Raw genomic sequence first — 455983 nt, 5'->3', positions numbered from 1 at the left:
GGGCATCGGCCATGCCAAGGAGGTTGTTGTAGGCATAGCCCACGGAGATACCGTCGAAGGCATAATCCATGACCGCGCTGGGGGTGGCCATCCGCTCGTCGGAACCAAGCTTGATGTTGGCAGGCGGCCCGTCGGTGGTAGGCCTACGACCGATGGAAAACCAGACCGGGGAACCGCCGATGGCGTTCCAGTTAACAAAAGCGCGGTCAACCCGGAGGATGGAATCATTGGGGTTACGGGTGGTGGCGCCATCAAAGTTGCTCATGTAGCCGGCCAGAGCAAAAGGCCCGCCGCCCATGCCGTTGTTGTAAGAATAGTCAGCCGGGTTGTTCTGCATGCCCCAGGCCTTGTACATGGCCAAGCGGCCCTTGAACTCGACATTCTCCAGAGCCTTGGCCCGCATGTCCAGACGGAAACGGTTGGTCCAGATCGTGTCGTTGGCGTAATCCTGGGCAACGGTTGGATTGTACCCACCCACACCAAAAATAGCTGGGCGGCCAGTCATAGCAGAGAATACTGAGGCACGCGCTGCCGGACTCAAATTTTTCATAAAACCGACAAGAGACTGTGCGTCGGCAAAAGAAGCGGTTACGTTTCCAACAGTTGTTCCCGCAGGCATACCACCAAGCAAAGTGCCCACTTCCTGATTATAAAAAATTGCTGCTAAATCCGTTGCCTGTTTTGCGGCAGTAGCGGCATCACTTAAAGGAGTGAATGCAGCAGTTGCAGCTGCAATAAAATTAACCCGGGGTGTTACGGCTAGTGCCCCTGCAAAAGTTGCCAACGGTGTTGCCGTTGTCATACCAAACGCGGTAAGCAGGGCATCGACGTTTGCTGTGGAGCCAGCACTTAACACATCGACTACCCCGCGGCCAACATTCAAGGCCTCGTAATGCGCCGGGGTATCAGCCTTTGCGTAGTCCATGCGCGCACGGAAATCGCCGGAGAACTGGAAGCGGGAAGCCATGTCCCACTTGTCCGCCTTTGAATCAAAATCCTCGAACTTCTGGTCCTGCGAGGTCTTGATATCGGCCATCTGGGCCTTGAGGGCATTAAGCTGCTTGGTCAGAGCATCCATCTGAGCCTGCATGTCCGAGGTGGTTGCGGCTGCGCCGCCCGCACCTGCGGAAGCCATGGCAGGTAGAGCCAGAAGACCGGCCAGTGCCAATACAGAAATTTTTTTCACCATCCCACTTTCTCCTTAAGAAAATATTTGGTAATTTGGGGCGATTGCTCCCCCCTCCCTCTCGGTGGCATGCGACGTCCACATGCCCCCTATGGTTCATGCTCCCCCCTCGATGGTGGCAGCAAGATCGTGAACTGATTATTTAGCTGACAGCCGTAAGCTGGCAGCTCTCAGCTTGCAAGGCAACTCCCCATAAAAATATAAAGATTTGTACTTTGTTACCGCAGTATGGCGCGGTTGTCAAAATAAAAATGTATAAAATATGAATACCCCTTCAGGAAAAGGCTGAGGCCTGCCAGCCTTCAGCAGCCAGCTTGCTTGAAATTCGCTGACAAAATATGCTCCCCTGGCATCCTGCCGGCGAAGGACCGACGCCCCGCTCGTTCCCCTGCTGCCGCCTATCTCCCCTGTTGTTCGTAAAAAAATCTTGCCAGCCCTGCTTGCTATGTATTAAAGGATGAGGGCCTGAGATTCTTGTCTTATTCTCGAGCATTAAGACCACCCTGTACTGTTTAGTTTGGAAATGGTCTGGGTTTTCCCCCTCACCCCGGCCCTCTCCCGCGAGGGGAGAGGGGGTTATCCGCACGGCTTGGCAAATTCTTCCCTCGCGGGAGAGGGGTATCAGCAACGCACGACAAAATCTCCCCTCCCCTTGCGGGAGGGGTTGGGGGTGGGGGAAACGGCTATGAAGCCACGGCATCCCTTGCATGGCCGAGCAGGTGAACTGCGCCATAATCTTACTGACGCGGAACATCGACTCTGGCAGCATTTGCGGAACAGCCAGATTGAAGGTGTAAAATTCCGTCGTCAGCAACCAATTGAAAAGTATATCGTTGACTTTGTCTCTTTTGACAAACGAATCGTCATCGAGATTGATGGAGGACAGCATGCGGAAGCTGGGCACAAAGATCAACAGAGAGATGCCTGTCTTGCCATGAATGGATTCAACGTTTTGAGATTCTGGAATAACGAAGTCTTTGAAAATCTCGAAGGCGTGCTTGAGACCATCAGACATAAGTGCCTTTGAGGTAATTCCCCCACCCCCGACCCCTCCCGCAGGGGGAGGGGAGAGATAGAACACAAGGAACGCACATGTATTTTCAGGATATCATTCTCGAACTCAGCAGATTCTGGGCAGAACAGGGTTGCGCATTGCAACAGCCGTATGACATGGAAGTGGGGGCCGGCACCTTTCACCCGGCCACCTTGTTGCGGGCCTTGGGACCGGAGCCATGGAAGGTTGCCTATGTCCAACCCTCGCGTCGGCCAACCGATGGCCGTTATGGCGAAAACCCAAACCGGCTCCAGCATTACTACCAGTTTCAGGTGATGATCAAGCCGTCGCCCCCCAACATCCAGGATCTCTATATCGAGAGCCTCACCCGCTTCGGCCTCGACCCGTTGGCGCACGACATCCGCTTTGTCGAGGACGACTGGGAATCCCCGACCCTGGGCGCCTCGGGGTTGGGCTGGGAGGTGTGGCTGGACGGCATGGAGATCACCCAGTTCACCTACTTCCAGCAGGCTGGCAGCCTGGAGCTCTCTCCGATCACGGTGGAGGTGACCTACGGGTTGGAACGCATCGCCATGTATCTGCAAGGGGTGGACAGCGTCTACGATATCGCCTGGAACTCCCAGGTCTCTTACGGCGATATCTTTCATCAGGCCGAGGTGGAATTTTCCACCTTCAACTTCGAGCAGGCAAATGTGACGGCCCTGCTCTCGTTTTTCGACACCTTTGAGTCCGAGGCCCACCGGTTGCTGGATGCGGAGCTGATCCTGCCGGCCTACGACTACTGCCTCAAATGTTCGCACACCTTCAACCTGCTGGACGCACGAAAGGCCATCAGCGTTGCGGAGCGGACCCGGTATATCGGCAGGATCAGGAATATCGCCAGAAAGGTGGCAGAGAAGTTTGTGGCCCAGCGGGAGAAAATGGGATATCCGTTGATGAAGACACGAGACGAAAATCTGAGTTGATTGTGGCGGAAGTGCATGGGAATCGAACCCACCCACCAGGCTGTTAACCCGGTGCACCGGATTTGAAGTCCGGGAGAGCCACCAGTGCCCTTTCCACTTCCATCCGCTGTGCCAAGATATAATGTTGGCCGCAGGGAAACAACATTTTTCTTTTTTTAACAAAAGAGTCTGGGCAGCGGGAAAAAAATACGGTACATATGGCTCGACTTAGGGCAAGCATGGGGCTTGTTTTTTGGTGAGGTTGCGCCGGGGTTTTGAATTAGACAAAGGAGTACGTAACGATGGAATGCAAGCGCTTGCAGGGGCTTGTCAAATCATGGTATGCCCAAGTCCAGGAAGAATCCATGGCGCCCGCCCGCATGGTTTCCTTCATGGAAAAGCACATTGCCGAATGTGCCTTTTGTCTTGCAGATCCGCTGGTGCGACAAGATATTGTAAAAATAACCGCCATAATCCTGCCCCCGTCAAAGGTTCGTAAACCGAGCGGTGAGGAAGAAGGCGAACTTGTCGCCGGACCGGAGGAGGAATCAGACACCTCTGCGGACGATGACTTGCCCGGTGACGACGAGGCCGTAACCGAGGATGAGGAAACCGATGACGAAGCCGAGGCTCTTGAAGACGATGAGCTTGAGGACGACGATTTGGAGGATGACGATTAACTCCATCCCCTGATCACCGGACACAAAAAAAGCGCTCCCGAGGGGGCGCTTTTTTTATTGGTGAACAACCTGCCACAATTCATCACTCTGGTCCGGGCTGTCCTACATCCTGGTGCGGACTGCCTTTCCGCCTTCGAACGACCAGCGCTATAACAATCGCAACGCCGACAACAGGCGCCAACACGGGGGAAAAGGCAAAGAGCAGGGCCAGGAAGAAAACCGCCATCACCCCCAGCAAGACCATTGATGTACCCGCTAAAACCAGGGCAACAAGAGCCAATGCTCCCGCCCCTGCGAGTGCGGCAACCAACAACCCTCCCGTGGCAAAAGCAACTCCCGGCAGGCCGTGAATCTCTTCGCCATTCACCGTGAGTGTATAATCAAACTTTGCTGCGCCGAAATAATACAAGAGCAGCATGAGCGCGGCGGCAATAAACACCAGCCACAGAATAGTTTTTTTGAACACGGTGCTCTCCTTATACTGTAACGCCTAAACAACAAAGCAGTATTCGCCATAAAAAAAGCTCCCGTCCGATGTGCCGGCTGAGGTGCCGGATCGAAGCGAGAGCTTTTTTATATACTGCAACCCGCATAATTTCAACGAGTTATCTTAACAAATGGTGGCGATGCAGGGACTTGAACCCCGGACACTACGGATATGAGCCGTATGCTCTAACCAGCTGAGCTACATCGCCGTGCAAAAGAAAGTCCTTATATTCAAGATTTTGCGGCAATTGTCAACCACAAAAAAGCCCCCGGCATTTCCGCGCACGAAAAAACCGGGGGCTACTTGCAGTACAAAGATACTGGCGCGATGCGCGGCTTTTACATCATGCCGCCCATGCCACCCATGCCGCCCATGCCACCCATGCCGCCAGGCATGCCGCCGCCGGCACCACCCTTATCTTCCTCGGGGTGCTCGGCAATCATGCATTCGGTGGTGAGCAGCAGGCCGGAAACGCTGGCTGCGTTCTGCAGGGCAAACCGGGTTACCTTGGCAGGATCGATGACCCCAGCCTCAAGCAGGTCTTCAAACTTCTCGGTGTCCGCGTTGAAGCCCTTGGAGCCCTTCATGTTCTTGACATGCTCAACGATCACCGAACCTTCGAGGCCGGCGTTGTTGGCGATCTGACGCACCGGCTCTTCCAGAGCCCGAGCCACGATCTGCTTGCCAAGCTCCATTTCCGGGGAGAGCTTGAGTTTCTTGAGCGCGTCCAAGCAGCGCAGATAGGCAACGCCGCCGCCGGGGACAATACCCTCTTCCACTGCGGCGCGGGTAGCGTTCAGCGCGTCTTCCACCCGGGCCTTCTTCTCTTTCATCTCGATCTCGGTGGCTGCACCGACATTGATCACCGCAACGCCGCCGATCAACTTGGCCAGACGCTCCTGGAGCTTCTCGCGGTCGTAATCGGAGGTGGAGGATTCGATCTGGGCGCGGATCTGCTTGACCCGGGCGGCGAGACTTTTCTTGTCGCCGGCGCCGTCCACGATGGTGGTGGTGTCCTTATCCATGACAATGCGCTTGGCAGTGCCGAGGTCTTTGATGGTGATGTTCTCCAGCTTGATCCCGAGGTCTTCGGTGATCACCTGGCCGCCGGTGAGGGTGGCGATGTCTTCCAGCATGGCCTTACGACGGTCGCCAAAGCCGGGAGCCTTGACTGCCGCTACGCTCAGGGTGCCGCGCAGCTTGTTGACCACCAGGGTGGCCAGGGCCTCGCCGTCCACGTCCTCGGCGATGATGCACAGGGGACGGCCCATCTTGGCGATCTGCTCCAGGATGGGGAGCAGATCCTTCATGTTGCCGATCTTCTTCTCGTTGATCAGGATGAAGGGCTCGTCCAGGTTTACTGCCATCTTCTCGGCATCGGTGACAAAATACGGAGAGAGGTAGCCGCGGTCGAACTGCATGCCTTCGACCACGTCCAGGGTGGTCTCCATGCCCTTGGCCTCTTCCACGGTGATAACGCCTTCCTTGCCGACCTTGTCCATGGCCTCGGCGATGATGTTGCCGATGGTGGCGTCATTGTTGGCGGAGATGGTGCCGACCTGGGCGATTTCCTTCTGCTCCTTGGTGGGCTTGGCGATTTTCTTCAACTCTGCAACCACTGCCTCGACAGCCTTGTCGATGCCGCGCTTGATGTCCATGGGGTTGTTGCCAGCAGCAACCAACTTGGAACCCTCGGCATAAATGGCCTGGGCCAGGATGGTGGCGGTGGTGGTGCCGTCGCCGGCTACGTCGGAGGTCTTGGAGGCAACCTCCTTGACCATCTGGGCGCCCATGTTCTCGAAGCGGTCCTTGACCTCGATCTCCTTGGCAACGGAAACACCGTCCTTGGTGATGATGGGTGCGCCGTAGGATTTCTCGATCAGCACGTTGCGGCCCTTGGGACCAAGCGTTACCTTGACCGCGTTGGCCAGGATGTTGACGCCGTTGAGAATGGACTCGCGGGCTTTCACGCCGTATTTGATATCTTTTGCAGCCATAATATTAATTCTCCTTTCCGTCTAATCACAAAAAATTACACAACTTGTCGGAGTAACGAATTACAAGCGTCTGGTTATTTCCCTTCAAGAACCCCGAGCACATCGTCCTCGCGCATGATGAGGTAGTCCTCGCCATCGATTTTGACCTCGGTGCCGCCATACTTGGAAAACAAAACCCGATCGCCGGCCTTGAGCTCCATCTTGACCCGATCGCCCTTGTCGTTGAGGCGGCCATTGCCCACGGAAACAACCTTGCCCTCGGCAGGTTTTTCTTTAGCGCTGTCGGGGATAAAGAGCCCACCCTTGGTTTTGTGCTCTTCCTCCAGTCTTTTGACCAGGATACGATCATTCAACGGACGAATTTTCATGTAATGCCTCCAGTTGTGTTTGGTAATGAATTGTGTGTAACCATGAAACGAAACAGCGGGCACAGGTGCCCAAAGCGTTCCCGACCCGTAAGCCGTCGTGCAAAAATAACCGGAAATTGCCATGCCGTGTCCGGCATAAGGAGCCGTGACGAACATTGGCTCTCCGCAGCAGTTATTTTGTGACGGCTCCTAAATGAAGCGGCAGGGAAGACCGCTCGCGCGGCGCTTTCCTGCCTTGATGGCCACACAATATGTATCGGGCCTTAAAAAATCAAGAGCGGCTGTTTACTTTTTTTATCAAAAAATATCAAGCAATTGCACCAAGATCATGGGTGCATTCTCTTTTCTTCCGCCAAAAAAACTCAGAGCCGGGTCACCCAGCCATAGGGGTCTTCCTTGCTCCCATACTGAATGGCCAGGATTTCATCAAAAAGCCTCTGGGACAACACGCCGGTTTTCCCGTTGTTGATGAGGCAGTCCCGCCCCTGGTAGTGCAAGGAGCCAACCGGCGAGATCACCGCTGCGGTGCCGGTGCCGAAAATCTCCTTGAGCGAACCGTTTTCCTGGGCGGCCAGGACCTCGTCGATGGAAATCCTGCGCTCCACCACCGCAAGGCCCCAGCTCTTGGCCATCTGGATCACCGAATCACGGGTAACCCCGGGCAGGATGCTGCCGCCCAACGGCGGGGTGATGATCTCGTCACCGATGACGAAGAAGATGTTCATGGTGCCGACTTCCTCGATGTACCTCCGCTCCACGGCATCGAGCCAGAGCACCTGGGTGAACCCGGCCTGATGGGCCTCCACCGCCGCCATGATGCTGGCGGCATAGTTGCCGGCGGCCTTGATATGGCCAACCCCGCCGGGCACGGCGCGGACATACTTGTCGGTGACAAAGATCTTGACCGGGTTGAATCCCTCCGGATAATAGGCGCCAACCGGACTCATGATGACGAAAAACCGGTATTGTTTTGCCGGACGCACGCCCAAGGCGGCCTCGGTGGAGATCATGGTGGGCCGGATATACAGCGTGGCGCCCTGGGCCGTGGGAACCCAGTCCTGATCGAGTCGCAGCAACTCCTTCAACGCGGCGAGAACCTCGTCCACCGGCAGTTGCGGCATGCAGAGCCGGGCCGCGGAGATATTCATCCGCTCGATATTGGCTGCCGGACGAAAGAGATAGATGCCGCCGTCCTTACCCCGGTAGGCCTTCATTCCCTCAAAAATGGCTTGCCCGTAATGGAAAACCATGGCCGCAGGGTCCAGGGAAAAATTCCGGTATGGCTGGATCGCCAAGTCATGCCAACCCCGGCCCTCGGTGTACTCCATAACCAGCATATGATCGGTAAAATATTTGCCAAAACTCAGGGCATTTTGATCCGGCTTGGGCTTTGCTTCATTTTCCGTGACTTTTTCCACTTGTATATCCATGCTCTCTTCCTCGGACAAAAACGCTCCATTTCGACGCAACATCGCCGTATTTTCCGGCTTTTCAAGCCACTATCGGATGAAAAACCAAAATCAAAGACGATAAATATAAATGATAATGCGCTTCGCTGAAACAACTTATTGATACCGCCACGGGAAACGTGTGCATAAACGTCACGGCAAGGATGAAGAGGAGGGGGGAGGGGAAGAAGAAAAGATGGTCGGGGCGAGAGGATTCGAACCTCCGGCCTCCTGCTCCCAAGGCAAAAAATACATCTTTTCCCCCCTTTTCTCCTCCCTTCTTTACACTTCACAAACACCATAAAACTTCTTGACTTTACACGGAAATTGACATAGTTCCTTATTCAAGGCTCTTCATCGTTTTCCATCCCAATCAAGAGTAATTTTGTATCAAAATTTGTATCACAAAACAACAAGAGGAACGGCGCAATCATGGGACTTAGCGATGCTCAATTACGAAAAATACGACCACGGGAAAGCCGCTTCGAACTGACCGACGGCAAGGGGTTGGTCTTGTTGGTCCTCCCGAGCGGCAGAAGATCATGGTTACTACGTTATCAGTTTGAAGGCAAGCCCCGTCGTATCACCTTAGGGGAATACCCCGACATGAGCCTGTTACAGGCACGGAATGCAGCCGAAGCAACCAGAAGTATCATTAAGCAAGGCCTTGACCCCGCTCTTAAGCGGACGGAAGAAAAAACCGCTCACAAAACATCGCCAACCGTAAGTGATCTACTGACGGAATACTGGGACATGGAACTAAAAGACTCACCCAGCGGGAAAGAACGGCGGCGTCTGGTGGAGAAAGATGTTCTGCCGATCTGGGGCAAGCGTAAAGCGGCAGAAATCACCCGGCGCGATGCAGCCCTGTTACTTGATACAGTGCGGGCGAGAGCGCCTGTTACCGGGAACCGGCTTCAAGGAGTGCTGGTCCGCATGTTCAATTTCGCGGCAGAACGCGGGGTTCTGGAGCATTCTCCCCTTGTGGGGCTACGGAAAAAGAAAGAACAGCCCCGCAGCCGCGTCCTTGCTGACAAAGAAATAAAACTCCTCTGGGACGCCCTGGCCTTGGATAACACGGCCATGGACATCTTCCGCGTCTCAAAACTGGCGCTGAAAATGATCCTGCTGACCGGCCAGCGTCCAGGTGAAGTCTGCGGCATGACCTGGGACGAAATTGACGGCGACACATGGAACCTCCCCGCAGAACGGATGAAAAGCAAAGAGCCACACAGCGTGCCGCTCAACGCCATGGCCCTGGAACTCATCGAACAGGCCCGGCTTTATTCGCCCCGAGGAAGCGCGTTCGTTTTTAAAAGCTCACATTTTAAGGAGGGTCCCATTACTCCTCATAGTTTGTCCAAGGCTATTCTGCGCCATTGGCAAGAACTGGGAATCACGGAGCGCTTCACCCCCCATGACTTGCGGCGAACACTACGCACCAGACTGGCAGAGATCGGTGTTGATGATGTGGTGGGGGAGCGCGTCCTGGGCCACAAACTTCAAGGGATCATGGCTGTCTATAACCGGCACAGCTACGATAAGGAAAAACGGCTGGCGTTAGCGCAGTGGGAAAAGAAGCTATACGAAATTGTCTGCATTGAATCAGTAGAACAACCTGCAGAAATTATATCCCTCCGGTTTGCTACTTGAAAAACTATCAAATTCTAATGGCTCGGAGGAAGGCGGGGTGACAAAAAAAACTAAAGAATTAAAACAAAAAGACCTTGGGGAGAAACCCCCTCAACTCTTTAAAGAAGATACTCCGGTGCAAGAATTTCTCGAAGTGCTTCCCCATCCAATTTTACCTGATTTTGTAGGCGTAGCTCAGAAACTTAAAAAACGCATGACCCAAAAGGAGCCCAGCGACAATAGGGAGATTGCACAAATAAAAGATGAAATCAGAGAGGCAGAAAGAGAATCATATGCGTCGCTTATGCTTAATGATGCACTGTACCGAGCAATTTACCATACGATCAAGGCTGATGAAGCTGAGCATAAATTTAAGGAAACAGGAAATCCGATATATGCATGGCATGCGTTTTTAGCCTACAGGCCTTGTCGGGGAATAGCATCTCAACCTTTACCTGATTGGATACTGGAGTACCTCGACGGCGTGGCAGAGAGAGTGGTTGCAACCAATAAAGAGTACTCGGCTCAAGCCGCAGAATATATGTTGGGATTTCGAAAAACATCCGCAGACGAATACAAAGGAGGCGGTGTCGGGCCTGTAACTCAATGCCTCCGTAGTGAAAAAAGAGAAGCCGTTATCCGGCTAATAAAAAAACGTAAATTGGAAAATCCAAAAGCCAGTATAGATAGTCTCTGTGAGCAATTAGTAAACGAAGGATTCGGGGAAAAATGGGAAACGATTCGGAAGTGGTATTTCACAAATAAGAAAAAATCAGGATAAGTCGAGTTCATTTTAGTGACACAACTTCTAAGTCGTGTCACTTTTTCTTGTAATAACATGCCGTTACTATGCCATGCAGGATACACATCTTGCATGGCATTTTTTTGGGAGATCCGCATGGAACAAAAACAAGAAAGGGTTATGAGAAAAAAAGAGGTTCTTGCCGCAGTTGGATTGAGCGATGTTTCTGTCTGGCGACAAGAAAGAGCAGGGACTTTTCCAAAACGTTTGAGGCTCGGAGGAAACAGCGTCGGCTGGCTGCAATCAGAAATTTTGGGCTGGATTGAAGAGCGGGCAGCAGCGCGTGAGGGCTGAAGGATGGCAATTGATATTCTCGCGGCATTGCAAACAGACCCCCCAGAACTCGACTTTATTTGGCCCGGGTTCCTGGCCGGAACAGTCGGCGCGCTTGTGGCTCCAGGGGCGACAGGCAAAAGCTATTGGACATTGGAGGCTGCCATATCCATCGCCTGCAGTGTTGCCGGCGGAGATTTGGTGGGGCTCGGCCCCACCAAGACGGGCCGAGTCGTGTATCTAGCAGGAGAAGATCCCCCCTCCGCATTGATTCGGCGAATTCACGCCATCGGGCAACACCTACCTCCTGCATCAAGGGTGGCTGTTTCTCAAAATTTAACCCTTGAACCAGTAATGGGGAAACGGCTCAACATAATGGACTCGAAATGCCTCGACCAGCTAATCGCATTGGGCACTGGCGCACGATTAATCGTGTTGGACACATTAAGCCGTATTCATCTGCTCGACGAAAACAGTAATGGCGACATGGCCCAGTTGGTCTCGACACTGGAGTATGTGGCCGACTCGACCGACTCGGCGGTTCTCTTCCTACACCACGTCAACAAAACAAGCGGGAAGGAGGGCCATACCTTGCAACAAGCAGCACGGGGCGCTTCCGCCTTAATCGACAACGTCCGTTGGTGTGGCTTCATGACAAAGATGAACGAACACGAAGCTGAACACCTCAGCAATTCCAGCCAGGGATACAAGCCGATTGGAAATGATAGAAAGAGTGCCTTTGTGCGATTTGGCGCGTGCAAGCAAAACTATGCCGATCTTCAACCGGATCGCTGGTATGAGCGCAAAAAGGGTGGCGTATTGCTTCCTGTGAAGTTGACGAATATGAACCCCCTCAACAAGGTGAAGCGCCGTGAAGAAGCATGATCTCACTCACGCGCGGCACGACCCGGCGCATTGCCTTGCCCCCGGCCTCTTCCTTTCACTGAAGCGCGGCGACCGGAAAAAACTCAAACTCGATGTGGTCTATCAACTTTCAGAAGATGAAACCATTGAGTTTTCCGGCCCCGAGCCTCTTGGGGTTGATGACATGCGAATACTGCAGGGACTTGTCGCCATGGCGGGACCGGTGGGCATCGTTTTGTCTGATGATCCAAAAACGGAAACCGGCAAGCAGTTGCGGTTGTTTTTGGAACCCCGATGGGAATCGGTAAGCGAAAATGCACTGGTTGTCAAAGGATCGCTTCGGAGCCTCGCAAAAGAAATAGGCTATGCGGATATAGATGGTGGAAAAACATTCCGCGATATCCGGGCCAGCATCGAGCGGCTCTGGAAGGTGTCGATTATTGCCCGCCAGGGAGCCAAGAGAAAAGGCTACAGGCTGCTCTCTGAATATGCCTCTGATGAAACACAAGGCAAACTCTTCGTGGCCCTGAACCCAAGGTTAACGCAAGCCATCATGGGAGAACGCCAACATTCACGCATCGACATGCAAGAAGTTCGAGCACTCAAAACAGACCCAGCCCGCCTTATACACCAGCGCCTCTCTGCATGGGTTGATCGAGGGAAAAAACGGCGAGCCACCATAGAAACCCTCATGGCGTATGCGTGGCCAAACACTTGCGGACCAAGCGGGACGCGAGACAGGAAGGCCAGAATCCGAAAGACTCTGCAAGAGATAGAAGCCGTCGGCTGGACCATAAATGAGTATGCCGCGGGAAAATACGAGATCACCCGACCCCGGACTAACACCGACACATCCCCGGACTAACGGCGACAACTCCCCGGACCAACAGCGACACCCGACGACCTGGAACTTCGCAACAGATAAGGCCGCAGGGCAATCTCATGAGTCCCGTCCAGATTATCCAGGATAATCCACATGCGCGGTGCAGCCCCGCGCCTTGAGGCGGGGAAGCTGACCTTGCAACTCAACTCTTTCTTTTCCTATTGCCCAAAAGAAAAGGGCGATAGGAAAAAAGAATGGTGGGACCGAACGACGCACCAAATTTTAAGCACGGGCATGCCAGCCTACCCCTTGTGGCCACAAACCGCGTTGCGGTGTTGTGACCCCGGCGGGGGCTGGCGAGGGACAAGCCCCTTCGAACCCCTTTTTCATAGGTAACGTGAGGACAGCATGGAGCGGGATCAGCAGCGCAAAGCAATCATAAAAGTCCGGGTAACAGATGCTGAACAGGCCGGATGGCAGACCAAGGCCGAGGCTGCGGGGGTTTCTGTGTCGGAATTGGTGCGTCGGGCCATGAACAGGGTAAAAACATGGACCCCTGTCAACGCAGAGATCGAGCGCGAGCGAAACCGGGAACTGGCAAAGATAGGCAACAATCTGAACCAGATTGCCCGATGGGCAAATACCTACAAATCTGCCGCCGACGCCATCGAAGTTGTCTCTCATCTCCGGGCCATTGAACAAATGCTGGATTCTTCTTTTTCCTATCGCCTCACTGTCGGAAGCGATGCCACAAATAGTGCCTTATCCGACTGGAACTACGATGCACATTAAATTCACAACTGGCCGAGGACAAGGCCCAGGATCAGGACGAAGTGTAGCAAAATATCTTACCGGCGCAAAGGACTGGAAAGGCCACACGCGACCAGGCATAGAGATTCTACGTGGCGACCCCTTTCTGGTCGCCGCCGTCGCGGATTCGTTGGGCTTCAAATATAAATACACCTCCGGGGTGATTTCCTTCGCACCGGAAGATTCGCCCAGCCGCAAACAAATCGACGAGGTGCTCGACGAATTTGAACGTACCGCATGGGCAGGCCTCGATCCTGATCAGTATATCTGGGCTGCGGTCTTGCATCTGGAAGAAGGTGGCGGGTGCCATATCCACATTTTTACCCCAAGAGTGGAATTACGGACCGGAAAATCGCTCAACATAGCGCCGCCTGGGCCCAAAGGGCCAGAGGGATACAAGCCAAACCCGCTATTCGACCGCCTACGGGATTATTTCAACCTCCGTGAAGGCTGGGCGCGGCCCGATGATCCAACCCGTGCCCGACTGCTCCAGCCTGGCCACCGAAAATTTTTTGATGCCTCCACACTTCAGGCAGGACTGAACACAGAGGAAGATCCCCGGCAACTCATCACTGACTACCTCGTTCAATGCATTGAGATCGGTGAGGTGACAGATCGTACAGGAGTTGTGGCCGCTCTCCAGGAGGCTGGCTTTGAGGTGCCTCGGCAAGGACAGCATTATCTTACCGTGCAAGACGTTGTGAGTGGGCAAAGATGGCGACTTAAAGGGGCCATATATGAAAAAAATTTCGACGTTGGACAGCTTGCAGAAACATCTCCTACAGAAACAGGAGGAAAAACGCGAGCAGATCGAGGCTCTGACCCAGCAAGAGCTAGAGCAGCTTGGGGCGAACTTACGCAACGCCGCGAATCGCGTGCTGCATACCATCGGAAACGATATGCAGGGCCAGATCGCGAGGATGAACCAATCCCTGAAAAAGAGCCTGGACCAAACCAGGACGCAGGCCGAGACCCTACAGTCCACCATGCAGAAAATGTGGCTCAAGCCAACCCTGATCGGCCTAAGCCTCTTTCTCGGCATCTCGCTCGGGAGTTGGGGGTTGATGCAGTTTCTGAGCTACCAAATCATGAGCCAGACCGAGACACTGGCCCAGCTTCGAAACAACATAGAGCACGAACAACAAACCCTCCAAATTCTCCAGAACAAAACCTGGGGGGTGACCCTGCGTCAGGGGAAAGAAGGCAGGTTCGTGGTGCTTCCGCCGGGCACCAAACCGGAAATCTCTTGGCGCGTGGGCGGGAGGCCTGCCTTGATGCTTTCAAACGAGTGAGGATGATTTATGAGCGAATTAGAACAGCAGTTGACCAACGCCTTGATCAGGCTCTCGCGGCAATACTCGCTGGAACAGAAGCAGCAAGCCGAACTCATCACAGTCTTGTCGCGGCAGATGGAGCAGCTCAGCAGGCAAGTCTGCACCTTGGCTCACTCCTACAACAGGCTGACCGAGTTATGGAAAGAGGAATGGAGGTATTGATAATGCACCGCAACGACGAACTGGAGCAATTCAAGAGCCGGATCAACCTGGTTGAGTACGCCCAGACCCTGGGCTATCAGGTTGACCGCAAAGAATCGTCGCAGAACTCCAAAGTGCTTCGCCATGGCAATGGTGACAAGATCGTGGTGGCCACCGGCCAGAATGGTCATGGCATCTACTTCTCGGTCCGGGATGCCCGAGACAACGGCTCGATCATCGACTTCGTTCAGAAACGGACAGGGGCAAGCCTTGGCCAAATCCGCAAAGCCTTGAGGCCCTGGATCGGTGGAGCTGGATCGCCACCGCAACGCCCAATGCAGCCGGAATCGAAACCTGTTCCGACAAGCAAGGATCGCCAGCAGGTGATTCTTGCCTACGCCAAGACTGAGCCGGTGCAGCACCACGCCTATCTTGCCTCACGCGGCATCGAGAATTCCACCTTGGCCGATCCCCGTTTTGTCGGCATGATCCGCCAGGACAGCAGGGGTAACGCAGTCTTCCCTCACCATGACAGCGAGGGCTTGGCGGGCTACGAACTGAAAAACAACGGCTTCACCGGCTTTGCCAGAGGGGGCACAAAAGCTATCTGGCTCTCCAATAATCTTGCCACCGCCAAACGTGTGATAATCGTAGAAAGTGCCATTGATGCCCTTTCCCATGTGCAGCTCCACAAAAACCCCGATGCGGCCTATATAAGCGTTGGCGGGCAAATGAGCGACCATCAGCAGGCATTGTTGCGCAGCGTATTTGAACGTGCGGCAAGCCGGGAAGCCGAGATAGTCATCGCGACCGACAATGACTCTGCCGGAGACAGTCTTGCCGAGGAACTCAAAAAGCTTGTCCCTGTTCATCGGCGATTTTCACGGTCGGTGCCAGCGAGAAAAGATTGGAACGACAACCTGCAATACAAACAGCTCCCTCGCGAGAAAAAACCCTGCTAGGTGCCTCACCCCAGTCAAGTCCCTGCATGAAAATTGTTAAACTCTGGCTGCGCAAGAATCAGCAAAGAATCCACTTAAAAAACGTAGGTTGTTGACCAACTCTCATCCGCCCCTATCGCCGTTGTGACTAAAGTCACATCACCCAATGACCTCGGTCATTGTTTCCCTCTTCCTTCTATTGCTAAGAAAGACAAAGGCATTGTGCCTGAGTGTTGTTTCAATCTTCATAAGGAGGAGAGAGAGATGAAAAAAATGTACACGGTTCTTGCCGCAACAGCCTTCTGTTCATGCCTTGCAGGTGGACTGGCCTTGCCGGAAAAGGCCAACGCCGGACCATCCATTGAATTCGGCAATGATGGCGGCTACCTGCAACTCGATGTGAAATTTCAGGGAATTTTAGACCACACGAATTTTGGTTCCGGCTCAGATGGCCAGGCAAGTCGTTGGGATGCTGATCTTCGGAGGGCCAGAATTGTCTTCACCGGCATGTTTGATGACACCTGGGGCGCCAAATTCCAGACCTGCGGCGGCACCAGCGCCACCCGTAATGTCGGGGGCGGCGGCTATGAACTTGCCAAAAGTAACAGCAAGACCAATTCCCAGATCAGACTGACCGATGGCTACCTCATCGGGATGTTCAACGATGAACTCAACCTGAAGGTCGGTCTGACCAAGACGCCTCTCACCCGCGCCAATCTGGATGAGTGCTTTGCTCCGTTGAGCCACGAGCGATCCTCCTTTGTCTATTCCCCCTTTGGCACGGATGCCACCAAAAATAGCCGGGATATGGGTGTTGTGGCCACCGGCGCGTTCATGGGTGATCACCTGAAATATTTCGCCGGGATCATGGAGGGGAGAGAAGGCACGGCCGCATTCTATAACCCTTTTCTGGACAAGGACTATACCACAAGCGCTGAGCCCAGCAGCAACTTGCAATATGTGGCCCGGCTCCACTATTCATTTTTAGACCCAGAAACCAGCGCCAGCGCTGGCGGCTACAAGGGCACCTATCTCGGGAAAAAGGGCAAGATTTTGACCATTGGCGGTGGTGCGGCCTATGAGGCAGATGCCGCCTATAAAAATACGACAGCAAACGGTTTTGCGACTGCGGTCACCAATCAGGAGACCGTAGATTACCAGGCCTATACCGCAGATATTTTCTTCGAATACCCCTTTGCCGATGGCGGTGTTATCACCGCCACCGCCCTCTATCTCAATGTTGATTTTGACGATGCCTACAAAACCGCCCGTTCTCCTGCTGACCTGGGAACCGTAGTGGGTGGAGGCACCGGTCAGAGGGAGGGCTATTACGCAAAACTGGGTTATGTTCTCCCTCTCACCGTGGGAGCAAAAGGCAAAATCCAGCCCTTTGCCCGCTATGAGAATTGGGATGTGGCAAACTTCCTTGGAGTCGACGATCAGACCGTGAAAATTTGGGGTATCGGGGCGAACTACTATGTCAAGGGGGATGACAAGATTCGATTCACCCTGGAATACTACCGTACAGACTTTGACAAGCCCACGAATCTTGGTGATTATATAGACTTCCTCACCCCCGCTACTGCCACAACAACCAGTTACGATACAGTGGCGGCCATGTTCATGGTTTCATTTTAACCCGTCATGATTTTTTACAGGCCTTCTTGCCCGGCAAGGCGGGAAGGCCTGTTCCCCCAACTTGACGTTGGGGGAAAAACAACAAAACGGCAGAACACCCCATCAGGAGAAAAAATGAAAAAAATAATTCTCTTCGTCCTGCTTGGCCTGATCCCGAGCGGCACCGCTTTTGCCGAAGAGCTGGTCGTACATCTTACCTCCGGCAATGCGGTGTTGATCCAATACACGGGGGCCATTCAGGGAGTAACCTTTCAAGGGAAGACCGATGCCATAGCAGGGCTGGACATGCCGACCACAGCCAAGCCTGCGGCTAGGGCCCAACAAGCTACTACAGAAAAACAAACCGTTAACTCTCAACCAGAACAGGTTGAAGCCAAGAACGGAAAAGAACGATTGATTCGCTTCAAGTGGGCAGAGCCGAAAGGCGAAGATTAAACACCTGGCGGCAAGTGCCGTTAGGCGTGCTGTAAAAGAAGCTATTTAGGGCAGTTACGGCCCTTTGTAGTACCACTTATCTCCTTCCCGGCTGGCCTCCCGCGGCCAGCCGGGGCCTTTGGCCAGGAGAAAAAAATCAGGCAAGATAAGGCTCAATGACACCCTTGCAGATTACGGCGCTAAAACTACGAACCCAATCAAAGGGGTTCACCCAGATCCTGCAACCTGGCAGGGTCTTTCAGCATGATACGCGATAATTTCCCCGTGCTCACCGTATCCAGAAGCCCCTCGTTTTTGAGTTTGGTCAGACCACGGGAGACCACCTCCCGGCAGGTGCCCAGCCGACAGGCCAGTTCGCTCTGGGAAAGGCTGCACACCGGGATGTTGTCCTTGCCCGGCAGGGAATTGGTGAGCAGGATCTTGATCAGCCGCTCCTGCACATTCTTAAAGGTGAAATCCTCAAGCAAGGTCGCGTAGGCGGCCAGCTTTGAAGAGATACAGGTGATGAAATGCAGGGCGAGCTCATGATGCTGGGTCAAAATCCAGTCCAGATCCCGACGCGGCAGGCAATAAATCAGGCTGTCCTCCTGGGCCAGTGCGTTGGCAAAGGATCTGCCGGCGAACAGATTGGCCAAACAGAAAACCTTCCCCGCATCGACATGCCAGAGGGTAACCTTACGGCCATTGACATCGCTTTTGTAAATCTCCACCGAGCCCATCTCGACAATGTAGAGATGCTCCACGGTATCGTCCTGATAAAAAACATGCTGGCCGCTGCGGAATTTCTTTTTCCGGCAACGGACCAGCAACTCCCGGAGCACTTCGTCCGGAAGACCGGAAAAAACAGGGATCGCTTGCAAAAAATGATAATCCGGGCCATTGACCATCGCGTATCCTCCTGAATGCACTTTCAACGTGTATTCAGGTAATATTTACTCGCTTTCGTAAAAAAAACTCACAAAAAAATGTCTTAGCCGAACCCGGCAGACCCCAGACAGGAGAACCGCCCATGAAAAAACCAGAAGACGGGCGCTGCGGAAAATTCCCCCGGTTCACCCCAAGCCAGGAGATGTATGTGTTCCATAATGAGGTCGGCAGGGTTCTCGACATAAGCATGGATGGCGTAACATTTACATACATTGCCGACAATCGCCCTCCCAAAGAGTTTCCACCGGAGGGGATGCTCTTTACAGTCGGCGGCACATATATTCATGAAATTCCCTTTGAGCACATCAGCGATCACGTTCATGGCAGTTTTTTTTCAAGCGACTACTTTATCCGGGAAAGACGGATCTGCTTCGGCGAGCTTTCCGCCGATCTGGCCAAACAGCTGGAATGCTTTATCCTGGAAAATGCGCACATCCCACAGCTTTCTTACGATGCGAGGTACCTGGCGTACAAATCCGTTTATGCCACCACAGGGGCAGCCGATTTTGACAGCACTGTACAAGAAGAGCAAATGTCGGAAGACAACGCGGACATACCGTTGGCCCGATGCAGCGGAGTTCCGCAAGGATGACCGGCGCTTATGCCATGTTTCCCGCACCCCCTGATCCCGGACTGCTTCCCGCTGCCATGGAGAAAGAAATGCTGCTCACCTCCTTTACCGTAGAATTTTCCCATGCCAACTGCTGTCGAAACAAGGGGCAGGCCCTGCGTTGCCTAGCCCATCTCGATCAGAATGTGAGCGAGGCCCTTCCCTACCTGAATGCCATCCTGGGCGGCTACACCTATATCAAGGAACCGCCCTTGCTCACCTTCCATTATTCCCAGGGCAAACTCATCACTGTGGATGCGGACAGCATCGCCATCAATTGCGTAAAAAACCCGATCGAGGCCAAGGAAATCCTGGCCTGGCTCCGGCAGGAAATCAACCTGGCCTGGGAAAAACGGGGAGAGATTACCCCCAAATATACAGCCGCCCCGTGGCCAAAGCCTGCGGATATTCTGAAATTCCTACCCAAGACTGATTGCGGCCAATGCGGCCTTTCTACCTGCACTGCCTTCGCCTGTCTGGCTGCCGAGGGCGGCAAGAGCGAGGCAGATTGCCCGGCCCTGCCACTCAATGCACGAAAAGAGCTGGCCGCCTACCTGAGCCGTTTTCATTTTGATGGGTGATGACCGCGCAACCCGGCAGTACAAAGGGGAGAATAATACCTTTGAATACCAGTCACACCGCCCAAGCTCCGCCAAAAAACCGAGTTTCGCAATAAAAAACATGCCCCTGAAACATGAAGTGACCGCCTGGACCCATTACTGGTCCAAGGCGCCTGCCACGTCACGCGGCTGCCTACCGGATTTGCCTGACGTGGCGGTCAATCATCTCCAGGAAATATGGCGACAATTCTTTGCCAGTCTTCCCCTGGGCGCACGGCTGTTGGACCTGGGCACCGGCGTTGGGGCCGTGCTTATCGAGGCACAAGCCTTTCGTCCCGATCTGCAATTAACCGGCGTCGATTATGCAGCCGTGCTTCCCGAAATGGACAAAGCCATCACCCTGCATCCCGGAACCAGGCTTGAAAATCTCCCCTTTGATAACGGGAGCTTCGAGGCAATTACCAGTCAATTCGCTATTGAGTACTCCAACGTTTCGGCTGCGATACAGGAGGTCGATCGGGTTTTGAGCTTTGCGGGGAGTTATTTGTTTATCTGCCATCACGCCGACGGGGTGATCGTCCGGGATAATCTCCCTCGACTCAAAGCTCTCCGTGAGACTCTCTCCCCTGCCGGCCTGCTCTACACAGCCATCCAGGCAGTGCGCCGGCGGAAAAAATCCGCCCCCGAAACGTGGCAAAGACTCGCCCGGATTTTCACCGCAACCCAACGCAAGCATCCAGATCAATCCATCGTGAAGGAAATGGCCGACGATATCGCCCGGATCATGTCCGAGCCCGACAGCCTGGAGAAACTTCTGGCCTTGCGCCAGGCCGTGGAAATGGAAGGCCAGCGAATCATGGCCTTGGAAAAAGCGGCCTTGACGGAAGACAAGGCCAGAATATTGACCGAGGCGCTCTCCTCGAAACAACAGTCGGCGCATCTGGAAGTTGTGCATGTGCCGGGAGTCAGCGCACCCTTTGCCTGGCGGATAAGCAACCAGCCCCGGATGACGCTACCTACCCGCCTAGGCGGATAAATATACTTTGACATTTATCCGCCTAGGCGGATAAGGTCAGACATAGACCTTTTCAGCCAAGAACCCCTCAACCTGAATTCGACCAGGAGACATATGCGGACAACAGCACAATTTTTCAAAGCCTTATCCGAGGAGCCCCGCTTGCGGATTCTGGCCCTACTCTTGGGCGGCGAGCTCTGTGTTTGTGACCTAATGGCCGTACTCGAATTGCCGCAATCCACGATCTCCCGGCACCTTGCCTATCTGCGCAACACAGGCTGGGTCGAAGGCAGACGTGTCGGGGTCTGGATGTATTACCGGCTCGCGGAGATGCCGACCCCGCTTGCCAAGGAACTGGTCGAGTTACTCGGCAAGAGATTGACCGAGCTACCGGACACGCAGCAGGACTACGCAACCCTCGAGGACTTCCGACGCACCAAGAAAAAATGTGCCTGATTTTTTTTGCCGCGCTCATCCGCCTAGTTGGCAATTGACACAGGAGGCTCGCCGTGCCAAACACCGAAAAAAAATTGAGTTTTCTCGACCAGTACCTCACCCTCTGGATCTTTCTGGCCATGTTCATCGGGGTGATGGCTGGCTATCTCTATCCGCCGGTCACCAAGATCATCAACTCCTTTCAGGTCGGCACCACCAACATCCCCATCGCCATCGGCCTGATCCTCATGATGTACCCACCCCTGGCCAAGGTGCGCTATGAAAAGCTGCACGAGGTTTTCCGCAATTTCAGGGTGCTGGCCCTTTCCCTAGTGCAGAACTGGATCCTCGGCCCACTCCTCATGTTTTTCCTGGCCATTACTTTTCTTTCCGGCCACCACGAATATATGGTGGGACTCATCCTCATCGGCCTGGCCCGCTGCATTGCCATGGTCATTGTTTGGAACGATCTGGCCAGCGGCGACACCGAGTACTGCGCCGGGCTGGTGGCCTTCAACTCCATCTTCCAGGTGCTCTTCTTCTCTGTCTATGCCTGGTTTTTCATCTCCGTGCTTCCTGGCTGGTTGGGGCTGACCGGCGCGGTGGTGGACATCTCTATGGGCCAGATCGCCGAGTCGGTCTTCATCTACCTCGGCATCCCCTTTATCGCCGGGATGCTGACCCGCTTCATCGGGGTGAAGCTCAAAGGCGAAAAATGGTGCCAGGAAAAACTCATCCCCAGGATCAGCCCCTTCACCCTAGTTTTCCTGCTCTTCACCATCATGGTGATGTTTTCCCTCAAGGGCGAATACATCGTGCAGCTGCCCTTTGACGTGATCCGCATCGCCATCCCGCTCACCATCTACTTTCTGGTCATGTTCCTGGTCTCCTTTTTCATGTCCATAAAGGTGGGGGCCACCTACGAGCAGTCCGCCACCCTCTCCTTCACCGCCGCCTCCAACAACTTCGAGCTGGCCATCGCCGTGGCCATCGCCGTGTTCGGCATCAACTCCGGCGTGGCCTTTGCCGCCGTAATCGGACCGCTGGTGGAGGTACCGGTGCTCATCGGGCTGGTCAACGTGGCGCTCTGGTTTAGAAAAAAATACTTCCCCTTTACCAAGGAAACACTGGCCGGGGTCTGCCATGTTTCCTGCAAACCATGAGGCCATCACCTGCCAGGACTAACGGAATAAATTTAACGGAGTAAAATCATGGAAATGGACATTGATATAAAAATCCTGGGGCCAGGCTGCAAAAAATGTATCCAGGTCGCGGACATTGTCCGGCAGGTGATTGAAGAACATGGCCTCCCGGCACAGATTGAAGAAATTTCAAGCGTGGACAAGATTGCGGAATTCGGGGTGTTATCCACGCCTGCCGTGGTTATCGGCGGAGATGTGAAATGTTCGGGCCGGGTGCCGGAGCCCCATGAGATTCTCCAATGGCTAAAAAAATATCAGGGAACACCGGAATAATCTTCCGGCAATAGGGAACTACACCATGCAGCCTGTCACCCCCGACAACATGCACAATCCAACCGAAAACCCGCAACCCGCTTCGCCGCTTACCGCCTCGGCAATAGGCAAAGTCCTGGTCGCCCTTGCCGGAATTGGCCTCTGGTTTGCCCTGTATGGGCAACTGCACAGCCTGGCCGAATATCTTGCCTTTTCCCTGCTCGGCCTGGAACCTGGCAGCCGGCTGGGCGAGGCTATGCTTTTCTTTTTCTACGACACACCAAAGGTACTGATGCTGCTCACCCTGATTGTTTACGGGGTCGGGGTGCTCCGTTCCTTCTTCACCCCGGAACGCACCCGGAAAATTCTGGCCGGCAAACGCGAATCCGTGGGCAACGTGCTTGCCGCCTTGCTCGGCATCGTCACTCCCTTTTGCTCCTGCTCGGCAGTACCCCTGTTCATCGGTTTTGTGACGGCAGGCGTCCCTCTGGGAGTGACCTTCTCCTTTTTGATCTCAGCCCCCATGGTCAACGAAATCGCCCTGGTGCTTCTTTACGGTTTGCTGGGTTGGAAGGTGGCGGCGCTCTATCTTGGGACCGGCCTTGTGATCGCCATTCTCGCCGGTTGGACCATCGGCCGCCTGGGGATGGAAGAGCACATCGAGGATTGGGTGCGGGAGATGCACGTCAATGCCTCTGACATCCCGGATCAAAGGCTGACCTGGGCGGAACGGTTCGGACAAGGAAAGACAGCAGTGCGGGAAATCGTAGGCAAGGTCTGGATCTATGTGGTGGTAGGAATCGCAGTGGGCGCCGGAATCCACGGCTATGTGCCCGAAGGCTTCATGGCCTCGATCATGGGCAAGGGTGCCTGGTGGTCGGTGCCGATGGCGGTGCTGATTGGCATCCCCATGTATTCCAACGCAGCCGGTATCGTGCCGGTGGTGGAGGCCCTGCTCGGCAAGGGGGCGGCGCTGGGTACGGTGCTCGCCTTCATGATGGCCGTCATCGCCCTGTCGCTTCCGGAAATGGTCATTCTTCGGAAGGTGCTCAAACCGCGCCTCATCGCGGTGTTTATCGGCGTGGTGGGTACCGGCATCATGCTGGTGGGCTATCTCTTCAACATTATCATCTGATACGGAGGACAATTGTGGAAATCAAGGTACTGGGACCAGGATGTACGAAGTGCGCGGAGGCTGAAAAACTCATGCGGGCCGTGGTCGAAGAGGCTGGTGTTGCCGCCACCATCGAGAAAATCAGCGATTTTCAGCAGATTGCCAAGTTCGGGGTTTTTTCCACCCCGGCGGTGGTCATCGACGGCCAGATCAAATGCGTCGGCAAGGTGCCATCCAAAGCCGAAGCCCTGGGTTGGATCAAGCAATGAGGCAGATCAGCACCAGACAGCCAACAGGGCCGCCGGGTGTGATTGTGTTGCGCCGATCCCTTGGACGGACCAGAGTAAGCGTGCGCGGCCCAGCCATTACGCATCACCACAAGGAGGGATGAAATGTTCAAAAAAATTCTGGTTTGCGTCGATCCTTACCCCCCGGACAACAACCTCATCTCTTATGCCGTTTTCCTGAAAAAACTGGGGGCGGAGGAGGCTATCCTGGCTCACGTTATCGTGGACGCGCCTCCTGGACTTGACGAAATGCTGATCAACCAGGCACGTCCAGAGCTGGAGCGGCAGAAAAAAATTCTCGAAGAGGCGGGGTTCAAGACCTCCATTGAAATCCCGGCTGGGATTCCAGCTCGCGCCCTCAATGACCTTGCCGAAAGAAAGGACGTATCCGTCATTATCATCAGCACGCATGGCAGGGGGCTGATCGAATCCATGATATTGGCCAGCAGCCCGCTGGGCAACGTGTCCGCAAAGCTGCTGCATACCACAAGAAGACCGCTGCTCCTCATCCCCGGCACGTTGCCGGCCTTGGAAGCTGGACGGGAACTGCCGGACCTTTTCTCCCATATCCTCTATCCCACCGATTTTTCCGATACGGCGGAGATTGCTTTTGCCTATCTTGAAACCGTGGTCCGTGCCACAAACTGTCCGGCAACCCTGCTGCATGTCCAGGACCGGTCCCGGCCAGCGCCGCATCTCAGCCATCGCCTCAAGGAGCTGCAAAACCTTGACGGACTCCGCCTGCAACGGCTGCAAGTCTGGCTGAAAGGTCTAGGAACGTCGGATGTGCGCATCGACCTCGCCCAAGGAAGCCCGGAGGTTGAAATTATAAAGAGGGCCAAAGCCGAGGGCTGTTCCCTGATCCTGATGGGAACCCAAGGCAAGAGCATCACCCGAGAAATTCTGCTGGGCAGCGTGGCGCACCATGTCGCCCGGCATGCCGCACAGCCGGTTCTCTTTATTCCGGCTCTTCCGTAAGCAGATACTGGTAGTGGAGATGTTACAGATGTTGAGATTCCTCACCAAAGAAGGGAGGGCGCTGTGCTACTGAAGGGATGGACAAAAGAAATCACCAGGGCCGCATGTCGACCCGAGGCGCAGACCGTACATTGCATTGCCAAGCTGGAACAAGACATCGGAGAAGTGATTCCCTATTTAAACGCAGTGCTGGGAGGTTATATCTATGTCAAGGAGCCACCTTCTGTAGCTTTCCGTAGTCAGGGCAAACTGATCTCTGTACATGATGACCATATCGCCATCAACGCCTTGCAGGATGCCGAAGAGGCCGAAAAAATCCTTCAATGGCTGCAACAGGAAATCAACAACACCTGGGAGAGAAGGGCTGAGCTCACCCCCAGTTTCCAGGCTGCGCCGCGACCGCAGGTCATAGCGATTCTGCGACTATTGCCCAAAACGAATTGCCAAAAATGTGGCCAGCCGACCTGCATTGTGTTCGCCTCCATGGCGGCAGAGGGCGGCAAGAGCGCGGAACATTGCCCAGCTCTGTCTTCTGAAGCGAGGAAACCGCTCTCCGCCTACCTGGACCGTTTTCATTTTGATGAGTAATTGCGCCGACTCCGGTAAGTGTTTCCATAAAAATAACAAGGGGAGACCTCATGAGAAAAAACCGCTTCTGTCTCGTAGTCGTGTTGCTTGCTGCCTTCACCACCTCGCTGGCCTTTGCGGGGGAAGCACGCCTGGTACAACTTGACAACCTCATGATCAAGGACAGCAAAACCGGGCTCATCTGGCAACTCGACAAAAGCCCGGAACAATTCGACACAAAGGAAAAGGCGGCCCAGTATGCCAGCAGCCTAGACCTGGGCGGCTACCATGACTGGCGTCTGCCGACCCTTGAGGAACGCTGGGATCTGTTGCGAGTCTTTGTTCTCAAAAATAATGGCGGCATCGAGTTCCCAAAATTCGACAACAAATACTGGACGCTGGAGACACACAAAGGAACACAACCGATCAAGCTCGATATCTCTTGCATGTGCCGGGGCGATCAGGAGATCGAATACAAGAATGCCGGCTATGTGCGGGCGGTGCGAGGACCGCAGGCGGGCAACCAATAATGTTATGGAACATTTCACAATATCTTAATAATTTTCAAAAAGGATCTTCACCATGGCAACACCGTCAAAAGCAGCATTGGGAATTCTGGTTCTTTCTCTTGGCTGTTCCTCCATGTCGTATGCGCTCACCCCTGAAGAAGCGAAGACTGTGCAAAAAGTCGCCGTTGAATTTCTCACCTCTACCCCGGAAAGCACTTTTCTGATTGCTCCCGACGCTGTTTATGAGCGCATCCAAGCGAACGCCAAAGATTATGTTCTGGTGGATGTCCGATCTGCCAAGGATTTCCAAGCCGGGCATATCCCCACGGCGATAAATATTCCTTATCGTGACATTGCCAATGCACAAAACCTTGCCAAGCTTCCCCGCGACAAGGAAATCATCCTCTACTGCAATTCCGGTCATGAATCGACCAAGGTTCTCTCTATTCTCAAAATGCTCGGCTACAACGCTTATGGAATGAAATGGGGAATGATGGCCTGGAATGTCGTCCCCGCTACCGGAGCGACGCTCAAGGCCCTCGCCATAGGGACTGCTGGAAGCTACCCTCTGGAGAAATAGCACGGTGATCGCTCAGGGAATACGATCTGAGACAAAGAAAATTCGTTGCGGGTGATTTTCCATGGCGCATAACCACGACCACGATGGGCACGATCACGCTCCTGCCGACTTCAGCAGGGCCTTTGCCATCGGCACGGCGCTGAACCTGATCTTTGTCCTGGTGGAGGGGGGCTACGGTTTCATGGCCAATTCCCTGGCGCTGATGGCCGACGCCGGGCATAACCTGAGCGACGTCATGACCCTGCTCTTGGCCTGGGGCGGCATGGCCTTGGCCAAGCGCAGGGCCACAGCCCGGCACACCTATGGTTTCAAAAAGGGCACCATCTTGGTCTCCCTGGGAAGCGCACTGTTTTTGTATGCCGCCATCGGGGTCATCCTCTGGGAGGCGGTGGGCCGACTGCGCCATCCTGCCGAGGTAAACGGCATGGCCGTCACCGTGGTCGCCGCCATCGGGGTGGTGATCAACACCGCCACCGCGCTGCTCTTCATCTCGGGCCGGAAGAATGATCTCAACATCAAGGGGGCCTTCCTGCACATGACGGCCGATGCCGCAGTCTCGGCCGGAGTGGTAGTGGCCGGATTCGCCATCATGGCCACAGGCTGGAACTGGCTTGACCCGCTGATTTCCATAGGCATCGCTATTGTGGTCCTTATTGCCGGCTGGAGGTTGCTCAAGGATTCGCTCCATCTCACCATGGCTGGGGTCCCCGAGCATATCGAGGCGGAGGCGGTGCTCGACTATCTCACCGAGCTGCCGGGGGTGCAATGCGTCCACGATCTACACATCTGGGCGGCCAGTACCACGGAAACCGTACTCACCGCCCATTTGATCATGCCAAAGGGCGGCGGTGATGATTTTCTCCACCAGACCGCCGAACACCTGCGCCACGATTTTGCGATCCACCACACCACCCTACAGATAGAAGTGGAGGATGGGGAGGGCATCTGTCATATCAACAACAAAGATCAGGGTTGCTGCTGGCCCGGAAAGGCGGCAACGTCCGGTGCTGTTCAATCCCAACACCCTTGATCACCCACAGGAGGCGACCGATGAAAACACCATCCGTACCCGCAGCCTTTCTTGCCTTGACGCTATTTCTCGTGCTGCCAGCCACGTCCAACGCCGACAAGTTTGACGAATATCTGGCGGGCTTCACCTACCAGGAACGCAAGGATATGAAGATCGAAAGCAAGGAGTTGGTCGAGCTGCTCAAGAAAGGCGAAGTCCAGCTCATCGACATCCGCTTCCCTGAGGAGGTCGCCGCCTGGCGGATGGGTTTTGCCAAAAACATCCCGCTCAACGAATTGCCGGTCCGGCTGGGCGAGCTGGACAAGAACAAGCTCATCGTCACCGCCTGCCCCCATAACGATCGCTCACATATAGCCAGAATGTTTCTCACCACAAAAGGATACCGGGTCAGGTACCTACATGACGGACTGATCGGGCTTGCCGAACTGCTCCGGGGCGACGCAGCCAGGGATTTCATTGCCCCGGTACAGTAGATGCTTTGCAATAGCTCCTCTTCGCAAGGGAGCATCCCATACAACATCAAGGAGAACACATGAAAACAATTGTCCGATTTGCATTGTTGCTGGTCGCATTGGTAGTCCTACACACCTCCACCGGCACGGCGGCAAGCACATCCGCGCCGGTGCCGATTCCCGACACGGTGACCATGGTTGATCTCGGAGCCACGGCCTGCATCCCCTGCAAGATGATGGCGCCCATCATCGAGGAGTTGGAAGCAGAGTACCGGGGCAAGGCGGCAATCATCTTTATCGATGTCTGGAAGAATCCGGACGAGGGCAAGAAATTCAAGGTGAGCATGATCCCCACTCAGATTTTTTTCGACCGCGCAGGCAATGAGGTATACCGCCACAGCGGCTTCATGGATAAGAAGACCATTGTCGCCCAGCTTGCCCAGATGGGCGTTGCCCAGCCCGCTGGTGGGAGCGGCAAGTAATGGATGCTCTTTTCCTCCAAGTCAATGAATGGATGGGCGCGGGCCTCGCCCTGGCAGCACTGGGCTGTTTTCTCTGGGGCATGATCAGCGTCTTGCTTAGCCCCTGCCACTTGGCCTCCATCCCTTTGGTGGTGGCCTATGTGGGCGGACAGGAACAACTGGTCAAGGGTAGGCAGGCCGTACACTACGCGGTGCTGTTCAGTGTCGGCCTTTTTCTGACCATCGTCCTGGTGGGGGTGATCTGCGCCCTGCTCGGCAGAATGTTGGGTGACGTGGGGCCATACTGGACCATGGCCGTGGGGTTGATCCTGCTCTGGGTGGCCGTTGACATGCTGGGTATTGCCAAGTGCTCCGTACCAAGCGGGCTCATGGCAAAATTAAAGGTCCGGGGGGCGTGGGGCGCCTTTGTCCTCGGGCTGGCCTATGGCGTTCTTTCCGGCTCCTGCACCTTCGGTTTTATCGCCCCCATCCTGGCGATCATCACGGTGCAACAGCAAGTGCTGACCGGAGTCTTGTTTATCCTCCTTTTTGCCATCGGCCACTGCCTGCCCATTGCCGTGGCCGGCAGCTCAACCGCCACGGTGAAACGACTGCTGGCCAGTTCCTCCTTCAGTCAAGCAAGCCCCTGGTTCCGCAAGGGGGCCGGGGTGCTAATCGCCGGGCTTGGGGTCTATTTTCTGATCAGGCCGTTCGTCTGAACGGAAGCCGAATCATTCGGGCCATCAACACCACACAGGGAGGAAAGATATGGATGCCCAGGAATTCGCTCTCAACCTGGCACAGAGCGGCCTGAGAAATGTGGCGACGTATCTCGCCGCCCATGTCCTGCTCTGCCTCGTTCCAGCCTTCTGTATCGCCGGCTGTATGGCCGCGCTCATTCCCAAGGGCACGGTAACCCGCCTCCTTGGCCGCAATACGCCCCGGCTCCTTTCCTATCCAGCCGCCATCCTGGCAGCCTCGGTACTTTCGGTCTGTTCCTGTACCATCGTGCCGCTCTTCGCCGGCATCTACAAAAAAGGCGCTGGGCTGGGGCCGGCCATCACCTTTCTCTTCTTCGCTCCGGCTGCGAATATTTTGGCCCTGATCTACACTGGCAGTGTCATTGGCGTGGACCTCGCCTTGGCCCGTTTCTTCCTGTCGCTCTCATTTGGCGTCGGCATCGGTATGATCATGGCGCTTCTCTTCCGGCGAGAAGATATCGCGCACGATACGATGACAGACACACTTTTTACCGGGCAAGGCCAATTAAGCCGACCTGTGCTTTTTTTCCTGCTGACCTTGGTAGCGCTTCTTCTGGCTGGAGTACTCAAAATCGACCTGCTGACCAAGAGCTACGGACAGTTACTTGTGCCAATTTCGGGCATGGATCATTTTCAGGAGATCCTCTTTTCCCTGGTGCCATTCGATGCCAGTAAAGGCGAGGAGGGGGTAACGGCCCAAGGCGCAATCCTCATCGTCCTGCTCATGGCTATTGCCCTTCCTGCCTGGAAGGGCCTAGAAAACATCATCGAAGGATTCAACGGCTGGGCTTGGGCCACACTCGGACTTGCCGCGCTCACTCTGCTTACCGCATCGGTGGGGATGACTCCGCAGCCCTTTGGCCTTGTCATCAATCTCACCGGCAAAAGCTTTGGCGTAGCGTTCAGCCTGGCACTACTCACCTACCTGGCCAGTCGCCACCTTGAAGAACGGGAGGTACATGCTTGGTTGTGGGAGACATGGAAGTTCGTCAAGCAGATATTCCCTCTGCTCATTGTTGGTGTCTTTCTGGTGGGGGTCATCCGGCAATTCATCCGGCCGACCTGGATTCAATATCTAGCGGGCGGCAACACCATCCTCGGCAATCTCGCCGGGGTTGTTTTCGGCGTGTTCATGTATTTCCCCACCCTAGTAGAGGTCCCCATCGCCCACATGTTCCTCGGTCTGGGGATGCACCGTGGACCACTGCTCGCCTACCTCATGGCCGATCCCGAATTGAGTCTGCAGAGCATCCTCATCACCTCCACCATCATCGGCCGCTTGAAAACATGGACTTATGTGGGCTGGGTGGCGCTGTTCAGCACATTGGCGGGGTTGCTCTACGGCACCTGGATAGATGGCATGAGCCTCTGGTTGATTTCGTTATACCTGTGCCTTTTTCTGGCTGGTCTTGCGCTTGTGCTGCACTTGGTGAGCCGACGCAGTCTGTCGCCATCGCCTGTTCCATGAAAAATTACCCTAAAATTTATCGAGGAGGCAATCATGTTGACAATAAAAATTCTTGGGCCAGGATGCGGCAATTGTAAAAAAATAGAGAGCGTTGCCCGTGAGGCGATTTCTGATCTAGGGCTAGAAGTGGAATTCGTCAAGGTGAGCGATTACGCCGAAATCCTAGCCTATGATGTTCTCGCCACCCCCGCTTTGGTAATAAACGAAAAGCTGGTATGCGCCGGACGTATCCCGACCCGTGCCGAAGTTAAGGACTGGCTGACTGATTGACCACCTCACACCACGATATTAAGCATAGATTTAGTTGTCTATACCTTGCTACATTCTTAACGGGAGAAAATGTATGTTGGAGCAAAAGAAAACCACCACGGAAAATTCCAGTTGCTGAGCTCCCGAAGAAAATACTGGCGGTCGCCAGGAAAAAGAGTCCGGTTTTTTATCAAAGTTGTCGGAAAAATTGTTAAAATCCGACAAAATTCAATCCCCGCCAATTGCCCCTTCAGATAAGCCTGACCTCGAAAGTAAACGGCAGACCGAACATTGCATGGTCTGTGGAGAAGCACTTCAATATCAGGACAAATCAACCGAGGTTTCCTGCAGTTATTGCAAGAGATCAGACTCTGGTCATATTGTCTGCCCAAACGGTCATTATTGTCACAACCAAGACGCCATGCGGGTAATCGAAGATATTATGTTTACCACGAAATCGATTGACCCCCACGAGATTGCCGAATTAGCCTTTAGTTTTTCAGGTCTTCCCATGCTCGGTTGCCAACACGCCTATATTGCCGGGGGTGCGCTCATGGCCGCTTTAAAAAACAAGGGCACAGCACACGTCACCGACGACGACATCAAGGAAGTGTTTAAACGTACTCGAAAACAGGCACATGGTGGATATTGCGGTCTAACCGGAGTGTGCGGCATTGTTCCGGCCTTAGGCGCCTGTATCAGTGTGCTTACTGGTGCCCAATGCGGCAAAGACAGCGAGCAGCGTACCACCATGGAGGCCGTAACCAGGGTAACAAGGGTGATAACCGATTTGACCGGACCTAGCTGTTGCAAGGCATATACGCGGGCCTCGCTTAAGGCTGCGGTGGAATTTCTTGAAGAACACTTTGCGATCAGTTTGCCGTGTGGAGGTAAGTCGGCCTGCCAATTCAGCCCAAAACATCCCCACGGTTGTCGGGAAATGAACTGCCCATATTTCGGAGTGAAAAAGAATTGATGTGGTCCGCTATGGACTGGATGATGATCTGCTCAGCTGCGATGGTTTGAGATCAAAATATGTGGTGGATTTGAAGCAACGCAAAAACGGGCTGCCGATCTCTCGACAGCTCGTTTTTGCGTTACCCTTTCAGAAAACCGCTGGCTATACCTTCACCAACTTCACCTTGGTGTCATAGAACGAAACGCTCCCGCCCACCTTATCGATCATGCAGGTGTTTTTGAGATGCGGGTCCACCCACATGGCGGCATTGGCGTTGATGCCCATCGCGCGGCGCGGATCGCCCTTGATCACCTTGCCGTCGATGGTCTGATCCACAGCGCCGGTGGCCCAGTGGCCCTGGCCGTGAAGAAAGGTAATGATACCGGGCCGGATGGTTTCCGTGACCTGCACCTTACCGACCATCGGCTTCTTTGTGCCATTTTTCAGGTTCCAGCTCCCTTCCGTGTTGGTGGCCGAAACAACCTTGACTGTATCCCCGGTTTTGAGGCCCAAACGTTTGGCATCGCTGGCATGGATGACGATGCCATTCTCTCCCGTGGAGTCGTTCAGGTACTGCTGGGTGATGGTGCGGGACTTGGTCATTCGCACATCCTTCTGGGTGATCATGTGCAGGTCGTAGCCCTTGGACTGCTCGGTGGGCGGCCGATCCAGGCAATCGACAATGGGCATGTACTTGGCCATGCCCAGATAGTGCTTACCGGTGAAGGCGTCCTTGCACTTGGCAGTTTTTTCCTGATAGAGGTTGATGTACTTGCCCCACTTGTTGGCCACCTGGTCGCCCTTGTAGCTGTTCTCCTGGGTTTCGAAGCGGCCGCCCCGGTTCAGCACATGCACGACCTTAGCGAAACTCGTCCCGGCAATGGCCTTCCAGCGATCCAGGTCAAAGACGTTTTTGGGCAGATGCCTGCGGGACTTGGCAAACAACTCGATCTCCGCCGCTGAAGCGTCGGCCACAGGCTCCTTGCCGTCTGTAGCCACATTGGCCACCATGCGGATGTAGAAATCGTCGGGCCGGGTCAGGGGCTGGCCTTCGCCAAAGCCTTTGGGGCCGAAGCCCGGCAGGCCCAATTTCTCGGCCAGGGCCAGCCAAACCGCCTCATAGGAGATGGGCTGCTGCTCGCCAAATACGGTGACGATCTCGTTGGGCGATGGGATAACCGGCTGGCGGATGGGCTGCACCTTAACCGGCATGTTGGGGTGCGAGCCCTGCATCTCCCAGCGCTCCAGATAGTGGAGATCCGGGAAGATGTAGTCGGCATATACGGTGGTCACACCAATGGTGATATCCGAGGCAAAGTAGAGCGGAATGCGCTCCAGATTGACCAATGCCTCGATCTGGGTGTGCCCGGCGGGCAAAGAATAGGTGGGCGCCCCCATGTAGGAAAAAAGCGCCTTGATCGGATACGGGTAGGCATCGGCGCAGGAGGGGATGATCTCTTCGTACACATCCGAAGAGAGCGGCCACCAATTGCGCTTGGCCGGGTATTTCGTCGCGTCGAAGATCGTGGACTCTTCATACTTAGCATCGTGACGGATGATGGATAGGCCAAAGGCCTTGGGGCTCTTCGGGGTGATCTTCTTGAAATTGAAAGGCTGCGCCTCGGTCTTGGTCCCGTCTGTGTTGAAGGTGGAGGCCACGATCATGCCGCCCTTCCAATCGAAGTTGCCGATCAGCAGATTCAGGGCATACAGGGCCGAGATGTTGTAAAAGCCATTGGTGTGCTGAGCCGGGCCGCGATGCATGTCCACACAGGCCTTCTTGCCGTAGCTGGTAAACTCCTTGGCCACCTCCTCGATCACCTTGGCCTCGATGCCGCAGAGCTTGGCGTACTCGGGGATGGATTTCTCGCGCACCGTGTCGAGCAGCACCTGCAACCCGCTCTTGACCTTGATCTTCTTGCCGTCCTTGCCATCGAGCTCGGCGGTAACAAAGAGATCGCCGACCACGGCCTCCTTCTCGTCGTTGGGGTCAAAAGCCACCGGCTTGCCGCCCTGCATGGCCACCAGATATTCGAAGGTGAATTCCTTATCGTCCTTGTCCTTGCGGGTTTCCTTGTCCTTGAGGCCGATGTCGGAAGCGCGCAGCAGACTTGCGGGATTGCCCTCCTTATCGAGCTTTATCAGCCAGGCGGCATTGCACCAGGTGGTCTCCTTACCAGCCGTGGCTGCTGCCTTGTTGGCGTTGCCCAGGTATTTGGCGTCGAACCGCTTGTTTTCCAAAATCCAGCGGGCCACTCCGTTGGCAAAGGCGGCATCGGTGCCGGGCAGCACCGGCACCCAGCGGTTGGCCTTGCTGGCCAGTTTGGAAAAACGGGGGTCCAGAACGGTGATTTTGAGCTTGCCGTCGGCCAACCGCTGGGTGATGCGCGGACTGCGGTTGGACGGACCGTAGTTGGCGTCAAAGAGATTGGCCCCGACAAACATGATGTACTCGGAGTTCTCCTGATCGGCCTGCCAGTAAAATTTCTGGCCGTCCTTGAAGGTGTCGCCCACGTACTGCTCGCTCAAGGCCTTGGAGGCGAAATAGAGCGAGCCCTGACAGACCGTGGTGTGGCCGTGGGTATTGGCCGTGCCGAACTGCTCGGTGAAGCGCTTGGCAAAATCGGCACGCCCGCCCTTTTTGCGGCCCCACATGTAGACAAACTGGTTGTTCTTGGGGCCGAAGTCCGGGTGGTCCGGGTCGATGAGCTTGTCGAGATTTGCCGCGTGCTTGGTCTTGAACTCGGCGATGGCAGCCAGCTTCTCTTCCGGGGTTTTCTTCTTGCGCAGGGCCGCGACATCCTTGCCCATCTCCTCGTAGACCTTGGCGTCCTTGAGAGCGAAGATATCTTTCAGGCCCGCAACCTGGCGGTTTTCCTCGCCTGGCACCTGTTTAAAAAGCAGACCGCCACCCACGATCTCGCTGATCGCCTGGTCAAAGGGAATCGCCTGCCACTTGCCCTCGCCCCGCTTGCCCGCCCGTTTCAGCACCCGGCTGATCCGGTAAGGATCGTAAGCGCCCTGATGCCCGGCCTGGCCCTTGGGGCAGATACCGCTGTCCAGCTTGGCGGCGTAGTGCAGATCTTCCTTCATGGGCAGATGGGGGGTGAGGGTGAAGGGATTGTACGGGTTGCCGTCGATCTTCACCGCCACCCCGTCCAGCACCTTGACCTTGATGCCGCAGCCGGTGTTGCAGTTGAGGCACACAGTGTACAGGGTGTTTTCGGCCTTCATCAGCTCGTAGGCCTCGGCCGCGGTGAGTTCCCCGGCCTCGACCCGTGCGATCAGCATATGGGCGAAATCCAGCTGGCTGGCGGCCAGGGCCGCGCAACCGGCCAGGGCCGTCTTTTGCAGAAAATCCCGCCGGGAAAGGCCGGACTGTTCTTCCTTAGTTTTCTTCAAATTATTCATAACTCCTCCAGAGAGAGATAGTTTCACACGGGGTCGGATTAGCGGTACAAGGTTTCCAGCTTGTCGTTGGACACATAGTAGACCCTGGGGGCCGTGCCCTTGCCCGCCTTGAGGATCTGCACCTTGTTGGCCTTTTTCACCTGGGCGATCAGGCTCTTGGGGTCGTTCTCGTCGCCGAAATACCCGGCCCGGCCCACACAGGTGGTGATGCACTGGGGGAGCATGCCGTTTTGCAGCCTATGCACGCAGAAATGGCATTTGCGGGCATTGCCGATGGGCTGGTTCTTGCCGGAGCGCGGCCATTGCTTGCCGTATTCAAAGGAGGGCATGGTCTCGTATTTCTGGATGGCCGGAGTGCCTTCGCCGTGGAACTTGCCCGCATCCATGGTCCGTGCGCCATAGGGACAGGCCGGGACGCACTTGCCGCAGCCGATGCACTTGGCATAGTCGATGGGCACGGTGCCCGCAGCAACGCCCTTGGTTTCCTTCCAGGTCGCTTCGCCCTTGGCGGGGCAGGCGTCCACGCATGGGGGCTTGTCGCACTGCATGCAAGGCCGGGGCAGAAAGGTGCGGGAGACCTTGGGGTACTTGCCCTGCTCGTATTCATACACCGGGCGGTAGTGCATCTTAGGGGGCAGCTTGTTTTCGGAAACGCAGGCAATGGTGCAGGCATGGCAGCCCACGCATTTGCGCAGGTCGATAAGCATGGCCCACCGCCGCTCTTCGGGCTTTCTTTGCAGCGCCTGTGCCAGCTCTTCGTGCATGGTAACGAGAATGTCGTTCATGGCTTCTCCTTATGGGATTATTTCGTATGGCACTTGGCGCAGTTACCCTTGACCGAAAAGGCCTTGGCGCCGTTATGGCAGGCGCCGCAGGATGCTCCGCTCTGCATGGCCTTCATGGTCACGGCCTTATGCTGTTTGCTGGTGGTAAAGAGCTTGGGATGACAGGCCTGGCAGGCCTGTTCCAACCCGGCCACATGGAATTCGTGGCTGAAAACCACGGTGCCGCCCTTGTTCTGCAAGGTGACCTCGCCGCCGCCAACGGCGGCCATTGCAGGCAGGGCCGTAATCGCCAGCAATGCCAGGATCATCAAAATCTTTCTCATAATCGTTCTCCTTTGGTGGTTGCGTGGGTATCTTGGACCAAGGGTACTGCTGTGTCGTTTGTTTTCCATTAAGATTGCTATATTTTTTGGGTCATAAGGCCGCCCTTCCCGTGGGAGGAGGCAGGACGGCCTTACCCCGCTTCAGGAGGAGGTCAAATTCTTTAATACCTTTCTCTTTTCTCCGTGATGTTGCTAACTTTCAAGGCAGGGGGATGGAATTATGGCGTAACGGCAACACGTTCTCTTTCAATGGCAAGACCCGCCCGGACAACCCCGCCATGGATAACCTTGGTGAAGATCCCTTCCTTGGGCATGATGCAATCGCCGGTGGCCTTCTTGATGGCGCAGCCTTCGTTGTGACATTCCTTGCCGATCTGGGTGACTTCCAGCACCACTTGGCCGTCAATGACCAGGCAGTCGCCGATGGCAAGCGCGGTCAGCTCCAAACCCCAGCAGACGATGTTCTCAGCGAACACCCCGTGCTTCAGGTGGGGCATCTTTTTCTTTACCGCATCGATGCTTTCCCCGGCCAGCAGCGACACCTGCCGATGCCAGATCCCGGCATGGGCGTCCCCGGTGATTCCCCAGTTTTCCTCCAAGAAAATCTCGGGCACCTCTTTTTTCACCATGCCTTTTTTTTCGCTGATGCAGACCGCTTCGACCACTCCCATGTGCATCTCTCTTGTGATTTGGTGGAATTATAACAGACCCTATGACCATGGGCCGGGGACACAAAAAAAACGAAAACACATCCGATTACAGATCAGGATAGGGGAAGCGAAGGAGGAAAACAAGCGGGGGTTTTTTGATTTCTTTGTAGGGATTTTCCTGACAGGCGTCTGCCGGAAACGGCTCAGCCAGCAGAGCACTTCTGACGCGAAACAAACTCCACCAATTCGGCCCTGGTCTCAAGGCCAAGCTTGGCCATGGCCCTGGAGCGATACGTGGCCACGGTTTTCTCACTGAGGAAATACTGCTCAGCAATCTCTCTGCTCGTGAACCCCATGGCCACCGCGAGCATGACCTGCTGCTCCCGTTTGCTGAGCGAGAGCCAAAGCATCTCATCGGGGGAGGCTGCCCCCTTGTCCTGCTCGGCCAGGATATCCGGCATCATGGCGGGATGGATATACATCTGCCCCCGCATCACCGAACGGATGGCATAGAGCAGATCGACATCCAGACATTTCTTGAGAATAAAGCCCTTGGCGCCCTTGGCCACGGCTTCTTTAAGATACTGATGGTCCTCATGCATGGTCAGCATGAGGACGCGGGTCTGAAGCGCCAGGCGCAAGATCTCCGGCAGGAGCAGAAGCCCGCTGGTTCCGGGCAGAGAGATATCGAGGAGCACGATGTCCGGCTGTAGCTCCTTGACCAGAGCCAGGGCCTTGGGCCCCGAATCGGCAGTGCCCGCCACCACCATGTCCGGTTCGGCATTGAGCAGCAGACTCAGGCCGGAGAGGAGCACCGGATGATCATCAACCACCAGAATCCGAATCATTTCATTGTTCATGGCAGACTCCCGCCTTGACAGGCATTTCAAAAACCAGCATGGCACCCTCGCCTGGACTGCTTTCAATCCGGAAAGTCCCTTGCAGCAACTGGGTCCGCTCCCGCATGCCCAGCACCCCTAGCTTGGTCTTGGCGTCAACCAGTTCCGGCGCAAAACCAACCCCGTTGTCCTCGATCACGCCCCGAATTTTCTCCCCGCGCCATTCCAGGAGTACGCTCAGCTCGGCGGCCTTTGCATGCCGCGCCACATTGGAGAGGGCTTCCTGAATAATCCTGTAGATGCAGGTTTCCGTGCAGGCATCCGCCCTTTTCTCGGCAAAACCGATAATCGTCAGCTCCACCGGTATCCCCTGGCGAGTGATAAAACCACGAACCAGCATCTCCACCGCTGGTACCAGGCCGAGATCGTCCAGCACGCTGGGCCGCAACGCCACCGCCAGCTCATGGATCGCCTCCATCTCCTCGGTTATGGCCTTTCGCAACCTCCCGATACTATGGCCGGTCTCGGTCTCGTTTTTCGCGTTTTCCAGCATCTTGAGATCAACCATGACCGAGGCCAGGGCCTGGCCGGTCTGGTCGTGGAGCTCGCGGGCGATGCGTTTTCTTTCGCTTTCCTGCCCGGCCATGACCCGGTGCAGGAAATCCCGCTGGAGATGTTCCTTTTCCAAGCGGGCCTTATCTGCACTGGCAAGAGAAAGCACCATGGCGTTGAAGCCCTCCATGAGTTTTCCCAGTTCATCCTGGCTTTCAGTCGGGTCCAGGGTCACGGAATAATCCCCGCGCCGCACGGCCCGGGTGGCTTCGAGGAGCCTGCTCACCGGTCTGGTGATAATCCAGGTCAGCCCTAGGGACAAGAGCACCCCGAATATCGCAACCAGCAGGGTGGTCCTGGCAAGGGACCGGGTGATCACCCCGATCTGACGGCGCAAGCTGTCGCCCTTCACCCCGACCACCACCGCTCCTTCGTTGCCGTTGCTGATTCCTACCGTCGCCTCCCATATGTTTCCCTCATTGGTGCGAAGCAATTTCGGGGCGGAGGTTGGCGACGAAAGGCCGGGAGATTTTTCCAGCAGATCGACCGGAAACCCACCCTCAAAGGTATGGGCCACAACCTGCCCTTCGGCATTACGGACAAAGACATAGCGCAAATCGGGACGATTCTGCGTCGTGTTCCTGAGCATTTGGGTCAGGCCGTAGACATCGTTGATCAGCAGATAATCGTGGGACTGATAGGACAGTTCCGTTGCCACGAAGCGGCTCTCTTCCCGGAGAAAGGCGTCGATATTCTCGCTGAGCGCCGCCTGCACCTTATAAATGGTGACCGCGCCAAAAAGAAGGATCAGGGCCAGGGCCAGCCCCAAAATCTTCAGCTTCAGCGGCACGCTGAGCAGGACGGATCTGACCCAGCGCACGGCTTGCCGGAAAAACACTGTCACAGAGGTCAGAGCAACAGTCACGGGTGCCTCTCCTTAGAATCCATAAAGGCTTGGCTCAGGCTCCACGAAGCGTTCCACCCCGAGTTCGGCCAGGGCTTTTTCGCCTTCCGCATCGCGATGCAAACCGAGGAGCAGCTCTTTCAGCAAAGCCTTTTTCTCCGAGGAAATGGTGCGCGGCACCACCACCGGAGGGATGCCAAAATCCTGCGATTCCCAGATAACCCTGGTCCGCCTGAAAATTTCCGGGTTGCGCTTCCCAGCGAATTCATAGACCAGGCTGTCCACCGAAGCGCCATCCGCGATGCCCTCCATCACCGCAGCCATGGAACGGTCATGACTGTAAGTGAAAATCGTCCGGCCAAAAAAGGTTTCAGGCTGCTTCCCCAGCCCATGCAGCAGCGAGAGGGGGTAGAGGTAGCCGGTGTTGGAAAGCGGATCAGTAAAAGCGAACACCTTGCCGCGCAGGTCTCCAAATTCCCGGACCGGAGAAGCGGCAGGCACAATGATAAAGGCACGGTAGGTGGTCTTGCCGTTGATCTGCGGGACAACCAGCAGCGAGATCGCCCCGTTCCGAGCGCCTTCGACATAGGCCCCGGTGCAGATGAAGCCGAGGTCCACCACATTTCTGGCCAGCAGATCGTTCAACTCCTGATAAGTTTTGCGCTGCACCAGGATTGCCGATTTGCCCATCTTGCGGCCCAGGTAGTCGATGAGCGGCTGGTAGGAAAGCGCCGTGCCCTGAGGAGAAAGGATGGCTCCCACGCCGATCCGCAGCGCTTGCGAATCAGGCTCGGATTGCCAGGTCGGGAGCTGCTGGAGCTTGTCCAGACGAACTAGGCGCTCCTGCCCCGAGTTTTCCTGCGGCTTGGCCTCGCAGCCGACCAGCAGAAGAACAAAAAGTCCCAGATACATGACTCTGCGCCAGCCAGAGTCTCGGAAAATTTTCGTCCGCACAATCATGTCTACATGTATCCAGGTGAATTTACGATTACATTACTCCAAAAATAACATGATGTGGCCGGTGCCTGCTGGGTTATCAGGAGAAGCAACCAACGGGGAGTCATTTCCTCAAGATTGCAGGGAAGGTTCCAAATCGTAGGATTGTTTAACAACAGAACCAAACAAAATTCCTATTGATTTTCATGCAGCAAGATTTGCCATGCCAGACTGAACGATTCTCCCTGGAATACCTCGTCCGAGGTTAAATCGTCAAGCCTGGAAAGAAGCATTTCCGGTTTCGGTAGGATTATCTAGGGACCTTTGCCACAAATTTCCCGGTGGTAGGTTTACCATGGCATCTGGCCAAGCAAAATACCGAGCCACCCTCAAGAAGCTATAGATAGTACCTCCCCATCTTTTATCACATTTTTTTGTTAGCCCAGGCTAAGGACCGCTTTAGGCTGAGACATTAGCCTAGCCTACGCCTAAGAGCTTAGACCGTTCCCACGTGACGGCCCAAGCTCTGCTAAGGATAAAACCACACAAAAACAACAAGATATTTCCATAAAATCTGTTAAAATAGAAAAATATCCACACTGGTGACAAATATGCAAACGACTGAAAACGAGAAATTCATCCACCACAGCGACACGATGCCGTTCGTCCGGATCTCCGAATTGCCGGTTGAAGAGCGCAAGTCTTTCCTGGCTTGGCTCAGAGGCCAGTGTTGCCCACTGCCTGACGGAGAAGTCGAAGGCAATTGTGCCTATGTACACGACTACAAAATGTGGTTGCAGCTTGACCGGCCCAATGGTCTTGCTGAGGAAACAGCCCGAGATGCTGCATTGCGTGGTGAAAAGAAAAAATGATCCTCTCCAAAGACGAAAAATACAAGCGCGTTTTGGCCTTCGGGGATATCCACGGCTGCGCTCAGCAACTCCACGGTCTGCTTATGGCCGTGCAGCCTACTAAGGACGATCTGATCGTCACACTGGGCGACTACATCGACCGCGGCCCTGACTCCAGAGCTGTCATCGACACCCTTATCACCCTGCATCAAAACTTTGATACAGTCTCTTTAAGAGGCAACCATGACTCGATGTTGCTCATGTGCCTTAATGGTACCACCACCAAAGAGTATTACCCCGTCACCCCGGAATGCGACGAGGAAGCCCGGGAAATGTGGGAAATCGTGACTAGACAAAGACCGGCTCTGCTCTGGCATGGCAACCAGGGCATGGCAACCCTGCGCTCTTACTGCCAGCCTTATTCCGATCAAGAGATACGCTTGGGCGATATTGATGTAAATATCCGCCACGCCAGCCCTTTGATTTACCAGAAACTCCTGCGGAATCTCATGACCGAGATCATTCCCCAAGAGCATATCGATTTCTTGCTAAACACCTGCATCGATGCTTGCGAGACAAACGATTTCATCTTTGTACACGGAGGTCTATGCTCGGATCTTCCCCTGGCCGAGCAATCTCTTTTTTCGCTCCACTGGCTGCGGTTTGAAAAAAGTTGGAAACCGTATATCTCGGGTAAGAAAGTGATCTGCGGCCATACACCCCAGCGGGATTTGCTGGTGCATGATCTCGACCATGCCGCCTGCCTCGATACCGGCGTCTATATGGCCAAGGGCTTCCTCTCCTGCATGGACGTGATGAGCGGCCAGTGCTGGCAGATCGACGACGACCTGCAGTTGGTCAGGCAACCGGTTGTCCACTACGGTGACGATGGGAAGATCCCCTTTATCCGAATTTCCGAGCTGCCGGATGGCGACCGACAAGCGTTTGGGCGCTGGCTCATAGGCCACGGCGCCCCCTTACTAGAGGGAGAAAAAAAAGACAACTGCGCTTGGCCCAACGACTACAGACACTGGTGGTGGCAGCGATGAGCGTTATACTGTACCCAAGCCCCGACAACATGCCATGCTTTGTCCGGATATCCGAACTGCCAAGCGAAGAGCGAGAGTCCTTCAAGAAATGGCTCCGCCGCCTCCCTCTGATTCCCGGGGAACGGCCCGGCGACTGTGCCTTGTTCACCGACTACGAGCAGTGGTGGGATAATTGGGAGGAACCATGACCTCCCATCAAGAGATTGATCAGCGCAGCCTGGCGCTGCACCGGTTGATCACCGAGAAGATCCGGCAAGATCCACGCCTGTTCGAGAACATGAAAAAAACGCTTACCCGTTGGCGCAAAATTGTAAGTGTTAATTCGCAGCCGTACCTTGAGGAATGGCAGCGGCTTGTGGATCTGGGAATAGTGGAATGCCTTGCCGTGGCCACGGAGGACTCAGAACAAGCAACTGCGATGCGACAGGCCTCACCGTTCTGTGGGATTTTAACCGAGGATGAACACCGGGAGTTCTTACTGGAGTGGACCCGGGCTGGAGGCGCCAGTGAACAAGAGATCAAGGAACTGCGTCATAAGATGATCGAGGCCAACGAGTTGCTTGAACGTCTCAACTATTTTGAGAAATAATGCGCCATGGCATACCTACACGAACACTGCTACGACTGTAACCGTCTACTGGGCAATGAATGGAAAGAAATACATGAATGGCTGGATGCGCTCTTTGCCGAGTTCGGCCCGGCTCACCGACGCCATCGGCATCATATCGAGGGGATAGAAGAGATCCGCAAGATGTGGGGAGATGAGGCTGCAACTGCGGCTAAAATTCATATCCTTGTGGACTGCTGGGGTATCCCTTCTCGGGCCGACTATGAAAATGGATGGGTCAACGTGAACGGTTTCACTGAAAAATCGACTGAAGCCGAGGCAAAAATGATGCTGCGGGAGATCGTAAAAAAATAAAAAGGCCAGACCTTTAGGCCAAATATGCGTGGAATTACCGAGAAATATGCACAGATATTTTGAATATTGGCTAGGACCTTGATCCGACTCAGGCTGGTCACGGCGAGGACGAGGAATTCATTACCCCCTATCAGCCTTGCGACCGCAGATTAATTTTGTATCAAAATTTGTATCACGAAGAAAAATGAAGTGGGAATAGGCAGCGGAAACTTACCGCAACATGCTTATTTTAATGGTCGGGGCGAGAGGATTCGAACCTCCGGCCTCCTGCTCCCAAGGCAGGCGCGCTAACCAGACTGCGCTACGCCCCGACGGACGATAATGGGAAGCTGCTTTATTAGCACTCTGCCCGTGGCCGGTCAAGAGAATTGTTTTTGAGCCGCTCAGCCGCTGTTCAAAAATAGCAGCGCGGCTGACAACGGTGCAATGCCGTGCCCGGCACAAAAAGCCGCAACAAAAGGACCACGGTCATAGTTATTTCATGCCGACGCCTAAAAATGTTGACGCCCCGATGCGCACTTGCTATATTGCCCGCGTTCAGTTGAATAACTTTTCCTGGGTAGCTCAGTCGGTAGAGCAGGTGACTGTTAATCACCCTGTCGGGGGTTCGAATCCCTCCCCGGGAGCCAAGAAAAATTCAAGGCCGCCTTCATAAACAGAGGTGGCCTTTTTTTGTGCCTTTTTCCCGGCAGTCTCCCTCACGATTTGACTTCCCAACGCCTCCTCTCTTTGTTTTTTCATGATACCGGGTGACAGTCTCAGAGTGATACGTTATTTTTAGCGACACTCTCGTCCCGACGCCCAGCACAAAAAAACGGACCATCCACCAAAGGAGGAATCATGTTTGACTTCACCTTTCACAACCCCACCAAGATCATCTTCGGCACAGACAAAGAAGCCCTGATCGGCGCGGAACTGACCGCTGCCGGAATTAACCGGGTGCTGCTGGTCTATGGCCGCAACTCGGTGGTCAAAAGCGGCCTGCTCGACCGGGTCATGGCCTGCCTTACGAAAAGCAACATCGTCTGTACCCAATTTGGCGGGGTGGACTCCAACCCCCTCCTTTCCCATACCCGAGAAGGGGTGACCCTGGCCAAGCGGGACAAGATCGAAGCGATCCTGGCGGTGGGCGGCGGTTCGGTGCTGGACGAGGCAAAGGCCATCGCGGTGGGCGCCCTGGCCAACGAAGATGTCTGGCAGTTCTTTGTCGGCCAGGAGGTGGAGCGCGCCCTGCCCATCTTCACCATCCTGACCCTGGCTGCCACCGGCAGCGAGATGAACGGTAACTCGGTGGTCACCAATGCAGAGACCAAGCAGAAATACAATATCTCCTCGCCCCACGTCTACCCGTTGGTCTCCATCCTCAACCCGGAGCTGACCCATTCCGTGCCCCTCAATTACACGGCCTACAGCGCGGTGGACGCCATCTGCCATGTCTGCGAGGGCTATTTCACCAAACAGCCCGGCACCCATCTCCAGGACCGCCTGGTGGAAGGAATCATCAAAACGGTGATCGAAACCACCGACCTGATCATGGCCGAACCCAGCCACGCCACGGCGCGCGCTTCCTTCATGTGGACCGCCACCCTGGCCTTAAACGGCCTGACCCCGGCCGGGATCGGTGAATACAGCTTTCCCAACCACATGATCGAGCACGCCCTGAGCGCTATCTACAACATCCCGCACGGGGCCGGGCTCTCCATTGTCATGCCGGCCTGGATGAAGTGGTATTTGCCGAAAAACCCCAGCCAGTTCGCGCGGTTCGCCAAGGAGATCTTCGGGCTCGATTCCGGCGAAGCAGGAATCGACGCACTGGAGCGATGGTTTGTCGCGATCAAGTCGCCGGTGCGCTTGGCGGAGATGGGAATTCCGGCCACCGACATCGAGGCAATCGCGGAAAACGCCGAAGGCCTTGCCAGGCAGTGGGGGATTGGTGGACTCTACCCCAAGGCAACCATTGCCGAGATTCTGCGGCTGGCGGTGTAAAAAACCACCCTTCGGCAGGCTTGTATGGTTTTTACAGCTCATTTCTGAGAAGCTCTAAGAAGAAGAGCCGGGGTGGAGGGACTTCGACTGGCATCTGCCGCGCTGCGGACAGACTTACTGAGAAATCTCCCACCACACCCCAAACGTCGATGAAGAATCTAGCGGCATGTGCATTGACCGCCGATTTGAACGCAAGCTAACGTCGGTGTGTGCCACCCCAGCATGATTACTTTACTTCTGGAGGCTACCATCATGCAAACCTTTCTAAACGTAGGGGTGGATGTTGCCAAAGACGCCGTTGTCGTTGCTTGTGCTGCGCAAAGCTTTCCTGTCCACAGTGTTGTCAATCAGCATGAAGTTTTGCTGGCTTGGCTGAAATCCCTGCCCGCAGGCAGCCGTATCGGCCTGGAGTCTACAGGCGGATATCACGAGTTGCTGGCTGATCTGGCGCATAGGCAAGGCTATACCGTATTTCTGCTTAACCCAATGGAGACCCGGCACTACGCCAAGGCCATGGGCAACCGCGCCAAAACCGACCGTGTCGATGCCGAACTAATCGCTCGTCTCATCGCGCAAGAGCATACTCGCCTGCGTCCCTACACGTCCCCCACGGCCAACCAGCGCAAGCTGGACCATCTGATCCGGCGGCGGGCCAAGATCGTCCGCATCAAGAGCACGCTCAAGCTGACGATGGCCAACCTGGGCGGGTTTGCCCCTGAGCTCAAGGCGGTCTTGTGCAAGCTCGACGCTTTGATTGCCAAAATCGATGTCGCCATGGCAACGATTGCTGCCCGTTCTCCGCAACACAAGGAAACGCAACAGCGGTTGCAAACCATTGTGGGGGTTGGCCCCCTGGTGGGCATGGCCTTAACCAATACGTTGGAACGAGTTCCTTTCCGCAATGCGGATGCGTTCGTCGCATTCACCGGTTTCGACCCCAGAGCAAATGACTCCGGTCACAAGGCTGGCCGTAGACGCTTGTCCAAACGCGGCCCCGGCGAATTACGCCGTCTGCTGTTTAATGCCGCGATGTCCGCCGTCAAAACCAAAGTCTGGAAACCTATTTATGAGCATTATCGCAGCAAAGGCTGGAGTACGACCGCAACGTTGGTGATCATCGCCCGGAAAATCGCCCGAGCCGCCTGGTCTATTCATCACTACCGCTCGACATTTAACCCAGAACGGCTTACAAAATGCTTGACGTAAACCATAGAATCTCAGGAGAACCCTGTCGAAGCACCGAGGTCCGCCTCTAGACAAAAAACACCGTGTGCTGCTGGCGTTGATGCCCGGCAACGTGCTCCTGTTCCGGAAGAAAACAGACATAGCCGGATTCGGCCGACCCCGCCGCCAAACCCACGGCCTTGAGGAGCGGGCCGGAAAACCGGGCAAAGACGCCCCGCTTGAAAAATTCGTTCCTGGTCAGCCGGGTATACTGCGGCACCAACCCCTCCGGTAGGTGATGCCAGAGATAATCCCTGATCTCCTTGGACGACTCCGCGACAAGAGAGGGCGGCAGCAACCTCTGCCCGCTCACCAGCCAGTCAAAGCGGAGCAGCTCACAAAACAGCTCCCGATCCGGCCGCGTCTGGGCCAGCTCCACCAGCATCCTGTTCATGAGCTCCTGGGTTTTCGCGCACGAAAAAAAATCCGCCGCCTGGCAGATGGTGAGCAGTTGCGCAAAGAAATCAAAGGGCTCTTCTCCATTTTTCCTTATATAATCCAAGGTGTTACGGAAAAACCGGTTGTTGTAAATGGCCTCCAGGCACTCGCCCAGCCAGTACAGCCGGCGCAGGGGAGCATGGTCCAGCCAGCGGGTGGCCAGCACCGAATAGGGCGGCGTGGCTGAACTGATCAGACCGAAGTCCGTGGCCCGACTGATCGGCGTGCCGGGCAGAACCTTGAGCAACCCCATCTGGAGATAGTGGGGCGCCATGGCGAAGGCCTCATTCAGCGAGGTGCGGAAGGTGGCCTCGGTTTCGCAGGGAAGCCCGAGAATCAGGTCAAGATGCAGGTGGATATTGCCCAAGGCCACCAGCCAGCCGATGTTCTCTTGAGCCTTGGCCAAATCCATCCTCCGGTTCACCGCCGCCAGGGTGGCCGGATTGGTGGACTGCAGGCCGATCTCGAACTGGAAGCGGCCCTGGGGAACCTGGGCCAGAAAGGAGAGCATCTCTTCGCTGAACAGATCCGGGGCGATCTCGAAATGAAAAAGCGTCTCCCCCGGCTGGGCGAGGAGCCAGCGCCAGATACCCAGGGCCCGCTCGGGCAGGGCGTTGAAGGTCCGGTCCACGAAGCGGATGATCTTTGGCTTATGGGCCAGGATTTGGGCCAACTCCCGTTCCACCTCGGTCAGCTCCCGATACCGCACCCCTTGCCCCACGGAGGAAAGGCAGTAACTGCAGGAAAACGGACAGCCTCGGGATGACTCGTAGTATATATTGCGGTTGGCAAGATGGGGTGCGAAATCGGGCTCCCGATACGGCATGGCAAACGGGGGGGCCGGGGCGGCAAGATACTCGGCTTGGAGAGTACCAGCGGCCAGATCGCGGAAAAAATCATCCCCCAGCCCCTCCACCTCGCCCCGGACCACGGTACAGCCTGCAGGCAGGCTCTGGATCGCCATGAAGGTTGCCTCCGGCCCGCCCAGGATGATCGGCACTTCGGGCAGAATCCGCCGCAGGTCTGCAACCAGCCGCATGATGTAGTCGGCGTTCCAGATATACACCGAGAAACAGAGGGCCTCAGGCTGGTCACCGGTGATCCGGATCAGGGTTTGATAATAGGGATCGTTGATGGTGAACTGGTGCAGGCCCAGGCCGCTTTCCGGCAAGGCCTGCGCCAAGGCGTTGCGCACATGGAACAACGCCGGGCAGGAATGGGAGTAGCGGGCATTGAGGGTGATCAGACTGATTTGCATTGTCTCACCTGCCGGGAGCGGTTAGAGTAAACAGGACACAGGAGGCCATACTACCGTTTTTTTGCGCTTCCGTCACTGGCCCGTTTTTTTCCCTTATCCCTTTAACCTTGCGCCGCCCATCATGCTCCCCTACCCTGAGATCGACCCCGTCCTCCTCCACCTCGGCCCCCTCCAGGTCCGCTGGTACGGCCTCATGTATGTCCTGGGCTTTATCGCCTCCTATCAGCTGGTTCGCCACCAGATCAAGCGATACAACCTTACTCTGCTGGCCAAACATTTTGAAAACCTCAATCTGGTGCTGATCATCAGCCTGGTGCTGGGCGCCCGCTTGGGCTACGTCCTGTTCTACAATCCCGGTTATTATCTGGAGAACCCCCAGGATATCCTGGCCACCTGGCAGGGCGGCATGTCCTTCCACGGGGCACTGGTCGGCATGCTGGTGGGCGGGTTGCTCTTCTGCCGGATCACCGGCCTGCCTTTCTGGCAGAGCGCGGATGTCTACATCATCACCACCCCCATCGGCCTGGGGCTGGGCCGGATCGGCAACTTCATCAACGGCGAACTCTACGGCCGGATGAGCGATGTCCCCTGGGCCATGGTCTTTCCCACAGGCGGGCCAATCCCGCGCCACCCCTCCCAACTCTATGAGGCATTTCTCGAAGGGGTGGTGCTCTTCTCCCTGCTCTGGCTGTTGAAAAACCGCTACTGGCAACAACGCTGGCCAACCGGTTCGCTCCTGGCCCTGTTTCTCCTGTTCTACGGGATCTTTCGCACCGTGGTTGAGCTGTTCCGCCAGCCCGACGCCCAGCTCGGTTTTTTGTTTAATTTTCTGACCATGGGCCAGCTGTTGAGCAGCCTGATGATCGGTACCGCTCTGCTCATCCTGTTTATGAGGCGAAAAAGCGGGGGGCCGGCCTGATCTCTTGACGCATAATCTGTAGCCGTTTAGGAGCCGTTACGGAACACCCATCGCCGCTGCAACATGCGTTGTTACGGCTCCTTATGCCGTTCTTGCCGTTTAAAAGTAGATGAAACTTTTATGACAACGGCTTACAGTGCTCAGGAGACAAAAAACAACGGCTGGAGCGCTCACCACCAGAATGCGCTTTCGCCGGTTGTTACAGCCCCCCTCGGCCAAAAACCATGACCAGCACCACAGATCAGTCAGACGCGAGGCGTGCCCCCGAATCCAACCCCCGGTTGCACCGACTCTTTTTCTTCCTTCTTCTCCTGTGTATGACCATGACCCCCACCTATGTCGAAGCCGTTGAAATTGCCCCGCACCTGCACAAAAACAAGCTCGCCAACGGCCTGACCGTTCTGGTCAAGGAGACCCCCGGCACCAAGGTGGCCACGGTCCAGATCTGGGTCAAGGCGGGGAGCATTTACGAAGAGAAACGCGAGGCGGGCATCACCCATCTCATCGAGCACATGATCTTCAAAGGCACCCCCACCCGGGCGCCCGGCGAGGTGGCCGGGGCCATCGAGGCGGTGGGCGGCCAGATCAATGCCTACACCTCCTACGAGTACACGGTCTACCACGCCACCCTCTCCTCCCGGAACTGGGGGGAAGCCCTGGAGGTGCTCACCGATGCGGTGCTGCACTCGAATTTTGATGCCGGGGAACTGGAACGGGAAAAGAAGGTGGTGCTGGAAGAGATCCGCATGCGCAAGGACCGGGCCAATATCGCCCTGTTTCAAGAGCTCATGGCCCATGCCTACACGGTGCATCCCTACCGCCTGCCCATCAGCGGCACGGCGGAGAGCGTGACCGCCATCAGCCGCGAGGACATCCTCCGCTACATGAAAAAACATTATCACCCGGACAACTTCACCGTGGTGGTGGTGGGCGATGTCCGGGTCCAGCAGGTGGTGGACTCGGTAAACAGCCTGATGGGGGCTTTGCCCAGAAGTGATGCTCAGCCGCCCACCATCCCAAAAGAACCGGCCCAGAAGGCTACCCGCCTCTTCGCCCTGACAGAGGACGTCAACCAAACCCAGCTGGCCCTGGCCTTTCCCGGCTCTGCCTTCAAGGGGCAGGATGCGGCCATTTTGGATGTGATGACCAGCATCCTCGCCAGCGGGGAGACCTCCCGCCTCTACACCAAGCTGCGCAACGACAAGGGGCTGGTCTACCGCATCGACGGCTCGGCCTTTACCCCCCGCGACCCGGGGTTGCTGGAGTTCACCGCCACCCTGGATGCAGACAAACTGGCGCCAGCCCTGGAAGAGACGCTCACCGAGATTTTCACCATGAAACACCGCAAGGTGAGCGACGAAGAGCTTGACCGGGCCAAACGCAACCTGGAGAGTGATTTCATCTTCAATCTGGAGCGGGCCGAAGGCCAGGCCAGGGTCTTGGGCTCTTTCGAGTTCCTGACCGGAGATCCCCGCGAGGACAAATATCTGGAGCGGGTCCGGGCGGTGAGCAAGGAGGATATCCAGCGGGTGGCGGCCTTCTATCTCAAGGGAGAGCAGCTCACCGTGGGCACTATTGCCCCGTTCGGCACGCCAACGGTCCTGAATCAGGCGCAACTGGCCAAGATTATTACCAAAGCCGAGGCGGCAGCCAAGCTGGGCCAGTCCGCCTCCCAGGTGGACGATGCCTTCCTCACCGGGGTCCACCGCTTTGAGCTGAAAAACGGCATCCGGCTCCTGGTCCGAGAAAATCATGACGTGCCTACGGTGTCCATCCGGGCCGTTCTGCCCGGCGGGCTGCGCAGCGAAACCGAGAGCACCAACGGCGCCTTCGCCTTTATCAGCGAACTGGTGGCCAAGGGCACCGAGCAGTTGAGCACGGAGGAATTGGCCAGAAAAGTGGCCAACATGGCCGGATCGCTCGGCGGCTTCAACGGCAAGAACACCTTCGGGATCAAGGGCGACTTTCTCTCCCGCTTCACCAACGAGGGCTTAACCCTGGTCCGGGACGTGCTCCTCTCCCCGGCCTTCGCTCCGGCAGAAGCAGAAAAGATCCGGCCCGAGCTGCTCTCCCAGCTCAAGAATCAGGAAGACTCCCTGCCCAGCCTGGCCTTCAAGGAATTCAACAAACGGCTGTTCATGGGGCATCCCTATGGCCTCAACACCCAAGGCGACGAAGCGGTCATCCGCAACCTTACCGTGACCGAGCTGAAACGGTTGTACGAAGAGCATGCCCGGCCCGAGGCCTTGGTGCTCGCGGTGGCAGGCGATGTTGATGCGGAAAAAGTCCGAGAGACGGTGGAGCAGCTTTTTTCCGCCTGGAGCAAGCCGCCGGTGGAAAAAGCGAAGGTCGGAGAAAATGCCCTGCCTCCCGATGTGCCCGCCGGCCCCGACGTGGTAAGCATCGTCCGGGACAAGCAGCAGGTGCATATCATCATCGGCTTTGTCGGCACCACCTTGAACAGTGAAGACCGCTACGGCCTCGAGGTACTGGACACCGCCCTTTCCGGCCAGAGCGGCCGATTGTTCACCGAGCTGCGCGATAAACAGAGCCTGGCCTACAGCCTCTCCTCCTTCTCCCTGCTCGGCCTGGACACCGGCTCCTTCGGCATCTATATCGGCACCAGCCCGGACAAAAAGGACCAGGCGATCAAAGCGGTCTGGCAGCAGCTCTACCGGGTGATGGAAGAGCCGCTCAGCGAAGAGGAGTTGACCAAGGCCAAGAACGTCCTGATCAGCAATTACGAGTTAGGCTTGCAGACCCGCGGCAATCAGGCTCTGGAAATGGCCTTGAACGAAATCTACGGCCTGGGACAGGATTTCGGCAACCGGTATGTCCATGCCATCGAGCAGGTCGATGCCGCAACCGTACTGGCCATGGCCCGCAAATACATCCGGCCCGGCAACTATGTGCAGGTCACGGTGGGGGCCGACCCCCTCCTGGCAACGCCGGAGCCGGAAACAGCGGGGCAAGCCGAGCCTGCCCCCGCCGCCATTCCTTCAGAAAAGATCGGAGAATAAGATGCTCAAAACCATGATCGCCCCCTCCATCCTCTCCGCGGATTTCACCCGCCTCGGCGAAGAAATCTCTGCCGTGGCCAAGGCTGGGGCGGACGTGATCCACATCGACGTGATGGACGGCCATTTCGTGCCCAATATCACCATCGGCCCCCTGGTGGTGAAGGCGGTGCGCACCATCACCGACCTGCCGCTCGATGTCCACCTGATGATCGAAAACGCCGACGCCTATCTGGAGGATTTTGCCAAGGCAGGGGCGGACTGGATCACGGTGCATGTGGAAACCGGCTACCACCTGCACCGGACCATCCACCGCATCAAAGAGCTGGGCAAAAAGGCGGGGGCGGTGCTCAACCCGGCCACCCCGCTGACCAGCCTGGAAGAGATTCTGCCCGACCTGGACCTGGTCATGCTGATGACCGTCAATCCCGGCTTCGGCGGGCAGTCGTTCATCGAAAGCTCGCTTACCAAGATCAGGCAGCTCAAAAAGATGATCGATGACCGCGGCTTAAGTGTGGGCATCGAGGTGGACGGCGGGGTGAGCCCTAAAACCATCGGCCCCATTGCCGCGGCCGGGGCCAACATCTTCGTGGCCGGTTCCGCCGTGTTTGGCAAGGATGACTACAAAAAGGTCATCGCCGAACTCAAGGGTGGTTGCCGGTAACTATTCGGCAGCACCACATCTGTTTTGTCATCGGCCTGCTCATGTGCAATAGCACACTTCGCAGGCCTTTTTGTCGGACACTTCTGCCGACAATTGACACGCGCATCTGCGGTGCTGCCGAATAGTTACCGTTGAAAAATTTCAGCCTGTTTTTCGACTTTAACTGAAGTGTTCTTAGCCGCGCCCCGCCCTTTCCTGCCAGAGTTTCTCCATATCCTGCCGGTCAAAAAGGTAGGTGGTGTTGCAATAATGGCAGCAGGCCTCCACGGGAAAGGGCCCGCTGCGCAACTCCTCCAGGTCTTTTGCAGACAGGGTGAGCAGACGGGCGGAGATCTCTTCGCGGGAGCAGGGGCAGGCAAAGGCAACCGGCGTGGTGGTAAGGATCTCCGGTTGAAAAGCAGCGAACTCCTTGGCAAGCAAACCCTCCGCATCGCCCTCTTCGGCAAAATAACGGCCCAGGGAAGGCAGCCCGGACAAACATTCCTCCAATTCCCCCATCAGGCCAGGCTCCACTCCGGGCATGGCCTGCAACAACAAGCCGCCCGCCCCCACCGGCAAACCCTCGCTGTTAAACTGGATACTCAACACTATGGCGGTGGGGGTCTGTTCCGAGGTCTGGAAATAATGGCTGAGATCCAGGGCCAGATTGCCGTGCTCCAGCATGATGGTGCCGGTAAACGGCTGGCTGGCGCCTTCCAGATGGGTGCTCACCGAGAGAAATCCCGCCCCGAAAAACGGGGCCAGGTCGAAGGACTCCAGGGGCTTTTCCAGGGGGATCGGGTTCTGCCGCAGATAGCCGCGCACCTCCCCTGCCCCGTTAGCCTCCGCCACCAGCCCCTTGATCGGGCCGGAACACTCGATCCGCAAAGCAAGCCGATCCTTATCCCCCTTCAGGGTCGTGGCCAGCAGGGTCGCAGCCAGGCAGGCATGTCCCAAGACCAGGGTTTCCAGCAACCCGAGCCCGTGCCTGGTCCGCATCTCGTTGACCAAACCGGTGCCCCGCACCAACACCCCGCGCACTTCTTTGCCGCCCAAGAGAAAGCGAATGCGTCCGTCAGCCAACTGTTTCACATCCCCCCCAGATACTGGCCGAATTCCGTCTTCACTTCCTGGAAGGGTACGGCAAAGCCGATTCCTTGGGCATCGCGGAGAACCATGGTGTTGATGCCGATGAGCCCACCCTGCTCGTCGATCAGCGGACCGCCGCTGTTTCCCGGGTTGATGGGGGCATCGGTTTGGATGAACTTCCTGCCCTTGTGCTCCCGGTAGCCGGAGATGATTCCGCCGGTCACGGTATGCCTGAGTCCCATGGGGCTTCCGATGGAATAGACCTTTTGACCCTGGCCGAGATGGCGGTTGTCCGTTACCGGTTGGATAAAGGGGGCGTTGTAGCAATCCACCGAGAGCAGGGCCAGGTCGGTGCGGTCGCTCATCTTCAGGGATTGCACGGCTAATTCGCTGCCGTCGATCAGGACCACCTTGATGTCGGCACTCCACGAGGAGCGCTCGATCCGCTGCAGCTGGCCGGTAATTTCCTTATGCATGGCGCTGTATTTTTCATGCGCCTCCTGCCGCCGCTGCAGTTCCTCCTCCACCTGCCGCCGCACCCCTGGGTCCCGGAGGGTGGCAAGCTGATTTTGCAGCACCTCCCTATTGCGTCGGTCCCGCTCCAATTCGGCGGCCAGCTTGTCTGCCTTGCCCTTGAAGTCCTTCAGTTGGGCGGCGTCAAATTCCACCACATGCCGGTTGGTAATGATGTAACCATTGGCAGTGACAAAAAAACCGGAGCCGCTGCCCCACGGAGTTTTGATAAAAACCGTGGCATTGCGGGCCTGCTCCAGAGGGTTGCCCGCCGGAAAGGCGGCGGCCAGTTTTCCCGCTAACCCCTCAGCGGTTTGCGGCTGATCCACCATCCCTGGCTGCGACATCGCCGGCTGCGGGTTTCTCCCCTCCTGTACCGACTCAGGGGAAGAGACGGCCGCAGGCGGCCCGGTCTCGGGCGCTGGTTGTGGTTGCGGCGGAGCAAACACATACCAGCCCGCCGACAACCCCACCGCCAGGGCAACCAGCCAGCCCGCCAGCCCAGAGGAAGCCTTCCGTGGGAGGACGGAGGGCTCCATTTCGGCTTCACTGGGCAGGGCCTTGTCCTCCTCCTTTTTCTGGAGCCGGGCAAAAATTACCCCACACCGTTCGCATTCCTGTTCGCCGACTTGCACATGGCCGCATTTTGGACAGTCCACAATCCCCCTCCCCTGGTCAACCGCCGGACAACGAAGTGCTGCCCCGATAAAAATCTATACACCATCGGCCTGGGTCTTGACAAATTCTTGCCACAAAAAAAGCCCGCTTTGGCCAAGCGGGCTTTTTTATAACTATACGAGAAAAAATTATTCGGGAATCCCCCACAGGGCTGTTTGCCGCTTGGAAACAGGGAGGATGGTGACCTCCTTGCTCGCTCTCTGGCCGCCAGGATCCGTGACGGTTAACCGGATGATAATCCTTGGTTTTTGCTCCGCTCGAAAGGAAGAGGGCACCACAAAGGAAACCACCGAATCTTCCCCGTGCCGCTTCTCCAACTGCACCGGCGGCCCGGCCACCTGCTCCCAGCTATACCGCACGCCACCGGGAGAATCATCCCTGGTAAGCCCTGCGTCAAGGACCACGGTTTCCCCCACCTTGTACGAATAAGCCACCGTTCTCATGGCCAGCACAGGGGGTTTGTCGTTGCGTTTGACCGTGATGATCAGCTTTCCGGCCTTGGAGTATACCCCGGCGGCCTTGAACCGGTACCGCACCTCTTCCTTGCCGCCAAAATATCTGTCCGGCTCATAGCGATGCCGACTGCGGTCGAGACGGTGTAAGCTGCCGCGCAGAGGCGGACCACCGAGAATTTCCACCGACACCTTGGCGTCAAAGGGCTCCGTGTTGGCAGCAGCCCAGATGTTTTTCCAATTGATGGTGAGCGGCGCGGTGCTCAGGGTTTTCAGGTGCATGTTCTTCGCCGCCACCACCGGGCGCTCTTCCGGCGGGCATTCTTTCGGTGCTTCCACCACCACCGGCTTGACTTCCTCCGGCCCCATCACCCCTACCTTGGCAGGGGCGCTGGCCGCCTGCCCGTCGGAAACGCGGAATTCAAAGGTGTCTTCGCCTGGGAAATCCTTGTTGGGCAGATAGGTGACCTTGGGCAGATCGCCGGAAAGCCTGCCGAATTTGGGAGGGGTCACAATTTCAAACTTCAGGGGATCGTTGTTTTCATCCGAGCCGGAAAGCTCGATGGGCAGAGCTTCGTTGGGTTTTGCCATGCGCCAGCGGGACTCGTTGGCCACCGGGGGCACGTTGGCCGGGGCCATGGGTGCGGCGACAATCGGCGGCGCTTCGGGGGCGACAACCTTTTCCTGGACGGGCGGCGGCACGGGAACCGGCATCACGCCCTTCTTGTTTTTCATGAAAAAATAGCCCCCGCCGCCCGCCAGCAGGAGAAGACATAAGACCGCGACAGCCATGCCTTTTTTCTTCCCGGCTTTAGGTGGCGGGGCAAAGGGATGGTCTGTGCCCGAAGCAGAGGGCTTTTCCCGGCTGTTATCCATAGTAGCCTCCGCAAGAAAGTCCGGCATAGCGCCAACAGGAGAGGCTGTGGCAAAAATATCTTCTTCGCCCATCCCTCGCTGCGGTTCGGTGCCACCAGCATTTGTTCCTTCATCGGGGATATCGGGCAGGTCGCCGAAATCAAACTCATCGTCATCAAACCCGCCATCATCCGGCAACCCGAAATTATCTTCTTTTCCGCCCCCGTCCTGGGCAACCTCGGCGAAATTCACCGTTTCCGGGCGAGCCAACTCATCGCCACCCATATCGGAAAAAAGGCTGTCCAGATCATCCTTGCTGGGAGCGCCCAGACCCTCGGTCATACCTGCTTCGGCGGGGCTCGTTTTATCTCCCGCGCCGGCAAAAAGACCATCAATATCCGACTGATCCAGATCAAAATCATCCCCAGCCGTTGGCGCCGCCGCAACCGCGGGCCCTTCATTGCCGCCCAACAGGGAATCGATATCGGATTGATCCAGCTCGGCAAAGCCTTCGCCTCCGCCGCCCGCAGCGGAAACAGGGGCGGCAGTGCCACCTCCCAGGAGGGCGTCAATATCGGATTGATCCAGCTCCCCGCCATCATCGCCGGGAACCGGTCCACTGGCTGCCGTTCCTCCGCCCAACAGGGAGTCGATGTCGGACTGATCCAGGTCGCCCGGAGCCTCTTCCGCCGCAGCGGCGGGCTTGTCGTCCGCCAGATCGTCCAGCCAGTCGTCTATTTCAAGGCCTGCTTTTTCTTCTGCCATAACCTCACCTGATACTCCGCGGCTCACACAATCGCTTACTGCAAATAGACATAGCTATGGAGCGCCCGATAAATAGGTTCCGACATCTGGACATTCACCACATAGGAACGACGCTCGCCGCAGGCATTCACCCCGGTAACATGAACGCGCAGATAACCGTCCGCCTCCTGAAGAATCCCCCAAATCCGCTGCGGAGACTCCCCCTTTGCCTTCACCATGGAGGCCTCCGCCTCATTGTTGATCACCGCGGCCATCTGGTCCGCCAGGGTTATCCCTAGGGTGGTCATCTTTTTCGAGGAGGAAAACTCTCCGATCACGATAAACGGCTCAACCGCAACCGGCGAAGAGGCAAAAAAGTATTTGAATTGCCCGATGGCGTCACGACTGAACATGGAAACAAAGCCGGGCACAGAAGCATAGCTTTGCGGAGGGGTGCTTGAGGCGGGTTCCAGCGGAACCTCGACATGGGCCGCGTGCTGGGAAGGAAAGCAGCAGCCCGCCACCGCGGTAAGAACAACGAGGGGGATCAACAGCCTTTTCAGGCTTATCAAATATAATTGTCTGCGCAATGCCTGCTCCATCACGGTTCTCCTTTCTTTTCCTTCAGCCCCTACTGGGCAAAACCCTTAACTGCGATCCGGTGGGGGGCTTCCTGCGTCTGGAACAGCCCAAGCAGTTCCCGCGTGAGCGGCATGGTGTAGCGCCAGGAGGTCTTGACCAGACCATCACTGAGGCGCACCAGACGCCCTTGGACAATAAGGGTTTTCCGGGTATTGGAAAAGGTGGAGACCACCGCGTACTCAAGGGCGGGGTTTTTGATGGCCAGCTCGCCAATATTTCTGGAAAGGAGGAACTCTCCGGTCTGGGGCAGGATAGTGATCTCCTTGCCCAGGCGGAGTTCGGTTACCGTCAGGCCGCGGTCCGCCAGATCGGTAAGCAGGTACTCGCCCATGATCCGGCCAAACTCCGTGTCACGCTTGAAATCGGAAAGCGGCACGGCATTGACCACCCCAATTCTGCCAACAAGACTCTGGCCTTCGCCGAGTTCCCCTTGCAGCTCATAATATACCTTCCCGGCCACTTCCTTGGACATTTCCCCCAGAAGCATTTCCGAACCGCGGCTGGATGCCTCCGGCAGGTACTGGTATACGTTGTAGCTGGTCGAAACCCTGCGGACCTCAGCTCCATCGGCCCACGCCGCACCGGCAAACAGAACCAGCCCCAAGCAACAGAGTATCGCTTCTCTCCTTCCCTTTTTCATCCTGTCCTCCCTGAACCGTTGCGCTCTTTTCTTTCCATGAAAAGTTATGTTTCTGTGTACCCCTGCGGATATCCTATCACAATTGTTGAAATCGCAGAAAGCCGCGATTACAACGATTATTACTTTGTGACTCTTTATTTTGTGTCCGGACCTGTTCCCTTCTTCCCTTGTTGCCCATCCATCACAATTCAAGTTTTTTCAGATAGAGCGGTTCCGGTTTTGCTAACCGGACGGAGGCGGTATCCGCCAGCAGCTGCTCGGCCAGTTGATTTCTCGGAATAATGGCCGTGGCCGAGGAGAGGAGCTTGGCGCTCCGGTTGTCGATGATCCTGGCGTTGATGACAATGCTGTCTTTGCTGGGGGTGTAAGTACCGGTGAGCATGGCCCCGGCGTCCACCGCCTGGCTGACCTCGGCCGGATTGCGGGAAAGACCGAACTCGCCGCGCTTTTCCTGGATCATGACCGCCTGGCTTTTCCGGATCTCCACCACCTCGTAATGGCGCTGCTGCATTTCGTTCATCAGCTGCTCCGCCACGTACCGCCCCAACGACGAGGTCCGGGACAATTTTTTGAGCTCGACAAAGGTACAGACCAGCACGCCCTTGGCCAGGTCACCGTTTTCCGGGTCAGCATCCGCCAGATTGCGGAACAGCTCATCGGCCAAACCCTGTATCTCGGTGCGTAAGGCGGCGGCTTCATTCACCGTGATCTCCGGGGGTTTCTCCTGGCTTAAAAACGAAAAGGCCAAACCCTGGACCGGAAAAAAAAGCAGGGCCAGCATCGCTATTTTCGAGAGGAAAGAAGGGGTCGGCCAGCCAGAACATCGTTTCCTTGTCAATTGCATATGTCGCCGTTCTCCTTTATTATGTGACGCCGGAAAGGTGCCTCCGCGCCGTCAGACGCCTTGGGCGGAAAAGAGTTCCCGGTTTGTCCTAATCATCGGTTGGCCGGCACATTGTCTTTAACAAAAAATGCGTTGCAGATTGAGAGGATAGGGGCTTTACAGCTCTCGGGATCGTGCCTGCGGAGCCCGGTCCGCCTGCGGGCAACAACATGTGGTATGCCGATTGGCAAAAGAAGCTATATCTTGCGGGAAATCAAAACGCCTCTTGGCATGATTTTTTTTCCGCCATTCGCTTACAGGTGGGGTCATGACCGAGACAGAAAGCTTGCTTGCGGAAGAAATTCTCATTGTCCGCCATTCCGGGGAGATTCCGGAAATCGCCTTCCACGGCTCCCTGTATTATCTCTGCGAAGATCCGGCAGGGCCGCAACTCACTTTGAGTCAAGAGGAACTGGATGTCCTGCGCCAGCAGGTGGTGGCCCGTTACCGGGAAATCCTGCTGCGGGATCTCAGCCCGGAAAACCGAGACGCCCGCATCTTTCGGGGGTTGAAGCGCTGCATCTTCAACTGGGAGCGGCTGGGTAAATTCTGTATCCGGCAAGAGATGGAGATCGAGGAAGCGCTGCGCCGAGAGATTGCCGAAGCCTTGCGCTGCTTCCTGCGGCAGGAAGTCGATGAGGTGCGGGCCGGGCTGAGGCAGTCCTGCCTCAACTGCACCCAGGAGGAGCTGGAGATCTTTGCCAGGGAGATAGGGGTTTTACCGGAGCAGCTGCCGGAAGATGTTGAGAGGTTGTTCTGTGCGCAGGACTAAAAATCCCCCCTCCCCTCGCGGGAGGGGTCGGGGGTGGGGGAACTAACTATGAAACCACGAAATTCCTTGCACAACCAAGCCTGTGGACTGCGCAATAACCTTACTGACGCGGAACACCGACTCTGGCAGCATTTGCAAAACAACCAGATGGAAGGCGTGAAATTCCGTCGCCAGCAACCGCTTGAAAGGTATATCGTTGACTTCGTTTCTTTTGACAAACGGATCGTCATAGAGCTTGACGGAGGGCAGCATGCGGAGGACGAGAACAGGGACCAACAAAGGGATCGCTGTCTTGCCATGAATGGATTCAGCGCATTAAGATTCTGGAATAACGCAGTTTTTGAAAATCTGGAAGGAGTGCTTGAGGTTATCAGGCAGCGGTGTCTTTAAGAGAGTTCCCCCACCCCCTGACCCCCTCCCGCAAGGGGCGGGGGAAGCGTTTAACTTGTGCGGATTTTCTTGAGCAAGGAGGTGGTGGAGTAATTTTCCACCAGGGGAATGGAGAGCACCCGGCCGCCTGCAGCCAGCACCTCCGAAGCGCCGACAATCTTTTCCACCGGCCAGTCGCCGCCCTTGACCAGCACTTCGGGCATCAGGGTGGCGATGAGCTTCTGCGGCGTTTCTTCACCAAAGATCACCACATGATCCACACAGCCCAGGGCAGCGAGAATCCTGGCCCGGCTCTGCTCATGGTTCACCGGCCGATCATCCCCCTTGCCCAGCGCCCGCACCGAGGCATCGCTGTTGACCCCGACCACCAGACAATCGCCCTCCCTGCGGGCCTGCTCCAGATAGGTGACATGCCCCTGATGCAGGATATCGAAACAGCCGTTGGTGAATACCACCTTCCGGCCCACCGCCCGGTAGCGAGCAGTCAGCGAGGCCAACTCCTCCAGCTCCATGATCTTGTTCTGATCATAAAACCGGTACGGAGTCGGCCCCACCGTATTAAAGCGCTGCCGCAGTTCCTGCATCCTGGCCGGGGCGATCCCGACCCAGGCTTCCTCCGGTTCGGCGCCACCCTCGGCCAACACCGCGCCATCCGGACCGATGACCAGGGAATGGCCGCCGAATTCGGTTTTCCCGGTAGTGCCGCAACGGTTGCAGGCCACGACAAAAATCTGATTCTCGATGGCCCGCGCCATGGCCAGGGTCCGCCACTGCTCCCGCCGGGCCTCAGGCCACTGGGCGCTTGCCACCAGCAGCCCCGCGCCTTGGGCGGTCTGGGTCTTGGCCAGCTCGGGGAAACGGAGGTCGTAGCAGACCAACCCGGCCACCGGACCAAGCCCGGTCTCCATGGGCTGGGGATTGTCCCCGGGGGTGAAATGACGATCCTCGGCCATGGGCGCGAAGAGCTGCTGCTTGCGGATCGATCCGGCAACCCCGTCCGGCCCCACGATGTACAGGGTATTATAGATGGCGGAGCCGATCTCGGTGAGCACCTCCTCGGGCAGAGAACCGGCCAGATAAATACCGTGCTGGTGAGCCAACCGCTGCAACTCCTCCAGCACCTCCACCGTCTGCAGGGCGAAATGCTGGAGACGCTCGTAGGCAAAGCCGCAGCTCCACAACTCAGGCAGGACGATGATCCCCGGCCCTTTTGGGACCAGACGGGCCAAACCCGCCCGCACCGCAGCGAGATTCGCGGCAGGATCGGCCAGCTTTACGTCAAACTGGAGAAAACCAGCGTGATAATGGGCAGGAGTGATGTCGATGGTATTTTTCATAACGTTAGAATGACCCGGTATCCCCTTTTTGTCAATATGAGGTTGAAAGGGTGCCGGCTTGTGCCAGGGCCTGGCACCGAAAGCCTGTGTTTTTTCCACATTGACAATCTGTTAGGCACATGAGATTGTTGCTGTATATTTTCCTTGTTGCTGAAATTTGCGAAAATTCTACGCACATCTCTATCCCTTAAACGGTTGGCTTCCCATGAACCCTCATCTCCTTCGCACCCACCTGCTTTTCCTCGGGTTCATGATTCTGACTCCCACATTTGCCAACGGAGAAAAACTGTCAGATATCCCGACAATAGCATTCCAAGTCTCCACAAAACCCGTCGATCTCACTCGACTGAGCGACTTCGGGGCCTACGAAATTGTGGGGAACAAAAAAATCGCGCTGATCAATGACGGCCGTAGTATTTGGCTTTTTAAGGGGGGTAACAGCAAATTAGAGAAAAAATCGTTTGCCAAAAGCCCGCAGGAAACAACCTGGTATGGCCCTGTTTGTACGATGGGGGATACCTTTGTCGTTGCCGTGCAGGATTACCCGGAAGAACAACTCGAAAAAGAGAGCACCGCCCCTCGGGGCAGCTTTATCGAGGGGCCAGCTGGAGCGGGATTCATCTTGCTTTCCCCTGCCAAGGCTGATCGGTATTTACCATCACTCACCGTGGCTTATCGCCCTCCTCAAGAATTCACTCCCGACCCCGGCGACACGGAGAGGCAGCTCTTTTCCGATACTGTGCAATGCTGTGCCTGGGACGGGACTTCGCTATTCCTTGGCAGCTACGGCTCTGTGGGAAAAGCAAATTTTGCTACCGCCACCATTGATCTGATCGAGGAAGATTCCGGGCAAACGCTCAGTCATCTCCCGCTGTTTGTCGAAGACCAAACCATTTGGTTTGGTCTTGACGAGGGCGGATTGGGCGGCACCTCCCTTGTCATGCGGCCATTTCGCGGGGAGGCAAAAAGCTTCTTCATTGCGAATGGCGAGGATGTCGTTTCCTTCAGCGCCTTGACAAGGCATGAAAGCCGATTGATCGCAGGAACAAGCCACGGACTTTTTCTGTTGGACGAAACATCAGAGCACTTTCAGCGCTTGGCTTTTGGCGAAAAATACTCCGGCTCGCGTGTCACGACCTTGATAAGCCACAACGGATCTCTCTGGGCTTTTATCGGCAACGAGTGGTTGTGCATAGATCTCAAGAAGCGAAAGGCTGTGCGATATGTCAATTCAACTCCAACCGAACTGACCACCGGCATACCTTTTAACGGCATATGGCTTCTTGCTGGCCCCACTGGTGTGTGGAAATTGCATCTTCCGTAAAAGCCACCCCCTTTCCCCTCAAGTTTTCCTCCCAAGCTCCCGAAAAGCACCGTAACACGTGTGCGCCTTCGTCCGCCGTGCCACACTGCAAACCAGCACCGGGAGCTTTGCCGATGAACATTCCAGCCCAATCCAGCCAGGGACCCGCCGCCTCCACCGACTACCAATCCCTGTATTCCGCCCGCTCCGGCAAGAGCACCTTCGAGCAGACTCTTGCCCAGGTCCAGTCGACCTCTTTCTCTCTGACCACTGCGGAAGGCGATCAGGTCACCCTTTCGGGCCTGAGCCAAAATTATCAATACACCCAGGCAATCGGCTGGTTTAACCCCGCATCCTCTGGGGTGAATTATACCAGCAGCTCCACAAGCGCCCAAGCCATGGGCATCTCGGTGCAGGGCGACCTCAACGAGCAGGAGCTTGCCGACATCACCAAGCTGGTGGGCGAACTGACCTCCATTGCCTCCACCTTTTTTTCCGGCGACCAGCAGGGCACCATGGCCAGGGCCATGGATTTCGGCGAAATGTCCATGGGCTCGGTCTCCTCGCTTTCCGCCACATTCAGCAGACAAACCGTTACCCAGACCAGGCTCACCAACCACTCGCCCCTGCCTGCCATGGAAGATCTCAAAGACCCGAAGCTCAAGGATCTCTACGATAAATTGGGAGCGGACAAAAGCGGAGAGCCGGATTACGCCACCGTGCTTGAAGCGCGCTGGCAGCAGATTCTCAAGGCCCTGGATGAAATGAAAGCAAAAGAGATGGATGGCTTATTTGCCCGGAGGACGGACCCCGCACCGTTACCGGTCACAGGGGTGAACGCCGAAACGCTTGCCCTGCCAGCCGTCCCGCCCGAGGAGCGTGCGGCCCGACAGATGGTATCCCACATGGAGCAGCTCCTCACCGACCACCCGCAACTGACCCCCTTTGCCAAAGTTCTTGGCAACACCGCCATGGATACAGCCGCACGCCAACCCGAACAGGGTCTGCCGAACACCACCAGGGCGCCGGGCGACCTGAAAAACGCCTTTCTCAACCAGCTGCACCAGTGGTTTCTACCGTCGGAACCACCGACAACCAGCCGACCGGGTACGGCAGTATAACCTTATCCCCGCCCCACTCCGCCGATCACCACTTGACCACATTCACCAGGGCCGGACCCCGCTGCACGGTCCGCTGGTATTCCACCGCCGGGTCGCCAAAGGCAAGGGCATAGCCCAGGGTGTGATTTGCCGGGATACCCAGCTTGCCCACCACCTCGGGACAGGCGGCCAGGGCCATCATGCAGATGCCGTCCCAGACCGTGCCGACCCCGTGGGCATGGGCGAGCAGCTGGAAGGTGGTCAGGGCGATGAGGGTGTCTTGGGCCGGACAGGGCGCGTCTGCGGGGGCGCTGGTGATGAGCAGATGCGGGGCTCCCCGGAAAAGGATATCCATGCCCTTCTCCTGCCAAGCCGTGGCTGTCCAGCCGAGGTACTGGCCGGCCAACCCGCCCGGCAGCTCGCCAGCGTCTTTCAGTTTCATGAGACGTTCCATCAGATGCTCCCGCAACCTGTGCAGCACCGCCCGCTCCCGGACCACGGTGAAGAGCACCGACCGAGCATTGACCCCGGTGGGCGCATGGCCGGAAACCTCCAACAGATGGTCGATCAGCTCCGGGGCCAGATCATGCTCGCGGTAGCGGCGCACCGCCCTTCTGCCCTTGATCAGGGTTGCCAGGTGTGCCGGGTCGGGCAGGTTTCCCTTAAGCTCCGTGCTCGCCTCGGGGTCTTTGCCGAGGATCGAAACCGCCGCAGTGGGACAGACGGCCAGGCAGTGCTGACACCGGATACACCCCGCTTCATTGGTCATTTTCGGGTAGCCATCATCCATGGCGATCACTCCCGCCGGGCAGTCAAGCGCGCATTCGCCGCACTGGATGCAGCGCTCCTCATCAATACGAAACTGAAGCATGGTGGCCCTCCTTTTGTTTTCAGGACATTTTCGGAACGGTTTGGGACAACCTCCGGAATATATTATTGTATTAGCGCATTTTCCCCTGGACTACCAAGAAAATTGCACCGGAAGGAATTCAGGCGGCAAAAGTCCATATTTTTTCAGTATTGACAGCCCGTCGGACGTATGGGATGTTTTTTTAGTGTGCCTGGGACCCGGCCGTGTTTTCCTGGGTGCATCGACATTTTTTTGTTGGTCGAGACGAGCCCTCCGTTGAAAAAAGCCTGAATTTCCTATCCACCAGGCCATAATCCTTTTCCTTAGTGATGAGCGCCATGACCACAAAATCTTCTCCAGACCTTACCCGTGCCACCCTCGCCCTGCTCTGTCTCGGTATGCTCATTGCCTCCTGTTTCTTGATCCTGCAGCCGTTTTTCCCGGCGCTGATCTGGTCCGGGACCATTGTCGTGACAACTTGGCCGCTGATGCTCAAGGCGGAGAAGATGCTGCACGGCAAACGCTCGCTCGCCGTGCTTTTGCTCACCGGATCCGCACTGCTCGTTTTTTTTCTTCCCCTTGTCCTGGCGGTTGGAACCATCGTGGAAAACGCCGGCCGGATTGCCGACTGGCTGAAATCGCTGGCCGCTTTTTCGCTGCAACCGCCCCCGGACTGGCTGGAAAGCCTGCCGTTTATCGGCTTGCCGGTCTCTGAGCTTTGGCGGCAGCTTGCCGCCCTGCCCCCGGAGGAGTTGGGTGGGCGGCTCTCGCCCTATCTCGGCAAGGTGGTCCGCTGGTTTGTGGGGCAGGCCGGCAATTTCGGCATGATGCTCCTGCATATGTTGCTGACCCTCATTCTCACGGTCATTTTCTACGTCCGGGGCGAATGGGTGGCCGGGTGGGTGCTCGGCTTTGCCCGAAGGGTGGCGGATACTGCCGGAGAGAACTCGGTGCTCCTTGCCGCGCGGGCCATTCGCGCCGTGGCCCTTGGCATTATCGTCACTGCGGTGGCGCAAACGTTTCTGGCCTGGCTCGGTCTGATCTTGGCCGGCATGCCCTACACCCTGTTGCTGACCGCCTTGATTTTCCTGCTGGCAGTGATCCAGGTGGGACCTGCCCCGGTCCTTATCCCTGCGGCAATCTGGCTTTACTGGCAGGGGCATTTGGGCTGGGGCACCTTCCTGCTCGCCTGGTCGCTCCCGGTCTGCACCATCGACAACTTCCTGCGGCCGCTGCTGATCAAGCAGGGCGCCGATCTGCCCCTGCTGCTTATTTTTGCCGGGGTTGTCGGCGGCCTCATCGCCTTCGGCATCATCGGCCTGTTTGTCGGTCCGGTGCTGCTCGCTGTTTCCTACACCTTGCTCTGTGCCTGGATCGAGGACGGTGAGCTGAAAAAAACCGCAACACAGACGGAGGCTTGACCATGATCCGCACCAACCTGCGAAGACTTTTCCTCGCCCTCTTTGTGGCCACGCAACTCGCCGGAACTCCGGCCCCCTGATCATCGCGGACGTGCTGGTGGGGGTAATCGACTAGGTTCCCGATGGGCCTCGCCCTTCGCCCCAGGACCGCCTCGCCTCCAAGGAGATAATCCTGCCCCCCACGCCCCAATATTTTATGCAATCTGTAAAAAGCTTTGACAGATTGCATAAAATATTATTGCCGACCCTTGCTCTTTCCCCAACCCCTGATCCACGGCGGTGCCGACGCCTCCTATCAGCACAAAGGGATACAGGTGCGGAGCTGGCAGGAAAGCGGCACCCTCCTCTCTGCCTGATTGCTTCAGGAGGCTTGACAACCTCCGCCTTCCTGCTATCTTTGTGGCAATAAGCCATTCCTTGCCAACACTTCCCCGGAGACCGGAGATTCATGAAAAAGACCGTTACCTTCCTGCCCGACAACGTCACCATCGAGGTGGATGAGGGCGAAAACCTGCTGAGCGTTGCGGCCAAGGCCGGGCTCTATATCCAGGCCTCCTGCGGCGGCGACGGGGTCTGCGGCAAGTGCAAGGTCAAGATCGAACAGGGCGAGGTTGCGGCCAACAAGGCCATGCAGCTCAAGGATGAGGAGCACGCGGCAGGCTTCCGTCTGGCCTGCCAGTCTTCGGTTATTCAAGATCTGGTGGTCTTCATCCCCGCCGCGACCAGCAAGGACGGCAAGGCCCTCAAGGCCAAACCCAAAACCACCCGCTCCATCTCCGCTCGGTCCCTGGACCATCTCATCGGCACCTGGCAGGTGGCGCCGCCGGTGGAGAAGCGCTTCCTTACCTTGGAGCCGCCGACGCTGGAAGACAACGTGCCCGATCTCCAGCGGTTGATGCGGGCCATCAAGAAAAAATGCCACGACTGCGCCGAGCCCACCTACGACCACCCGGAACTGCTGATGGAGCTGCCCTTTCTCCTACGGGAGGCCGACTGGCAGGTGACGGCGATCATGCTGCGCGGCAAAAGGGCCGAGGAGCCGGATCGAATCATCGCCCTGGAAGCGGGCGACACCACGGGCAATCTCTACGGCTTGGCGGTGGACATCGGCACCACCACGGTGTGCGGGGTGCTGATCGACCTCAATTCAGGCGAGGTGATCGCCGAGGCCTCGGCCTACAACGACCAGATCGGCTGCGGCGAGGACGTCATCTCCCGGATCATCTATTCCCAGCGGCCCGGCGGCCTCAAGGCCTTGCAGGAAAAGGTGGTCCGCACCATCAACGCGGTGATCGAAACGGTGTGCAAAAAAGTGATGATCAGCCCCAGCAACATCAGCTACATCATGGCCGCGGGCAATACCATCATGAGCCATCTGCTTCTGGGCTTAAACCCAAAATACCTGCGCGAGTCGCCCTATGTCCCGACCTGCAGCCACTTCCCCCTGACCCGCGCCGCAGCCCTGGGCATCCACGCCCACCCCTCGGTACGCCTCTTCCTCTACCCCTCGGTTGCGAGCTACGTGGGCGGCGATATCATCTCCGGGGTCCATGCCTGCCAGATGTACAAGAGCCCCCTGCTCACCCTGTTCATCGACATCGGCACCAACGGCGAGATCGTGGTGGGCAATGAGGAGTGGATGGTCTGCGCCGCCTGCTCCGCCGGCCCGGCCTTTGAGGGCGGCGGCATCAGGCACGGGATGCGGGCCAATGCCGGGGCCATCGAGAACTTCCACATCCACCCCGAAACCCTGGAGCCGATGATCATCACCATCGACCGCATCAAGCCCTGCGGCATCTGCGGTTCCGGCCTCATCGCCATCGTGGCCGAGCTGCTGGAGACAGGAGTCCTCGACCAGCAGGGCAAGTTCAACCGCACCCTCGACCATCCCCGCATCCGCCAGGGGGTGGACGGCTACGAGTACGTGCTGGCCTGGGCCAAGGACACCCTCATGGGCGAGGACATCGCCATCACCGAGGTGGATCTCGACAACCTGACCCGGGCCAAGGGCGCCATGTACGCGGGCTACGTCACCCTGCTGGAATCGGTGGGCATGACCTTCGCCGATCTGGACCGGGTGATCATGGCCGGCAACTTCGGGGCCTACATCGACCTGGAGCAGGCGATCTGCATCGGGCTGCTGCCGGACATCGACCGCGACAAATTCTACTATCTGGGCAACGCCTCCATGCTCGGCTGCCAGATCAGCCTCACCGACCATGTCCGCTTCCGGGAACGGATGATGGTCAGCTCGTTGATGACCAACCTGGAGCTTTCGGAAAGCGCCCAGTTCATGAACCATTACATGGCCTCGCTTTTCCTGCCCCACACCGACATGGCTCTCTTCCCCACGGTGCGGGACAAGCTACCGCGCCAGTAACTATGGAAAACATAGAACCCGACCTGGCAGTCTGCCTGATCCACAACCCGGCCCAGCCCGAAGCGCTTTTCCCCTTTCTGGACGCGCTCCTGGCCCATGCCGATCCGGTGGCCGTGGAGATCATCGTAGTAGCCAGCCAGCCGGAGCATCCCGCCCTGGCCCGGCTGGAACGGGCTTTCCCGGAGATCACCATCCTGGAAAGCAGCGGCGCCGACCATCCGGCCAAGGCGCGCAACCATGCCTGCCGGCTGGCCACGGCCCGCTATCTCTCCTTCTGGGATGAGAATCTGCGGCCGCAACCCGGCTGCCTTGCCACTCTGATCCGTTTTCTCGATGAAACCCCGGAGGCGGGTCTGGCCGCCCCCCGGATCGTTGACCTCCAGGGCATGGTCCAGCCCTCGGTGCGCTCCGCCCCGACCCTGGCCACGATCCTCTGCCAACACACCCCCTTGGGTCGGCTGCTCCCGGCCGCGCCTCACATCCTCAGAAAGCACCTGCTTCTGGAACAGGACCACCTGCGCTCCTTCGAACCGGAATGGCTCCTGGACAGCTGCCTGGTAATCCGGCAAGAGGTGGCGGCGGAGATCGGCCTGCTGGACGAGGGCTTTGCCGCGCACTACGCCGATGCCGATTATTGCCTGCGGGCGCACCAGGCGGGCTGGCATCTCCACTATCTGGCCGAGGCCGTGGTAATCCAGAGCGGACCGGAATCCTCTCCTGCTCCGGCCAGAATCTCCGCCAGCAACACCCCTCTCCTGGTGGGCGACTGCACCCGTCTGCTTTTGAAAAAATGGCTGCGCCCCGCGCAAATGCCCGGTTGATTCGCCCCAGAATGTGCTGTTGAAAACCTGTTCACTTTTTGTTGGCTGCCTGTTGAAAACCTGTTGATATCCGCCAATCTTTCCCCGCAAATCCTTGGTAGGCGTCGGGTTCCGGCTCCTCCTGCCCTTTCGCCAGCCCGCCTGCCCCCTGTTGATTTCTTACACGTTTCACGTGAAACCATGATGGGTCGCCCGGATGAGCCCCGCGACAAAGTGCCACGCTGCGCAAAAATTATCCGCATGCTACTGTCCACATGGATACATTTTACTCAGGATTCCCCAAGGCCAGGACAGCTCGCCACTGGCCAGGCCTGAAATTATCCGCGCTGATTCAAGGAAATAACTCCATGGCCACAGACAATGGCATGGTTCGTGATATACTGGCTGCACAGAGTGTTGTTTCCCTGTTTTCACCCACCACGTTACGATGTTTATAACCAGAGGAGGATTGTCCCATGAAAAAAACCACCATGTTCCAGATCAGCACCATCCTGGCAGGCTCCCTGCTCAGCGCCACCCTGGCCTTTGCCGCCACCGACTACAGCGCCATGACCAACGAGGAGCTGGCGGCACAGCGCGGCACCATGCAACAGAACACGATGGAAGAGCGGAACGCCTTCCAGAACGAATGGCAGAAGCGGGTGCAGCAGATGAGCCCGGAAGAAAAACAGAAAGCCATGCGGCAGCCGGAGAATGCCCCGCGTGACGGATCTGGCCAGAAGTCCGGCCAGGGACAAGGCATGGGCAGCGGCGGTGGCGGTATGGGTTCCGGTTCTGGCTCCGGCAGCATGGGCTCCGGCGGTATGGGTTCTGGGGGCATGGGCTCCGGTGGCATGCGGGGGGGCGGCGGCGGACGGCGTTAATCCGTTTCCCAACACCTTTTTCAACCCACCATGGCCAGGCAGCCTCCCACGGTTGTCTGGCCATGGTTCATTGTGTGCAACCCCCGGAGATTCCCCATGCACCTGCGCAAGATCGCCTCCCTCACCGCCCTGATCTCTTTTGTCCTCGAGATGCTGACCAGCGTCATTCTCTACATCGTGCCCCAGGGGCGGGTGGCCTACTGGTCGGACTGGCGGTTGTGGGGCTTGAGCAAAACCCAGTGGGGCAACCTGCATGTGAACCTGGGCGTTCTGTTCCTGATCGCCATCTGCCTGCATATCTACTACAACTGGAGCCCCATTGTCGCCTATCTGAAGAACAAGGGAGCGGAACTGAGGGTTTTCACCAAGGACTTCACCGTCGCCCTCCTCCTTACCCTGGTTTTTTCCTTGGGAACCTATTGGGAGCTGCCACCGTTTTCCACCATCATTGAAATCGGCAAGCAAATCAAGGAGGCGGCCGCAAAAGAATATGGGGAACCACCCTACGCCCATGCCGAATTGTCCTCGCTTCTCACCTTCAGCAAAAAGGTGGAACTGGACCTGGATGCCAGCCTGACCCGCCTGGCCGCAGCCAAGATCCGCGTCACCGATCCGGGCCAGTCCATCGCCGACATCGCCCGGATGAATAACCTGAACCCAAAGGCCGTGTATCAGGCCATGCTCCCGCCGGAACAGGCGGGACAGGTCAAGACCCTGCCCACCAGCCCGCCGGCCGGTTTCGGCAAGAAATCCCTTGCCGATATCTGCCGGGAATACAATCTCGACATCAAGGCTGTGCTCCAAGGGTTTGCCGACCGCAAGATCACGGCCCGTGAAGCCATGAGCATCAAGGAGATCGCGGCGGAAAACAACACCTCGCCCATGGATATCTTCGAACTGCTCAGGCAGGTGGCAAACCAGAGCTGATTTCGACCTCGCGGTCTAGGTATATCCACCGATTTCCGCGCCACTCCGACACTTTTTACATCCCTGCGCCCTGTTGCCTGTTGACATCCGTTTTGTAAAACGCTATTTTCCCACGTTACCATGCACTCTTACACGCGAGAAAACCGCCGTTTCCATCATCGGGAGCGGTAGAGATATATTGAAACCACAGCACGGGAGAAAACAATGAAGGTAGCAGCCATCGCGGAAAGCATCAACATCATGGGCAAAAGAAGCGGCACCGCCATGAAGGAACGGAACCAGGCCCCTGTTCAGGAGATGGCCAAGGAAGAGTCCGCCGCCGGCGCCTCCTACCTGGATCTCAACATCGGACCGGCCCGCAAGGATGGGATCGAGCTGATGCCCTGGGTTGTGCAGACCGTGGAAGCGGCCAGCTCCGTGCCCCTTTGCCTGGACACCACCAACACCGACGCCATGGCCGCCGGGTTCAAGGTGGTGAAAAACCGCGAAGCCGCGATCATGAACTCCATCTCCGCCCAGCCCGAGCGGATGGAAAAACTCATCCCCGTTGCCGCCGAGGCAGGCTGCAATGTTATCGCCCTCTTGTGGGGCCCGGACGGCATGCCCCGCGACTCCAACGAGCGCTGCGCCATGGCCGTTGACCTGATGATGGCCCTGGCCGAGGCCGGCATCCCCAACGAAAAGATGCTCTTCGACCCGATCGGCACCCCCATCACCCTGGGCGCCGACCAGCTCGCCTCGGGTCTTGAGTTCATGTCCATGCTGCAGGAGATCGCCCCGGGCGCAGGCTCCACCGTGGGTCTGTCCAACGTCAGTAACGGCGTGGCCGAGCATCTGCGCAAGTACCTCGACCGCACCTACCTCATCATGCTGATGAAGCACGGAATCACCACCGCCATCGTCAATTCCTACGACAGCGAGCTGATGGCAATCTGTAAGGGCGAGCGCCAGAACCTGGTGGACATGGTCCACAACATGATGGACGGCAACGATCCCGATCCCGCAGGTCTGACCGGCACGGCCATGGAGCATTATAAAACCTATAAGGTTCTCTCGGGCCAAAACGTGTTCAGTGAGTCCTGGCTGACTCTGTAAGAAAGCGGTATGATATAAAGGCTGCTTTCTCGAACCCGGGACGGCCTTTCTAAAAGAGGAGGCCGTCGGTCTCCTCTTTTTTATTTTGGGGTCTGAATATATGGCGGACATCCCTTCGCACCACATGATCTACGGCAGCCTGGTCGATTTTGTCACCGGCGAACCGCTGGTGGACACCGACGACGAACGTTATCGCCAGAAACTGGCCCGGCTGTTGGTGGAAGAAAAAGGGTTTGCCAAGAGCGAGCTGACCATGCGGCGCAGGATTGAAACCCTGTTTGCCAAGCAGTTCGTGGCCTCCAAGATCGACATCGTGGTGAGCATCGCAGACCAGCGGGTGCTGGTGCTGCGCTACGGCCCCGGCTCGCTGGTGACCAGGGAGCGTCCGGCCATTGCCGCAGCCCGGGTGCTGGAGGAGAATCAAATAATCCCCCTGGTGGTGGTGACCAACGGCGAGGACGCCGAATTGCTGGACGCCAGAACCGGCAAGGTGCTGGAGACCGGGCTGGGGGCCATTCCCAACAGGGAGGCGGTTGTCGCCCTGCTGCCTACCCTGGATTTTACTCCTGTTGCCCCGGAACGCAGAGAGCCGGAGTTGCGGATATTGAATGCCTTTGATGTGGAATCCTGTTGCGCGGGCGGGCCTTGTGCGTTGCCCAATGCGAAAGAAGGCTGAAAATCCCCTCTCCCCTTGCGGGAGAGGGATAGGGTGAGGGGGAACCTGCTGGAGGTGAGGCCTTGGCAACTTCACCCACCCCCAACCCCCTCCCGTCAAGGGAGGGGGACTTAATACGAAAAGCCTTACCCGACCTGCGAACCCTTAAAATTTTCGTGGAGTTCGTGGCAAAAGTTATCCCTTGGAGACAGCACCATGACACAGCACTGGAGCAAGACAAGCTGGCAGCAATTCACCGCCCTGCAGCAGCCCAACTGGCCGGACAGGCTTGCCTTTGACGAGACGGTGCAGACCATCTCCAAGCTGCCGCCCCTGGTCTTTGCCGGAGAGATCCGCACCTTGAAGAAGCAGCTGGCCCTGGCCGCCGAGGGCAATGCCTTTCTGCTCCAGGGCGGTGACTGCGCCGAGGAGTTTTCCATGTGCACCGCCCCCTCCATCCGGGAGCTCTTGAAAGTTATCCTGCAGATGGCGGTGATCATGAGCTACGCGGGCGGCAAGCCGGTGATCAAGGTGGGCCGCATGGCCGGACAGTACGCCAAGCCCCGCTCGGCGGACACCGAAATGATAGGCGGCGTGGAGCTGCCCAGCTACCGGGGCGACATGGTCAACGCCATCGAGCCAACCCCCGAGGCCCGGCGGCCGGACCCGCAGCGGATGCTCAAGGGCTACCACCTGGCCTGCGCCACCATGAACATCCTGCGCGCCTTCACCATGGGCGGCTACGCCTCTTTGGAGCGGGTGCATTCCTGGAACAACGAGTTCGTGGGCCGTTCGCCACAGGGGCAGCTCTACGATAAACTGGCCCGCCAGATCGACCAGGCCATCAATTTCATGCGCATCGTGGGCATCGACACCGATATCCCCCAGCTCAACCAGGCCAGCTTCTTTACCTCCCACGAAGCGCTGCTTCTGGGCTATGAGCAGGCCCTGACCCGCCAGGATTCCACAAGCGGCGACTGGTACGACTGCTCGGCCCACATGCTCTGGATCGGCGAGCGCACGCGGCAGATCGACGGGGCCCATGTGGAGTTCTTCCGGGGGGTGCATAACCCCATCGGGGTCAAGATCGGGCCCAACCACAATCTTGACGATGTGAAAAAGCTGGTCAGCATCCTCAACCCGGACAACGAGCCGGGCCGCTTGACCCTCATTACCCGCTTCGGCGCGAAAAAGATCGGCGACAGCCTGCCCACCCTGGCCCGCGCCATGAAGCAGGAGGGGTTCAAGTTGGTTTGGAGCTGCGACCCCATGCACGGCAACACCTACACCGCGGAGAGCGGCCACAAGACCCGGAATTTCGACGAAATCATGAACGAGATCCGCTCATTTTTCGAGATCCACTGGAGTGAGGGCACGGTACCCGGCGGCATCCATTTTGAAATGACCGGGGAAAACGTCACCGAATGCACCGGCGGCGGGAGAAAGATCCTGGACCACCACCTGGCCGAGAACTACCGGACCAACTGCGATCCGCGCCTCAACGCGGAACAGAGCCTGGAATTGGCCTTCCAGATCGCCGAGTTGATGCGGGAAAAATAAAATAATCGTTTTTTTAAACTCCCCTCTCCCCTTGCGGGAGAGGGTTAGGGTGAGGGGGAAGTCGGCAGATGCAACCCACCCCCCAGCCCCCTCCCGTCAAGGGAGGGGGAGCCTAATGCAAAAACTGCTCTTTACAGACAAAAAAAGCCCGGTGCATTCTCCATGCACCGGGCTTTTTTTGTGCTCGCTTTCCTGAAAAAACTACAACCTGGGCGGCCCCGACAGGATCATCTCGGCAATGGTCTTTTTGACCTTGGGCAGTTGGCCCTGCTGCTCCCCAAGCAGCTCTTGCTCAAAGGCCACCAACTCCCGGAACAGGGGGGCTCGCTCCACGGTCGGCACAGCCGAACGTCCGACGATGATCTCCTGGCAGCGGAAACAGCCGGGGAATTTTTTGGTCTGGCCGTTGGGAAAGGTGAGGCTGGAGGGCACCCCGTGCATCCGGCAGATCATCAGCCGATGGTGGTAGAGACTGCAGCGCCCCTCTTCGTTAAGCGGGCACATGACCTGAGGCCGTTCGCCATTGGTCAGCGCCGCCTCGCAGGCTGCGGCATAGTCAGCCGCCCGAGTTTCCAAGACTTTACGGCGTTCCGCCGATAAGGCCCCGATCCCCACCCAGAGATAGGCCCACTCCACATAAGTATGGTGCTGAAAATAGGAGTCGCAGCAGTTGTCCGAGCAGCCCTGGCAGGTGAAATCCAGCTGTTGGGCCACGAGGTCGTAGGCCTGTTCCATGCGGCTGTAGAGATCGGCGATTTTCGCGGCAAGTTCCGGTTGCAGAATCGGGGCTTCCATGCTTAGTTGTCCTTGTTGTGTTGAAAAGAAGCAATCTACCAGAAAACGACCATTCCTTCAAAGACATCCGCCCATGACCTCTCTTCTCCCCTGCTTCAAGGCCTACGACATCCGGGGCCGGGTGCCCGATGAGCTCAACGAACCCTTGGCCTTCAACATCGGCCAGGCCTACAGCGCCCAATTCGCCCCGAAAAAGGTGGCCATCGGCCACGATATCCGCCTCTCCAGCCCTGCCCTGGCCAAGGCGCTGACCGAGGGCTTTCTCACGGCCGGGGTGGATGTGGTGGACCTGGGCCAGGTCGGCACCGAGGAGATCTACTTCGCGGCCTTTCATCTCGCGGTGGATGGCGGGGTCATCGTCACCGCCAGCCACAACCCGGCGGATTACAACGGCATGAAGCTGGTCCGCCAGGGGGCCCGGCCCATCTCCGGGGACACCGGGTTGCGGGAGATCGAGCGGCTCGCTGCGGAAGGGTGCCGGATTACGGCGGACACGCCCGGCGTCCTGACCCGTCTGGACAACAAGCCCGCCTATCTCGACCACCTGCTGGGCTATATCGACCATAAGGATTTGAAGCCGCTCAAAATCGTGGCCAATGCCGGCAACGGCTGCGCCGGACCGGTGATCGATCGGCTCGCCGCACAGCTGCCCTTTGAGTTCATCCGCTTGCAGTGGGAAGCAGACGGCTCTTTTCCCAACGGAGTGCCCAACCCGCTGCTCCCGGAAAACCGGGAGGTCACGGCCAACGCGGTTCGAGAACACGGCGCTGATTTCGGTCTTGCCTGGGATGGCGATTTTGACCGCTGCTTTTTCTTTGACGAACGGGGGGGGTTTATCGAGGGCTATTACCTGGTGGGGTTGCTGGCCCAGGCCATGCTGGACAAACATCCCGGGGCCAAGATCATCCACGACCCGCGGTTGGTGTGGAACACCCAGGAGATTGTCCGGCAGGCGGGCGGTATTGCTGTGCTGAGCAAGACCGGCCACGCCTTTATCAAGGAAAGGATGCGGGCCGAGGATGCGGTGTACGGCGGCGAGATGAGCGCCCACCACTATTTCCGCGACTTCGCTTACTGCGACTCCGGCATGATCCCCTGGCTGCTGGTGGCCCAGATTCTGAGCAGCTCCGGTCTGCCCCTTTCGCAACTGGTGCGGGAACGGCAGGCGGCTTTTCCGGTGAGCGGCGAGATCAACAACCGGGTCAGCGACCCTGCGGCGGTGATTGCCAGGGTGGAGGAGTTTTATGCCGAAACACCAGGGAAAAAGGATTACACCGATGGCTTGAGCTTTACTGCGGAGAGCTTCCGCTTCAACATCCGCAGCTCAAACACCGAGCCGGTCCTACGCCTCAACGTGGAAAGCAAGGGTGATCCGGCCCTGCTGGCCGCCAAAACCGAGGAGCTGCTCTCCCTGATCCGGGCATAGCACCGGTTATCCACCGCCTTTTTAATTGGCAGTCACCATCGCCAAAAATCCATGCAGGCTTGCCGTGACAACCAGCGCCAGGCCCACCTTGCGGTGGATGCCGATTTTGACCTGGATCCAATGCTGGCCGGAAAACAGCTGAAACAGGAGCAGCATAAAATTGATGAGCCCGAGGAGCTGCACCAGGGATATTCCGCCGATCCGCATATTCACCCCCCCAGAATATTAAAACATCCAGCCGGAGCTATTGCAGGCCCACGGTTGCCGTTGCCGTGTTGTTGCTGCCGTGCATATTACAAAAAGCTGCCGACTCAAGGGTAATTGGCCCGGTCAGCACGTACTCAAAGGTGCGGCTGAACTCAGCCGCCTCCGGAAGATTCATCCCGCTGAACTCCCAGCGGGCCGCCTCCTGGCCATTGATGATGAGCGAGACCATTTTTGTATGATGAAAAAAATTGTTGGCGCTGTGCTTGACAAAAAGGGTGATTTTAATCTTCTCCCCCTGCGCACCATTCGCCGGAGCTTCCAGGCGGACAGCCGACTTATTGGCCAGGGCCGAACCCGCGCCCAGAAAAAGCAGGGCGATTACCATCAGCAGCACAATCTTTTTCATGGTGCTTCCTCCTGTATGCCTTATTGAGAAAAACCTTTTGCTTTCATTATAGCTCAAAGAGCGTCCACGATTGCATTAAAGATTGCACTGGGCCGCATGGCCTGCATGGCCTTTACCCGATCCGGGCGGTAATAGCCGCCGATATCCACCGGGCGCCCTTGGGCGCTGTTCAACTCAGCGACAATCGTTGCCTCGTTGTCACCCAGCGCCTGCGCCACCTTGGCAAACCGCGCCTGCACCTCTGCATCCTTGCTCTGCCCGGCCAGCGCCTGCGCCCAGTAAAGGGCCAGATAAAAATGGCTGCCCCGGGTATCCCGCTCCCCCACCTTGCGGGAAGGGGACTTCTCGTTTTCCAGAAACTTGCCGATGGCCTCGTCCAGCGTCTCCGCAAACAGCAGCGCTTTTTCGTTTTTAAAGATAGCGTAGATATGCTCGAAGGAGGGCACCAAGGCGCAAAACTCCCCCAGGGAATCCCAACGCAGATGCCCTTCCCGCAAAAACTGCTCCACATGCTTGGGCGCTGAACCGCCGGCGCCGGTCTCAAACATGCCCCCCCCGTTCATCAGCGGGACAATGGAGAGCATCTTGGCGCTGGTGCCGAGTTCCAGGATGGGGAAGAGATCGGTGAGATAGTCGCGCAGCACGTTGCCGGTAACGGAGATGGTATCCTCGCCCTTTCTGATCCTTTCCACCGAGAAGCGCATCGCCTCCTCCGGCTGCCTGATCCGGATATCCAGGCCGCTGGTGTCGTGGTTCGGCAGATAGCTCTTCACCTTGGCGATCAGTTCGGCATCGTGGGGCCGGTTGGCATCCAGCCAGAAGATGGCCGGAGTGCCGGTGGCCCTGGCGCGGCTCACCGCCAGCTTGACCCAATCTTGGATCGGCGCATCCTTGGTCTGGCAGCCCCGGAAGATGTCGCCCGCTTCCACCGGTTGCGCCAGCAGGGTCTCGCCGGAGGCGTTGTCCACCAGGCGGATCGTTCCCTTGCCGGGGGCCAGAAAGGTCTTGTCGTGGGAACCGTACTCCTCGGCCTTTTGCGCCATCAACCCGACATTGGCGACGCTCCCCATGGTGGCTGGGTCAAAGGCGCCATGGACTTTGCAATCTTCAACGACCTCTTGATAGATCGTGGCATAACAGCGGTCCGGCACCATGGCGATGGTGTCGTGCAGCTGGTCGTCTGCCCCCCACATTCGGCCACCGTCGCGGATAACCACCGGCATGGAGGCGTCGACGATCACATTGTTGGGGACATGCAGGTTGGTGATGCCCTTGCTGGAATCCACCATGGCCAATTCGCAGTTTGTCTTATAGGTTGCCTGGATGTCTGCCTCGATCTGTGCCCGCTCTGCCTCGGGCAGGGTCTGGATCTTGGCGTAGAGATCGCCCAGGCCGTTGTTGACATTGACCCCCAGCGCCTTGATGATCGCAGCATGCTTGGCAAAAACATCCTTATAAAATACGGAGACGCAGTGGCCGAACATGACCGGGTCCGAGACCTTCATCATGGTGGCCTTGAGATGGAGGGACAAAAGCAGGCCGTCCTTTTTCGCCGCCGCAATCTGCTCGGCATAGAATTGCCTTAGATTCGCCACATTCATCACCGAGGCATCGAGAATCTCGCCTGCCAGCAACGGCAACTTTGCCTTCAACACCGTGATCCCGCCATCGTCGGCGACAAACTCAATCCGCGCCTCACAGGCACTGGGCAGCGTCACCGACTTTTCGCTGCCGTAGAAATCGCCCGCCGTCATATACGCCACCCGGGTTTTGGAATCAGCAGGCCAGGGCTTCATCATCCGGTGCGGATTTTTCTGGCCGAACCGTTTCACCGAGGCCGCCGCCCGCCGGTCGGAGTTTCCTTCCCGCAGGACCGGATTGACGGCGCTGCCCAAGACCTTGGCAAATCGGGCCTGCAGCTCTTTCTCGGCCTCGGTTTTTGGCGCCTCGGGATAATCCGGGATCGCGTATCCTTTCCCCTGCAACTCTTTGAGCGCCTCCTTGAGCTGGGGAACCGAGGCACTGATATTGGGCTGCTTGATGATATTGGCCTCCGGATGCTTGACGAGCTTGCCCAGTTCGCCCAGATCATCGGGAACTCTCTGGCTCTCGGTCAGCTTTTCCGGAAAATTGGCGATGATTCTTCCGGCCAGGGAGATATCCTTGGTGGTCACGGCAATGCCCGACCCCTTGGTATAGGCCTGGAGAATCGGGAGCAGGGAATAGGTTGCCAGGGCGGGTGCTTCATCAACTTCGGTGTAGATAATCGTTTGGGTCGTCATATTTTTTCCTTCGTTTTTTAGGAGTCGTTACGAAATAACCCTCGCTGTTTTCATTAAAAAAGGCGCCATTGAGGGTTGGGAAACAGGCGCGGAAACAGTGCCGGAAAGTCAAAAGGATTAGCACATACCGGTTGGGATTGCAAATAGCATCTTGTCCGGCGCCCTCTCCTTTTACCCCGCAGCCCCCTGTTTTTACTGGTTGCTTTTCCTCGTCCCGCCGCCATACAATGGGGCATCTCATCCACCGGAATCACAGGAGCCGTCTTCATGGGCGAATTTGTCTGGAGCGCCAAATACAGCATCGGCAATGCGCAGATCGACGCCGAGCACCAGAGGCTGATCGAGCTGGCCAACGATGTCGCCACCTTTGCCGGCAGCGGAGAAAAACTCCTGCGGATCAAGGGGGCAATTGTCGCGCTCTACGACTATGTGAAAATCCATTTCCAGCACGAAGAAGAGTACATGCTCCAGCTGGGCTATCCGCAGTATGAAGAACACCAAAAACTGCATGAGGGGATCATCGCCGAGATGAACGCCATCATGAAGCACAGCGGCAACCTGGATATGCTGGTGTACAAATTCAAGCGGCTGATGAACGCCTGGGTGCTGGAACATATCCTGACCGAGGATTCCCGGATAACCCCAGCCAAAAAACCGGAAGAGACCGCCGATTCCCCAACAAACGAGGCCCCCTGATGATCATTACCACCACCCCCTCCCTCGATGGAAAAAAAATCTCCGCCTATCTGGGCGTGGTCACCGGCGAGGCCATCGTCGGCGCCAACCTGTTCCGCGATCTCTTTGCCAGCATCACCGATATCGTGGGCGGCCGCTCCGGCGCCTACGAAAAAGAGCTGCGGAGAGCCCGGGAAATCGCCTTTGAAGAGCTCACCACCGCAGCGGGCCAGCTCGGGGCCAACGCCGTGGTCGGGGTGGATATCGACTACGAGGTTTTAGGCGAGAGAAACGGGATGCTCATGGTCAGCGTCAGCGGCACCGCCGTCAGAACGGAGTAGGCAGCCAGCCATGAGCAACCTACCCAAAACCGTCTCCCCCTTTGTCATCTACCTCTTTCTGGTGATCGGCCTGCTCTCCGCCGTGGCCTTCCGGTTGCTGACCATCATCAACACCTTCAGCCCCTCCCTGCTGCGGCCGGTTTGGTATTTCGGGGTCATCGGCTACATCTTCTTTTTCGCCTACCGGTACCATATCTCCGAAAAGCGCAAAAAAACCATCCGCGCCAATCGGCTGCTGGAAAAAATCCAAGGCGCAGGCGAGATCACCAGCGAAGACCGGGCGCTCATCGCCTATGTGCTCTCCTCCATCATGAAATCCAAGGAAAACCTCAACTACCTGTTCATCTTTGTCCTCTCCATTGCCGCGGTTGGTGTGGATATCCTCCTTGCCCTCCAGGGCCATTGACCAGCACTAGTCGGGAATCCAGGAGCAAACATCTTGATCTTTACGGTTTTTCCGTTATAACAAGGCCTTGCCGCCCTGCAGGAAAACCTTACGGATACTGGATACCAAAACCCCATGAAAACGATTCTGGTGGTGGACAACCACCCTGTTGTCTTGAAACTGCTGGTGGAATTCCTGAAAAAACAGGGCCACGAGGTGATTACTGCGGAAGACGGGCTTGCGGCCCTGGAGGTTCTCAAGACGGTCAGGCCGGACATCGTTTTTACCGACCTGATCATGCCCAACATCAGCGGGGAAAAGCTCTGCCAGGTTATCCGCAGCCGGGCCGAGCTGAAACAGCTTTATATCATCGTCTACTCGGCCACGGTGCTTGAGGATGAAACCAATATCCTGAACCTCGGGGCCGATGCCTGTATCGCCAAAGGGCCGTTCAAGAACACCGAGGCGCATATCGCCCGGGTCATCGAGCATATCGACAACGGCACCATCCATGAATTGCAGGGCAAGATTCTCGGCGGAGAAGACCTGTACAAACGACATATCACCTCGGAGCTGCTCTTTTCCAAGCGGCACTATGAGGTTATCTTCAACAGCTTGCCCGAAGGGGTGATGGAATTCACCCTGGACGGCACGATCTTCCATGCCAACGCTGCCGCTTTAGAGTTGTGCGGCCTGCGGGAAGAACACCTGCTGGCCTCCAGCTTTTTTGATCTTTTCAGCGGGGAAAGCCGGGAACGGTTGCGCAGCCTGCTGCACACCCCTGGTCAAGCCCCGCTGGTCATCAACGAAACCGCACCGCTCCTGCTCAACGGGAAATTGGTCACCATCCATTTTCTTCCCAGTACCGATGAGGCGCGCACTTTTATCATCGCCATCATGCGGGATCTCACCGAAAAGATCACGGCAACACAGGAGCTTGAACAGCTCCGCCGCCAGCAGGAACGCATCCTCAATGCCGTGGGCGAAGGCATTTTCGGCATTGATCCCGAAGGCCGCATCACCTTTGCCAACCCGGCAGCCCTCGCCCTGCTTGATTATGAGCAGCATGAATTGGTGGGCATCAACTTACAGGAGATCGTCCACCCCTGTAAGCAAGAGGGAGAAAAATACCCGGAGAATGGTTGTCCGATCTGCGCGGCCGGCCAGGACGGCTTTATGCGCAAGGGAACCGAAACCTTCTGGCGCAAGAACGGCGCGGGGTTTCCGGTCCGCTACACCTCCACCCCGATTGTGGAAGACTATGAAATCCTAGGCGCGGTGGTCGCCTTCGCCGATATCAGCGAACGCAGAAAAATGGAAGAAAAGCTGCGGGAATCCGCCCTGACCGATGAGCTCACCGGCCTTTTCAACCGCCGCGGCTTCATGACCCTGGCCGACAAGCTGATCAAGATCAGCGCGCGTGACAAAACCGACCTTCTGCTCATCTACGTCGATTTTGACAACATGAAATGGGTCAACGACTCTCTTGGCCATACCGTGGGCGACCAAGCCCTCATTGAGGCCGCCACCCTGCTGGGGGATACCTTCCGGCTGGCCGATGTTGTCGCCCGGCTGGGCGGAGACGAATTTGTCATCCTCTGCACGGACAACTCGGCGCTGGGCAACGAAGAAACCATTATCAACCGCCTGGGCGAAAATATCGAAAAAGCCAACCGGCTGACCACCCGGCAATACCCGCTGTCCCTCAGTGTCGGGGTGGGCCGCTATGAACATCTGGCCCCCTGCTCCATCGACGAACTGATCCGCCGGGCCGACCGGGCCATGTACGAAAACAAGGAAGATAAGAAAACCCGCCACCAGGAGGGCTATAAGCTGTAGCGCCACCGCGCCGGATTGCTTTACCCCACCATCTCGACCAATAAAAAATTCCCGCCTGCTTTTTCCCCCTGGATTTTTCTCCAACATCTGTTATAGTAACAATTATCATTAACTTTAGCGGGGTGATACATGGATATTACTGTTGAAAAAAATGTTGTGGAATTCAAGCCCGGCAATGCCCAAGAAACCGCAGCCATGGAACTTCTCTGGCGGGTTATTGTGGACTGTCTCCGGGAAAACAAGAAGCTGGTGCCCATCGGCGAATACATCCCCGGCAAGGAAAACCTGGCCCGTTTTGTCATCGAGGGAATCCCCGGCGGCAAAACCCAGTGGTCGGACCTCAAAGCCCCGGCGGACAGCACCTATTACTGTTCCGTCTGCAACAAGTATATGCAGGTGAAAAAAGACAACGAGATTCCGAAATGCTGCGGCCGAGACATGGAAACCATGGACTGATCCGCCCCACGAGTAACCGAGAACGCAAAAAGGAGATCCATCATGGACAAATACGAATGCCCCTGCGGTTATGTCTACGACCCTGCGGAAGGTGATTACGAACACGGCGTCGAGGCAGGCACCGCCTTTACCGATCTGCCCGACGACTGGGTCTGTCCCAAGTGCGGAGCGGAAAAGGAAATCTTTTATAAGGTGTAACCGCTCCGAACCACAACCGCAGGCCCACCTCACCCCCAGAAAACCTCCTCCCTGGTTTTCCGGGGGTATTTTTTTGCCCGGGTTCCCTCTTCCCATGGCGCCTGACCGCCGACAGACGAACCAACGCTTTTTTTTACGATTTCCGCAAACGACAAAAAGCTGTACAATACGACGCATCATGAATATCAACAACGAAGACCAAGCCCGGGAGGCCATCGCCCTCTGGCAGACAGACCCGGCCAGAGCCCAGCTCAAAAACCTGCGGCTGGCGCAGGAATCCCTGGAACTCAGCCAGATGTACTATGAGCAGAAAGGCAACGAGTCAGGCATGGCCCGGGCTACCGCCTGCCTGACCATCATCACCACCCGCATCGCCGAAATTGACGCCGAATAGGCGAAGGAGCGCGCCATGCACACCATTTTCGCCACCATCGGTCTCGTCCTCGCCATTGTGGGGCTTGCCATCTCCGTGGCCTTCTGGGTCCCCAGGCTCTGCAACCGGACCCGGCTCAAAGAGATGCTCGGCTCCAGATACGCGATCGTCTATGTGGTCTATATCGCCAACGGCCCCCTGCTCCTGCTGCTTGGCGCCATCCTGCTGCTCACCTTCCGCTAGGCCGTTGAGCAAAAATAAGGCGAAGCAGCATAGTACACGTTGTTTTCGCACGGCTCCTCAACCCCATCAACCAGATAAGGAAAAATAATGACCACTGAAACACCATACGGCTGGAATGCGGCCATGGGCATGACCCTGCTGGCCAAACTGAAAAGCGACCTCAAGAGTGCCATGCTGAGCAAAAACGAAACGGTGAAGGGCGCTCTGCGCATCATCATCAGCGAGTTCCCCACCAAGATCACCACCGCCATCACCCTGGAGAGCGGCAAGAAGAGCACCCGGGCCAAGCGGGACGATGAGATCACCGACGACGACATCATCAGCCTGATCATGGGGTTGTGCAAATCGGAACGGCAGACCCTGGAATACAAAAAAGAGGCCAGCTCCGAGTATCTGGAGATCCTGGAGGCATACCTGCCCAAGATGGCCACGGAAGCGGAGATCACCGCCTGGGCCAAGGAAAACGTCGACCTTGCCCAGTTCAAGAACGCCATGCAGGCCATGGGCCCGATCATGAAGCATTTCGGCAAGAGCGCGGACGGCAATGTGGTGAAAAAGGTGCTGGCGGGTATGGCCGGCTGATTCAGGGCAAGGAGAAAACCATGAAAAAGAAACTCTGTGTTGTCGCGATGATGTCTGGCCTGATCCTTGGGGGCTGCGGCCAAAACGAAAAAAAAGCCGAGGCGCCGCCACCGGAAACGATGGTTACGGTTGAGCAGGCCGGGAAGACCACGGAACAGACCGCTTCAGCGGTCCAGGAGAAAGCGGTCGCCACCACGGCGAAGGTCCGGGAAAAAACAGCGGTTGTTGGAGAAAAAGGCAAACAGGTGGCCGCAGAGATCAAGACGGCGGCAAAGAAGGTCGCGGCAGAAAGCCTGGTCATTGCCAACCGCAATGGCAAGGTCGTTCTTTCGCACGGGAAGCACGCCAAGGCCCACGGCTGTGCCGCCTGCCACGGCGACCAGGAGCCGGGCCCGCTCGCGCTGGGCAAAGATGCGGCCCACGCCCTCTGCCTGGGCTGTCACAAGAAAAGCCAGGCCGGACCCACCGGTTGCACCCAGTGCCATCAAAAAAAGGGCAAGGCCACGGAGGGCTGCTGATACTGGCCTGGTTTCACAAACCGGGCCAGTCAGGATAACCCGCGGTTTCCTTCAGGCGAAAACCGAGACATTTTCCTGGCCCAGCAACGCCTTGAACTCCTCGTCGTCCAGGGCCTCTTTCTCCAGCAGCACTTGCGCGATCTTTTCCAGAAGGGGGCGCTGTTCGACCAGGGTCTTTTCCGCCAGCACCATGCGCGCCTCGATGATCTTGCGCACCTCCTCGTCGATGAGCAGCGCGGTCTGGTCGCTGAACTCCTTCTGCTGGAACAAGCCCTGCTGCAGGAACTGGTTTGCCTGTTGCAGATAGGTGACCTGGCCTAATTTTTCGTTCATCCCATACATGGTCACCATGCTGCGGGCGATGTCCGTGGCCCGTTGCAGATCGTTCTGGGCGCCGGTGGTGATCTCATCGAAAATGATCTTTTCCGCGGCCCTGCCCCCCAGCAGCACATCGATTTTTTCCAGCAACTCGGTCTTGGACATCAGAAACCGATCCTCGGTGGGCAACTGCATGGTGTAGCCCAGAGCGCCGATCCCGCGAGGCACGATGCTGATCTTGTGCACCTTTTCCGCGGTGTTGCGGAAAGTGGCCACCAGGGCGTGGCCGGTTTCGTGATAGGCCACGGTCTTTTTCTCCGTCTCGTTGAGCACCCGGTTTTTCTTCTCCAGCCCGGCAACGATCCGATCGATGGCCTCTTCAAACTCCGTGGCTTCCACCTGCTCCTTGCCCTTGCGCACCGCCAGCAGGGTCGCCTCGTTGACCAGATTGGCAAGATCCGCCCCGGTAAAACCCGGGGTACGGCGGGCGATGATCGCCAGATCAACCGCCGGGTCAAGGGTGATCCCCTTGGCATGCACCGCCAGAATCGCCACCCGCTCCTTGAGGTCGGGCCGGTCCACCAGGATATGCCGGTCGAAACGGCCCGGCCGCAGCAGGGCCGGGTCCAGAATCTCGGGCCGGTTGGTGGCGGCGAGGATCACCACCCCCTTGTTCACCTCAAAACCGTCCATCTCGGCGAGCAGCTGGTTCAGGGTCTGTTCCCGCTCGTCGTGGCCGCCCATCATCCCGCTGCCCCTGGCCTTGCCCAACGAGTCCAACTCGTCGATGAACACGATGCAGGGCGCCTTGGCGTTGGCCTGCTCAAAGAGATCGCGCACCCTGGCTGCGCCCAACCCCACGAACATCTCGATGAAATCCGAGCCGCTGATGGAAAAAAACGGCACCCCGGATTCCCCGGCCACCGCCTTGGCCAGCAGGGTCTTGCCCGTGCCCGGAGGGCCGACCAGCAGGATGCCCTTGGGAATCTTGGCGCCCAACCGGGTGAATTTTTCCGGGGTTTTCAGAAATTCGATCACCTCGGCCAGCTCCACCTTGGCCTCCTCCTGGCCCGCCACCGACTTAAAATCCACCCCGAGATCAGTCTGGGCGATGATCTTGGCCTTGGACTTGCCCAGGGTCATCATGCCCCCGGCCCCCGCCTGGCCCATGCGTTTCATCATGAACATCCAGATCCCGACAAAGAAGAGGGTGGGCAGAATCCAGGAGAGCAGGGTCCGGAGAAAGGTGTTCTCGTTGGCGGCGATGATGTCTACATTGTATTTTTCGAGAAACTCCACGAGGTTACGGTCATCAACCCGCGGGGTCACAAAAAGGGCCTTGGGAAACATCGGCTCCTTCTTGTCGCTCTCGACCTTTTCATATCCCTTGAGCAGGGTGGAGGAGATGACCACGGAATTGATCTTTTTTTCCGCCACATGCGCCTTGAACTGGCTGTAGGAAATATTGTTGATCTGCGGGGAAAGCCAGTTCTGGAGGAGGATGAAGATAGCCAGGGCGATGAACAGATAGCTGATTGAAAACTGGAACTTTTTTTCCATGACCACATTATCCTTTGGATTATGGCCTGCTTGGGCAGTGGAAAAGATTCTTCTTCCCTGCCCCAGGCTCACTTTCCATGGTATAAGAGATTTGATTTTTTTGCAAAGCAGCAGAGTGGAGCCCTTGAAAGAATGAATCCCGGCGATGAAATAGTCCTGATCGTTGATGAGCAGAACCACGAGGTGGCGCAGGTTTCCCGGCGGATAATGCGGGAAGGCGGCCTCATCCACCGGGCCTGCTACATCCTAATCTTTAACCGAAGCCAAGAAATCTTTGTCCAGAAGCGGACCATGAGCAAGGATATCTATCCCGGCTACCTGGATGTCGCCACCGGCGGCGTGGTTCTGGCCGGGGAATCCTACGAGCTTTCCGCCAAACGCGAGCTGGCAGAAGAGCTGGGGGTGCGCAAGGTTGCCCTCACCCGCCATTTCGATTTTTACCATGAGGCCGACAACAACCGGGTTTGGGGGAGGGTTTTTTCCTGTACCGCCGAGGGTCCGTTTGTCCTCCAGCCGGAAGAGGTGGAGGATGGGGTTTTTCTCGGGGTGGAGGCGGTGCAAGCCATGGCCACGACGGAACAATTTACCCCGGATGGCCTTCTGGTGCTGAAGAGATTCCTGGCCGAATACAACTTGCCGGGCTCGTAAAAAGGGAACGATGCCACAGGTCCGTAACATAACTTCAGAAAGTTACAAAGCGACCACTGTTGCAATCACAGCTTTTTGCGATTGCAACAAGCGCTTCCTGAAAGCTCTCCTCGATCTCCTGCTGCCCTCGTTCTGTCTTGCCTGCGAAAAGCCGCTGGGTCCCTCGCCAGAGCTGTTGTTCTGCCCGGAGTGCCTGGCAAGGCTCCATTGCATTACCAGCCCGCTCTGTCCCTGTTGCGGCAGGGTCTATCTCAAGGCGACGGGCGGCGACCATCACTGCGGGGCCTGCCTCGCCACCCCTAGGCATTTCAGTCGGGCCAGGGCGATCTTTCTTTACGAAGAGCCGGTGAAAGAGGTGATCCACCGCTTCAAGTACCAGGGAAAGACCGCCTGCTTGCCGACCTTTGCCAGGTTTGCCCGAAACCTGCCCCATTGGGCCGAATTTGCCGAAGGGGAGAGCCCAGACTGGATCGTGCCAGTGCCCTTGCACCCAACCCGCCTGCGGGAGCGCGGCTTCAACCAGGCTCTGCTCCTGGCCCGCGCCTTCTTTCCCAAAGACCGGCGGGTCACGGCCAGCCTGCTTATCCGCTCCCGGCCAACCGAGCCGCAGACCAATTTCAATGGGAGCGCCCGCCGCACCAACCTCAAAAACGCCTTTGCGGCGGTAAAGCCGCACCGGCTTGCGGGAAAAAAGATTCTCCTCATCGACGATGTGTTCACCACCGGCACCACGGTGAACGAGTGCGCCAGGGTTCTCAAAAAAGCCGGGGCGGCCGAGGTGAGAGTCCTCACCTTGGCTCGAGTAAAAGAAGACTATTAATTCTTGGCAGCAAAAAATTTCCGGATTACCCTGTAGTCATACCAACCAAAAGGAAACACGCCCATGAACCTCCATGTCCTTGCCAGCCTCGCCGCTCTTGTTGTTGCCGGTCTAACCTTTGCCTTCATGCTCAAAAAACAGCGGGAGAGCGACTGCCCGGCCTGACTCTTGATCTACGCTACCATTGGTATGGGTCTCATATCATATTATCTTTTCACCTTTTTTCTCTGATCGATCGCCTGGGGACGACATGCACATTTCCGGAACACCCTATCGCACCATCTGGCCGTCTGCTACAGACAGTGCCATAGTCAAAATTATCGACCAGCGTCATCTGCCCCACCGCTTTGTGGTTGAAGAGCTGCGCACGGTGGCGGCAGTCTGCACGGCCATCAGGGAGATGCATGTACGCGGCGCCGGGCTCATTGGCGCCACGGCCGGTTTTGGCATGCACCTGGCCGCCCTGGCCGCGCCGGAGCATGACTTTGCCGGGTTTATGCAAAAAGCGGCGGAGGATCTGGTGCAAACCAGGCCCACCGCCAGCAACCTGGCCTGGGCCGTGGAGCGGCAACTTGAAGCCATGGCAAAGGAAGACACCCTGGCGGCAAAACGGGCCAGGGCTTTTGGGGTTGCCAGCGAGATAGCCGACGAGGACGCGGAATTCTGCCGAAGGATCGGGGAGCACGGTAAGGAGATCATCGCCGAGCTCAGCCGGAAAAAAAACGGCGCCCAGGTGAATATCCTCACCCACTGCAATGCGGGCTGGCTGGCTTTTGTGGATTACGGTTCCGCCACCTCCCCCATCTACGCCGCCCATGCCGAGGGCATTAAGGTGCATGTCTGGGTGGATGAGACCCGGCCCTGGCTGCAGGGGGCCAAGCTCACCGCATGGGAACTGAAAGAGGAAGGGGTACCCCACACCCTGATCGCCGACAACACCGGTGGCCATCTCATGCAGCACGGCCTGGTGGATATGGTCATTGTCGGCACGGACCGCACCACCCGTTGCGGCGACGTGGCCAACAAGATCGGCACCTACCTCAAGGCCCTGGCCGCCCACGACAACGGGGTGCCTTTTTATGTGGCCCTGCCCTCCTCCACCTTTGACTGGACGATCTGCGACGGTCTTGCCGATATACCCATCGAACAGCGAAGCGGTCGGGAGATCACCCATATCCGCGGCTTGAACGAAGCGGCTGAAATGACCACCATCGCCATTGCCCCGCCCGATACGGCCACCTTGAACTATGGCTTTGACGTCACCCCGGCCCGGTTGATCACAGGGCTGATCAGCGAACGCGGGGTTATGAAGGCCAGCGAAGAGGATATCCTGCGGCTGTACCCGGAAAAGAGATGAAAACCTCTCTCAGTCAACTCCTTTGTGCTTTTAGCGCCGTTAATATCCCATTGGCACGCCGCCGAGCACCGGAAAAGCTGCCGAAAAGGGAGGTTGCACTGTTTGAGCGCAGCGAGTTTGCAACATCCCGGCAGCTTTGAGGAGCACAGGGAATCCCGCCCGCGGCGGGACAAGGGACACAGGGGCCCTTTCTTTGGTTCGTTTCTTTGGGCAAGCAAAGAAATGAACAGAAGGCGAGTAGAGCGAGACTACGAAACAGATGACCTCAGACCAACCCAAGGCTCTCCATAACCGTCTCATGAAAAAGAGGCCGGAACTGCTTAATCCGGCTATTCTCCCGGCTGGGATGAACCCGATTGCTCAAGAGAACCATGACCAGCTCCCGGGTCGGATCAATCCAGAAGGAGGTTCCGGTAAAGCCGAGATGGCCCACACTGGTGGGCGCCAGATATCTGCCCCCGCTGGAGCCGGTGGCAGAGGGTGTATCAAAGCCGAGCGCCCAGGTCGAACCCGGGATGCCCTGCCGTTTTAAAAATAGCCGCAGGTCGCTTGCCAGGTAGTTTGGGTGCGCCTCCCTGCCCAGCCACTGATCCAACAGATGCACCCCCATCTCCAACACCCCGGCGATGGTGCCGAACAGACCTGCATGCCCGGCGACCCCGCCAAGGGCATGGGTATTTTCATCACTCACCTCGCCGCAGAGCACCCTCTTCCGAAACGGGCAATCTTCCGTGGAGGCACATTTTTTCGTATCCTTGAGCCCGGCCCGGCAATAAAATATTTTTTCCGCGATCCCCAGCGGCTCTGCAACCTTTCCCCTGAAAAATTCGGCGAGTTCCTGGCCGCTTTTTTCTTCCACAATCAGGCCGAGCATCATGAAGCCAAGATCGCTGTATATCGAGGTGCTACCCGGTTCATAGGCCTGGGGTTCCGCAACCAACAGGCGAAGAAGTGCCTCCTTTCTTTCTTCCTCCGGCAACCGGCACAGTTCGCGATAATAAGGCCTATGGGCTGGAAACCCGGCGGAGTGACAGAGAAGATCCTTGAGGGATATCCTCTGCATCGCCGCTCCGGTCTGGGGGAAGATATCCGAAACCCGGTCGGAGAGTTGTATCCGCCCCTCTTGCAACAAAACAAGAATAGCCAGGGTTGTAGCCAGCGGTTTGGTCAGCGAGGCAAGGTCGTAGATCGTGCCTTCGGCAACCGGATTTTCTTGGCTGTATGTGGTGTGTCCGTAGGTCTGAATGAGCCGCTTTCTCTTCTCTGGAAACCCCCAGGCAACAGCCATGGCAGCCCCAGGAAAAGTCCGGCTGCGGATTGCCTCTGTAAATATATCATAACTTCTTGATATTAATATATTATTTTTAATATTTTCCATTTGGTGGGGAAATTTCCTTCTCTGTGGAAGCCGGCCTTATAAACAGGGGTGTTCAAGCGGCTCGAAAATTGCCATAATACAGTATCTTTTTATTTATTATCATTGAATTTTTTTTGATTTTACACTATCTTTTTTTAGTTATTTTTTCAAAATTTGAGCGGGTTGCTTTATTTTTAATATTTTTCAATAAAATCGATAGATTAAAGAGGTTTTTTCTCTTGATTAGACCAGCGCCTGTATATTCTTTTATCAACACCTTCTCAACCCTGTGTCCCATGAAGATGTTTACTCTGTTTTTAAAACGTGTTGATAACTTGTTTTTTTATTTTTTACCGTTTTTATCACCCCTTGTTCTTTTAAAAAAAATATAATGTATTCAACTCGTTAATTGTTTTGTAAACATATCAACAGCCCTAATAGCCATAATTTTTTAAAAACATAAAAAACAACTACTACCGATGGAGTGCCCATTATGTCCCTGATTTTTAATATCTCCCGAGATGATTTTTTGACAGGCCTTGCTTCCCTGCAAAATGTAACCGGTAAAAAGGGAAATATAGCCATTCTCTCCAATATCCTCATTGAGTCGAAAACCGACGCCCTTCTTTTGACTGCCACGGATCTGGAGATAGGTATTAGAAACAGCCTGCCTGCGGAGATACTCTCTTCCGGCTCCATCACCCTTCCAGCCAAAAAACTTTTTGAGATAGTGCGGGAATCCGGCGCGGATCAAATCCATGTCGAGATCATGGAAAACAACTGGGCAAAGATCAGCGCCGATTCCACGGATTATAAGCTGGCCGGCATGCCCAGCGAAGAATACCCTGCTTTTCCTGAATACGATGAAAACCTGCTTACCTCCCTGCCAAGCGACAGGCTGAAAGAAATCATCGATAAAACGATCTTTTCCGTTGCCCAGGAAGGTGAATCCCAATTCAACCTCACCGGGATTCTGGTGGAAAAAGACGTTGCCGACGGTAAGAACATGCTCCGCATGGTTTCCTCGGACGGGCACAGGCTTTCTCTCTGTGAAACCACGGTGGAAAGCGATTTGAGCGGCTTGAAGATGGATAAAATAATCCTGATCCCCCGCAAGGGTATGCAGGAAATTAGAAAATTCGCGGAAACATCGGCAGAAATAAAAATATCTTTTGAAGAAAAACAAGCAGTTATAAAAACAGATCATTCCATCATCGTTGTCCGTCTGATGAATGGTGATTTTCCAGATTATAAAAATATCATGAATATGATTAAAAAAGAAAAATTCATAGAATTAAGCAGGCTGCCGTTCATGAATTCCATGAAGAAGATGAATCTCTTCACGGAAGATCGTTATAACGCGGTGCAGTTTCAAATAAAGCCAGGCAAACTTATTCTTTCTTCGCAAAGCATGGATATAGGCAGCGCCAAGGATGAAATAGAAATTACCTATGATGATTCGCCTTTAAAGCTCGGATTCAATGGAAAATATTTTATTGAAACCATGCAGGTCATGTCCAGTGACACCATCAAGGCTTATATCAATTCGGAAGAAAGTCCCTGTCTGATTCAAGGCGATGATGATCCGGGTTTTTTCAGCATCATCATGCCTATGAAGATATAGAAAAATATAGTCGGAATCTTCCACTGCACTAAAATAATAGAAAATAACAGAAGAGGGCTCATACTTTGACTGAAGCAAAGAAAAATTACGGAGCGGATCAGATCAAGGTTCTTTCCGGCCTTGAAGGGGTCAGGATGCGGCCGGCCATGTACATCGGCAACACGGCGGAAGAAGGGCTGCACCACCTTATTTACGAGGTGGTGGACAACAGCATCGACGAGGCCTTGGCCGGCCATTGCACGGATATCAAAGTAATCTTTAACCGCGACGGCAGCTGCAGCGTCGAGGATAACGGCCGCGGCATTCCGGTGGAGATGCACGAAGAAGGGGTTTCCGCCCTGGAGCTGGTCATGTGCACCCTGCATGCGGGCGGCAAGTTCGACCACGACACCTACAAGGTGTCCGGGGGACTCCACGGGGTGGGCGTCTCGGTAGTCAACGCCTTGAGCAAATGGACCACGGCCGAGGTCAGAAGAAACGGCAAGATCCACCGCCAGACCTACCACCTCGGCATCCGTCAGGGCGATGTGGAGATATTCGGCGAGTCGGAAAAAACCGGCACCAAGATCACCTTCATGCCGGACCCGGAGATATTCAAGGAAACCACGGAGTTCAAGTACGACATCATCCAGGCCCGGATGCGGGAAGTGGCCTTCTTGAACAAGGAGGTCAAGATCCTCCTCCATGACGAGCGGACCGGGGCCGAGGATATTTTCCACTTCGAAGGCGGCATCGTCTCCTATATCGAATATCTCAACCGCAACCGGACCCATATCCACCCCGACCCGGTCTTTATCTACGGCGAGCGGGACAATGTCCAGGTGGAGGTGGCTTTTCAGTATTTCGACGGCTACTCCGAGCGGCTCTTTTCCTTTGTCAACAACATCAACACCAAGGAAGGCGGCACCCATGTCGCCGGTTTCCGGGGCGCCTTGACCCGCTGCATCAACCGCTACGCCAGCGACGACGTGGTGCCCAAGAACATGAAGGAAAAGATGGGCGGGGATGATGTGCGCGAGGGGTTGACCTGCGTGGTCTCCGTCCGCGTTCCCGACCCGCAGTTCGAAGGGCAGACCAAGACCAAGCTGGGCAACAGCGAGGTCAAATCCATTGTCGAAGCGGTCTGTCACGAAAAGCTTACTGTCTACCTGGAACAGAACCCCCAGGTGGCTAGAAAGATTCTCACCAAGGTGGTGGATGCGGCCCGGGCCCGCGAAGCAGCCCGGCGCGCCAAGGAACTCTCCCGCAAAAAAGGCTCCGGCCTAGACCTGCTGATGGCGGGAAAATTGGCGGAATGTCAGTCCAAAGACCCCAAGGATCGGGAGATCTTTCTGGTCGAGGGCGATTCCGCCGGCGGCTCGGCCAAACAGGGACGGGACCGCTCCGTACAGGCCATCCTCCCCCTACGCGGCAAGATCATGAACGTGGAAAAGGCCCGCTTCGACAAGATTCTCTCCAGTGAGGAAATCAAGCAGATCATCTCCGCGCTGGGCACCGGCATCGGCCGCGATGAGTTTGATCTCGATAAACTCCGGTACCACAAAATCATCATCATGACCGATGCCGACGTGGACGGGGCCCATATCCGCACCCTGCTGCTCACCTTTTTCTACCGGCAGATGCTGCCCCTGGTGGAAAACGGCAATATCTACATCGGCCAGCCGCCCCTGTTCCGCCTGGGTCGCGGCAAAAAAGAACAGTATTTTTCCGACGAGGAAGAACTCAACCAGTATCTCTTTGCCCAGGCCAGCACCAGTGTCCAGGTAACGGTGGGCGCAAGCAAGGAGAAGATGGCGGGCGAGGATCTCATCGGGTTGCTGAAAAATCTTTCCAGCTACCAGAAGATCATCGAGTACCTGACCCGCATCAATCTCTGGGAAGAGATGGTCCATTTCCTGCTGGACAACGACATCACCTCGGCGGATCAGTTTGAAGACCAGAATATGGTGGAGCACCTCAGGGAAGAGTTGCACAATATGGATCTGATCCTCGGTGCTGTACGCCCTTGCCGTTGGCGTCCGAGTTGCTGGGAGTTTGATGCGGCCATCAAGGACAAGGCCCACATGATGATCATCGTTGGCCCGCAGATCCCGTTGATCGGCGAGTACCGTTCCGCCATCCGGCAGTACGGGCAGATAAAGAAGTATCTCACCTCCCCGTTCACCGTGGAGACTGCCAACAAGGAGATCGTGGTGCCCAACTGGCTTGAACTGCTCACCGTGGTCCGGCAGGAGTCTTTCCGGGGCAGCAATCTCCAGCGCTACAAGGGTCTTGGTGAAATGAACCCAGAGCAGCTCTGGGATACCACAATGAACCCGGATAAACGGACCCTGCTGCGGGTGAGTATCGATGATGCGGCCTTGGCCGACGATATGTTCACCTGCCTAATGGGCGATAAGGTGGAGCCGAGGCGCGAGTTCATTCAGAATCACGCCCTTGAGGTCGCGGACCTCGATATTTAGGGCTGTTTTTGTAGCTGAGACACGTTCAAGATTTATCCATCCACTGAACAAGGATTTTTGATATGGCGGAAGAAACGACCCACGAATTGCCGATTGCCTCTATTTCCATCGAAAAGGAACTCAAGAAATCCTACCTAGATTACGCCATGAGCGTCATCATTGGCCGGGCCTTGCCGGATGTGCGGGATGGCTTGAAACCCGTGCATCGCCGGGCCCTTTTTGCCATGCGGGAGCTGAGCAACTTTCACAACCGGCCCCATCTCAAATCGGCCCGTATTGTCGGTGATGTTATCGGTAAGTACCATCCCCATGGCGATACCGCGGCCTACGACACCATCGTCCGTATGGCCCAGGATTTTTCCATGCGTTATCCCTTGGTGGACGGCCAGGGCAACTTCGGTTCGGTGGACGGCGACTCTCCGGCGGCCATGCGGTATACCGAAGCGCGGATGACCAAGATCGACCAGGAGATCATCGCCGATCTGGAAAAGGAAACCGTTGATTTTGTTCCCACTTACGACAACTCCCATATGGAGCCGGTGGTTTTCCCCTCCAAGATCCCGAATTTATTGATCAACGGCTCGTCCGGTATCGCCGTGGGCATGGCCACCAATATCCCGCCCCATAACCTGGTGGAGGTGATGAACGGCCTCATCGCCATGATCGACGACCCGAACATCACGGTCAACCAGCTCATGGACCACATCACCGGTCCTGATCTCCCCACCGGCGCCTATATCTGCGGCCGGGCCGGCATCCGGGAGGCCTATGAAACAGGGCGCGGCTCCATCCTCATGCGCTCCAAGACCGATGTGGAGAAGAGCAAGAACGGTCGCGAATCCATCATCATCACCGAGATCCCCTACCAGCAGAACAAGGCGTTCCTCATCGAAAAGATCGCCCTGTTGGTCAAGGAAAAGCGGATAGAGACCATCTCCGAGGTGCGCGACGAATCCGACCGCCACGGGATGCGTATCGTTCTTGAGCTGAAAAAGGACGCCATTGCCGAGGTGGTGATCAACCAGCTGTACAAGCTGACCCCGCTCCAGCGGAGCATGGGCATCATCCTGCTCTCCATTGTCAACAACCGGCCCGAGATTTTGAACCTGCGGCAGATTTTGGAATATTTCCTCCTGCACCGGAAGACCATCGTCTACCGCCGTACCGCCTACGACCTCAAAAAGGCCGAGGAAAAGGCCCATATCCTTGAAGGGCTCAAGATCGCCATCACCAACCTCGACGAGGTGGTGGAGCTGATTAAGAAATCCGCCAACCCCCAGGAAGCGAAGATCGGCCTCATCGCCCGTTTCTCCCTTTCCGAGATCCAGGCCCAGTCCATTTTGGAGATGCGGCTGCACCGGCTCACCGGCTTGGAGCGGGAAAAGATCGTCAGCGAATACGAAGAGTTGATGCGGCAGATCACCTGGTTCAAGCAGGTGCTGGCCGACCAGCATCTGGTGATGAAGATCATCCGCGACGAGTTCACTGAGATCATCGAGCAGTACGGCGACGAGCGGCGCACCGAGATCATCGAGGCCCCGGACGAGATCCTCCCTGAAGACATGATCATGCAGGAAGAAATGGTGGTAACGGTCACCCACGAGGGCTACATCAAGCGCAACCCGGTTGACCTCTACCGCTCCCAACGGCGCGGCGGCAAGGGGGTCAAGGGCGCCAACACCATAGAGGATGATTTCGTCTCCAACATGTACACGGCCTCCACCCACGCCACCTTCCTCTTCTTCACCAACCACGGTAAGGTCTTCTGGCGTAAGGTCTACGAGATCCCGCAGGCGGGCCGCATTGCCCGGGGCAAGGCCATTGTCAATCTCCTGGAGCTCACCGAGGGCGAAAAGGTTGCCGCCATCCTGCCGGTTTCCACCTTCGATATCCCCGAGGGCCAGGAATGCCATATTATGATGATCACCAAGAAGGGCGTGGTCAAGAAAACCGTGCTCTCCGAGTTCCGCCGCCCCATCCGGCGCGGCAAGATCGCCCTCACCATCCGCGAGGATGACGAGATTTTGGGTGCGGTCCTGACCAACGGCGCCAACGATATTATGGTCGTCACCCGCAAAGGCATGTCGATCCGCTTCAACGAGCAAAACGTCCGCAGCATGGGCCGCACGGCAACCGGAGTCAAGGGCATCAACCTGGCCGAGGGCGACGAGGTGGTCTCGGTGGATGTGGTGCACGAGGGCTCCTCGGTGGTGGTGGTCACGGAAAACGGCTACGGCAAGCGGAGTGAGGTGGATGAGTACCGCCTGATCAAGCGCGGCGGCAAGGGGGTTTTCGCCATCAAGGCCAGCGAGCGCAACGGCCTGGTGGTCGGGGCCCTGCAGGTGACGGATGAAGACGAGCTGATGATGATCACCAACGGAGGTAAGATCATCCGCATCTCCATGCGCGATCTGCGGGTCATCGGCCGTAATACCCAGGGCGTGCGCCTCTTCAAGTTGGATGAGGGTGAAAAGGTTATGGCGGTTGATCGCATGGCCGAGATCATTTCCGATGATGAAGAAGGTGAGGACGAGGAAGGTGGGGCTGAGGAATAAAATCGGTCTAACGCCACCTATGGTTCTGGCTCTCATGATGTTCGGTGTGAGAGCCAGAGCTGTGGAGTGCCAAACAGCTACAGAGAAAAATGGATGCATTTGTGAGCTTAGACTTAATACACCACTACACTAGTATAAATACACTAGCACTCATTCTAAAGAATCGTACAGTACGGTTTAACCGACTTGACCGCGTTGACGATGTGAGCGAGGCGAAAGTGTTCGGTGAATTCGATCTTACTAAAAATTTGTTCGTAAGTTGTTGGACTGACAGTGATGAGGAAAGCATTCCTCAGTGGCACATATACACGGACAAGATGACCGGCGTTCGAATTTCACTACCAAAAGGTTTTTTCAACTACCGTCCACTTAAACCAGATCCTAAATTGGGGGCGATAATTGAGGGCGAGGTGAATTCACCAATACCGTGGGAGAAAATGTTTACAGATGAATATTTTATCCTTCCAAATGTTATAAATAAAGAACAGTTCGAAAGAAAGGTCAAATATGTAGATGATATTCATGGGATATTTCGTGATGCTGTAAGCATGCAAGTTGGTGCAGATGGGAAAGGCAATTTGTCAATAAACAGCGTGGGTGATTTTGCTGGCGTTAAACATAAAATCTGGCAATTCCAAGAAGAGTTTAGATATGTCTTATTTATCCTTCCTTCTATTCCTATCCCAGAGAAAGGGTTCTCAGACAAAGAGTTTATGTCTAGGTTCCCAAGTCACATTATTCAATGTATTCGTGATGGTGTGAGCCCACCAATAGAGTGGTTCGATATCGAAGTCGATAACGTCTTTGATGATATAGAGATCACACTGGGTCCGATGTGCAGCGAAGGGGATCGAATTATAGTGGAAGCTTTGCTTGCCAAATACACAAAGAATGGAAGATTAGTTGATAGCAAGCTGCGGGGCACCATTCGAAATGCATATAAGGGCTAACAATACCCTTTGGTCGAACGATAAATCGACGTTTCGCATCGCTCACTCTGCTTTATCGTCATCTGATATGGAACTGAACGCAAGCCCGCTACAATTGGCACTACCGACGACTGACTGACACGGCAAATACTCCCCAGGATAACTACTCAATGACCCATCCTGAAAATATCGCGGTAATTGGTGCCGGAAGCTGGGGAACCGCCTTGGCCAAACTCCTTGGCGGCAAGGGGTTTGCTGTTGATCTCTGGGCCCACCGACCGGACCATGTAGCCGCCCTCTTTCGGGATCGGGAAAACACCACCTACCTTCCCGGCTTTCCTTTGCCCACTACGGTGCGCCCCACCGCTGATCTGGCCCAAGCTGTTTCCGGCAAGTCGGTGGTGGTCATGGTGGTTCCTTCCCATGTCTACCGGGAGGTGTTCACCCTCCTTGCTCCTCATCTGGCTCCCAACGCCGCGATTATCTCCGCCACCAAGGGCGTTGAAAACGAGACCCTGCTCACCATGAATCAAGTGATGACAGAGGTGCTGGCCTCCCTGCGTCCCGATTTCAAGGGACAGCTCGGAGTGCTGGCCGGGCCGAGCTTTGCCAAGGAGGTGGCCGCAGGCATCCCCACCGCAGTGACCGTCGCGGCCCCCACCATCGAGGGGGCCAGGTTTTTTCAGGATATCTTTCACACCGAACGGTTCCGGGTCTACGCAGGCACCGATGTGATCGGCATGGAGCTGGGCGGGGCGCTCAAGAACATCGTCGCCATTGCCGCTGGCATCTGCGACGGCCTGGGCTACGGCACCAACACCCGCGCCGCCTTGATCACCCGAGGGCTGGCCGAGATCACCCGTCTTGGGGTGGCCATGGGCGCCAAGCCCCTCACCTTTTCCGGCTTGGCGGGCATGGGCGATCTGGTCCTGACCTGCACCGGGGATCTGAGCCGGAACCGGCAGGTTGGCCTCAAGCTTGGCCAGGGCAAGACATTGCAGCAAATCCTTGCCGAGATGGAGATGGTTGCCGAGGGGGTGAAAACCACCCGTTCTGCCATGGCCCTGGCCAGAAAGATCGGGGTGGAAATGCCCATTTTGGAGCAGGTCTATGCTATGATTTATGAGGATAAGCCGTGCGCTGAGGCGGTTCAGTCCCTACTTGGCCGTGATTCGAAAGAGGAAATGGAAGAGGTTTAAGCTGTCTGTCTCTGGATTTTTTAGCTATGAAAGCAGCAAGTCAGCACTATCCAATGAGAAAATTGCCCAAGGCAAACAAGTACCCTCTCCCCTTGCGGGAGAGGGATAGGGTGAGGGGGAAGGTGTTGAGTGCGACGCTGTTGGCCAGTTCACCCACCCCCCAGCCCCCTCCCGTCGAGGGAGGGGGGGGGTTATGATAGCTGCCGCCAAGAATGAGTGCCACCCGAGCGGATCGTATGTGGCTATTTTTTTTTCCATCCACTATGTGCTTAAGGCGGAACAGTTGTTGAAAGCCGGCGGCATCGCCTTGGATGTGGTGCCGGTGCCCCGTGAGATCAGTGGGGATTGCGGCATGGCTATAACCTTTGCCCAGGCCCAGTTTTCCGAGGTGCAAGGTATTCTGGCCGCAGCCGATATCGATATTGCCCGGATTTTTTGTAAGGAAGCGGAAGGGGTTTATCGCGAGATACCTTGGAAGACGGATTCGTAGCAACTTGGAATGTGCTTTAGGTGTATTCCGGCAACGCTGTCTCTGTTCATTTCTTTGTTTGCCCAAAGAAACGAACCAAAGAAAGGGCACCCCAGACACTCGCCGTGTGATCAAGTCACACTGCTGTCCCGACAAAGGCGGGATGCCCTGTGCTCCTCGATGCTGCCGGGGCTTTGCAAACTCGGCTGCGCCTCAAACAGTGCAAAGCCCTTTTTCGGCAGCCTCTCCGGTGCTCGGCGGCGTGACAATGGGGAAAACGGAGGGACGGCTTGCGCCGCCCCAATTTATGGAAGGAACAATGACCAAACTGAAACTGACCAGCACCGTCAAAGCCGCTGGTTGAGCCGCCAAATTGAGTCCGGGGGACCTGGACCAATTATTGTGCGGCCTTGACCTGCCCACCGATGCGAACCTGATCGCGGGCGCGGCAACGGGCGAGGATGCCGGGGTGTACCGTCTCAACGACGATACCGCCCTCATCCAGACGGTGGATTTTTTCACCCCCATTGTCGACGACCCCTACCAGTTCGGCCAGGTGGCGGCGGCCAATGCGCTCTCCGACGTCTACGCCATGGGCGGCAAACCGCTTTTGGCCATGAACCTGGTGGCTTTTCCCATCAAGGAGTTGGGGAGGTCCGTCCTGCAGGAGATTTTGCGCGGCGGGCTGGACAAAATCAAAGAGGCCGGGGCCTTGCTGGTGGGCGGGCATTCCATCGAAGACCCTGAGCTGAAATATGGCCTCTCCGTAACCGGGGTGGTCCATCCCAACCGGGTGATCCTCAACTCCGGCGCCCGGGTGGGCGACCTCCTGCTCCTTACCAAGCCTCTGGGCACCGGCATCCTCTCCACCGCCCTCAAAGGCGGCGTGGCGGCCAAAGGCACCGAGGCCATGATCACCCAGGTCATGGCTACCCTGAATCGGGAGGCGGCTCAGCTCATGCAGACCGTGGGGGCCCATGCCTGCACCGACATCACCGGCTTCGGGCTGGTGGGGCATCTCTACGAAATGGCCTTGGCCTCGGGCGTGGCTATCCGCATCGACTCGCGCTCAGTGCCGATCTTGCCCGAGACCCTGCACCATGCCTCCATGGGCATCATCCCGGAGGGGGCCCATAAAAATAAGGCCTTCTACGCGCCGCATATGCACAGCGCCTTGGAAGAAATGGACCCTATGGAGATGGTCCTTGTCGATCCGCAAACCTCGGGCGGCCTGCTCATTGCCGCCTCCGCCGAGGGGATCAACTCCATTGCCGAGCGGTTGGGCAAACGGGATTACCCCCTGGATTTCGGCATCATCGGCGAGGTGGTGGCGGGTAAACCAGGAACCATTGAAATCGTCTGAGAGGCAGGGTATAGCATTAACTATGCTCAAATTTTTTCTGGATCACAGTCACAAGGATAAAGAGTGCCGCGGGCCGGTGACGGACGAATTGCTGAGGCTGGTGCTTGATTCCGGGTTTTCCAGCAGTACCGCAGCCTATGTCCTGACCTGGGCGCTTTTTCTCATGGTGGAGAAAGTTGTCCCGCCAAGCCTGCTGACCGGCTGGATGCTCGGGATGACGGCCATCTTCGGTTTAAGGCTTGCGGCCACCCGCTGTTACCGGAAACAGGCCAAGGATTATGGCCTGACCTCCCTCCCCTGTGTGAACGCCTATGTTGGCCTGGTTTTCCTCACCGGTGTTTTCTGGGGGCTGGCGGTATTTTTCTTTTTCCCGTCCGGCGCGATCCTGGAGCAGATGGGGCTTGTTTTCATTGCGGCTGGTGTCACCGCCGGGGCAATTCCTATTCTTTCGCCCCTGCGCAAGCTTTACTACTGGTACATCTGCCTTCCGCTTCTCCCCTTGTCCTACAGGCTTTTCGAGCAGGGCGGCGTCCTGTACCTGGTCATGGCTGTCATCCTCCTTTTTTACATCCTGGTAATGGTCAATTCCGCCACGCGGATGCAGGAAGCCCTGGTCTCCGCCCTGGAAACACGCTTTGACAACGATGCTCTGGTGGTGCATCTCAAGCAGGTCAGCGAGGAAAGCGAATCCCTCAATCTGGAACTCATTGCCGAGAACGAACGGCGCAAGGCCACGGAGGGCGAACTGGTGCATGCCCGTGACGCCGCCGAGGCGGCGAGCCGGGCCAAGGATGAGTTTCTTGCCAACATGAGCCACGAGATCCGCACGCCCATGAACGGCATCCTTGGGACCTTGCAGCTTTTGCAGGACACCAAAATCGATGAAACCCAGATTAATTATGTAAAAACCGCCTATTCCTCGGCCGAGGCTTTGCTGGGGATCCTAAACGACATCCTCGATTTTTCCAAGATCGCCGCCCACAAGCTGCTGCTTGAGGATATTCCCTTCAGTCTGCGGAAACTGGTGGAAGAGCTGGTGACCCTGCTCAACGGCCAGGCCCAGGCCCAAAATGTCGCCCTGGTTGCCGAGATCGATCCCCAGCTGCCGGAGGTGCTTCTCGGCGACCCGACCCGGATGCGGCAGGTGCTGATCAATTTCATGACCAATGCCATCAAGTTTACCCATCAGGGCGAGGTGCGGGTTCGGGTGCAGTGCCTCTCCTCCTTTGCTTCCCGGGTGATGTTGCGGATTGAGGTTCGGGATACCGGGATCGGCATCTCCGAAGAAAAACAGAAAGACCTGTTCCAGAGCTTTACCCAGGCCGACGGCTCCACCACCCGAAAGTATGGCGGCACCGGTCTGGGTCTGGCCATTGTCCGGCAGCTTGTCCTGCTGATGGGCGGGAAGATCGGGGTGGAGAGCGAGCCGGGCCAGGGCTCTGCCTTCTGGTGCGAGCTGAATTTTCCCGTCGCCGCCATAGGTACACAGATTGAAGACCGGAAAGAGGATGGAACCCAAGCGGAGGTTGCCTTGCGGGGTCATATTCTGCTGGTGGAGGACAACAAGGTCAATCAGATGGTGGCAGGCAAACTGCTCACCGGTATGGGGCTCACCGTCGATCTTGCCGAGAACGGGGAAAAGGCCTTGGCTGCGCTGGTAGGGAAGCGTTACGATCTGGTGCTCATGGATTGCCAGATGCCGGTGCTGGATGGCTACGAGGCAACGCGAGCGTTCCGGAAACAGGAGGTCCAGGGAGAAAAGCGGCTGCCGATTATCGCCATGACCGCCAATGCCATGGCGGGAGACCGGCAGAAATGCCTGGAAGCAGGCATGGATGACTATCTGGCCAAGCCGGTGAAAAAAGAGCTGCTGCGCACGCTCCTGGGACAATGGCTGGCCATTTCTTAACGGCTTGTCATTTTCTTGTGATCCGGACCACTCCCGACGTCCATGCTCCGGCCATGAATCCGGCACCCTTTTCCCCCATCAAAAAGCAGGACTGCTCCATTACCTATCGGCAGCATCGGCGAGGTGGCGGCGAGTAAGTCCGGAACCATTGAAATCGTCTGGTGGACAAGGTATAGCATCAGTCATGCTCACATTTTTTCTGGATCACAGCGGCAAGGAAAAAGACAGCCGCAGGCTGGTAACCAACGAACTGATCAGGCTGGTGCTTGATTCCGGATACTCCAGCAATATTACGGCATTTATCCTGAGTGTTGCCTTGTGTATGCTGGTGCGGCAAGCGATTGCCCCTGCTGTTTGGCAAGGCTGGCTGGCTGGCATGGCTGTGCTTTTTCTCGTCAAGCTGGGGGTCGTTTTTTGTTTTCACCGGCAGGAGAAGAACAGTGAGCCCATAGCGCTCCGCTACGCGCATGCCTACCTCTATATGCTGTTTTTCACCGGCATCATGTGGGGAACGGCGGTGATCTTCTTTTTCATCCCGACTGCCAGCATGGAGCAGGTGGCGCTGTTTTTCATCATTTCCGGGCTCACCGCCGGGGCTATCCCCATTCTCTCCCCTTTACGCAATCTGTATTTTCTCTACATGGGCTGCCCCCTGCTGCCCCTTGCCTATTTGTTCCTGCAACACGGCGGCCAGTTTTATAACATCATGGCCAGCATTACCATTTTGTACACCCTGATGTTGATCAAATCGGCAACCCGTATGCAGGATGCCCTTGTTGCCACTCTGGAGATGCGGTTTGCCAACGATATTCTGGTGGGGAATCTCCGCCAGGCCAATGAAGAAGCCGAGGCAGCGAGCCGGGCCAAGGATGAGTTTCTCGCCAACATGAGCCATGAGATCCGTACGCCCATGAACGGCATCCTCGGCACCCTGCAGCTTTTGCAGGACACGAAGATGGATGGCGCCCAGATTGATTATGTGAAAACCGCTTATTCCTCAGCCGAGGCGCTGCTGGGGATTTTGAACGATATCCTCGATTTTTCCAAGATCGCCGCGGGCAAACTGGTTCTGGAGGATATTCCTTTCAGTCTGCGCGTACTGGTGCGAGACCTGGTTACCCTGCTCAATGGCCAGGTCCAGGCAAAAAATGTCGCCGTGGTTACGGAGATCGATCCACAGGTGCCGGAAATTCTTCTCGGCGACCCGACCCGGATGCGTCAGGTGTTGCTCAATTTCATGACCAATGCCATCAAGTTTACCCATCACGGCGAGGTGCGGGTTCGGGTGCAGTGCCTCTCCTCCCTTGCCTCCCGCGTGCTGTTGCGGCTTGAGGTCCGGGATACCGGCATCGGCATCGCGGAGGAAAAACAGAAAGACCTGTTCCAGAGCTTTACCCAGGCCGACGGCTCCACCACCCGAAAGTATGGAGGCACCGGTCTGGGTCTGGCCATTGTCCGGCAGCTTGTCTTGTTGATGGGCGGGAAGATCGGGATGGAGAGCGAGCCGGGCCAGGGTTCGGTCTTCTGGTGCGAGCTTGATTTCCCCGTGGTAGCCACGGGTGCGCAGACCGAGGAGCAGAAAGCGAAGGAGCCCCAGCCGGAGGAAGGCACCTTGCAGGGCCGTATTCTGCTGGTGGAGGACAACAAGGTCAATCAGATGGTGGCCGGCAAGATGCTCACCGGTATGGGGCTCACCGTCGATCTTGCCGAGAACGGGGAAAAGGCCTTGGCTGCGCTGGCAGGGACGCACTACGATCTGGTGCTCATGGATTGCCAGATGCCGGTGCTGGATGGCTACGAAGCAACGCGAGCCTTCCGCAGCCGGGAACCCCAAGGAGAAAAACGGCTGCCGATTATCGCCATGACCGCCAACGCCATGGAAGGAGACCGGCAGAAATGCCTGGAAGCAGGGATGGATGACTACCTGGCCAAGCCGGTGAAAAAAGAGCTGTTGCGCAAATTGCTGGGACAATGGCTGGCAACACCTTCTTAACTTGTTGTCATTATGTGTAAAATCGTGAAAAAGCTTGAGTAGTTACCCCAATCCGTGCTATAGAACGCATTCGGTTCTGGTTTTTTTCTCGTATTGGGAGACGCCAGAACCCCCTGTGAGATTACCTGAAGATGTGTGAAAAGGGGCCGCGCACCACCGGTCCCTTAATTTTTTTACACTTCTCCTGATGGGCCAATCGTTGGCCGGGGCGCTATCCTCCAACTCTGTGCGTTGGGTTTTTTGATAGCGGTTGTTATGTATGCACATGAGGGAGGATGGATCAATGAATATGTATATCGGCAATCTTGCTTTTGGGGTCACCGAAGAAGAGCTGAAAGAAATGTTTTCCGCCTTCGGCGAGGTCGCCAGCATCAGCTTGGTCAAGGATCGGTTTTCCGGGCAGTCCAAGGGCTTCGGCTTTATCGAGATGCCCAATAACTCCGAGGCGGACAAGGCGATCAAGGCCTTGAACAAGACTTCGCTCAAGGGCCGCGACCTTAAGGTGAACCAGGCTGAAGTGAAGAAAAAAGACAAAAAGCGTCGCCGTCCCAGCTACTGATCGGGATACGGAAACGCTGAAAGGCGAAATATTATGAAAGCAGGTTGGGCCAATATGGAACAACCTGCTTTTTTTGTGACACGCCGGGGCATGACCCGGAACAATGGCAGTAAACAGCGCGATGCGGGCAAGGCGCACGGGAGAAGGATGGATACGAGAATAGCGGCCCTGCTTGAGGCGATGAAGAAGCTTGAACAAGAGCTTCTGCTGGAAATCGAGAAGAAGGAGGCGGATTTTTACTATACGGTCATCGGGAAAAAGGTCCGCTTCGAGGCAGAGATCAGAAAACAGCACCGGAACCTGGTGCTGCGGATTTCGCGCTATCTCTCCGAGGCCCCTCTGCTCAATATCCTCACCGCGCCGCTGATCTGGCTCATCCTGATTCCGACCCTGTTTCTGGATCTCTCGGTTACGATTTTCCAGGCCGTCTGCTTCCGGGTTTATGGCATCCCCAGGGTGAAGCGGCAGCGCTACATCGTCATCGACCATCAGTCCCTGGCCTATTTGAACTTCATCGAGAAGCTCAACTGCATCTACTGCGGCTACTTCAATGGGCTGATCGCCTATGTCCGGGAGGTGGCGGCCCGCACCGAGCAGTATTGGTGCCCGGTCAAGCATGCCCGGCGACTGGCGGCCATACACAGCCGCTACGGGAAATTTTTTGAGTACGGCGATGCCGAGGGCTACCGCCGCCATCTTGAGGAGATTCGCCGTGATTTTGCCGATCTGGAGAACGAGGCGTAGCATGGGTCCGCTGCTTTGGGGGGGTATCTACCTGGCGGTGCTGGTTTGGTCCGGCATTGCGCCAAAAGATTTCTACACCTGGCTTCTGGAGGTGCTGCCCGCCCTGATCGGGGCTGGAGTGCTCCTAGCCACCCGCTGCCGCTTTCCCTTGACCCCCCTGGTCTATATCCTTATCCTGGTTCATAGCCTGATCCTGATGCAGGGCGGCCACTATACCTACGCGGAGGAGCCCTTTTTCAACTGGCTCAAGGAGTTGTTGGGCTGGTCGCGCAACAACTACGATAAGGTGGGCCACTTTGCCCAGGGCTTTATCCCGGCCATGGTGACCCGAGAGATCCTGCTCCGCAAGGGTGTGGTCAACGGGCGCGGGTGGCTCAACTTTCTGGTGGTCTCCGTCTGTCTGGCGATCAGTGCCTTTTACGAGCTGTTGGAATGGGGGGTGGCAGCACTTTCCGGCACGGCGGCCGACGCCTTTCTTGCCACCCAGGGCTATGTCTGGGACACCCAGTCGGATATGGGGTTCGCCCTGTTGGGCGCCATCCTGGCCCTGCTTCTGTTGGGAAAAGTGCATGACCACCAGCTGGTGAAGCTGCGGAGGTAGGAATGAACTGCGATCGTTGCCATCAAGCGATGGCGCCTGGGGAAGAAGAGATGTTTCACGATCAGGCGCTCTGTGAGGATTGTTATATGGATGCTTTTTCCCCGGCCCGGACCTGCGACCCATGGGCGGTGCGCAGCGCCCAGCATTGCAAGGACAGCGATGGCAACGCCGCCGTGAGTGCGGAGCAGGCCAAGATTCTCCTCATCCTGGAGCAAACGGGTGGGGCTGACATCGCACTTTTGTCCGAACGGTTGGGAACCGCGCCTGCGGATATCCAGCGGGAGATGGCCGCCCTGCGTCACATGGAAAAGGTGCGCGGCGCATTGCAAGACGGGAAAAAGATTTTTCGTCTCTGGTAAGCGCTGATCAATGAATGCAAAAAGAGGAACGGAAATGGTTACAGCTATTATTGTGATGAATGTTGAACGGGGAAAGATTAACGAAGTCGCGGAAAAGCTCGCCGACATGCAGGGCATTTCCGAGGTGTATTCTGTCAGCGGCAGCCATGATCTGGTCGCCATTGCCCGGGTGGCGAGCAACGAAAAGCTCTCGGACCTGGTCACCCAGCAGATGCAGAAACTGGACGCCATCCAAAAGACCGAAACCATGCTCGCTCTCCAGACGTACTCCCGTCATGCCCTGGAGAGCATGTTTTCCATAGGCATGGACGGCGCCTGATCCCGCGTCTTGCTTAGAGTTGCGGTGGTTGCCAAGCCCGGCCTTGCGCCTCGGCCACCAGCCGGTTGGTGAGTGCGCCTTGATGGGTGGTTATTCCCCGGCAAAGAGCCATATCTTCCTTGGCCGCCATGGCAAAGCCCTTGTTCGCCATGGCCAGGGCAAAGGGCAGGGTGGCGTTGGTCAGGGCAAAGGTGGAGGTGCGCGGCACGGCGCCGGGCATGTTGGCCACGCAGTAATGGAGGATGCCATCCACCTCGTAGACCGGGTCGGAGTGAAAGGTTGGCCGGGAGGTCTCGGCGCAGCCGCCCTGGTCGATGGCCACGTCCACAATCACCGCGCCCTTTGGCATCAGGGAAAGCATCTCCCGGCTGATCAATCTCGGCGCCCGGGCGCCCGGCACCAGCACCGCCCCCACCACCAGGTCGGCCCGGGTAAGCTCCTCCTCGATGGTATGTTGGTTGATGGCCAGGGTTGTCACCCTGCCCCGGAAGAGGGCGTCGAGTTCCGCGAGCTTGGGCAGGTTGCGGCCCAGCATGGTAACCTCCGCGCCAAGTCCCACCGCCATCTGCGCCGCATTGACCGCCACGGTGCCGCTCCCCAGAATGGTCACATGCCCCGGCGCCACGCCGGGCACCCCGGCCAACAGCACCCCGCGCCCGCCCGCCTCCTTTTCCAGAAAATGCGCCCCCACCTGGATGGCCATGCGGCCTGCCACCTGGCTCATCGGTGCCAGAAGCGGCAAAAAGCCGTTGTCGAGCTGCACCGTCTCGTAGGCCACCCCGCTTACCTGGGCGTCGAGCAGCACCTGGGTCAGCTCCGGCAACGGGGCCAGGTGGAGATAGGTGTAGAGGATCAGACCCGGCCGTAGCCGCCGATATTCCGGCACCAGCGGCTCCTTGACCTTCATGACCAGATCGGCCTGGGCCCAGACCTCGGCGGCGGTAGCGGTGATTATGGCCCCAACTGCCCTGTATCCGGCATCGTCAATGCCGCTGCCCAGTCCCGCCCCCTGCTCGACCAGCACCGTATGCCCACCCTGCACCAGGGCCTTGACCCCGGAGGGCACGATCCCCACCCGGAACTCCTTTTCCTTGATCTCCCTTGGTACGCCGATGATCATTTCCGGATTCTCCTTATTCCACCACCATTACGGCGCAGTGTTTGGCATGATGCAGAATCTTGCTGGAGGTGGAACCGAAAACAAACTCCTCGCTATGGGAGATGCCCCGGCGTCCCACCACTACGATGCAGCAGCGCAGCTTTCCCTGCTCCTCCAGAATGGCATCGCCCACGGAGATGGTGCTGGGCCGAATGGAGAGGCGGGTCGCGATCCTGGCATCCGGAAAGCCCGCGCCAAGGAGGATTTCCTTGTACCCGGTCAGGTGTTTTTGCATCCCGGCTTCTTTTGCCTGCAACCAGGCCCGGCGCTCGGCCTCGTTGGGAAAGAAATCCTCGGAAGGCTCGGGAATGATGGAGAGCAAGGTGACAAAAATATTCTGGGAATCACTGAAAAAATCAGCCAGAAACATCACCGCCCGTTTGGAGTTGTCGGATTCGTCCACCGCCGCCAGCAGATGGCGTTCCGTGTCCCTGCGAGCAAGATCGCCGAAGTCGTGTTCGTTCATGCCTGCCTCCCTGTGAGCGAAACCATGTCCGCCCGAGCCCTGGCCAGGTCGTCCAGCAGCTGGTCGGTGGTTTCGTAAAAGATGTTCGCGCCGACGGAAAAATGGAGCAGCGCCTGGTTTAATGAGTCAGGAATATAGGGATAGATCTTCTTGAGGTTGGCCACCCGGTTTTTGTAGGCGATGCTCAGATCCTCGCCCCAGAGGGTGTCGAAGATTTCCCGCTGGTTGTGGTAGAGATCAGGCACCAGCACGTCGCCGCGGCCGGCCACAAAGATGAGGATGTTGCCCAGCCCCTGCATGTCGAAGCCGAACAGGGCTTCTCCCTGCTGGTAATTGTAGTCGAAATCGATCCAGCGGTTTGTCTGGGTGTCTACGTCCCAGAGGATATGGTCACGCCGGATGTCGCCATGCTTTTCGCCGTGGTCGTGCAGGAACTTGATGGCCAGTACCAATTCGAGATATTGATCCAGAACCTGCGGGAAGTAGCGGTGAAAGTAATCGTAATGGTCGGTGCCGTAGCCCGTCACCACGTCATCAAAACGCGGGCCGTGGATGAATTCCAGAATGCGGACATTGTTGCCTGCCGCGTCGAGAACCCAGTGGCCGTGCATGAAATTTTTGTGTCCTGCAACCAGATCGAGAATCCGCGCCTCTTTTTTCGGGCTGCGGAAGCAGGTGATCGTCACCTCCCCCACCATGGTCTCAAACTGCTCGTGGAAGACGAGTTTGAGAATTTTGGTGGCGCCGGTGGTCAGCTCGACGGCCCTGCGGACCCAATATTTTGGTTCGTCGTCGATGCCGAAGCGGCCTTCCTTTTCACAGCGGTGGACCCAGTAAGGAACCCCGCCGAGAACCACCACGTCGTTGTACTCCACTCTGAAGAAGTCGCTGGTGTCGGTAATGATCTTGAAGCGTTTCGGCACCCGGGCCGGTCCGGCATGTCCGGCGATGAGCTCGCGGACCGCAGCTTCTTGCAGGGTTTTGGCAGGTTGCACCATCAGCATGATCCTCCTGGCTTATGGTAGCATCAAACAGGGGGGAAAAGGCAACTTTTCCAGTCTTGCCCCGATCAGCGGGATGGGGCTGCTCTCCCGGGCAGACGGGCGAGAAAATCCGCCAGCCGGGCCGGGTCGCGCAACTCCTCCTCGTCGGCAATGGGCAGGGTGGGCAGGCGCTCCATGACCAGACCGGCAAAGAGGCCGGGGCTGGATGCGGTTTTTTCCTCGCCTTCCCCGTGCACCGCAACCCGTTTGCCGCAGGAGGGGGAGCGGGCCTTGAGGACCAGGCCGGCGATGCCCTCGGCTACGAGCGCATTCAGCCGTCGGGCGGCCCAGGCCTGCATTGGTGCGGTAAGGTCGCGGCGGGTGGTGACGGTGACCAGCCTCGGGTTTTCCGGATCTCCTTCCAGCTGCATGGGTTCGCGGGGGATGCCCAGGCCGCATTCCGCCTCCGGGCAGAGCGGCACCAGGGCGACGGATTGCCCCAAGGCCTTGACGAGCATGGGCTCAAGCCGGTGGCCGCCGTCGTAACGGGTATTTTGGCCGAAAAGGCAGGCGCTGATTCCGATTGTGATTGGGGTGTCCATGGAGGTATTGTAGCATGAAAAAAACGAGTCGCTATTGAGAAATAGCCTGGAAACCCACAGGTCCGTAACAAAAAGCAACACGCTATACAGTCGCAACCGTTGAAATCGCGTTTTTCGAAGTCTGCGATTTCAATAAAAAAATAAGGAGAACAAAAGATGTCTCAGGGATTCAGACTTGGTGCTTTTACCATCCATTGGCTGCAAGGCGGGGTGTTCGAGATCGACGGCGGCTCCATGTTCGGCGTGGTCCCCCGGGTGCTCTGGGAGAAAAAGTGCGCCTCCACCCCGGACAATTACGTGCGACTGGCAAATTCGCCCATGCTGGTGCAAACGGGCCAGGCCAATGTGCTCATCGAGACCGGCCTGGGCAACAAGCTGACGGCCAAGCAGAAGGGGATCTTCCGGGTGCGTGCCGAATGGGATCTTGTGGCCGGCCTGGCCCGGCTCGGGCTCTGCCGCGAGTCCATCAGCCATGTCATCCTCACCCACGGCGACTTCGACCATGCCGGAGGGGTCACCATGCTGAACGACAGCGGCGGTCTGGAGCTGACCTTTCCCGCGGCCAGGCACTACATCCAGCGTCAGGAGTGGGAGGATGTGCTGGCCCCAAACATTCGCTCGGCCAGCGCCTACTGGCCGGAAAACTTTACGGGGTTGGTTGAGGGGGAAAACCTGCATCTGGTCGAGGGGGAGGAGGAAATTATGCCGGGGGTGCGGTTGGAGCGGACCGGCGGTCATACCAGGGGGCATCAGGCGGTCTGGCTCGAATCAGGAGGGCAAATCGGTCTGCATCTGGGCGATCTGCTGCCCATGCCCTGCAACAGCAACCCGCTCTGGATCACGGCCTACGACAACTTTCCCCTGGATTCCATCGAGGCCAAGGAACAATTTCTGGGCCAAGCGCTCGCCAAGGATGCCTGGTTTCTTTTCTATCATGACCCGCAAATCCTGGCCTGCAAGCTCGATGGGGATGGCGCGGTGCGCGAGGCCTTTTGTGCGGAATAAAATTACGGCCAAAGGAGCAAGTCGCTCAACACGGTGGCTTGGCTCCGGCGCTCGGCCTCTTGTCGGACAAAGGCGAGCAGCAGGTCGGCGTCGTCTCGGCGGGTTACCCCCAACATTGCCAGCACCTCGTCCCTCCCGGTATCGGTTGGCGGCTGACGGAGCAGCTGGACCAGGGCTGCGGCCAGGGTGTTAAAATTCGCGGGTTTTGCTTTGGTAACCACACATTCGCGGCTGATCAGCGAAAGGGCGTGGCTGCGCAGGAGTTCGCCCGCGTTGGCTGGTAAGGGAATCCTCCCCGGCTCTTTTGTGGCGTATTTTCCCGCAAGCAGTTCAAATTGGCGGCCCGGCGCATCGATGAACACACTGGGCCAGATGATTTCCGCCAGGGGGGCGGGAAGCGGACTGAAATGATTGAAGCCGCGCACCCGCATCTCCGCAACCACCTGTTGGTGCCGAAGCCATAAGGCTCCAAGGTGATCCTGCCAGCGGAGGGTTTCCGGGTGACGGGAATACCCCTTTTTCCCTTGGCTGATAACGGTGTGGATGGCATGGATTTCCCGGTGTTCGCCCAACAGGCTCTGTCTGTTGAGAAATCCGGGGTGAATGTCCCAAACCCGCATGCGGTGCTCCGGCTGGTATTTTGGCTGGCGCAGACAATTCGGCTTGCCTTTGCGAAAAAACAGGGCATAAATTCAGAAAGTTTTTCCTTGTTGATCCCCAAAAAAGAGGGTAACACACCGGCTCTCTTTACAACAGGTATCGATTGCTGGAGTGGTAGGAACATGGCTGAAAAACTGAAAATTCTGATTGCCGAAGACGAAGAGGTAACCCGTCAGCTTCTCAAGATAGCCTTTCGGGACGGGGAACAGTTTGAAACCCGGGTGGTCAGCGATGGGGAGCAGGCCCTGGCGACCTTCAAGGAATGGCAGCCCGATATTCTTTTGATGGATATCCTGATGCCGCACATGAATGGTTTTACCGCCCTGAAAGCCATCCGGCAGACCTTGAAAGACACGACCACCACGGTGATCATGGTCAGTTCGGTTACCGACAAACAGGATATCGTGGCCTGCGTCAAGCTCGGTATCCAGGGCTATGTGCTCAAGCCCTTTCAGGCAAAAACCCTGGCTGCGACCGTGGTTGGGTATCACCAGAAGCATAAAAAAGTCAAAGTAGTTTCCTAGAGCGGCAGGATCTGCACCTCTTCCCGGACGGGATGGGTGCCCTGCAAAAACAAGCCCTTGCGCCCGTCAATGCTGATGGCATCGCCGAAACGGATCTCGCGGCCATTGATCTCGCAACGCTCTTCCGCCTCGTACACCTTCAGGGCGTTGCAGCCCACGACACAGGTTTTTTCCAGCCGGATGGTGACCACCGCCGCATGGGAGGTCTGACCGCCGCGTGCGGTGAGCAGCCCCTCGGCCATGGCGATCTCCTTGATATCCTCGGGCACGGTGTCCTGGCGGATGAGGATGAGCGGGGTGGCGGGATCTTCCTCCTTGAGCTGGCGGATATTGGCCGCGGTGAACACGGCACGTCCCGAGAGGGCGCTGCCGGAAACGCCGATGCCGATGCCGAGCATGGCTTTATCGAGAGCCTTGCCCTCGGCGAAGACCGCAAATTTTTCCCGCTTCTTGATGGTGATCATGTCCCTGGTCTGGAGCAGAAACAGGTTCTCTTCCTCCGCCCCCTCAAAGGTGAACTCGATTTCCTGGGGGTTCCACCGCTTTTCATAGACCAGTTCCCGGGAAATGGCGAGCAGCCGTTCGTACACCCTGGGAAACCGCCTCTCCAGGCTGTTTTCTTCGGGGCGGCCGTCCAGCTCCGCCTGTTCCACCGAGATGGGCTGGGTATTGACCAGGCCGCTCACGATGTCCTCGCCCTGGTCGCCGGTGGCATAATCGCCCCACAGGGCCACCCGGCTCACCTTGCGGTAGGGGTGGGCGGTGAAGAGCACGCCGCTGCCCGATTCCGGCCCCAGATTGCCGTAGACCATGGCCTGGACGATGACCGCCGTACCCCACGCCTCGGAAACATCCATCAAGCTCCGGTATTCCTGGGTTTTTTGCGTATACCACGAGTTGAGCACCAGTTCCACCGCGCCGGTGAGCTGCTGCCACGGATCGATGGGAATGCCGATCCCCTGCCGGCGGATTTCCCTTTGATATTCCAGGGCCAGCTCCCGCATCTGGGGAGCGGAAAAATCCTTTTTCACCGCGATGCCGGAACGGGTCTTGGCCTCGTTCATCAACCCCTGGAACACCTCGCGGTCCATGCCCTCGGCCATGGCCCAGGACTGGAGAAAGCGGCGGTAGTTGTCCCAGGCCAGATAGTCGATCTGGCAGGAGGGCGGGTAACCCTCGCCCGAGGATTTGGCAAAGCCCTGGCTGATCTCCTCGTTGAGCCCCACGTTGTGGATGGTGGCCATCATCCCCGGCATGGAGATCGCTGCCCCGCTGCGTACGGAAAGGAGCAGCGGGTTGGCCGGATCGCCGAAGCTCCGGCTGGTCTTTTTTTCCAGCTCGGCCAGGGCTTTTTTGATCCGGCCCATGAACTCGTCGCGGGCCTTGTAGAAATCCTTGATCACCGGCCAGCAGCGGAAAATCTCCGTGGTGATGATAAAGCCGGGCGGCACGGGCTTGTTGTCCGTGGCCAGGACGGTCAGGTTGAAGCCTTTGTTGCCCAACAAAATCAGGTTGTTGGTGCGGTGGTTTTTGAGGTGCAGGCTGCTGATGGCCCGGTCCGGGTTATAGGTCATCAACAGGTCGAGATGTTCCTCGCTTAAGATCTCCTTCTGGTGCTCCAGGGTCTGGTAGATGCGGGTGATGAAATTGTCCAGATGCTGGAGGCCGAAGGTGGTGGCGATCAGGTCCCGCATGAAGGTTTCCGAAAGCCTGAGGATGTTGCCGGGCAGATCGTCGGGCTCCCAGAGCGAGCGGTGTTTGGGCAGCAGGTTGGCCTCGCCGATCTTGGGGATGATGATGGAGAGGTTGTTTTCGTGGATGTTGGTGTAATAGGTGTAGATGATGTCCTTCACCCCCTCGGTGAAGCCCCGGAAGATGTCGAGGTACTGGGTGTAGGAGAAGCGTTTGATGTTAAACGAGCTGACCAGCAGCGACATGTAGGTTTCCAGCCGGCGACTGGTGATGCCGTCGATCTTCAGGGCCCGCAGGTAGAGGCGCAGGCATTTCATGATCCGGATAAAGGTGGCTCGGGTGATGAAGGCGAGGTTGACGGTCTCGGGCAGCTTTTCCAGATAGACGTTGGCCAGATTCTCCAAGCGGAAGGTGAGGCCCAGGGCGTCGAATTTCTTCTCCCGGTAGCGGCCATAGACCGAGGGGATGTCCACGGCGATGTGCCGTTTGTAATAAATATCCTCCTTGGCCTCGAAGGCCTCCGGGCTTTGGATGGTTTCCTTGAGCTGCTCCAGGGTGTCGAGCAGGGCTTCCAGGCATTGGAAGGGGTCGCAGATCTCCAGATCGCCCACCAGTTGCTCCATTTCCGGAAAGCCGCTGTTGGCGGCAAGATGCAGCTGGTGCCGGATCTCCTCCACCCCCAGGTTGTACTTCTGGTGGCAGAGCTGGTACATCTCGATCATGAGGGTGAAACGCCGGACCTCTTCCGGCTTAAGATCGTGTTGGGCGGCCAGCCAGGTGTCGCGGCGGCGGTCATCCCAGGTCAGCAGCTCTTCGATCTTTCGGATGGGGCCATCATGGCTCAGCGCCCGGTCCATCAGGGTGTGGAGGTCGTCGACAAACACCCCCTGGGTCGTCACCTCCCGGAGTACCTCCTCGGGCAGATAGCCTGCCAGGGTCGATTTGTCCAGGGTCTGCCAGAACTTAAAGATCGCCTCGATGAAATCGACAATCAGGTTGCTCGATTCCACATGGCTCTGCTTGCGCAGGAAATGGATGAGCCGGTCCTTGCGGCGGTGCATCTCGTCCAGTTCGGTGGAGACATCGCGGAGCTGCCCTTCTGCCCCGATTTCATTGAAGAAAACCGGCATCAACTTGGCGAATTGTTTGGCCAGGTTGTAGATGGGCTCGATGGGGTGGTTCAAAAGCTGGGTGATGTCGCGCTGGAAGAGATCGGTATCCTTGACGCAGGTGCCCGAGAGCTTGAGATTGATGATCAGGGCGGAAAACAGGGTGGAGCACCATTTGGGCTCCTGCATGATCAGGCTGAGCCAGACCCGGATATTGTCCAGATGGGCCGGGTTGGTGATGGGCTGCCAGTCGTCGTTGAGCCCCTGAAAATTGGCGTACTGAAAGCCGAAGCGCACGGTTTCAAAGAGGAAGGTTTCCACCAGCCGGCTGTTGCCGCGCTGGAACACCTCGGAGCCCAGAACCTGGATGCACTGCAGCGAGGTGTGTGGGTATTTTTTGACGTTGGCCTTGAGGAGCTGGAGGGTGGTGAGCAGGAAGCGCTCGATTTCCTCAAAGGTCTGCTGGCGGATGAGCTGGACCAGGCTGCGGTTGATCTCGCGCAGGGTTTCCTCGTGGATCAGGGTCAGGCCGGCGGTATCCATGATCCGAAAGAGGAAGAGCAGCTTGCGGTTCTCGGCAAAGCGGTCCACCCCAAGGTCTTCGCTGGGAAGTTCCTCCCCGAGCCGGTCCGGCGCCTCTTTGTAGAGGCGGACAATGTCCATGTGGTTGGGCAGGGCAAGCAGCGCGCCCAAAGCGCCAGGGGCGGTCGGATCAATCTGGGTGGCTGCCGCCAGATGCTCGCCCAGTTTTTGATGGGAAATGGCGTTGAACAGGGTGCCGGAGCGCCAGCCCATGCAGAGATCCCCGCATTGCTCGGTAAACCAGGTGAAGGGGTCTTCTTCGCCCAGCCAGTAATGGTAGTTGAGGGCCAGAGCCCGTTGCAGGAGGCGGGCGGCGCTGGGCTCAGAGGTACAGCCTGGCGCCGCAAGGCAGAGCTCGTGCAGCCGGGTCAGGATCTTGCCCAGGGGATGGTGGCCCTGGACCAGAAAGAGGAGGATTTCGTCGTCCAGATCGTGGAGCCGATCAAAACACTCGGCCAGGGCGTTTTGGTAGCGCAGCAGGCTGTCGGGGGTGAGCAGGGAGGTCTGCTTGTCCAGGTAGGCCAACAGGCTTTCCATGGCCGTGGCCAGCAGCGGTTCGTTTTTTCGGGCATCCTCCACCGCTCCCAAGAAGATGGTGCAGAAGAGGGTGAATGCCTCCGGCCCCTGCTCATGCCGAAAATAATGGTCGATATTCTTGAGGACAAAGGAGCGGAGCCGGGGCAGGATCATCTTCCAGTTGCGGAACGGGTGGCTGACCTCGTACAGCAGGGTCTCGATGTTTTTGCTTATCCCCTTGTAGCTGTTGACGATCTCCAGGAGCGGGAGCAGCGAGTCATCGATGGTCACCGAATCCACCGCGGTTTCAAGGAGATTGGCCTTGAGCGCGTCCGATTCCAGTTCCGGCGGGGTGTGTTCGGTGGTCATGGCAATCCTGATGGACTCAAAAGATTACGGCAGCGAAACGGCGAGACGGGAACTGTAAGCGTGATGCGAGGAGGCGAGGACGGAGCAGGTCGGGGTGGCTACGCGCCCCGACCTGCTCCGAAGAGGCCTGTTACTTTTTGGCGGGACGTTTGGCAGAAATAGATTTTACAGCCTTTGCCGCCGGTGATTTTTTTGCTGCGCCAGGCTTGGCCGCCGGTTTTTTGGTTGCCGCAACCTTTGCTGGAGCCTTTGGAGCAGGCTTGGCTGCGGCTTTCTTGACGGGAGCCTTTGCTTTAGATGAGGCACTCGCAGCGGTTTTTGGCTTGGTTGCCGGTTTTTTGGTTGCCACAACCTTTGCTGCAGCCTTTTTTGCCGCAGGCTTGGCCGTGGCTTTCTTGGCAGCAGGAGCCTTTGCTTTAGACGATGCACTCGCAGCGGTTTTTGCTTTGGCCGCCGGTTTTTTGGCTGCCGCCACCTTTGCTGTGGCCTTTACCGCAGGCTTGGCCGCGGCTTTCTTGGCGGGAGCTTTTGCTTTAGATGGGGCACTTGCAGCAGTTTTCGGTTTGGCTGCTGCTTTTTTGGCGGGCGATGGTTTTGCTGACTTCTTTGGGGCAACTTTTGCAGTAACCTTGGACTTCGGCATTCTCACTTCCTCCCTTAAGTTTAATTCTCTCTTTCAGTTTTGGAATATGTAATCTGCTTTGAACCGCAGCAAGGATATTTAGGGTTTACCAGAATTTGTCCAGTTATGTCCACACTTTGTACAGAGGTAATTGTATTCTTTTGGTGCTATTATCATTTTCCCGGCATGACAGTCAGTATGCGTCGTCTTGTGATCCGTCCCGATCCCTGTATTTACAAGGGTTTCTGGCTCTCTATCATCAAAATCAGATCCAGTCGGTAGGTCGGGTAGAGCAAAGCGAAACCCGACCTACCGACTGCGGTTTCAAGGAGATTGGCCTTGAGCGCGTCTGTTTCCAGTTCCGACGGGGTGTGGTCATGGGAATATTTTTGGTCAGCATCGGACAAAACCCGGACTAGTTAGAAGGAAATCACTTTTTTTCGTACTCAATTTCTCGTTCTTGCCTAACGTTAGGATTGGTTGGAGGTGGTGTGGCTGCGGTTGAGGGAGGTTTCGTAATTTTGTACTTAATTTCTCGTTCTTGCGTAACCTTAGGATTGGATGGAGTTGGTGTGGCTGTGTCTGGGGGAAGTTTCATCCGCATATTTACGTTGCTCTGGTTTCTGACTAGTACGGCTTTTTCCGCTGTAAGTTTGGTGATCTCAGCTGTAAGCTCGGCGATCCTCTTCTTCGCAGCCTCTAAGTTTTCTGGTTCGGCAGAGGTTGGCTGAACAACAGAAGTGACGGGCGATGTGGTTGTTTCTTTGATAGACACACCACCTATTGCGATCGCAACCATGAGGACAATAGCGCCGAAAGCCATAAAAAACAGGCCTGGGCCTGTCCCGGAGAAAAGGATCTTCATGGCCTTGGACTCAAACTTGAGATTGCCTTCTCCTGCCGTGAGTCCCTTCTCAAATAGGCGGTAACCGAGATAGCCAAAGAATATTGCCCCGATGACTATTAGTAGGCGTTCTATTCCCCGATAAACGATTGGGTCCATGGTGGTGACCTTACCCCTGTGATTGTTCCAGTCTGCGATTAGCGATTTCGGCTTTTTGAGCCCGTTTAAAGGCTGCTGAAAATTCTTCTGGGGTCATGTTGTCCAGAGAGCTATGGGGCCGATTTACATTATAATCCGTTCGCCATAATTCAATTATTTCTTGGGCCTTGTGCAGGCTGACGAATACATGCTCATTGAGGCATTCGTCTCGGAACTTCCCATTGAAGCTCTCGATAAAGGCGTTCTGAACCGGCTTCCCCGGCTGAATAAACCTGAGCTTGACCTTGTTTTCAAAGGCCCAAAGATCAAGAGCTTTGCTGATAAACTCCGGGCCGTTATCCACCGTTATCACCTCCGGCAACCCGCGAGTCAGGGCGACACGATCAAGCACCCGGCTTACTCGCTGCCCGGTGAGCGAGTGGTCTGCCTCCAGAACCGGACATTCTCTGCTGAAGTCATCGACAACAGTCAATACCCGAAAACGGCGGCCACTGAAAAGGTTGTCGGAAACAAAATCCATGGACCAGTGTTGATTGATCCGTTCCGGACGATCCAGGACAACCCGGAGATGGCTTGTCCGTTTCTTGCGCTTCTTTAAGCGAAGGGAGAGCCCTTCTTCCCGGTACAGCCGTTCCGTCCGCTTATGATTGATCTGATAGCCTTCCCGCAGCAACATGGTGTGCAAACGAGGAGCGCCAAACTTGCGCCGCTGTTCCGCCAGCTCTCGCAGGCGGGACCTGATTTCTTCATCGTTCTTGGGTATCGCCTGGTACCGGCAACTGCTCCGGCACAACCCGACAACATCGCAGGCCCGTCGTTCGCTGAACTGATGGTTCTCTTGTAGATAGATCACCACGTTCCGCCGAGCGACAGGCGTTACCACTTTTTTGAGAGAACGTCCTTGATCGCCCGGTTTTCAAGCATTGCGTCAGCAAGCATTTGTTTGAGCTGTTTGTTTTCCTTTTCAAGCGTCTTCAGCCGTTTGGCCTCTGAAACCTCCATCCCGCCATACTTGCTGCGCCAGTTGTAAAAAGTCACATCGCTGATCCCGTGTTGACGGCAGAGATCTACGATTTTCATCCCCGCCTGGGCCTGTTTCAGTATGCTTATAATCTGTTCTTCGCTGAATCGTTTCGATTTCATGTCCGTCTCCTCGGTGAGGTTCTAGACCGAAATCACTAACTTCGCAATGGCTCAGTTTTTAGGGGCAAGGTCAGTGGTTTCCCTTCAACAATTTATTCCGCAGGTTTGGATATCATCCATCCGGGCATGATATCCAGAACGCACGCCCTTTACAGCGGCTTCTGGCTCTCCATCATCAAAATCAAATCCAGCACCCGGTTGGAGTAGCCCCATTCGTTGTCGTACCAGGACAACACCTTGACCGAGGTGCCGATCACCTTGGTGGACATGGCATCCACCACCGAGGAGTGCGGGTTGCCCTGGTAGTCGATGGAGACCAGGGGTTCTTCGGAATAGCCCAGGTAGCGGTTGGCCGCTTCTTTCAGGGCCTGATTCACCTCCGGTACCGTGGTCGCCCTTTCCACCTCCATGACCGCGTCCACCAAGGAAACGTTGGGGGTGGGTACCCGGACCGCCAGGCCGTCGAACTTGCCTTTCAGCTCGGGGATAACCAGGGAGACAGCGGCGGCGGCCCCGGTTTTGGTGGGGATCATGGAGAGCGCCGCAGCCCTGGCCCGCCGCAGGTCGCTGTGCGGGAAATCCAGAATGGACTGGTCATTGGTGTAGGAGTGGATCGTGGTCATCAGGCCGGTCTTGATGCCGAAGCGGTCGAGAATGACCTTGACCATGGGCGCAAGGCAATTGGTGGTGCAGGAGGCGTTGGAGATAATATGGTCTTCGGTGGGGTCGTATTCGTCCTCGTTGACCCCCATGACGATGGTCTTGACCTTGCCCTTGGCAGGGGCGGAGATCACCACCTTCTTGGCTCCGGCTTCAAGGTGCATGGCTGCTTTATCTCCATCGGTGAAGAGGCCGGTGGATTCGACCACATACTCGACCCCCACTTCGCCCCAGGGAATTTCGGCGGGGTTGCGGTGGTTGAAGATCCTCACCGGACGACCGTTGACGACCAGGCCATCCTCGCTGTGTGTCACGCTTTTGTCATACACGCCCATGATCGAGTCGTACTTGAGCAGATGGGCCAGGGTGGCGTTGTTGGTCAGGTCGTTGATGGCAATGACCTCGATATCGGCAAAGAGCGGATCTTTGTCAATGGCTCGAAAAATGTTGCGGCCGATGCGGCCAAAACCGTTGATGCCTATCCGTATCGCCATGCCAGTCTCCTTTCTGTGTGTAACTGCCCAGCAGCACCGCACCTGCTTTGTCATCGGCCTGCTCATGTGCAATAGCACACTTCGCAGGCATCTTTCGCGCATCTGCGGCACTGCTGAACAGTTACGGTCCGTGGTTTTTCCAACTTCCCGGTTCCAAGCTGGAAAGTTTTTTCCTGTCGTTTTTCCCGAAGGCGCGGAATTATTGTACCTGCGAAAGCGCCTCGCGATAAAGCGATAAATAATGGGCCAGCACTTTATCCCAGGTGTAGGTGTCGTGGATCGTCCTGACCGCGGCCTGCTGCATGGTCTGGATTTTTTTGGGATTGGCGCGGAAGGTTTGTAGGGCTGTCTGCATGGCGCCCATCAGGGCGGCGGACTTGTGTTCCGGATAGGCAAAGCCGGTTTCCCCGTCCTTCACCTTGACCAACCCGCCGATGTGATGGACGATGGGCAGGTTGCCGAAGAGTTGGGCGATGTAGTCGGTAAGGCCGCAGGGCTCGTAGCGGGAGGGGATGAGAAAGAAGTCTCCTGCCGCGTAGATGCGGTTGGCAAGCTGCTGATCGTAACCGCGTAACAGGCAGATGCGCCCCCGGTTTTTGGGCTTTGCGGCCAGCCCGGCCAGGGCCGTCTCGATCTCCTTGCTCCCCGAGCCCTGGATCAGGACCTGGAAGTTTTGGTCTTGGGGAAGCAGGGTTTCCAGGGCGCCCAATAGCTTATCCACCCCCTTTTGGGAGGAGAGGCGGCCGACAAAGGTGAACAGCGGGTTGCCCGGCCGGTTTTCCAGGGTGCCGGTCTGGCGCACCGTTTTCAGGCGGTGTTGGGCCAGATCTTTGAGCAGACTCTGGCGGCATTTTGCCTTGCCTGCCAGATCACCGGTGGCGGGGTTGAAAGCAGCGGCAAGGCCCAGGGGTTTCGGCTTGGTCGGGTCGAAGTCCGCCGGGTTGATGCCGTTGGTCACGCCCTTGAGCACCACGCCCCGCGCCAGCAGCCGGTGGCCGAGGAAGCCGGTCAGCGCGTCGTCGTCGGTTTCCCGCAGCTCCCGGGCATAGTTTTCGCTCACCGTGTTCATGACCGCATAGGGCGAGGCGGCGAGAAAGGGATCGAATTTTTCGTCCAGCAGGTTGTTGGTGATCAGCGCTCCGGGCAACCCGGTGATTGCCTCGGCAAAGGGCAGGTCGCCCACCTCCTGGTGGTAGCCGATCCCGGCGTTGTGGATGGTTACCACGCAGCCGGTTTTGGCAAAGTAATGGCGAAAGCCTTCCGTTTCGCGGAGGATGGCCGGGAGGATGGCGGTGTGACCGTCGTGGCAGTGGATGATCTCGGGCCGCTCGCCCAAGCGGATCATCAGGGCCGCAGCCGCTTTTTGCAGCAGGACGTTCATGGCGAAGTAGTCAAAATGGCCTGAACCCTGGCGGTGGAAAGGGTCCAGGGCCTCGTCTTCCGCAGTATAGGTGTAGACGCTCTTTTTTTCCAGATAGCGGGCGGCATCGATCAGATAGATGGTCAGCGCCCCTTTTTTTGCCGTTGGTTTTTCCGTTTTGGCAAAAACCCGCACATATTCCCGGCGCGGCTCCCCGGCATAGTCCAGGTCGATTTCAAAGGAGAGATCCAGGGAGGTAAAGCCCAGCTGCGTGGGGTCCATGAAGCCGTAAAGCGGCAGGACCACGCTGACCTTGCGGCCCGAGCGCATCAGGGCCTCGGCCAGCTGCCGGGCCACATCTTTAACCCCGCCGGCCCCGGCCAGGCCGTCGTATTCGCGGGTCAGCATCCAGACGTTGTTGATTTTTTTGTAAGGGTGAGACTCAGGAGCCATGTCTTCTCCGGCCAGAATGGTTGGGCTTGTGTGTTGAGGGGAAAAGCAGGGTCAATTATTGCCCGCGGTCTGTAGGGAGAAAAGGCTCTTTGGTGAGAGAGGTGTCCCTTTCCTTTTTGTACCGATCATAGGATATCTGGTCTTGCGCAGTGAGATCAACCGGCGGCTGTTCCATTTGCTCACGCATTATTCGTTCACGCCTATTGCCAGCCTCATAAAGAGCGGCATACACCTGATCTTTTGACGCACAACTGGTGCAGCAAACAGCAAGGGAAAGACTCAGAAGCAGGGAGAGATATTTCATGGCTTTTCCGTTGTTTTTCTTTTGTGGTCAGGCGATGGCCTTCTGCCGGAGCAGATGATCGGCCAGGGTCAGGGCCACCATGGCCTCGCAGACCGGGATGATCCGGGGAATGGCGGAGATGTCGTGCCGACCGCCGATGCTGACCGTGACCGGCTCGTGGGCCAGATTGATGGTCTGTTGCTCTTTGCTGATGGAGGGGATGGGTTTAACCGCGACCCTGGCCACGATGGCATCGCCGTTGGAGATTCCGGCCAGGATTCCGCCTGCGTTGTTGGTGGCAAAGCCATCGGGCAGGATGACATCGTTGTTTTCGGAACCCCGCATGGCGGCGGCAGCAAAGCCTGCGCCGATCTCCACCCCCTTGACCGCGCCGATGGACATCAGCGCTCCGGCCAGGGCCGCATCGAGTTTTTCAAACACCGGTTCGCCTAGACCCGCCGGGCAGCCGATGGCGAGAATCTCGACGATGCCGCCCAGGGTGTCGCCTTCCCTGCGCACCGTCTCGATATGGCTGATCATGCGGGCTGCGGCCTCGTTGTCCGGGCAGAACAGCGGGTTGTCGTTGATTTCGGCCAGATGGCGCCTGGCGGTGGTGATCTCGCCCAGGGCCACGGTGTAGGCAATAACTGTGATGCCGTGCAGGCCGAGGAGTTTTTTGGCCACGGCCCCGGCCGCCACCCTGCCTGCGGTTTCCCGGGCCGAGGCCCGGCCGCCGCCCCGGTGATCGCGGAGGCCGTATTTGGCAAGATAGGTGATGTCGCCATGCCCAGGCCGGAAGATATCCTTGAGAGTGTCGTAGGATTTGCTGTGCGCATCTTTGTTGAAGATGGCCAGGGAGATGGGGGTGCCGGTGGTTTTCCCCTCAAAGACGCCGGAGAGGATCTCCACCACATCCGGTTCTTTTCTGGGGCTGGCGGCGGGGCCGCCTTTGCCGGGCCGCCTGCGGTCAAGCTCCGCCTGGATATCCAGGGCGGTGAGCGACAGACCGGGGGGGCAGCCGTCCAGGGTGGCGCCCACGGCGGTGCCGTGGGATTCGCCCCAGGTGGTTACGCGAAAAACAGAGCCAAAGGTATTTCCTGCCATTGTCAGCACCTAACAAAATATGGGGTTAAGCGGTCACAGCGCACCGCATCTGCTTTGTCATCGACCTGCCCGCATACCTGGTGTATGGCGGACAGGCCTCTTTGTCGGACACTTCTGCCGACAATTGACACGCGCATCTGCGGCACTCTGTAATCGCTTATTTCGGAGTTACGCCTTCTAACAAAATATGGGGTCCTTGGGGAGCGAGGCTTCGACGGTGCGCAGAAATTCGTCGTCTCCCAGGGCCTTTTCAATAATATGCACGATTTCGCCCGCGGTCTTGTTGCTGGTGTCCACGGTGAGGTGCGAACCTTTTTCATAGAGCGGCTCCCGCTCGGCCAGTACCTGGGCCACCTCGACATAGATGTCCGAGTCGGTGAGCGTTGGCCGCTGATTCGTACTGGTGGCGTCCTCTGATAGTCGGCGGCAGATGGTATCGATATCTGCGGTGAGCCAGACGGTAAGGCCGGTCTGCCGTAAGAGGTTCCAGATATCCTGATGGAGGATTGCCCCGCCGCCGGTGGAAATGACCACGTCCTTCCGGCAGACCAGTTCGGCCAGCAAGTCGCGTTCCAGAAGGCGAAACTGCCCCCACCCCTGTTGGGCGACGATCTGACGGATGGACTGCCCTGCCTTGGCCACGAGCATCTCGTCCATGTCGAGGAAATCGAGGTGCAGGTGCTCGGCCAGCATCAACCCCACCAGAGTTTTGCCGGTGGCCCGGTAGCCGGTCAGGATTATTTTTCTCCGTGGTGTAAACATATAGAGAATTTACGGGAAAGAGAGGGGGAGTGTCAAGCGCGGCGGCGGTTTCTTTTCCCCTGATAGACTGCGAAGTACGAAAAAGCGCAAGGGTTTTGGCAGGTCAGGCAGCAGGCCTCGGGCAGCAACGTGGTTTTGTTTTCTGGTAACATGCTGAAAATAAATAACATTTTATATTTTTTATAAACAGGACAAAAAAGGTTTGACTTTGCATTCTTGAAATGATAATTTTTATCAAACACGAGATAAATTTCTTTGTTCATTCCTTTTATGATGGAGATAAGTCATGGCTGAAAATTGTTGCGCTGGTTTGCAGGTTGGTCAGAATGTGCCGGATTTCACCATGGAAACCTATGAGCCGACCGATTACGGGTTTGGCACGGTTTCTTTGGAGCAGTTGAAAAAGGCCGGCAAGTGGACGGTTCTGGTTTTCTATCCGGCGGATTTCACCTTTGTCTGCTCCACCGAGCTGGGCGACCTGGCGGATGAATACGCAGAACTCAAGGCCGCCGGAGCCGAGGCGATCACGGTGAGCACCGATACCGTTTACACCCATCTGGCCTGGAAGCGGGAAGAAAAATTCCTGGAAAAAGCCCAATACCCCATGGCGGCGGACCCCACCGGCACGGTGGCCAAATTGTTCGGCGTTTACGACTATAATACGGGTCTGGCCCTGCGCGGCACCTTTATCATCAGCCCCGAGGGCAAGCTGGTCGCCTCCGAGGTGAATTTTTACAATGTCGGCCGCAATGCCAAAGAACTGGTGCGAAAGCTCAAAGCCAGCGTCTATGTGGCGGCCAATCCCGCCGAGGCCTGCCCGGCCCGTTGGGAAGCTGGCGACAAGACCCTGACCCCCGGACCCAAGTTGGTCGGGCATGTGTATGAAGCCCTGAAGTAATTTTTTTCTCCCTCTCTTCCTCCCCTCCCCTGAAGGCCCCTTTTCCCCCTCCCTGGAAAAGGGGCCTTCTTTTTTCGGGGTTCAGGAGCGATTATTCCCGTGCATGCCTACCCAGAGCCCCAGGAAAAAATTGCGGGCATTGGTGCCCAGCGAGCGCGTCCGGTAGCCGCCCTCCTGCACGATCAGCGTGGGCAACCGCAGGCTGCCGAGCATCCGGCCGTTTTCCTCGAAATCCGCCGCAGAAAGCGACCAGGTGCCGGTGGGATCCTTTTCTGCCGGGTCAAACCCCAGAGCCACCACCAGAAAATGCGGCTTAAAGGCGCGGATATGCTTGAGAGCCCTGGCAAGCACCGGTCGGTAGGCTGCGCCGTCCAGCTTTTCCGGCAAGGGGTAGTTGCGATTAAACCCCCGGCCAGCGTCTTCCCCCACCTCTTCGCTGAAACCGGAAAAATAGGGATAGGCAAAGCTGGGATGGCCGTGGATCGAGAGGGTCAACACATCGTTGCGCTGATAAAAGATATCCTGGGTGCCGTTGCCGTGGTGGTAATCGATATCAAGCACCGCCACCCTGCCCTCGCGGCTGAGATAATTGGCCGCGATGGCACCGGAGTTGAAATAGCAGAACCCGCCGAACAACCGCCGCTCCGCATGATGCCCCGGCGGCCGGACCAGGGCATAGGCCAGGCGGTAGCCCTTTTCCAGGAGCTTTGCCGCAGTCAAGGCGCAGTCCACCGCGCCTTTGGCCGCCTTGTAGGCGTTGTGGTTCAGGGGGGTGAAGGTGTCGATGCAGTAGTAGCCTGCCCGCACCGGCAGGTCCTTGGGCGGTCGGGCCACGTTGCGGATGGGGAAAACGTAGGGGTAGACCGATTTCCCGGGTTCAAGGCTGGTGCAGACCTGATGGAGGTATTCGACAAATTTTGGGTCATGGACCTTTTTGATGTGTTGTTCGGAAAAATGCCTGGCCGGTATGCGTTCGAACAGGCCGGTGGGCTCGATTCCCTTGAGGATGGAGGCAATGCGCACCGGCGCTTCCACATAGCCCCGCTCCCGGATATGGTGGATATCGTGTTTTTCGTTGACGACCAGGCCGATCAATTTTTCCAAAGACTTGACCGGATGCACCTTGATCGGTTCGCTCTTGATATAGCGGTGCGGACGGCGCAGCACCGGGTCGTCGGCAAACGATTCCACCACCATGTCGATATAGCCGGCGGGGCAATCCTTGCCGTACTTGCGGAGGAGGATGGCGCGCACCACCTCTCTGGCCCTGTCCCTGGCAAGGGGGGTGCCGGAGCCGAGGTCGTCGTAGACCAGATAGGGCGGACAATCATACTCCGGCTTGAGCACCGTTTCGTAGGCCGTGTTGATGATGGGCAAGGCGCCGTAGCGCTCGTAGAATCGGAGTCGGGCGCGGCTCTGCTTCACCGAAGCCGGGTCGCGGCAGATTTTCGGGTCGTCGGGCAGGCACTCCATGAAGATTCCGGCATTGCCGAGGGCGCGGGCCTCCTCCCGAACCCGGGCGTACAGGGCGCCGCCGATGCCCCTGGCCGCGGATTTCGGGTCCACCGAGATGAAGTCGAGAAAGCAGAAGGAAAGGTCCGGGGCATGGTTGAGCAGGGCAAACCCCTTGACCCGGGGCTTCATATCGTCGGCCACGAAGAGGATGGTGCGGAAGCGGTACTTCAGGGGGTTGGAAAGCTTCTGGGCCAGGCTCTTGATCTCGCTTTCCGATATGGCCGAAAACTGGCTGCGCAGAATCTGCTGCACCTGCTCGATGGTTTCGCGATCAATGGTGAGGGTGTCGTCGTAGATCCGGCGGATGCGAAACATGTTGGCCTCGTATAAGAGAGAAAAGTCACAAGTCCGCGATTTGAACGATTGCAACAAACAAGGTCAGAGCTTCTTGAGGTAGACCACCTTGTCGTCGCCGTCCCGGTAAAAATCATGGAGCACGCAGGCCACCTGGTAGCCGTTTTTCTCGTAAAAGCTGCGAGCCCGATCATAGCCCGGGGTGGAGGAGGTGTCCACGTAAACCTTGGCCGGGCCTTGGCCGCGCAGGTCTGCCTCCATCCGGGCAAGCAGCAGCCGACCCACCCCTTGCCTGGCCAAGGCCGGAGCCACCGCCACCCAGTACAGGTCGAAGCGGCGGTCGGTCATGGGGATTTCGCCGTAGCAGATAAAACCCACCACCCCCTGCCCCTCGCTCACCGCCACGAGGATGAAATAATCGTTTTTGGCCGGGTCCAGGGTGTCATCAATGACCTCGATGGCCACCTCCACCTCCTGAGCATTGAAATTATCCTGGAGACGTACCAACTCCAGCAGCTGGCTGCGATCCTGGGCGCCAATGGGTCGGATGGTGATCATAGGGCGACCCGCAGGGCGACCAGGCGGAGTAATTCCCCGACCATTTCCGTGTAGGTCATAGTGCTTTCGGCCACAGCGGCGGGAAAACCGGCGTCCGGGCTCAGACAGGGATTGGCGTTGATTTCCAGAATGGTCAGGCGCCCCTGCTGATCAAGGCGCAGGTCAACCCTGGCGTAGTCGCGCAGACCGAAGAGGGCAAAGCAGTCCTGCGCCATGCGGCGCATGGTCTGTTGCAAGGGTTCGGGCAGGTTGTTTGGAAAAATCCGCTGGGTGTGGTGATACTCCAACGAATCCTCGTCCCATTTAGCCTTGTAGCTCACAATCCGGTGCAGCTCGGCGGGAAAGCCGGAAAAATCGATCTCCGCCAGGGGCATGACCCTCGGGTGGGGATAGCCGAAGAGCGAAACATTGAACTCCCGCCCGGCCACATACTCTTCCACCAGGATGGCGCCGTACCGGGCGAAGAGCTCTTCCAGCCGGGGCAAAAGCTCGCTGCTCTCTTCCACCACCGATTCCTGTTCGATGCCGATGGAGGCATCCTGGAAGCGGGGTTTGAGGATCACCGGGAAATTGAGCCCGGCGGGTCGCAGCACCTCGGTGCCCTCGTAGAGGAAAAAGGCAGGGGTGCGCAGACCCGAGGCGGTGAGCAACCTTTTGACCGTGAGCTTGTCCGTGGAGAGCAGCAGCGCCATGGCCGAGGAGCCGGTGAAGGGGATGGACAACAGCTCAAGAACTGCGGCGGGGTGGCCGATGAGGAGCGGGTCTTCGTCCACCGACTCGCAGAGGTTGAAGGCGATGGCGACACCCGCCGTTTTTACCTGGCTGACAAAGCGGCTCAGATCGCGGGTAAAGGGGATGCGCACATGGGGCTGGCCCAGTTCGGTGAGTGCGTCTTCGATGGCCTCCACCTGGGCCAGGACATCGGCGGAGGATTCCCAGTTCGGTTCGCCTTTGGCAATAGGTTCGTTGTGGATGATGCCGACCTTTAGGCGTTTCATGCCTCAAGCCCGAGTCTGGCAATGGCGGCGGCGACGATTTCGCTGAGCAGGGCCTGGTAGGAGATGCCGTATTTGGTGGCGATGATGCAGAGGTCGGAATGCTCGGGATGGAGTCCGGCCAAGGGGTTGACCTCAATGAAATTGGGGATGCCGTTGGCGTCGGAGCGCAGGTCAACCCGACCGCCGTCGCGGCAGTCCAAGGCGTGCCAGGCGGCCAGGGCGGTTGCCTCTGCCTGCTGGGCTTCCGCATCGTCCACCACCCGGTATTCCACCAGTTCATCGCAGAACTCTTTGTTGTGGTACGAATAGACCTCCGGCTCGGAGTTGGGCAAAAGAACCACCTCCATGATGCCGATGGAACGGGCGGCTGGGCCGTTGCCCACGATGCCTACGGTGAACTCCCGACCCGGCAGATAGGCCTCCACCAGCACCGGCTGGTTGTAGGTCTGCAAAAGCTCGGCGCAGACCACGTGCAGCTCTTCGGCAGTGCTGATTTTTGAAGCCGGGGTCACCCCCTTGCCGGTCCCCTCGGCCACGGGTTTGGCAAATACCGGATAAGGCAGAGCCACCCCAGCCACATCCGCCATGGACTTCACCACGGCAAAGGAAGGGGTCGGGATGCCGAGATCCCGAACCACGTGTTTGCTCATCCCCTTGTGCAGGGTCAACCCCAGGACCAGGGGGTCGGAAAAGACATAGGGAATCCGATGCGCCTCCAGCAGGGCGGGCACCAGGGCTTCGCGGCCGAAGCCGTACAACCCTTCGCAGATATTAAAGACCAAATCCCACCGCTCTCCGGCCAGGAGGCGGGGCATGAGGCTCATGAAATTGCCGATGGGCATGGTTTCGTGGCCCATGGCCCGCAGGGCGGTGTCAATGGCCGCGATGGTTGATTCCCGGTCGAACTCGGCGGTTTCCTCTTCCCCGTAGCCTGCGGCCAGATAGTCGCTCCGCAGGTCGTAGGTCATTCCAATCAGCATGGATATTCCTTGTTTTTAGCTGGCCCGGCTTGCCGCGCCGATTATATCGGGATAGCGGTAGACCTTGCCTTCGTAATTGCGGAGCAAAAGGTCGTTGCCCTCACGGCCGACCACGGTTTCCGGAATGAGCGGAATCTTGCCGCCGCCTCCCGGCGCGTCGATCACATAGTTGGGCACGGCATAGCCCGAGGTGTGGCCGCGCAGCCCCTGGTAGATCTCCAGCCCCTTGGAAACCGGGGTGCGGAAATGGGCTGAGCCGATAATGGGGTCGCACTGGTACAGGTAATAGGGCTTGACCCGGATTTTGACCAATCCATGCATGAGCTGCCGCATGGTCTCCAGGGAATCGTTGATCCCGGAGAGGAGCACGGTCTGGCTGCCCAGGGGGATGCCCGCATCGGCGAGCATGGTGCAAGCCCTGGTCGCCTCCGGGGTCAGCTCGTCGGGGTGGGTGCAGTGGATGCTCATCCACAGCGGGTGATGTTTTTTCAGCATGGCCACCAATGCGGGGGTGATGCGCTGCGGCAACACCATGGGAGCCTTGGTGCCGATGCGGATCATCTCCACATGCGGGATTTGCCGCAACCGGCCGAGCAGCCAGTCCAACTGTTCGTCGGCCATGGTCAGCGGGTCGCCGCCGGAAAGCAGCACGTCACGGATACCCGGGTTGTTTGCGATGTAGGCGATGGCTTTCTGCCAGCGGGCCGGGCTGTGGCTCTTGCGGCGGCCGACCATCCGGGAGCGGGTGCAGTAGCGGCAGTAGCTCGAACAGTAATCGGTGACCAGAAAGAGGACCCGGTCGGGATAGCGGTGCACCAGGCCGGGCACCGGACTGTGATTGTCCTCACCCAGGGGATCGTGTTCCTCGCCCTGGGAAACCAAAAGCTCGTTGACCACCGGCACCATGGTCCGTCGGATCGGCTGCTTGGGATCGTCAGGGGAAATGAGGCTGGCGTAATAGGGGGTAATGGCCAGGGGCAGGGTGGCCCCATTAAAGGCCATGGCCTGCCGCTCGCTGTCCGAGAGGTCTATGAGCTTGCCGAGTTTTTTGAGGCTGGTGATGCGGTTGCGAAGCTGCCAATGCCAGTCGTGCCAGTCATCATCTGTGGCGGTGGGGAAATGGCGTTGGCGGAAGGTGAGGGAGGGAGTTTGGCCGGAAAACGGAAAGGCGGCGGGGCTGGCACTACACCCCGGAGGTTCCTCTTGCTCCTCAAGATGGACAACTTTTTGCTGCATAGCTTTTCTCCTTACAGGCTGGCCGGTGGAGCCAGCGAAAAGATCAAAGAATTTCAGAATGATACCGCTTAGATCCGCAAGTGATTCCGTACACTTGACTGAACCAGTTTATGCTTATTACGCAGGGAAGTGTCAAGAAAAAAAACAGGGCGGGTGTTTTTTTTAACGCGTTGTTTTTACGCAATTTTCAGCATCTCTGGAATTGTCCGTGCTGCTGGCGGCGTAGGACGGGCCGGGGGATAGTTGTTAACTAGTTAAAATCATGTGTAATAATTTTGAGAGTTCCTGGAGGCCGAAAGGCTTGGGCGCAACCCCGCAAAAGCCGTATTCGCTGAAGCGGGCCATGATCGGGTCGTTGGCGTAGCCGCTGGATACCACCGCCTTTATTTTGGGGTCGAGTTGGCGGAGATGGGCAACGGCCTCCCGGCCCCCCATACCGCCGGGCACGGTCAGATCCATGATCACCAGGTCAAAGGGCTGGCCGTCTTTTTGTGCCTGCAGGTAAAGGGTAATGGCTTCTTCGCCGTCATTGGCGGTGTGGGGTTCATAGCCGAGCTGCCTGAGCATGGCGGTGGAAACATTGCGGATGAGTTCTTCGTCGTCCATGACCAGGATTTTGCCCTGGCCTTTGGCCAGGAGGGGGGCCGTTGTCTCGGCGGGCTTTTCCGCCAGGGGACGATTCCCGGTCGAGGGGAGATAGATGGAAAAGACCGTGCCCTGGCCCAGTTCCGATGCCACGGTGATGTGGCCTGCGTGGTTGGCGATGATGGAATAGACCACCGCCAACCCCAGGCCGCTGCCGCTCTGCTTGGTGGTGAAATAGGGATCAAAGATTTTTGCCAGATGCTCCGGCGGGATGCCGAGGCCTTGATCCTTGACGGTGATCAAGACATATCTGCCCGGCGTCAGCGGCAGTTCCCCGGGGTTGACGGTGAGGTTCTTGGCCGCAAGCTGGATGACGCCGCCTTCGGGCATGGCATGGACTGCGTTGATTACCAGGTTCTGCAACACCTGGCCCAACTGGCCCGTATCCACCTCGGCCAGCCAGAGATCCTCGGCACAATCGTATTCGCACACCGCCTTGGTGCCGCGCACGGCAAAACCGGCCGCATCCTGGATGAGCCCGGCCAGGGAGGCCTCTGTCTTGATGGGCGTTCCGCCCTTGGCAAAGGTGAGCAACTGTTGGGTCAGATTCCTGGCTCGGAGAGTGGCTTTTTCCGTCTCGGCCAGCCGCTCAGCCACCACCCCGGTTTCCGGCAGGTTTGCCTTGGCCAGGGAGAGATTGCCAAGGATGCCGGTGAGCAGATTGTTGAAGTCATGGGCAATCCCTCCGGCCAAGACCCCCAGGGATTCCAGTTTCTGCGTCCGGAGGCGTTCTTCGTCCAGCCGTTTTCGCTCGGAAATATCCCGGGCCACGCAGAGGATTGCCGGCTGCGTGTCATAGTCGATGAGGCTGCAGTTCTGCTCAATGGGGAGAATGGAGCCATCTTTTTTGAGATGGGCAGACTCGAAGATGGCGGTGCCGGTCTTTTTCAGCAGATCAACGCGTTCTTTGACCAGGGAGGTATACGGAGGCGCAACGAGCTGCGTGAGGGGCAGGGCGAACATTTCTTCCCGCGAGTAGCCCAATCGCTCGCAGGTGGCGCGGTTCACTTCCAGGAGACGATAATCCAGGTTGTAGATCAGGATCGCATCGTTGGTGCTGTCAAACATGGCGCGGAATTTTTTTTCCGAGGCATGCAGGGAGTGCATGTGCATGGCGTTTTTGATCGCCACTGCCGCCTGGTTGGCAAAGCTCTGATAGATGCTGATCGCCTCTTCCTTGAAGATCCGAGGCTGCAGGGTGTGGCCGATCAGCACCCCGAAGACCTCCTCGCCCAGCATCATGGGCACGCAGAGGGCGGAGCGGATATTTCTTTCCACAACCAGGGAGGGAACCTCAAACCGGGTTTCCGTTTGAAAATCCACCACCACGGCGGGTTTTTTTCCCAGCACCACATGGGTGGAAAGGCCCTGCCCCTTGAGCAGGGCATAATGGCCGATGGTCTGCTCCGGGAACCCGAGGGTGTCGCGGATAACCAGACCGCTCTGGTCGTCGCTCATCAGCATCAGGGTGGAGAAATCGAGATTCAGCAATTCCCTGGAAAGGCTGGTGACCTTTCGGTACAGGCTGTTCAGGTCAACGGTGCGGACCAGGCTTTGCGAGAAGGCGAGCAGCTCATCCAGGGCCTTTTCCTTCTGTTTTCGTTCGGTTATCGGCAGAACCAGCTCCAGGGCCGCGATAATGTTTCCCTGCGCGTCGTGGATCGGGGTGGCGATGATCTCTAAATCGATCGGGTCGCCGTTTTTGTTATGGCTGACGACCTCCCTGACCACCCGCTCCAGCCCCTGCTCAAAAACCTCCCGGACCCCGCACCAGGAGCAGACGCCTTTCTGTTGTTGGTAGGTTTGGTAGCAGGTTTTGCCCACGGTGTCGCCGTAGATCTCTTCCATGACCTTGTTGGCCCAGAGGATTGTAAAGTCGCGGCAGATAACGGCGAGCCCGGCCCCGATACTCTGGGTGACGGTTTCAAGGATATCTCCGGTGAGGGGAAGGTCGTTGGCGGCTGGTGTATGAGGGGGTGTTTCGCCCATGTGTTTCGGAAGCCTCGCATCAGTTACGAAAGGGCATGCGCAGATTGTCGCTTCATTTGCCGTATTCTTCTTTAACTATGCTATATGACAAAGCAAAATTTACAAGGTTAAAAACAGGTGGAACATCTCAGGGGTTATTCCCGAGCGTGGGAAAAGCAAGGGAATCTAACTGCTCTACGAGAGTTTTGATGGTGAAGGGTTTTGAGACATAGCCGTCCATTCCCGCAGCCAGGCATTGCTCGCTGTAGCCTTTCATGGCATGGGCGGTTAGGGCGATGATCGGGATGTGCGGGGTTGTTCCCTGCTCCTGGGTTCGGATTTTTGCGGTTGCCGCAAAGCCGTCCATTTCCGGCATCTGCACATCCATCAGGATCAGGTCGAAAGGTTCGGCCCCGTATTTTTCCACGGCCTCCCGGCCGTTGTTGGCGATCACCACGGAATGGCCTTCTCGCTCCAGCAGTTTTTGCGCCACCTTCTGGTTCACGAGATTGTCTTCCGCCAGCAGAATATGGAGCTTTTTCCTCTTTTTTTCCACCGGCGTTTTCGGCGCAGGCGCAGCAGCGTCCGCTTGCTCAAAAACGGAGGAGATGCTCCGGAGCATCTCCTTTTGCCGACAGGGTTTGAGCAAATAGGCGCGTACCCCAAGGCTTGTGCTTCTTTCCTTGTCTTCCGGCAGACCTGCGGAGGTGAGAACAATGACCGGCAGTTGGCTCAGGCCGGGGCGTTGCCGGATTTTTTCGATCAGGGTGAAGCCGTCCATTTCCGGCATCTGGATGTCGATAATGGCCAGGTCAAAGGGCGCTGCAACATCAAGGCGGTCCTGCAAGGCCTCCAGCGCGTCAGCACCGCCGGAAACAGCCTGCGCCTGCATGCCAAGTTGGGAAAGTTTTTGCAGCAGGATTTTTTGGTTGATGGGGTTGTCGTCCACCACCAAAACGGATTTTCCCGCGAGAAAGGCCGGATATTCCTGCGGCACGACGTGTTCCCCGGATTGTTTTTGGCAGAGGATGGTGAAGAAAAAGGTGGAGCCGACATTGGGCGTGCTTTCCAGCCAGATGCGGCCCCCCATGAGATGGACAAGGCGGGAGGAGATGGAGAGCCCCAGGCCGGTGCCGCCGAATTTTCTGGCCATGGAGCTGTCCACCTGACTGAAGGCCTCAAAAATCTTTTGCTGCTGATCCTCGGGGATGCCGATGCCTTTGTCGGCGACGGAAAATAGTAATTCAACAGCCCCATCGTACTCGCCTTTGCGCTGTACGTTCAGGAAGATCTGGCCGGATTCGGTGAATTTAATGCTGTTTCCCAGAAGATTGGTCAGAATCTGTTGGAGGCGAAAGGCGTCGCCAATCAGCAATTCCGGGACATCCGCCTCGATATTGCACACCAGCTCCAGTCTTTTCTCGTGCGCCCGGACCGCCAACTCCTGCGTGGTATCCTCGATGGCTTCGCGAAGATTGAAATCGCTGGCGGTGATGTCCAGCTTTTGCGCCTCGATTTTGGAAAAATCAAGGATATCATTGATGACCTGGATGAGGCGATTGGCGGAAAGGTCGATGGTTTCAAGAAAATCCCGTTGTTCCTCGGTCAGTTTGGTTTGCAGGGCCAGCTGGGTCATGCCGATGACCCCGTTCATGGGGGTGCGGATCTCATGGCTCATGTTGGCGAGAAATTCCGATTTTGCCCGGCTTGCCGCCTCGGCGGCCTCCTTGGCCAGGACAAGATCGTGGGTCCGCTCCTCGACCTTCTTTTCCAGGCCGCTCTGTGCCTGGGTGAGGGCCTGATCCCGGAGTTCTATTTCATTGAGCATCTCATTAAAGCCTATGGTCAGCGCGCCGATCTCATCCTTGGTTTTCACCTCTGCCCGCAAGGAATAATCCTTGTCCTGGGTAACCCCGCGAATGGTTGCGGCAAGCTGCTCAATGGGCCTGGTAAAAACCCGCTGGAATTTTCCCGTGGCAAGCCAGACGAGAAAAAAGGTTGCCCCCATGACCAGGAGGGCGATCAGGAGATACCGTTTGAGCAGATCCTGTTCATGCTCAAGATCAAGGCGGGCAAAGACCAACCCCACGGTTTTGTCCGCAAGCTTTATTTCCGTGAGGAAATCGACGGAATTTTCGCTGAAGACCGGGGTATTGATGGGGATTGCCGGCGGCCGAAAGCCGGCCTTGTCCATGACCTTGTCTTTGCTGTAAGTGGCAAAGACCCGTCGGTCCGGGGTGAGGATGGCGGCGAACTGGATGCCGGGTTCGGCGCGCAGCGCCAGCAGCGTTTCCCTGGCAGCCTCTTGATCGGAAAAAACCACGGTGGATGATGCGTTTTCGGCGATGGCTTTTGTCAATACGGCCAGGTTATTGGCCAGGACATGCCTGAAGGTGAAAAATTCGTAGGAAAACATGACGCTGTTGACAAAAAACAGCACGCCGCCGGTAAGGAGCATGATTATCAGCAGGAGTTTTTTTCTGATCGGCAGCGCGTTAAAGTATTCCATATTCCCCTGGTTTTTCCTGGCTCAGGTGCGAGGTTGTAATGTTGGGGCCGGTGGCGCGGATCGGCTTGTCATAATCTATTGCCGACTGCTCCGGGGCAACGGCCAGCATGAGCAGCCGCGAACTGATCTTGAGATCGGCTTTTTCCGTTGAGGCCGGGCTGATCTGAAATTTGATCTTCGCCCCCTTTTGCACAAAGTTGATATCGCCGCCCAGGGTGATGAAGTTTTTCTCCTCGCCCACGGTGATCACCGGTTTTCCCTTGAGCTGGGCCAACACCTTTGCCAGGTCGGGATTTTTATAGGACTCCAGGAAAAAAACCATGTGCGCCTTGTCAAGATTCTCGGCGGAGCTGGTCATGATAATTTTCAAGGGCCGGGCGCCGACAACGCTGTTTTGCAAGGCATGTTCAATGGTGTGGTCTTTGCTGCCAACGGCGCCGACAATAATCAGGACAAAAGGACTGTTCGGGGAATCAAAAGAACGGTCCGGCCACTTGATGAAATTGAAAAAATTGTAGAGAAAGCCGGCCTTGAGTTCATACTCCTCATAGTCCGCCCCAGATGCCTTGTCAAACGGCAGGCACAAGACGAGCAGGAGCGCAAATGCCGCGAAGATCCGCTTGCTGCCCGAAGTCGTTTGTTTCTGTGAAAGGCCAATTGCCATGGAACTTTGCCTAGAAGGTCATACGTACTTGCGCATAGACGCTGCGCGGAATTTCCGAGGGGATGATGTTGATGTACAAAGAACCGAACTCGGGTTGGGCGTTATCGAGCAGATTCCGACCCACCAGGGAGAGCTCGACCTGGGGGTTGAGCTGCCAGCCGATGCGGGCGTCGAACGCGACATAGCTGTCGATGCCATAGGTCGGCAGGTTGTCCACGTACCGCAGCCAGGTGTCCAGGGTGACGCTATTGCTGAGGTCCATCATGGATCGCAACGAGATCTGGTTGCGGGGGCTTTCTCCTTCGGCATCCTCGCCTGCATACAGGCCCTGGCCGGCTTCCTGCAAATCCATGCGCAGGAAGGTATAGGCCAATTGCAGCCGCCACCAGTCCAGGGGTTTGGCATCGGCCACCAGCTCGAAGCCGTAGGTGTTGCCCTCCATGGTATTGCCATCTTTATAGTCGAGCTGATAGAGATAGGCCGGATTGGTAGTAGGGGTTATGATAGAGCCTCCCGCCAGGGGGATTGTCCGCAGGCGGCTGTAGTCGTTGAAAAAAGCGGTGGCGTCAAAGGCGAGTTTTTCATGGACCTGGGTCCGGTAGCCGATTTCGTAGGCCGTGAGTTTTTCGGACTGGAACTCCTCGTTCCCGCTGATGGTAATCTCCGCCAATTCATTAGCAGCAAAAGGATAAGGATGACCAGCGGCGAGGAGAAAGTTAGTGGGGACAAGAGAACTGCTTATCCGGACATCGCGGTCGGCTTGCGAGGGGGTCCGCACTGCCTGGCTCACCGCAGCCCAAAAGGTATGGTGCTTGTGCGGGGTAAAAAGCAACCGACCGCTGGGTTGGACCTCGTAGCCGGTGTAATCGTTGTGCTCGAACTTGGAGCCCAGGGTGAGCCGGAAAAGGTCTTCGACCAGGGTGATTTCGTCCTGGACAAAGGCGCTGAACAGCATATCAGTTCTACTGGTCGGAGCAAAGGCGATGGTCTGGCTGTTTTCCAGGGTATTGTGGCTGTAGCGGTAGCCCAACCCCCAGGTAAGCTCCTGTTTTGTGGTGGCCTGGAAGCGGTGCTGGAATTCGATGTCGGCCGTGCCCCGGTCGTCGCCTAAAACCAGATCATTGTTTCTCTCCCGATCGTAATAGGCTTGGAGCGACATCTCCGAGTTGTCTTTTTCTTTTCTGGTCAACCGGGTTAGGAGATTTGCGCCCCTGACGTTGCTGGGGTTGATGATGTTGGTCGAGAGGTATGGGCTTGTTGCGTCGGGGATGTTCGTTGTCGCGTCTGAATAGCCGTTGAATCCATCGCCTTGGATGGTGAAGGAATAGGGGGAATCGGGAGCGGCGGCACTGTCCAGGCGAAAGCCGCCCCGCGCCTGGTGCCAGTCATCATTGGCCTTGCTGCCATCGGCGGATTCCAGATCGCTGCGGGAGAAATCTTTTCCATACACCCGGTAGGTGGTGCGGTCATTGATTTTGGCGCCATAGCGGAGGGAGCCGAACCCGTTTTCTTCGGTGCCGGTTCCCGCGGTGAGCAGACCGCCCTGGGTGTCTGCCGAATGTTTGCTGATGACATTGATGACGCCATTGACCGCGTTGGCGCCCCAGAGACTGGCCCCAGGCCCGCGGATCACCTCGATCCGTTCGATGTCATCGAGCATGGTGTCCTGGGTATCCCAGAGCACTCCGGAAAAAAGCGGATTGTACATGGTGCGGCCATCCATGAGCACCAGCAGTTTGTTGGAGGAAAAACCGTTGAACCCCCGGCTGCTCACTGCCCATTTGTTGGCGTCTATCCGGGCCACTTGCAGGCCTGGCGCCATGCGCAGCACCTCGGGAATGGTGGTGGCGCCCGAGCGCTTGATGTCTTCCTGGGTGATCACAAAAACTGCGGCGGCCGCATCGCTGGCCTTTTCGGCTTTTTTGGAAACGGAGGTGATTTCCACGGAAAGCAGCTCTTCAAGGGAAAGCGCGGTGATACTGGGGCGGGCTGCCCAGCAAGGCTGGCTGCTGGCCAGGAGGATGGAGAGTGCGGCAAGGCCGGTGATTTTGCGGGACAGATCCCGTTTTTTTCTGTGGGATGAGTGGATGGCTGCCATGGCTATACCTCTCTTTTTTGCCCTGCGGCTATGTCTTATGGAAGCAATAACAAAATTCTACTCTTTTCCTGCAGGCCTGACAAGCAGGAGAAAGATGCTCGGAACAAGGGGATGTGCGTTGATAGTTTCATTGGAATACCTTGGTAGCCAGGCGCAGCAGCTTGGAGCTGAGATTCAATCTATTGGCGCGGGCGGCGGCCAGATTGGCCTCGAAGGTCACCTTGTTTTGGTCCATGCTCATGTTAAGGGCGACGCCTTGGAGCGCGGCGTCTTGCGAATCGGCCACGGTCAACACCGGCCTGTCGCCCAGATTGTCGAGGACGCGGCGGAGGTTGCCGATCACCGGGTGGGTGATGAACACGACTTGACAACCTTGCAAGCCATCCACGCTGTTGACGCGCCTCACCGCCAGGCTGCGGGCGCCGACGCTCTTGCCCTGCATTTTGTCCAGGTTTTCGCCGAAGGGGTCTGGGCCATAGACGCACAGATTGATAGTGTTCCCCACTTCAGCGGGCCACTCGGTGAATGCCAAGAAGTTATACAGGAAGGCCGCCTTGATTTGATACTCGGCCAGAGTCTCGGCATGCACCAACGACGGGCAGCACAGCAAGCCAAGCACCCAGAAAAGGGGGCGAAACCCTGTTTTCTTCCCAGCCTGAAACCAGGTGGAAAAATGATGGCGACAGGAAGGCATTAGAAGCGGTAATCCATTTTAAGCCAAGCGCTTCTCCCGTCTTGATCCAGACGGGTTTGCCAATTCGTGTCGGCGCCAGGGTGTTGGTAGTGCTGGTTGAACAGATTGCGCAGCCCCAGGGATACCTCCATCCCCGTGACCCATTTGTCGGCAAGCAAAGTCAGGTGGGAAAGCCAGTAGCCGTCGAGGGAAGAATCATCAATAGCCTGGCGGCTCGCGTCGTACTGGAGTTCGTAGCCCAAACGCAGACCTTCCCACGGCAGGGGGCTGGAGAAAAGGAGCTTGCCCAGCCATTGTGGGGCATTGTCCAAATCGCCGCCGCCGACATAAGCGATCTCCTGATACGACACGCTGCCGCGTGCGCGGCCACCCCAGTACCAGCGCTTGTCGGTGGACAGTTCCAGCCCATCGGCCTTGATCTTGTTGCCGGACTGGTATTGCGACAGACCGCTGACCGGGTCGAGGCCCAGGGTTATGATGTCCTGCATGCTCCAGTGGTAGATCGAGGCGCGCACGCTTAAATCGCGGGTCAGCCGATGATCCACGACCAGTTCCGCGGTATCGATGGTCTCGCCTCCCAGGCCGGGATTGGCAACCTGCGACACGCCATCGTCGTAGGCCCGTTCATAGGCATTGGGGGCACGATGGGCTTGGCCGTACAGGGCCTTGAGCGTAGTCGCCGGGGTGGTTTGCCAGATCAGCCCCGCACGCGGACTCAGTTTGCTGCCGGTGATATCGTTGCGGTCCGCCCGCACGCCCAGGGTGGCTGACCAGGTGTCGTTGAAGCGCCATTCGTCCTGGGCATAGACCCCGGCGCGATACCCAGAATCCTTGATTTCGGTGTCCAGGCCTGGGGTGGTGCGGTCATCGTTGGTCTGGTCGATGCGGGGATTATCCTGGTATTCCAGCCCCAGCATGAGCTTGTGGTCGGTGAACCCCGAGTACAGGGAGCGCAGTTCGCCGCCCCGCCAGTTACTGGCGCCGGTGGTGTAATTGGGCGCGCTTAAGTAGGTGAAGATGCTGTCAAAGCGTTCCTGGCCCAGGAACAGGCGACCCAGCACATTGAGCGTGTTGTCGGCGAAGTTCTCCTGATAGTGCAGTTGCGTCAGCGTATAGATGTCGCGCTCAAACTGCCCGGATGGCGGGACATCGGAACGATAGGCTGCCGTGGGGTCGTCCTTGCGCCGATCCCCGTAGGCGAAATCCAGACCCCAGGGGCCGCGGCCGACACGGGTAAAGAATTCTTTGTCCTTCTCGCCATCCTGGCCGACCACAAGGCTCTCACCGGAGCCAGCGCCCGAGAAGTCCATGAGCAGATCCTCTCCCCGTGCGTGCATGCCGGAGGCGGAGACCAGCACATCGACGCCGTTGTTCAGCATCTTGCCCCAACTGATGCGTCCTTCCCCCAGCGATTGGGGGCTTTTCCAGCCAGCGGACAACTCGCCGCCGTCAACCTGAGCCCCGGTGCGGGTGATCACGTTGACCACCCCGAACATGGCGTTCTGGCCATAGACCGCGCCGCCCGGTCCAGCGACGAACTCGATGCGTTCGATCAGGTCCAGGTCCAAGGGGAAATCGCGGCCGAAGGCGGCGCCGTCATACACCACCTCATTGACCCGATTGCCGTTGATGGCCAGCAGCATCCGGGTGTTAAAATCTCCGGGCAGGCCGAAACCCCGGGCGCCCAGATAGGAGTATTGCCGATCGTAGGTGGTGTGAATGCCGGGCAGGCTGGCCAGGGCCTGATCCAGCGTGCGCCAGCCGAAGGCCTTTATCTCGTCACGGGTGATGATGCTGACCGAGGCAGCCACCTCGGATTGTTTCTGTTCGTACTTGGAGGCGCTGGTCACCGTGGTTTCCAGTAACTGCTCCAGATTCAACTCGGCCAGGTCGGTAGCGGCCTGGGCAGGCAAAGCAAGGGCAAGGGTCAATCCGAGGGTTAAAGGGATCTTGAAATGAGTAACCATAAAATTGCCTCGAGGAGGTTGGGTGGGGACAATACCGATGTATCCTACACAAGTACTTGTACATTCTCCCCTGCAATTCTGGCAAGTGAAAGAGGCTATGGCAGGCGATTTTCAGCGAGGAAAAGGCAGGGGAGCATCGGTGGCGCAGGATTCCGCAATGGCACCGGAGCCTTGTGAAAATGAAAAAAGAAAGCCTGGCTTTTTGCCCGGGGTTTTGAGTACTTTGTTTTCTGCTTAAAGCAGAAGGGAGAAGATATGAAACAGAAAGCTTCGGTTATCAATATCATCTGGCTGTCCCTGGTCGTGCTGGCCACGGTGACAGCCGCCTATACCAACCGGATGGACGCCCTTACCAAGGCCTCGTTCGAGTCGGCCAAGGACGCGGTGGTTCTGGCTATCGGTCTGATTGGGCCCATGGCCCTCTGGCTGGGAATCATGAAGGTGGCCGAGGCAGGGGGGCTGATGCGGATCGTGGCCCGGTGGGTGCGGCCCCTGATGGTCCGGTTGTTTCCCGACGTGCCCCACGATCATCCGGCCATGAGCGCCATGATCATGAACATGGCGGCCAACGCCCTGGGTCTGGGCAACGCGGCCACGCCCATGGGGATCAAGGCCATGCAGGAGCTGGAGAAGCTCGCCCCGGAAAAAGGCACGGCCACCAACGCCATGTGCCTGTTTTTGGCGATCAACACCTCCAGCGTCACCCTGCTGCCCCTGGGGGTGATCACCATTCGGGCCGCTGCGGGCGCAACGAGCCCGGCCGCCATCTTTATCCCTTCCCTCATCGCCACCACCTGTTCCACCATTGTGGCCATCGTGGCGGCCAAGATGCTGAGTCGCAGAAACAGCGGGGTGGAAATGGCTGCGGCGCAAGAGACCTACGAGACAGCGGTGGCAGAGGCAGAGGCTAGCGTCGAAACGGAGCTGTTTCCGCCGAGTGCGGCCGGGAAATGGTTCATCTGGCTGTTGGTTGGCGTTTTCGCGGGGGGGGCGGTGTATCAGATGAGTATTGCCCCGGAGCTGCTGGCCTTTTCCGCAGCCAGCCTCAACAGCCTGTCCAGCTGGCTGATTCCGGCCTTGATTTCCGGGCTGCTCATCTTCGGCTATCTGCGGGGGGTGAGGATTTATGAAACCCTCACCGATGGGGCCAAGGAGGGTTTTACCACCGCCATCCGGATCATTCCCTTCATGGTGGCGATCTTTGTTGCCATCGGCATGTTCCGGGCCAGCGGGGCCATGGATATTCTGGTTGCCGTTCTTTCTCCCCTGACCTCAGCCGTGGGCATGCCGGCCGAGGCTTTGGCCATGGGTCTTCTCAGGCCGCTCTCCGGCAGCGGTTCCTTTGCCTTTATGAGCGAGATCATCAAACAGTCGCCGGACAGCCTGCTTTCCGCCATGGTTTCGGTCATCCAGGGCTCCAGCGAAACCACCCTCTATGTGCTGGCCGTTTACTTCGGGGCCATCGGCATCCGGCGGACGCGGCACGCCCTGCCCGCCGCACTCTGCGGTGAAACAGCCGGACTCATTGCCGCGGTGACGGTCTGTAATCTCTGGTTCTAGGTAACGGTTGCGCAGCACCGCATATCTGCTTCGCAGTCTCGCTGCGTTCGCTTAGCTGTCATCGGCTGGCTCGTGTGCACTAGCACACTTCGCTGGCCTCTTTCGCGCATCTGCGGCACTGCGCAACCGTTACCGGTCGGTTGGTTCCTCAGGTTTTGCCCTGCGCTCGATAATGACGGTTGTGGCTTCACCACCAGAACTCAGGGTATCGCCGCGTTTTCGGAATATTGTTCACAAGAAGCGCAATGACCAGCATGATGCAGGCCCCGGCCCCGGCAGGAAAAATCGCATAGAGATAGCCCAGGGCATAGATTTTCTCGCTGCCGATCACGGCGATAAGGGCGGTGGCGCCGCCCGGCGGGTGCAGGGTTTTGGTGAGGTGCATCACCGCGATGGCCGTGGCCACCGCCACCGCCGCCGCCAGCCACATGTGCGGAGCCAGCATTTTGTAGCTGGCCACCCCGATCAGCGCCGAGAGTATATGTCCGCCGAGCAGATTGCGCGGCTGGGCCAAGGGGCTTTTGATGGCGCCGTAGATCAACACCGCCGAGGCGCCGAACGAGCCGATCAGCATGAGCAGGTCCGACTGGGGCAGCAGATTGTAGTTGAGGTATGCCACCGCGGCAATGCCGCAAAAGGCGCCGATCCAAGACCAAAAAACCTCGGACAGATTGACCCGGGGCGGGCTTGTCGTTGTGCCGCGCATCTTGTTGAAATAGTTCATGGTGTACCCCTTTCCGGAAAAGCGTGCATGAGATCGCTGCGGGTGAGAATGCCGAGCAGCCGATTCTTGTTGTCCGTCACCGGCACCCGATTGATCCGTTTTTCCCGCATCATTTTGCCGACCTCATGTAACAGAGCGGTTTCAAAAACCGTGACCACAGGGGTGGTCATGATTGCTCCGGCGGTTTTGCCTCGGATGGAGAGCGCGGGGCAGCCTCCCGTGGCAAGGCTGTCGGCGATGAGCGCCATGCAGGAGGCCTGGCTGCCGTCACCCATGTTGCGGAAGAAATCCCGCTCCGAGAGGATGCCGACTACGGTTCCATCCTCCTGGACCACGGGCAGGCCGGTGATGTGGTGTTCGGCCATGCGCGCTGCCGCCTCGGCAAGTGGCGTTGTCGGCAGGACCGTTATGGCCTGCCGGGTCATGATTTCGGCAACCTGCAGGCTGTTGTACAGGCGGGTTTCCGCATGCTCATAGGCGAGCACATAGAGTTCCTTGAAATCCCCGGCCGAGATGTCGAGATAGCCGGGGATTTTTTTCATCGCCTCGTAAACATCTTCGTCCGAAAGGAGCTCGGCAGGATCAAGCCTGGGTTTGTTTGTTTCCGGCATCAGCGGTCCCCCCTTGTTGCTGAATAGTAAAGATGTGAATGGGTCGGTGCAGGATGCAGCGTATTGCGCAATGCGGCCCCCAGCATTGACCTAGGTCAAGTGGTTGTGATTATCTTATCCAGAGAGAGGCGCGGGAGGCAAGGGGGAAGAAAAAAGACGCCCGACGGCGAGATTGAAATAGCCGGCAAGGCGCTGAGTTTTGGCGGCTAATCTTGACTTCCGGCGGTTATGCGGGTAAATATTTTTGCCTGAGCAGTGGTAACGGTGACAGAAAGGAGAGAGAAAATCATGTTCAATATATTGGTTTTGGCCACCACAAATAAGGGCAAACTCAAGGAGTTTCAGGAGTTGCTCAAGGATTTCCCGGTGGAGGTCAGGAGTCTGGCCGATTTCGGCCCCATCCCCGAGGTGGTGGAAGACGGCGCAACCTTTGATGACAATGCCTACAAAAAAGCGCATTTCACCGCCAAGGTTCTCGGGCTGCCGTGTATCGCCGATGATTCCGGGTTGGCGGTCGAGGCTCTGGATGGTGCACCCGGCGTATATTCCGCCCGTTATGCCGGGGAAAAGGCCCGCGATGTGGAGAATACCGCCAAGCTGCTCAAAGACATGGAAGGCGTGGCCAACCGCAAGGCTGCCTTCCACTGTGTCATCTCCATCGCCGTGCCCAGCGGTCCGGCCCTGACCTACGAGGGAACCTGCGAAGGGGAGCTGCTCACCGCGCCCCGGGGCGAGGATGGCTTTGGCTATGATCCGATTTTTTTCTATCCCGAGCTGGGCAAGACCTTTGCCGAACTGCCCATGGAGGAAAAGAACCGGGTCAGTCACAGGGGGAGGGCCATGGCCGAGATGGCTGCCGAGTTCGATCAGGTGCTCAAATGGCTCAAGCAGAGGCTGACCGAGGAAAAACCGGCCAAGCCGGACCATGAGCAATTTGAGCACAACGACTGGTCCGAAGAGATCATGGTCCGGGAAGTGAAGTAAGGGGTAAGTGCCGGGCTGTGGTTTTACTCCCCTCGCCCACTTGTGGGAGAGGGGTCGGGGGAGAGGGTGAGAGTACTCCATATCTGCTCCAGCACACCCTCCAACTGGTGCATGACTTCGTGGTTCCAAAAACGCAATACCGTATAGCCTTGGCTGCGCAGCCATGCATCTCTATGCTGGTCATATTCCGCCTGTTCGGCATGTTGACCGCCATCGATCTCAATAACCAGTTGCCGTTCCACGCAGACAAAATCCACGATATAGCGACCCATGGGTTTTTGTCGCTTGAATTTCAAAGCCAGGAAGCGATGGGCTCGCAGGTGATGCCAGAGACGTTGTTCCGCTTCCGTCTGGTTGGCGCGGAGTGTCTTGGCATTGATGAGCCTTTTTTCAGCGCTCATTGACCCTCTCCCCCGGCCCCTCTCCCACAAGTGGGCGAGGGGAGTTCTCTCTCTGCAAACGGACCCCTCCTCCCTCCGCAACACATTTTATCCCAGACCCTCCCAGCTGCTTGAACAGCGGCCGGCCAAAGAGAAAAAACTCCATCTCCAGCGAAAGCCCGGCCTTTTGGGCAACCTCCCCCCTGATGGCCAGATCGGCGCGCACCAGCTCGGTGAGTCGGGCGAGATTCTCCATCCCGCCACCTTGGGCGAGCAGATCGGTGAAGAGCCGTCCGGGACACGCCTGTTCATGGCGCTCGATTTCCGCCAGGATCGGGTCGGTGGGGTTGATCAGGTCGGCGCGGCGCAGGGTGTCCTTATAGATGGTGGCCAGGAGGGCCTCGGGCTGCCAGCACTGGAGAATCCTGCAGGTTGCCGGGCGGTGCGCATAGATGGTGCAACCGTTGCTTTCTTCGGCAAAGAAGAGGCAGGTCCAGCCGCTCCCCTGCCCCCGAATCTTGAGCAGCTCAACGGGCACCGGTTCAAGCCTGGCGGTGGCGGGGTTGTAGCCCATCTCCCCTTGTCGGATGGTGACCAGCTGATCATGCCGGATATACCCTTGCCGGACGAGGCCGAGGTCCTCCCGGCTCAGGGCTGGTCCGCCGTTCCGGCAACAGGTGCCGCATTGTTTACAGTGTTTGGTATCTGTCATGTTTCAGGAGTAAAAGGGTGGGGGGTATTTAGGGCGCAATATGATCCGTGCCGGGTTGAGTTTGGGAGTATTGTTAGCCTGTTCATGGCTGATAAATTCCTTTGCATAGCTCTATGTTTCTATATAAATAATTTTTTTCATGGCTTGCAGGTATCTGTTTTTATGTGAAAAAAGTGTTCGTACCCTTCCCCTACTTTTTCCCTTCTGCCTTCCCTGGCATGGCCCTTGCGTATATACCAAAGCAAAGCGGTGCATGAAATGATTCTGCGCCGCCCAGGACATGCGGTACAGGAGGTCGGCCATGAAGAAAACACTCTGCAGCGAAAAAAAAGGCATAGCCCCGGTCGTTGTCGTGACCACTGGCAAGCTAGCCGAAACCTTCTGGTTTGTCAGCTCCTTTGTCCTCTCCCTGCTCATGGGTCCTTTTGCGGCGCTGCCCGCCATCATCGCGGTTTTTTCCCTGAAGATTGATGGACCCATGCCCCTGGAAATATCTTAATAATGAGAGTCCGCCATGAACGCACCTGCCTCTATGACATCTGAAACCTCTGCGCCCAGCTTGGGACATCCCCTGCTGGCGGATAACCAGGCCGTCTTCACCATCAGCGCCGCCGCCGAGATGCTGGCCATAACCCCGCGCACCTTGCGGATGTATGAGCAAGATGGGCTGTTGGCCCCGGCCCGGCACGGCAAATGGCGCTATTACAGCCTGGACAACCTGAAATGGGTTTCCTGCCTGCGCACCATGATCCACGAGCATGGCATCAGTCTGGCTGCCATCCATAAACTTCTGCAATACACCCCCTGCTGGAACATTGCCGGCTGCCCCTTTGAAAAACGCAAGCTCTGCACGGCATTCATGTCCAGCGGTCTGGTGCCGAAAAAGATCGACCGGCTTGGCGGATTGCCCGACGGCCAGTCAATCTCCGCCTGATTGCTTGCGTCTTCTGCCCCGCATCGTGTACAAAGTGTAGAAAAACAACCCGGAGGTACGCCTTGAACCAATTTTACAAGAACCTGTCCATCTGGCTGGTCATCGCCCTGGTGGGCCTGCTGCTGATCAATCTTTTCAACCCGACGGCCGAGCCGGTCAATCAGATCAGCTACAACGATTTTCTGGAAAGCGTCAACTCGGGCAAGGTGAGCCGAATCACCATTCTGGAAAATGTGGCCACGGCCCAAGATCTGGTGGGCAACCGCTTCAAAACCGTGCTGCCGGACAATCCGGCGCAGGTGCAGCCCTTTATGAAAGAGGGAATTACCCTCCAGATGGAAAAGAAAAAAGAGCCCCACTGGCTGGTAAGCATCATCGGCTCCTGGCTGCCCATGATTGTGCTGGTCGGGTTGGGCCTCTATTTCATGCGCCAGCAGCAGGGCGGAGGAGGTAAGGGGCTGATGACCTTCGGCAAGAGCCGGGCCCGCCTCATCGAGGGCGAGGAATCCAAGATCACCTTTGCCGATGTGGCCGGCATTGAAGAGGCCCGCGACGAGCTTGGCGAGATCGTTGATTTTCTCCGCGACCCAGGCATCTTCACCCGGGTGGGGGCCAAGATTCCCAAGGGCGTGCTCCTTTCCGGTGAGCCGGGCACGGGCAAGACCCTCCTGGCCCGCGCCATTGCCGGGGAGGCCCAGGTGCCGTTTTTCTCCATCAGCGGCTCGGATTTTGTCGAGATGTATGTGGGCGTCGGCGCCAGCCGGGTAAGGGATCTGTTCAAGGAGGCCAAGAAAAAGGCACCCTGCATCATCTTTATCGATGAGATCGACGCGGTGGGCCGCCAACGCGGGGCCGGGGCCGGGGGCGGCAACGACGAGCGCGAGCAGACCCTGAACCAGTTGCTGGTCGAGATGGACGGCTTCGAGGCCAATGCCGGGGTCATCATCATCGCGGCCACCAATCGGCCCGATATCCTGGACCCGGCCCTCAAGCGGCCCGGCCGGTTCGACCGGCAGATCGTCGTGCCCCTGCCCGATGTGCGGGGCAGGGAGAAGATCCTCAAGGTCCATGCCTCCAAGGTCCAGCTGGACAGCGATGTGGACATGTCCATCATTGCCAAGGGCACTCCCGGGTTCTCCGGCGCCGAGTTGGCCAACATGGTCAACGAGGCAGCCCTGATGGCGGCCCGCTTCGAGGTGGGCAGAATTTCCATGGCCCTCATGGAAAAGGCCAAGGACAAGGTGATGATGGGGGCGGAGCGCACCAGTATGATCCTCACCGCCAAGGATAAGGAACTCACCGCCTTTCACGAGGCAGGCCATGCCCTGGTGGCCAGGCTGCTGCCCGGCACCGATCCCGTGCATAAGGTGACCATCATCCCCCGGGGACGCGCCCTGGGGCTGACCATGCAGCTGCCCACCGACGAGAAGCACTCGCAGTCCCGCTCCTGGCTGATGAACAACCTCTGCATCCTCCTGGGCGGCCGGGTGGCCGAGGAGATCGTTTTCGGCGATGTGACCACCGGCGCGGGCAACGACATCGAACGCGCCTCGAACATTGCCCGGAAGATGGTGTGCGAATGGGGGATGAGCAAGGAGATCGGCCTGTTGAACGTGGCCGGGCCCGATGAAATGGGGCGGAGCAGGCAACCCTACAGCGGGGAGACGGCGGTGCGCATCGACCAGGCCGTGACCGGATTAGTGACCGAGGCCAGGGATACGGCAACCCGGCTGCTCAATGAGAACCGGGCGATTTTGGAGGCCATGGCCAAGGATTTATTGGAGAAGGAAACCATTGGCAGCGAGGATATCGATCGGTTGATGGCGGCTGGCTGATAACACAAATGCAGTGTGATCGCTTTGGCGGCAGGGGGAAACTCCTGCCGCCTTTTTTGTTCGTCCGGGGAGTTGGTTCATTTCTTTGCTTGCCCAAAGAAACGAACCAAAGAAAAGGCACCCGTGTCACTTGTCCCGCCGCTGGCGGGATTCCATGCGCTCCTCGATGCTGCCGGGGCTTTGCAAACTCGCTGCGCTCAAACAGTGCAAAGCCCTTTTTTGGCAGCCTCTCCGGTGCTCGGCTGCGTGCCAATGGGAGTCTTACCCTCCCCCATTTGTCCTGCCGCGCCTCGCAGACGGGGACGGGGAAAAACGCTAAAACTGTTTGAGGGCGAAGCCCGAGTTTTTTAGCGTCCCATTCCTGGCGAGAAGCAAGGGAAGCCCGAAGGGCCAGGGCTGGCTGGGGTGCTTTTTTCTTGTTTCTTCTTTTGGGCACGCAAAAGAAGAAAGAGCGAACACCCGAAAGGTCATCGCCTTCTTCCCCGTAATTCCTGGATGGACCCTTTTTCTCTAGTCTCAGCCCCTCAGGTTCTCCTTGACAGGTTCAGTCCGGCAAGGGTAGGAATCTTGTTTGAGAAAAATCCCCGGGCTTGCCCGGTTTCTTATTATGCAAGGAGGTCGTACCCATGCTAGAGGCGTATCAAAAACATGTTGCCGAACGGGCCGCTCTTGGTCTGCCCCCCCTTCCCATTTCCGCCGACCAGACCACCGCTCTGGTTGCGCTGCTGCAAAAACCGGCTGCCGGAACGGAAGCAACCCTGCTCGACCTGATCAGCAATCAGGTACCCCCGGGCGTGGATGAGGCCTCCAAGGTCAAGGCCGAGTTTTTGGCCGGAATAGCGCAGGGGAAGATCGGTTCGCCGCTCATCGACAAGAAAGCGGCGGTGCAGTTGCTGGGCACCATGCTGGGTGGGTACAACGTGCAGCCGCTCATCGATCTGCTCGATGATGCAGCCCTGGCTGCGGATGCGGTTGCAGCCCTCTCCTCCACCCTTCTGGTCTATGATTCCTTTAACGAAGTCGCTGCCAAGGCAAAGAGCAATCCCCATGCCCGGCAGGTAGTGGCCAACTGGGCTGAGGCGACCTGGTTCACCTCCCGCGCTTCCATGCCGGAAGAATTGACGGTCACCGTGTTCAAGGTCGCGGGCGAGACCAACACCGATGATCTTTCCCCGGCCTCCGAGGCGTGGAGCCGCCCGGATATTCCCCTGCACGCCCAGTCCATGCTGGGCAACCGGCTGCCCGGTTCGCTGACGAAGATTGAGGAGCTGAAGAAAAAGGGGCATCCCATCGCCTATGTGGGCGACGTGGTGGGCACCGGCTCTTCCCGCAAGTCCGGGGTCAATTCCATGCTCTGGCACATGGGGCGCGACATTCCGTATGTTCCGGCAAAACGTACCGGCGGGGTGGTCATGGGTTCCACCATCGCGCCGATCTACTTCAACACCGCCGAAGATTCGGGTATGCTGCCCATCCAGTGCGATGTGACCGCCCTTGAGACCGGCGACATCATCACCATCAACACCCGCACCGGCACCATCAGCCGCGACGGGCAGGCGGTTACCACCTTCAGCCTTTCCCCGGCCACCCTGCCCGACGAGGTGCAGGCCGGCGGGAGGGTCAATCTTATCATTGGCAGGGGGTTAACCGCCAAGGCCCGCGAGGCGTTGGGTCTGCCGCCCTCTACCCTGTTCCGGGAGCCGGAGGTTCCCAAGGACAGCGGCAAGGGCTACACCCTGGCCCAGAAGATGGTGGGCAAGGCGTGCAATCTCCCTGGGGTGCGGCCCGGCATGTACTGCGAGCCCAAAATGACCTCGGTGGGTTCCCAGGACACCACCGGCCCTATGACCCGCGACGAGATCAAGGAGCTGGCCTGCCTCAAATTCTCCGCCCCTCTGGTGATGCAGTCCTTCTGCCACACGGCCGCCTATCCCAAGCCGGTGGATGTGAAGACCCACCAGACCCTGCCCGGGTTCATCAGCGAGCGGGGCGGCATCAGCCTGCGGCCAGGGGACGGCGTGGTCCATTCCTGGCTCAACCGCATGGTCCTGCCCGATACCGTGGGCACCGGCGGCGACTCCCACACCCGCTTCCCCATCGGCATCTCCTTTCCGGCCGGTTCGGGGTTGGTCGCCTTTGCCGCAGCCACCGGCTCCATGCCATTGGTCATGCCGGAATCGGTGCTGATCCGTTTTACGGGCACAATGCAGCCCGGCATCACCCTGCGCGACCTGGTTAACGCCATCCCCTATGTGGCTATCCAGCAGGGGCTGCTCACCGTGGAGAAAAAGGGCAAGAAGAACCTCTTCGCCGGCACGGTGCTGGAGATCGAGGGCTTGCCCGATTTGGCGGTGGAGCAGGCCTTCGAGCTGGCCGACGCTTCGGCCGAGCGCTCCGCCGCCGCCTGCACCGTGCGGCTCAACAAGGAGCCGGTTGCCGAGTTCCTCCGCTCCAATGTTGAGCTTTTGAAAAGCCTGCTCACCCGGGGCTATCAGAACGCCACGGCCATCCGCAACCGGATTGCTGCCATGGAGGCGTGGCTGGGTGCGCCCGAATTGCTGGCCCCGGATGCGGACGCCGAATACAAGGCGGTGCTCACGATCGATCTCAACAACATCACCGAGCCGGTCCTGGCCTGCCCCAACGACCCGGATGACGTAAAGCTCTTGTCCCAGGTGGCGGGTACTGCCATCGACGAGGTCTTTGTCGGTTCCTGCATGACCAACATCGGCCACTTCCGGGCCCTGGCCAGGATTCTTGACAACGGTCCCCAGGTAGCGGTCCGCCTCTGGGTGGCGCCGCCCACCCGCATGGACGAGGAACAGCTCAAGGCGGAGGGGGTGTACAGCATCCTGGGCAAGGCCGGGGCACGCACCGAGATTCCCGGCTGTTCGCTCTGCATGGGCAACCAGGCGAGAACCCGCGATAATGCCGTGGTCTTCTCCACCTCCACCCGCAACTTCGACAACCGCATCGGCACCGGCACCAAGGTCTTTCTCGGTTCCGCCGAGCTGGCCGCGGTCTGTGCCGTGCTGGGGCGCATCCCCACCGCGGGTGAATACAATAAGATCCTTGCCGAGCGGGTGACCCCCAAGGCGGACGAGGTATACCGCTACCTCAATTTTCATCGGATTCCGGGGTACGCGGAGAAAGGCTGGTAGGGTTTCGGTCGGTTGGGATTTCGGCGGCGTTTTTTCCCTGGCTGCAACCCGCTGCCCGCGCTGGCGTTTTAGAGCCCGTAGAGTTCCTTGATCAGCGCCAGCACCTCTGGCCGCCGCTGGTAGGTTGCCTCGGCCTCCCGTTCAACCTGCGGTGAGCAGGTGCGGTTGTTGGGCCGCCCCTTGTGGTCGTCCCTGGCGTGGATGAACTCGTGCAGCAGAGTCATGTCCCGGTCGTGTTCCGAGAGGAGATGTTGGGTGTAGATGTTGACCTCAAAGGCACCCGGGTCGAACTCGCCCTTGAGCTGCTGGGGGTGTTTCTTCCGCCGCCAGCGGATGACAAGGCCGTTGTTGTAGAGCTGGATCACGTTGGTTTTGGTCAGCATGGTGGATGTTCCAGATGGTGGAGCTTGGCGACGGGAGGTACCATAAAAATTTTGCTAAGAAAATGATCGTCTTACTCCCTGCGGGTCTCCGCAAGCCTCTCCGCCACGCGGGGAAAGAGACCGAGGTCCGTATGGGGCAGGAAATGGGAGGCAATGTACTGCTCCTGAAAATATGCCATCTCCGAAAGTTCAAAGCTGGTCATCTTCCGCACCACCTCCACCACATCCCGGCGGATATGGTTGCTCATCTCGCTCATCCAGGCGCCCATGAGCGAACCGTTCCCCACATAGAGCACCCGATTGGCGTCCACCTGAGGCAATAGCCCCACGGTCATGGCCGAATCCAGATCGATATAGCTGCCAAAGGCGCCGGCCAAAATAACCTGCTCGATATCGGTGATGGCCAGCCCCACCTGCTCCACCAGGGTGGTGATCCCGGCATAGATCGCCGCCTTGGCCCGGATGAAATTTTCGATATCCACCTCGTTGATGACGATATCGTGTTCCGTGCCCGCCTCTTTTCGCCAGACCAGGACATACTCATGGCCGCTGCGCCCTTCCCGAATCCGGTCCGTGCCAAGATCACGGCGGAATTTTCCGCTTCTGCCGACTACCCCATGCTCAAAAAGGGTGGCGATGATGGCCAGCAGGCCAGAGCCGCAGATCCCCACCGGCGATTTGTTGCCCAGGGTTATGTTCATCGGCTCAAGGGTTTGGGGGTTGAGGCTGAAATCCTCAATGGCGCCCAGTGCCGCCCGCATGCCGTGGGTGATGCCGCCGCCCTCAAAGGCCGGGCCGGCGGAGCAGGCTGCGCAGACCAGCCATTCCCGGTTGCCCACGACGATTTCCGCGTTGGTGCCGATATCGATATAGAGGGTGACCAGTTCGGTGCGGTACATGCCCGAGCCCATAACCCCGGCGACGATATCTCCTCCCACATAGCTGGAGATGGACGGGTAGACCAGAGCCACGGCGGAGGGCGGCAGATTGATGCCCAAATCGGTGGCCCGGATGGGAGGGAGAAAGGTGGTGACCGGCACATAGGGGGCGCGGCGGATGTTGTCCGGCTCCAAACCCAAAAGGAGATGGGTCATGGTGGTGTTGCCCGCCAGGGTGATGGAGGTGATCTCCTCGCGGCTGATGCTGCCTTTTTCCCCGTTGTCCGCTGGTTTGGCCATGGCCAGCAAGGTGTCGAGGATGCTGTTGATGGTGGTTGCCACCAGCTCCTGCATCTTGGCCAGACCTTCCTTTTTTTCCGCGATGATGATCCGGGAGATCACATCCTCGCCATAGCCCAGCTGGCCGTTGTATTCGCCGGCCCTGGCCAGAACCTTGCCGGAATTAAGATCCACCAGCACCCCGTAGACCGAGGTGGTGCCGATGTCAAAGGCAAGGCCGAAGCTGCGATGGGTCCAGTCGCCGCCTTGGATGTTGGTGAGATAGGATTTGCCTGCGGCATTCACCGGGCGGGCGCAGGTAACGGTGATCCGGAAATCGTCTTCCCGCAGGGCCTTGCGCAGCTTCCGCAAAACGGCAAGATTAAACACCACCCGGTGTTCGTCGTACTGGCTGCTCAGCAGATGAATCACTCGACCGGCATCGGCCATGTTGTCCTTGGCCGTTGGCGGAGGAACTTCCAGGCAAATTTTCACCACCGGCGGGACAAAAATGCCTTGTTCCCGAAGTTCCTCCATGTCGTACACGTGCATTCTGGCCCGATGTCTGAGGGGCACCGCGGTTCCTAAGCCCCCGCTTTTCAGGCCGGAGGATTCGGGCACCCGGATTACGGCCTCGCCGGCAACTGTTGCCGTGCAGGCTTGGCGATAGCCGGTCTCTCTCTCCTGGGGGCTGAATTTTTCACTGAGCCCCCCATCGACCTCGCCCTCTTCAATGATGACCTTGCATTTGCCGCAAACCCCGCTGCCGCCGCAGGAAGCATTGATGTGGATGCCTGCCTCCCGGGCTGCCTTGATGATTGACACGCCTCCCCCGGCCTGCACCTTCCTGCCGCTGGGCTGAAAAACGATGGTGTGGGTTGCCTGACTGTCTGCCTCGTTCATCTGTCTTGCCCTCTTTCCCTGGCCCTATTGCTTTGCCTAAGGCACACCCGCAGCTTTGTAACGCTTAATCTTTACTCTATCCTAATACAAGGGCCTGGCTTCCGGCAATGACCGTTTGCACACCACCTTTGCGGCATAATTTTGGCAAAAAAAAGCCCCCGCATCTTCAACGGAGGCCTTCCCGGAAAACATCTTTACTGTGTGGGGTTATTTCTTAGCCTTGCAGCCGCACCCGCAACCCGAGGCTTTTTCCTCTTTTTTGATCATGCAGTCGCTGCCGCCGCAATCGGCGCATTTTTTGGGCTTGCATCTGCCCTCCTTGGTCGCCCCGCATTTTTCACATTTGAATATGGCCATACTGTTACCTCCGGTATCTTGTTAAACGGCTATGTGTTGCAAGACGAGACGCTCGTCTTGCCCGATGCTTTCCGTTAAGGCGCTCCGTATGGGCATTGAATAATACCCAATCCCGCCCGTGGTTTTCTGAGATAATTTTCTCGCTTGGGCACGACAGGTGCATTATTCTTTCTTTGCCCCCTGATAGCTTTTGCACCGCACTATTACTGCAACCTGTCGGGATCCGTCTCTTTCTGATAATTATTCCTAATAATAGGCAATTTCATTCTGTATTGCAACAAATAAACAGAGGTGCGTGTATGAATATCAACAGCGAACGCCTTGCCCAGCTTTTCACCGCCATGTGTACCATTGACAGCCCCTCCGGCGAAGAAGCCAAGCTGGCCCTGTTTCTCAAAGACCTCTTTGCACAGGAGTTTCCCGAAGCCTTTGTCACCGAGGACAACTCCGCCAGCGCAACCGGCTCTGACACCAATAACCTGGTTATCCACTTCCCCGGCAACCTTCCTGGGGAACCGATTTTCTTCAGTTGCCACCTGGACACGGTCGAACCGTCCAGGGGAGTGAAAGTCCAGCGGGAGGGTAGCCGTTTCTCCAGTGCGGGCGAGACCGTTCTCGGCGGAGACGACAAGGCTGGTATCGCCATACTTATCGAAGCCATCCGGGCCATCAAAGAAGCGAGTCTTCCGCATCTGCCTTTCGATCTCGTTTTCACCACCTGCGAAGAAATCGGCCTGCGCGGGGCCAAGGCCCTGGACCTCTCCCTGCTCCGTGCCCGGGAAGGATATGCCCTTGATAGCAGCGGGATAGATCTGCTCATTATCGGGGCCCCGGCTGCCAACCATTTCCATTTCACGATCACCGGCGCGGCTGCCCACGCGGGCCTGCATCCGGAACGGGGGATCAACGCCATTCAGCTTGCGGCCCGGTGCCTTGCCGATCTGCCGCTGGGCCGTCTTGACGAGGAAAGCACCGCCAATATCGGCCGCATCACCGGGGGCACAGCGACCAATATTATCCCGGAAAGCGTCTTGGTGGAAGGGGAAGTCCGGAGCCACTCGCAGGAAAAACTCGCGGCTTTATCCCAACAGATCAAGGATACGCTCCTGGCCGTCATTGACAACTGGTCTCCCAATTCCGGCGCGCAGCTCGGCACGGGCGTCCGGCCCCGTCTCGATTTCCATCTCTCCCCGGAATACCCGGCCATGCATATTGACCGCAACGCCTCCGTCCTCCAACGGGTTGACAAGGCCGCTGCCCGCCTCCAGCGGGAAATCCGCTATGAACGGGCAGGCGGCGGCAGTGATGCCAATATTTTCAACGGGAATGGGTTGCAAACCGCCATCATCGGAATCGGCATGGACCATGTGCACAGTACCGCGGAAACCATCGACCTGGGGGACATGGAACGAACCGCCGAGCTTGTCGCTGCACTCATAACCACCCGGGATTAAACGGAAAACGCCACATGTTTCACGTGAAACATGTGGCGTAAAAAAGAAAGTCCATCGCGAAAATTAAGCGGTTTCTCGGTGAGGAGTGTGTTACTATGCCCTTCAAGGTGGCGATCTGGTTTTTCGGTCGTTCACCCCATTGCCTGCGACGAAAAATCTGGCGCGTTTCTGCCAGAAACCCACACCCGGTGGAGGTTTTTCAGCATGGGAGATGGTGCAAAAATTGTGGCCCTGGCCAATCAGAAGGGCGGGGTGGGAAAGACGACCACCGCAATAAACCTGGCCGCCTCGGTGTCGTTGCTGGGTAAAAAGGTGTTGGTGGTGGATTCCGACCCGCAAGGAAATACCTCCAGCGGCCTGGGCGTCAGCCGCGCCAATGGTGGAACCCACCTCTACCATTGTTATATGGGGGAAGCCGAGACCCGGGAAGTTATACAGCCGGCGCCGGGGCTCAAGAAGCTCTTTGTTCTCCCCACGCATATCGACCTGATCGGGGTTGAGGTCGAGCTGATGGCTGCGGTGAAGCGCGAGCGCTATCTGGACAATGTGCTCTCCTCTGTGCGTGGAGATTATGACTACATTTTCATCGACTGCCCCCCTTCCCTTGGCCTGCTGACCATCAACGCCCTCACTGCGGCAGACACGGTTTTGATCCCCCTTCAATGCGAATATTTTGCCCTTGAGGGCTTGAGCCAATTGGTCCGGACCATCCGTCTGGTGAAAAACTCCTACAATCGGACCCTTGCCATAGAAGGGTTGCTTCTGACCATGTACGATGGCCGAAACAAGCTGACCCACCAGGTGGTCACCGAGGTGAAAAATCATTTCCAGGGCAGGGTGTATGATACGGTGATTCCACGTAATATTCGTCTCAGCGAGGCCCCCAGCCACGGGCAGGCGGCGATCATCTACGACAAGCGCTCAACCGGGGCGCTCAGTTATCTGCAGCTCGCAAAAGAGTTTCTGCGCAAGCAACCAAAGGTTGCGGTGAAAGAGGGAGTGAAACCATGATTAAAAAAACAACCTCGGCCCTCGGCAAGGGTCTGGACGCCCTGTTGCCTTCCAGCGGTTCCGATGGCCGGGAATACTTTTTATGCCCCATCGACTTCATCGAGGCAAACCCGAATCAGCCCCGTAAGGATATTAATGATACAGCGCTGGCTCAGCTTTCAGCCTCGATCCGCGAAAAGGGTGTTTTGCTGCCCCTGGTGGTGTGCGAGCATGGCGGCGATGGTCGTTACCAGATCATCGCTGGAGAGCGGCGCTGGCGGGCCGCTAAAATGGCAGGGCTTGACGAGGTGCCTGTTCTGGTAAAAGACGTCACCCCGCTTGATCGCCTTGAGCTGGCGCTCATCGAAAATATCCAGCGCCAGGATTTGAACCCTCTGGAAGAGGCGGAAGCCTATCTCCGCCTGGTCAAGGAGTTCCATCTGACCCAGGAAGAGGTGGCAAAAAGGGTTGGCAAGGAGCGGTCAACCGTGGCTAATGCCCTGCGGATCAACCAGCTTCCCGATTATGCTAAGGAGGACTTGGTTCGCGGCGTTTTAAGTATGGGGCATGCGAGAGTATTGCTCAGCGTAGGCGATGAAACGTCCATGCGCGAGGTCCGAAACGAGATTGTCGAGCAGGGGCTTACGGTTCGGCAGGCAGAGGCCTTGGCCCAAAAACATAAGAAAAAAGTGACTACGGCAGGTGGCGGGGCAAAACGTCAGCCCAGGAAGTCGGCAAATGAATTGCCGGAATCCTATTGTAAATCGTTGGCCAACGGCCTGATCAATTACCTGGACACAAAAGCGCGCATCGTCCAAAGTGGCACCCGGGGAAAATTGGAAATAGAGTACTATTCCCATGATGATCTTGAGCGGGTATTGTCGCTGATTCTCTCGGGGCAAAAAACAAAATAATCTTTATTTTCAGATAGTTAATCATGAATCAATATGAAGAGCAGGCCGAGATTGTCCGCCAGGAACAACTCACGCCGGAAATATTCCGCCTGACCTTAAAGGCCCCCGAGATCGCGGCCAACGCTCGTCCCGGCCAATTTGTCATGGTGCAGACCACCCCCTGTTGCGACCCGCTTCTTCGGCGGCCTCTGTCCATTCATCAGACCATTGGCAGCGAGCAGGTGCAGCTCCTGTATAAGGTTGTCGGCAAGGGCACCCGACTGCTTGCCGCCATGACTCCCGGCCAGTCACTGAACCTGACCGGCCCGCTCGGGCACGGCTTTGATCTCGCCGGGAAACAGGCGATCTGTCTGGTTGGCGGAGGGATGGGCATTGCCCCCCTCTATTTTCTAGCCAGAGAGATTCTGCGCACCACCAGCCCCCCGAAGTGTATCGTTCTGCTTGGCGCTCGAACCGCCGCCGAGCTTGGTCCCCTGCCCCGGGATTTTATGGATATCGGCGTGACGGAAACCCATTTTGCCACCGATGACGGAAGCCTTGGCCACCATGGCTTTGTGGCCGAGCTTCTCTCGCGGCACCTTGCCCCCGACCTTCCTTGGACAATATGCACCTGCGGCCCCCACCCGATGATGAAGGCGGTGGTCGGGCAATGCCGAAAACAGGGCTGGGAGTGTCAGGTTTCCTTGGAAACCATGATGGCCTGCGGGATCTCCGCCTGCCTCGGTTGTGCGATCCCCCGGGCGGACTTGTCCGGCCCCTACCTCCACGTCTGCAAGGATGGCCCGGTATTTAAGGCAGAGGAGGTAGCCTGGCTATGACCCAACCCGATCTGCGCGTCACCATCGGTGGCCTCGTTTTTAAAAATCCCGTGCTCACCGCCTCCGGCACCTTTGGCTATGCCAAGGAATTTGCGCCTTACGTCAATCTCCATCATTTGGGAGGGGTGGTGGTCAAGGGAATCTCCCTGGAACCGCGACGGGGAAATCCTCCGCCCCGCATCGTGGAAACGGCCGGAGGCATGCTCAACGCCATCGGCCTTGAAAACGTAGGGCTTGACTGTTTTATTGCCGAGAAAATGCCCTATCTGCGAGGGATAGGCACCAGGGTGATCGTCAATATCCTGGGAGACAGTCTGGAAGAGTATCAGACCCTGGCCCAACGGCTCAGCGAGGTTGAAGGGCTCAGCGGCCTGGAGGTCAATATCTCCTGCCCCAACGTAAAAAAAGGCGGGGTTGCCTTTGGCACCGATCCCGCAATGGCCGAGGCCGTGACCCGTGCGGTGTGCGCCCACACCACCCTGCCGGTGATCGTCAAGCTCTCCCCCAATGTCACCGACATAGCCCAGATCGCCAGGGCTGTGGAGGCGGGTGGGGCGCAGGCGGTTTCCCTGATCAACACCCTGCTGGGTATGGCCATTGATGTCAAAAGCCGAAGGCCGAGGCTGGCCAATATCGTGGGGGGGCTTTCCGGCCCGGCGATCAAGCCCATCGCCCTGCGCATGGTCTGGCAGGTAGCCCAGGCGGTGAAGATTCCGGTGATCGGCATCGGCGGGATCAGCACTACGGAAGATGCCCTGGAATTTCTCCTGGCGGGCGCCACAGCCATCGAGGTTGGCACCGCGAATTTCGTCAACCCCCGCACCAGCCAGGAGATCGTCGAAGGCCTTGGACGTTATGTGACGGACAACGGGCTTTCTGGGATCAGCGAGGTGATAGGGGGGCTGATTCTGGACTGATTTTTTAGGTAAAGGAGGGGGCCACCCTTCGACAGGCTCAGGGCGAACGGAAAAATAAGGAGTTAAAGAAATCCGTTCATCCTGAGATTCTATGGTTTACGTCAAGCATTTTGTAAGCCGTTCTGGGTTAAATGTCGAGCGGTAGTGATGAATAGACCAGGCGGCTCGGGCGATTTTCCGGGCGATGATCACCAACGTTGCGGTCGTACTCCAGCCTTTGCTGCGATAATGCTCATAAATAGGTTTCCAGACTTTGGTTTTGACGGCGGACATCGCGGCATTAAACAGCAGACGGCGTAATTCGCCGGGGCCGCGTTTGGACAAGCGTCTACGGCCAGCCTTGTGACCGGAGTCATTTGCTCTGGGGTCGAAACCGGTGAATGCGACGAACGCATCCGCATTGCGGAAAGGAACTCGTTCCAACGTATTGGTTAAGGCCATGCCCACCAGGGGGCCAACCCCCACAATGGTTTGCAACCGCTGTTGCGTTTCCTTGTGTTGCGGAGAACGGGCAGCAATCGTTGCCATGGCGACATCGATTTTGGCAATCAAAGCGTCGAGCTTGCACAAGACCGCCTTGAGCTCAGGGGCAAACCCGCCCAGGTTGGCCATCGTCAGCTTGAGCGTGCTCTTGATGCGGACGATCTTGGCCCGCCGCCGGATCAGATGGTCCAGCTTGCGCTGGTTGGCCGTGGGGGACGTGTAGGGACGCAGGCGAGTATGCTCTTGCGCGATGAGACGAGCGATTAGTTCGGCATCGACACGGTCGGTTTTGGCGCGGTTGCCCATGGCCTTGGCGTAGTGCCGGGTCTCCATTGGGTTAAGCAGAAATACGGTATAGCCTTGCCTATGCGCCAGATCAGCCAGCAACTCGTGATATCCGCCTGTAGACTCCAGGCCGATACGGCTGCCTGCGGGCAGGGATTTCAGCCAAGCCAGCAAAACTTCATGCTGATTGACAACACTGTGGACAGGAAAGCTTTGCGCAGCACAAGCAACGACAACGGCGTCTTTGGCAACATCCACCCCTACGTTTAGAAAGGTTTGCATGATGGTAGCCTCCAGAAGTAAAGTAATCATGCTGGGGTGGCACACACCGACGTTAGCTTGCGTTCAAATCGGCGGTCAATGCACATGCCGCTAGATTCTTCATCGACGTTTGGGGTGTGGTGGGAGATTTCTCAGTAAGTCTGTCCGCAGCGCGGCAGATGCCAGTCGAAGTCCCTCCACCCCGGCTCTTCTTCTTAGAGCTTCTCAGAAATGAGCTGTAAAAACCATACAAGCCTGTCGAAGGATCAGCTGATTTGTTTCGCGCCAAACGAGAAACAACAACCCAATCACCCCGCATCATGGCTTCTTTCTTCTTGCGGCTCCAACCCTTGATTTGCATTTCCGCAGACAAAGCTTCTTCCCGTGTAACATACTCCTGCGACCAAGCAAGCTCCACCGGACAGCGCATTGCGGTGTACCCCTCGCACTCTCCCGCCTGGTGCTGAGCCATGCGCCTGTCAAAATTATCGGTGTGACCGGTATAGTAGCTCCCGTCGGCGCAACGAAGGATGTAAACCCAAAACATTTCATGCCTCTTGCAAGATGTTTCTCTGGTGCTTCGGAAAATCAACCCGTCGCCAGGCTCAGGGTAAACGGAAAAAATCGATGCGCTCAGGTCGTTCTTCGTTCATTTTACCTCGAGCCTGCTTCTGTTCCTCCTGAGCCTTGCGGAAGGATAATCAAACGCCCCGCCATCACAACTCCACCACAGTTCTCCCCCGCTCATCCCTGCTCAGGGTCGCCACCTGGGCATTCCCAACCTTGATCGCCCGAAAATCCGCGATGGGCCGCGCCAGATAATGCAGAAGCAAAGCCCGGACCACGATCAAATGGCTTACCACCAGCAGGTTCTGTCCGGGATACTCATGAAAAAGTGTCTCCAGACAGGCCACAGCCCGGTTCTGCACCTGGGCAATGGTCTCGCAGCCCGGCAGACAAAATCCGGCCGGATCATCGAGCCAGGTGGGATACTGGGGCCCGAATCTCGCCCGGATTGTCTCCTTGGTCAGTCCGTCCCAATGGGGGATACGGATCTCGGTCAAGGCCTCTGCCGTTGCAATCGGCACACCAAGCAACTCTCCCACAATTCCGGCCGACTGCCTGGTCCGCGCCAGAGGACCGCAAAATATCTTGCTGATGCCGCGCCCGGCTAGCTTGTGGCCAACCTCCGCAAGCTGGGCCATACCCTCTGGATGCAGGGGCTCCTGGGTGCGTCCGGCAAAAATATTAGCCTTGTTTGCTGCGGTCAGGCCATGCCGGATAAGATAGATATTGGTTTTCATGTTTGCCTTTTTGCTCTGTCAAGAAGCGGCATCAACCGCGATAAATCCACCGATACACACAACATCGTCTCCTTCAGAATCTACAAAAAACTCTTGCTCTCCCGCGTTTCTTCGGGGTAAGCTTCAAACTTTAAACTCTACGGAAAATCACTCTTCTTTTCAATAAGGAAACCGGTCATGCTCAAACAAACCAAGCGCACAGTCACAGTCTTGCTCGCCGCACTGATATTCGCCATGCATCTTGCGCTGCCAGCAATCGGGGCTGCTGCGCAAACTGGACGTATCGCCTTCCTGCCCTTCAAGGCCAATGCCCCCCAGGACATGGGCTATCTCACCACCGGCATTCGTGACATGCTCGCCAGCCGCCTTGCCTCGGAGGTCGGCCTCACCGTGATCGACAAGACCGTGGTGGACAAAGCCCTGGCCAGCGGAGGAACCCCAACCCAGACCGAGGCATTTCTCAAGCTGGCCAAGACCCTTCAGGCCGATTTCCTGGTGGTAGGCAGCCTCACTGCCATGGGCAGCAGTCTTTCGTTAGATGCCAAGGTTTTTGAGGTAGCCAAGGGTGCGTCGCGTAATTTTTATGCCACGGCTAAGAACGAAAGCGAGATTATCCAAAGCATCGACTCCCTTGCCTGGGATATAAGCGAGAAGGTCTTCGCCCACAAGCGCCCAGCCACAGCCCTGACCCAGCCCCAGGTCGCCGGGCAGGCGGGGGGGCAACCCCAGCCGCAGTATGCCACCGCCCATCCGGACCGCGCCTTTGCCGGTCGCACCGGCATGCAGGGCGGTTCGCCCTTTATCTACCCCAAGGGCATCACCAGCGAGTTCCAGAAAACCCAGAACATGAAGTTGTCCCTCCAGTTCATGGAAATGGCAGATCTTGACGGCGACGGCCAGGACGAGGTCATTTTTGCCGACAACGATTCGGTCCAGATCTTCAAGCGCGACAACAATCGCTTGAACAAGGTTGGCCAGATTCGCGGCAAGGTCGGGTACCGCATCCACGCCATCACCGTGGCGGACCTGAACAAAAACGGCAAGCAGGAAATTTATGTGAGCGCTGCGGACAGCAAGGGACCGAACTCTTTCGCCTTTGAATGGCTTGGCGCGGACAAGGCCAACTATCTGTTCCAAGATGCCAAGTGGTATGTCCGGGCCATGCCCGTCCCAGGAGAAGGCATGGTGCTGGCTGGTCAGCGGGCCGGGTCCGACAAGGCCGTGACCCCCGGCATCTACCGTCTCGATCTGAGCAATACCGCCCTGAAAGCGGGCAGCCCCATGGAAGTCCCGGCCAGCGTCAATCTGTTTGAGTTTACCATCGCCGATCTGGACAACGACGGCAGCCGGGAGATCATCGCCATTGACCAGTACGACCGGCTCCAAGTGCTGCGCGCCAGTGGTACCGTCCTCTGGAAAAGCGATGAATTTTACGGCGGCACTACCCGCTTTATCGGCGGCACAGAAGGCTTCGGCGCAGGCAAGGGCAGCGCCCAGGAAGGCTCAACCCGCATCTATATCCCCTCGCGGATCATCGTCTATGACGTGAATGGCGATGGCCAGCAGGACATCATCATCAACAAGAACCTCTCTACTTCGTCGCGTCTTTTTGAAAACATGAAAAACTACCCCTCCGGCGAGATCCACGCCCTAAGCTGGAACGGCATCGCCTTGTCCGAGTTGTGGCGAACCAAAAAGATCGACGGCTATATCGTGGACTACCTCCTCCGCCCCAATGCGGACAAAAAAGGAGCGGAACTGCTGGTGGGGATGATTTTGGGAAGCAGCTCGCTTGATCTGTTCTCCGAACAGACCTCCACCATGCTCATCTATCAGCTGGATTTCACCAAAAAACAGGAACAGGGAAACTAATGTTCCAAATTAATGCGGTAAAAAAAATTACACCATAGTAAAAAAAACTTGACATTCTCTATCTAAATTTGCTCTAAAGAGTGCAAGTTGTTTTTTTTATTAAGACTTATCAAAGGAGATAAGAAATGAAAAAAGTATTATCCACAGTAGCAGCACTGGGCCTGGTCGCGGGACTGGCCTCCACTGCAGCAGCCGTTGAGTTCAAGATGAGCGGCAAATACCTGGTCGAGGGCGCGTACCTTTCTGATGCACGCACCTTTCCTACGGGGACTACGGTAAACAGCCTGACGGGCAACGGAAACACCACCTCACTGGTGGGTACATCGGTTAATCTGAATGAAATGCCTGGCGTAGAAAATACCTCTGATTCTTACTGGTTGCACACCTTCGAGATCAAGCCAACCATGAAGGTGAACGACAAGATCTCCATGAGCTCTGTTATCCGTCTGGCGGACGACACCTTCTGGGGCAGCCAGGGTGACACCGGTACGACGTCAAACGTAGGCACCACCACCAGTGATGTTTACGTCCACCAGTTGTACATGGACTATGCCTCTCCCATCGGCAATATGCGCTTAGGCCGTACCCCGGCTGGCACCTACGGCACCGCGTTCATGGATGCCGACAAGCGTGCCGACCGCGTCATGCTGTACCCTTCCTTTCTTGCTGCTGGGCCGGTGAGCACCCTGTTCTACCTTGAAAAAGTGAAAGACAATTTTGCTGCGGGTTCTTTTAATCCTGCGACTGAGGTCGGCTCAGTGGAGAATGGAACCGATGTTGACTCAGACACCTATGTTGCTCGTCTTTACTACAAGACCGACAACCTGGATTCCGGTATCCACTACGCGTACACCCGGGACATGACCAATACAGCCACCATTGATTCCGACGTGAAGCACACGTTGACCGCCTACGGCAAGTTCAAGATGGACAACATCTTTGTCAACGGCGAGTTGACCCATTACATGGGTAGCAGAGAATATGACAGTGCAGCCAATGCGGATCGTGACTATGATTCTTGGGCAGCAATGGCACAGGCCGGCATCAAGCTTGATGCCCTGACCGTGAGCGCCATGGGCTTCTATGCCCAAGGCCAGGACATGAACAAAAATACCTATGGCGATGATATTCAGAATGCCCTCGGCACCGCAGGCACCGGCGACCAGTTTGAGCCTCTGTACATCCTCACCGGTCGGCACACCGGCATGCTGAACAATGACGTGTTCAGTGGCAACACCACTCTTTTAAGTACGTCTGGCGTTCAAGCCGGTGTTGTCGCAGTTGATTATGCGGTTTCCAACCAGTTGTCCCTGCACGGCGCCATTGGCTATGCCAAGGCAGACGAAATTGTCGCCGCCAACCAGGATAAGGACTACGGCTGGGAGTACAATGTGGGCGCAGCCTACAAGCTGCTCGACAATCTCACCTACGAAGCGCACTTCGGATATCTGGATACCGGTGATTATTTCAATTTCGGAGATACTTCCGACAGCACCAACAGCATCTACATCCTGACCCACTCGCTGACCATGACCTTCTAATGCTGCTTATGCGTTTCGCATAACACTTGAGTTGGTTGCTGTTCACATCAAGCCCTGCCGGAATTTCCGGCAGGGCTTTTTTCTTGTTGTTTCACTGATGCTGATTGCCCACACAGCTTCAAGGCGTCAGCCATCGACCCCACCATTCCCCGCTTGCCTCTCTTGACTTTTTGCAAGAGGTGGGATAAGAATACCTGTTTTTCTGCCATTTTTCTTTGATTGGCACATTTCCCCCGGCGAAAACGCTCCGGGTGTTGTTATCTTCGGTGCAGGTGAGGCAAACCATGACCATTCAAGCCCTGAAAGGCTTTAAGGATATTCTCCCCGATGAGGTTGGGGTCTGGCAGCATATCGAGGCGACGGCCAGGGATATCTTTCACCGCTTCGGCTTCACCGAGATCCGGGTGCCGATCCTGGAAAAGACCGAGCTGTTCGCCCGGTCCATCGGCGAAGCCACCGATATTGTCGAAAAAGAGATGTACTCCTTTGGTGACCGCAACGGCGATTCGGTCACCATGCGGCCGGAAGGCACCGCCTCGGTGCTGCGCGCCTTTATCGAGCATGGTCTCCAAGCCAAACTCCCGGTGCAGCGTCTCTACACCATGGGCCCTATGTTCCGCCATGAACGCCCGCAGAAGGGGAGGTTGCGCCAGTTTCACCAGATGAGCGTCGAGGTGCTTGGCCTGGATCATCCCCGCTTGGATGCGGAGCTGATCGCCATGGCTTGGCTGATTCTGGAAGAGCTTGGTCTTTCCACGAGTCTGCAGATCAACTCCCTGGGTTGCCCGGCCTGTCGTCCCGCCTACAAAGAAGCCCTGGTGAATTTCCTGGCCGCCCGCAAAGAGCAGATCTGCGAGGATTGCCAGCGCCGCAGCCTGACCAATCCCCTTCGAGTGCTAGACTGCAAGAGCAGCCATTGTCAGGAGCAGTATGTGGCCGCGCCAGCCATCCTCGACCATCTCTGCCCGGGATGCGCCGACCATTTCGAGAAAACGAAGGGGAGCCTTGATCTCCTGGCGGTTCCCTATGCCGTGAACCCGTTCATGGTCCGCGGCCTTGATTACTACACCCGCACCACCTTTGAGCTGATTACCGACGCCTTGGGAGCCCAGAGCGCGGTGGGAGCAGGCGGCCGCTATGACGGCCTGGTGGAACAACTGGGCGGGGCCAAAAACATGCCCGGTATTGGCTTTGCCATGGGCATGGAGCGGCTGGTCCTCTTGCTTGGCCAGCAGAACGCAGGGGCCTGCCCTGAGACGACTACAGACCTTTTTGTTGCCGCCCTAGGCGAGGAGGCCACGGTCAAGGCCTTTCCGCTGGTGCATCTCCTGAGACGCAACGGGCTGCAAGTGGCCATGGACCTTGAAGGCAAGAGCCTGAAAAGCCAGATGAAGCAGGCAGACCGAGCCAAGGCACGCTTTGCCCTCATTTTGGGCGAGGAAGAGCTTGCCAAGGGCGAAGCAGTGCTGCGGGATATGACCAGCAAGGAACAACAGCAGGTGCCGCTTACGGAGGCTCCAGAGGCCTTGTGTGCGACATTGCTTGCGGCAGTCTCCAAAAGAGAAAAATAGGGGACAAAAGGGGCGGGGATTGTCCGCTTAACGGGCATCATCCAAAAATTCCCTCTCCCCTCGGAGAGTCTACGCTTACCTGCGGGGGAGGGCCAGGGTGGGGGGAATTTGCTACATTTGACGCGATCTGCAACGTCACCCACCCCCAGCCCCTCCCGTCAAGGGAGGGGAGTACAAGGCAAAACCGAAACACATACGAATTTTTCACTTTTTACTCTTCATTTTTCACTACCTAAAAGGAGCAGTCCTATGGAATCCATGGGAGGACTCAAGCGCACCCACAATTGTAATGCCTTGACCCAAGCCGATGTCGGCAAAGAGATCGTCCTCATGGGTTGGGTGCTGCGGCGCCGGGACCATGGCGGGGTTATTTTCATCGACCTGCGGGACCGCTGGGGGCTCACCCAGGTGGTTTTCAACCCCGAGATCAACGCCGAGGTGCATGCCAAGGCCCATGGCATTAGAAGCGAATGGGTGCTTGCCATCCGGGGCATTGTCGAGGGTCGGCCCGACGGGATGCGCAACCCCAAGCTGCCCACCGGCGAGATCGAGGTGCGGGTTTTGGAACTGCGTATCCTCAACCAGAGCAAGACCCCGCCCTTCCCGCTGGATGAGGAAACTGAAATTTCCGAGACCCTGCGCCTCAAGTACCGCTACATCGACCTGCGGCGTCCCCGCATGGCCGAGAGCCTCATCATGCGGCACAAAGCAGCCCAGGCCATCCGCACCTATCTCAACAACGAGAATTTTCTCGAGATCGAGACCCCGGTGCTCACCCGCTCCACCCCGGAAGGGGCCAGGGATTATCTGGTGCCGAGCCGGGTCAACCAGGGGAAATTCTTCGCCCTGCCCCAGTCGCCGCAGCTCTTCAAACAGCTGCTGATGGTGGCGGGCATGGACCGCTACTACCAGATCGTCCGCTGCTTCCGCGATGAGGACCTGCGTGCCGACCGGCAGCCCGAGTTCACCCAGGTGGATATGGAACTCTCCTTTGTCGAGGAGGAGGACATCTACGCGGTGGGCGAAGGGTTGATGCGGCTCCTGTTTAAGGAAACCATCGGGTTGGACCTCAGCCTGCCCTTCCCGCGCATGACCTATGCCGAGGCCATGGCCCGCTATGGCTGTGACAAGCCGGATACCCGTTTCGGTTTTGAGCTGATCAGCCTCACCGAGCAGGTGCGCAATTGCGGTTTCCAGGTGTTCCGTACCGTGGTGGAAAAGGGCGGCATGGTCAAGGCCATCAACGCCAAGGGCTGCGCCCATTTCTCCCGCAAGGATCTTGACGACCTCACCGCCTACGTGGCAAATTTCGGAGCCAAGGGGCTGGCTTGGGTCAAGGTCAAACCCGATGGCGAATGGCAGTCGCCCATTGCCAAGTTCTTCTCCGACGAGGAGCGGGCCGGCATGGCCAAAACCCTGGACGCCCAGAACGATGATCTGCTCTTTTTTGTCGCCGATCAGGCAGGGGTCGTGCACCAGGCCCTGTCCGAGCTGCGCCTTGAGCTGGCCCGCCGCCTCAGCCTCATCGACAAGAAACAGTTTAATTTTCTCTGGGTCTGCGACTTCCCGCTCCTGGAGTACGACCAAGAGCAGAAGCGGCATATGGCGGTGCATCATCCCTTTACCGCGCCCAACGAGGAAGATATCCCCCTCATGGACACCGAGCCGGGCAAGATGCGGAGCCGGGCCTACGACCTGGTTTTAAACGGCACCGAGATCGGCGGCGGCTCCATCCGTATCCATCAGAAGGAGATGCAGGAAAAGGTTTTTGCCGCCCTGGGCATTTCCGAGGAGGAAGTGGCCGACAAGTTCGACTTTTTGGTCAAGGCGCTTGAGCTTGGCGCGCCGCCCCATGGCGGCATGGCCTTTGGTCTGGACCGCTTGATGATGATCCTGCTGGGCCGCGACTCCATCCGCGATGTTATCGCCTTCCCCAAAACCCAGAAGGCCTTTTGTCCCCTCACCGAAGCCCCGTCCGCAGTGGCGAGAAAGCAGCTGACCGAGCTGGGTTTACGGCCGGACTGGAAGGAATAGTGCCCCGCTGGCAGCTGGCAGCTGTCAGCTTCCAGCCAGAATATCCGCCACCATCTCCCGGATCTGCGGCTCCGGGTCGTCGGCCAGGGGCTTGATCTGGGCCAAGGCCTCGGGGGTACCGATGATGCCCAGCAGGTTCACGGCCTCGCCGCGCATCCACGGGGTTTCCTCGGCAAGGACCGGGAGCAGGGCAGGGATGGCCAGCGCCATCTCCTGCGGGCGGATACCCTTCATCTCTTCAAAAAGCACCGCCATCCCCATCCGGACCATGAAACGTTCATCGCGGAGCAGTTCGCCACTCAGCCCGTAGAGTGCGGGGTCCTGCTTGAACATGGCCATGATGTTCTCCACATGGCCCATCTCCAGGAAATCGGCAATAACCGCGATCAATTCCGCCTGTTCTTTTTCGAGCATGGTTGGTTGTTCCTTGGGTGTTGCTGCTTCACGGCTGAAACCAAACGTCAGTCTGCGGTCTCGGGGATAAGTTCCTTGAAGGTGACCACCGAGGGGAAATCCTCGGAGTGGGCAACCGGTTTGCGGCTGCTGGGACGGGCGATAAAGATGAGAACGCCCATGCCGTAAAGCCGGGCAGAGGCCAGCACCTTTGCGGTATCATCGGCCAGCATGGTCCTTTCTTTCTCATAGCCCAGGAGCGCCTCCAGCCCCTGCCAGAAGACCGGATCTTCCTTGGCCATCCCAACCTCTTCCGCGCAAATGATCCGGTCGAAATAGCCTGCCAGTGCCGTTTTTTCCATCTTGATGGCCAGGGTCTTGCTGTGGGCGTTGGTCACCAGATAGATCTTCTTGCCGGCCTTGCGGCAAAACCTGAGAAAGGCCACCACGTGGGGATGCACCCCGATGAGGTGGTTGATCTTCATCTTGAGGGCCGGGATATCGAGCCCCAGTTGGTTGGACCAGAAATCCAGGTCGGTCCAGGCCAGGGTTCCCTCCCTCCCCTTATACCGGGCCAGCAGTTCAAGCCTCGCCTCGTCGATGGAGAGATCGTGCTCCAGGGCATAGTGCTCCGGCACATAATGCTCCCAGAAATAATCGTCAAAATGGCGGTCCAGCAGGGTGCCGTCCATGTCCAGCAGGACCGTGTCTATCGCCTGCCAATCCAGAAGTGGTGTTTTGGTCATATGCGCTCATCAGGCCCAGGTGCGTGTGCGCCTTTGCCTTTTTTTGTCGAGGCTCTTGCAAAAGCCCTAAAAGTTCCCTCCCCCCTGGCGGGGGAGGGTTAGGGAGAGGGGGAAATAGCTACGAAATAGGCAGTTGCGACTTCACCCACCCCCCACCCCCCTCCCGTCGAGGGAGGGGGGTCAATTTGGTGGAGTCTGCAAGAGGCTTACTTATCCAGATCCCGGTGGAACAGCTTCACCGGCCATTTTCCCCCAGCCAGATGACGGTGGATCTCTTCGGCCACGGCCACGGAGCGGTGTTTCCCGCCGGTACAGCCCACGGCGATGGTGAGGTAGGCCTTGCCTGCCTGCTCAAATTCGGGGAGCAGGAAATCAAGCAGTCCGAAAAGCAGGACGAGAAATTGGCTGCCGCTTTCATTTTCCAGGGCATGACCGGCCACCGCTGCATCCAGGCCCGTTTTCTCCTTGAGTTCCGCCACATAATAGGGGTTTGGCAAAAAGCGGACATCAAATAACAGGTCTGCCTCGCTGGGCAACCCGTGCTTATGGCCAAAGGAAAGGATGTTGACCCGCATGGCGGAAACCGGGGCAGCGTCGTGCAACAGGAGCTCGTGCCGCAGCTCGGTGGGGGTGAGGCTGCTGGTGTCAATCACCCGGTCGGCCAATTGGCGAAGTCCGGCCAGCCGCTTTTTCTCCGAGGAGATTCCGTCTTGAACCAGGCCGACCTGGGCCAGGGGATGGGCGCGCCGTAGTTGGCTGTAACGGCGGAGCAGGACCGTGTCGTTGGCCTCGAGAAAAATGATCTGCGCCAGGGTGACCTTGGGCTTCACCTCTTTCAGCACCCCGGCCAGGGCCGGAGCCAGCTCGGCATCTCGGGCATCCATGACCAGGGCCAACCGGTGCGGTCCATCTGCTCGCCGGGCCATGCCGTCGAGCAGGGGCAGGAGGAGAAAAACCGGGAGATTGTCGATGCACAAAAAACCGGCATCCTCAAAAACATTGAGGGCCGTGGACTTGCCTGCCCCGGAAAGGCCGGTGATGATGGTCAGGGTGAGTGGCGGGCTGCTGGTTTCAGACATGGCGTTGTGATAGGGCTAAGGGAGAAACAGGCATCCAGATCAGCTCAGCTTGGGTTTTTTTCGGAACTTGGAAGGGAGAATCCCCATCTGCTCCCGGTATTTGGCCACGGTGCGCCGGGCCAGTTTGATATCCTCTTTGGCGAAGATATCGGCAATGGCATTGTCGCTGAGGGGATCTTGATGGTTCTCGCCACCAATGATGCTGCGGATGCGTTCCTTGATGCTTTCCGAGGCCATGGCGTCCCCGCCGTCGTGGCGGCTGATGGAGGAGTTGAAGAAGTACTTCAGCTCAAAGGTGCCCTGGGGGGTGTGCACGTATTTGTTGCTCGTCACCCGGCTGATCGTCGACTCGTGCATGCCGAGGTCCTCGGCCACGTCGCGGAGGACCAGGGGCTTGAGGAAGGCGACCCCTTTTTCAAAAAAATCGTGCTGAAACTTGAGGAGCGATTCCACCACGCGGTAGATGGTGCGTTGCCGTTGATGGATGCTTTTTATCAGCCACAGGGCCGACTTGAGTTTCTCCTGCACGTAATTCTTGGTGTCGGCCGGGGCGCCGGAATCTTTTTTCAGGATATCCTTGTAATAGTTGCTGACCTTGAGGCGGGGCAGCCCTTCATCGTTGAGCAAAATGACGTATTCCCCGCCGATTTTGTGCACATAGACATCCGGGATGATGTACTGGGGCTCCTCTTCGGAATAAATCCTGCCCGGATGCGGGTCCAGCTCGGTGATCACCTTGATTGCCGCGAGGATCTCCTCGATGGGGCGGCCCGTGGCCCTGGCAATGGCGCCGAAATTTCGGTTTTCCAGGGTATGGAGATGCTCCCGGACTATAGTGGCGGCCAGGGAATCCTTAAGCCCCAGGCGGGCCAGTTGCAACAACAGGCAATCCTTGAGATCCCTGGCCCCGACCCCGGCCGGGTCCATTTCCTGGACCACGCCGATCAGCCGCCTCGCCAGCTCCGGCTCGCAGCCCGTGCCTTCGACAATCTCCGCCTCCGTCACCACCAGAAAGCCGTCCCGGTTCAGGTTGCCGATGACGAAATGGCCGATCTCCTTTTCCTCCTCGGTGAGATGGGAAAGGGTCAGCTGCCAGGAAAGATGGGAGTGGAGGTCTGGTTTGGTGGTCAGGATGTCAAGGCGGGAGGGCAGGTCGTTATCATCCTTGCTCCGGGTGGAGAACCCGCTTTCATAGTCGTTGCTGTAATTTTCCCAGTCGATCTCCCGCAAGGAGGAGTCGCTTTCCATCTGGACCTCGGCGGTCTTTTCCGGCTCTGGCACCGGGGCGTCCAGCGCCTCGTGGCCATACCCTTCCTGCTCTTGCTCTGTCTCGCCCTGGTCCTGGCTGTCGGTCGCTTCTTCCAGCACCGGGTTGATCTCGATTTCCTGCTGGATGGTTTCGGCAAGCTCAAGCCGGGAAAGCTGGAGCAACTTGATGGCCTGCTGCAACTGGGGGGTCATCACCAGTTGCTGGCTGAGTTTCAGCTGCTGTCTCAGTTCAAGGGCCATGTGTCCGCCGGAGTCCTTTCCCGTAAAAAGAAGAGCAGAGGCCAACGCGGGATTGCGCAGCCCTTGTGCGAGTATAATACTCCATGACGGCAAGGTTTTTGCAAGAAGAATTTAGGGGGGGCTAAAAAAGAAGGGGGTATTTTGTTACGATGGACTGAGGCGTACCATTCAGCCGGGAACCAAAAATTTCCGGTAACCTCGATATTGTAAACGTTGAGCAACACCGCAGATGCGGCACTGCTCAACGTTTACTACAGGGTGAAGTTTTCGCCGAGGTACATCCGGCGGGCTTCCTCGTTTCCGACGATTTCTTCGGCGTTGCCATGGATGAGGATCTTTCCCTGGCTGACGATATAGGCCTGATCACAGACGGAAAGGGTTTCCCGTACGTTGTGATCGGAGATGAGCACCCCCAGGCCGCGGTTTTTCAGGTTGCTGATGATCTGCTGGAGATCGGCAACCGATAACGGATCGATCCCGGCAAAGGGCTCGTCCAGGAGAATAAAAAGCGGATTGGTGGCCAAGGCCCGCATGATCTCCACCCGGCGACGCTCGCCCCCGGAGAGCGAATGCCCCCGGTTGCCGGCCAGATGGCTGATCTTCAGGTCTTCCATGAGCTGGCCGACCCGGTTGTTGATCTCTGCCTTGGCAAGACCCAGCGGCTCTAGAACGATGCGGACATTTTCCTCCACGGTGAGCTTTTTAAAGACCGAGGATTCCTGGGGCAGATAGGAAAGCCCCTTGACCGCCCGTTGGTGGATGGGCAGGGAGGTGATATCCTCGCCGTCCAGCAGGATGACGCCTGCGTCGGGCCGGACAAACCCGGCAATGGCGTAGAAGGTGGTGGTTTTTCCGGCGCCGTTTGGCCCGAGCAACCCGACCACGGTGCCGGTTTCCACCCGCAGGCTGATGCCGTCGACCACTGTCCGATTTTTATAGCGCTTAACGATCTCTTTTGTTTCTAGAACAGACAAGGGAGCCTCCGTCTTCACTGTTGCTGGCCACTCTGCGGCCCTTCGCCGCCGGGATAGAAAAAAGCCTTGACCCGTTCGCCTTTCTTCTCGCCCCGCTCCACGATGCTCTTGCCCTGGTCGAGGAAAACGACCACGGTATGGCCGGTGACTAGGTTGTTGTCCTGCCAGACCTTGCTGTTGCCGATGAGAATCATCTTGCGCTCGGCTTCGTAATACTCCATTTTGTCGCCGGTGCCGGTCATGCCTTCATTCTGGATTTCCACATTGCCCGTGGCAAAGAGCTTCTTGAGAGTCCGCTCCTCGCTTTGGGGCAGCTTGGCTTTTTCTTCGTTGGAAAGATAATACACCGTCATTTCCGCGGCGCGGATCACCATCTGGCCTTGCCTGGCATCCACGTTCCCGGAAAAAAGGACCGCGTTCTCATTCTTCATCGAAACCATCCGGTCCGCCTCGATATGAATCGGCGGTTTGTTGGTGCCGGCAGAGGGGGAGGCAGGCGCAGCCAGGCCTGGACCGGCGGCCAAGAAGGGACTCAGGAGCACAAATTGGCAAAAAAAACGGAGGACTGGTTTCATTTTTTTTAGTTTCCTTATGGTGCTGATGGACTTTGAATACATAAAGATACCAGCATCAAGGGTTCTCGGCAATCGCTTTGCCGGAAGAGTGCGCCTGTTTTTTGGCTGCCTATCTTCTTTACAGATTGCGGCCAGCGGTTTATATCTTGCGTACTATCAATACAAAGCGGCTGCTTTTTTTGAAAAAATCAGCCCCCCGACCATTCAACCATTACAGACAGATTGCCATGCACACAGGTATAGAAAAAGCCAAAATACTCATCGAGTCCTTGCCGTATATAAAGAAATTCTTCGGCAAAACCGTGGTCATCAAATACGGCGGCCATGCCATGGTGGATGAGGAACTGAAAAAGAGCTTCGCTCTGGACATCATCTTGATGAAGTACGTTGGCATCAATCCGGTGGTGGTGCATGGCGGCGGGCCGCAGATCAACAAATTCCTGAACAAGATGAATATCAAGAGCGATTATGTTCAGGGGATGCGGATCACCGACGGCGAAACCATGGACGTGGTGGAGATGGTCCTGGTGGGTAAGGTGAACAAGGAGATCGTCGGCCTGATCAATTTCCATGGGGGCAAGGCGGTGGGCCTTTCCGGCCGGGACGGCGATTTGATCAAGGCGAAAAAGATGCAGATCATGAAGGCCCAGGCCGAAAACACCCCGCCGGAAATCATCGACCTCGGCCGGGTGGGGGAGGTGACTGCGGTCAATCCGCAGATCCTCCACACCCTGGACGCCCAGGACTTCATTCCGGTCATCGCTCCGGTGGGCGTGGGCGAAGACGGGCAGGCCTACAACATCAACGCCGATCTCGTGGCCGGAGCCATCGCCACCCAGCTCAAGGCGGAAAAACTCATCCTGCTCACCGACGTGGCCGGGGTTCTGGACAAAGAGGGCGCGCTCATCTCCTCCATGACCTGCGACGCGGCGGACCAATACATCGCGGACGGGGTCATTGGCGGGGGCATGATCCCCAAGGTCAAGTGCTGCCAGGGCGTGGTCCGCGCCGGGGTTGGCAAGGCGCACATCATCGACGGCCGGGTGGAGCACGCCATCCTGCTGGAAATGTTCACCCAACAGGGCGTTGGAACCGAGGTGGTGTAAGCGGTCGCAGGGCACCACATCTCCTTTGTCATCGACCTGTCCGCATATTTGATATATGGCGGACAGGCCTCTTTCGCGGATCTGCAGCACCCTGCAACCGCTTACAGCTATGGGGCATAAGCGCGATAATTAGCGTTTCACCCCCGCGATCAGTTACGAGATGGTATTATGACGAATGCGGAATGGATCGAAAAAAGTAATGCTTCTTTCATGACCACCTACGGCCGGTATCCCGCAGTGATGGTCGAGGGGAAAGGCTGCCTGCTCAAGGATGCCGACGGTCGGGAATATCTGGATTGCCTCGCCGGCATTGCGGTCTGCAGCCTGGGCCACTGCCATCCGGCGATTACCGAGGCGATCTGCCGCCAGGCCTCTACCCTGGTGCATGTTTCCAACCTCTACCACACGATTCCGCAAACCGAACTGGCCGAGCTGCTGATCAATCATTCCTTTGGAGACCGGGTATTTCTGGCCAACTCCGGGGCAGAGGCCAATGAAGCGGCGATCAAGCTGGCGCGCAAGGCAAGCCCTCCTGGAAAATACGAGATCATCTCCCTGGTCGGCTCTTTCCACGGCCGGACTCTGGCCACCGTGGCTGCCACGGGCCAGGAAAAGTTCCATAAAGGCTTTGAGCCGTTGCCCCAGGGCTTCCGCCATGCACCCTTCGGCGATCTTGCGGCCTTGGAGGCAATGATTGGCCCGGAAACCTGCGCCATTCTTTGTGAGCCCTTGCAGGGAGAAGGCGGCGTCCGGCCGCTATCCCCTGAGTATCTCGCCGGGATCCGCCAGCTCTGCGATAAGCACAACCTGCTGTTGATCTTTGATGAGATTCAGGTGGGCATGGGGAGGACCGGTACCCTCTTTGCCTACGAGCAGTGCGGGGTGACCCCCGACATCCTTACCCTGGCCAAGGCCTTGGGCAACGGGTTGCCCATCGGCGCCATGCTGGCCAAAGAGTCGGTGGCCAAGGCGTTCGAGCCGGGCAGCCACGCCTCGACCTTCGGCGGCAACCCGGTGGTCTGCGCCGCCGCGGTGACAGCCTTAAGGATCATGCTGGCCGAGGGCTTTTTCGCCGAGGTGAAGGCAAAGGGGGATTATCTGGCCAAGCGGCTCAATGGGTTGGCTGCCAAATATCCGGCCATCGCCGAACCATCTCGCGGCCTTGGCCTGATCCAGGGGCTGCCTTTAGCCGAGGCTTGGCTTGACCAAGGTCCAGCCATGGTCAACCTCCTCTTTGAAAAAGGGGTGCTCCTCAATTTTGCCGGGGGCAAGGTGCTGCGTTGTCTGCCGCCGCTTGTCATCAGCCGAGCCGAGATAGACCGGCTGATTCAGGCCTTGGACGAGGTTTTTGCCGAGCTGAGCCAATAGCCTCCCATATATTTTCCACGAAAAATCCCTTTGCAAAAAAAAAGTTTTTTTGTATGAATTGTAGTTTGGCCCAACCAAAGGGAGACATTGTCCGTCACCCACCGGCCATGGTTGGACCGACATTTTTTTGAGCCGGTCTTCTGAATTCTGCTCCGCGGTATGCCGCCGACAGGACGCCCTGAACAGAAAGAACACTTCTTTCCGCGATATCGTGTGGGGAAGACCGGCAGAGAGAGCGAAATCATGACACAGCATTTACTGGCATTACAGGACTTCAGCAAAGAGCAGCTTAATGCCTACATTGAGCAGGCCCTGCTTCTGAAAAGAGAAGCCAAGGCAGGGGTCCGCCACCAGCAGTTGGCCGGAAAAACCGTGGCCCTCATCTTTGAAAAGCCCTCCACCCGGACCAGGGTCTCCTTTGAGTCGGCCATGTATGGCCTGGGCGGTCAGGTGATCTATCTCTCCGGCCGGGATACCCAGCTGGCCCGCAATGAGCCCCTCAAGGACATGGCCCGGGTTATGGCCCGCTATGTGGACGGCATGGTGGTCCGCACCTATGGCCAGGCCATTGTCGATGAGCTGGCCGGCTATTCCTCGGTGCCGGTGATCAACGCCCTCACCGACCTGCACCATCCCTGCCAGGTGTTGAGCGACATCATGACCGTGATCGAGCATAAGGGGGAGGTGGCAAATCTCCATGTCGCCTGGTTGGGCGACGGCAACAACATGGCCAATTCCTGGATCCAGGCCGCCGCCCGTTTCGGCTTTGCCCTGACCTTGGCCTGTCCGGCAGGCTATGATCCCAACCCCGCCATTCTCGCCGCCGCCCAAGCTGTGGCGAGCCGGCCCATCCGGGTGGTGCGCGATCCGGTGGAGGCGGTGCGGGGGGCGGATGTGATTAATACCGACGTCTGGGCCAGCATGGGCCAGGAGAGCGAGCAGGAGGCACGGATCGGGGTGTTCCGGCCGTATCAGGTGAACAGTGCCCTGGTGGCCCAGGCCAACCCTGGGGCCATTGTCCTCCACTGCCTGCCGGCCCACCGCGACGAGGAAATCTCCGAAGAGGTGCTGGAGGGACCGCAATGCGTCGCCTTTGACCAGGCCGAGAACAAGCTCCATATCCACAAGGCCATTCTGGCCATGCATCTGGCCTGAGAAAGGGCCAAAACTGAAGACAAGCATACTGGGAGAACACGGCCAATGGCTGCCAATATAAACAAGATCGTCCTCGCCTATTCCGGCGGGTTGGACACCTCGGTTATCCTTAAATGGTTGCGGGAAGAGTATCAGGTTCCGGTGGTCGCTTTTGCCGCCGATGTGGGCCAGGAGGAAGATTGGGACAAGGTCCGGGCCAAGGGCATGGCCACCGGCGCCGAGAAGGTGATCATCTCCGATCTGCGCGAAGAGTTTGTCCGCGACTATGTCTTCCCGGCCTTTCGGGCCAATGCCATCTATGAGGGCTCCTATCTGTTGGGCACCTCCCTGGCCCGGCCGGTCATCGCCCGGGAACAGGTGCGGATCGCCGAGGCGGAAGGGGCCGATGCCGTAAGCCACGGCGCCACCGGCAAGGGCAACGACCAGGTCCGCTTTGAGCTGACCTACCTGGCCTTAAACCCCAAGCTGACCATCATCGCCCCCTGGCGAATCTGGGACCTCAACTCCCGGACCAAGCTCATGGCCTATGCGGCACAGCACGGCATTCCGGTACCCGTTACCAAGGAAAAGCCCTACAGCTCAGACGAGAACCTGCTGCACATCAGCTTTGAAGGCGGCATCCTGGAAGACCCGTGGAACGAGCCGGAGGAGAGCATGTTCAAGCTTTCCGTCTCCCCGGAAAAGGCCCCGGACACACCGACCTATATCGAAATGGAGTTCGTGGGCGGCAACCCGGTAGCCCTCAACGGCGAAAAACTCAGCCCCGCGGCCATGCTGGCCCGGCTCAACGCCCTGGGCGGCGCCAATGGCATCGGTCGCTTGGACATGGTGGAAAACCGCTTCGTGGGGATGAAATCCCGAGGCGTCTATGAAACTCCGGGGGGCACCATATTGCGCGCGGCGCATCGCGATCTGGAGACCATCACTCTGGACCGCGAGGTCATGAAGATCCGCGACAGCCTGATCCCCCGCTATGCCGAACTGATTTACAACGGCTTCTGGTTCTCGCCGGAGATGAAACTCCTGCAAAGAACCATGGATAATGCGCAGGAAACGGTGAACGGCGTGGTCCGGCTCAAGCTGATCAAGGGCAACTGCATCCCGGTGGGGCGGAAGTCCGAGCAGTCGCTCTACCAGGAAAGCTTTGCCACCTTTGAGGAAGACCAGGTCTACACCCAGTCGGATGCCGGTGGATTCATCCGCCTCAACGCCCTGCGGTTGACCATCCAGGCCCTGGTGGAAAAGAAGAAGAAATAATCCCGGCACGAGCAGAGACGACAATGGCATCCTCTTCAAAAGAGAAGCAAAAGGCTCCGGCCAAGCTGTGGGGCGGCAGGTTCGCGGAAAAAACCGCCGCTTCGGTGGAGGCCTTCACCGCCTCCATCCACTACGACGCGCGGCTGTATCGGCACGACATCGCCGGCAGCCGCGCGCACGCCAAGATGCTTGCCAAACAGGGGTTGATCAGCGCCAAGGAGCGGGACCAGATCGTCAAAGGCCTTGGCCAGATCGAGCGGGAGATCGAAGCGGGGACGTTTGTCTTCAGGCCGGAGCTTGAAGACATCCACATGAACATCGAAAAGACGCTGGTGGAAAAGATCGGCCCGGCCGGGGAAAAGCTGCACACGGCGCGAAGCCGCAACGACCAAGTGGCCCTCGATGTGCGTCTGTATCTCCGGGAGGAATGCCGCCGCCTCATCGAACTGGTGGCTGAGCTGCAAAAAGCCTGTGTGGTTCTGGCCCGGAAATACGAGCATGCGGTGATGCCCGGCTATACCCATCTGCAACGAGCCCAACCGGTATTGGTGGCGCACCACCTGCTGGCCTATTACGAGATGTTCGGCCGCGACCGGGAGCGTCTCACCGATGGACTGAAGCGGATCAATGTCATGCCCCTGGGTGCTGCGGCCCTGGCCGGCACCGGGTTGCCCATCGACCGCGAGTTTGTCGCCAAGGAGCTGGATTTCCCCAAGGTCACCGCCAACAGCATGGACACGGTGGGGGATCGCGATTTCATCATCGAGTTCATGAGTGCAGCCAGCCTGATCCAGATCCATCTCAGCAGGTTGTCCGAAGAGCTGGTCCTCTGGACCACCGAGGAGTTTTCCTTCGTGACCCTGGCGGACAGCTTCTGTACCGGCAGCAGCATCATGCCCCAGAAGAAGAACCCGGACATCCCCGAACTGATCCGCGGCAAGAGCGGGAGGGTGGTGGGCAATCTCATGAGCCTGCTCATGCTGGTCAAGGGGTTGCCCATGACCTACAACCGCGACCTGCAGGAAGACAAGGAACCGCTGTTCGATACGGTGGATACGGTTTCCCAGTCGGTGGCGATCATGGCCCAGCTGCTTGCCAACCTCACCTTCAACGAGGCGCGGTTGGCTGCGGGACTTGGCGGCGGCTACATGACCGCCACCGACTTGGCGGATTATCTGGTGCGCAAAAACATCCCCTTCCGCCAGGCCCACGCCATTGTCGGCCGCACCGTGGCCTTTTGCCTCGGCAAGGGCAAAGAGCTCACCGAGTTGACCTTACAGGAGCTGCAGAAATTCTCCGAGGTCATCGAAGCAGATGTTTTCAAGGTGCTTTCTGTCGAGGGCTCGGTCAAGAGCCGGGTATCCCTGGGCGGCACTTCGGGAAAAATGGTGGCCAAGGCCTTGAAGCGGGCGGAAAAAGAGTTGGGGATTACGGCATGAAACCTGAAGCTGTCCGGATGCAAATTTTTGCCGTGGTTCTGGTCGCGCTCGTCGCCCTGTCCGGCTGCGGCAAGAAGACCCGGCCCGTGCCGCCCGACACCGTAATGCCCGCGCCCATCAGCGATCTCAGCTATCAGTTGGATGAAAAAGGGGTGACGCTCAATTGGTCCTATCCCCGGCAAACCGTGCAGGGCGACCGGTTGCCGTACCGGATTGAGAAATTTGAACTGCTGCGGGCCGTTATCCCCAGCAAGGACTACTGTGCAGACTGTCCCATCCCCTTTGGGCCTCCCATCGTGATCAGGGCGGAAAGCAGCGATCAGGGCAAGGTTGCCTATGAGGAAACCCTGCTGCGCCCCAACCACCGCTATGTGTATCGGGTGCGCAGCAAGGCGGGCTGGTTTGTCAGCAGCGATGACTCAAACACCGTTTCGGTGGTCTGGGACACCCCGCTGCTGGCCCCCGTGAATTTTAAGGTTGAGGAAGGGGACAAGACTCTTACCCTGCGCTGGCAACCGCCGGCAGGATTGCTGGATGGGACAACCGTCTCCGACCCCATCCGCTATCAGGTTTCCCGCTCGACCGACAACGGCGAAATATTTACCGAGATGCCCGGTGAGCTGATCGAGGGCTTGGCCTATACGGACAAGGGTCTGCGCAATGGCAAGACCTACGTTTACAAGGTACGAGCCATGCGGCTGCATTCGGGCACCGTGGCGGCTGGCATGGCAAGTGAACCGCTGACTGCTGTTCCCCGCGATCTCACGCCGCCGGCGCCGCCCCAGAAGGTACGAGCCGTGGCCACCGGCACCGGGGTCAAGATTATCTGGGAGGCGGTTGCCGAGCCCGATCTGGCAGGTTTCCGCATTTACCGCCGCTCGGCTCAAAACCCCACCCCGGAACGCATCGGCGAGGTTGGCGGGGCAGGCCTTTCTTATCTCGATGCACAGCCGCCAAAGGGAAGAGGGGTCTGGTATTATTCGGTTTCCGCCTTTGACCAGGCCCGGCCGGCCAACGAAAGCACCTACTCCATGGAAGCCTCCTATGAGGTGTGGGAGTAAGAAGCCTGTTTTTTAGCCACGAAACCCACGAAAATAAAACACACACTTTCGTGTTCTTTAGTGGGTTTCGTGGCCAAACGAAATGACGGTATAGCGAACCATGCATGATTTTCAGTACAAAAACGACACGCTGTATTGCGAGAATATTGCCGTGCCAACGGTGGCAGAGGCGGTGGGCACCCCGTTCTATCTGTACAGCGGCGCCACCCTGACCCGCCATTTTGCCGCCTTTGACCGCGCCTTTGCCGATATCCCCCATCTCACCTGCTTTGCCGCCAAGTCCTGCGCCAACATCGCTATCCTCCGTCTTTTTGCCAGCCTTGGCGGCGGCGCGGACATCGTTTCCGGCGGCGAGCTATTCCGGGCCCGCACCGCCGGGGTCGATCCCCGGAAGATTGTCTATTCGGGGGTGGGCAAGACTGCGGACGAAATTCGCTTTGCCTTGGAGACGGGGATCCTCATGCTCAATGTGGAATCCGAGCAGGAGCTGGCCGTGATCCAAGAGGTGGCGGCAGGAATGGGGCTCAAGGCGCCGGTGTCCTTCCGGGTGAACCCGGATGTGGATCCCAAGACCCACGCCTATATCTCCACCGGCTTGGCCAAGAACAAGTTTGGCATTCCCATCACCGAGGCCTTGCGGGTCTATCTCGCCGCCAGCAAGCTGCCCAACATCACGATCAAGGGAGTAAGCTGCCATATCGGCTCCCAGCTTACTTTAGTTTCGCCCTTTGTCGAATCGTTGGCCAAGGTGAAGCGTTTCATCGCCCAGCTTGGTGAACAGGGAATCACCATCACCCATCTTGACCTGGGCGGGGGGCTCGGCATCCGCTACAACGCCGAGGAGCCGCCCGAACCCGCGGAGTATGCCCGGGCCATCAAACAGGAGCTAGGGAGCCTGAACTGTACCCTGATCCTCGAACCGGGCCGCGTTCTGGTGGGCAACGCCGGGGCGCTGATCACCAAGGTGCTCTACACCAAGGAAGGGCTCAAGAAATTCATCATCGTCGATGCCGGGATGAACGACCTGGCCCGGCCCAGCCTCTACGATGCCTTTCATCTCATCCAGGCCGTGGAACGGCCCGGCCGGGAGCAGGAGGTGGCCGACGTGGTGGGGCCCATCTGTGAAACCGGTGATTTTCTCGCCCGGGACAGGGCGATGCCCAAGGTGGCAGCCGGCGATCTGCTGGCGGTGATGAGCGCCGGGGCCTACGGTTTTTCCATGTCTTCCAATTACAACTCCCGCCCGCGGGTGGCCGAGGTTCTGGTGCATGGGGAGGCATTTTATCTGATCCGGGCCCGGGAAACCTACGAAACGCTGATCCAGGGGGAAAGCATCCCTGGATTCCTTAAGCAGCAGGACGCATGACCATGCAGTTTCCCATTGAGTTCACCAAGATGAGCGGGACCGGCAATGACTTCATCCTCATTGACCACCGCACTCCCTTTCTGAGCAGGGAAGAGATGCCTGCTTTTGCGAGGGCGGTTTGCGAACGGCGGGTTTCCGCAGGCGCGGATGGCCTGATCTTCATCGAAAAGAGCGAAAGTGCGGATTTCCGCTGGCAGTTCTTGAACGGTGACGGCAGCTGGGCTGAGATGTGCGGCAACGGCGCCCGCTGCGCCGCCCGCTATGCCCATGCCAAGGGCATAGCCCCGGCGCGGATGCGCTTTGAGACCGTGGCCGGACTCATCGAGGCCGAGGTGACGGGCCAGTCGGTCAAGCTCAGGATGACCGCGCCCACCGGTCTGCGGCTGCAGGAGAAGCTCCTGGTCAACGGAGAGGAGCAGGTGGTGCATAGCCTCAACACCGGGGTGCCCCACGCCGTGCTCTTCCTGGAGGACATCCACCAGGCTCCGGTGCTGGAGATGGGAAGGGCTCTCCGTTTCCACGAGCATTTCCAGCCGGCCGGGACCAATGTCAATTTCGTGCAGCAGCTGGGTGGCAACGGACTGATCGTCCGCACCTATGAGCGCGGGGTCGAAGGGGAAACCCTGGCCTGCGGCACCGGGGCCGTGGCCGCCGCCATCATCGCCGGGCTTCTTGGGCAGACACAGCCGCCGGTGGCGGTTACCACCTCGGGGGGTGAGCAGCTGACCATTCATTACACCCTTGCCGGCCAAGAGATTGCCGACGTCTTTCTGGAAGGACCGGCCCATTTTATCTACGAAGGTCAGCTGCACAGAGAAGCAATACGGACGAAATCGTAAGGGATCAATCCCTTTTTTGCCTTTGAGAGACACACAGGAGGAAGTTATGAGCAAGTTTCGCGGAGCCTTTGTCGCCATCGTCACCCCTTTCATCGATGGCAAGCTCGACGAGCAGGGGTTGCAGGATCTCATCGAGTTCCAGATCGCCGGCGGTACACACGGCATTGTTCCCTGCGGCACCACCGGCGAATCCGCCACCATGAGCCATGCCGAGCACCATCGGGTGGTGGAGCTGACCGTCAAGACCGTGGCCGGCCGGGTGCCGGTGCTGGCCGGGACCGGCTCGAACTCCACCAGTGAATCCATCGAGTTGACCCGCGCGGCCAAGGCGGCCGGCGCGGATGGCGCCCTGATGATCACCCCCTACTACAACAAGCCGTCCCAGGAGGGGCTCTTCCAGCATTTCAAGGCGGTGGCCGAGGCGGTGGATATCCCCATCATCCTCTACAACGTACCGAGCCGGACCGCGGTGAACATGCTGCCCGAGACCGTGGCCCGCTGCGCCCAGATCAAAAACATCGTGGGGGTCAAGGAGGCCACCGCCGATCTCAACCAGATCAGCCAGGTCATCCGCCTCTGCTCCAAGGATTTCGCGGTCATGTCCGGGGATGATTTCACCTCCATGCCCACCGTGATGATCGGCGGCACCGGGGTCATCTCCGTCACCTCCAATGTGGCGCCCAAGGACATGGCCGCCATGATGGACGCCGCCCTGGCCGGGGATATCGCCAAGGCCCAGGAGCTGCACTACAAGCTGCTCCCCTTGATGCAGGCGATGTTCATCGACACCAATCCGGTGCCGGCCAAGACCTCCCTGGCCATGATGGGCAAGATCAAGTCCGGCTTGCCGCGCCTGCCCCTGTACAAGATGAACGAGGGGAACGAGGAGAAGTTGAAGAAGGTTCTTGCCGCTTACGGGCTGGTATAAGGAGAAGATCATATGACCAAGGTTATTGTCGCCGGGGCCGCCGGCCGAATGGGCCGCCGGATCAGTTATATGGTGCACCAGCAGGAAGGGTTGACCCTGGCCGGAGGTTTTGAACGGCCCGACGGCCCGGAGCTCGGCAAGGATCTCGGCGAGCTGGCCGGGATGGGTACCCTGGGTGTGCGGGTGGCGGACAGCTTTGAGGCGGTCATGGACCAAGGCGAGGTGGTTATTGATTTTACCTTCCACGAGGCCACCATGGCCCTGGCCCGCAAGGCAGCCAAGGCGAAAAAGGCCATGGTCATCGGGACCACGGGACTCAGCCCCGATAATCTGGCCGAACTGGCCGAATTGAGCAAAAATTTTCCCTGCGTCCAGTCGCCCAACATGGCGGTGGGCGTCAACGTCCTGTTCAAGATCGCCCGGAAGATGGCAGCCCTGTTGGGCGATGCCTACGATATCGAGATCATTGAGGCGCACCACCGGATGAAAAAGGACGCGCCCAGCGGCACGGCCCTGAAGCTGGGGGAGATGGTGGCGGAAGGCGTGCACCGCAACCTGGCCGAAGTGGGGGTCTATTCCCGCCACGGCATGATCGGCGAGCGCACCGACAAGGAGATCGGCATCCAGACCATTCGGGCCGGGGACATCGTGGGCGAGCACACCGTCTATTTTGCCGGGGCAGGGGAGAGGCTGGAACTCACCCACCGGGCCCACAGCCGGGACAACTTCGCCCGGGGCGCGGCCCTTGCCGCCGCCTGGGTGGTGGGCAAGCCCAACGGCCTCTACACCATGTTCGACGTGCTGGGCTTGCAGGATATTTAGGCGCCGTAACGCAAGAATCATGATTATTTCGTTACGCGGCTCTTTATGCCGACCAATGGCGACTTCGTAGGTGGGAAACCAGCAGCAATGTTTTATCGGGCTGGGCTCCAATCTCGGCGACGGCCAGGCCAATCTGCTCGATGCCTGGCAGCGATTGGGCCAGGTGCCAGGCATTAGCCTGATCCGGCTCTCCAGCCCATACCGAACAGAGCCCGTCGGCCTGGCCACGGAACACTGGTTCACCAATGCCGTGGGCGAGATTACCACCACCCTGTCGCCGGCAGCATTGCTGGCAGCCATGCTTGCCATTGAGGCAGATCTGGGCCGGGATCGAACCCTGACCAGGGACAGACCCGTTGATCTGGACCTGCTTTATTATGGAGACCTGATGATAGATAGCCAAGTGCTGACCGTTCCCCATCCCCAGATCGCCAACCGGCTTTTCGTGCTGGCGCCGCTGGCGGAACTGGCGCCGGAGCATGTGCATCCGATCCTCGGCCGGACGAGCCTGGAATTTTGCGACGAACTCCGGGCGCAGGCAGGGGTGGAGCGACAGGAGTGGCGAGACAGGGAACGATTCGATGGTTAAGCTTTTCATCTACGCGGTTTTTCTCTATGTTGTGTACCGGTTGTTGACAGGGGGCAGGAAAAAAAAGCCTGTCGGCACCAACCGGCAGGGGGCAACTCCAGGCGAGCTGGCCGCCCATGATGAGCTGGTGGAAGACCCGGTCTGCCATATCTATATTCCCAAAAGACAGGCAATTGTGTTACATGATAGTGATACAGTTGTATTTTTTTGCAGTGAGCAATGCCGGAAGATGTATTGTGATGCCCATAAAACAGATCGGCAGGAGAACGGCTGAGCCGTCTTTCTTGCCCTTACCAGGAGAGAATAGATGAAGTTTTTTATTGATACCGCCAACCTTGAAGAAATCAAAAAAGCCGTGGACATGGGTATGGTGGATGGAGTCACCACCAACCCCTCGTTGATCGCCAGGGAGAATAAGCCGTTTGTTGAGATCATCAAGGATATCTGCAAGATAGTTGATGGCCCGATCAGCGCCGAGGTGATCGCGCTCGACGCCGAGGGCATGGTCCGAGAGGGCCGCGAGCTGGCCGCCATCCACGAGAACATTGTGATCAAGATCCCCATGACCACCGAAGGCCTCAAGGCGGTCAAGACGCTTGCCGATGAAAAGATCAGAACCAATGTGACCCTGATCTTTTCCGCCAGCCAGGCCCTGATGGCCGCCAAGGCTGGGGCCAGCTATGCGAGCCCCTTTGTCGGCCGGCTGGACGATATCTCCCAGAACGGCATGGATCTGATCAGCGACATCATGAACATCTATGACAACTACGGCTATGCCACCGAGGTGATCGTCGCCAGCATCCGCAATCCCATCCATGTGGTGGACGCGGCCCTGTTGGGCGCCCACATCGCCACGATCCCCTTCAAGGTTATTGCCCAGCTTGCCCGGCATCCGCTCACCGATCTCGGCATGGAACAATTTTTGGCTGACTGGGAAAAAAGAACAAAAGCGTAGTATACTGTTGTTGCAGGCGCATCTGCCCGGAGACAAAAACATGGCGCAGACACGGAAAACCCACAGAGACAAAGGGAAAACCAGGGCACGGGTGACAGGGCAAATCCTGACCATGCTGATCTGGGCATTACTGCTGGCGCCGGATGGCGCGCAGGCGGCGATCTACACCTTTGTCGATGCCCAGGGCACCGTGCATTTCACCAATGTGCCCAACGATCCCCGCTACAAGCTCGGAGTGATCCGGCCGCAGTTTCGGGGAGGCAGCAGGGCGTCGCGGGCCGGTGATCCGCGCCTTTATGAAGAGCATATCCAGAGGGCGGCCAACCGGTACGAGATGGACCCCCTGTTGATCAAGGCGGTGATCAAGACCGAATCCAACTTTGACTGCCAGGCGGTTTCTCCCAAAGGAGCCCAGGGCCTCATGCAGCTGATGCCGGGAACCGCCGCCGACTTGAATGTCTGGAACCCTTTCGACCCCAAGGAGAATATCTTTGGCGGCACCAATTACCTGCGCCAGATGATGGCCCGCTTCGGCGGCAACCTCAGGCTGGCCCTGGCCGCATACAATGCCGGGCCGGGCAAGGTTGAGGCGGCCCAGGGCATTCCCTTGATCCCAGAAACCCAGCAGTATGTGAGCACGGTTCTTCAGCACTACCGACAAATGACAGCCGCGGCGTCCCCGTCTTCCCGCTGGTTGGGGGCGGCCAACTAAACCCATGTCCCGACACGCGATCCTCACCGTTCCCAACCTGCTCACCGGATACCGCTTTGTGGCGGCGCCGGTTCTCCTCTTTTTTCTCTATCCCCAGTCCAGCGTCGGGATCAGTCTGTTCGCCTTTTTTCTTTTCCTGACCGGCGTCCTGACCGATCTCGCGGACGGCTATTACGCCCGCAAGCATAAGATCGAAACGGTCCTGGGTAAATTGATGGATCCGGTGGCCGACAAGGTGCTGGTCTGCGTGGCCCTGGTCATGTTGATCCCCATGGATAAGATCCCCGCCTGGCTGGTATTTATCATCCTGGCCAGGGAGCTGGTGATCACCGGGCTCCGCGGCGTGGCCGCCTCCTCGGGCATCGTGATCGCGGCCAGCGGCATGGGCAAACTCAAGAGCATTCTGCAGTACACCGCGCTCTGCATCCTAATTTTCCCCCTGGGAGTCGTACCCATTCCTTTCCTGCACGAACTGGGCAAGGCTATCCTCTATGTTTCCGCAGTCATGACGGTCTGGTCGGGGGTGGATTACTTCTACCGGTTCCAAAAGATTTTCCTGGGAACCAGCCACTGAAACAACAGGGAAGCGCACTGTTCTTTAGACCTTGACAGGGATCGGCAAGGCTTCTATAGTGTTCGTCCGTGCGGCCCTTCGGGCCGCATCGCCATTCAGCCGGAGTGGTGAAACTGGTAGACGCACGGGACTCAAAATCCCGCGGGGGCAACTCCATGTCGGTTCGATTCCGACCTCCGGCACCATATATGACAAGGGTTTTCAGGTTTTTGCCTGAAAACCCTTTTTTTATGCCGCGGGCTGTTCTTTGGCAAAATGTGATATAAATAAGGAATGATGGTATTGGGATGAGCAAAAATCATGTCTCGGTCTTTGGCTCATCTGGTCTCTAAAAATGGCGAGGAATGACCACGCATGCTTAACAATGCCTTTCCCGCACTCATCCAGAACGCCGCCCTGCTCCTGGCCATGGCCTTCGCCTATGACCTGATCACCAATCGCTACCGGTTGCAAAAGCCCGGCCTGCTCGTGCAACTGTCCGTCGGGGTGGCCCTCGGTGTCCTTTGCATCATCATCATGCTCTCTTCTTGGCGCTATGTAACCGGGATCGTGTTCGATACCCGTTCGGTGCTCCTTGGGGTGGCAGGCCTGTTTTTCGGGGTGGTGCCAACCGTCGTGGCCATGGCGATGGCGGCCGCCTTTCGCCTCTCCCTGGGCGGGGCGGCGACTTGGGTCGGGGTTGGGGTAATATTGGCCTCCGGCACCTTGGGTCTCGTCTGGCACCATTTTCGTGGTCAGAAAGCGGAGGAATTTTCCTGGCGCGAACTCTACCTGTTTGGCCTTCTCGTCCATGTGGTCATGCTGGCGCTGATGTTCATCCTGCCTTGGGCTACGGCCCTGTCGGTGCTTGCGCAAATCAGCCTGCCGGTACTGACGATCTACCCCCTGGCCACGGCTTTGCTGGGCTCGCTGATGGTCAACCGGCTGCGGCGGGAGGATTTCAGCACCCAACTGCAAACCAGCGAGGAAAGGCTGCGTTTGGCGCTTATGGCCGCCAATCAGGGGCTCTACGATCTCAATGTCCAAACCGGTGAGGCCAAGGTCAGTCCGGAATATGCCACCATGCTCGGGTACGATCCGGCCGAATTCCAGGAGACCAACGCCAAATGGATTGAACGGTTGCACCCCGATGACCACGCCCCCGTGGCGGCTGCCTATCGGGACTATATCGCCGGGAAGATCCCCGAGTATCGCGTGGAGTTCCGGCAACGAACCAAAGCGGGCGAGTGGAAATGGATCCTCTCCCTCGGCAAGGTGGTGGAATACGATGCCGCCGGTCGTCCCTTGCGGATGCTCGGAACCCACACCGACATCACCGAACGCAAACAGACCGAGGTGACGCTCGGGGAAAGCGAACAACGCTTCCGCTCACTGCTTGAGGATGTTCCCAATATCGCGGTGCAGGGATATGACCGGCAACGCCGCGTCGTTTTTTGGAACACGGCCAGCGCGACCCTGTATGGTTTTTCGCGGGAAGAGGCGTTGGGCCGACAGCTCGAAGAGTTGATCATCCCGCCGGAGATGCGGCAAGGGGTCATTGATGCGGTCAACAGCTGGCTGAACCAAGGAACCCCGATTCCAGCCGGAGAATTAGTGCTGCAAGGAAAGGGCGGCCGGCCCGTCCACGTTTTTTCAAGCCATGTGATGCAAATAAACATCCACGGTGAACCCGAGATGTACTGCATTGATATTGATATCGCCGAGCGCAAGCGGAACGAAGAAGAAAAGGAGAAACTGCAAGCCCAGCTGCTCCAAGCCCAAAAAATGGAGTCGGTGGGCAGGCTTGCCGGCGGGGTGGCCCATGACTTCAATAACATGCTCCAGACGATTCTCGGGTACAGCGACCTCTCTCTCGCCCAGATTGAGGTAACAAGCCCCGTGCATGAGGGACTTTTAGAAATTCGCAAGGCGGCCATGCGCTCCGCCGATCTCACCCGCCAGCTCCTCGCCTTTGCCCGCAAGCAGACGGCGAGCCCCAAGATCCTCGATTTAAACGACACCGTCTCGGGTATGTTGAAAATGCTCCAGCGGCTCATCGGCGAAGATATCGACCTTGCCTGGCTGCCGGGACACTCCCTGTGGCCCGTGAAAATCGACCCTTCCCAGCTCGATCAGATCCTGGCCAACCTGGCGGTCAACGCCCGCGACGCCATTGCCGACACCGGCAAGATCACCATCGAAACGGGAAATATTTCGCTGGATACAGCCTATTGCGCCGATCACCCGGAGTCCCTTCCCGGCGAATATGTCCTGCTGGTGGTGAGCGACAATGGCTGCGGCATGGACAAGGAAACCCTGATCCATATCTTCGAACCCTTCTTCACCACCAAGGAACAGGGCAAGGGCACCGGCCTGGGGCTGGCCACCGTGTATGGCATCGTCCGGCAGAACAACGGCTTTGTCAACGTGTACAGCGAGCTCGGCCAGGGCACCAGCTTCAGCATCTATCTGCCCAGCTTCGCCAATGAAACGGTGACGGCGGAGACCAGCCGGACGGAAGAACCCGCAGGCGGCACGGAAACGGTGTTGCTGGTGGAAGACGATGCCTCCATCCTGACTCTCGGCAAGACAATACTCCAACGCCTGGGCTATACGGTGCTTGCCGCCAACACGCCGATGATGGCGATTCAGCTGACCCAGGAGCACGCCGGGGAAATCCACCTGCTCATAACCGATGTGGTGATGCCCGAGATGAACGGCCGGGAGTTGGTGCAGCGGCTCTCTTCTCTGCGGCCGGCGATGCAATGCCTCTATATGTCGGGCTACACCGCGGAGGTCATTGCCCATCACGGGGTGCTGGAACCGGGCATCCATTTTATCCAGAAGCCTTTTTCCATAAGTGACCTGGCCCTCGCGGTTCGGGAAACACTGCGGGATAACAAAAAGAATCCGTAATAAGTCCAGGAAGGAAGGGGAAATCTGCTTCGTCCCCTTCCTTCCTGCGGGGCGACATGATAGAATTTTCCGGGTTAGTGAAAAACCGGACGATGGGAAAAAAGCTTTTTCCGGTTACAACCGACACCATGAGGGCAAAAACATGGCAGAGGAACACGCGCAAAAGGTTTTTGTGAAAGAGGACAGCAGCGCGTTAATACGCTGCGAAGCCTGCGGGCTGGTGGAAACGGTGCGCATGCAGGATCTTGCCTCCCTCGCACCAGTGGTCCGGATTCGCTGCGCCTGCGCCGCTGTTTTTCCAGTGCGGTTCGAGTACCGGAAGTTTTACCGCAAGGCCACCAATCTTGAGGGAACCTACCATGTGCTTTTCGATGAGAGGGATATTCCCGACCTCTCCCTGACCAAAAAAACAATAAACTGCCGGATTGACAATCTCTCCATGCATGGCGCCGGATTCTCGGCCCTGGGCCGACACAGGATCGAGAAGCATGCCCGGCTCATCTTGGGCTTTACCCTTGATAATCCAAAGAAAACCTGGATAGAAAAAATCGGGGTGGTACAACTCGTCGAAGGGTCTTACCTTGGGCTGCGGTTTGACGAGCCAGCCAGCACCGAGAGGGAACTGGGTTTTTATTTGATGCCATAGCCTTTTTTCCGGGGCAAGGCCTCTTCGCCTTGCCTTTTGCCTGGCGCCCTGGACATCTTCCCTTTTTATCATTTTGACCATTGGGAGGGCGCACCTCTGTGTTGAACCATGATCTCCTCATAACCAATGCCACGCTCCTGGCGAATCCGGAGGACGGACATTTGCAGGAGGCAGCCTATCTTGCCGTGGCCGCTGGGGCCATTGTCGGGATTGGCGCCATGGCCGACCTGCCCGTAGGACCCCAGGCGGATAGAATCATTGACGCCGCGGGCAATCTGGTTATGCCGGGGCTGATCAATTGTCACGGTCATGGGGCCATGACCCTGTTTAGGGGGTTGGCCGATGATCTGCCGCTCATGACCTGGCTTACCGAGCATGTCTTCCCAGCCGAGGCGCGGCTGGTCGATGCGGAAATGGTGTATTGGTGCAGCAAGCTTGCCGCCGCCGAGATGATCATGGGCGGTACCACCACGGTGGCGGACGCCTATTTTTATGAAGATGCGGCGGCACAAGCCTTTTGCGAGGCAGGTCTGCGCACGGTGGCGGCCCAGGGCATCATCGATTTCCCGGCGCCCGGCGTTCCGGACCCGACCCAAAACATTGCGGCAGCGGCGGATTTTCTCTCCACCTGGCAGGGAAAAAACCCCCTGCTCACCCCCGCCCTGTTCTGCCATTCCCCCTATACTTGCAGCCCGGATACCCTGCAACGCGCCAAGAACCTGGCCCGCAAAGCCGGAAGCCTTCTTTTCCTCCATCTGGCCGAAACCAGGGAGGAGGTCAAACAGCTCAAGGAACAACACGGCTGCACCCCGGTGGCCCTGCTCCATGGTCTTGGGGTGCTGGATGAAAAAACGGTCTGCGTGCACTGTGTCTGGCTGGAAGAGGAGGATATCGCACTGCTGCGGGAGAGCGGGACCAAGGTGGTCACCTGTCCGGAGAGCAACATGAAGCTCGGCGCGGGCATCGCCCCCCTGGCGGAACTGCTCGCAGCCGGGGTGGAGGTGGGGCTGGGCACGGACGGTTGCGCCAGTAATAACGATCTGGATCTTTTCCAGGAGATGGCAAGTTGTGCCAGGCTGCACAAGGTGGCCGTCCACGACCCCACCCGCCTGCCCGCCACCACCCTGCTGGGCATGGCCACGGTAGGGGGTGCCGGGGTTCTCGGTCTGGCCCACCAAGCCGGCCGTCTGGCCGTGGGGCTGCGGGCGGACTGTCTCATCATCGACCGCAGGCAACCCCACCTGATACCCTTTCATAATCCGGAGACTTTGGTCTATGCGGGAAGGGGCAGCGATGTCGCCACCGTGCTCATTGACGGCAGGGTGGTCATGGAGGAGCGGCGGTTTCGCGCCTTTGATCTGACGGAAACCCTGGGTGAAGTACGACGTTTAGCCAAACGGGTGCGGGCAGGGGAGTGAAAGGGTGAGTGGCGTGAACCAAAATCAGGAACAGACTCCGGTAGCTTGAAAAATGCAACCCCCAGAGTAATCGGCCACAGGGTGCCGCAGATGCGCGACAGAGGTCTGAGAGCTATACCTTGGTATGCGAACAGGCCGATAACAAAGCAGATGCGGTGCCCTGTGACCGATTACAGGTTTAGGCCGCCTTCCAGCCGTGGGTGCCGACCAGCTTGACAAAGCGGACGCTTTCCACCTCGGTGGTTGTCACCACTCCCCCTTCTTTTCTGACCACCATGAGGGTCTGGCCTTCCAGATCACCACCCACCGGCAGAACCATGACGCCGGGGTCTGCCAACTGATCGACCAAAGGCTGCGGAATCCCCGGTCCGGCCGCGGTGACGATGATCGCCGCAAAGGGAGCATTGTCCGGCCAGCCTTCGGTGCCGTCCGCGACCTTGCTCATGATGTTGTAAATCTGGAGCTGGTCAAAGGTTCGCCGGGCGCGGGCCAGAAGGGGTTTGAGTCGTTCAACCGTGTAGACCCGTTCGCAGAGTGCGGCAAGAATAGCGGACTGGTAGCCGCAGCCGGTGCCGATTTCCAGCACCTTCTCCTGCCCGGTGAGCTGGAGCAGCTGGGTCATGAGGGCCACCACATAGGGCTGGGAGATGGTCTGACCATGGCCGATGGGCAGGGGAAAATCGCCATAGGCCTGGGCGTGCAGGGCGTCGGCGACAAAAAGATGCCGGGGTACCACCTCCATGGCGTGGAGCACCGCCGGATCTTCAATGCCTCTGGGGAGCAGTTGCTCCTCAACCATGCGGGTCCGGAATTTTTCGTACTTGTTACTCCGCACGCGGCCCACTGATGGTAGCACCGCTTTTTTTGAGTTCCTCTTCGCTATAGGCACGATAGAGGCAGGTGGAAACAGTGTCCCCGGCAAAGGTTATGGTCACCACATCATAATTTTCCGAACCCACCTTTTCCCCGATATAGGGGGTTTTCCGCAGGAAGCTTTTTTTCACCTCACGGTAGATCCAGATCTCGCCCTGCTCCCCCTTTTGTTTTTCATCAGGAGCGCCAAGGGTGGCAAGAACCTCCTGCTGGGTAAGGTTGGGTGTAATCAGGCAAATATCCGAAGAAAGATGGCGCACCGGATCACGGTAAAAACAACCTGTGGCGGCAAGAGCAAGCAGGCACAGGCACACGACAAAACGCGGGGGGAAGGAAAATCTCATTTTTCTCTCCTCTGAGAAAAGGGTTTGGCGCAAACGCTTGGGCAGGGGAAAGGTACCGCGATTCGCCGTATTTTGCAAGAAACCGTGCACCGGGTTTCTCCGGGCGGGCAAACTGCGGTTGCTTTTTTGCTACGGATACAGGAGAATGTCTTGACCATCTGTGAAGATATATAATAAAGTTGTAGTGTTATCCATACTTTTTTTCTTGACGGACCAGAGGTTTGAGCGCCGGCCCCACTGTGCGAAGGGAGATCCACCATGCGTTGCCCGAAATGCGGCTATATCTCGTTTGACCGGCAAAGATCCTGCGGCAAGTGCAGCAATGACTTAACCGCCGTGGCTGAGCAGCTCAAAGGCACAGTGAGCAAGGCTCCAACGCCATTTTTCCTCGGCACGATCCTCGGGAAACAAGAACCATCCGCTGCCGAGCCTGGCCCTGCCCTCCACGAGGAAGAAGAGACCCTTGACCTGGACGAGCTGGAGGCCGATGCTCCGCCAGCGGACGAAGATGAGCTCGATTTCGCCGGGGCGCCGCTGGATGAGGGCGACCTGGAAGATCAGCCTCTGCCATCGCTTGGTCTCGAAGATATCGATGTTTCAGACCTTATACCGCCCCAGGAAGAGGAAGAAGAGCCTGTGTTGCACCTGGGAAATGAGCAGAAAGAAACGATCCTGACCCCAGCCCAGGGTGAGGAGGATTCCCTCATGGGCATTGAGCTTCCCAGCCTTGAGCATGATGCCCTCCTGGATGTTGACCAGCAAGAGAGCCCTTTTGACACCCTTGAATATTCGGCAACGAAGCCCACGGCCAATGCGGAGGATGATGAGATTATCGACCTCTCCTCCCTGATGAGTTTTGACGAAGCGCCGGCAAAACCGGCGGACAGGGAAGATGATCACGATATTCTTGAGCTTTCCCTCGAAGATGGCGAGAATGCCCCCCCCCCAGCCGATGCGCCCAAAAAACCCGCCAGCGCGGTGGCCGATATCCCTGATCTCGGCCTGACCCTGGAAAACGATGACCAGTAAGGGAATAGTCACACCCATGAAGGAGGAAACCTCCTCCCCGCCGCAATACGCCGGGTTTCTTGCCCGCGGCATGGCAATGGGGATCGATATTCTCCTGATCCACCTTCTCTATTTCGGTTGCCTGTGCGCGGTGGCCGTGGCCCTGTGGGCGTATTCCCCTCACTGGCTCGGTTTGATTCCCTCCCTTTTTTTTGGCCTTCTTCTGTTCCTCCTCACCTTTCCCCTGTTCACCGCCGTCTATTTTCTGGCGCTGCATGGCTGGCAGGGACAGACCCTCGGCAAGATGTTCATGGGCCTGCGAGTGGTGCGGGTTGACGGCGGGGAGGTGACCCCGGGCCTGGCCTTTCTGCGCTTTATCGGCTATGGCCTATCGATCCTGCCTTTGGGGCTTGGACTTTTCTGGAGTATTATCGACCGGGAAAAATGCGCGTGGCACGATCATCTGGCCGCCACCCGGGTGGTTATGAACGTGCGCTTGTGAAATAGGTTGACAAGCAGGCCAGATTTCAATATATGATAGCTACTTTTTTGCCGGGATAGCTCAGTCGGTAGAGCATCGGACTGAAAATCCGAGTGTCCCTGGTTCGAATCCTGGTCCCGGCACCAGTAAATCAAAGGCTTGCAAGGATTTTTCCTTGCAAGCCTTTTTTTTTGGCGCACCATTAACTCCGCAGTGAAGAGTCATGGACAGCGCCAGTAACCCCATGCTATAATTTTGTATTTGGTTGCCACGGAAGAGTCTGCGGTCCGCGCCGGGGAGGCGTTGCACCACAACGTGGCTATTGCCCGGCACCGGGAAAATACAGTATATGGGAGGCAAAGGGATGAAGAGATTGACGGTATTTGTGGGGATAATGCTGGTTGGTTTGCTTTTCATGCAGGGGCAAGCGCGGGCCGAAGGGGCGGTACAAGATCTGACTGGTTTCTGGTCGCTGCATTTCAGCAGCGGCGGCACCGGCTTCCTGACCCTGGTGAAAACGGGCGGCGATGGCCGCGAGAAGCCTTCCTACACGGGCAAATTGAAGCTGGAGGGCATGGGCGAGTTCCCGGTCTTCGGCAACCAGGCCCCGGATTATTTCAAACCTGGCAATGAGATTTTTTTCGGCATCGGGGATCGTAATTCCACGAAATTCATCCTCTTTACGGCTACCGGCTCGAACACAATGCCGGGCAGGCTCACCGGCACTGGCTGGGGGGAAGGTGTCATTACTGCACCCTTCAAAGGCGATGTCATCGCGAACCGGTAAATGCAACCGGTTGGCAAAATGGCCGCACGGAAAAAACTCCTCTGCCGTGCCCGGCTCCGCATCGTGGAGCAGATACGCCTCCTCGGCAAGGATACACCTACACCTTTAATTTTAGCGCGGTGCGGAAGGCGATGAAAGGCGCGGCCCTGGCAGCCGGGTATACCTTCCACTGGAAATTTTTTCTCTAGCCTACGGCCAAGCGATCTCCCCCATGACACCCAAAGCCCGCCAAATCTTCAGCCTGCCGGTCATCGTCGCCGCCCTGGGCTATTTCGTTGACATCTACGACCTGGTGCTCTTCAGCATCGTCAGGGTGCCGAGCCTCAAGGCCCTGGGGTTTTCCGGCCAGGCGCTGATCGATAATGGCGTCTTTCTCCTGAACATGCAGATGGCCGGGATGCTGGTCGGTGGGATTCTCTGGGGTATTTTGGGCGACCGCAAGGGGCGGCTGACGATCATGTTCGCCTCGATCTTTATCTACTCCCTTGCCAACCTGGCCAATGGTCTGGCCACCTCGCTGCCGGCCTACGCGGCGCTGCGTTTCATCGCCGGCATCGGCCTGGCCGGGGAGCTGGGCGCGGGCATCACCCTGGTCTCCGAGATCCTGCACAAAAGCATCCGGGGATACGGCACCATGCTGGTTGCCTCGGTGGGTGTCTCCGGGGCCATCCTGGCCAATCTGGTGGCCTCCACCTTTGACTGGCGCACGGCCTTTGTTATCGGCGGGGTGCTGGGGCTACTCCTGCTCGTCACCCGAATCAGGGTGGCCGAATCGGGGATGTTTAAGGCCATGGATGACCGGGCCGGGGTCCGGAGGGGTAACTTCCTGGCCCTGTTCACCGATTGGCCGCGCTTCCGCCGCTATCTCAACTCCATTATGATCGGCATCCCCATCTGGTTCGTGGTCGGGGTCCTGATCACCTTTTCGCCGGAGTTTGCGATTTCGCTCAACATCACCGGACCGGTCTCGGCCGGGAATGCCGTGATGTTCTGTTATCTGGGCTTGATCTTCGGAGATTTTTCCAGCGGATTTCTGAGCCAGCTTCTGCAAAGCCGGAAAAAAGCCATCGGCCTCTTCATGCTGTTGACCGTGGCGGGGATTACCCTTTATTTCCTGCAGGGCGGCCAAAGCCCCGCTTTTTTCTACGGGGTCTGCACCCTCCTCGGCTTTGCCGGGGGCTACTGGGCGATCTTCGTCACCGTGGCGGCGGAACAGTTCGGCACCAATCTGCGGGCCACGGTGGCCACCACGGTGCCCAACTTCGTGCGGGGCATGGTCGTGCCCATCACCACGGTTTTCCAGTTGGGCCGCAATTATCTCAGTCTGGAGTCCAGCGCCTTGGTAGTCGGAGCAGTATGCCTGGTTGCCGCCTTCCTTGCCCTGGCCGGGCTGGAGGAAACCTTTCACAAGGATCTGGATTATTTCGAGGAGTTTTTGTAATCGTTCAGGTCAGAGCAAACTTTTTCATTTGATACCGCAGGGTGTCATAGGAAATGCCCAAAAGCTTGGCGGCCTTGGTCTGGTTGGCGCCTGTCCGCTCCAATGCTTGCCGGATAAGATCCTTTTCCAGCTCCTCCAGAGAAAGCCCTTCTTCCGGCAGGATGATCCGCGCGGAACCGGAGGTCTCACTGCCTGCCCATCCTTCCAGCTTCGGGAGAAGATGTTCCCGGGTGACGGTTTCCATCTCCTCAAGCACCACGCAGCGCTCGATGATGTTGCGCAACTCCCGTACATTTCCGGGCCCGCCATAGGCCAGCATGGCCTTTTCCGCCTCGGGGGAAAAACCCTTGATGCCTTTCTTAAGATACTTGCTGGCAAAATAGAGCAGAAAATGCTTGGCAAGCAGCAGGATATCATCCCCCCGTTCCCGCAGGGGCGGCAGCTCCATGGCAAAGGCGCTCAACCGGAAAAACAGATCCTTGCGAAATCCCCCCTGTTCCGCAGCAGTCTTGAGATCCTTGTTGGTGGTCACGATCACCGTGGCCTCCACGGGCAGATCAACACTGCCCCCCAGTCGCCGGACCGTTCTCTCCTCCAGAACCCGGAGGAGTTTTGCTTGGAGATCCAACCGCATATCCCCGATTTCATCCAGCAGCAGGGTGCCATCCCCGGCAAGTTCGAAGATCCCCTTTTTGTCGGAGCGGGCATCGGTGAAGGCGCCTTTCACATGGCCGAATAGCTCGCTCTCAATGAGGTTTTCCGGCAAGGCCGTGCAATTGACGGCAAAGAAAGGGCCCTGGCCATTGCCTTCGGCCTTCTGCCGCCGGCAATGGAGATAACGGGCCAAAACCTCCTTGCCGCTTCCGGACTCGCCGGTGATGAGGATGGTCTCCGCCTTGGCCTGAACCAGCTTCTCCGCTGTCTTGAGGATTTCCTGGATGCGGGAAGATTTGCCCACCAAGCCGTGTTCAAAATAGGGACAGACTCTTTCCCGGTGATAATCGACCTCCGCCTTGCGCCGGATGTTTTCGATGATATTGCCGGTGATGATTTTTATCTCATCGAGATTGAACGGCTTGGTGAAATACTCAACCGCCCCGAGTTTCATGGCCCGGATGGCGGATTCCGCCGAATCGTCGGCGGTCAGCATGACCACCTCCGCGCCAAGCCCTTCTTTCTTGATGGCGGCAAGGATGTCGAAGCCGGTCATTTCCTCGGCCAGATCGACATCGAGAAAAACGATGTCCGGCTGCCAGGCAAGGATATTGGCGACAACATCCTGGGGGGTGGTTTGAAAATGCACCTCATAGCCCTCGTTTTTCAAGGCCCTGGCAAGCATGGTGACGATGAGTTCGTCATCATCCACGGCAAAAATTCTTCCCCGGATCTTTATCATGGGTTTTCATCCTCGATTTTTTGTTCAACCGGCAGGGTGATGGTAAAAGCCGTTCCCTGCCCCAAGACACTGGCGACTTCGATCTCGCCGTGGTGTTGTTCCACAAGACGCCTGGTTATCGCCAGACCCAACCCGCTCCCCTTGGGTTTGGTGGTATAAAACGGCTGAAAAATCTTGGCACACGCCTCTTCGCTCAAGCCTTTTCCCGTATCACCAATCACCACCTCCACGGTCTCACCCCGGCCCGGCCTGGTGCTCACAGTAATTGTGCCGCCTGCAGGGGTTGCCTCTATGGCATTGAGCAGCAGGTTCAGGATCACCTGTTGCATCTGACCGGGGTCCGCCAGGATCATGGGCAGAGCCGGCTCAAGATTGCGGACGAATTCCAGCCCCTTCCCTTTGGCCGTCGCGTATTCCGGGGATTTGAGCAGCATGGTTGCATTCCGCATGGCGTTTTCAAGCTGCTGGTTCAGGTCGATCCGGGAAAAAACCGGTCTGGGCGTCCGGGCATAGTTGAGGAGGTTTTTCAGCAAAGACTCAATCCTCTGCACCTCCCCGACAGTCCGGGAAAAAATCGCCTTGTCTTCCGGGGAAAGCGTTAACTCGTTCATCAAAACTTCCATGGAAACCTTGATCCCGGCCAGGGGATTTTTGATCTCATGGGCCAGGCCGGCCGCCATCTGACCGACCATGGCCAGTTGCCGGGAACGCTGCAACGCCGCCTCGGTCTGGTTCCGTACGGTCACATCCCGGTCAAAGGCCAAAATATATTTGCGCCCTTCAATCTCCAGCAGCCCGGCCCGAACCTCCACCGGAAAAACAGTGCCGTCTTTCTTCCTGTGCTCCATCAACGACTCAAGCCGCCCACCCGCCAAGATGTCTCGAATCCGGGCGGGAGCTTGCGCCGCGCTTTCAACCGTGTCCAAATCCTGGATATACATGGCGCGCAGTTCGTCAACCGTATAGCCGTGCATGACCGCCGCCGCCTGATTGGCTGCGATGATTCTCCCCGCCGCCTCGCCCTCTCCCTCCATAATGAAGATGGCGTCGTCCGCCGACTCAAAGAGCACCCTGTAGCGGCTTTGCTCGGCAAGAACCACCTCGCACTGCCTTTTCAGCGAAAGAGCCATGTCATTAAATGCGGTGGCCAGCGCATTGAATTCATCGGGAAGCTGCTCGTCAATGGTATGGGTCAATTCCCCCGCCTTGATTTTTTCCGTTGCCCCAATGAGCACGGACAGGGAGGAGGAAAAACGTTTGACAAAAAGGAAGGTGAAAACAAGAAAAATAAAAGGCGCGACCGTTACCAAACCCAGCAGGATATTTTTCATCCGGGAAATCTCATGCCGGGCCGCAGCAATCTTCGGGGAAATCTTGTCTGGGGAATGAATCGCCAGATCGTCAATTTCCTTAAGAAGCCGCACACCCGATGCGGAGGCGCTCTCTTCCTCCCTGTTCCGCCTTTCTTGGTTTGCCCTGAGCGTATACACCCGGCTCGCATTTTTTAAATAATCATCAATGCCTTGCCCCAGACTGCTCAGGCGCAGCATCACTGATTCGGCATGGTGACACCCGAAACACCTTTCTCCGGCGAGATGAAGCGCCTCGCCGTGCTCGACAAAAGCCTCGATGTTGGTGCTGTGCGGAGTGGTGGTGAGATACAGGTCCGACTGAATGATTTTGACGTTATTGAGCAGGTCGTCCCGGAGAAACTCCATCTGATTCAGAGCGAGGATTTTCTCAAGATTTTGGTGAGTTTTGGTATTGATGTTGGCAATATACATCCCACCAACACCGAAGAAAAAGACCAGCAATATGAAGCCGAGTATCGCTTTTAATCTCATGGAGCCACGACCGTCACAACGGAGATCCCCATTGCTGAAGTGCCCAGTCGGACTTCAATCATTGACATAATCATAGGTTGCCAGGTCCAGGCCAATGTGCTCGGCATACTCAATAACCGGGGCGTAATCCTGCCCCCCGGTTGCAAGAAAACGTTGGGCGCCGAATTGGGCGAGTGCCCGGCGGCCTTCCTCGTTCTGGTCCATGGAGAGCAGACTGCTTGTGATGAGGCTTTTCAGGGCGGGGTCCAGATCGTGTCTCACAGCCAGGGTGTTTGCCGGAACCTTCGGGGAGGTGGCAAGAATTTCCAATTCTTCCGTGATCCTGGGGTTTTCCTTGGCCAGCCGGTAAAAAACAAGATCCTTGGCCGCGCCGAGGTCCGCCTTGCCATCCAGCACATCCTGGATAGCATCTTCATGGGTGCCGCTGAAATAGGTCTCCTTAAACCAGGTGCGGTAATCCTTAATTCCCTGCGTACGAAAAAAATACAGCGGTAAAAGCCAGCCCGCGGTGGTCGCTTTATCCACAAAGACAAAGACCTTGCCCTTCATATCCCGGGCCGTTTTTATGTCACGGTCCTTTCTGGCGAAGACCAGGCCATAATAGGTGGAGGCCCCGCCTTCGTATTCAGGCCGGGCCAGGGGCTCAACCCCCATCCTCTTGATGGCCAGTGCACCGGTAAAGCTGCCGAAAAAGGCACCGTCCAACCCCTCGATTTGAAAATTATCCAGGATATTTCCGTAGCGGGAAAGGATTTTGAGCTCAACGACTGCGCCGGTTTTTTGGGAGAGATAGAGGGCAATGGGCTCATAACGTTTTTTTTGGACAAAGATGTCCATCTCGGGAATGAGGCCGATGACAATTTTTTTGGTCGGAGGAGGGGATGGTTTCGGGGCTGCGCTCTGCTCTTCGCTGCAACCCGTCAGCAAGAGGAGGAAAAAGCCGCACAGCAGGAGACGGAGTACGTCTCGGGTAAAAAACAACCGCATAATCCCCTCCAGCTCAATATGATGGACTCGCAACAAGTCGTCAACCCGTTGAAAACCGGGGTCCGGAATTTCCGCTGAGTGAAAAAAGACTACCAGCCGCCCTGTATCTGTGCAAGATGCAATTCGTGTCGCCAGAGCCAGAAGAAGACTTGCACATCCACTTTTTTCTTCCAACCCCACAACGGGCCAATCAGCGCCATGCCAAAAAAAGGGGGAGGGGACAATGCCCCTCCCCCCATAAGAATTTCAGGTACAGACGTTTCAACCGAGGTTCGGCCCCGGCCTATCGCCTCCGGTTAGAACTTGTACTTCGCGGCGAGGAAGACCACGTTGGCGGTATAATCCGGGTTCGCGTTCGCGCCGCTCAAGTAGCCACCAGCCGTCGCGCTAGCATTGTATACATTCCGGTAATTATCGTAGTGGCCGTCGCTGTATCTGTACTTCTCATAGGCGTAGCCGCCGGTGAGGTCAACCTGCGCAGAAAGGCTGTACGTCCCTTTCAACTGCAGGGCATCCTTCTTGTAGTCATCCCAGGTATTAAAATCGATCGTGTCGTTCGTCCAGCCAGCCGGAGGGACAGCAGCACTGGTGGGGCCATACGTATAATCTGCAAAGCCGTCCGACCGGGTGTGGTCGAACTGCGCCGACAGAATCAGGGTTTTGGGGATGGCGACCACATTTACCCCCACACCCCAGTCAAAACTTTTATCCTCCAGGGTGGTGGTTGCGTTGTATGCAGCGTCCGTTGGGATGGTGTCAACAGGACTCGCCGTGGGAGCTGTGGCGCCTAACCTGACGAGCTGTTCGCGTGTAGCGGTTTCATAATCGACATAGGCGGAGAATGATACCGTGTCGTTCGGCGTAAGATTGGCACTTACCCCGTAGGTATTGCTGCGTTCGTCCGTGAGGCCGATTTGGGTCTCGTCGTAGTCGATATCCTTGTGCTTAAAGGTAAAGCCCAGACTCAGCATGTCGGTCGGGAAGACATCGAAGCCGAGTTTGTAAGTATCCCTTTTCTGTGAAGCAATGTAAGACTCGCGCGTATAGGGATTGAGGACAGCCGTACCGTGTTTCATGGCGAAACTGTCCATGTTGTCATCACGGTCCATTCTCTCATAGCCAATATTGGCGGAGATGAGGTCCGTACCCTTCCATTTGGCATTGAAGCCGTAAATGTTGTCGTCGGTGGTGACATCATAGTACGGATTGAATGCCGCCGTTGTTGGCGCCAGAGTAAAGGGCCGCTCCGTTTCCACCTTCGTGTAGAAAGGCGTCAGCGTGATACGGCCCGGCAGTTTCAGGCCAGCCTCTATGCCGTAGCTTTCTTTGGTATAGTCGAAGAGATCGTTGCCAAGCTGCTCGGTAGTGCCAGATTCTATGATTGAGATTCTATCGGATTTATTCTTCGTATCATAATTTTTGTAGAAGATCTTCCCGTCGAGAAAATCGAGCGGGCTTGAGGTGAGCACGGCGGAATAATTTGTCGTGTCCGTCCGACCGTTGAATTCGCTGTCGGCCAGAGTGAGAGTTCTAACAGTGCCGCCAGCATTAAGGGTATTAAACAAGGTCGCATCGGCTTCTGCCTTTGACTGACTATACGCGAGCGCCAGAGCGCTTTTCAGCGGCAGCTTGACCCTCCCCTTGAGATCGAACTTGGAATAGTCGTTGTCCGGAGGCAAGGACACGAAAGAGGTTTGGTTCGCTGTGGCGTAGATATCGGTGAAGTACAGGGTATTGTAGGCATTATCAAAATTGCTGTGCGTATATCCCACCGAGGCAAAGTACGGATCCTTGCCATAGCCTATTTCGGCCTGGATGATGTTGGTCTTGTAGTCCACCGGTTCAGGGAGTTCGGCAGGAAAGCTGGAATTTGCAGCGCCGATCGGTTTGAGGCCCTGCCGATCTTCCTGGGACACGGAGAAGTTGGCAAAGAAAGGCTTCATCAGGTCCAACCTGAGGCCGGCGCCGTACTGGTCACGGGAAACTTCATAGTCGAAGGTGTTGCCAAATGTTACCATCGCCGGGGTGATCGCCTGGCCATAACGCACGTTCGACAGCGGGCTGGTGAGCCGATCCGTGCCTACGCCGCCAGTATAGAAGGTTTTTGCGTCGAAGGTGTTGTTATGCTGAATTTCGTTGTAGAAGGCGTCCAGCCTGAACTTACCGTATTGACCGCCCTCAATTTTGTAGCTCTGGTTGTCCTGAGCGATGTCGTCGGCGTTGAAAGTCACATAGCCGGTATCGGTCTCGGATTTTACCTCGGCGCTGCCGGAAATGCTGCTGTCCGGATCTTTGTATTCGCCGGACTTCGCTTTTTGGCCGCTCATGTGCACACTTGTAAGCGACGGCATGACAAAGCCGGTAACCTCGTTATCCGCCGCCTGGGCTCCAGGGGCACACAACAGGGGCAACAGTAATACTGCTGGTAGATAATTATATTTTTTCATCGTTTTCTCCCTAAATTAGCAAAATATTTACCTGGCCAAGTATTTGCCTTGTTTGCCAGCTGCGGTACTGCCATGAATCGCGGCGTGACAGTTCAGACAAGACCGTCCAACCGCCCTTGCGGCCACAGTGGTCGTGGAACTGAAGCCATTTGCCGCAGTATATGGCCCGGTGAAATGGCCACTCCCCGTATGGCAATTGTGGCACAGGTTCGGGGTCTTTTGTTCCAGCAGCTTGTTGTGGTTGCCGCCGTGGGAGATGTGGCAGTTCAGGCAGTTTTCCGCAACCGGGGGATGCTCATGCAGGAAGGGACCGCGCTTTTCGGCATGGCACTTATAGCAGAGCTCGTTGACGGAGTCCGCCTTCAGGCTCTTGCTGCCGAACGATCCATGCGGGTCATGGCAATCGCTACAGGAAATCTTGCCTTCCTTGAGGGGATGGTGGGACTGTCTTCCGGCTTCAGACTTGATATCTCTGTGGCAGGAGAAACAAAGCTCCGTCTGGGGCATCTTCAGACTCTTGGGCAGGCTGGAGTGGCCGGAATGGCAGCTGTCGCAGGAAAGTCCGGCGGACTTGTGCTTGCTTGACTCCCAGAGGGCAAGATGCTTGGAATCGCTATGACAGATGAGGCACTGTGCGGCCTTCGCTTCGGGATCAGCCTTCTTGTCGAAGGCAAAAGCGCCGGTTCCCTTACCGCCGCCCTTTTCCAAGTGGGCAGCCATGTTGGGGCCGTGACAGGTGAGGCAGGCGCCGGTGCCGTTGGGGCCGGTGATGGCTCCCTTGGCATGGCGGGTTTTCATGAAGCTGGCGGACAGGTCTGCATGGCAGTCTTTACAGGACTCGGCACTTGGTGCGGCGGCCTTGGCGCTGTTGACGGACATCCCCGCGCCGGACAGGGCTACCATCCCCGCGATCAGGGAAAGCATTAAAATATTTCTACGCATTTTTCTCCTCCTTCTGCGTCCAACAGGACGCGTTTCGGCCTGACGTCTTGAAACAAACGTGGCATCTTAGTCCTACAGTCGTGGCTTCAACTCTGCCGCCAATCCCAGGCGGCCATCTCCAATTCCCCATTTTCTCCTCCCTTGCTTCTTGATTGCGTGTTCCAGGTGCTCCATCATATACAAGGCACACCTCAGTGCGCTGATCTTCATCAGGAAGTTAGCAAGATTAATGCCATGGTTTGTCAGAAAAAAATGGACGTAGAAACAAGATGATGCGCAACACGGCGCGGAGAGGGGAAGAGGAGAATCTGGTGATTTGACCAGATTCTCCTGGCTAAATCACCAGATCGATCCAGCCGATAAGACGCACCTGATATCTGGACCAGTGGCCTTCTTAAGCGATGGCGTTTTCTCCCGGGCTGACTTGCTTTTTCTTCCCTTCTCCTATCGCCCCCAATTTCCCCCTTGCCGCCACAAGTAACTGCGTGCGAATGCGCGAATTTTTCCCTTGACAGCAGCAGGGCTTAGAAGTAAAAGTGCCTGTTCTGAAAAAGACTGTCCATACGGCCCCAGACCAGGGCCGTTTTTTAATGCCGGTTTTCCAAGGTATGGTGCCTTGACCGGCGCTAGCCGTAACCGCACACATGCACGAATGGAGTGGAAGACTTACCATGAGAGACATTACGAAGGTCCGCAATATTGGAATCAGCGCCCATATCGATTCGGGAAAAACCACCCTGACCGAGCGCATCCTTTTTTATACCCAGCGTATTCATGCCATCCATGAAGTGCGCGGCAAGGACGGCGTCGGCGCCAAGATGGACTCCATGGAGCTGGAGCGGGAACGGGGCATCACCATCTGTTCCGCCGCGACCTATTGCGACTGGAAGGACCATGCCATCAACATCATCGACACCCCCGGGCATGTGGATTTCACCATTGAGGTTGAGCGGGCCCTGCGCGTGCTCGACGGCGCGGTGCTGATTCTCTGTTCCGTTGGCGGCGTCCAGTCTCAGTCCATCACGGTGAACCGGCAGATGACCCGTTACCGGGTTCCCCGCGTGGCCTTTATCAATAAATGCGACCGTACCGGCGCCAATCCGGACAAGGTCATCAAGCAGCTGCGCGAAAAGCTGGCCCTAAATGCCGTGCCCATCCAGGTACCCATGGGCCTTGAGGGCGACATGCAGGGGCTCATCGATCTGGTCCGGATGAAGGCCATCTATTTTGACGGGGAAAACGGCGACGTGATCCGCGAAGAAGAGATCCCGGCCCAGTACAAAGAGGAATGCGACCTCAAGCGGGAAGAGATGCTGGATGCGGTTTCCATGTTCTCCGATGAATTGATGGAGGCCGTGCTGGAAGGTACGCCCACCGAGGAAATGATCATGGCCGCGATCCGCAAGGGCACGCTGGACCTGGCCTTCACCCCGGTAATGATGGGCACCGCCTACAAGAACAAAGGGGTACAGCTTCTGCTGGACGCGGTCGTCTCCTATCTGCCCTGCCCGACCGATGTTGAAAACTTCGCCCTGGATCTGGACCACGACGAGGCCGAGGTCAAGGTGAGCAACGTATCGAGCGACCCCTTGCTGGCCCTGGCCTTCAAGCTTGAGGATGGCCGGTACGGGCAGCTGACCTATGTCCGCACCTACCAGGGGACCCTGAAGAAAGGCGATTCCATCGTCAATGTCCGGACCGGTAAGAAGGCCAAGGTCGGCCGTCTGGTGCGGATGCACTCCGACGATATGGAAGAGATCGACGAAGCAGGCGCCGGCGATATCGTGGCCCTGTTCGGCATTGATTGTGCCTCCGGCGACACCTTCACCGCCGGTTCGGATTACAATTTTTCCATGACCTCCATGCATGTGCCGGAGCCGGTTATCTCGCTGTCCATCACCCCGATTGACAACAAGGCCCAGGACAACATGTCCAAGGCCCTGAACCGTTTCACCAAGGAAGACCCCACCTTCAAGACCTTTGTGGACCCCGAGACCATGGAGACCATCATCTCCGGCATGGGTGAGCTGCATCTTGACGTGTACGTCGAGCGGATGAAACGCGAATACAAGGCCGAGGTAACCGTGGGTGCGCCCCAGGTTGCCTACCGCGAGACCATCACCCAGCGGGCCGAGTTCAACTACACCCACAAGAAGCAGACCGGCGGCTCCGGCCAGTTCGGGCGGGTTGCCGGTTACATCGAGCCCCTGGAAGAGGGCGAGTATGAATTCGTCGACCAGATTGTCGGCGGCTCGGTGCCCCGGGAGTACATCCCCTCCTGCGACAAGGGTTTCCAGAAGTGCCTGGACAAGGGCGTGCTCATCGGCGCCCATGTCACCGGGGTGCGTTGCGCCATCAACGACGGTGCCTCCCATGCCGTGGACTCCTCGGACATCGCCTTTCAGCTCGCTGCCATCGGTGGCTTCAAGGAGGCATATCTCAAGGCCAAGCCGATGATCATGGAGCCGATCATGAAGGTTGCGGCCGAGGGCCCCTCCGAGTTCCAAGGCTCGATCATGGGCAGCCTGAACCAGCGGCGCGGCATCATCATCGGCACCAACGAGGAAGACGCCTACACGGTCATCGAGGCCGAGGTGCCGCTTTCCGAGATGTTCGGCTATTCAACCGATCTTCGTTCCTTGACCCAGGGCAAGGCAGAGTTTACCATGGAATTTGCCGCCTACCGGCAGGTGCCCAAGAGCGTTGCCGAAGAGTTGATCGCCAAGGCCCAGAAAAAAGAGAAAAAATAGGTAACTGCCCAGCAGCACCGCATCTGCTTTGTCATCGGTCGATTCGCATACTGGAGTATGGCGAATCGACCTCTTTCGCGCATCGACGGCACTGCTGAACAGTTACCTTCCGTGGTTTTTGTCCAATGTCGGCGTCAAGCTGAATAATTACAAAAATAGGATCCCGCCATGCTGAAACAAGAGCTGATTGAAAAGAATCCCATCCGCCACCTCAAGGGGGAAAGCGACGCCAAGGAATCCAGCCGGATGGGGTTGGTCATGGCACGACCCGGCGTGGGCAAAACCGCGCTGTTGGTGCAGATCGCCCTGGACAGCCTGATGAACGACAAGCAGGTTGTCCATGTCAGCGTGGGCCAGAGCCTGGATAAGACCAAGCTCTGGTACGACGACATGTTCAAGGATATTGCCGAGGGCTGCAAGCTTGAGAATGCCGGGGAAATCCACGACACGATCATGCGCAACCGGATGATCATCACCTTCAACGAGTCCAAGTTCAGCCTGGCCAAATTGGAAGAGCGGCTGCATGACCTTATGCAGCAGAACGTCATTAAGCCGAGTTGCATGGTGGTTGACGGCTTTGATTTTGTCAAAACCGAGCGTGCGGTGCTGGAAGGGATGCGGGAGCTGGCCAAGGCTATGGACCTGCAGATCTGGTTTTCCGCCGTGTGCAGCGATGGGGCGGACACCGCAGTGCCTGCCCCCTGCAACGGCATGGAAGATCTGTTCAACACCGTTGTCCTCCTCCAGCCCGTCCCGCAAAGCGACTGCATTGACCTGAAGATCATCAAGGGCTCCGCAGCGGTGAGCAAATGCGGCAAGCTCCTCAAGCTTGATCCCCGGACCTTCATGATCAGGGAAGATTGCAAGTAATCGCGGGCAGTAAAGGATGGATCTGTACAAGGTGGACGGCGCAAGCTGTCCGCCTTTTTTATTGACCTTTTCCCGGAGAACGGGCTACTCTTGCCAGAAATTCAGTCAGTTGCCCCAAGACACAGGACAGATGATAGCCCATGAAATTCAGACCGTGCATTGACCTCCACCATGGCCGGGTAAAGCAGATTGTCGGCTCCACCCTCTCCGATGCACAGCAGGGGAGTCTGACCACCAACTTTGCCTCGGACCAGCCAGCTGCCCATTATGCCGCCATGTATAAGCGGGACGGGCTGTTCGGCGGCCATGTGATCATGTTGGGCCAGGGCAACGAAGCAGCCGCCGCCGGAGCCTTGCAAGCCTTTCCCGGAGGGCTGCAGCTGGGCGGCGGCATTACCGCGGACAATGCTGCCCAGTGGCTCGATCAGGGGGCCAGCGCGGTGATTGTCACTTCGGCGGTGTTCAAGGACGGGGTGGTGCATGAAGACCGGCTGAAAGAGCTGGTCCGGGCGGTGGGCAAGGCGCGGCTGGTCTTGGACTTAAGCTGCCGGAAAAAAGGGGACGCCTATTATATCGTTACCGACCGGTGGCAGAAATTCACGAAGGTGACGGTTTCCGAAGAGTCCCTCGGCTATTTTGCCAACCACTGCTGCGAGTTTTTGATCCACGCCGTTGACGTGGAGGGCAAATGCGCGGGAATCGAGGAAGAGCTCACCGCGCTGCTGGGCCGTTTCAGCCCCATCCCCACCACCTATGCGGGGGGGGTGAAGAATCTTGCCGATCTCTACCGGGTCAAGGAATTGGGGCGAAACCGGTTGGACGCCACCATCGGCAGTGCCCTGGATATCTTTGGCGGCACCGGCGTCACCTATGCCGAGGCGGTGGCCTTTAACAGACAGGAAGGATGCTGACCATGGACCTGGATGGTGACACCGCCGGAGCAACCGAACGCTTGACCCTCCAGGTGGACAGCGATCTTTTTCGGGCTTTTCAGCGCTGCGTCTGGATCATTGTCCATGAAACCGGCAGGCCGCAAATTGAGATCATGAACGAAATGGTTCGCGATTTTCTGATAAAGCACGATTGTTGACCACCCCTCCTTGACCACGTGATCAGCCTCAGCTACTATGGTCTAGCCGTTGTAACAAGTAATATCTTCGTCTTGACTAACCCAAACGGCATAAGGAGCCGTAACGAACTGGTCAAAAGAAGAAGGTATTAGTTCGTAACGGCTCCTAAACTTAACAATAGGTTCTGCTGATGCCCGGGGCCCCCCTGACCACCGAACAGCGTTTCGCGCTGATCCAGAAATATATCGAGCGGATGCCGAGCCTGTCCACCACGGTGACCAAGGTTCTGGAGGTCTGCAATACCCCCAGCACCTCGGCCAACGACCTGAACCGGGTCATCGCCCTGGACCCGGTTCTGACCGGACAGGTGCTCAAGCTCATCAACTCGGCCTATTATTCCCTACCCAATCAGATCAATTCCCTCACCCGGGCTATCATCATGCTCGGGATCAACACCGTGAAAAACCTGGCCCTGAGTACTGCGGTCCTGGGCAGCATGGGCAAGGAAGACTCCTTTCGCTCGCTGTCCATGGATGCATTCTGGACCCACTCCCTCTGTGTGGGGGTGATGGCCAAGGCCCTGGCCGGCCTCAAGGGAATTCCCGGCATGATGCAGGAGGAATTCTTTGTCGCCGGACTGCTCCACGACCTGGGGAAGATTCCGCTGAACAACTGTTTCGCCGAGGAGTACCGGCAGACCCTGGAGTTGGCCGCCATTGAGCAGGGGCCACTGCCGCGAGCCGAGGAGATGCTCCTGGGCTTTGACCATAGCCGGGCAGGGAAGATGATCGCCGACAAATGGCAGCTTAACCTTGGGCTCACCGAAATGCTCCGCTTCCACCACACCCCGGAAAACGCCTCCCCCAATAACCGGCAGCTCGTTGCGGTGGTGGCTCTGGCGAACACCTACGCCAACCTCTTTGACGTCGGTTCCGCCGGAGACCGCTATCCGGAGATGTCCAGGCTCAACGAGCTGCTCGCCGAGGTCGGCCTGAAATGGCGTGATCTTTCCAATCTGCACCCAGTTGTGCAGCAGGAAATCGAAAAGGCCCAAGTTTTTCTCCAGGTCGCCAGGGAGACAGCATGAGCATAAAAGTCAAATTTTGGGGGGTTAGGGGCTCCATCCCCTGTCCCGGACCAAAAACCATGAAATACGGCGGGAATACCGCCTGTATCGAGCTGCGTTTTCCGGAAGTCAATCGTCTCCTCATCATTGATGCCGGCTCTGGTATTCGGGAGCTGGGTAATTTCATGATGGCCAATGATTTCAAGCAAGGCCCGATCACCACGGATATCTTTTTGACCCATACCCACTGGGATCACATCATGGGCTTTCCCTTCTTCACTCCTATTTATGTGCCGGGCAGCACCATCCGCATCCATGGGCCGGTCAGTTTTGAGGGCGACACCCTGGAAAAGGTCGTGGGCGGCCAGCTGACCTACCGTTATTTCCCGGTTCGCCAGGCAGAGCTTGCCGCCAAGATTGAATATCTTGATCTCAAGGAAGGGGAGTTCGATCTGGGCGACGGCATCACCGTCACGGCAAAATACTTGAATCATCCCATCCTCTGCCTTGGCTACCGCTTTGCCTACCAAGGAAAGACGATCTGCACGGCCTATGACACCGAGCCGTTCCACAATGTTTTCTGCACCAACCCGGAAGACCCTTCCTATGACGAAGGCATGGCCACCGAGGGCGAGCTGGTGGCCCAGGAACAGAATGGCGTTTTGGCGCAGTTTTTTTCCGGAGCAGACCTGTTGGTGCATGACACCCAGTACACCCAGGAGGAATACACGGCCAGATTCCTGGGCTGGGGCCATTCCCCTTTTGAGCATGCCGTTGCCGCAGCCAAGCAGGCAGGGGTGAAATCCCTGGCCCTGTTTCATCATGATCCCATGCGCACCGATGACCAGATCGACGCCTTGGCGGAGAAATATTGCGCCCCGGCAGGGCAGGGCACCACGGAGATTTTTTTTGCCATGGAAGGGGTGGAACTGGAAATCTAAGGCGCACAGCGAAAAAATTATAGTTTTCTGAGAATAATGTCGATGGGTATTATGACAGAATATCAAGGAGAAGCAATAACGCACGATAAGGAGGCTGCCGCAGAGAGGGGGAGACAATGGTTATTTCCGAAGAGATCAAATTTCCACGACCGACGATACGAAGCGATCCGTATCGCAAGGAAAAAAAGGTCGACCCCATTGACGGCCTCAGTCCGGTGGCGCGCGTTGGCGCCTTCACCCGGGAATGGCAGCGCAACCGGGAGGAGCGCCGCCAGCAGGAGCAAGCCCTTTTTCCCTCCACCGAAGAAAGTGGGGTGCGGCGGTTGGTGGAACAGGTCAACACCCATCTTAAAAATCGGAAAATCCTCATCCATCTTGTCCTCATCAAAGACGAACACGGCTATTCCCTTGATGTCTATGACTGCAGCGGTAATGAGCAATGCTCCATTATCGGCGACGCAGTCATTGATCTGAACGACCTACCGGCTCTCCTCAGGAACCTCCAGCAGGAAGCCGGCATTCTCCTCGACACCATCTCGTAACCCGCCCCTTTCCCCGCACATTTTTCTTATTGAAATCTGGGTTGAAACATGCTACCAATGCCATTCATATTCTGAATGACCATTCAGGATGTAGGTATTTCCCCTAAAAAAACAGGGGTTTCAAGAGGGGAAATCATGCTGTTGCAAGAACTGCTCATCGAAAATAAGGGCGAGATTTTGGATGCTTGGGTCGATCAGGTGCTGGCGACCTATCCGGAGGACGGCGCCCGGATTTTTAAAAAAGTAAAGGACCAGTTTGCCAATCCGGTGGGCTATGCCGTGAAAAGCAGCCTCTGGGAAGTGTACGGCCTGCTTTTTGAAAAAAACGAAGCCGAAAAGATCGTTGCCCCCTTGGAGCAGATGGTCCAGATCCGAGCCGTGCAGACCTTTGCCCCCTCCGAGGCGGTCTCCATGGCCTACACCCTGAAAAGAGTGGTCAAGTCTGTGTGCCAAAAAGAAAAAGTTGCGGACCTCGAGGGCTGGCAGGCGTTTGAGGAAAAGGCCGATATCCTGGCTTATACCCTGTTCGACCTGTATGCCGCCTGCCGGGAAAGGCTCTATCAGACCCGGATCGCGGAGATCAAAAGCGGAAACCACATCACCACGGACGGCGGTTGCCCTTCGAAGCTGATGGACGAAAATACCGCCCCCAAGGCGGAGCTTAAAACCATTAACGTGTAACCATGATGCGAGGTAACAGTAAATGAGAATCCTGAGTCCATTCATCGCAGTGTTGGCGCTTATCGCGGTCGCCCTGGTGGCCGCCCAGGTGCCGGGTGGGCAGGCGCTGACGGGGATTATCTTGCCCTATCTTGCCTTTGCCCTCTTTTTGGGAGGGTTTGCCTACCGCGTGTTGTACTGGGCAAAATCTCCGGTTCCCTTCCGGATTCCGACCACCTGTGGTCAGGCCAACTCCCTGCCCTGGATCAAGCAGAACAAGATCGACTGCCCCTCCACCAAACTCGGGGTAATCGCCAGGATGTTTCTGGAGGTCTTTCTGTTCCGCTCCCTGTTCCGCAACACCAAGGCGGAGATGCACGAAGGGCCCAAGCTGGTGTACGGCTCCAGCAAGTTTCTCTGGCTGTTCGCCATCCTGTTCCACTACTGTTTCTTGGTTATTATTCTCCGGCATATGCGGCTGTTCATGGACCCGGTCCCCGGCTTTGTAGCGGCCCTTGAGTTCGGCGATGGCTTCCTGCAGATCGGCGCGCCGGTTTTCTACCAGACCGACGCAATCTTTCTCGGCGCCATTGCCTTTTTGTTCCTCCGCAGGGTGATGCTTTCCAACATCCGTTACATCTCGCTGCCCGGCGATTACTTCCCCCTGTTCCTGATCTTCGGCATCGCCTTCACCGGCATCCTGATGCGCTACGTTTTCAGGGCCGACGTGGTGGCGATCAAGCAGTTGACCCATGGCCTGGCCACCTTTTCCCCGACCATCGCCGCTGGGCAGATCGGCTCGATCTTCTTCATCCATGTCTTCCTGGTCTGCGCCCTGCTGATCTATATCCCCTTCAGCAAGCTGATGCATATGGCCGGTGTTTTCATGAGCCCTACCCGGAACATGATCAACAACAGCCGGATGGTCCGGCACATCAATCCGTGGAATGATCCCAACATCAAGCCGCATTCTTACGCTGCCTACGAGGACGAGTTCAGGGAGTTCATGAAGGAAGGCGGAATACCCGTTGAGAAGGAATAAGAACAATGGCAATCATGAAAGCAGATAAACTCGGTGTAAGCGTTGCGAAGGCCCCGTCCATGATGACCGGGGCTATTCCGAAAAACGACTGGTGGGACGTGCCGGCGGAATTCAAGCCCGGCAATTACGCCTACCCGGCCAAACAGGAAATTGTCGAGTACCACAAGTTCCCCAACCCCAGAAACTGGGACCCGGAGAGCGACGACTGGAAATTGCCTGAGAACTGGAAGGAGATCATCCTTCAGGGTCTCAAGGAAAGGCTGGACAAGTTCCGCTCCCTCAAGATCTTCATGGACTGCTGCGTGCGTTGCGGCGCCTGCGCCGACAAGTGCCACTTCTTCCTGGGCACCGGCGATCCCAAGAACATGCCGGTTCTCCGGGCCGAGCTTCTGCGCTCCGTATATCGGAACGACTTTACCCTGGCCGGCAAGCTCCTGGGCAAAATGGCCGGGGGTCGCGAGATGACCTTCGGGGTGCTGAAGGAATGGTTCATGTACTTCTACCAGTGCACCGAATGCCGTCGCTGTTCGGTGTTTTGCCCCTACGGCATCGATACCGCCGAGATCACCATGATGGGCCGTGAGTTGCTCCATCTGGTGGGGGTCAACATCAACTGGATCCTGGAGCCGGCTGCCAACTCGAACCGCACCGGCAACCACATGGGCCTCCAGCCCCACACCTTCAAAGACAACATCGAGTATCTCTGCGACGATATCGAAGAGATCACCGGCATCCGTTGCAACCCGACTTTTAACCGTAAGGGCGCGGAAGTGCTGTTCATCACTCCTTCGGCGGATGTCTTTGCTGAACCCGGCATCTACACGGCCATGGGCTATCTCCTGCTTTTCGAGCACATCGGCCTGGATTACACCTTCAGCACCTACGCCTCGGAGGGCGGCAACTTCGGCCTCTTCACCAACAACGAGATGATGAAGAAGCTCAACGCCAAGATGTACGCCGAGGCCAAGCGGTTGGGGGTCAAGTGGATCCTGGGCGGCGAATGCGGCCACATGTGGCGGGTGCTCCATCAGTATATGGACACCATGAACGGCCCGGCCGACTTCCTGGAAGTGCCGAAGTCACCCATTACGGGCACGGTGTTCGAGAATGCGGCTTCCACCAAGATGGTCCATATCAGTGAGTTCACTGCGGATCTGATCAAGCACGGCAAGCTGAAGCTTGATCCGAAACGCAACGATCACCGGATTGCCACCTATCATGACTCCTGCAACCCGGCGCGCGCCATGGGCTTGCTCGAGGAACCCCGGTATGTCTTGCAGAATGTGGTCAATAATTTCCACGAGATGCCGGAAAACACCATCCGGGAGTCAACCTTCTGCTGCGGTAGCGGCACCGGTTTGAACACCGATGAAATCATGGAACTGAGAATGCGGGCAGGGTTGCCAAGGGCCAACGCGGTCAAACATGTACGCGACAAGCATGCGGTCAATATGCTTTCCTGTGTATGCGCCATCGACCGCGCCACCTTGACGAGTCTGATGAACTACTGGAATCCCGACGTGGAAGTCTGCGGCGTGTCCGAGCTGGTTGGCAACGCTCTGGTCATGGAGGGAGAAAAAGAGCGTGAAACGGGTCTCCGTTTTGAGCCACTTGCAGGAATGGAGGGCTGATAGCCATGTACGGGAAAGGAAGAATCATACCTGCGTTGATACTGTTCTTGGGCGTCATGACATCCCCGATGTGGTATAAGTCCGGGGATATCAGTAAATTGCCTAAACCTGAAAAACCAAAGGATTACACGGAGTGTGTTGCGCCGACTGCGTATATGCGGACTTCGCACATGGTGCTGCTCAATCAGTGGCGCGATGACATCCTGCGCGAAGACGGGGCCCGCGTCGGGAAAACCCCCAACGGCACCGAGTATGTGCGGAGCCTGCAGAATGGCTGCATGAAATGTCACAGCGACAAGAAGAAATTCTGTGACACCTGCCACAACTATACCTCCGTGAAACCGTATTGTTGGGATTGTCATCTCCAGCCGAAGGAGGCGATGTAACATGGATAGCAAGAGAAGAGATTTTTTGAAGATTGCCGGGCTCACCGCCATTGCCGGCATTGCCGCACCCTCGGCCTTTAACACCCTGCTCAAGGGCGAGGCTCTGGCCTCCGAACACGGCGAGGCTGCTGCTGCAGCTGGTGGCCACGGTGCTGCCGCAGCAAAAACCGGCAAACGCTATGGCATGGTCATTGATGTCAAGAAATTCACCGAAAATCCAGGTCTGGCGGACAAATGCGTCTCTGTCTGCCACACCATCCACAATGTGCCGGATTTCGGCAACAAGAAGGACGAGATCAAGTGGATCTGGGTGGACTCCTTCCAGCATGTTTTCCCGGATGACAGCAGCCACTACAAGCAGCCGGAAGGCTTAAATTCCCTGCCGATCCTGACCCTGTGCAACCACTGCGACAACCCGCCTTGCGTCCGTGCCTGCCCCACCCAAGCGACCTTTAGGAGCAAGGACGGCATTGTCGGCATGGACTACCACCGCTGCATCGGCTGCCGATTCTGCATGGCGGCCTGTCCCTACGGCGCCCGGAGCTTCAACTGGCGCGACCCGCGCGGCAAGGATGCAAACGGGCAGCCGTTTATCAAGGCGGAAAATCCCAAATTCCCCACCCGGATGCGCGGGGTGGTGGAAAAATGCAATTTCTGCACCGAGCGGTTGGCCATCGGCCAGATTCCGGCCTGTGTGGAAGCGGCAGCCCAAAGCAAGGCCCTTGTTTTCGGCGACCTGAATGATCCCAACTCCGAGATCAGCCAGGTACTGAAGACAACCTTCACCATCCAGCGGAAACCCTCTGCAGGGACACATCCATCCCTCTTCTATATTATTTGAGGTAAAGACCATGATTGAAAAAGCATTAAAAGGAAGCACAGGGTACTGGGTATGGATGCTCTTCCTGCTCTCCATAATGGGTGTAGGCGGCCTCTGTTACGTGCAGCAGTTTAACTATGGCTTAGGGATAACCGGCATGAGTCGGGATGTGACCTGGGGGATATATATCTCCCAGTTTACCTTTCTGGTCGGCGTTGCCGCCGGTGGCCTGATGCTGGTGCTGCCGTATTATCTCCATAACTACAAGGCGTTCGGTCGTATCGTCATCCTGGGCGAGTTCATGGCCATTGCGGCCATCGCCATGTGCCTGATGTTCATCATTGCCGACCTGGGCCAGCCCATGCGGGCCATGAACGTGCTGCTCCACCCCACCCCGCATTCCATGCTGTTCTGGGATATGATCGTCTTGAACGGCTACCTGGTCCTCAACGTCCTCTGCGGCTGGGTGGTCTTGCAGTCCGAGTACAAGGGGATCAAGTATCCCAAGTGGATCAAGCCCTTCATCTACCTTTCCATCCCTTGGGCGATCAGCATCCACACCGTCACCGCCTTTCTGTACTGCGGTCTGCCGGGCCGTCATTTCTGGCTCACCGCCATCCTGGCCCCCCGCTTTCTCTCCTCCGCCTTTGCTGCGGGGCCGGCCCTGCTGATGATCATCGCCATGATCCTCAAGCGGACCACCAAGTTTGACGTGGGCCGGGAAGCACAGGACAAGCTGGTGACCATCATCGGCTATGCCGCCATACTCAACTTTTTCTTCCTGGGCTGCGAATTCTTTGTTGCGTACTACAGCCAGATTCCCGGCCACATGCATACCCTGGATTACCTCTACTGGGGTCTTGGTCATGGTGAGGAGGTATTCAACAATCTGGTACCCTTCATGCGGGCCTCGGTAATCATGGGATTGGTCGGCATCGGCCTGATCTTTGTCTCCCGGGCCAGGCAATCCGATGGGCTGCTGGTGGTTTCCTGCCTCCTCATCTTCCTTTCCTTCTGGATTGACAAGGGCCTCGGCCTGGTGCTCGGCGGCTTTGTCCCGAACATGCTGGACCAGGTAACCGAGTATTACCCCAGCGTCCAGGAGCTTGGCATCACCGCAGCCATCTGGGCCACAGGCTTCTTCATCCTCTCCATCCTCTACAAGGTGGCAATCAGCGTCAAGCTGGAGAAGGAAGCTTAAAAAATCACCCTTTTTTGTTATGCACTTCGTTGCTTCAAGGCAGGCCCCTTCCGGGGCTTGCCTTTTTTTATGCTTTCTCCGTTGCAACCCACCCCTTGGCGAACAATAATTTGGCTGGTTTGCCCGACGGTTCTGTTGTATTCTGCCGATATCGTTGATAATTGATCCTGCTGTTTTCCCGTTTCCCGGGATGTAGACACCAAAAGCTGAGCCCGCCATGACGCCATCCACGCCCGACAAACCGGTAATACACTCCATCCTCGACAAGATCGGCAATACCCCGCTGGTACCGATCAAGCGTCTGAATCCCCTGAAGAAGGTGGCTATCTACGCCAAGCTGGAGGCCTTCAACCCCGGCGGCTCGGTCAAGGACCGGGTTGCCCTGAACATGATTGAAACCGCCGAGGCCGAGGGCGAATTGACCCCGGACAAGATCGTGCTGGAAGCCACCAGCGGCAACACCGGCATCGGCTTGGCCATGGTCTGTGCGGTCAAGGGCTATAAATGCCAGCTGATCATGCCGGAATCGGCGAGTATCGAGCGGCGCAAGATCATGGAGGCCTTTGGCGCCGAGATCTTACTCACCCCCGGCAAGCGCGGCACCGATGGGGCCATCGAACAGGCCTATGCCCTGGCCCGTCAGTATCCGGATCGCTATTTCCTCACCGACCAGTTCAACAATGCGGCAAACTGGCTGACCCATTACAAGACAACCGGGCCGGAGATTTGGGAACAAACCGGGGGCAGAGTGACGGATATCGTCGCCACCCTGGGGACCTCCGGCACGGTCATGGGGTTGTGCCGGTATTTCAGCGAGCACCATCCCGAGGTGCGCATCACTGCGGTGGAGCCCTTTCTCGGCCACAAGCTGCAAGGGCTCAAGAACATGAAGGAGTCCTACACCCCCGGAATTTTTGACAAAAAACTCCCATTCCAGATCATCAACATCCCGGATGAAGAGGCCTTCACTTCGGTCCGCCTCCTGGCTCGCAAAGAGGGGATTTTTGCCGGGATGAGTTCCGGGGCTGCCATGTCCGCAGCCCTTACCCGCGCCTCCCAGATGAAGGAAGGCGTGCTGGTGGCCATCTTCCCCGATGGCGGCGAGAAGTATCTGTCCACCGAACTTTTCACCAAGCAGGAAGCGGAGGAGTCCCAGCAGGCGGAGCTGCGCTTTTTCAATACCTTATCCCGCAAGAAAGAGGTGTTTAAGCCCCTGGTGCCGGACACCGTGACATTCTACGCCTGCGGCCCCACCGCCCACGAGCTGGCCCACTTGGCCCATTGCCGCCGCTTTATGGTTGCCGATCTCATTCACCGGGTACTGGCACTTGCCGGCTATCAGGTAAAATTCTATATGAATTTCACCGACCTGGACGACAACACCATCCAGGGCGCAGGCAAAAGCAAAGAGAGCCTTGCCGGGTTCACCGACACCTATATCCGGGAGTTCAAACAGGATCTGGCTACGCTGGAGGTGCTGGAAGCCACGGGCTACCCCAGAGCCTCCGAGCATGTCCCGGCCATGATCGCTCTGGCTAAGAAGCTGGTAGATAAGGGCTACGCCTACGAAAAACATGGCTCCATCTATTTTGACATCTCGAAATTCGCCAAGTATGGCAGGCTTTCCGGTGTGGATTTGAGCAAGATTCAGGTCGGGAAAACCGTTGACCTGGACGACTATGAAAAGGAAAACCCGGTTGATTTCACCCTGCTCAAGCGGTCGACCTTAGGTGAGCTGAAAAGCGGCATTTTTTTTGCCACCGAGTGGGGGAACATGCGGCCCGGCTGGCACATTGAATGCGCGGCCATGACCTTGGACCTGCTCGGGGAAACCATGGATATCCATACCAGCGGCCGCGATCTGCTCTTCCCGCACCACGAGAACGAGAACGCCATCGCCGAGGCGATCACCGGCAAGCCCCTGGCGAATTTCTGGCTGCACAGCGAACTGCTGCTGGTGGACGGGAAGAAGATGTCCGCGGACCATCAGAACATCATCACCTTGCGGGATGTCCTGGCCAAGGGCTACACCGGCAGGGAGATGCGCTATTTCCTGATCCGGACCCACTATCGGAAGCCGATCAATTTCTCCTTCCGCAGTCTGGACGCGGCCCGCAAAAACCTGCAACGCCTTGACGGCTTTGTCGGCAAGCTGCTTTGCCTGCCACCCGGCTTGCCCCACCCGGAGGTCGCCGCCTATCTTTCCGACATGGAAGGGCGGTTTTTCTCGGCCTTGGACGATGACCTGAATGTCTCCAAAGCCTTTGCCGCTCTTTTTGATTTTGTCAAAAAGACCAACCCGATTCTGAGCCAGGGGTTCCTTGACCGCGAGCAAAAGGACTATATCCTGGAGGCCCTGGGCCGGATTAATTCCGTCCTCCGGATCATGCGGCTTGAAGAATGTCCCCTTGCCCCGGAAATCGACAGGCTGATCCGGGATCGGGAGGAGGCAAGGAAACAAAAGGATTGGCCCAAGGCGGACGGGGTGCGTCAGGAATTGGCGGAAAAGGGCATCGAAGTGGTCGATACCGCCAAGGGCCCTGTCTGGAAAGAGGTGAAGAAAAAAGAATAGGGCCTGGCCCGGGATGCAAGGGCGAAAACGGTATTGCTTTCTTGGCCTGATCGTTCTAATATCTGTCGCACATGGGCGCCCGTAGCTCAGTCGGATAGAGCACCGGCCTTCTAAGCCGTAGGTCACAGGTTCGAATCCTGTCGGGCGCACCACGCATCAGAACCTGCCCCTGGAGGCGAGATCCTGCTAGGTGTCCATCATCTGCCAGAGCGTTTGGCCCAAAGCGAACAGCGGCGCGACAAACAGGGTGACGATGAGCAGCGCCTGTCTCTGGAGCCACGAGTTGGTCAGCAGCGCGAGCACCCCGTCGGAGTCACCAGCCAGAAAGAAGGCCAGGAGGGGAAAGAGCAACGCCCCCACCCCCAGCAGAACCACCTCGGTCATGAGCAATTTTCGGCCAAACAGCTTTGCCCCGTCGAACAAAATTCTTACCCAATTCATCCTTGCAGAGAGAGGCGTCAAGGCGTCGCAACCCTCCCGAACCTGGGCCAGCCGCTCCTGAACCGTCTGGTAGAGCTGGCCGTGCATGTTCTGCAGGGCCAGGGTTTCTATTTCACTGAGGTTTTTGCGAGTCGCCTGGAGAATTTCCTGAAAATTTCCAAAAAAAGACTGGTAGGGATAGCCCTGCCAGTAACGCCTAAAGGATTCCCAGGTCGCCAGCATCCGGGCAATATCGGCCTTCATGGCATCAAGGGCGTTTTCCTGCAATCGGTAGCAGCCCCGCAACAACGCCTGGGCCTTGTGCGCCACCTCAAGAAGGTCGTAATAACTTCCCTGGGCAAACTGCGTTTCGAGGCCGGCAAGGTCGGCGAACAGGGGGGCCGGGCCTTCATCCTCCTCGGGAAACCAAGTCTGGATATCCTGGCAGACCGTCTGGGCCTTCAGCAGGTTTTCTTCGGCCTCCTGTCGCTGGACCTGTAGCCGGACCGCGAGGAGATCCTCAACCGGACCCGCAACGGCAAGCAGTTGCGGGTCCATGAGCGCGGCCAAAAACAGCTCTTTGCGTTCGGCAACCAGAGCCCGGAGCTGCCGGAGGCCTTTCTCTCCCATATCCCCCTGGACCATAAGCTGGACCTGCCGATAAAGGGCCTCGGCAAGATCCCGGCGTAGGCTGAAAACATTGTCCAGCGCGTGTCCCGCCTTCCAGTGATCATCGTGGAGGGCATAATACCTGGACTGCAACAGGGAGATATAGATCTTTTCCTTGTCAGAATTCGCCATCACCGCGGCATGTTCCAGAAAATGCTCGAGATCGTTGTCCCGATCGAGCTCGAGGGCGACAAAGGCGCGACCGATTGTGGCATAAAACTGCTTGCCCTTTGGCCGTCTGCTTTCCTCGACAAAGAGATCCTCGGCCTGGGCGTACTGGCCCACCCGCAGACAATCAAGGCCAAGATGCAGGCTGTGGCTGTCCACCGACACCGTCTCCGGCTTGGTCAATTCCTCCCATTTGGCATTGCTGTTAAAGGCAATGTTCCACAAAAACCTGGGCTGACAGATCAGGTTCAGGTCAAAATAGGCAAGATACACCTGGAGGAGGGGACTCTGGCGGATCTGGGATACGGTAAGCCCTGCCGCCATCAGGTTGGCCAATTTTTCCTGCACGGCCAGGGCCTTGCCAAACAGTTCGCTCAATGTTTCAAGGGGCAGATACCCGGCCAGGGAAATCCCCTGGGTGGCCATGGTCAACATTTTCCCAGGGCAGTCCGCCGGCTTGTGGGTGGTCATGCCGCAGTAAAAACAGGGGGCAAGCGGTCCGGCAAGGGGAAGGGCGCGGTGGGGAAAAATCTCGATGCGCGGGATTTCCGGAATGGATAAGGAGAGAAGATACAACCCATTGCCAGCCTCGGCAAAGGTGTGGGACAAACCATTTTCACCGGCCGGATTTTCCGCCCACTGCTGTTTCAAGGGGGACGTTACATAGGGCTGCTCGAGCTGGAGAAGATCCCAGAAGCTCGCCGTAGCGTCATGCAAGGGTCCAGGGGGGTCGCCCTCTTTTTCAAGATGCAGAACAATGTGCAGGGGCAGGGGGCCGACATTCTTCTTCCACTCATACACCTTTTTCAACCGGGTCAGACTTTCCAGCAGCGTAACACAGGCGGTATCCGGCTGCGCGAAATGAAAAAGCAGCAGGGTCTCCGTGCTGGCGGGATCTTCATGCCCTTTTCCGGCAAGAGCCTGGCGCAGGTCCAAAAGAAAATCCGCCCAATTTTCTCCCAGGATATTTTGCCCTTGGGAGTTCAGGGACTGGAGGGCGAGAACGATGGTGAATTCTTCTGCCATGGATGAAATAGCCTGTTCCTTGTCGAAAAACGTCCGGCCCTGGCCTTATAGACACTTGTCCAGGATGGCGCGGGCTTCCTTATGTCCGGGCTCAAGGCGGAGCACCTTCGAAACCCACTGGTCGGCCCGCACTGGAAATTTCATGGAATAATAAGCTTTGCCCAGGGCCAGGAAAAGTTCGATGTCCTCGGAGGTTTTTTCCGCCGCCTTTTCCAGCATCTTGACCGCTTCATTGCAATCGCCCGCAGTAAACAGGGCCATGCCGATTTTTTTGTTCAGATAGATGCGTTCCGGGTCCGCCTTCAGCACCTCGCGGTAGGATTTGACCGCCAGCTCCCCCAAGCCGCAGCCGCTGCAGGTGTCGGCAATATCTTCCTTGAAGTCGATATCGTTGCCCTTTGTTTTCAACACCAGACGCAAGACTTTCTCCGCCTCGGGCAGCATTTTTTTCTTGATGAGCAGCTTGGCAAAATTCATGGCTCGGTCCGCATGCCTGGGGCTGATCTCCATGGCCCGGTTGAAGTTTTCCAGGGCCATATCCATCTTGCCCTGCCGGAAATAAATCTGGCCCAGGGCATGGTAGGAACTGACATCAAGCCGGTTGATCTCCACGGCCTTTTCAAAGCAGAGTTGGGCTTTTTTCAGGTCGCCTTTTTTCCCGTAGAGCCTCCCCAGTTCCCGGTAGGGCTTTGAAGACCGGTCATTGATCTTGGCCGCCTCCGTGGCCGCGCCAATGGCGCCGTCCAGATCGCCCTTTTCATCAAGGGTGCGCGCCTGAAGCAGCAGCTGGTTGAAGGGAGAAGGGTTATTGAGCTGGCCGAGAAGCTCCATAACCTTCTGCTCCAAGGTCGCGGTGACAAAGGGCTTGGTCATGTATGCGTCAACATCCTGCTCGGCCGCTTCGGCGACAATATCCATGTTGGCTTCCGCCGTGACCATGAGAAAGGGAACATCGCGCAGCTTCGTGGTGGCCCGGATCAACCCCAGCAACTCGGTGCCGGACATATAGGGCATGTTGTAATCACAGATGATAAAATCGATGGCGATGTTCTCATCCTGGAGAAGCTTCCAGGCATCCCGGCCATTGCCCGCCTCATAAAACTCCTTGCCGAACTGGACCAGCTTCAGCATGGCCTTGATGGAGCGGCGCATGTTGTCGATATCATCCACGATCAGAAAAACCATGTCTTTTGGGGCTTTGAGCTTCATCCTGCGTTTCTTCCCTTTGCTGAAAGCTGTCAGCTCTGTATTACAGGGGCAAGGTAAAATAAAAACGGGAACCTTGCCCCGGTTCGCTCTCCACGCCGATCCTGCCCTGGTGAATCTTCACGGCCAGACGGCAGAAGTAAAGGCCAAGGCCGGTGCCGATCAGGGCATCCTGCTTGTCGGAAATCCTGGCGTATTTCTCAAAAATGGTGCGATGCTTGGAAGCGGGGATTCCAGGGCCTTGATCCTGCACATAAAATTCCAACTTTTTCTTGCCGGGGACCTGCCGACAGCCAAAGCGGATGGTGGTGTTGCTCGCGCAATAGCCCAGGGCATTGGTGAGCAGGTTCTGCAACACCCGCAGGATGAGAATCCGGTCCAGGGCAATCCGTGGCAAATCCGCCTCCACCTCCAGGATCAGCTCCACCGCCTTGATCCTGGCCATGCCCTTGATGCTGCTCAGACATTCGGCCAGCATGGGGCCGGGCTCGACCACCTCTTTGATGGGCGCCAGCTTGCCGTCTTCAATCTTACCGATGCTCACCAGGTTTGAAACCATGCGCACCGCCCGGTCGCATCCCATTTGGGCCGATTCCAGAAATTCCCGGTTATCCTCGGAAACGGTGTAGGAGAGGATATCGAGATTGGCCACCACCTCGGAAAGCGGCCCCTTGAGGTCATGGATCAGCATGCGGGACAGTTCGGCGCGCAAGGTCTCCTGATGCCGCAGCTCAAGATTTCGTTCCCGGAGGATGCGCTGCTGCCGACGGAGATCCTGTTGCAGATTTTCTTGGACAAGCAAGGAGAGAATGATGCTGCTGAAGTCAAAAAGACGGGTGATATCCTCCTTGAGCAGATCCCGGTCGCCGATCTTGTCGGTCACATTGATGACGCCAAGCACCTTGCCCGTATGCAGGATCGGCATGGACAGCAACGAATTGCGCTTGTAGCTGCTCCGGCACAGGCGGTCAAAGCGCGCATCCTTGGAGATATCCTTGATAAAAAGGGGCTCCTGATGTCTGGCCACCCACGCGGCCACGGACCGTTCATCGTCAAGGGTCTGCTCATGGCCGAGAATCTCAGGTCGGCTTGCCGCCCGGACCACCAGATGTTTCTTCCGCTCCAGCACCATGAGGGAGCCTTGCTCCACCCGGAGATACTCGAGGATAACCTCGAGTATCCGGCCCAGACGCGTCTGATAGTCAAGGCGGGGGGTGTTGATCACCCCGGCAATCTGGGAAAAACTGTCCAGAAGCCGGTTGGCTAGCTCAAGATCCCGCATCTCTTTCTCTCCACCCTTCACGGCAACCCCTTTCCCCTTAGAGATTAGTCGGCAACAATCTGCGCCCCTTCAGAAAAGCATCCTGCCATTCATGGTATCACAAAGAAAACGGCGGGGTAAAGCGACAACTGGGGCTATTCCCACTCGATGGTTCCCGGCGGCTTGCCGGTCACATCGTAGACCACCCGGGAGATGCCGCGCACCTCGTTGACAATCCGCCGGGAGACATGGTCGAGGAAATCATAGGGAAGATGCGCCCAGCGGGCAGTCATGAAATCCACGGTTTCCACGGCCCGCAAGGCCACTACATGGGCGTACTGGCGGTTGTCGCCGACCACGCCCACCGATTTCACCGGAAGGAACACGGTGAAGGCCTGGGAGACCTTATCGTAGAGCTCGTTCTTGCGCAGCTCTTCGATGAAGATCTCATCGGCCAAGCGCAGGGTGTCGGCGTAGTCCTTGCGCACCTCGCCCAGGATGCGCACCCCGAGCCCAGGGCCGGGGAAAGGATGGCGGTAGACCATCTCATAGGGTAACCCCATTTCAACCCCGATGACGCGGACCTCATCCTTGAACAGCTCCCGCAGGGGCTCGACCAGGCCAAGCTTCATGTGCTCCGGCAACCCGCCCACATTGTGGTGGCTTTTGATCATCTTGGCCTTGCCGGTTTTGGCCCCGGCCGACTCAATAACATCGGGGTAGATGGTACCCTGGGCCAGCCACTTGGCGTTGGCGAGCTTCTCCGCCTCCTCCTCAAAAACCTCGATGAAGGTGTTGCCGATGATCTTGCGTTTTTGTTCGGGGTCTTCCACGCCTTTGAGTCCGGAAAGAAACCGTTCCTCCGCGTCCACCCGCAACACCTTGACTCCCATGTGCTTGGCAAAGGTGGTCATGACCTGATCGCCTTCATGGAGCCGCAAGAGGCCGTTGTCCACAAAAACACAGGTGAGCTGGGTGCCGATGGCCCGGTGGAGCAGGGCCGCGACCACCGAGGAGTCAACCCCGCCGGAAAGCCCCAGCAGCACCTCGTCTGCACCGACCTGGCTGCGGATCTGCTTGATGGTATGGTCGATGATATTGCTCGGCGTCCAGAGGCGGCCGCAGCCGCAAATTTCGTGGACAAAACGCTCGATGATCCGCTGGCCCTGGCGGGTATGGGTCACCTCCGGATGAAACTGGAGGCCGTAGAAGTTGCGGCTTTCGTCTCCCATCCCGGCCAGCGGGGCGTTGTCGCTCTCGCAGATGGCCTGAAACCCTTTGGGCAGCCGGGTGACCCGGTCGCCGTGGCTCATCCAGACATCGAGCAGGCCAAAGCCCTCGGGGCTGGTATGATCCTCAATGTCTTGCAGGAGCCGGGAATGGTGGCGGGCCCGCACCTGGGCATAGCCGTATTCGCGATGGCTGGCCGATTCAACCTCGCCGCCCAACTGGGCGGCCATGGTCTGGAGACCGTAACAGATGCCAAGCACCGGCGCGCCCAAGGTGAAAACCACCTCGGCGGCGCGGGGGGTCTCGGCCTCATGCACGGACTGGGGCCCGCCCGAGAGGATAATCCCCTTGGGGCCAAAATCTCGAATCTCCTCGGAGGTCATGTCCCAGGGATGGAGCTCGCAATACACCCCGGCCTCCCGCACCCGCCGGGCAATGAGCTGGGTGTACTGGGAGCCGAAATCAAGAATCAGTATCTTTTCGCTGTGGATATCCATTTTGCACCTTTGGTGTCTGCACTCAGCACTCTGTACTAGTTTCACCCCAACCGATAATTCGGAGCCTCTTTGGTGATGATCACATCGTGAACATGGCTTTCCTTGAGACCCGCCGCCGTAATCTTGACAAACCGCGCCTTCTGGCGCAGCTCTTCGATGGTGGCCGCTCCCAGATAGCCCATGCCGGAACGCAACCCGCCCATGAGCTGGTAGATCATGTCGGAGAGCGGCCCCCGGTAGGGCACCTTGCCTTCGATCCCCTCGGGCACGTATTTGGCCTGGCTTTCCACCCCTTCCTGGAAGTAGCGGTCGCTGGAGCCCTGCTTCATGGCGCCGAGCGAGCCCATGCCCCGATAACCCTTGTAGGTTCTCCCCTGGTACAAAAAGGTCTCGCCGGGGGACTCATCGGTGCCGGCAAAGAGGCTGCCGATCATGACCACCCGGGCGCCGATGCCGATGGCCTTGGCGATCTCGCCGGAGTACTTGATCCCGCCATCGGCAATCACCGGCACGCCGAATTTTTCCGCGGCCTTGGAACAGTTGTGGATCGCGGTCATCTGCGGCACTCCGACCCCGGCCACGATGCGGGTGGTGCAGATGGAGCCGGGCCCGACCCCGACCTTGACGCAATCAGCTCCCGCCCGGATCAGGGCCTCGGCCCCTTCCCCCGTGGCCACGTTGCCGGCAATGACCTGGAGTTCGGGGAAGGCATCCTTGATCCGGGTCAGGGCGTTCAAGATGTTCCGGGAATGCCCGTGGGCGGAATCAAGCACCACCACATCCACCCCGACGCCGATCAATTTTTCCACATGCTCCAAGGCGGAGTTCACGCCGATGGCCGCACCCACCCGCAGCCTGCCCAGGTCATCCTTGGCGGCATTGGGATACTTCCGCACCTTTTCAATGTCCTTGATGGTGATCAACCCCTGGAGATTGCCCTCATCATCCACCACCAGGAGTTTTTCGATCCGGTGCTCATGGAGGAGGGCCTTGGATTGATCCAGGGTGATGCCGGCCTTGGCGGTGACCAGGTTCTTGCTGGTCATCACATCCCGGACCAGCAAATCCTCGTCGGAAACAAAGCGCAGATCGCGGTTGGTGACAATGCCGACCAGCTTGGTGCCGCGGAGAACCGGCACCCCGGAGATCCGGAAATTGCGCATGATCTCGTTGACCTCGCGCACGGTCTGGGCATCGTTCACCGTGATCGGGTCGATGACCATGCCCGACTCGGACTTCTTGACCTTGCGCACCTCGCGGACCTGTTCTTCCACGCCCATGTTCTTATGGATAATCCCGATCCCGCCCTCCCTGGCCATGGTGATGGCGGCCCGATGCTCGGTGACCGTGTCCATGGCCGCGCTGACCAGGGGAATATTCAGGGTGATGGTCTTGGTGAGCATCGTGGCCAGGCTCACTTCGGTGGGCAGTACTTCGGAAGCGGCCGGCACCAGAAGCAGGTCATCAAAGGTATAGGCATGTTCGATTGTCTCGAGTGACATCAGCGGACTCCCTCAAAAAAAATGTGGCAGGTGATGCGCCTCGCTTGCCAAGGCGATCTGAGATACTAGAGCGCCACCCTGAAAACGGGTGGCAAAAAAACGTAGAGTCTTCACTATAAAAAACTTTCAATCCGGAGGTCAATGGCGAGTTTGCAGGGGGAGCGCATTTGCCGCTCGCGGCAAGGTCAGCACCCTGTTGCTCCGCTCAGGAGAATGCCCTCCAGCAACCCGGCATCGCTGACCAGCACTGGGCTTGCCAGCGCCTCCTGTAACTCCTGCAAGATCTCAGCCCCGGCCACGATAATCTCCCCGCGCCCATCGGCCAGGCCGGGCAGACCGTTGCGTTCCTTGGAGGAAAAGGTGGCCAGCCAGGCCACCAGACGGGGCAACGTCGCCTGGCTCAAGGGGTAATTCTGGACCTGCTGGGCATCATAGCGGTCCAGCCCCAAGGCAAGAGCGGCCAAGCTGGTCGCTGTCCCGCCGGAAGCCACCAGCAGGGAATCTTGCCCGAGCAGCTCCCTCTCGGCGATACCCCGCAGAGCCGGGGTCAGGGTAGCCCTGATCTTCTCGCGCATAGCCTCGCGATCCGCACCGAATTCCTCGGTTAATCCTACCGCGCCCAGGGGCAGGCTTATCATCCGGGCCGCGCTCCCGGCTGTGGCCTGGAGGACGACTTCAGAGCTGCCCCCACCCACGTCCACCAACAGCAGGGGATAGCGCCGCCGTTCTTCAGGCAGGGCGGAAAGCGCCCCCAACAGAGCAAGGCGGGCTTCCTCCTCGCCGGAGAGCACCTCGATTGTAAGCCCGGTCAGTCCCTTGACCCGTTGGCGAAATTCTTCCCGGTTGGTGGCTGTGCGCACGGCATGGGTGGCGCAGGCCCGCACGCTGTGTAACGGGTATGGTGCCATTATTCCGGTAAAGCGGGCCAGGGCTGTTTCGGCTCGAAGCATGGCCGCGGGAGCAAGCAGACCGCTAACGCCAAGACCTTCACCCAGCCTGACCGTAACCAGATCGTGGGCCAGGGGGAGGAGGCAGCCATCCCGCACCTCGGCCACCAGCAAACGGAAACTGTTGGTCCCGATATCTATGCCGCAGGCTATGCTCATCGTCGCTTCCCAGCTGTCACTGCTTCGCTGTTGCCTTTTACCGGGCAGTCCCGTACAATATGGGGAAAGAATCTCAATCCCCAGAAGGGGTTATCTGCCATCCACCCGTATCCAGCAAAAAGGATCGCCGCGTGCTACTTGACATCAATCCGGACAACCCGCAACCCCGTTTGATCCAACAGGCGGCGGAGGCCCTGCGCAAAGGGGCGGTGATCTGCTATCCCACCGACACCGTCTACGGCATCGGTTGCGACATGTTCAACCAGAAGGCGATCAAGCGGATCCATCAAATAAAAAAGAGGCCGATACACCAGCCTTTCAGCTTCATGTGTTCAAGCCTCAAAAACGTCAGCACCTATTGCCATGTCTCCAACATGAGCTACAGGATCATGAAAAAAGATCTGCCCGGCCCCTACACCTTTATCCTGCAGGCGGCAAAGTTGGTGCCGAAAATCATGCTCAGTCGGCAGAAAACCGTGGGGATCAGGGTGCCGGACAACGCGATCTGCCTGGCGCTCATCGAAGCCCTGGGCAACCCGATGCTCAACACCAGCGCCATCCAAGACCCGGACGATCCACCCATGAGCGAGGCCTTTGAAATCGAGGCACAGTTTGGTCGCCTGGTGGATATCATCATTGACGGCGGCACGATATACCCGGAGCCATCATCCGTGGTCTCGCTTATCGGCGATACGCCGGAGGTGTTGCGTCAGGGAAAAGGAGACACCAGCCATTTTTGAAGGGGGGGGGAATGCCCTCAAAGGCCGGGCCCCGGTTACTTCCCGTTCTGGATCAGGGCGTCTTTCAGCGATTTGCTCATGGTGAAGTGCAGATTTTTGCGGGAGGTAATCTTCATGACCTTGCCGGTCCTGGGGTTCTTGGTTGTCCGCGCCTTGCGCTGGCGCACGGAAAAACTGCCAAAACCGCGGATCTCGACCCGCCGGTCTTCGGCCAGGGCCTCCACTATGGTGTCCAACATGATATCAACGGCCTGGCTCACATCCTTTTTCAGATATGCGCCCATCTCTTCGGCCACTGCATTTACCAAATCCCGTTTCAACATCTTTGATACACTCCTATCGCAAGGTCCCTGTCCATTCATAGGCCAGCATCGGACCGGATAAACCTGTCTGCTGTAATAGCGATTCACTTTTTTTACCGGTCATCAGACGCAGGAAGGAAAAATCTTCTTCCCGGGGATAGATAAGTTCCGGCATCTTTTCCGTCTTCATTCCGGCCAGGTCGGCGGCCAGCATGACCGCGTCGCTGAAATTGCCCAGCTGATCAACCAGGCCGTACTCCTTAGCCTGCTGTCCGGAAAAAATACGGCCATCGGCAATCTTTTTCACCTCTGCCACGGGCAGGGACCGACTCTCGGACACGGCCTGAACAAACTGGCTCTGAACGACATCGATCATGCCTTGGAGCATCAGCCTCTCTTCGCCGGTCATGGGCCTCGACGGAGAGCCGATATCCTTCAGCTTGCCGCTTTTGACCACCTCGTTCTTGTAGCCTATCTTCTCAAACAGCCCTTCCAGATTGGCAAACTTGAGGATCACCCCCATGCTGCCGGTCAGGGTGCCGGGGTTGGCAACAATCTTGCTGGCGCCCAGGGAAACATACAGGCCGCCCGAGGCTGCCACCGAACCCATGGAGGCGACCACCGGCTTGATGCCGCTGGTCCGCTTGACCTCGTCATAAATCTCCTGGGAAGCGCCCACCGCCCCGCCGGGACTGTCGATCCTCAGGACAATGGCCTTGATCTTGGGCTCTTCCCGAAAGGCCACCAGATCTGCAAGGGTTGCCTCGGATTCGAGGATGACTCCCTTGACATCAATAACCCCGATCCCTTCCTTGAGGAAAAGCTCGGATTTGGACGGACCGGCGAGGTGGACAACAAAAAAGGTTATTCCACCCCAGAAAAACAGCATGATAGCCCCCAGGACCAATAATCCCGTGAGGACCGGATGCTTGTGGCGGAATAACCCTTGTGGCATGACAAACCTGGCAATGAAAATTTGATGGACTCGTAAAAAAGGAAAGCCCACACATGTCCGTGACACAAAATCAAAAAAAATTAGGAGCCGTTACGAAACAACCTGTACTTTGACCATTTCGTTACGGCTCCTTTGGAACAACGGCTTCGGCCTGGTTACTCCTGGGCCTTATTGTCCATCTCTTCCTTCAACAGATCGCCAATGGTGGACGGGCCACTCTTGGACTGCTTCTGCTTGAACTCTTCGTAGTTGCCTTCGCCGGAATCATCGGTCAGTGCCTTGATGGAGAGGCCGATCTTGCGGTCCTTGGCGGAAACATTGATCACCTTTGCTTCCACGGAATCACCGGCATTGTACAGACCAACCGGGGTGGCAACCTTGTCCTTGCTGATCTCGGAAACATGGATCAACCCTTCGATGCCTTCTTCTACTTCCACGAAGATGCCGAATTCGGTGACATTGGTGATCTTACCCTGCACGGTGCTACCCACCGAATATTTCTCGATGGCGGCCTGCCAGGGATCCGGCTCCAGCTGCTTGACGCCGAGGGAGAAGCGCTCGTTCTCGCGGTCGATTTTCAGCACCACGGCCTGGATGGTTTCACCCTTGGCGTATTTCTCGGAAGGATGCTTGATTCGCTCGGTCCAGGAAAGGTCGGAGACATGGATCAGGCCATCGATTCCTTCCTCGATGCCGATGAAAACGCCGAAGTCGGTGATGTTCTTGATCTTGCCTTCGATGATGGAGCCCACCGGATAGTTCTCGCTGACCAGATCCCAAGGATTGGGCTGCAACTGCTTCATGCCGAGAGAGATGCGCTTGGCATCCACGTCGATGTTGAGAATGACCACCTCGGCCGCCTCGCCAACGCCGACAATCTTGGAAGGATGCCGGGTTTTCTTGGACCAGGACATCTCGGAAACATGGATCAGACCTTCCACGCCCTCTTCCAGTTCGGCGAAGACCCCGTAGTCGGTGATGGAGACCACCTTACCCATGGCCTTGGCGCCGATGGGGTAACGCTCTTGCACGGTGGCCCAAGGGTCTTCCTTGAGCTGCTTGACGCCAAGGGAAACCTTGTCGTTCTCACGGTCGTACTTGAGGATCTTGACCTGAACCTCTTCGCCCACCTTGAACAGCTTGGAGGGATGGGAAACACGGCCCCAGGAGAGATCGGTGATGTGGCAGAGACCGTCCATGCCGCCCAGGTCGATGAACACCCCGTAATCGGTGATATTGGTAATGGTGCCCGTGACCACCTGGCCTTCCACCAGGTTGGACTGCATATCTTCCCGCAGCTTCTTGCGCTCGTCCTCGAGGATGGCGCGGCGGGAGATCACCACATTGTTGCGCTTGCGATTGTATTTGAGGACCTTGAACTCAAAGGTCTGGCCGATGAGGCTGTCCAGATCCTTGACCGGCCGCAGATCGATCTGTGAGTAGGGCAGGAAGGCCGGCACGCCGATATCGACGGACAATCCGCCCTTGACCCGGTTGTCGATCCGGCCCGAGATGGTGCCGTCCTCTTCCTGGATCTTGGCGATGTCTTCCCAGACCTTGATGCCGATGGCTTTTTCGCGTGAGAGCTTCAGGCCGCCTTCGACCTCCCGCTTCTCCACGAAGACGTCAAAGATGTCGCCCACCTTAACGTCGATTTCGCCATTTTCGTTTTTGAACTCGGAACAGTGGATCGCACTTTCCGACTTGTCGCCGATATCCACCACGATAAAATCGTTGGCCAGGGCGATAACGGTGCCGGATACGACTTCACCCACCTCCGCTACCTTGAGACTTTCCTCGAAAAGCTGAGCAAAGCTCATTTCCCCTTCATTCACATCGGACTTCGTTTTGGTTGCTGTTGTGCTTTTTGCCATGGAAACAATCCTCCTTTGATAGATCGAGCTTATATACCAGAGAATATGGGCAAATACAAACTTTTTATCTGCGGCAAACGGATCAAACCTTGGGGGAAAACACGGAGGTCAACCCTGCCAAAAAAATACGGCATAACCATTTGAAAACAAAGAAAATCAATGGGCAAACAGAGGGGGCAGGGGAGGGGGGCTTGGTCGGAAACTCTTTTGGGTGGCAGTATTTTTTTACCGCTTCGGGGGTCAGTTCCGGTGGGCAAGCCGTCGTTGCAATCGCTGCCGTTAACAACGAGCAGAGGTTATTTCGGAACAGCGCTTAATCCTCCGGGAGACGACAGGGAGGGGTCGGCAATTACTCGCTTGCCCCCCTGCTCTTTGCCGGAATAGAGCGCCTTGTCGGCGCGGGCCACCAAATCGGCGATATCCTCCGACCAGGGGGCGCCAGGGTGCCTAAGAAACTGGGCCAGGCCGATGCTAAGACTGGTTGGGGCATAGCTGGACTCATGACTGTACCGCTCTTGGATGCGGTCGGCTATCTGGCCCACCTGGGCAACAGTGGCGTAAGGAATGATGATGGCGAACTCGTCACCGCCGAAGCGGAAACACCAGTCCACATTTTCCCGGGTGCACTGCACAAGGATGCTCCCTATCCCCTGCAGAACCCGGTCTCCGGCCTGATGCCCATGCTGGTCGTTGTACTCCTTGAAACGGTCCACATCGAGCAGGGCAAGAAAAACCGGATACCCCTGCCGATGGGCCCGCGGCACCTCCTCATGCAGTTTCATCTCAAAACAGCGACGGTTATAGAGGTCGGTGAGCATATCGCACATGGAGAGATGTTCGAGCTTTCTGATCAGGTTCTGTTCGCGGATGACCCTGCTGACTTTGGCCTCCAGCTCATCCATGCCAAAGGGCTTGGTGATGAAATCGCTGGCGCCGGCCCGGATAACATCGGTATAGCCATGGATCTCGGCATGGCCGGTGATAATGATGACCTCGATCTGGGGATATTCCGCCTTGACATGCTTCAGGAGCTCCATGCCGTCGCAGCGCGGCATGGTCAGGTCGGTGAGGACCATGGTGAACTCACCCTGCTTGAGCTTGACCTTTGCCTCTTCGCCGTCCATGGCAGTATCAAAGGCATGGCCCAAGGCCACCATGGCACTCTTCAGCATCTCGAGGATGAAAGGGTCGTCATCCACCAGCAGGATACGGGTATTCATTTCAGGCGGCAGCTCGTTGTGCAGCAAAATAGTCACCCAGAATCCTTGAATGGTCAAAGGCCAACGGCGGCAGCGATTCTTCGTGGAATATCGCGACCTCGCCCGCATCATCGCCAGCCACGGGCGTTCCTTCCGCCGTGGCAAGAAAAACCGTGCTCACCGTATGCTGCCGGGGGTCGCGATCCGGTTCGGAATAGGTGTGGAACTGACGGCCCAGCCGGATAGAGAGCCCGGTTTCCTCGAGAGCTTCCCGCACCGCCGCCTGCTCCAGCGACTCCCCGTAATCGACAAACCCGCCGGGCAGAGCCCAGGCAAGAGGTGGATTTTTTCGCTTCACCAGGACAACGCCGCCGCCAAGAGTGATGATGATATCCACCGTGGGCGCCGGATTTCTATGGGCCGGTATTGCCTGGCCGCAAGCGGGACACTGCTTCACCAGGCACCCTCCCCATGACACAGGGCGTGGATGGTGCGCCAGCTCTCCACCTCCGGCAGAGCATGCTTGCCCTGGTTCCAGGGCTGGCGATAGACAATGGGCTGAATGCCCTCTTCCTGGGCAAGCTGCAGGCAGGTTTGGGCCCGGTCATCGACAAAAAAATCCAACCCCATTTCCTTGATATGAGCACCCTTGCTGTCGTGCTCGCCGGTGGCCACCAGGCGCACCCGGCCGTAGACCTGCGGGCCCAATTCATTTTTCAGCCAGCGGGCGATGGGCTTTTTTTGCGGCCGGGCCGTAATGAAGGTGAGGGGGCCATGGTCGGCGAATCCGGTCAACACCTGCCGGGCGTGGCGCATAAGCCGCAGACCGCAGGCAATGGGCTCTTCCAGCAGACGGGAGAAAATTTCTTCCACCATGGCCGGGTCAAGGGCCAGGCAATCCTCCACCTGAAACTCGGTGATCTCTTCCGGGAGGACCTTGGCCCCATACCCGGTTTGGGCCAGGCGGATAAAGGCCTCCATGGTATCGGCGACCACGCCGTCTATGTCAAAGCCGATACGGCTTGGGTGAATAAGCATGCAGCATTCCCTGATCCGTGCATATATATGTTGCAAAGAAGAAGGAAAATCGGGTACATCTTCCCGCCACAGCGCAGCTATTTTAAATAGTTTAAACCAGAAACCGGCAAAAAAGGCAAAAATTCTTCTCTCTGGCCGCGAAAAACCGCCTTTTGGGCCCGGAAGGTTTTCTTGACAAAAAAAACGAAAAAAAGCATAGTTGCTCATTCGTCCTCAAACTAAACGGAGCACCAGACTTTCATGAAGCTACCCCCCCTTACCATCGGCAAGTTCACCGCCCAGGTACCCCTTGTTCAGGGTGGCATGTCCATCCGCGTCTCCACTTCGGCCCTGGCCATTCCCGTTGCCGAGTGCGGCGGCATCGGCACCATCGGCGGTTCGGCCATTCCGCTGGAGGAGCTTCAGGCCGACATCCGCAAGGCCAAGGCGGCAACCAAGGGGATCATTGCGGTGAACATCATGTTCGCCATGAAGAATTTCTACAGCCTGGTCATGGGCTCCATCGAAGCCGGCGTTGACATGATCGTCACCGGTGCCGGTTTTTCCCGGGATATCTTCAAGATCGGCAAGGATACCAACACCCCCATTGTCTCCATCGTTTCCTCGCCCTCCTTTGCCATCCTGGCCGAGAAACTCGGCGCTGCGGCCATCGTGGTCGAGGCCAAGGAGGCCGGCGGCCATTTGGGCACCAACAGGGCCCTGCGCGAGCTTTTTCCTGAGATCCGCAAGGTGGTCAAAAAGGTTCCCCTGATCGCGGCCGGCGGCATCACCAATGGGTATGAAATGGCGGAAATGATGGACAAGTACGGGGCAGACGGCATCCAGATCGCCACCCGCTTCGTCCTCACCAAGGAATGCTCGGTGGCGGAAAGCTTCAAACAGGCCATGCTGCATGCCAATCGGGAAGATATCGCCCTGATCAAGTCCCCGGTTGGCTTGCCGGGCCGGGCCATCAAGACCCCCTTTGTCAAGCAGCTCTTGAGCAATGCCGACCTCAAGGCCAAGGAATGCAAATACAAGTGCCTGAAAAAATGCGACCATGTTTACTGCATCAGCGACCGGCTCACCGCGGCCTGCGAGGGCAACATGGAAGATGGCCTTGTTTTTTCGGGAGAAAATGTCTTTAAAATGAAGGAAATCCTCACCGTCCGCGAGGTTTTCGACCAGTTTGTTTCGCAGGCCGAATCTATGTACAAAGAACCTACGGCGACATATTAAGCAGGAGCCCTATCATCTTGCTCTCCTGCCCCGAAGATCCCATGGACCCTTCCGCTGATCTGGCTGACCTGCCGGAGCCCCTCATTATTCCGCGGGCCGAGCATCCCATCTCCCGCAAGGATATCGACCGCGAGGCCCTGAAGGTGATGCACCGCCTCCGCGACGCGGGCTTTTCCGCCTACCTGGTGGGCGGCGCGGTGCGCGATCTCTACCTCGGCAAAACCCCCAAAGATTTCGACATCAGCACCAATGCCCGGCCCGGGCAGCTGCGCACCCTGTTCCGCAACAGCCGGATCATCGGCCGCCGCTTTCGGCTGGTGCAGGTATTTTTCTTTGGCAACAAGATCGTCGAGGTCTCCACCTTGCGCTGCCGCAGCGAGTTTGAAGAGGGGGAGAAGGAAGAGGACGAGGTGCTGGCCCACAACAACACCTTCGGCTCCGAGGCGGAAGACGCCTTCCGGCGGGACCTCACCATCAACGCCCTGTTCTACGAGATAGAAAACTTCACCATCATCGACTACACGGGCGGGGTGGCAGACCTCAACAATAAAATTGTCCGCATTGTCGGGGAGCCGGACCGGAGAATTATCCGGGATCCCGTCCGCATGATGCGGGCCATCCGCCACGCGGCCAGAAGCAATTTTATCATTGAAGAGCGCACCTGGCAGGCCATTGTCAATAACCTGGAAACCCTGCGCCTCTGCCCGGTTTCTCGGGTGCGGGACGAATTCTTCAAAGACCTGAACAGCGGCGCCTGCGCCCCCTGGTGCCGGCTTGCCGTGGCCAGCGGACTGTTCTTTCTCCTCCTGCCCTGCTATGACGGGATCATCAGCCGGGCGCCCGAGGAACCCTCCCCGGAAACCCGCCTCCTCTTCGCCCTGTGCCAGGTGATCGATCGCTTGCATGGCGAAGGCACCCCCTTGCCGGAACATCTCCTGCTCGCGGTCCTTCTGCTGCCTTGGGCCCAGGCGCGTTTCAACCTGGTGAACCTGCCTGCCGAAGGCCGGGAGGCCTTTACCTTTTCCCGCACCCTCCGCACCCAGATTGACGCCCATCTGGAGCACCTCAATGTCAAGCGGGCCTCCAGGGAGGAGATTACCTCGCTGCTGGTCAATCTTCCGGCCTTTGTCCGCCACGGCGCGGAGCAGGCGTGGCCCGGCTGGCTGAAACGCAAAAGCTATTTCCCGGACGGCCTGCTCCTTTTTCAGCTGTACCAGGAAGCCCTTGGCGGCTCGCCCGCCGATCCGGCGATGCGGCCCGAATCTTCCGCTCCCCCCCGGAGCACCAAGCCCAGGACCGGCAAACCTCGGCCGCCCCGCTCGGAAAGTCGTACCCCCGCGTTTTCCGGCAAGAAGGGCGGGATCTTCGGTCTCAAATAGGTTGGCGCCTGCCGCCGCTTGTTTTTTTAGCCACGAACCCCACGAAACGGCACGAAAAATTTCAACAGATTTCGTGTTCTTTCGTGGCCGATTTTTGGGACAATTATCGTGAAAGCCATGCTTCGTCAGCCCCCAGACCTCACCGAACTCCAGGCCTTGCCCCTGGCCGAACTCATGCGGCAGGCCCTGGCAACCAAACTTGCCCGGCGGGGAACCTCCTTTTCCCTGTGCAGCATCATCAATGCCAAATCCGGCCGTTGCAGCGAAGACTGCCATTTTTGCGCGCAATCCGCCCATTACCAGACCGAGGCGCCGGTTTACCCCTTGCTGGACAAAGCCCAGATCCTGACCTCCGCCCAGGAGGCCAAAAAAAACGGGGCGAGCCGTTTTTCCCTGGTGACCAGCGGCCGGGGACTGGCAAGTGCTGATCTGCCCCAGGTGCTCGATATCATCCGCGCCATCCGCAAAGAGGTGGGGATCAAGGTCTGCGCCTCTCTGGGCATCCTGGGCGAGGCTGAACTCCGTCAGCTCAAAAAAGCCGGGGTTTCCCGCTATCACCATAACCTGGAATCCTCCCGGGAATTCTTCCCACAGGTCTGCACCACCCACAGCTTCACCGATCGCGTGGCCACCATCAAGGCCGCCCAAGCGGTCGGGCTCTCGGTGTGCAGCGGCGGCATCTTCGGCTTGGGAGAATCCGAGGCGGACCGCCTGTCCATGGCCATGAGCCTGGTCGAATGCGGGATTGACTCGGTGCCCATCAATATCCTCATCCCCCTGCCCGGTACGCCCTGCGCTGGGCTTGCCCCCCTGCCCATCGCGGAAATCCTCCGCTCCATCGCCCTCTATCGTCTGATCCTGCCCCAGGCAGCCATCCGGTTGGCGGCCGGCCGCGAATCCGCCCTGGCCGATTTTTTAAGCTCCGCTTTCATGGCTGGCGCTGACGGCATGATGATCGGCGGCTATCTCACCCAGCGGGGCCGCGCCCCGGAGGCAGACCTCCAATTTGCCGCAGAGATCAAACAATTATGGTCGATCTGAAGGCATGGCTGAACCAGCAGCGGGAAAAGGGCGGGCTTCGCAGCCTGCGCCCAGTAATCCGCCGGGGAAAAGGGCGGCTCACCCTTGCCGGAGACGATGAGCGGGAGCTGCTCGATTTCTCCTCCAATGATTACCTGGCCCTTGCCGAACATCCGGCCCTCATCGCAGCGGCCCACGAGGCCCTGAACCGGTTTGGCGCAGGTTCGGGCGCGGCCCGCTTGATGAGCGGCGATCTCGCGGTACATCATGAACTGGAGGAAGCGGTGGCCCGGCTCAAGGGCAAAGAGGCTGCCCTCACCTTCGGCTCCGGCTACATGGCCAACACCGGCATTATTCCCGCCCTGGTGGACCGCCACGACCTCATCTTCAGCGACCGCCTGAACCATGCCAGCATCCACGACGGCTGCCGCCTTTCCGGCGCCCGCCTGGTCCGCTTCCGGCACAACGACCTCAATCATCTCGAAGAGCTGCTCAAGGAAAAACGGGGCACCGGCACAGCCCTGATCGTGGTGGAGTCCATTTACAGCATGGACGGCGACCGCTGCCCGCTACGCGAACTGGTGGCGCTCAAGGAGCGGTTCGACTGCCTGCTCATGGTGGACGAGGCCCATGCCACCGGGGTTTTTGGCCCAAACGGCGGCGGGGTTATTGAAGAGGACGGGGTGAGCAGTGCAGTGGATTTGGCCATGGGCACCTTCGGCAAGGCCCTTGGCAGCTATGGCGCCTATGTGGCGGGGAACAGGGAGATGATCGAGTATCTGGTCAACCGGGCCAGGAGCTTTATCTTTTCCACCGCCTTGCCGCCAGCGGTTGCCGCAACCTCCCTGGCCGCGGTGCACCTCATCCAGCAGGAGCCGAATTTGCGCCGCGAATTGCATGAAAAGATCAGTTGTTTCAAAGGACTGTTGCGGACCGGAGGATACAGCGCGGACCTTGGGTCCTCGCAGATCATCCCGATTCTGGTCGGGGAGAGCGGCGCGGCGCTGGACAAGGCCGATCTGCTTAGAAAGCAAGGGGTCTTCGCTACCGCCGTCCGACCACCCACCGTGCCGGAAGGCACAGCGCGGCTCAGATTTTCCGTTACCCGCCATCACAGCACAACGGATCTTGCCCAGGCAGCCAAGGCGCTGCTGGAGATCATGGGCTAGCGTTTATTTTTGAGGCGGGGGACGCGAAAAAAAGGACAAAAAAATATCCGGGCTGGGAAGAACCCAGCCCGGATATGAAACAGCAGCTTACTTTGCAGCAGGAGCTTCGGGAGCAGCAGGAGCAGCGGCTTCAGGAGCAGCAGGAGCAGCGGCCTCAGGAGCCGGGGCTACCGGAGCGGCAGGCTCAACAGCGGGAGCAGCAGGAGCAGCCTGCTCGACCGGCGGAACTACTGCGGCTTCTTCACTTTTCTTGCAGGCGATCATGCCGGTGGCAAGAAGCAGCATCAGGGCAAAGGCAACGGTTGTTTTGATTGATTTCATGGTTCTCTTCCTCTGTGTGTGTTTTAATAATTGCGACAATGCGCATTACGCTTGGTAGTGATCACTACTGGATCACCCAGCCAACTCTTCCCTCGGTCAGGGGGTGACAAATATGACTTTTATACATCCGCTCCTCGCCTGAGTAAAGGGAAAATATACGCAACTCCAGAAAAAAACGCCTTTCCCCTCTTATTTTTGGCAAAACGGGCAGCAAAAAGTGGCCCGCCCTCCCAACACGGTGCGTACAATCGGCTGGCCGCAACGCAGGCAGGGCTGCCCCTGCCGCCCATACACCGCAAGCTCCAGCTGAAAATATCCGGCCTCACCGCTGACGTTCTCGTAATCGGAGATGGTGGAGCCTCCCATGGCAATGGCCCTTTCAAGAATGAGCCGGCTCTTCTTGACGATGAGCTGCCAATCGAGCTTCATCAACCGGTTGACCGGGGTTAGCGGATCGGTGCAGGCGGCAAAGAGCGTCTCGTTGGCGTAGATGTTGCCTAACCCCACCACCACCCGGTTGTCCATGAGAAAACTTTTCACCGGCTGTCTCTTGCCCCGTGCCTTGGCCAGCAGATAGTCGGCGGAAAAATCCTCGGAAAAAGGCTCCGGCCCCAAACCGGCAAAGGGATCGTTTTCTCGCAGCTCTTTTTCCGAATAGACCTCGACACAGCCAAACCTCCGCACATCGTTAAAACGCATCTCCTTGCCGTTATCCAGCAGAAAGCGGAGATGATCATGCTTGCGGCGGGGGGTGTCCTGCGGAAAGAGGCCGATCTTGCCGGTCATGCCGAGGTGGAACAGCATGATGGCCTTGCCGGTCAGGCGCAGGAGGATGTATTTGGCGCGCCGCTCCACCCCCAGGATGAAGGCGCCCTCGACCTGTTTGTCCATCTTGGCCCGAGGGAAAGGCTTGCGCAGCTTTTTATTGCTGTAGGAAACCGAGAGGATTTTGCGCTTAAGCACCAGGGGGGCTAGCCCTTGGCAGATCACTTCCACTTCCGGCAGTTCGGGCATTGCACAACTCCTTTCTCAGCCTGCGCTCTCGGGCTTGATTTTCCGGATCAGCTTGGGGATGAAGAAGGAGCCGACAAAGAGCGCCAGGGAGAAAAAGACCTTCCAGCTCACCAGCTGCCACCAGTCCCCGGATTTCCAGACCTCGGCCAGGGTGGCGAAGAAAAAGGTGAGGACAAAGCCTCCGGCGAGAATACCGAACAGGGTGCCGAAGAAATACTCCCGAAACGTCACCCGAGTCAATCCCATGCCGAAGTTGAGGGGGGTGAAGGGGAAAAAGATCAGCCGCAGGTAGAGCACCGTGGCAAAGCCGTTGGCCGCGATCCGGTCATCGTATTTTTGCAGCCGGTCACCGATCAACCCCGCGGCAAAATCCCTGCCCAGGTAGCGGCCGATGAAAAAAGCCAGGGAAGCGCCAAGCATGGCGCCCAGCTCATTGTAGAGAAAACCGTACAGGGTGCCGAAGAGCAAGGCGCCGAGGCCGGTGAACAGGGTGGCGGGCAGAAAAAGACAGATGCCCCCGGCATAGAGGAGCACGAAGATCAGCGGCCCCCAAGAGCCAAAGGAGTTCACCAAATCTTGCAGGTAGCCGGGCGAGATATATTCCCGCACCGGGGTAAAGCGAAACAGGATGACCATGGCGGCCAAAAACAGGGCTAAAACCATTGCCTTGCCCACCCCTTTTTTGGGGGCCTTCCCCTGGGTCTCTCCTGGTTTCATGGCGCACCGCCCAACCGTATTTCCGCCTTGCTCCACAACGGACACTGCCCGCCAATGCATTCCCGGTTGGCGGAAAACTGCCGGCAGACAAAATCAGCCTCGGCCAGGAGCGACACCGGCAGAAGGCGGTGGGAAAGAAGCGCCGCTTCCCGCAGGGCCGTGACTGTTTCCCGCTGGCAGCAACGCGCTCCTTGCGTCAGGGCGATCTCGCCCAACACCCGGGAGGTGATCTCCTGCACCTGCTGTCGGGGTTTGGGGGTAAGGGGTGTGGCTTCCAGAAGAACGCTGAAGGCGATGCCCACCCCGGCCGCAGCCCCGCAATTGCCCCAGAAGCCGCAGACCCCGCCCGGCACCTTGCTGCCCCGCTCAATGCCGGTGAGGATGTCTTCCCGGCTGATTTGTCCGCCCAGGTTCCGGTAGGTGGCCAGGATGATGCCCGGGACCATGGCATGGTGCTCCGGACCGTGCAGGGCAATGGCCGGGTGGCGACGGATCGTATCCAGAAGGATCAGCATGTCCTGCTCTTTTGTTTCGGCGCAGAGCAGCCGGATGGCGGAGAGTCCGTCCTGTTGGTGGCAACCATCGCAGATATAATGGCCCTCGACACAGAGTGCGTTGGTTTTCTTGATCCCGCCGCAATAATGGCAAGCCACCTCCCGCTCGTGGGCAAGATAGCCGATCTCCTTGCCGCAGGCCATGCAGCCCGAGGGATGCCGCCCACCGCGCCGGTCGGGAAGGGCAACAATCTTACCCGGCGCACGCTCTTTTTGGCCGTCGTTGCAACAGCCGTTATTCTGGAGCAGAGGGGCCTCGGGCCCGGCTGGCGGCGTACAGCAACTATTTTCCAGAGCCAGATTTGCTACCCCCCCTTGCCTATCGAGAACAAAGAGAGAATCCCCCAGGCTTTCCGCCTCGCTGAGAGATACCGTTGTACGCCGGCCTTTCAGCAGCATACCCCCACTTTCCGTCCACACCGCGGCAAACGGCCCCCGGTAGATGACCTCCACCTGGAGCGGTTCTTCCGGCTTATAGGCCCGGAAGGTGAGCGAATAGAATTGGGTTTCCCCCTCGAGCCGATAGGGGAAGCGCTTGACCAGGCTGACCCCGGCAAAACCGGCACCCCGGAGCATGCCCAGCAGATCCTCCTGCCGCATCGCCCCGCCCAGGCATTCGCCCCGGAACTGTTCGTTATTTCTGATGGCCACCGGGATGGGCCCATCGGTGACAATGTCGGAGACCACCAGCCTGCCGCCCGGTTTCAATATTCGGAAGATCTCATGCAGGGTTTGCCGCTTGTCCGGGCTCAGGTTTATCACGCAGTTGGAGATCACCACGTCGGCAGTGGCGTTTTCCAGGGGGATGTCTTCGAGAAAGCCTTTTTTAAACGCCACATTGTCATAGCCCAGTCGGCTCACCACCGTTGCCTTGGCCACCGCGGCCAGGTGGAGCATCTCCTCGGTCATGTCGATGCCGATCACTCGGCCGGCTGGCCCCACCTGGGGGGCGGCCATGAAACACTCGACGCCGCTGCCGCTTCCCAGATCCACCAGCACCTCGCCGGGTTGCGGCTCGGCATCCCGAACCGGACTGCCGCAGCCGTAGGATTTCTTCCGGCTTTCCGCCGGGATGAAATTGGCCAGGGCCTGATCCGGGGCAAAGGGATTGACGATCTCCTCGTTGGCAAAGAGCGCGGCCCGGCCATAAAACTCCCGCACCGTGGCGTGCCCCTGGTCATCGGCCAGGGAAACCACGCAGTTGCAATGGGTAAGGGTCACCTCCTGGCCGGTGTCCGGGCAGTCGTGGCGCACCTCGCCCATGCGCAGCAGAATTTCCCCCTTTGCCCGGGCAGGGTATCGGCGGGCCTGCCTGCTGATCAGCCAGAGAGCCAACCCGTTGTAGAGCTCCACATAGGGGTCGTGTCCGACCACATCACCACCGGCCAGATAGCTGTGGTCGATATCGCCGCCGCCCACCAGAAAGCGCAAGGGATTGGCCAAGTAAGCCTCGCTTGCAGCCAGGGAAGACTTGCGGATCTTCTCCAGCACCGGACTCTGCCGCCAGACTGCCTCCAGCCCATCGGCCAACGCGCCGCAGGCCAAATCCGCAAGGCCGACCAGGGCGGGGGAGGGGTAGATCACCCCGTCCGGCCCCACGGCCAGTGACTCCCAGGCTGTGTTGGACAGGTCATGCCGGGTGCCGGGGGTGCTGAAAACTTGGCTGCGCAGGGATTCCACATTGTCGATGCGCACCCCCATTTTCTCGGCCATCTCCTGGGCCCGGATCAGCTCGGGAAGGATCAGGGATGGGGCGACAAACTGCTCCAGGCTCCCCTTGCCCCGAACAAAATGCCAGAGCAGGTGGATGTTGCCGACTCCCTGGCCGGCAGCAAAAGCGACAATCTCGGCCAGTTCCTGGACATTGTCCCGGTTCACCGCCACGGACAGGGTAAGGGGGAAACCTGCTTCTTTGAGCAACCGGAGGCTTTCCAGCAACCCGGCAAAGGTGGTTTTTCCCCGCAGCGCCTCATGCCGTTGCGCCAACCCGTCCAGGCTGAGCTGTAAGTGAAACCGTTCCCTGGGTAAAGGTGCCAGCTCGGCAAGATGCTCCTTGATCAACAGGCCATTACTGAGCACCACCACATGGATCTTTGGATCGACAAGGAGCTCCGCCACCATGTCGACAAAATTCGGATAGACAAAGGGTTCACCCCCCGTGAAATAGAAGAGGGTGCAACCCAGCCCCTTGGCCTCAACGATCCCCTGGGCCAGGGCTTCCGAAGAGAGGGTCGCCCCCTGGGCAGGGGAGGAGGCGAAAAGACAGTGGTGGCAGGCGAGATTGCAGCGGTCGGTGAGATGAAACCAACATTCCTTCAGGCTGTTCAGGGTGAGCAGCGGGTAGCGGCCGCGGTACGGAGAGACCTTCCCTTCGGCAAGCTGGGAGACAAGCCGCCGGGCCATGAGCATCCGTTCGCCGAGCCCTTGTGCGGCAGGCGTGTTGCCGAGACCGGGATCTTTCCCCTGTTGCAGCTCCTGCAACAGACAATCAGCCGCGTGATCCGGCACGAACCAGTCCGGCCTTTCCGGCTGCACATACACCGGGGTTCCGTGCTGCTCCAAGCGTTGCCATTCTTCAAACATGCACAGGTCTCCTGGGATTGCCATCTGGAATTTAATGATTTCCTTCAATATAACGCACAAGCGCAAGGGACGCAAAGAACAAAACAAAAAACTTAGCGTCTTGACCCCGTTGCGTTATAACTAGAGGCATTGAAACAAGGAGGAGCAATGGCGAAAGAGCGAACCACCCTGCGCGCAGAGATTCTGGCTGCCCGCGATACCCTGTCTGTGGAAGAGCGGCAGCGAAAAAGTCGGGCTATTATTGAACACCTCCTGGCCCTGCCGGAGTTTTGTACCGCCCGCAGCGTCTTTGCCTATGTCAGCTTCCGCAGCGAGGTGGAGACCCTGGACCTCATCGCGCATTGCCTAAAAAAGGGGATGACCGTGAGCGTGCCCCTGACCCTGACCAAGGAACAGCGGCTGCTCCCCTATGCCATCACCGATTTAAACCGGGATCTTGCTCCGGGTTATTGCGGTATCCGCGAACCGTTGCAAACCCTGCCCCTGGTGGACCCTGGCACCATCGAGGTAGTGGTGGCGCCGGGCAGTGTCTTTGACGTTCACGGCGGGCGGCTGGGATACGGGGGCGGCTATTATGACCGGTTTTTACAGCTTGCGGCGCCGCAGGCCCTGCGGATCGGCCTGGCCTTTGATCTCCAGGTTATTGCGGCCGTGCCCCTGGAAAGTCACGATCAGCAGCTCGATTATCTCATCACCGAAACCCGGATCATCAAAGTTGGGAGAACAACGGTATGCGCCGAAAAACAGCGGTCCTAAAAGACCCGCTCTTTCTGGAACACGACCCGGGCTACGACCATGTGGAAAGCCCGGAGCGCCTTGGCGCCATTTACCAGGCCCTTGCCCGGCCGGAGGAAGCCGAGGCCTTTTTCTCTCCCGAATGCGAGCCGGCCGCTTACGGTGATCTGGCCGCAAACCACACCCCCGAGTACATCGAACGGGTGGCCGAGACGGCGGGCAAGCAGTTCGATGTGCTTGACCCGGACACCCACACCTCGCCCCGCTCCTACGAGGCGGCGGTCCTCGCGGCCGGTGCGGTGATCACCGGCCTCAAGCTGGTGGCTGCGGGTCAGGCCGAGAATGCCGCGGCCCTGGTTCGTCCGCCCGGACACCATGCCGAGGCGGATCGTGCCAGAGGCTTCTGTCTGTTCAACAATATCGCCATCGGTGCCCGTTATGGCCTGCAACATCTCGGCATGGAGCGGATTTTCATCCTCGACTGGGATCTGCACCACGGCAACGGCACCCAAAACGCTTTTTACGACACCGACCAGGTGCTCTACTGCTCCACCCACCAGTCTCCACTGTATCCGGGGACCGGTGCCCTCCGGGAAACCGGGACGGGCAAGGGCGAGGGCTACACCCTCAACGTGCCGCTGCCAGGCGGCCAGGGCGACCAGGACTTTGCCCGGATCATGGACGAGTTCGTTGCCCCGGTGGCTCGCCAGTACAGGCCGGACTGCATCATGGTCTCTGCCGGCTACGACACTCATGTCTCCGACCCCCTTGGCGCCATGGCCGTAACCACCGTTGGTTTTGCCTACATGAGCAGGGTTATGGTCGATCTGGCGGCGGAGCTGTGCGAGGGACGGCTGGTGCTGGCGCTGGAAGGAGGCTACAATCTGCAAGCCCTTGCGGAGGGGGTGCTGGCCAGCCTCCATGAAATGACCGGGGAGGGAGGATTGTCGCCCGCCGCGGTCACGGCCCTGGTCCAGGCAAAAAGGCCCTTGCCCGCACTGGATGCGGCCCTGGCCGTGGCAAAAAAATACTGGACTTTTTAACGGAAACTCTGTGTTATAAAAAAAGTGGTTGCGGCCTTTGTGGGGCCATGATCGTACGCCCTTCCCTTAATTTCTGGTTACGGACTCACCATGGCACAGGCAAAGATTCTTATCGCTGACGACGACACCCTGGTTCGGGAAGCCGTCTACAAAATCCTCACCATGTTCGGCCACTCGGTCGTGCCCTGCGCCAGCGGCGAAGAGGCCCTGGCCGCTCTGAACGGGGATTTCGACCTCGTCATCCTCGACATCAACATGCCCGGCCTGGACGGTTTTGAAACCCTCAAACTCATCAACGACCGCAATTACGGGATTCCGGTGATCTTCCTCACCGGCGCGGGCTCCATGGAATATGCGGTCAAGGCCATCAACCTGGGGGCCTACGACTTCATCCCCAAGCCCATCGAAGATCTGGACATCTTCAACATCAAGGTCAAACGGGCCATTGAAAAACGGATGTACGTCGTTCAGGAGAAGGCCTACAAGGAAAATCTTGAAACTGAGGTGCGCAACAAAACCCGCGAACTGGCGGAAAAAAATCGGTTGCTGGAAGAATACAACGAGAACCTGGAAGTCTCCACCCTGAACACCATGCTCACCCTGCAAACCGCCCTGGAAGAAAAGGACATGTACACCGCCGGCCACACCACCCGGGTCACTCTGCACGCCATGAGCATCGGCCAGGCCCTGCGCCTGGGCCAGGAAGAGATGACCGTGCTGGAAAGGGCCTGCAAGGTGCACGACATCGGCAAGCTGGTGGTGGATGTCAGCTATATCCGAAAACCAGGGCCGCTCTCCGACGAGGAATGGCTCCTGATGAAAAAACATCCGGAGATCGGGGCCAACATCATCACGCCCCTGGCCTTCATGCAGCAGGAAATCTTCATCGTCCGCCACCACCACGAGCGTATGGACGGCAAGGGCTATCCCGACGGCCTGGGGGGCAATGACCTGAACCTGTTGACCAAGATCATTACCGTGGCGGACAGCTATGACGCCATGACCTCCAAGCGCAGCTACAAACAGAACCTGGACCTCAAGGCTGCCATTACCGAGCTGAACCGTTGCGCTGCGAGCCAGTTTGACCCCGAGGTGGTGCGCGTCTTTGTCGAGGTTCTCGAAAACCAGGCGAAAATGGCCGCAAACTAACCCCCGGTGCTTTTACGAGACCATCAGGGATTGACTTGCCCGGCTGAATGCGTTACAAAACAAGGCATGAAAATCACCCCGGAAGAAGTACGATATGTAGCCAAACTAGCGAGGCTTTCGCTGTCGGAAGCAGAGGTGGCAGAAACCACCCGTCAGCTGGATGGCATCCTGAGCTATGTTGAAAAACTGGGCGAGCTGGACACCACCGGCGTGCAACCCACCACCCATGCCCTGGCCATCCGCAATGCCTTCCGCGAAGACGAGACCCGAGAATCCCTGCCCCAGCAGGAGGCGCTGGCCAACGGCCCGTTGCAGAACGGCGAGGCTTTCGTGGTGCCCAGGGTTATTTAGCTGAGGAACTGTACGAAATAATCATTGTTGTCTGTCTGCCCGTTACGGACCTCCTTTCCGAGGTCCGTTTTTATTCGCCCTCTCCGCGTCGACGGCAGACATCCTGAAAAATCAGCAGCGGTACGGGACATTATGGAACTCCACGCCTTAACCATTCATGCCTTGCAGGATCTCCTTGCCAAGGGGGAAATCTCCTCTCTGGAGCTGACCCGGTCACTGCTCGACCGGATCGACGCTGTGGAGCCCAAGGTCAACGCCTATATCACTCTGGACCGTAACGGCGCTCTGGCTCAGGCAGAGGCGGCGGATGCTCAACGCCAAAGGGGCGAGGGCGGCAGTCTCTGCGGCATCCCGCTCTCCATCAAGGATGTCCTCTGCACCAAGGGGTTGCGCACCACCGCCGGTTCCAAGATTCTCGAACCCTTCATCCCGCCCTACGACGCCACGGTGGTGGAAAGGCTGCGGGGTGAGGGCGCGGTCATCCTCGGCAAGGTGAGTATGGACGAGTTCGCCATGGGCTCGGCCAACGAAAACTGCGCTTACGGGGTGCCGAAAAATCCCTGGAACCTCGCCCATGTCTGCGGCGGCTCCAGCGGCGGCTCGGCAGCCTCGGTGGCGGCGGACGAATGCATCGCCGCCCTGGGCTCGGACACCGGCGGCTCCATCCGCCAGCCCGCCTCCCACTGCGGGATCGTCGGGATCAAACCCACCTATGGGCGGGTCTCCCGCTTCGGCCTGCTGGCCTACGCCTCGTCCCTGGATCAGGTCGGGCCGCTCACCAAGGATGTGCGCGACGCCGCCATCATGCTGGGGGCCATCAGCGGCCATGACCCGCGGGATTCCACCTCGGTCAACCAGCCGGTGCCGGATTACACCGCAGCCCTTGTCCCCGATTGTAAAGGCCTCACCATCGGCATCCCCAAGGAATACTTTGGCGCCGGGCTTGATCCGGAGGTGGAACAGGCAGTGCGCAAGGGGATCTCCCTGCTCACCGAGGCCGGGGCCAAAATCGTGGAGATCTCGCTGCCCCACACCGAGTACGGGGTGGCAGCCTACTACATCATCGCCCCGGCCGAGGCCAGCTCCAATCTGGCCCGCTACGACGGGGTCAGGTACGGCTTCCGCGACCACGACCAGCACGAGCTGCTGGAGATGTACCGCCACAGCCGCTCCCAGGGTTTCGGCGAGGAGGTGAAACGGCGGATCATCATCGGCACCTACGCCCTTTCCTCCGGCTACTACGACGCCTATTACAAGAAGGCCTCCCAGGTCCGCACCCTGATCGTCGAGGATTACGCCAAGGCCTTTGCCCAGTGCGACCTGTTGGTCTCCCCGGTCACCCCAGCCCCGGCCTGGAAAATCGGGGCAAAGATCGACGACCCGCTGAGCGTCTATCTCTCCGATATCCTTACCATTTGCACAAACCTGGCCGGCTTGCCCGGCATGTCGGTGCCCTGCGGGATAAGCAGCAGCGGATTGCCCATCGGCCTCCAGCTCCAGGCTAGCCATTTTGCCGAAGAGAAAATCTTCCGGGCCGCCTATGCCCTGGAACAACGGCTCGATCTGGCAGGGACCAAGCCGAAATTATAGAAGGAATTTGCCACGAACCCCACGAAAGAACACGAAAAGAAGGCGTAACTGTTCAGTTTAAAAAATTTCGTGTTTTTTGTGGATTTCGTGGCCCCATCCCTTGTAAGGATTGAAACCCATGAAACTCCCTGTGCGCGACAACATCGCCAGCCTGATCCCCTATCCGCCGGGCAAGCCGCTCGAAGAACTTGAGCGCGAGTACGGCATCACCGGCTCCATCAAGCTGGCCTCCAACGAAAATGCCCTGGGCCCCTCCCCAAAGGCCGTGGCCGCCGTGAGCGACAGCCTGAAAAACCTGCACCGCTATCCGGACGGCAGTTGCTATTACCTGGCCCAGGCGCTGGCCGAGAAGATCGGCGTTGCCGCAAACCAACTGGTCTTTGGCAACGGTTCCAACGAGGTCATCCAGTTGCTCATCGCCGCCTTTCTCGCTCCAGGAGAAGAGGTGATCACCAGCCAGCCCACCTTTCTCGTCTACCAGAAGGCAGTCCAAGCCCAGGGCGGCGTCAACCGGGTGGTGCCGCTGGTGAACATGCAGCACGATCTGGACGGCATCATCCGGCAGATCAGCGCGAAAACCCGATTGATCTTTCTCGACAACCCCAACAACCCCTGCGGCACGGTGTTCAGCAACGAGGCTTTCAGCCGTTTTCTCGACAAGGTGCCGGATGGGGTGATCGTCGCTCTCGACGAAGCCTATGTGGATTTTGTCGAACCGTCCCTGCGCCTCGATGCCCGGGATTATCTCAAGCACCGGGTGCCGGTGGTGGCCCTGCGCACCTTTTCCAAGGCTTACGGACTGGCGGGCTTACGGGTGGGCTACGGCCTGATGCATGCCGACATCGCCGATTATCTGCACCGCGTCCGACAGCCCTTCAACGTCAATCTGCCTGCCCAGGCAGGGGCCCTGGCCGCCCTGGGTGATGATGAGCATTACGAAAAGACCATCGCCTTTACCAGGGAGGGCATCGCCTGGTTGAGCAGCGAGGTGGAGAAACTCGGCTGCCGTCCCTTTCCCAGCCAGACCAACTTTTTTCTCATCGACGTCAAATGCGACGGCAAAAAGCTCTACGATGCCCTGCTCCACCAGGGGGTCATCGTCCGGCCCATGAACGCCTACGGCTATCCCACCTACATCCGCATCACCGTGGGGCTGCCCGCGGAAAACCAGCGCTTCGTCAAGGCGCTGACCTCAGCGCTCGCGGAGATGGACCGTGCTTGTTGACCCCAAGGCCATTATCACCATCGACGGCCCCTCGGGCGCGGGCAAAAGCACGATCAGCCGGGGCTTGGCCGCCAAGCTCCACTTTACCTATCTGGACACCGGGGCCATGTACCGGGCCGTGGGGCTTGCCCTGGAAAGGCAGGGCGTTGATCTGGCCGACACGGACTCGCTTAAAAAATGTCTGGCTACCATCGAGCTGACTCTCACCCCAAACGGCGATGACGATGTGCGGGTGCTGCTCAATGGTGAGGACGTTTCCCAGGCCATCCGCACCCCGGAGATGGGGTTGGTCGCCTCGCGGGTTTCCGCCAACCCGCTGGTGCGGGAAAAGCTCACCGGTCTGCAACGGCAACTGGGGGAAAAAGGCGGCATTGTCGCCGAGGGCCGCGATATGGGCACCGTTGTTTTCCCGCAGGCCCCCTGCAAATTTTTCCTCAACGCCTCGGCCGAGGAGCGGGCCCGCCGCCGCCAGAAGCAGATGGCGGGAAAGGGGCAGAGTGTGGACTATCAGGAAATTCTGGACCAGATCAACAAACGGGACTATGATGACTCCAGGCGTCAGCTTGCCCCGCTCAAGCCAGCCGCTGATGCCATTATTGTCGATTCCTCCAGCATGGGCCCTGAAGCGGTCATTGATTGCATGCTGGCCAGCATTGCCAAATCAGCCCGTTAGGAGGACAAGATGGCGGATGAAACCCGGTCCCTGAAGCGCAGACACCTTGTGTACTACCTTGAAGTCTACGATGATGACGCCAACGAACTTCTGGGGCACCTCGTCGATCTGACCACCAGCGGCCTCAAGCTGGTGAGTAAGAAGCGGATTCCCACCCACCGGACCTATCACCTGCGGATGATGCTGCCTGAGGGGTATTTTTCGCAAAAAGATCTCTATTTCGAGGCGCAGAGCATGTGGAGTTCCAACGATATCAACCCTGATTTTTATGACACGGGGTTTTCCGCGCCAAAACTGGAACCAGCCGCCCAGAACATCATCCACGATTTGGTAAACCAGATAAGCTTTAACGACTGAGCAGGGGCAGGATAATGAATACCGTGCTCGACTGCCGTGGCCTGGCCTGCCCGCAACCCGTGCTCAGGGCCAAGGAGTTGCTCGACTCCCTTGGGCAAGGTGCTGTGGAGGTGTTGGTTGACAACGAGGCCGCCCAGAGCAACCTGGAGCGTTTCGGCAAAAGCCAGGGTTGCGCCGTGGAAATCCGAGCCTCCGGAGACACCCGCCACATCACGATCAGCAAGGGTCCGCATGGGGATGGAGCCAAGGCTGTGGCCCCGGAGGATTATCGCTGCGAGCTCCCGGGTACCGGCCTGGTTTGCGTCATCCCCGCCGACACCATGGGGAGGGGCAACGATGCGCTGGGCGGGGTGCTCATGCGGGCCTATGTCAAGACCCTCAAGAGCCTCAGCCCCCTGCCCGCCAAGATCTTCTTTTACAATACCGGGGTGAAAATCACCGCCACCGAGTCCGACCTCATCGCCCCGCTGCAGGAGCTGGCCGCCCAGGGGGTGGAAATATACTCCTGCGGCACCTGCCTTGATTTTCTGAACCTCAAGGACACCCTGCTGGTGGGCCAGGTCACCAACATGTTCGAGATCATGGACGCCATGGCCCAGGCCACCAAGGTGGTCAGCCCTTACTGAAGGCACCCCTGCCTCCCCCCCCAATTATGCCCGACTCATCTTCCCCCATCTATTTTGACAACGCCGCCACCTCCTTTCCCAAGCCTCCGGAGGTGGGGGAGGCCATGCACCGGCTGATCCGGGAGATCTCCTTAAGCCCCGGGCGCTCGGCGCACCGCTTTTCCCTGGCCGCCAGCCGGGTGATCTTTGAGGCCCGCGAGCGGATCGCCGATTTTTTCGGCTGCCCGGACTCCAGCCGGGTGGTGTTCACCAGCAATGTCACCGAGGCGCTCAACGTGGGCATCTTCGGGCTGCTGGCGCCCGGCGACCAGGTACTGACCACGGGCATGGAACACAACTCGGTGATGCGCCCCCTGCGCCATCTGGAAAAAACCCGGGGGATCGTCCTGACGATTCTGCCCACCGACCCCAGCGGCGGTATCGACCCGGACGATATCCCCAGGCACCTGAACAACAAGACCCGGCTGATCATCATCAACCATGTCTCCAATGTGACCGGAGCGGTGGCCGATCTTGCCGCCATCGGAGCCCGCAAGGGCGGGGCGCTGCTGATGGTGGACGCGGCCCAATCCGCCGGGGTTTTCCCCCTGGAGATGGAACCCTTTGGCATCGATTTTCTTGCCTTCACCGGCCACAAGGGGCTGTTGGGCCCCACCGGCACCGGCGGCTTTCTGCTCCGCCAAGGGCTCATGCTCCCACCGCTCAAGATGGGCGGCACGGGCAGCAATTCGGAACTCGAGGAGCAGCCGCAGCTGATGCCGGACTGTTATGAATCGGGAACGCCCAATACCCTCGGTATCGGCGGTCTGGCCGCCGGGGTGGAATTTATCCAAAAAACAGGGCGGGAAACGATTCGGCTCCACGAAGCACACCTCACCCGGCTGCTGCTGGAGGGGTTGAGCCAGCTTCAGGGGGTCACCGTGCACGGACCAACGGCTGGCGCGGCCAGAGGCTCGGCGGTTTCCCTGACCATGGCTGGCCGAAGCGTGGCCGATCTCGCCTTTTTGCTTGACCGCCATTACGGGATCATGGCCAGGGCAGGGCTCCACTGCTCGCCTGCGGCCCACCGCAGCATCTCCACCTTTCCCCAGGGCACCTTGCGCCTTTCTCCCGGCTTTTTCAACACCGAGGCCGAGGTTCAAGCCGTTCTCGTCGCGTTGGACCGAATCAGCAGCGAATCATAACCCTTCCCAGCTCTCTGCCAAAAAAAACGGGCGGCCGATCATGTGCTGATCAGCCGCCCGGCGCAATGCCTCGATGTCACACCCTTGAAGGTTACAGTTTTCTCGCCACAATAATGGCAATCGCCAGCTTTTGGGCCGCCAGGATAGAAGCCTGGGTGGTGGCCACATTGACGCTCTGGAGCTGCTGGGTGGCCAGAATCTGATCCGCGGTCATGCCGATATTGTCCGCCATGGCCAGGGTGAGATCCCCCATTTCCAGAATCCGGTTGGCCATGAGGCCGATGTCCGCCGACAGTTGCAGCATGCTTTTGAGCGAGGCGGAGAGCGTGGTGCTGGAGGTCATGGCGTCCAAGCTGTCGATGGCAAGCACATACCCGTCCATGGCCATGGCCAGGGAGGTGAGCATGGTGGACAGGTTGCCCAGGTTGAGCAGGGGCGTGGTGTTGAGATAGGTGGTGCTGGTGGTGGAATTTTGGACCATGGTGGCCTGGGCCGCTTTTACCTTGTCGAGAAAGGCATGGACATCGGTGGCCACCGCGCTGAGTTGGGTCTTCATGGTCCAGGGGCTCAAGACCACCGCCGCCATCCGTGCCGCCAGCAGCTGGCCATCCAACACCAGCTGCTCAAGGGTGAGGTTGTAGGTGTCGGTCTCCACCACGGAAACGAGGGTCAGGATATTGGTCTGGGTCTGGAGCATGCTCTGCTGGGTAACCAGGATATTCTGATTCTGGATCTGCTGGGTCAGGATGATACGGTCGGCCATGAGGCCGATATTGTCCGACATGACCAGAATCTTGTCCGCCATCTCCCCGATGCGGTCGGCCATGGCCCCGATATCATCGGAGAGCTGGAGCATGGCCACAATCCCGTCCTTCAGGGTAAAGGCCTGGCTGGTCTGGGACAAAGCGGCCAGGTCAACGGACAAGCGCAGGCTTTCATTGGCCAGGCTCGTATTCACAACGGAAAGCGTTTCCAGCGCGGCCAGGGTTCCTTCGTCTATCTGCAGCGGCGCGGCCAGATTGGCGTTCACCTGGCTGATGTTGTTCACCAAAGCATGGGCCGCCTGATCGGCCTGGACCAAAGGCCCGCAGACCGAGTTCGGTGCAAGGCTGATCGCCTTGAGCTGCGTATCAAGCCCCTGGGCCTGGACCACCAGACTCTGCAGATCCTCTGCCAGGGCCGCCCGGGCCGTGCTCGGCTGCAACCCAACACCGGCCAAGAGAAAAAGGGCGGCCAACAAGCCGTTTCGTATAGATGCACTCATGATCTTTCTCCCACGCAAAGCCGCCAGCAATTACTGGCCGAGATAATTTTTGATAACGGTAAGGGTGACATTCTGGGCGATGGTCACCGAGTTCTGGGTCAGTTCAATATTGGCCTGCTGCAGGTTCTGGGTCGCGACGATCCGGTCCCCCATAAGCCCGATATTATCCGCCATGACGATGATCTTGTCGGCCATCTCCATGATCCGGCCGGACATCTCGCCGATGTCCGCGGTCAGCCGCAGCATGCTGGCCGTGGCATCCGAGAGAACCGGGGTCTGGGTGAGCGGGGCCAGCTGGTTGATGGTGTTGGCGTAGGTTTCCAGGGAAAAGGCCAGCGCCGTCTGCACACTGGAGAGGTCGCCCAGCAGGGTGAGGGTGTCGCCGTTGATATAGTGGCTTGCCGACTGGCTGTTCTGGCTCATCCAGGTATAGAGGGTCACCGTGCTGTTCAGCAGCAGGGAGGTCTGGGCCTCCAGGGCACTCAACTGCAGGGCCATGGTCTGGCTGGTGAGCGTTGTCCCGCCCATCGTTCCGACCAGGGCATTGGCCTCATTTGCCACCAGCCCCAGGCTGAGGTTATAAGTAATGGTGGACAAGCTGTCGCTCATGGCGACCATGTTCTGCTGGGTGGTGAGAATGGAGGCCTGGGTCAGGGCCACATTGGCGTTCTGCAGCTGCTGGGTAAGCAGGATCCGGTCCGCCATGGTACCGATGTTGTCGGCCATGACCAGAATCCGGTCCGCCATCTCCAGAATGCGGTTGGCCATGATACCGATGTCGTCGGCAAGGCGGAGCATACCGCTCAAAGCGGCGCGGTACTCGAAAAGATCGGCCAAGGCCTCAATATTGCGTAGCTCCAGGGAGAGCCGCACGGAATCGGTAGCCATCCCCTTGGCAAGCCCGGAAAGCGTATCCAGTGCGGTGAGATCGGCGGCGGTGAGGGTCACGGGAACAGCCAGCTGCCCGTAAACCGCCTGGATGCTTGCCAGATAACTCTCCAGGGAGGTGTTGAAAGCGCCCAGCTGGGTGCAGGTGCTTCCCTGGGCAACGCTGATCGCCGTCAGGTTGGTACGCAGGGTGGTTCCCTGGGCAACCAGAGTCTGCAGGTCCGTGCTGAGACTGGCCTGGGCCGGCAAGGCCGAAAAAATGAGGATGAGGGCAAGCGCCACGCCTGCAAAGGATTTAGGCAGCATCTCTGTTCTCCAAAACCAAATGATGTGTTAGAATATAACTATATTGTTAATTACTTAATTAACACAGGCGCTCTTCTCCCGTCAACCCAAAATTTTTATCACCTTCGCAAACGATTTCGGAGCGGGGCTCGGGGGAATGCGGGGGATTGCACTGCGTGTCGATGCTTGCAAAGAAGGCAGCCAATGGGTAGATTGCCTGGGGTTAACCCCTTGACTGGGAAGGACTACAACACAAAACAGAGGAAGGTAATGAAACGATATCTCCATATGTTGGCGGCGGTGATGCTCTTGCTTATGGCCATCGCCTGCGGCGATAAAAACACGCCGGGTTCCGGCCAGGCCCCGATCTTCCGCTCCCTTTCCCCGCAGGAGGCCAAATCCCTCATCGAAACCCGCAAGGATCTGGTGCTGGTGGATGTCCGCTCGCCCGAAGAACTGTACGAGGGGTCCATTGCCAACTCACAACTCATTCCCTTCGGTGAGCTCGCCCAGGGCAGGATGACCCTGCCCACCGGCAAGCCCCTCTTGCTGATCTGCGCCGTGGGCGGGCGCAGCTATGCGGTGGGGCAGTATTTCTCCGGCAAGGGCTACGGGGAGATCTACAACCTGGCTGGCGGCATCAGCGCCTGGAAAGCAGCCGGGTTGCCCCTGCAACCGCGATAATGGGCTTGTAATCCCAGGCAAGAACGTCTAGCCTTGACTTAAGTCAGTTCTGTTGTTTCGCAGACATGCTACTGTGATCGGATTGAGGGGAAACGCACACCAGGCCAGGAGGATTCCACGCCCATGAATTTCGTCAAACACCTCACCATCAAAAGCATGTTGCGGCTGCTTGTCTGTCTGCCGGTGTTGTTCCTGATCGCCATTCTCCTCACCAACAGCACGGAACGCTACACAACCCTGCGCCAAGCCGCTTCCCTCAAGGAACTTGCCGCCATCGCCGGACTGAGCACGGAGATTGCCCACGAGGCCCAGAAGGAACGGGGGATGACCGCCGGTTTTCTTGGCAGCAAGGGACAAAAATTCGCTGATCGGCTCCCAAGCCAGCGCGGGGAAACCGACAAACGGATCGCCGCGCTCAAGGATTTTCTCGCCCATTCCAAGGCGGACAAGGGTGACCCGACCCTGAGCGAAAAATTGCAGGGCGCGCTGGCCGGGATCGACAAAATCACCGCGATCCGCCAGCAGGCCGATGCCCAGTCCATCGCCGGACCGGAGGCCATCGGTTTTTACACCGGGGTAATCCATGAATTCCTGACCACCATCCCCATGATCGCCCGGACCAGCCCGGACCAGAAGATCATGAAAGCGCTCACTGGTTACTACAATTTTGTCGAGGCCAAGGAGCGGATGGGCATCGAACGGGCGGTGCTGAGCAACACCTTTGCCAACGACAGCTTCGCCCCTGGGATGTACCGGAAATGCGTGGAAATTCTCTCGGCACAGAAGGTTTTTCTCGATAATTTCCAGGCCTTTGCCGAGGGTCCGGCCAAGGATTTTTACAAAGAGAAGATGAACGCCCCCGCGGTCGGCGAGGTTGCCGCCATGGAAACCGCCGCCCTTGACAAACATCTGGAGGGCGGCTTCGGCATCCAACCGGAGCGCTGGTTTGACACCATCACCCAGAAAATCGAGCTGATGAAAGAGGTGGAAACCCGGTTGGCCACGGACCTCGTTGCCATGGCGGACAGCCGGATGCAGGCGGACAGGTCATCGCTGCTCATCACCGCGACCATCGCCCTGATCGTCATTGCCTTGAGCATCCTGATGGCGGCTTATCTTTCTTCCCTCATCGTGGGTTCGCTGGAGCAAATCAGCGATGAGCTGACCAACGGCGCGGCGGAGGTGAACGCCGCTGCTGGCCAGGTTGCTTCGGTGAGCCAGTCCCTGGCCGACGGGGCGGGGAATCAGGCCGCCGCCATTGAGGAAACCTCGGCCTCCTTGGAAGAAATTGCCGCAGTTACCAAGCAGAATGCCGACAACGTTGGCCAGGCCAACACCCTTGCGGGCGAGGCCCGGAAGACCATCAACACCGCCAATGAATCCATGGGGATGCTGATTCAGTCCATGGGCGAGATTGCCAAGGCCAGCGAAGAAACCTCCAAGATCGTCAAAACCATTGACGAGATCGCCTTCCAGACCAACCTGCTGGCCCTGAATGCGGCGGTGGAAGCGGCCAGGGCCGGGGAAGCAGGCGCAGGCTTTGCCGTGGTGGCCGACGAGGTGCGCAATCTGGCCATGCGGGCCTCGGACGCAGCCAAAAACACGGCGGGGCTGATCGAGGGCACGGTGAGCAAGGTCCAGGCAGGGTCCAAGCTGGTGGCGACCACCAACCAATCTTTCCGGGAAGCGGCCGAGAGCACCGCCAAGATTGCCATGCTCATGGCCGAGATCTCCAACGCCTCCCAGGAACAGGCCACGGGGGTGGGGCAGATCAATCTAGCGGTTACCGAGCTGGACACGGTGACCCAGCAGAACGCCGCCACGGCCGAGGAAACGGCCAGCGCCTCGGAAGAGCTGAACGCGCAGGCGGAACAGATGGAGGAAACGGTGCGAACCCTGACCGCCCTGGTGCGGGGCACCGACTGATTCGGCCCGGGCTGTATTTGGAGGGGCGGCCTCTTCTTCCTTGCCCACGGCTCACTCGCGCCAGAGAATAAAATTGGCCTCCAGCGGCACCAAGGCCTCCGCATGCTGGGGAATCACCCGCGGGGTATAGTCCCTTGCCGGCCGCCTCGAGGAGACCGTGGCATAATACGCATAGCCTGCGCTTGGCCCGGTGAGCATCTCTCCGCGTTCCATGGCTATGCGGACGGAATTTGTCTTCTGCCCCAGCGTCTCGGCGTATAATTCAACGCGGACCGCTGCCGGCTCCAGTTGGCCCAGGTACACTTCCACCCGAAACAGGTTTTCAACCGAAGATTCCTGCACCGTGACCTGCCCAAAACACACCTGATGCCAATGACGGGTGAGCGAGATGCGCCATTTTTCCATGGCAACCGCAAGGCTCGCCTTGCCTGCTATGCGTTGGTGGTATGCTTTGGCGGCGGGCAGGTAGTAATCCTCGGTATACTCCCGCGCCATCCGGTTCCCGGAGAACCTGGGCGTCAACCGCGCCATGCTCTGCCGCATCCTGGCCACCCAGGCCGTGGGTATTCCCCGCGCATCACGGGTGTAAAAGGCCGGCGCCACTTCCTGCTCCAGAAGCCGATACAGTTCCTCGGCCTCCGCCGCATCCCAGGCGGGGTCATGATCATGCTCCTGCCCGTCGCCAAGGGACCAACCCACGCCCGGCTCATAGGCCTCGGCCCACCAGCCGTCCAGTTCGGACAGGTTGAGGCCGCCGTTGACCAGCACCTTCATGCCGCTGGTGCCGCATGCTTCCCAAGGGCGAAGCGGGGTGTTCAACCAGAGGTCCACCCCCTGAACCAGTTCGGCGGCGAGCCCCATGTCGTAGTCTTCCAGGAACACCCCGTGTCCACGCACCTTTGGTTGACGCAAATAATCACTCCATTGCCGCACCAGCCGCCGTCCTTCCTCGTCCTGGGGATGGGCCTTGCCGGCGATAATAAGCTGCACGGGGTGCTGGGCATTGGTAAGCAGGCGGGTCAGACGGTCGGGATCGGCAAGGAGCAGGGTGGGCCGCTTATAACTGGCAAAGCGGCGCGCGAGGCCGATGGTCAGGGCCTTCGGATCAAGCACCTGGAGACACTGCCCCAACCCTTCTTTGGTAACGCCGCAGGCGGCCTGCTGGCGGGCCAGGCGTTGCCGCACCGCGGTAATAAGAGGCTGCCGGGCCTGGTTCCGCATGAGCCACAGTTTTTCATCGTCCACCTTTCCCCAGGACTGTTCGATGGTTTCCAGGGTACTCAGCCAGCGACCCTTGCCGCAATGTTCGGTCCACAGCGCATCGGCCGCAGCCGAATCCCACGATGGCACATGCACGCCATTGGTGACATGGCTGATGGGGATTTCCTCCTGCGGCCAACGGGGAAACAGGGGGCTGAAAATATGCCGACTGACCTCACCGTGCAAGCGGCTGACTCCATTCGCCTTGCCGCACCCGCGCAGGGCGAGATACGCCATGTTAAAGGAGTCGCCGTCATCGTCGTCGTCAGCGCAGCAACCCAAGCCAAGCAAGACCTCCATGGAGATGCCGAGACCCTCGGCATAATCGGAGAAATACTGGGTCATGAGCTCCCGTGGAAAACGATCGAAACCTGCGGCAACTGGGGTGTGGGTGGTAAAGACATTGCCGGCCCTGGTGGCGTGCAGCGAGATGGGGAAGGAGAGGCCGTTGTGTTCCATGAAGCGGCGGGCGCGCTCCAGCACGACGAAGGCGGCATGCCCTTCGTTAAGATGACACACCGGTGGCGAGAGGTTCAGCGCTTCCAGCAGACGCCAGCCGCCGATGCCCAGCACGATCTCCTGTCGCAGTCGCATTTCGGTGCCCCCGCCGTAAAGTTCCCCCGTGATGCCTCGGTCGCCCGGAGCATTCAGGAGATCGTTACTGTCCAGCAGATACAAGGGGACTCGCCCAACCTGCGCCTGCCAGCCGCGCAATTGCAGGGTGCGGCCCGGCAGTTCCACGCTGACGCGCAGCCATTCCCCGTCGGAGCCCTGTAACGGCAACACGGGTAACATGGTGGGATTGTTGTACGGGAAAAAAGCCAGTTGGTCGCCATTGGTGTCCAGCGCCTGGCGAAAATAACCCTGCTGATAGAGCAAACCGACACCGACCAGTGGGATACCCAGGTCGCTGGCGGTTTTCAGGAAATCGCCGGCCAGCACCCCCAGACCACCCGAATAAATGGGCAGGGCGTCACTCAAGCCGAATTCCATACTGAAGTAGGCCACGGTTTTCAAACCGGCCTCACCATGCCTCTCGTCAAACCAGGACGTTCGGCTCAGATAGGACTTGCGATAGGTGAGCTGGCGCTGCAACTCCTTCACAAAAGACGCATCTCCAGCCAGGGCCTCCAGGCGCTTTCTGGAAATACTTTCCAGTATCAGCCAGGGATCACCCGTGGTTTGCCAGAGTTCCGGATCGGTTTGACGCCAAAGGAGATCGGCGCTATGGTTCCAGTTCCAGCGCATGTCAAGCGCCAGGTCCGTTAGCCCCTTAAGCGCCGGGGGCAGGGAGCGGGGCAGATATCGATCAGGGTTCATGTCCGACTCCCATGGTCAATTCAGATCCTGAAACAATCAGGCAACCACTTCCTCGTCCTCTTCCCCGGTATCTTCATTCTCCACCATCGCCCCGGGTTCTTTTTTCACCAGCATGATCGAACAGGGCATCTTTCTGACCAATTCATCATTGCTGCGATTGAAAAAAAGATCTTCCAAGTGGCCCTCTTCATGGGCAAGCATAAGCAGAAGGTCGATTTTTTCTTCCCCAATGGTTTTCAAAATTGCCTCGGTGGGCTCTCCTTCCCGGATCAGCTCCTTTATGGACATGCCTTTTGCCTTTTCGGAGTCGACAAGCTCGGACAGCTTCCGTCTGGCATCGAGAAGAATCTGTCCATACTCTTTTTCAAGCGACAGGGTCCCCATGCTCCAGCCTCTGAGACCGAAGGGGTTGTAAATGCAATGAATCACATAGAGTTGTGCGTCATATTTCCGGGCCAGTGAAACGCCGTATTGAATGGCTTTTCTGGAGGACTGGATCATTCTGCTCACAACAAGAATCCGTTTAAATTCCTTCATGATGCCCACCTTCCCCTGAAAGGATTATGATTCCAAATCCTTTCGCATCCGATCAAATTCGTCCTTGCTGACTTCGCCCTGGGCATAACGCTTTTTCAAAATATCGAGCGGTGTCTCCCGGTGGCCGGAAAATTCCGTCCTTTTACTCCTCCCGAGCCAACGAAAAAGCATAACAACGCAGGCAATAACCAGCGCCCAGAACACCAGCATCATGGCCATCCCGCCAATTCCCATGCCCGGTCCCCATCCCTGCCAGCAGCCGTTTCCCCACATCATTGTTCCTCCTCTGTCAAAACAAGACGGCATGACACCCTCCGCGTTATTGGCACGTTCTGCCGTTGATCAGTCGTTTCTTTTTCCCATGACCAGCAAGACGATGCCGCCCACCAGTGCAACAGCTCCCACGATCGGCGGCAACGGCAGGGTTTTCGTCTTTTCCGCCGTCATCTGGATAGGGCCGAGATCGACGATCTTCTCTCTTGTCGTGTAGGTGATGCCTTGATAAGCAAAGGCCACGATGCCTATGGCGATGAGAATAATAGCTATCAGTGTGGATGTTTTCATATCGTTCCTTTCGGTTATCAACCTGTTGCACAAATACCCTTTCCCGCGGCTACCCGCGACGCCGCCCTTCGCTGGAAACGGTTTCTGGCGGCCATTAGAGGCCGGGGGGCATCGCCTTATCATCGGTGCCGTCTCATTTGCTCCCCGGCGCAAATGCCCATGGAGCAAATGAGACTTGGCGGTGAGCCGGTCGATTGAGCGCCGCCCCTTACTTAACGCGCATGGAGTTCGTGACCGATTTCACCCCTTTAACGCTGCGGGTAATTTGGACCGCCTTGTTGATGTCGGCCTGAGAACTGACAAAGCCGCTCAATTGAACCACGCCCTTGAAGGTTTCGACGTTGATCTCGCTCGACTTCAGCGAAGGCTCATGGAGAATTTCCGCCTTTACCTTGGTGGTGATAACAGAGTCATCAATATACTCTCCGGTTCCCTCTTGCTTTGAAGTCGAGGCGCAGCCCAGAAAAGAAACCAGCAGAATGACGAGAAAAAAGCTCCCAAACAGATTGATCAGTTTCATGATGATTCTCCTTGTGGGTGATTTTTTCAGGTTTTGCTTCCCTCCGACGCATGGACCCCTACTTTTTTCTCTCTCGTCGAGGGGGTAGCAGGGGGATTCCCCAAATGCAGGACAGTTTGGCGGCAAAAACAAGATGAAATTTTTCTTGGTTTCCTGCCGACCGGAAAGATGCCTTCCGGCTCCGTCTGTCCATGCTCAGCCGATTCATACCCGTTTCCACATTGTCTTGTCCTCCTTTATGGGTTAGGCGGCTTCGCGAGCAGCCGCTCCAAATGATATAATATTGTATCATGGGGTCCGTAAATGAGGTCAAGGCAATTTTGGCTGGCTGAAAAAGTCCACACCCAGCCAAAAAAAAGGGGAACCCCTGCGGGTTCCCCTTTGCTGCGGCATACTTTTGCTTCGGGATTAGAGAATGGGTTTCATGGCCCCCATGTAGGAGCGCAGCTCCGCGCCGATCTCCTCGACCCCGGTGTAGCGGATCGCCTCGTTGATCTGGACCAACTCCATGTTGCTCACCCCGCTGTCCTTGACGCTCAGCCCCTTGCCGATCACGTCGGTGTCGATCTGCTTCATGAACCCGGCCAGCATCGGCACGGCGGCGTGGGCAAAGAGGTAGCAGCCGTACTCGGCGGTGTCGGAGATGACCACGTTCATCTCGTAAAGCTTCTTGCGGGCGATGGTGTTGGCGATGAGCGGCACCTCGTGCAGCGACTCGTAATAGGCGGATTCTTCTTTGATCCCGGCGGAAACCATGGTGTCGAAGGCCAGTTCGACCCCGGCCTTGACCATGGCCACCATGAGGATGCCGTTGTCGAAATACTCCTGCTCCGTGATCTTCTTCTTGGTGGAGGTGGATTTTTCGAAGGCGGTTTTGCCGGTGGCTGCCCGCCATTTGAGGAGGTTTTTGTCGTTGTTGGCCCAGTCCTCCATCATGGTCTTGGAGAAATGGCCGCTCATGATGTCGTCCATGTGCTTGGCAAAGAGCGGGGCCAGGATGTCCTTGAGGTCCTCGGCAAGATAGAAGGCCTTGATCTTGGCCGGATTGGAGAGGCGATCCATCATGTTGGTGATGCCGCCGTGCTTCAAGGCCTCGGTGATGGTCTCCCAGCCGTACTGGACAAGCTTGGAGGCGTAGCCGCTCTCAATACCCTTTTCGATCATCTTGTCGTAGCAGAGTAAGGAGCCTGCCTGGAGCATGCCGCAGAGGATGGTCTGCTCGCCCATCAGGTCGGACTTCACCTCGGCGACAAAGGAGGATTCCAGTACCCCGGCCCGGTCGCCGCCGGTGCCGCAGGCATAGGCCTTGGCCAGCTCCCAGCCCTTGCCCTGGGGGTCGTTGGCGCGGTGTACCGCAATCAGGGTGGGCACGCCGAAGCCGCGCTTGTACTCCTCCCGCACCTCGGTGCCGGGGGATTTGGGGGCAACCATGATAACCGTAAGATCCTTGCGGATCTGCATCCCCTCTTCCACGATGTTGAAGCCGTGGGAGTAAGAGAGCGTCGCCCCTTTTTTCATCAGCGGCATGATGGCGGAGACCACCTTGGTGTGTTGCTTGTCCGGAGTGAGGTTGATGACCAGGTCTGCCTTGGGGATCAGCTTCTCAGGGGTGCCCACGGTGAAGCCGTTTTCCGAGGCGTTCTTAAAGGACTGGCGCTTGGTCTTGATCGCTTCTTCGCGCAGGGCGTAGGAAACATCGAGGCCGCTGTCGCGGAGGTTGAGGCCCTGGTGCAACCCCTGGGCGCCGCAACCGACGATGACGATCTTCTTGCCCTTGAGTGCCTCCACCCCGTTGAACTCGGAAGAATCCATGAAGCGGCACTGGCCAAGCTCATCAAGCTGCAAACGCAGCGGCAGGCTGTTGAAGTAGTTCTGTCCCATTGTGTTCTCCTTATCGTATTGGAAATGAGGCTCTTGCAAAAAGCGTTATTATGCTTCGACAGGCTCAGCATGAACGGAAGAAACTAAATGATTTCAAGATGACTACCGTTCGCCCTGAGATTCTATGGTTTACGTCAAGCATTTTGTAAGCCGTTCTGGGTTAAATGTCGAGCGGTAGTGATGAATAGACCAGGCGGCTCGGGCGATTTTCCGGGCGATGATCACCAACGTTGCGGTCGTACTCCAGCCTTTGCTGCGATAATGCTCATAAATAGGTTTCCAGACTTTGGTTTTGACGGCGGACATCGCGGCATTAAACAGCAGACGGCGTAATTCGCCGGGGCCGCGTTTGGACAAGCGTCTACGGCCAGCCTTGTGACCGGAGTCATTTGCTCTGGGGTCGAAACCGGTGAATGCGACGAACGCATCCGCATTGCGGAAAGGAACTCGTTCCAACGTATTGGTTAAGGCCATGCCCACCAGGGGGCCAACCCCCACAATGGTTTGCAACCGCTGTTGCGTTTCCTTGTGTTGCGGAGAACGGGCAGCAATCGTTGCCATGGCGACATCGATTTTGGCAATCAAAGCGTCGAGCTTGCACAAGACCGCCTTGAGCTCAGGGGCAAACCCGCCCAGGTTGGCCATCGTCAGCTTGAGCGTGCTCTTGATGCGGACGATCTTGGCCCGCCGCCGGATCAGATGGTCCAGCTTGCGCTGGTTGGCCGTGGGGGACGTGTAGGGACGCAGGCGAGTATGCTCTTGCGCGATGAGACGAGCGATTAGTTCGGCATCGACACGGTCGGTTTTGGCGCGGTTGCCCATGGCCTTGGCGTAGTGCCGGGTCTCCATTGGGTTAAGCAGAAATACGGTATAGCCTTGCCTATGCGCCAGATCAGCCAGCAACTCGTGATATCCGCCTGTAGACTCCAGGCCGATACGGCTGCCTGCGGGCAGGGATTTCAGCCAAGCCAGCAAAACTTCATGCTGATTGACAACACTGTGGACAGGAAAGCTTTGCGCAGCACAAGCAACGACAACGGCGTCTTTGGCAACATCCACCCCTACGTTTAGAAAGGTTTGCATGATGGTAGCCTCCAGAAGTAAAGTAATCATGCTGGGGTGGCACACACCGACGTTAGCTTGCGTTCAAATCGGCGGTCAATGCACATGCCGCTAGATTCTTCATCGACGTTTGGGGTGTGGTGGGAGATTTCTCAGTAAGTCTGTCCGCAGCGCGGCAGATGCCAGTCGAAGTCCCTCCACCCCGGCTCTTCTTCTTAGAGCTTCTCAGAAATGAGCTGTAAAAACCATACAAGCCTGTCGAAGGGTGTTTTTCTTTCATACTATCGGCCATCATAGCCCCATTTTCTGTTGCGTCAAGTGACTTGTTCGCGATATTGTATTGCGGAAATTGCAACAATTGGAGATATGGACATGGACATGGAAGAACTCAAGCTCTTTCGCCACCTGGCCGAGTCGCTGCACTTCGGTAGAACCAGCCGCGCCTGCCATGTGACGCCCTCGGCGCTGACCCGCACCATCCAGCGCATCGAGGCGGAGGTGGGGGAGCTCCTCTTTGACCGGGACAACCGCTCGGTGCGCTTGACCCGGGCCGGCGAGGGTCTGAAGCAGTACGCCGAGGAGACCATCGACCGCTGGCAGGAGCTGAAAAACAGCCTGGCCGACGATGCGGCCCTGCACGGCGACATCTCCCTCTACTGCTCGGTCACTGCGGCCTACGGCATCCTGCCCGCCATCCTCGGCCGATTCCGCAAGGCCTGTCCCGAGGTGCAGATCAAACTTCAGACCGGGGATGCGGCCCAGGGGTTGACCCGGTTGCGCAACGGCGAGGTGGAGGTGATCATCGACGCCTTGCCGGATAAACAGGCAAAGGGCCTGGAGTTCATGCCGCTCACCGAAACGCCGCTGGTCTTCATCGCGCCGCTGGCCTTTCCCGAAATCGTGATCCACGACGGCCCGGAGATCGACTGGCGCAAAACCCCGATTATCGTAGCCGAGCAGGGCTTAAGCCGGGAGCGGCTCGACCGCTGGTTTGCCGCGAAAAAGATTCTGCCCAACATCTACGCCCAGGTGGCGGGCAACGAGGCGATCATCGCCATGGTCAGCCTGGGTTGCGGGGTCGGGGTGGTGCCCCTCCTGGTCTTGGAAAAAAGCCCGCTCCAGGAGCAGATCACGGTGCTCGATGTCTTCCCTCAGTTGGCCCCGTTTTCCCTGGGGGTCTGCACCGTGAAGAAGAACCTGCGCAATCCGAAGATCCAGGCCTTTTGGGAGATCGCCACCCCGCAGTGAAGATTATCCCCTGCATCGAAAAAAACTGCGCCTGAAAGCGTGAACCCCGGCACTTTTCAAGCATTGACAATCTGTGAGGCCTCTGGGGTGTTTTTGGGGGAGGCTCATCCAGATTATGGGTGAGGATCAACAGCGCGGAAACACGAACCTTGAACAGGGAGAATAACGGGGGAAAAGAATCTGCGGGGTCAACACGGAGAGTATGCAAGGCAGCGGCGGGGCGGAAATCTACGTCTTTTTCACCGAGTTATCCTAACGGGAAACAGCGCCTGGCCCAGTTGCTTCCCGGAGCAAACCTCCGGGAAGCGCAACAGGACTTGTCGCAAAACAGCGTTGCTTCACGACCTACTTCACCTGCCTGTTATTTTTGCTCGCGGCCGCACTTAGCAGCCCTCAACAGCCTTTTTCTTCTTCGTCTGCTGCTTAACCTGCATGGCATTCTTGACCGAGGTCACACCCTTGACGGTGCGTGCAACTGCGACCGCTTTGTTGATGTCCGCCTGGGAATTGACGAAGCCGCTCAACTGAACCACGCCCTTGAACGTTTCGACATTGATCTCGCTTGATTTCAGCGAAGCGTCGTTGAAAATTTCCGCCTTTACCTTGGCGGTAATGACGGAGTCATCAATATATTCTCCGGTTCCCTCTTTCGTTGCCGTCGAGGCACAACCCAGAAAAGAACCCAGCAGAACAACGAGAAAAAAGCTGGAGAACAGTTTGGACAGTTTCATAAGAGCTCCTTTTGAATGTGAAGGTTTTTTGATTATGAATCTTCTTCCCAACCCCCTGCTGAATGCCCCTCCCTTTGGATGAAGTTTTTTGATTGTTCCACGCCAAATGATAGAAAAATTATAGCACAGGTCCCGGAAATGAGGTCAAGGCATTCTTGGTGGGCTGAAAAAGGCGGCGACCCGCGAAAACAGGAAGAGGGAGCCCGGTCTGCACCCCAGCGCGGAAAGAAGCCAAGCACTGTGGCTTCGCCTATCCCCGCATCCAGTAAGCATCAAAGAGAGCGGTTTACTCGGCCGATTGCCTCCGCCGCCGGGATTCCGTTTCCAGTTGCGGCAGGAAGATGGCGAGCAGGCCGATGGCGGGCAGAAACGAACAGAGGTGGTACACATAGGCCAGGCTGGTTATGTCGGCAAGATGGCCGAGCACCGCGGCGCCGATCCCGCCCATGCCGAAGGCAAAACCAAAGGACATCCCGGCCACCGTGCCGACCCTGGCCGGGAGGAGTTCCTGGGCATAGACCACAATGGCCGGGAAAGCCGAGGCAAGAATCACCCCGATGGGCACGCTGAGCACCCCGGTCCAGAACAGATTGGCATAGGGCAGGGCCAGGGTAAAGGGAAGCACCCCCAGGATCGAACCCCAGATCACCACCTTGCGGCCAAAACGGTCCCCAATCGGCCCACCGGCAACGGTGCCGACGGCCACCGCGCCGAAGAAGACAAAGAGATGCAGCTGCGCGCTCCGCACCGGGAGCTGAAACTTATCTATCAGGTAGAAGATATAGTAGCTGGACATGCTGGCCAGGTAGAAAAACTTTGAGAACATCAAGGCCAGCAGCACCGCCAGGGTCAGCGCCACCTTGCCGCTGGGCAGCGTCTGGACCACAGTTGCGCTTGCCCGTGCTTGCAGCCGCATCAGCCCGTGTGCCTTGTACCAGTGGCCAACCTTGATCAGCAGATACATGCCCAGCAGGGCTGCGAGGGAAAACCAGGCAAGGCTGGTTTGGCCATGGCGCAAGACGATGAGCGCGGCAAGCAGCGGGCCAATGGCCGAGCCGGCATTGCCCCCCACCTGAAACAACGACTGCGCCAAGCCATGCCGCCCCCCCGAAGCCATCCGCGCCACCCGGGACGATTCCGGATGGAACACCGACGAGCCGGTCCCCACCAGGGCCGCTGCCAGCAACAGCACCGGATAGCTGCCCGCCTGGGAAAAGAGCACCAGCCCCGAGAGGGTAAGGCCCATGCCCATGGCCAGGGAATAGGGCCGCGGATTCCGGTCGATATAAAAACCGACCACGGGCTGGAGGACCGAGGCCGTGCCCTGGAAGGTGAGGGTTATCATGCCGATCTGGGCAAAGCTCAAGCCGTAATTGCTCTGGAGCAGCGGATAGATCGCGGACAACAGGGTCTGCATCATGTCATTGAGCAGATGACAGAGGCTGATCATAATCAGGATGGTAAAGGCTGTTTTTTCCGCGGGTGTTGGCGCGCTTACAGGGGTCACATTCACTTGGCTTTCCATTTATTGCGGCTAGGTGCCGGAAAATTCCGGAGAGAGCGGAGAGGGTAAACCACCAGCTTCTTTTCTTCTCTCACCCCGGGACCCGCGCTTGAGGCGTTAGCCCCGCTCTGGCCTTGAGCAACAATGTCCGAAGGCGTTTGGTCGGAGTGGGTCGAAGGTGGAGGTTCCGGGGGAACTACGGTTCGACAGGGCTTTCCTGGGCGGAGCCGAAGGGCGTCCCGCAAACGGGGGGTATCGGAACGATCTCCTAGGCGGCCAGCTCCACATTGCCGTTTAAGGAAACCTCCATGGCCCGGGCCGGGCAGACGGAAACACACAGGCCGCAGGCGGTGCATTTTTCCTCGTCGAAGAGCACCGCCATGTCGGGCCGGTGGATCGAGAGGGCGCCGGTGGGGCAGACGCCGGTGCAGGCCCCGCATTGGTAGCATTTCTCGTCGTCGCGGTGGATGTTGCCGGCCATGCTTTTCACCGAAACCCCCATCTCGTTGAGGTAGGCGATGCCTTTTTTGACATTGGCCTTGTGGCCCAAAAATTCGAGGACCATGACCCCTTCCTGCTGGAGGAGGATGGTGGCCTTGAGGATATTGAATTCCAGGTCGTACTTCTTCACCAGATTGCTGATGATCGGCTGGTCGATGACTTCCTTGGGGAACTTCAGAACATAGATGCGCGTATTCATGGCTGCGTCTCCAGCTGGGCGGCAAGCTGCTCTAAAACAGCTTGCACCGGCAGATCGGTTGACAGGGTTATGAGCTGATCCGGGGCAAGTTCCGTCGGGGCTTCGAACCGCTCTTTTTGTTTCAGGTAGATCTCCCAGCGTCCATCCGACACGGCCTGCGGGTCAAGAGCCCTTTGGGCCATGCGGCGCTTCATTTCCTCTTCCGGGCAGACACAGAGAATACAGTATAGCCGAACCCCCAGACGCTGCGCAAGCATCCGCACCGCATCGCGATCTGATTTTCGCTGGTACGAGGCATCAAGTACCACCCCCCGGCCCCGCCCCTGGGCCAGATCGTGCTCGGCCCGTTCCAGCAGGGCCGCATAGGTTTTGGCGGTGAACTCGCCGGTGTAGATGCCCTGGTCCGCGGTTTCGCGCTGGTGGCTCTGCGGGGTGAGGCCGGCCAATTCCTTGCGCACCACGTCGGAGTTGTAATAGCGAAGACCTTGGCGGTCGGCCCAGGCCTGGGCCACGGTGGACTTGCCCGTGGCGATCAGGCCGAAAAAGATGAACAGCTCAGGACGCGGCATAGCGTTGGGCCAGGGCGAAGTATTTTTTTGCCTGGTTCAGGCAGGTTTCGGCGGTGGCAGGATCAACCTCCGGGGCATGGGCGGTGAACAGGCCGATCTTGCCGCGCACATAGGCGCGGTAGCATTTATAGAAGTTGAGCATGGGCAGCAGGGTGGTGTCGCCTGCGGCCTGGCAGAATCGTTCGATAAAATAATGGGAAAGCTCGGGCAGGCCGTGGAAATCGAGGTCCATGGCCAGAAAGGCCACATCGCTTGCCACATCGCAGTAGCGGAAGCGCTGGTTGAACTCGATGCAGTCGTAGATGTAGATCTCCTCGGCCAGGCAGATGTTGGCGGAATAGAGGTCGCCGTGGCAGTCGCGCACCCTCCCCGCCGCGATTCTGGCGGCAAAGAGCTCCTCTTTTTTCAGAAAATCACGGGCATAGCCGCTGATCGCCTCGAACTGCTCCTGGCTCAAGGCCGCGCAGCCGATGAATCCCTGGGTCTGCTCAAAATTTTCCAGCACATTGACGCTCACCGCCAGGGCAGTGCCGAATTTTTCAATGGCCGGGCCGCTCTCGGCCTTGGCGTAGAAGGGAACCAGGATGCCGATGATCCGGTCGAGGATCTCCTTGCTCAGTCCGCCCTGACCGATGACCTTGGCCATCATCCGCTCTTCCGGCATCCGCGCCATTTTTACTGCGTATTCCACCGGGGTGCCGGGGCCGTCCAGGGAAAAACCTCCGTCCTGCTCGGTGATCGCCACCAACCCGAGGTAGAGGGAGGGGCACAACCGCCGGTTTAAGAGCAGCTCCTCTTCGCAGAAATGTTTGCGCTTTTCCAGGGTGGTGAAGTTGAGAAAGCCGAAGTCCACGGGTTTTTTGATCTTGTAGACAAAGTCGCCTGCCAGCAGCACATAGGAAATATGGGTTTGCACCAGGGTTACTTCCGGTGCGGGATGCGGGTATGCCCCGGCCCCGGATTGAAGCAGTGCCTGGATAAAGGGCGGCAAGGTTGAGTCAGCCATGAAAGCCTCCGGTTTAGGTTCTCTATGCCGAGATTCGGCAGGAATATCACACAGACAGCAGAAGAAACGTGCTGATCATAACAGAATCATTTCTTTCCGTAAACCGTGGAGCAAGTCGGTATGGGCCGCGATTTCTTGCAAAGGGCCTCATGTTTTTTCCTAATAATGCCGAGAAGTAAGGTGAAAGCCCCTTGCAACCAACCATCCGACAAGGAAGGGAAAAATGGCACAGGCGAATAGAGAGATTCTCATCGTGGACGATACGGCGGTGCTCCGCAATATCATGAAGGTGCAGCTGCAACGGATGGGCTTTTCCCATATTTACGAAGCCCAGAATGGCAGCGCGGCCATGGAAATCCTGCAGGCCCAGAAGATCGATCTGGTGATTTCCGATTGGAACATGCCGGTGATGAACGGCTTTGAATTGTTGCAGGAAATACGCGCCAGCGAGGTATTAAAAGATATCCTGTTCATCATGGTGACGGCGGAGGCCACCGAAGCCAGGATTAGCATGGCCATGCAGCTCAAGGTGGACGAGTTGATTTTAAAGCCCTTCACCCTGGAGATTCTCGAACGAAAAATTATCCGGATCATTCAATGAGTCTGGTCCTGCCGCAATAGCTTGGGCGGGACCGGGTCCAGATTGCGCAAGCTCTCTAAAAGTTTCTCCACATCGAAACCGGCGCAACCCTGCCGGTTTTTTTCCAATGCCGCCACGGCCCGAGCGGCCATTTTCGCCCCTGCCTCGAAATAGCCATACTCCCCCTTGATATAAAAGCCCGCCGCCCGGATCAGCGCCTGGAGAATCTCTTTTTCCGCACCCTGCGCCCCATGCCAGGCCTGCTCCAGAATTTCGTGGACCTCAAAAAAAAGCCCCAAATCCCAAAACACCAGCGCCCGGCTCAGGGCATCCGCCGCTTTCGCGCGACCGATTATCGCCAGGGCCTGAGCGTACCCTGCCAATCGCGCCTCGATATAGGCGGCATAGGGCGTTGCCACCCCTTGCTGCAGATACCGATCGGCAACCGTCCGGACCGGGGCAAGGTCGTGTTGGGCCAGCGCCAGAGGCAGAGCTGCGGAAAGCTCATTTCTAATATCGCGACTCAGGCGGTCCTGAAACGGCTCAAAGCGAGAGGGGGTCATGGCGACAATTATTTATACAGATCTGGGTAGAGTTTTTTCAGGCAGTCCGGGCAGATGCTGTGGGTGAAATCGGCGGAGGTCTTGGCGGAGATGAATTTCTCCACGGTGCTCCACGAGGCCGGGTCATGGGGGTCGCCATCGGCGTGGCGGATTTTTTTGCAGGAGGCGCAGATGGGTAACAGGCCTTGCAGGGTGTTTTTTATCTCCAGAAGCATTCTGGTCTGGATGTGCAGGCCAAGGAGGACGAAGATGGCCCCAAGCAGAAAAACGAGGCCAACGAGGAGCTCGCCGACAAAGGGAAGGCGCAGGAAAAAGACTCCGGCCACCACGCAGTAACCCAGGAGGAAAAAAAGCATCAGCCCGCGATGCAGGCGCAGGGCGCGGATGATCTCCGGCTTGATGCGCTCGGGGATGAAGGGGGTGAGGATGTGCAGGTCCTTGGCCTTGACAAGGCTGAAGAGCATGACAACTGCTCCGGTCAGGATCATGGCGATGCTCAGGATGTGCTGCATGGCGGTGGGGGCGCTCCTCACGGTTGATGGTATGTGCTTTACATTATAGGCATTTTTTGTTCAGGAAGCCATTTTTTTTCTGAAGAGGCCGTTGATCTCACAGGTTGCGGGCGCAGGGTCAAGGGCGAGGGTGACGAGGTTGTTCGGGTTCGCCTGGGGGAGTTGGACTCCGTTTTGGCCGGTGAGGCAGAGCACCGTGTGGTCGGTGTTCACGAGGCCGCGTCCCAGGTATTCCAGGCGGTCGCCCACCGCGATGGGGTTGCGGGTCTCAATAACCGGCTGGGGGCCTGCCTGGCGGACGATGCCCACCGGGGCATAGTCGTAGCTGATCATCGCCCCGTTGTAGAGCATGTCGGCGGCGGTGGGCGGCTGGTCGAAGAAGTTTTCCGTGTAGCCCCGCGAACCGATTTTCAGCAGCTCTTCCCGGAAGGTTTCCGGCAGGACGGCGTCAAGCCCTTCCGTCTTCCAGTAATCAAGGGCGGCCCGGTAAAGGCGGGTTATGGCCCCTACATAATAGACGCTTTTCATCCTCCCTTCGAGTTTGAGGCTGTCCGCCCCGGCCCGGATCAGCTCGGGCAACCGGTTCAAGAGGCAGAGGTCCTTGGCGTTGAAGATATAGGTGCCGCGGCTGTCTTCCTCCACCGGGAAGAACTGGCCCGGCCGCTTTTCCTCTTCCAACCGGTAGTGGTAGCGGCAGGGATGGGCGCAGTTGCCTTGGTTGGCGTCGCGGCCAGTGAGATAGAGGCTCAAGAGGCAGCGGCCCGAGTAGGAGATGCACAGCGCCCCGTGCACGAAGATCTCCAGCTCCGCCTCGGTGGCCTGCCGGATCTGGCTGATCTCGGCCAGGGAAAGCTCCCGGGCCAGGTTGAGCCGTTTGACCCCCTGGCCGGCCCAGAAACGGACACTCTCCAGGTTGGTGACATTGGCCTGGGTGCTGAGATGGATGGGCAGCTGGGGCACCGTCCGTTGGGCAACGGCGAGGATGCCCGGGTCGGAGATGATCAACCCGTCCACTTTCGCCTCTTCTAGCGCAGCGAGATAATCGGGCAGCTCGGCAAGATCGTCATTGTGGGCAAAGATGTTGAGGGTGGTGTATACTTGGACACCGCGCTCGTGGGCATAGGCCACGGCCTGGGCGATTTCTTCTTCGCCGAAATTGGTGGCATGGGCCCGGAGGCTGAATTTCTTGCCGCCGAGATAGACCGCATTGGCGCCGTAGTGGATGGCGGTCTGCATTTTTTCAAAATTGCCTGCTGGGGCAAGAAGTTCCGGGAGTTTCATCGACAAGCCTTTTCGTGCTGGGGATCGGATGGCAGAACGTTTCGCAACGACTATACACCAGAAAAAGATTGTTGTCGCCATGAGCGGCGGCGTTGATTCCTCGGTGGCCGCTGCCCTGTTGCAGCAACAGGGGGCGCAGGTGCAGGGCGTTTTCATGGCCCTGGCCCAGCCCGATCTGGCGGAGCAGCTGCAACGGGTCCGGGCGGTGGCCGATTTTTTACAGATCCCGCTTACCGTGGTGGATCTGGCCGAACCTTTCCGGCGGGCGGTGGTGGACTATTTTTGCACCAGCTATTTTGCCGGGAAAACCCCCAACCCCTGCGTGGTCTGTAACCGCACCATCAAATGCGGCCTACTGCTGGATCAGGCGCGGGAGAGCCTTGGCGCGGATCTGCTTGCCACCGGCCATTATGCCCGGCTCAGCGGGGACGAAAAAACCGGGTATCGCTTGTGCAAAGGCGTTGATCCTAAAAAAGATCAGTCCTATTTTCTCGGGTTGCTCACCCAGGCGCAGCTGGCGCACCTCTGCTTTCCCCTGGGCTCTTTCCGGAAGGAGGAGGTTTACGACCTTGCCGCCGAGTTTGGCCTGGCCTTCCGGGATACGGCAGAAAGCCAGGATATCTGTTTTTTGAAACACCAGTCGGTGGGGGAGTTTCTCGCCGCCCATTCTCCGGGGCATGAACGGCCAGGCCCGATGCTGACCTTGCAGGGCAAAGAGCTTGGTTGCCATGGGGGCATCCATCAGTATACTATCGGCCAGCGGAGGGGGTTGGGGTTGCCGGATGCCACTCCCTGGTATGTGGTGGGGCTTGATTTAGAGCGCGACGCGGTGGTGGTCGGCAAGGACGCGGATCTCTGGCAGCAGGAGGTGCGGTTGCCTGTGGTGCATTGGCTGCAAGGTCAGCCGCCATCCTTGCCCCTCGTGTGCGAGGTGAAAATCCGTTCGCGGCATCCAGCCTGCCAGGCAGAGATCGTCGGTCTTGATGGCGGAGTGCTGCTGACCTTTAGCGAGCCCCAGCGCGCGGTGACCCCCGGCCAGTTTGCGGTTTTTTATGAGGGCGAGGTGGTTCTCGGCTGCGGCGAGATTGCCAAATGAGGCGAAATTTGTGTTTGGCAGCTGGGGCGGAAAAACGATACACTGGTCGTGATGGTGCGTTTGCCACGCCTTTGCTTTGCCTGGCATGCAAACAATCACCGATCCTCAGGAAAAGCCAAGGAGCAGCATGAAAGCATTCATCTCCAAGACCAAGATCGTGGCCACCCTGGGGCCGGCTTCTTTTTCGGCTGCCGTGCAACGTCGCCTGATGACCGCCGGGGTTGATGGCTTTCGCCTGAATCTTTCCCACGGAGATCTTAAGGAACATGCCGGGGTGATCGCCAGCCTGCGGAAGATCAGCGGGGAAATGGGGAGACCGGTGGCCATCATTGTGGATCTACCGGGGCCGAAGATGCGGCTGGGGAAGGTGCCCAAGCCGATTACCGTGCGGCGGGGGGCCAAGGTCCACTTCTGGCCTGCCGACCAGCCCCGGCCCAAGGCGGGCATCTTTCTGCCCCATGAAATTTCCGGGTTGGCCCAGGGGGTGCGGCCGGGCTCCATCATCTTTGTCGGCGACGGCATGCTGCAGTTTAAGGTCAAGTCCATCCAGGGAGAGATTATCGAAACCGAGGCCCTGGTGGCCGGGGTGGTCCGTTCCAACAAAGGAGTTAATATCCCCGGCTATGATGCGCCGGCCGGGGTGCTCACCGAAGAGGACAAGCGCGGCATCGCCTTTGCCATACAGCATAAGGCGGATGTGATCTGCATCTCCTTTGTCGGCACCCCGGAGGATATGTTGGCCGCCCGCGCTCTCCTGCCGCAAACCGGGAACTATCACCCCTGCCTGCTGGCCAAGATCGAGCGGCGGCAGGCCGTGGCCAACCTGGACGCTATTCTCGCGCAGGCCGACGCGGTGATGGTGGCTCGGGGCGATCTCGGCATCGAGCTGCCCATCGAAGAGATTCCGGGGTTGCAGAAGGATATCATCCACCGGGCCAACATGGCGGCCAAGCCGGTGATCGTCGCCACCCAGATGCTGCTGTCCATGGTGGACAACGCCCGGCCCACCCGGGCCGAGGTCACCGACGTGGCCAATGCCATTCTCGATGGCGCCGATGCCATCATGTTTTCCGAGGAGACCGCCATTGGCCATGATCCGGCAGCGGTGGTCCGCATTGCCAAGAAAATTGCCCACCAGACCGAACGGCGCCTGGTCAAGAGCGGCGGCGTCGCGTTGGAGGTTCGGGCCGCGATCCGTTCCGAAGACAGCATTGACGATCTGATCAGCAGTGCCACCTGCGATGTTCTGGAGAACCGGACCGTTGATCTGGCTGTAACCCCCACCGCAACCGGGACAACGGCCCGGCGCATCGCCCGGCTGCGGCCGCGGCCCTGGATTGTGGCTATCACCGATAATCCGACGGTCCGCAATATCCTCGCCCTTTCCTCGGGGGTTTTTCCCCTGGAGGTGCCCTCCGTCGCCCTGTCGGACCTCGAATTGGCCGAGCGGCTGAAAAGCGCCGGGTTGATCCGCTCCGGGACGCGAAGGCTGGTGATCACCGCCGGCACCCTGTTTGGGGTGGCAGGCACCACCAACAGCCTAAAAATCATCGATGTTTCGTAACCGTTCAGCAGCGAAGCGGCGCTGCTGAACGGTTACAATATCAGGGTTGCCGGAAATCGTCCTTGTTGTTGCAACTCTGCAGCAAACACAGTATGGCACAGGCATGAATATCAAAGGCCAGAACAAAAAAAAGATTGCCGTCACCACCCTCGGCTGCAAGGTCAACCAGTTTGAATCGGCCGCCTTCCTTTCCGAGCTTGCAGGGCGGGAGGTGGAGCTGGTCCCTTTTTCCCATCCGGCAGAGATCTATATCATCAATACCTGCGCGGTGACGGCCAGGGCGGGGGGCCAGTCGCGCCAGCTGATCCGCCAGGCCTTGCGCGCCAACCCCGAGGCCCGGTTGATCGTGACCGGCTGTTACGCGCAGATTGCCGCCGAGGAGATTCTCGAGATCGCCGACAGCCCCATCTGCATTGTGGGCAACAGCTGTAAGCACCGCTTGGTGGATGTGGCCCTGGCCGACCGGCACTGCGATCTGGAAATGCACCTGGGCGATCTCGCCGGGCAAAAAGAGATCTGCCCCCTCACCGTCACCAGCTTTGGGGCGGGGAGGACCAGGGCCTACCTCAAGGTGCAGGACGGCTGCAACAGCTTCTGTACCTACTGCATCGTGCCCTATGCCCGGGGCCGCAGCCGGAGCCTTGCCCCGGACAAGGTGGTGGCCCAGGCCGAAATCTTTGCCGCCCAGGGGTACAAGGAACAGGTACTCACCGGCATCCATCTCGGCCATTACGGTCAGGATTTTGCCGCCAAGACCAATCTGCGCGAATTGCTGGCCCTGCTTGTCGCCCAAAACCTGCCGGTGCGTTACCGCTTGAGTTCGCTGGAACCGACCGAGATCACGGAGGCGCTGTTGACCCTCATGGCCGAAACGCCGGCAATCATGCCCTATCTGCATATCCCCTTGCAGAGCGGGGATGACCGGATACTCAAGAGGATGAACCGCCGCTATCCCGCCGCCACCTTTGCCAAAGTGGTGGAACAGAGTGTGGCCCGTCTGCCCGATGTGGCCATTGGCGTGGATGTGCTGGTCGGTTTTCCCGGCGAGGATGAGGAGGCCTTTGGCAACACCTATCGCCTGCTCGAATCGCTGCCGGTGAGCTATCTCCATGTCTTCCCCTACTCGAGAAGGCCGGGAACCCCGGCCGCCACCCTGCCTGATCAGGTTCCCAAGGCGGCCAAGGAGGAAAGGGTTGCGCTTCTGAGGGATTTGCATCATAAAAAACGGACCGCCTTTTACCAAAGTCATCTGGGCAGTACCCGGCAAATCCTGGTGGAACGGCGGAAGAAGGGATGTCTGTTGCGGGGCTATACCGGAAATTACATCCCGGTTTCCTTTGAGGGGGATAACACCCTAGTGAATCAACTGGTCACGGTGCGCCTGGAAGAACTCACCGGTGACGGGGTGCTGGGTCGGATTGTCTGATTGATGATTCGTGGCTGAAAAACTTTTTTCTTTTTTTACGAGACCGTCATGCTTGGAGAAATAATCGCCATCGGCGATGAGCTCACCTCCGGGAGTGTGCTGAACACCACCAGCTACTTTGCGGCCAGCCATCTTTTTGCCGCAGGGCACGAGATTCTGGCCATGACCACCATCGGGGATGACCCGGAGGTCATTGGCCGCACCCTGCAACGGGCTTTGCAACGGGCGGATTTTATTGTTGTCACCGGGGGCTTAGGCCCGACCACCGATGATCTGACCAATGCCGCTGTTTCTTCGGCCCTTGCCCGGCCCGCCACCTTTTATCCTGAAATACTCAAGAAAATCCAGGCGCATGGCAAGAGCCTGCCCTCCGGTCAGCAGATCTCCCTGGAAAAACTGGCCTGGTTGCCGGCCGGCGCCCATGCCCTGCACACGGAAGCAAAGATGGCCGGGTATTTTTTGGTCCAAGACGGCAAGCCCATCTTTTTTCTCCCCGGGGTGCCGCAGGAGATGAAGGATTTGCTCCTGGAAACGGTGATCACCCGGCTGGCTGTCTGGGAAGGCGAGGAGGTCCGCCAGGTGCGCCAGAAGGTGTACAAGGTGGTGGGATTGGCCGAGTCGGAAATCAACCGGAAGCTGGCCCACCTGGAGGGCCGCGACCCGCGGGTGCGGATCGGCTATTATCCCGTGTTTCCCGAGGTGCATGTCAGTTTGACCGTTACCGGAGCCTCCAGCCAGGAAGCCGAGGCAATCTTTGCCAAATACGACGGGCAGGTGGTGACCTTTCTCGGCGATTGCTGTTATGGTTCCGGGGGCGACACCCTGGAGGGCGTGGTGGGAAGTCTGCTTGTCGAGCGCAGCCAGACGGTGGCCGTGGCGGAATCCTGCACCGGCGGACTCATCGGCCATACCCTGACCAAGATTGCCGGGAGTTCCGCTTATTTTGTCGGAGGGGTGGTCGCTTACAGCGATGCCCTGAAGGAGCGGCTGCTCGGAGTCAACCGGGAGATCCTCCTGCGGTCCGGCGCGGTCAGCGCGGAGTGTGCCCGGGCCATGGCCGAGGGGATGCGGCGGGTGACCCCCGTTGATTATGCCCTTGCCGTAACGGGCATTGCCGGACCTACCGGCGGCACGGAAGACAAACCGGTGGGCACGGTCTATTTCGGCCTGGCCAGCCCGGAGAAAACCCAGACCTTTCTCTTTCATTTTTCCGGAGACCGCGGGCAGGTGCAGGCTCTGGCCGGCCAGACCGGGCTTGATCTGTTGCGCCGCCACCTGCTTGGTCTTGATAGCTTGGTCTTGATAATGGCTGACGGACAGTGTAAAACGAACCGACGATAATTCATCCTACTTGTTGAAATCGCAACAAGACCGCGATTACAACAGTTATTGCCTTGGAACTCTTTGAATTTGTGTTACGGACCTGTGACCTTTTTCTTTTTTTTGCGAGTCCATCATACCTAGGGAGACTGACAACATGGCCATTGCCGAAGATAAGAACAAAACCCTTGATACCGCGATTTTCCAGATCCAGAAGCAGTTCGGCAAGGGCTCGATCATGCGCCTCGGCACCGACGAGCGGGAGGCGGTATCGGTTATCTCCACCGGTACCCTGAGCATCGACATTGCCACCGGGGTCGGCGGCGTGGCCCGCGGCCGGATTACGGAGATCTACGGGCCGGAGTCTTCCGGCAAAACCACCCTGGCCCTGCATATCATCGCCGAGGCCCAGAAGGCCGGAGGCAGTGCCGCCTTCATCGATGCCGAGCATGCCCTGGACATCGGCTATGCCGAGCGCCTCGGGGTCAAGGTTGACGATCTTTTGGTCTCCCAGCCCGACTATGGCGAGCAGGCTCTGGAGATTGTCGAGATCCTTATCCGCAGCGGCGCAGTGGACGTCATTGTCGTGGACTCGGTGGCGGCCCTGGTGCCCAAGGCGGAGATCGACGGCAACGCAGGCGACTCCCACGTCGGCCTCCAGGCCCGCCTCATGTCCCAGGCCATGCGCAAGCTCACCGGCGTGCTCAAGCGCACCAACACCGCGATCATCTTCATCAACCAGATCCGGATGAAGATCGGGGTCATGTTCGGGAATCCGGAAACCACCACCGGCGGCAACGCCCTCAAGTTTTACAGCTCGCTCAGGCTCGATATCCGGCGCCAGGCCGCGATCAAGGACGGGCTGGAGGTGATCGGCAACCGGACTAAGGTCAAGGTGGTGAAAAATAAGATGGCGCCGCCTTTTAAGGAGGCGGAGTTCGACATCATTTATGGAGAAGGCGCCTCCAAGGTCGGGGATCTGCTCGACCTGGCCGTGGCCCAGGATATTGTCGAGAAAAGCGGGGCCTGGTACTCCTATAACGGCGAGCGCATCGGTCAGGGCAGGGAGAACTCCAAGCTCTTCTTGAAGGAGCATCCGGAGCTGTGCGATGATCTTGAAAGAAAGGTGCGCCTCGGGTATGGTTTGCCCCTGATGGGTGAAAAAGGACCGGTGGCAAAGGCTGTTGTAAAGGCTGTGGCCGCCGATTGACCTGAGTTAGGAAGGAAATATTTTTTTAAGAAGCGGAATGCGGAAGCGTTCCGCTTCTGTAATTTGAAGGAATGTACCAATGACCGGAAACGAGATACGCAAGCGATTTTTGGCCTACTTTGCCGACAAGGGCCATACGGTGGTGGAAAGCTCAGGCCTGGTGCCCCATGATGACCCGACCCTGCTCTTCGTCAATGCCGGGATGGTTCAGTTCAAGCGGGTTTTCATGGGCGAGGACAAGCGCGACTACACGCGGGCCGCAACCTGTCAGCGCTGTGTGCGGGCAGGCGGCAAGCACAACGACCTGGAGAATGTCGGCTATACCGCGCGCCACCATACCTTTTTCGAGATGCTCGGCAATTTTTCCTTTGGCGATTATTTTAAAAAAGACGCCATCCATTATGCCTGGGATTTTCTCACCAAGGAAGTAGGGCTCCCCCCGGAAAAGCTCTGGGTTTCGGTGTTTGACGACGACGACGAGGCCTTCGGCCTCTGGGAAAAGGTCAAGGAGCTGCCCCAGGGCCGCATCGTGCGGATGGGGGAAAAGGACAACTTCTGGGCCATGGGCGATACCGGCCCCTGCGGTCCCTGCTCGGAGATCCACATCGACCAGGGCGTGGAGGCGGGCTGCGGCAAGCCCGACTGCAAGCTCGGCTGCGACTGCGACCGTTTCCTGGAGATCTGGAACCTGGTCTTCATGCAGTTCAATCGGAGCGAGGACGGCACCCTGACCCCGCTGCCCAAGCCGAGTATCGACACCGGCATGGGCCTTGAACGCATTGCCGCCGTTACCCAGGGGAAATTCACCAACTACGATTCCGATCTTTTTACCGGGATCATCGCGGCCATCGCCGATGCCGCCGGGGTGAAGTACGGAAAGGATGCGGCAATCAACACGGCCTTAAGGGTCATCGCCGACCACAGCCGGGCCACCACCTTTCTGGTGGCCGACGGGGTCTTGCCCTCCAACGAGGGGCGGGGCTATGTGCTCCGCCGGATCATGCGGAGGGCCATCCGTTTCGGCCGCTCGCTGGGGTTGAAAAAACCCTTTTTGACCGGAGTCACCGAGGCGGTCATCGCCGAGATGGGCGAGGCCTATCCCCATCTCCATGGGGCGCGGGAGCTCTTGGCCAAGGTGGTGTACAACGAGGAGGTGCGCTTCCTGGAAACCCTGGACAATGGCCTGGCCATGCTCCACCAGGAGATGAAGCGGTTGCAGGAGGCGGGTCAGAAGGTGGTGGCAGGGGAATTCATCTTCAAGCTCTACGACACCTTTGGTTTTCCCGTGGATATCGTCAAGGATATCGCCATTGAAAAAGGCATGCTGGCCGATGAGGCCGGATTCAACGCGGCCATGGAGGTGCAGCGCAATCAATCCAAGAAATCCTGGAAAGCTACCTCGCTGGCCGAAATGGGGCCGGGGGTTCGCGCCCTGCTGGACAAGGGGTTGCGCAGCCGGTTTGTCGGCTATGAGACGCGGCACCACCAAGCCACCATCAGCGGCCTGGTGAGCGGGGGCGGGGAGAGTATTGCGCAGGCGGGCACCGGGGAGCAGATCTCCCTGGTTTGCCCGGAAACCCCGTTTTACGCCGAGTCCGGCGGGCAGAGCGGGGACCGGGGCATGATCATCGGGCCGCAGGGCAAGGCTCGAGTGGAAAATACCGTGGCCGTTGGGGATGGGCTCATTCTCCATCAGGCCGAGGTTATCGAGGGCAGCCTCGCCCTTGGTGAGACCGTCGAGCTCAAGGTGGCCGAAGGCCGGCGCCAGCGCACGGCCGACAATCACACCGCCACCCATCTCTTGCAGGCCGCTTTGCGCGAGGTGTTGGGCGAGCATGTCAAGCAGGCCGGCTCCCTGGTCAATCCGCAGCGGCTCCGCTTTGATTTCACCCATTTTTCCCCTCTCAGCCGCGAGGAGATTGGTCGGGTGGAAAAGATTGTCAACGAGGGGATCCGGGGTAATGCCCAGGTGTCCACCGCGGTGCTTGACCGGGAGGAGGCCATCCGTGGCGGCGCCACGGCCCTGTTCGGCGAGAAATATGAGACACAAGTCCGGGTTGTTTCCGTGGGGCAGATCAGCAAGGAGCTGTGCGGCGGGACCCATGTGGGGGCAACCGGGGAGATCGGTCTGTTCAAGATCCTGAGCGAAACCGGCATCGCCGCCGGGGTACGGCGGATCGAGGCGGTCACCGGACCCGGCGCCATGGAGCGGTTCCAGCAGATTGAGGCGCAGCTGGGCATGCTGGCGGCCAAACTCAAGACCACCCCGGAGGAACTGGCCGGCAAGCTTGAAAAAATGTTGGCCCGGCAGAAAGAATTGGAACGGGAGGTGAGCCGGTTGACCGCGGATCTTTCCGTCAATGATCTGGAGTCCATGCTCGGCAACGCCCAGGAGATCGAAGGGGTGAAGGTGGTGATCGCCCAGATCGCCATGGATTCACCGAAAACCATGCGAGAGGTCGGTGATAAGGTGCGGGACGGACTGGGCAGCGGTATTGCTGTTTTAGGCGGCGTCTTTGAAGGCAAGGTGAGCCTGCTGGCCATGGTCACCAAGGATCTGAGCAGCCGGTTCCATGCCGGCCGGATTGTCAAAGAGGTGGCCGCCATGGTGGGCGGCAGCGGGGGCGGGCGAGCCGACATGGCCCAGGCCGGGGGGACCATGGCGGATAAATTGCCGGAGGCGCTCTCGGCGGTGCCTGGCATCATCATCGGCCAGGGAGCCAAAGCGTCCTCGTAACAATGAATATCAACAACCTGTTGGGTTCTCTTTCCGTAGAAATACCCAGGGAAAAACGGGAAAAAAAGCAGCGGGGAAATGTATTGACAGGCCAAAAAAATTCGATTAGAACCGTTCAATTGTTAATGAACAGGCATTCATTTCATGCGTACATACCAAGAATTTTTCACATATAAATTGTAAAGAAAAACGGGGGCCAGTAATGATTACCATCGACCTGACCATGCTCATTCAGATTGTCAATATGCTCTTGCTTATTGTCGTCTTGAATGCAGTCTTGTACAAACCGATCCGTTCGATTATCGAAGAGCGGCAGAAGAAGATCACCGGCCTTGATGAGGGCATTGATCAATTCAAGAAGAACACGGTGTTGCGTCTTGATGAGTTTGGTCAGAAGATGAAGGATGCCAGGATCAGGGCCAAAAAAGAGTACGAGACGGCCCGCAATGCGGCCCTTGCGGAAAGCACGGAAAAACTGGCCGGGATCCGCAAGGAGGTTGACGCGCAGAAGAGCGGTCAGCTTGCCGAAATAGAAAAGCAGTTTGCCGCGGCCCAGTCCGAGTTGCAGGGCCAGATTTCTGGTTTTGCCAGCGAGATGGCGGGCAAGGTTTTGGGGAGGGCTCTGTAAATGAAGAATAAGAACTGGAAAAAAGCCGGAGCCGTTGCCGGAGCGCTACTGATGATGTTGGCGTGCGTAGCTGTTGCCTATGCGTCTGGTGAGGCTGGCGGACACGAGGCGGGTATTCCCAAAGCAAAATGGATGGATCTTTTGTATCGGGCGTTAAATTTCGCCGCTTTAGCCTTTATTTTGGTGTTTTTTCTGAAGAAGCCTTTTTCCGAAGGCTTGAGCAGTCGGCGGGAAGGCATCAAGGATCAGCTCGAGGCCTTGGAGTCCCGCAAGGCCGAAGCAGAGCAGATGTACAAAGAAGCCGAAGCCAAACTTGCCAGGCTCGACGAAGAGGTGAACAGTATCATCACCGAGGCGGTCAAGCAGGGGGAGGCAGAGAAGGCACGGATCATTACCGATGCCGAACGCAATGCCGGGGACATCAAGCGGCAGGCGGAGATGGCGGTGGCCCATGAGCTTGCCCTGGCCAAGACCAGGCTGAAGGGTGAGATTGCCGAGCAAGCCGTGCTGCTGGCGGAAGAGTTGGTCAAAAAGAATATTCAGCCTGCGGATCAGAGCAGGATGGTTGAGCTGTCTCTTGATAAGGTGGGAGGTATTCAGTGAAGAACACAGTATTAGCCAAACGATACGCCAAGGCGCTGTTTGCGGTTGGCAAGGAAGGCAATGCCTTCGCGGAGTTCACCAAGACCCTCAATGCCATGGCCGAGCTCTTTGTCGGGATGCCCGAGGTGGCCGATGCCCTGACCAACCCGCTCTATCCGGTTGAGGCGCGGGAGAAGGTCATGGAGCATCTTCTCACCTCCATGCAGGTTTCCCAGGTTCTGGGTAATTTTTTCAAGCTGCTGGTGCAGAAAAAACGGGCGAATATCCTGCCCGACATCGCCGCGGTATTTCAGGCGATGGTCGATGCGGATAACAATATGTGTCAGGGGACGGTGGTTTCGGCCATGGAGCTGACCCCCGAACTCAGTGCAAAGGTTAAGGCAACATTGGAAAAAATAACCGGCAAGCAAGTCGTCCTTACGGCACAAATCGATCCGTCCATTATCGGCGGGATTGTGGCCAAGGTCGGTGATCTGGTGCTCGATGGAAGCATCAAATCACAGCTGGCTGGTTTAAAAGAATCCATTAAGGGGAGTGTATAAGACAAATGCAGATCAAAGCCGAAGAGATCAGTCAAATCATTAAGGGGCAGATCAAGGATTACGAAAGTAAAGTTGATCTGAGTGAAACCGGCACCGTAATCTCCGTTGGTGACGGTATCGCTCGTGTGTACGGGGTTGAGAAGTGCATGGCCATGGAGCTGCTGGAGTTTCCCGGCGGCGTCTTGGGCATCGCCTTGAACCTTGAGGCGGACAACGTCGGTTGTGCGCTTCTTGGCGACGTGCGGAAGATCAAGGAAGGCGACACCGTCAAACGGACCGGCCGTATTGCCGAGGTTCCCGTCGGCCCCGAGATGGAAGGCCGCGTCGTTGACGGCGTGGGCACCCCCATTGACGGCCAGGGTCCGCTCAATGCCAAACACAGCTCCAAGATTGAGGTACTGGCACCCGGCGTTATCGCCAGAAAGTCCGTGCACGAGCCCTGTTACACCGGCGCCAAGGCGGTTGACGCCATGACCCCGGTTGGCCGCGGTCAGCGCGAACTGGTCATCGGCGATCGTCAGATCGGCAAGACCGCCCTCTGCGTTGACGCGATCATCGCCCAGAAATACACCGATGTGCATTGTGTTTATGTGGCCATCGGCCAGAAGAAATCAACGGTGGCCCTGGTAGTTGAGGCGCTCCGTAAACATGGCGCCATGGAATACACCACCGTGGTAGCAGCCTGCGCCTCCGATCCGGCGCCCATGCAGTATGTCGCCGCCTTTGCCGGTTGCGCTATGGGCGAGTATTTCCGTGACAATGGCCAGCACGCGCTGATCATCTATGACGATCTTTCCAAGCAGGCGGTTTCCTACCGGGAGTTGTCCCTGCTTCTTCGTCGTCCGCCCGGTCGTGAAGCGTACCCCGGCGACATTTTCTTCAACCACTCCCGCCTGTTGGAGCGGTCCTGCAAGGTAAACGATGCCCTGGGCGCCGGTTCTTTAACGGCTCTGCCCATCATCGAGACCCAGGCCGGTGACGTTTCCGCCTTTATCCCGACCAACGTTATCTCCATCACCGACGGTCAGGTATACCTTGAGCCCAACCTGTTCTTCGCCGGTGTTCGTCCTGCGATCAACGTCGGCCTTTCCGTATCCCGCGTCGGTGGTGCTGCCCAGGTTAAGGCTATGAAGCAGGTTGCCGGTACCCTTCGTCTGGATCTGGCCCAGTATCGCGAGCTCGCCGCCTTTGCCGGCTTCGGTTCCGATCTGGACGCCGCCACCCAGGCGCAGTTGACCCGTGGCGCCCGTCTGGTTGAGATCCTGAAGCAGCCCCAGTATCAGCCGCTGCCCATGGAAAAACAGATCTGCATCCTTTTCGCCGGTACCCGCGGTTATCTCGACACCCTGCCCATTGACAGCCTGGCGGAGTATGAGCAGCAGCTCTATGCCCATATTGAGAAAAACCAGCCGAGCATCTATGATGACCTGAAAGAAAAGCAAGCCATTGATGCCGCCCTGGAAGAGAAGATCAGGACGACTCTGCAGGCTTTCGGGGAATCTTTCAAGGCTGCCAAGGGCCTTAAATAAGGGGGGTAAGGTCTCATGCCGAGCCTAAAAGATGTAAAAACAAAGATTGGTGGGGTGAAGAAAACTGCCCAGATCACCAAGGCCATGAACATGGTTGCCGCGGCCAAGCTTCGTGGGGCGCAGCAGAAGATGGAAGATTTTCGTTCCTATGCCGAGAAGTTCAACGCGGCCATGGGCAATCTATCTTCGGCCATGGATTCCGGCGCGTTTCCCCTCATGGAGAAGCGTGAGGTCAAAACCGTGGAGATCCTCGTGGTCACCTCGGATCGTGGCCTGTGTGGAAGTTTTAACGCCCATATCCTGAAGATGACCGATAAGCTGATTGCTGGTTTTGAGGCCCAGGGCAAGAAGGTTTCCTTGGTGTGCGTCGGCAAGAAGGGCGCCAGCTATTTCCGGAAAACCGGTAAGGTTCGGCAGCGGTACACCGACTTGATGGGTACCTTCCAGATGTACAATGCCAGGACCATTGCCCAGGATATTGCCGGAAATTTTCTCTCCGGTGACAGCGATGAAGTCCGGATTGTTTACGGGAAATTCAAGAGCGTTGCCGTGCAGCGTCCCGCAGAGCAGATGTTCCTGCCTATCCAGCCGGATACCGTGGCCGCAGTGGGGGCAACTTCCTCGGCTGCTGGTTCCTACATCTATGAGCCGAGCACCGAGGAAATCATGGAAGTGCTCCTGCCGCTCTACATGAATGTCATGGTCTACCATGCCATGCTTGAAGTCAGCGCCAGCGAGCATGCCGCCCGGATGAGCGCCATGGATAACGCCACCAACGCCTGTAAGGATATCATCCACAGCCTGACCCTGATTTACAACAAGGCGCGGCAGGCTGGCATCACCGCGGAATTGATGGATATTGTCGGCGGTGCCGAGGCATTGAAGTAACCAGGTGAAATCAGGCTGATTCATTCAGCTGTCATAGATTGTCAATGTAAGTACTAGCTGAGGAGGCTTTTCAATGAGTGAAGCAAGAGTTGGTAAAATTGTTCAGGTCATCGGACCTGTTGTAGACGTTGAGTTTGAGCCGGACAACCTGCCGGAGATCATGAACGCTCTCCTGGTCAACAATCTGGGTATCAGTGATGTGCCTGGGAACCTAGTCATCGAGGTTGCCCTGCATCTTGGCGACAATGTTGTTCGCTGTGTTGCCATGGATCAGACCGACGGTCTGGTTCGCGGCCAGGCATGCACGGATACCGGCAAGCCCATTGAGATCCCCTGCGGCGCTCCTGCTTTGGGCCGGATCATGAACGTGGTCGGTCGCCCGGTTGATGGCATGGGGCCCATTGCCTCCGATAAGATGCGCACCATTCACCGTGCTGCCCCTGCTTTTACCGATCAGTCCACCGAGGTGCATGTTCTCGAAACCGGCATCAAGGTTATCGACCTGCTGGTTCCCTTCCCCCGTGGCGGCAAGATGGGGCTGTTCGGCGGCGCCGGTTGCGGTAAGACCGTTATCATGATGGAGATGGTAAATAACATCGCCATGCATCACGGCGGTATCTCGGTATTCTGCGGGGTTGGCGAGCGGACCCGTGAAGGAAACGATCTCTACCATGAGATGAAAGAATCCGGCGTTCTCCCCAAGGCCGCCCTGGTTTACGGCCAGATGACCGAGCCTCCCGGAGCCCGCTCTCGTGTTGCTTTGACCGGCTTGTCTGCGGCAGAGTACTTCCGTGATGAAGAGGGCCAGGACGTGCTCTTCTTCGTTGACAACATCTTCCGTTTCACCCAGGCCGGCGCCGAGGTTTCCGCGCTTCTTGGCCGTATTCCTTCGGCGGTTGGTTATCAGCCCACCCTGGCCACCGACCTTGGTGCCCTCCAGGAGCGGATCACCTCCACCAACAAGGGATCCATCACCGCGGTCCAGTGCGTTTACGTACCGGCGGACGACTTGACCGATCCGGCTCCGGCCACCACCTTTGCGCATCTGGATGGAACCGTTGTTCTTTCCCGGCAGATCGCCGAGCTTGGTATCTACCCGGCTGTTGATCCCCTGGATTCCACCTCCCGGATTCTCGATCCCAATGTTTTGGGTGAAGAGCATTATCTGGTAGCCCGTGGCGTGCAGACCAGCCTCCAGAAATACAAAGACCTGCAGGATATCATCGCCATTCTGGGTATGGACGAGCTCTCCGAAGAGGACCAGACCCTGGTTACTCGCGCCCGGAAAATTCAGCGCTTCCTGTCCCAGCCCTTCACCGTCGCGGAGACCTTTACCGGCATGGCCGGGAAATACGTTAAGGTTGCCGACACGGTTCGCGGGTTTAAAGAAATCCTGGAAGGCAAGCACGACGAGCTGCCCGAGATCGCTTTCTACATGGTCGGCAGCATTGAAGAGGCGGTTGAGAAGGCCAATAAAGAGAAGGCCGCTGCTTAAGGATTTGACTGACTCGCCGGCCCCATGCGGGGTCGGTGAGGACTTGAGGATTACCCATGGCTGAAAAATTAAAGTTGGAAGTGGTAACTCCCAAAGGGGCTGTAGTGAGCCAGGAGGTGGACATTGTCACCGCTCCCGGCTACGGCGGTGAGTTTGGTGTTCTTGCCAACCATGCGCCTTTTCTGAGTACGATCAAGACAGGTGTTCTGACCTACAAGACCGGAGCTCAGGAAGAAACCCTGATGGTGAGTGGCGGGTTTTGTGAAGTGTCCAATAACAAGCTGACCTTTCTTGTTGAATCTGCGGAGCGCGGGACAGATATTGATGTCGAGCGCGCGATGCGGGCCAAGGAACGGGCGGAAAAACGGCTGGCGGAAGCGCAGGCCCAGAAGGAAAAATTTGATCGAACCCGGGCCGAGGCTGCCTTGCAAAGGGCCTTGAGTCGGCTTAAGGTTGCCGAGAAACGCAAGGCTTCCTGAGAAGAAGGGAAACAATAGTAATGAAAAAGCCGCTCGGCAACGAGCGGCTTTTTTTTGTCTGATAATGGGGAAGAGAAACCTTACTGCTTTTCGCTGAGATTCGCCTCAACAACAAAGGAACCAACTGCTGTTTCAAAGGGGATGACAATGGTTGGCGCCTTGGAGTAATAGGAAATTTCCACCCCCTTGCCAACGACCATGTTGGGGGTGGCCAGGGCGAACTTGTGATCGAGCTTGGCCAACTGGGCCTTGGCGCCACCACAGATCATATTGGTCAGTTCGCCGACAGCGTCAATAACCTCATCGTCAATCTTCTCCTTGGGCTCTTCCATCAGCATGTTGGCGACAATTTTCAGGATGCATTTTTCCGTAAAACTCACGATCATGGAGCCGGTGATCTCTTCGGAGGTCATGCCAATAATGCCGGTGACCTCGCCATACGAGGTGGTGCCGTCTTTCAACCGGGGCTTTTGCGGAGTTACCTGGGTCTGCGCCATGGTTTCCAGAACATTTTTGGCGGCAGTTAAAAATGGATTAATGAATTCTGCTTTCATGAATGTCCGCTCACGTTTTTTTAGCTGATGGTTGCAAGAGTATTGCCCTAGCTTGCGGGATATCCCTTGAATTGTCAAGGCTCAATTGGCGTGGCGAAAGCCAATTGGGCCTGTATTTTTCCCCTCCGGAAAAAAGGCTGCGTGATAGCCATTTTTTTGAGGCAAGTCGATTGGCGGGAAAGAGAATTTATGCATGAAATGCGTTTGAAAACAGAGTAAATACGAATTATGATCTAACCTGTCGTTATTACGATAAATATCGGTACTTGTACCGAGGGGTTCAACTTTCCGGGTAGGAGGCAGTGATGGATGCAAAAGAGAGGATGAACATTTCCCGTCAATTTTCACGGGAATTGCCCGTTGCCGGGCGGATCACCAATTTTGACGAGGTTGTCTCCGGCTATGAGGCTAAGGCTGCCCAGCTTGAGGCGGAGCGGTGCCTGCAATGCAAAAAACCAAAATGCCGAGAAGGTTGCCCCGTCCACAACGATATCCCCGGCTTTATCCGGCTGTTGCGGGAAGGCAAGATCGAGGAGGCATACTGGCTTGATCGCGAGACCAACTCGCTTCCCGCCATCTGCTCCCGGGTCTGTCCCCATGAATTTCAATGCGAGGGACACTGCATCCGGGGGAAAAAGGGTGAGCCGGTGGCTATCGGCATGCTCGAGCGTTACATCGTTGATTGGATGGTGGCCAACAACAAGAATCTGCTACAGACCTGTGCCCTGCCCAAGGATAAAAAGGTGGCCATTGTCGGTTCCGGGCCGGCCGGGATGTCGGTGGCCTATTACCTCGCCCACCTCGGGTACCACTGCACCATCTTCGAGAGCCTGCCGGTTTCCGGCGGTATGCTGGCGGTGGGAATTCCGGCCTACCGTCTGCCAAGGTCGATCATCGAGGCGGAATTCGACGCTCTGCGAAACTGTGGGGTTACCATGGTCAACAACGTCACCATCGGCCGGGACAAGACCATGCAGAATCTCAAGGATGAGGGCTTTGCCGCAGTCTTCCTCGGCCCAGGGGCGCACGCCAGTCGTAAGCTTGGGGTCGAGGGGGAGGAGCTTACGGGTGTGCTGCACGGGGTCGATTATCTCCGGAGGGTCAATGTTGGCGAGCAGCTTAATCTCGGTCGCAACGTGGTGGTAGTGGGTGGCGGCAACGTGGCCATCGACTGTGCGCGCACCGCGCTTCGGACCGGTTCCGATCAGGTCTTCATCCTCTACCGCCGCACCAAGGCGGAGATGCCTGCGGCCCAGGCCGAGATCCATCATCTGGAGGAGGAAGGGGTGCGCATCGAGATGTTGGCCGCGCCGGTGAAGATCCACGGCGAGGGCGGCCGGCTGACCAAGATCGAATGCCTGCGGATGAAACTCGGTGAGTGTGACGCCTCAGGTCGTTGCCGACCGGAGGTGATTGAGGGTTCCAACTTCATGCTCGAAGCGGACGCCATCATCCCGGCCATCAGTCAGGATGTGGACCCCACCGCCGGGTCCGGGCTCGATTTCGCCATGACCCGCTGGGGCACCTATGTGGTGGATGAGATCACCATGCAGACCTCGGTGGACTGGGTTTTTGCCGCCGGCGACGCGGTACTCGGGCCCCAGACCGTGGCCAAGGCGGTCTTTCAGGCCAAGGAAGCAGCGGAGTCCATTCACCGTTTCCTGGAAGGGGCGGATCTCAAGGCGGGCCGGGAGCAGGCGGCGGCTGCCGAGTAGTTTTCGTTCATGACGAAAAGTTCAAGGCCGTGCCGGCGCAGTTCTGCTGGTTCGGCTTTTTTTTATGGGCAAGACAATAGTTGTGGTTGGGTGATTATATTTAGTCATTTTGGATTATATTTCGACTAAATAGTGTTATGGTGCAAATATGAAAGAATCCTTGGTTGAACTTTTCAAATCCTTTTCCGATGAAATGGACCCGCAGGCTCTGCAGCGCAAATTTTTGCGGGCCTTGCTTCGGTTGCAGAACGTGGACCGTGGATCGATCTGGATCCGGCGGGAGGAGGGTTTTTGTTGTCTCGAGGCAGAAGGAATCGAGAGCGATAAGGTGAAGGGGGTATGTTTGCCCCCGGAATCGAAAAGCTTGGTGCGTTGGGTGATCGAAACCGGCAAGATGGCCCTCTCCCGGCCCGATGGCGACTCGCGCCATTTTCAGGCCATTGAGGCGGATCTTGCCATCAAGAGCAGCCTCATCCTCGCCTTCCCGCTCCTACTGAAGGGCGGCACTGTGTACGGCGCGGTGGAGATCATCGACACCAACCCCGCGCACTCCACAATCAACCTTGAAAAAGAGACCCTCGCCTTTCTGCAGGAGTTGGTGAATATTGGCTCTGTGGCCCTGTCCAACGCTCTGGAGTACGAGCGGCAGGTGGGGGTGAGCCGTTTGCTCCAGAGTGAAATCGAGGCGCTCAAGGAGGATGATTTGGTCGTGGGCCAGAGCGCTGCCTTCCAGCAGGTGGTGGCTACCCTGACCAGCTACGCGGCCACCGATTACCCGGTGTTGATCACCGGCGAATCCGGCACCGGCAAGGAGCTGGTCGCCACCCGCCTGCATCGGTTGAGCCCCCGCCGAGAGCAGCCCTTTGTGGTGCAGAACTGTAGCGCCATCCCGGCAACGCTTTTGGAGAGCGAGCTTTTCGGCTACAAAAAAGGCGCCTTCTCCGGCGCAGTCAAGGACAAGCAAGGACTGTTCGAGGCCGCCTCAGGCGGGACCCTGTTCCTGGACGAGATCGGCGATATGCCCATCGAGCTCCAGGCCAAGGTGCTGCGGGTGATTCAGGGCAATGAGATTAAGCCGCTGGGCAGTACGAAGACGCGCTGGGTCGACGTACGTCTTATTGCCGCGACCAACCGCGACCTGGAACACATGGTTGCGGAAAAATCCTTCCGCCGTGATCTCTTCTACCGCCTCTCGGTTCTGCCCATCGCCTTGCCGCCCCTGCGCCATCGGCAGGAGGATATCCTCCTGCTGTTCAAGCTTTTTCTGCGGCGTGAGGCGGCTAAAAACGGAATCGCGCCGAAACGGGCGGGCAGTGAGGTGCTGGCGCTGCTGCTCGCCTACCCATGGCCCGGCAATATTCGGGAGCTGGGAAACCTGGCTAAGTACCTCACGGTGATCTGCAATCAGGAGGAGATTGGTTGCGCCGATCTCCCGCAGTCCTTTCTGGCCTTGACTGCGGGAGGGCAGGAGGGGGGAACCCCACAGCCAAGAATCATACCGACGCAGGCGGGGGGATTGGATTTTGGCCAGCGCACCTGGGAGGAGGTGGAGCGCGATTATGTAGCCTATCTCCTAGACCAGCACCGGATGAACTTGACTTGGGCGGCGGAATCGGCCGGGGTCAACCGTTCCACCTTTGTCTCTCGCCTACGGCGCCTCAACATCTCCCTGCCGCGTCGACGGCGATCCCCCTTACACTGAATTTTCTCGCGGCTTTTTCCCTGGCACACCTCTTGCTTAGCAGAAGCCTATCTTCAGCTGATATCCAGAACCTTCGCCCCCTGAGATTCCAGCGCTTGTGCCTTAACGGCTTATGCCTGGCCGAAGAGCTCGCCTCCGCGACGGTCGTGGGGTGCGCGTTGATGCTTCTGTATCTGTTGCGGAAAAATAGAAATTGTTTGCTGTGAAAAATTTGTGAAAAAAAGGAGTAACATTGCATGAGAAAAATTTTATTTATAGCGACGGCGGTCACGGTGCTGGCCGGCGGAGCTGCCCATGCGGCAGTCGACGCGGCGACGGAGCTGAAAACAACCTGCCTGAACTGTCATTCCGACAAGAGTTCCAAGGTGAGTTGCACCAACAGCATTTGGACCGGGCATAATGTCAGAAGGGTGAGCACTGCGGTGTACGATGCGGTAACCCTTTACAAAACCGGTAAGACTTGCACCACCACCACAACGCCGCCGCCGACAACTAATCCACCACCGACAACCAGCACCGGGGCGGCTGCCGCACATGCGGGCATCAACGCATACAACGGCCCCTCCACCTGTATTGCCTGTCATCCGGTGCAGGCGCAGGACATGCTCAACAGTCTGCATATGCAATGGAAAGGGAAAACCCCTGAACTGAGCAATGCTCCCAATCAGACCCTGGGCAAGGGAGCGAAGGGGATCAACTCCTTTTGCACCTACGCCATTTCCTCCGGGGGTGCTTGCTTTAACTGTCACGTCCGGGCAGACGGTAATGCGCCGCACGCGCCTGCCGTCAATGATGTTGACTGTCTGATGTGTCATAACGACACCTATCAGCGGAAAACAACCCCTGATCCGACCACGGCCAAGCAGGTGACCGATTACCTTGGGAAGATCAAGACCTATGTTTTCGGTTTACAGGACGCCCAGGGCAATTACTTCACCGAGCCTGATTATGCTCTGATGCCGGCTGGCACCACCATGGTTAATCTTGCCAGAACCGTTCATCTGCCCACTCGTAAATCCTGTCTGCGCTGTCATGCCAAGGCTGGTGGCGGGGACTGGACCAAGCGCGGCGACATGGGTGCCAATAGTACGGCGCCCACCGATACCCAGGATGTCCATATGTCTCCGACCCGCGGGAATCTTTCCTGCGCCGACTGCCATGCCGTAAGCGGCCATAAGATCTCCGGCCGCGGCATAGATCTCCGCTCGACGGAAGCCCCGGATCCAAAATGCACGGATTGTCATGGAGCCGCACCGCATAAAAGCACCAACGCCAACTATGCCACGCTGAACCGCCACGCCGCGGGTCAGGTTTCCTGCCAGGTCTGTCATATCAAGACCTTTGCCAAGGGCGGCGCCACCGAGATGTCCCGCGATTGGCTCAAACCCGTCTGGAATCCTGCTTTCTGCAACGGTCAGGGCGGTTATGTCGGCGAAGAAGTTAAGGTTGCCAATGTGAAGCCGGATTACCGCTGGTTTGACGGCACCTCATACGTGTACAACGTCGGTGAGAAGATTGCCAAAAACGCCGACGGCACCTACACCATGGCCAAGGCCAACGGCAAGATTTTCGACGGCAAATCCAAGATCGTGCCCATCAAAAATCACACCTCATCTTTGCCCATCCTTGCGGACGGCCGACTTGTTCCGCCTGCGATCATGTGGATGTTCATGACCGGCGACTTCAATCAGGCCGTGCAGAAGGGCATGCAGGACCAAGGCATGACCGGCAGCTACACCATGGTTCCGGTCAATGCGGAAATGTTGATCACCCATGGGGTAGAACCGAAGGCCATGGCTGCAAAATGTGCGGAGTGCCATGGCACCTTGAACGGTCATAACAACCTGATGGTTCCCTTCACCAAGCTTGGTTATCATACCCTGCCGGCCAAGGTGAAGGACTGCACCCTGTGTCATGAGCGGGAATCTTACAATTGGGAAGCCGTGCATAACCGGCATGTGCGCTCCGAGGGATTGAAGTGCAACATGTGTCATACTGCAACTCCGGTCGGGTTGATCAAGCCGACCTCGGATCTCTGCAACGATTGCCACAGCAGCAAGTCGGCAAGCGATAAGCAGAAGATTCACGAGAAGCATACCGAGAAAGGTCTCGCCTGCGCGAAGTGCCATAAGTTCTAAGGAGTAACGCAGCAAGCAGTATCGTCTCTGAGAAGTGAAAAGGGGAGGCTCCGGTTTGCCGGGGCTTCCCCTTTTTTTGTTGCCCCAGGCATGGCGCTATTTGAGTCGCTGAGCCCATCAAGCGGTATTTCGAGGGCGAGGATCTCAGGGAAGGGTGCTAGGCCTTTTTACGCGACCGATAGTTTTTTGGGAGCAAATTGCCTGAAAGCCCCGCCGGTGGAAAAACGGCGGGGCTTTTTTGTGCCCTTGTTATCTGGCGAAAGATCAGGACTTGCCCGCAGGTGTGCCATTGTCTCGGAAAAATCAATGATTGCGTTTTTGGGAATGGATATGCATAGAATATGCAAACGTTTGTTTTTGGAAAATCCATCGAGGCAAACCATGACCGAAAACCCGAGCGGCAATATTGGCTGGAACAACCACAAAAAGGTGCTGATCGCTGAAGATGAATCTTTGCAACGCCATTTGCTGCGGGAGTACCTCTGTGAGGCGGGATATGAGGTGATTGAAGCATTGGATGGCCAGGAGGCCCTGGAGAAATTAGCCGTTGACCCAGAGATCCGGTTCGTGATTACCGACCTGAAAATGCCGCGGCTCGATGGTTTTGCGCTCATCACCGAGATCAGAAAAAAACAGCTCCATTATATCTATATTTTGGTGCAGACGCACCTCGACGATGAGGATGCCCTGGTGCAGGCGCTTTCCCTGGGCGCGGATGATTTTTTAAAAAAACCTGTGCGCCCGGTGGAGCTCTGCCTTCGGGTCGGAGGCGGATTCAGGCTGCTCAAGCTTGAAAAATTCGAGGAGCTCATCTTTTTTCTTACCAAGCTTGCGGCCTTGCAGAGCAAGGAGACAGGGAGCCACCTGGACCGGATGTATCATTTTACCAGGGTTCTGGCCAGGGATCTTGCCGCCAATGTTCCGGAACTCGGGCTCACCATTGCCGTGGCGGAAGAGATCGCCAAGGTCAGTCCCCTGCATGATCTGGGCAAGGTCGGCATCTCGGTGGAGCTTTTGCATAAGGCGGAAAAACTGAATCATGAGGAGGTGTGCTCCCTGCAGGATCATGCCTTGGTGGGCGGCGCACTTATTCAGGAGGTGTACGCGCAGACCGAATCGGAATATCTCTTTCTTGCCCAGGAAATAGCCCAGCTGCATCACGAACGCTGGGACGGCAAGGGCTACCCCCACGGCCTGGCCGGCGACAAGATCCCCCTCTGCGCCCGGATCGTTGCGCTGGCCGATGCCTATGACGCCATGACCAGCAAACGGAGTTATAACGTGGGGTTAAGTCATGCGGATGCGAAACAGGAGATTCTCCGCAATATCGGCAAGCAGTTCGATCCTAAGGTTGTTGCGGCCTTCCTGCGGCAGGAGCCGGAGTTTGTCAGAATAAAAGAAGAGTATCGGGATAACGATTCGCCCCTGTATCGGGAAATGTAGGGGCACAGGCCGCCACAACACGCGGGATTGCCCAAGCACTTGGCGAATTCAGCGGGGTTGAGGCTGCCATTTAAAAAGGACTGCGACCGCGGTGCTAACGGCATAAGGAGCCGTTCCAACTGCTCAGGATTGCGTAGGGTTATTTCGTAACGGCCCTTAAATTGCCAGCCAGGCTCATGCTTTCCACATATTGGGCCACGCCGCCGGAGATGTGATTGGCCACGCCGGCAAGATACGCCTCATCTTTAAGCCGTTTTTCCTCCTCCGGATTGCTCAGAAAAGCGATTTCCGTGAGGATGGCAGGCATCTGGGCGCCGATGAGTACGACAAAAGGCGCCTTTTTGACCCCAAGATTGGTGACCGTGCTGAATTTTTTGTTCAGGCCGCTCACCATTTCCTCCTGGACCAGTCCGGCCAGCTTCAGGGATTCCTTGATTTTTGAATTCTGCATGAGATCCAGGAGGATGGATTGCAGATCGCTGATCTGTTTGGCGGAAGTGGCGTTTTCCATGGCTGCCAGCCGCATGGCGTCTTTGTTGCTGGCCAGGTCGAGGACATAGGTTTCGATCCCCCGGGCTTCATGGTTTGGGGCGGCATTGACATGGATGGACAGGAAGAGGTCCGCTTCCTTGGCGTTGGCGATGGCGGTACGTTCTTCCAGGGGAATGAAAACATCGCGGTCCCGGGTGAGGACAACCTCGCAACCGAGTTTTTCCTTGAGCGTCTTGGCGACCCTGAGGGCCACATCCAGGACGATGTCTTTTTCCTTGAGGCCGCTTGGGCTGCAGGTGCCGGGATCCTTGCCGCCGTGTCCCGGATCGATGACGATTCTTTTCATACTCAGCCCTTGCTGGCGGGTCAGGGTTGGGGTTTCTTTTTTGTTTGCGGTGCTGGCCTCTTTTCCTTTGCCGGCGTTCTGCCCCTTGCCCTCAGGCTTTCCATTCTTGTCCGGAGCGGCCGTGCTCATCACATCGATCACCACCCGAAAGGGATCGGCCAGGGTGAAGACCTTGTAGTCGGAAATCTTGCTCTGGGTGTCGAGGACAACGCGTACGGTTTTCGGGTCAAATTGGGCATTTCTGACCTGACGCAACAGGCCGTCCTCAATGGGGATGGTTTTGACGGTTTCCGGGCTGAGGCGGCTGTTGTGCAGGTCTATGTAAATCCGGCGCTGGGAAGCCTCGTCCCCGGTGAGCGCTTGGTGCTTGAATGTTACCGGGCCGGTGGTTTCAACGATCAGGCGGGTGTAGCGGTTGTTGGACCAGTGGCGAATGGGCAGCACCGTGGCCAGCCCGGTTTTTTTTGCGGTAAGGTCTTTTGGCGGCGGTTCTTCGGCAACCAGCGGGCTGATGCATTTTTCCCCGACCTCTTCCTTGGTCGGGGTCGGAGTCGGGGCTGCGGCGGCTGATCCATGCTTGATCTGCAACAGCTGTTCCTGGGCCGCCCCGGCCATATCGCCCTCCGGGTAGATGGCGATGATCTTGGCATAGGCCCGTGCCGCCTTGCCCGAATCTTTTTTGTCGGCAAGATAGATGGTGCCCAGAATAAAAAAGGCGTCATCGGCCAGGGTATTCCCCGGATACTTCGAGCTCAGCTCTTCGTAGGAGGCAATGGCCTGGTCAAGATCTTGGGTTTTTTTGCTTTGCTGGAACATGGTTTGGTAGATTTTGCCCAGCATGAACAGGGATTTCGGAGCAGCTTGATGGTTGGGGGCGGCCTTGTATATGCTGCGGAAGGCGGTGACGGAGGTGAGCCAGCTGTTCCGGTTCTTGGCCTTGTCGCTGGCCACCAAATCCTGATAATACGCCTTGGCTTGTTCGTATTGTCTGGCGATGTCATCCTGATCCGGGTCCGGCCTGGACCAGGCCGGGGTGCTGAGCAGGAGCAGCAAGAGAATCCAGAGCGGCAAGCGGAAAAAACGCTTTTGCGTTGTGCCCTGGGCTATGTGTGCGCCTGCGTTAAACCTACTCCCCATCGGTCAGCCTTTTAAGTTCATAGAGCAGATCCAGGGCCTCACGGGGCGACAAGCCATCGGGGTTGATCTCCCGCAGCCTGCGCGTCGCTGGAGACTCTCCCCCGCCGAACAGGGAGAGCTGGCCGGGTTGGTGGGGCTTCTTTTTTCTGGGCGAGGTGGCGATGCGCGGTTCGCCCTGGCGGTTGAATTCCCCCTGCTCGATATTATGCAATAATTCCGTGGCTCTGGCAACCACCTTGGCCGGTACCCCGGCCAGGGCGGCCACCTGGATGCCGTAGCTGCGGTTGGTTCCGCCCGGCAGCAGCTTGTGGAGAAAGATGATGGTGTCGTTCCACTCCCGCACCGCGATGTTGTAGTTCTTGACTCGGGGGTTGGTGGCGGCCAGCTCGGTCAGCTCGTGGTAGTGGGTGGCGAAGATGGTCTTGACCCCACGGCCGTTCTTGTTGACCAAATCCTCGGCCACGGCCCAGGCAATGGAGAGGCCGTCAAAGGTGGAGGTGCCGCGGCCGATCTCGTCGAGGATCACCAGGCTCCGCTCGGTGGCGTTGTTCAGGATATTGGCCGTCTCGTTCATCTCCACCATGAAGGTGGACTGGCCGCGGCGCAGGTTGTCCGAGGCCCCGACCCGGGTGAAGATGCGATCCACCACCCCGATCTCCGCCGCCGCCGCAGGCACGAAGCTGCCCATCTGGGCCATGAGGGTGATGAGCGCGGTCTGCCGCAGCACCGTGGATTTGCCGGCCATGTTGGGGCCGGTGATGATCAGAACCTCTTCGCTCTCCTGATCCAGATGGATATCGTTGGGCACAAAGCGGCCCGGCGGCAGGGCGCGCTCAATTACGGGATGGCGGCCTTCCCGGATGATGATCGCCTCGCCCGAGGTGATCACCGGCTTGGTGTAGCGGTATCGTTGGGCGACCTCGGCCAGGCAGCAGAAAAAATCGATTTGGGCCAAGCGGGCGGCGGCATGGAGGATCCGGGAAGAGGCCGCCGCCGCCGTGGCCCGGATCGCACCAAAGAGCCGGTATTCCAGCTCCAGCCGTTTGTCCTGGGCGCCGGTGACCTTTTCCTCAAATTCTTTAAGTTCCGGGGTGATGAAGCGTTCGGCGTTGACCAGGGTCTGCTTGCGGATGAAGTCCTCGGGCACATGACCAAGCTGGCCTCGGCTGATCTCGATATAGTAGCCGAAGATCTTGTTGAAGCCGACCTTGAGGTTGTTGATCCCGGTGCGCGTGCGTTCGCGCGCCTCCAACCCCAGGATCAGCGCCTTGCCGTCGCGCAGCAGGCTGACCAGTTCGTCAAGCTCCGCGTTGTAGCCGGGTTTGATCAGGTTGCCTTCCCGCAGGGTCACCGGCGCGTCCTCGCGAATCCCCGCTTCCAGCAGGGTGCGGAGCTCGGCCAGCTCGTCCACCGTACCGAGTTCGGCCAGTAGGCCTTTGGTGCCGGAGAGTTTTTCTTTAAGCTGGGGCAGCTGGGCCAGGGAACACTTGAGGGCCGTGAGATCGCGGGCATTGGCAGTGCCCAGCACCACCCGGCCATTGAGCCGCTCCAGGTCATAGACCTTGGTCAGCAGTTCCCGGAGCTCCTCCCGCAACCGGGGGGCAAGGTAGAGCTGTTCCACCGTGTCCAGCCGCTGGCGGATGGCCTCGACCTCCTGCAGGGGAAAGAGCAGGTTTTTCTTGAGCAGCCGTGCCCCCATGGGGGTTTCGCAGAGATCGAGGGTGTCCAGCAGCGAACCCTCCCTGGCGCCGCCGGTGATGGTCTGGGTCAATTCCAGGTTGCGGCGGGAGGATTCGTCCATGAGCAGGACGTGGTCGAATTCGATGGGGGTGAGCCGCTCGATATGGTCCAGGGTGGTTTTCTGGGTTTCTTGCAGGTAGAGGAGCAGGGCGCCTGCCGCCCCGATCCCACTTTTAAGCTCCTCGCAGCCGAAGCCGGCCAGGTTGGCCACCCGGAAATGCTCCAGCAGCCGCTGCCGCGCCGTCTCCGGATGAAAGCCGCTGTTTGGCCGTCTGGTCAGGCAGCTCTGCGGCAGATAGGCCTGCAGTTCGTCCGCCAGCGTGGATGTTTCTCCGGATTCTTCCGGGAGCAGGATCTCCGAGGGGGACAGGCGGCTGAGTTCATCCAAAAGAGCAGGGAGGTCTTCCCGCTCGCTCACCAAAAACTCGCCGGTGGAAAGATCGAGCAGGCTCAAGCCCCAACCCTTGCCCTTGTGGCAGATGGCAGCCAGATAGCGGTTGTCCTTGTCGTCGAGGAGCTGCTCGTCGGTGACCAGGCCAGGGGTGACCACCCGCACCACCTCGCGGCGGACCACGCCCTTGGCCTCTTTCGGGTCTTCCACCTGCTCGCAGATCGCCACCTTGAAGCCGGCCTTGATCATCTTGGCCAGATAGGAAGAGACCGCGTGGTACGGTATGCCGCAGAGCGGCACCCGGTTTTCGTCATCCTTGCTGTTTCTGGAGGTGAGGGTGATGCCCAGCACCTTGGAGGCGGTCACCGCATCGTCAAAGAACATCTCGTAGAAGTCGCCCAGCCGATAAAAAAGAATGGCATCCTGATGCCGCGCCTTGATTTCAAGGTATTGCTGCATCATGGGAGTGATTTTAACGGAAGCGGGTGTGGTCATTGGATTTTTCAGTAAAAAATTAACGCAGAGGCGCAAAGGAAGGCAGGGGTGGCAGAAACATTAAAAAATCTGCGTTTCTGCGCCTTTGCGTTGCGGTTGTTGATCCTTCAGCGATTGATAGGTGTTTTTGCGGGAAATGTCAAGAAAAGCTCATGCAGAGTGCGGGTTTGTGGGGCCATGGCCGGAGGAACTCCAGGATCAGGGAGCCTGAAAATCAGGGAGCAGTTTGCTAAAGGTATTGGCGATGTGTTCCGGGATGGTGCGCACCTCTGCCAGCACGGTCATGTAATTGTGGTCCCCCTGCCAGCGGGGCACGATATGCCAGTGCAGGTGGGAGGCTACGCCGGCCCCGGCAACCTCGCCCAGATTCAGGCCGATATTGAAGCCGTCCGGCTGGAGATGGCGACGCAGAATCCCGGTGCAGCGGGTGAGCATGGCGGTGAGGGCGTTGTTTTCCTCGGGGTTCAGCTCGCCGAGATCCGCCACGTGCCGGGCCGGGGCCACCAGCAGATGGCCGTTGGCGTATGGAAAGCGGTTCATGAGCACCACCAGCAATCGGTCCCGGTAAAGGATAAGGTCTTCGGCGGAATGGGGTAACTCCGGGGCGGCGCAGAAAAAACAGCTCTTAGTGCCTGTCTTGCCCTCGATATATTCCATCCGCCAGGGCGTCCAGAGAGTTTTCATAATTTGGCCTGGATTTGATAAATTTGCCCTTGCAGGGTTTCCCCGACCTCAAGAATGGCAAAGGTGCCGCCTGCCCCGGCATAGCCCGTGCCGGTGAAACTGCCGGGATTGATATAGAGCACCCCGCCGAGGCGGTGGCAGACCGGCCTGTGGGTGTGGCCGTAAACAATGCAGTCCGCCTCGGGAAAAATCTCGATCAGGCGTTGTTCAAAATCATAGGTGTTGCCGGCCCGATGGATCAGGCCGATGGTGAAGCCGCCCACTTGGATTTCCTTGTGGGTCGGCAGGTGCTGGCAGGCCAGGGCCGAGCACATATTGCCGTGCACCGCATGCACCTCCTTGTCCGGAAATACCGTGAGGATCGCCGGGTCGGTGAGGTCTCCGGCATGGAGGATTATGTCCGCGTCATGGAAGCAGGCCTCCGCGATCTTTTTGAAGGTCTCGGTGGGGCGGGCAAGATGTGTGTCGGAAAGGATGCCGATCTTCACAGGATTCATGGTTTGCGCGCTGCACAGGCTTGGGGTCAAGGAACTAGGTGCTTCGAATATCCCAGTGTAGCCGAGATGGGGTACAAATCTCAAGGGGAGAAAAAAAGAGGCTCAGCGGGAGCATGGGCGGTCCGAAACATCCTCTGGGGTAAGGAGGGGTTGCAGCACCGCCTCGGCCTGGGTCATCGAGATTCCTGCGAGGACAATCCGTTTGTCGCGGCTGGCTTCGCCGCTGGCAAGGGTCACGGCTGCCTTGGGAATCTTGAAGAGTTTGGCAAAGAACTGGATCACCGCGGCGTTGGCCTTGCCATCCACCGGGGGTGAGGTGATGCAGAGCTTGAGCGCCTCGCCATGGAGCCCGGCGATGCGGGTGCGGGATGCTTTGGGTTGTACATGGACGGACAGGCTGACCGAGGTGTGGTCAGCCTGTTCCCGCAGGTAGGTCATAGGGGCGATTCATCGGGGTTGAAACGATCCGCCTTTCTTTTCTTGGCCTCATCCAGGCTGCCGGCGAAGGAAACAGACGGCTCGTGGCTTTCCAGGGGATCTTCAAGGCTGAAGGCCATGTCGCCGTCAAGGTCGGGGAGAATGGGGTCCGCATCCTCGTCTTCATCCATGATCAGCATGTCTTGTCTGGCGGCAAGCGCTGACGGCAGGGCGATGTCCTGGGGGGCAAAGTCGTCGTCCCTTTCCGCCGCCATGCCAACCATGCCAACCCTGTTCCCGGGGGTGCTGTCCGGGATGTCGATCTTGACGTAGAGGTCTGTAAGGTCTGGCTCCTCGGAGGAGGCGGAGAGCCGGCTGTCGCTCAGTGGTCGCCTTGGTTCCGGCTCGGCTGCGACGCGGCTCCGGGGGGTAGCGCCATAGATGTTGCCGCGCGGGGGTTCCTGCCGGCGGGGCGAAGAACTGAAATGCTCTGCTGCTCGCCCACTGTCGGCTGGTTCTGTGTCCAACATGTGCAGGTAGGATTTCAGCTGTTGGCGCAGATCATTTCTCGCCTGTTCTCTGAGGGATTTCAGGTCATCAATCTTTCTTTTCAGTTCGGCAATCTCGTGATCGGCGTCATCCCGGCGCAGGCGGGCTTCTTCTTGGGCCTCGGCCACGATGGCTTCCGCCTCTTCCCGGCTTTTTTCCTTCATCCCATCGGCGACATTCTGGGCCGCGATGATGGCGCTCTGGAAGGATTTCTGCTGGTTCTGGTAGGTGGCCAGATCCTTTTCCATGGTTTCCAGCCGGCCTTTAAGTTTCTGGTTTTCTTCGGAAACCGCCTGAAACGCGGTGGCGATTTTTTCCAGAAAATCGTCCACCTCTTCCACATCGAAACCGCGAAAACGGACATGGAACTGCTGGGACTGGATGTCTTGCGCTGAGAGAATCATGCCTCGACTCCTTGTGTGTGCCTCAAAAACGGATGGACTTGAAAAAAAGGGGAAAAGCCATGGGTCCGTAATGCCATTTCATGGTTTACCCGATGCTTTTCGCCAGTTCATGCAAGGTTGGGACCAAAAAGCTCCGCAAAAAAATCAGGGCGAGAATAAGCAGCATGGGGGAAAGATCGAGTCCGCCGCCAAAAATCGGCACTACCCTCCGGATGCGGGAGAGCGCTGGTTCGGTGATCTCGTAAAGAAAACGGACAATGGGGTTGTACGGGTCGGCGTTCACCCAGGAAATGATGGCCCTGCCGATGATGACCCACATGTAGGCGCTTAAGGCAAAATCCACCAGGGTGGCCAGGGCGCCTAAAAAATTACCGATGACAAACATAACACTCCTCTTTGCTGAGAAAAAATAATGAACCGGGTTGCGCCATTGCGCGAAAAATCCCGGGCAGGTTACAGATTGATGATGCGTTCCGCCACAGCGATAATCTCCAGGCTGGCCTTACTTTCCGGCGCACCCAGCAAAAATGGTCTCTGCTGGCGGATGGCCATGGAGACGCTTTTATCCTGGGGCATGGCGCCCAAGGCCAGGGGGGTGATCTTCAGAAAACGTTCGAGAACCATGCTCATGTTGGCGAAGACATCCTGGCCTTCTTTTTTGGATTGTACACTGTTTATCAGCAGGTGAAAGCGCTTTCTATCGTGGCGGGTATGGAGAACCTTGATCAGGGCGTAAGCGTCGGTGAGCGAGGTCGGGTCCGGGGTCAGGATGACGATATTTTCCTGGCACCAGGTGTTGAACCAGAGCACCGAATCGCCGATTCCCGCCGCGGTGTCGATGAGGACATAATCGAAGCGGTCGATGATCTCTTCCAGGCTGCTGGTGAGAAAGGCCTGTTCTTCGTAGGAGAGATTGGCCATTTCCGGCACGCCTGAGCTGGCCGGCAAGACCTGAAACTTCGGGTTGATCTCCACCAGGGAGCTTGCCAGGTCACGTCCCTCTTCGATGGTTTCCCGGATGGTGTGCCGGACGTTGAGCCCCAGCACCACATCAACGTTGGCCAGCCCCAGGTCGCCGTCGATGAGGAGGACGGATTTGCCTTTCTGGGAAAGGGCGGTGGCCACGTTCACCGAAAAGGAGGTCTTGCCGACCCCGCCTTTGCCGCTGCTGATACAGATGATTTTCGGAGAGCGCTTGGTTTTCGCGGTCATGGACGATTTTCCTCTGCAAAAAGCTGTAAGCCGTTATTAAAAGATAATTTGGTCATTTCGTATAGCCAAAACGGCATAAGGAGCCGTACCGAAGGGGTTCAAAAAGCATAGGCCGTTTCGCAACGGCTCCTAAGTGTGACGGACCTCTCAAAGGGAGGTCCGTTGAAGTAGGCAATAAATTACGCCGCCATCCCCGCTGCCCGCGAGGGCTTTCGCGGTTGCATCCACAGCTGGGCCCGCTCCTCCACCGTTACCTGGCAGGAATCCTCGGCATGGGCGGCAGCGCTTTGGCAGATGGCATCGTTGCCCATCTTGGCGGCGCGGGCCAGCTCGGCTTCGGCGAGAGTCAAAAGTTGATCCGCCGGGACCGTCTCATAGGCATGGCAAACGGCGATGCCCAGGGCCAGGCTTGGGCGAACGGCGGTGGTACCCTTGGTAAAAGCACCGTTGCGCAGAGCAGCCCGAATTTCCTCCGCCCGTTTTCGTGCCTTGCCCACTGCGGCGCCCGGCATGATCAGGGCCAGGCCGTTTTTCTGAAAGCCGGAGAGCAGATCCCCCGGGTGCAGGCAGGGCGCAAGCGTTGCCGCCGCCTGGCCGGACAAGGAGCTGGCCCCGGAAAGGGTGATCAGGACAAGGGCGCAGGGCAGTCTGGTCTGCTGGACCTGGGCAAGCTCCATGGTCAGCTGCTGGCGGAGCCAGGCGAGGTCCGGGAGTTTTCCGGCCACTTGCCCGACCGTTGCCGGGCGGGGCTGGTCGGTAAAACGCAGTCCGGCGAAGGCTGAAGCCACCTCCGCTTCGGGAATATCGTTGCCGATCAAGAGCAGGCCGAGGGGCTCAGGTCTTTTGCCGGTAAGTCTGATGGCGCGGACTGGGTGTTGGCTGGCCTGGTCCTCAAGGCTGCGGTAAAGCCGGGCAGTATCCGAGGGGGTCTTTCGGTTCATGCCACCCTGCTGCCGGGAGCGACTGGGCCGGAAAGGGCGGAAAGCACCAGCCGGTCGCCTTCCTTGGCGGCCAGGACCATGCCGTGGGAAGTCACGCCCATCAATTTGGCCGGTTTGAGGTTGGCCACTATGATCACCTGGCGGCCCACCAGCTCTTCCGGCTGGTAATGCTGGGCAATGCCCGCGACAATGGTGCGTTCCTCCGGGGCCTTGACCGTCAGCTTGAGGAGGCGGTCGGATTTGGCGATCTTTTCGGCAGCGATGATCTCCGCCACCCGCAATTCCAATTTCTGGAAGGCGTCGAAGGTGACGATCCCCTCGGTCTCCGGCGCAGCCTCCGGGCTGGGCCCCTTTTCTGTGACTGGTTCTTTCAGCATGGTTTTGTTCTTTGGCGGTTGTGGTTTGTCTTTTGCCTCTTGTTGCAGCCGGGGGAAAAGCTGCGCCCCGGGGGTGATGGCACTGCCCGGAACCAGTTGGCCCCAGACCCCACAGTCGCTGAGACTGCTCTCGTCTGCCACGCCCAAGGCTGCGGCCATCTTAGCCGCGGTTTCCGGTATGATGGGGCGTAGGGTCAGGGTGATGAGCCTCAGCGTCTCCAACAGGGTATACAGCACCGTGGCCAACTGGGCGGCCTGCTGCGGGTCCTTGGCCAGCTCCCAGGGCTGGGTGGTGACGATGTATTTGTTGGCCCGGCTGATCACCTCCCACACCGAAGCCAGGGCCCGGTGGAAGGCGAAATGGTCCATCTGTTCGCGGTACTGGCTGAGCATGGCCAGGGTGGCTTCGACCAGTTCCCGATCCTGCGCCGAGGGTGTGCCCGGCTGCGGCACGGTGCTTTGTGCGAAGTTTTTCACCATGGTCAGCGAGCGGGAGAAGAGATTGCCCAGGTCGTTGGTCAGGTCGGAGTTGTGCCGGGCCAGCAGGGCTTCTTTGGAAAAGCCGGCGTCCAGGCCGAAGGACATCTCCCGGAGCAGGAAGTAACGCACCGAGTCCGCGCCGAACTCCGCCACCAGCTCGCCGGGGCGCACCACGTTGCCCAGGCTCTTGGACATCTTGGTCTCGTTCATGTTCCAGTAGCCGTGGACATGCAACCGTTGGTAGGGCTCAATCCCCATGGCCTTGAGCATGGTGGGCCAGTAAATGGCGTGGGGCTTGAGGATATCCTTGGCGATGACATGCTCGGCCACGGGCCAGTAGCGGGCAAAATCCTGACCTGCCGGGTAGCCCAGGCCGGAAAGGTAGTTGATCAGGGCATCGAACCAGACATAGGTGACAAAACGGCTGTCAAAGGGCAGCGGAATGCCCCAGGTGAGCCGGGTGGTGGGCCGGGAGATGCAGAGATCCTCCAGGGGCTCCTTAAGGAATGAGAGTACCTCGTTTTTGTAGCGCTCCGGGGTGATGAATTCCGGGTGCTTGCTGATATGGTCGATGAGCCACTCCTGGTACTTGCTCATCCGGAAAAAATAATTCTGTTCGCTGATTTTGGCCGGTTCGGTGAGGTGGTCCGGGCACTTGCCGTTTACCAGCTCCTTTTCGGTGAGGAACTGCTCGCACCCCTTGCAGTAGAGGCCGGTGTACTCGCTGAAATAGATGTCGCCCTGGTCATAGACCCGCTGGAGAATCCCCTGCACCACCGCCATGTGGGCCGGGTCCGTGGTGCGGACAAAGGTGTCCGGCACAATGGAGAGCACCGGCCAGGCCGCCTTGAACATGGCGCTGATCTTGTCCACATACTCCTTGACGGAAACCTCGGCATCCTCCGCGGCATGGACGATCTTGTCGCCGTGCTCGTCGGTGCCGGTCTGGAAGCGGACATCCTTGCCCAGCAGCCGCTGGTAGCGGCAGACGGCATCCGCTACCACGGTGGAATAGGCGTGGCCCAGATGGGGTTGGGCGTTGACGTAAAAAATCGGGGTGGTGAGGTAATACGCGTTCATTGGTCCGGCCCTTCGGGGGCTTTGTGATGCCTGGGTTTTTTTCTTCTGGCCGGGGCTTCCGCCTCAGGGGCTGAGGCCTGGGGTTGGGGCTGAGCCTGGCCTTGGGCGGGTTGCGTTGCTCTGGCCTGGCTCCATTCTTCCTTGGTGAGGAGGATATTTCTTTCGTGGCCGTCCACCCAGGAGACCTCGATGGTTTCCTCCAGGGGGTTGACCTTGACGATCTTGTAATTTTTCTCCCCTACGGTGATGGACTTGCCCGGTTTGGGCATGGTCTTTCTGATGGCGTGGTAGGTGTCGTACTCATAGGTGAGGCAGCAGAGCAGCCGGTTGCAGATCCCGGAGATCTTGGCCGGATTGAGCGGCAGCCCCTGCTCTTTGGCCATCTTGATGGAAACCGGGGCAAAGTTTTTCAGATACGACGAGCAGCAGAGCTCCCGGCCGCAGCAGCCCAGGCCGCCGATCATCTTGGTTTCGTGGCGGACCCCGACCTGGCGGATCTCCACCCGGGTGCGGAATTCCTGGACCAGATCCTTTACCAGCTCGCGGAAGTCAACCCTGGTGTCGGCGGTGAAGTAGAAGATGATCTTGCTGCCGTTTAAAAAACGCTCCACCTTGATGAGCTTCATGGGCAAGCCATGGGTGGTGATGAAGCGGGTGCAGACAGCAAAGGCCTCTTTTTCGCGTTCCAGGAGGCGGGCGAATTTTTCTATTTCGTCCCTGGTTCCCCTCCGGACGATGAGGTGGCTGCCCAAGCCTGCCGGCTCGGTTCGCCCAGGGCAGGGCAGGGTCCGGGCATGGATGGTGGCCGGCTCCATGCCGTGTTCGGTCTGGGCCATGACCAGCTCGTCGACCTTGAGGTTCTGGATGCGGGAGACGGCGGAGAAAAACTGGTCCCCTGGCCGGAACTGAATGGTGTAGCAGGTTTCCGGTGCGTTGTGCTGGTCTTCATGCACCAGCTCTTCAGGGAGTGTTTCCGGGGTTTCGTTCATATTGCGCTCAAACAGCCAATTGGCTGTAAAATAGTAATGTTCAAGGAATGTAAGTGTTTCGAAGTGCCACAGATGCGAGTGTCAATTGTCGGCAGCAGTGCCGACCAAGAGGTCTGCGAAGTGTGCTGTTGCACATGAGCAGGCCGATGACAAAGCAGATGTGGTGCTGCGGAACACTTACAAAAGGCGATCATACCATTAAAGCAGACCAAAGAAAAGTACTTCGCACACCGCAGTGGGGTTGCAGTTGCGGGCCAGCTGTTTCCGGGCCGTATCCAGCAGCCGCAGCTTCTCGGAGAGCTGGGTGCTGGTCCAGCGGCGGCAGGCGGCCGGGAAGGTGGGGCTCAGATCGTGGTTGATGATCGAACCTGTGGCGCCGTGGCCGAAGAGGAGAAGATCGTGCAGCCAGGTGGTGAGCAGTTCCAGGAGTTCGCCTAGGTCCTCCTTGAGCTTGGCCGCGGTCTCGGCGAGTTCGCCCAGGGCCTGGATCGCGGCCGGGGTGTTTGGCTCAAGGTGCAGCAGCTGGTCGACAATCTCGCTGCGCATGGTCAGCAGATCTTTGGCCAGGAGCAGTCTGGCCCGGCCCAGGCTGCCTTCGGCCATGGCCGCCAGGGTGGCCGCGCTCTCTGGCTCTATCCTCGCTTCCTGCACCAGGATTTTTGCCACCTCTGCCTGGGGGAGCGGAAAAAAAGGCACGGTCTGGCAGCGGGAGAGGATGGTGGGCAGAATACCCCCAGCCTCGTCGGCGGTGAGGATAAGCATGGTCTGGGCAGGCGGTTCTTCCAGGGTTTTGAGTAGGCTGTTGGCCGCCTCCCGCCGCATGGTGTGGATATCGCAGAGCAGCGCCACCCGGATCTTTGCCTCGAAGGGCGGGAAGGCCAGGGTTTTTTTGAGTTCGCGCACCTGATTGATCTTGATGGCCGCACCCTCCGGCTCGATCACGAGGAAGTCCGGGTGGCTGCCTCCATTGAATTTGCGACAGGAGGGACAGTGGCCGCAGGGTTCTGGGCCCTGGGGGTTTTGGCAGTTGAGGGCCCCGGCAAAGATTCGGGCCAAGGTCTTTTTGCCAACCCCCATGGGGCCTTTGAAGAGAAAGGCATGGGCCAGCCGCTCTTGTGCCACGGCGCGGTGCAACAGTTTTTTCGCCTTGTCCTGGCCGATGATTCCGGCAAAAGAAAGGGGACTGGTTTCCTGGAGCTGTTTCATGCCCGTATCATACCCGATGCGGCAGGGATGAAAAAGGCAAAAGGCTGAGAAGCGGGAGAGGGAGGGGCTGGCGCATTTCAGGCCGTCGGGGACGGGCGGTTCCTGACGGCCTGTTGGACTGCCTCGATGATTTCGGAAGATTCCGGACCCTTGCGGATCACCAGATCAGCGCCGGCAGCCAGGGCCTGTTGCTGGACCTCCGGACGTTCATCCGCGGTAAAGAGCAGCAGCTTTACCGCAGCGCAATCCGGGCGGCTCCGGATTTCCTTGCAGATTTCAATGCCGGAGAGCAGCGGCAGGATGTAATCAACCACCGCCACCGCCGGTTTTTCGGCGAGGATCAGGGCCAGTCCTTCCTGGCCGTTGGTCGCGGGAAGGGGGATGAATCCCGCCTTTTGCAGCAGACGGCTGTAGAGCCGTAAGATAACTGGATTATCATCGACGATCACGACCTTGTGCGGGGCAATGGCCTCCCCGGCTGTTTGTGGTTCGTTGAGGTCCTGGAGCACCAGCAACTGATCCCCCTGGCGCAGGGAAAGCTCAGGGCCGGGAAAGATGGTGTCCTGCTCGGCGCGGCGCAAGCCGAAGATGCGGGTGCCCATCTGCCGGGAAACCTCCTCGATGGTGGCTCCGGCCATGCTCGACCCGTCCTGGACCTCGATCCACTGACTGGCCAGGGGTTCCTTGTCCGCCTGCCTGCCGGTGGCGACGAGGAGGGCTTCGGCAATCCTGGTCCCGGCCGAGGCAAAGGGGGAAATAACATTGTCGGCGCCTGCCCGGAGAATCTTGTGCTCCGAGGAAAGGTCTTCGGCCCGGGAGATGATGTGGAGGGTGGGGTTCAGCTCCCGGGCGGACAGGACGATAAAGAGGTTGTCCGGGTCCTTGTTGAGCAGGGAAATGAGGCCGGTGGCCGATTTGATCCCGGCTGCCCGCAGCGTTTCTTCATGGGTGGCGTCGCCGTGGATATGGAGATGGCCCTGTTCCGCGATGTGCTGGCAATGTTCCGCCGAATGTTCGATAATCACGAAATCAACCTGGTTGGCCTTGAAGTGTTCCGCCGCCGCCGCGCCCACCCGGCCGTAGCCGCAGAGGATAAAATGTGACTTGAGCTGGGCAATCTTCTTATTCATTTTTTTTCTCTCCTTACCCCCGGTCCAGACCGTTTCCATGATTGACCCGACCAGGGCGTGGCTGGCAAAGGCCAGGCCGCTAAAGCCCATGACAATGTAGCCTGTGGTGAAAAGCCGGCCGGTGTCGGACAGCGGGTGCACCTCGCCGAAACCAACCGAGGTCAGGGTGATGACCGACATGTACAGCGCTTCGATGAAGGTGAAGCCTTCCAGCCCCATATAGCCCAGGATGCCTACCAGGATGAGGGCGAAAATGGCTACCAGGGTCCAGATGATCCGATGGGGTTTCACGGACGGGATCTGGGGGGAAGGATGGTCCCCGTTGGCGCTGGGCCGGACCGGGCGATGAGGGGAGAGGTCGATTTCATGAAATTCTTGTACCGTGCTCTGGCTGCTTCGTCAAGCAGCAGAAGGAGATTTGAGGAAAAAGCTCTTTTTGTCGGATGAGCGCAATTTCCTGCGGAAAAAAGTGTGGTTTAATGATAGGTTGAGTCCTTGTTTATTTTCGCCGCTACTTGTGCATACACAATTTTAGGATAAGACCATGGGAACGAGAGTCAGCCAGTTATACCGCGCCATTGATACCAACCGAGAATACTGTTTCAATATTGAAAGTACTACCCCCCTTGGTGCCGCCGAACTGGACCGGTTGCGGCTGGTGCTGGCGGACGGGTTTTTGCCCGAAACGGTCGCCGATACGCCCCATCTTGGTGGCGAACGGTTGGTGGAGCTGGGGCCGCGGCTCAATTTCGCCACGGCCTGGTCGTCGAACCTGGTCTCCATCTGCCGGGCCATCGGCTTGGACACCGTGACCCGGGTGGAGCGCTCCCGCCGCTTTCTGGTGCCGCAAGGCGAGGATCTCCCCACCTTTGTCGCCGCCAACCACGACCGGATGACCGAGTGCCTCTACCCCGCGCCCCTCACCACCTTTGAAACCGGGGTGACCCCGGAGCCGGTGTACGAGATCGACCTCATCAGCCAGGGGCCGGACGGGCTGCTGGCCATCCCCGGCATCTCCATGGACGAGTGGGACCGGAATTTCTACTACGACTACTTTGTCACCAAGCATAAGCGCAACCCCACCATCGTTGAGATCATGGATCTCAACAACGCCAACTCCGAGCATTCCCGGCACGGCTTTTTCCGGGGGCGGCAGATCATCGACGGCGTGGAGCAAAAGGCAAACCTGTTCCAACTGGTCACCGACACCCTCACCGCCCATCCCAAGGGCAGCGTCATCGCCTTCAAGGACAACTCCAGCGCTGTGGAGGGGCACCGGCTCACCACTCTCCTCCCGGAAACGCCTGGGGAGCCGTGCCCACTTTCTCCCCAGGAGGTGGTCTACCATGTGCTGCTCACCGCCGAGACCCATAACTTCCCCACCGGGGTCGCCCCGTTTCCCGGGGCCGAAACCGGCACCGGCGGCCGCATCCGCGACGTGCAGGGCACGGGCAAGGGCGGCTTTGTCATGGCCGGAACCGCGGGCTATTGCGTGGCCAATCTCCACATCCCCGGCTACGACCTGCCCTGGGAAAACCGCTACGACTGCCCGGACAACCTCGCTTCTGCCTTGACCATCGAGATCGAGGCGTCTAACGGCGCCTCGGATTACGGCAATAAATTCGGCGAGCCCATGATCCTGGGCTTTACCCGCTCCTTTGACCTGCGGTTGGACGATGGCGAGCGCTGGGGCTTCTTGAAGCCGATCATGTTCACCGCCGGCGTCGGCCAGATCGACGCCCGCCACACCGCCAAGGCCAAGGAGGAAAAGGGCATGCTCATCGTCCAGGTGGGCGGCCCGGCCTATCGGGTCGGTTTCGGCGGCGGCGCCGCCTCCAGCATGCTCCAGGGAGAGAATGTCAGCGAGCTTGATTTCGATGCGGTCCAGCGCGGCGACGCCGAGATGGAGCAGAAGATGAACCGGGTGATCCGGGCCTGCAACGAGATGGGCGACAAGACCCTGATTGACGTGATCCACGACCAGGGCGCGGGCGGTCCGGCCAATGTCTTAAAGGAGTTGGTGGAGAAATCCGGCGGCCGCATCGAGATCCGCAACATCCGGGTGGGCGACCCCACCATGAGCGTGCTGGAGATTTACGTGGCCGAGTATCAGGAACGCAACGGCTTTCTGATCCGGCCCGAGAATATCGCCAGATTCCAGGGGATCTGTGAGCGGGAAAAGGTGGCCTGCGAGGTGTTGGGCGAGGTGACCGGCGATCTCCGCTTTGTGGTGCATGACGCGCAGGACGGCTCTACCCCGGTGGATATCGAACTCAACGAGTTGCTGGGCAATGTGCCGATCAAGACCTTTACGGACAAGAGGCGCGCGCCGGACTTCAAACCCCTGGCGGTGCAGAATCTCACGGTGAAGGATGCCCTGCACAATGTTCTGCGCTTGGTTTCCGTGGGCTCCAAACGGTTTCTCACCAACAAGGTGGATCGGGCCGTAACCGGCCTTATCGTGCGGCAGCAATGCTGCGGCCCGCTCCAGTTGCCGGTGAGCGATGTGGCGGTTTTGGCCCAGAGCCATTTCGCCAAGTCCGGCGTGGCCACGGCCATTGGCGAGCAGCCCATCAAGATGCTGGTCAACCCCGCAGCCGGGGCGCGGATGGCGGTGGGCGAGGCCCTGACCAATCTGGTTTGGGCCAAGGTGGTAGAGCTTACGCAGGTGAAATGCTCGGCCAACTGGATGTGGGCCCCCAAGCTGGAAGGCGAGGGTGCGGCCATGTACGACGCAGCCTTGGCCATGCGCGAGGCCATGATCGGGGTGGGCATTGCCGTGGACGGCGGCAAAGACAGCCTGTCCATGGCCACCAAGGTGGGCAAGGAAACGGTCAAATCGCCACGGGAGCTGGTGATTTCGGTGTATGGGGCGGTGGCGGATATTTCCAAGGTGGTGAGTCCGGATATCAAGCAGCCCGGCTCCACCCTGTTGTTCGTCGATCTGGGCGGTGGCAAAAACCGGCTCGGCGGCACGGCCCTGGCCCAGACCTTGGGCCAGCTCGGCAACGAGTCGCCGGACATGGACAACCCAGGCTTGGTGAAAAAGGCTTTTTGTGCGGTGCAGGAGCTGATCGACCAGGGGCTGATCGCCGCAGGCCATGACCGCAGCGATGGCGGACTCATCACCACCGTGCTGGAGATGGCCTTTAGCGGCAACTGCGGCCTGGATCTGGCCCTGACCGGCACGGCGTCAGCCATCGAGGCCCTGTTCAGCGAAGAACTGGGGATGGTGCTGGAATGCGCGGTCGGCCAGGAGGAAAAGGTGCGTGAGACCCTGGTTGGATACGGGGTTCCCTGTGTGTTGCTTGGCACAACCACCCCTGCCAAGGAGATTCGCATCAACTATAACGGCACAATGGTGCTTGCCGAGGACATGCGGCTTCTCCGCCAGTGGTGGGAGGAAACCAGCTACCAGCTGGAGCGGCTCCAGGTCAAGCCCTCCTGCGCCGAGGAGGAGAAGAAAAATATCTACGACCGTAAGGGGCCGACCTATTGTCTGAGCTTTACCCCGGAAAAGACCGCAGCCGAAGTGCTGGCAAAAACGAACAAGCCAAAGGTGGCCATCCTGCGGGACGAGGGCTCCAACTCCGACCGGGAGATGACCTCAGCCTTTTACGCTGCAGGTTTTGAGCCCTGGGATGTGACCATGACCGACCTGCTCGCCGGGCGCATCACCCTGGACGGCTTCCGGGGCCTGGCTGCGGTGGGCGGGTTCTCCTACGCCGACGTGCCCGAGTCCGCCAAGGGATGGGCCGCCACCATCCTCTTTAACGACCGGCTCAAGGGGATGTTCCAGGCCTTTTACGACCGGCCCGATACCTTCACCCTGGGGATCTGCAACGGCTGCCAGCTTTTCGGCCTGTTGGGATTGGTGCCCTGGCAGGGGCTTGCCCCCCAGCAGCAACCGCGCTTCATCCACAATATCTCAGGGAGGTTCGAGTCGCGGTGGGTCACGGTCAAGGTGCTGAAAAGCCCGGCCATGATGCTCAAGGGCATGGAGGATCTGACCTTCGGCATCCACGTGGATCACGGCGAAGGCTTCCTCCATTTCCCAGACCCGGCCATCAAGGCGCAGGTGCTGGCCGGTAACCTTGCCACCCTGGCCTATGTGGACGACGCGGGCCAACCCACCGAGGCCTATCCCCTGAACCCCAACGGCTCGCCCGGCGGCCTCACCGGCCTTTGCTCGCCCGATGGCCGCCATCTTGCCATGATGCCGCATCCGGAACGGGCCTTTTTGCCCTGGCAATGCCATTGGCTACCCGAGGAGATGAAACAGTTGCCCGTTTCGCCCTGGCTGAGGATGTTCCAGAATGCTTACGAGTGGTGCATGAAGTAGGGGGCTGGGATTACAGGCCGAACAGTGTCCGTTGGCGAGGGTCAACCCCGTTGGCCTGCCCCTGGTCCAAGGAGGCTGGGCCATCATCACCCCGATGGCCCTTGACAAAGAGGAACCGTTCCAGGTTGCGCTGGAACTCCGTCCACTGATAGCCTTCGCCCTTTACCTGCCCGGCCAACCGATCCAGGTAGTTGATCTTGGCGTCGAGGTCGTCCAAAAAGTTGAGGGCAAAGGCCTCCTGCATCATGGGCAGGGAGGGGGAGCCGAACTCATGGCGACCGTGGTGGCTCAGGATCAGGTGCTTGAGCCGGTCGCCCAGCTCTTCCGGGAACCCGGAAATCCCATTGATTTTTTCCTGAATCATCTCGATCCCCAGAACCATGTGCCCCACCAGCCGACCCCGATCCGAGTACTCAAAGGGGAAGGAGTCGAAGTTGAATTCCTTGAGTTTGCCGAGGTCGTGGAGAAGCGCTCCGGCTATGAGAAGGGAACGATCCAGGCTCGGGTAGAGGCTGCTGACGCTCTCCGCCAAGCGAGCTACGCCCAGGGTGTGTTCCAGTAACCCGCCCACATAGGCATGGTGCATCATCTTGGCGGCCGGCGCCTTTTTAAAGGCCTGCATCAGTTTGCGGTCCCCGAACAGGGAAAGGAGCAACTCCTTCAAAAAGGGGTTCTCCACGCTGCCTGCCAGCTTGATCAGCTCCTTGGCCATGTGGCTGACGTTGCCTTGGGTGGAGGGGACAAACAGGGCCAAATCCACCTCGCTCTCCGCCACCCGGCTCAGGTTGTCGATGCGGAGCTGGAGGATGCCCTTGTAAGCCTGGGCCTGACCGGCAACGGAAACCACGGCCCCGTTCGGGCATTCGCCCATGAGTTGCTCGGCATTCTCCCATACCCTTCCTGATATCTCGCCGCTGGCGTCCATCAGGACGAGGCTCAGGTAGGGCTTGCCAGCCTTTGTCTCGCCCCGGCTCATCTCCCTGACCAGGAAAAGGTCGTGTACTGCCTGGCCGTCTGTAATCTCTTTTATCTGGATATTTTTGTTCATTGTTGTCATGGGGCTCGGGAATGGGAGTGGAGGAATATCGTGTTGCTGTCGCATGTCGGGGCACTATACCAGAGCGGGAAAAATTGGAAACACTCTTTCCGTCCGCAATGTTGACGGAATTTCTATTTTAGCAGCATCATCATGGCTGCTTGAAAAACTTCATTCGGAGAAATTTTCTGCATACATTCTGCGTTACGCTGGCATTTTTTGGTGTATCCGAATTTGGTGCAGGGCGAGCAGGGCAGGTGGTGGTCGAGCACGCGATGTTGCGGCCCGCGTGGCGCCCATTTTTTCGCGATGCCGGGGCCGAAGAGCGAAACCGTGGGGGTACCGAGGCCGACCCCGAGGTGGAGCACACCTGAATCGCCGCTGATGAGCAGTGCTGCACGTTCGATGATTGCTGCGGTTTCGGCCAATGAGGTCTGGTTGGCGAGATTAAGCCCGCCGGCGGCGTTGATGATCGCTGCCCCGGTTGCGGTGTCATCCTTGCCACCGACCACAACGACCCCATAGCCTTGCTCTGCGAGACGGACCGCTACCTGGCTAAAACACTCGGCCCCCCAGCGGCGTTCAGGGATGCTGGCGCCGGGGAAGAGGGCGATGAAGGGGAGATCAGACAGAGGGGCGAGCAGTTGGGCTGCCCGTGTGTGTGCCGTGGCGGGGACTGACAGGAAGGGGGCGTTCATTGAGGTCGGCGGGGTGATACCGAGTGGAGCCAGCAGCTGGAAGAAACTGTTGGCCTCATAGGTGTCATGGGAGTAGGGAACAGCATGGTGGAAAAGCCGCGTTCGCTCGTTGGTGCCAAAGCCGAGGAGGGTGGTGGCCCCGATCAGCCGAGCCATCACCGCCGAAAGCCGGTGCCACTGTTCGGTATCGATGGTCACGTCGGGTTTCAAGCGGAGGGCGATCAGGAAATCCCCCAGCACGTCATAGCGCAGGACCCGGTTAATGCCGGGTATCAACGCAAAGACCCCGGCATTTCTTTTTTCGGCCAGCACCGTGATTTTCGCCTGGGGAAATTCTTTCTTGAGTACTCCAATGGTTGGGGCCAGAAGCACCGCATCGCCGATGCCGCCGGGACGGATGATGAGTACCGAATCTGAAGGTTTATAGGTGGACACAGGTGGCCGAGAGATGATGCTACTCAACAGCAGCCCCACTGTTTTATCGAGATATTTCAGGATTGGGAAAGAGGGTCGCATCAGGGTTTCTGGTTGTTCCGGCAGGATTTCTGCCGAGCAAGAATCGTCACCCGCTCCCGTAGGTATTCACTCAGAGGGATTAATTCTTTGCGGATATCCTCCCGTGTTAAGCGAATTTTTTTCTGGATGTGTTTGCGCTTTCTGAGCATGGCGGGCAGCCCTTTCAGGGAATGGTATTTTCCCCGTAAAAATGGCCGCCAGCGGTGAGCCACCAAGCAGAAAAAGACAAAGGAGGCTATTTCGTAAGCGATGCGGTGATGAAAGTACCGGAACAGGAAGTAGGTGGGGGTATTTTTGATCCAAACCCACAGGCTGTTTCTGGCAAAATAATAGACAGAGGTTTCGCTCAGCTTGCCGATTGTGGTGCTGACGCTGTGTTTCACTACAGCATCAGGGATATAGAGACATTTCCAGCCAGCCAGCCAGGCCCGGAGATTGAGGTCTGTATCCTCGTGGTTCAGGAAAAAATCATCGTCCAGAAAGCCGATATCATCAAGCATTTCTCGCTTGTAGATAACAGCAGCTGCACAGGCTCCGGGGATGTAACGGCGCTCGGCAAACTCCATCATGTCGTGGAGTTCGCCAATTTTGGTGCCTGTGAAGGCAGTGGTAAAGGTGTCGCCCGCGCTATCGATCTGATTGGTTCCTGCGATGACAATGCGAGAAGAACAAAAACCTATTTTGGAATCGGTGTTAAAGGCGTCAAGCATGAGTTGAAGCCAATCATTTGGGAGGATTGCATCGTTATTGATCAATGCCACATATCTTCCCTTTGCATGGCAGAGCCCTTGTATGTTCCCTCCTGTAAAACCGTAGTTTCTGTCCAGTGGGACAAGTACGACCTGTGGATATGATTTTGCGATGAAAGCTGCGGATCCATCAGTCGAGCCATTGTCAACCACGATGATTTCAAAATCGTGGGTTGATTGCCGCAAAATGGCATCAATGCATTCTTTTAAGAATGACTCTCCATTCCAGTTTACGATGATGAAACTAACAATAGGCATAGTTATGTTAACGATGATTGTTCGTTGTAGGATATTTCCCAAGTCGGTTTTTTTTGTAATCCAAGAACCCCTTGAAAATCATTTTGTATTTTTGAAATCTATCCTTCTCAAAAAGAAAAATAACAACAAGGTCCTTCCAAAACAAGATCAAGTCTTCCTTGAAAAAAGCGGGGAAGTAATTTTTGAAGCATGAAGCAACATGGAATCTGTTGCGCGTAATATAATAACGCCTCAAGGCGGAATGGTTGGAGGCAACGGGCGTGGTCCACAGGAATTTGTGTCGTTTCAGATCAGTGCCTAGCTCGTGTGTTAAGATAGCGTTGTTCACCTTGAAAATCTTATAGCCCGCGAGGTTGAGGCGGAGGCAATATTCGTGGTCAACAAAATCGATAAAAAGTTCTTCGGTAAATAATCCGGCAGCCCTGTATGCCTCAAGGTTCAACAAGCTTCCAGATGTCCATGCGGTTAAAGTTTGAAAGCATTCACCTCCGGCAGGCGGGCATGGATCGGTTGCCGTTGCGTGGAATGGCGAAAGTATACCGATCGCTGATAGATTTTGTGCGGCATCGCAATTGATAAGATCGGCAACCATGGTAGAGGAGGCTTTGCTGTCCTGATCCATGGTTAATAAAAATTTATAACCTGCTTGTATAGCACTGCGTGCGCCGATATTTAAGGCTTTGGCGATTCCGAGATTTTCGTTGATGGGGCTGTAGACTATCTTTTTATTTTCTGTGAGTTCCGCGAGCAATGTTGCCTTGATCTGGCCTTTTTCGGTGTTGTCGATTGCAAAAATGACGTCAACCTGATCGACGTAGCTGCGCAAGTTGCCAATAACTGAATCATCCGGATGATATAAAATAACTGTAGCGGCAATCTCGTTATGCTTGATCAACGGGGGATTATCCTTCAATGGCAGCTTTTGCGATGATCGCTGGCGATGACGGTTCCCGCCCTGCTTTTGAGTTTTCTGATAATAACGGTGAAACCGTTGCCGACCTTATCGTCTCTGTCTTCAACCCTGAGCAATTCCCAGGCCACTTGATACGTTGATATCATGTGATGTATGAGTTCCACGATGTCTTCGGTAATCCACACATGGTGGTGACCGTGCTCATCATCGGTGGGGCCGCTGGCATTGCGGCGAAAATCATCAATTAGGTGAACAAGAGGGGTGCGGCCCCTTTTTTTGTCAAAAGTTCTTTCCTTGTGGGGCACGATCATGAAAATGATACCCATCGGTCGGATGACCCGGTCCCACTCAAGGAGCGTCTTTATAGGATTAGCGAAATGTTCCAAGACATGGGAGCTTACCACAAAATCTTGGCTTTCATCCGCTAAAGGTAAATAGTCGCCAGCGGCTACGATATCGACAGGAAGGGCCCTGCCGCATAAGTGTTTCTCATTTTTTTTGAAGCTGGTTTCCATGGAATTAGAATAATCAATATTCAGTGTATCAAGGGCAAACGGGTTGTGGGCGGAACCGCCAATTTCGATGCCTTTGCCGATGCAGTATTGACGGGCAAGTTTTGACTCTCGAAAAAAGCCAATATCCCCCGCGAGCCAGCGAAGGCCGATTTTTCGAAGAATTTTCCGTATGAGGTTCTTCATCTGTCTCAAGTGTTCGAAAAAAGATTTTTTATAAAATATTTTTCTTTGGTGTCCAGGAGTCGCGACCAACAACTATAAAAAAATAATATCAAAAAAAGAAGGACGGCTACCAGTTTTATCTCTAAGTTTTGGGCCATGTTGGCTGGAAAATAGATTAAAATACACGATATTGATATGGCCAAGATAATTTTTTTTATGGGACGTGCTGCCTCCGGCAGAATCTTGCTCCTTACCAGAGAGTAAAGGACAACGGTGTCGAGGATGATCCGCGCAACCCAGGCAATGGCAGCCCCTTCAATGCCGTAGTTTTTGAGCAGCCACAGGAGCAGAACGATGTAAAGGGGAAGCTCAAGTATATGCAGCTTGGCGGTCAGGTCTGGCCGCCCAACTGCTTGAATTAAGGTGTATGGAATTAATGCCAGGCTATTTATAAAAACGCCGAGCATGAGAAGTTGCATGGTCACGGTGCCATTGGAGGCAAACTCGTTACCAAGCCAAAGGGTTAATCCTTCATGGGCGAAGGTTATTATAATGAGTGTAATCGGGTAAAGCCCCATGAAGAGATATGCTTGCCCTCGGTCAAAGAGCCGGATGAGATACTGATTGTCGTTTTTGCCATAGCTCATGGCAAAGGCAGGGAAAAGGACTCCGACCACAGAAAAAGGTAGTATCCAAAGTTTTGTCACGACCTCATATGGGGTGGCATAGTATGCAACTGCCGCCATGGAAATTATGGCGCCAATCAAAAAACGGTCGAGATAAACCATCAATGGGCCAATGATGTTGCTTACCGTCATCCAGCCGCCGAACTTGAAAAGGCTTGCGATGGCATGGGAATTTGGCCTGGGCGCTTGGGAAAGTGTGGGCAATGACCGCCGACAGAGGAGAAAAAATACCAAAAATGCCATTATTCTTCCAACAACCAGCATGATTACAATGGGAATGAGGCTAGGCGAAAATGCGAGAGTCGCAAGAGGGGCCAGTAAAGTAAAGCCGCCGAGGGTCGCTTTCACCCAATTTATGAGATCAAAACGCTGTATCGCTTCCAAGTAGCCCTGCAAACAGGCGGTGCTAAGTGTTGCCGGGAGAGAAAAAGCCATGACCTCAATCGCCACGATGGTTTCTTGGTGCAGGCTTGGAGGGATTTTCAGCACCCGAATAACAAGTGCTGAAGCGAAGAAAAAAAGGAGGGCAGCCGCGACGACTCCTAGCGCTATGGTGATGTGAAGTGAGGCATGAAGGAGTCCCGGAATCTCTTGGTTTTTTCCGGCGGCAAGAGCCTGTGATACTTTTTGGGTCAGAGCCCGACCAAGGCCTAAATCGAATAGTCCGAAATAACCGATGATCAACCAGATGAGGGTTAAAACCCCAAATCGATCCGTTCCCGCCCGTTGTATTATGATCGGTACGGCAAAGATGGCAATGGCAAGAGGAATACCTTGTCCGGCAATGTTGATGATGGTGTTTCGCGTGAGGAGCGCTTTGCTCTGTAAGAGGGGCGGGGGGGATGGTTTCATTATTTGATGCAATATAGGGTGTAACTGATCATCATCAACCACAGCAGGCTGACAGACAGGAGCACCTTGTCCTGGAGTAGCGCCTCGGTGGGGTCACCGTTGGCATCCTTTATGACCCGATACATATACCGGAATAGCCCGAAACAGCAAAGAGGAATTGTGTAGAGCAGGCCAGGGTGGATCACCACATACATGGCATAGGTGACTAGAACGGCGGCGCCGGTCATGTACATGGTTCCGTGGAGAAAATTGAGGGGGTACTCCTCAAGCACCGGGCGGTGATGGACACATTCGTTTTGGAGCAGTTGTTTTTCCGCGATGCGTTTGCCAAGGCTGAGAAAGATGGAGAGCAGGAAAACGGTCAAAAAAAGCCAGTCGGAGATGGGGATATTACAGGCGATGCTACCGGCGTGCAGGCGGAGGAGAAAGCCGGCGGAGACGCAAAAGATATCCACCACCGGGATATTTTTGAGTCGAAAGCTGTAGGCCGATGAGAGGAGCAGGTAGCCCAGCAGGGTGAAAAAAAATGGCATGGAAACGGTGAAGCCCAACGTCAGTGCCACAATAAAGAGGCAGGCGCCTACCATGAGGGCGGTTTTGGCTTGGATGGCGCCGGAGGGGATGGGCCGATTTTTCTTTATCGGATGGCAGGCGTCTTTTTCCGCATCCAGCACATCGTTGATCGCATAATTGCCGCTCGATGCCAGGCAAAAGGCCAGGAAAGGGATGGCAAGATTGTGGAAGACTTCGGGCGCGAAAAGCACTCCGCCAAAGAGCGGCGGAAAGAGGAGCATCAGATTTTTGAGCCATTGTTTTGGGCGCAGAAGCCGGAGAAAGTTCATGTTTCACCCTGCTGGTTGCGTACAAGCTTGGCGGCGAATGCCCGGTACTCATGGTCAGGGGGCATGTGGCTTAAGGCCTGTTGCCAGTATTCTCGGGCCTTCTTCGTCTTGCCAGCGGCGTGGAAGGCTTTGCCAAGCTGGTAAAGCGTCATCGGATCCTTGGTTTTTTTGAAAAGTGCGAGACCTGCCTCTTCGAGGGCAAGAAGATGTCCTGCTGTCGAGATATCCTGCGGATGTTGATAAATAGAGACCGTGTGGATTTCCACCATTCCCTCCAGAGCGCTCTGGGAGTCTTTTTTGCTGCGCTGGTAAGCCCTCGCGTAGGCGGCCAGCGCTTCTTCGGTCCTGCCAAGTCGGAAGAGGCTTTCTCCCATGAGATTGTCGGCGTCGGGGTTGTAGCCGAGCATCGGGGTGGCGGCTGCCTGTTGGGCCACGGCAAGTGCTTTTTTTGGTTGATTGGAGCTAAGGAGAGCCGAGCTGAGGAGTGCCAGGATGGTCCGGTTCCCGTCCGATTTTATGGCGGTATCCTCAAAGAGCGCCAGGTTGGTCTGCCAGATGAGATTTCTCTGGAAGGTGGTCGCGGCAAAAAGGATGATGATGCCCATGAGCGCAATCTTGCCGACGATTGCTGGTACTTTGGGAGAAAGGTGTTCCGCGACAAAAAGGCCAGCGGCCAGGGTGATAAAAATAGAGGGCAGATAGAGGTAGCGTTCGGCATAGGGCATCCAGGCGATTTGGCCCATGGCGAGGGTAAAGGCCGGGGCAATGAGAAAAACTCCGGCAAGAAAAAGAGAGGCCAGGAGAGAGCGGTTCCAGAGGAGCACAAGACAGAACGCCAACAAAGGGAAGGCGAGCAGCTCATACAGGGGGTCTACTCCGTCGATGGCAAAATTGAGCGGCCAGGGCCAGAAGAGTTTTTTCATGTAAAAGCCGAAGGCCCTGAGGACCGTGAAGATGCCGTGCTGGGGGTTATTCTGGAGAATTTTGAGTGTGAGGCCAATTTTGCCGTAGTTGGAAGAGAAGGCGAAGGAGCGCATCAGGAAAAAGAGAAGGAGAACGAGGCAGCCTAGTCCGAGAAACAGGGCGATTTTTTTTCTACGGGCGGAGACGCTTTCCTCGGCTGTCCCATGCGGGGTGAGGAGCAACAGCAGCGCGCCGGGCAGAAAGGTGATGACCACTTCCTTGGAAAGGATTCCACCGAAAAAGGCGAGGAGCGCCAGGCCAAGGGAAAGAGGTGACCGGGTTTCCCGGAAGCGCAGGATGAAGGAGGTGCTGAGCAGCACGAAAAAGGCGGCGAGGATATCCGTCCGCCCGGAGATCCAGCCGACGGATTCGGTGACAAGCGGATGAAATCCCCAGAGAAGGGCGAGCGCCAAGGGAAGGAATCTATTTTTTTCCTCTGTCTGGGCGGCGAGCTGGGGAACAAGCTGGGAGGCGAGGCGGAAGACCAGCAGGGTGTTGGCCAGATGCACCAGCACATTGACCAAATGCATCCACACGGGATCAGGGCCGCTGAGGTTGAGTTCCAGAAGATAGGTGGCGATGGTCAGGGGGCGATAATAGAGGCCGCCGCCATTGCCCGGAAAAAATATGGCCTTGAGGTCCCAGGGATGATTGAGGCAGGCAGCGAGCATGCCGCGGTCATCGACCACGCAGATTTCCCCAAAGATCACCGGAAAGAAAACGAGCAGAATGGCGGCGATAATGGCGAGAATTTGCGCGCGCTTTGTCAATGGCTGCCTTTTTTTACGATTTCGAGGAAAAATTTTTCCAGACTCCGTTGTGGAGGTTCCATGGTTGAGAGCTTCGCGTCGGGCGTCATGATGGCCTCAACCCGTTCGACGCACTGTAACCGGCCTTGGAGGATGATCCCCACCCGGTCGCAGATCGCCTCCGCATCGCTGGTGATGTGGGTGCTGAAAAAGACGCACTTGCCTGCGGCCTTCAGTTCTAGCATGATTTCTTGAACCAGGGCTCGACCAATGGGGTCAAGGCCGCTCATCGGTTCGTCGAGGATATATACCTGTGGGTCGTGGAGCAGGGCCTGGGCCAGGCCGAGTCGTTGGGTCATGCCCTTGCTGTAAGTGCGGATTGGCCGTTGCCGTGCCTCCCAGAGGTCGAGGCGGTGAAGCATTGCCTGGGAACGCTCATGGAGTATGGGGCCGGCCATGCCAAACATTTTCCCCGTGAAGCGCAGGTATTCTTCGGCGGTAAGGTAATCATAGAATGACGGATTTTCTGGGAGATAGCCGACGTTGCGCCTCGCGGTATGGGAGCTGACCGGTATCCCCAAGATCGAGGCCAGGCCGCCAGTGGCTCGGATCAGGCCCATCAGAATTTTGATGGTGGTGCTTTTGCCCGCGCCGTTTGGCCCGAGGAAGCCAAAGACCTCTCCAGGGGGGATGGACAATTGTAATCCTTGCAACGCCTCCACCGCGTGACCGCGTTTTCCCTTGAAGGTTTTTGAGAGCGCCTCAATAGTGATGGCATCCATGGTCGTTTCCTTGGTCAGAGTAGGGCTATTCATCGCGTTCAGTTGCTGTTTGGCAGGGCGGCAAACTTGCTGGTGGTGCGCACCCGGCCCGTATTGTCCAGATAAAAGGTGCCGCCGTAAGGATCGATGACAGGCGTGGCAAGATAGCCGGCCTGGGTCATTTCCTCGATTGTTTTGGCTGGTCGGCCCAGGTCACGGAGAAAGGCTGCCTGTGCGTCTTCGATGCGTTTGACTGCAATGAAGGCTGTCAGGCGTAGGTCGAAGGATTTTTTGATCGTCTCGTCGCGGGCGCCAGCCTTCATGGTCTGTAGATAGGCGATGGCCAGACCCGTTTGATTGGCCTCGTACATGTATCGGCTGGCCAGGCGAATGAACAGGTCGGAGCCGATTAACTCCCCAGCTCTTTTATAGTAAAAAGCCGCCTTGTCGTAGTCCTTCAGGAAGTAGGCATAGTTGAATCCGGCAAAAAATGGCAGGTAGTGATCCCAGGTTCGGTACTGCATGCCGTAGTCGAGCAGCGCATTGGCCTCATCGATGCGGCGCATGTCCCACACCAAAATGGCCTGGGCAAAGTAATAGGCATCCATGTTGTAGGGGTCTAGCCGGGTGGCGGTTTTGATCAGGGGATACATGCCTTGGAAATCATGGACGATGTCCCTCTGCTGCTGGGATTTTTCCAGGGAGGTGCCGTAATAGATGAGCACCTTGAGCACCTCCAGGGCGCCGAAGAGTTGTTTCTGGTCGGCGGTGACAAAGCGCATGACTGCGGGCTGGGGGCTGACTCCGACGCGTTGGACAAAGGGTCGTTCCTGCATGTGGCGGGCGACTGGTGCCAGCAGGCAGAGGAGAAATGCCGCGTATAATGTCAGGGACAAGGCCTGCTTCATGGTCTAATGCAGCTCGCGTCTGGTAAACAGCATTGCGGCTGCGGAAAGCAGCAGGCCGCTGTAGGCAAGGCTGTATGCCAGCGGCAGCAGAATTCCGTTGCCAGGGATGGGGATGCTGTAAACGGCATTTGCCTTGAGATCGAACACCGCAAAGTTGGGTAGCAGGTAATACAAAAACAGGGCGATCTGCTTGGTCAGTGCTGGTAAAGTAGCCCCCGCAGGGGTTTGCAGGTAATCGTAGACTTCCTGGGTGACGTTGCCGCCAAGAAACAGGGTGATGGTGCCGAAGATGGGCAGAAAAAAAGAGGTGCTCACCGTGGAGAAAAGAAAGGACACCGCCACTACCATGATGTACTTCAGGCAGTCAAAGGCAAGGGCAAGCAGGATGTTTGTCCAAAGGATTGGCCGGGCTGGCGGATCGGCCTGGGAGATATACCAGATGGTGCCGCAGGCCAAGAGCCCGAGAACCAAAGAGATCAGCAGTAGAAAGCCGGCGATGCCGAAGAATTTACCCAGCAAATAATTGGTCCTGCTGATGGGCAGTCCCAAGACGCTGTAGATGGAATGCCGGTCGATATCCTTCCAGAGCGCCGTGCCCCCGCAGAACACCGCGATCAGCAGCAGGATGAACGAGGAGAGAGACAGGGAGAGGGTGATGGCAAGCTCCCCCACCTGCCGCATGGACAGGACGCTGACCGAGGGGATGAACAGGAAAATGCCGGTTGCCACCAGGATTCCTTGCAGAATCCGGTCGCGGAGCAACCCCTTCCACGTAATGAGTATCAGGTGGTGCATGGTGGATACCTTTGAGGATGGGATGCAGAGACAGGGGAAGTGATCTCAATGAGACGCCAAAAGAGGCTTGGTGCCTTGCGGCGCCAAGCCTCTTTTGTGATCACTTCAGTGCGTCAGTCCGAGGGGGGCGAACCCCAGGGGCTGTGGCTGGCGTCGGGACCTTATTTGGGCAACCAAGCGGTAGCGCCGGCCTTGACTGCGGGTAAGGGAGAAGTTGCGGTTGTCGTTTGGGGAAGTTGATTGGCAGCAGGTGTGATCGTGCTAAAGTAAATTTTGGTGTCTGAAGATAGCAACCCGTATTCTTCTGTACCCTGTGCATGCAAAGCAGTGGCACAAAAGGCTACGGCATCGGAGGTAACATTAAGGGCCACGCTTTTTGAGGGGGCCCAGGCGACGGTTCCCCCAATAGAGGTGGCAATGCTAAGGGGGGTGCCGACAGCCAAGGCGCTCATGGGCAGGGCCAGACAGCCGGCAACGGCCAGGATACTCATGTAATATTTATTCATGGGGTCATCTCCTTGTTCAATAGAGTATTGTGTTTTGGTTTAGAGGGTTGGATAGGCATTATTATCTGCAAAAGATACTTCCATGGCGGTCTTGAAATTTCGCAGATCACTGACGGTGGCGGAGTTGAAGGCCCGTTGCCGATAGGCGGCGAACTGCGGGATGGCGATGGCCGCCAGGATACCGATGATCGCGACAACGATCATCAGCTCGACCAGGGTGAAACCTTTCTGATTGTTCATGATGCGCTCCTTTTTTTGTGGGTGGTGATGTGCATAAAATTGATAGTACATAAATACTATGACATTGCCATTGTCTGCGTCAAATCCAATTTTCATGCCACACCGTAGAGATTATGAGGCCACCGTGAAATTGTTTTTCATTTCATGTAGTTGTCTCGATTGATTCTGGGTAAACCGGAGATGGCGTTGAACTTGTCTGTTGGCAATAATTGTCACAAGTGACACATTTTGTAAGTTTGTGTGGCTCCAGGCAATGAGGCTTTGTGGGAAAAGGAACTGAGCGCAGGCGGATAGGGACACAGCAAGGCGTGACTTGGCATAATCCCGGAATCGCCTATCTGCTGGCCGGAGTCTCAGTGGGCCGCAATCCCCGCCTCGCGGGATTACGTGGCAGGTGCCAACAATGTTGCCCATGTTTGTTTCTTTACATTTCCTGATAAGTGTCGTTTGTGAAATCCTGATAAAATATTGTCTACATAGAGGAGCTGTCCGTGGGCGGTTCCCGTGACTATTCTCTCCTTATTATGCCACAATAAACACACGGGTTGTCACCCGTGTGTTTATTGTGGCATAATCCGGTATGTATTTTGCACGTATTTCTTTTTTGAGACAGAGGAAGATGTCAAAGCCGGCAATGGCGGAGAAAAAATGAATCACCTGAAGAGGGCCTTATTTTCAAGGCGAGAAGGCGGTTTCACCTTGACCGAATTGGTGGTCACGATCGCTATTCTCGCTATACTTGTGGCGATTGCCATGCCGCAAATGTCTGCAATGATGCGGAATGCGGAATTGCGCGGCGCGGCCCGGGTTTTGGCCTCAACCCTGCAACGGGCGCGAAGCGAGGCCATCACCAGGAAGATTGATGTCGGGGTCGAGTTTACCCCCACCCCTAATGCCACAACAATGGGCGGCAGTTATCGGGTATACCTGGACGCTGACAATGATGGAAGCTGTGATGCCGGAGAAACGGTGCTGGAGCAGAGAAATGTCCCCGCGACCGTCGCCCTGTATTCCTCCACCTTTGCAACGGGCAGCGCCAGATATGACAGTCGGGGGCTTGCCAATGGTGGCGGCAGTGTCAGGCTGGCCAACCTCACCCCCATGTATTATAGGATAACGGTTTCCACTACGGGCAATGTGCGGATACAAAAATCAACAGACGCAGGCGCCATATGACCAGAGGATTGCCGTCCCATAAAAAAAGTTTGCTTGTGACCTGCCCCGGCAACCGAGGTTTCAGTCTGGTCGAGTTGCTCATTGCCATGCTCATGGCAGGGGTGGTCATGGGCGCGATTTACAGTATTTACAGTTCCCAGCAGAAAGCCTACTCTTCCCAGGAACTTATCGCTGAAACCCAGCAGAACTTTCGGGCCGCGATTACGGTAATGGGCAGGGAGATCCGGCTGGCTGGTCATCGGAATCCTGCGATCGTTGCCTTAGACCCGTCCACGATGACGGATTGTGTTCTTGACGGCCCCGGCGTTTGTATTGGCTCCAACTCCAGTCAGCTTGTTTTTACCTATTTTGACGCCTCTGCCACGGACACCACTGTCGATTATGACGGCGATGGCGCCCCTCATGTAGCTGTCGGTCCCCCAGATCCCGGTGATCTGATCAAGGTCACCTATGATCTGTACAAGGCATACGGTGAAGGGGCTGTCGCCGATGATCTTGGTCGGGAAATTGGTATTGGCAGTAGGGTGCCCACGGTTTTGAATATCCATGGCCTTGAATTCCGCTATCTTATCGATAATGGCGTTGGCGGTTTTAACATTGCTACTTCGGTGGATGCCGGAAACATGCGGAGTGTGCGCGGGGTTGAGGTGACGATTCTTGCCAAAAGCTCGGGCACGGACAGAAACTATGCGGTTGCACCTTCATTTACCTCACCGGGGGGCACAACCTGGACGCTGCCCACTGGGATTCGGGGTCGGATGTTCACGACAACCATCATGTGCAGGAACCTCATTCTATGAGCCCACAAGGACTGACCAGCAACGAGAAGGGTTTCACCCTGATCGAGGTGATGATCGCCATTACCATTTTGGCAATCGGACTCTTGGCTGTGGCCGCGACCCCGATTATGGTGATGTCGGGCAACAGCAGGGCGCAGCGGATCACCGAGGCCTCTTTTGGGGCCATGGATCGCCTCGAGCAGTTGATGGTGCTGGACAACTCCGCAACGGAACTTACCGCCGGCAACCATTCCGCCACAGTAACCCAGGGGGGGGTCACCTATACCGTGAGCTGGGTCGTAACCAATCTGGACACCTCGCGGAAGCAGGTCGATGTTACCGTACAGTGGAGCGAAGGCCTGCTTACCAAGCAGTACCAGTATTCCTATTACAAAACGGATTTCCTGTAGGTGCAAGGGATGAATATTTTTAAAGTTGGCAAGGGGGAGGAGGGCTTTGTGCTGGTGGCGGCATTGCTGATCATGCTGATACTCCTTGTCCTGGGCGCGACCTCCCTGAGCAATACCAACGTCGAGTTGAAGATTGCCAGTAATACCCGAGAGATGGTGCAGGAACTGTATGTGGCTGAGACGGCATGGCAGGAAGGGGCAAACTGGATGGTTGATTTTTCCAAGCCGCCGCCGGTGGTCAATGTCGGGGTGGAAGCAAACAATGTGCGGAATTTCGGCAATGGCGGCACCGATGTGCCCAACAATACCTTCCCCGCTGGCACCCAAGATGGCATCCTTAACGGGGTTTCGTATTGGTACAAGGCAGCCTATCTTGAAGATCACGCTACTCAGGGCGGTGGCAGAGATTATCGGGATTTTTATTACACCATCACCGGCAATGCCGATCGTGCGCAGGAGCTCGAGACCGTTGTCCGCAAGGTTTACAAGACCGGATATTGATCATGGCCGCAGTCGTGGCTGATGGCAAGAAACTGTGAGGTGCACCATGAAATATCGAATCGTTGGGAAGATATTTGCGGCCTGTGTTCTGGTTTTGCTCTCTGCGTCTTTGTGTTTTGCAGATACGCTGCGAGTCCGGGTTGGGACTGGCAACGATGATGCCCAGGAGTATCTTCAGGCTGGCTGTAGCGGCGCGAGGACTCTGGGTGAAGTTCGCTTGGGTGATGATTATCTGGAATTTGGTAGAGACGATTGTTCTGGAACCGATCCGGCTACGCTGGAGGGTTTGCGCTTCACCACATCACTTATCCCGCGGAATGCGCAAATAACCGCAGCCCATCTTGAACTTGTGGTGGAAAATGCATCTTGCGGCGAAGGCATTACCTGGACCGTACGTGGCGAGAAGGTCGGGAATGCGCCAACGTTCAGTAGCGCCGCGTCTTCCATTTCCGGCAGAAAAACAGCGAATTCCACCACTGCCTCGACAACCTGGACAAATGATCGAGATGTCTGCAATAACTGGAGTGGCAGAACGACCATCTTGGGCCCTGACCTCAAGGCCATTGTGCAGGAAATCGTCAACCAGGGAACCTGGAATACTGGCAACTCCTTGGCTCTGTTTGTTAGCGGCACGGGACGACGCAATGTGTATTCCTACAACCAAAGAGCGTCACGGGCGCCCCTGTTGCATATTGACTATCTGCCGGCCGCTGCCCCAAAAATCAGCGTCGATCCCGTCAATCTGGGGATCTCTTCCTTTCAGGGAACAAATCCTGTTGATGGCTCTGTTACCCTGACCAATACCGGAAACGCCAACCTGGTATATACCATTATCGATGACGCGTCCTGGCTTTCTGTTACCCCGGCAAGCGGAACCCTTGCTGCCGGCGCCAGCCAGACCCTGACGGTTACCTATTCCACCGCAAGTCTTGTTGCCAGCAGCTATGCCGCGACGATTACCATTACAGACCCCACCGCCACTAACTCTCCGGTGGATATCCCGGTGAGCCTTTCGGTGCAACCGGCGCCGCACAGCAGCGCCTGCGGCGAGGTTCCGCTCTATACAGAAAATCTGGTCAACCCCGCCATTCTCATCCTGTTGGATATTTCCGGCAGCATGACAACCTTGATGCCTCTGGTAGACTCATCCCTGGCGGTCAACGCAACGCCGGAGGTGAAAACCATTGTTCAGGAGATTGTCAACCGGCCAGGCTGGAACGACCCTCTCCTCCCCCCGCCCCCCATGGCTTTTATTCTTGCCGGAAATGGCAGTGGTGCACGGCGGGCCAGATCCTATGACAATTCCGCGGCATACGCCCCTGTTTTGACCGTGAGCTACATTAACGCGGATGACAGCATACAGTACGACAACGTGGAGTTCCCGGTGATACGTTCGGGGGCTGATGCCCACCAGTTGGGCGGAACCATGTACCTTACAAACACGACGCTTCAGTTGGGAGGAAACTATAGCACCGGCCTTTGGTTTGATGCCGTGGATATTCCCAAGAATTCCACGATCTTGAATGCAAGCATCCGTTTTGTTCCCTCCTTTGCCGATACTTCTGCCACCACCCTGACCATCTACGGGGAAGCGGCAGACAGCGCAGCACTGTTTCCCCTGGCGAACATCACGGGCCGGACGAAAAGCACTGCCAGTGTAAGCTGGGCCATCCCGAGTTGGACGCCCCCCACCCAGGAATCACGCATCAAGATTGCCAAGGATGTCTTGAGTAAACTGGTGGCGGACCGCAGCATCGCTTGGGGCTTTGGTTCCTGGACAGGCGACTACAGCAGCTCCGATCCAACCCACTACACAAAGGTGCATACGGGTTGTAAGTTCAATGACGATGCCCATCAGGCCAAATTGCAGACCTCAATCGCCAGCGTTAGCCCTGCAGGGTACACGCCGCTGGTTCCGGCAATGCAGCAGGCCCAATCATATTTTGCCGGAACCAAGGCCGATCTTGAGGGGGCTTATTATGTACCCCTTTCCTGTCAGCCAAAATTCCTGATCCTGATCACCGACGGCCTGGGCAATCTGGATACTACCCTGGCCGGGGTTATCACCGAGGCAGGCAAACTGGCCGATCAAAAGATCACCACCGTGACCATCGGGTTTGGCCTTGACGATGCCACCCAGCTGAACGAGGTCGCAAAGATCAGCAACGAGCGGGGGAAGGCCGTTACCGATGATGACCTTTATGCCATGCATAACGAGGTTGCCAGCGTGGGCGTTCCCTTCATCGCCCAGAACAAGAGCGATCTGGAGGCTGCTCTTGAGAATGTTACCACCAATGTCAAGGCGCAGGTGTTTTATGGTGCCACCCCGGCGCCAACGACCTCCGCCGGGCGGGAAGACCTGATCGTCAACGCCCAGTTCAGCGCGGGGGGGTGGACAGGAGACCTGACCTGTACCAATTATGACACCAAGACTGCCACCCTCGGCACACAGAAATGGAAGGCCTCCACCGTTATGCCGGTGACCAAGAAACCTTATACCGTTATCGATACGGTTACGAACGCCGTGGTTCCCTATACCGACGCTACCCTGGCCAGCGACAATTATCTCTGTAAGTCTTTGGGGGATATCATCAATTCGACCCCGGTAATTGTCGATGCGCCGTCCTTTTATTACCCGTTCGACAGCTACGCTACATTTAGAAACGCGCAAGCCAAACGGAACAGCATGATTTATGTTGGCTCCAATGATGGCGCCCTCCATGCCTTCAAGCTGGATGATGGTGTTGAGCAATGGCGATTTTATCCCAACAGTATCCTCGCCAAACTCAATGAGGCCAGTGACCCCACCAAGAATATGTGTTCCGCGGAGTTCTGCCACCGGTATCTGGTGGATGGCTCACCCATGGCTGCGGACATCTATGATGGCATCAAGTGGAAAACCGTGTTGATGAGCGGTTTACGGCGTGGCGGCGCTGCCTATTTCGCTCTTGATGTCACGGGAGGCAGGCCATTTGATGCGGCGGCTGTGGACCCGCTTAATCCGGACAATCGGGTGAAATATCTCTGGCAGTTCACCGACGGCCAGCTTGGCCAAACCTGGGCGCAGCCGGAGGTGTACCGGGTCGGAGTCAAGAGTTCGACCGCAACGGTATGGGGTGCTTACTGGGGCTCGGGCTATGCCGAGGACATTCTCAACCAGCCGAATAAACAGGCATACCTCTACGGGGTGGAGGCCAACGATGCGTCTGTGCCTTTATGGAAAGACGCCACCGGGGTTGCCACCAACAGGATCAAGCTCCCCTCCGCGGCATCCACTTTGATGGACGACGCCTTGGGCGGAGTGGTGGTTGCCGAGATGAATGATGATTACCGAGGAGACAGGCTGTACACCGGCAACCTCTACGGGACCATGTACCGGGTGACCAATATCGGGAAAAACGAAACCCCCAGTGTTTCCACCCTGTTCAGCTTCAATCGCGGCACTCCGGATCATTCAACCCCCATCAGGGTAAAGCCGTCCTATGCCTACTATGCCGAAAATATCATCTGGATTTATTTTGGCACCGGGAGCTATGAGGTGCAGGCCGACAAGACGACCACTGCGATGCAGTACTTCTTCGGCCTTCGAGATGATACCACCTACCCCAGTCATACTTTGGCCACACTGCCGGTTTTCACCACACCGAAGGTAACGAATGCTGCAACCGGGAAAGATTATCGAGTAGTTTCGGGAAGCGCTCCTGGGCCAGCGCCATATTCCTGGGCGGTGGAGTTGAATAACCGATTGGTTTCCGGGGGGGCCTCCGAGAGAGTGATCAGCGACTCTTTGGTCGTGGGCGGGGTGGTTTTTTTCACCACCTTTACCCCGGCGGCCGATGTCTGCGAGGGAACTGGCCAGGCGTGGTTGTTTGCCCTGGATTACGCCACCGGCAAGCCTCTGTCGACCCCCGTGTTTGATGTCAACGGGGACAAGACTTTTGACAGTAAGGATATGATCAAGGATGCCAGTGGGAACACATATCAGGTTGCAGGGATTTATCTGGGAGAGGATATGGCCTCCAATCCAGTTTTACACAAGGATACCCTTGTCGTTGGTACCAAGACAGGGGGAACCGAGACATTTAAGGTAAATCTTCCTCGGATGAAACCAAAATTGCGCTCCTGGTGGCAAAAACCTTAGGGGGAACAGCCAATGAAAAATTTTGCATATGCTGTCATTTTTGCTCTGGTTGTTTGTCTTGCCCCGCTCGACGCACAGGCCGGAACCAAATATCTCCCGGAAAAAATGTTTGTGGGGAGAATTGTGGAGCTGGGGACTAACCAGTCGCTGGTGCAGGTCGGAGATTACTCCTTTGTCATGGGGCTGATTGTTGTGGACAGCGGGGCTGGTGAGGTGCCTGCAAGTCGCGCCGATCTACAGGTGGGGCAACTTGTGCAGGTGGAGGTTGCCCGCAAGGGGGTGGATCTTTCCGAGGCAAAAAAAATTATAATCCTAAAGGGAGAACGGCTACAGCAGGCAATACGGCAAATGGCGCTTCCTCCAACGGATTAACCAAAATGGCATGGGGCAGCAAAGCCGCAGCTGTCTGGCGACTTGCTTGTCGCCAGGGGGTTCCTTTAAAAACTGCTGGTTATTGCTGCCAATCAGGCGGAATAACCAGCGTGTGTGTGAGAGATTGTGTCGGATGACAACCACGCTGAATGACGAGAAATATCTTCTGGAATTACTTGCGCGAAACCGGCTGATCACCCCAGAACAGCGCTCTTTTGTTGAAAGCCATAAGGCCCAACAACGCCAGCTTTTATTGAAGCAGCACAGCGCCCGGCACAAGAGCGATACTGGCAGGGCGCGGGATGACTCTCTGAATTTTGTCGATATCATTTCCTCGCTGAACCTGGAATTGTCTGGGAAAAAAGGGCAGATCCTCACCGAGGAGCTGATTTTCCGGGCTGTGGCCAAGGATATGGGCTTGCCCTTTAAAAAGCTCGATCCCCTTGAGCTGGATCTGAAAACGGTTACCAAAACCATCCCGCGCACCTTTGCCTTTCGCCATCTGTTGTTGCCCTTTTCCATTGCCAACGGCGTGCTTGAGGTTGCCATCTGCAACCCCGACAACAAAACGGTCCTGGCCGAGATTGAGCGGGCCAATCAGCTTTCGGTCAAGCCCTATCTGGCCACCAAGAGCGATATCCGCAAGACCTTGGCCGAGTTTTTCGGCTTCCAATCTTCCATCACCGCCGCGGAAAGCCATCTGGCCCGGCCCCTGGTGGACCTGGGCAATCTCGAACAGTATGTGCGCATCTCCTCCACCGAGGAGGCGGCTTCTTCGGACCAGCATGTGACCTCGGCGGTGGATCATATGTTCAACTACGCCTTTGAGCAGCGAGCCAGCGATATCCATATCGAACCGAAACGGGAGCAGGCCCAGGTTCGCCTGCGAATCGACGGGGTGCTGCATACCATCTACAAGCTGCCCAAGGTGGTCCATGCCGCAGTGATCTCCCGGATCAAATCCCTGGCCAGAATGGACATTGCCGAGAAACGGCGGCCCCAGGACGGCCGAATCAAGGTGGATCGCGGCGGCCAGGAGGCGGAGATTCGGGTTTCCACTGTGCCGGTGGCCTTCGGCGAAAAGGCGGTGCTGCGAATCCTGGACCCGGAGATTTTGTTTCAGGATGTGGGCAATATCGGCTTTTCCCAGCGTGATCTTGCGGTGTACCAGGGCTTTATGACCGCGCCCCATGGGATTTTTCTCGTCACCGGGCCAACGGGCAGCGGTAAATCCACCACCCTCTACTCGACCCTCAAGCAGATCGCCACCCCGGAGAAAAACGTGGTCACCGTGGAGGATCCGGTGGAGATGGTGCACGAGGAATTCAACCAGATCCCGGTGCAACCGCAGCTGGATGTGACCTTTTCCACCATCCTGCGCAATATCCTGCGTCAGGACCCGGACATCATCATGATCGGCGAGATCCGCGATTTGGACACGGCGGTGAATGCCGTGCAGGCGGCGCTCACCGGCCATCTTGTCTTTTCCACCCTGCACACCAACGATGCCGTTGCTTCCATCAGCCGATTGCTTGATCTGGGGGTGCAGCCTTTCATGGTCGGTTCGACCCTGTTGGGGGCCATGGCCCAGCGGCTGGTACGGCGGATCTGCCCCCATTGCAGTGAAACCTTCCGCATCTCGGCCGACGAGCTGCGCGGTTTCGGTCTGCCGGTAACCGAGGACGGAGAGTTTGAGTTGCGGCGGGGCAAGGGGTGTCAGCAATGCCGGGGTACCGGCTATCTTGGCCGCTGCGGGATTTTTGAGATCTTTGCCATGAGCGACAAGATCCGCAAGCAGATCAGCGGAGGAAGCGCCGAAACGGAAATCAGGCAGACGGCGAGGGAGGAAGGCATGACCACGCTCAAGGAGGATGCCTGGTGTAAGGTGAAAAGTGGTATCACTACCCCGGAGGAGGCCTTGCGTGTAACCGGGGCGGATTAGCCGCGCGAGACCGCGCCCCTGGCTTTTTCAGCCAAGATGCATTATAGTGCTGTCATGATCCCCTTGTTCCCCCGGAGCAAGGGTTTTTTTCTTGGAGTTTGTGCATGGATGTACGGGTGAAAATGTGGCGGTGAAGGTTGTCTGCACCAATAAAAAAGCCTATCACGACTTTACCATTGAGTCGGAGATCGAGGCAGGCCTCATGCTATTGGGTTCGGAGGTGAAGTCTCTCCGGGCCGGCAAGGCCAATCTGCGCGACGGCTTTGCCAAGATCAAAAATAACGAGGTTTTTCTCCAGCGGGTGCATATCTCGCCATACAGCCACGCCACCTATGATGCGCCGGACCCGGTGCGGGAGCGCAAGGTGCTGCTCAAGAAACGCGAGATCCTCAAGCTGGTTGGCAAGATTCAGGAAAGAGGGTACTCTTTGATTCCCCTGAAGATGTATTTCAACGAGCGGGGCAAGGCCAAGGTGGTTCTCGGCCTGGCCAAGGGCAAGAAGCTTTACGACAAGCGCGAATCGCTGAAGAAGAAAGATACGGACCGCGAGATTGATCGGGCCATGCTAAAATATAAATAGATTTTTCAGTAGTCGTTGTTAACTTTTCATTCAAACATGGGGGCGAAACGGATTCGACGGGGATATGTAAGCTCAGGTTGCATGCCGAGGTTTCTACCAACCTCGTAAAATAGGTAGAGCAAAATATAGTCGCAGACGACTATTCTTACGCTGTAGCAGCTTAAATGCTACCGGTCTTTCGGCCTACTCCTGCGCGGCCGAAAAGAACGTCGACTAGCGGGATAGCCTACGGTGCGCGCCTGCCGCGCCGATGGCGAAATTCAGTAGGATAGTGCCGAAAGCCTCTTGTTCTGGAGGGGCCAAGGCACGATAAGCAACCACACAGAACTAAGCATGTAGATATCGGGAGGGGAGTATTTTCGGACGCGGGTTCAACTCCCGCCGCCTCCACCAATTTAGTTCCGGTACTGTCCGGTAAAGTACAGTAAGCCCACATTCCATAAGGTTTGTGGGCTTTTTTGTGTCCAGTGTGGTGTAAAGAAAAATATTGACAACCGGGGGCAACTGGGGGCAACATTAGGGGCAACAGGGGAGTGGTTAGTTGCTGTTGCCCCCATGGGTATGGTAATATTGTTAGGATTGTGAGGAGGCCTTATGTCCCCAGTACTTACAGATGCAGCTATACGAAACGCTAAGCCAGCGGCCAAGCCTCTGCGCCTTTTTGCTGGAGGAGGTCTTTACCTGGAAGTTGCCCCCGCTGGGGGCAAGTGGTGGCGGCTCAAGTATCGTTTTGGGGGCAAGGAAAAACGGATCTCTTTTGGCGTGTACCCAGAAGTTTCACTGAAGGATGCCAGGGAAAAAAGGGATGTAGCCCGCAAGCTGCTGGCACAAGGGATTGACCCCGGCGCAGAACGGAAGGCTACCAAGGCCATTGAGTCAGGATCGGGAAGTTTTGAGGCCGTAGCTCGTGAATGGCACGCCAAGTTTGCTAACACTGAATGGTCGGAAACACATTCAAAAAATATTTTGAACAGACTGGAAAAGAATGTCTTTCCTTGGCTCGGTTCTCGGCCTGTTGATGAGATCAAATCGCCGGAAATAATCAACGTGTTCCGCATGATTGAAGCGCGTGGCCACTTGGAAACGCTACATCGCACCTTGGCTAACTGTGGACAAGTGTTCCGTTATGCCATTGTCACCAGTCGAGCCACCATGGACCCCACGTACAAGATGAACGAAGCTTTTCCAAAACCGATCAAACGCCATTTTTCCGCGATTATCGATCCGCAGGGTGCTGCACCTCTTCTGCGAGCCATTGACGAATATCATGGCACCTTCGTTGTGAAGTGTGCTTTACAGTTGGCTCCGCTATTTTTTCTTCGTCCCAAAGAGTTGAGGCTTGCCGAGTGGTCCGAGGTTGATCTTGATCGGGCAGAATTGGTGATTCCCATTCGAAGAATGAAGCGGACACGGCGAGACAAGGAGGCTAACCCCAAGGAAGTTCATGTCGTCCCCCTAGCAACTCAGGCTGCGGAGATTCTGCGGCAGCTTTTTCATTTCACCGGTTCTGGCAGCTTGGTATTCCCAAGTGAGCGAGGGAGGAACAGGGCGATCAGTGACGCAACGCTAACCAATGCCCTGCGGCGGATGGGATATGGAAAGGATGAAATGCATGTCCATGGTTTTCGGGCGATGGCCCGGACCATGCTGCAGCAGAATTTAGGGATGGCGCCGGAATGGATTGAGCGGCAATTGTCCCATGCAGTGGACAACCCGCTTGGAAGAGCCTACGACCGGACAACATTTTTGCCTGAGCGCCGGAAGATGATGCAGGAGTGGGCGGATTACCTGGACCGGATCAAAGCGGAGAAGGTTGAAAAGGTGGTGCCGATCCGAGCCTCCGGTTTTTGAGTGAGATTGAAGAATGTTAAGACAACGGCATTTTGGGGTATAAGTAGATCAAATTCGAAGAGGCTTTGAAATGGATTGGATAAAACGAAACCTGCGCGAAATAATGATGTTGACCTTGCCCCTAAAAACTGAGCCATTGCGAAGTTAGTGATTTCGGTCTAGAACCTCACCGAGGAGACGGACATGAAATCGAAACGATTCAGCGAAGAACAGATTATAAGCATACTGAAACAGGCCCAGGCGGGGATGAAAATCGTAGATCTCTGCCGTCAACACGGGATCAGCGATGTGACTTTTTACAACTGGCGCAGCAAGTATGGCGGGATGGAGGTTTCAGAGGCCAAACGGCTGAAGACGCTTGAAAAGGAAAACAAACAGCTCAAACAAATGCTTGCTGACGCAATGCTTGAAAACCGGGCGATCAAGGACGTTCTCTCAAAAAAGTGGTAACGCCTGTCGCTCGGCGGAACGTGGTGATCTATCTACAAGAGAACCATCAGTTCAGCGAACGACGGGCCTGCGATGTTGTCGGGTTGTGCCGGAGCAGTTGCCGGTACCAGGCGATACCCAAGAACGATGAAGAAATCAGGTCCCGCCTGCGAGAGCTGGCGGAACAGCGGCGCAAGTTTGGCGCTCCTCGTTTGCACACCATGTTGCTGCGGGAAGGCTATCAGATCAATCATAAGCGGACGGAACGGCTGTACCGGGAAGAAGGGCTCTCCCTTCGCTTAAAGAAGCGCAAGAAACGGACAAGCCATCTCCGGGTTGTCCTGGATCGTCCGGAACGGATCAATCAACACTGGTCCATGGATTTTGTTTCCGACAACCTTTTCAGTGGCCGCCGTTTTCGGGTATTGACTGTTGTCGATGACTTCAGCAGAGAATGTCCGGTTCTGGAGGCAGACCACTCGCTCACCGGGCAGCGAGTAAGCCGGGTGCTTGATCGTGTCGCCCTGACTCGCGGGTTGCCGGAGGTGATAACGGTGGATAACGGCCCGGAGTTTATCAGCAAAGCTCTTGATCTTTGGGCCTTTGAAAACAAGGTCAAGCTCAGGTTTATTCAGCCGGGGAAGCCGGTTCAGAACGCCTTTATCGAGAGCTTCAATGGGAAGTTCCGAGACGAATGCCTCAATGAGCATGTATTCGTCAGCCTGCACAAGGCCCAAGAAATAATTGAATTATGGCGAACGGATTATAATGTAAATCGGCCCCATAGCTCTCTGGACAACATGACCCCAGAAGAATTTTCAGCAGCCTTTAAACGGGCTCAAAAAGCCGAAATCGCTAATCGCAGACTGGAACAATCACAGGGGTAAGGTCAGCCGACATACCCATTCAGGGTTTAGTCAAATTCAAGAAGTTTGTTGGAGAAATTTTTGGGAAAATTCTTGAGAGATCAAAAATCTTCATGGGGCAATACTCTCGTCCAACAGAAATGAAGAGAGGTATCACGTACAGCTTGGGGGCAACTCTGGGGGCAACAGCAAAAGAAGCATAAGTTATAACTGTGTTATTTCAGATAGATAACTTAATAATTCGAGTGACGCCGCCCCATTTAACTATTTGATTTTATTGTATTTTTTTAGTTGTGGTTCCAACAAAAAGAGGCAGCCCGGAATTCCGGGCTGCCTCTTTTTGTTTGCCCAACGCCCCTAGAATTTCCACGTGACCCCGGCCAGTACGGTGTAGTCAGTCTCGGGATCGTTGAGACCGTATTTGATCCCGCAATCAAGGTCAAATTCCTCGGAAAGGGCATAGACTAGGCCCGCCAGGAAGAAGGCAGGGTCGGTACCAACGAGTTTGTCGGTGTTGCTTTCAACGCCGAGGTTGGCAACCGCGGTGAGCTCTTCCGTCAAGGCAACCGTGGAAGCGATGGAGGCATGCCAGATGTCCTTTTCTTCATCCAGGGTGTTCTCATTTTTGATATAGCCGAGGTTCAGATGGAAGGCCCACGGGTCCATCTCCTGTGAGGCAACGAAAAAGAGGCTATAGGTTGCCTTGCCTGCGCCCAAGCCTTTTTCATCGTTGCCCGTGGGCAGGGTGAGCCCGGGTTTGATGGCAAGGGACAAGTCCTCGTACTCAAAGAACCGCCACTTCACTTCGATGGCGGTGTCGGAGAAGCCATTTTCGCTTACGGTGCCGTCTGCGGATTTTTCCCGGGAATGGAGATAGGGAAGGTCAATAACGAGATCCACCGAGTCGCTGAGCCCATACGAGAAACATGCGTCGCCCTGCGTTGTTTTGGTGGTAACTCCTTCTTCTTTTTCATGTCCATACTCGCCGTTCATTTCCAGCTGGGCCTTGCCTGTGCCCATGGTGCCCGTGTCGTCTGTGATCAGGGGGTGGGCGGCAAAAGCGGCGGTCGAGCAGGAGAGAACGGTGAAGAACACAACAGGAATCGACAGCTGATGAACACGTGATACAGGTGGGAATTTCATTTAGTTCTCCAGGGCAGCATTAATAATTAAGGTATGTCAAACTTTATACCCGTGTTCCCCCGAAAAAACAAAACAAATTTATATTGTGGGTGTTTATCGTGCAGCCTTGCTGTCTTTCTGGGACAAAAGGTGGATCAGTTCCGCCCCGTGCTTTTCGTATGCGGCGCGAATGATGGTTTTCAACTCGCTCTTGATGCTCGTCAAGGGAGGCAGGGACTGGATAACCGGCAGATAGTGTTCCGGTGGCAGTTGCGGGGTGATATGCATTTTGGCTTCCATGTCCTGGGCCATCCCAACTTCCATGCCTCCTTCCATGCTGCCTGCCTTGTTGGGGTCGCCCAGAGTTTTAAGGAACCCCATGATGGAACCCAGATCGTTCTTCCGGTAGAAGGTCTTGATTTCTTCGTTGATTTCGTCCCGGTATTTTTTGAGTTCGGTAAATTTGGACCGGTATTCGACAACATGCACTTCAAGGCGTTCGTAGCAGTCGAATATCAGATTTTTAAAGCGCCCGGAATGGGTAAGCCCATGGATGCGCACCCCGGAAAAGACCCTTTGCCGGATGGTGTTGGATTGGGTGAGGTAGGGGTCGTAGAAAAGGTCTGGCGGCAAACCGGAAAGCGCCAGAAACCGGTGGATGAGGTCTTCGTCTTTGAGGACGATGTAGATGCGGATCAGATCAAAACTGATCCGTTTTTCCAGGATAAAGGAGTATTGCCGCGTTTTTTCGGCAAAATCGAGTTTGTCATCCTCGATGAGTTTTCTAAAACCGAAATAACGGTCTGCTATCTCCTTTTTTATCTCATAGGCAAGAACTTCATGGATATTCGGGCTGTCCGGACTCATTCAACGCACCCCTTTTGGGTCACTCGGCATTAGCGCAGCCTGCTTGCCATCCTGCAAGCAAGTGTAGCATGAAAAATGCGGCGGGACGGCAACAATTTTTAGCCCAAGATCAGCCCTTGGGCAAAGGAGATCAGGGGGTGCATGATCTTTGGGATGATGCCGGTGTAAAACAGGGCCAGCAGGATGAAAAAACCGAGGGGCTCCAGCTTGCCATAGATCCTGGCTAACTTATGGGGGAGCAGGTTGCTGAGCACCTGGCTGCCGTCCAGGGGCGGGATGGGGATCAGATTGAAGACGGCCAGCATCACGTTTATCCAGACGCTGGCGGCAATCATTTGGATGAGTGGCCAGAAGATCGCCATGGGCAGCACATTGCTGATCGGCAGGAGCAGGCGGGCGGCAAGGCCGCTGGCCACGGCCAGCAGCAGGTTGGCGGAAACCCCGGCCAGCGAGACCCAGATCATGTCCTGGCGGGGATTTTTAAAATATCGGGCATCCACCGGCACCGGTTTGGCCCAGCCGATCTTCATGATCAGGAAAGCCAGCACCCCAAGGGGGTCGAGATGCCGCAGGGGATTTAAGCTGAGCCTCCCCAAGCGCTGCGCGGTTGGGTCGCCAAGTTTGTAGGCGACGAAACCATGGGCAAATTCGTGGACCGTGAGGGCCAACAAAAACGGGGGGGCAAGGATGGCAATTTCCTGAATGAGCTTAGGGACGTTCATGGGCGGTTTATTGATCCGGGAGAGAAAAATGGTCTTTAATAAAGGCGGTTTCCGTGGCCCGGTCATGCACCAGGCCATCCAGTCGAGCATCGAGCAGGCAGCGGAGGATGGTACCATAGAGCGGGCCCGCCCGGTAGCCCATTCTTTCCAGATCGTTGCCGTCGGTTTCCGGCTTCATCTGGCTCCACTCTGTAACATAGAGGGAAATGGCTTTTTTGCCGGCTTTCTTCTTCGTAAGCCCCATGAGATGCAGGAGCCCTTCCGGGGAAAGTCCCTCGAGCAGGTGATACAGGCCGCTGGGGCTTTCCGGCATGGCGCGTTTTATGATCTGAGCAATCCGGGTAGCCGCGAGTTTTTCCCGGGCAAGAAACTGCCGGTGGCGCAGCGGCACCTCGAAGCGTTCGCAAAAAGCCGTCACTTCTCGGACAGAAAGACTGGTCATGAGGGCCAATAGGTAGACCAGCCATTGCCGGCACGGTTGGTCAAGGTAGAGGAGCCGGTGCCAGGCCAGGGCCTGCCGGGTTTCCTCCAGAACCGTGGTGAGCTTGGGGTCGATGCGGAGGGTGGGATGGAGGAACCTCAGCAGGCCGAGGTTCGCCATGCGGTTTATGGCCGGGATGGGGTTTTCCTCGGAGAGGATGCTGGTGAGTTCGTTGAAAAAACGCTGGCCGAAGAAGCGGTCGAAAAGCTCCATCTTCACCGCGTTTTTAATGAGTTTTTCCGTGTGCTTGCCGATCTTGAAGCCCATGCGCTGCTCAAAGCGGATGGCGCGGAAGATCCTGGTCGGGTCTTCGACAAAACTGAGATTGTGCAAGATTCTGATCTGCCGGTCTTTCAGGTCGTTTTGGCAGTTGAAGAAATCAACCAGGGTGCCGAAGGTGTCCGGGTTGAGGTGGATGGCCATGGCATTGATGGTGAAATCGCGGCGGTAGAGGTCCAGCTTGATGGAACTCAGCTCCACCGTGGGCATGGCGGCCGGATATTCGTAGTATTCCAGGCGGGCGGTGGCTATATCGATTTTGAGGCCATCGGGCAGCTTCACCACGGCGGTGCCGAACTTCTCGTGGGTACGCACCTTGCCGCCTAGTTTTTTGCCCAGTTTTTTGGCATAGGCCAGGCCATCGCCTTCGATGACCACATCCAGATCCAGATTTTTGATGTGCAGCAGCAGGTCGCGGACAAAACCGCCCACCGCATAGGCATGGCAGCCGGTCTCCTGCGCCACCTCCCCCAGGGTTTGCAAAAGAATGATGATCTCGCGACTCAACACCTCCGCCATCAGGCCGGTCAGGTTGCGGTTGCGGGCCGTGGAGGGTTGGTCGGTCTCGGCCAGCAACCGGCGCGGGATGTGGGCCGGATCGTTGACCAGCAGGTGGAGAAGATCGGTGCGGGTAATGACCCCCAAGACCTTGCCCTCTTCCACCACCGGGATGAAGCGTTGGCGGTGGCCGATGATGAGTTCCTGGATATCGGCCAGGGTGGCGGTGGGCGGCAGGGTGGCGAAATCGGTGGTCATGTAGTCGCTCACTGGGGAGTCGCCGAGCCCCAGGTGGATGGATTTGCCCACCACCAGTCGGGAGATGAGGCCGATGGCTTCGTGCTGTTCATTGACGATCAACAGCACCGTGATGTTGTAGCGGTTGAGCAGCTCGTCCGCCTCGTTGATCGTCAGCGTCGGCGGGCCGGAGATCACCGGCGCGGACATCAGCTCTTTGGCCAACCGCTGGGGCCGGACATGCTTGTGCAGGAGCTGGATCAGCCTTTCTTCCGCCTCGATCAGGGTGAGATCCTTGATGGTGGCCGAGGCGGCCGAGGCATGGCCGCCGCCCCCGAAATCCCGGGCAATGGCGCCGACGTTCACCTCCGGAATCCGGCTGCGGGCAATGAGATGGGTGCGGCCCCCCATGTGGGTCAGGGCGAACAGGGTGTCTAGATTTTCCATCACCATGAAGCGGCGGACGATAACGGAAAATTCATCAACATATTCGGGAAGTTCTATCTTGGCCACCACCAGATCAAGGCCGTGGATGGTGTAGGTGGTGGCGGATTTGATCAGGGCATGGAGCAGGGTAACTTCATGGCTGGTGAGTTCCTGGGCGATGAACTGGGAGATGGCGTTGAGGTTTGCGCCCTGGGCGAGCAGCCAGGCCGCCGCTTCCAGGTCTTCGGGGCTGGTGGTGTCAAAGGCGAAGGAGCCGGTGTCCTCGTAGATGGCCATGGCCATGAGCGTGGCTTCCTCCTGGGTGAGCCGGAAGCCTTTTTCCCGGAGGAGGTGGACAAAGATGGTGGTGGTGGAGCCCACCAATCGGACCTGTTCCACCGAACCGTGCAGATCGTCGGGAGTGTCGGGATGGTGGTCGTAGAGGTGGATGTCCAGGCCGGGGTTGTTTAGGCATTGGCTGAAGTCGCCGATGCGGGAGGCCTGGCGGGTGTCCACCACGATGAGGCGGCGGATTTGGTCCTGGGGGATATTTTTCAACCGCTGGAAGGTGTAGTGGTATTGCACCGATTGGGCGAGGAAATCCCGCAGATTTTTTTCCTGGGAGCCGGAAAAGGCAAGCACCGCCTCGGGGTAGAGCTTGTGCGCGGCGATCATGGAGGCCAGCCCGTCAAAATCGGCGTTTACGTGGGTGGTGATGACTTCCATATGTGGTAATGCCTCCGCAGGGTGTGTGCCCATTTCCTTTTTCAACTATAGACCATCAGGGGCGGGGTGACAATGGAAGGAGCGGATGAGGCCGGGAAAATCAGCCTCTGGGGTGGAATTTCTGGTGGGCACTCTTGAGGCGGTTGCTGTCCACATGGGTATAAATCTGGGTGGTGGCGATATCGGCATGGCCCAGCATCATCTGCACGGAGCGGAGATCCGCCCCATGTTCAAGCAGGTGGGTGGCAAAGGAGTGGCGGAGCACGTGGGGGCTGATTTTCTTGGTGATTCCGTTCAGGCGCGCGCTCTGCTGGACGATCTGCCAAAAGCGCAGGCGGGTCATGGGTTTGCCGTGGCCGGTGACAAAGAGGCAGTCGCTCGCTCTTTTTTTGAGGATTCGGGGGCGGGCATCCCGGGTGTAGACCTTGAGGTATTCGCGGGCCGCCTCGCCAAAGGGAATGAGCCGTTCCTTGGAGCCTTTGCCGAAAACCCGGACATAGCCGCCCATGAGATTGACCCCGGCCAGGGGCAGATTGACCAACTCCGAGACCCGCATGCCGGTAGCGTAGAGCAGGTGCAGCATGGCGTTATTGCGCAGGGCCAGGGAATCACCATTGGCCGGGGGGGCAAGGAGCCGGTTTACCTCGGGGATGGTGAGTACCTTGGGGAGCGGCCGACCCGGCTTGGGCAGATCCAGGATGGCGCAGGGATTAATGGCGATGCATTTTTCCGCCAGGAGAAACTTGAAAAAAGCGCGCAACGAGGAGATCCGACGGGCATTGCTTCGGTTGGAGATGCCTTGGGCATGGCAATGATCGAGATAGGCGCGGAGGTGGTTGGCGTCAATCTCGGCCAGTTGGGTGAGGCGTTTCGGGCGAAGAAAATCAAGAAAGGAGGCTAGGTCAGCCTGGTAGGCCAGGATGGTGTTGGCGGCCAGGCGGCGTTCCAGGGTGAGATACTGCAGGAACTGATCGAGGAAAGGCTCGGGAAAAAAAGACGCTCCGCCGGGTGGAGAGGAAGGAGACGGCGGCAGTGGCCGGTCCCGGTCGGAGCGTGGGCATTTATCAGCAGATTTCCCTCGTGTGTTGTTCATTTATGCAATGAGCCAACGAGGAAGAGCGGCAAGTTAGTCGCGCTCGCCGCGCATCATGAGCTTGCGGATTTTCCGTTTGGATTCTGCTTGTTTGCGACGGCGTTTGGCACTGGGTTTCTCGTAGTACTCGCGGCGTTTGAGCTCTTTTTTCATCCCATCAAGCTGCATCTTTTTCTTGAGCAGCCGAATCGCCTGTTCGATATCCCCTCTCACTTCTATTTCGATCATGATCTCTCCAGTATGCGGGTTGCAACGTCATGTTTCAGAATTTTTTAGCCAACGCCTGTTTCAGAACGAGTTGAAATGGCGCAGATTTTTAAAAAGAAACCGTTTATATAGCCGATCATTGCTCTGATTGTCAAATATTTTTTTCCGATGCGGTCTGGGGAGGAAAGATCTTGCCTGGATTGAGAATGTTGAGCGGGTCAAAGAGATTCTTGATTTGTCGCATAAGCGCCATGGTCGGCTGGTCAAGCTCCATGTCCAGATACGGTGCCTTGGTGAGGCCAACGCCGTGTTCTCCGGACAGGGTGCCGCCCAGGCGCAGCACCTCCTCAAAAAGAAGCTGCTTGGCGGTATTGGCTTGGTGCACTTCCTGCGGAATATTTTTGTCGAGCATGATATTGACGTGGATATTGCCGTCTCCGGCGTGGCCGAAGGTGAAGATGACGACCCCGAGCTCCCGGCTCAAGGTCTCGGTGCAGGAGACCAACTCCGGCAACCGGCTGCGGGGAACCACCACGTCTTCGCTCATTTTATGGGGTTTGAGGCTGAAGGCGGAAGGGGAAATGGCGCGCCGCGCTGCCCAAAGTTGCTCGGCCTCGCCGGCGCTTTCGGCGGTGCGGCTCTGGATGATCCCCGGCTGGGTCTGTAGAAACTCGGTGAGCTGGCGGGTGGCAAGGGGCACGGAATCAGACCGGCCGTCAAGCTCGATCAGGAGCAGGGCTCCCGCCTCTGCCGGGAAGGGGATGGGCAGTTTGTCCCGGACAATGGCAAGGGCGGTCCGATCCATATATTCCAGGGTGCAGGGAGTATGATGGGCGAGAATGTCCGCCACCAGACCGGTTGCCTCGACCATGGTGCGGCAGAGAACCAGGAGCGTACTGCGGGCCTCCGGAGCGGGGAGGAGCTTTACCGTGATTTGGGTGATGATGGCCAGGGTTCCTTCGGAGCCCACCAGCAACCGGGTCAGATCGTAGCCCACCACCCCCTTGGCAGTCCTGACCCCGGTATGGATGAGGCTGCCATCGGGCAGCACCGCTTCCAGGCCAAGGACATAGTCGCGGGTCACCCCATACTTCACCGCGCTCGGGCCGCCGGCGCACTCGGCGACATTGCCGCCCATGGTGCAGAATTTCAGGCTGGCCGGATCCGGCGGGTAATAGAGGCCGTGCCGACCTGCCTCGGTGCGCAGATCTCCGGTGATGACCCCTGGTTCGACTACGGCGATGTGATTGTCCAGGTCGATTTCCAGGATGCGGTTCAGGCGGCTCATGACCATGACCAGGCCGCCTGCCACGGGCAAGGCGCCGCCGGTCATGCCGGTGCCGGCGCCCCGGGGCACCACGGGAAACGGGGTCGTGGAGGCCAAGTGCATGATACGGCAGATTTCCTCGGTGGAACCGGGAAAGATCACGGCGGCGGGAGGATATTCCTGGCCGGTGCCGTCATAGGAGTAACAGGCCAGCTCTTCCGGGACCGTGGTTACCTGGTCCTGGCCGACAATCTCCCGAAGCCTGTGGATGGTGTCCTGGTTCATGGAGTGTTTTCCGCGTGGTAGGAGTTTTTCCTACAGATTGTAGGCCGTTGTTCAAGCATAACTATGCCATATGAAATATCGTGAACGGCATAAGGAGCCGTAACGAAATGGCAAGGAGTGTAGCCTCGCCGCCTGCACTACTGTCAACACCGATGGGTCTTTATTTTGTAACGGTGCCTAAAAATCCCTACAAAATAAACAGGGAAGTTATTATAAGGATACGTGTTCAGTATTCAATTCACTGCTGTGCCGCATTGGCAGCATGATTCCTTACAATTCAGTACGCAACTATTTGGAAAAAAGCTATGGAAAAGAAGATTCGTTTGGCCCTTATCGCCGGAGGCAAATCCGGAGAGCGTGAGGTGTCCCTGGCCGGGGCCAAAGAGGTGGAAAAGGCTCTTAACCGGGAAAAATATGAGGTTCGTCGCTATGATCCGGCCACGGATCTGGCCCAGTTGGCCGCAGATGCCCCAAAGATTGACGTCGCCTTTATCTTGCTGCATGGTCTTTTTGGGGAGGACGGCACCATGCAGGGTTTTCTTGATCTGCTGGGCATACCCTACCAGGGGGCTGGGGTTCTCGGCAGCGCCTTGGCCATGGACAAAAATCTGGCCAAGGTTCTCTATCAACAGGCCGGGCTCACCGTGGCCGCTTGGGAGATGGCGCAGCCGGAAGATCAGAAAAATCCTGGCCGGTTGCTTTCGCGGATTTCCTTGCCGGTGGTTATCAAGCCCATCCGCCAGGGCTCAAGCCTCGGGATGAGCCTGGCCCGGAACGAAGAGGAACTGGTCCAGGGGTTGGTCAAGGCGTTTACCTTTGACAGCGAGGTCATGGTTGAACAGTATGTGCAAGGGCGGGAGATCACCGGCGGGGTGCTGGGCAACAAAGAACTCACCGCTCTGCCCCTGGTCGAGATAATCCCCGGCGAGGGGTACGCCTTTTTTGATTATCAGGCCAAATACCAGCCGGGCGCGTCCCGGGAGGTGTGCCCGGCGGAGTTGGAGGCCAAGGTAACCGCCAGGGCGCAGGCGATCGCCCTTACCGCGCACCGGGCCTTGCATCTCAAGGGATACAGTCGGACAGACATGATCGTCGCCGGTGATGGCATCTATGTCCTTGAGACCAATACCATCCCAGGGATGACCCCGACCAGCCTGCTCCCCCAGGCCGCCGCCGCCCATGGCCTGCCTTTTCCGGCCCTGCTCGATCGGCTGATCGAGTTGGCCTTGGCCGAGAGATAATCGGGGAGTATATTTTTTGAAACAAATCGGACAGGTTTGCTATACTTTATAAAAAGGTACGATAATATCCCGGCGAGACAGTGCCGGGAAAAATCCAGACGGAGTAGCTGTCTTGACAGAGTGTGCGCAGGGAAATGCAGGACTGACCGCCCTGATTGTCGAGGATGACCATGCCGTCTGCGATATCTTGCAAAGGATCGTGGAAAGCCTGGGCTACGCGACTGTTGTCTGTAATACCGGAGCCTCGGCCCTGGCGGCTTTTGCCGCTGGTTTTCCGCATCTTGTTCTCATGGACTGGATGTTGCCAGACATGGATGGCCTGGAACTCTCCAGAACATTTTGCACCTCCGAACGGGGGAAATACCTCACCATCCTGATGATTTCCGGCAAAGACAGCCCGGAGGATATTGCCACGGCCATTTCCGCCGGGGTTCACTATTTCATGGCCAAGCCGGTTGAGCGGAAGGTGCTCGACATCTGGTTGTCCGCTGCTGCCAAGCATGTGCAGGATTGCCTGCAACGGGAAAGGGCTGATCTGGCCCTGGCTAAAATCAAAGAAGATCTGGAAGATAACAACCTGCAGCTGGAAGAGGCTCTGAGCCGGGCCAATGCCATGGCCATGGAGGCGGAGCAGGCCTATATCGAGATCAACCAGATATTCAAGACCGTTGCCGGGGGCATTCTCCTGGTGGACAAACACTGCAATCTCCTGCGCTGCAACGATTCATTTCTCAAGATGGCCGGGGTGAAACGGGAGAAGGTGCATGACCAGAAGTGCTATGAGATTTTTCATTCCTGCCTGTGCAACACCGAGCAATGCCCTTTGCAGCGGATCAGAAAAGGGGAAAAACGCATTGAAAGCGAGATAGAAAAGGAGGGTCTGGATGGGAAGACGGCCTATTACAGCATGATTTCCACGCCTTTCAAGGGGCCGTCCGGGGATCTCATCGGGGTTGTCGAGCATATCACCGATATCACCGAACGGGTCAAGGCGGAGAAGGCCCTGGCCGAAAGCGAACGCCGTTACAAGGAACTCAGTCTGGTCGATGAGTTGACCAAGCTTTTTAACAAGCGCTATTTCAACACCCAGTTACAGCTCGAGGTGGAACGGGCCAATCGACATGGCCAGCCGCTTTCCCTGCTGCTGCTCGATATCGATAATTTCAAGCATCATAATGACACTTACGGGCATGCGGACGGTGACCGGGTTCTGGCCCGGCTGGGTCAGGTGATCGCCGAGTCGCTAAGGGTCAATGATGTTCCCTGCCGCTACGGCGGAGAGGAATTCACCATCATCTTGCCGGTGACCAACGGCGAACAAGCGACCGTGGTGGCGGAACGGATCAGAACCCGTTTTGCCGGGGAGATTTTTCAACCGACCCCCCAGGAAACAGTGCGCAAAACAATCAGCATCGGCGTCACCCAATACCAGGCCGGGGAAAGCGGACAGAGTCTGCTGGAGCGCGCCGATCAGAACATGTACGAGGCCAAGCAGGGCGGCAAGAACCGGTATGTCTTGAAGTGAAGTCTCTTTGCCTAGCTGGCTGTTGAAAAATTCGTCTTCATTTCTTCTGTCAAAATCTTTTTTCAAAATAGGGCGCAAGCACCTTGGGAATGGCGATGCTGCCATCCTCCTGCTGGTAATTTTCAAAAATGGCGGCCAGGGTCCGTCCCACCGCTAAGCCGCTGCCGTTTAAGGTATGAACCAGTCCGCTTTTGCTCTGGCCCTTGGGCCGGTACCTGATTCCGCCTCGCCGCGCCTGAAACTCCCCGAAATTACTGCATGAGGATATCTCCCGGTAGGTGTTCTGGGCAGGCATCCACACCTCGATGTCGTAGGTCTTGTTGGCGGAAAAACCGAGATCCCCGCTACAGAGCTGCACCACCCGATAGGGCAGCTCCAGGAGCTGCAGCACCTCTTCCGCGTCCGCCAGCAGGCTTTCCAACTCAGCGCCGGAGGTCTCCGGGGTGGTGAATTTCACCAACTCCACCTTGTCGAACTGGTGCTGACGGATCAGCCCTCGGGTGTCGCGGCCATAGGCGCCGGCTTCGGAACGGAAGCAGGGGGTGTAGGCCGTGTACTTGATGGGCAGCTCATGCTCGGCCAGGGTTTCGTCCCGGTGCAGGTTGGTCACCGGCACCTCGGCGGTGGGGATCAGCCACAGGTCCCAGTCCTGGATGCGGAAGAGATCCGCCTCGAATTTCGGCAGCTGGCCGGTGGCGGTCATGGTCTGGGAATTGACGAGAAACGGGGGGAGGATCTCGGTGTAGCCGTGCCTCTGGGTGTGGAGATCGAGCATGAAGTTGATCAGCGCCCGCTCCAGGCGGGAAGCAAACCCCTTGAGCACGGCAAAGCGGGCCCCGGAAAGCTTGGCCGCCCGCTCAAAATCGATTGTCCCGGCAGCTTCCCCCAGCTCATGGTGCGCCTTGGCTGCAAAAGCGAATTGCGGCACCGTGCCCCAGCGTTTGATTTCCAGATTGTCCGTGTCGCTGGTGCCCCGGGGCACGGAATCGTCGCAGAGGTTGGGCAGGGTCAGGACGATGCTCTGGAGATCTTCCTCCAGAGTGACAAGCTCGTTTTCGATCTCCTTGATCCGGTCTCCCACCTGACGCATTTCGGCCATGGGGCCTTCGGCCTCTACCCCTGCTTTTTTCAGCTTGCCGATTTCCTGGGAAGCGGTCTTGCGTTTGTTGCGCAACGATTCCACCTCGGAGAGCAGGGTGCGGCGCCGAAGGTCGATGGCGGCAAAATCGTCGATGCGGGAATCGGTGATTCCCCGGAAGGCGAGTTTCTCTTTGACGAGATCCAGATTTTCTCTGATAAAACGCAATTCAAGCATGGATATCCCCTTCAGTCTGGCATGGTTTTATATTTTCTCTCAAAGCGGGTTGTATCATGGCGCCGGGCAGAAATCAAGAGGACGAGACGGGCACAATTTTAAAGAAAATCCGGGGAACAGAGGCGCAGGGAGACATCTTCTCCGGCCAGCAGATGCTTCCGGTTGGCTGGCAGATGGATGATGGCGTTGGCTGCCTCGTTTTTGTCGGTGGGCCGGGCGGTGAGACTCTTGCCGCGCAGGCGGACCACCGCGCCTTTGAGGTTCAGCAGCCCGGTTTTTTTCAGCAGAATCGAGGTGGTGAGGGTGGCGCGCACAAGCGGCGGCAAGGGGCGTCGCTGCCCTTGCATCGCACGTAAGGCCGGCAGGATAAGCTCGTGAAACAGCAGGAAAACAGCAGGCGGCGGACCTGGCAGGGCGAAGATCGGTTTGCCGCGGTAGAGGCCGAACATGGTGGAGCGACCAGGGCGGACCGCCAGCGCCGTGTAGATAGGGTGAATCCCGAGTTTGGCAAAGGCCTGGGGCAAGAGATCGTAGTTGCCCGGCCCCATGCCGCCGGTGGTGATCACCCCCTGGGACGGACCGTGCAGGGCATCTTTTAGTAAGGCGACAATGCGGTCGCAGTCATCGGTCACCAGGCCAAAATCGCGGGAGGCCGCTCCCGCACCCTTGATGAGGGCGGCGAGCAGGAAACGGTTGCCGCCGATGATCTGGCCGGCCTCCGGGGTATCGATCGTGTCGAGCAATTCGCTGCCCGTGCAGATAATGGCCAGTTCCGGGCGTCCCACCACGGAGACTTGGGCCAGGCCGCTTTCGGCAAGGAGCGGCAGATGCTGGGGTTCGATTTTCGCCCCCGTCCGGACAATGACCTGCCTGGCGGCGAGGTCCGTGCCTCGGGCGCGAATGAAGGCACCGGGCCGGGGTGGGCTGTCCACCAGCACCACGTTCTCTTTTCTCCGGCAGTGTTCAAAGGGGACAACCTGATTTGCCCCGGGGGGCAAGGCGCCGCCGGTCATGATGGCGATGGCGCTGTTTCCGGCAAGCCTTGGCAGGTCGGTGGTGCCCGCGGCAATCTCGCCGGTTATTTTTAGGGCCACCGGTTCTGTCCCGCCGGTCAGGTTGCGGCTGTTGACGGCATAGCCGTCCATGGCGGAGCGGTCAAAGTCTGGTACCGCGCGCATTGCCTTGATGGCTTGGGCGGCAATGCGGTCAATGGCTTCCGGCAGGGGAACAGCCTCCGCGGTCAGGGCAGCGCTGTGGCTGACAATCAACCGTTGTGCTTGGGCAAGCGAGAGGATCGGCATGGCTCACACCCCCAAGGAGGCAAGACGGGCAAGGTCATGCTGGTGGTTGATGTTTTGAAAGGTGGTGAAATCCGGCAGAACCTGCAATATTTCTTCGCCTGTGACCTTGCGGATGTGCAGCTTGTCGTACAACATGCCGATCTTGCACTGATTGTGGGCGAGATGCTCCTCAATAACCGGCAGAGCTTTTTTACTGTAAACCGCGTACAGCGGCTCCGGTCCCTCGGGCAGCCAGGGCAGCACCACCTCATGGTCGCCGTCCAGTTCGCAGAGGAAACGGATCAGCTCCGGGTTGAGCAGCGGCATATCGCAGCCGCAGACAAAGGCGCGGGGCTGGGAGATCGTCCGCAGGGCGGCATGGATTCCGGCCAGGGGCCCGCAATTTTGGTACTGATCGGCCGCCATGGGCCAGCCAAGAAAACCGTAGTCCTCGGGCGTATTGGTGATGAGCAGGGTTTCCGGAAACAGCCCGGCAAGCCTGCGGGTTATGGTCTGGATCAGGGTGGCGCCTTGATGGAGGGCCAGGGCCTTGTTGCTCCCGAAGCGCGAGCTTTTGCCGCCCGCCAGAATCACCCCGGCAACCTGGGAAATCATTCCGGCGGGGCCTGGCGGATGGTGATGATAATCTCTTCGGGGTTCTGGCACCCCTTGAGCGAACAGGTCATCCCGGTGATGGCCTGGCGGAGAAAGCTCTCCACGAAGGTGTTGAGGTAGACCGGTTGGCCGTTCACCAGCAGGCTGGTTTTTTGGCGGGGAAAGGGCTTGATGAAGCGCTCCTCCAGAAAATCGGCCAGACCGACGACATCGTCCAGTCCAAAGCAGGGGAGATCTGCCGGGCAGGAGATGTCGCTGACCATGGCGACCCAGGTGTCATCCCGATCCGGCAAGGGCTCACCATGCAAGGTGCTGCGGAAGACCTCGATCTTGGGAAGATTCAGCCGTTTGTAGCCTTCGGTGATTACCAGATCAATGTCGCCGTAATAGCGGCCCACCAGCTCTTCGATGCTCAGATCCCCGTCCACATCGCGGATAATTCCCAGCCCGGTTGGGGAAGAGAGGGCCACGGTGCTGGCGCCGGCCTGTTTGTGGCGCCAGGTGTCCTTGCCGGGCTTGTCCATTTCAAAGGTGTGGACATGGTGCTTGATGGTGCCGATGCGGTAGCCGCGGCGGTGCAATTCCGGGATAAGTTTTTCAAGAAGCGTGGTCTTGCCGGAGTCGGGCTTGCCGATGAAGGCGATGACAGGGGGCATGGTCTGTGATTACCTTGGTGTTGCGGTTCAGCCCGGCGGCCAGGACATGGCCCTGCCGCCGAGAACGTGGAGGTGCAGATGGAATACGGTCTGCCCCGCTTCCGCCCCGTTATTCATGACCAAGCGGCATTGTTCCACGCCGTTTTCCCTGGCGAGTTGTGCGCCGATGCGGACGACCTTGCCGATGAGCGCCTCGTCGTCGCTTAAAACCGCGCCCGGGCCGCTGAGGTGTTTTTTGGGGATGACCAGAAAGTGCTTGGGCGCTTGCGGGGTGATGTCCCAGAAAGCGAGGATATCCTCATCTTCGTACAGTTTATTGGCAGGGATTTCACCGTTGATGATCCTGCAGAAAAGACAGGGGTTGCTCATCTGTTTCTCCTTGTTTTTAAGGGAATGATCCATCGCAGGATACTGTTCGGGCCGGGTTCTGTCAAATGTAAAGCAGGGCGACGGGCCATGGCAGGCCAGTCTCCTTGATGACAGTTTGCCCCTGTTCTGGTACTGTTACGGTGTGCTGTGTTGCATGGGAAGAGCCATGCGGAAAAAATCAAGGCACATAACCACAAATTCATCGGAAAATCGTCAGAGAGGCATGGTATGCGTCAGTTTGTTGTTGATGAGTTGAGCAAAGAGGAACAGGATAATCTGGAGTCGTATCTGAAGCGGACCTTGAAAGCAGGCGGCATGGAGGGCATGTTCTGGCTGCCGGTCCCGGAGGATTTGTTGGCCGAAGCCCAGCAGGGGCACGAGCAATGCGGCCCGTTTTTTTTCGGGATCGAGCTGGGGCGGAGCCGGTTGATCGCCGAATTTCTGGTCCGCAGCCAGAGCAACCTGCATTGCTCCTGCATCAGCTATTCCACCCCGGCCCAGCGCCAGTTCCTCCTTGGTTTTCTTGACCGGATGCTTGCGGATGAACATATCAAGGCTTAGGGGCTGATCGTGCGGAACGCCGTTTTTCTCTGTCTGCTCATGGTGTGTGTTTTCAGTTTCCAGCCCGGGTTGGGCCGGGCCGGAGGCGGGGCGGATCTTACGGAAAAACAGTTTGTCTGTCCGTTTCCGGACATGACAACCGATGTTTTGCCCCTGACCTATGCCCAGGTCCTGGAGGATGTTGTGCCTGTTTATGCTCAGCCGCAGGACGAAGCATCCGGGCTTCCCCCGGTCCGTTTTACCAGAAAGGGGTTTATGTGGGTCAGCCTCAGTGATCCTCGCCCGGTCATGGTGGACGGGCAGGGCTGGTACAAGATCAATGAACGGGAATACATGCGGGCGGACAAGCTCCGGCTGGCCAAACCCTCGGGTTTTCAAGGGGTCATGGTGCCGCGGGATTTTACCAAGAAGTTTGCCTGGATGATCTTCCACACCCGTGTTTCTCCTGGTCCAGGGGTACCTCCGGTTGAAGAGGAGGATCCGGCCGTGGTGCCTGCGAGATCCCTGGTCATTGTTCACGAGATACAGGAAGCCGAACAGCGGAAGTGGTGCCGGATCGGCACCGGCGTCTGGGTCCCCCATGCCCGCCTGGCCATGGTGATTCCCAGCCTCCGCCCGGAGGGAGTTGGGGCAGCGGAACGCTGGATTGAGGTGAATCTTACCGAGCAGACCTTATCCGCTTACGAGGGAGACCAGTTGGTTTTTGCCACCCTGATCTCTTCCGGTGATGAACGTTTTCCAACGATCAAGGGGTTGTTCCGGATTTGGGCCAAGGTCAGGATCGGCAAAATGAGCGGCGGTGAAGATGATTCGGACCGCTATTTTGTGGAAGATGTGCCATGGCACATGTATTTTTATAAATCATACGGGCTGCATACCTCCTACTGGCACGATTTTTTCGGGCTGCAAAACTCCCACGGCTGCGTGAATCTGGCGCCCAAGGATGCGCTCTGGCTGTTTGAATGGACCGGTCCGAAAAGGAACAACAAAGGGAATTGGCAGGAGGCGACCCAGGCCGATCCGGGAACGTGGGTCTGGGTGCATGAAACGCCGGTGGTGATGGGGGAATGAGGCTGCTTACTGCTGGATGACCACCTGGGTGCCAACGGTGACGACCTTGAATAATTCTTCAATGTCTTGGTTGCGTAAGGCTACGCAACCATAAGTCCAGTCCCAGGTTTCCCCCCCGCCATGGATGAAGATCTCGCCGCCCAGAGGGGTGTCCCACGGGGGGATGGATTTTTGGGAGATTCTCTCGATGATCCGGTCGTGGTCGCCCTTGGTGATGAGCTTCTGCGCAAGGCCCCGCTCGGCGTCTTCAATGCTCGGATAGCTCAAGCCCAGGGAGAGGTGGTATTTGCTGCGCGGGTTTTTCATGCAGACATAGTAGCTTCCTTCCGGGGTGCACTTGTCCCCCTGGCGGATCTTGCTGCCGACCGGGTTGAAGCCAAGTTTGACCGGGTAGGTGCGGAGCAGCTTTTCCTCGGAATAGAGGAAAAGCTTTTTTTTGGCTTTTTTGATGACGATTTTCGGAGCCTTGAGAGGAGCGGTGACCGGCAGGCCTGGGTCAAGATCTTCATCCTCCTGCGGGCCGCAGGGGGGCTCCGTAGGGATCTGGGCGATTTGTGTCGTGGGATTTGTGGCGCAACCGCTGTGCAGCAAGGAGAAAAAAAGGAGGAGCAGCACGAAGAGAAAGGCGGGCGGCAAGGATGACCTCAGAACGGAGAGGCGTGATTTCCAGATCATAGTGCGAAGTCCATCATAAGGTTAATTCGCAGACACGCTCGTGGTCTTTCCCTTGCCGGAAATTTCAGGCAAACCTAAAAAGGGCACAATGCTCATCGGCAACAAGCCTAAAAAACCATACGATATTCATAGCTAAAATGCACAGAAAAACCGGATCTTCGGCACCAAAAAAAATCCCCGGCCAATAATGGCCAGGGATTTGCTTCAGTCCGTATTGGCGGAAAAAGTCTTGCTTACCACCAGCAGATGGTCTGGTCGACGGTGAAAACCTTATCCAGCAAAGCGTCGTAGTCCGGGCTCTCAACATTGAGATCAAAGGACTCAACCTCACGACCCTCGGAGACGATCTCCACCAGTTTCTTGGTGTCGTCACTGGGTGCAGAACGATATACATTCAAGAGTTTCATCGGAACACTCCTTGTTGTTGATTGGGTAATTTCTTAGCTCTTGTCGGAGCGCAAAATGCCGTAGGGGATAATGATTTCCAGGTCGCGCAGCTGCTTGCCGATCTCCTCGAGGGTGATCTTGACCATGCCGTGGTTCTCGACATTGGCGTCCACAGTGCTGTATACCTCGCCTTCCATGTCGCGAACCCACTCGATGTTCTCTTTGTGGTAGTCGCTCAGGTCGGCAAGCTCGTTATTCATAACATAGGCATACGAGTACATGTTCTCGACGGCCAGCCCCAGCGTGGAGCGGATGCCGTCCAGGGTGTACTCCTTGTTTACCAACAGAAAACCTACTTTCTTGGACATGGTTCTCTCCTTATAAGGTCAGGTAGCATTCGTAGTCTTCGATGATTTCGCCGTGCTGGGACTGGGTGGCCATCTTCTTGGCCTCGAGACCCTTGGGGATATCGGCGGGATCATAGCCTGCGTTCTTGTAGCTGTCCACGCAGATGGACACGTCGTCCGCCAGTTCGCAGAGAGCCGGAAACTCTTTGCACTTGGTCAGATGAACGCCGAACCAGCTGAAGAAAACCTTTACCTTGGAACCCTTGGCCTTGGCGGCCTTGGTGATCCCCATGACATGGCGCATGTGCTGGGGAGAGGTAACAAAAATACCTAAACTTTTAGCCATTTCCTGTCTCCTGATGCAAAATTAAAGGCGCAGAGTTTATGTCTGCGCCGCGTCTTATGGAGTAAAAAAACTATTTTTTCTGGAGGTAGAAGCGGATGAAACCGGAATCTTCCTTCTCGCCCAGGTAGATATGGCCGGAACGGGTGCACCAGCCGGGCAGGTCGTTGCGGGAGCCGGGATCGGTGCCGAGGATCTCCAGGATCTCGCCGGCGTTGATCTTGTCCATTTCTTTCTTGGTGCGCAACAGGGGCATGGGGCAGCTCAGGCCTTTTGCATCCAGGGTGCGGGTCGGGGTGATACCATCCGGGGCTACTTTGACATCGTCGCTCATGGTTTCCTCCTTAAAAAGGTGTAGGGGTAATTTTTGCAAAGTAAAAAAATAAGCGGCAGCAGAGTTCACGCTGCGCTTTAGCTCACATCCCTCCGCGCGTTGAGGAGGATTTTTCACACAAAAAAAGCCATAGCTCTTTCATGTAACATTGGGTCTCTACCAATATTCATGGGGCATGTCAAGGGAATTTGTGAATGGCGGTTCATGAGTGGCTAGAGGGGAAAAGAGACCATTTATCAGGAGGATTAGGGGATATGTCCCTGCCGGAATCCCAGGGGATTATGGCGGGGAATGGCTGAAAAATGCTTTGCCAAACTTGACAAAATTTTATGGCGCGGGTAAAGGGGGTATCGGTACATAATCATTAGTATTCGGAAATTTTAACGGGAATTTTCTGTTTTTTTGTTGTCTGGCTTATCTTTTTGTAATCATTTGGAAAAAATGGGAAGAGGAGGTCTGGGATGGGCGAAGAAAGCGTTATGGGGAGCAAGGTCAAAGGGCTGTATAAAAAGTTGTGCAAGGACGAGTGGAATTCCATCACGTCCGGGATCATCGTTGCCTTTTTGAGTGTTTTGATTCTTGTCTGGGCAAGGCCCTGGGGCGCGGTTGGCGCCATCCGCAACTGGGGTGAGTGGATCATCTACGGTCTCGGTTTTTGGGACAAGCTGGGTCTGTGGGAAGCAGCGGCCCCCAAGAGCGCCCTGCTCGACACCGGCTCGGTGATCGGTATCGGTTTCGTGGCCGGGGCCTTTGTTTCCGCCAACCTGGGTGACAACTTCGACATCCGCATCCCGCCGGTTCTGGAGATGGTCAAGGGGTTGGTGGCCGGTGTGCTCATGGGCATCGGTTCCGCTTTCGCCGGCGGCTGTAACGTGGGCGGCATGTACAACGCCATTGGCAATTTGGCCGCCAATGGCTTTGCCATGTGGCTGGGGTTGGTGCTGGGCGTGCTTCTCGGCCTCAAATATATCTATTGGGAGATGGAGCATATCTCCTGGGGATCGGGCGGCGCCAAAACCATCGAGGTTCCGGTACCCATGCGTCGGATTCTCGGCATCCTGGGCCTGGTCGGCCTGGTGTGGGGTGCTTATGCTTATGGAGATACGGTTATCCATGTGGCCGATTACACGAACCTGGAAGAGGGCGCGGCCCTGGGTATCGCAGGTGGCTTGAGCGGTATGCTGCTCATCGCCGCCGCGATCGGCTATACCATGCAGCGTGGTCGTTGGTGCATGGTGCAGGCCTTCCGTGAGCCGCACATGACCGGCGATTACACCCTGGCCAAGGGCGTCATGGTGAGCATTCTCCTGCTTGCCGTCGGCGTCGCGGTGGTCAAGGCCACCGGTCTCCGTGAGCCGGTGCATTATGTACGCGGCACCTTCGGTTTCGGCGCGGTGTTCGGCGGCCTTATCTTCGGGTTGGGCGCCATGCTTGCGGGCGGTTGCGGTTCCGGCAGTCTCTGGCGGGTGGGTGAAGGCCAGGTCAAGCTCTGGCTGACCGTGGTCACCTTCGGCGTATCCAATGCCGTTCTGACCCCAAAATTCAAGGAGTGGGCATGGGAAGGCACTGCCGAGAAAAGCGGCGTGCTCGGCCAGTGGATTTACATGCCGGATACCTTTTTGGGATACGGCGGCACCCTGGCGGTGATCGCGCTGGCCATGTGCCTCTGGTACCTCATTGTCAGCTGGAACGAGGATACCGGCAAGCTGATGATTGAGATGTAAGATCCCATCATGCCGCTGGTCGGCATGATGTATAACAAAATCGCATTCCCTGAACGTTTCGGGGGATGCGATTTTTTTTGTCCTGCATTCCGCAGCCGGGTAGGGGCTGCGGTTATTTATCTTGACAGCGCTTTGCCTGTCGTCCTAGCATTATGGTAGGCCGTTGCTGTTTAAAAATAGCTCTACAGTTAACGATCGGGACGGCATAAGGGGCCGTACGAATGGTTTGAAATGTAAAGGTTGCTTTTTAACGGCCCCTAAGTCTCATGTCGAGGCTACCCATCTTTTCTTGTGTCCGCAGGGTGTTTCTATGGTCGAGGCGGTTTCCGGGCTGCACCAACATGTTTCCATCTCCCTGGGGCAGCTGCTGCAAAACGGTGAGATTGTCGCCATTGTCGATGATGACGCGGCAATCCGCGAGCCGCTCCGAATGTATTTTGAAGAGCACGGCCTGCCCGTGGCGGAATGCGCCACGGCGACAGAGCTCATGCAGGTGATGGGTTCCCGGAATGTGGCCCTGGTTCTTCTTGATATCGGTCTTCCGGATACCGATGGCCTTTCTCTTTTGCCCCAGATCGTAAATCAGTACCCCGATTCCGCCGTGGTCATGCTCACCGGCATCGCGGACCTGCGGGTGGCCCTGGACTGCATGCGCAAGGGCGCCACGGATTACCTCTCCAAACCGGTGCAGTTTGAAGAGATATTCCATGTGGCGCGCAAGGCCCTGGAAAAGCGGCGGCTGATTTTTGAAAACCGCAAGTACCAGGAAGAGCTGGAAGAGGCGCATTTCAGAATCCAGCTGCTGCACCAGTTGTCGTTGAAGATGAATACCGTCTATCTGAGCACCGTGGAGCTTGATCAGATTCTGCGGGCCGTTCTGGTGGGAATCACCTCTCGGGAAGGGTTGGGTTTTAATCGGGCGTTTTTGGCCATGTTCGACGACGATGGCCGTTTTTTGCGGGGGAGGATGGCCATTGGCCCGAGTTCCCGGGAGGAGGCCGGGCGGGTCTGGGGCGAGATCGAGGAGCGGGAGCTCAACTTTCTAGAGATCGTTGACAATCTCAAGGAAACCAGCAAGACCCAGGACGCCACGGTCAACAACATTGCCAGGGCTTTGGTGTTTTCGGCGGAGGACACGGGGAACATCCTGATCAGCTCTGTGCTGGGCCGGAGGAGCTTCCGGGTTTCACCGGAAAACGGTTGGGTGCCTGTGCCCTTGGAGCGGCGCAACGGGAATGGCGGCAGACGGAACAACGGGGCCAGCATGCATGAGCGTCGGGATAAGGCGGAGGAGGCTGCCCCGGCTCTTGGTGTGCCCAGGGACCTCATCAATATCCTTGACGAGGATTCCTTTGTCGTGGTGCCGCTGTACTCCCCGGGCCGTTCCTTCGGGGTAATCATTGCCGATAATTATGTGACCCGGCGGGAGATCGAGGACAGCCACATCGGTGCCCTGGAGCTTTTTGCCAGCCAGGCCAGCCTGGCCATAGAGCAGAGTCGTCTGCACAACGAACGGCAGCGCAAGATCGCCGAGCTTGAGGCGGTGAACCAGGAACTCGACCGGAGCAAGGATCTGCTGGTCGAGGCGGAGCGTTATTCCGCCTTGGGTCACATGGCGGCCCAATTGGTCCATATCATCAGAAACCCCATCACCTCCATCGGCGGGGTCTCCCGCATCCTGAGTAAAAAAAACGTCGATCCCGAGTGGGCAAAATACCTGAATGTCATTATCCACGAAACAGAGCGGGTGGAGTCCACCCTGGAGGATCTTTTTGCCTTTGTCGGCCAGAACGAGATCCATAAGGAGGAACTTTCCCTCTGTGAGGTGATCGAGAAAACCGCCCTCCTGCTCCAATCGAGCATGGCGAAACACGGCGTGACCTGGGAGATGGAACGGCCAGACTCGGGGCCGGTAATTCAGGGGGATATGCATCAGATCCGCCAGATGTTTCTCCATCTGTTCAAGAACGCGGTGGAGGCCATGGCCGATGGGGGCAAGCTGACCATTGTCGTGGCTGTTGCCGAGGGGCAAGCCATTGTCTCGATTGTCGACACCGGGCCCGGCATTCCTGAATCCTATCTGGACCAGGCCAAGGACCCGTTTTTTACCACGAAAACATATGGAACCGGCATGGGGTTGACTCTGGTTGAACGGATTGTCAGTGCCCACGGCGGCAGTTTTTCGCTCAAGCCCCACCCCGGCGGCGGTCTGGAAGTCCGGGTAGTTCTGCCTCTCCAGTAACTCCCAAGGCTGTTTCATAGATATTTTCGGCATCAGGCCGGCGAGGACGACATGAAAATCGGAGGAGACCCCTTTCTTCTCAAGGGGATACAGCTACCAGCTTCAGGGCGAAGCGAGGGCGGAGACAAGCCGCCGGGTTTGCCGGCATCAGTGTTGTTCGGCCAGGGACAGCTTGTACGGGGTGAGGTGACTGGCTTTACCCCGGATGGCAAAGTTCTGCTTGATATCGGCGGGCAGATTGTTGAGGCACGAAGCGAGGTGGCGCTTAAGCCGGGCAGCGCCCTTTGGCTTGAGGTGCAGCAGACAGAGCCTCTGTGGCTGCGGGTGGCCGATAAAAAAGGAGCGGTCCAGGAATTTCTTCGCCAGTACTGCGCCGACCCTGCCGCCATGGGCAAAGGTTTGCGGGCCTTGCTTGGACTGGCCTTTCTTGCGGACTCGGAAAAGAGTTTGCTGGATCAGGCCGGGGTTCTCCAGAATCTTGCCAATGCCGCAGTGGGGCCGGAGGCCGATCCTGGTCGGATCATGCGTTTGTTGACCATGTTGGATAGAGAGGGAACCGTGGGAAAACTCCACGAACTGGTCGCCTTGCTGGCCGAGGATCGGGGGGGAACCCTTGGTAAATCCAGCGCCGCTGGGATGCAGAAGCTCGGCCTGCTTCTGGAATTGCAGGGCGAACTCAACGCCCTGCCCGCCTCGACTCAGCAGTCGCAGTTTCTCCTTTTCCCCTGTCTCTTTGCCATGGGCGCTGGGGTGGGACAATGGCTTTTCACCCTGGACCGCGGGGAGGATCAGACGGCAACCGGCGAGGAGCCGGGTTATACGCTTTCTTTTTTTCTCGAGATGAGCCGGTTGGGGGAGGTGCAGATTCAACTCCGGGTAAAGGATCAAGCCCTGCAAGGGGAATGCGTCGTGAGCAGTGAAGCGGTGCAGGAGCATTTGGCCCCGCAACTCGGTGAGCTTGAGGAGTTGCTGGGCAAGCTCGGCTACGGGCCGGTCCATTTTTCCTGCCGGGTTGCCAAGGCCAGCATGCTGGAGTCATTGAAGACCGGCCTTGAGGCTGCGGCGCAAATGGACAGCGTCCGAATCGTTGACCTGGAGGCGTAACCGATCACAGGGCGACCCTTCTGCCGACGATTGACACGCGCATCAGTACCATCTTGTGAGTGGTTACCGCGAATCATCATGGCAGGGCTCTATTTTTCCGGGCGGTGGGGTGGTGAATTGCCTCGGAGCCATGAGGCGGCCGTGCCGAGCAGGCCGGTAAGGGCCGCGCCCAGCAAGGCGGCGCGCAGGGCGGTCAGGAAGGCTGCCGTATGCTCCGGCCGGAAGTCCCGCAGATCAAGGCCGTTGGTAAGGCCACGAAAAAACAGGGTGAAAAGCAGGGCGGCTTGGGCGATGCCCAGAAGCATACCCAGATTCCTGGCCGTGGCCAGCAGGGCTGCGGCTGCCCCTGCCTTGTCGGCTTCCACATGGCTTAAGACTGAGGCGCTGTTTGGCGAAAGAAACAGAGCCTGGCCCAACCCCACCAGCATCAACTGTCCGGCAATAACGAGCGGCGGGGTTGCAGCCTGAATTGTGGTGAGCAGGAACACCCCCAGGGTGGAGATGCTCAGACCCAGAGTGCTGATGACCCGGGCGCCGACATAATCGGAAAGCCAGCCGGCCAGGGGGGAGACCACCAGAATCGAGGAGGGGATGGCCAGCATAACCAACCCTATCCTCGAAGGCGGCAGGCCGAGAACCCGGTCAAGATGAAAGGGGATCAGCAGGATCACCCCAAAAAGGACCATGAAGGAAAGAATGGCGCTGGCTATGGCCAGGCTGAAGTGCCGGTTGCGAAAAAGTTTCATTGCCAGAAGCGGGTGGGGCAATCGGGCCTCAATGGCTATAAAACAAATCAGGGCTCCCGCTCCGGCACCGCCGGTGAGGAGCAGACGGGTGGCGGACCAGCCGGCCGACGAGGCATGGGTCAGGGTCAGGCACAGCAGGACCAGGGCGGTGGCCCAGGCGAGGCTTCCCAGCCAGTCCAACGGGCCGGTGTAATGCCGGGTTGGTCCGGGCAGGATTCGGATGGCGAGGAAGGCGAAGACCAGCCCCAGCGGGACCGTGATAAAAAAGAGGCTGCGCCAGGAGGCGAGTTCGAGCAGGAACCCTCCCAGGCTCGGGCCGCTCATCAGGCCGAGGGAAACGGCCATGCCGATCAATCCCAGGCCGCGGCCCAGCTGTTCCTTGGGGAAGGCCTCCTTGATGATCGCGGGGCCTGCGGCCATCATCATCGCCCCGCCCAGGGCTTGAGAGAATCTGGCGACAACCAGGAAGGCCAGGACCGGTGCATAGGCGCAGGCCAGGGAGCCCAGGCCGAAGATCAACAACCCCGCAGTGTATATTCTGCCCCGCCCCAGCCGGTCGGCAAGATGGCCCCAGAAGAGCAGGGAGGCGGTGATGGTGAGGAGATAGATCATCACCACCCATTGGGTATCGCTGAGCGAGCTGTGGAAATCCTTCATGATGAAGGGCAGGGCGATATTCACCATGCTGCTGTCCAGGGTGGACATGAAAACGCCGGTGGCCACGATGAGAAAGGTGGGCCATTTGTTTGCAGGGGAAGACACGGAAGGGACCTGTTGCCTCGGGAAAAAAGAGCGGAATATGCAGGCCAGACGCATTGGAGCTGGCTGATTTTTTGTGTACTGTATCGCAAGTCCGCTGATCCTGCAAAGAGGATTACTGTAAAAATGGCTTTTGTAGCGAGGCTCTTGAAAAATGCTTTATTGTGCTTCGACAGGCTTGTATGGTTTTTACAGCTCATTTCTGAGAAGCTCTAAGAAGAAGAGCCGGGGTGGAGGGACTTCGACTGGCATCTGCCGCGCTGCGGACAGACTTACTGAGAAATCTCCCACCACACCCCAAACGTCGATGAAGAATCTAGCGGCATGTGCATTGACCGCCGATTTGAACGCAAGCTAACGTCGGTGTGTGCCACCCCAGCATGATTACTTTACTTCTGGAGGCTACCATCATGCAAACCTTTCTAAACGTAGGGGTGGATGTTGCCAAAGACGCCGTTGTCGTTGCTTGTGCTGCGCAAAGCTTTCCTGTCCACAGTGTTGTCAATCAGCATGAAGTTTTGCTGGCTTGGCTGAAATCCCTGCCCGCAGGCAGCCGTATCGGCCTGGAGTCTACAGGCGGATATCACGAGTTGCTGGCTGATCTGGCGCATAGGCAAGGCTATACCGTATTTCTGCTTAACCCAATGGAGACCCGGCACTACGCCAAGGCCATGGGCAACCGCGCCAAAACCGACCGTGTCGATGCCGAACTAATCGCTCGTCTCATCGCGCAAGAGCATACTCGCCTGCGTCCCTACACGTCCCCCACGGCCAACCAGCGCAAGCTGGACCATCTGATCCGGCGGCGGGCCAAGATCGTCCGCATCAAGAGCACGCTCAAGCTGACGATGGCCAACCTGGGCGGGTTTGCCCCTGAGCTCAAGGCGGTCTTGTGCAAGCTCGACGCTTTGATTGCCAAAATCGATGTCGCCATGGCAACGATTGCTGCCCGTTCTCCGCAACACAAGGAAACGCAACAGCGGTTGCAAACCATTGTGGGGGTTGGCCCCCTGGTGGGCATGGCCTTAACCAATACGTTGGAACGAGTTCCTTTCCGCAATGCGGATGCGTTCGTCGCATTCACCGGTTTCGACCCCAGAGCAAATGACTCCGGTCACAAGGCTGGCCGTAGACGCTTGTCCAAACGCGGCCCCGGCGAATTACGCCGTCTGCTGTTTAATGCCGCGATGTCCGCCGTCAAAACCAAAGTCTGGAAACCTATTTATGAGCATTATCGCAGCAAAGGCTGGAGTACGACCGCAACGTTGGTGATCATCGCCCGGAAAATCGCCCGAGCCGCCTGGTCTATTCATCACTACCGCTCGACATTTAACCCAGAACGGCTTACAAAATGCTTGACGTAAACCATAGAATCTCAGCATGAACGGAAGAAACTATATTGATTTGAAGATGGCTACCGTTCGCCCTGAGCCTGTCGAAGGGTGCTTTCCTGTTTTTGCAAGAAGCTCTAGTGTTAACCATACTGATTTTGAGGGGGAAAATGGCTGGGACGCGAAGCGAAGAAGAGGATGAAAGGATTGCCCAGTGTGTGGCGGGTTGCAAAGATCCGGCCCTGGGCGAGATTTTGCGGACGGCGGCAAGGGCGGCCCTTGCCGCGGGCAGTGTTTTGCGAGACTTGTACGATAAGCCCCACCGGATTACCCACAAGGGGACCATTGATCTGGTCACCGAAGCGGACGTGGCGGCGGAAGAGATTGTGCTCGCCATGCTGCGGGAAGCGGGTGGCGATATCGGCTTTCTCGCGGAAGAATCCCATTCCTCCTATGCAACCCTGCCCCAGGGTCCGGTCTGGATCATCGACCCCCTGGACGGCACCACCAACTTTGCCCATGGCTTTCCTTTTTTTGCCGTGTCCATCGCCTATGCAGTGGGCACGGTCAGCAAGGTCGGCGTGGTGTACGCACCCATGCAGGATGAGCTTTTCTGCGCCTGCCTTGGCAGCGGCGCTTGGCTCAATGGTCGCCCCATCCGGGTTTCCGGGGTGGAAACCTTGCAGGACTCTCTTTTGGCCACGGGCTTTCCCTATGCCATTGCCCAGGAGGTCGAGGGGGTGATGGAGGCCCTCAAGCGCTTGTTGATGCGCTGCCAGGGGGTGCGGCGGGCCGGGGCTGCGGCGGTGGATCTCGCCTATCTTGCCTGCGGCAGGACCGATGGCTTTTGGGAGATCAATCTTAAGCCCTGGGATACCGCCGCCGCCATGCTATTGGTGAGCGAGGCCGGGGGCAGGCTGACCACCTACGATGGCAAAGGCTACACCCCCTATCTCCCGGAGGTGGTGGCGAGCAATGGCAAGATCCATGCCGAAATGGTCGGGCAATTGGCGGAGTTCACTCGGGAAAGAAAGAGCGAAAAATGAAAAGTGGTGTGGCTTTTCCCTATGAGACTCCTGCCACAATGTGGTAGCCTGTTTGGGAAGTGAGGTCGGAAAAGACCCAAGCAAGCAACTGCTTGCCCCGAAGACAAACAGAGCCGGAGAAGCGCCATGGAAGCTGAAAAGAAAATGCATTTTCATACCCGGGTAATTCATGCCGCCTTGACCCCGGGAGAGTGGCAGGGCGCCACCCTGCCTCCCATTTTCCAGACAGCGGCCCATTGTCACGAGACGGCGGAGAGCTTAAGCGAGACCTTTGCCGGGCGGACCACCGAGCATATCTACGCGCGGCTTTCCAATCCCACCAACCGGGTGCTGGAGCAGAAGCTGGCCGCCCTGGAAGGCGGACGTGGTGCGGTGTTCATGTCTTCGGGCATGGCGGCGATCACCAACGGCTGTCTGGCTCTGTTGCGGGCCGGGGACGAGTTTGTCTGCGGCAATTCGCTCTTCATGTCCACCTATGTTCTTTTTGCCAACGTCTTTAAGAAGTACGGGATCACGGCCCGCTTTGTCGAGTCCACCGATCTGGCGGCCATTGAGGCGGCGATCAACGAGAAAACCCGGTTTCTTTACCTTGAAACCATCGGCAACCCGAAGATGGATGTGCCGGACCTGGCCAAGGCTGCGCAGCTCGCCCACAGCCACGGCCTGCCCCTGGTGGTGGACAATACCCTGGCCACCCCCTACCTGTGCCGTCCCCTGGAGCTGGGCGCGGACATCGTCATCCATTCCACGACCAAATACCTCAGCGGCCACGGCGACGCGGCAGGCGGGGTGGTCATTGATGGCGCGCGCTTCGATTGGAGCAGCGAGCGTTTTGCTGATTTTGCCCCCTTTGTCGAGCGCAAGGGCGAGCTTGCCTATCTGGACCGGGTCTGGCGGGAGCTGCACATCAACTTCGGCACCACCGCGGCACCGCTCCATGCCTACCTGACCATGTTGGGGTTGGACACCCTGGCCCTGCGGATGGAGCGCCATCTGGCCAACGCCGCAAAGGTCGCCGGTTTTCTCGCCTCGCACCCCAAGGTGCAATGGGTGAATTACCCCGGCTTTGCCGACCACCCTCAGCATGCGGTGGCAAAGCAACAATTCGGGGATTTAGGCTTTGGCGGCATGTTCACCTTTGGCCTGGCGGACCAGGAGGCCTGTTTCCGTTTCATCAACAGTTTGAAGCTGATCTATCACCTGGCCAATATCGGCGACTGCAAGAGCCTGGTCATCCACCCCTATTCCAGTCAGTACCTCTCCTTTGCCGAGGAGCCGAAGCAGAGTCTGTCCATCACCCCCGATCTGGTGCGGCTCTCCGTGGGGATCGAGGCGGTGGAGGATATCGCGGCCGACCTTGCCCAGGCGCTGGCCACGATCTAGGTCATGAACCCCGCCTGCCTCGATCTGGTTCAAAAACAGTTTTTCACCTTTGCTGCGCCGCCCCACGAGCTGGTGCTCGATAGCGGCGAACGCTTGGGTCCGGTGACCATCGCCTACGAAACCCTCGGCACCCTGGCGCCGGACAAGGACAATGCCATCCTGGTGGTCCATGCGCTCACCGGGGATTCCCATGTGGCGGGCTGTTACACCACAGAGGATGCTCGGCCCGGTTGGTGGGAGATCATGGTAGGTCCCGGCAAGGCCATCGACACGGAACGCTATTTCGTCATCTGCGCCAACGTGTTGGGCGGCTGCATGGGCAGCACCGGCCCTTCCTCGACCAACCCGGCAACCGGCAAGCCCTATGGGTTGTCGTTTCCTTTGATTACCATCGGCGACATGGTGACGGCGCAAAAGGCGCTGGTCGATCATCTCGGCATCTCCCGCTTGCTCGCCGTGGTAGGCGGCTCGGTGGGCGGCATGCAGGTCCTGGCCTGGTGCGCCCGCTATCCGGAGATGGTGCGGGCGGCGATCCCCCTAGCCACCACGCCCCGGCATTCGGCCCAGTCAATAGCCTTCAACGAGGTGGCCCGGCAGGCGATCATGGCCGATCCCCATTGGCAAGGGGGCGATTATTACGGCCAGGCCAAGCCCGATCTCGGGCTGGCCGTGGCCCGGATGATCGGCCACATCACCTACCTCTCCAACGAGTCCATGCGCCAAAAGTTCGGCAGGCAGCTGCGGAGCAGGGATGCCCTTTCCTTTCATTTTGACGCCGGGTTTGAGGTGGAGAGCTACCTGCGCTACCAGGGCAACAAGTTTGTCGAGCGCTTTGACGCCAATTCCTTTCTCTACCTAACCAAGGCCGCGGATTATTTCGATCTCGATGATTACGCGACCGGCGGTGAGGCTTCGGCTTTCACGGACTCCCGCACCAGTTTTCTGGTGGTGGCCTTCACCTCGGACTGGCTCTACCCCACCGAGCAGTCCCGGGCCCTGGTGCAACTCCTCAAAAGAAACGGGTTGGATGTGAGTTTTTGCGAGATCCAGTCGGACTGGGGCCATGACGCCTTTTTGTTGCCCAACGAAAGGCTGCACGCCCTGGTGGCGGCGTTTCTCTCCCGGATTTTCCGGGAGGGGATTTCAGAGGGGGGAAGCCATGCGCTTTGATCTACAGATCATCGCCTCTTGGATCGAACCCGGTTCGCGGGTGCTCGACCTCGGCTGCGGGGAAGGAGAGCTGCTCCAGTATCTCAAGGAGCACAAAGGGGTAAAGGCTACGGGCATTGAGAAGGATGAGGCCGAGGTGGCGGTCTGCATCACCAAGGGGATTTCAGTGCTCCAAGGGGATTTCAACCTGGAGGTGGCGGATTATCCGCAGGACAGCTTCGACTACATCGTCATCAGCCAGACCCTGCAACAGGTCTACGAACCGGTCACGCTCATCGACACCCTGCTGACCATCGGCAAAAAGGTCATTGTCAGCTTTCCCAATTTCAGCTTCTGGCGGATCCGGTTGCAACTCCTCTTCGCGGGCTATGCCCCGAAGAGCACGGAGCTGCCCTACGAATGGTACAACACCCCCAACATCCGGGTGATCACCCTTCGGGATTTCCGCAATTTTGCCAGGGAAAAGGATATCGCCATCCTCAGGGAGGTGGCGATCAACACCCACCGGCAACAGGAAACGGGGAATATTGTCCGCTTCCTCCCCAACCTGCGGGCCACCTACGGCATATTTCTGATCGGGCGTGGTGATCGGGAGAATGCGGGTTGAGGGAGACAGAATGGTGCGATAGAAAAATAGGTAACAACGTTGGCCTTACTCTTGCGCCATACAAAATGTGGTCTGTCCCCGATTTCGCCCCGATTTCGCCCCGTCCCCGATTTCGCCCCTTGTTCCTTGTTAGCTTTTTGCTTCGATATATTGGTCGCCAATTTTCCTAAATAGCCGCCTCTTCAGATTAATAGGGGTGCGAAGGAATGATTCCAAAGGTATTAGCTGCGTAATATCTGATATGTCACCGATCTCTAGCTCGAGCGCCCCGGAGCTATTCAGCGACTGCGGGCGAGCACCAAGAATAAACCTAAACTCTTGCTGCCATCCGTATTTCCTAGCTTTACGGAAGAGCCCGAGTGTTTCGGGGCCGCCAGTTGCATCAACGTATTTAACGCGTCCGAATCCGCCTTGAAAATATTTTGAACTATACAGATTGGGATGTTGCTGTATTGCTAAATTTATTCGATGTGAGAGCGCCCGAGAATCTCTAATTATAACGATATGTGTTCCGAACTCTAGAAGGCGCGCGTCAAGTCGCAACTCTCCGTTAGCCTCTCCAGGGATTTTCCCACTCTCATCGTCTGCTAAAGCAGAAAAGCAAAACATCATCACGTTTTCTGGAGACGGGACGATGGCGGTCAATGTTGCGTTCTCGCTGACATCAAAGGCCTTAGTTTCCTCACCTTTTCCGATTTGCAAAATTAATTGATGATAACGTTTGCCTTGTGCGCCGCAACGTATGCGAGCTAGCAAGGGCTCTTCAGGATCACCGCGTAATGCATCAGGTTCCTCTTCCTCGAATCGGGCAAAATACGTTACGCTATTCATGTATAGCAATCCTCGTTGCATAGCAGCCATATGCTCATGTGCCCCGACTTTGAATAGAAGCCATACATTTCGATCCGGGATTTCCGTTTCTAGCTCAGATAGCTGGGCGCTAAGGGGATTGAGAATGGTATTCATCTTTCCTGCAAAGTTAACAGTACAATAAGTGGAATCTTGTCCGTCATATCATCCTCTATAGGTGGACGGAACCTATGGGGGGACGGTGTTATCTGTTTTTCTATTGCAACCATAATTTATTCAAAACTGGACGACCTCACAGGCGTGATTGAGCCACCTCGTACACCTTTTGTTTGTCGCGCCTGCCTACGGCGATGACGGTGACGAAAACCACTTTGTCGTCCACTCGGTAGATCAATCGATATCCGGCGCTTCGCAACTTGATCTTGTAGCAGTCCGGCATGCCAGAAAGGGCGGCGGACGGAATCCTCGGGTGTTCCAGGCGTTCGGCCAGCTTCTTTTTGAGCGGTTCACGAATGCTGGCATCCAACCGGCGCCATTCGGCCAGGGCCAGTTCGTGAAAGCGCAGCCTATAACTCATCCAGCCCCACCTCGACAAAGGGGCCGTTGCCTCGTTCCTTCACCAGCCTGGCGTCTTCCAGGTCTTCCAGGCAGGTCATAAGCCGCTCGTAATAAGCGGCCGGCAGCAGGTATGCTTCGGGACGGTTGTGGTTCAGAATGGCCACGGGAGAATCATCCGCTTGCTTGAGAATAGCGGCGAAGTTCCGCTTTAATTCGGTCACGCTGACGGTGATATTGGAAAAAATGGTGTCCATTGCTGTGCCTCCGCTGATGAATTGATGCGCTATTTGATGTCTAATATAGCATTAATTTAGGCGAAAGCCAAACGGAATTGCGGGAAACAACAACAGACGCCGGAGCCTACGAGATTACGATTCTCACATTTGGCCGATGATCTTTTCCAGCACGGCGCTGAACAGCGCTTGCTCCTCTGCGGATAAGGTGGCGGTGATCTCCTCGGTGAGGCGCAGATGGTACTGGTGGTGTTCGGCAAAAAGCCCCTGGCCCTTTTCGGTCAGCGCGATCAGGTAGGAACGCCGGTCTGTCTCGTGGGGCGTTCTCTGGAGCAGCCCCTGCTGCTCCAGCCGATCGACCATGACGGTGAGGGTGCCGGTGGTCACGCCCATCTTCTTGGCCAGCTCTTTCATGCGCAGTGCCCCCCCTCCGTGCGCTCCATGGCCGACGATCTCGATGGTGTGCATCTGGGCTGTGGACAGGCCGGAGCTTTTCACCACATCCTGCTCCCAGGACGAAAGTTTTTCGTACAGTTCCACGAGCTGATGGGAAAGCTTTGCAATCTCGCTTACTTGGGCAGGCATGGCTCGCCCTCGCAGGTGTGGATTTCAACGGTGAGATGGGAGAGATCGGTGAACTCGCGCAGCAGCTCTTTGTAGTCGTCGATCTTCTGGGGGTAATGGGTGACAATGGAGATGATGGCCGCGTAATGGGCCGGGCCAACCTTCCAGACATGCATGTCCGCAATCCGATTGTCCAGCGTCCCCTCGATTTTTTCTTTTATGGCGGCAAGCTCCTTGCCGCTGATGCTGCCGTCCAGCAGGATGGTGCTTGTTTCCCGCAACAGGCCATAGGCCCAGCGGCAGATAACCATTGCGCCAACGATGCCCATGAGGGGATCAAGCCAGTTCCAGCCGAGATATTTGCCGAAGATCAGGGCGGCAATGGCCAGAACCGAGGTCAGGGCATCGGCCAGGACATGCAGGTAAGCCGACTTGAGGTTGTGGTCATGGTGGTGGTGATGGCCAGCATCGTCGTGGCCATGGTCATGGTGACCTTGCAGAAGAAAAGCGCAGGCGATATTAACCAGCAACCCCAGGGCTGCCACGCCGATGGCCTCATTGAAATGGATCGGTTGCGGGGCCAGGATGCGTTGGCCTGATTCGACGAGCATGATCAGGGCCACCACGATCAGGACAATGGCGCTGGCAAAGCCGCCTAAAACGCTGACTTTGCCGGTGCCAAAGGCAAAAGCCGCATTGGTGGCATGTTTTTTGGCAAAACGGTAGGCGAAGATCGTGATCAGGAAGGCGGCGACATGGGTGCCCATGTGCCAACCGTCGGCGAGCAGGGCCATGGAGCCAAAGGCCATGCCGGCTCCGATCTCGAAGAGCATGGTGATGGCGGTGATGATGAGTACCTGCCGGGTCCGTCTTTCGCCGTACTCCTGGATCACGGTGAAATCATGGGGGTGCTGCCAGGTGTCAAGGGAATGGGTGTGCATCTGGGACCTCTCTGATCAAAAAAATGGGTGGTTTTGCTCCGTTTCGGACATACGCCGTCGCGAAGGCAAGGTAAATGGCAACGAGAGGGAAGAATACAGAGGTATTGTTTGAGAATCAAGATATTTGTTTTTCAAACAAGATGACTGGTGGGAGGTGGGCGTGGGGGGTTTCTGAAAAAAAAACCGGCGCGGGAGATCTCCCGCGCCGGTTTGGACTAGTACCTTGTATCTTTTTAATCGACATCAAATTAATTCCCTCCCCCCTTGCGGGGGAGGGTTAGGGAGAGGGGGAAGTTGCCATTATCTCAGTAGGTTGTAGCTGCCCCCACCCCCAACCCCTCCCGCCAGGGGAGGGGAGCTTTTTAGAAAGATTAAGAGTTGCAAGGTACTGGCTTGGATCGCTGTAGCTTACAGCAGATCGGTTTTCTTGAGCACAACGATGGCGCCCTGGTACGAGACAACCAGCACCAGCAGCCAGCTAACAAGCAGAATGGTATTCATGGTGTGTTCCTTTCTTTTTACATTAGTAACGAACCAGCCAAAGTAGAAAAACAGGCTGGCGCATCAACCTGTAACTGTTCAGCAGAGGTGCGCTGCCGGATAGTTATGTTAATACATGTCCTTGGCGTCTTCTCCCGCCAGTTCGGTCAGGGTCAGTTTCTCCGCATCCATCAGTTTCCAGACATAGGCGATATAGGCCAGGACAAAGGGCACCGCTAGGGCCACATAGCTCATGACCGTGAGGGTGTACTTGCTGCTTGAAGCGTTATGAATGGTGAGACTCGATTGCAGGTCGCTTAACGACGGGTAAAAGGCGGTGTTGTGGAAGCCAGCCAGGGAAAAGATCGCCAGCCCCACCAGCACGGTGCCGATGCCGCCAAACCAGATGCCGTTGTTCTTGCCGAGAAAGCCGGTGGCCGCAACACCGTAGATCACGGAGCCCAATCCTGCCAGCAGCATCAACAGCACGGCGGGCATTTCCAGCAGATTGTGGAGGTATTTGCCCTTTTCCATGGAGACCATGCCGGTGTCCGGATCAACGGCAAAGCCGTCCATGGTCACCAGGCTGATCAGGATGGTGAGCAGGAAGGGTAGGGCCCAGAGCAGGTTGATCCAGGTCGCCTTGCGGGCCTTTTTGACCAGGGGTTCATGGGCAACGTGGTTGACGATGTACATGGCGCCTAAGGTTCGGGCCAGGAAGACCAGAAACAGGCCAAAGGCAAGGTTGAACGGATTGAGCGCCGCTTCCAGGCCGTGGTACGGGGTATGCCAGGTCACGGAATTGTAGAGGTTGAGGCTGAAACGGGAGCCGGTGAAAAAGGTGCCCACCGCCGCGCCGATCAGGAGAAGGCCGATGCTGCCGTTGATGGCCATGAAGATCTCATAGGTCCGCGCGCCGAGGATGTTGTCGGGTTTCTTGCGGTATTCGTAGCTCACCGCCTGGAGGATAAAGGTGAAGAGGATGAGCATCCACACCCAGTAGGCCCCGCCGAAGCTGGTGGCGTAAAAAAGCGGAAAGGCAGCGAACAGGGCGCCGCCGAAGAGGACCAGGGTGGTGAAAGTCAGCTCCCACTTGCGGCCCATGGTGTTGATGATCAGGGATTTTTCCTCTTCGGTGGAGGCCAGGGTAAAGATCAGGGTTTGGCCGCCCTGAACAAAGGTCAGGAAGAGAAAAAGCGACCCGACCACGGAGGCGATCAGCCACCAGAGTTGCTGCAGAGTTGAGTGATCCAGGTTTCCTATCATGGTCTTATGCCTCCGGTCCGATCTTGATTTGCTTCATCATAATGCGAATCTCCGCCAGCAGCAGGGCGGTAAACAGGGTGAGGAAGATGAAGAAGGTGGTCTGCACGTTGCTTGCGGCAATGTTGGTGCTGGCCACGCCCACCGGCAGCAACCCCTGAATGGCCCAGGGTTGCCGGCCCACCTCGGCCACTACCCATCCGGCCTGTTGCGCCACATAGCCCAAAAAGATGGAGAAAAAGCAGGCCAGGTTCAGCCAGCGCTGGTACTCCAGGGTGCCCTTGAAGGCGAAGTAGAGCACCGCGAGGAAGATCACCGGGAACAGGGTGCCCAGCACCACCATGATATGAAAGCTGTAGAAGGTGGTGGCCACCGGCGGCGCGGCCTCGGCGGGGTTGCTCAGATAACCGTAGCCGAGATCTCCCTTGTGCTGGTCAAAAATGGCCAGGGCTGCGGCGGCTTCCGCCTCATCCCCTTTTTCTCTTGCATACTTGTAGCGGGCCAGCTCGGCCAGGGCGATCTTGCCCGTGACCATGCGTTGCTCGGCGCCCATAATATTGCGCTCGGCATTGCCGAAAACCAGATCATTGATCCCTGGGACAAAGCTGTTGGCATCCCGGTTGGCCAGGAGCGACAGCAGGCCGGGGATTTTCACCTCCTGGTAGAAGGCAGGCAGATCATCGCCTGGTTTCTTGCTGGAGTTGATGATACCCATGGCAACGATGGGGGCCTTTTCCTGCCCCACGTACAAGCCCTCCATGGCCGCCAGTTTCATCGGCTGCCGTTGGGCCACGCTGAAGGCGGCCTCGTCACCGGTAAAGGCGACAAAGATGGAGGCGATGAAGCCGAAGACCGCGGCAACCACCATGCTGCGCTTGGCCATTTTCTGATGCCGCTCCTGCAAGAGGAAGAGGGCGGAGATGCCCACAACAAAGAGCGAGGCGAGCAGAAAGGCCGAGCTGGTGGTGTGGGTGAACTTGTGCACCGCCACCGGGGAAAGGGCGACCTCCCAGAAATTCTGCATTTCAAAGCGGGCTTTGTCGGGATTGAAGGCCATGCCGACGGGAAACTGCATCCAGCCGTTGGCCACGAGAATCCAGACCGCCGAGAGGTTGGAGCCCACTGCCACCATCCAGGTGGAAAAAAGGTGGAACCCTTTCCCTACCCGCTGCCAGCCGAAGAACATCACGGCAAAGAAGGTGGCCTCGATGAAGAAAGCGAAGATGCCCTCGATGGCCAGGGGCGCGCCAAAGATGTCTCCCACCATCCAGGAGTAGTTGGACCAGTTGGTGCCGAACTGAAATTCCAGAATGATGCCGGTGGCCACCCCGATGGCGAAGTTGATGCCGAAGAGGGTCATCCAGAATTTGGTCAGTTTTTTCCATTCCTCATTGCCGGTTTTGACGTAGATGGTCTCAAAAAAGGCGATGAGAAAGGACAGCCCCAGGGTCAACGGTACAAAAATCCAGTGATACATGGCGGTCAGGGCGAATTGTGCCCTGGCCCAGTCCACCGTGGTTAAAAGTTGATCTCCCACAATACCCCCTCCTTGTGTGTGCTGGCGGCAGGAGCGAATTCCTGCCATGATTAAAAAATGCGGTAAAAAAAGAAGATAAATCTACAGGTGTTAACGGGCAGGTGGCGTTCTGGTAAGGTTCTCCAGAACATGTCCGGCCCGGTCTCGCTCGGTGTTAAAATTGGTGGCAAGATAATTGGGAAAGAAAAATAGCTTGAGAACAGCAAGCAAGAGGAACAGTTTTAGGGCGATGATCTTCCACAGGGTTTTCCCCACCACCATGGAGCGGAAGCCGTCTCGATAAAAAAGATACAGCTGTTTTGGCAGTGCAGTCATACGTGCCTCCCCCTCGTCGGACAAAAACGATCCTGTTCCTCTGTTGTATATGGTGGGCATTTGCCCGGTCAAATTATTTTTTTCCGCTGGGCCGGTTCTGGCTGCCCGCCATAGGAAAAGGAGTCAGGCAGCAGGTATCTTCTGCGGCCAGGGTGGCAAAGTCCGCCTCTTGCAGGGTTGCCCGGAGCTGCTGATTGGCCTTGTTCCAGACCCGGTGCACGGTACAGAGCGCGCTGTTCCGGCAGGATTCGGGCCGGCCCACGCAATCGTTGAGGGAGATCTCGCCGATGATCGCCTCGATGACCGCCAGCAGGGTAATCTCCGACGGGTCGGCCAGCAGACGGTAGCCGCCGTTTGCCCCCTGCAGGATTTCGATGATTCCGGCCCTGGCCAGCTGCTGGGCGATTTTTGCCAGAAAGTGCGGCGGCACATCGGTGCGCACGGCGATCTCCTTTCTGCTGACCAGCGTTCCCTTGCCATGTCGGGCAAGGTGCAGAACGCAGCGTATTCCATATTCTCCGGCGCGGGTAAGTCTCATGGGTGCGGTCCAATGCAAAGAAAGAGATATAAGATATTTTTAGTCTTATATCGAATCCGCGCTCAGGTTGTCAAGAAAAAATGTGACAAGGCTGCGGAAAACCGGTTGGGGAGTCGGGCGGTTTGTTTTTAGGCTAGTACCTTGGAACTTTTTAATCGACATCAAATTAATTCCCTCCCCCCTTGCGGGGGAGGGTTAGGGAGAGGGGGAAGTTGCCATTATCTCAGCAGGTTGTAGCTACCCCCACCCCCAACCCCTCCCACAAGGGGAGGGGAGTTTTTCAGATCAAACCATTGATTGGCGTAGGTGGCGTCGAAATATTAAGAGTTGCAAGGTACTAGACGGCGGGGGGCTCAGGGATGGGTTTTTTCTGGTATTTGTGTGTGGTGGCGATACATTTGCTCCGAAATTTGAGCTTGGTGAGGCCGTAGCGGATAACCCCCGAGACGCTGCCCACCGTGTCGGCCAAGGTGAGACACATTTCAAGGACCGGAAGCATCTTGATGGGGAAGAGGGTTTTAAAGCGCCTGGCCACGATATGGGGCGGTTTTTTGTCGCAAATAGCCCGGATAAAGAGGTTAGAGAAAACAGCAAGATTTTGCAGGAGAAGCAGCTTGTCAACCATGGATTCTGCTTCCGGGGGATTGGGATCCATGCAGGCGATAATGGTGTCGGAAAAATTCCAGAAGCGGGCAATTTCCTGGCCGATTTCATGGAAGGTGAGTTGTTTGAACATCAGGCGGCACATGGCGTCTTCGGAGCTGCCGCTGGTTGTTCCTGCTTCGATGCGTCGATACACATCCGGGAAATAAATGGTCATGATAATGCGGCCCAGATCGTGCAGAAGGGCACAGATGTAAGCCTCTTCCGGCGAGACAGGAATCTTGTATGTCTGGACCAGGAGCTTGCTGAGGTTGGCGCTGAGCAGCGAAATCGCCATTTGCTTGCTCAAGCCATCTTTTTCGCCGCCGCATTTGAGAAATTCTTCGATGAGGCTGATGGAAACGGCAAGTTCCCGGACGACATCAAGACCCAGGGAGGTCACGGCCCGTTCAATGGTGGAAATGCGCGCCCCCCGGATATAATAGGCCGAGTTGGCAACCTGGAGAATTTTGTTGGTGAGCGAATAATCCTTCAGGATAACATTGGAAACGCAAGGTATCGAAACGCGTTTATTGAGGGTTATCTGCAAAACCTCATTGACGTGCCCGGAGATGGCTGGAAGTTCGCTCAGGTTCATCTTGGCGAAGATCTCAGTGAGTTTTTGGTTTTTCACTAGACTGGTGTCTTGTTCCACGTGATCCCTTCTTTATCAAAAAAAGTCCCACGCATTACGCGTGAAAAATACGTAAAATCAAAAAGATAAGTATAACCATAAAATATAACATGTCGCGGCAGGGAAAGCAATGGGCTGGTAAGAATGGGAGACGGATGGCAAGGCAGGGATGGTTATTTAACAACAGGCGTGAGGGCGGCAAGGGCGGCACGGGCAAGCTGCCCAGAGGTGACAGTGGCCAGGCGGTGATCGGCATACAGGGAAAACTCCGTGGTGTCGCCGGGAAATTGTTTAATTTTTGCCGCCGCCTCTACGACCCCGAGCTGCCCCAAGGCGCGGGCGGCCAGAGCCCGGACAACGGGGTCTGCCGAGTCGAGGTAGGGAAGTAGGTAGCGTGGGGCGTTCCAAGCGCGGAGCAGTTCCGGACGAACCGGGGCCAGTCGGCCTATGCCCCACATGAGGCCGCGCTGGAGGGCCGGGAGTTCGAGGTAAAATCCGTCCTCCCGCATGAAGGAAACCAGGATCTTGGTATATTCCTGGGCCAGGCCTTCATGGCGGGTCAGGCATTCCGCCATGGCCTCGGGTGTGCCCCAGCCTATGCCGCCGGATTCGTCGTTGAGGTTCCACATGAAGCGGCGCATAACAATGCGGGCCGCCTCCATATCCTGGTCCGCAAGCCGGGCCACGGTCGCGCCCATGGCGGAAACGGCGTTCCATTTTGTTTTTTCAGAGGCGCTACAGATCGCGGAAAATAAAGGGTTGAGCAATTTTTCCGGCGGGTATCCGGCCAGGGCGGTGAGGAGGGCATCAAGCTCCGCCTGACCCAGCAGGGCCAGGATTTCTTGCTTGATGCCTCTCTGGCTCACCGCCATAGGTTTTCTCTCGAAAGGGGACATGGGGATGCAGCACTATGAGAAGTGTCGCGCCGGTTACTTTTGCATGGCTGCGGCAATCAGGCTGCCCAATTCCGTGCAATGCTCCAGCGCCTCATGGGTCGGGACATTTTTGATTTTGACGCCCTCGCCTACGATTTCAAAGCCCATGTCCGTCATGTGTCCGGTGAGATGTTTTACCGCCTCGCCACTCCAGCCGAACGAGCCGAAGGCCGCGCCGATTTTATCTTTCGGGCGCAGGCCCTTCATGTAGGTGATGATGTCGGCCATGGCCGGCATGATGTTGTTGTTCAGGGTCGGTGAGCCGAGGATGACCGCGCGCGCGTCCAACACCTCGGTGATGATGTCGCTACGGTGGTTTTTGCGGACATGCAACATTTTCACGTTAGTGATCCCGGCCCGCAACAGGCTGTTCATCACGGCTTTGGCCATCTTTTCGGTGCTGTGCCACATGGTATCGTAGATGATGACGGCCTTGTTCTTTGTTTCGCCCCGGCTCCAGCGGTCATAGGCCTCAAGGATGGTCTGGGGCGAGGTGCGCCAGATGACGCCGTGGTCCGGGGCGATCATCTCGATTTGCAACCCCATCTCCTTGACCTGGGCGAGCAATTTCTGGACGATGGGCGAAAAGATCATCAGGATGTTGGCATAATACTTGCCCGCATGCACCATGAGTTCATGGGGATCCACCTCATCGTCGAAGCGTTCCGAGGTGGCCCAGTGATGGCCGAAGGCGTCGCTGGAGATGAGCAATTTGTCTTCGGGAATGTAGGAAAACATACTGTCCGGCCAGTGCAGCATCTTGGTTTCAAGAAACTGCACCGTCCTTTTGCCGAGGCTGATGGAATCCCCGGTGGCCACGACTTCGAACGGCCAATCTTCCCGGTGGAAATGTTCGATCAGGGCTTTCTTGCCCATGGGCGAGCAGAAGATTTTTTCCGGCTTGATGAGGTCGATCAGCTCCGGCAGGGAGCCGGAGTGGTCCATCTCCACATGGTTGACGATGATGTAGTCGATCTTGCTCGGGTCTCCCAGCACCTGATAGAGATGGTGGGCCAGATCGCCCTTCACCTCTTTTTTCACGGTGTCAAACAGAGCGATCTTTTCGTCCTTGATCAGATAGGCGTTGTAGCTTGTGCCCTTTTCCGTGGAGTACCCGTGGAAGTCGCGGATGTTCCAGTCCACGGCGCCAACCCAGTAGATGTCCTTTTTAATTTCTATCGCAGCCATGTCGTCCTCATGTGTAAAAGCCCTGCCGATTGTTTCCGGTCGGCAGGGCTTGTTTTTTGTTGCTACCTTTGCGCTTTTGTCGGGAAACCGCTATTCTCCCTTTGCCGGAGGCGGGGTGAAGACCCGTTGCCCCAGTGTCGCGTCCAGGGTGAACAGCGCGGTGGCGTCCTTGCCGATGAGCTTGAGCTTGTCGAGCACCGCGCCGACATTGGCCTCCTCCTCGACCTGCTCCGAAACAAACCATTGCAGGAAGATGTTGGTGGCATGATCGCGCTCGTCCAGGGCCAGGTTGACCAGGTTGTTGATCAGGCCGGTGACCTTCTGCTCATGGCTGAGCACATCCTGAAACACGTGCAGGGTCGATTTCCAGTCGACGGGGGGTTGTTTGATGGCCTTCAAGGCCACCCGGCCACCCCGTTCATTGACATACCGAAAAAGTTTCATGCCATGGAACCATTCCTCCTGGGTCTGGGCCTGCATCCACTGGGCTGCGCCGGGCAACCCGATGGAGTCGAAATAGGTGCTCATGGACAGATACATATAGGAGGAATAAAATTCCGCGTTTATCTGCTCGTTGAGAGCTTTTTCTATGGTTTTGCTCAGCATCTTAGGCCTTCCATAGTCCGTGGAGGTTGCAGAATTCGCGGGCGCTGACGGAGGTCGCGTCCACGGCGAAAAAGGCCTCCGGGGCCTCTCCGACTTTCAGGAACTGGCGGTAGGCCTTGTCCCCGGCGATAAGTTCGATCCATTCGATATGGTGCTTTTCCTCCATGGGATGGGCAACGGCCCCGACCTTCACCTTGTAGCCACCCGCCACCTTCTCGATCACCGGCACATGTTTTTCCTTGGCGGCATCGACGGTGTTTTCGGTCTGTAGGGTCATGGGCTGGCCGCAACAGACGAGCTCACCGACCCCGCCGTGCAGGACCTCGACGATATTGCCGCACACGTCACATTTATACACTTGCAGTTTTTCGGCCATGGTATTTCCTCCTCTTATGTTGGGTTACCAGTTTTCGCCATGCAGTTCAAAATGATCCCGGGTATGGGCGCAGGCCAGGCATTTTTCCGGGGCTTCCGTGCCCTCGTGGAGATAGCCGCAGTTGCGGCAGCGCCAGGTCACCGTGGCGTCTCTTTTGAAAACCCGGCCTTTTTCGATATTGGCCATGAGATCCCGGTATCGTTTTTCGTGCTGCTTCTCCGCCACGGCAATGGCCATGAATACCCCGGCTATGTCGGGAAAGCCCTCTTCCCGGGCAATCTTGGCAAATTCAGGATACATGGTGGTTTGTTCGTAGTTTTCTCCAGCCGCGGCTTCGCCAAGGTTTTCCAGGGTGGTGCCGACCGTCCCCGCGGGAAAGCTGGCGGTTATCTGCACCTCGCCGCCTTCCAGCATCTTGAACAGCCGTTTGGCATGTTCCTTTTCCTGGTTGGCCGTTTCGGTGAAGATGTCGGAGATCTGGACAAAGCCATCCTTCTTGGCCTGGGAGGCAAAATAGGTGTACCGGTTGCGGGCTTGGGATTCGCCGGCAAAGGCGGTGAGGATGTTTTTTTCTGTACGGGAGCCTTTCAAAGAGCCCATGGGAATAACCTCCTGCGTGGGATGCGACAATTGTCTCGGAAAAGTGGTTGGATTTTTATTGTATTGTACATATTTCCCGGTGGTCTGTGTGGGAAAAAACAGATCGGGAGAAAATCAGGGCTGGCATTGCGGGCAGATGCCGGTGAATTCCAGACGGTGCCGGAGAATTTTAAAAGAGGTCAGCTTGCCCGCCGCTTTTTCCACATTGAAATCCGGGGGAAGATCAAGATCATCAACCCGGCCGCACTGGTTGCAGCGCACATGGTAATGGACATGGGGTGTAGCGTCAAAACGCTTTTGTGTGCCGCCGATATCCAATTTTTGGATGATCCCGCACTCGGACATGATCTCAAGATTGCGGTAGACCGTACCCAGGCTGATTTTTGGCAACCGTTTGCGCACCATCTGGTAGAGCACATCAGCGGTGGGGTGCGAGGTCACGCTGCACAGTTCATCGAGAATGATCTGGCGTTGCTTGGTTATCCGCAGGCTGTGGTTGTTGAGTTGCGACATGATCTTCCTCCTGAGTTGATAATAATTCTTATTACAGGGAGATCAAGGTGAGCGCAAGGTTTTTTTGTCCCGGAATGGTGTAACATATCCAGCTCATTTTTCTCGGGGTTGATTTTTGTGACGCATTGTAGTTATTGAAAAGCATGGCCAAAATGGCAAACAGCAGCCTTTCTGTTTTTGGGATTTTTGACTTTTAGCCGCATTCTGATGACAATAATGTAACTACCATGAGAAAAACTAGGGCTTGCCCAATGGGCAATATGGATATCCTGTTTTGTCTGAAGGACGTAATTTGAAACATCAAAACTGTACATGCCTCGTTGTCGAAGACAACCTCTCCACGCTCACCATGATTGTCAACATGTTGGGGAATATCGGCTATCAAAACGTCATCACGGCCAGGAACGGCAAGGAAGCGTGGGACAAGATCCAGTCGTTCGAAGGGCAGATTGATATCGTTCTTTCGGATATGCTGATGCCGGAGGAGGACGGACTGCAGTTGCTCCAACGTATCCGAAATTCGGAAAAATATTGGCCCCTGCCGTTCATCATGGTCACCTGCGTCGATGACATGGACCGGATCATGTCCGTGACCGAGGAGCACATCGATGCCTATCTGGTCAAGCCCGTGACCGAGGTGGTCATCCGGCAAAAGATGTATTCCGCCCTTCAGAAGACCTACGATCCAGACCCATACCATCGTGCGTTGTTCAAAGGCAAAAAATACTTGCGGGAAGGACAACACGAGGTCGCCATCCAATCCCTGGAAGAGGCCAGGGATCTGCAGCCAGGCCAGTCAGCCACCTATTTCCATCTTGCCCAGGCGCTGGAAAAAATCGGCAAGATGGATGAGGCCGAGGCAAATTACAAGCGGTGCAAGGACTGTAGCAATGATCTCTATGTCAGGTCTCTGGATGGGCTTTCCCGGATTTATCGGCTTAAAGGCGATCAGATCAACGCCTTGGACGTGCTGAAAAAAGCGATCGAGATTTCTCCTAACACCCCGGAGCGGTATTTGGATCTGGCGGTACAGCTCAAAACCGTGGGCAACACGGCGGAAGCAAAAGCTTCCTTGGCCAGGGCGCTGAAGCTCTCCAGAAAGAAGGCGACGCTGCCCCCGAAGTATATAGAGACCTGCCTGGACTTCGATATGGATAAAGAGGCCGAGGCGATCATGCAGCGGAGCATGGGCGAGGGTGTGGAGGACATTGCTTTTTTAAACCAGATGGGCATTATCTGCAGACGGCGCAAGGAGTATGAGCGGGCTGAAAAATATTACAAACGCGCCTTGGGGATTGCGCCTGACGACGAAACACTCAACTACAACTATGCGGTGCTGTTGGTCGACCTGAAAGATTACAAGACTGCCCGCAACTATCTTTACCAAGTTCTCCGACAAAATCCTGATTCTGAAAATGCGATGGCCCTCATCATGCAGCTGGATAAACATGAGGCATACTGAACACCTGGCAAGTCCATGGGTGACAGCAGTTCCATCCTAGGCGGGTGGGGGAGTTAAGGGAGCTGTCTGAAATGTCTTCTGCCCCAGGCTATCTTGCCCTCCACGCCAGCGGTGAGCTGCTTCGGCGAAAGGATGCGGCTCTGGAACGGTTGGCCGGTTGCGATCTCTGCCCCCGGCGCTGCGGGGTGAACCGGTTGGCCGGGGAGCAGGGTTTCTGCCGCACCGGCCGGCTGGCCGTGGTTTCGGCCTATCATCCCCATTTCGGCGAGGAAGCCCCACTGGTTGGGCGGGGCGGGTCCGGCACCATCTTTTTTGCCAACTGCAACCTCGGGTGCGTCTTCTGTCAGAACTACGAGATCAGTCACCTGGGAGAGGGGGAGGAGGTCACCGCCCCGGAACTGGCAGCGATGATGGTGCGTCTCGGCCAGCAGGGTTGTCTTAACATCAATCTGGTGACGCCCAGCCATGTGGTGGCGCAGATACTGGAGGCCTTGCCGCTTGCCGTTGAGGCCGGACTCTCCGCCCCGTTGGTATACAATACCAGCGGCTATGACGAGGTGGATACCCTCCGGCTTCTTGACGGAATAATCGACATCTACATGCCGGATTTCAAGTTTTGGTCAAGAGCGAGTTCCCACAGGTTTGCCAAGGCAGCGGACTACCCGGAAAAAGCTAGGCTGGCGATGGGCGAGATGCACCGTCAGGTGGGGGATCTGCGGATCAATGGTGAGGGGCTTGCCGAGCGTGGGCTCCTGGTGCGCCATCTGGTCATGCCGGAGGGGCTGGGGGAGAGCCGTGAGATCTTTGGCTTTCTGGCCAGGGATATTTCGTCCAACACCTATGTCAATGTCATGGATCAGTACCGTCCCTGCGGCGAGGCCATGAACTTCCCGCCCCTTGACCGTATGCTGCGACCGGAGGAGTACCGTCAAGCGCTGGAACTGGCCGGTCAGGCAGGTTTGACTCGGTTCGAGCAGCGTGATTTCCTCGCCATGCTGAGAGCCCTGGGTGTTGTTTGAAAACGGATTGAGGTATTTCAGGAAGTGTGGACACGCCAACTCCCTTAAAAAAAATTACATAGCGGTAATCCCCATCGTCTGCAGGTGCTCCACGAACCATTTCTTTAAGAAGTCCATCATCTCCATGCCGATCACCTTTCCGTTTTTAAGGTCTCTCCGAGAGGTACAGCTCGTCAAGTCTCCCCACCGAAAATTTTCCTTTTCCAAGAGGATGGATGGAATTTCTCCATATTTTTTTGGTCCTGAACCAGCGGGCTGCTAAAAAGTCCCGACCACCGCGGCATCCGTGGCCAGGTCCGCAGGTTCCTGGAGGGGGCCGAGGGGGTTCTTTTTAAAAACTTCGCCTTCAATGCGAGGCTGGCCGTCCCAGAGTTTGTACACCACCAGATCGTCCACCAGGACAATGAAGGCGGAAAAGCGCCAGCCGGACTGGTGGGACTGGCGCTTGAAGCGAAAGAGGTCAAGGAAAAGGCTGCCATGCCGTTGGCTTTTAAGGTTCTGGGTCTTCAGCTCATAGGCGATACAGGAATCCGTTGCCTCCACGCAGCCTTGAAGGCCAGGGGGCAGATCGGCCTTGGTGATATTGGTGTTGGGCATGAATTTGGCGATGATAGCCAGATAGTTGAGAATCTGGATATTAGAGGTTTGGTAAGGGTCGAAGCCAAGCTTTTGCAGGTCGGCTTTGGTGGTTGCAAAAGGGGTTATCAGGTCAAAGGAACCCTTGACCTGCTCAAAGCTCTCCCAGCGGGTTTCGTCCGTAGTCTTGGCCACAGGCAGCATGCCTGAGCATCCCGGGGCTAGGCAGAGGACAAGGGCGAGCAGGATGGTGGTGTGCAGGCGCATGGCGGTTCCCTTTCGCAAGGTAGGGAGAAAAGCGAGGCTCAGGCATCAAGATTGAGGATCACCCGACCCCTCTGCTTTCCTTGTAGAATACATTCGATATGTTGGTCAAGCTCCTTGAGCGAAATTTCCGTGGCAACCCGTTCGAGGTTTGGCAACCGCCAGGTGGTGGCGATTTTCTGCCAGATGGGGATGCGGATCGCCATGGGGCATTCGGCGCTGTCAATGCCGATAAGGCTCACCCCCCGCAAGATAAAGGGGTAGACGTTCAGGGGCAGGTCCGGAGAGGCCGTATTGCCGCAACAGGTTACCGCGCCGCCATAGCGGGTGGACTTGATGGCAGTGGCCAGCATCTCGCCCCCCACCGTATCGATTACCCCGGCCCATTTTCCCTTGAGGAGCATCCGGCCGCTGCGGTCGATGCTGTTTTCCCGAGGGACAATCTCCTGGGCGCCCAGGTCGCGTAAAAATTGCGCCTGCTCCGGTTTCCCGGTGGCGGCGGCCACGGTAAAGCCGCTTAAGGCAAGCATGGCCACGGCCATGCTGCCCACGCCGCCGGTGGCGCCGGTGACCAGGATCTTGCCCTGTTCCGGCAAGACCGGGTGGCGCTCAAGGCGGGCCACGGATTGGGCTGCGGTAAAACCGGCGGTGCCGTAGATCATGCTCTCCCGCAGGGTGAGTCCGGCGGGCAGGGGCATAACCCATTTGGCCGGCACCCGGATCCTCTGGGCAAAGCCGCCTGGGGTATTCATGCCGAGATCATAGCAGGAGACAATGACCGCGTCGCCGGGGGAAAAAGCAGGGGAGGCGCTTTCCAGCACCTCGCCTGCGGCGTCAATGCCTGGGGTGTGCGGGTAGCGCCTGGTCACCCCCCGGTTGCCCGAGGCGGAAAGGGCATCCTTGTAATTGAGCGAAGAGTATCGCACTCGGATCAGAACCTCGCCGTCAGGCAGATCGCTTAAGTTTCTGGTGACGATGGCCCGTTGAAACTGATCGGGGGCGGTTTGCGTTACGACCATGGCCTGGAAGGTGGTAGGCAAGAGGATGCTCCTTTGTGCTGGTGGGCAGGAAAAACGTGCGCGTCAGGGCTGTTGGCAAGGGCGCAATATACCATGATCCGGAGCGGAACGCCAACATCCACCTTTGCCCGCTGGGTCGGGGGGAAAAACCTACTTCCCCGGGAAAAAAATCTGCTGTCTGCCTCTCTTTTTTGCTATCCTGAACCTGATGCCTTTTGCCCTGCCGGCCCAAACCGGCAGGATGGAAATCATATTGACCAAGAGAGGTGGCGCCGCATGAAAGTCTATGACGACAAGCACATCAAGAACATCGTTTTGCTGGGCAGTGTCAAATCCGGCAAGACAACCCTGGCCGAGACCATGGTTTTTGAGGCGGGGCTTACCAAGAGACGCGGCACGGTTGAGGACAAAAATACCATCTCCGATTATCACCAGGTCGAGCACGAACGCGGCAACTCGGTGTACGCCACCTCCCTGCACACCGAATGGCGGGATTACAAGATCAACATCATCGACACCCCCGGGTTGGACGATTTCGTGGGCGAGATTGTCTCCGCCCTGCGGGTGGCCGATACCTGCGTCATGCTGATCAACGCCCAGTACGGGGTGGAGGTGGGCACGGAGCTGGTTTGGAACTCGGTGGAACGATTCGGTAAACCCACCATCTTTGCGATCAATCAGGTGGATCATCCCAAGGCTGCCTACGACGAGGCGGTTTCTTCCATTCAGGAACGCTTCGGCAAGGCGGCGGTGCTCATGCAGTATCCGGTTAATCAGGGCGCGGGCTTTAACGGGATCATCGACCTGCTCAAGATGACCATGTACCGCTTTCCCCCCGCAGGCGGCAAGCCCGAGAAGCTGCCCATCCCCGAAAGCGAGAAGGAGCGGGCCGACAAGCTCCATAACGAATTGGTGGAAAAGGCGGCGGAAAACGACGAGGGCCTGATGGAGCTGTATTTCGACAAGGGCAGCCTGGATGAGGACGAGATGCGCATGGGGCTTAAGATCGGCATGCGCAACCGGTCGCTCTTCCCGATCTTTTGCCTCTCCGCCAAACAGAACATGGGCAGCGGGAGGATGATGGGTTTCATCGATAACGTGGCCCCCACGGCCTACGAGATGCTGCCGGAGCACACCCTGGACGGCGGGGAGCTCGCCTGCGATCCGGCAGGCCCTCCGGTGCTCTTTGTTTTCAAGACCCTGGTGGAGCCCTATCTCGGCAAGATCACCTTTTTCAAGGTCTGTTCCGGCGAGGTGAGCGAGGGGCAGGATCTGGTCAACTACCAGACCGGCGACGTCGAACGGTTGGCCCAGCTCTTTATCATGGATGGTAAGGAGCGCAACCAGGTGAAGAAGCTCTCCGCCGGCGACATCGGCGCGACCTTGAAGATGAAAACCACCAACACCAACCATACCCTCCATGCCAAGGAGAAACGGGTGGGGGTGGCGCCCATCGAATTTCCCGAACCGCGCATCCGTTCGGCCATCGTGGCCAAGGAGAAGAAGGACGACGAGAAGCTGGGCGAGGCGCTGCGCGACATGCAGACCGAGGACCAAACCCTCAAGGCCGAGTTTGCCTCGGAGGTGAAGCAGCTGATTCTCTGGGGCCAGGGCGAGTTGCACCTGCAGGTGGCCCGCTGGCGTTTGGAGCATGTGTACGGGATCAAAACAGAATTTATGGAGCCGAAGATCCCCTACCGGGAGACGATCCAGAGGCCGGCCACCGCCATGTACCGCCACAAAAAACAGTCCGGCGGCTCGGGCCAGTTCGCCGAGGTGCACCTGCGTATCGAGCCCCATGTGGACGGGGCGCCGGACCCCACCGACCTCAATGTGCGCGGGCGCGAGGAGATCGACCTGCCCTGGGGCGGCAAGCTGGTGTTTTATAACTGCATCGTGGGCGGGGTCATCGACGGCAAGTACCTGCCCTCCATCCAGCGGGGGGTCATGGAGAAGATGCAGGAAGGCCCCATGACCGGCTCCCATGTACGGGATGTGCGGGTCATGGTCTTCGACGGCAAGATGCACGCGGTGGACTCCAACGACATCTCCTTCAAGATCGCCGGAGCCCAGGCCTTTAAGGAGGCCTTCAGGGCGGCGGACCCGCTTCTCCTCGAACCCATTTACGAGATGGAGATCATGGTGCCGGAAGAGGTGATGGGCGAGGTGATGGGAGATCTCCAGACGCGGCGGTCGATCATCAGCGGCATGGAAACCCAGGGTCGGTATCAGGTGATCAAGGCCTTGACCCCGCTGGCCGAGCAGTACAAATACACCACCGCCCTCAAATCTCTGACCCAGGGGAGGGCCAGCTTCAAGCGACGGTTCAAGGAGTACGCGCCGGTGCCGTTTGAGGTGCAGAAGAGTCTGGCCGCCCAAAACGCTGATTGATCGGGCAGTTCGGAGGGGTGGGAATAAAAAAAGCCGCCGGACTTGCGTCCGGCGGCTTCTCTCGAGGGGGAGGAGAGAGATTCGCCTGTGTGATACAAGGGGCAACTGCGGCGGATGGCGACAGGCGGGCGCCAAGCGTTTAGTAATTCTATTGAATTCTTAATAACTCTATTTTAGTTTTTTGGCAACTAATTTTTTGCGCGTATTCATGGGGGGTTGGCAGGGCAGAGGAGTGGCGGCTTGCGCGGAAAGGTATTGGCACCGGGCGTTATCCGCAGGGGATAACGCCCGGTTTTTTTTCGGACGGATCAGATTTCCTTCATGGCAACCAGTTTCAAGGCATGGGTGGTGCATTTGGTCACACAGGCCGGTTGCAACCCCGCATCCAGGCGGTCCATGCAGTAATCGCATTTCACCGCCTTGTTTGTTTCCGGGTTGTGCTGGGGGATGCCCCAAGGGCAGGCGCCGGCACAGGCCATACAGCCGATGCATTTAGGCACATCCACATAGACGATGCCGTCTTCCCGTTTTTTCATCGCCCCGGTGGGGCAGATGGTGACACAAAACGGGTCTTCGCAGTGGTAGCAGGAGCGGAACTTGAACTCGGTTTTGGGGACCCCCCGCACCGATTTGAGCGGTTCATGGCTTATCTCGCAGAGAATCGGGCCCACCGGCAATCCCTTGTTGGCTTTGCAATGGACCACGCAGCCGTGGCAGCCTATGCACCGTTTGCTGTTGAGATACAAGGTGTAGGTGTTCATAGTTCCACCTTCCGTTGATGGTTTTTGGAGCTTTTCCGTACGGTGACAAAGGTCTCGCAGAGGTTGAGGCCGCCGCCCACGGGGTCCATGTTCTGCAACTGGCCCTTCATGAGTTTCTGATCGCTCATGCCCGCATGGTAGGCCCTGGTTTGGAGGGGAATCTGACGGCCAAACCCGTGTACAGTGTAGACCGCCTCGGGGTGGATGAAATCCGTCAGCTTGGCGGTGATCACACTGGTGATATCGCCGGAGATGACATCGACGAAATCCCCTTCGGCAACCCCCATCTTGCCCGCTTCCCTGGTGTTGATCCACAGGGTGTTCTCCGGCATCATCTCGTTGAGCAGCGGGTTGTTGACCGTGTGGCTGTGGGCATGCAGGGGCGAGCGGCCGAACACCAACCGATACTGGCCCTTCGGCGGCTTGGCTGGGCTCTCGTAGGGCTTCCAGGAGGGAAATCCCCATTCGCTGAGCTTCTGGCTGACGATCTCGATCTTGCCCGAAGGGGTCTTGAACTTGCCTTCCAGCTTCTCCCGGTCGTACATCACCGGTTTGTCGGCGTATTCGACAAAACCCTTTTTTCCGAAATCGGCGAGGGAAAAGCCGGTGGGCTCCAGCTGCCAGGCCCAGAGCTCCTGCATGGTGTTGTGCGGGAAGTACTGGTCCAGCCCGAGCCGGGTGGCCAACCCCTTGATGATGCTGTAGAGGTCGCGGGTGTCGGCCTGGGGTTCGATGGCCTTGTGGCGCATGATCATTCGGGGTTTCATCCCCTTTTGCAGGGCGATCATGCTGTCGCGCTCAAGATACGTCGATTCGGGCAGGATCACATCGGCATACCAGCCGAACTCGCTGTAGTGGGTGTCGACGGAAACGATCAGGTCGCAGTTGTCCAGCGCCTCCTTTTGGGCCTGCGGGTCGGGGAAGCAGGTGAAGGGGTCGTGGCGGACGCAGATGATCCCCTTGATCGGATACGGGTTGCCCGTGGCCATGGCCTTGTAGAAAAGATGGAAGAGACCCGGTCCTTTCTCGAACTGTTTGTACACGTCTCCCACCCCGTCGGCCCTTTTGGCGGTCGGCTTGGGCGAGAGTTCGTTGAGCGCGCGTGGACCCTTGCCGCCGCAGTCTCCGGCACCCTTGGCAAAGATGAGGCCGCCCTCGACCTCGATGTTGCCCATCAGGGCGTTGAGGCAGTTCAAGGCCCGGCTGGCGTAAAAAGAATCGTTGTAGCGGGAGAGCATCCAGCCCGGATGGAAGATGACCTTGGGCCGGTCGGCAATGAGCTGGCCAACCAGACTATGGATGTCCTTGGCCTTGATCCCGCATTCCTTGGCTGCCCATTCCGCCGAGTAGTTTTCCACAAAATAGGCCAGTTCGTCAAAACCGGTGGTGTAGCGCTCCACGAAGTCCGCGTCGTAGCCCTCGGCTTTGATGATCTCGTGGATCAGGGCCAGGGCCAGGGCGTAATCCGTGCCCGGCCGCACCTGGAAGAAATTGGTGGCCTTGATGCCGGTCAGGGTCTGGCGGACGTCAACATAGGTGAGCTTGCCGCCCTTGTCCAGCATGTCCATGACCTGGTTGACCTCGGCGGGCCGCAGGGAGGCGAGGATGTTGCGGCCGAACAGCACCAGGTGCTTGGCGTTTTTGATGTCGTAGATAAAGCCTTTTCGGCCCAGGCCGAACAACGAGATGCTGGCGTGGTGCACATTCCGGCCGCAGGCGCTGTCGTGGTTGCTGTAGTTGGGCGAGCCCAGGGCATGGGTAAAGGCCTTGACCAGATCCTGGAATGGGCCGCCCCTGGAGCTGGCCATGATCGCCTCCGGGCCATGGCGGTCGATGATGGCCTTGAGCTTGTCCGCGACGTAGTCCAGGGCGAACTCCCAGCTCACCGCCTCCCAGCGGCCGGCTCCCCGGCCGCCCTTGCGGATCAGCGGTTGCTGGGGGCGTTCCTTGTCGGCCACCAGGGCAGGCCCGGCCGAACCCTTGGCGCAGAGGGCGCCTTTCAATAAATGCTGGTTGCCTTCGAGCCAGGTCACGTTGTTGCCCTCGACCTCGACCCGGATGGGGCAGCGGACGGTGCACATGCCGCACATGCTCCAGACTGATTTTTTCATGATCATGACTCCTGTGGAGGTGGCTTGCCGGGCGCGGCTCAATGGGCCAGCGCGGCGGATACCTTCTGTTCCAGCTCGCTCTTGTCGATGGGTTTTACGCAATAGTCCGTCGCGCCAAGGTGCAGGGCCTGCCGGGCTGTTTCAATGGTCGGATATCCGGTGAGCATGATGACCCGGATCGTCGGGTCCGCACGCTTGAGTTCCTCCAGCACGCTGATCCCGTTGGTTTTTTTTAGATTTATGTCCAGGATTGCCAGATCCACCTGGTTTTTCCTGGCATACTGCAATGCTTCCAGCTCTTCGGTGAAGATTGCTACCTGGTGTCCTTTTTTGCTCAGGATTCGCTGGGTCAGTACGGCGGCATCCAGGACATCATCCAAGACGAAAATGTGTGCCATACATTTACCCTCTTTTTATCCGCAGGGTGCTTGGGCCAAAGGTTTATCCCGAGGCCGGAGCCAGGTCCGGCCCCACGGCGAGAAAAGGGAGGAGTACGCCGTGGAACCGGATCTGGACGATGGGTTTTTTAATAAACGCCCAGCAGGTTAAGGGCAAGCAGCAACAGCCCCGCGCAGGCAACGCGTTTCACCACCGTCGGGCTCACCCGTTTGGCGATCTGCGGGCCGAGGTAGCCCCCCAGCAAGGCGGCGGGAAACATGGCCAGAAAGAGCACCAGGTCGAAGTTGCCGAACTGCATGTGCCGGACGGTGCCCATGGCCGTGTTGAAGAAGATGGCCAAGAGCGAACTGCCGACCACGATGTACATGGGCAGCCCCAGGGCAACGGTCATCAACGGCACCATGAACGGGCCGCCGCCAAAGCCGAACATCGAGGACATGATGGCGATGAGAAAGCCGCCGAGGCAGCCGATCCACATGTTGACTTCAAATTCATGACCCCAGAAATCTACTTTCATAACGGATTCCTCCTGGTAATATTCTTATTTTTGTTGAAATCGCAAAAAGACGCGCTTACAACGGTTATCCGTTGGTAACTCGTTGATTTTGCGTCGCGGACCGTTGGCCGCTTTCCCTTTTAGCGAGGCCGTCATTTTTGATCCGTGGGACAAGCCTTGGTGCCTTCTTCGCCCTTTTTGGCGCATTCTTCGGCCCGCTTCTTGAACTCTTTCAAGATGGCCTGTTCCTTCTTGTTTTTCTCAAGATAACCGGGGGTGGTCTGCCAGTACATCAGGCCTGACAGCACGATCAAAATCCAGCCAAAGGCGAACTTGAACTGGTCCAGGGTGATCATCTCGGTGAGTTTGGGGCCGATAAAGCCGCCCACCAGCATGGCGCAGCCGACGCCGATGCCGAGCTTCCAGTTGATGAACTTGATCTTCGAGTAGTTGAAGATGCCGGAGCCCTGGGAGAAGAGCACGGTGGGCATGACCGTACCTGCCACGATGGTGTGGGGCAGGGGGAAGAGCGTCACCAGGATGGGGTTCAAGATGAAGCCGCCGCCCGCGCCCATGAGCACGCCGAAGATGGAGATGGCCAGGCAGAGGATAAAGGGCCAGATCAGGTTGATGCTGGTGCCGGCGGAATCAAGGTACACGGTGGGAAAGGTCACGGCGTTCTCGAAGGTGGCGGGCTCGCTCTTGACCTTCTTGACCGTTTCCTTGTCGCCTTCCTTGATGCGTTCGGTGACGGCGGTGACAATGACACTGTATTTACCAGGGGCCTGGCCGGCAGGAACCTTGATCTTGGCGGTGTAGGCGCCGTCGGGCTGGGTTTCGACATTGGCGCTCAGCAGTTTGTCAACCTTGCCGAAACGGCCCTTTACCAGCTTCATGGACTCACTCTTGGTTGCCTTTTCGTCCATGGGATCCAGCAGGTCGCCGCGGGAGCCGATGATGCTGGCCATGATGGTGGCCTGGTAGCTGTCAATCTTGATCTTGGCCGGGGCGCTGTAAGCGGCGTCCGCGCCGACCTTCTTCAGCACCTCGGAGTACTTCCAATTTTTGCCGTCTGCCTTGGCCTTGTCCAGCTCCGGCTGCATGTCCTTGGGCACGAGGATCTTATAAAACGCCGGCATCTCGTGGGTCAGGTAAAACTTGTAGGGGATCTTGCCGGTTTTGGGATCTTTTTTGCCGTCGAAGCGATTGGCCCGCACCAACTTGTCGGCGGAATAGAATTCGACATAGACCTGGGCGCCGGCCGGGGCTTGGCCACTGACCATGATCTCGCCGCCGTTGGCCAGCGAGGTTTTGTCGAGAGTGACGGTTGGAGCAGGGGCAGCCTCTTTGGCCTGTGCCTGCGGGGTGATGGGCAAGGCCATCATCACCAGGGCGAGTAACGGCAATATACTGAACTTGACTTTCATACCATCCACCTCCTGTCTGAAATGAAAAAGTTGTAAAAGACGGCTGTTCCCTAAGTTCCCCCTGTTGTGCCGTTGCACCTCCTTCCTTTGTGTTTTTCACTGTCGGACAAGCGCGGACGGTTGCTGAACAAGGACGTTCGAGCCTGATGCGCTTTGGTTGATTTTGGAGAGGGGTTAAAACGTCTCCTCTCCAATAATGGGAGAGCAATAACAATGCCAATCCGGCGCGGCAGGAACAAGATTTGTTTATCTGTCTGATTCAGTGCGGATATTGTTGTTTTTTGTCATGGGCTGGTGCAGGGGAAAAGGCCAGGAAATGGGGCGGAATGTGCCGCAAAAAATAGGCGGCGCATATTTTTTGCGGCAGGGTGATTTTCTGTAAGAAAATGGCAGGGCTAACGGTTCGGCAACTGGGCGAAAATGGGCTTGTCTCTGCCTTTTCTGGTGGTCTTGCCCGGAGTCGCGCTTTGCTCGCTTACCTCTCCGGCGGGGTGCGGAATTTTTCCGCCGCGAGACCAAAGCGGTGCATGAGTTTTTGAAAAGCCTGGCGGTTCATGCCGCTTGCCTGGGCTGCGGCCGTGACATTGCCGTTGTTTTGCTGCAGGGCATCGGTCAGATAGGCGGCGGAGAAATCCTCCACCAACCGTTGTTTGGCGAGATTGTAGTGCAGGGTGTGGAGATTTTCGGTGATTGGACGGGGAGCGGAGGTCTCCTGCTCCGGTTCCATCAGCTGGGCGGCGGAGATGGTGCGGTCATCGGCAAGCAACACCGCCCGCTTGATAACATTTTGCAGTTCCCGGACATTGCCTTTCCAGTACCGTTTCACCAGGGCGGGGAGCGCATCCGCGGCAAAGACAAGGGCTTCGCGGTCGTATTCTTTGGTAAAGGTTGCGAGAAAATGCTGGGCCAGGGCAGGGATGTCTTCTTGTCGTTTCCGCAGGGGCGGCATGGTGATGGTCACCACGTTGAGGCGGTAGAAAAGATCTTCCCGGAAAAGCCCCTGGCGGATTTTTTCCTCCAGATTCTGGTTGGTGGAGGCGAGTACCCGGACATCAACGGCCAAGCTTTTTGTCTGGCCCAGGGGCATGATCTCTTTTTCCTGGAGAACCCGGAGCAACTTGGTCTGGAGCGTAGGGGGGAGGTCGCCTATCTCGTCCAGCAGAAGGGTGGAGCCATTGGCTTCGAGAAACAACCCTTTTTTGTCGTGGGTCGCCCCGGAAAAGGCGCCCTTGGCATAGCCGAAGAGTTCGCTTTCCAGAATATGTTCCGGCAGGGCGGGGCAGTTCACGGTGACCATGGGTTTTTTATTTCTGGCGCTCAGTCCATGCAGGGCTCGGGCGGCCAGCTCCTTGCCCGTACCCGATTCGCCCCGGATCAGCACGGTGACATCGGTATCGGCCAGTCGGCCGATCAGCCCGTAGACCTCCTTGATTTTTGCCGAGGCGCCGGTGAACCCGGGAAAGGCATCCTGGGATGCGAGCCGGCTTTGGAGCCGCCGATTTTTTTCAAGCAAGCAGAGGTGTTCCAGGCAGCGTTGCAGGGTATGGAGCAGATGTTCATTGTCAAAGGGTTTCTGGATAAAATCATAGGCCCCGCTTTTCAGGGCGGCAATGGCGGATTCCACCGTGCCGTAACCGCTCATCATGATCACGGCAACGGCTGGATAGCGGTCCTTGATTTTTTGCAGGAGCGCAAGGCCGTCCAGCCCTGGCATCTTGATGTCGGTCAGCACGAGGTCCGGCTGCCAGTCTGCCAAAAGCTGCCAGGCAGCCTCTCCAGAGGGTGCGGTTTTCACCTCGCACCGGCATTTTTTGCGCACGATCCGTTCCAGCATGGAGAGCATGTCGCGGTCATCATCAACGATGAGGATCGAGGCGGGAAACTCCCCTTCCGGGCAGGAAAAATTGGGTTGGTCAGCACTCAAGCAGCCATCTCCGGCAAGAGTCATGATGGGGAACAGATTATGAACAGCTCTCCATTGAATGCATCATTTGTCTAAAAAAATCAACATCTTCTTGCTGATTTTCAGGGTGGGTTCCGCTGGATATCGCTTGCGTCCGTCCGGGCAACCTGCTAATTGTGAGCATGCATCTGCACACTCTGACAGGGGGAGGATTCCGGATGAAAAAACACGTTTTCCTGCTGGCCTGCATCTGCCTGCTCAGCTGGAGTACTCCTGCCTGGGCGGTTCAGGCACATGGGCAGGCGGAAGGCCCGGTGGTTCACCTGATGGCCCACCTTCTCTTGTTTGTGGCCCTGTTGCTCTTGCTCTATGCCCTGCACACCAGGCCGCCGGATACCGGATTGTCCTGGAGATCCCTCAAGCTGTCGCTGCTTTTTTTTCTCCTCTGGGATTTGGATCATCTCTTCATCCACTGGGTTGCCGGGGATATGTACGCCGATATCCGGGACTCAGGCGTCAGTCTGGTGGGGGATTATTTTGTCGCCCCCCGGACCCTGCTCAATCTCTTCTATTACCTGGGGCGCTTTGACCACCTGCTCTGTGTTCCGGCCCTCTGGTTTTTCGCCAGCGCCATGCGCGATTTCTCCGAGGTTATCGAAAAGCGGCTCCAGAGCCGGACCGGACAGGTCCTCTGATGGAAGCGGCCTTCAACCTTCCCCTATTTCCCGTTTATCTGGTGGATTATCTCGGCGCCACCGTGATGGTCATCCTCGCTTTCTGCGCCCTGTTTTTTGCCAGGCGTCTTACCCGGCTGGAGCCAAAAAACATTCTCTGGGCCTATTTCTTTTGGTTTTCGCTGGTCATGGTGGTTTTTTCCCTTTCCCGCGGGGTGGGGCATCTTCTGCCCTATGTCTTCCGGCTTGTCGCCCTGCCGGAGCTGTGGAATGCCCTTGATCCTTACAGCGGCGGGCTGAATACCATCGCCCTCTGCGGAGTGGCCATCCTGACCCTCCACTATCATAACACGGCGATTCTCATCGACAGGGCCAAGAGCGATGCGCTCTCTCTGGAGATTGCCAATGAAAGGCTCAGGGAAGCGCATGCCGACCTCTCCCGCCTGAATCAGACCCTGGAACAGCAGGTGGAGGAGCGCACCCTTGATCTGCGGTTGTCCGAGGAGAAATTTCGCGGCTTCTTCGAAGGCTCGAAAGACATGATCTATTTTTGTGACGCAGCGGGCAGGTTCTGCGACATCAACGAGAGCGGGCTGCGCCTTTTGGGGGTGGCGCAACGGCAGGATCTTGTCGGGCAACCCCTGGCCGAGTTCTTTCTCGACCGGGAGCGCGGGGCGCAGTATCGGGCCCTGCTTGGCTCGGATGGTCAGGTCAAGGATTTCGAGGCGGAATTTGTCGGTCGGGAGGATGGCCCTTTGTATCTGATGATCACCGCCTCGGCTATTACGGATCGAGCCGGCGCGATTCAGGGGTATCAGGGGATCGCCAAGGATCTCACCCACTTCAAAAAGATGATGGAGCAGCTGGTGCACTCGGAAAAGATGACCTCGGTGGGGCAGCTCGCCGCCGGGGTGGCCCACGAAATCAATACCCCGCTCGGGATCATCCTTGGCTATGCCCAGCTGCTGGAGGAAGATTTTGCCGAGCAGACCGAGGTGCACGAGACCTTGGGGATCATTGAAAAACAGGCGAAGATCTGCCGGCGGATCGTTGCCGATCTGCTCAATTTCTCCCGCCAGACCCTGGAGCACAACAAATTGTCCGGTGATCTCAATCAGTGCCTCGAGGAGGTGCTGGCCATTGTCAACCACACCCTGAACATGGATCATATCTTCATCCACCGCTGCCTGGCCGAGAATCTGCCCAGAACCTGCTTTGACAACGAGCGTCTGCGTCAGGTTTTTGTCAACCTGCTGACCAATGCCCACCATGCCATCGGCAGCGAAGGGATCATCGGGGTGTGGAGCCGCTGGCATGAGGAGAGCAGGCAGATCGAGATCGTCATCGGCGACTCCGGCTCCGGCATCCCCCCGGATCAGTTGGGTCGCATTTTTGACCCGTTTTACACCACCAAAGGAGTGGGCAAGGGCACCGGGCTGGGGTTGTCCGTTTCCTTCGGCATCATTCAGGATCATAACGGCCGGATCGAGGTTAAATCCCCGCCCCTGGAGCCGGAACTCGTCGCCTTGGACATGCATACGACCTTTCATATCTTTTTGCCGATTATTGCCGAAGGTCAGGAAAAGGAGCAATAACGAGATGGCGCGGATTCTGGTCTTGGACGATGTGCTGGACGCTGGCGTTTTGATCCAGAGGATTCTTCAGAGGAAGGGCCATGTGGTGCATGTGTTCCATGACGAGGATGAGGCCCTCCGGTTCACGGAAAAAAACCCGGTGGACCTGGCGATTCTCGACATGAACCTGCGCAAGATGGACGGCCTTGCCGTGCTGGGCGAAATGCAGAAGGCGCTGCCGCGGTTGCCGGCCATCATGTTGACGGGGCTGCCCGACGTCGACATGGCCAAGCAGGCGTTTGCCCTTGGGGCTGTGGCGTATTGCGCCAAGCCCATCGACAAAGCCCGGCTGGAAGAGCGGGTTGCCGAGGCACTGCTGGTTGGGGCGGATCTTTTGGAGCAGTAAGTCTCACACCCCAGGCGGAGTGAGGCAGGCAATCTCCCGGAGAGGGATGCGTCGGTTCGGGTCCAGCCCCTGCGTGCGGCACCAGATATGATTGAGTTCAGAGAGACGTCCGTTGAAGTCGTCGAGAAACAAAAGGCTTTCCGGGGCAAAGGCATACTCGTCCGGGAAATTCAGCGGACAGGCCGAGACCTCGATGGCTTCGCGCTCTTCATCCACATAGGCCAGAGGCAATCCCTGGGTCCTGCAGATGACGGGGCGGGCTGCATAGACGCTGCACAGATCATCGATGAGCAGGGGACAGCGAGCATCGCCCTCCGCAAGGTTGCGGTTAAGTTGCTCTTGGCTGGCGAGCGGCAGGGCAACAATAGCTTCCCGCAGGCAAGCCGCTTCAATGGGCAGCACGCTGAAAGCCAAGCAACAGGAGGCGCAGCCCGGACCGCAGGAGAGGGTCGCCCCATGCATCTCCCCGATGCGGGCGATTTCCGTGTCAAGGGCGGCAATAAGCTGGTGGTAGTCTTGGATTAAGGTCATGGCGCAGTCATGATAAAAAAAGGGAATCACCCGCGTGCGGCTGATTCCCTTTAGAATTTCTGGCGTCCCCAACGAGATTTGAACTCGTGTCGCCGGCGTGAAAGGCCGGTGTCCTGGACCGGGCTAGACGATGGGGACAAATATCCATACAGAAAAATGGTGGGTCGTGCGCGACTTGAACGCGCGACTCTCTGCTTAAAAGGCAGATACTCTACCGACTGAGTTAACGACCCAACCTGTAGGAAAAGGCACTTTTACAACAGTCGGTTTTCCGTGTCAAGTATTTGCTGTCTTCTTTTTCCTTTTTTGTAACTGTCCAGCAGCACCGCATCTGCGTCGTTATCAGCCTGCTTATGTGCACCAGCACACGTCTCAGGCTTCTGCCTAGCAGCTCCGGTGCTGCTGGACAGTTACGCGCCACTTTCCGACCTCAGGCTGGATGGTTACCATTTTTTTGCCCTCGCCTTCTTCCCGACCGCTCTGCCGGATAACGGACTGAGCTTGGGTGATTATTGGGATTTTGCAACGGAGAATCCGCCGCTTAAATAGCTTGTGACGGTCGCCTGGGTCTGCTATATCTTCTGGTTTGTTGCGGATCAAGACAGGGCTTTTGCGTGGAGCAGGGCTTTTTTTTCTGACTATTTACTTTTGGGTGCGCCATGGGGTTGTTGGCCAGATCGGCAAGTTATGTCCGCTATGCGGTGGAGGGGGATTTGCCCGCGAATTTCTGGGAGTTCGCTGCCGAGCGGATCGCCAGAAATTCCTTTCGGGATATTGACGAGAGCTACGAAGAGCGCTCCGTGGGCTGGGTTTCCGTGCTCAATATGTTCGACAGTGAGTTTGCCTATGCCTCCTACGCGGCGGCAGACCATGTCGTGCTTTCCCTGCGGATGGACGAGCGGATGGTGTCGTCCAAGGTGCTCAACAAGTTCTGTCTCAAGGAAGAGGAGCGGATCAAAAAGGAGCGGCAGATTCCCAAGCTGGCCCGTGCCCACCGGGTGGAGATCAAGGAGAGCGTCAAGCTGATGTTGATGAAAAAGGCGGCGCCGACCCCGGCGGTTTATGATCTCTGCTGGAATCTGGCCGAGGCCACGGTTCTCTTTTTTTCCACCAGCCAGAAGGCCCAGGAGCTGCTGGAGGAATTTTTCAAGCAAACCTTTGATCTCAGCCTGATGCTGCAGGTGCCGTATCTCACCGCCGAGCACCTGCTCGACGCCCCTGGCCGCGAGGCCCTGGCCGACATCACCCCCGCAATCTTCATTTGACCCCAGAGGCCTTACGCACATGGATTTACTTGATATAATTGATGAAAAACGATTTGTGGGCCAGGAGTTTCTTACCTGGCTCTGGTTCAAGAGCGAGGAGCGGGGGGGTACCATCTTTCTGCCCGAGGCTGGGGAGGATATCCAGCTGGTCTTTGAAAAGCACATGATGCTGGAGTACGGCGAAGGCGAGAACCGCGAGAAGCTGATCTGCCGGGGGCTGATGACCGAGTTGCAAGAGGCGCGCACCGGACTGGCCATGGGCAAGAAGCTGGAGCAGGCCCGGATCTTGCTGACCCGGGGGGAGTATGAATGGAATCTTTCCTTCAAGGCCACCCTCATGGAGTTCCGCAACGTAAAGCCGCCCAAAACCATGGGCTCCGCCGAAGAGGGCAACGACCCCGAGGCGGTGGAAGGCAGGCTGCTGGAGCATCTCAGCCTGCACGAGATGGTGGTGCGCACCGTGGATCAGCTGTTTCGAATGTTTCTTGAGCTGCGGATCGGCTCCGGCTGGGAGCAGGAACTGACCCGGGTTCAAGCCTGGGTGCGGAAAGGAAAAGAAACACACTGATCGGCGGTTGTGCCCTGTCGCCGGTTTCTATCAGGGAGAGAAGACCATGGAATTTGAAACCGTCATCGGCCTTGAGGTCCATGCCCAGCTCAAAACCAAGAGCAAGATTTTCTGCGGCTGCACCACCGCCTTCGGCAACCCGCCCAACACCAATACCTGCCCGGTCTGCCTCGGCATGCCCGGCGTGCTGCCGGTGCTGAACAAAACGGTGGTGGAGTACGCCATGAAGATGGCCCTTGCCACCAACTGCGTCATCGGCCCGCTGAACCAGTTCGCCCGCAAGAATTATTTCTATCCCGACCTGCCCAAGGGCTACCAGATCTCCCAGTTCGACCTGCCCATTGCCGAGCATGGCTGGGTGGAGGTCGAGGTGGACGGGAAAACCAGCCGAATCGGCCTCACCCGCATCCATATGGAAGAGGACGCAGGCAAGCTCATCCACGACGAACGCGAGCCGGTGAGCTATGTGGACCTCAACCGTACCGGGGTCCCGCTCATCGAGATCGTCAGTGAGCCGGATATCCGCTCACCGGAGGAGGCCGCGGCCTATCTCAAGAAATTACACGCCATCCTGCGCTACCTCGATATCTGCGACGGCAACATGCAGGAGGGCAGTTTCCGCTGCGACGCCAATATCTCGCTCAGGCCCGTGGGCCAGAAGGAGTTGGGCACCCGCACCGAGCTCAAGAATATGAACTCCTTCAAAAACGTGCAGAAGGGGCTGGAGTTCGAGGTGCGCCGCCAGCGCGACCTGCTGCTGGACGGGGGCAAGATCATCCAGGAAACCCTGCTCTGGGATGCGGACCGCAACGTGACCAACTCCATGCGCTCCAAGGAGGAGGCCCACGATTACCGCTACTTCCCGGACCCGGATCTGGTGCCGGTGGTGATCGATGCGGCGTGGATAGAGGCGGTCCGCGCCACCCTGCCCGAGCTGCCCGATGACCGGAAAAATCGCTTTACGGAACAGCTGGGGCTGCCGGCAGACGATGCCGCGGTGCTCACTTCATCCAAGGAGCTGGCCGATTATTTCGAGGCGGCCTATGCCCGTTACCCCAATGCCAAAAAACTTGGCAACTGGCTGATGACCGAGCTGATGCGGCTGATGAAGGGCGAGGAGGCCATGGATATCAGCCAGTGCCCGGTCTCTCCCGAGAATCTGGCTGCGCTTTTGGCCATGATCGATGCAGGCACCATCAGTGGCAAGATCGCCAAGACCGTGTTCGAGGAGATGATGCTCTCCGGCAAGGACCCGGAGAGTGTGGTCAAGGAGAAGGGTCTGGTGCAGATGAGCGACCAGGGCGAGATCATGGCCATCGTCAAAGAGATTATTGCCGCCAACCCCGAGCAGGCGGCGCAGTTCCGAGAGGGCAAGACCAAGGTCATGGGCTTTTTCGTGGGCCAGCTCATGAAGCAGACCGGGGGTAAGGCCAATCCGGGGCTGGCCAACGAGCTGTTTGTTAAGGCCCTGGCGGAGTAAGTCTGCTGTATTGTTCATTTCTTTGCTTGCCCAAAGAAACGAACCAAAGAAAGGGCCCCCGTGTCACTTGTCCCGCCGCAGGCGGGATGCCCTGTGCTCCTCGATGCTGCCGGGGCTTTGCAAACTCGGCTGCGCCTCAAACAGTGCAAATCCCTTTTCGGCAGCCTCTCCGGTGCTCGGCTGCGTGCCAATGGGATTTTACGTAACGTGCCACCGCATATGTGAAAACCTCCCGGAGTTCGTGGCCAAATATGGATAAAACCGACTGGCAGAAAAAAGGCGACGGCCATAGGCAGCGGCTGCGGGACAGGTTTCTCGGCCACGGCCTGGACGGCTTTACCGACGCCGAGGTGCTGGAGCTGCTCCTGTCCCTGGGCACCCCGCGCAAGGATTGCAAGGAGAGTGCCCGTTTGCTGCTCAAGCAGTTTGGCACCCTGGCTCAGGCCCTGGATGCCAGCCAGGCGGAGCTTGCGCTGATCGACGGCATCGGGCCCAAGAACGGTTTTGCCCTGCACTTTGTCCAGGCTGTGGCCCGGCGCTACCTGAGGCAGCGGCTGGTGGCCAAGGAGTACCTCCGCTCCTCCCGCGAGGTGGGGGAGTATCTGGTCCATTCCATGCGCGGGCTCAAGCGCGAGGTGCTGATGGCGGTTTTCCTCGATGCCTCCTTAGGGATCATCGATACCCAGCTGGTGGCGGAGGGCACCCTGGCCAGCAACACCGTGCACCCCCGGGAGTTGATCAAGCTCGCCCTGGGGCACCATGCCGCCTCGGTGGTCATCGCCCACAACCACCCCTCCGGCAGCCTGACCCCTTCGGCCGAGGATACCCGGCTTACCCGCCATCTCTTCATTGCCCTAGCCTTTGCCGGGATTCAGCTTCTCGATCATCTCATCGTTGGGGAGAGCGAGCAGCCGTTCAGTTTCGCCGACCATGGGTTGCTGGAGGATATCCGCCGCCAGAGCCGTCCGCTTATCGCCGGCGAATGACGGGGTCTGCGGCCATGTCCACTGCCTTCACGCCGGCCAGCGGCGAAGAATCGCCCGGCCTCTATCTCCACATCCCCTTCTGCAAAAGCCGCTGCGCCTATTGCTCCTTCAATTCCTATGCCTGCCAGGCCCCTCCCGCCGCATACCTTGTCGCCCTTGCCAGCCAGATCCGTTACTGGGCCGACCAACAGTGGTGCCGGGAGCGGAGTTTTTCTACCCTCTTCATCGGCGGCGGCACCCCGACCATTTATGGCGGCAGCGAGCTGGCCGCCCTGGTCGGCCAGTGTCTGGAATCCTTCAACTTCACGGAAGATGCCGAGATCACGGTGGAGGCCAACCCCAACACCGTCACCATCCAGGCGCTCACCGCCCTGCGCCGGGCCGGGGTCAACCGCCTGAGTCTCGGGGTGCAGGCCTTTTCCGACCGGTTGCTGGCCGGGCTTGGCCGGAGTCACACGACGGCCGAGGCCAACGCCGCCATCAAGGCCGGTCGCCAGGCCGGGTTTGCCAATATCAATCTGGATTTGATGTACGGTCTGCCCGGCCAGAGCGTGGCGGACTGGCAGGACAGCCTGGCCCAGGCCATTGCCCATGGGCCGGAGCATCTGGCCTGCTATGAGCTGACCATTGAGGAGGGAACTCCCTTTGGTCGGCTGGTGGAAAGGGGCGAACTCCTTCTGCCCGCTGAGGAGGAGGCCCTGGCCATGGCGGAACTCACCCATGATTTTCTGGCCCAGGCTGGATTGGCGCGCTACGAGATCTCCAACTACGCCGCATCGGGGCGGGAGTGTCGCCACAACCTTAACTACTGGCAAAACGGTGATTATCTCGGCCTGGGGGCCGGGGCGGTTTCCTCTCTCTCCGGGTTCAGGTTCAGCACGGCGGAGGAGCCCGAGGCGTTTGCCGGGCTGGTCCAGAAAGGAGAGCTGCCGCTTGCCGAGGGGGAATGCCTGCCGCTTGCGGCCCGATTCCGGGAAAGCGTGGTCATGGGGCTCAGGATGATCCAAGGGGTTTCCTTTGCCCCGCTCCAGCGCCGGTTTGGTTTGACGCCGCCAAGCTATTATGGGAAGATACTGGACGATTTACAGCAGCAGGGGCTGGTCGCGGTCAGCCAAGGCAGTCTGCGCCTTACCAAGGTAGGTTTGCCCGTGGCCAATCAGGTGTTGGCTCGGCTTGTCTGATAGAGTTATGTGGAGAGGATGTTTCACCAGGGGGGCAGTCAATGATTTTTCCCGCTAACACCATTGCCAGGAAACTGCTGGTCACCATGTCGCTGGTGGTTGCCGGAGTGGTTCTGGTCTTGGGCGGTTTCCAAATCATGCAGGAGTATGGCCGCTACCGGAGCAAGGTCGATGCGCTTTGGGGGCAGCAGATTGAGGCGCGCAAGAAACAGCTGGAAGTGCAGGTTGCCGAGGCGATCTCCTACATCGAGTTTAAGAAGGCCCAAGTGCGGGCCCGGGTGCAGGGGAGTCTTGAATCCAGGGTGCTGGATGCGTATGGGGTAGCGAGCCATCTCTACGAGATCGGCAAGGGCTCACATAGCGCCAAGGAACTCCGCACCCTGGTGCGGGAAACTCTGCGCAAGCAGCGGTTTAACAACGGTCGGGGCTACTTTTTCATCTTTGCCATGGACGGGACGGTGCTGCTCCATGCGGCCCAGCCGGAACTGGAGCAGAAAAATCTCCTGGCCCTGCAGGATACCGAGGGCACCTTCGTCATCCGGGAGATGATCTCCCTTGCCCGGAGCAAGGGAGAGGGCTTTGTCCCCTACCGCTGGTCAAAGCCGGGTTTTCCGCCCGACCAGGAGTTCGAGAAGATTTCCTTTATCAAATACCTGCCGCAACTTGACTGTTTCATCGGGGCGGGTGAATACCTGGAAGACACCGAGGCGGAGGTCAAGGCAGAGGCGCTGGAGCGCATTGAAAAAATGCGTTTCGGCGGCGGCGAGTATGTCTTTGTCGGGCAGTGGGACGGGGTTGCCCTGACCTATCCGAGCAAGGGGAGCAATATGCTCGGGGTAACCGATGTCAACGGGGTGAAGATCGTCGAAGAAGCCATCGCCCTGGCCCGGAAAGAGGGCGGTTTTCTTTGGTATGTGATGCCAAAACTGGGCGAGGAACGCAACTCCTTGAAACTCAGCTACGTGCGCGGGGTCAAGGATTGGCAATGGTACGTCGGGTCGGGAATCTATCTCGATGATCTTGAGGCGGCCAGCGTCGGTGCCAGGCGACAGTTGCGGCATGAAATCGTCCTTATTGTCGGCCAGGCTTTGCTGTTGGTCTTTGCCTCCCTCCTGATCGGGTTGCTGATTGTCCGCAAAATGGCAGGGCGAATCCAACAGGCCTTTGCCGCCTTTGAAACCTTTTTTGACAAGGCGGCCCGGGAAAAGGTGGAAATGGAGACCTCAGGCCTCCATTTTGCTGAGTTTCGCTCCTTGGCCAAGGCGGCAAACCAGATGCTGGCCAAGCAACGGCTCATGGAAGAGGGGTTGCGGAAAAGCGAGGAAAAATATCGGATTTTGATCGAAACCACCGGCACCGGCTTTGTGAAGCTCGATGGCGAGGGGAGGGTGCTGGACGCCAATCAGGAGTATGTGCGATTGGTTGGGTACCAAAATCCGGCGGAGATTCTTGGCCGCCGGGTGTTCGAGTGGACGGCGGCCCACGATCTGGCCAGGAATCGGGAAGCGTTGGAGGAATGCGCCAACCGGGGCTTTATTCGCCATCTGCAAGTCGATTATGTCGATGGCCGGGGAGAGTCCACCGCCGTGGAAATTAATGGTACGCGGGTGTACAACAGCGACGGGCAAATGGAGATCATTGCCATCTGCCATGACATCGGCGGGCGGAAGCGGTTGGAAGAGCAGTTGCGGCAGGCCCAAAAGATGGAGGCCATCGGTATCCTGGCCGGAGGGATTGCCCATGATTTCAACAACATTCTTGCCGCCATTATCGGGTATGCCGAGATGGCGAAAAGGAGTCTGCCGCAAGAGGCTGGCAGCGCCGGAGCCGATATTCAGCAGGTTCTGCTGGCCGGGCTGCGGGCCAAGGATCTGGTGAAGCAGATTCTCGCCTTCAGCCGGAAAGGCGGGGAGGAGCGGAGTCTGATCTCGCCCAAGCCCATTGTCAAGGAGGCGCTCAAGTTTATGCGGGCCTCGATCCCGGCGAGCATTGAAATCCGCGAGGAGATTGATCCGGACTGTGGCACCATCCTGGCCAATCCCACGAATATCCATCAGATCGTGGTGAACCTCTGCACCAACGCCTTCCATGCCATGGAGGAGGCGGGGGGAGTCCTGACCGTGGTTCTGAAGAATGTGGAACGGGAGGAAGGCGAGCTTGCCGGGGAAGGCGACCTGCTGCCGGGGCAGTATGTGCTGTTCAGCGTCCGCGACACCGGGCCAGGGATGACCCCGGAGGTCCTCGCCCGGATTTTTGATCCGTATTTCACCACCAAGGGGGTGGGTAAGGGCTCGGGCATGGGACTGGCAGTGGTGCATGGCATTGTCAAGAATTATGGCGGCATGGTGCAGGTGGAAAGCGAGGTGGGCGTTGGGACGGTTTTTCACGTCTATCTGCCGCGGATCGGCAAGGGCGCGGCTGTAGCGGATAGCATACAGGAATGGACGCTTCCTTCCGGCCAGGAAAGGATTCTTTATGTGGATGATGAGGCAAGCATTGCCGAAATGGGCAAGGCCATGCTTTCCGGGCTTGGCTACCGGGTAACGGCACGATTCGGCCCACTTGAGGCTCTGGAAGAGTTTCGCCGCCAGCCTGGGGATTTTGATCTGTTGATCACCGACCAGACCATGCCCAAGATGTCCGGGGTGCAACTTGTCCAGGAGGTTCGAAAAATCCGGCCCGATCTGCCGGTGATCCTCTGTACCGGGTACAGCGCGGCAATCGGCGAGGATTCGGCGCTGGGGATGGGTATCCGTCATTTCATCATGAAGCCCCTTACCATGCGGATGCTGGCCGAAAAGGTGCGGAAGGCCTTGGAAGGAAAAGGGTAAAAGGGGCAAAATAAGGCGGTGGGTGACTATTCCGCTTGCCGTCGGAATTGGACGAAAATCACGAAAAGTAAGTGTGCAGCAGTGCTGCAGATGCGAGGAAGAGGCCTGCGAAGTGTGCTATTGCACATGAGCCGGTCGATGACAAAGCAGATGGGGTGCTGCGGAACAGTTACTGCGGCGGGAGAGAATGGCGAAAGAGAAGATAGCGTATGTCTGCAGCGCCTGCAACGGAGTGTTCAGCAAATGGGCGGGGCAGTGCGACGGCTGCGGCGCCTGGGACACCCTGGCCGAACAGCAGCCCTCCTCCGTGGCGGCGGGCCGTTTTCAGGGCTATTCTGGCTCCCTGGCCCAGGTGCAGACCATGGCCCAGGTGGGCAAGGACGAGCTGGTCCGCTTTTCCACCGGCATGGGCGAGCTGGACCGGGTTTTGGGCGGTGGTCTGGTGCCGGGCTCGGTGGTGCTGATCGGCGGCGATCCGGGAGTGGGCAAGTCCACCGGCTTGCTCCAGGTTTGCTGCAACCTGAGCCTTACCCGCAAATGTCTCTATGTGACCGGCGAGGAGTCGCTCCAGCAGATCGCCATGCGCGCCAGGCGGCTTGGTCTGCCGGACCAGGCCCTGCTCCTGCTGGCCGAAACCCGAGTGGAGGATATCTGCGCCACCGCGCTCAAGGAGCGGCCCGAGGTCATGGTGATTGATTCCATCCAGACCATGCAGGTGGCGGATAGCCAGTCCGCGCCGGGCAGCGTCAGCCAGGTGCGGGAGTCCGCAGCCCTGCTCACCCAATTCGCCAAGCAGACAGGGGTGGCCATCTTCCTGGTGGGCCATGTCACCAAGAGCGGTGATCTGGCCGGGCCCAGGGTGCTGGAGCACATCATCGACGTGGTCTGCTACATCGAAGGCGGCGGGGACAGTCGTTTCCGGGTGATGCGGGCGGTGAAGAACCGTTACGGCGCGGTGAACGAGCTGGGGGTCTTCGCCATGACCGACAAGGGTCTGCGCGAGATTTCCAACCCCTCGGCTATCTTTTTGTCCCGCAACGCCGAAGCCATGCCCGGCAGCGTGGTCATGGCGATCTGGGAGGGCAGCCGCCCCCTGCTCGTGGAGATGCAGGCCCTGGTGGACGATAGCCACAGCGAGAATCCCAGGCGGGTTACGGTGGGGCTGGAGCAGAACCGGCTGGCCATGCTCCTGGCCGTGCTGCACCGCCACGGCTCCATCGCCACCTACGGCCAGGATGTGTTCATCAACGTGGCGGGCGGGGTGCGGGTCAGCGAAACCAGTGCCGATCTCCCCCTGCTCCTGGCGGTTTTTTCCAGCCTGAAAAACAAGCCCCTGCCCGTGGAGCTGGTGGCCTTCGGCGAGGTGGGTCTCTCCGGCGAGATCCGCCCGGTGCCCAGCGGCCAGGAACGCTTGCGGGAGGCGGCCAAGCACGGCTTTAAAAAGGCGATTGTCCCCCTGGCCAATGTGCCCAAGGGCGGGGTCAAGGGCATGGAGATCATCGGGGTCAAGAAATTGGCCGAGGCCATCGAGGCGGTCCGCTAAAGTCGTCGTAAACGTCCAGCAGCACCACATCTGCTTTGTCATCGGCCTGCTCATGTGCAATAGCACACTTCGCAGGCCTCTTTCGCGTATCTGCGGCACTGCTGAACGTTTACAATTTAGAGTGTGGGCCATGTTTCTTCCCTGCCGGGAGTCCTTCAAGCATTGTTGAAATCGCAAACGGCCGCGATTACAACGGTTATCGCGTTGTAACCCTTTGATTTTGCGTTACGGACCTGGGCCTTTTTCCTTTTTGCGAGCGTGCATCAAGCATTGACAGCCCATTTTTGAAATGGTACATAACTGACGGACTTGAGGGAGGAATGGCCGAGTGGTTTAAGGCGGCGGTCTTGAAAACCGTTGTGCGAAAGTACCGTGGGTTCGAATCCTACTTCCTCCGCCAACAACAAGCATATAAGAATCGTGGAGAGCTGACCGAGTAAGGCCGAAGGTGCTCGCCTGCTAAGCGAGTGTAGGATCAAAAGTTCTACCGAGGGTTCGAATCCCTCGCTCTCCGCCACATTCATTTGCGGAGCAATCCGTTTGCGTTACAACAAAAAAACCCGCGCCAGAAATGGTGGCGGGTTTTTTTGTGCCTGGATCATATTTCGATTGGCAGGAAAGGAGTCCGTGTGTCAGGATAGTAAAGGTGTGGACAGGAAAAGGGAGCGAAGCCCGGTTTTTTTGAGCGGGTGATGAAAGCAGTCAAAATGCCGTAACATAAACCGCACGGGCTAACTCGGCGTTCGAGGCGACCTGAACGTTGATCAGAAATAAAAGGATACGGTAAAAGTGAATGCCTTTTTGTACTAAACATAAAGGAGCTTAACATGAAAAGAGTAACTTGTTTTCTACTGGCGTTTATTTCCTTTTGGGTTCTCGGCAACCAAGCCCTTGCCGTGACTGACGAGCAATTGGGCAATAAAGCAGATTCAATCGAGAAAAAAGCGAAAACCGAGAAAAAAGAAAAAACCGAACAGTCAAGTAAAGACACAGAAAAAAGTGACGAACAGAAAAAGAGGGACGAAAACTATACAGTTCACAAAACCGGAGAAGGCCACGGTGGAGTTCCCACAAGCGGGGGCTTCAAGCCGTAATAACGATAAAGCTGTTCCATCGTCCGGTGATATAAAGCTTGCCCCTTTAAAGATGAATATCAATCAAAGGAAAAAGGGGGCAGTTCAATCTGGCTCCTTCTTTTCTTTGACCTGGTTTAGGGCAAGCTTTATCGGTAACTTCGCAGAGGACTGACCCATGGCAGATAACGAGGAGAGCAAACACGACCATTTTAACGAGCTGGATGAAATGGAAGAAACCTTCGTCCCATTGCAGGTCGAGCTCGGTGAAAATTTCGCCTCTAAAAATCCTGAGATAGTCAAGGAACTCTCGAAGCATCAATTGCTTTATTCCATAGCGGGCCTGATTGTGGGCGCGGGATGCATGCTCGGCGGCATTGTCTTGTTTTTAAATGGAGTAACCGGGTCCACCAGTTGGACAGCGAAACTCCTGGGCGCCGAGAGTCAGTTGAGCGACGCGGCACCGGGCGCAGTGCTTTTCATCGTCGGCTTATTTATTGTCTTGATCACCAAGTATGTATTTAACGTCAAGAAAAACGCCTGATAACAGGGCCATTTTTCATTTTGCCTAGGGCGGCCATGAGCTACAAGCTAGAGTGATCCGATGTCTGCAACAGCGGAACAAGAAAATCTTATATGTGCCAATTCGGGCCGGAGGCTGTGTACCCTTGTCGTCACGCACCAGTGCAACCTTAACTGCGTCTATTGCTACGAAGCCCATAAATCGAATAAGTCGATGCCAATCGAGGTTGCCAAGAAAGTCGTTGCCTCAGAATTTGAGTTTGTCGCTCGCTCTGATCAATTCCAGGAATTGGTAATCGATTTTTTTGGGGGTGAGCCATTGATTCAGTTCGACTTGCTCAAAGAGGTCGCGGAATGGGTCTGGTCAGCCCCCCGCCCGGTTCCCTACCTCCTTTTTTCCACAACGAACGGGACGTTGCTTGATCAGCGAATGAAGCAATGGTTCCGCCGCCATAAAGAGCGGCATTACCTGAGTCTGAGTCTCGATGGAACGCCAGACATGCACAACGCCAATCGCGGGCACAGCTCGGAGCGAATCGATCTGGATTTTTTTCAAGAAAATTGGCCGGATCAGCCCGTCAAAATGACCGTTTCCTGCGAAACGATCAGCTCGTTGGCAGAGGGAATCGTGTACCTACAGGAAAAAGGATTCAAGGTTGGGGCAGGCTTGGGGTATGGCATGCCGTGGGATGATGAATCGGTTGCGGAATACGGGAGACAACTTCGCAAGCTGACGGAGTATTACTTGGCGCATGCGCAGGTGCCGCCCGTTTCGCTGCTCGACCTTCCGATCGAACAGGTCCTGAGATCCCGGACAGCCATGCAGAAGAAATACTGCGGCACCGGCACCCACATGGCAACCTACGATGTGGACGGCAAGGTATATCCCTGCCATCTGTTCATGCCCCTCGTCCTGGGGGCAGCCAAGAGTGACGACTTGCGGGCGATTGCGTTCCAGGAAAACGCGACGGTAACGGATCGGCGTTGTGCCGGCTGTGTTCTTGGGGAAATCTGCCCCACCTGTTACGGCTTTAACTACAAGCTGACCGGCGATGTGGCACTCAGGGATCAAGTGATGTGCCGGCTCTTCAAGGAGCAGGCTTTGGCAAATTGTTGGTATCAGGCGCAATTGCTCAAACGGAAACGAAAGAGCGAATCCCTGTCGCTCGATGAGGTGAGAAAAGCCAAGGCTTGCGTAATAATCATGGAACAACTATCATTGTAGCTGATCAATAATATCCTGAAAGGAGGAGTTATTATGATTGATACCGTGGAGTCAGATCTGAAATTCTTGCGGCAGGAAGTCTCGGACTACGAGGCGAAGTATGGAGCGGTCGTTTTTGGCGACCATGGCACGCCGACGGCAAACAGCAGTTGCACGGATTGTTCCGGCACCTGCGAGGGTACGGTGTCCTGCATTTGCGGCGGCAGCTGTTCAGGCACCTGCCACGGCAGCACAAAGTAAGTCCGCGCCATACACCAGCCCGCAGCTGTTCCATTCCCGGGGGTTCCGCAGCTCTCCAGCCTTGCGCGCCCAAGGCCTTGTTGCGGTCCTCGCTCTCCATTTGCAGAGCAATCCGTTTTGAGCCACAATAAAGAAACCCGCGCCAGAAATGGTTGCGGGTTTCTTTATGCCTTGGTTTTTCAGGAAGCCGACGGTGGTTCTACGGTTTTTTAAGATGCTCGACCTCTCTGCTGTCGCATTTTGGGCAGATATCCATCCTGTCCGGGATCACTCCGGTATCGACGGTGAAGGGCGGAAAGCATTCGCCGCAAAAATAGGTAAGGCATTCCTTGCATTGCATCAGGCTTGCGGGGGATTTTTGGCATTTTATACAGACGGCTTTGATTTCCTGTCCCATAACATCTTCCTCCTGTTTCTGAATTATGGATATGAGTGCGTGGTAACCTCACGCGAATTGAGAGCCTTACGGCAAAGCCTGAAGAATCCGGTCGGCAATCGGCCCATATTCGCCACCCAAATGGTGCCCGCCGCGTAACTCCACCCCAAGGGCATGGCGCCCATCAAGCGCGGTGCAGACCGTTTCCTGCTCCTGGCTGCCATAGAGGCAGAGAATCTTGGGGCCGGTGAGTTTCTTTATCTCCGCGGCCACCGGCCAGGCACCTTTTTTCTCCTCCATGCCGAACCAATCTCCCACGTGGATTTCAAATTCCGCCTCCGTCCCCGGCGTGAGCAGCGCCAGCAGATGGATCTTTTGGGCGAGGGCAGGGGGCAGCCGACTCACCATGAAGGGCAACACCTCGGCCCCGAAGGAATAACCGATCAGCACAAGCCGTTCCGGCTGCCATTTGCCGGTATAATGCGCCAGAATCCGTTCCAGATCGCGGGCAGCCTCTTCGGGGGTGCGGTGGTGCCAAAAATACTGCAAGGCGTTGAGGCCCACCACATTCGCGCCCCGCGCGGCCAGATAATCGGCGAGCTCACGGTCGATGCCTGCCCAGCCCCCATCGCCACTGATCATGACCGCCATGATCTTGCCCGGAGCGGTGGCCGGAACCTCGACCAGCGGCAGATCGGCCACCGATTGCGCCAGCGGCCCGGGGCGCTCGGAGACTGAGGCAATCTGCCGGAAGGCGTCTTTGAATTGGGGCAACCAGTTGCCCTGCACCGAAAAACCATGGCCGACGTTGGGCAGCATGATTGCCCTCGCCTTGCCGGTCTTGTTGACGAAGCCCTGGGCCGTAGCGGAATCGCACACCTGATCAATCTCGCCCTGCAGGGCGATCCAGGGCGGTTGCAGATCTGCCCGCGGCTGGAAAAAGTATTCGTTGCTCTTGCGGCCCGGCTGCCACTTGAGCCCGGCCCCGCCACAGGGTGGGCGCATGAGCGTCAAATCCGGACAAAATCCCAGGCTGATCGCGCCGGCAAAGGTTCCGGCAGGCGCCTGGGCAAGGGTGGCGTATACCAGGGTCGCGCCGGACGAATAGCCAACCAGGGTCGGCGGCAGGTAGCGAGGCAGATTGAGTTTTTTTTGCACATAGTGGCTGAGTTCTTCAAAATCGGCGGCCCAGTAGGTGCATTTTTCCTGGGAGCGACCAGTCTCCTTGAGATAATGGACGATATCGATGCCGACCACCAAGGCATTGAGCCCGGCCAGGGATTTGGCCATGTCGATCACCCCGAGATTCCACCCGCCGTCGCCGGAGACAAACAGCACCACATTGGCCGGGGTTGGCGAATCGCGGTACAGAGTCACCTCCCCGAACCGCCCGAACTTTAGGGTTTCCTCGGCTGCGGCATTTCCGGCCAGGCAGTGGAACAGGAGCAGAAGCGCGAATGCCAGGAGGAGATGTTTCCCTCGATTGCTCGGGCAGAAGCAGGGCATGGATATCCGGTGGGGCGTCTGCTCTTCCTTTGCCTGTGTGTGCATCATCCTCGTTCCCCCTCTTCCGCAACCAGCCTATTTCCGAAAAATTTCTTTGACCCCGCCGGCAATGAGGGTTGCGGTATCCATCAGCGCCCGCGGCAGCTGCAAGCCGCCACGGGTCACCAGATACTTGGGCTCCCATACCGGCGAAAACTTCTCTTTATAGGTCCGGAGACCCTGAAAATTATAAAAATGTTCGCCGTGCCGGTAGATAAAGGCGCCAATCCTGTTCCAGGTGGAGGCCAGGGCCCGTTCCTCAAATCCGGCCAACGGCGCCATGCCGAGATTGAACCATTGATAGCCCTGTGCCTTTCCCCACCCCATGATTTCGACAAAGAGATAATCCATGACCCCGGGAGGGCTGCCGGGAAGATACCGCATCAGGTCGATGGAGAGTTCCTGCCGGTCGCCACCGGGCAGCAGGTTGGCGAAGGCAATGATCTGCTCCCCTTGCCTGACGATGGCCACCGGCAATCTTTGCAAATAGTCCTCTTTGAAAAAACCCAACGAAAATCCTTTTTCCCGCACTTTTTTTTCGTTGAGCCAGGCCTCGGAAATCCGCCGCAAAACCGGCAGGTTCGCTGTGACCTCCGCCGAGGGAAGGACGGTAAAGGTGCACCCTTGTCGGCTCATCTTATGATGCATGTGCCGCACATTCTTGTGCTCCGCGCCCTCAAGAGAAAAATCTCCGAGCATTACCCGGCCTTCTTCGCCGATCTTGATGGGCGTAAGCCCCTGATCGAGATACCAGGAGAGATGGCCGGCATCCACCTCATAGAAAACCGGCTGGCCGCCGTGCGTGTCGCACAGCTCGCGAAAAACCCACAACAGCTCGTGGGTCTCTTCTTCCGGCCCGACCGGATCGCCCATGGCAATCCAAGTGCTCCCCTGGATGCCATACATCAGATAGGCGTTGCCGGTGTTGCTGAAGAGCAGGTATTTGTCGCCCAACAGGGCCAGGTAGGCATAGGTTGCCGGGAAAATTCGGGCAATTGCCTCCGCCGCTGCCAGTTGCGGCAAATCCGGCAACGGCGGCAGACGGCGTGGCGGCTGGACAAGCCGTGCCGCGGCAAAGAGCAACGCCAACGCCAGCGCTCCCACGGTCGCCCGCAAGAAACGGGGGGCGTCGCCATGCAAGGCAAACTGCCACCACATTTCCTGGGAATATTCCACATGCTTGTTGGCGAAAATCCCCAGCCAGATGCTGCTCAAGACGACAATGACCACCGCCCCGAGCCACCTCGGCGACAGCGCTTCGGCAAGGAGGGCGGTCTTGCGGTAAAACTCATCCCGGCAGGCCAGCAACCCCGCCAGCAGGAAGAGGAGCCAGCCAGCCTCCTCATAATCAAAGCCCTTGAGAAGCGAAAAGACCACCCCCGCCCCCAACAGCAACGTCGTCAGATAGAACGCCGCGTCCAGCCGCCTGCGCAGACCGGCAGCCAGCAACAGCAGCCCCATGCCGGTGACGCTGCCAAAAAAATGGGATAATTCAAGGAGCGGCAGGGGTACAAACGGAGCAAGCCCGAGCAGGCGTTCTCTGAGCGCCGGGGTCGCGCCGGAAAAAAGCAACACCGCGCCTCCGGCAAAAACCGCCAGCGCCAGGATGTGGGGGATGCCCAGCGAGATCAACCGGCCGATGCCGCCGGTCAGGCGGGCGATCCGGTTCCGGTGCCGCACGATTTCATAGCCGCCCAGAAGGGCTACCGCTCCGGCAAGCGGCAGCAGATAATAAATCACCCTGAAGAGCAGCAGGGCCCCGGCTGCGGCCGCCGCAGAAATATAGGGGGAAAGAAAGAACAGCATCATCGACTCGAACACCCCGAGCCCGCCGGGAACATTGCTGATCAGCCCCACCAGCAAGGCGGCCAGGAACATGGTGGCAAACAGCCAAAAGGAGAGCCCGGACGAGGCGGGCAGCAGGGCAAACAAGGCTCCGGCGGTTACCAGCAAATCGGCAATGGCCACGGCGAACTGACTGGCAACCAGCGGCGGGGAAGGCATTTCCAGCTGCCACACCCGAAAGACGAGCGGAGTTTTCCGCAACACGCCCAGCAGGGCATACCCCGTGGCCGACAGCAGCAACACCGCGCCCAGAATGCGAACCGACAGAAAATGAACCGCCGTTCCTCCGGGAAAGGCGAGCGGGACAAGGGAGAAAAGCAGCCCTGCCAGACTGGAAAATCCAAGGAGAAAGGTCAGGGTGCTGAAGGCAATGACCTTGCTGACCTCGACCACCGACAGGCCCCAGCCGCCATACAGCCGGTAGCGGATACCGCTGCTGGTGATGAGGGATAAGCTGCCGGTATTGTTGGCAAAGGCGTAGCTGATAAAGGAGACGAAGGCGATCTGGCGCAAGGAAAAATCACGGCCGATGTAACGAAGCGCCAGGGCATCATAGCCGCCGAGCAGGCAATAACTTGCCGCACTGCATGCCAGGGCCGCCACTATGCGGGAGAAGGGAATCTCCCGCAGGGAGAGCAGGATTGCCGGCAGGTGATACTGCCGCAGGGTGTGATGGAGCACGATGATCGCCCCGGCGAAAAGAGCGATCGTGAAAAAAGGCAGCGCCTGCCGCAAAAGCCGGCGGAAATAAGGGAGGGCCATCATAGCTATTTCCTCGCTTTTTTTCCCGGACGGGCGGCTGTCGCAGGCGCGGTGATTCCTGCCAGGCACGGAAGGCCACCCCGTAGAAGGATACCGGCAAATACGCGGAGTCGCGACCAAGCTTCGGGCGGACTTTCGGGGAGAAAATTAGGACATCTCCCCTGGTTTTTGTGGCGCGGCCATGAAGGTTGTGGCCTTGAAAACTTATTTCTCCTGGATAACCGGGCGGCGGTAGCCGCCGGGCAGGCCGCCGGGCGAGAAGACGATCTGCCAGACTTGGTTATTCCGGGCTCGGAAGGAGCCGGCGCAGGCCAGCAGATAGTAACGCCACATCCGCTTGAATTTTTCGTCGTAGCGGGGCGGCAGTTGAGCCCAGTTTTTTTCGCAGTTTTCCCACCAGGCCAGCAGGGTCTTGTCGTAGTCCGGGCCGATGTTGTGCCAGTCTTCCATCACCCAGAGATCCTCGGCTGCCTTGCTGATCTGGGAGATGGAAGGGACCATCGAGTCGGGGAAGATGTAGCGGTCGATCCAGGGATCGACATAGTGGATGCTGCGATTGTTGCCGATGGTGTGCAGCAGGAAGAGGCCGTCGGCGCTGAGCAGCTCGTGGACCTTGTGCATGTATGTCCGGTAGTTTTTGGCGCCGACGTGCTCGAACATGCCGATGGAGACCACCCGGTCGAAACTGCCGCTCAGGGCCCGGTAATCCTGGAGCAGGATCGTGACCGGTAGTTTTTTGCAGTGTTGTTGGGCCAGCTCGGCTTGTTGCCGGGAGACGGTGATGCCGGTGACCGAGACGCTGTAGCGCTCTGCCGCGAACCGGGCCAGTCCGCCCCAGCCGCAGCCGATGTCCAGAAGGGTCATGCCTTGTTTAAGCCCCAGCTTGCGACAGATCAGCTCAAGCTTGTTTTCCTGGGCGGTGTCCAGATCGGTGGCGCCATCCCAAATGGCGCAGCTGTAGATCATCCGTTTGTCCAGCATCCTGGCGTAGAGGTCGTTGCCGATATCGTAATGCACCCGGCCAATATTGAAGGCCCTGCTTTTTCGCTGGAGGTTGAAAAGGCGCGCCTTGACCCAGTCGTTGGCTTCGCAGGTCCAAGCGAGCTGGTCGGGGACATCGGCCCGGAAGATCCGGCAGACCAGATCGTCGAGCATCTCGCACTCCCAGTCACCGGCCATGTATGATTCTCCCAGACCGAGCGAGCCGCGGAGCAACACCTTGGGAAAGAAGCCCTGATTTTTGACCCGGATGTCCCAGGGGTGGTCGCCGTTGATGGAAATGCCGGCTGGAGAGAGGAGGTTATTAACCGCTTTTTCAAATTTCATGGCGAAACCTGGGCGGCTGCGTGGTTCTTGCCTGAAACACCGACAAGTTGTTTTCCCGTGCTATTGTCAGTCTATAGATACCGGCGGGAGGTTGCCAGGAAAAAAATTGGGCGGGGTTACAACCAGCTCAGAACATCTCAGGAAACCATGTGGCGCAATGCCTCGTAGTCGGCCGGGGTGTCCATGTCGAGGAAGATTCCAGTATCCGGCACCGGAACCCGCAGCACCCGTGTTTGGTCTTTTTTGATAATATCGCGCAGGGTGGCGGTGGGGGTCAATTCGGCGAGGATTGCCCGCGGAAAGAGGGTGGGGTGGCCTTGTCGGCCGTTGCAGGTTGGGATGATAATGGATTGCGGCGTGGTCAGATGGGCGGCGCAGAGGGCCTGGGCGGTGGCCGCCGTCACGAGCGGATGATCGACCAGGTGGATCAGCACCCCGGTGCAATTCGGCGGCAGCAGAGCCAGCCCGGCGCGGACCGAGCCGGCCATATCACCTTCCGGATCGCGGTTCCAGGCAATGGTAATGGAAAAAGGGACGATGGCTTCTTGCACCGCTTCGCCTCCAGGGCCGAGGACGACCACGATAGGCCGCGCCGGCGTGGCGAGCAGGGTGTGGAGGCAGTGGTGGATGACCGGCTTGTCAGCTAGCGGCAGCAATTGTTTGCTGGTGCCCATGCGCCTTGAGAGGCCGGCGGCAAGCAACAGCGCTGCGATGTGTGTCTGCATTGGCTCTGCGAACCTGAATCATCTGGGCCACCACACTGACCGCAATCTCCTCCGGCGTTTCCGCGCCGATGTCGATCCCAGCTGGCGAGATGACCCGGTTAATTGCCTGCGGCGTGATCCCCTGTCCTTGTAAAAACTCCTCCATTGCCTTACGTTTGCGTCTGCTGCCCAGCACCGCGATATGGCGGGCCGGGGTGGCCAGTGCCTCTTGCACGGCAAGGAAATCCTGCTGGTGGTCGCTGGTGCAGATGAAGAAGTAGGTGTGGCTGTCGGCGCGGGCCAGGAGTTCCGCCCGGTTGTCCGCTTCGTCGGCAAGGCTCACCAGAAAACCGGCCCGCCCGGCAGCCTCGGCCATGGCCTGGCCCACGTGGCCGTCGCCGATGATGATGCAGTGCGGGGCCGCGACCAGCGGTTCGAGATAGATCGTCACCTCGCCGCCGCAGACCCCGCCGTGCGCCTCGGTGAGGCTGAAAGCCAGGGTGCGGGGGGCATTGGCCCGCAGGGCCTCGCCTGCGGCGGCAATGGTGTCGGCCTCGGTCTTGCCCCCGCCGATGGTGCCGCTGATGCTGCCGTCACCGTAGACCAGCATCTTGGCCCCGGCCTTGCGGGGCGAGGAACCGTGGGTCTCGATCACCGTGGCCAGCACCGCCGGCTGCCGCGCCTTTTTCAGGCGAATGATCTCTTCGTACAGCGCCAATTCATCCATGCCCGCTCCTACTTCTTTTTCTTGCCGGCCTTGGCAGCGGCAGCCGGGGCCTTGGGTGTCGCTGCGGCCAGGTTCAGCGGCAGGGTTCGCAGCCGGGTCTTGGTGGCGGCGAAGAGCGCGTTGGCAATGGCCGGAGCAATGGGCGGCACGCCGGGCTCGCCGATGCCGCCGGGTTTTTCCTGACTCGGCATGATATGCACCTCCACCGTCGGCATCTCGGCCAGCCGCGGCATCGGGTAGTCGTGAAAGTTGCTCTGCTCCACCTGGCCGTTTTTAAAGGTGATGGCGCCGTGGAGCGCTGCGGCCATGCCGAAGTAGATGCCGGATTGCATCTGGGCCACGATGGTGTCCGGGTTGACGGTCTGACCGCAATCCACGGCGCAGACCACCCGCGGCACTTTTATTTTACCGTTCTCCACCGTCACCTCGGCGACCTGAGCCACGATGGAGCCAAAGGATTCATGGATGGCCAGGCCCTGGGCCGTGCCCTTCTCTGGTTTGCCCCAGCCCGCCTTTTCGGCCAGCAGATCGAGGAGTGCGACCTGGCGCGGATGTTCGCTCAAAAGCTGTTTGCGAAAGGCGAGCGGGTCCTGGCCTGCGGCGTTGGCTAATTCGTCGATGAAGCATTCCTTGACAAAGGCGGTGAAGGAGTGGCCCACCGAGCGCCACCACAGCACCGGCACCCCGGCAGGGGCCATCTGGTATTCGACCTGTAGGTTGGGCACTGCGTAACTGAGATCGGCGATCCCCTCCACTGCAGTATTGTCGATGCCATCCTTCATCATCCCCCCTTCGAAGGGAGTGCCCTTGACAATGGACTGGCAGACGATGCACTGTTGCCAGGCAACGGGGAGGTTGTCCTCGCCCAGGGCGGCGCGTACTGTGTGGTAGGCGCGGGGCCGGTAATAGCCGCCGCGGATGTCGTCTTCGCGGGTCCACACCACCTTGACCGGCACCTGCATGGCTTTCGCAATCTGGACCGCCTCGCGGACGAAATGGCTGTCGCCCACGGCCCTGCGGCCGAAGCCGCCGCCGAGGAAGGTGGTGTGCAAGGTGACCTTTTCCGGCGGCAGGCCGGTCACCTCGGCTGCGGCATTGCGGTCCAGGGTCTGCATCTGGGTACCCACCCAGATCTCGCAGCTGTCGGCGCGAACATCGGCCACGCAGTTCAGGGGTTCCATGGGCGCGTGCGCCAGGTAGGGCATCTCATAGATGGCCTCGATCTTCTTGGTCGCCGCGGCGAGCGCGGCCGCGGCATCCCCGCGACTGGCGGCAACCAATCCCGGCTTTTGCGCCAGCGCCTGGTATTCCTTGCCCTGGGTTCCACTGTCGAGCTTGGCAAGCGGGCCCTCGTCCCACAAGGTTTTGAGTGCGTCGCGCCCGAGTTTTGCGGCCCAGAAATTCTCCGCCACCACCGCCACGCCGGAATCCACCACCACCACCTCTTTCACCCCCGGGACCGCCTTGGTCGCCTCGGCGTTGAAGTCCTTGAGCTTGGCACCGAAGACAGGCGGCCTGGCAACGACCGCGGTGAGCAGGTTGGGCCGCTTGACATCGATGCCGAACTCGGCGGTGCCGTTCACCTTGGCCGGGGTATCGATCCGGGGGCGCGGTTTGCCGATGATCTTGAAGCTTGCGGCGGGTTTGAGCGGGACCTGCTGGGGCGGCTGCAGCTTGGCGGCGGCGCCGACCAGCGCGCCGTAGGACAGGGTCTTCTCGCCTTTAGGGTGGATAATCTTGCCGGCCTCAGCCTTGCAGGATTCGGGCGGCACACCCCAGATCTGAGCCGCGGCCTGGATCAGCATGGTGCGGCCTGCGGCCCCAGCGGAACGCAACTGGTCAAAGGTCGAACGGATGCTGGTGCTGCCGCCGGTGCCCTGGAGGTTGCCCCACTGGGTATGGTTGTATTCCGGGGCCACCGGCGCGGCCTCGACCCGAATCTTCTGCCAGTTCACCTCCAACTCCTCGGCGATCAGCATGGGCAAAGAGGTGTAAACCCCCTGGCCCATTTCCGATTTGTTGATAAAGAAGGTGATGGTCTCGTCCGGCGCGATCTGGATGAAGGCATTGGCCTTGAACGGGCCTGTGGCCGGGGGGATGATCTCTTTTTTCTGGCAACCGGGGAGGTAGAAGCCGAGCACCAGGCCGGTGCCGAGCAGCGCCCCGTTTTTGCAGAAATCACGACGGCTGCAATTGAATATCTGGCTCATGGCTTTCCTCCTTTGGCCGAGGCCTTGGCGGCGCGATGGATGGCGGTGCGGATGCGCGGGTAGGTGCCGCAGCGGCAGATACCGGTCATTTCCTTGTCGATGTCGGCGTCGACCGGTTCCGGGAACTTGGCCAGAAAGGCGGCGGCCTGCATGATTTGGCCGGGCTGGCAGTAGCCGCACTGCACCACCTCTTCGGCCACCCAGGCGGCCTTCACCGGATGATTCTCCGGCAGGCCCTCGATGGTGGTGATCTTCTTGCCCACCGCTTCTTGCACCGGCACCTGGCAGGAGCGCACCGCCTCGTCGTTGATATGCACGGTGCAGGCCCCGCATTCGCCGATACCGCAACTGTACTTGGTGCCGGTGAGCTGAAGCTGATCGCGCAGCACCCAGAGCAGCGGCGTTTCGGGCGCGGCGTCCACCTCAAAGGTCTTGTTGTTGACGGTGAGTGTGATCATGGCAATCCCCTCGGGAGGTTGAAGGAAGTGAACAGGTGTCGAGCAGGGGTGATGAACGGCATCGGTTCCGTGACTGCGGAACATGCGTATCATGACCAGATTACGTGGGGCAAAATTCCCTGTCAAGAGGGGAGATGGGAAAAGATGCGCGAAAAAAAATAAGGACCTCTATTTTATTTCTGGGGACACCATACTTAATTATTTTTTCAAAAAGAGAAATGAAGCAGGATATGTTCCTCTGAATTGGTCATTTGCTAGAGAGACTTGCTCGCAACGTTCTGGACTGCTCCATCTCTGCTTACTCTTTCCAAACAGCCCTCATTTCTCCGGTCAATGGTCTTTCGGCAATGGCGGTTGTTCTGCCGCGGTCTCCAAGCCATTCGCGACTTCCTGGATGATTCCCATGCGGAGATAGATGGGCCGCACTTTTTCCCTGATCTGCGGGAGGTATCGGGCAAAAAAGGCAGCCCCGATGAGGCAGCCGACGCTACCGAGCAGCAAGGTGTCGCGCGGGCCGAGAATGCCGGCCATGGCACCGGCCCCGAGACTGCCGAACGGCGCCACCCCGATGAAGGCCATGGTGAAAAAGCTCATTACCCGGCCGCGTTTGTCTTCGTCCAAAATCGTTTGTAGCACCGTGTTGCAGGAAGCGACCAGGGTCATGCCCCCAAATCCTGCCACGGCCAAGGTGGCCAGCGAGAGGAGGAAATTGTTGGACAAGGCAAAGGTGGCGATGCCGACCGCGAAAAGGATCGTCGCCCGCACAATCACCCGGCCGAGTCCGCGGACGCTCCGGCGGGAGGCGAGATAGAGCGTGCCGATCAGGGCGCCGCTGCCTGCGGCAGTCATGAGAAAGCCGAAGGTGTGCGCGCCGCCGTGCAGGATATCCTTGGCAAAGACCGGCACCAGCACGGAATAGGGCATCCCCATGAGGCTGACCAGGGCAAGCAGGAACAGGATGCTTCGGATCGGGCCGAACCGGTACGCGTAGAGAAAGCCTTCCTGGAGTTCATGCAGGATAGGGCGTCTGGCAGGGCGGGGATTGGCAGCGGGCGGGAGGCGCATGGCTGCAAGGGCGATAATGACCGCCAGGTAGCTGAGGGCGTTGAGGATAAAACAGAGCCCTTCTCCCACCGAGGCGATGAGCAAGCCGGCGATGGCCGGGCCGATGAGCCGGGCGCCGTTGACCAGGGAGGAGTTGAGGGCAATGGCGTTGCCCAGGTCTTCCCGATGGTCGACCATCTCGACGACAAAGGATTGACGGATCGGGATGTCAAAGGCATTGACCACGCCCAGGATCAGGCTCAGCAGGATGATCTGCCAGACCTGCACCACCCCGGTGAGCACGACCAGGGCAAGCAGGCCCGCCTGCAGCATGGCCAGAGACTGGGTCGCCAGCAGAAGACGACGCCGGTCCCAGCGGTCGGCGAGCACCCCGGCCACAGGGGAGATGAAGAGGGTCGGAATCTGGCTGGTGAAACCAACAACCCCCAGCAGCATGGCAGAACCGGTAAGGCGGTATACAAGCCAGCTCATGGCCACGTACTGCATCCAGGTCCCGACCAGGGACACGCCTTGCCCCGCGAGGAAGAGGCGGTAGTTTCGGGAGCGGAGCGCGCGTAAAAGATGCCGGAGGGGCGTCCCTTGTATTGCCTTTTCTTCGGTTGCACCCATGGAAATGTTCCTTATTTTTTGCATCATAATACAGTGCTAAGCCCCCGCAGGGGCCAGCAAAAGGTAGCCGATTCTCCGGTTATCGGCTTGGGTAAATTTCCTCAGCCACTTTTCAGAGAGATTGGGCTGAGTCATCTCTTGGCCAATCGCGTTGCGTTAACAGAGCCCCCCAAAAATGAGCATCACGTCTGACATATCAGGAGATTCCTGATATGTCAGGCAATCGGCTTCCGGCAAAGTATTCATCCCCTCTCGCATTATTCACTTAATTTCCCATTATTCTAGCATAGTGGGAGCTTATGTCCTGGCAACAATATGCCTGGCACACATTCTGCTATTCAAGATGAGGAGCAAACACCAAGGCATGTTTCCTTGCGATGCGATCGGTGCGTCAAAGATGCGGCACATATGGTGGTCGAGCGGTGTGATCCCCATAATTCTCTTCGAAATTCTAAGGGAGGAATACCATGAAATCCGGCACAAAGGACCAGGCGGAAGGCACGTTTCATCAACTGAAGGGGAAGGTCAAGGAGATCGCCGGGAAGCTCAGCGATAATCCAAAGTTGGCAGATGAAGGTACCGGTGAAAAGATCGCCGGCAAGGTGCAGGAAAAAATCGGTCAGATCAAGAAGGTTTTCGAGAAATAGTACGCCCCGCTTGCCACACACCGGCGGCTCCTTGCCCTCCGGTCGCGGGTGCGCAGAATACCCCACAACAACAAAAAAAGGAGAACGTGTCATGAAAACACTATTAAAACTGGCAGCAGTAGTTCTGTTGGCGTTGAGCGTGCCAATGCCCGCATTTTCCCAGATGAGGGATATGCCCATGCGGCAGCAGGGGGGAGGACCTGGCCCGATGATGATGGGAATGGGCAATATGGACATGATGGGTGAGATGATGGGGATGTGCCTCATTCAGGCAGAGAAAATGGGGCTCACCGATGACCAGATCATGAAAATGAAGCCTGGACACAGCGAAATGCAAAAAAAGCAGGCCCGATTCAAAGCGGACCTGAAGATTGCCGAGATCGAACTGCGGGATATCATGGAAGTGAAAGATTTTGACCTCGAGAAGGCCAGCGCGGCAGTGAGAAAAATTGGCGAGATAAAAGTAGCCCATCATTTGGAAATGTTAAAAGCCATGAAAGAGATGCGGGCTATCGTTACGGACGAACAGTTTAAGAACATGAAAAAGATGATGCCCATGCAGATGGGTGCGAAGAAACCGGCAAAGATGATGATGAAGAAATAATAATCAAGACAAGAAGGAGATTTCATGAAAGCAATACATTCTCTAGCTATGCTGGTGGCAGCGGTGGCGCTGCTGGTGCTTAACACGCCGGTGCAGGCTGAAAATATGGACAGCCGCATCGAATCATCCGCCAGGCAGTCGTATGTGTTCAAAACCTACCTTCAGAACGATGATATCAAAATCGAGTCCAAGGAGGGCGCCGTCACCTTGACCGGGATGGTCGCTGAAAATTTTCACAAATCATTAGCCCAGGAGACCGTCGCGGGCCTCCCCGGGGTCAAGAGCGTGGACAACAGGCTGGAAGTTAAAGGCGCATTTCCCACCGCAAATTCCGATGCGTGGCTCCGGGAAAAAGTGAGAGTAACGCTCTTGTTTCATCGCAGCGTGAGCGCCGCCACAACCGAGGTGGATGTTAAAGACGGCATCGTGACCCTGCGCGGCGAGGCTGCCAGTCAGGCGCAAAAGGAATTGACGACGGAATACGCCAAGGATGTGGAAGGGATCAAAGAAGTAAATAATGAGATGAGCGTGGCAAAGACTCCGAAGAAAGGGCGAACGGTAGGCGAGAAGATTGATGACGCTTCCATCACCGCCCAGGTCAAGATGACCTTGTTATCCCACCACTCGACCAGTGCCATTAATACCAAGGTCGAAACGAAGCATGGCAAGGTCACCTTGTATGGCAAGGCCCGCAACGCAGCGGAAATGAACCTGGCCACCAAACTCGCCAGCGACGTCAATGGGGTGACTGCGGTAAAGAACCGGATGGTCATCGAGTAGTCTGAGCCTAAGGCCCAAACAAAGTGTGTGGGCGGGGTAGCTCAGGTTGCCCCGCCTTGCCTCCTGCGCTGGTTTGAAAAGAAGGGGCTCTAAGCAGCACGTCTGAGCCAACCCGGGTCTGGCGGGTTCTCCGCCAGACCATTTCGTCCTCTGCATGGTCCTCTTTCCATCTTTGCGGTCTTCCTTGCCCCTGTTCGCCTCGGCCAGAATCAGAAGAAACTATAGAGCAGGATTGCGTTCAACGCCGCAATGAACACGGCAATCCCCCACAGCATCCATTTTTCCATGCCGGTGTTCCGGTGGATGCCCATGACCCGCTCGGACGAGGTGAGGGCGATGAGGCCAAAAACCGTCCACGGCAACTGAATACTGAGGGCCACCTGGCTCCAGATCAACCCCTGGAAGGGATTGGTCAGGAACAGGATGGCCAGGGTGGCAAGGCCGATGGAGAGCACGATCCCCACTCGGGAGTGACTGTCGGCCACATCCAGGGGTTCGCCGAAATATCCGGCAAAGATGCTGCCGCCTGCGAGAGCGGAGGAGATGGAGGAGGAGAACCCGGCGAAGAGCAAGGCGGTGGCAAAAATCAGGGCCGCACTGTTGCCGAGCAGGGGGCGTAAGGTTTCTTCCGCCTGGGCAAGCTCAGTTACCACGGTGTGGCCGGAGAAGAAAACCGCGGCGGCCATGATGACCATGGCGCTGTTGATCGCCCAGCCGGCAAGCATGGCGGCGATGGTGTCGATATATTCATAGCGCAGGTGCTTTTTGATGCTTTCGGCATCGCCCAGATGCAGCTGGCGGCTTTGGATAATTTCCGAATGCAGGAAGATGTTGTGCGGCATGACCACCGCCCCGATCACGGCCATGATGATCATGATGGAACCAGGGGGTACGCAGGGGACAAAAAGGCTCCTTGCCGTGGTTGGCCAGTTGACCTCGGCCAGGAAAAGCTCATAGATGAAGGAGAGGCCGATGAGCGAGACAAAGCCGATGATGTAGCGCTCGATGGCGCGGTAGCCTTTGCCCAGCACCACCGCCACCACGACAATGGCGGTGAGGATGGTCCCTAGGGGAACAGGGATTTTAAAAAGCATATTGAGCCCGATGGCCGCGCCGAGCAACTCCGCCAAAGAGGTGGAGATGGAGGCCAGCATGGCGCTGCCGAGCAAGAATGCGCTCCAGCGTTTGGTGCTGAATTTGGCCACGGCCTCCGAGAGGCAGAGGCCAGTAACAATCCCGAGATGGGCCGCGTTGTGCTGGACCAGGATGAGGATAAGGGTCGAGAGGGTTATCACCCAGAGGAGGCTGTAACCGAACTGAGAGCCAGCCGCCACATTGGTCGCCCAGTTTCCCGGATCGATGAAGCCAATGGTGACGATGAACCCTGGGCCGATGTACTTGAGGATCTCAAGGCCGCCGAGCTTGGGCCGGTGGCCGGAAAAGAATCGGTGCAGAAAGGTGTTCATCAGCCGCATGCCGTCATCGCAGTACTGTTTGGATGTCTGTGTCTGGCCGTGGTCAGCCGCCCTGCCTGTTCAGCTTGCTGTGGTGGATGGAGTACGAGAAATAAACGATAACTCCGATCACCAGCCAGACCGCGAAGCGCACCCAGGTAACCCAGGGCAAAAAGGCCATGAGTCCCGAGCAGGAAAAGGCGCCGAGCAGCGGAAACACCGGATTGAGCGGGTTCTTGAAGGGGCGGTGCAGGTGGGGCTGTCTGATGCGCAGGACGATCACCCCCAGGCAGACCAGGACAAAGGCGGCCAGGGTGCCGATGTTGACCAGTTCGGCCAGCTCGCCCAAGGGGATGAACCCGGCGATTAGGGAGATGATCAGGCCGCAGAGGCCGATGACCCGCACCGGGGTCTTGGTTTTGGGGTGGACCTCCGCAAAGAACGGCGAGAGCAACCCGTCCCGGGACATGGCGAAGAAGACCCGGGTCAGCCCGTAATAGAGGACAAGCATCACGGTGGTCAATCCGGCGATGACCCCGGTGGCTACCAGGGCCGAGGCCCAGTTGATCCCGATCAGTTGGAGGGAGTGGGCCACGGGCGAGGGCACGTTCAGCTGGGTATACGGCACAATCCCGGTGAGTAACCCGGCGACCACGATGTAGATGGCGGTGCAGAAGATCAGGGAAAAGAGGATACCGAAGGGCACGTCGCGCTGCGGGTTTTTTGCCTCCTCGGCGGCGGTGGAAACCGCGTCAAAACCCACATAGGCGAAGAAAACCATGGCCGCGCCGGCCAGCACTCCCACTGGTTTGCCCTCCGGGCTGGTGCCGCTCCAGCCAAAGGGCATGAACGGGCTCCAGTTTTCCGGGTTGACATGGAATATGGCTACGCCGATGAAAACCGAAATGGTCAGCAGCTTGACAAAGACCATGACCATGTTGGTGCGGGCGCTTTCCCGCATGCCCAGCATGAGCAGGACCATGAGGATCAGGACGATGCCTGCGGCAGGCAGGTTGATGATCCCGCCCACGGAAGGCGCTTTGGTCAGGGCATCCGGCAGGGCTATGCCCATGGCGGTGAGGGCGTTGTTGAAATATCCGGCCCAGCCTGTGGCCACGGCGGCGGTGGCCACCCCGTATTCCAGGATCAGATCCCAGCCGATGATCCAGGCGATCAGCTCGCCGAAGGCCACGTAACTGTACCCGTAGGCGCTGCCGCAGCCGCCCACGGCAGAGGCGAGTTCGGCATAGGCCAGGGCCGCAAAGGCGCAGGCGATTCCGGCGATGACAAAGGACAACACCACCGCAGGTCCGGCCTGGGTGGCGGCGGCGATGCCGGTGAGTACGAAAATACCGGTGCCGATGATCGCTCCGATCCCCAACAGTGTGAGATCAAAGGCGGTGAGGCATTTGTGGAGGCCGGTATGCTCTAAATCGTCCGGGGTGGTGGTCTTGGTGCGGAAAATTTTCATGGCCTTCCTTTCGTGCCTGGATTGCGTTGCCTGGCCGCAGGCGGGATCCGTCTAAGCTGTAAGGGGCTTACCAACCCCAGAGGTCGTCGCGCTTGACCCAGCCGGTGAGGCCGGACTCATGCTTCACTTGGACCCAGCCTTTCTTGTGTTTGATGGTCCGCAGAACCACGCCACGGTTGGCGTTGCCCACGACGCGCTGTTTTTCTCCTGGATCATTCTGGATGAGGGTTTTTTTGTCTTTGACAATCATGTAGGGCGCCTTGCCAACCTGTTTTTTATAGATCCAGCCCCCGTCGTCTTCGAAATCAGTCACCTTGAGCCAGCTGCCCTGGCTGCTGACCACCTTGAGCGGGTAGCCCACGCCCAATTCCCACTTGGTCGGGTATTTTTCTCCAGGCCCGGAACGCATCTTCGCCTTGGCGCGGCTGACGCTCACCATTTCCGCGTGGGCCGCCGAGGCGAAAATTAACAGGAATATAAGTCCGAGGCAGAGTCGCCGGATCATGGGAAAACCTCCAGGTGCTGGGTGATATATTACGGTTTACTGGGTGGGGACAACCCCCGGTCCGGGACGGCCAAAGGAATGCCGCCTATTTCCAGGGAGATGGCGTCGAATTTGCAGGCCTTGTTCATGCAGGCCAGGCAGGTGATGCACTCCGGGTTATCGGGGGATTCATTGAATTTGACCCCCATGGGGCAGACATGGTGGCAGGCCTTGCAGTTGGTGCATTTGGCTTCGTCGAGATGCAGCTTGATCAGCCGGATCTTGCTGAACAGCGCGTAAAAAGCGCCCAAGGGGCAGGCGGTCCGGCAGAAAGGCCGACTGGAAAAGACAGCCCAGGTCAGAAAAAGGATCATGATCACGAATTTATTGAGAAAAAGCAGGCCGATGGTGTTGCGGAGGTTGGGCTGGAGCAAGAGCATTGGCAGGCCTGCTTCCAAAGTGCCGGCCGGGCAGACGAACTTGCAGAACCAGGGGCTGCCGGTGCCGAATTCATCAACGAGCACCAGCGGCAGCACAACAACAAAGAGAAGCAGGAATATGTATTTGCCATAGGAGAGCAGGCGCGGAATCCCGAATTTCTTGCTGGGGATCTTGTGCAGGAGTTCCTGGATAAAGCCGAAGGGGCAGGCCCAGCCGCAGATCAGCCTGCCGAACAGCCCGCCGAGCACGCCGATGGAGCCGAGCACCGAAAGGCCGAAATAATGCTGGCCGTTTTCCAGAGCAAAGCGCAACCCGCCCAGCAGCTGCTGGAGCGAACCCATGGGGCAATAGGTGGTGGCCGCCGGGCAGGAGTAGCAGTTCAGGCCGGGCGCGCAGAGCACCTTGAGGGGGCCCTGATAGATGGTTCTGGTAAAGGGAAAGGACCAGGAGCTGTTCATGAGAAAACCGAGGATCACTTGGACCCATTTGCGGGCGGTTTCCATCTCAGCCTATCCCTATGCAGCTCAGGCAGACCTGAAGAGCCTGTTCCAGCACTCGGGCCGGTTCCCCGGTGGCGACGCCGATCATCCAGAGGAAAAGAAAGGCGGGGATCACCACAAAGGGGGCTTTGCGGAGGGGTCTTTTGTTGCGGGGCTCGCGGGCGATCTGGCTCATGGTTGTGTCATCCGGAATTATTTTAGGCGAGGCGGGCTTGGACAGCGGCGGTTTTATCGCCCAACTTCACATCCTGGTCGCGGCGCTCGTCAAGTACCAGCTGGGTCACAACCCGCTGCACTCCATGGGCAAAGGGCAAGGCGTGCAGCCGGGCGGCCAGTCCAAGAAGTTCCTGGGGCTCACCCTCGATGATGGTCCCCATGTCGGTCAGTGTATGGGGGACTCCTTCCTTCTGCAACGCCTGCTCTATCTCGGCCACGTATTGGCCCACGCTGGGGGTTTTGGTGCCGAGGGGGATGATGGTCAGCTGCATGATCGCCATGGTTCTTTCCGTAACAGGTTTTGCAATCGCACAAAAGAAGAAAATAACGCAGAGGCGCAATGGGCGCAAAGTAAAAAGGCTTTACTCGTGCTCTTTGTCCTGGAAACTCTCGATCTGCGCGGAGAGTTCCTCGTCCAGCGTGTCCGGATTTTCGGAATTGTAGTAAAGGATATTTTTCAGATGATAAAAGCTGTCCAGATCCATCTCGTAAAAATGCAGGGCCAGCCCATCCTCTTCCACCCGCACCACCGTGCCCTTCATTTTCAGGCTCAGATGGCTGGTTGAACCCACCAGCCGCAGAGAGACCAGGCAGTTTTCGCCGATCTTGTGTCCGGTAACGCCAAGCACGAAGACCCCCTTGAGGCTCAGGTCCGCAGTCTCACACTCGGCATGGCTTCGATCCGGAAAGTCCAGACCGATGATGACCTGGAACGGTACCCTGCTGTTTTTGCGCTTGTTCTTCATGGTTGAATCCTCTTGTCCTGTGGCGTGGGTTGCCTGCTCTAGGCAGCGATCCTATTCCGGCATGAAGAGAAACCCTTCCCGTTCGAGAAGCCGGCTGATGTTCAGCAGTTGCAGCTCCTGGTCCTCCCCGAGTCGGGCTGGGCCGACAATGTCGCCATTTTTTGCCAGGGTCAGCAAGAGCAAAGGGGTCGCTTCCTGTTCAAGGCTCCGGCAGAGAATCACCCCGTGCCAGTTTCCGTTGCTTACCACCACCAGCATGGTCGCCTCTTCATCGGGGATGTCGGTGAGGCCAATGCCCCGTGGGATCATGAGGGGAAGGATCAGTTTTTTCAGCTTGCCGTTTTTGAGCAGGGCCAGGGGTCCTTTCATCTGGCCGGCCAGGCCGCGGAACCAGCCCCCCAAGTCCTTCAAGGGGATCTGGCTGCTTTGGATATATTTTTTTCTTTTTTTGGGAGAAAGCGGTTTGATGAGGGCGATGTGTTCTTCGGCAATGGCCAGGGAGAGCTTGCCGATGGTGAGGGAGCGGATCATGGCCCCAGGCTGGATCGGCAGGGGTTTCGCCGCTGCCGTTTTTGGGGCGGCCTGTCCGGGAACCCTGGCCGCAGGGGTTGGCTCGGCTATGGTTTGGACCAGGTCCGGAGTGGCATCCTCCAGGGAAACCGGAGCTTCCCACGATTCTAAGTCAATAGATGACTCTGCCGCATGCCCAGCCGGCTTGAGAGCTGCGCCCTTTTCCGCAGCCACCTTTTCCTTGAGCTTGGTGAATTTGCCGTACACCCTTTTGAATACCTCGGCATCCCTGTCCGGGTCGAACTTGCCGTCCTCATACATATTGACCACATGGGCCATGGTTTCCTTGAGGAAATCGATGAACTCGGGGGGAATCTGATCCTGTCGTTTCTGGGCGTAAAGGAGAACGCTGTCTGCCATGGTCAGAATGGCCAGGGTGTTTTTCCTGGTGTTGAAGCGGTTTTTCAGGCAGGTGAAGGCCGCCTGCAGGGGCTCAATTTTTCTTGGCGACAGGCTCCAGTCCTGGGAAAGGATCTCTGTTTTCAGTTTTTGAATGGATTCGTCGAGGGAAAGAATCACCGGCAATACTCCACAGCCATTGGCTTTATAAAAGGAAGAAGAGCAGCGTCCGTGCAGACAGTGAGGTGTCGCTCTTGCTCGTATAATTTTGTCCAGCCCTGTCAGAGGGCGGCATGATCTTTTCTGGTCAAGCTGGGCCAATGGCCTATTGTGACTGGAAATTTTGTAGGGTACTATAGCAGAAATTTCTGCGGTTTGGCAACAGGCAGTTGCGTGACAGCAGTTCCGTGGCGCCTTGGTTAAAAAAATCCCCGAATGGCCGGGCAAGGAAATACGACGCATGGTTGAGAATACGCTCTCTTTTTTTGTCGCCCTGTTCGGGGCTCTGGTCGGTAGTTTTCTCAACGTGGTCATTGTCCGCCTGCCCGAAGAAGGCGGTTCCGTCGTTTTTCCACCCTCCCATTGCCCGGTCTGCAAAAAAGGTATTGCCTGGTACGATAACATCCCCCTGGTGAGCTTCCTCCTGCTGCGCGGCAAGTGCCGGCAGTGCCAAGTGCGGATTTCCTGGCGCTATCCCCTGGTCGAGGGAGCCATGGCGCTCCTGTCCCTGGCGCTGTACCAGCACTTTGGCCTTACCCTGCTCTTTCCCATCTATTTTATCTTTTGCGCAGCCCTGCTTGCGGTCATCTTCATCGATTTTCAGCACCAGATCATTCCCGATGTGATCAGCCTGCCCGGCGTTGTCCTCGGGTTTGCCCTTTCCTTTGTCAATCCCTTCGTGACCTGGCAGGACGCCGGGTTGGGGATTCTCTTCGGGGGGGGGAGTTTTTATCTGGTCGCCCTGACCTACTACCTGCTTACCAAGCGGGAGGGCATGGGCGGCGGCGACATCAAGCTGCTGGCCATGATCGGCGCTTTTCTGGGCTGGCAGTCCCTGCCCTTTGTGGTGTTCGGCAGTTCGGTGATGGGGGTGGTGGCGGGCGTCTGGGCCATGATCGAACAGCGCAAGGGCGGCAAGACCGTCATCCCCTATGGCCCCTTCCTCGCCATGGCGGCTCTGCTCTATCTCTTTTTCCGGCAGGAGATCCTTCTGCTGTTTGTCCGGTTTGTGCTCCACCGCTGATCTCCGCTGTCTTCCCACCTTCCTGTTCCCTGTCCGCGGTCAATGGCCGCTCTCGTGTTCTCCTGTGCAGACCTCCCCACCTTTACCGAATCTTTACCGCCATTAACAGCACCTTTACTGACACTTGCTGTATGCTAATATAAATAATGATGAAGAAATAAGGTCAGCCTTGGGTGACATGAGCCCTTGGCGTGCTTGTAGGCTCGTCCGCAGAATCCCTGACAGCGATGGGAATACGGGAAGGGAAAAAATAAAAACACGAATCAACGCGCAGTCAGGAATAAACCCCCCAATGAGTTGAGATAGTCCCCGTTGGGATAAGAGCAACAAATGTAATTTCACAACAAGGAGGATGCATGCAGCTTCTGAAATCCAGACAACAAGTCGTTACGCTTCTTGCAGCAGGAGTGGGCGGAGTGGCGATTCTGGTCTTCCTGCTGGTCGGTCCGCCACGCCTCCTGGCCAAATCGGAATCCCCGGCATTTTGTGCCAGTTGCCATGTTATGGAGGAACAGCACACAGCTTGGAGTCACGCCGGAGCCCACCGGAGAATCCGTTGCGTGGATTGCCATCTGCCCAACGGTGGTCCCATTGGCCACTACTTCTGGAAGTCCATTGATGGCATGAAAGATGTCCTGTTCTTTAACTCAGGCCAGGTTCCCGAAAGAATCATCCTGAGCAGCCACGGGATACAGGTGGTGCAGAAAAACTGTCTCCGCTGTCATGAAGAAACCGTGTCCCGCATGGACACCACCCGGAAATGCTGGAACTGTCACCGCCAATTACAACACCGATTGACCGGAACCATTTAATCGATCAAGGGAGGAGAGAAAACAATGAAGAAGACCACAAAGAGGATACAACAAAGCGCGGTGCTGGCATTGATGGCGACCCTGGCGTTTGGCGCGGGATGCGCCCCGGAAAAACCAAGACCGATCAAGACCGTGGAAATTGCCGATGGCGTGATCGACCCTGCCCAGTGGGGCAAGGCCTGGCCGGTGGAATACGATATGTGGAAAAAGACCGGCGAGCCAACGCCGGTCGGCAAAAGCAAGTATAAAAAGGGCAATGACGGCGGCGTGGCCTATGATAAGATTTCGGAATTTCCCTTCCTGGCCCTGCTCTTTAACGGCTGGGGTTTTGGCGTTGAGTACAACGAACCCCGGGGGCATCTCAACATGCGGAAGGATCAATCCCTGGTCGATCCTTCCCGAGTCAAGGCCGGCGGTGTTTGTCTGACCTGCAAAACCCCTTATGCTGCGCAACTCGAGCAGAAAATGGGCAAGGACTATTATGCCAAGCCCTACGATGTGGTATTGGCTGAGATCCCCAAGGAGCATCAGGACCTCGGTGTCTCCTGCATCGATTGCCACGACAACAAGGATATGTCCCTCAAGCTTTCCCGTGCCTTCACCCTGGGCAAAGCCTTGAAAACCATGGGCGTGGATGAGACCAAGCTGACCCAGCAGGACAAACGCTCCCTGGTCTGCGCCCAGTGCCATGTGACCTACAACATCCCCAAAGACGCTGACATGAAATCCGTGGATGTCTTCTTCCCTTGGGATGAAAGCAAGTGGGGCAATATCACCATAGAAAACATCATCAAGAAGATTCGCAGCAACCCGGCCAACGGCGAATGGAAACAGAGCGTCACCGGTTTCAAGATGGGCTTTATCCGCCATCCTGAGTTCGAGATGTTCTCCAACAACAGTGTTCACTGGCAGGCTGGCGTTTCCTGCGCTGACTGCCATATGCCGTATACCAAGGTGGGCAGCCAGAAGGCCTCGGACCATCGGGTCATGAGCCCGTTGAAAAATGAGATGAAGGCGTGTCAGCAATGCCACACCGAGACCCCGGAATGGCTGAAAGAGCAGGTCTTTGCCATCCAGGATCGGGCAGCCTCCATCTTTATCCGCTCCGGGTATGCCACGGCCACGGTGGCCAAACTCTTTGAGATGACCCATAAGGCGCAGGCCGAAGGCAAGGAAATCAACAAGGATCTGTACGCCCAGGCCAAGGATCATTATGAAGAGGCCTTTTACCGGGTGATCTTCTTCGGGGCCGAGAATTCCGTCGGTTTCCATAATCCAACCGAGGCCATGCGGATTCTCGGTGATGCCGCCCTCCACGCCGGACAGGCGGAAGCCCTGCTCCGACAGGGGTTGGCTGCTGCGGGCATTGCCGTGCCAGTCAAGATCGATCTGGAACTGCCAAAATATCTAAACAACCGTGGCGCGAAGAAGCTCATGTTCGTGCCGGAACAGGAGTTGAAGGATCCCTTCGCCGCTAAATAAGTGCCGACCTATTCCCGGCACGGGATTTCCCCGTGCCGGGAATTTTTCTATCTCCTTCGTTTACGCCCCATGGTATCCGGGGCTTTTTTTATGGCGGACTTGCTTCAAGCACGGTGGTATCGGATTGCTTGTCCGCAAGCACATAATGCCCACCCGTGTATCTTCGCCTCTGCCAACCTTCCCTCCTCCCCCCTGCGGCCAAAGGCCGACCTCGTGGTTTTTCCCGCGGACCTCCCACATTTACCGAATCTTTACCGCCATTAACAACACCTTTACGGGCAGTTGCCATAAGATGGATACGAGGATGAAGGCGAGGGCGGAAAATTCTGGCCTCCAGGCAAGCATCTCGGTGGTGCGCGGAAACAAAATGAAGACGAGGAGGGACCATGAACCGATTGATCGTACTGATAGGATTGTGTCTGCTGATGCAGCCGCAGGCGGTGCTTGGGGCGGCAAGGAAACATGTGGCCACGCAGGAAAGCCAGGAATGCGCTGAGTGCCATGTCGACCAGGGAACTGCCTGGTTCAACGGCAAACATGGGTTGATGGGGGTTAAGTGTATCGTCTGTCACGGCACAACGGACAAAAATTTTGCGGCCCGGCCTGGACTGGTGAGCTGCCGTGGCTGCCATGCCGAACAGGTGACCCAGGCACAAAAGAGCAAAGGAAAAGAGGGAAAAAGCTGCTTCCCCTGCCATGACCCGCATGCCTTGACGGTACAGAGTGGGGCGGCCAAGCCATATCACGCACAGGGAGGCAAATAGCCATGAAGCTGACACGAAGAGAACTGATGAAATATTCGGCAGCCCTGGCCGCCGCTTCGGCCATCGGCCTTGATCTGCCCCTGCCCACGGGCGTGCTGGCGGCGGCCGGGGAGCCGGACCGGTGGGTGAAGGGCGTCTGCCGCTATTGCGGGGCAGGCTGCGGCGTTTATACCGGGGTCAAGGGCGGCAAGGTCGTGGCGGTGAAGGGCGACAAGGACAATTGGAACAAGGGGTTCCTCTGCCTCAAGGGCAATTTTCTCCCCGCCATCCTCTATGCCCCCGACCGTTTGCAACACCCCCTGTTGCGCAAGGGCAACAAATTCGTCCGCATCTCCTGGGACGAGGCCATGGGTGTCATGGTCGATAAATTCCATGATGCCATCCGCAAGAACGGCCCCAATTCGGTGGCCTTCTACGGCTCGGGCCAGGCCTACACCGAGGAGTCCTATGTGGTCAACAAGTTGTTCAAGGGGGGTTTGGGCACCAACAACATCGACGGCAACCCCAGGCTGTGCATGGCCTCCGCCGCGGTGGGCTACGTCTCGACCTTTGGCAAGGACGAGCCCATGGGCGCCTACGACGACATCAACCATGCCGACTGTTTTTTCATCATCGGCTCCAACATGGCCGAGGCCCATCCGGTCATCTTCCGGCTGGTGAACGAGCGGAAACAAAAGGGCAAGGATGTGAAGATCATCATGGCCGATCCGAGAAAGACCTTGTCTGCCCGGATCGCGGACCTGCACATGAGCTTCACCCCCGGCACCGACCTGGCGATTTTGAACGCCATGGCCCACGTGATCATCAAGGAAAAGCTGCACAACAAGGAATTTGTCGATAAGCACACGATTTTCAAAACCATGGTCGATCCGGGCCCGCCGCCCAAGATCTCCAAGGTGACCTGGGACGACTATGTCAAGTTCCTCGATGACTACACCCCGGAGGCGGCGGAGAAAATCTCCGGTTGTCCGGCTGCGGAGATCGTCAAGGCGGCGCGCTGGTTTGCGACCTCCAAGGCGACCATGAGTTTCTGGTGCATGGGGTTAAACCAGCGGACCCGCGGGGTCTGGGCCAATAACATGGTGCACAACCTGCATCTGCTCACCGGCCAGATCTGCCGGCCCGGCGCCACCACCTTTTCCCTCACCGGCCAGCCCAATGCCTGCGGCGGCGTGCGCGACGGCGGCCTGCTGAGCCACCTGCTGCCCTATGGCCGCGCGGTGGCCAACGACAAGGACCGGGAGGAGATGGAGAAGTTCTGGGGTGTGCCCGCCGGGAGAATCCAGCCCAAGCCGGGCCTCACCGCCATGGAGATGTTCCAGGCGGTGAACAGCGGCGCCACCCGCTGCCTGTGGGTCGCCTGCACCAACCCCGGCCAGAGCCTGCCCAACGTGGACCTCTACAGGAAAGGCATGGCTGCGGAGGATTCCTTTCTGGTGGTTTCCGAGACCTACCACCCGACCCGAACCTCGGAGCTTGCCGATCTGGTGCTGCCCGCCGCCCTCTGGGTGGAAAAGGACGGCACCTACGGCCAGTCCGAGCGGCGCTACCAGTACGTGGAAAAGGCGGTGAATCCGCCGGGGGAGGCGCGGCCCGATCTCATGGTGATGATCGATTTCGCCAACCGACTTTTGGCGAAGATGGGCCGGGGGGACGAGGCGAAGAGGCTCTTTGCCTACAAAAATTCCGAGGAGGTCTGGAACGAGATCCGCCTCTGCTCCAAGGGCACGGCCTACGACTTCATGGGCATGACCCGGGCCCGGATGAAAAAGGAGCACGGCCTGCAATGGCCCTGCCCCACCGAATCCCATCCCGGCACGGTCCGCCGCTACACCTCGGAATACGACGTGCTGGTCAAACAACAGGATCCCAAGGCCGAGGGCATTTCGTTCTACAGCGCCAAGGCGGACAACAATCGGGTGACCATCTGGCTCCGACCCCACAAGGGTCCGGCCGAGCCGCCCGATGCCGAATACCCCTTCGTTTTGACCACCGGTCGCCAGATCGAGCATTGGCACACCGGGACCATGACCCTCAAGGTGCCGGAGCTGAAACGTTCGGCCCCGGACGCCTATGTGGAGATCAATCCCCGGGATGCCGCCAAGGTGGGGGTCAAGAACAAGGACAAGGTCAAGGTGACCTCCCGCCGGGGCTCCATTGTCCTGGAGGCCAAGGTGGTCGATGTGCCGCGGGACGGGCTGGTCTTCATGCCCATGCATTACCCGGAGCGGATGATCAATTCGTTGACCACCGATGCCTTCGATGCCATGTCCAAGCAGCCGGAATTTAAGATATGCGCTGTAAAAATTGAAAAAGCGTAGTAACCGTCCAGCAGCACCGTATCTGCTGAACAGTTACCTTTCTTGGAGTAAACTCCCCCTCCCTTGATGGGAGGGGGCTGGGGGGTGGGTGAAGGTGCCGACCAGGTTGCATCTGGCAGCTTCCCCCCCACCCTAACCCTCCCCCGCCAAGGGGGAGGGAACTTTTGACTGAACGGTGAAAAAATGGCGATTGCAAGCGTGGTAGTGGCAACGGAAGCAGGAGCGGCCGAGGCAGTACTGGCCGAGCTGGCCCGATTGCCGAATACAGAGATATACGGCAGCAAGGAAAATCAGATCGTCACGGTAATCGAGGCCGAATCGGTCGCGGCCCTGACCGAGGGGTTACAGCGGCTGGCCGCGGTGGCACAGGTGATCGGGGTCTATCCGGTGTACGCGGGGGTCCATGAGTAAACAATTTTTGAGACCGCCGGGCGCGGTGGCGGAACCGGACTTCCTCGGCCGCTGCATCCGTTGCGGCAAATGTGCTTTAGCTTGCCCTTACCGGGCGATCCGGATCGCCGGGTTGCTCGACGGGCTGACGGTCATGGGAACGCCGGTCATCCAGGCCAGGCAATCCCCCTGCTATCTCTGCATGAAGTGTGTGCCGGGCTGCCCGTCCGGCGCCTTGGACAGCAGGGTGAAAAAGCGGGAACAGGTCCGGATGGGGACGGCGCGGATCAATAAAAAAGAGTGCCTCACCTGGCAGGGAACCTTCTGCCGGAGCTGTTACGACCACTGTCCGCTCTTCAATGAGGCGATCACCATGGACAGCGAGCTGCGGCCGGTGGTGAACGAAAAAAAATGCGTAGGCTGCGGAATCTGTGAGCATGTCTGCCCCGCCGATCCCGCCGCCATCACCGTAATCCCCGGGGGGGCAGGATGAAGATTACCCCGCTCCGCAGAACCGTGCAGATTCTTTCCCTCGCCGCCATGGTTGTGGTGCCGCTGCTCAACAGCCGGGGGATCAGTGCGGTCAGCGGCAGCTTCTATTCGCTGGAAATAGGCCGACTGTTGTTGACCGATCCGCTCATCGCCATCCAGCCCCTGCTTGCCACCATGACCATCGACACCACCCTCCTGGCCTCGGCCCTTATCCCGGCCGGGCTGGCCCTGGTCCTGGGGAGGGTCTTCTGCAGTTGGGTCTGCCCCCAGAATACCCTGTCCGAGCTGTTCGACGCGGTGGATACCAGGCTGGGCCTTGTCCGTTTTTTTGCTCCGGGTCCGGTTTCGCTGGCCCGCTACGCGGTGCTGGCCGTGATTCTGGCGGCCACCCTGCTTTTTGGTTTTCCCCTGGCCAGCCTGCTCTCGGCTCCGGGAATCATCTCGGTCCAAACCGCCCGGTTCATCTACGAGGGGACCGTGGGTCTGGAGCTGGCGCTTATCGGGTGCATCGTTCTGGCCGAACTCTTCCTGGTCCGGAGGGTCTGGTGCAATCATCTCTGTCCGGTGGGCAGCATGCTCAGCCTGTTTCGCACCAAGAGAACCATGCGGGTCGTCATGGTCGAGGAGGGGGAGCACACCTGCATCCACTGCCGTGAATGCGCCAAAGCGTGCCAGCTCGGTCTCAATCCCATGGCTGGCGAAATTGCTCCCCAGTGCCATAACTGCGGTGCCTGCATAGATGCCTGCCAGGAAATGACCGGGGAACGCAGACCGCTTTCCTTCCGATTCTAGAACCGATAGCCCGTCCTGGGCTGTCTGCTACTCCTCAAATCGATAACCGCTTTCCCGGGTTGACAAGCAGCCAAGGAGTATGGGATGTTTTTTGAAACTGTGAGGGTGGCATGTAACACTCCGGCGATTAGATTTTAATTCGAGTTAGTTCAGTAATATTATTGTTTAGGAGTATGGATGGATTCTCTACCAAATAACATCGGCTGGATACTCGGCATTCTGCCGGCTATCGCTGTTCTGGTGTTAATCAAGGGAAACGCGGGAGAGCCGTGGCGAATCTCAAATTTTATTTCTGGTTGGCTTCTGATAGGTCTAGCAACAATGATGGTTGGTCTACTAACCGAATGGGGGACGATTTTCGAGTTTCTCAAAGACAACGGGAAAATAACTCAAAATCAGCATGAGACTATTAAATCGTCATCCTCTATTTGGCTTGCTGTATTTCCAGCGACTTTCGGTGGTATTGGTGTAAATGTTGTTACTGAGTGGTTACTCTCGAAGCGCCCCTGAGTTTGCACGTTATGAAATCGACAATTAATTCATGTTTGATGCCATGAAAAACTTCCCAAGAAGAACAATACTGATATTTATTCTAGTGTTAATCTCGGGTGCTTGTCTCTTTTCATATTTCAATTACGCACAAAAACAAGAAATGTATAAAAAGTTTTCCTCACGACTTCCCGATGGTTTTTTCGATCCCAATGATCCAACTTTTTGGAAAGTAGCAATAAAAGTTTCAGAGCAAGAAATTCAAAAAATGGAAGGCCCAACTTATAAGCAAGACGAACAAGAGAAAATGAAGCGAATGGGGCTTGATATTGCCGTCAGCGATGAAATCATAAGTGAGGAATACCGGCAAAAGAAAAAAGAATTAAATTTTGCTCGAAAGGAGTTGGAACGGCTTACTGGCGGTAGAAATAAAAAATAAAATATGCATAACTAATCAATTGGCTGGGGTTGCCAGGCATGCGGCCTAGCAACCCCTTATTTCAGGCATTCGACCGTCTTTTTTTTTCAGTAATTAGCTCATCCCATCTCATCCCTCAAACCGATACCCCCGCCCAGGCACCGTAATAATATAGCGTGGTTCGGCCGGGTTGACCTCGATCTTCTGGCGGAGGTGCTGGATGTGCACGTCGATGACCCGGCTCCAGGAATAGAGTTGGGCATCCTTCCAGAGGCACTGCCTGATCTCCTCCCTGGTCACCAGATTGTTGCGATTCTCCACCAGACAGGCGAGAACCTGGAACTCCTTGGGGGTCAGGGCCACGACCGTGCCCCGGACCGTTACGACCTCATTGCGCAGGTCGATGGAAAGATCGCCGGCGGTGAGGGTGGTGGGTTGCGGGGGCAGGGCTTTCGGTCGGAGCCTGGCGCGGATGCGCGCTAGAAGTTCGCGGGTTTCAAAGGGCTTGACCATGTAGTCGTCCGCCCCCAGCTCGAAGCCGATCACCTTGTCCGAGACCTTGTCTTTGGCGGTCAGCATGATGACCGGCAGGTTGGGATGGAGCGATTTCAGGGCACAGCAGAATTCCAGGCCGTCACCGTCGGGCAGCATCAGGTCGAGAAGCACCAGATCGGGTTGGCGGTCGGCGAGAATGGCACGGGCGGCAGCGAGGGAGTCGGCGGTGAGCAGGGTAAAGCCGTGCAGCTCAAGGTTCGCCTTGAGGACCTTGAGGATGTCCTGGTCATCGTCGATGGCCAGCAGGGTGGCGGTAATTGCTCTGTTCTCCATTATTCCCCTTCGGCGGGCAGCCAAAAATAGAGGCAGGCCCCAGGTCCCTTGTCCGCCACGCCGATGACTCCGCCGTGGGCCGTAATGATGCTCCGGCAGATGGTGAGCCCCAAGCCGCTTCCCTCTTTATTGCCCAATTTGTAGAACTTGTCAAAAACCTTTTCCCGCTCTGCTTTGGCAATGCCCGGCCCCTGGTCCTGGACCTCGACCACGGTGAAGCCCTCCTCCTGAAAACCCCGGATGATGACCGTTGACTCCTTGGGGGTGAATTTGATCGCATTGGCCAGCAGATTGGTGAGCACCTGTCTGAGCTTGTCCTCGTCTGCCCGCAGGGGCAGGGTCTCCGGCAGCAGGGAGGTGAGCCGGACTCCTTTTTCGTCGGCAAGGCAGGCGAGTCCGGTGATCGTTTCGCGGATTACCGGCACCAGATCAAACACAGCGCTATGAAGGGCCGTGGTGTTGCCCATCTCAATCCGCTCGATATCGAGCATGGTGTTGACCAACCGAATAAGCCGATTGGTGTTCTTGTTGATGAGCTGGAAAAAATCGCAGAGTTCATTCTGCTGGCAGTTGCCGGCCTCCTGGGGGGGGAGGCAGGCCAGTTTGGCGGTGACGTATTCCATGGAGCCCTTGATGGAGGTCAAGGGGGTTCGCAGTTCGTGGGAGGCGCGGGCGATGAAGTCCGATTTGCGTTCGCTGGCCGCGTTGAGCAGCCGGTTGGTCTCCAGAAGCTTCTGATTGGATTCGGCAAGATCCTTGGTCGCCTCCCGGATGCGGTCCTGGAGATCGCCGTGGTATCCGGTGAGCTGGGCCGTCATGTCGGCAAAGGCGCGGGAGAGATCCTCGAATTCATCACCGGTCCGCAGGATCTCTCCCGCCTCGTAATTGCCCCGGGAAAATTCCTGGATGGAGGTGGAGAGCCGCTTCATCGGATGCAAAACCAGATGCCGCATCATGAAGATCATCGCCCCGCTCAGAGCGCCCACCACCAGGAGCATGGAGGCGAACATCCTGCGCCGGTTCTGCGTCGCCTCGGTAAAGGTTTTGTCCATGGGCAGGGAAACACTGATGGCGCCGCGGACATCGCCCACCTTGTAGCCCTGTTCCAGGTGGCATTTCAGGCAGGCTTCCTCGACATACAAGGGGGAGATGTAACGGAGGTACGCCTGGCTGTCGATGGTTTCGATGGAGACGAGTTCCCGCAGGTTTTCCTGCTCAAAGGCGAGCAGGGCCCTCCGTTCGAAGGAGTCGGGCGCATTCTCCGGGTTGGTCAGTTTGAGGCTGGTGATGTGGAACCAGAACAACCCTTCTTCCCGAGAGTACTTGGCAAGTTCCTTGGTGACCATGGCCGGGGTTTCTTTGGTATAGCGCCGCCCCTGGCGATCGAGGATCTCGGGGTCGGTAAGGTAGGGGGAGCGCTGGGAGCGCGGCAGCTTTTCCACAAAGACCCCGCCGTGGTCGGCGATCCAACGGCGCATCAGGACGATCTGGCGGAAAACCGCCCTGGCCTCATTCTCCGCCTGGCGGATGATGAGTTGTTCCTGGCGTTCGTTGAAAACGTAGAAGGTGGCGCCGAGGGTGACCAGCAGGGTAAGGCTGCAGCCGACGATGAATTTGAAGCTGAGACTGAATTTCATGGCCTCTTTGATCTGCCTGAGCCATGGGTCAATCATCTTCAAATTAGGTTCTCCTTTTTGAGATAGACTTGGAGGATGGAGATGGCGGCCGGGGTGATCCCGGAGATGCGCGCGGCCTGGCCCAGGGTTCGGGGCTGGATCTTGGCGAGCTTTTCTACCACCTCCCGGGAAAGGCCGGACATGCTCTGGTAGGGCAAGTCCTCCGGCAGGAGTACCGATTCCATGCGCCGGAAGCGGTCCACCTGCTCGCTTTGCCGCTCGATGTAGCCCTGGTACTTGATGGTCAGCTCGACCTCCCGGGTAACCTCTTCCTCGGGCCGGGGCAGGGTGAGGCCGAGGAGCTGGGCCACGGTGTTAAGATCCATCTCCGGCCGGCGCAGAAGATCGGCGCCGCACACCACGGTTTTGAGGGTGGCGCTGCCCATGGCCACCAACCGGTCGTTGATTTCCTGCTTGGGCCGGATCTGGGTGGTGTTGAACAGGGCAAGGGTTTCCTCAATGGCCTGTCTCTTGGCCTGAAACAACCGGTAGGTATCGTCTCCCACCAATCCCAGGTCCCGGCCGATCTCCCCCAGCCGCAGGTCGGCGTTGTCTTCCCGCAGCAGCAGCCGGTATTCGGCTCTGGAGGTGAAGAGCCGGTACGGTTCCTTGGTGCCCTTGGTGACCAGATCGTCGATCAACACCCCGGTGTATGCCTGGGAGCGGTCCAGGATCAACGGTTCCTCCTCGCGCACATACTTCACCGCGTTGATTCCGGCGATCAGCCCTTGGGCCGCTGCCTCTTCGTAGCCGGAGGTGCCGTTGATCTGCCCGGCCAGAAAGAGGCCCTTGATGCGCTTGGTTTCCAGGGAGGGGTGCAGCTCCAGCGGATCGACATAATCGTATTCAATGGCATAGCCGGGCCGGATGATGGCGACATTCTCCAGCCCCTTGATGCTGCGGAGCATGGCGGTCTGCACATCCATGGGCAGGCTGGTGGGCAAGCCGTTGGGGTAGATCTCCACCGTGTCCAGCCCTTCCGGCTCCAGGAAGACCTGGTGGCGCTCCTTTTCCGGAAAGCGCATGACCTTGTCTTCCACCGAGGGGCAATAGCGCGCCCCCACCCCTTCGATAATCCCGGTGTACATGGGAGAGCGGTCGGTGCCTGCCCGGATGATCGCATGGGTGGTGGGGTTGGTGTAGGTAATGTGGCAGGGGCGCTGGGGCAGCACCGGCTTTTTGCCCCGGTTGCTGAAGGAAAAGAGGTTGGGCGGCTCGTCGCTGTGCTGGGCTTCCAGCTCGGAGTAATCGATGGTGGTGCCATCCAGGCGCGGGGTGGTGCCGGTCTTCATCCTGCCCATGGCAAAGCCTAGCTCCTTGAGATGCAGGGGGAGCTTCAGCGATGGCACATCGCCCATGCGGCCGGCGGGGAAATTTTTCAGGCCGATGTGGATCAGGCCGTTCAAAAAGGTGCCGGTGACGATGACCACGGCTCGGGCGGTGATCTCTTCTTCCAGGGAGGTGACCACCCCTCTGATTGCTCCGTCTTGGATGAGCAGACGGTCGGCGGTTCCCTGCCGGATATGGAGGTTTTCCTGCTGCTCCAGCACCGACTTCATCCGCAGCCGGTAGAGGAGACGGTCGGCCTGGGCCCGGGAAGACCAGACCGCCGGGCCTTTTCGCGTGTTGAGGCGGCGGAACTGGATGCCGGTGGCGTCGATGTTTTTTGCCATCTCCCCGCCGAGGGCGTCGATCTCCTTGACCAGGTGCCCTTTGGCCAATCCGCCGATGGCCGGGTTGCAGCTCATGGCGCCGATGGTGTCAACGTTGACCACCAGCACTGCGGTGCGGCAGCCCATCCGGGCGGAGGCCAGGGCGGCTTCGCAGCCGGCATGGCCCGCGCCGATCACAATGACATCGTATTGAAAGGAGGTTGGCATGGTAAGTGGTCTTTTAGTGTTTGCTCAGGAACGGCCTGGGGCTGACCTGGGAAAAGTGTCGTATTATAGCGGGGTTGACGGGAATATGCAATCAGCCCTGCGTGCGCCACGAGATGAGAGCCCAGCGGGGCGGGGTCTGGCGGGTGAGTTGCCACATTTCATCGAGCCGGCTCAGGTGCGCATCCACGTAAGCGGTAAGTAGTTTTTCTTCATCGGCGGTAAGATCGTCCACCATCCAGCGGTACGATTGCAAGGCCTCTTCCCGCGAGGAGTAGGTTCTTCTGTTGTCCAGGCTGAGGAAGTCGACCTGGGCGTGGATGCCGAGGGTGTAGAGGATGTTGAGCGTGAAGATGTAATCCGGGCCGGGCTCAAAATCGCGGCCAATGGCGGCAAAGAGGTCCGGGTCAAAAGGCCCGGCCCCGACCCGATCCACGACGTAGACAGCCTTGCTGGCCCAACCGTTCAGCTTGCGCAACGCCCCTTTCAGGTCGTCCACCGACAGGGAGCGGGAGGCGATGGCCACCTCGTGGCGGGCAATTCCCAGCGCCTGCCAGTCGTCGCTCCAGGAGGCTTGAAGGGTGGTGATGTTCTTCAGGCCTGCGGCTTGCGCCCGCTTGTCCAACTCGGCCAGCATGGCGGTGGAATAGTCCAGGGCTGTTACGTGGCGCACTTGGCTGGCCAAGGGAATGGCCAGGGTGCCGGGGCCGCAGCCCACGTCCAGCACACGCCACTCCGGTTCGGTCTGGAGATGGGCCAGGAATTGCGCGGCAAAGGGCGAATCGAGGTTGCGCTCGGCAAACGAGGCAGCCCGCTGGTCCCAGTCGCTGCTTTTCTTTTTTTTCCAGGACTTGTGGGCTCTGGACTCCCGCCACATGGTGTCCCAATCGATATCCTGATAGCGCATGGTGATTTCTATGAAGTCCGGCGGGTGAGGCGGTTGACGATGATGGTCAAGTCCTTGTCTTCGCTGCGCATCTTGCGGGCGTTTGTCGCTATTTCGTATTCCTTTTCCGCCAACCGGAGAAACTTGGGCAGGCTTTTGCGGCGGGCATCGTGGGCCAGGTAGATAACGCCCTGGTCCGCCAGCAGCGCACGGAAGATGTTCAACAGGGGGGTGAAAAATTCTTCCCGAAAGAGAATCTCCGCGCCGATGATGGTGTCGAAGCGCGGCAGGTCGGGCGGTTTCAGCCAGTCGAGCATCCGGCATTCCACCCCTTTGAGCCCGGTGGCTGCGGCGCTGACCCGTTGAAAATCAAGGATGTGGGGCTCGTAATCGGTGAGGGTCACCCGGTAGCCTGCCAGGGCGGCGGCAAGACCCGGCGCGCCAAGGCCGGCGCCGAGTTCGAGCAGGGTCTGCCCCTCTTTCGCCGGCGGGGTGGTGAGCATGAGGTCCGCCAGAACCATGGCTGCTTCCCAGAGTTTCACCCAGAAGGGAAAATCTTCCACATTCTGGAAGGGATCTTTGCCGGCCAGGAGCGACTCAAGGTCGGTGACTTGCAGCAGCTGGATTTCCTTGCCGCGTAACCGCAGCGGTTCGAAATCCACCTTGTATGTTTTCCGGATTTCCCGGAGGCGGGCATACTGTTTTTCAGGAAGCTGCGTAGGATCCATCAGGGTCTCCATGGCGGCGAGAGACGCCGCTTGCGGTCATCGTTGCAGGAAAAGAGCGAGAAAGACCAGGGCCGCCAGCAGGAAGCGGTAGTAAGCGAAGATGGCGAAGCTCCTGGCCCGAATGTATTGCATGATAAAGGCAATGAACAGGTAGCCGGAGATGGCGGCAGCAAGAAAGCCGGAGGCAAAGAGGATGCCTTGCCCATCCAGCAACCCATTTTTGATGATCTTCGGAATTTCATGCACCCCGGCTCCGAAGATGATGGGTGCGGAAAGCAGAAAGGAAAAGCGGATCGCAGCCTGACGGGTGAGGCCCATGGCCAGGCCGCAGGTAATAGTGCTGCCGCTCCGCGATACCCCAGGGATGATGGCGCAGGCCTGGGAAAGTCCAATGAGCAGGGCATCGATCAGGGTTATTGCTTCATAGTTCCGGGTGCGTTTGCCTGCGCGGTCTGCCAGGAGGAGGAGGAGACCGGCCCCGGCCAAGACCGTAGCCACCAAGGCGGGGTGCCGGAAATAGGTTTCCGCAGCTTTTCCCAACAAGAGACCGGCCAAGGCGCCTGGGACGGTGGCAATGGCGATGAAGAGAGCCATCTTGCGCAACCGCTTTGTTTCGGTTTGTTCTTTGTGGAGACCAAGGATGGCCTTGCCCATCTGCCAGAAATCATCCCGGAAATAGGCGAGGATTGCCAAGAGGGTGCCAAGATGCAGGGCCACGTCAAAGGCCAGGTCGGCTTCCTGGGCGCCGAAGAAATAATGGGCTAGGGCCAAGTGTGCTGAACTTGAGACGGGCAGGAATTCTGTGGTGCCCTGGAGGATGCCGAAAATGATCGCTTCAAGAATGTTCATGGTCTGGCACTATACGAAAGGGAAGGAGAAAAGTAAATACTGATGGAACGCGATGGGTATGAATAAAAAAAGCCCGGCCAAAGGCCGGGCTTTTGCTGACCAGAACTCCGGTCTGACAAGGGAATTAGCAGCCCTCAACAGCCTTTTTCTTCTTGGCGGTTTCGATCTTGCCGTCTTTTACCATTACC

General features: G+C 57.6%; 429 protein-coding genes, 11 tRNA genes, 1 other RNA gene and 1 pseudogene (2 of these 442 cut by a window edge). 234 read left to right on the top strand and 208 right to left on the bottom strand.

The annotated features are described in order from the left end of the window. On the bottom strand, positions 1-1135 hold the 5' portion of the coding sequence (locus ACZ46D_RS11880; RefSeq protein ID WP_464927648.1) for a DUF3373 family protein. It extends 827 nt beyond the left edge of the window; the window shows 1135 of its 1962 coding nt (coding positions 1-1135); its start codon is at positions 1133-1135; the stop codon falls past the left edge of the window. A 736-nt stretch (positions 1136-1871) separates the two neighbouring features. Here ACZ46D_RS11880 and ACZ46D_RS11875 point away from each other — a divergent pair. Both ACZ46D_RS11875 and glyQ read left to right on the top strand, forming a co-directional pair. Beyond that, on the top strand, positions 1872-2213 hold the full coding sequence (locus ACZ46D_RS11875) for an endonuclease domain-containing protein (protein WP_464927647.1): 342 nt from the start codon (positions 1872-1874) through the stop codon (positions 2211-2213). Between the two features lie 65 nt (positions 2214-2278). Next, a complete protein-coding gene (gene glyQ, locus ACZ46D_RS11870; RefSeq protein ID WP_464927646.1) occupies positions 2279-3166 on the top strand; it encodes a glycine--tRNA ligase subunit alpha in 888 nt (295 codons plus the stop codon). Positions 3167-3169: 3 nt separating this feature from the next. On the opposite strand, the gene ACZ46D_RS11865 is transcribed toward glyQ, so the two are convergent. Then, positions 3170-3267, bottom strand: a tRNA-Sec gene (locus tag ACZ46D_RS11865). A 180-nt stretch (positions 3268-3447) separates the two neighbouring features. On the opposite strand from ACZ46D_RS11865, the gene ACZ46D_RS11860 reads away from it, so the two are divergent. Further along, the gene (locus tag ACZ46D_RS11860; RefSeq protein WP_464927645.1) at positions 3448-3825 is read left to right on the top strand and encodes a hypothetical protein; all 378 of its coding nucleotides are present in this window, start codon (positions 3448-3450) and stop codon (positions 3823-3825) included. Positions 3826-3907: 82 nt separating this feature from the next. On the opposite strand, the gene ACZ46D_RS11855 is transcribed toward ACZ46D_RS11860, so the two are convergent. From ACZ46D_RS11855 to ACZ46D_RS11835, 5 genes are all read right to left on the bottom strand, one after another. Further along, positions 3908-4291 carry a hypothetical protein gene (locus ACZ46D_RS11855; protein ID WP_464927644.1) on the bottom strand — a complete coding sequence of 128 codons (384 nt, stop codon included), beginning with the start codon at positions 4289-4291 and terminating at the stop codon, positions 3908-3910. A gap of 152 nt (positions 4292-4443) precedes the next feature. Then, a tRNA-Met gene (locus ACZ46D_RS11850) sits at positions 4444-4520 on the bottom strand. Positions 4521-4650: 130 nt separating this feature from the next. After that, the gene (gene groL / locus ACZ46D_RS11845) at positions 4651-6309 is read right to left on the bottom strand and encodes a chaperonin GroEL (protein WP_464927643.1); all 1659 of its coding nucleotides are present in this window, start codon (positions 6307-6309) and stop codon (positions 4651-4653) included. A 74-nt stretch (positions 6310-6383) separates the two neighbouring features. After that, positions 6384-6677 (bottom strand): co-chaperone GroES, encoded by a 294-nt coding sequence (groES, locus tag ACZ46D_RS11840; protein WP_464927642.1) that lies wholly within the window; start codon positions 6675-6677, stop codon positions 6384-6386. A gap of 362 nt (positions 6678-7039) precedes the next feature. Then, the gene (locus ACZ46D_RS11835; RefSeq protein WP_464927641.1) at positions 7040-8107 is read right to left on the bottom strand and encodes a branched-chain amino acid aminotransferase; all 1068 of its coding nucleotides are present in this window, start codon (positions 8105-8107) and stop codon (positions 7040-7042) included. A 450-nt stretch (positions 8108-8557) separates the two neighbouring features. Between ACZ46D_RS11835 and ACZ46D_RS11830 the strand changes: the two genes are divergently transcribed. The 6 genes from ACZ46D_RS11830 to ACZ46D_RS11805 all read left to right on the top strand — a co-directional run bounded on the left by ACZ46D_RS11830 (position 8558) and on the right by ACZ46D_RS11805 (position 13311). Next, entirely contained in the window at positions 8558-9778 is a 1221-nt protein-coding gene (locus ACZ46D_RS11830) for a tyrosine-type recombinase/integrase (protein WP_464927640.1), read from the top strand. Between the two features lie 37 nt (positions 9779-9815). Then, entirely contained in the window at positions 9816-10538 is a 723-nt protein-coding gene (locus ACZ46D_RS11825) for a hypothetical protein (RefSeq protein WP_464927639.1), read from the top strand. 117 nt (positions 10539-10655) lie between these two features. Beyond that, complete coding sequence (locus ACZ46D_RS11820; RefSeq protein WP_464927638.1) at positions 10656-10853, top strand: helix-turn-helix transcriptional regulator; 198 nt, start codon at positions 10656-10658, stop codon at positions 10851-10853. 3 nt (positions 10854-10856) lie between these two features. Continuing rightward, complete coding sequence (locus tag ACZ46D_RS11815; RefSeq protein WP_464927637.1) at positions 10857-11717, top strand: helicase RepA family protein; 861 nt, start codon at positions 10857-10859, stop codon at positions 11715-11717. Continuing rightward, a complete protein-coding gene (gene repC, locus ACZ46D_RS11810; RefSeq protein WP_464927636.1) occupies positions 11704-12561 on the top strand; it encodes a replication protein C, IncQ-type in 858 nt (285 codons plus the stop codon). The genes ACZ46D_RS11815 and repC overlap by 14 nt, the downstream gene beginning before the upstream one ends. A gap of 366 nt (positions 12562-12927) precedes the next feature. Next, the gene (locus ACZ46D_RS11805) at positions 12928-13311 is read left to right on the top strand and encodes a MobC family plasmid mobilization relaxosome protein (protein WP_464927635.1); all 384 of its coding nucleotides are present in this window, start codon (positions 12928-12930) and stop codon (positions 13309-13311) included. A gap of 439 nt (positions 13312-13750) precedes the next feature. Here the strand turns inward: ACZ46D_RS11805 and ACZ46D_RS11800 are convergent, their stop codons facing one another. Next, entirely contained in the window at positions 13751-14008 is a 258-nt protein-coding gene (locus tag ACZ46D_RS11800) for a hypothetical protein (RefSeq protein WP_464927634.1), read from the bottom strand. Between the two features lie 58 nt (positions 14009-14066). On the opposite strand from ACZ46D_RS11800, the gene ACZ46D_RS11795 reads away from it, so the two are divergent. The 5 genes from ACZ46D_RS11795 to ACZ46D_RS11775 all read left to right on the top strand — a co-directional run bounded on the left by ACZ46D_RS11795 (position 14067) and on the right by ACZ46D_RS11775 (position 17818). Then, complete coding sequence (locus tag ACZ46D_RS11795) at positions 14067-14621, top strand: hypothetical protein (protein ID WP_464927633.1); 555 nt, start codon at positions 14067-14069, stop codon at positions 14619-14621. Between the two features lie 9 nt (positions 14622-14630). Next, positions 14631-14825, top strand: coding sequence for a hypothetical protein (locus tag ACZ46D_RS11790; RefSeq protein WP_464927632.1), 195 nt, complete (start codon positions 14631-14633; stop codon positions 14823-14825). Further along, entirely contained in the window at positions 14813-15766 is a 954-nt protein-coding gene (locus tag ACZ46D_RS11785) for a DUF3991 and toprim domain-containing protein (protein ID WP_464927631.1), read from the top strand. Before ACZ46D_RS11790 ends, ACZ46D_RS11785 begins: the two co-directional genes overlap by 13 nt. A gap of 243 nt (positions 15767-16009) precedes the next feature. Next, positions 16010-17383: a selenite/tellurite reduction operon porin ExtI gene (extI, locus tag ACZ46D_RS11780; RefSeq protein ID WP_464927630.1), complete on the top strand. Its 1374-nt coding sequence runs from the start codon at positions 16010-16012 to the stop codon at positions 17381-17383. A 114-nt stretch (positions 17384-17497) separates the two neighbouring features. Next, positions 17498-17818, top strand: coding sequence for a hypothetical protein (locus tag ACZ46D_RS11775; protein WP_464927629.1), 321 nt, complete (start codon positions 17498-17500; stop codon positions 17816-17818). A gap of 197 nt (positions 17819-18015) precedes the next feature. On the opposite strand, the gene ACZ46D_RS11770 is transcribed toward ACZ46D_RS11775, so the two are convergent. Then, positions 18016-18705 (bottom strand): Crp/Fnr family transcriptional regulator, encoded by a 690-nt coding sequence (locus tag ACZ46D_RS11770; RefSeq protein ID WP_464927628.1) that lies wholly within the window; start codon positions 18703-18705, stop codon positions 18016-18018. Between the two features lie 122 nt (positions 18706-18827). Between ACZ46D_RS11770 and ACZ46D_RS11765 the strand changes: the two genes are divergently transcribed. From ACZ46D_RS11765 to ACZ46D_RS11675, 19 genes and pseudogenes are all read left to right on the top strand, one after another. Then, complete coding sequence (locus tag ACZ46D_RS11765) at positions 18828-19337, top strand: hypothetical protein (RefSeq protein ID WP_464927627.1); 510 nt, start codon at positions 18828-18830, stop codon at positions 19335-19337. Further along, complete coding sequence (locus ACZ46D_RS11760; RefSeq protein ID WP_464927626.1) at positions 19334-19936, top strand: (Fe-S)-binding protein; 603 nt, start codon at positions 19334-19336, stop codon at positions 19934-19936. The genes ACZ46D_RS11765 and ACZ46D_RS11760 overlap by 4 nt, the downstream gene beginning before the upstream one ends. Positions 19937-20036: 100 nt before the next feature. Beyond that, positions 20037-20951, top strand: coding sequence for a class I SAM-dependent methyltransferase (locus ACZ46D_RS11755; RefSeq protein ID WP_464927625.1), 915 nt, complete (start codon positions 20037-20039; stop codon positions 20949-20951). 93 nt (positions 20952-21044) lie between these two features. Continuing rightward, complete coding sequence (locus ACZ46D_RS11750; protein WP_464927624.1) at positions 21045-21386, top strand: ArsR/SmtB family transcription factor; 342 nt, start codon at positions 21045-21047, stop codon at positions 21384-21386. Positions 21387-21439: 53 nt separating this feature from the next. Continuing rightward, the gene (gene arsB, locus ACZ46D_RS11745) at positions 21440-22528 is read left to right on the top strand and encodes an ACR3 family arsenite efflux transporter (RefSeq protein ID WP_464927623.1); all 1089 of its coding nucleotides are present in this window, start codon (positions 21440-21442) and stop codon (positions 22526-22528) included. A 48-nt stretch (positions 22529-22576) separates the two neighbouring features. After that, entirely contained in the window at positions 22577-22840 is a 264-nt protein-coding gene (locus ACZ46D_RS11740; RefSeq protein ID WP_464927622.1) for a thioredoxin family protein, read from the top strand. A 25-nt stretch (positions 22841-22865) separates the two neighbouring features. Beyond that, positions 22866-23954 carry a permease gene (locus ACZ46D_RS11735; RefSeq protein WP_464927621.1) on the top strand — a complete coding sequence of 363 codons (1089 nt, stop codon included), beginning with the start codon at positions 22866-22868 and terminating at the stop codon, positions 23952-23954. 14 nt (positions 23955-23968) lie between these two features. After that, positions 23969-24202: a thioredoxin family protein gene (locus ACZ46D_RS11730; RefSeq protein WP_464927620.1), complete on the top strand. Its 234-nt coding sequence runs from the start codon at positions 23969-23971 to the stop codon at positions 24200-24202. Between the two features lie 123 nt (positions 24203-24325). Beyond that, positions 24326-25198: a universal stress protein gene (locus ACZ46D_RS11725; RefSeq protein WP_464927619.1), complete on the top strand. Its 873-nt coding sequence runs from the start codon at positions 24326-24328 to the stop codon at positions 25196-25198. A gap of 63 nt (positions 25199-25261) precedes the next feature. Continuing rightward, the gene (locus tag ACZ46D_RS11720) at positions 25262-25786 is read left to right on the top strand and encodes a (Fe-S)-binding protein (protein ID WP_464927618.1); all 525 of its coding nucleotides are present in this window, start codon (positions 25262-25264) and stop codon (positions 25784-25786) included. A gap of 50 nt (positions 25787-25836) precedes the next feature. Continuing rightward, a complete protein-coding gene (locus ACZ46D_RS11715; RefSeq protein WP_464927617.1) occupies positions 25837-26295 on the top strand; it encodes an Lcl domain-containing protein in 459 nt (152 codons plus the stop codon). Between the two features lie 52 nt (positions 26296-26347). Then, complete coding sequence (locus ACZ46D_RS11710) at positions 26348-26854, top strand: rhodanese-like domain-containing protein (protein WP_464927616.1); 507 nt, start codon at positions 26348-26350, stop codon at positions 26852-26854. 61 nt (positions 26855-26915) lie between these two features. Continuing rightward, positions 26916-27884 (top strand): cation diffusion facilitator family transporter, encoded by a 969-nt coding sequence (locus tag ACZ46D_RS11705; RefSeq protein WP_464927615.1) that lies wholly within the window; start codon positions 26916-26918, stop codon positions 27882-27884. Positions 27885-27904: 20 nt separating this feature from the next. Further along, the gene (locus ACZ46D_RS11700; protein ID WP_464927614.1) at positions 27905-28357 is read left to right on the top strand and encodes a rhodanese-like domain-containing protein; all 453 of its coding nucleotides are present in this window, start codon (positions 27905-27907) and stop codon (positions 28355-28357) included. A gap of 59 nt (positions 28358-28416) precedes the next feature. Then, the gene (locus ACZ46D_RS11695; protein WP_464927613.1) at positions 28417-28818 is read left to right on the top strand and encodes a thioredoxin family protein; all 402 of its coding nucleotides are present in this window, start codon (positions 28417-28419) and stop codon (positions 28816-28818) included. Then, a complete protein-coding gene (locus tag ACZ46D_RS11690; RefSeq protein ID WP_464927612.1) occupies positions 28818-29516 on the top strand; it encodes a cytochrome c biogenesis CcdA family protein in 699 nt (232 codons plus the stop codon). Before ACZ46D_RS11695 ends, ACZ46D_RS11690 begins: the two co-directional genes overlap by 1 nt. Positions 29517-29565: 49 nt before the next feature. Next, positions 29566-31026: a permease gene (locus ACZ46D_RS11685; protein WP_464927611.1), complete on the top strand. Its 1461-nt coding sequence runs from the start codon at positions 29566-29568 to the stop codon at positions 31024-31026. Between the two features lie 33 nt (positions 31027-31059). Beyond that, positions 31060-31296 carry a thioredoxin family protein gene (locus tag ACZ46D_RS11680; protein ID WP_464927610.1) on the top strand — a complete coding sequence of 79 codons (237 nt, stop codon included), beginning with the start codon at positions 31060-31062 and terminating at the stop codon, positions 31294-31296. A 253-nt stretch (positions 31297-31549) separates the two neighbouring features. Beyond that, a pseudogene (locus ACZ46D_RS11675) lies at positions 31550-32233 on the top strand (DUF5714 domain-containing protein); the annotation flags it as partial. Positions 32234-32395: 162 nt separating this feature from the next. Here the strand turns inward: ACZ46D_RS11675 and ACZ46D_RS11670 are convergent. From ACZ46D_RS11670 to ACZ46D_RS11640, 7 genes are all read right to left on the bottom strand, one after another. After that, positions 32396-35644, bottom strand: a complete 3249-nt coding sequence (locus tag ACZ46D_RS11670; RefSeq protein WP_464927609.1) for a molybdopterin-dependent oxidoreductase — start codon at positions 35642-35644, stop codon at positions 32396-32398. A gap of 38 nt (positions 35645-35682) precedes the next feature. Further along, positions 35683-36429, bottom strand: a complete 747-nt coding sequence (locus ACZ46D_RS11665) for a 4Fe-4S dicluster domain-containing protein (RefSeq protein ID WP_464927608.1) — start codon at positions 36427-36429, stop codon at positions 35683-35685. A 17-nt stretch (positions 36430-36446) separates the two neighbouring features. After that, on the bottom strand, positions 36447-36752 hold the full coding sequence (locus tag ACZ46D_RS11660) for a cytochrome c3 family protein (RefSeq protein WP_464927607.1): 306 nt from the start codon (positions 36750-36752) through the stop codon (positions 36447-36449). 218 nt (positions 36753-36970) lie between these two features. Next, a complete protein-coding gene (locus ACZ46D_RS11655) occupies positions 36971-37423 on the bottom strand; it encodes an MOSC domain-containing protein (protein WP_464927606.1) in 453 nt (150 codons plus the stop codon). Between the two features lie 182 nt (positions 37424-37605). Continuing rightward, the gene (locus ACZ46D_RS11650) at positions 37606-38262 is read right to left on the bottom strand and encodes a response regulator (RefSeq protein ID WP_464927605.1); all 657 of its coding nucleotides are present in this window, start codon (positions 38260-38262) and stop codon (positions 37606-37608) included. Next, complete coding sequence (locus ACZ46D_RS11645) at positions 38252-39718, bottom strand: sensor histidine kinase (protein WP_464927604.1); 1467 nt, start codon at positions 39716-39718, stop codon at positions 38252-38254. The genes ACZ46D_RS11650 and ACZ46D_RS11645 overlap by 11 nt, the downstream gene beginning before the upstream one ends. Before the next feature lie 12 nt (positions 39719-39730). Further along, a complete protein-coding gene (locus tag ACZ46D_RS11640; protein WP_464927603.1) occupies positions 39731-40609 on the bottom strand; it encodes a substrate-binding domain-containing protein in 879 nt (292 codons plus the stop codon). Positions 40610-41244: 635 nt separating this feature from the next. Between ACZ46D_RS11640 and ACZ46D_RS11635 the strand changes: the two genes are divergently transcribed. Genes ACZ46D_RS11635 through ACZ46D_RS11615 form a run of 5 tightly spaced genes read left to right on the top strand, consistent with a single transcriptional unit; the run spans position 41245 to position 43455 of the window. Next, positions 41245-41505 (top strand): hypothetical protein, encoded by a 261-nt coding sequence (locus tag ACZ46D_RS11635; protein ID WP_464927602.1) that lies wholly within the window; start codon positions 41245-41247, stop codon positions 41503-41505. Next, entirely contained in the window at positions 41502-42533 is a 1032-nt protein-coding gene (locus ACZ46D_RS11630; protein WP_464927601.1) for a metallophosphoesterase family protein, read from the top strand. The genes ACZ46D_RS11635 and ACZ46D_RS11630 overlap by 4 nt, the downstream gene beginning before the upstream one ends. Continuing rightward, positions 42530-42721 carry a hypothetical protein gene (locus ACZ46D_RS11625; protein WP_464927600.1) on the top strand — a complete coding sequence of 64 codons (192 nt, stop codon included), beginning with the start codon at positions 42530-42532 and terminating at the stop codon, positions 42719-42721. The genes ACZ46D_RS11630 and ACZ46D_RS11625 overlap by 4 nt, the downstream gene beginning before the upstream one ends. Then, entirely contained in the window at positions 42718-43122 is a 405-nt protein-coding gene (locus ACZ46D_RS11620; RefSeq protein ID WP_464927599.1) for a hypothetical protein, read from the top strand. The genes ACZ46D_RS11625 and ACZ46D_RS11620 overlap by 4 nt, the downstream gene beginning before the upstream one ends. 6 nt (positions 43123-43128) lie before the next feature. Beyond that, complete coding sequence (locus ACZ46D_RS11615; protein WP_464927598.1) at positions 43129-43455, top strand: DUF6915 family protein; 327 nt, start codon at positions 43129-43131, stop codon at positions 43453-43455. Between the two features lie 233 nt (positions 43456-43688). Here ACZ46D_RS11615 and ACZ46D_RS11610 read toward each other — a convergent pair. Further along, positions 43689-43766: transfer RNA gene (locus ACZ46D_RS11610), tRNA-Pro, on the bottom strand. 242 nt (positions 43767-44008) lie between these two features. On the opposite strand from ACZ46D_RS11610, the gene ACZ46D_RS11605 reads away from it, so the two are divergent. The 3 genes from ACZ46D_RS11605 to ACZ46D_RS11595 all read left to right on the top strand — a co-directional run bounded on the left by ACZ46D_RS11605 (position 44009) and on the right by ACZ46D_RS11595 (position 46647). After that, positions 44009-44084 (top strand) — tRNA-Asn (locus tag ACZ46D_RS11605). Between the two features lie 211 nt (positions 44085-44295). Further along, positions 44296-45441 (top strand): iron-containing alcohol dehydrogenase, encoded by a 1146-nt coding sequence (locus tag ACZ46D_RS11600; RefSeq protein WP_464927597.1) that lies wholly within the window; start codon positions 44296-44298, stop codon positions 45439-45441. 222 nt (positions 45442-45663) lie between these two features. Then, a complete protein-coding gene (locus ACZ46D_RS11595) occupies positions 45664-46647 on the top strand; it encodes an IS110 family RNA-guided transposase (RefSeq protein ID WP_464926747.1) in 984 nt (327 codons plus the stop codon). A 46-nt stretch (positions 46648-46693) separates the two neighbouring features. Here the strand turns inward: ACZ46D_RS11595 and ACZ46D_RS11590 are convergent, their stop codons facing one another. After that, a complete protein-coding gene (locus ACZ46D_RS11590) occupies positions 46694-48361 on the bottom strand; it encodes a B12-binding domain-containing radical SAM protein (RefSeq protein ID WP_464927596.1) in 1668 nt (555 codons plus the stop codon). 121 nt (positions 48362-48482) lie between these two features. On the opposite strand from ACZ46D_RS11590, the gene lgt reads away from it, so the two are divergent. From lgt to rpe, 3 genes are all read left to right on the top strand, one after another. After that, positions 48483-49280, top strand: coding sequence for a prolipoprotein diacylglyceryl transferase (lgt, locus tag ACZ46D_RS11585; protein WP_464927595.1), 798 nt, complete (start codon positions 48483-48485; stop codon positions 49278-49280). Positions 49281-49504: 224 nt separating this feature from the next. Beyond that, positions 49505-52300 carry a M16 family metallopeptidase gene (locus tag ACZ46D_RS11580; protein WP_464927594.1) on the top strand — a complete coding sequence of 932 codons (2796 nt, stop codon included), beginning with the start codon at positions 49505-49507 and terminating at the stop codon, positions 52298-52300. A gap of 1 nt (position 52301) precedes the next feature. Next, positions 52302-52961, top strand: coding sequence for a ribulose-phosphate 3-epimerase (rpe, locus tag ACZ46D_RS11575; protein ID WP_464927593.1), 660 nt, complete (start codon positions 52302-52304; stop codon positions 52959-52961). Positions 52962-53135: 174 nt separating this feature from the next. Here rpe and ACZ46D_RS11570 read toward each other — a convergent pair whose 3' ends face one another. The 6 genes from ACZ46D_RS11570 to ACZ46D_RS11545 form a co-directional block, all read right to left on the bottom strand. After that, positions 53136-54032 carry an Hsp33 family molecular chaperone HslO gene (locus ACZ46D_RS11570; RefSeq protein ID WP_464927592.1) on the bottom strand — a complete coding sequence of 299 codons (897 nt, stop codon included), beginning with the start codon at positions 54030-54032 and terminating at the stop codon, positions 53136-53138. Further along, positions 54029-55201 (bottom strand): S1C family serine protease, encoded by a 1173-nt coding sequence (locus ACZ46D_RS11565; RefSeq protein ID WP_464927591.1) that lies wholly within the window; start codon positions 55199-55201, stop codon positions 54029-54031. The genes ACZ46D_RS11570 and ACZ46D_RS11565 overlap by 4 nt, the downstream gene beginning before the upstream one ends. Before the next feature lie 147 nt (positions 55202-55348). Beyond that, positions 55349-57292 (bottom strand): Ig-like domain-containing protein, encoded by a 1944-nt coding sequence (locus ACZ46D_RS11560; protein WP_464927590.1) that lies wholly within the window; start codon positions 57290-57292, stop codon positions 55349-55351. Positions 57293-57327: 35 nt separating this feature from the next. Beyond that, positions 57328-57873 carry a hypothetical protein gene (locus ACZ46D_RS11555; RefSeq protein WP_464927589.1) on the bottom strand — a complete coding sequence of 182 codons (546 nt, stop codon included), beginning with the start codon at positions 57871-57873 and terminating at the stop codon, positions 57328-57330. A gap of 29 nt (positions 57874-57902) precedes the next feature. Continuing rightward, a complete protein-coding gene (locus ACZ46D_RS11550; RefSeq protein ID WP_464927588.1) occupies positions 57903-58553 on the bottom strand; it encodes a FlgO family outer membrane protein in 651 nt (216 codons plus the stop codon). 181 nt (positions 58554-58734) lie between these two features. Beyond that, on the bottom strand, positions 58735-59334 hold the full coding sequence (locus ACZ46D_RS11545) for a FlgO family outer membrane protein (RefSeq protein ID WP_464927587.1): 600 nt from the start codon (positions 59332-59334) through the stop codon (positions 58735-58737). Between the two features lie 370 nt (positions 59335-59704). On the opposite strand from ACZ46D_RS11545, the gene ACZ46D_RS11540 reads away from it, so the two are divergent. Continuing rightward, the gene (locus ACZ46D_RS11540; protein WP_464927586.1) at positions 59705-60208 is read left to right on the top strand and encodes a hypothetical protein; all 504 of its coding nucleotides are present in this window, start codon (positions 59705-59707) and stop codon (positions 60206-60208) included. A gap of 48 nt (positions 60209-60256) precedes the next feature. Further along, on the top strand, positions 60257-60598 hold the full coding sequence (locus tag ACZ46D_RS11535; protein WP_464927585.1) for an endonuclease domain-containing protein: 342 nt from the start codon (positions 60257-60259) through the stop codon (positions 60596-60598). A 50-nt stretch (positions 60599-60648) separates the two neighbouring features. Here ACZ46D_RS11535 and rfaE2 read toward each other — a convergent pair whose 3' ends face one another. After that, positions 60649-61935, bottom strand: coding sequence for a D-glycero-beta-D-manno-heptose 1-phosphate adenylyltransferase (gene rfaE2, locus ACZ46D_RS11530; protein ID WP_464927584.1), 1287 nt, complete (start codon positions 61933-61935; stop codon positions 60649-60651). 205 nt (positions 61936-62140) lie between these two features. Here rfaE2 and ACZ46D_RS11525 point away from each other — a divergent pair, with 205 nt between their 5' ends. Next, on the top strand, positions 62141-63259 hold the full coding sequence (locus ACZ46D_RS11525; RefSeq protein WP_464927583.1) for a hypothetical protein: 1119 nt from the start codon (positions 62141-62143) through the stop codon (positions 63257-63259). Between the two features lie 113 nt (positions 63260-63372). Continuing rightward, complete coding sequence (locus tag ACZ46D_RS11520; RefSeq protein ID WP_464927582.1) at positions 63373-64359, top strand: hypothetical protein; 987 nt, start codon at positions 63373-63375, stop codon at positions 64357-64359. Between the two features lie 25 nt (positions 64360-64384). Here the strand turns inward: ACZ46D_RS11520 and ACZ46D_RS11515 are convergent, their stop codons facing one another. Further along, complete coding sequence (locus tag ACZ46D_RS11515) at positions 64385-65209, bottom strand: nitroreductase family protein (RefSeq protein WP_464927581.1); 825 nt, start codon at positions 65207-65209, stop codon at positions 64385-64387. Between the two features lie 317 nt (positions 65210-65526). Between ACZ46D_RS11515 and ydiK the strand changes: the two genes are divergently transcribed. From ydiK to ACZ46D_RS11475, 8 genes are all read left to right on the top strand, one after another. Next, positions 65527-66609: an AI-2E family transporter YdiK gene (gene ydiK, locus ACZ46D_RS11510; protein WP_464927580.1), complete on the top strand. Its 1083-nt coding sequence runs from the start codon at positions 65527-65529 to the stop codon at positions 66607-66609. A 448-nt stretch (positions 66610-67057) separates the two neighbouring features. After that, positions 67058-68989: an ASKHA domain-containing protein gene (locus ACZ46D_RS11505; protein WP_464927579.1), complete on the top strand. Its 1932-nt coding sequence runs from the start codon at positions 67058-67060 to the stop codon at positions 68987-68989. 2 nt (positions 68990-68991) lie between these two features. Then, the gene (locus ACZ46D_RS11500; RefSeq protein ID WP_464927578.1) at positions 68992-69810 is read left to right on the top strand and encodes a glycosyltransferase; all 819 of its coding nucleotides are present in this window, start codon (positions 68992-68994) and stop codon (positions 69808-69810) included. A gap of 455 nt (positions 69811-70265) precedes the next feature. Continuing rightward, positions 70266-70673 (top strand): hypothetical protein, encoded by a 408-nt coding sequence (locus ACZ46D_RS11495; protein ID WP_464927577.1) that lies wholly within the window; start codon positions 70266-70268, stop codon positions 70671-70673. A 96-nt stretch (positions 70674-70769) separates the two neighbouring features. Then, positions 70770-71600, top strand: a complete 831-nt coding sequence (locus tag ACZ46D_RS11490; protein ID WP_464927576.1) for a DUF4405 domain-containing protein — start codon at positions 70770-70772, stop codon at positions 71598-71600. Between the two features lie 204 nt (positions 71601-71804). Further along, the gene (locus ACZ46D_RS11485) at positions 71805-72695 is read left to right on the top strand and encodes a dihydropteroate synthase (RefSeq protein WP_464927575.1); all 891 of its coding nucleotides are present in this window, start codon (positions 71805-71807) and stop codon (positions 72693-72695) included. 100 nt (positions 72696-72795) lie between these two features. Continuing rightward, positions 72796-73371 carry a type I restriction enzyme HsdR N-terminal domain-containing protein gene (locus tag ACZ46D_RS11480; protein ID WP_464927574.1) on the top strand — a complete coding sequence of 192 codons (576 nt, stop codon included), beginning with the start codon at positions 72796-72798 and terminating at the stop codon, positions 73369-73371. Between the two features lie 195 nt (positions 73372-73566). Next, complete coding sequence (locus ACZ46D_RS11475; RefSeq protein WP_464927573.1) at positions 73567-74910, top strand: class II 3-deoxy-7-phosphoheptulonate synthase; 1344 nt, start codon at positions 73567-73569, stop codon at positions 74908-74910. Positions 74911-75111: 201 nt separating this feature from the next. On the opposite strand, the gene ACZ46D_RS11470 is transcribed toward ACZ46D_RS11475, so the two are convergent. Further along, a complete protein-coding gene (locus ACZ46D_RS11470; protein WP_464927572.1) occupies positions 75112-75705 on the bottom strand; it encodes a hypothetical protein in 594 nt (197 codons plus the stop codon). 73 nt (positions 75706-75778) lie between these two features. Here ACZ46D_RS11470 and ACZ46D_RS11465 point away from each other — a divergent pair, with 73 nt between their 5' ends. Then, positions 75779-77131, top strand: coding sequence for a phosphohexomutase domain-containing protein (locus ACZ46D_RS11465; RefSeq protein WP_464927571.1), 1353 nt, complete (start codon positions 75779-75781; stop codon positions 77129-77131). Positions 77132-77152: 21 nt separating this feature from the next. On the opposite strand, the gene ACZ46D_RS11460 is transcribed toward ACZ46D_RS11465, so the two are convergent. Genes ACZ46D_RS11460 through ACZ46D_RS11450 form a run of 3 tightly spaced genes read right to left on the bottom strand, consistent with a single transcriptional unit; the run spans position 77153 to position 80026 of the window. After that, positions 77153-77338, bottom strand: coding sequence for a hypothetical protein (locus ACZ46D_RS11460; RefSeq protein WP_464927570.1), 186 nt, complete (start codon positions 77336-77338; stop codon positions 77153-77155). 37 nt (positions 77339-77375) lie between these two features. Continuing rightward, the gene (locus ACZ46D_RS11455; protein ID WP_464927569.1) at positions 77376-77744 is read right to left on the bottom strand and encodes a desulfoferrodoxin family protein; all 369 of its coding nucleotides are present in this window, start codon (positions 77742-77744) and stop codon (positions 77376-77378) included. Positions 77745-77797: 53 nt separating this feature from the next. Continuing rightward, the gene (locus tag ACZ46D_RS11450) at positions 77798-80026 is read right to left on the bottom strand and encodes an NADP-dependent isocitrate dehydrogenase (RefSeq protein ID WP_464927568.1); all 2229 of its coding nucleotides are present in this window, start codon (positions 80024-80026) and stop codon (positions 77798-77800) included. Positions 80027-80293: 267 nt separating this feature from the next. Between ACZ46D_RS11450 and ACZ46D_RS11445 the strand changes: the two genes are divergently transcribed. The 10 genes from ACZ46D_RS11445 (at position 80294) to ACZ46D_RS11400 (ending at position 85636) form a co-directional block, all read left to right on the top strand. Further along, a complete protein-coding gene (locus ACZ46D_RS11445) occupies positions 80294-80722 on the top strand; it encodes a bacteriohemerythrin (protein ID WP_464927567.1) in 429 nt (142 codons plus the stop codon). After that, a complete protein-coding gene (locus tag ACZ46D_RS11440) occupies positions 80722-81042 on the top strand; it encodes a heavy metal-binding domain-containing protein (RefSeq protein ID WP_464927566.1) in 321 nt (106 codons plus the stop codon). Before ACZ46D_RS11445 ends, ACZ46D_RS11440 begins: the two co-directional genes overlap by 1 nt. Before the next feature lie 10 nt (positions 81043-81052). Next, the gene (locus ACZ46D_RS11435) at positions 81053-81448 is read left to right on the top strand and encodes a hypothetical protein (protein WP_464927565.1); all 396 of its coding nucleotides are present in this window, start codon (positions 81053-81055) and stop codon (positions 81446-81448) included. 114 nt (positions 81449-81562) lie between these two features. Further along, the gene (locus tag ACZ46D_RS11430; RefSeq protein WP_464927564.1) at positions 81563-83266 is read left to right on the top strand and encodes a GGDEF domain-containing response regulator; all 1704 of its coding nucleotides are present in this window, start codon (positions 81563-81565) and stop codon (positions 83264-83266) included. Between the two features lie 129 nt (positions 83267-83395). Continuing rightward, positions 83396-83722 carry a hypothetical protein gene (locus tag ACZ46D_RS11425; protein WP_464927563.1) on the top strand — a complete coding sequence of 109 codons (327 nt, stop codon included), beginning with the start codon at positions 83396-83398 and terminating at the stop codon, positions 83720-83722. A 42-nt stretch (positions 83723-83764) separates the two neighbouring features. Continuing rightward, on the top strand, positions 83765-83920 hold the full coding sequence (locus ACZ46D_RS11420) for a rubredoxin (protein ID WP_464927562.1): 156 nt from the start codon (positions 83765-83767) through the stop codon (positions 83918-83920). Positions 83921-84098: 178 nt separating this feature from the next. Next, the gene (locus ACZ46D_RS11415; protein WP_464927561.1) at positions 84099-84314 is read left to right on the top strand and encodes a hypothetical protein; all 216 of its coding nucleotides are present in this window, start codon (positions 84099-84101) and stop codon (positions 84312-84314) included. 15 nt (positions 84315-84329) lie between these two features. Then, complete coding sequence (locus ACZ46D_RS11410) at positions 84330-84536, top strand: hypothetical protein (protein ID WP_464927560.1); 207 nt, start codon at positions 84330-84332, stop codon at positions 84534-84536. Between the two features lie 87 nt (positions 84537-84623). Then, complete coding sequence (locus ACZ46D_RS11405; RefSeq protein WP_464927559.1) at positions 84624-85118, top strand: GatB/YqeY domain-containing protein; 495 nt, start codon at positions 84624-84626, stop codon at positions 85116-85118. Between the two features lie 20 nt (positions 85119-85138). Further along, positions 85139-85636: a cytochrome c3 family protein gene (locus tag ACZ46D_RS11400; RefSeq protein ID WP_464927558.1), complete on the top strand. Its 498-nt coding sequence runs from the start codon at positions 85139-85141 to the stop codon at positions 85634-85636. Between the two features lie 51 nt (positions 85637-85687). Here ACZ46D_RS11400 and ftsH (ACZ46D_RS11395) read toward each other — a convergent pair whose 3' ends face one another. After that, positions 85688-87514, bottom strand: a complete 1827-nt coding sequence (gene ftsH, locus ACZ46D_RS11395; protein ID WP_464927557.1) for an ATP-dependent zinc metalloprotease FtsH — start codon at positions 87512-87514, stop codon at positions 85688-85690. Between the two features lie 132 nt (positions 87515-87646). Between ftsH (ACZ46D_RS11395) and yfcD the strand changes: the two genes are divergently transcribed. The 3 genes from yfcD to mtnA all read left to right on the top strand — a co-directional run bounded on the left by yfcD (position 87647) and on the right by mtnA (position 90339). Beyond that, positions 87647-88162 (top strand): NUDIX hydrolase YfcD, encoded by a 516-nt coding sequence (gene yfcD, locus ACZ46D_RS11390; RefSeq protein ID WP_464927556.1) that lies wholly within the window; start codon positions 87647-87649, stop codon positions 88160-88162. A 10-nt stretch (positions 88163-88172) separates the two neighbouring features. Continuing rightward, positions 88173-88982, top strand: a complete 810-nt coding sequence (locus ACZ46D_RS11385) for a phosphoribosyltransferase family protein (protein WP_464927555.1) — start codon at positions 88173-88175, stop codon at positions 88980-88982. A gap of 250 nt (positions 88983-89232) precedes the next feature. Then, entirely contained in the window at positions 89233-90339 is a 1107-nt protein-coding gene (mtnA, locus tag ACZ46D_RS11380; protein ID WP_464927554.1) for an S-methyl-5-thioribose-1-phosphate isomerase, read from the top strand. A 265-nt stretch (positions 90340-90604) separates the two neighbouring features. Here the strand turns inward: mtnA and ACZ46D_RS11375 are convergent, their stop codons facing one another. Further along, complete coding sequence (locus tag ACZ46D_RS11375; protein WP_464927553.1) at positions 90605-91717, bottom strand: serine hydrolase domain-containing protein; 1113 nt, start codon at positions 91715-91717, stop codon at positions 90605-90607. 472 nt (positions 91718-92189) lie between these two features. On the opposite strand from ACZ46D_RS11375, the gene dnaN reads away from it, so the two are divergent. The 14 genes from dnaN (at position 92190) to ACZ46D_RS11305 (ending at position 108781) form a co-directional block, all read left to right on the top strand. After that, the gene (gene dnaN / locus ACZ46D_RS11370; protein WP_464927552.1) at positions 92190-93320 is read left to right on the top strand and encodes a DNA polymerase III subunit beta; all 1131 of its coding nucleotides are present in this window, start codon (positions 92190-92192) and stop codon (positions 93318-93320) included. A gap of 65 nt (positions 93321-93385) precedes the next feature. Next, on the top strand, positions 93386-95782 hold the full coding sequence (gene gyrB, locus ACZ46D_RS11365; RefSeq protein ID WP_464927551.1) for a DNA topoisomerase (ATP-hydrolyzing) subunit B: 2397 nt from the start codon (positions 93386-93388) through the stop codon (positions 95780-95782). A 62-nt stretch (positions 95783-95844) separates the two neighbouring features. After that, positions 95845-98337, top strand: coding sequence for a DNA gyrase subunit A (gene gyrA / locus ACZ46D_RS11360; RefSeq protein ID WP_464927550.1), 2493 nt, complete (start codon positions 95845-95847; stop codon positions 98335-98337). Positions 98338-98426: 89 nt separating this feature from the next. Continuing rightward, complete coding sequence (locus ACZ46D_RS11355) at positions 98427-99287, top strand: DUF2971 domain-containing protein (RefSeq protein WP_464927549.1); 861 nt, start codon at positions 98427-98429, stop codon at positions 99285-99287. A 149-nt stretch (positions 99288-99436) separates the two neighbouring features. Continuing rightward, a complete protein-coding gene (locus tag ACZ46D_RS11350; protein ID WP_464927548.1) occupies positions 99437-100465 on the top strand; it encodes an NAD(P)H-dependent glycerol-3-phosphate dehydrogenase in 1029 nt (342 codons plus the stop codon). Between the two features lie 193 nt (positions 100466-100658). Continuing rightward, the gene (locus ACZ46D_RS11345) at positions 100659-100955 is read left to right on the top strand and encodes a putative Se/S carrier protein (RefSeq protein ID WP_464927547.1); all 297 of its coding nucleotides are present in this window, start codon (positions 100659-100661) and stop codon (positions 100953-100955) included. A gap of 298 nt (positions 100956-101253) precedes the next feature. Beyond that, positions 101254-102297, top strand: a complete 1044-nt coding sequence (gene selD, locus ACZ46D_RS11340) for a selenide, water dikinase SelD (protein WP_464927546.1) — start codon at positions 101254-101256, stop codon at positions 102295-102297. Positions 102298-102319: 22 nt separating this feature from the next. Then, positions 102320-104206 carry an ATP-binding protein gene (locus ACZ46D_RS11335; protein WP_464927545.1) on the top strand — a complete coding sequence of 629 codons (1887 nt, stop codon included), beginning with the start codon at positions 102320-102322 and terminating at the stop codon, positions 104204-104206. A 184-nt stretch (positions 104207-104390) separates the two neighbouring features. After that, positions 104391-106199: an ATP-binding protein gene (locus ACZ46D_RS11330; protein ID WP_464927544.1), complete on the top strand. Its 1809-nt coding sequence runs from the start codon at positions 104391-104393 to the stop codon at positions 106197-106199. 283 nt (positions 106200-106482) lie between these two features. Continuing rightward, a complete protein-coding gene (locus ACZ46D_RS11325) occupies positions 106483-106758 on the top strand; it encodes an RNA recognition motif domain-containing protein (protein ID WP_464927543.1) in 276 nt (91 codons plus the stop codon). A 147-nt stretch (positions 106759-106905) separates the two neighbouring features. Next, a complete protein-coding gene (locus ACZ46D_RS11320; RefSeq protein ID WP_464927542.1) occupies positions 106906-107502 on the top strand; it encodes a hypothetical protein in 597 nt (198 codons plus the stop codon). Between the two features lies 1 nt (position 107503). Beyond that, positions 107504-108103: a DUF2238 domain-containing protein gene (locus ACZ46D_RS11315; protein WP_464927541.1), complete on the top strand. Its 600-nt coding sequence runs from the start codon at positions 107504-107506 to the stop codon at positions 108101-108103. A gap of 2 nt (positions 108104-108105) precedes the next feature. Further along, the gene (locus tag ACZ46D_RS11310; RefSeq protein ID WP_464927540.1) at positions 108106-108462 is read left to right on the top strand and encodes a hypothetical protein; all 357 of its coding nucleotides are present in this window, start codon (positions 108106-108108) and stop codon (positions 108460-108462) included. 34 nt (positions 108463-108496) lie between these two features. Next, on the top strand, positions 108497-108781 hold the full coding sequence (locus ACZ46D_RS11305; RefSeq protein WP_464927539.1) for an Lrp/AsnC family transcriptional regulator: 285 nt from the start codon (positions 108497-108499) through the stop codon (positions 108779-108781). 13 nt (positions 108782-108794) lie between these two features. On the opposite strand, the gene ald is transcribed toward ACZ46D_RS11305, so the two are convergent. The 4 genes from ald to ACZ46D_RS11285 form a co-directional block, all read right to left on the bottom strand. Next, positions 108795-109901: an alanine dehydrogenase gene (gene ald, locus ACZ46D_RS11300; protein WP_464927538.1), complete on the bottom strand. Its 1107-nt coding sequence runs from the start codon at positions 109899-109901 to the stop codon at positions 108795-108797. Positions 109902-109914: 13 nt separating this feature from the next. Next, a complete protein-coding gene (locus tag ACZ46D_RS11295; protein WP_464927537.1) occupies positions 109915-110406 on the bottom strand; it encodes a universal stress protein in 492 nt (163 codons plus the stop codon). Further along, positions 110403-111410, bottom strand: a complete 1008-nt coding sequence (locus ACZ46D_RS11290; protein WP_464927536.1) for a protein kinase family protein — start codon at positions 111408-111410, stop codon at positions 110403-110405. The genes ACZ46D_RS11295 and ACZ46D_RS11290 overlap by 4 nt, the downstream gene beginning before the upstream one ends. 65 nt (positions 111411-111475) lie before the next feature. Next, entirely contained in the window at positions 111476-111991 is a 516-nt protein-coding gene (locus ACZ46D_RS11285; RefSeq protein ID WP_464927535.1) for a 2-thiouracil desulfurase family protein, read from the bottom strand. 156 nt (positions 111992-112147) lie between these two features. Here ACZ46D_RS11285 and ACZ46D_RS11280 point away from each other — a divergent pair, with 156 nt between their 5' ends. Beyond that, positions 112148-112996, top strand: a complete 849-nt coding sequence (locus ACZ46D_RS11280) for an MBL fold metallo-hydrolase (protein ID WP_464927534.1) — start codon at positions 112148-112150, stop codon at positions 112994-112996. 2 nt (positions 112997-112998) lie between these two features. Here ACZ46D_RS11280 and ACZ46D_RS11275 read toward each other — a convergent pair whose 3' ends face one another. Further along, a complete protein-coding gene (locus ACZ46D_RS11275) occupies positions 112999-113616 on the bottom strand; it encodes a pyrimidine dimer DNA glycosylase/endonuclease V (RefSeq protein ID WP_464927533.1) in 618 nt (205 codons plus the stop codon). A 162-nt stretch (positions 113617-113778) separates the two neighbouring features. Here ACZ46D_RS11275 and ACZ46D_RS11270 point away from each other — a divergent pair, with 162 nt between their 5' ends. Then, positions 113779-114180: a response regulator gene (locus tag ACZ46D_RS11270; protein ID WP_464927532.1), complete on the top strand. Its 402-nt coding sequence runs from the start codon at positions 113779-113781 to the stop codon at positions 114178-114180. Here ACZ46D_RS11270 and ACZ46D_RS11265 read toward each other — a convergent pair. After that, positions 114177-118448, bottom strand: a complete 4272-nt coding sequence (locus ACZ46D_RS11265; RefSeq protein WP_464927531.1) for a PEP/pyruvate-binding domain-containing protein — start codon at positions 118446-118448, stop codon at positions 114177-114179. The genes ACZ46D_RS11270 and ACZ46D_RS11265 overlap by 4 nt on opposite strands. 149 nt (positions 118449-118597) lie before the next feature. On the opposite strand from ACZ46D_RS11265, the gene ACZ46D_RS11260 reads away from it, so the two are divergent. Next, positions 118598-119143, top strand: coding sequence for a hypothetical protein (locus ACZ46D_RS11260; protein WP_464927530.1), 546 nt, complete (start codon positions 118598-118600; stop codon positions 119141-119143). Positions 119144-119500: 357 nt separating this feature from the next. Here the strand turns inward: ACZ46D_RS11260 and ACZ46D_RS11255 are convergent, their stop codons facing one another. The 7 genes from ACZ46D_RS11255 to ACZ46D_RS11225 all read right to left on the bottom strand — a co-directional run bounded on the left by ACZ46D_RS11255 (position 119501) and on the right by ACZ46D_RS11225 (position 126332). Then, the gene (locus ACZ46D_RS11255; RefSeq protein ID WP_464927529.1) at positions 119501-120073 is read right to left on the bottom strand and encodes a hypothetical protein; all 573 of its coding nucleotides are present in this window, start codon (positions 120071-120073) and stop codon (positions 119501-119503) included. Positions 120074-120083: 10 nt separating this feature from the next. After that, positions 120084-121216, bottom strand: a protein-coding gene (locus tag ACZ46D_RS11250; RefSeq protein WP_464926980.1) for an IS3 family transposase whose coding sequence is annotated in 2 segments (ribosomal slippage) — positions 120084-120964 and positions 120964-121216 — 1134 coding nt in all. Because the reading frame shifts where the segments join, the coding sequence is not laid out codon by codon here. A gap of 149 nt (positions 121217-121365) precedes the next feature. Next, positions 121366-122370, bottom strand: coding sequence for a type I glyceraldehyde-3-phosphate dehydrogenase (gene gap / locus ACZ46D_RS11245; protein WP_464927528.1), 1005 nt, complete (start codon positions 122368-122370; stop codon positions 121366-121368). A 199-nt stretch (positions 122371-122569) separates the two neighbouring features. After that, positions 122570-124183, bottom strand: a complete 1614-nt coding sequence (locus ACZ46D_RS11240; protein ID WP_464927527.1) for a glycogen synthase — start codon at positions 124181-124183, stop codon at positions 122570-122572. Between the two features lie 55 nt (positions 124184-124238). Beyond that, the gene (locus ACZ46D_RS11235) at positions 124239-124487 is read right to left on the bottom strand and encodes a hypothetical protein (protein WP_464927526.1); all 249 of its coding nucleotides are present in this window, start codon (positions 124485-124487) and stop codon (positions 124239-124241) included. A gap of 27 nt (positions 124488-124514) precedes the next feature. Further along, on the bottom strand, positions 124515-125570 hold the full coding sequence (gene aroC, locus ACZ46D_RS11230; protein ID WP_464927525.1) for a chorismate synthase: 1056 nt from the start codon (positions 125568-125570) through the stop codon (positions 124515-124517). 177 nt (positions 125571-125747) lie between these two features. After that, positions 125748-126332, bottom strand: coding sequence for a shikimate kinase (locus ACZ46D_RS11225; RefSeq protein ID WP_464927524.1), 585 nt, complete (start codon positions 126330-126332; stop codon positions 125748-125750). A 286-nt stretch (positions 126333-126618) separates the two neighbouring features. Between ACZ46D_RS11225 and ACZ46D_RS11220 the strand changes: the two genes are divergently transcribed. Continuing rightward, positions 126619-127230, top strand: coding sequence for a peroxiredoxin (locus ACZ46D_RS11220; RefSeq protein ID WP_464927523.1), 612 nt, complete (start codon positions 126619-126621; stop codon positions 127228-127230). Between the two features lie 81 nt (positions 127231-127311). Here ACZ46D_RS11220 and ACZ46D_RS11215 read toward each other — a convergent pair whose 3' ends face one another. The 11 genes from ACZ46D_RS11215 to ACZ46D_RS11165 form a co-directional block, all read right to left on the bottom strand. Continuing rightward, positions 127312-129060, bottom strand: a complete 1749-nt coding sequence (locus tag ACZ46D_RS11215) for a GNAT family N-acetyltransferase (protein WP_464927522.1) — start codon at positions 129058-129060, stop codon at positions 127312-127314. A gap of 63 nt (positions 129061-129123) precedes the next feature. Then, on the bottom strand, positions 129124-129597 hold the full coding sequence (locus ACZ46D_RS11210) for a GNAT family N-acetyltransferase (RefSeq protein ID WP_464927521.1): 474 nt from the start codon (positions 129595-129597) through the stop codon (positions 129124-129126). Continuing rightward, a complete protein-coding gene (locus ACZ46D_RS11205; protein ID WP_464927520.1) occupies positions 129594-130595 on the bottom strand; it encodes a D-alanine--D-alanine ligase family protein in 1002 nt (333 codons plus the stop codon). Before ACZ46D_RS11205 ends, ACZ46D_RS11210 begins: the two co-directional genes overlap by 4 nt. Then, the gene (locus ACZ46D_RS11200) at positions 130592-131575 is read right to left on the bottom strand and encodes a D-alanine--D-alanine ligase family protein (protein ID WP_464927519.1); all 984 of its coding nucleotides are present in this window, start codon (positions 131573-131575) and stop codon (positions 130592-130594) included. The genes ACZ46D_RS11205 and ACZ46D_RS11200 overlap by 4 nt, the downstream gene beginning before the upstream one ends. Before the next feature lie 15 nt (positions 131576-131590). Continuing rightward, complete coding sequence (locus tag ACZ46D_RS11195; RefSeq protein WP_464927518.1) at positions 131591-132811, bottom strand: KamA family radical SAM protein; 1221 nt, start codon at positions 132809-132811, stop codon at positions 131591-131593. Between the two features lie 246 nt (positions 132812-133057). Then, positions 133058-135445 (bottom strand): hybrid sensor histidine kinase/response regulator, encoded by a 2388-nt coding sequence (locus tag ACZ46D_RS11190; RefSeq protein WP_464927517.1) that lies wholly within the window; start codon positions 135443-135445, stop codon positions 133058-133060. Between the two features lie 127 nt (positions 135446-135572). Then, positions 135573-137933 (bottom strand): response regulator, encoded by a 2361-nt coding sequence (locus ACZ46D_RS11185; protein WP_464927516.1) that lies wholly within the window; start codon positions 137931-137933, stop codon positions 135573-135575. After that, positions 137920-138597, bottom strand: coding sequence for a YfiR family protein (locus tag ACZ46D_RS11180; protein ID WP_464927515.1), 678 nt, complete (start codon positions 138595-138597; stop codon positions 137920-137922). The genes ACZ46D_RS11185 and ACZ46D_RS11180 overlap by 14 nt, the downstream gene beginning before the upstream one ends. A gap of 10 nt (positions 138598-138607) precedes the next feature. Continuing rightward, entirely contained in the window at positions 138608-140695 is a 2088-nt protein-coding gene (locus ACZ46D_RS11175; protein WP_464927514.1) for a TOL_0244 family TonB-dependent receptor, read from the bottom strand. A 127-nt stretch (positions 140696-140822) separates the two neighbouring features. Further along, a complete protein-coding gene (locus ACZ46D_RS11170) occupies positions 140823-141389 on the bottom strand; it encodes a YfiR family protein (protein WP_464927513.1) in 567 nt (188 codons plus the stop codon). Further along, entirely contained in the window at positions 141389-143356 is a 1968-nt protein-coding gene (locus ACZ46D_RS11165; protein ID WP_464927512.1) for a TonB-dependent receptor plug domain-containing protein, read from the bottom strand. The genes ACZ46D_RS11170 and ACZ46D_RS11165 overlap by 1 nt, the downstream gene beginning before the upstream one ends. A 255-nt stretch (positions 143357-143611) precedes the next feature. Between ACZ46D_RS11165 and ACZ46D_RS11160 the strand changes: the two genes are divergently transcribed. After that, complete coding sequence (locus tag ACZ46D_RS11160) at positions 143612-144916, top strand: nucleoside recognition domain-containing protein (RefSeq protein ID WP_464927511.1); 1305 nt, start codon at positions 143612-143614, stop codon at positions 144914-144916. A 187-nt stretch (positions 144917-145103) separates the two neighbouring features. Here ACZ46D_RS11160 and ACZ46D_RS11155 read toward each other — a convergent pair whose 3' ends face one another. Then, positions 145104-145640: an HPP family protein gene (locus ACZ46D_RS11155; protein ID WP_464927510.1), complete on the bottom strand. Its 537-nt coding sequence runs from the start codon at positions 145638-145640 to the stop codon at positions 145104-145106. Further along, positions 145637-146251: a CBS domain-containing protein gene (locus tag ACZ46D_RS11150; RefSeq protein WP_464927509.1), complete on the bottom strand. Its 615-nt coding sequence runs from the start codon at positions 146249-146251 to the stop codon at positions 145637-145639. Before ACZ46D_RS11150 ends, ACZ46D_RS11155 begins: the two co-directional genes overlap by 4 nt. Positions 146252-146539: 288 nt before the next feature. Between ACZ46D_RS11150 and ACZ46D_RS11145 the strand changes: the two genes are divergently transcribed. Beyond that, positions 146540-147235: an XTP/dITP diphosphatase gene (locus ACZ46D_RS11145; protein ID WP_464927508.1), complete on the top strand. Its 696-nt coding sequence runs from the start codon at positions 146540-146542 to the stop codon at positions 147233-147235. A gap of 23 nt (positions 147236-147258) precedes the next feature. On the opposite strand, the gene ACZ46D_RS11140 is transcribed toward ACZ46D_RS11145, so the two are convergent. After that, the gene (locus tag ACZ46D_RS11140; protein WP_464927507.1) at positions 147259-147636 is read right to left on the bottom strand and encodes an endonuclease domain-containing protein; all 378 of its coding nucleotides are present in this window, start codon (positions 147634-147636) and stop codon (positions 147259-147261) included. After that, entirely contained in the window at positions 147626-148327 is a 702-nt protein-coding gene (locus tag ACZ46D_RS11135; RefSeq protein WP_464927506.1) for a YkgJ family cysteine cluster protein, read from the bottom strand. The genes ACZ46D_RS11140 and ACZ46D_RS11135 overlap by 11 nt, the downstream gene beginning before the upstream one ends. A gap of 301 nt (positions 148328-148628) precedes the next feature. On the opposite strand from ACZ46D_RS11135, the gene ACZ46D_RS11130 reads away from it, so the two are divergent. The 4 genes from ACZ46D_RS11130 (at position 148629) to acnB (ending at position 154257) form a co-directional block, all read left to right on the top strand. After that, positions 148629-148826, top strand: a complete 198-nt coding sequence (locus ACZ46D_RS11130) for a hypothetical protein (protein WP_464927505.1) — start codon at positions 148629-148631, stop codon at positions 148824-148826. Between the two features lie 33 nt (positions 148827-148859). Further along, positions 148860-149261, top strand: coding sequence for a MerR family transcriptional regulator (locus tag ACZ46D_RS11125; protein ID WP_464927504.1), 402 nt, complete (start codon positions 148860-148862; stop codon positions 149259-149261). A 62-nt stretch (positions 149262-149323) separates the two neighbouring features. Next, the gene (ftsH, locus tag ACZ46D_RS11120) at positions 149324-151096 is read left to right on the top strand and encodes an ATP-dependent zinc metalloprotease FtsH (protein WP_464927503.1); all 1773 of its coding nucleotides are present in this window, start codon (positions 149324-149326) and stop codon (positions 151094-151096) included. 626 nt (positions 151097-151722) lie between these two features. Further along, positions 151723-154257: a bifunctional aconitate hydratase 2/2-methylisocitrate dehydratase gene (acnB, locus tag ACZ46D_RS11115; protein WP_464927502.1), complete on the top strand. Its 2535-nt coding sequence runs from the start codon at positions 151723-151725 to the stop codon at positions 154255-154257. Between the two features lie 68 nt (positions 154258-154325). Here acnB and ACZ46D_RS11110 read toward each other — a convergent pair whose 3' ends face one another. The 3 genes from ACZ46D_RS11110 to ACZ46D_RS11100 all read right to left on the bottom strand — a co-directional run bounded on the left by ACZ46D_RS11110 (position 154326) and on the right by ACZ46D_RS11100 (position 157057). Then, on the bottom strand, positions 154326-154640 hold the full coding sequence (locus ACZ46D_RS11110; protein WP_464927501.1) for a hypothetical protein: 315 nt from the start codon (positions 154638-154640) through the stop codon (positions 154326-154328). Positions 154641-154711: 71 nt separating this feature from the next. Then, the gene (locus ACZ46D_RS11105; protein ID WP_464927500.1) at positions 154712-156700 is read right to left on the bottom strand and encodes an ASKHA domain-containing protein; all 1989 of its coding nucleotides are present in this window, start codon (positions 156698-156700) and stop codon (positions 154712-154714) included. Positions 156701-156907: 207 nt separating this feature from the next. After that, on the bottom strand, positions 156908-157057 hold the full coding sequence (locus ACZ46D_RS11100) for an RCKP-type rubredoxin-like domain-containing protein (RefSeq protein WP_464927499.1): 150 nt from the start codon (positions 157055-157057) through the stop codon (positions 156908-156910). Positions 157058-157356: 299 nt separating this feature from the next. Here ACZ46D_RS11100 and ACZ46D_RS11095 point away from each other — a divergent pair, with 299 nt between their 5' ends. From ACZ46D_RS11095 to ACZ46D_RS11075, 5 genes are all read left to right on the top strand, one after another. Continuing rightward, positions 157357-158511, top strand: a complete 1155-nt coding sequence (locus ACZ46D_RS11095) for a M20/M25/M40 family metallo-hydrolase (RefSeq protein WP_464927498.1) — start codon at positions 157357-157359, stop codon at positions 158509-158511. Positions 158512-158715: 204 nt separating this feature from the next. Then, positions 158716-159522, top strand: a complete 807-nt coding sequence (locus ACZ46D_RS11090) for a ParA family protein (RefSeq protein WP_464927497.1) — start codon at positions 158716-158718, stop codon at positions 159520-159522. Next, positions 159519-160415: a ParB/RepB/Spo0J family partition protein gene (locus ACZ46D_RS11085; RefSeq protein ID WP_464927496.1), complete on the top strand. Its 897-nt coding sequence runs from the start codon at positions 159519-159521 to the stop codon at positions 160413-160415. The genes ACZ46D_RS11090 and ACZ46D_RS11085 overlap by 4 nt, the downstream gene beginning before the upstream one ends. Before the next feature lie 23 nt (positions 160416-160438). Next, positions 160439-161233: a dihydroorotate dehydrogenase electron transfer subunit gene (locus ACZ46D_RS11080; protein ID WP_464927495.1), complete on the top strand. Its 795-nt coding sequence runs from the start codon at positions 160439-160441 to the stop codon at positions 161231-161233. Further along, positions 161230-162150, top strand: coding sequence for a dihydroorotate dehydrogenase (locus ACZ46D_RS11075; protein WP_464927494.1), 921 nt, complete (start codon positions 161230-161232; stop codon positions 162148-162150). The genes ACZ46D_RS11080 and ACZ46D_RS11075 overlap by 4 nt, the downstream gene beginning before the upstream one ends. Positions 162151-162246: 96 nt before the next feature. Here ACZ46D_RS11075 and ACZ46D_RS11070 read toward each other — a convergent pair whose 3' ends face one another. The 3 genes from ACZ46D_RS11070 to ACZ46D_RS11060 form a co-directional block, all read right to left on the bottom strand. Further along, entirely contained in the window at positions 162247-163230 is a 984-nt protein-coding gene (locus tag ACZ46D_RS11070) for an IS110 family RNA-guided transposase (RefSeq protein ID WP_464926747.1), read from the bottom strand. 22 nt (positions 163231-163252) lie between these two features. After that, on the bottom strand, positions 163253-163726 hold the full coding sequence (locus tag ACZ46D_RS11065; protein ID WP_464927493.1) for a GIY-YIG nuclease family protein: 474 nt from the start codon (positions 163724-163726) through the stop codon (positions 163253-163255). Positions 163727-163895: 169 nt separating this feature from the next. After that, on the bottom strand, positions 163896-164483 hold the full coding sequence (locus ACZ46D_RS11060) for a histidine phosphatase family protein (RefSeq protein ID WP_464927492.1): 588 nt from the start codon (positions 164481-164483) through the stop codon (positions 163896-163898). Positions 164484-164660: 177 nt separating this feature from the next. On the opposite strand from ACZ46D_RS11060, the gene ACZ46D_RS11055 reads away from it, so the two are divergent. The 4 genes from ACZ46D_RS11055 to aspS all read left to right on the top strand — a co-directional run bounded on the left by ACZ46D_RS11055 (position 164661) and on the right by aspS (position 171501). Then, complete coding sequence (locus ACZ46D_RS11055; protein WP_464927491.1) at positions 164661-166355, top strand: FG-GAP-like repeat-containing protein; 1695 nt, start codon at positions 164661-164663, stop codon at positions 166353-166355. A gap of 125 nt (positions 166356-166480) precedes the next feature. Further along, positions 166481-167896, top strand: a complete 1416-nt coding sequence (locus ACZ46D_RS11050) for a hypothetical protein (protein ID WP_464927490.1) — start codon at positions 166481-166483, stop codon at positions 167894-167896. A gap of 284 nt (positions 167897-168180) precedes the next feature. Then, on the top strand, positions 168181-169467 hold the full coding sequence (hisS, locus tag ACZ46D_RS11045; RefSeq protein ID WP_464927489.1) for a histidine--tRNA ligase: 1287 nt from the start codon (positions 168181-168183) through the stop codon (positions 169465-169467). A gap of 249 nt (positions 169468-169716) precedes the next feature. Further along, the gene (aspS, locus tag ACZ46D_RS11040; protein WP_464927488.1) at positions 169717-171501 is read left to right on the top strand and encodes an aspartate--tRNA ligase; all 1785 of its coding nucleotides are present in this window, start codon (positions 169717-169719) and stop codon (positions 171499-171501) included. A 24-nt stretch (positions 171502-171525) separates the two neighbouring features. On the opposite strand, the gene ACZ46D_RS11035 is transcribed toward aspS, so the two are convergent. The 6 genes from ACZ46D_RS11035 to lptA all read right to left on the bottom strand — a co-directional run bounded on the left by ACZ46D_RS11035 (position 171526) and on the right by lptA (position 176777). Beyond that, complete coding sequence (locus tag ACZ46D_RS11035; protein ID WP_464927487.1) at positions 171526-171915, bottom strand: HEAT repeat domain-containing protein; 390 nt, start codon at positions 171913-171915, stop codon at positions 171526-171528. A gap of 47 nt (positions 171916-171962) precedes the next feature. Beyond that, complete coding sequence (locus tag ACZ46D_RS11030) at positions 171963-172640, bottom strand: HAD-IA family hydrolase (RefSeq protein ID WP_464927486.1); 678 nt, start codon at positions 172638-172640, stop codon at positions 171963-171965. Between the two features lie 206 nt (positions 172641-172846). Beyond that, positions 172847-173719: an RNase adapter RapZ gene (gene rapZ / locus ACZ46D_RS11025; RefSeq protein ID WP_464927485.1), complete on the bottom strand. Its 873-nt coding sequence runs from the start codon at positions 173717-173719 to the stop codon at positions 172847-172849. A 39-nt stretch (positions 173720-173758) separates the two neighbouring features. Next, on the bottom strand, positions 173759-175228 hold the full coding sequence (gene rpoN / locus ACZ46D_RS11020) for an RNA polymerase factor sigma-54 (protein ID WP_464927484.1): 1470 nt from the start codon (positions 175226-175228) through the stop codon (positions 173759-173761). Between the two features lie 251 nt (positions 175229-175479). Continuing rightward, the gene (gene lptB, locus ACZ46D_RS11015; protein WP_464927483.1) at positions 175480-176202 is read right to left on the bottom strand and encodes an LPS export ABC transporter ATP-binding protein; all 723 of its coding nucleotides are present in this window, start codon (positions 176200-176202) and stop codon (positions 175480-175482) included. A gap of 14 nt (positions 176203-176216) precedes the next feature. Continuing rightward, a complete protein-coding gene (gene lptA / locus ACZ46D_RS11010) occupies positions 176217-176777 on the bottom strand; it encodes a lipopolysaccharide transport periplasmic protein LptA (protein ID WP_464927482.1) in 561 nt (186 codons plus the stop codon). A 227-nt stretch (positions 176778-177004) separates the two neighbouring features. On the opposite strand from lptA, the gene argB reads away from it, so the two are divergent. The 19 genes from argB to ACZ46D_RS10915 all read left to right on the top strand — a co-directional run bounded on the left by argB (position 177005) and on the right by ACZ46D_RS10915 (position 195907). Beyond that, positions 177005-177883: an acetylglutamate kinase gene (gene argB / locus ACZ46D_RS11005; RefSeq protein ID WP_464927481.1), complete on the top strand. Its 879-nt coding sequence runs from the start codon at positions 177005-177007 to the stop codon at positions 177881-177883. 168 nt (positions 177884-178051) lie between these two features. After that, entirely contained in the window at positions 178052-179251 is a 1200-nt protein-coding gene (locus ACZ46D_RS11000) for an acetylornithine/succinylornithine family transaminase (RefSeq protein WP_464927480.1), read from the top strand. A 243-nt stretch (positions 179252-179494) separates the two neighbouring features. Continuing rightward, entirely contained in the window at positions 179495-180406 is a 912-nt protein-coding gene (gene argF / locus ACZ46D_RS10995; protein WP_464927479.1) for an ornithine carbamoyltransferase, read from the top strand. 45 nt (positions 180407-180451) lie between these two features. Next, positions 180452-181663: an argininosuccinate synthase gene (locus tag ACZ46D_RS10990; RefSeq protein ID WP_464927478.1), complete on the top strand. Its 1212-nt coding sequence runs from the start codon at positions 180452-180454 to the stop codon at positions 181661-181663. Between the two features lie 23 nt (positions 181664-181686). After that, a complete protein-coding gene (gene argH / locus ACZ46D_RS10985; protein ID WP_464927477.1) occupies positions 181687-183102 on the top strand; it encodes an argininosuccinate lyase in 1416 nt (471 codons plus the stop codon). After that, on the top strand, positions 183099-184163 hold the full coding sequence (locus tag ACZ46D_RS10980) for a fibronectin type III domain-containing protein (protein WP_464927476.1): 1065 nt from the start codon (positions 183099-183101) through the stop codon (positions 184161-184163). The genes argH and ACZ46D_RS10980 overlap by 4 nt, the downstream gene beginning before the upstream one ends. Positions 184164-184263: 100 nt before the next feature. Then, positions 184264-185529: a diaminopimelate decarboxylase gene (gene lysA / locus ACZ46D_RS10975; protein ID WP_464927475.1), complete on the top strand. Its 1266-nt coding sequence runs from the start codon at positions 184264-184266 to the stop codon at positions 185527-185529. Positions 185530-185531: 2 nt separating this feature from the next. After that, entirely contained in the window at positions 185532-186368 is an 837-nt protein-coding gene (dapF, locus tag ACZ46D_RS10970; protein ID WP_464927474.1) for a diaminopimelate epimerase, read from the top strand. 46 nt (positions 186369-186414) lie between these two features. Then, positions 186415-187296 (top strand): 4-hydroxy-tetrahydrodipicolinate synthase, encoded by an 882-nt coding sequence (gene dapA, locus ACZ46D_RS10965; protein ID WP_464927473.1) that lies wholly within the window; start codon positions 186415-186417, stop codon positions 187294-187296. Positions 187297-187308: 12 nt separating this feature from the next. Further along, positions 187309-188118, top strand: coding sequence for a 4-hydroxy-tetrahydrodipicolinate reductase (gene dapB, locus ACZ46D_RS10960; RefSeq protein ID WP_464927472.1), 810 nt, complete (start codon positions 187309-187311; stop codon positions 188116-188118). A 70-nt stretch (positions 188119-188188) separates the two neighbouring features. Continuing rightward, positions 188189-188707: a 2-amino-4-hydroxy-6-hydroxymethyldihydropteridine diphosphokinase gene (gene folK / locus ACZ46D_RS10955; RefSeq protein ID WP_464927471.1), complete on the top strand. Its 519-nt coding sequence runs from the start codon at positions 188189-188191 to the stop codon at positions 188705-188707. Beyond that, entirely contained in the window at positions 188700-188981 is a 282-nt protein-coding gene (locus ACZ46D_RS10950; protein WP_464927470.1) for a hypothetical protein, read from the top strand. Before folK ends, ACZ46D_RS10950 begins: the two co-directional genes overlap by 8 nt. A gap of 33 nt (positions 188982-189014) precedes the next feature. After that, entirely contained in the window at positions 189015-189662 is a 648-nt protein-coding gene (gene fsa, locus ACZ46D_RS10945; RefSeq protein ID WP_464927469.1) for a fructose-6-phosphate aldolase, read from the top strand. A gap of 40 nt (positions 189663-189702) precedes the next feature. Beyond that, on the top strand, positions 189703-190374 hold the full coding sequence (locus tag ACZ46D_RS10940) for a transglycosylase SLT domain-containing protein (protein ID WP_464927468.1): 672 nt from the start codon (positions 189703-189705) through the stop codon (positions 190372-190374). Between the two features lie 4 nt (positions 190375-190378). Further along, positions 190379-190948, top strand: a complete 570-nt coding sequence (gene pgsA, locus ACZ46D_RS10935) for a CDP-diacylglycerol--glycerol-3-phosphate 3-phosphatidyltransferase (RefSeq protein WP_464927467.1) — start codon at positions 190379-190381, stop codon at positions 190946-190948. Between the two features lie 98 nt (positions 190949-191046). Continuing rightward, positions 191047-191133: transfer RNA gene (locus tag ACZ46D_RS10930), tRNA-Leu, on the top strand. Between the two features lie 169 nt (positions 191134-191302). Then, on the top strand, positions 191303-193843 hold the full coding sequence (locus tag ACZ46D_RS10925) for a LytS/YhcK type 5TM receptor domain-containing protein (protein WP_464927466.1): 2541 nt from the start codon (positions 191303-191305) through the stop codon (positions 193841-193843). A gap of 142 nt (positions 193844-193985) precedes the next feature. Continuing rightward, positions 193986-194489 (top strand): hypothetical protein, encoded by a 504-nt coding sequence (locus ACZ46D_RS10920; protein ID WP_464927465.1) that lies wholly within the window; start codon positions 193986-193988, stop codon positions 194487-194489. A 98-nt stretch (positions 194490-194587) separates the two neighbouring features. Then, positions 194588-195907 (top strand): amidohydrolase, encoded by a 1320-nt coding sequence (locus ACZ46D_RS10915; protein WP_464927464.1) that lies wholly within the window; start codon positions 194588-194590, stop codon positions 195905-195907. A 178-nt stretch (positions 195908-196085) separates the two neighbouring features. On the opposite strand, the gene ACZ46D_RS10910 is transcribed toward ACZ46D_RS10915, so the two are convergent. Beyond that, entirely contained in the window at positions 196086-196706 is a 621-nt protein-coding gene (locus tag ACZ46D_RS10910) for a protein-L-isoaspartate(D-aspartate) O-methyltransferase (RefSeq protein WP_464927463.1), read from the bottom strand. 25 nt (positions 196707-196731) lie between these two features. Further along, positions 196732-197124, bottom strand: a complete 393-nt coding sequence (locus tag ACZ46D_RS10905; RefSeq protein WP_464927462.1) for a hypothetical protein — start codon at positions 197122-197124, stop codon at positions 196732-196734. A gap of 258 nt (positions 197125-197382) precedes the next feature. Here ACZ46D_RS10905 and ACZ46D_RS10900 point away from each other — a divergent pair, with 258 nt between their 5' ends. The 5 genes from ACZ46D_RS10900 (at position 197383) to ACZ46D_RS10880 (ending at position 200841) form a co-directional block, all read left to right on the top strand. After that, a complete protein-coding gene (locus ACZ46D_RS10900; protein ID WP_464927461.1) occupies positions 197383-198153 on the top strand; it encodes a hypothetical protein in 771 nt (256 codons plus the stop codon). 16 nt (positions 198154-198169) lie between these two features. After that, the gene (locus ACZ46D_RS10895; protein WP_464927460.1) at positions 198170-198634 is read left to right on the top strand and encodes an RDD family protein; all 465 of its coding nucleotides are present in this window, start codon (positions 198170-198172) and stop codon (positions 198632-198634) included. Positions 198635-198683: 49 nt separating this feature from the next. Continuing rightward, positions 198684-198759: transfer RNA gene (locus ACZ46D_RS10890), tRNA-Phe, on the top strand. A gap of 218 nt (positions 198760-198977) precedes the next feature. Next, the gene (locus tag ACZ46D_RS10885; protein WP_464927459.1) at positions 198978-199400 is read left to right on the top strand and encodes a hypothetical protein; all 423 of its coding nucleotides are present in this window, start codon (positions 198978-198980) and stop codon (positions 199398-199400) included. Between the two features lie 211 nt (positions 199401-199611). Then, positions 199612-200841 carry an MFS transporter gene (locus ACZ46D_RS10880; protein WP_464927458.1) on the top strand — a complete coding sequence of 410 codons (1230 nt, stop codon included), beginning with the start codon at positions 199612-199614 and terminating at the stop codon, positions 200839-200841. A 4-nt stretch (positions 200842-200845) separates the two neighbouring features. On the opposite strand, the gene ACZ46D_RS10875 is transcribed toward ACZ46D_RS10880, so the two are convergent. The 5 genes from ACZ46D_RS10875 to ACZ46D_RS10855 all read right to left on the bottom strand — a co-directional run bounded on the left by ACZ46D_RS10875 (position 200846) and on the right by ACZ46D_RS10855 (position 208457). Next, on the bottom strand, positions 200846-202237 hold the full coding sequence (locus tag ACZ46D_RS10875) for a sigma-54-dependent transcriptional regulator (protein WP_464927457.1): 1392 nt from the start codon (positions 202235-202237) through the stop codon (positions 200846-200848). Continuing rightward, the gene (locus tag ACZ46D_RS10870; protein WP_464927456.1) at positions 202234-204081 is read right to left on the bottom strand and encodes an ATP-binding protein; all 1848 of its coding nucleotides are present in this window, start codon (positions 204079-204081) and stop codon (positions 202234-202236) included. The genes ACZ46D_RS10875 and ACZ46D_RS10870 overlap by 4 nt, the downstream gene beginning before the upstream one ends. Before the next feature lie 54 nt (positions 204082-204135). After that, the gene (locus tag ACZ46D_RS10865; protein ID WP_464927455.1) at positions 204136-205068 is read right to left on the bottom strand and encodes a phosphate/phosphite/phosphonate ABC transporter substrate-binding protein; all 933 of its coding nucleotides are present in this window, start codon (positions 205066-205068) and stop codon (positions 204136-204138) included. A 296-nt stretch (positions 205069-205364) separates the two neighbouring features. Beyond that, positions 205365-207515, bottom strand: a complete 2151-nt coding sequence (locus ACZ46D_RS10860; protein ID WP_464927454.1) for an MtrB/PioB family outer membrane beta-barrel protein — start codon at positions 207513-207515, stop codon at positions 205365-205367. 27 nt (positions 207516-207542) lie between these two features. Continuing rightward, positions 207543-208457 (bottom strand): DmsE family decaheme c-type cytochrome, encoded by a 915-nt coding sequence (locus ACZ46D_RS10855; protein ID WP_464927453.1) that lies wholly within the window; start codon positions 208455-208457, stop codon positions 207543-207545. A gap of 671 nt (positions 208458-209128) precedes the next feature. Between ACZ46D_RS10855 and fusA the strand changes: the two genes are divergently transcribed. The 15 genes from fusA (at position 209129) to ACZ46D_RS10780 (ending at position 224160) form a co-directional block, all read left to right on the top strand. Then, a complete protein-coding gene (fusA, locus tag ACZ46D_RS10850) occupies positions 209129-211207 on the top strand; it encodes an elongation factor G (RefSeq protein ID WP_464927452.1) in 2079 nt (692 codons plus the stop codon). A 168-nt stretch (positions 211208-211375) separates the two neighbouring features. Next, a complete protein-coding gene (locus tag ACZ46D_RS10845; protein ID WP_464927451.1) occupies positions 211376-212077 on the top strand; it encodes a hypothetical protein in 702 nt (233 codons plus the stop codon). A gap of 140 nt (positions 212078-212217) precedes the next feature. Next, positions 212218-212988, top strand: a complete 771-nt coding sequence (gene hisA / locus ACZ46D_RS10840; protein WP_464927450.1) for a phosphoribosylformimino-5-aminoimidazole carboxamide ribotide isomerase — start codon at positions 212218-212220, stop codon at positions 212986-212988. After that, positions 212982-213167, top strand: a complete 186-nt coding sequence (locus tag ACZ46D_RS10835) for a hypothetical protein (RefSeq protein WP_464927449.1) — start codon at positions 212982-212984, stop codon at positions 213165-213167. The genes hisA and ACZ46D_RS10835 overlap by 7 nt, the downstream gene beginning before the upstream one ends. A 170-nt stretch (positions 213168-213337) precedes the next feature. Then, entirely contained in the window at positions 213338-214234 is an 897-nt protein-coding gene (locus ACZ46D_RS10830) for an HDOD domain-containing protein (RefSeq protein WP_464927448.1), read from the top strand. After that, positions 214231-215154, top strand: a complete 924-nt coding sequence (locus tag ACZ46D_RS10825) for an MBL fold metallo-hydrolase (RefSeq protein ID WP_464927447.1) — start codon at positions 214231-214233, stop codon at positions 215152-215154. Before ACZ46D_RS10830 ends, ACZ46D_RS10825 begins: the two co-directional genes overlap by 4 nt. A 116-nt stretch (positions 215155-215270) precedes the next feature. After that, on the top strand, positions 215271-215696 hold the full coding sequence (locus ACZ46D_RS10820) for a hypothetical protein (RefSeq protein ID WP_464927446.1): 426 nt from the start codon (positions 215271-215273) through the stop codon (positions 215694-215696). Positions 215697-215831: 135 nt separating this feature from the next. Then, positions 215832-216377 carry an RsbRD N-terminal domain-containing protein gene (locus ACZ46D_RS10815; protein ID WP_464927445.1) on the top strand — a complete coding sequence of 182 codons (546 nt, stop codon included), beginning with the start codon at positions 215832-215834 and terminating at the stop codon, positions 216375-216377. 22 nt (positions 216378-216399) lie between these two features. Further along, the gene (gene dsrM / locus ACZ46D_RS10810; RefSeq protein ID WP_464927444.1) at positions 216400-217398 is read left to right on the top strand and encodes a sulfate reduction electron transfer complex DsrMKJOP subunit DsrM; all 999 of its coding nucleotides are present in this window, start codon (positions 216400-216402) and stop codon (positions 217396-217398) included. 5 nt (positions 217399-217403) lie between these two features. Further along, complete coding sequence (gene dsrK / locus ACZ46D_RS10805) at positions 217404-219029, top strand: sulfate reduction electron transfer complex DsrMKJOP subunit DsrK (protein ID WP_464927443.1); 1626 nt, start codon at positions 217404-217406, stop codon at positions 219027-219029. Positions 219030-219034: 5 nt separating this feature from the next. Next, on the top strand, positions 219035-219415 hold the full coding sequence (gene dsrJ / locus ACZ46D_RS10800; protein WP_464927442.1) for a sulfate reduction electron transfer complex DsrMKJOP subunit DsrJ: 381 nt from the start codon (positions 219035-219037) through the stop codon (positions 219413-219415). A 1-nt stretch (position 219416) separates the two neighbouring features. Next, positions 219417-220256, top strand: a complete 840-nt coding sequence (gene dsrO, locus ACZ46D_RS10795) for a sulfate reduction electron transfer complex DsrMKJOP subunit DsrO (protein WP_464927441.1) — start codon at positions 219417-219419, stop codon at positions 220254-220256. 10 nt (positions 220257-220266) lie between these two features. Beyond that, positions 220267-221436 carry a sulfate reduction electron transfer complex DsrMKJOP subunit DsrP gene (gene dsrP / locus ACZ46D_RS10790; RefSeq protein WP_464927440.1) on the top strand — a complete coding sequence of 390 codons (1170 nt, stop codon included), beginning with the start codon at positions 220267-220269 and terminating at the stop codon, positions 221434-221436. A gap of 217 nt (positions 221437-221653) precedes the next feature. Further along, complete coding sequence (cysS, locus tag ACZ46D_RS10785) at positions 221654-224008, top strand: cysteine--tRNA ligase (RefSeq protein ID WP_464927439.1); 2355 nt, start codon at positions 221654-221656, stop codon at positions 224006-224008. A gap of 75 nt (positions 224009-224083) precedes the next feature. Then, positions 224084-224160: transfer RNA gene (locus ACZ46D_RS10780), tRNA-Arg, on the top strand. 34 nt (positions 224161-224194) lie between these two features. Here ACZ46D_RS10780 and ACZ46D_RS10775 read toward each other — a convergent pair. The 6 genes from ACZ46D_RS10775 to ACZ46D_RS10750 all read right to left on the bottom strand — a co-directional run bounded on the left by ACZ46D_RS10775 (position 224195) and on the right by ACZ46D_RS10750 (position 233093). Further along, on the bottom strand, positions 224195-226291 hold the full coding sequence (locus tag ACZ46D_RS10775) for a hypothetical protein (RefSeq protein ID WP_464927438.1): 2097 nt from the start codon (positions 226289-226291) through the stop codon (positions 224195-224197). A 45-nt stretch (positions 226292-226336) separates the two neighbouring features. Further along, positions 226337-227500, bottom strand: coding sequence for a tetratricopeptide repeat protein (locus ACZ46D_RS10770; protein WP_464927437.1), 1164 nt, complete (start codon positions 227498-227500; stop codon positions 226337-226339). Positions 227501-227540: 40 nt separating this feature from the next. Continuing rightward, positions 227541-228779, bottom strand: coding sequence for a GAF domain-containing sensor histidine kinase (locus ACZ46D_RS10765; RefSeq protein WP_464927436.1), 1239 nt, complete (start codon positions 228777-228779; stop codon positions 227541-227543). Between the two features lie 134 nt (positions 228780-228913). Beyond that, entirely contained in the window at positions 228914-230485 is a 1572-nt protein-coding gene (gene guaA, locus ACZ46D_RS10760; RefSeq protein ID WP_464927435.1) for a glutamine-hydrolyzing GMP synthase, read from the bottom strand. Between the two features lie 41 nt (positions 230486-230526). Beyond that, complete coding sequence (gene guaB, locus ACZ46D_RS10755; RefSeq protein WP_464927434.1) at positions 230527-231987, bottom strand: IMP dehydrogenase; 1461 nt, start codon at positions 231985-231987, stop codon at positions 230527-230529. A gap of 185 nt (positions 231988-232172) precedes the next feature. Next, the gene (locus tag ACZ46D_RS10750; protein WP_464927433.1) at positions 232173-233093 is read right to left on the bottom strand and encodes a Ppx/GppA phosphatase family protein; all 921 of its coding nucleotides are present in this window, start codon (positions 233091-233093) and stop codon (positions 232173-232175) included. Positions 233094-233224: 131 nt separating this feature from the next. Here ACZ46D_RS10750 and ACZ46D_RS10745 point away from each other — a divergent pair, with 131 nt between their 5' ends. After that, on the top strand, positions 233225-233833 hold the full coding sequence (locus ACZ46D_RS10745; protein ID WP_464927432.1) for an L-threonylcarbamoyladenylate synthase: 609 nt from the start codon (positions 233225-233227) through the stop codon (positions 233831-233833). Between the two features lie 35 nt (positions 233834-233868). Here ACZ46D_RS10745 and ACZ46D_RS10740 read toward each other — a convergent pair whose 3' ends face one another. From ACZ46D_RS10740 to ACZ46D_RS10715, 6 genes are all read right to left on the bottom strand, one after another. Beyond that, the gene (locus tag ACZ46D_RS10740; RefSeq protein ID WP_307632554.1) at positions 233869-234156 is read right to left on the bottom strand and encodes an HU family DNA-binding protein; all 288 of its coding nucleotides are present in this window, start codon (positions 234154-234156) and stop codon (positions 233869-233871) included. Positions 234157-234169: 13 nt separating this feature from the next. Then, positions 234170-235024, bottom strand: coding sequence for a signal peptide peptidase SppA (sppA, locus tag ACZ46D_RS10735; RefSeq protein ID WP_464927431.1), 855 nt, complete (start codon positions 235022-235024; stop codon positions 234170-234172). Between the two features lie 221 nt (positions 235025-235245). Then, positions 235246-236964 carry a 30S ribosomal protein S1 gene (locus ACZ46D_RS10730; protein ID WP_464927430.1) on the bottom strand — a complete coding sequence of 573 codons (1719 nt, stop codon included), beginning with the start codon at positions 236962-236964 and terminating at the stop codon, positions 235246-235248. A gap of 296 nt (positions 236965-237260) precedes the next feature. Further along, positions 237261-238220 (bottom strand): GGDEF domain-containing protein, encoded by a 960-nt coding sequence (locus ACZ46D_RS10725; protein ID WP_464927429.1) that lies wholly within the window; start codon positions 238218-238220, stop codon positions 237261-237263. After that, a complete protein-coding gene (locus ACZ46D_RS10720) occupies positions 238186-238620 on the bottom strand; it encodes an NUDIX domain-containing protein (protein WP_464927428.1) in 435 nt (144 codons plus the stop codon). Before ACZ46D_RS10720 ends, ACZ46D_RS10725 begins: the two co-directional genes overlap by 35 nt. Next, positions 238617-239201: a 5' nucleotidase, NT5C type gene (locus ACZ46D_RS10715; protein WP_464927427.1), complete on the bottom strand. Its 585-nt coding sequence runs from the start codon at positions 239199-239201 to the stop codon at positions 238617-238619. The genes ACZ46D_RS10720 and ACZ46D_RS10715 overlap by 4 nt, the downstream gene beginning before the upstream one ends. A 240-nt stretch (positions 239202-239441) precedes the next feature. Between ACZ46D_RS10715 and ACZ46D_RS10710 the strand changes: the two genes are divergently transcribed. From ACZ46D_RS10710 to bioF, 4 genes are all read left to right on the top strand, one after another. Then, a complete protein-coding gene (locus ACZ46D_RS10710; RefSeq protein ID WP_464927426.1) occupies positions 239442-240419 on the top strand; it encodes an NAD(P)H-dependent flavin oxidoreductase in 978 nt (325 codons plus the stop codon). Positions 240420-240460: 41 nt separating this feature from the next. Further along, positions 240461-241798: a poly(A) polymerase gene (locus ACZ46D_RS10705; RefSeq protein ID WP_464927425.1), complete on the top strand. Its 1338-nt coding sequence runs from the start codon at positions 240461-240463 to the stop codon at positions 241796-241798. A gap of 117 nt (positions 241799-241915) precedes the next feature. Further along, positions 241916-242839: a biotin synthase BioB gene (gene bioB / locus ACZ46D_RS10700; protein WP_464929284.1), complete on the top strand. Its 924-nt coding sequence runs from the start codon at positions 241916-241918 to the stop codon at positions 242837-242839. Further along, positions 242827-243987: an 8-amino-7-oxononanoate synthase gene (bioF, locus tag ACZ46D_RS10695; RefSeq protein ID WP_464927424.1), complete on the top strand. Its 1161-nt coding sequence runs from the start codon at positions 242827-242829 to the stop codon at positions 243985-243987. Before bioB ends, bioF begins: the two co-directional genes overlap by 13 nt. An 87-nt stretch (positions 243988-244074) precedes the next feature. Here the strand turns inward: bioF and ACZ46D_RS10690 are convergent, their stop codons facing one another. The 4 genes from ACZ46D_RS10690 to ACZ46D_RS10675 all read right to left on the bottom strand — a co-directional run bounded on the left by ACZ46D_RS10690 (position 244075) and on the right by ACZ46D_RS10675 (position 249176). After that, on the bottom strand, positions 244075-244308 hold the full coding sequence (locus ACZ46D_RS10690; protein ID WP_464927423.1) for a hypothetical protein: 234 nt from the start codon (positions 244306-244308) through the stop codon (positions 244075-244077). Positions 244309-244497: 189 nt separating this feature from the next. Next, positions 244498-245322, bottom strand: a complete 825-nt coding sequence (mutM, locus tag ACZ46D_RS10685) for a bifunctional DNA-formamidopyrimidine glycosylase/DNA-(apurinic or apyrimidinic site) lyase (RefSeq protein ID WP_464927422.1) — start codon at positions 245320-245322, stop codon at positions 244498-244500. Between the two features lie 15 nt (positions 245323-245337). After that, a complete protein-coding gene (locus tag ACZ46D_RS10680; RefSeq protein ID WP_464927421.1) occupies positions 245338-246039 on the bottom strand; it encodes a TVP38/TMEM64 family protein in 702 nt (233 codons plus the stop codon). After that, the gene (locus ACZ46D_RS10675) at positions 246036-249176 is read right to left on the bottom strand and encodes a DUF5714 domain-containing protein (protein ID WP_464927420.1); all 3141 of its coding nucleotides are present in this window, start codon (positions 249174-249176) and stop codon (positions 246036-246038) included. Before ACZ46D_RS10675 ends, ACZ46D_RS10680 begins: the two co-directional genes overlap by 4 nt. Positions 249177-249323: 147 nt before the next feature. Here ACZ46D_RS10675 and ACZ46D_RS10670 point away from each other — a divergent pair, with 147 nt between their 5' ends. The 10 genes from ACZ46D_RS10670 to ACZ46D_RS10625 all read left to right on the top strand — a co-directional run bounded on the left by ACZ46D_RS10670 (position 249324) and on the right by ACZ46D_RS10625 (position 258109). Further along, positions 249324-249932 carry a 5-formyltetrahydrofolate cyclo-ligase gene (locus ACZ46D_RS10670; RefSeq protein WP_464927419.1) on the top strand — a complete coding sequence of 203 codons (609 nt, stop codon included), beginning with the start codon at positions 249324-249326 and terminating at the stop codon, positions 249930-249932. Next, positions 249908-250954, top strand: coding sequence for a histone deacetylase family protein (locus ACZ46D_RS10665; RefSeq protein WP_464927418.1), 1047 nt, complete (start codon positions 249908-249910; stop codon positions 250952-250954). The genes ACZ46D_RS10670 and ACZ46D_RS10665 overlap by 25 nt, the downstream gene beginning before the upstream one ends. A gap of 90 nt (positions 250955-251044) precedes the next feature. Further along, positions 251045-252103, top strand: coding sequence for an HD domain-containing phosphohydrolase (locus tag ACZ46D_RS10660; RefSeq protein WP_464927417.1), 1059 nt, complete (start codon positions 251045-251047; stop codon positions 252101-252103). 66 nt (positions 252104-252169) lie between these two features. Next, positions 252170-252454, top strand: coding sequence for an Asp-tRNA(Asn)/Glu-tRNA(Gln) amidotransferase subunit GatC (gatC, locus tag ACZ46D_RS10655; protein ID WP_464927416.1), 285 nt, complete (start codon positions 252170-252172; stop codon positions 252452-252454). Between the two features lie 132 nt (positions 252455-252586). Then, positions 252587-254044 carry an Asp-tRNA(Asn)/Glu-tRNA(Gln) amidotransferase subunit GatA gene (gene gatA / locus ACZ46D_RS10650; protein WP_464927415.1) on the top strand — a complete coding sequence of 486 codons (1458 nt, stop codon included), beginning with the start codon at positions 252587-252589 and terminating at the stop codon, positions 254042-254044. Between the two features lie 118 nt (positions 254045-254162). Then, on the top strand, positions 254163-255269 hold the full coding sequence (hisC, locus tag ACZ46D_RS10645) for a histidinol-phosphate transaminase (RefSeq protein ID WP_464927414.1): 1107 nt from the start codon (positions 254163-254165) through the stop codon (positions 255267-255269). Then, positions 255259-255942, top strand: a complete 684-nt coding sequence (cmk, locus tag ACZ46D_RS10640) for a (d)CMP kinase (protein ID WP_464927413.1) — start codon at positions 255259-255261, stop codon at positions 255940-255942. Before hisC ends, cmk begins: the two co-directional genes overlap by 11 nt. Positions 255943-255951: 9 nt before the next feature. Then, positions 255952-256299, top strand: a complete 348-nt coding sequence (locus ACZ46D_RS10635) for a PilZ domain-containing protein (protein ID WP_464927412.1) — start codon at positions 255952-255954, stop codon at positions 256297-256299. Between the two features lie 14 nt (positions 256300-256313). Beyond that, entirely contained in the window at positions 256314-256925 is a 612-nt protein-coding gene (yedF, locus tag ACZ46D_RS10630) for a sulfurtransferase-like selenium metabolism protein YedF (protein ID WP_464927411.1), read from the top strand. 26 nt (positions 256926-256951) lie between these two features. Next, positions 256952-258109: an aminotransferase class V-fold PLP-dependent enzyme gene (locus ACZ46D_RS10625; RefSeq protein WP_464927410.1), complete on the top strand. Its 1158-nt coding sequence runs from the start codon at positions 256952-256954 to the stop codon at positions 258107-258109. Positions 258110-258200: 91 nt separating this feature from the next. On the opposite strand, the gene ACZ46D_RS10620 is transcribed toward ACZ46D_RS10625, so the two are convergent. Together ACZ46D_RS10620 and ACZ46D_RS10615 are read right to left on the bottom strand one after the other, a co-directional pair. Continuing rightward, positions 258201-259373: a hypothetical protein gene (locus tag ACZ46D_RS10620; protein ID WP_464927409.1), complete on the bottom strand. Its 1173-nt coding sequence runs from the start codon at positions 259371-259373 to the stop codon at positions 258201-258203. A gap of 30 nt (positions 259374-259403) precedes the next feature. Then, the gene (locus ACZ46D_RS10615; protein WP_464927408.1) at positions 259404-260567 is read right to left on the bottom strand and encodes a hypothetical protein; all 1164 of its coding nucleotides are present in this window, start codon (positions 260565-260567) and stop codon (positions 259404-259406) included. 249 nt (positions 260568-260816) lie between these two features. On the opposite strand from ACZ46D_RS10615, the gene ACZ46D_RS10610 reads away from it, so the two are divergent. Next, entirely contained in the window at positions 260817-261230 is a 414-nt protein-coding gene (locus ACZ46D_RS10610) for a rhodanese-like domain-containing protein (RefSeq protein WP_464927407.1), read from the top strand. A 123-nt stretch (positions 261231-261353) separates the two neighbouring features. Further along, positions 261354-263156, top strand: coding sequence for a methyl-accepting chemotaxis protein (locus ACZ46D_RS10605; RefSeq protein WP_464927406.1), 1803 nt, complete (start codon positions 261354-261356; stop codon positions 263154-263156). A 51-nt stretch (positions 263157-263207) separates the two neighbouring features. Here ACZ46D_RS10605 and glgP read toward each other — a convergent pair whose 3' ends face one another. From glgP to ACZ46D_RS10570, 7 genes are all read right to left on the bottom strand, one after another. Next, entirely contained in the window at positions 263208-265736 is a 2529-nt protein-coding gene (gene glgP, locus ACZ46D_RS10600) for an alpha-glucan family phosphorylase (RefSeq protein ID WP_464927405.1), read from the bottom strand. A gap of 36 nt (positions 265737-265772) precedes the next feature. Further along, positions 265773-266273, bottom strand: coding sequence for a universal stress protein (locus tag ACZ46D_RS10595; RefSeq protein ID WP_464927404.1), 501 nt, complete (start codon positions 266271-266273; stop codon positions 265773-265775). 24 nt (positions 266274-266297) lie between these two features. Next, complete coding sequence (locus ACZ46D_RS10590; protein ID WP_464927403.1) at positions 266298-266579, bottom strand: SHOCT domain-containing protein; 282 nt, start codon at positions 266577-266579, stop codon at positions 266298-266300. A 36-nt stretch (positions 266580-266615) separates the two neighbouring features. After that, positions 266616-266837: a DUF3185 domain-containing protein gene (locus tag ACZ46D_RS10585; RefSeq protein WP_464927402.1), complete on the bottom strand. Its 222-nt coding sequence runs from the start codon at positions 266835-266837 to the stop codon at positions 266616-266618. 208 nt (positions 266838-267045) lie between these two features. After that, positions 267046-267357 carry a BON domain-containing protein gene (locus tag ACZ46D_RS10580; protein WP_464927401.1) on the bottom strand — a complete coding sequence of 104 codons (312 nt, stop codon included), beginning with the start codon at positions 267355-267357 and terminating at the stop codon, positions 267046-267048. Between the two features lie 408 nt (positions 267358-267765). After that, positions 267766-269238, bottom strand: coding sequence for a ketol-acid reductoisomerase (ilvC, locus tag ACZ46D_RS10575; RefSeq protein WP_464927400.1), 1473 nt, complete (start codon positions 269236-269238; stop codon positions 267766-267768). Positions 269239-269367: 129 nt separating this feature from the next. Next, a complete protein-coding gene (locus tag ACZ46D_RS10570; RefSeq protein ID WP_464926747.1) occupies positions 269368-270351 on the bottom strand; it encodes an IS110 family RNA-guided transposase in 984 nt (327 codons plus the stop codon). A gap of 321 nt (positions 270352-270672) precedes the next feature. On the opposite strand from ACZ46D_RS10570, the gene ilvY reads away from it, so the two are divergent. Further along, positions 270673-271548: an HTH-type transcriptional activator IlvY gene (gene ilvY / locus ACZ46D_RS10565; RefSeq protein WP_464927399.1), complete on the top strand. Its 876-nt coding sequence runs from the start codon at positions 270673-270675 to the stop codon at positions 271546-271548. A 383-nt stretch (positions 271549-271931) separates the two neighbouring features. Here the strand turns inward: ilvY and ACZ46D_RS10560 are convergent, their stop codons facing one another. From ACZ46D_RS10560 to ACZ46D_RS10540, 5 genes are all read right to left on the bottom strand, one after another. After that, on the bottom strand, positions 271932-272279 hold the full coding sequence (locus tag ACZ46D_RS10560; RefSeq protein ID WP_464927398.1) for a BON domain-containing protein: 348 nt from the start codon (positions 272277-272279) through the stop codon (positions 271932-271934). A 286-nt stretch (positions 272280-272565) separates the two neighbouring features. After that, a complete protein-coding gene (locus tag ACZ46D_RS10555) occupies positions 272566-273804 on the bottom strand; it encodes an MFS transporter (protein ID WP_464927397.1) in 1239 nt (412 codons plus the stop codon). A 247-nt stretch (positions 273805-274051) separates the two neighbouring features. Further along, a complete protein-coding gene (locus tag ACZ46D_RS10550) occupies positions 274052-274483 on the bottom strand; it encodes an NIL domain-containing protein (protein ID WP_464927396.1) in 432 nt (143 codons plus the stop codon). Further along, the gene (locus ACZ46D_RS10545; RefSeq protein ID WP_464927395.1) at positions 274480-275052 is read right to left on the bottom strand and encodes a P-loop nucleotide/nucleoside kinase family protein; all 573 of its coding nucleotides are present in this window, start codon (positions 275050-275052) and stop codon (positions 274480-274482) included. Before ACZ46D_RS10545 ends, ACZ46D_RS10550 begins: the two co-directional genes overlap by 4 nt. Continuing rightward, on the bottom strand, positions 275039-276058 hold the full coding sequence (locus ACZ46D_RS10540) for a hypothetical protein (RefSeq protein ID WP_464927394.1): 1020 nt from the start codon (positions 276056-276058) through the stop codon (positions 275039-275041). Before ACZ46D_RS10540 ends, ACZ46D_RS10545 begins: the two co-directional genes overlap by 14 nt. A 223-nt stretch (positions 276059-276281) precedes the next feature. Here ACZ46D_RS10540 and ACZ46D_RS10535 point away from each other — a divergent pair, with 223 nt between their 5' ends. Then, the gene (locus ACZ46D_RS10535) at positions 276282-276659 is read left to right on the top strand and encodes a response regulator (RefSeq protein ID WP_464927393.1); all 378 of its coding nucleotides are present in this window, start codon (positions 276282-276284) and stop codon (positions 276657-276659) included. Here ACZ46D_RS10535 and ACZ46D_RS10530 read toward each other — a convergent pair. Genes ACZ46D_RS10530 through ACZ46D_RS10520 form a run of 3 tightly spaced genes read right to left on the bottom strand, consistent with a single transcriptional unit; the run spans position 276653 to position 278994 of the window. Then, positions 276653-277201: a DUF309 domain-containing protein gene (locus tag ACZ46D_RS10530; RefSeq protein ID WP_464927392.1), complete on the bottom strand. Its 549-nt coding sequence runs from the start codon at positions 277199-277201 to the stop codon at positions 276653-276655. The genes ACZ46D_RS10535 and ACZ46D_RS10530 overlap by 7 nt on opposite strands. 8 nt (positions 277202-277209) lie before the next feature. Further along, positions 277210-277713 carry a hypothetical protein gene (locus tag ACZ46D_RS10525; protein WP_464927391.1) on the bottom strand — a complete coding sequence of 168 codons (504 nt, stop codon included), beginning with the start codon at positions 277711-277713 and terminating at the stop codon, positions 277210-277212. 60 nt (positions 277714-277773) lie between these two features. Continuing rightward, the gene (locus tag ACZ46D_RS10520) at positions 277774-278994 is read right to left on the bottom strand and encodes a U32 family peptidase (RefSeq protein ID WP_464927390.1); all 1221 of its coding nucleotides are present in this window, start codon (positions 278992-278994) and stop codon (positions 277774-277776) included. Between the two features lie 28 nt (positions 278995-279022). Here ACZ46D_RS10520 and mnmA point away from each other — a divergent pair, with 28 nt between their 5' ends. From mnmA to ACZ46D_RS10455, 13 genes are all read left to right on the top strand, one after another. Further along, entirely contained in the window at positions 279023-280090 is a 1068-nt protein-coding gene (gene mnmA / locus ACZ46D_RS10515; RefSeq protein WP_464927389.1) for a tRNA 2-thiouridine(34) synthase MnmA, read from the top strand. Positions 280091-280217: 127 nt separating this feature from the next. Continuing rightward, a complete protein-coding gene (gene pyk / locus ACZ46D_RS10510) occupies positions 280218-281654 on the top strand; it encodes a pyruvate kinase (protein ID WP_464927388.1) in 1437 nt (478 codons plus the stop codon). Positions 281655-281757: 103 nt separating this feature from the next. Continuing rightward, positions 281758-283080 carry a tRNA (N(6)-L-threonylcarbamoyladenosine(37)-C(2))-methylthiotransferase MtaB gene (gene mtaB / locus ACZ46D_RS10505; RefSeq protein WP_464927387.1) on the top strand — a complete coding sequence of 441 codons (1323 nt, stop codon included), beginning with the start codon at positions 281758-281760 and terminating at the stop codon, positions 283078-283080. Between the two features lie 48 nt (positions 283081-283128). Then, the gene (locus ACZ46D_RS10500) at positions 283129-284421 is read left to right on the top strand and encodes a CinA family nicotinamide mononucleotide deamidase-related protein (protein WP_464927386.1); all 1293 of its coding nucleotides are present in this window, start codon (positions 283129-283131) and stop codon (positions 284419-284421) included. 142 nt (positions 284422-284563) lie between these two features. Beyond that, the gene (recA, locus tag ACZ46D_RS10495) at positions 284564-285610 is read left to right on the top strand and encodes a recombinase RecA (RefSeq protein WP_464929283.1); all 1047 of its coding nucleotides are present in this window, start codon (positions 284564-284566) and stop codon (positions 285608-285610) included. Positions 285611-285689: 79 nt separating this feature from the next. After that, positions 285690-288347 carry an alanine--tRNA ligase gene (gene alaS, locus ACZ46D_RS10490; RefSeq protein ID WP_464927385.1) on the top strand — a complete coding sequence of 886 codons (2658 nt, stop codon included), beginning with the start codon at positions 285690-285692 and terminating at the stop codon, positions 288345-288347. A 202-nt stretch (positions 288348-288549) separates the two neighbouring features. Then, positions 288550-288975 carry an ATP synthase F0 subunit B gene (locus ACZ46D_RS10485; RefSeq protein ID WP_464927384.1) on the top strand — a complete coding sequence of 142 codons (426 nt, stop codon included), beginning with the start codon at positions 288550-288552 and terminating at the stop codon, positions 288973-288975. Further along, positions 288976-289578, top strand: a complete 603-nt coding sequence (locus ACZ46D_RS10480) for an ATP synthase F0 subunit B (RefSeq protein WP_464927383.1) — start codon at positions 288976-288978, stop codon at positions 289576-289578. Next, on the top strand, positions 289575-290120 hold the full coding sequence (locus ACZ46D_RS10475; RefSeq protein WP_464927382.1) for a F0F1 ATP synthase subunit delta: 546 nt from the start codon (positions 289575-289577) through the stop codon (positions 290118-290120). The genes ACZ46D_RS10480 and ACZ46D_RS10475 overlap by 4 nt, the downstream gene beginning before the upstream one ends. A gap of 5 nt (positions 290121-290125) precedes the next feature. Then, positions 290126-291649 carry a F0F1 ATP synthase subunit alpha gene (atpA, locus tag ACZ46D_RS10470; protein WP_464927381.1) on the top strand — a complete coding sequence of 508 codons (1524 nt, stop codon included), beginning with the start codon at positions 290126-290128 and terminating at the stop codon, positions 291647-291649. Positions 291650-291664: 15 nt separating this feature from the next. Further along, positions 291665-292537, top strand: coding sequence for an ATP synthase F1 subunit gamma (atpG, locus tag ACZ46D_RS10465; protein WP_464927380.1), 873 nt, complete (start codon positions 291665-291667; stop codon positions 292535-292537). A gap of 73 nt (positions 292538-292610) precedes the next feature. Next, complete coding sequence (atpD, locus tag ACZ46D_RS10460; RefSeq protein WP_464927379.1) at positions 292611-294032, top strand: F0F1 ATP synthase subunit beta; 1422 nt, start codon at positions 292611-292613, stop codon at positions 294030-294032. Between the two features lie 56 nt (positions 294033-294088). Next, positions 294089-294511 (top strand): F0F1 ATP synthase subunit epsilon, encoded by a 423-nt coding sequence (locus tag ACZ46D_RS10455; RefSeq protein WP_464927378.1) that lies wholly within the window; start codon positions 294089-294091, stop codon positions 294509-294511. A gap of 80 nt (positions 294512-294591) precedes the next feature. Here the strand turns inward: ACZ46D_RS10455 and ACZ46D_RS10450 are convergent, their stop codons facing one another. Beyond that, a complete protein-coding gene (locus tag ACZ46D_RS10450) occupies positions 294592-295065 on the bottom strand; it encodes a chemotaxis protein CheX (RefSeq protein ID WP_464927377.1) in 474 nt (157 codons plus the stop codon). A 305-nt stretch (positions 295066-295370) separates the two neighbouring features. Here ACZ46D_RS10450 and ACZ46D_RS10445 point away from each other — a divergent pair, with 305 nt between their 5' ends. The 4 genes from ACZ46D_RS10445 (at position 295371) to ACZ46D_RS10430 (ending at position 302063) form a co-directional block, all read left to right on the top strand. After that, positions 295371-296780, top strand: a complete 1410-nt coding sequence (locus ACZ46D_RS10445; protein WP_464927376.1) for an NAD(P)-dependent oxidoreductase — start codon at positions 295371-295373, stop codon at positions 296778-296780. A 148-nt stretch (positions 296781-296928) separates the two neighbouring features. Next, the gene (locus tag ACZ46D_RS10440) at positions 296929-298482 is read left to right on the top strand and encodes a sigma 54-interacting transcriptional regulator (protein ID WP_464927375.1); all 1554 of its coding nucleotides are present in this window, start codon (positions 296929-296931) and stop codon (positions 298480-298482) included. Between the two features lie 236 nt (positions 298483-298718). Next, a complete protein-coding gene (locus ACZ46D_RS10435) occupies positions 298719-300620 on the top strand; it encodes a multiheme c-type cytochrome (protein WP_464927374.1) in 1902 nt (633 codons plus the stop codon). A 381-nt stretch (positions 300621-301001) separates the two neighbouring features. Next, positions 301002-302063 (top strand): HD-GYP domain-containing protein, encoded by a 1062-nt coding sequence (locus ACZ46D_RS10430; RefSeq protein WP_464927373.1) that lies wholly within the window; start codon positions 301002-301004, stop codon positions 302061-302063. A 139-nt stretch (positions 302064-302202) separates the two neighbouring features. Here ACZ46D_RS10430 and ACZ46D_RS10425 read toward each other — a convergent pair whose 3' ends face one another. From ACZ46D_RS10425 to ACZ46D_RS10365, 13 genes are all read right to left on the bottom strand, one after another. After that, positions 302203-303972, bottom strand: coding sequence for an N-acetylmuramoyl-L-alanine amidase (locus tag ACZ46D_RS10425; RefSeq protein ID WP_464927372.1), 1770 nt, complete (start codon positions 303970-303972; stop codon positions 302203-302205). A gap of 55 nt (positions 303973-304027) precedes the next feature. Beyond that, positions 304028-306664, bottom strand: coding sequence for a DNA mismatch repair protein MutS (gene mutS, locus ACZ46D_RS10420; protein WP_464927371.1), 2637 nt, complete (start codon positions 306662-306664; stop codon positions 304028-304030). Positions 306665-306862: 198 nt separating this feature from the next. Next, complete coding sequence (locus ACZ46D_RS10415) at positions 306863-307348, bottom strand: HIT family protein (RefSeq protein WP_464927370.1); 486 nt, start codon at positions 307346-307348, stop codon at positions 306863-306865. Beyond that, entirely contained in the window at positions 307345-307845 is a 501-nt protein-coding gene (locus tag ACZ46D_RS10410) for a metallophosphoesterase family protein (RefSeq protein ID WP_464927369.1), read from the bottom strand. Before ACZ46D_RS10410 ends, ACZ46D_RS10415 begins: the two co-directional genes overlap by 4 nt. A gap of 102 nt (positions 307846-307947) precedes the next feature. Beyond that, complete coding sequence (locus tag ACZ46D_RS10405) at positions 307948-308283, bottom strand: DUF167 domain-containing protein (protein WP_464927368.1); 336 nt, start codon at positions 308281-308283, stop codon at positions 307948-307950. Next, the gene (locus ACZ46D_RS10400; RefSeq protein WP_464927367.1) at positions 308280-309215 is read right to left on the bottom strand and encodes a DivIVA domain-containing protein; all 936 of its coding nucleotides are present in this window, start codon (positions 309213-309215) and stop codon (positions 308280-308282) included. Before ACZ46D_RS10400 ends, ACZ46D_RS10405 begins: the two co-directional genes overlap by 4 nt. Before the next feature lie 85 nt (positions 309216-309300). Next, entirely contained in the window at positions 309301-309600 is a 300-nt protein-coding gene (locus ACZ46D_RS10395) for a YggT family protein (protein ID WP_464927366.1), read from the bottom strand. A 68-nt stretch (positions 309601-309668) separates the two neighbouring features. Continuing rightward, positions 309669-310427 (bottom strand): MinD/ParA family protein, encoded by a 759-nt coding sequence (locus ACZ46D_RS10390; protein WP_464927365.1) that lies wholly within the window; start codon positions 310425-310427, stop codon positions 309669-309671. A 179-nt stretch (positions 310428-310606) separates the two neighbouring features. After that, positions 310607-311368 carry a hypothetical protein gene (locus ACZ46D_RS10385; RefSeq protein WP_464927364.1) on the bottom strand — a complete coding sequence of 254 codons (762 nt, stop codon included), beginning with the start codon at positions 311366-311368 and terminating at the stop codon, positions 310607-310609. Continuing rightward, positions 311365-313305, bottom strand: coding sequence for a methionine--tRNA ligase (gene metG / locus ACZ46D_RS10380; protein ID WP_464927363.1), 1941 nt, complete (start codon positions 313303-313305; stop codon positions 311365-311367). The genes ACZ46D_RS10385 and metG overlap by 4 nt, the downstream gene beginning before the upstream one ends. After that, positions 313302-314294 carry a PSP1 domain-containing protein gene (locus tag ACZ46D_RS10375; protein WP_464927362.1) on the bottom strand — a complete coding sequence of 331 codons (993 nt, stop codon included), beginning with the start codon at positions 314292-314294 and terminating at the stop codon, positions 313302-313304. Before ACZ46D_RS10375 ends, metG begins: the two co-directional genes overlap by 4 nt. A gap of 198 nt (positions 314295-314492) precedes the next feature. Next, positions 314493-315500, bottom strand: coding sequence for a DNA polymerase III subunit delta' (holB, locus tag ACZ46D_RS10370; RefSeq protein ID WP_464927361.1), 1008 nt, complete (start codon positions 315498-315500; stop codon positions 314493-314495). A gap of 77 nt (positions 315501-315577) precedes the next feature. Further along, the gene (locus ACZ46D_RS10365; RefSeq protein ID WP_464927360.1) at positions 315578-316921 is read right to left on the bottom strand and encodes an NAD-binding protein; all 1344 of its coding nucleotides are present in this window, start codon (positions 316919-316921) and stop codon (positions 315578-315580) included. 253 nt (positions 316922-317174) lie between these two features. On the opposite strand from ACZ46D_RS10365, the gene purL reads away from it, so the two are divergent. Continuing rightward, a complete protein-coding gene (gene purL / locus ACZ46D_RS10360; RefSeq protein ID WP_464927359.1) occupies positions 317175-320972 on the top strand; it encodes a phosphoribosylformylglycinamidine synthase in 3798 nt (1265 codons plus the stop codon). 10 nt (positions 320973-320982) lie between these two features. Here the strand turns inward: purL and ACZ46D_RS10355 are convergent, their stop codons facing one another. The 13 genes from ACZ46D_RS10355 to ACZ46D_RS10295 all read right to left on the bottom strand — a co-directional run bounded on the left by ACZ46D_RS10355 (position 320983) and on the right by ACZ46D_RS10295 (position 333121). Then, complete coding sequence (locus ACZ46D_RS10355; protein WP_464927358.1) at positions 320983-322029, bottom strand: 3'-5' exoribonuclease YhaM family protein; 1047 nt, start codon at positions 322027-322029, stop codon at positions 320983-320985. A 113-nt stretch (positions 322030-322142) separates the two neighbouring features. Beyond that, positions 322143-323222, bottom strand: a complete 1080-nt coding sequence (locus ACZ46D_RS10350; RefSeq protein WP_464927357.1) for a glycosyltransferase family 9 protein — start codon at positions 323220-323222, stop codon at positions 322143-322145. After that, positions 323222-324229 carry a glycosyltransferase family 2 protein gene (locus ACZ46D_RS10345; RefSeq protein WP_464927356.1) on the bottom strand — a complete coding sequence of 336 codons (1008 nt, stop codon included), beginning with the start codon at positions 324227-324229 and terminating at the stop codon, positions 323222-323224. The genes ACZ46D_RS10350 and ACZ46D_RS10345 overlap by 1 nt, the downstream gene beginning before the upstream one ends. A 7-nt stretch (positions 324230-324236) precedes the next feature. Further along, positions 324237-325124, bottom strand: a complete 888-nt coding sequence (locus ACZ46D_RS10340) for a glycosyltransferase family 2 protein (RefSeq protein WP_464927355.1) — start codon at positions 325122-325124, stop codon at positions 324237-324239. Between the two features lie 14 nt (positions 325125-325138). Then, entirely contained in the window at positions 325139-325840 is a 702-nt protein-coding gene (locus ACZ46D_RS10335; protein ID WP_464927354.1) for a class I SAM-dependent methyltransferase, read from the bottom strand. Positions 325841-325845: 5 nt separating this feature from the next. Continuing rightward, the gene (locus ACZ46D_RS10330; RefSeq protein WP_464927353.1) at positions 325846-327357 is read right to left on the bottom strand and encodes a flippase; all 1512 of its coding nucleotides are present in this window, start codon (positions 327355-327357) and stop codon (positions 325846-325848) included. Then, positions 327357-328199 carry a decaprenyl-phosphate phosphoribosyltransferase gene (locus ACZ46D_RS10325; protein ID WP_464927352.1) on the bottom strand — a complete coding sequence of 281 codons (843 nt, stop codon included), beginning with the start codon at positions 328197-328199 and terminating at the stop codon, positions 327357-327359. The genes ACZ46D_RS10330 and ACZ46D_RS10325 overlap by 1 nt, the downstream gene beginning before the upstream one ends. Further along, positions 328196-329932 carry a hypothetical protein gene (locus tag ACZ46D_RS10320; protein WP_464927351.1) on the bottom strand — a complete coding sequence of 579 codons (1737 nt, stop codon included), beginning with the start codon at positions 329930-329932 and terminating at the stop codon, positions 328196-328198. Before ACZ46D_RS10320 ends, ACZ46D_RS10325 begins: the two co-directional genes overlap by 4 nt. Then, positions 329929-330693 carry an ABC transporter ATP-binding protein gene (locus ACZ46D_RS10315; RefSeq protein WP_464927350.1) on the bottom strand — a complete coding sequence of 255 codons (765 nt, stop codon included), beginning with the start codon at positions 330691-330693 and terminating at the stop codon, positions 329929-329931. Before ACZ46D_RS10315 ends, ACZ46D_RS10320 begins: the two co-directional genes overlap by 4 nt. A gap of 38 nt (positions 330694-330731) precedes the next feature. Continuing rightward, on the bottom strand, positions 330732-331568 hold the full coding sequence (locus tag ACZ46D_RS10310; RefSeq protein ID WP_464927349.1) for a hypothetical protein: 837 nt from the start codon (positions 331566-331568) through the stop codon (positions 330732-330734). A 15-nt stretch (positions 331569-331583) separates the two neighbouring features. Further along, on the bottom strand, positions 331584-332375 hold the full coding sequence (locus ACZ46D_RS10305; protein ID WP_464927348.1) for an ABC transporter permease subunit: 792 nt from the start codon (positions 332373-332375) through the stop codon (positions 331584-331586). Between the two features lie 161 nt (positions 332376-332536). After that, positions 332537-332881 (bottom strand): hypothetical protein, encoded by a 345-nt coding sequence (locus ACZ46D_RS10300; protein ID WP_464927347.1) that lies wholly within the window; start codon positions 332879-332881, stop codon positions 332537-332539. 39 nt (positions 332882-332920) lie between these two features. Beyond that, complete coding sequence (locus ACZ46D_RS10295; protein ID WP_464927346.1) at positions 332921-333121, bottom strand: pilin; 201 nt, start codon at positions 333119-333121, stop codon at positions 332921-332923. 648 nt (positions 333122-333769) lie between these two features. Here ACZ46D_RS10295 and ACZ46D_RS10290 point away from each other — a divergent pair. The 11 genes from ACZ46D_RS10290 to ACZ46D_RS10240 all read left to right on the top strand — a co-directional run bounded on the left by ACZ46D_RS10290 (position 333770) and on the right by ACZ46D_RS10240 (position 346189). Continuing rightward, the gene (locus ACZ46D_RS10290; RefSeq protein WP_464927345.1) at positions 333770-334297 is read left to right on the top strand and encodes a GspH/FimT family pseudopilin; all 528 of its coding nucleotides are present in this window, start codon (positions 333770-333772) and stop codon (positions 334295-334297) included. Next, a complete protein-coding gene (locus ACZ46D_RS10285; protein WP_464927344.1) occupies positions 334294-335097 on the top strand; it encodes a prepilin-type N-terminal cleavage/methylation domain-containing protein in 804 nt (267 codons plus the stop codon). The genes ACZ46D_RS10290 and ACZ46D_RS10285 overlap by 4 nt, the downstream gene beginning before the upstream one ends. After that, positions 335094-335486: a type IV pilus modification PilV family protein gene (locus tag ACZ46D_RS10280; RefSeq protein ID WP_464927343.1), complete on the top strand. Its 393-nt coding sequence runs from the start codon at positions 335094-335096 to the stop codon at positions 335484-335486. The genes ACZ46D_RS10285 and ACZ46D_RS10280 overlap by 4 nt, the downstream gene beginning before the upstream one ends. Before the next feature lie 9 nt (positions 335487-335495). After that, positions 335496-335987: a PilX N-terminal domain-containing pilus assembly protein gene (locus ACZ46D_RS10275; RefSeq protein ID WP_464927342.1), complete on the top strand. Its 492-nt coding sequence runs from the start codon at positions 335496-335498 to the stop codon at positions 335985-335987. Positions 335988-336033: 46 nt separating this feature from the next. Continuing rightward, entirely contained in the window at positions 336034-340128 is a 4095-nt protein-coding gene (locus ACZ46D_RS10270) for a PilC/PilY family type IV pilus protein (RefSeq protein WP_464927341.1), read from the top strand. Between the two features lie 12 nt (positions 340129-340140). Next, entirely contained in the window at positions 340141-340500 is a 360-nt protein-coding gene (locus tag ACZ46D_RS10265) for a hypothetical protein (RefSeq protein ID WP_464927340.1), read from the top strand. A 133-nt stretch (positions 340501-340633) separates the two neighbouring features. After that, entirely contained in the window at positions 340634-342442 is a 1809-nt protein-coding gene (locus tag ACZ46D_RS10260; RefSeq protein ID WP_464927339.1) for a GspE/PulE family protein, read from the top strand. 124 nt (positions 342443-342566) lie between these two features. Further along, positions 342567-343022 (top strand): SsrA-binding protein SmpB, encoded by a 456-nt coding sequence (gene smpB, locus ACZ46D_RS10255; RefSeq protein WP_464927338.1) that lies wholly within the window; start codon positions 342567-342569, stop codon positions 343020-343022. A gap of 38 nt (positions 343023-343060) precedes the next feature. Further along, positions 343061-343415: a transfer-messenger RNA gene (gene ssrA, locus ACZ46D_RS10250) on the top strand. 201 nt (positions 343416-343616) lie between these two features. Beyond that, complete coding sequence (locus ACZ46D_RS10245; protein WP_464927337.1) at positions 343617-344873, top strand: tyrosine-type recombinase/integrase; 1257 nt, start codon at positions 343617-343619, stop codon at positions 344871-344873. Between the two features lie 183 nt (positions 344874-345056). After that, positions 345057-346189, top strand: a protein-coding gene (locus ACZ46D_RS10240; protein WP_464926980.1) for an IS3 family transposase whose coding sequence is annotated in 2 segments (ribosomal slippage) — positions 345057-345309 and positions 345309-346189 — 1134 coding nt in all. Because the reading frame shifts where the segments join, the coding sequence is not laid out codon by codon here. Between the two features lie 336 nt (positions 346190-346525). On the opposite strand, the gene ACZ46D_RS10235 is transcribed toward ACZ46D_RS10240, so the two are convergent. The 7 genes from ACZ46D_RS10235 to ACZ46D_RS10205 all read right to left on the bottom strand — a co-directional run bounded on the left by ACZ46D_RS10235 (position 346526) and on the right by ACZ46D_RS10205 (position 354378). Further along, entirely contained in the window at positions 346526-347311 is a 786-nt protein-coding gene (locus ACZ46D_RS10235; protein ID WP_464927336.1) for a transporter, read from the bottom strand. A 93-nt stretch (positions 347312-347404) separates the two neighbouring features. Next, complete coding sequence (locus ACZ46D_RS10230) at positions 347405-348157, bottom strand: hypothetical protein (RefSeq protein WP_464927335.1); 753 nt, start codon at positions 348155-348157, stop codon at positions 347405-347407. Positions 348158-348255: 98 nt separating this feature from the next. After that, on the bottom strand, positions 348256-348879 hold the full coding sequence (locus ACZ46D_RS10225; protein WP_464927334.1) for a site-2 protease family protein: 624 nt from the start codon (positions 348877-348879) through the stop codon (positions 348256-348258). Positions 348880-348886: 7 nt separating this feature from the next. Then, positions 348887-351526, bottom strand: a complete 2640-nt coding sequence (locus ACZ46D_RS10220; protein ID WP_464927333.1) for a CBS domain-containing protein — start codon at positions 351524-351526, stop codon at positions 348887-348889. A gap of 100 nt (positions 351527-351626) precedes the next feature. Next, on the bottom strand, positions 351627-352619 hold the full coding sequence (gene xerD, locus ACZ46D_RS10215; RefSeq protein ID WP_464927332.1) for a site-specific tyrosine recombinase XerD: 993 nt from the start codon (positions 352617-352619) through the stop codon (positions 351627-351629). Between the two features lie 33 nt (positions 352620-352652). Beyond that, complete coding sequence (gene rpsU, locus ACZ46D_RS10210; protein WP_464929282.1) at positions 352653-352844, bottom strand: 30S ribosomal protein S21; 192 nt, start codon at positions 352842-352844, stop codon at positions 352653-352655. A 133-nt stretch (positions 352845-352977) separates the two neighbouring features. After that, the gene (locus ACZ46D_RS10205) at positions 352978-354378 is read right to left on the bottom strand and encodes an FAD-binding oxidoreductase (protein WP_464927331.1); all 1401 of its coding nucleotides are present in this window, start codon (positions 354376-354378) and stop codon (positions 352978-352980) included. A 305-nt stretch (positions 354379-354683) separates the two neighbouring features. Between ACZ46D_RS10205 and ACZ46D_RS10200 the strand changes: the two genes are divergently transcribed. Beyond that, on the top strand, positions 354684-355619 hold the full coding sequence (locus ACZ46D_RS10200; RefSeq protein ID WP_464927330.1) for a D-alanine--D-alanine ligase family protein: 936 nt from the start codon (positions 354684-354686) through the stop codon (positions 355617-355619). Between the two features lie 112 nt (positions 355620-355731). Continuing rightward, complete coding sequence (locus ACZ46D_RS10195) at positions 355732-357144, top strand: GGDEF domain-containing response regulator (RefSeq protein WP_464927329.1); 1413 nt, start codon at positions 355732-355734, stop codon at positions 357142-357144. A 49-nt stretch (positions 357145-357193) separates the two neighbouring features. Here ACZ46D_RS10195 and serS read toward each other — a convergent pair whose 3' ends face one another. From serS to ACZ46D_RS10170, 5 genes are all read right to left on the bottom strand, one after another. Continuing rightward, a complete protein-coding gene (gene serS / locus ACZ46D_RS10190; RefSeq protein WP_464927328.1) occupies positions 357194-358459 on the bottom strand; it encodes a serine--tRNA ligase in 1266 nt (421 codons plus the stop codon). 98 nt (positions 358460-358557) lie between these two features. Further along, positions 358558-359760, bottom strand: a complete 1203-nt coding sequence (locus ACZ46D_RS10185) for a molybdopterin molybdotransferase MoeA (RefSeq protein WP_464927327.1) — start codon at positions 359758-359760, stop codon at positions 358558-358560. Positions 359761-359763: 3 nt separating this feature from the next. Beyond that, positions 359764-360354, bottom strand: coding sequence for a molybdenum cofactor guanylyltransferase (gene mobA, locus ACZ46D_RS10180; protein WP_464927326.1), 591 nt, complete (start codon positions 360352-360354; stop codon positions 359764-359766). After that, positions 360351-361010, bottom strand: a complete 660-nt coding sequence (gene mobB, locus ACZ46D_RS10175) for a molybdopterin-guanine dinucleotide biosynthesis protein B (RefSeq protein ID WP_464927325.1) — start codon at positions 361008-361010, stop codon at positions 360351-360353. The genes mobA and mobB overlap by 4 nt, the downstream gene beginning before the upstream one ends. A 27-nt stretch (positions 361011-361037) precedes the next feature. After that, positions 361038-361379: a histidine triad nucleotide-binding protein gene (locus ACZ46D_RS10170; protein ID WP_464927324.1), complete on the bottom strand. Its 342-nt coding sequence runs from the start codon at positions 361377-361379 to the stop codon at positions 361038-361040. 228 nt (positions 361380-361607) lie between these two features. On the opposite strand from ACZ46D_RS10170, the gene ACZ46D_RS10165 reads away from it, so the two are divergent. Continuing rightward, on the top strand, positions 361608-361940 hold the full coding sequence (locus ACZ46D_RS10165; RefSeq protein WP_464927323.1) for a hypothetical protein: 333 nt from the start codon (positions 361608-361610) through the stop codon (positions 361938-361940). Between the two features lie 9 nt (positions 361941-361949). Beyond that, on the top strand, positions 361950-363011 hold the full coding sequence (locus ACZ46D_RS10160) for a L,D-transpeptidase (RefSeq protein WP_464927322.1): 1062 nt from the start codon (positions 361950-361952) through the stop codon (positions 363009-363011). A 6-nt stretch (positions 363012-363017) separates the two neighbouring features. Here the strand turns inward: ACZ46D_RS10160 and ACZ46D_RS10155 are convergent, their stop codons facing one another. The 5 genes from ACZ46D_RS10155 to ACZ46D_RS10135 form a co-directional block, all read right to left on the bottom strand. Beyond that, the gene (locus ACZ46D_RS10155; RefSeq protein ID WP_464927321.1) at positions 363018-363686 is read right to left on the bottom strand and encodes a L,D-transpeptidase family protein; all 669 of its coding nucleotides are present in this window, start codon (positions 363684-363686) and stop codon (positions 363018-363020) included. 233 nt (positions 363687-363919) lie between these two features. Further along, complete coding sequence (locus ACZ46D_RS10150; protein ID WP_464927320.1) at positions 363920-364093, bottom strand: hypothetical protein; 174 nt, start codon at positions 364091-364093, stop codon at positions 363920-363922. Positions 364094-364126: 33 nt separating this feature from the next. Beyond that, positions 364127-364441 carry a hypothetical protein gene (locus ACZ46D_RS10145; RefSeq protein WP_464927319.1) on the bottom strand — a complete coding sequence of 105 codons (315 nt, stop codon included), beginning with the start codon at positions 364439-364441 and terminating at the stop codon, positions 364127-364129. Positions 364442-364451: 10 nt separating this feature from the next. Beyond that, on the bottom strand, positions 364452-364766 hold the full coding sequence (locus tag ACZ46D_RS10140; protein ID WP_464927318.1) for a peroxiredoxin: 315 nt from the start codon (positions 364764-364766) through the stop codon (positions 364452-364454). A 70-nt stretch (positions 364767-364836) separates the two neighbouring features. Further along, on the bottom strand, positions 364837-365097 hold the full coding sequence (locus ACZ46D_RS10135) for a sulfurtransferase TusA family protein (RefSeq protein ID WP_464927317.1): 261 nt from the start codon (positions 365095-365097) through the stop codon (positions 364837-364839). Between the two features lie 461 nt (positions 365098-365558). Here ACZ46D_RS10135 and ACZ46D_RS10130 point away from each other — a divergent pair, with 461 nt between their 5' ends. The 3 genes from ACZ46D_RS10130 to fliK all read left to right on the top strand — a co-directional run bounded on the left by ACZ46D_RS10130 (position 365559) and on the right by fliK (position 370167). Further along, on the top strand, positions 365559-366821 hold the full coding sequence (locus ACZ46D_RS10130) for a YeeE/YedE thiosulfate transporter family protein (protein ID WP_464927316.1): 1263 nt from the start codon (positions 365559-365561) through the stop codon (positions 366819-366821). A gap of 310 nt (positions 366822-367131) precedes the next feature. Then, positions 367132-369063 (top strand): response regulator, encoded by a 1932-nt coding sequence (locus ACZ46D_RS10125; RefSeq protein WP_464927315.1) that lies wholly within the window; start codon positions 367132-367134, stop codon positions 369061-369063. 51 nt (positions 369064-369114) lie between these two features. Further along, positions 369115-370167 carry a flagellar hook-length control protein FliK gene (fliK, locus tag ACZ46D_RS10120; protein WP_464927314.1) on the top strand — a complete coding sequence of 351 codons (1053 nt, stop codon included), beginning with the start codon at positions 369115-369117 and terminating at the stop codon, positions 370165-370167. Positions 370168-370256: 89 nt separating this feature from the next. Here fliK and ACZ46D_RS10115 read toward each other — a convergent pair whose 3' ends face one another. Further along, on the bottom strand, positions 370257-371675 hold the full coding sequence (locus tag ACZ46D_RS10115) for an MFS transporter (protein ID WP_464927313.1): 1419 nt from the start codon (positions 371673-371675) through the stop codon (positions 370257-370259). A gap of 377 nt (positions 371676-372052) precedes the next feature. Between ACZ46D_RS10115 and ACZ46D_RS10110 the strand changes: the two genes are divergently transcribed. The 5 genes from ACZ46D_RS10110 (at position 372053) to metW (ending at position 377209) form a co-directional block, all read left to right on the top strand. Then, complete coding sequence (locus ACZ46D_RS10110) at positions 372053-373036, top strand: IS110 family RNA-guided transposase (RefSeq protein WP_464926747.1); 984 nt, start codon at positions 372053-372055, stop codon at positions 373034-373036. 137 nt (positions 373037-373173) lie between these two features. Beyond that, a complete protein-coding gene (locus ACZ46D_RS10105; RefSeq protein WP_464927312.1) occupies positions 373174-374049 on the top strand; it encodes an inositol monophosphatase family protein in 876 nt (291 codons plus the stop codon). Between the two features lie 126 nt (positions 374050-374175). Next, the gene (locus ACZ46D_RS10100) at positions 374176-375432 is read left to right on the top strand and encodes an O-acetylhomoserine aminocarboxypropyltransferase/cysteine synthase family protein (protein ID WP_464927311.1); all 1257 of its coding nucleotides are present in this window, start codon (positions 374176-374178) and stop codon (positions 375430-375432) included. Between the two features lie 3 nt (positions 375433-375435). Continuing rightward, positions 375436-376602, top strand: a complete 1167-nt coding sequence (metX, locus tag ACZ46D_RS10095) for a homoserine O-acetyltransferase MetX (protein WP_464927310.1) — start codon at positions 375436-375438, stop codon at positions 376600-376602. Further along, positions 376592-377209: a methionine biosynthesis protein MetW gene (metW, locus tag ACZ46D_RS10090; RefSeq protein ID WP_464927309.1), complete on the top strand. Its 618-nt coding sequence runs from the start codon at positions 376592-376594 to the stop codon at positions 377207-377209. The genes metX and metW overlap by 11 nt, the downstream gene beginning before the upstream one ends. Positions 377210-377338: 129 nt before the next feature. On the opposite strand, the gene ACZ46D_RS10085 is transcribed toward metW, so the two are convergent. The 16 genes from ACZ46D_RS10085 to ACZ46D_RS10010 all read right to left on the bottom strand — a co-directional run bounded on the left by ACZ46D_RS10085 (position 377339) and on the right by ACZ46D_RS10010 (position 389942). After that, the gene (locus ACZ46D_RS10085; protein ID WP_464927308.1) at positions 377339-378175 is read right to left on the bottom strand and encodes a hypothetical protein; all 837 of its coding nucleotides are present in this window, start codon (positions 378173-378175) and stop codon (positions 377339-377341) included. Between the two features lie 136 nt (positions 378176-378311). Then, positions 378312-378596: a type II toxin-antitoxin system RelE family toxin gene (locus ACZ46D_RS10080; protein ID WP_464927307.1), complete on the bottom strand. Its 285-nt coding sequence runs from the start codon at positions 378594-378596 to the stop codon at positions 378312-378314. Next, entirely contained in the window at positions 378586-378831 is a 246-nt protein-coding gene (locus tag ACZ46D_RS10075) for a type II toxin-antitoxin system Phd/YefM family antitoxin (protein WP_423123173.1), read from the bottom strand. The genes ACZ46D_RS10080 and ACZ46D_RS10075 overlap by 11 nt, the downstream gene beginning before the upstream one ends. A 123-nt stretch (positions 378832-378954) precedes the next feature. Then, on the bottom strand, positions 378955-379395 hold the full coding sequence (locus ACZ46D_RS10070; protein WP_464927306.1) for a MarR family winged helix-turn-helix transcriptional regulator: 441 nt from the start codon (positions 379393-379395) through the stop codon (positions 378955-378957). Next, positions 379380-380315 (bottom strand): CDF family Co(II)/Ni(II) efflux transporter DmeF, encoded by a 936-nt coding sequence (gene dmeF / locus ACZ46D_RS10065; RefSeq protein WP_464927305.1) that lies wholly within the window; start codon positions 380313-380315, stop codon positions 379380-379382. The genes ACZ46D_RS10070 and dmeF overlap by 16 nt, the downstream gene beginning before the upstream one ends. 609 nt (positions 380316-380924) lie before the next feature. Then, positions 380925-382061: a cytochrome d ubiquinol oxidase subunit II gene (gene cydB / locus ACZ46D_RS10060; protein WP_464927304.1), complete on the bottom strand. Its 1137-nt coding sequence runs from the start codon at positions 382059-382061 to the stop codon at positions 380925-380927. 4 nt (positions 382062-382065) lie between these two features. After that, positions 382066-383643, bottom strand: a complete 1578-nt coding sequence (locus ACZ46D_RS10055) for a cytochrome ubiquinol oxidase subunit I (protein ID WP_464927303.1) — start codon at positions 383641-383643, stop codon at positions 382066-382068. A 42-nt stretch (positions 383644-383685) separates the two neighbouring features. Beyond that, a complete protein-coding gene (locus ACZ46D_RS10050) occupies positions 383686-383910 on the bottom strand; it encodes a DUF4492 domain-containing protein (RefSeq protein ID WP_464927302.1) in 225 nt (74 codons plus the stop codon). A 73-nt stretch (positions 383911-383983) separates the two neighbouring features. Next, positions 383984-384448 (bottom strand): RrF2 family transcriptional regulator, encoded by a 465-nt coding sequence (locus ACZ46D_RS10045; RefSeq protein ID WP_464927301.1) that lies wholly within the window; start codon positions 384446-384448, stop codon positions 383984-383986. Between the two features lie 337 nt (positions 384449-384785). After that, on the bottom strand, positions 384786-385745 hold the full coding sequence (locus ACZ46D_RS10040) for an HDOD domain-containing protein (protein WP_464927300.1): 960 nt from the start codon (positions 385743-385745) through the stop codon (positions 384786-384788). A 152-nt stretch (positions 385746-385897) separates the two neighbouring features. Further along, positions 385898-386596, bottom strand: a complete 699-nt coding sequence (locus tag ACZ46D_RS10035; protein WP_464927299.1) for a DVU0298 family protein — start codon at positions 386594-386596, stop codon at positions 385898-385900. A gap of 57 nt (positions 386597-386653) precedes the next feature. Then, positions 386654-387847: an FprA family A-type flavoprotein gene (locus tag ACZ46D_RS10030; RefSeq protein WP_464927298.1), complete on the bottom strand. Its 1194-nt coding sequence runs from the start codon at positions 387845-387847 to the stop codon at positions 386654-386656. 90 nt (positions 387848-387937) lie between these two features. Beyond that, the gene (locus ACZ46D_RS10025; protein ID WP_464927297.1) at positions 387938-388453 is read right to left on the bottom strand and encodes a ferritin; all 516 of its coding nucleotides are present in this window, start codon (positions 388451-388453) and stop codon (positions 387938-387940) included. Position 388454: 1 nt separating this feature from the next. Further along, positions 388455-388829 (bottom strand): desulfoferrodoxin, encoded by a 375-nt coding sequence (locus ACZ46D_RS10020; protein ID WP_464927296.1) that lies wholly within the window; start codon positions 388827-388829, stop codon positions 388455-388457. A 24-nt stretch (positions 388830-388853) separates the two neighbouring features. Beyond that, positions 388854-389429, bottom strand: a complete 576-nt coding sequence (rbr, locus tag ACZ46D_RS10015; RefSeq protein WP_464927295.1) for a rubrerythrin — start codon at positions 389427-389429, stop codon at positions 388854-388856. Positions 389430-389543: 114 nt separating this feature from the next. Beyond that, positions 389544-389942 (bottom strand): Fur family transcriptional regulator, encoded by a 399-nt coding sequence (locus ACZ46D_RS10010; RefSeq protein WP_464927294.1) that lies wholly within the window; start codon positions 389940-389942, stop codon positions 389544-389546. A 292-nt stretch (positions 389943-390234) separates the two neighbouring features. Between ACZ46D_RS10010 and ACZ46D_RS10005 the strand changes: the two genes are divergently transcribed. Further along, a complete protein-coding gene (locus ACZ46D_RS10005; protein ID WP_464927293.1) occupies positions 390235-391404 on the top strand; it encodes a tetratricopeptide repeat protein in 1170 nt (389 codons plus the stop codon). Positions 391405-391475: 71 nt separating this feature from the next. Then, positions 391476-392423: a radical SAM protein gene (locus ACZ46D_RS10000; RefSeq protein WP_464927292.1), complete on the top strand. Its 948-nt coding sequence runs from the start codon at positions 391476-391478 to the stop codon at positions 392421-392423. A gap of 258 nt (positions 392424-392681) precedes the next feature. Here the strand turns inward: ACZ46D_RS10000 and ACZ46D_RS09995 are convergent, their stop codons facing one another. Beyond that, complete coding sequence (locus ACZ46D_RS09995; protein WP_464927291.1) at positions 392682-393266, bottom strand: hypothetical protein; 585 nt, start codon at positions 393264-393266, stop codon at positions 392682-392684. A gap of 38 nt (positions 393267-393304) precedes the next feature. Continuing rightward, entirely contained in the window at positions 393305-394282 is a 978-nt protein-coding gene (locus ACZ46D_RS09990) for a YhdH/YhfP family quinone oxidoreductase (protein WP_464929281.1), read from the bottom strand. A 276-nt stretch (positions 394283-394558) separates the two neighbouring features. On the opposite strand from ACZ46D_RS09990, the gene ACZ46D_RS09985 reads away from it, so the two are divergent. Then, on the top strand, positions 394559-396673 hold the full coding sequence (locus ACZ46D_RS09985; protein ID WP_464927290.1) for an elongation factor G: 2115 nt from the start codon (positions 394559-394561) through the stop codon (positions 396671-396673). Between the two features lie 308 nt (positions 396674-396981). Here ACZ46D_RS09985 and ACZ46D_RS09980 read toward each other — a convergent pair whose 3' ends face one another. From ACZ46D_RS09980 to ACZ46D_RS09955, 6 genes are all read right to left on the bottom strand, one after another. Next, complete coding sequence (locus ACZ46D_RS09980; protein WP_464927289.1) at positions 396982-397434, bottom strand: 4Fe-4S dicluster domain-containing protein; 453 nt, start codon at positions 397432-397434, stop codon at positions 396982-396984. Further along, complete coding sequence (locus ACZ46D_RS09975) at positions 397431-399545, bottom strand: molybdopterin-containing oxidoreductase family protein (protein WP_464927288.1); 2115 nt, start codon at positions 399543-399545, stop codon at positions 397431-397433. The genes ACZ46D_RS09980 and ACZ46D_RS09975 overlap by 4 nt, the downstream gene beginning before the upstream one ends. Before the next feature lie 38 nt (positions 399546-399583). Next, complete coding sequence (locus ACZ46D_RS09970) at positions 399584-399943, bottom strand: response regulator (protein WP_464927287.1); 360 nt, start codon at positions 399941-399943, stop codon at positions 399584-399586. Between the two features lie 128 nt (positions 399944-400071). After that, positions 400072-400461 carry a sulfite exporter TauE/SafE family protein gene (locus ACZ46D_RS09965; protein ID WP_464927286.1) on the bottom strand — a complete coding sequence of 130 codons (390 nt, stop codon included), beginning with the start codon at positions 400459-400461 and terminating at the stop codon, positions 400072-400074. 131 nt (positions 400462-400592) lie between these two features. After that, positions 400593-401867: a sulfite exporter TauE/SafE family protein gene (locus ACZ46D_RS09960; protein ID WP_464927285.1), complete on the bottom strand. Its 1275-nt coding sequence runs from the start codon at positions 401865-401867 to the stop codon at positions 400593-400595. A 475-nt stretch (positions 401868-402342) separates the two neighbouring features. Then, the gene (locus tag ACZ46D_RS09955; RefSeq protein ID WP_464927284.1) at positions 402343-403791 is read right to left on the bottom strand and encodes a sigma-54-dependent transcriptional regulator; all 1449 of its coding nucleotides are present in this window, start codon (positions 403789-403791) and stop codon (positions 402343-402345) included. 197 nt (positions 403792-403988) lie between these two features. Here ACZ46D_RS09955 and ACZ46D_RS09950 point away from each other — a divergent pair, with 197 nt between their 5' ends. The 3 genes from ACZ46D_RS09950 to ACZ46D_RS09940 are packed head-to-tail and all read left to right on the top strand — an operon-like array spanning position 403989 to position 406424. Beyond that, positions 403989-404465 (top strand): hypothetical protein, encoded by a 477-nt coding sequence (locus ACZ46D_RS09950; protein ID WP_464927283.1) that lies wholly within the window; start codon positions 403989-403991, stop codon positions 404463-404465. Beyond that, a complete protein-coding gene (locus tag ACZ46D_RS09945; protein ID WP_464927282.1) occupies positions 404465-406039 on the top strand; it encodes a two-component system sensor histidine kinase NtrB in 1575 nt (524 codons plus the stop codon). Before ACZ46D_RS09950 ends, ACZ46D_RS09945 begins: the two co-directional genes overlap by 1 nt. Before the next feature lie 4 nt (positions 406040-406043). Then, positions 406044-406424, top strand: coding sequence for a response regulator (locus ACZ46D_RS09940; RefSeq protein ID WP_464927281.1), 381 nt, complete (start codon positions 406044-406046; stop codon positions 406422-406424). 3 nt (positions 406425-406427) lie between these two features. On the opposite strand, the gene ACZ46D_RS09935 is transcribed toward ACZ46D_RS09940, so the two are convergent. From ACZ46D_RS09935 to ACZ46D_RS09925, 3 genes are all read right to left on the bottom strand, one after another. Next, positions 406428-406955, bottom strand: a complete 528-nt coding sequence (locus ACZ46D_RS09935) for a YkgJ family cysteine cluster protein (RefSeq protein ID WP_464927280.1) — start codon at positions 406953-406955, stop codon at positions 406428-406430. Positions 406956-407015: 60 nt separating this feature from the next. After that, positions 407016-407093, bottom strand: a tRNA-Glu gene (locus ACZ46D_RS09930). A 19-nt stretch (positions 407094-407112) separates the two neighbouring features. Then, positions 407113-407188: transfer RNA gene (locus ACZ46D_RS09925), tRNA-Lys, on the bottom strand. Between the two features lie 426 nt (positions 407189-407614). Between ACZ46D_RS09925 and rdgC the strand changes: the two genes are divergently transcribed. The 13 genes from rdgC to ACZ46D_RS09860 all read left to right on the top strand — a co-directional run bounded on the left by rdgC (position 407615) and on the right by ACZ46D_RS09860 (position 419869). Next, complete coding sequence (gene rdgC / locus ACZ46D_RS09920) at positions 407615-408220, top strand: recombination-associated protein RdgC (RefSeq protein WP_464927279.1); 606 nt, start codon at positions 407615-407617, stop codon at positions 408218-408220. A 19-nt stretch (positions 408221-408239) separates the two neighbouring features. Then, positions 408240-408788, top strand: coding sequence for a hypothetical protein (locus ACZ46D_RS09915; protein ID WP_464927278.1), 549 nt, complete (start codon positions 408240-408242; stop codon positions 408786-408788). Positions 408789-408834: 46 nt separating this feature from the next. Continuing rightward, positions 408835-410268, top strand: coding sequence for an Asp-tRNA(Asn)/Glu-tRNA(Gln) amidotransferase subunit GatB (gatB, locus tag ACZ46D_RS09910; RefSeq protein ID WP_464927277.1), 1434 nt, complete (start codon positions 408835-408837; stop codon positions 410266-410268). 251 nt (positions 410269-410519) lie between these two features. After that, on the top strand, positions 410520-411254 hold the full coding sequence (gene radC, locus ACZ46D_RS09905) for a RadC family protein (protein ID WP_464927276.1): 735 nt from the start codon (positions 410520-410522) through the stop codon (positions 411252-411254). Positions 411255-411268: 14 nt separating this feature from the next. After that, complete coding sequence (gene hemW / locus ACZ46D_RS09900; RefSeq protein WP_464927275.1) at positions 411269-412435, top strand: radical SAM family heme chaperone HemW; 1167 nt, start codon at positions 411269-411271, stop codon at positions 412433-412435. Positions 412436-412476: 41 nt separating this feature from the next. After that, on the top strand, positions 412477-415266 hold the full coding sequence (locus ACZ46D_RS09895; protein ID WP_464927274.1) for a cache domain-containing protein: 2790 nt from the start codon (positions 412477-412479) through the stop codon (positions 415264-415266). A 187-nt stretch (positions 415267-415453) separates the two neighbouring features. Continuing rightward, entirely contained in the window at positions 415454-416809 is a 1356-nt protein-coding gene (radA, locus tag ACZ46D_RS09890; protein ID WP_464927273.1) for a DNA repair protein RadA, read from the top strand. Positions 416810-417123: 314 nt separating this feature from the next. Then, positions 417124-417209, top strand: a tRNA-Ser gene (locus ACZ46D_RS09885). Between the two features lie 22 nt (positions 417210-417231). Further along, positions 417232-417326: transfer RNA gene (locus tag ACZ46D_RS09880), tRNA-Ser, on the top strand. A gap of 310 nt (positions 417327-417636) precedes the next feature. Next, positions 417637-417903 (top strand): hypothetical protein, encoded by a 267-nt coding sequence (locus ACZ46D_RS09875; RefSeq protein WP_464927272.1) that lies wholly within the window; start codon positions 417637-417639, stop codon positions 417901-417903. A 157-nt stretch (positions 417904-418060) separates the two neighbouring features. After that, entirely contained in the window at positions 418061-418426 is a 366-nt protein-coding gene (locus ACZ46D_RS09870; RefSeq protein ID WP_464927271.1) for a hypothetical protein, read from the top strand. Between the two features lie 60 nt (positions 418427-418486). Further along, positions 418487-419629 (top strand): radical SAM protein, encoded by a 1143-nt coding sequence (locus ACZ46D_RS09865; RefSeq protein WP_464927270.1) that lies wholly within the window; start codon positions 418487-418489, stop codon positions 419627-419629. A 33-nt stretch (positions 419630-419662) separates the two neighbouring features. Then, positions 419663-419869, top strand: a complete 207-nt coding sequence (locus ACZ46D_RS09860; RefSeq protein WP_464927269.1) for a hypothetical protein — start codon at positions 419663-419665, stop codon at positions 419867-419869. 199 nt (positions 419870-420068) lie between these two features. Here the strand turns inward: ACZ46D_RS09860 and ACZ46D_RS09855 are convergent, their stop codons facing one another. The 9 genes from ACZ46D_RS09855 to ACZ46D_RS09815 form a co-directional block, all read right to left on the bottom strand. Then, a complete protein-coding gene (locus ACZ46D_RS09855; protein ID WP_464927268.1) occupies positions 420069-420266 on the bottom strand; it encodes a hypothetical protein in 198 nt (65 codons plus the stop codon). Between the two features lie 66 nt (positions 420267-420332). Next, positions 420333-421799 (bottom strand): virulence factor family protein, encoded by a 1467-nt coding sequence (locus ACZ46D_RS09850; RefSeq protein ID WP_464927267.1) that lies wholly within the window; start codon positions 421797-421799, stop codon positions 420333-420335. Between the two features lie 27 nt (positions 421800-421826). Then, the gene (gene mprF, locus ACZ46D_RS09845; RefSeq protein WP_464927266.1) at positions 421827-424400 is read right to left on the bottom strand and encodes a bifunctional lysylphosphatidylglycerol flippase/synthetase MprF; all 2574 of its coding nucleotides are present in this window, start codon (positions 424398-424400) and stop codon (positions 421827-421829) included. Positions 424401-424601: 201 nt separating this feature from the next. Beyond that, a complete protein-coding gene (cfa, locus tag ACZ46D_RS09840; RefSeq protein WP_464927265.1) occupies positions 424602-425723 on the bottom strand; it encodes a cyclopropane fatty acyl phospholipid synthase in 1122 nt (373 codons plus the stop codon). 137 nt (positions 425724-425860) lie between these two features. Next, positions 425861-426379, bottom strand: a complete 519-nt coding sequence (locus ACZ46D_RS09835; protein ID WP_464927264.1) for a nucleotidyltransferase family protein — start codon at positions 426377-426379, stop codon at positions 425861-425863. Beyond that, on the bottom strand, positions 426363-427154 hold the full coding sequence (locus ACZ46D_RS09830) for an XdhC family protein (protein ID WP_464927263.1): 792 nt from the start codon (positions 427152-427154) through the stop codon (positions 426363-426365). Before ACZ46D_RS09830 ends, ACZ46D_RS09835 begins: the two co-directional genes overlap by 17 nt. Before the next feature lie 8 nt (positions 427155-427162). Further along, positions 427163-429364 carry a xanthine dehydrogenase family protein molybdopterin-binding subunit gene (locus ACZ46D_RS09825; RefSeq protein WP_464927262.1) on the bottom strand — a complete coding sequence of 734 codons (2202 nt, stop codon included), beginning with the start codon at positions 429362-429364 and terminating at the stop codon, positions 427163-427165. After that, positions 429361-429822 carry a (2Fe-2S)-binding protein gene (locus ACZ46D_RS09820; protein ID WP_464927261.1) on the bottom strand — a complete coding sequence of 154 codons (462 nt, stop codon included), beginning with the start codon at positions 429820-429822 and terminating at the stop codon, positions 429361-429363. Before ACZ46D_RS09820 ends, ACZ46D_RS09825 begins: the two co-directional genes overlap by 4 nt. Positions 429823-430152: 330 nt before the next feature. Then, positions 430153-431496 (bottom strand): MFS transporter, encoded by a 1344-nt coding sequence (locus ACZ46D_RS09815; RefSeq protein ID WP_464927260.1) that lies wholly within the window; start codon positions 431494-431496, stop codon positions 430153-430155. 467 nt (positions 431497-431963) lie between these two features. On the opposite strand from ACZ46D_RS09815, the gene ACZ46D_RS09810 reads away from it, so the two are divergent. The 3 genes from ACZ46D_RS09810 to ACZ46D_RS09800 all read left to right on the top strand — a co-directional run bounded on the left by ACZ46D_RS09810 (position 431964) and on the right by ACZ46D_RS09800 (position 433527). After that, complete coding sequence (locus ACZ46D_RS09810; RefSeq protein ID WP_423123137.1) at positions 431964-432143, top strand: CsbD family protein; 180 nt, start codon at positions 431964-431966, stop codon at positions 432141-432143. Positions 432144-432234: 91 nt separating this feature from the next. Continuing rightward, positions 432235-432747 carry a Spy/CpxP family protein refolding chaperone gene (locus ACZ46D_RS09805; RefSeq protein WP_464927259.1) on the top strand — a complete coding sequence of 171 codons (513 nt, stop codon included), beginning with the start codon at positions 432235-432237 and terminating at the stop codon, positions 432745-432747. A 24-nt stretch (positions 432748-432771) separates the two neighbouring features. Then, positions 432772-433527, top strand: coding sequence for a BON domain-containing protein (locus ACZ46D_RS09800; protein ID WP_464927258.1), 756 nt, complete (start codon positions 432772-432774; stop codon positions 433525-433527). Between the two features lie 209 nt (positions 433528-433736). Here the strand turns inward: ACZ46D_RS09800 and ACZ46D_RS09795 are convergent, their stop codons facing one another. The 8 genes from ACZ46D_RS09795 to ACZ46D_RS09760 all read right to left on the bottom strand — a co-directional run bounded on the left by ACZ46D_RS09795 (position 433737) and on the right by ACZ46D_RS09760 (position 439928). Then, complete coding sequence (locus ACZ46D_RS09795; RefSeq protein WP_464927257.1) at positions 433737-435002, bottom strand: Nramp family divalent metal transporter; 1266 nt, start codon at positions 435000-435002, stop codon at positions 433737-433739. Between the two features lie 43 nt (positions 435003-435045). Next, positions 435046-436452: an amino acid permease gene (locus ACZ46D_RS09790; RefSeq protein WP_464927256.1), complete on the bottom strand. Its 1407-nt coding sequence runs from the start codon at positions 436450-436452 to the stop codon at positions 435046-435048. Between the two features lie 67 nt (positions 436453-436519). Next, entirely contained in the window at positions 436520-436957 is a 438-nt protein-coding gene (locus ACZ46D_RS09785) for an SH3 domain-containing protein (protein ID WP_464927255.1), read from the bottom strand. Between the two features lie 29 nt (positions 436958-436986). Then, on the bottom strand, positions 436987-437880 hold the full coding sequence (locus tag ACZ46D_RS09780) for a 4Fe-4S binding protein (RefSeq protein WP_464927254.1): 894 nt from the start codon (positions 437878-437880) through the stop codon (positions 436987-436989). 1 nt (position 437881) lies between these two features. After that, positions 437882-438052, bottom strand: coding sequence for a CD1871A family CXXC motif-containing protein (locus tag ACZ46D_RS09775; RefSeq protein ID WP_464927253.1), 171 nt, complete (start codon positions 438050-438052; stop codon positions 437882-437884). A 22-nt stretch (positions 438053-438074) separates the two neighbouring features. Beyond that, complete coding sequence (locus ACZ46D_RS09770) at positions 438075-438374, bottom strand: MTH1187 family thiamine-binding protein (protein ID WP_464927252.1); 300 nt, start codon at positions 438372-438374, stop codon at positions 438075-438077. Positions 438375-438455: 81 nt separating this feature from the next. Next, positions 438456-438839: a PilZ domain-containing protein gene (locus tag ACZ46D_RS09765; RefSeq protein ID WP_464927251.1), complete on the bottom strand. Its 384-nt coding sequence runs from the start codon at positions 438837-438839 to the stop codon at positions 438456-438458. 51 nt (positions 438840-438890) lie between these two features. Further along, a complete protein-coding gene (locus tag ACZ46D_RS09760) occupies positions 438891-439928 on the bottom strand; it encodes a hypothetical protein (RefSeq protein WP_464927250.1) in 1038 nt (345 codons plus the stop codon). A gap of 280 nt (positions 439929-440208) precedes the next feature. Between ACZ46D_RS09760 and ACZ46D_RS09755 the strand changes: the two genes are divergently transcribed. The 10 genes from ACZ46D_RS09755 to ACZ46D_RS09710 all read left to right on the top strand — a co-directional run bounded on the left by ACZ46D_RS09755 (position 440209) and on the right by ACZ46D_RS09710 (position 448972). Beyond that, complete coding sequence (locus ACZ46D_RS09755; protein ID WP_464927249.1) at positions 440209-440991, top strand: prepilin peptidase; 783 nt, start codon at positions 440209-440211, stop codon at positions 440989-440991. A 356-nt stretch (positions 440992-441347) separates the two neighbouring features. Beyond that, positions 441348-441803 carry a cytochrome c nitrite reductase small subunit gene (nrfH, locus tag ACZ46D_RS09750; protein WP_464927248.1) on the top strand — a complete coding sequence of 152 codons (456 nt, stop codon included), beginning with the start codon at positions 441348-441350 and terminating at the stop codon, positions 441801-441803. Between the two features lie 24 nt (positions 441804-441827). Further along, entirely contained in the window at positions 441828-443285 is a 1458-nt protein-coding gene (locus tag ACZ46D_RS09745) for an ammonia-forming cytochrome c nitrite reductase subunit c552 (RefSeq protein WP_464927247.1), read from the top strand. 386 nt (positions 443286-443671) lie between these two features. After that, on the top strand, positions 443672-444049 hold the full coding sequence (locus ACZ46D_RS09740) for a multiheme c-type cytochrome (RefSeq protein ID WP_464927246.1): 378 nt from the start codon (positions 443672-443674) through the stop codon (positions 444047-444049). Positions 444050-444051: 2 nt separating this feature from the next. After that, positions 444052-446370 carry a molybdopterin oxidoreductase family protein gene (locus ACZ46D_RS09735; RefSeq protein WP_464927245.1) on the top strand — a complete coding sequence of 773 codons (2319 nt, stop codon included), beginning with the start codon at positions 444052-444054 and terminating at the stop codon, positions 446368-446370. Positions 446371-446553: 183 nt separating this feature from the next. Next, positions 446554-446781 carry a chaperone NapD gene (locus tag ACZ46D_RS09730; protein WP_464927244.1) on the top strand — a complete coding sequence of 76 codons (228 nt, stop codon included), beginning with the start codon at positions 446554-446556 and terminating at the stop codon, positions 446779-446781. Next, on the top strand, positions 446774-447253 hold the full coding sequence (locus tag ACZ46D_RS09725; protein WP_464927243.1) for a 4Fe-4S dicluster domain-containing protein: 480 nt from the start codon (positions 446774-446776) through the stop codon (positions 447251-447253). The genes ACZ46D_RS09730 and ACZ46D_RS09725 overlap by 8 nt, the downstream gene beginning before the upstream one ends. Next, positions 447250-448044, top strand: a complete 795-nt coding sequence (locus ACZ46D_RS09720) for a 4Fe-4S binding protein (protein WP_464927242.1) — start codon at positions 447250-447252, stop codon at positions 448042-448044. Before ACZ46D_RS09725 ends, ACZ46D_RS09720 begins: the two co-directional genes overlap by 4 nt. Before the next feature lie 177 nt (positions 448045-448221). Then, a complete protein-coding gene (locus ACZ46D_RS09715) occupies positions 448222-448554 on the top strand; it encodes a hypothetical protein (protein ID WP_464927241.1) in 333 nt (110 codons plus the stop codon). 31 nt (positions 448555-448585) lie between these two features. Beyond that, positions 448586-448972 carry a hypothetical protein gene (locus ACZ46D_RS09710; protein WP_464927240.1) on the top strand — a complete coding sequence of 129 codons (387 nt, stop codon included), beginning with the start codon at positions 448586-448588 and terminating at the stop codon, positions 448970-448972. A gap of 108 nt (positions 448973-449080) precedes the next feature. Here the strand turns inward: ACZ46D_RS09710 and ACZ46D_RS09705 are convergent, their stop codons facing one another. The 7 genes from ACZ46D_RS09705 to extJ all read right to left on the bottom strand — a co-directional run. Then, the gene (locus tag ACZ46D_RS09705; RefSeq protein WP_464927239.1) at positions 449081-449779 is read right to left on the bottom strand and encodes a response regulator transcription factor; all 699 of its coding nucleotides are present in this window, start codon (positions 449777-449779) and stop codon (positions 449081-449083) included. Beyond that, positions 449779-451452: a sensor histidine kinase gene (locus ACZ46D_RS09700; RefSeq protein WP_464927238.1), complete on the bottom strand. Its 1674-nt coding sequence runs from the start codon at positions 451450-451452 to the stop codon at positions 449779-449781. Before ACZ46D_RS09700 ends, ACZ46D_RS09705 begins: the two co-directional genes overlap by 1 nt. A gap of 2 nt (positions 451453-451454) precedes the next feature. Beyond that, entirely contained in the window at positions 451455-453335 is a 1881-nt protein-coding gene (gene mnmG / locus ACZ46D_RS09695) for a tRNA uridine-5-carboxymethylaminomethyl(34) synthesis enzyme MnmG (RefSeq protein ID WP_464927237.1), read from the bottom strand. A 91-nt stretch (positions 453336-453426) separates the two neighbouring features. Beyond that, the gene (locus ACZ46D_RS09690; RefSeq protein ID WP_464927236.1) at positions 453427-454239 is read right to left on the bottom strand and encodes a class I SAM-dependent methyltransferase; all 813 of its coding nucleotides are present in this window, start codon (positions 454237-454239) and stop codon (positions 453427-453429) included. A gap of 8 nt (positions 454240-454247) precedes the next feature. Beyond that, the gene (locus tag ACZ46D_RS09685; RefSeq protein WP_464927235.1) at positions 454248-454946 is read right to left on the bottom strand and encodes a class I SAM-dependent methyltransferase; all 699 of its coding nucleotides are present in this window, start codon (positions 454944-454946) and stop codon (positions 454248-454250) included. A 36-nt stretch (positions 454947-454982) separates the two neighbouring features. Then, entirely contained in the window at positions 454983-455795 is an 813-nt protein-coding gene (locus ACZ46D_RS09680) for an undecaprenyl-diphosphate phosphatase (protein WP_464927234.1), read from the bottom strand. 124 nt (positions 455796-455919) lie between these two features. Continuing rightward, positions 455920-455983, bottom strand: partial view of a selenite/tellurite reduction operon protein ExtJ gene (gene extJ, locus ACZ46D_RS09675; protein WP_464927233.1) — the end only. 170 nt of this gene lie beyond the right edge of the window; the window shows 64 of its 234 coding nt (coding positions 171-234); its start codon lies beyond the right edge, outside the window; it ends in the stop codon at positions 455920-455922.

This window comes from Thiovibrio sp. Mzg5 (assembly GCF_055379285.1).
Note: the sequence above shows the minus strand (reverse complement) of the source record. Positions and strands in the feature narration are given on the sequence as shown.

Bases quoted from the DNA above. Each gene is read 5' to 3' on its own strand.
- ACZ46D_RS11875 (WP_464927647.1), top strand. From the start codon at position 1,872: ATGAAGCCACGGCATCCCTTGCATGGCCGAGCAGGTGAACTGCGCCAT.
- glyQ (WP_464927646.1), top strand. From the start codon at position 2,279: ATGTATTTTCAGGATATCATTCTCGAACTCAGCAGATTCTGGGCAGAA.
- ACZ46D_RS11860 (WP_464927645.1), top strand. From the start codon at position 3,448: ATGGAATGCAAGCGCTTGCAGGGGCTTGTCAAATCATGGTATGCCCAA.
- groL (WP_464927643.1), bottom strand. From the start codon at position 6,309: ATGGCTGCAAAAGATATCAAATACGGCGTGAAAGCCCGCGAGTCCATT.
- groES (WP_464927642.1), bottom strand. From the start codon at position 6,677: ATGAAAATTCGTCCGTTGAATGATCGTATCCTGGTCAAAAGACTGGAG.
- ACZ46D_RS11835 (WP_464927641.1), bottom strand. From the start codon at position 8,107: ATGGATATACAAGTGGAAAAAGTCACGGAAAATGAAGCAAAGCCCAAG.
- ACZ46D_RS11830 (WP_464927640.1), top strand. From the start codon at position 8,558: ATGGGACTTAGCGATGCTCAATTACGAAAAATACGACCACGGGAAAGC.
- ACZ46D_RS11820 (WP_464927638.1), top strand. From the start codon at position 10,656: ATGGAACAAAAACAAGAAAGGGTTATGAGAAAAAAAGAGGTTCTTGCC.
- ACZ46D_RS11815 (WP_464927637.1), top strand. From the start codon at position 10,857: ATGGCAATTGATATTCTCGCGGCATTGCAAACAGACCCCCCAGAACTC.
- ACZ46D_RS11805 (WP_464927635.1), top strand. From the start codon at position 12,928: ATGGAGCGGGATCAGCAGCGCAAAGCAATCATAAAAGTCCGGGTAACA.
- ACZ46D_RS11800 (WP_464927634.1), bottom strand. From the start codon at position 14,008: ATGCTGTCCTTGCCGAGGCACCTCAAAGCCAGCCTCCTGGAGAGCGGC.
- ACZ46D_RS11795 (WP_464927633.1), top strand. From the start codon at position 14,067: ATGAAAAAAATTTCGACGTTGGACAGCTTGCAGAAACATCTCCTACAG.
- ACZ46D_RS11790 (WP_464927632.1), top strand. From the start codon at position 14,631: ATGAGCGAATTAGAACAGCAGTTGACCAACGCCTTGATCAGGCTCTCG.
- ACZ46D_RS11785 (WP_464927631.1), top strand. From the start codon at position 14,813: ATGGAGGTATTGATAATGCACCGCAACGACGAACTGGAGCAATTCAAG.
- extI (WP_464927630.1), top strand. From the start codon at position 16,010: ATGAAAAAAATGTACACGGTTCTTGCCGCAACAGCCTTCTGTTCATGC.
- ACZ46D_RS11775 (WP_464927629.1), top strand. From the start codon at position 17,498: ATGAAAAAAATAATTCTCTTCGTCCTGCTTGGCCTGATCCCGAGCGGC.
- ACZ46D_RS11770 (WP_464927628.1), bottom strand. From the start codon at position 18,705: ATGGTCAATGGCCCGGATTATCATTTTTTGCAAGCGATCCCTGTTTTT.
- ACZ46D_RS11765 (WP_464927627.1), top strand. From the start codon at position 18,828: ATGAAAAAACCAGAAGACGGGCGCTGCGGAAAATTCCCCCGGTTCACC.
- ACZ46D_RS11760 (WP_464927626.1), top strand. From the start codon at position 19,334: ATGACCGGCGCTTATGCCATGTTTCCCGCACCCCCTGATCCCGGACTG.
- ACZ46D_RS11755 (WP_464927625.1), top strand. From the start codon at position 20,037: ATGCCCCTGAAACATGAAGTGACCGCCTGGACCCATTACTGGTCCAAG.
- ACZ46D_RS11750 (WP_464927624.1), top strand. From the start codon at position 21,045: ATGCGGACAACAGCACAATTTTTCAAAGCCTTATCCGAGGAGCCCCGC.
- ACZ46D_RS11740 (WP_464927622.1), top strand. From the start codon at position 22,577: ATGGAAATGGACATTGATATAAAAATCCTGGGGCCAGGCTGCAAAAAA.
- ACZ46D_RS11735 (WP_464927621.1), top strand. From the start codon at position 22,866: ATGCAGCCTGTCACCCCCGACAACATGCACAATCCAACCGAAAACCCG.
- ACZ46D_RS11725 (WP_464927619.1), top strand. From the start codon at position 24,326: ATGTTCAAAAAAATTCTGGTTTGCGTCGATCCTTACCCCCCGGACAAC.
- ACZ46D_RS11715 (WP_464927617.1), top strand. From the start codon at position 25,837: ATGAGAAAAAACCGCTTCTGTCTCGTAGTCGTGTTGCTTGCTGCCTTC.
- ACZ46D_RS11710 (WP_464927616.1), top strand. From the start codon at position 26,348: ATGGCAACACCGTCAAAAGCAGCATTGGGAATTCTGGTTCTTTCTCTT.
- ACZ46D_RS11705 (WP_464927615.1), top strand. From the start codon at position 26,916: ATGGCGCATAACCACGACCACGATGGGCACGATCACGCTCCTGCCGAC.
- ACZ46D_RS11700 (WP_464927614.1), top strand. From the start codon at position 27,905: ATGAAAACACCATCCGTACCCGCAGCCTTTCTTGCCTTGACGCTATTT.
- ACZ46D_RS11695 (WP_464927613.1), top strand. From the start codon at position 28,417: ATGAAAACAATTGTCCGATTTGCATTGTTGCTGGTCGCATTGGTAGTC.
- ACZ46D_RS11690 (WP_464927612.1), top strand. From the start codon at position 28,818: ATGGATGCTCTTTTCCTCCAAGTCAATGAATGGATGGGCGCGGGCCTC.
- ACZ46D_RS11685 (WP_464927611.1), top strand. From the start codon at position 29,566: ATGGATGCCCAGGAATTCGCTCTCAACCTGGCACAGAGCGGCCTGAGA.
- ACZ46D_RS11680 (WP_464927610.1), top strand. From the start codon at position 31,060: ATGTTGACAATAAAAATTCTTGGGCCAGGATGCGGCAATTGTAAAAAA.
- ACZ46D_RS11670 (WP_464927609.1), bottom strand. From the start codon at position 35,644: ATGAATAATTTGAAGAAAACTAAGGAAGAACAGTCCGGCCTTTCCCGG.
- ACZ46D_RS11665 (WP_464927608.1), bottom strand. From the start codon at position 36,429: ATGAACGACATTCTCGTTACCATGCACGAAGAGCTGGCACAGGCGCTG.
- ACZ46D_RS11660 (WP_464927607.1), bottom strand. From the start codon at position 36,752: ATGAGAAAGATTTTGATGATCCTGGCATTGCTGGCGATTACGGCCCTG.
- ACZ46D_RS11655 (WP_464927606.1), bottom strand. From the start codon at position 37,423: ATGGGAGTGGTCGAAGCGGTCTGCATCAGCGAAAAAAAAGGCATGGTG.
- ACZ46D_RS11650 (WP_464927605.1), bottom strand. From the start codon at position 38,262: ATGAACAATGAAATGATTCGGATTCTGGTGGTTGATGATCATCCGGTG.
- ACZ46D_RS11640 (WP_464927603.1), bottom strand. From the start codon at position 40,609: ATGTATCTGGGACTTTTTGTTCTTCTGCTGGTCGGCTGCGAGGCCAAG.
- ACZ46D_RS11635 (WP_464927602.1), top strand. From the start codon at position 41,245: ATGCAAACGACTGAAAACGAGAAATTCATCCACCACAGCGACACGATG.
- ACZ46D_RS11630 (WP_464927601.1), top strand. From the start codon at position 41,502: ATGATCCTCTCCAAAGACGAAAAATACAAGCGCGTTTTGGCCTTCGGG.
- ACZ46D_RS11625 (WP_464927600.1), top strand. From the start codon at position 42,530: ATGAGCGTTATACTGTACCCAAGCCCCGACAACATGCCATGCTTTGTC.
- ACZ46D_RS11620 (WP_464927599.1), top strand. From the start codon at position 42,718: ATGACCTCCCATCAAGAGATTGATCAGCGCAGCCTGGCGCTGCACCGG.
- ACZ46D_RS11615 (WP_464927598.1), top strand. From the start codon at position 43,129: ATGGCATACCTACACGAACACTGCTACGACTGTAACCGTCTACTGGGC.
- ACZ46D_RS11600 (WP_464927597.1), top strand. From the start codon at position 44,296: ATGTTTGACTTCACCTTTCACAACCCCACCAAGATCATCTTCGGCACA.
- ACZ46D_RS11595 (WP_464926747.1), top strand. From the start codon at position 45,664: ATGATTACTTTACTTCTGGAGGCTACCATCATGCAAACCTTTCTAAAC.
- ACZ46D_RS11590 (WP_464927596.1), bottom strand. From the start codon at position 48,361: ATGCAAATCAGTCTGATCACCCTCAATGCCCGCTACTCCCATTCCTGC.
- lgt (WP_464927595.1), top strand. From the start codon at position 48,483: ATGCTCCCCTACCCTGAGATCGACCCCGTCCTCCTCCACCTCGGCCCC.
- ACZ46D_RS11580 (WP_464927594.1), top strand. From the start codon at position 49,505: ATGACCAGCACCACAGATCAGTCAGACGCGAGGCGTGCCCCCGAATCC.
- rpe (WP_464927593.1), top strand. From the start codon at position 52,302: ATGCTCAAAACCATGATCGCCCCCTCCATCCTCTCCGCGGATTTCACC.
- ACZ46D_RS11560 (WP_464927590.1), bottom strand. From the start codon at position 57,292: ATGGCAGAAGAAAAAGCAGGCCTTGAAATAGACGACTGGCTGGACGAT.
- ACZ46D_RS11555 (WP_464927589.1), bottom strand. From the start codon at position 57,873: ATGGAGCAGGCATTGCGCAGACAATTATATTTGATAAGCCTGAAAAGG.
- ACZ46D_RS11550 (WP_464927588.1), bottom strand. From the start codon at position 58,553: ATGAAAAAGGGAAGGAGAGAAGCGATACTCTGTTGCTTGGGGCTGGTT.
- ACZ46D_RS11545 (WP_464927587.1), bottom strand. From the start codon at position 59,334: ATGCTGGCCCTGCTTTTTTTTCCGGTCCAGGGTTTGGCCTTTTCGTTT.
- ACZ46D_RS11540 (WP_464927586.1), top strand. From the start codon at position 59,705: ATGACCGAGACAGAAAGCTTGCTTGCGGAAGAAATTCTCATTGTCCGC.
- ACZ46D_RS11535 (WP_464927585.1), top strand. From the start codon at position 60,257: ATGAAACCACGAAATTCCTTGCACAACCAAGCCTGTGGACTGCGCAAT.
- rfaE2 (WP_464927584.1), bottom strand. From the start codon at position 61,935: ATGAAAAATACCATCGACATCACTCCTGCCCATTATCACGCTGGTTTT.
- ACZ46D_RS11525 (WP_464927583.1), top strand. From the start codon at position 62,141: ATGAACCCTCATCTCCTTCGCACCCACCTGCTTTTCCTCGGGTTCATG.
- ACZ46D_RS11520 (WP_464927582.1), top strand. From the start codon at position 63,373: ATGAACATTCCAGCCCAATCCAGCCAGGGACCCGCCGCCTCCACCGAC.
- ACZ46D_RS11515 (WP_464927581.1), bottom strand. From the start codon at position 65,209: ATGCTTCAGTTTCGTATTGATGAGGAGCGCTGCATCCAGTGCGGCGAA.
- ydiK (WP_464927580.1), top strand. From the start codon at position 65,527: ATGACCACAAAATCTTCTCCAGACCTTACCCGTGCCACCCTCGCCCTG.
- ACZ46D_RS11505 (WP_464927579.1), top strand. From the start codon at position 67,058: ATGAAAAAGACCGTTACCTTCCTGCCCGACAACGTCACCATCGAGGTG.
- ACZ46D_RS11500 (WP_464927578.1), top strand. From the start codon at position 68,992: ATGGAAAACATAGAACCCGACCTGGCAGTCTGCCTGATCCACAACCCG.
- ACZ46D_RS11495 (WP_464927577.1), top strand. From the start codon at position 70,266: ATGAAAAAAACCACCATGTTCCAGATCAGCACCATCCTGGCAGGCTCC.
- ACZ46D_RS11490 (WP_464927576.1), top strand. From the start codon at position 70,770: ATGCACCTGCGCAAGATCGCCTCCCTCACCGCCCTGATCTCTTTTGTC.
- ACZ46D_RS11485 (WP_464927575.1), top strand. From the start codon at position 71,805: ATGAAGGTAGCAGCCATCGCGGAAAGCATCAACATCATGGGCAAAAGA.
- ACZ46D_RS11480 (WP_464927574.1), top strand. From the start codon at position 72,796: ATGGCGGACATCCCTTCGCACCACATGATCTACGGCAGCCTGGTCGAT.
- ACZ46D_RS11475 (WP_464927573.1), top strand. From the start codon at position 73,567: ATGACACAGCACTGGAGCAAGACAAGCTGGCAGCAATTCACCGCCCTG.
- ACZ46D_RS11470 (WP_464927572.1), bottom strand. From the start codon at position 75,705: ATGGAAGCCCCGATTCTGCAACCGGAACTTGCCGCGAAAATCGCCGAT.
- ACZ46D_RS11465 (WP_464927571.1), top strand. From the start codon at position 75,779: ATGACCTCTCTTCTCCCCTGCTTCAAGGCCTACGACATCCGGGGCCGG.
- ACZ46D_RS11460 (WP_464927570.1), bottom strand. From the start codon at position 77,338: ATGCGGATCGGCGGAATATCCCTGGTGCAGCTCCTCGGGCTCATCAAT.
- ACZ46D_RS11455 (WP_464927569.1), bottom strand. From the start codon at position 77,744: ATGAAAAAGATTGTGCTGCTGATGGTAATCGCCCTGCTTTTTCTGGGC.
- ACZ46D_RS11450 (WP_464927568.1), bottom strand. From the start codon at position 80,026: ATGACGACCCAAACGATTATCTACACCGAAGTTGATGAAGCACCCGCC.
- ACZ46D_RS11445 (WP_464927567.1), top strand. From the start codon at position 80,294: ATGGGCGAATTTGTCTGGAGCGCCAAATACAGCATCGGCAATGCGCAG.
- ACZ46D_RS11440 (WP_464927566.1), top strand. From the start codon at position 80,722: ATGATCATTACCACCACCCCCTCCCTCGATGGAAAAAAAATCTCCGCC.
- ACZ46D_RS11435 (WP_464927565.1), top strand. From the start codon at position 81,053: ATGAGCAACCTACCCAAAACCGTCTCCCCCTTTGTCATCTACCTCTTT.
- ACZ46D_RS11430 (WP_464927564.1), top strand. From the start codon at position 81,563: ATGAAAACGATTCTGGTGGTGGACAACCACCCTGTTGTCTTGAAACTG.
- ACZ46D_RS11425 (WP_464927563.1), top strand. From the start codon at position 83,396: ATGGATATTACTGTTGAAAAAAATGTTGTGGAATTCAAGCCCGGCAAT.
- ACZ46D_RS11420 (WP_464927562.1), top strand. From the start codon at position 83,765: ATGGACAAATACGAATGCCCCTGCGGTTATGTCTACGACCCTGCGGAA.
- ACZ46D_RS11415 (WP_464927561.1), top strand. From the start codon at position 84,099: ATGAATATCAACAACGAAGACCAAGCCCGGGAGGCCATCGCCCTCTGG.
- ACZ46D_RS11410 (WP_464927560.1), top strand. From the start codon at position 84,330: ATGCACACCATTTTCGCCACCATCGGTCTCGTCCTCGCCATTGTGGGG.
- ACZ46D_RS11405 (WP_464927559.1), top strand. From the start codon at position 84,624: ATGACCACTGAAACACCATACGGCTGGAATGCGGCCATGGGCATGACC.
- ACZ46D_RS11400 (WP_464927558.1), top strand. From the start codon at position 85,139: ATGAAAAAGAAACTCTGTGTTGTCGCGATGATGTCTGGCCTGATCCTT.
- ftsH (WP_464927557.1), bottom strand. From the start codon at position 87,514: ATGGAAAAAAAGTTCCAGTTTTCAATCAGCTATCTGTTCATCGCCCTG.
- yfcD (WP_464927556.1), top strand. From the start codon at position 87,647: ATGAATCCCGGCGATGAAATAGTCCTGATCGTTGATGAGCAGAACCAC.
- ACZ46D_RS11385 (WP_464927555.1), top strand. From the start codon at position 88,173: ATGCCACAGGTCCGTAACATAACTTCAGAAAGTTACAAAGCGACCACT.
- mtnA (WP_464927554.1), top strand. From the start codon at position 89,233: ATGCACATTTCCGGAACACCCTATCGCACCATCTGGCCGTCTGCTACA.
- ACZ46D_RS11375 (WP_464927553.1), bottom strand. From the start codon at position 91,717: ATGGAAAATATTAAAAATAATATATTAATATCAAGAAGTTATGATATA.
- dnaN (WP_464927552.1), top strand. From the start codon at position 92,190: ATGTCCCTGATTTTTAATATCTCCCGAGATGATTTTTTGACAGGCCTT.
- gyrA (WP_464927550.1), top strand. From the start codon at position 95,845: ATGGCGGAAGAAACGACCCACGAATTGCCGATTGCCTCTATTTCCATC.
- ACZ46D_RS11355 (WP_464927549.1), top strand. From the start codon at position 98,427: ATGGATGCATTTGTGAGCTTAGACTTAATACACCACTACACTAGTATA.
- ACZ46D_RS11350 (WP_464927548.1), top strand. From the start codon at position 99,437: ATGACCCATCCTGAAAATATCGCGGTAATTGGTGCCGGAAGCTGGGGA.
- ACZ46D_RS11345 (WP_464927547.1), top strand. From the start codon at position 100,659: ATGATAGCTGCCGCCAAGAATGAGTGCCACCCGAGCGGATCGTATGTG.
- ACZ46D_RS11335 (WP_464927545.1), top strand. From the start codon at position 102,320: ATGCTCAAATTTTTTCTGGATCACAGTCACAAGGATAAAGAGTGCCGC.
- ACZ46D_RS11330 (WP_464927544.1), top strand. From the start codon at position 104,391: ATGCTCACATTTTTTCTGGATCACAGCGGCAAGGAAAAAGACAGCCGC.
- ACZ46D_RS11325 (WP_464927543.1), top strand. From the start codon at position 106,483: ATGAATATGTATATCGGCAATCTTGCTTTTGGGGTCACCGAAGAAGAG.
- ACZ46D_RS11320 (WP_464927542.1), top strand. From the start codon at position 106,906: ATGGATACGAGAATAGCGGCCCTGCTTGAGGCGATGAAGAAGCTTGAA.
- ACZ46D_RS11315 (WP_464927541.1), top strand. From the start codon at position 107,504: ATGGGTCCGCTGCTTTGGGGGGGTATCTACCTGGCGGTGCTGGTTTGG.
- ACZ46D_RS11310 (WP_464927540.1), top strand. From the start codon at position 108,106: ATGAACTGCGATCGTTGCCATCAAGCGATGGCGCCTGGGGAAGAAGAG.
- ACZ46D_RS11305 (WP_464927539.1), top strand. From the start codon at position 108,497: ATGGTTACAGCTATTATTGTGATGAATGTTGAACGGGGAAAGATTAAC.
- ald (WP_464927538.1), bottom strand. From the start codon at position 109,901: ATGATCATCGGCGTACCAAGGGAGATCAAGGAAAAGGAGTTCCGGGTG.
- ACZ46D_RS11295 (WP_464927537.1), bottom strand. From the start codon at position 110,406: ATGAACGAACACGACTTCGGCGATCTTGCTCGCAGGGACACGGAACGC.
- ACZ46D_RS11290 (WP_464927536.1), bottom strand. From the start codon at position 111,410: ATGCTGATGGTGCAACCTGCCAAAACCCTGCAAGAAGCTGCGGTCCGC.
- ACZ46D_RS11285 (WP_464927535.1), bottom strand. From the start codon at position 111,991: ATGGACACCCCAATCACAATCGGAATCAGCGCCTGCCTTTTCGGCCAA.
- ACZ46D_RS11280 (WP_464927534.1), top strand. From the start codon at position 112,148: ATGTCTCAGGGATTCAGACTTGGTGCTTTTACCATCCATTGGCTGCAA.
- ACZ46D_RS11275 (WP_464927533.1), bottom strand. From the start codon at position 113,616: ATGCGGGTTTGGGACATTCACCCCGGATTTCTCAACAGACAGAGCCTG.
- ACZ46D_RS11270 (WP_464927532.1), top strand. From the start codon at position 113,779: ATGGCTGAAAAACTGAAAATTCTGATTGCCGAAGACGAAGAGGTAACC.
- ACZ46D_RS11265 (WP_464927531.1), bottom strand. From the start codon at position 118,448: ATGACCACCGAACACACCCCGCCGGAACTGGAATCGGACGCGCTCAAG.
- ACZ46D_RS11255 (WP_464927529.1), bottom strand. From the start codon at position 120,073: ATGGACCCAATCGTTTATCGGGGAATAGAACGCCTACTAATAGTCATC.
- gap (WP_464927528.1), bottom strand. From the start codon at position 122,370: ATGGCGATACGGATAGGCATCAACGGTTTTGGCCGCATCGGCCGCAAC.
- ACZ46D_RS11240 (WP_464927527.1), bottom strand. From the start codon at position 124,183: ATGGCTCCTGAGTCTCACCCTTACAAAAAAATCAACAACGTCTGGATG.
- ACZ46D_RS11235 (WP_464927526.1), bottom strand. From the start codon at position 124,487: ATGAAATATCTCTCCCTGCTTCTGAGTCTTTCCCTTGCTGTTTGCTGC.
- aroC (WP_464927525.1), bottom strand. From the start codon at position 125,570: ATGGCAGGAAATACCTTTGGCTCTGTTTTTCGCGTAACCACCTGGGGC.
- ACZ46D_RS11225 (WP_464927524.1), bottom strand. From the start codon at position 126,332: ATGTTTACACCACGGAGAAAAATAATCCTGACCGGCTACCGGGCCACC.
- ACZ46D_RS11220 (WP_464927523.1), top strand. From the start codon at position 126,619: ATGGCTGAAAATTGTTGCGCTGGTTTGCAGGTTGGTCAGAATGTGCCG.
- ACZ46D_RS11215 (WP_464927522.1), bottom strand. From the start codon at position 129,060: ATGTTTCGCATCCGCCGGATCTACGACGACACCCTCACCATTGATCGC.
- ACZ46D_RS11210 (WP_464927521.1), bottom strand. From the start codon at position 129,597: ATGATCACCATCCGACCCATTGGCGCCCAGGATCGCAGCCAGCTGCTG.
- ACZ46D_RS11205 (WP_464927520.1), bottom strand. From the start codon at position 130,595: ATGAAACGCCTAAAGGTCGGCATCATCCACAACGAACCTATTGCCAAA.
- ACZ46D_RS11200 (WP_464927519.1), bottom strand. From the start codon at position 131,575: ATGCTGATTGGAATGACCTACGACCTGCGGAGCGACTATCTGGCCGCA.
- ACZ46D_RS11195 (WP_464927518.1), bottom strand. From the start codon at position 132,811: ATGCAGCAAAAAGTTGTCCATCTTGAGGAGCAAGAGGAACCTCCGGGG.
- ACZ46D_RS11190 (WP_464927517.1), bottom strand. From the start codon at position 135,445: ATGGGCGAAACACCCCCTCATACACCAGCCGCCAACGACCTTCCCCTC.
- ACZ46D_RS11185 (WP_464927516.1), bottom strand. From the start codon at position 137,933: ATGGAATACTTTAACGCGCTGCCGATCAGAAAAAAACTCCTGCTGATA.
- ACZ46D_RS11180 (WP_464927515.1), bottom strand. From the start codon at position 138,597: ATGGCAATTGGCCTTTCACAGAAACAAACGACTTCGGGCAGCAAGCGG.
- ACZ46D_RS11175 (WP_464927514.1), bottom strand. From the start codon at position 140,695: ATGGCAGCCATCCACTCATCCCACAGAAAAAAACGGGATCTGTCCCGC.
- ACZ46D_RS11170 (WP_464927513.1), bottom strand. From the start codon at position 141,389: ATGCCTTCCTGTCGCCATCATTTTTCCACCTGGTTTCAGGCTGGGAAG.
- ACZ46D_RS11165 (WP_464927512.1), bottom strand. From the start codon at position 143,356: ATGGTTACTCATTTCAAGATCCCTTTAACCCTCGGATTGACCCTTGCC.
- ACZ46D_RS11160 (WP_464927511.1), top strand. From the start codon at position 143,612: ATGAAACAGAAAGCTTCGGTTATCAATATCATCTGGCTGTCCCTGGTC.
- ACZ46D_RS11155 (WP_464927510.1), bottom strand. From the start codon at position 145,640: ATGAACTATTTCAACAAGATGCGCGGCACAACGACAAGCCCGCCCCGG.
- ACZ46D_RS11150 (WP_464927509.1), bottom strand. From the start codon at position 146,251: ATGCCGGAAACAAACAAACCCAGGCTTGATCCTGCCGAGCTCCTTTCG.
- ACZ46D_RS11145 (WP_464927508.1), top strand. From the start codon at position 146,540: ATGTTCAATATATTGGTTTTGGCCACCACAAATAAGGGCAAACTCAAG.
- ACZ46D_RS11140 (WP_464927507.1), bottom strand. From the start codon at position 147,636: ATGAGCGCTGAAAAAAGGCTCATCAATGCCAAGACACTCCGCGCCAAC.
- ACZ46D_RS11135 (WP_464927506.1), bottom strand. From the start codon at position 148,327: ATGACAGATACCAAACACTGTAAACAATGCGGCACCTGTTGCCGGAAC.
- ACZ46D_RS11130 (WP_464927505.1), top strand. From the start codon at position 148,629: ATGAAGAAAACACTCTGCAGCGAAAAAAAAGGCATAGCCCCGGTCGTT.
- ACZ46D_RS11125 (WP_464927504.1), top strand. From the start codon at position 148,860: ATGACATCTGAAACCTCTGCGCCCAGCTTGGGACATCCCCTGCTGGCG.
- acnB (WP_464927502.1), top strand. From the start codon at position 151,723: ATGCTAGAGGCGTATCAAAAACATGTTGCCGAACGGGCCGCTCTTGGT.
- ACZ46D_RS11110 (WP_464927501.1), bottom strand. From the start codon at position 154,640: ATGCTGACCAAAACCAACGTGATCCAGCTCTACAACAACGGCCTTGTC.
- ACZ46D_RS11105 (WP_464927500.1), bottom strand. From the start codon at position 156,700: ATGAACGAGGCAGACAGTCAGGCAACCCACACCATCGTTTTTCAGCCC.
- ACZ46D_RS11100 (WP_464927499.1), bottom strand. From the start codon at position 157,057: ATGGCCATATTCAAATGTGAAAAATGCGGGGCGACCAAGGAGGGCAGA.
- ACZ46D_RS11095 (WP_464927498.1), top strand. From the start codon at position 157,357: ATGAATATCAACAGCGAACGCCTTGCCCAGCTTTTCACCGCCATGTGT.
- ACZ46D_RS11090 (WP_464927497.1), top strand. From the start codon at position 158,716: ATGGGAGATGGTGCAAAAATTGTGGCCCTGGCCAATCAGAAGGGCGGG.
- ACZ46D_RS11085 (WP_464927496.1), top strand. From the start codon at position 159,519: ATGATTAAAAAAACAACCTCGGCCCTCGGCAAGGGTCTGGACGCCCTG.
- ACZ46D_RS11080 (WP_464927495.1), top strand. From the start codon at position 160,439: ATGAATCAATATGAAGAGCAGGCCGAGATTGTCCGCCAGGAACAACTC.
- ACZ46D_RS11075 (WP_464927494.1), top strand. From the start codon at position 161,230: ATGACCCAACCCGATCTGCGCGTCACCATCGGTGGCCTCGTTTTTAAA.
- ACZ46D_RS11070 (WP_464926747.1), bottom strand. From the start codon at position 163,230: ATGATTACTTTACTTCTGGAGGCTACCATCATGCAAACCTTTCTAAAC.
- ACZ46D_RS11065 (WP_464927493.1), bottom strand. From the start codon at position 163,726: ATGTTTTGGGTTTACATCCTTCGTTGCGCCGACGGGAGCTACTATACC.
- ACZ46D_RS11060 (WP_464927492.1), bottom strand. From the start codon at position 164,483: ATGAAAACCAATATCTATCTTATCCGGCATGGCCTGACCGCAGCAAAC.
- ACZ46D_RS11055 (WP_464927491.1), top strand. From the start codon at position 164,661: ATGCTCAAACAAACCAAGCGCACAGTCACAGTCTTGCTCGCCGCACTG.
- ACZ46D_RS11050 (WP_464927490.1), top strand. From the start codon at position 166,481: ATGAAAAAAGTATTATCCACAGTAGCAGCACTGGGCCTGGTCGCGGGA.
- hisS (WP_464927489.1), top strand. From the start codon at position 168,181: ATGACCATTCAAGCCCTGAAAGGCTTTAAGGATATTCTCCCCGATGAG.
- aspS (WP_464927488.1), top strand. From the start codon at position 169,717: ATGGAATCCATGGGAGGACTCAAGCGCACCCACAATTGTAATGCCTTG.
- ACZ46D_RS11035 (WP_464927487.1), bottom strand. From the start codon at position 171,915: ATGCTCGAAAAAGAACAGGCGGAATTGATCGCGGTTATTGCCGATTTC.
- ACZ46D_RS11030 (WP_464927486.1), bottom strand. From the start codon at position 172,640: ATGACCAAAACACCACTTCTGGATTGGCAGGCGATAGACACGGTCCTG.
- rapZ (WP_464927485.1), bottom strand. From the start codon at position 173,719: ATGTCTGAAACCAGCAGCCCGCCACTCACCCTGACCATCATCACCGGC.
- rpoN (WP_464927484.1), bottom strand. From the start codon at position 175,228: ATGGCCCTTGAACTGAGACAGCAGCTGAAACTCAGCCAGCAACTGGTG.
- lptA (WP_464927482.1), bottom strand. From the start codon at position 176,777: ATGAAACCAGTCCTCCGTTTTTTTTGCCAATTTGTGCTCCTGAGTCCC.
- argB (WP_464927481.1), top strand. From the start codon at position 177,005: ATGCACACAGGTATAGAAAAAGCCAAAATACTCATCGAGTCCTTGCCG.
- ACZ46D_RS11000 (WP_464927480.1), top strand. From the start codon at position 178,052: ATGACGAATGCGGAATGGATCGAAAAAAGTAATGCTTCTTTCATGACC.
- argF (WP_464927479.1), top strand. From the start codon at position 179,495: ATGACACAGCATTTACTGGCATTACAGGACTTCAGCAAAGAGCAGCTT.
- ACZ46D_RS10990 (WP_464927478.1), top strand. From the start codon at position 180,452: ATGGCTGCCAATATAAACAAGATCGTCCTCGCCTATTCCGGCGGGTTG.
- argH (WP_464927477.1), top strand. From the start codon at position 181,687: ATGGCATCCTCTTCAAAAGAGAAGCAAAAGGCTCCGGCCAAGCTGTGG.
- ACZ46D_RS10980 (WP_464927476.1), top strand. From the start codon at position 183,099: ATGAAACCTGAAGCTGTCCGGATGCAAATTTTTGCCGTGGTTCTGGTC.
- lysA (WP_464927475.1), top strand. From the start codon at position 184,264: ATGCATGATTTTCAGTACAAAAACGACACGCTGTATTGCGAGAATATT.
- dapF (WP_464927474.1), top strand. From the start codon at position 185,532: ATGCAGTTTCCCATTGAGTTCACCAAGATGAGCGGGACCGGCAATGAC.
- dapA (WP_464927473.1), top strand. From the start codon at position 186,415: ATGAGCAAGTTTCGCGGAGCCTTTGTCGCCATCGTCACCCCTTTCATC.
- dapB (WP_464927472.1), top strand. From the start codon at position 187,309: ATGACCAAGGTTATTGTCGCCGGGGCCGCCGGCCGAATGGGCCGCCGG.
- ACZ46D_RS10950 (WP_464927470.1), top strand. From the start codon at position 188,700: ATGGTTAAGCTTTTCATCTACGCGGTTTTTCTCTATGTTGTGTACCGG.
- fsa (WP_464927469.1), top strand. From the start codon at position 189,015: ATGAAGTTTTTTATTGATACCGCCAACCTTGAAGAAATCAAAAAAGCC.
- ACZ46D_RS10940 (WP_464927468.1), top strand. From the start codon at position 189,703: ATGGCGCAGACACGGAAAACCCACAGAGACAAAGGGAAAACCAGGGCA.
- pgsA (WP_464927467.1), top strand. From the start codon at position 190,379: ATGTCCCGACACGCGATCCTCACCGTTCCCAACCTGCTCACCGGATAC.
- ACZ46D_RS10925 (WP_464927466.1), top strand. From the start codon at position 191,303: ATGCTTAACAATGCCTTTCCCGCACTCATCCAGAACGCCGCCCTGCTC.
- ACZ46D_RS10920 (WP_464927465.1), top strand. From the start codon at position 193,986: ATGGCAGAGGAACACGCGCAAAAGGTTTTTGTGAAAGAGGACAGCAGC.
- ACZ46D_RS10910 (WP_464927463.1), bottom strand. From the start codon at position 196,706: ATGGTTGAGGAGCAACTGCTCCCCAGAGGCATTGAAGATCCGGCGGTG.
- ACZ46D_RS10905 (WP_464927462.1), bottom strand. From the start codon at position 197,124: ATGAGATTTTCCTTCCCCCCGCGTTTTGTCGTGTGCCTGTGCCTGCTT.
- ACZ46D_RS10900 (WP_464927461.1), top strand. From the start codon at position 197,383: ATGCGTTGCCCGAAATGCGGCTATATCTCGTTTGACCGGCAAAGATCC.
- ACZ46D_RS10895 (WP_464927460.1), top strand. From the start codon at position 198,170: ATGAAGGAGGAAACCTCCTCCCCGCCGCAATACGCCGGGTTTCTTGCC.
- ACZ46D_RS10885 (WP_464927459.1), top strand. From the start codon at position 198,978: ATGAAGAGATTGACGGTATTTGTGGGGATAATGCTGGTTGGTTTGCTT.
- ACZ46D_RS10880 (WP_464927458.1), top strand. From the start codon at position 199,612: ATGACACCCAAAGCCCGCCAAATCTTCAGCCTGCCGGTCATCGTCGCC.
- ACZ46D_RS10875 (WP_464927457.1), bottom strand. From the start codon at position 202,237: ATGATAAAGATCCGGGGAAGAATTTTTGCCGTGGATGATGACGAACTC.
- ACZ46D_RS10870 (WP_464927456.1), bottom strand. From the start codon at position 204,081: ATGAGATTAAAAGCGATACTCGGCTTCATATTGCTGGTCTTTTTCTTC.
- ACZ46D_RS10865 (WP_464927455.1), bottom strand. From the start codon at position 205,068: ATGCGGTTGTTTTTTACCCGAGACGTACTCCGTCTCCTGCTGTGCGGC.
- ACZ46D_RS10860 (WP_464927454.1), bottom strand. From the start codon at position 207,515: ATGAAAAAATATAATTATCTACCAGCAGTATTACTGTTGCCCCTGTTG.
- ACZ46D_RS10855 (WP_464927453.1), bottom strand. From the start codon at position 208,457: ATGCGTAGAAATATTTTAATGCTTTCCCTGATCGCGGGGATGGTAGCC.
- fusA (WP_464927452.1), top strand. From the start codon at position 209,129: ATGAGAGACATTACGAAGGTCCGCAATATTGGAATCAGCGCCCATATC.
- ACZ46D_RS10845 (WP_464927451.1), top strand. From the start codon at position 211,376: ATGCTGAAACAAGAGCTGATTGAAAAGAATCCCATCCGCCACCTCAAG.
- hisA (WP_464927450.1), top strand. From the start codon at position 212,218: ATGAAATTCAGACCGTGCATTGACCTCCACCATGGCCGGGTAAAGCAG.
- ACZ46D_RS10835 (WP_464927449.1), top strand. From the start codon at position 212,982: ATGCTGACCATGGACCTGGATGGTGACACCGCCGGAGCAACCGAACGC.
- ACZ46D_RS10830 (WP_464927448.1), top strand. From the start codon at position 213,338: ATGCCCGGGGCCCCCCTGACCACCGAACAGCGTTTCGCGCTGATCCAG.
- ACZ46D_RS10825 (WP_464927447.1), top strand. From the start codon at position 214,231: ATGAGCATAAAAGTCAAATTTTGGGGGGTTAGGGGCTCCATCCCCTGT.
- ACZ46D_RS10820 (WP_464927446.1), top strand. From the start codon at position 215,271: ATGGTTATTTCCGAAGAGATCAAATTTCCACGACCGACGATACGAAGC.
- ACZ46D_RS10815 (WP_464927445.1), top strand. From the start codon at position 215,832: ATGCTGTTGCAAGAACTGCTCATCGAAAATAAGGGCGAGATTTTGGAT.
- dsrM (WP_464927444.1), top strand. From the start codon at position 216,400: ATGAGAATCCTGAGTCCATTCATCGCAGTGTTGGCGCTTATCGCGGTC.
- dsrK (WP_464927443.1), top strand. From the start codon at position 217,404: ATGGCAATCATGAAAGCAGATAAACTCGGTGTAAGCGTTGCGAAGGCC.
- dsrJ (WP_464927442.1), top strand. From the start codon at position 219,035: ATGTACGGGAAAGGAAGAATCATACCTGCGTTGATACTGTTCTTGGGC.
- dsrO (WP_464927441.1), top strand. From the start codon at position 219,417: ATGGATAGCAAGAGAAGAGATTTTTTGAAGATTGCCGGGCTCACCGCC.
- dsrP (WP_464927440.1), top strand. From the start codon at position 220,267: ATGATTGAAAAAGCATTAAAAGGAAGCACAGGGTACTGGGTATGGATG.
- cysS (WP_464927439.1), top strand. From the start codon at position 221,654: ATGACGCCATCCACGCCCGACAAACCGGTAATACACTCCATCCTCGAC.
- ACZ46D_RS10775 (WP_464927438.1), bottom strand. From the start codon at position 226,291: ATGGCAGAAGAATTCACCATCGTTCTCGCCCTCCAGTCCCTGAACTCC.
- ACZ46D_RS10770 (WP_464927437.1), bottom strand. From the start codon at position 227,500: ATGAAGCTCAAAGCCCCAAAAGACATGGTTTTTCTGATCGTGGATGAT.
- ACZ46D_RS10765 (WP_464927436.1), bottom strand. From the start codon at position 228,779: ATGCGGGATCTTGAGCTAGCCAACCGGCTTCTGGACAGTTTTTCCCAG.
- guaA (WP_464927435.1), bottom strand. From the start codon at position 230,485: ATGGATATCCACAGCGAAAAGATACTGATTCTTGATTTCGGCTCCCAG.
- guaB (WP_464927434.1), bottom strand. From the start codon at position 231,987: ATGTCACTCGAGACAATCGAACATGCCTATACCTTTGATGACCTGCTT.
- ACZ46D_RS10750 (WP_464927433.1), bottom strand. From the start codon at position 233,093: ATGAGCATAGCCTGCGGCATAGATATCGGGACCAACAGTTTCCGTTTG.
- ACZ46D_RS10740 (WP_307632554.1), bottom strand. From the start codon at position 234,156: ATGTTGAAACGGGATTTGGTAAATGCAGTGGCCGAAGAGATGGGCGCA.
- sppA (WP_464927431.1), bottom strand. From the start codon at position 235,024: ATGCTGTTTTTCTGGGGTGGAATAACCTTTTTTGTTGTCCACCTCGCC.
- ACZ46D_RS10730 (WP_464927430.1), bottom strand. From the start codon at position 236,964: ATGGCAAAAAGCACAACAGCAACCAAAACGAAGTCCGATGTGAATGAA.
- ACZ46D_RS10715 (WP_464927427.1), bottom strand. From the start codon at position 239,201: ATGCTTATTCACCCAAGCCGTATCGGCTTTGACATAGACGGCGTGGTC.
- ACZ46D_RS10710 (WP_464927426.1), top strand. From the start codon at position 239,442: ATGAAGCTACCCCCCCTTACCATCGGCAAGTTCACCGCCCAGGTACCC.
- ACZ46D_RS10705 (WP_464927425.1), top strand. From the start codon at position 240,461: ATGGACCCTTCCGCTGATCTGGCTGACCTGCCGGAGCCCCTCATTATT.
- bioB (WP_464929284.1), top strand. From the start codon at position 241,916: ATGCTTCGTCAGCCCCCAGACCTCACCGAACTCCAGGCCTTGCCCCTG.
- bioF (WP_464927424.1), top strand. From the start codon at position 242,827: ATGGTCGATCTGAAGGCATGGCTGAACCAGCAGCGGGAAAAGGGCGGG.
- ACZ46D_RS10690 (WP_464927423.1), bottom strand. From the start codon at position 244,308: ATGAAATCAATCAAAACAACCGTTGCCTTTGCCCTGATGCTGCTTCTT.
- mutM (WP_464927422.1), bottom strand. From the start codon at position 245,322: ATGCCCGAACTGCCGGAAGTGGAAGTGATCTGCCAAGGGCTAGCCCCC.
- ACZ46D_RS10680 (WP_464927421.1), bottom strand. From the start codon at position 246,039: ATGAAACCAGGAGAGACCCAGGGGAAGGCCCCCAAAAAAGGGGTGGGC.
- ACZ46D_RS10675 (WP_464927420.1), bottom strand. From the start codon at position 249,176: ATGTTTGAAGAATGGCAACGCTTGGAGCAGCACGGAACCCCGGTGTAT.
- ACZ46D_RS10670 (WP_464927419.1), top strand. From the start codon at position 249,324: ATGGCGAAAGAGCGAACCACCCTGCGCGCAGAGATTCTGGCTGCCCGC.
- ACZ46D_RS10665 (WP_464927418.1), top strand. From the start codon at position 249,908: ATGCGCCGAAAAACAGCGGTCCTAAAAGACCCGCTCTTTCTGGAACAC.
- ACZ46D_RS10660 (WP_464927417.1), top strand. From the start codon at position 251,045: ATGGCACAGGCAAAGATTCTTATCGCTGACGACGACACCCTGGTTCGG.
- gatC (WP_464927416.1), top strand. From the start codon at position 252,170: ATGAAAATCACCCCGGAAGAAGTACGATATGTAGCCAAACTAGCGAGG.
- gatA (WP_464927415.1), top strand. From the start codon at position 252,587: ATGGAACTCCACGCCTTAACCATTCATGCCTTGCAGGATCTCCTTGCC.
- hisC (WP_464927414.1), top strand. From the start codon at position 254,163: ATGAAACTCCCTGTGCGCGACAACATCGCCAGCCTGATCCCCTATCCG.
- ACZ46D_RS10635 (WP_464927412.1), top strand. From the start codon at position 255,952: ATGGCGGATGAAACCCGGTCCCTGAAGCGCAGACACCTTGTGTACTAC.
- yedF (WP_464927411.1), top strand. From the start codon at position 256,314: ATGAATACCGTGCTCGACTGCCGTGGCCTGGCCTGCCCGCAACCCGTG.
- ACZ46D_RS10625 (WP_464927410.1), top strand. From the start codon at position 256,952: ATGCCCGACTCATCTTCCCCCATCTATTTTGACAACGCCGCCACCTCC.
- ACZ46D_RS10620 (WP_464927409.1), bottom strand. From the start codon at position 259,373: ATGAGTGCATCTATACGAAACGGCTTGTTGGCCGCCCTTTTTCTCTTG.
- ACZ46D_RS10615 (WP_464927408.1), bottom strand. From the start codon at position 260,567: ATGCTGCCTAAATCCTTTGCAGGCGTGGCGCTTGCCCTCATCCTCATT.
- ACZ46D_RS10610 (WP_464927407.1), top strand. From the start codon at position 260,817: ATGAAACGATATCTCCATATGTTGGCGGCGGTGATGCTCTTGCTTATG.
- ACZ46D_RS10605 (WP_464927406.1), top strand. From the start codon at position 261,354: ATGAATTTCGTCAAACACCTCACCATCAAAAGCATGTTGCGGCTGCTT.
- glgP (WP_464927405.1), bottom strand. From the start codon at position 265,736: ATGAACCCTGATCGATATCTGCCCCGCTCCCTGCCCCCGGCGCTTAAG.
- ACZ46D_RS10595 (WP_464927404.1), bottom strand. From the start codon at position 266,273: ATGAAGGAATTTAAACGGATTCTTGTTGTGAGCAGAATGATCCAGTCC.
- ACZ46D_RS10590 (WP_464927403.1), bottom strand. From the start codon at position 266,579: ATGCCGTCTTGTTTTGACAGAGGAGGAACAATGATGTGGGGAAACGGC.
- ACZ46D_RS10585 (WP_464927402.1), bottom strand. From the start codon at position 266,837: ATGAAAACATCCACACTGATAGCTATTATTCTCATCGCCATAGGCATC.
- ACZ46D_RS10580 (WP_464927401.1), bottom strand. From the start codon at position 267,357: ATGAAACTGATCAATCTGTTTGGGAGCTTTTTTCTCGTCATTCTGCTG.
- ilvC (WP_464927400.1), bottom strand. From the start codon at position 269,238: ATGGGACAGAACTACTTCAACAGCCTGCCGCTGCGTTTGCAGCTTGAT.
- ACZ46D_RS10570 (WP_464926747.1), bottom strand. From the start codon at position 270,351: ATGATTACTTTACTTCTGGAGGCTACCATCATGCAAACCTTTCTAAAC.
- ilvY (WP_464927399.1), top strand. From the start codon at position 270,673: ATGGACATGGAAGAACTCAAGCTCTTTCGCCACCTGGCCGAGTCGCTG.
- ACZ46D_RS10560 (WP_464927398.1), bottom strand. From the start codon at position 272,279: ATGAAACTGTCCAAACTGTTCTCCAGCTTTTTTCTCGTTGTTCTGCTG.
- ACZ46D_RS10555 (WP_464927397.1), bottom strand. From the start codon at position 273,804: ATGGAAAGCCAAGTGAATGTGACCCCTGTAAGCGCGCCAACACCCGCG.
- ACZ46D_RS10550 (WP_464927396.1), bottom strand. From the start codon at position 274,483: ATGAATACGCGCATCTATGTTCTGAAGTTCCCCAAGGAAGTCATCGAC.
- ACZ46D_RS10545 (WP_464927395.1), bottom strand. From the start codon at position 275,052: ATGCCGCGTCCTGAGCTGTTCATCTTTTTCGGCCTGATCGCCACGGGC.
- ACZ46D_RS10540 (WP_464927394.1), bottom strand. From the start codon at position 276,058: ATGGCTGACTCAACCTTGCCGCCCTTTATCCAGGCACTGCTTCAATCC.
- ACZ46D_RS10535 (WP_464927393.1), top strand. From the start codon at position 276,282: ATGGCACAGGCGAATAGAGAGATTCTCATCGTGGACGATACGGCGGTG.
- ACZ46D_RS10530 (WP_464927392.1), bottom strand. From the start codon at position 277,201: ATGACCCCCTCTCGCTTTGAGCCGTTTCAGGACCGCCTGAGTCGCGAT.
- ACZ46D_RS10525 (WP_464927391.1), bottom strand. From the start codon at position 277,713: ATGCAGCACATCCTGAGCATCGCCATGATCCTGACCGGAGCAGTTGTC.
- ACZ46D_RS10520 (WP_464927390.1), bottom strand. From the start codon at position 278,994: ATGAAACTCCCGGAACTTCTTGCCCCAGCAGGCAATTTTGAAAAAATG.
- mnmA (WP_464927389.1), top strand. From the start codon at position 279,023: ATGGCAGAACGTTTCGCAACGACTATACACCAGAAAAAGATTGTTGTC.
- pyk (WP_464927388.1), top strand. From the start codon at position 280,218: ATGAAAGCATTCATCTCCAAGACCAAGATCGTGGCCACCCTGGGGCCG.
- mtaB (WP_464927387.1), top strand. From the start codon at position 281,758: ATGAATATCAAAGGCCAGAACAAAAAAAAGATTGCCGTCACCACCCTC.
- ACZ46D_RS10500 (WP_464927386.1), top strand. From the start codon at position 283,129: ATGCTTGGAGAAATAATCGCCATCGGCGATGAGCTCACCTCCGGGAGT.
- alaS (WP_464927385.1), top strand. From the start codon at position 285,690: ATGACCGGAAACGAGATACGCAAGCGATTTTTGGCCTACTTTGCCGAC.
- ACZ46D_RS10485 (WP_464927384.1), top strand. From the start codon at position 288,550: ATGATTACCATCGACCTGACCATGCTCATTCAGATTGTCAATATGCTC.
- ACZ46D_RS10480 (WP_464927383.1), top strand. From the start codon at position 288,976: ATGAAGAATAAGAACTGGAAAAAAGCCGGAGCCGTTGCCGGAGCGCTA.
- atpA (WP_464927381.1), top strand. From the start codon at position 290,126: ATGCAGATCAAAGCCGAAGAGATCAGTCAAATCATTAAGGGGCAGATC.
- atpG (WP_464927380.1), top strand. From the start codon at position 291,665: ATGCCGAGCCTAAAAGATGTAAAAACAAAGATTGGTGGGGTGAAGAAA.
- atpD (WP_464927379.1), top strand. From the start codon at position 292,611: ATGAGTGAAGCAAGAGTTGGTAAAATTGTTCAGGTCATCGGACCTGTT.
- ACZ46D_RS10455 (WP_464927378.1), top strand. From the start codon at position 294,089: ATGGCTGAAAAATTAAAGTTGGAAGTGGTAACTCCCAAAGGGGCTGTA.
- ACZ46D_RS10450 (WP_464927377.1), bottom strand. From the start codon at position 295,065: ATGAAAGCAGAATTCATTAATCCATTTTTAACTGCCGCCAAAAATGTT.
- ACZ46D_RS10445 (WP_464927376.1), top strand. From the start codon at position 295,371: ATGGATGCAAAAGAGAGGATGAACATTTCCCGTCAATTTTCACGGGAA.
- ACZ46D_RS10440 (WP_464927375.1), top strand. From the start codon at position 296,929: ATGAAAGAATCCTTGGTTGAACTTTTCAAATCCTTTTCCGATGAAATG.
- ACZ46D_RS10435 (WP_464927374.1), top strand. From the start codon at position 298,719: ATGAGAAAAATTTTATTTATAGCGACGGCGGTCACGGTGCTGGCCGGC.
- ACZ46D_RS10430 (WP_464927373.1), top strand. From the start codon at position 301,002: ATGACCGAAAACCCGAGCGGCAATATTGGCTGGAACAACCACAAAAAG.
- mutS (WP_464927371.1), bottom strand. From the start codon at position 306,664: ATGACCACACCCGCTTCCGTTAAAATCACTCCCATGATGCAGCAATAC.
- ACZ46D_RS10415 (WP_464927370.1), bottom strand. From the start codon at position 307,348: ATGAAAACTCTCTGGACGCCCTGGCGGATGGAATATATCGAGGGCAAG.
- ACZ46D_RS10410 (WP_464927369.1), bottom strand. From the start codon at position 307,845: ATGAATCCTGTGAAGATCGGCATCCTTTCCGACACACATCTTGCCCGC.
- ACZ46D_RS10405 (WP_464927368.1), bottom strand. From the start codon at position 308,283: ATGACCTACCTGCGGGAACAGGCTGACCACACCTCGGTCAGCCTGTCC.
- ACZ46D_RS10400 (WP_464927367.1), bottom strand. From the start codon at position 309,215: ATGATTCTCTCAGCGCAAGACATCCAGTCCCAGCAGTTCCATGTCCGT.
- ACZ46D_RS10395 (WP_464927366.1), bottom strand. From the start codon at position 309,600: ATGTTTGTCATCGGTAATTTTTTAGGCGCCCTGGCCACCCTGGTGGAT.
- ACZ46D_RS10390 (WP_464927365.1), bottom strand. From the start codon at position 310,427: ATGACCGCGAAAACCAAGCGCTCTCCGAAAATCATCTGTATCAGCAGC.
- ACZ46D_RS10385 (WP_464927364.1), bottom strand. From the start codon at position 311,368: ATGAACCGAAAGACCCCCTCGGATACTGCCCGGCTTTACCGCAGCCTT.
- metG (WP_464927363.1), bottom strand. From the start codon at position 313,305: ATGAACGCGTATTACCTCACCACCCCGATTTTTTACGTCAACGCCCAA.
- ACZ46D_RS10375 (WP_464927362.1), bottom strand. From the start codon at position 314,294: ATGAACGAAACCCCGGAAACACTCCCTGAAGAGCTGGTGCATGAAGAC.
- holB (WP_464927361.1), bottom strand. From the start codon at position 315,500: ATGAAACAGCTCCAGGAAACCAGTCCCCTTTCTTTTGCCGGAATCATC.
- purL (WP_464927359.1), top strand. From the start codon at position 317,175: ATGGGAACGAGAGTCAGCCAGTTATACCGCGCCATTGATACCAACCGA.
- ACZ46D_RS10355 (WP_464927358.1), bottom strand. From the start codon at position 322,029: ATGACAACAATGAACAAAAATATCCAGATAAAAGAGATTACAGACGGC.
- ACZ46D_RS10350 (WP_464927357.1), bottom strand. From the start codon at position 323,222: ATGCGACCCTCTTTCCCAATCCTGAAATATCTCGATAAAACAGTGGGG.
- ACZ46D_RS10345 (WP_464927356.1), bottom strand. From the start codon at position 324,229: ATGCCTATTGTTAGTTTCATCATCGTAAACTGGAATGGAGAGTCATTC.
- ACZ46D_RS10335 (WP_464927354.1), bottom strand. From the start codon at position 325,840: ATGAAGAACCTCATACGGAAAATTCTTCGAAAAATCGGCCTTCGCTGG.
- ACZ46D_RS10330 (WP_464927353.1), bottom strand. From the start codon at position 327,357: ATGAAACCATCCCCCCCGCCCCTCTTACAGAGCAAAGCGCTCCTCACG.
- ACZ46D_RS10325 (WP_464927352.1), bottom strand. From the start codon at position 328,199: ATGAACTTTCTCCGGCTTCTGCGCCCAAAACAATGGCTCAAAAATCTG.
- ACZ46D_RS10315 (WP_464927350.1), bottom strand. From the start codon at position 330,693: ATGGATGCCATCACTATTGAGGCGCTCTCAAAAACCTTCAAGGGAAAA.
- ACZ46D_RS10305 (WP_464927348.1), bottom strand. From the start codon at position 332,375: ATGCACCACCTGATACTCATTACGTGGAAGGGGTTGCTCCGCGACCGG.
- ACZ46D_RS10300 (WP_464927347.1), bottom strand. From the start codon at position 332,881: ATGAATAAATATTACATGAGTATCCTGGCCGTTGCCGGCTGTCTGGCC.
- ACZ46D_RS10295 (WP_464927346.1), bottom strand. From the start codon at position 333,121: ATGAACAATCAGAAAGGTTTCACCCTGGTCGAGCTGATGATCGTTGTC.
- ACZ46D_RS10290 (WP_464927345.1), top strand. From the start codon at position 333,770: ATGAATCACCTGAAGAGGGCCTTATTTTCAAGGCGAGAAGGCGGTTTC.
- ACZ46D_RS10285 (WP_464927344.1), top strand. From the start codon at position 334,294: ATGACCAGAGGATTGCCGTCCCATAAAAAAAGTTTGCTTGTGACCTGC.
- ACZ46D_RS10280 (WP_464927343.1), top strand. From the start codon at position 335,094: ATGAGCCCACAAGGACTGACCAGCAACGAGAAGGGTTTCACCCTGATC.
- ACZ46D_RS10275 (WP_464927342.1), top strand. From the start codon at position 335,496: ATGAATATTTTTAAAGTTGGCAAGGGGGAGGAGGGCTTTGTGCTGGTG.
- ACZ46D_RS10270 (WP_464927341.1), top strand. From the start codon at position 336,034: ATGAAATATCGAATCGTTGGGAAGATATTTGCGGCCTGTGTTCTGGTT.
- ACZ46D_RS10265 (WP_464927340.1), top strand. From the start codon at position 340,141: ATGAAAAATTTTGCATATGCTGTCATTTTTGCTCTGGTTGTTTGTCTT.
- ACZ46D_RS10260 (WP_464927339.1), top strand. From the start codon at position 340,634: ATGACAACCACGCTGAATGACGAGAAATATCTTCTGGAATTACTTGCG.
- ACZ46D_RS10245 (WP_464927337.1), top strand. From the start codon at position 343,617: ATGTCCCCAGTACTTACAGATGCAGCTATACGAAACGCTAAGCCAGCG.
- ACZ46D_RS10235 (WP_464927336.1), bottom strand. From the start codon at position 347,311: ATGAAATTCCCACCTGTATCACGTGTTCATCAGCTGTCGATTCCTGTT.
- ACZ46D_RS10230 (WP_464927335.1), bottom strand. From the start codon at position 348,157: ATGAGTCCGGACAGCCCGAATATCCATGAAGTTCTTGCCTATGAGATA.
- ACZ46D_RS10225 (WP_464927334.1), bottom strand. From the start codon at position 348,879: ATGAACGTCCCTAAGCTCATTCAGGAAATTGCCATCCTTGCCCCCCCG.
- ACZ46D_RS10220 (WP_464927333.1), bottom strand. From the start codon at position 351,526: ATGGAAGTCATCACCACCCACGTAAACGCCGATTTTGACGGGCTGGCC.
- xerD (WP_464927332.1), bottom strand. From the start codon at position 352,619: ATGAACAACACACGAGGGAAATCTGCTGATAAATGCCCACGCTCCGAC.
- ACZ46D_RS10205 (WP_464927331.1), bottom strand. From the start codon at position 354,378: ATGAACCAGGACACCATCCACAGGCTTCGGGAGATTGTCGGCCAGGAC.
- ACZ46D_RS10200 (WP_464927330.1), top strand. From the start codon at position 354,684: ATGGAAAAGAAGATTCGTTTGGCCCTTATCGCCGGAGGCAAATCCGGA.
- serS (WP_464927328.1), bottom strand. From the start codon at position 358,459: ATGCTTGAATTGCGTTTTATCAGAGAAAATCTGGATCTCGTCAAAGAG.
- ACZ46D_RS10185 (WP_464927327.1), bottom strand. From the start codon at position 359,760: ATGCCGATCCTCTCGCTTGCCCAAGCACAACGGTTGATTGTCAGCCAC.
- mobA (WP_464927326.1), bottom strand. From the start codon at position 360,354: ATGATTTCCCAGGTTGCCGGGGTGATTCTGGCGGGCGGCAAAAGCTCG.
- mobB (WP_464927325.1), bottom strand. From the start codon at position 361,010: ATGCCCCCTGTCATCGCCTTCATCGGCAAGCCCGACTCCGGCAAGACC.
- ACZ46D_RS10170 (WP_464927324.1), bottom strand. From the start codon at position 361,379: ATGAGCAACCCCTGTCTTTTCTGCAGGATCATCAACGGTGAAATCCCT.
- ACZ46D_RS10165 (WP_464927323.1), top strand. From the start codon at position 361,608: ATGCGTCAGTTTGTTGTTGATGAGTTGAGCAAAGAGGAACAGGATAAT.
- ACZ46D_RS10155 (WP_464927321.1), bottom strand. From the start codon at position 363,686: ATGATCTGGAAATCACGCCTCTCCGTTCTGAGGTCATCCTTGCCGCCC.
- ACZ46D_RS10150 (WP_464927320.1), bottom strand. From the start codon at position 364,093: ATGAAACTCTTGAATGTATATCGTTCTGCACCCAGTGACGACACCAAG.
- ACZ46D_RS10145 (WP_464927319.1), bottom strand. From the start codon at position 364,441: ATGTCCAAGAAAGTAGGTTTTCTGTTGGTAAACAAGGAGTACACCCTG.
- ACZ46D_RS10140 (WP_464927318.1), bottom strand. From the start codon at position 364,766: ATGGCTAAAAGTTTAGGTATTTTTGTTACCTCTCCCCAGCACATGCGC.
- ACZ46D_RS10135 (WP_464927317.1), bottom strand. From the start codon at position 365,097: ATGAGCGACGATGTCAAAGTAGCCCCGGATGGTATCACCCCGACCCGC.
- ACZ46D_RS10130 (WP_464927316.1), top strand. From the start codon at position 365,559: ATGGGCGAAGAAAGCGTTATGGGGAGCAAGGTCAAAGGGCTGTATAAA.
- ACZ46D_RS10125 (WP_464927315.1), top strand. From the start codon at position 367,132: ATGGTCGAGGCGGTTTCCGGGCTGCACCAACATGTTTCCATCTCCCTG.
- fliK (WP_464927314.1), top strand. From the start codon at position 369,115: ATGAAAATCGGAGGAGACCCCTTTCTTCTCAAGGGGATACAGCTACCA.
- ACZ46D_RS10110 (WP_464926747.1), top strand. From the start codon at position 372,053: ATGATTACTTTACTTCTGGAGGCTACCATCATGCAAACCTTTCTAAAC.
- ACZ46D_RS10105 (WP_464927312.1), top strand. From the start codon at position 373,174: ATGGCTGGGACGCGAAGCGAAGAAGAGGATGAAAGGATTGCCCAGTGT.
- ACZ46D_RS10100 (WP_464927311.1), top strand. From the start codon at position 374,176: ATGGAAGCTGAAAAGAAAATGCATTTTCATACCCGGGTAATTCATGCC.
- metX (WP_464927310.1), top strand. From the start codon at position 375,436: ATGAACCCCGCCTGCCTCGATCTGGTTCAAAAACAGTTTTTCACCTTT.
- metW (WP_464927309.1), top strand. From the start codon at position 376,592: ATGCGCTTTGATCTACAGATCATCGCCTCTTGGATCGAACCCGGTTCG.
- ACZ46D_RS10085 (WP_464927308.1), bottom strand. From the start codon at position 378,175: ATGAATACCATTCTCAATCCCCTTAGCGCCCAGCTATCTGAGCTAGAA.
- ACZ46D_RS10080 (WP_464927307.1), bottom strand. From the start codon at position 378,596: ATGAGTTATAGGCTGCGCTTTCACGAACTGGCCCTGGCCGAATGGCGC.
- ACZ46D_RS10075 (WP_423123173.1), bottom strand. From the start codon at position 378,831: ATGGACACCATTTTTTCCAATATCACCGTCAGCGTGACCGAATTAAAG.
- ACZ46D_RS10070 (WP_464927306.1), bottom strand. From the start codon at position 379,395: ATGCCTGCCCAAGTAAGCGAGATTGCAAAGCTTTCCCATCAGCTCGTG.
- dmeF (WP_464927305.1), bottom strand. From the start codon at position 380,315: ATGCACACCCATTCCCTTGACACCTGGCAGCACCCCCATGATTTCACC.
- cydB (WP_464927304.1), bottom strand. From the start codon at position 382,061: ATGATAGGAAACCTGGATCACTCAACTCTGCAGCAACTCTGGTGGCTG.
- ACZ46D_RS10055 (WP_464927303.1), bottom strand. From the start codon at position 383,643: ATGGCAGGAATTCGCTCCTGCCGCCAGCACACACAAGGAGGGGGTATT.
- ACZ46D_RS10050 (WP_464927302.1), bottom strand. From the start codon at position 383,910: ATGACTGCACTGCCAAAACAGCTGTATCTTTTTTATCGAGACGGCTTC.
- ACZ46D_RS10045 (WP_464927301.1), bottom strand. From the start codon at position 384,448: ATGAGACTTACCCGCGCCGGAGAATATGGAATACGCTGCGTTCTGCAC.
- ACZ46D_RS10035 (WP_464927299.1), bottom strand. From the start codon at position 386,596: ATGGCGGTGAGCCAGAGAGGCATCAAGCAAGAAATCCTGGCCCTGCTG.
- ACZ46D_RS10030 (WP_464927298.1), bottom strand. From the start codon at position 387,847: ATGGCTGCGATAGAAATTAAAAAGGACATCTACTGGGTTGGCGCCGTG.
- ACZ46D_RS10025 (WP_464927297.1), bottom strand. From the start codon at position 388,453: ATGCTGAGCAAAACCATAGAAAAAGCTCTCAACGAGCAGATAAACGCG.
- ACZ46D_RS10020 (WP_464927296.1), bottom strand. From the start codon at position 388,829: ATGGCCGAAAAACTGCAAGTGTATAAATGTGACGTGTGCGGCAATATC.
- rbr (WP_464927295.1), bottom strand. From the start codon at position 389,429: ATGGGCTCTTTGAAAGGCTCCCGTACAGAAAAAAACATCCTCACCGCC.
- ACZ46D_RS10010 (WP_464927294.1), bottom strand. From the start codon at position 389,942: ATGTCGCAACTCAACAACCACAGCCTGCGGATAACCAAGCAACGCCAG.
- ACZ46D_RS10000 (WP_464927292.1), top strand. From the start codon at position 391,476: ATGTCTTCTGCCCCAGGCTATCTTGCCCTCCACGCCAGCGGTGAGCTG.
- ACZ46D_RS09995 (WP_464927291.1), bottom strand. From the start codon at position 393,266: ATGCGCCTGCACACCACCATCCTGCTCGCCCTTGTCCTCTGCCTAGCC.
- ACZ46D_RS09990 (WP_464929281.1), bottom strand. From the start codon at position 394,282: ATGGTCGTAACGCAAACCGCCCCCGATCAGTTTCAACGGGCCATCGTC.
- ACZ46D_RS09985 (WP_464927290.1), top strand. From the start codon at position 394,559: ATGAAAGTCTATGACGACAAGCACATCAAGAACATCGTTTTGCTGGGC.
- ACZ46D_RS09980 (WP_464927289.1), bottom strand. From the start codon at position 397,434: ATGAACACCTACACCTTGTATCTCAACAGCAAACGGTGCATAGGCTGC.
- ACZ46D_RS09975 (WP_464927288.1), bottom strand. From the start codon at position 399,545: ATGAAAAAATCAGTCTGGAGCATGTGCGGCATGTGCACCGTCCGCTGC.
- ACZ46D_RS09970 (WP_464927287.1), bottom strand. From the start codon at position 399,943: ATGGCACACATTTTCGTCTTGGATGATGTCCTGGATGCCGCCGTACTG.
- ACZ46D_RS09965 (WP_464927286.1), bottom strand. From the start codon at position 400,461: ATGAAAGTAGATTTCTGGGGTCATGAATTTGAAGTCAACATGTGGATC.
- ACZ46D_RS09960 (WP_464927285.1), bottom strand. From the start codon at position 401,867: ATGAAAGTCAAGTTCAGTATATTGCCGTTACTCGCCCTGGTGATGATG.
- ACZ46D_RS09950 (WP_464927283.1), top strand. From the start codon at position 403,989: ATGAAAAAACACGTTTTCCTGCTGGCCTGCATCTGCCTGCTCAGCTGG.
- ACZ46D_RS09945 (WP_464927282.1), top strand. From the start codon at position 404,465: ATGGAAGCGGCCTTCAACCTTCCCCTATTTCCCGTTTATCTGGTGGAT.
- ACZ46D_RS09940 (WP_464927281.1), top strand. From the start codon at position 406,044: ATGGCGCGGATTCTGGTCTTGGACGATGTGCTGGACGCTGGCGTTTTG.
- ACZ46D_RS09935 (WP_464927280.1), bottom strand. From the start codon at position 406,955: ATGACCTTAATCCAAGACTACCACCAGCTTATTGCCGCCCTTGACACG.
- rdgC (WP_464927279.1), top strand. From the start codon at position 407,615: ATGGGGTTGTTGGCCAGATCGGCAAGTTATGTCCGCTATGCGGTGGAG.
- ACZ46D_RS09915 (WP_464927278.1), top strand. From the start codon at position 408,240: ATGGATTTACTTGATATAATTGATGAAAAACGATTTGTGGGCCAGGAG.
- gatB (WP_464927277.1), top strand. From the start codon at position 408,835: ATGGAATTTGAAACCGTCATCGGCCTTGAGGTCCATGCCCAGCTCAAA.
- radC (WP_464927276.1), top strand. From the start codon at position 410,520: ATGGATAAAACCGACTGGCAGAAAAAAGGCGACGGCCATAGGCAGCGG.
- hemW (WP_464927275.1), top strand. From the start codon at position 411,269: ATGTCCACTGCCTTCACGCCGGCCAGCGGCGAAGAATCGCCCGGCCTC.
- ACZ46D_RS09895 (WP_464927274.1), top strand. From the start codon at position 412,477: ATGATTTTTCCCGCTAACACCATTGCCAGGAAACTGCTGGTCACCATG.
- radA (WP_464927273.1), top strand. From the start codon at position 415,454: ATGGCGAAAGAGAAGATAGCGTATGTCTGCAGCGCCTGCAACGGAGTG.
- ACZ46D_RS09875 (WP_464927272.1), top strand. From the start codon at position 417,637: ATGAAAAGAGTAACTTGTTTTCTACTGGCGTTTATTTCCTTTTGGGTT.
- ACZ46D_RS09870 (WP_464927271.1), top strand. From the start codon at position 418,061: ATGGCAGATAACGAGGAGAGCAAACACGACCATTTTAACGAGCTGGAT.
- ACZ46D_RS09865 (WP_464927270.1), top strand. From the start codon at position 418,487: ATGTCTGCAACAGCGGAACAAGAAAATCTTATATGTGCCAATTCGGGC.
- ACZ46D_RS09860 (WP_464927269.1), top strand. From the start codon at position 419,663: ATGATTGATACCGTGGAGTCAGATCTGAAATTCTTGCGGCAGGAAGTC.
- ACZ46D_RS09855 (WP_464927268.1), bottom strand. From the start codon at position 420,266: ATGGGACAGGAAATCAAAGCCGTCTGTATAAAATGCCAAAAATCCCCC.
- ACZ46D_RS09850 (WP_464927267.1), bottom strand. From the start codon at position 421,799: ATGATGCACACACAGGCAAAGGAAGAGCAGACGCCCCACCGGATATCC.
- mprF (WP_464927266.1), bottom strand. From the start codon at position 424,400: ATGATGGCCCTCCCTTATTTCCGCCGGCTTTTGCGGCAGGCGCTGCCT.
- cfa (WP_464927265.1), bottom strand. From the start codon at position 425,723: ATGAAATTTGAAAAAGCGGTTAATAACCTCCTCTCTCCAGCCGGCATT.
- ACZ46D_RS09830 (WP_464927263.1), bottom strand. From the start codon at position 427,154: ATGGATGAATTGGCGCTGTACGAAGAGATCATTCGCCTGAAAAAGGCG.
- ACZ46D_RS09825 (WP_464927262.1), bottom strand. From the start codon at position 429,364: ATGAGCCAGATATTCAATTGCAGCCGTCGTGATTTCTGCAAAAACGGG.
- ACZ46D_RS09820 (WP_464927261.1), bottom strand. From the start codon at position 429,822: ATGATCACACTCACCGTCAACAACAAGACCTTTGAGGTGGACGCCGCG.
- ACZ46D_RS09815 (WP_464927260.1), bottom strand. From the start codon at position 431,496: ATGGGTGCAACCGAAGAAAAGGCAATACAAGGGACGCCCCTCCGGCAT.
- ACZ46D_RS09810 (WP_423123137.1), top strand. From the start codon at position 431,964: ATGAAATCCGGCACAAAGGACCAGGCGGAAGGCACGTTTCATCAACTG.
- ACZ46D_RS09805 (WP_464927259.1), top strand. From the start codon at position 432,235: ATGAAAACACTATTAAAACTGGCAGCAGTAGTTCTGTTGGCGTTGAGC.
- ACZ46D_RS09800 (WP_464927258.1), top strand. From the start codon at position 432,772: ATGAAAGCAATACATTCTCTAGCTATGCTGGTGGCAGCGGTGGCGCTG.
- ACZ46D_RS09795 (WP_464927257.1), bottom strand. From the start codon at position 435,002: ATGCGGCTGATGAACACCTTTCTGCACCGATTCTTTTCCGGCCACCGG.
- ACZ46D_RS09790 (WP_464927256.1), bottom strand. From the start codon at position 436,452: ATGAAAATTTTCCGCACCAAGACCACCACCCCGGACGATTTAGAGCAT.
- ACZ46D_RS09785 (WP_464927255.1), bottom strand. From the start codon at position 436,957: ATGATCCGGCGACTCTGCCTCGGACTTATATTCCTGTTAATTTTCGCC.
- ACZ46D_RS09780 (WP_464927254.1), bottom strand. From the start codon at position 437,880: ATGGAAACCGCCCGCAAATGGGTCCAAGTGATCCTCGGTTTTCTCATG.
- ACZ46D_RS09775 (WP_464927253.1), bottom strand. From the start codon at position 438,052: ATGAGCCAGATCGCCCGCGAGCCCCGCAACAAAAGACCCCTCCGCAAA.
- ACZ46D_RS09770 (WP_464927252.1), bottom strand. From the start codon at position 438,374: ATGGCGATCATGCAGCTGACCATCATCCCCCTCGGCACCAAAACCCCC.
- ACZ46D_RS09765 (WP_464927251.1), bottom strand. From the start codon at position 438,839: ATGAAGAACAAGCGCAAAAACAGCAGGGTACCGTTCCAGGTCATCATC.
- ACZ46D_RS09755 (WP_464927249.1), top strand. From the start codon at position 440,209: ATGGTTGAGAATACGCTCTCTTTTTTTGTCGCCCTGTTCGGGGCTCTG.
- nrfH (WP_464927248.1), top strand. From the start codon at position 441,348: ATGCAGCTTCTGAAATCCAGACAACAAGTCGTTACGCTTCTTGCAGCA.
- ACZ46D_RS09745 (WP_464927247.1), top strand. From the start codon at position 441,828: ATGAAGAAGACCACAAAGAGGATACAACAAAGCGCGGTGCTGGCATTG.
- ACZ46D_RS09740 (WP_464927246.1), top strand. From the start codon at position 443,672: ATGAACCGATTGATCGTACTGATAGGATTGTGTCTGCTGATGCAGCCG.
- ACZ46D_RS09735 (WP_464927245.1), top strand. From the start codon at position 444,052: ATGAAGCTGACACGAAGAGAACTGATGAAATATTCGGCAGCCCTGGCC.
- ACZ46D_RS09730 (WP_464927244.1), top strand. From the start codon at position 446,554: ATGGCGATTGCAAGCGTGGTAGTGGCAACGGAAGCAGGAGCGGCCGAG.
- ACZ46D_RS09725 (WP_464927243.1), top strand. From the start codon at position 446,774: ATGAGTAAACAATTTTTGAGACCGCCGGGCGCGGTGGCGGAACCGGAC.
- ACZ46D_RS09720 (WP_464927242.1), top strand. From the start codon at position 447,250: ATGAAGATTACCCCGCTCCGCAGAACCGTGCAGATTCTTTCCCTCGCC.
- ACZ46D_RS09715 (WP_464927241.1), top strand. From the start codon at position 448,222: ATGGATTCTCTACCAAATAACATCGGCTGGATACTCGGCATTCTGCCG.
- ACZ46D_RS09710 (WP_464927240.1), top strand. From the start codon at position 448,586: ATGTTTGATGCCATGAAAAACTTCCCAAGAAGAACAATACTGATATTT.
- ACZ46D_RS09705 (WP_464927239.1), bottom strand. From the start codon at position 449,779: ATGGAGAACAGAGCAATTACCGCCACCCTGCTGGCCATCGACGATGAC.
- ACZ46D_RS09700 (WP_464927238.1), bottom strand. From the start codon at position 451,452: ATGATTGACCCATGGCTCAGGCAGATCAAAGAGGCCATGAAATTCAGT.
- mnmG (WP_464927237.1), bottom strand. From the start codon at position 453,335: ATGCCAACCTCCTTTCAATACGATGTCATTGTGATCGGCGCGGGCCAT.
- ACZ46D_RS09690 (WP_464927236.1), bottom strand. From the start codon at position 454,239: ATGCGCTATCAGGATATCGATTGGGACACCATGTGGCGGGAGTCCAGA.
- ACZ46D_RS09685 (WP_464927235.1), bottom strand. From the start codon at position 454,946: ATGGATCCTACGCAGCTTCCTGAAAAACAGTATGCCCGCCTCCGGGAA.
- ACZ46D_RS09680 (WP_464927234.1), bottom strand. From the start codon at position 455,795: ATGAACATTCTTGAAGCGATCATTTTCGGCATCCTCCAGGGCACCACA.